407 protein-coding genes, 8 tRNA genes, 1 other RNA gene, 12 pseudogenes and 1 CRISPR repeat array (2 of these 429 only partly in view) are annotated in these 461,373 nt (G+C 34.6%); of the genes and pseudogenes, 213 read left to right on the top strand and 215 right to left on the bottom strand.

Annotated elements, in window-relative coordinates; translation table 11 throughout:
- The 7 genes from nifJ to rsmE all read right to left on the bottom strand — a co-directional run.
- A protein-coding gene (nifJ, locus tag AC5LXV_RS11525) for a pyruvate:ferredoxin (flavodoxin) oxidoreductase (RefSeq protein ID WP_493466499.1) crosses the window boundary here: on the bottom strand, positions 1-2,904 show its 5' portion. The gene continues 639 nt to the left of window position 1, outside the view; only the first 2,904 of its 3,543 coding nucleotides appear in the window; the start codon lies at positions 2,902-2,904; its stop codon lies off the left edge, out of view.
- 313 nt (positions 2,905-3,217) lie between these two features.
- Positions 3,218-4,255: a phosphoribosylformylglycinamidine cyclo-ligase gene (gene purM / locus AC5LXV_RS11520; protein ID WP_493444884.1), complete on the bottom strand. Its 1,038-nt coding sequence runs from the start codon at positions 4,253-4,255 to the stop codon at positions 3,218-3,220.
- 91 nt (positions 4,256-4,346) lie between these two features.
- Entirely contained in the window at positions 4,347-4,766 is a 420-nt protein-coding gene (gene ruvX, locus AC5LXV_RS11515) for a Holliday junction resolvase RuvX (RefSeq protein WP_110433272.1), read from the bottom strand.
- 3 nt (positions 4,767-4,769) lie between these two features.
- Positions 4,770-5,327 carry a YqgE/AlgH family protein gene (locus AC5LXV_RS11510; RefSeq protein WP_110433273.1) on the bottom strand — a complete coding sequence of 186 codons (558 nt, stop codon included), beginning with the start codon at positions 5,325-5,327 and terminating at the stop codon, positions 4,770-4,772.
- 20 nt (positions 5,328-5,347) lie between these two features.
- Positions 5,348-5,800, bottom strand: coding sequence for a GNAT family N-acetyltransferase (locus AC5LXV_RS11505; protein WP_110423219.1), 453 nt, complete (start codon positions 5,798-5,800; stop codon positions 5,348-5,350).
- Between the two features lie 2 nt (positions 5,801-5,802).
- Positions 5,803-6,759, bottom strand: a complete 957-nt coding sequence (gene gshB, locus AC5LXV_RS11500; RefSeq protein ID WP_493466498.1) for a glutathione synthase — start codon at positions 6,757-6,759, stop codon at positions 5,803-5,805.
- A 214-nt stretch (positions 6,760-6,973) separates the two neighbouring features.
- Positions 6,974-7,699 (bottom strand): 16S rRNA (uracil(1498)-N(3))-methyltransferase, encoded by a 726-nt coding sequence (rsmE, locus tag AC5LXV_RS11495; RefSeq protein WP_493466497.1) that lies wholly within the window; start codon positions 7,697-7,699, stop codon positions 6,974-6,976.
- A 107-nt stretch (positions 7,700-7,806) separates the two neighbouring features.
- Between rsmE and folB the strand changes: the two genes are divergently transcribed.
- The 4 genes from folB to AC5LXV_RS11475 are packed head-to-tail and all read left to right on the top strand — an operon-like array spanning position 7,807 to position 9,892.
- Positions 7,807-8,166 carry a dihydroneopterin aldolase gene (gene folB, locus AC5LXV_RS11490; RefSeq protein ID WP_110433543.1) on the top strand — a complete coding sequence of 120 codons (360 nt, stop codon included), beginning with the start codon at positions 7,807-7,809 and terminating at the stop codon, positions 8,164-8,166.
- A 19-nt stretch (positions 8,167-8,185) separates the two neighbouring features.
- Entirely contained in the window at positions 8,186-9,205 is a 1,020-nt protein-coding gene (locus tag AC5LXV_RS11485; protein WP_493466496.1) for an MBL fold metallo-hydrolase, read from the top strand.
- 50 nt (positions 9,206-9,255) lie between these two features.
- Positions 9,256-9,462 (top strand): hypothetical protein, encoded by a 207-nt coding sequence (locus tag AC5LXV_RS11480; protein WP_110433277.1) that lies wholly within the window; start codon positions 9,256-9,258, stop codon positions 9,460-9,462.
- A gap of 1 nt (position 9,463) precedes the next feature.
- Positions 9,464-9,892, top strand: a complete 429-nt coding sequence (locus AC5LXV_RS11475; RefSeq protein ID WP_493466495.1) for an EamA family transporter — start codon at positions 9,464-9,466, stop codon at positions 9,890-9,892.
- Here AC5LXV_RS11475 and moeA read toward each other — a convergent pair.
- The 3 genes from moeA to rsmI all read right to left on the bottom strand — a co-directional run bounded on the left by moeA (position 9,884) and on the right by rsmI (position 13,343).
- Entirely contained in the window at positions 9,884-11,110 is a 1,227-nt protein-coding gene (gene moeA, locus AC5LXV_RS11470; protein ID WP_493466494.1) for a molybdopterin molybdotransferase MoeA, read from the bottom strand. The genes AC5LXV_RS11475 and moeA overlap by 9 nt on opposite strands.
- 142 nt (positions 11,111-11,252) lie before the next feature.
- Entirely contained in the window at positions 11,253-12,344 is a 1,092-nt protein-coding gene (ychF, locus tag AC5LXV_RS11465) for a redox-regulated ATPase YchF (RefSeq protein ID WP_110433280.1), read from the bottom strand.
- 171 nt (positions 12,345-12,515) lie between these two features.
- Positions 12,516-13,343, bottom strand: coding sequence for a 16S rRNA (cytidine(1402)-2'-O)-methyltransferase (gene rsmI / locus AC5LXV_RS11460; protein ID WP_493444879.1), 828 nt, complete (start codon positions 13,341-13,343; stop codon positions 12,516-12,518).
- Between the two features lie 370 nt (positions 13,344-13,713).
- On the opposite strand from rsmI, the gene AC5LXV_RS11455 reads away from it, so the two are divergent.
- The 6 genes from AC5LXV_RS11455 to AC5LXV_RS11430 all read left to right on the top strand — a co-directional run bounded on the left by AC5LXV_RS11455 (position 13,714) and on the right by AC5LXV_RS11430 (position 18,711).
- Positions 13,714-14,712 (top strand): peptidoglycan DD-metalloendopeptidase family protein, encoded by a 999-nt coding sequence (locus tag AC5LXV_RS11455; RefSeq protein WP_493460036.1) that lies wholly within the window; start codon positions 13,714-13,716, stop codon positions 14,710-14,712.
- Between the two features lie 122 nt (positions 14,713-14,834).
- A complete protein-coding gene (gene gpmA, locus AC5LXV_RS11450) occupies positions 14,835-15,587 on the top strand; it encodes a 2,3-diphosphoglycerate-dependent phosphoglycerate mutase (protein ID WP_110433283.1) in 753 nt (250 codons plus the stop codon).
- An 88-nt stretch (positions 15,588-15,675) separates the two neighbouring features.
- Positions 15,676-16,251 carry a thymidine kinase gene (locus AC5LXV_RS11445; protein ID WP_146210852.1) on the top strand — a complete coding sequence of 192 codons (576 nt, stop codon included), beginning with the start codon at positions 15,676-15,678 and terminating at the stop codon, positions 16,249-16,251.
- A 50-nt stretch (positions 16,252-16,301) separates the two neighbouring features.
- Positions 16,302-17,510 (top strand): aldose 1-epimerase family protein, encoded by a 1,209-nt coding sequence (locus tag AC5LXV_RS11440; RefSeq protein WP_493466493.1) that lies wholly within the window; start codon positions 16,302-16,304, stop codon positions 17,508-17,510.
- 162 nt (positions 17,511-17,672) lie between these two features.
- Entirely contained in the window at positions 17,673-18,266 is a 594-nt protein-coding gene (locus AC5LXV_RS11435) for a UbiX family flavin prenyltransferase (protein ID WP_493466492.1), read from the top strand.
- A 4-nt stretch (positions 18,267-18,270) separates the two neighbouring features.
- Positions 18,271-18,711 carry a hypothetical protein gene (locus tag AC5LXV_RS11430; protein ID WP_493451467.1) on the top strand — a complete coding sequence of 147 codons (441 nt, stop codon included), beginning with the start codon at positions 18,271-18,273 and terminating at the stop codon, positions 18,709-18,711.
- Positions 18,712-18,782: 71 nt separating this feature from the next.
- Here the strand turns inward: AC5LXV_RS11430 and AC5LXV_RS11425 are convergent, their stop codons facing one another.
- A complete protein-coding gene (locus tag AC5LXV_RS11425; protein ID WP_493466491.1) occupies positions 18,783-19,184 on the bottom strand; it encodes a GFA family protein in 402 nt (133 codons plus the stop codon).
- Positions 19,185-19,394: 210 nt separating this feature from the next.
- On the opposite strand from AC5LXV_RS11425, the gene AC5LXV_RS11420 reads away from it, so the two are divergent.
- Positions 19,395-19,544, top strand: a complete 150-nt coding sequence (locus AC5LXV_RS11420; RefSeq protein ID WP_493466490.1) for a hypothetical protein — start codon at positions 19,395-19,397, stop codon at positions 19,542-19,544.
- A 336-nt stretch (positions 19,545-19,880) separates the two neighbouring features.
- Here AC5LXV_RS11420 and pdxT read toward each other — a convergent pair whose 3' ends face one another.
- On the bottom strand, positions 19,881-20,462 hold the full coding sequence (pdxT, locus tag AC5LXV_RS11415; RefSeq protein WP_493466489.1) for a pyridoxal 5'-phosphate synthase glutaminase subunit PdxT: 582 nt from the start codon (positions 20,460-20,462) through the stop codon (positions 19,881-19,883).
- The gene (gene pdxS / locus AC5LXV_RS11410; RefSeq protein ID WP_110433292.1) at positions 20,462-21,343 is read right to left on the bottom strand and encodes a pyridoxal 5'-phosphate synthase lyase subunit PdxS; all 882 of its coding nucleotides are present in this window, start codon (positions 21,341-21,343) and stop codon (positions 20,462-20,464) included. Before pdxS ends, pdxT begins: the two co-directional genes overlap by 1 nt.
- Before the next feature lie 144 nt (positions 21,344-21,487).
- On the opposite strand from pdxS, the gene AC5LXV_RS11405 reads away from it, so the two are divergent.
- Positions 21,488-22,888 carry an aminotransferase-like domain-containing protein gene (locus tag AC5LXV_RS11405; protein WP_493466488.1) on the top strand — a complete coding sequence of 467 codons (1,401 nt, stop codon included), beginning with the start codon at positions 21,488-21,490 and terminating at the stop codon, positions 22,886-22,888.
- Positions 22,889-22,923: 35 nt separating this feature from the next.
- Complete coding sequence (locus tag AC5LXV_RS11400) at positions 22,924-24,144, top strand: MFS transporter (protein WP_110433545.1); 1,221 nt, start codon at positions 22,924-22,926, stop codon at positions 24,142-24,144.
- Between the two features lie 61 nt (positions 24,145-24,205).
- Here the strand turns inward: AC5LXV_RS11400 and AC5LXV_RS11395 are convergent, their stop codons facing one another.
- Positions 24,206-24,958, bottom strand: a complete 753-nt coding sequence (locus AC5LXV_RS11395) for an IclR family transcriptional regulator (protein WP_493466487.1) — start codon at positions 24,956-24,958, stop codon at positions 24,206-24,208.
- A 215-nt stretch (positions 24,959-25,173) separates the two neighbouring features.
- On the opposite strand from AC5LXV_RS11395, the gene AC5LXV_RS11390 reads away from it, so the two are divergent.
- The 4 genes from AC5LXV_RS11390 (at position 25,174) to AC5LXV_RS11375 (ending at position 28,069) form a co-directional block, all read left to right on the top strand.
- Positions 25,174-26,064 carry a dihydrodipicolinate synthase family protein gene (locus AC5LXV_RS11390; protein WP_493466486.1) on the top strand — a complete coding sequence of 297 codons (891 nt, stop codon included), beginning with the start codon at positions 25,174-25,176 and terminating at the stop codon, positions 26,062-26,064.
- Between the two features lie 283 nt (positions 26,065-26,347).
- Positions 26,348-26,611, top strand: coding sequence for a SemiSWEET family transporter (locus tag AC5LXV_RS11385; protein WP_258363435.1), 264 nt, complete (start codon positions 26,348-26,350; stop codon positions 26,609-26,611).
- 495 nt (positions 26,612-27,106) lie between these two features.
- Complete coding sequence (locus AC5LXV_RS11380) at positions 27,107-27,340, top strand: hypothetical protein (protein WP_493466485.1); 234 nt, start codon at positions 27,107-27,109, stop codon at positions 27,338-27,340.
- A gap of 138 nt (positions 27,341-27,478) precedes the next feature.
- Complete coding sequence (locus AC5LXV_RS11375; protein ID WP_493466484.1) at positions 27,479-28,069, top strand: DUF1161 domain-containing protein; 591 nt, start codon at positions 27,479-27,481, stop codon at positions 28,067-28,069.
- A gap of 226 nt (positions 28,070-28,295) precedes the next feature.
- On the opposite strand, the gene asnA is transcribed toward AC5LXV_RS11375, so the two are convergent.
- Positions 28,296-29,288 carry an aspartate--ammonia ligase gene (asnA, locus tag AC5LXV_RS11370; RefSeq protein ID WP_493466483.1) on the bottom strand — a complete coding sequence of 331 codons (993 nt, stop codon included), beginning with the start codon at positions 29,286-29,288 and terminating at the stop codon, positions 28,296-28,298.
- Between the two features lie 831 nt (positions 29,289-30,119).
- Here asnA and AC5LXV_RS11365 point away from each other — a divergent pair.
- Positions 30,120-31,736, top strand: coding sequence for a hypothetical protein (locus AC5LXV_RS11365; protein ID WP_493466482.1), 1,617 nt, complete (start codon positions 30,120-30,122; stop codon positions 31,734-31,736).
- A gap of 683 nt (positions 31,737-32,419) precedes the next feature.
- Here the strand turns inward: AC5LXV_RS11365 and allD are convergent.
- From allD to allC, 5 genes are all read right to left on the bottom strand, one after another.
- A complete protein-coding gene (allD, locus tag AC5LXV_RS11360) occupies positions 32,420-33,469 on the bottom strand; it encodes an ureidoglycolate dehydrogenase (RefSeq protein ID WP_493444867.1) in 1,050 nt (349 codons plus the stop codon).
- Between the two features lie 48 nt (positions 33,470-33,517).
- The gene (locus AC5LXV_RS11355) at positions 33,518-34,420 is read right to left on the bottom strand and encodes a carbamate kinase (protein ID WP_493466481.1); all 903 of its coding nucleotides are present in this window, start codon (positions 34,418-34,420) and stop codon (positions 33,518-33,520) included.
- 26 nt (positions 34,421-34,446) lie between these two features.
- Positions 34,447-35,226, bottom strand: a complete 780-nt coding sequence (allE, locus tag AC5LXV_RS11350) for a (S)-ureidoglycine aminohydrolase (RefSeq protein WP_493466480.1) — start codon at positions 35,224-35,226, stop codon at positions 34,447-34,449.
- A 116-nt stretch (positions 35,227-35,342) separates the two neighbouring features.
- Positions 35,343-36,575 (bottom strand): MFS transporter, encoded by a 1,233-nt coding sequence (locus tag AC5LXV_RS11345; protein WP_493466479.1) that lies wholly within the window; start codon positions 36,573-36,575, stop codon positions 35,343-35,345.
- Between the two features lie 12 nt (positions 36,576-36,587).
- Positions 36,588-37,814, bottom strand: a complete 1,227-nt coding sequence (allC, locus tag AC5LXV_RS11340; protein WP_493466478.1) for an allantoate deiminase — start codon at positions 37,812-37,814, stop codon at positions 36,588-36,590.
- A gap of 400 nt (positions 37,815-38,214) precedes the next feature.
- On the opposite strand from allC, the gene fdrA reads away from it, so the two are divergent.
- The 6 genes from fdrA to AC5LXV_RS11310 all read left to right on the top strand — a co-directional run bounded on the left by fdrA (position 38,215) and on the right by AC5LXV_RS11310 (position 45,889).
- A complete protein-coding gene (gene fdrA / locus AC5LXV_RS11335) occupies positions 38,215-39,882 on the top strand; it encodes an acyl-CoA synthetase FdrA (RefSeq protein WP_493466477.1) in 1,668 nt (555 codons plus the stop codon).
- Between the two features lie 11 nt (positions 39,883-39,893).
- Positions 39,894-41,153 carry a YlbE family protein gene (locus AC5LXV_RS11330; RefSeq protein ID WP_110423254.1) on the top strand — a complete coding sequence of 420 codons (1,260 nt, stop codon included), beginning with the start codon at positions 39,894-39,896 and terminating at the stop codon, positions 41,151-41,153.
- A 3-nt stretch (positions 41,154-41,156) separates the two neighbouring features.
- On the top strand, positions 41,157-42,095 hold the full coding sequence (locus AC5LXV_RS11325) for an oxamate carbamoyltransferase subunit AllH family protein (RefSeq protein WP_493466476.1): 939 nt from the start codon (positions 41,157-41,159) through the stop codon (positions 42,093-42,095).
- Positions 42,096-42,098: 3 nt separating this feature from the next.
- Positions 42,099-43,022, top strand: coding sequence for an HTH-type transcriptional activator AllS (allS, locus tag AC5LXV_RS11320; protein WP_493466475.1), 924 nt, complete (start codon positions 42,099-42,101; stop codon positions 43,020-43,022).
- 50 nt (positions 43,023-43,072) lie between these two features.
- Positions 43,073-44,305, top strand: a complete 1,233-nt coding sequence (locus AC5LXV_RS11315; RefSeq protein ID WP_493451486.1) for a pyridoxal-phosphate-dependent aminotransferase family protein — start codon at positions 43,073-43,075, stop codon at positions 44,303-44,305.
- Positions 44,306-44,611: 306 nt separating this feature from the next.
- Complete coding sequence (locus AC5LXV_RS11310) at positions 44,612-45,889, top strand: MFS transporter (RefSeq protein WP_110423258.1); 1,278 nt, start codon at positions 44,612-44,614, stop codon at positions 45,887-45,889.
- A gap of 827 nt (positions 45,890-46,716) precedes the next feature.
- Here the strand turns inward: AC5LXV_RS11310 and AC5LXV_RS11305 are convergent.
- Positions 46,717-47,133 (bottom strand): RbsD/FucU family protein, encoded by a 417-nt coding sequence (locus AC5LXV_RS11305; RefSeq protein WP_493451488.1) that lies wholly within the window; start codon positions 47,131-47,133, stop codon positions 46,717-46,719.
- 51 nt (positions 47,134-47,184) lie between these two features.
- Positions 47,185-47,949, bottom strand: a complete 765-nt coding sequence (locus AC5LXV_RS11300) for an SDR family NAD(P)-dependent oxidoreductase (RefSeq protein ID WP_493466474.1) — start codon at positions 47,947-47,949, stop codon at positions 47,185-47,187.
- A gap of 371 nt (positions 47,950-48,320) precedes the next feature.
- Here AC5LXV_RS11300 and AC5LXV_RS11295 point away from each other — a divergent pair, with 371 nt between their 5' ends.
- The 6 genes from AC5LXV_RS11295 (at position 48,321) to AC5LXV_RS11270 (ending at position 54,992) form a co-directional block, all read left to right on the top strand.
- The gene (locus AC5LXV_RS11295) at positions 48,321-49,337 is read left to right on the top strand and encodes a TRAP transporter substrate-binding protein (protein WP_493466473.1); all 1,017 of its coding nucleotides are present in this window, start codon (positions 48,321-48,323) and stop codon (positions 49,335-49,337) included.
- Positions 49,338-49,362: 25 nt separating this feature from the next.
- A complete protein-coding gene (locus AC5LXV_RS11290) occupies positions 49,363-51,228 on the top strand; it encodes a TRAP transporter large permease (RefSeq protein ID WP_086359710.1) in 1,866 nt (621 codons plus the stop codon).
- 196 nt (positions 51,229-51,424) lie between these two features.
- The gene (locus AC5LXV_RS11285; RefSeq protein WP_493466472.1) at positions 51,425-52,471 is read left to right on the top strand and encodes a LacI family DNA-binding transcriptional regulator; all 1,047 of its coding nucleotides are present in this window, start codon (positions 51,425-51,427) and stop codon (positions 52,469-52,471) included.
- Positions 52,472-52,726: 255 nt separating this feature from the next.
- Positions 52,727-53,509, top strand: a complete 783-nt coding sequence (locus tag AC5LXV_RS11280) for a basic amino acid ABC transporter substrate-binding protein (RefSeq protein WP_110433313.1) — start codon at positions 52,727-52,729, stop codon at positions 53,507-53,509.
- A gap of 12 nt (positions 53,510-53,521) precedes the next feature.
- Positions 53,522-54,283 carry an amino acid ABC transporter permease gene (locus AC5LXV_RS11275; protein ID WP_110423265.1) on the top strand — a complete coding sequence of 254 codons (762 nt, stop codon included), beginning with the start codon at positions 53,522-53,524 and terminating at the stop codon, positions 54,281-54,283.
- The gene (locus tag AC5LXV_RS11270) at positions 54,270-54,992 is read left to right on the top strand and encodes an amino acid ABC transporter ATP-binding protein (RefSeq protein ID WP_493451493.1); all 723 of its coding nucleotides are present in this window, start codon (positions 54,270-54,272) and stop codon (positions 54,990-54,992) included. The genes AC5LXV_RS11275 and AC5LXV_RS11270 overlap by 14 nt, the downstream gene beginning before the upstream one ends.
- A 103-nt stretch (positions 54,993-55,095) precedes the next feature.
- Here the strand turns inward: AC5LXV_RS11270 and fabB are convergent, their stop codons facing one another.
- Positions 55,096-56,307, bottom strand: a complete 1,212-nt coding sequence (gene fabB, locus AC5LXV_RS11265) for a beta-ketoacyl-ACP synthase I (RefSeq protein WP_110423267.1) — start codon at positions 56,305-56,307, stop codon at positions 55,096-55,098.
- Between the two features lie 311 nt (positions 56,308-56,618).
- Here fabB and AC5LXV_RS11260 point away from each other — a divergent pair, with 311 nt between their 5' ends.
- Together AC5LXV_RS11260 and AC5LXV_RS11255 are read left to right on the top strand one after the other, a co-directional pair.
- Positions 56,619-57,884, top strand: coding sequence for a putative DNA modification/repair radical SAM protein (locus tag AC5LXV_RS11260; RefSeq protein ID WP_493467998.1), 1,266 nt, complete (start codon positions 56,619-56,621; stop codon positions 57,882-57,884).
- Between the two features lie 3 nt (positions 57,885-57,887).
- The gene (locus tag AC5LXV_RS11255) at positions 57,888-58,679 is read left to right on the top strand and encodes a TIGR03915 family putative DNA repair protein (RefSeq protein WP_110433315.1); all 792 of its coding nucleotides are present in this window, start codon (positions 57,888-57,890) and stop codon (positions 58,677-58,679) included.
- 66 nt (positions 58,680-58,745) lie between these two features.
- Here AC5LXV_RS11255 and AC5LXV_RS11250 read toward each other — a convergent pair whose 3' ends face one another.
- Entirely contained in the window at positions 58,746-59,504 is a 759-nt protein-coding gene (locus AC5LXV_RS11250) for an MlaA family lipoprotein (RefSeq protein ID WP_493444853.1), read from the bottom strand.
- 127 nt (positions 59,505-59,631) lie between these two features.
- Here AC5LXV_RS11250 and AC5LXV_RS11245 point away from each other — a divergent pair.
- Positions 59,632-59,703, top strand: a tRNA-Arg gene (locus AC5LXV_RS11245).
- A gap of 1,199 nt (positions 59,704-60,902) precedes the next feature.
- Here AC5LXV_RS11245 and AC5LXV_RS11240 read toward each other — a convergent pair.
- Together AC5LXV_RS11240 and AC5LXV_RS11235 are read right to left on the bottom strand one after the other, a co-directional pair.
- A complete protein-coding gene (locus AC5LXV_RS11240) occupies positions 60,903-61,646 on the bottom strand; it encodes an acyltransferase (RefSeq protein ID WP_493466471.1) in 744 nt (247 codons plus the stop codon).
- Between the two features lie 831 nt (positions 61,647-62,477).
- Complete coding sequence (locus tag AC5LXV_RS11235) at positions 62,478-63,059, bottom strand: serine acetyltransferase (RefSeq protein ID WP_493466470.1); 582 nt, start codon at positions 63,057-63,059, stop codon at positions 62,478-62,480.
- A gap of 1,060 nt (positions 63,060-64,119) precedes the next feature.
- On the opposite strand from AC5LXV_RS11235, the gene AC5LXV_RS11230 reads away from it, so the two are divergent.
- From AC5LXV_RS11230 to AC5LXV_RS11220, 3 genes are all read left to right on the top strand, one after another.
- The gene (locus AC5LXV_RS11230; RefSeq protein WP_493466469.1) at positions 64,120-66,324 is read left to right on the top strand and encodes an SGNH/GDSL hydrolase family protein; all 2,205 of its coding nucleotides are present in this window, start codon (positions 64,120-64,122) and stop codon (positions 66,322-66,324) included.
- A gap of 948 nt (positions 66,325-67,272) precedes the next feature.
- On the top strand, positions 67,273-67,824 hold the full coding sequence (locus AC5LXV_RS11225; RefSeq protein ID WP_493466468.1) for a hypothetical protein: 552 nt from the start codon (positions 67,273-67,275) through the stop codon (positions 67,822-67,824).
- A gap of 1 nt (position 67,825) precedes the next feature.
- Positions 67,826-68,158, top strand: a complete 333-nt coding sequence (locus AC5LXV_RS11220; protein WP_493451499.1) for a tail fiber assembly protein — start codon at positions 67,826-67,828, stop codon at positions 68,156-68,158.
- 70 nt (positions 68,159-68,228) lie between these two features.
- Here the strand turns inward: AC5LXV_RS11220 and AC5LXV_RS11215 are convergent, their stop codons facing one another.
- Together AC5LXV_RS11215 and AC5LXV_RS11210 are read right to left on the bottom strand one after the other, a co-directional pair.
- Positions 68,229-69,173 (bottom strand): IS3 family transposase, encoded by a 945-nt coding sequence (locus AC5LXV_RS11215; protein ID WP_493467974.1) that lies wholly within the window; start codon positions 69,171-69,173, stop codon positions 68,229-68,231.
- Entirely contained in the window at positions 69,071-69,577 is a 507-nt protein-coding gene (locus AC5LXV_RS11210) for a helix-turn-helix domain-containing protein (protein ID WP_493466467.1), read from the bottom strand. Before AC5LXV_RS11210 ends, AC5LXV_RS11215 begins: the two co-directional genes overlap by 103 nt.
- 108 nt (positions 69,578-69,685) lie before the next feature.
- Between AC5LXV_RS11210 and AC5LXV_RS11205 the strand changes: the two genes are divergently transcribed.
- Entirely contained in the window at positions 69,686-69,817 is a 132-nt protein-coding gene (locus AC5LXV_RS11205; RefSeq protein WP_493466466.1) for a hypothetical protein, read from the top strand.
- A gap of 274 nt (positions 69,818-70,091) precedes the next feature.
- Here the strand turns inward: AC5LXV_RS11205 and AC5LXV_RS11200 are convergent.
- A tRNA-Val gene (locus tag AC5LXV_RS11200) sits at positions 70,092-70,168 on the bottom strand.
- Between the two features lie 301 nt (positions 70,169-70,469).
- Between AC5LXV_RS11200 and recQ the strand changes: the two genes are divergently transcribed.
- From recQ to ruvB, 5 genes are all read left to right on the top strand, one after another.
- Entirely contained in the window at positions 70,470-72,299 is a 1,830-nt protein-coding gene (gene recQ / locus AC5LXV_RS11195; RefSeq protein WP_493466465.1) for a DNA helicase RecQ, read from the top strand.
- Positions 72,300-72,562: 263 nt separating this feature from the next.
- Positions 72,563-74,695: a DNA polymerase III subunit gamma/tau gene (dnaX, locus tag AC5LXV_RS11190; RefSeq protein WP_493466464.1), complete on the top strand. Its 2,133-nt coding sequence runs from the start codon at positions 72,563-72,565 to the stop codon at positions 74,693-74,695.
- Positions 74,696-74,728: 33 nt separating this feature from the next.
- Positions 74,729-75,067: a YbaB/EbfC family nucleoid-associated protein gene (locus AC5LXV_RS11185; RefSeq protein ID WP_110433323.1), complete on the top strand. Its 339-nt coding sequence runs from the start codon at positions 74,729-74,731 to the stop codon at positions 75,065-75,067.
- A gap of 256 nt (positions 75,068-75,323) precedes the next feature.
- On the top strand, positions 75,324-75,932 hold the full coding sequence (gene ruvA / locus AC5LXV_RS11180) for a Holliday junction branch migration protein RuvA (RefSeq protein ID WP_493466463.1): 609 nt from the start codon (positions 75,324-75,326) through the stop codon (positions 75,930-75,932).
- An 18-nt stretch (positions 75,933-75,950) separates the two neighbouring features.
- Entirely contained in the window at positions 75,951-76,955 is a 1,005-nt protein-coding gene (ruvB, locus tag AC5LXV_RS11175) for a Holliday junction branch migration DNA helicase RuvB (RefSeq protein WP_110433325.1), read from the top strand.
- Between the two features lie 100 nt (positions 76,956-77,055).
- On the opposite strand, the gene cysK is transcribed toward ruvB, so the two are convergent.
- Complete coding sequence (gene cysK / locus AC5LXV_RS11170) at positions 77,056-78,021, bottom strand: cysteine synthase A (protein ID WP_493444847.1); 966 nt, start codon at positions 78,019-78,021, stop codon at positions 77,056-77,058.
- Between the two features lie 1,208 nt (positions 78,022-79,229).
- On the opposite strand from cysK, the pseudogene AC5LXV_RS11165 reads away from it, so the two are divergent.
- The 10 genes and pseudogenes from AC5LXV_RS11165 (at position 79,230) to AC5LXV_RS11120 (ending at position 97,473) form a co-directional block, all read left to right on the top strand.
- Positions 79,230-80,957, top strand: a pseudogene (locus AC5LXV_RS11165) (ShlB/FhaC/HecB family hemolysin secretion/activation protein).
- A 126-nt stretch (positions 80,958-81,083) separates the two neighbouring features.
- Positions 81,084-92,795 (top strand): hemagglutinin repeat-containing protein, encoded by an 11,712-nt coding sequence (locus AC5LXV_RS11160; RefSeq protein ID WP_493466462.1) that lies wholly within the window; start codon positions 81,084-81,086, stop codon positions 92,793-92,795.
- Positions 92,792-93,397, top strand: a complete 606-nt coding sequence (locus AC5LXV_RS11155; protein ID WP_493466461.1) for a hypothetical protein — start codon at positions 92,792-92,794, stop codon at positions 93,395-93,397. The genes AC5LXV_RS11160 and AC5LXV_RS11155 overlap by 4 nt, the downstream gene beginning before the upstream one ends.
- 71 nt (positions 93,398-93,468) lie before the next feature.
- Entirely contained in the window at positions 93,469-93,759 is a 291-nt protein-coding gene (locus AC5LXV_RS11150; RefSeq protein ID WP_493466460.1) for a hypothetical protein, read from the top strand.
- A 151-nt stretch (positions 93,760-93,910) separates the two neighbouring features.
- Positions 93,911-94,321, top strand: a complete 411-nt coding sequence (locus AC5LXV_RS11145) for an EndoU domain-containing protein (protein ID WP_493467997.1) — start codon at positions 93,911-93,913, stop codon at positions 94,319-94,321.
- Positions 94,321-94,806, top strand: coding sequence for a hypothetical protein (locus tag AC5LXV_RS11140; protein WP_493466459.1), 486 nt, complete (start codon positions 94,321-94,323; stop codon positions 94,804-94,806). The genes AC5LXV_RS11145 and AC5LXV_RS11140 overlap by 1 nt, the downstream gene beginning before the upstream one ends.
- On the top strand, positions 94,796-95,122 hold the full coding sequence (locus AC5LXV_RS11135; RefSeq protein ID WP_493466458.1) for a hypothetical protein: 327 nt from the start codon (positions 94,796-94,798) through the stop codon (positions 95,120-95,122). Before AC5LXV_RS11140 ends, AC5LXV_RS11135 begins: the two co-directional genes overlap by 11 nt.
- Positions 95,098-95,310 carry a restriction endonuclease fold toxin gene (locus AC5LXV_RS11130; protein ID WP_493466457.1) on the top strand — a complete coding sequence of 71 codons (213 nt, stop codon included), beginning with the start codon at positions 95,098-95,100 and terminating at the stop codon, positions 95,308-95,310. Before AC5LXV_RS11135 ends, AC5LXV_RS11130 begins: the two co-directional genes overlap by 25 nt.
- A gap of 274 nt (positions 95,311-95,584) precedes the next feature.
- Complete coding sequence (locus AC5LXV_RS11125) at positions 95,585-97,114, top strand: VENN motif pre-toxin domain-containing protein (protein ID WP_493466456.1); 1,530 nt, start codon at positions 95,585-95,587, stop codon at positions 97,112-97,114.
- The gene (locus AC5LXV_RS11120; protein ID WP_493453267.1) at positions 97,111-97,473 is read left to right on the top strand and encodes a DUF596 domain-containing protein; all 363 of its coding nucleotides are present in this window, start codon (positions 97,111-97,113) and stop codon (positions 97,471-97,473) included. Before AC5LXV_RS11125 ends, AC5LXV_RS11120 begins: the two co-directional genes overlap by 4 nt.
- A gap of 46 nt (positions 97,474-97,519) precedes the next feature.
- Here the strand turns inward: AC5LXV_RS11120 and AC5LXV_RS11115 are convergent, their stop codons facing one another.
- Complete coding sequence (locus AC5LXV_RS11115) at positions 97,520-97,756, bottom strand: SymE family type I addiction module toxin (RefSeq protein WP_493466455.1); 237 nt, start codon at positions 97,754-97,756, stop codon at positions 97,520-97,522.
- 171 nt (positions 97,757-97,927) lie between these two features.
- On the opposite strand from AC5LXV_RS11115, the gene AC5LXV_RS11110 reads away from it, so the two are divergent.
- The 3 genes from AC5LXV_RS11110 (at position 97,928) to AC5LXV_RS11100 (ending at position 104,406) form a co-directional block, all read left to right on the top strand.
- The gene (locus AC5LXV_RS11110) at positions 97,928-101,812 is read left to right on the top strand and encodes a hemagglutinin repeat-containing protein (protein ID WP_493466454.1); all 3,885 of its coding nucleotides are present in this window, start codon (positions 97,928-97,930) and stop codon (positions 101,810-101,812) included.
- 20 nt (positions 101,813-101,832) lie between these two features.
- Entirely contained in the window at positions 101,833-102,375 is a 543-nt protein-coding gene (locus AC5LXV_RS11105) for a hypothetical protein (protein ID WP_493466453.1), read from the top strand.
- A gap of 615 nt (positions 102,376-102,990) precedes the next feature.
- Positions 102,991-104,406, top strand: a complete 1,416-nt coding sequence (locus tag AC5LXV_RS11100) for a VENN motif pre-toxin domain-containing protein (RefSeq protein WP_493466452.1) — start codon at positions 102,991-102,993, stop codon at positions 104,404-104,406.
- Between the two features lie 290 nt (positions 104,407-104,696).
- Here AC5LXV_RS11100 and AC5LXV_RS11095 read toward each other — a convergent pair whose 3' ends face one another.
- Positions 104,697-105,071 carry a hypothetical protein gene (locus AC5LXV_RS11095; protein ID WP_493466451.1) on the bottom strand — a complete coding sequence of 125 codons (375 nt, stop codon included), beginning with the start codon at positions 105,069-105,071 and terminating at the stop codon, positions 104,697-104,699.
- 479 nt (positions 105,072-105,550) lie between these two features.
- Between AC5LXV_RS11095 and AC5LXV_RS11090 the strand changes: the two genes are divergently transcribed.
- The 3 genes from AC5LXV_RS11090 to AC5LXV_RS11080 are packed head-to-tail and all read left to right on the top strand — an operon-like array spanning position 105,551 to position 106,728.
- Positions 105,551-105,835 carry a hypothetical protein gene (locus AC5LXV_RS11090; RefSeq protein WP_493466450.1) on the top strand — a complete coding sequence of 95 codons (285 nt, stop codon included), beginning with the start codon at positions 105,551-105,553 and terminating at the stop codon, positions 105,833-105,835.
- A gap of 16 nt (positions 105,836-105,851) precedes the next feature.
- Positions 105,852-106,511, top strand: coding sequence for a zincin-like metallopeptidase domain-containing protein (locus AC5LXV_RS11085; protein WP_493466449.1), 660 nt, complete (start codon positions 105,852-105,854; stop codon positions 106,509-106,511).
- Positions 106,492-106,728 (top strand): hypothetical protein, encoded by a 237-nt coding sequence (locus AC5LXV_RS11080; protein WP_493466448.1) that lies wholly within the window; start codon positions 106,492-106,494, stop codon positions 106,726-106,728. Before AC5LXV_RS11085 ends, AC5LXV_RS11080 begins: the two co-directional genes overlap by 20 nt.
- Positions 106,729-107,260: 532 nt before the next feature.
- Here the strand turns inward: AC5LXV_RS11080 and priC are convergent.
- Both priC and yfbV read right to left on the bottom strand, forming a co-directional pair.
- Complete coding sequence (priC, locus tag AC5LXV_RS11075; RefSeq protein ID WP_493466447.1) at positions 107,261-107,767, bottom strand: primosomal replication protein PriC; 507 nt, start codon at positions 107,765-107,767, stop codon at positions 107,261-107,263.
- Between the two features lie 16 nt (positions 107,768-107,783).
- On the bottom strand, positions 107,784-108,227 hold the full coding sequence (gene yfbV / locus AC5LXV_RS11070) for a terminus macrodomain insulation protein YfbV (RefSeq protein WP_493466446.1): 444 nt from the start codon (positions 108,225-108,227) through the stop codon (positions 107,784-107,786).
- Between the two features lie 192 nt (positions 108,228-108,419).
- On the opposite strand from yfbV, the gene AC5LXV_RS11065 reads away from it, so the two are divergent.
- The 5 genes from AC5LXV_RS11065 to guaA all read left to right on the top strand — a co-directional run bounded on the left by AC5LXV_RS11065 (position 108,420) and on the right by guaA (position 118,091).
- A complete protein-coding gene (locus AC5LXV_RS11065) occupies positions 108,420-109,625 on the top strand; it encodes an acetate kinase (RefSeq protein WP_493466445.1) in 1,206 nt (401 codons plus the stop codon).
- A 67-nt stretch (positions 109,626-109,692) separates the two neighbouring features.
- Positions 109,693-111,843, top strand: a complete 2,151-nt coding sequence (gene pta, locus AC5LXV_RS11060) for a phosphate acetyltransferase (protein WP_493466444.1) — start codon at positions 109,693-109,695, stop codon at positions 111,841-111,843.
- Between the two features lie 372 nt (positions 111,844-112,215).
- Positions 112,216-112,692: a toxin-activating lysine-acyltransferase gene (locus AC5LXV_RS11055; protein WP_493444841.1), complete on the top strand. Its 477-nt coding sequence runs from the start codon at positions 112,216-112,218 to the stop codon at positions 112,690-112,692.
- A gap of 19 nt (positions 112,693-112,711) precedes the next feature.
- The gene (locus tag AC5LXV_RS11050) at positions 112,712-116,197 is read left to right on the top strand and encodes an autotransporter outer membrane beta-barrel domain-containing protein (RefSeq protein ID WP_493466443.1); all 3,486 of its coding nucleotides are present in this window, start codon (positions 112,712-112,714) and stop codon (positions 116,195-116,197) included.
- A 310-nt stretch (positions 116,198-116,507) separates the two neighbouring features.
- Positions 116,508-118,091 carry a glutamine-hydrolyzing GMP synthase gene (gene guaA / locus AC5LXV_RS11045; protein WP_493466442.1) on the top strand — a complete coding sequence of 528 codons (1,584 nt, stop codon included), beginning with the start codon at positions 116,508-116,510 and terminating at the stop codon, positions 118,089-118,091.
- A gap of 83 nt (positions 118,092-118,174) precedes the next feature.
- Here guaA and AC5LXV_RS11040 read toward each other — a convergent pair whose 3' ends face one another.
- From AC5LXV_RS11040 to AC5LXV_RS11025, 4 genes are all read right to left on the bottom strand, one after another.
- Complete coding sequence (locus AC5LXV_RS11040; RefSeq protein WP_493467996.1) at positions 118,175-119,119, bottom strand: IS3 family transposase; 945 nt, start codon at positions 119,117-119,119, stop codon at positions 118,175-118,177.
- Complete coding sequence (locus tag AC5LXV_RS11035; protein ID WP_493466441.1) at positions 119,017-119,523, bottom strand: helix-turn-helix domain-containing protein; 507 nt, start codon at positions 119,521-119,523, stop codon at positions 119,017-119,019. Before AC5LXV_RS11035 ends, AC5LXV_RS11040 begins: the two co-directional genes overlap by 103 nt.
- Positions 119,524-119,609: 86 nt before the next feature.
- A complete protein-coding gene (locus AC5LXV_RS11030; RefSeq protein WP_493466440.1) occupies positions 119,610-120,845 on the bottom strand; it encodes a type II toxin-antitoxin system HipA family toxin in 1,236 nt (411 codons plus the stop codon).
- Positions 120,846-120,868: 23 nt separating this feature from the next.
- Positions 120,869-121,168, bottom strand: coding sequence for a helix-turn-helix domain-containing protein (locus tag AC5LXV_RS11025; protein ID WP_493466439.1), 300 nt, complete (start codon positions 121,166-121,168; stop codon positions 120,869-120,871).
- 148 nt (positions 121,169-121,316) lie between these two features.
- Here AC5LXV_RS11025 and AC5LXV_RS11020 point away from each other — a divergent pair.
- The 6 genes and pseudogenes from AC5LXV_RS11020 to kdgK form a co-directional block, all read left to right on the top strand.
- Positions 121,317-121,445, top strand: a pseudogene (locus AC5LXV_RS11020) (GMP synthase (glutamine-hydrolyzing)); the annotation flags it as partial.
- Positions 121,446-121,602: 157 nt separating this feature from the next.
- Positions 121,603-122,677, top strand: a pseudogene (locus tag AC5LXV_RS11015) (IS3 family transposase).
- A 295-nt stretch (positions 122,678-122,972) separates the two neighbouring features.
- Complete coding sequence (locus tag AC5LXV_RS11010) at positions 122,973-123,269, top strand: transposase (RefSeq protein WP_303803345.1); 297 nt, start codon at positions 122,973-122,975, stop codon at positions 123,267-123,269.
- Positions 123,266-124,108, top strand: a complete 843-nt coding sequence (locus tag AC5LXV_RS11005; RefSeq protein ID WP_493466438.1) for an IS3 family transposase — start codon at positions 123,266-123,268, stop codon at positions 124,106-124,108. The genes AC5LXV_RS11010 and AC5LXV_RS11005 overlap by 4 nt, the downstream gene beginning before the upstream one ends.
- Positions 124,109-124,532: 424 nt before the next feature.
- Positions 124,533-125,003 (top strand): NanQ anomerase/TabA/YiaL family protein, encoded by a 471-nt coding sequence (locus AC5LXV_RS11000; protein WP_493466437.1) that lies wholly within the window; start codon positions 124,533-124,535, stop codon positions 125,001-125,003.
- Positions 125,004-125,030: 27 nt separating this feature from the next.
- Positions 125,031-125,969 carry a 2-dehydro-3-deoxygluconokinase gene (kdgK, locus tag AC5LXV_RS10995; protein ID WP_493466436.1) on the top strand — a complete coding sequence of 313 codons (939 nt, stop codon included), beginning with the start codon at positions 125,031-125,033 and terminating at the stop codon, positions 125,967-125,969.
- A gap of 78 nt (positions 125,970-126,047) precedes the next feature.
- Here kdgK and AC5LXV_RS10990 read toward each other — a convergent pair whose 3' ends face one another.
- Positions 126,048-126,785: a cyclase family protein gene (locus tag AC5LXV_RS10990; RefSeq protein WP_493444835.1), complete on the bottom strand. Its 738-nt coding sequence runs from the start codon at positions 126,783-126,785 to the stop codon at positions 126,048-126,050.
- A gap of 316 nt (positions 126,786-127,101) precedes the next feature.
- Between AC5LXV_RS10990 and uvrA the strand changes: the two genes are divergently transcribed.
- From uvrA to AC5LXV_RS10950, 8 genes are all read left to right on the top strand, one after another.
- Positions 127,102-129,936 carry an excinuclease ABC subunit UvrA gene (uvrA, locus tag AC5LXV_RS10985; protein WP_493467995.1) on the top strand — a complete coding sequence of 945 codons (2,835 nt, stop codon included), beginning with the start codon at positions 127,102-127,104 and terminating at the stop codon, positions 129,934-129,936.
- A gap of 45 nt (positions 129,937-129,981) precedes the next feature.
- Positions 129,982-130,581: a glycerol-3-phosphate 1-O-acyltransferase PlsY gene (gene plsY / locus AC5LXV_RS10980; RefSeq protein WP_493466435.1), complete on the top strand. Its 600-nt coding sequence runs from the start codon at positions 129,982-129,984 to the stop codon at positions 130,579-130,581.
- Between the two features lie 209 nt (positions 130,582-130,790).
- Positions 130,791-131,396 (top strand): recombination mediator RecR, encoded by a 606-nt coding sequence (gene recR / locus AC5LXV_RS10975; RefSeq protein ID WP_110433353.1) that lies wholly within the window; start codon positions 130,791-130,793, stop codon positions 131,394-131,396.
- 80 nt (positions 131,397-131,476) lie between these two features.
- A complete protein-coding gene (locus tag AC5LXV_RS10970; RefSeq protein WP_493466434.1) occupies positions 131,477-132,298 on the top strand; it encodes a pyridoxal phosphatase in 822 nt (273 codons plus the stop codon).
- Positions 132,299-132,313: 15 nt separating this feature from the next.
- On the top strand, positions 132,314-133,021 hold the full coding sequence (truC, locus tag AC5LXV_RS10965) for a tRNA pseudouridine(65) synthase TruC (protein WP_493466433.1): 708 nt from the start codon (positions 132,314-132,316) through the stop codon (positions 133,019-133,021).
- A 244-nt stretch (positions 133,022-133,265) separates the two neighbouring features.
- On the top strand, positions 133,266-133,679 hold the full coding sequence (locus AC5LXV_RS10960; protein WP_493466432.1) for a DUF4878 domain-containing protein: 414 nt from the start codon (positions 133,266-133,268) through the stop codon (positions 133,677-133,679).
- 124 nt (positions 133,680-133,803) lie between these two features.
- Entirely contained in the window at positions 133,804-134,214 is a 411-nt protein-coding gene (locus AC5LXV_RS10955; protein ID WP_493460073.1) for a DUF4878 domain-containing protein, read from the top strand.
- A 147-nt stretch (positions 134,215-134,361) separates the two neighbouring features.
- Positions 134,362-134,910, top strand: coding sequence for a C40 family peptidase (locus tag AC5LXV_RS10950; protein WP_493466431.1), 549 nt, complete (start codon positions 134,362-134,364; stop codon positions 134,908-134,910).
- A gap of 115 nt (positions 134,911-135,025) precedes the next feature.
- Here AC5LXV_RS10950 and AC5LXV_RS10945 read toward each other — a convergent pair whose 3' ends face one another.
- The 7 genes from AC5LXV_RS10945 to AC5LXV_RS10915 all read right to left on the bottom strand — a co-directional run bounded on the left by AC5LXV_RS10945 (position 135,026) and on the right by AC5LXV_RS10915 (position 140,229).
- Positions 135,026-136,084 (bottom strand): tyrosine-protein phosphatase, encoded by a 1,059-nt coding sequence (locus AC5LXV_RS10945; RefSeq protein WP_493466430.1) that lies wholly within the window; start codon positions 136,082-136,084, stop codon positions 135,026-135,028.
- A gap of 14 nt (positions 136,085-136,098) precedes the next feature.
- On the bottom strand, positions 136,099-136,914 hold the full coding sequence (locus tag AC5LXV_RS10940) for a PTS system mannose/fructose/sorbose family transporter subunit IID (RefSeq protein ID WP_110423363.1): 816 nt from the start codon (positions 136,912-136,914) through the stop codon (positions 136,099-136,101).
- Positions 136,911-137,702: a PTS mannose/fructose/sorbose/N-acetylgalactosamine transporter subunit IIC gene (locus AC5LXV_RS10935; protein ID WP_110433359.1), complete on the bottom strand. Its 792-nt coding sequence runs from the start codon at positions 137,700-137,702 to the stop codon at positions 136,911-136,913. Before AC5LXV_RS10935 ends, AC5LXV_RS10940 begins: the two co-directional genes overlap by 4 nt.
- 37 nt (positions 137,703-137,739) lie before the next feature.
- Positions 137,740-138,213 carry a PTS sugar transporter subunit IIB gene (locus AC5LXV_RS10930; protein ID WP_493444828.1) on the bottom strand — a complete coding sequence of 158 codons (474 nt, stop codon included), beginning with the start codon at positions 138,211-138,213 and terminating at the stop codon, positions 137,740-137,742.
- A gap of 11 nt (positions 138,214-138,224) precedes the next feature.
- The gene (locus tag AC5LXV_RS10925; RefSeq protein WP_493444827.1) at positions 138,225-138,656 is read right to left on the bottom strand and encodes a PTS sugar transporter subunit IIA; all 432 of its coding nucleotides are present in this window, start codon (positions 138,654-138,656) and stop codon (positions 138,225-138,227) included.
- 208 nt (positions 138,657-138,864) lie between these two features.
- Positions 138,865-139,710, bottom strand: coding sequence for a MurR/RpiR family transcriptional regulator (locus AC5LXV_RS10920; protein ID WP_493466429.1), 846 nt, complete (start codon positions 139,708-139,710; stop codon positions 138,865-138,867).
- A gap of 222 nt (positions 139,711-139,932) precedes the next feature.
- Positions 139,933-140,229, bottom strand: a complete 297-nt coding sequence (locus AC5LXV_RS10915; protein ID WP_493444826.1) for a DUF6694 family lipoprotein — start codon at positions 140,227-140,229, stop codon at positions 139,933-139,935.
- A 390-nt stretch (positions 140,230-140,619) separates the two neighbouring features.
- Here AC5LXV_RS10915 and AC5LXV_RS10910 point away from each other — a divergent pair.
- Positions 140,620-140,693, top strand: a tRNA-Cys gene (locus tag AC5LXV_RS10910).
- A 933-nt stretch (positions 140,694-141,626) separates the two neighbouring features.
- Entirely contained in the window at positions 141,627-141,827 is a 201-nt protein-coding gene (locus AC5LXV_RS10905) for a thermostable hemolysin delta-VPH (RefSeq protein WP_493466428.1), read from the top strand.
- A 16-nt stretch (positions 141,828-141,843) separates the two neighbouring features.
- On the opposite strand, the gene AC5LXV_RS10900 is transcribed toward AC5LXV_RS10905, so the two are convergent.
- The 3 genes from AC5LXV_RS10900 to AC5LXV_RS10890 form a co-directional block, all read right to left on the bottom strand.
- A complete protein-coding gene (locus AC5LXV_RS10900; protein WP_493466427.1) occupies positions 141,844-142,992 on the bottom strand; it encodes a sugar diacid recognition domain-containing protein in 1,149 nt (382 codons plus the stop codon).
- A 215-nt stretch (positions 142,993-143,207) separates the two neighbouring features.
- Complete coding sequence (locus AC5LXV_RS10895) at positions 143,208-144,353, bottom strand: glycerate kinase family protein (RefSeq protein WP_493466426.1); 1,146 nt, start codon at positions 144,351-144,353, stop codon at positions 143,208-143,210.
- A 17-nt stretch (positions 144,354-144,370) separates the two neighbouring features.
- A complete protein-coding gene (locus AC5LXV_RS10890; protein ID WP_493466425.1) occupies positions 144,371-145,675 on the bottom strand; it encodes a GntP family permease in 1,305 nt (434 codons plus the stop codon).
- A gap of 420 nt (positions 145,676-146,095) precedes the next feature.
- Between AC5LXV_RS10890 and trhP the strand changes: the two genes are divergently transcribed.
- Complete coding sequence (gene trhP / locus AC5LXV_RS10885) at positions 146,096-147,433, top strand: prephenate-dependent tRNA uridine(34) hydroxylase TrhP (RefSeq protein WP_493467994.1); 1,338 nt, start codon at positions 146,096-146,098, stop codon at positions 147,431-147,433.
- A 70-nt stretch (positions 147,434-147,503) separates the two neighbouring features.
- Here trhP and proA read toward each other — a convergent pair whose 3' ends face one another.
- The 8 genes from proA to gpt all read right to left on the bottom strand — a co-directional run bounded on the left by proA (position 147,504) and on the right by gpt (position 153,689).
- Positions 147,504-148,757, bottom strand: a complete 1,254-nt coding sequence (gene proA / locus AC5LXV_RS10880; protein WP_493466424.1) for a glutamate-5-semialdehyde dehydrogenase — start codon at positions 148,755-148,757, stop codon at positions 147,504-147,506.
- Between the two features lie 10 nt (positions 148,758-148,767).
- Entirely contained in the window at positions 148,768-149,298 is a 531-nt protein-coding gene (locus tag AC5LXV_RS10875) for a hypothetical protein (protein ID WP_493466423.1), read from the bottom strand.
- A 25-nt stretch (positions 149,299-149,323) separates the two neighbouring features.
- Positions 149,324-149,749, bottom strand: coding sequence for a hypothetical protein (locus tag AC5LXV_RS10870; protein WP_493452916.1), 426 nt, complete (start codon positions 149,747-149,749; stop codon positions 149,324-149,326).
- Positions 149,750-149,968: 219 nt separating this feature from the next.
- Positions 149,969-150,391, bottom strand: a complete 423-nt coding sequence (locus AC5LXV_RS10865; protein WP_493466422.1) for a hypothetical protein — start codon at positions 150,389-150,391, stop codon at positions 149,969-149,971.
- 33 nt (positions 150,392-150,424) lie between these two features.
- Positions 150,425-150,715 (bottom strand): hypothetical protein, encoded by a 291-nt coding sequence (locus tag AC5LXV_RS10860; RefSeq protein WP_493452914.1) that lies wholly within the window; start codon positions 150,713-150,715, stop codon positions 150,425-150,427.
- A gap of 21 nt (positions 150,716-150,736) precedes the next feature.
- Positions 150,737-151,846 (bottom strand): glutamate 5-kinase, encoded by a 1,110-nt coding sequence (gene proB, locus AC5LXV_RS10855; protein WP_493466421.1) that lies wholly within the window; start codon positions 151,844-151,846, stop codon positions 150,737-150,739.
- 26 nt (positions 151,847-151,872) lie between these two features.
- The gene (gene frsA / locus AC5LXV_RS10850; RefSeq protein ID WP_493466420.1) at positions 151,873-153,126 is read right to left on the bottom strand and encodes an esterase FrsA; all 1,254 of its coding nucleotides are present in this window, start codon (positions 153,124-153,126) and stop codon (positions 151,873-151,875) included.
- Between the two features lie 32 nt (positions 153,127-153,158).
- Positions 153,159-153,689: a xanthine phosphoribosyltransferase gene (gene gpt, locus AC5LXV_RS10845; RefSeq protein WP_493466419.1), complete on the bottom strand. Its 531-nt coding sequence runs from the start codon at positions 153,687-153,689 to the stop codon at positions 153,159-153,161.
- A gap of 149 nt (positions 153,690-153,838) precedes the next feature.
- On the opposite strand from gpt, the gene AC5LXV_RS10840 reads away from it, so the two are divergent.
- From AC5LXV_RS10840 to serC, 6 genes and pseudogenes are all read left to right on the top strand, one after another.
- Positions 153,839-155,302 (top strand): aminoacyl-histidine dipeptidase, encoded by a 1,464-nt coding sequence (locus AC5LXV_RS10840; RefSeq protein ID WP_493466418.1) that lies wholly within the window; start codon positions 153,839-153,841, stop codon positions 155,300-155,302.
- Between the two features lie 198 nt (positions 155,303-155,500).
- Positions 155,501-156,511: an N-acetyl-gamma-glutamyl-phosphate reductase gene (gene argC / locus AC5LXV_RS10835; RefSeq protein WP_493466417.1), complete on the top strand. Its 1,011-nt coding sequence runs from the start codon at positions 155,501-155,503 to the stop codon at positions 156,509-156,511.
- 51 nt (positions 156,512-156,562) lie between these two features.
- Positions 156,563-157,342, top strand: coding sequence for an acetylglutamate kinase (argB, locus tag AC5LXV_RS10830; RefSeq protein ID WP_493466416.1), 780 nt, complete (start codon positions 156,563-156,565; stop codon positions 157,340-157,342).
- A 107-nt stretch (positions 157,343-157,449) separates the two neighbouring features.
- Positions 157,450-158,661: pseudogene (locus AC5LXV_RS10825) on the top strand (argininosuccinate synthase); the annotation flags it as partial.
- 244 nt (positions 158,662-158,905) lie between these two features.
- Positions 158,906-160,282: an argininosuccinate lyase gene (argH, locus tag AC5LXV_RS10820; RefSeq protein ID WP_493466415.1), complete on the top strand. Its 1,377-nt coding sequence runs from the start codon at positions 158,906-158,908 to the stop codon at positions 160,280-160,282.
- A gap of 157 nt (positions 160,283-160,439) precedes the next feature.
- Positions 160,440-161,525: a 3-phosphoserine/phosphohydroxythreonine transaminase gene (serC, locus tag AC5LXV_RS10815; RefSeq protein ID WP_493466414.1), complete on the top strand. Its 1,086-nt coding sequence runs from the start codon at positions 160,440-160,442 to the stop codon at positions 161,523-161,525.
- A gap of 59 nt (positions 161,526-161,584) precedes the next feature.
- Here the strand turns inward: serC and AC5LXV_RS10810 are convergent, their stop codons facing one another.
- On the bottom strand, positions 161,585-161,944 hold the full coding sequence (locus AC5LXV_RS10810) for a DUF4156 domain-containing protein (protein ID WP_110424043.1): 360 nt from the start codon (positions 161,942-161,944) through the stop codon (positions 161,585-161,587).
- 220 nt (positions 161,945-162,164) lie between these two features.
- On the opposite strand from AC5LXV_RS10810, the gene AC5LXV_RS10805 reads away from it, so the two are divergent.
- Positions 162,165-162,241: transfer RNA gene (locus AC5LXV_RS10805), tRNA-Ile, on the top strand.
- Between the two features lie 464 nt (positions 162,242-162,705).
- Here AC5LXV_RS10805 and AC5LXV_RS10800 read toward each other — a convergent pair.
- The 18 genes from AC5LXV_RS10800 to AC5LXV_RS10715 form a co-directional block, all read right to left on the bottom strand.
- A complete protein-coding gene (locus AC5LXV_RS10800) occupies positions 162,706-162,924 on the bottom strand; it encodes an Ogr/Delta-like zinc finger protein (RefSeq protein ID WP_082205083.1) in 219 nt (72 codons plus the stop codon).
- Between the two features lie 259 nt (positions 162,925-163,183).
- Entirely contained in the window at positions 163,184-164,320 is a 1,137-nt protein-coding gene (locus AC5LXV_RS10795) for a contractile injection system protein, VgrG/Pvc8 family (protein ID WP_493466413.1), read from the bottom strand.
- A gap of 7 nt (positions 164,321-164,327) precedes the next feature.
- Positions 164,328-164,765, bottom strand: a complete 438-nt coding sequence (locus AC5LXV_RS10790) for a phage tail protein (RefSeq protein WP_110423387.1) — start codon at positions 164,763-164,765, stop codon at positions 164,328-164,330.
- 1 nt (position 164,766) lies between these two features.
- Complete coding sequence (locus AC5LXV_RS10785; RefSeq protein WP_493466412.1) at positions 164,767-166,971, bottom strand: phage tail tape measure protein; 2,205 nt, start codon at positions 166,969-166,971, stop codon at positions 164,767-164,769.
- Positions 166,972-167,109: 138 nt separating this feature from the next.
- Complete coding sequence (locus tag AC5LXV_RS10780; protein WP_110423389.1) at positions 167,110-167,232, bottom strand: GpE family phage tail protein; 123 nt, start codon at positions 167,230-167,232, stop codon at positions 167,110-167,112.
- Positions 167,233-167,240: 8 nt separating this feature from the next.
- Complete coding sequence (locus AC5LXV_RS10775; RefSeq protein ID WP_110423390.1) at positions 167,241-167,540, bottom strand: phage tail assembly protein; 300 nt, start codon at positions 167,538-167,540, stop codon at positions 167,241-167,243.
- Between the two features lie 69 nt (positions 167,541-167,609).
- The gene (locus tag AC5LXV_RS10770; RefSeq protein WP_110423391.1) at positions 167,610-168,122 is read right to left on the bottom strand and encodes a phage major tail tube protein; all 513 of its coding nucleotides are present in this window, start codon (positions 168,120-168,122) and stop codon (positions 167,610-167,612) included.
- 13 nt (positions 168,123-168,135) lie between these two features.
- Positions 168,136-169,311: a phage tail sheath protein gene (locus AC5LXV_RS10765; protein WP_493466411.1), complete on the bottom strand. Its 1,176-nt coding sequence runs from the start codon at positions 169,309-169,311 to the stop codon at positions 168,136-168,138.
- Between the two features lie 210 nt (positions 169,312-169,521).
- Positions 169,522-170,130, bottom strand: a complete 609-nt coding sequence (locus AC5LXV_RS10760; RefSeq protein ID WP_493466410.1) for a tail fiber assembly protein — start codon at positions 170,128-170,130, stop codon at positions 169,522-169,524.
- Between the two features lie 15 nt (positions 170,131-170,145).
- Complete coding sequence (locus tag AC5LXV_RS10755) at positions 170,146-171,627, bottom strand: phage tail-collar fiber domain-containing protein (protein ID WP_493466409.1); 1,482 nt, start codon at positions 171,625-171,627, stop codon at positions 170,146-170,148.
- A gap of 326 nt (positions 171,628-171,953) precedes the next feature.
- The gene (locus AC5LXV_RS10750; protein WP_493466408.1) at positions 171,954-172,559 is read right to left on the bottom strand and encodes a tail fiber assembly protein; all 606 of its coding nucleotides are present in this window, start codon (positions 172,557-172,559) and stop codon (positions 171,954-171,956) included.
- 15 nt (positions 172,560-172,574) lie between these two features.
- Positions 172,575-173,927 carry a phage tail-collar fiber domain-containing protein gene (locus AC5LXV_RS10745; protein ID WP_493466407.1) on the bottom strand — a complete coding sequence of 451 codons (1,353 nt, stop codon included), beginning with the start codon at positions 173,925-173,927 and terminating at the stop codon, positions 172,575-172,577.
- 280 nt (positions 173,928-174,207) lie between these two features.
- Positions 174,208-174,813 carry a tail fiber assembly protein gene (locus AC5LXV_RS10740; RefSeq protein WP_493466406.1) on the bottom strand — a complete coding sequence of 202 codons (606 nt, stop codon included), beginning with the start codon at positions 174,811-174,813 and terminating at the stop codon, positions 174,208-174,210.
- Positions 174,814-174,830: 17 nt separating this feature from the next.
- Complete coding sequence (locus AC5LXV_RS10735; protein WP_493466405.1) at positions 174,831-176,153, bottom strand: phage tail-collar fiber domain-containing protein; 1,323 nt, start codon at positions 176,151-176,153, stop codon at positions 174,831-174,833.
- A complete protein-coding gene (locus tag AC5LXV_RS10730; protein WP_493460093.1) occupies positions 176,150-176,755 on the bottom strand; it encodes a phage tail protein I in 606 nt (201 codons plus the stop codon). The genes AC5LXV_RS10735 and AC5LXV_RS10730 overlap by 4 nt, the downstream gene beginning before the upstream one ends.
- The gene (locus tag AC5LXV_RS10725; RefSeq protein ID WP_034882262.1) at positions 176,745-177,656 is read right to left on the bottom strand and encodes a baseplate J/gp47 family protein; all 912 of its coding nucleotides are present in this window, start codon (positions 177,654-177,656) and stop codon (positions 176,745-176,747) included. The genes AC5LXV_RS10730 and AC5LXV_RS10725 overlap by 11 nt, the downstream gene beginning before the upstream one ends.
- On the bottom strand, positions 177,644-177,997 hold the full coding sequence (locus AC5LXV_RS10720) for a GPW/gp25 family protein (protein WP_034882260.1): 354 nt from the start codon (positions 177,995-177,997) through the stop codon (positions 177,644-177,646). The genes AC5LXV_RS10725 and AC5LXV_RS10720 overlap by 13 nt, the downstream gene beginning before the upstream one ends.
- Positions 177,994-178,632 (bottom strand): phage baseplate assembly protein V, encoded by a 639-nt coding sequence (locus AC5LXV_RS10715; protein WP_110433388.1) that lies wholly within the window; start codon positions 178,630-178,632, stop codon positions 177,994-177,996. Before AC5LXV_RS10715 ends, AC5LXV_RS10720 begins: the two co-directional genes overlap by 4 nt.
- 262 nt (positions 178,633-178,894) lie before the next feature.
- A CRISPR array of direct repeats spans positions 178,895-179,762; the repeat unit is 28 nt; unit sequence GTTCACTGCCGTGTAGGTTGTTTAGAAA.
- Positions 179,763-179,963: 201 nt separating this feature from the next.
- Between AC5LXV_RS10715 and AC5LXV_RS10710 the strand changes: the two genes are divergently transcribed.
- The 4 genes from AC5LXV_RS10710 (at position 179,964) to AC5LXV_RS10695 (ending at position 181,888) form a co-directional block, all read left to right on the top strand.
- Positions 179,964-180,143: a hypothetical protein gene (locus tag AC5LXV_RS10710; protein ID WP_493452263.1), complete on the top strand. Its 180-nt coding sequence runs from the start codon at positions 179,964-179,966 to the stop codon at positions 180,141-180,143.
- An 18-nt stretch (positions 180,144-180,161) separates the two neighbouring features.
- Positions 180,162-180,632, top strand: a complete 471-nt coding sequence (locus tag AC5LXV_RS10705) for a type II toxin-antitoxin system death-on-curing family toxin (protein ID WP_493467993.1) — start codon at positions 180,162-180,164, stop codon at positions 180,630-180,632.
- A gap of 253 nt (positions 180,633-180,885) precedes the next feature.
- Positions 180,886-181,434 (top strand): hypothetical protein, encoded by a 549-nt coding sequence (locus AC5LXV_RS10700; RefSeq protein ID WP_493466404.1) that lies wholly within the window; start codon positions 180,886-180,888, stop codon positions 181,432-181,434.
- Positions 181,435-181,582: 148 nt separating this feature from the next.
- Positions 181,583-181,888, top strand: a complete 306-nt coding sequence (locus AC5LXV_RS10695) for a type II toxin-antitoxin system YafO family toxin (RefSeq protein ID WP_493466403.1) — start codon at positions 181,583-181,585, stop codon at positions 181,886-181,888.
- Between the two features lie 492 nt (positions 181,889-182,380).
- On the opposite strand, the gene AC5LXV_RS10690 is transcribed toward AC5LXV_RS10695, so the two are convergent.
- From AC5LXV_RS10690 to AC5LXV_RS10610, 17 genes are all read right to left on the bottom strand, one after another.
- A complete protein-coding gene (locus AC5LXV_RS10690; RefSeq protein ID WP_493466402.1) occupies positions 182,381-182,815 on the bottom strand; it encodes a phage tail protein in 435 nt (144 codons plus the stop codon).
- A 25-nt stretch (positions 182,816-182,840) separates the two neighbouring features.
- Positions 182,841-183,131, bottom strand: a complete 291-nt coding sequence (locus AC5LXV_RS10685) for a phage holin family protein (protein WP_493444800.1) — start codon at positions 183,129-183,131, stop codon at positions 182,841-182,843.
- Positions 183,128-183,505: a putative holin gene (locus AC5LXV_RS10680; RefSeq protein WP_493444799.1), complete on the bottom strand. Its 378-nt coding sequence runs from the start codon at positions 183,503-183,505 to the stop codon at positions 183,128-183,130. The genes AC5LXV_RS10685 and AC5LXV_RS10680 overlap by 4 nt, the downstream gene beginning before the upstream one ends.
- A gap of 4 nt (positions 183,506-183,509) precedes the next feature.
- Positions 183,510-183,713 (bottom strand): tail protein X, encoded by a 204-nt coding sequence (locus AC5LXV_RS10675; RefSeq protein WP_110423402.1) that lies wholly within the window; start codon positions 183,711-183,713, stop codon positions 183,510-183,512.
- 252 nt (positions 183,714-183,965) lie between these two features.
- Entirely contained in the window at positions 183,966-184,139 is a 174-nt protein-coding gene (lysC, locus tag AC5LXV_RS10670; RefSeq protein ID WP_493466401.1) for an Rz1-like lysis system protein LysC, read from the bottom strand.
- Positions 184,117-184,452, bottom strand: coding sequence for a DUF2570 family protein (locus tag AC5LXV_RS10665; RefSeq protein WP_034882241.1), 336 nt, complete (start codon positions 184,450-184,452; stop codon positions 184,117-184,119). The genes lysC and AC5LXV_RS10665 overlap by 23 nt, the downstream gene beginning before the upstream one ends.
- The gene (locus tag AC5LXV_RS10660) at positions 184,449-184,889 is read right to left on the bottom strand and encodes a D-Ala-D-Ala carboxypeptidase family metallohydrolase (protein WP_110433392.1); all 441 of its coding nucleotides are present in this window, start codon (positions 184,887-184,889) and stop codon (positions 184,449-184,451) included. The genes AC5LXV_RS10665 and AC5LXV_RS10660 overlap by 4 nt, the downstream gene beginning before the upstream one ends.
- The gene (locus tag AC5LXV_RS10655; protein ID WP_493466400.1) at positions 184,886-185,200 is read right to left on the bottom strand and encodes a phage holin family protein; all 315 of its coding nucleotides are present in this window, start codon (positions 185,198-185,200) and stop codon (positions 184,886-184,888) included. The genes AC5LXV_RS10660 and AC5LXV_RS10655 overlap by 4 nt, the downstream gene beginning before the upstream one ends.
- 144 nt (positions 185,201-185,344) lie before the next feature.
- The gene (locus AC5LXV_RS10650) at positions 185,345-186,055 is read right to left on the bottom strand and encodes a hypothetical protein (RefSeq protein WP_493466399.1); all 711 of its coding nucleotides are present in this window, start codon (positions 186,053-186,055) and stop codon (positions 185,345-185,347) included.
- Positions 186,056-186,128: 73 nt separating this feature from the next.
- A complete protein-coding gene (locus AC5LXV_RS10645) occupies positions 186,129-186,803 on the bottom strand; it encodes a hypothetical protein (protein WP_493466398.1) in 675 nt (224 codons plus the stop codon).
- 446 nt (positions 186,804-187,249) lie between these two features.
- On the bottom strand, positions 187,250-187,432 hold the full coding sequence (locus AC5LXV_RS10640) for a hypothetical protein (protein WP_110433396.1): 183 nt from the start codon (positions 187,430-187,432) through the stop codon (positions 187,250-187,252).
- A 186-nt stretch (positions 187,433-187,618) separates the two neighbouring features.
- Entirely contained in the window at positions 187,619-189,790 is a 2,172-nt protein-coding gene (locus tag AC5LXV_RS10635; RefSeq protein WP_493466397.1) for a replication endonuclease, read from the bottom strand.
- Positions 189,791-189,806: 16 nt separating this feature from the next.
- A complete protein-coding gene (locus tag AC5LXV_RS10630; protein WP_034882229.1) occupies positions 189,807-190,013 on the bottom strand; it encodes a TraR/DksA C4-type zinc finger protein in 207 nt (68 codons plus the stop codon).
- Positions 190,013-190,228 carry a DUF2732 family protein gene (locus AC5LXV_RS10625; RefSeq protein WP_034882228.1) on the bottom strand — a complete coding sequence of 72 codons (216 nt, stop codon included), beginning with the start codon at positions 190,226-190,228 and terminating at the stop codon, positions 190,013-190,015. The genes AC5LXV_RS10630 and AC5LXV_RS10625 overlap by 1 nt, the downstream gene beginning before the upstream one ends.
- A 24-nt stretch (positions 190,229-190,252) precedes the next feature.
- A complete protein-coding gene (locus AC5LXV_RS10620; RefSeq protein WP_110433398.1) occupies positions 190,253-190,555 on the bottom strand; it encodes a hypothetical protein in 303 nt (100 codons plus the stop codon).
- 89 nt (positions 190,556-190,644) lie between these two features.
- Positions 190,645-190,788 carry a hypothetical protein gene (locus tag AC5LXV_RS10615; RefSeq protein ID WP_181415943.1) on the bottom strand — a complete coding sequence of 48 codons (144 nt, stop codon included), beginning with the start codon at positions 190,786-190,788 and terminating at the stop codon, positions 190,645-190,647.
- A gap of 1 nt (position 190,789) precedes the next feature.
- A complete protein-coding gene (locus tag AC5LXV_RS10610; protein WP_110423409.1) occupies positions 190,790-191,029 on the bottom strand; it encodes a MerR family transcriptional regulator in 240 nt (79 codons plus the stop codon).
- Between the two features lie 142 nt (positions 191,030-191,171).
- On the opposite strand from AC5LXV_RS10610, the gene AC5LXV_RS10605 reads away from it, so the two are divergent.
- From AC5LXV_RS10605 to AC5LXV_RS10595, 3 genes are all read left to right on the top strand, one after another.
- On the top strand, positions 191,172-191,528 hold the full coding sequence (locus AC5LXV_RS10605; RefSeq protein WP_065651187.1) for a helix-turn-helix domain-containing protein: 357 nt from the start codon (positions 191,172-191,174) through the stop codon (positions 191,526-191,528).
- A 24-nt stretch (positions 191,529-191,552) separates the two neighbouring features.
- Entirely contained in the window at positions 191,553-192,554 is a 1,002-nt protein-coding gene (locus AC5LXV_RS10600) for a phage integrase (RefSeq protein WP_493466396.1), read from the top strand.
- 749 nt (positions 192,555-193,303) lie between these two features.
- Positions 193,304-193,456, top strand: coding sequence for a hypothetical protein (locus AC5LXV_RS10595; protein ID WP_493466395.1), 153 nt, complete (start codon positions 193,304-193,306; stop codon positions 193,454-193,456).
- A gap of 189 nt (positions 193,457-193,645) precedes the next feature.
- Here the strand turns inward: AC5LXV_RS10595 and AC5LXV_RS10590 are convergent, their stop codons facing one another.
- Positions 193,646-195,139 (bottom strand): MFS transporter, encoded by a 1,494-nt coding sequence (locus tag AC5LXV_RS10590; RefSeq protein WP_493452270.1) that lies wholly within the window; start codon positions 195,137-195,139, stop codon positions 193,646-193,648.
- 29 nt (positions 195,140-195,168) lie between these two features.
- Positions 195,169-198,318: an alpha-mannosidase gene (locus AC5LXV_RS10585; protein WP_493466394.1), complete on the bottom strand. Its 3,150-nt coding sequence runs from the start codon at positions 198,316-198,318 to the stop codon at positions 195,169-195,171.
- A 766-nt stretch (positions 198,319-199,084) separates the two neighbouring features.
- On the opposite strand from AC5LXV_RS10585, the gene AC5LXV_RS10580 reads away from it, so the two are divergent.
- From AC5LXV_RS10580 to AC5LXV_RS10570, 3 genes are all read left to right on the top strand, one after another.
- A complete protein-coding gene (locus AC5LXV_RS10580) occupies positions 199,085-199,546 on the top strand; it encodes a hypothetical protein (protein WP_110423414.1) in 462 nt (153 codons plus the stop codon).
- Positions 199,547-199,729: 183 nt separating this feature from the next.
- The gene (locus AC5LXV_RS10575) at positions 199,730-200,200 is read left to right on the top strand and encodes a hypothetical protein (protein ID WP_110423415.1); all 471 of its coding nucleotides are present in this window, start codon (positions 199,730-199,732) and stop codon (positions 200,198-200,200) included.
- A 321-nt stretch (positions 200,201-200,521) separates the two neighbouring features.
- Complete coding sequence (locus AC5LXV_RS10570) at positions 200,522-200,728, top strand: hypothetical protein (protein WP_110423416.1); 207 nt, start codon at positions 200,522-200,524, stop codon at positions 200,726-200,728.
- Between the two features lie 137 nt (positions 200,729-200,865).
- Here the strand turns inward: AC5LXV_RS10570 and clcA are convergent, their stop codons facing one another.
- The 7 genes from clcA to nikA all read right to left on the bottom strand — a co-directional run bounded on the left by clcA (position 200,866) and on the right by nikA (position 208,703).
- Positions 200,866-202,260 carry a H(+)/Cl(-) exchange transporter ClcA gene (gene clcA / locus AC5LXV_RS10565; protein WP_493466393.1) on the bottom strand — a complete coding sequence of 465 codons (1,395 nt, stop codon included), beginning with the start codon at positions 202,258-202,260 and terminating at the stop codon, positions 200,866-200,868.
- 130 nt (positions 202,261-202,390) lie between these two features.
- Positions 202,391-203,716 (bottom strand): MATE family efflux transporter, encoded by a 1,326-nt coding sequence (locus tag AC5LXV_RS10560; protein ID WP_493466392.1) that lies wholly within the window; start codon positions 203,714-203,716, stop codon positions 202,391-202,393.
- Positions 203,717-203,718: 2 nt separating this feature from the next.
- Positions 203,719-204,498 carry an ABC transporter ATP-binding protein gene (locus AC5LXV_RS10555; protein WP_493466391.1) on the bottom strand — a complete coding sequence of 260 codons (780 nt, stop codon included), beginning with the start codon at positions 204,496-204,498 and terminating at the stop codon, positions 203,719-203,721.
- Complete coding sequence (locus AC5LXV_RS10550; protein WP_493466390.1) at positions 204,498-205,346, bottom strand: ABC transporter ATP-binding protein; 849 nt, start codon at positions 205,344-205,346, stop codon at positions 204,498-204,500. Before AC5LXV_RS10550 ends, AC5LXV_RS10555 begins: the two co-directional genes overlap by 1 nt.
- Positions 205,343-206,173, bottom strand: coding sequence for a nickel/cobalt ABC transporter permease (gene opp1C / locus AC5LXV_RS10545; protein WP_493466389.1), 831 nt, complete (start codon positions 206,171-206,173; stop codon positions 205,343-205,345). The genes AC5LXV_RS10550 and opp1C overlap by 4 nt, the downstream gene beginning before the upstream one ends.
- The gene (opp1B, locus tag AC5LXV_RS10540) at positions 206,170-207,114 is read right to left on the bottom strand and encodes a nickel/cobalt ABC transporter permease (protein WP_493466388.1); all 945 of its coding nucleotides are present in this window, start codon (positions 207,112-207,114) and stop codon (positions 206,170-206,172) included. Before opp1B ends, opp1C begins: the two co-directional genes overlap by 4 nt.
- A 23-nt stretch (positions 207,115-207,137) precedes the next feature.
- Entirely contained in the window at positions 207,138-208,703 is a 1,566-nt protein-coding gene (gene nikA, locus AC5LXV_RS10535; RefSeq protein WP_493466387.1) for a nickel ABC transporter substrate-binding protein, read from the bottom strand.
- Between the two features lie 270 nt (positions 208,704-208,973).
- Between nikA and AC5LXV_RS10530 the strand changes: the two are divergent.
- Both AC5LXV_RS10530 and AC5LXV_RS10525 read left to right on the top strand, forming a co-directional pair.
- Positions 208,974-210,194: pseudogene (locus AC5LXV_RS10530) on the top strand (DEAD/DEAH box helicase); the annotation flags it as partial.
- 107 nt (positions 210,195-210,301) lie between these two features.
- Positions 210,302-210,643: a YggL family protein gene (locus AC5LXV_RS10525; RefSeq protein WP_493444785.1), complete on the top strand. Its 342-nt coding sequence runs from the start codon at positions 210,302-210,304 to the stop codon at positions 210,641-210,643.
- 63 nt (positions 210,644-210,706) lie between these two features.
- On the opposite strand, the gene AC5LXV_RS10520 is transcribed toward AC5LXV_RS10525, so the two are convergent.
- Complete coding sequence (locus AC5LXV_RS10520; RefSeq protein ID WP_493466386.1) at positions 210,707-212,299, bottom strand: ABC-F family ATPase; 1,593 nt, start codon at positions 212,297-212,299, stop codon at positions 210,707-210,709.
- Positions 212,300-212,552: 253 nt separating this feature from the next.
- Between AC5LXV_RS10520 and AC5LXV_RS10515 the strand changes: the two genes are divergently transcribed.
- Both AC5LXV_RS10515 and AC5LXV_RS10510 read left to right on the top strand, forming a co-directional pair.
- Entirely contained in the window at positions 212,553-213,239 is a 687-nt protein-coding gene (locus tag AC5LXV_RS10515; protein WP_493466385.1) for a hypothetical protein, read from the top strand.
- A gap of 121 nt (positions 213,240-213,360) precedes the next feature.
- Entirely contained in the window at positions 213,361-214,212 is an 852-nt protein-coding gene (locus AC5LXV_RS10510) for a carboxylate/amino acid/amine transporter (RefSeq protein ID WP_493466384.1), read from the top strand.
- A 6-nt stretch (positions 214,213-214,218) separates the two neighbouring features.
- Here the strand turns inward: AC5LXV_RS10510 and AC5LXV_RS10505 are convergent, their stop codons facing one another.
- Positions 214,219-215,178 carry an AEC family transporter gene (locus tag AC5LXV_RS10505; protein ID WP_034882209.1) on the bottom strand — a complete coding sequence of 320 codons (960 nt, stop codon included), beginning with the start codon at positions 215,176-215,178 and terminating at the stop codon, positions 214,219-214,221.
- Positions 215,179-215,185: 7 nt separating this feature from the next.
- Entirely contained in the window at positions 215,186-215,959 is a 774-nt protein-coding gene (gene yaaA, locus AC5LXV_RS10500) for a peroxide stress protein YaaA (RefSeq protein WP_493466383.1), read from the bottom strand.
- Between the two features lie 76 nt (positions 215,960-216,035).
- Here yaaA and AC5LXV_RS10495 point away from each other — a divergent pair, with 76 nt between their 5' ends.
- The 3 genes from AC5LXV_RS10495 to rnz all read left to right on the top strand — a co-directional run bounded on the left by AC5LXV_RS10495 (position 216,036) and on the right by rnz (position 217,884).
- Positions 216,036-216,263 (top strand): YccJ family protein, encoded by a 228-nt coding sequence (locus AC5LXV_RS10495; RefSeq protein WP_086364319.1) that lies wholly within the window; start codon positions 216,036-216,038, stop codon positions 216,261-216,263.
- Between the two features lie 216 nt (positions 216,264-216,479).
- On the top strand, positions 216,480-216,764 hold the full coding sequence (locus AC5LXV_RS10490) for a lysozyme inhibitor LprI family protein (RefSeq protein ID WP_493467992.1): 285 nt from the start codon (positions 216,480-216,482) through the stop codon (positions 216,762-216,764).
- A gap of 202 nt (positions 216,765-216,966) precedes the next feature.
- Complete coding sequence (rnz, locus tag AC5LXV_RS10485; RefSeq protein WP_493466382.1) at positions 216,967-217,884, top strand: ribonuclease Z; 918 nt, start codon at positions 216,967-216,969, stop codon at positions 217,882-217,884.
- 163 nt (positions 217,885-218,047) lie between these two features.
- Here the strand turns inward: rnz and AC5LXV_RS10480 are convergent, their stop codons facing one another.
- The gene (locus tag AC5LXV_RS10480) at positions 218,048-218,608 is read right to left on the bottom strand and encodes an NAD(P)H-dependent oxidoreductase (RefSeq protein WP_493466381.1); all 561 of its coding nucleotides are present in this window, start codon (positions 218,606-218,608) and stop codon (positions 218,048-218,050) included.
- Between the two features lie 113 nt (positions 218,609-218,721).
- Between AC5LXV_RS10480 and AC5LXV_RS10475 the strand changes: the two are divergent.
- Positions 218,722-219,073 (top strand): annotated as a pseudogene (locus tag AC5LXV_RS10475) (winged helix-turn-helix transcriptional regulator).
- A 558-nt stretch (positions 219,074-219,631) separates the two neighbouring features.
- Here AC5LXV_RS10475 and argE read toward each other — a convergent pair.
- Positions 219,632-220,789: an acetylornithine deacetylase gene (argE, locus tag AC5LXV_RS10470; protein ID WP_493466380.1), complete on the bottom strand. Its 1,158-nt coding sequence runs from the start codon at positions 220,787-220,789 to the stop codon at positions 219,632-219,634.
- A gap of 186 nt (positions 220,790-220,975) precedes the next feature.
- Between argE and AC5LXV_RS10465 the strand changes: the two genes are divergently transcribed.
- The 6 genes from AC5LXV_RS10465 (at position 220,976) to AC5LXV_RS10440 (ending at position 228,212) form a co-directional block, all read left to right on the top strand.
- A complete protein-coding gene (locus tag AC5LXV_RS10465; RefSeq protein WP_110433420.1) occupies positions 220,976-221,599 on the top strand; it encodes a hypothetical protein in 624 nt (207 codons plus the stop codon).
- A 361-nt stretch (positions 221,600-221,960) separates the two neighbouring features.
- Entirely contained in the window at positions 221,961-223,034 is a 1,074-nt protein-coding gene (locus AC5LXV_RS10460; RefSeq protein WP_493466379.1) for an HlyD family secretion protein, read from the top strand.
- A gap of 13 nt (positions 223,035-223,047) precedes the next feature.
- Positions 223,048-225,843 carry a ribosome-associated ATPase/putative transporter RbbA gene (rbbA, locus tag AC5LXV_RS10455; protein WP_493466378.1) on the top strand — a complete coding sequence of 932 codons (2,796 nt, stop codon included), beginning with the start codon at positions 223,048-223,050 and terminating at the stop codon, positions 225,841-225,843.
- Positions 225,844-225,848: 5 nt separating this feature from the next.
- Positions 225,849-226,979, top strand: a complete 1,131-nt coding sequence (locus tag AC5LXV_RS10450) for an ABC transporter permease (RefSeq protein ID WP_034882195.1) — start codon at positions 225,849-225,851, stop codon at positions 226,977-226,979.
- A 70-nt stretch (positions 226,980-227,049) separates the two neighbouring features.
- Positions 227,050-227,472 carry a hypothetical protein gene (locus AC5LXV_RS10445; protein ID WP_493466377.1) on the top strand — a complete coding sequence of 141 codons (423 nt, stop codon included), beginning with the start codon at positions 227,050-227,052 and terminating at the stop codon, positions 227,470-227,472.
- A 365-nt stretch (positions 227,473-227,837) separates the two neighbouring features.
- A complete protein-coding gene (locus AC5LXV_RS10440; RefSeq protein WP_493466376.1) occupies positions 227,838-228,212 on the top strand; it encodes a hypothetical protein in 375 nt (124 codons plus the stop codon).
- Between the two features lie 28 nt (positions 228,213-228,240).
- Here the strand turns inward: AC5LXV_RS10440 and AC5LXV_RS10435 are convergent, their stop codons facing one another.
- The gene (locus AC5LXV_RS10435; protein ID WP_493466375.1) at positions 228,241-229,506 is read right to left on the bottom strand and encodes a Y-family DNA polymerase; all 1,266 of its coding nucleotides are present in this window, start codon (positions 229,504-229,506) and stop codon (positions 228,241-228,243) included.
- A complete protein-coding gene (locus AC5LXV_RS10430) occupies positions 229,506-229,949 on the bottom strand; it encodes a LexA family protein (protein ID WP_034882192.1) in 444 nt (147 codons plus the stop codon). Before AC5LXV_RS10430 ends, AC5LXV_RS10435 begins: the two co-directional genes overlap by 1 nt.
- 542 nt (positions 229,950-230,491) lie before the next feature.
- Between AC5LXV_RS10430 and AC5LXV_RS10425 the strand changes: the two genes are divergently transcribed.
- From AC5LXV_RS10425 to AC5LXV_RS10415, 3 genes are all read left to right on the top strand, one after another.
- Complete coding sequence (locus tag AC5LXV_RS10425; RefSeq protein ID WP_493466374.1) at positions 230,492-231,580, top strand: RNA ligase RtcB family protein; 1,089 nt, start codon at positions 230,492-230,494, stop codon at positions 231,578-231,580.
- Positions 231,580-232,197, top strand: a complete 618-nt coding sequence (gene prfH, locus AC5LXV_RS10420) for a peptide chain release factor H (RefSeq protein ID WP_493466373.1) — start codon at positions 231,580-231,582, stop codon at positions 232,195-232,197. Before AC5LXV_RS10425 ends, prfH begins: the two co-directional genes overlap by 1 nt.
- Positions 232,198-232,425: 228 nt before the next feature.
- Complete coding sequence (locus AC5LXV_RS10415) at positions 232,426-233,955, top strand: tannase/feruloyl esterase family alpha/beta hydrolase (RefSeq protein ID WP_493444773.1); 1,530 nt, start codon at positions 232,426-232,428, stop codon at positions 233,953-233,955.
- Between the two features lie 71 nt (positions 233,956-234,026).
- Here AC5LXV_RS10415 and AC5LXV_RS10410 read toward each other — a convergent pair whose 3' ends face one another.
- Entirely contained in the window at positions 234,027-234,395 is a 369-nt protein-coding gene (locus AC5LXV_RS10410) for a winged helix-turn-helix transcriptional regulator (protein ID WP_110433430.1), read from the bottom strand.
- A gap of 169 nt (positions 234,396-234,564) precedes the next feature.
- On the opposite strand from AC5LXV_RS10410, the gene AC5LXV_RS10405 reads away from it, so the two are divergent.
- The 9 genes from AC5LXV_RS10405 (at position 234,565) to AC5LXV_RS10365 (ending at position 244,925) form a co-directional block, all read left to right on the top strand.
- A complete protein-coding gene (locus AC5LXV_RS10405) occupies positions 234,565-235,035 on the top strand; it encodes a nuclear transport factor 2 family protein (protein WP_110433431.1) in 471 nt (156 codons plus the stop codon).
- Between the two features lie 512 nt (positions 235,036-235,547).
- Entirely contained in the window at positions 235,548-235,829 is a 282-nt protein-coding gene (locus AC5LXV_RS10400; RefSeq protein ID WP_034882183.1) for a PTS sugar transporter subunit IIB, read from the top strand.
- 24 nt (positions 235,830-235,853) lie between these two features.
- Complete coding sequence (gene ulaA, locus AC5LXV_RS10395; RefSeq protein ID WP_493466372.1) at positions 235,854-237,224, top strand: PTS ascorbate transporter subunit IIC; 1,371 nt, start codon at positions 235,854-235,856, stop codon at positions 237,222-237,224.
- A gap of 115 nt (positions 237,225-237,339) precedes the next feature.
- A complete protein-coding gene (locus tag AC5LXV_RS10390; protein WP_110433433.1) occupies positions 237,340-238,299 on the top strand; it encodes a carbohydrate kinase family protein in 960 nt (319 codons plus the stop codon).
- 33 nt (positions 238,300-238,332) lie between these two features.
- Entirely contained in the window at positions 238,333-239,193 is an 861-nt protein-coding gene (fba, locus tag AC5LXV_RS10385) for a class II fructose-1,6-bisphosphate aldolase (RefSeq protein WP_493466371.1), read from the top strand.
- Between the two features lie 217 nt (positions 239,194-239,410).
- Positions 239,411-241,744 carry a TonB-dependent hemoglobin/transferrin/lactoferrin family receptor gene (locus tag AC5LXV_RS10380; RefSeq protein WP_493466370.1) on the top strand — a complete coding sequence of 778 codons (2,334 nt, stop codon included), beginning with the start codon at positions 239,411-239,413 and terminating at the stop codon, positions 241,742-241,744.
- A 504-nt stretch (positions 241,745-242,248) separates the two neighbouring features.
- Positions 242,249-243,640 carry a hypothetical protein gene (locus AC5LXV_RS10375; RefSeq protein WP_493466369.1) on the top strand — a complete coding sequence of 464 codons (1,392 nt, stop codon included), beginning with the start codon at positions 242,249-242,251 and terminating at the stop codon, positions 243,638-243,640.
- Between the two features lie 2 nt (positions 243,641-243,642).
- Positions 243,643-244,668 (top strand): SPFH domain-containing protein, encoded by a 1,026-nt coding sequence (locus tag AC5LXV_RS10370; RefSeq protein WP_493466368.1) that lies wholly within the window; start codon positions 243,643-243,645, stop codon positions 244,666-244,668.
- A 14-nt stretch (positions 244,669-244,682) separates the two neighbouring features.
- A complete protein-coding gene (locus AC5LXV_RS10365) occupies positions 244,683-244,925 on the top strand; it encodes a hypothetical protein (protein ID WP_110433438.1) in 243 nt (80 codons plus the stop codon).
- A 90-nt stretch (positions 244,926-245,015) separates the two neighbouring features.
- Here the strand turns inward: AC5LXV_RS10365 and AC5LXV_RS10360 are convergent, their stop codons facing one another.
- The gene (locus AC5LXV_RS10360) at positions 245,016-246,224 is read right to left on the bottom strand and encodes an MFS transporter (protein WP_493452303.1); all 1,209 of its coding nucleotides are present in this window, start codon (positions 246,222-246,224) and stop codon (positions 245,016-245,018) included.
- A 134-nt stretch (positions 246,225-246,358) separates the two neighbouring features.
- Here AC5LXV_RS10360 and AC5LXV_RS10355 point away from each other — a divergent pair, with 134 nt between their 5' ends.
- Complete coding sequence (locus AC5LXV_RS10355) at positions 246,359-247,246, top strand: AraC family transcriptional regulator (RefSeq protein WP_493466367.1); 888 nt, start codon at positions 246,359-246,361, stop codon at positions 247,244-247,246.
- A gap of 49 nt (positions 247,247-247,295) precedes the next feature.
- On the opposite strand, the gene AC5LXV_RS10350 is transcribed toward AC5LXV_RS10355, so the two are convergent.
- Complete coding sequence (locus AC5LXV_RS10350) at positions 247,296-249,509, bottom strand: TonB-dependent receptor (RefSeq protein ID WP_493466366.1); 2,214 nt, start codon at positions 249,507-249,509, stop codon at positions 247,296-247,298.
- 820 nt (positions 249,510-250,329) lie between these two features.
- Here AC5LXV_RS10350 and AC5LXV_RS10345 point away from each other — a divergent pair.
- The 6 genes from AC5LXV_RS10345 (at position 250,330) to AC5LXV_RS10320 (ending at position 258,458) form a co-directional block, all read left to right on the top strand.
- Positions 250,330-250,650 carry a carboxymuconolactone decarboxylase family protein gene (locus AC5LXV_RS10345; RefSeq protein WP_110433442.1) on the top strand — a complete coding sequence of 107 codons (321 nt, stop codon included), beginning with the start codon at positions 250,330-250,332 and terminating at the stop codon, positions 250,648-250,650.
- 265 nt (positions 250,651-250,915) lie between these two features.
- Positions 250,916-251,998: a hypothetical protein gene (locus AC5LXV_RS10340; protein ID WP_493466365.1), complete on the top strand. Its 1,083-nt coding sequence runs from the start codon at positions 250,916-250,918 to the stop codon at positions 251,996-251,998.
- Between the two features lie 1,388 nt (positions 251,999-253,386).
- Positions 253,387-254,739 carry an ABC transporter ATP-binding protein gene (locus AC5LXV_RS10335; protein WP_493466364.1) on the top strand — a complete coding sequence of 451 codons (1,353 nt, stop codon included), beginning with the start codon at positions 253,387-253,389 and terminating at the stop codon, positions 254,737-254,739.
- Entirely contained in the window at positions 254,693-255,124 is a 432-nt protein-coding gene (locus AC5LXV_RS10330; RefSeq protein ID WP_493466363.1) for an ATP-binding cassette domain-containing protein, read from the top strand. The genes AC5LXV_RS10335 and AC5LXV_RS10330 overlap by 47 nt, the downstream gene beginning before the upstream one ends.
- A complete protein-coding gene (locus tag AC5LXV_RS10325; RefSeq protein WP_493466362.1) occupies positions 255,124-256,881 on the top strand; it encodes an ABC transporter ATP-binding protein in 1,758 nt (585 codons plus the stop codon). The genes AC5LXV_RS10330 and AC5LXV_RS10325 overlap by 1 nt, the downstream gene beginning before the upstream one ends.
- A 398-nt stretch (positions 256,882-257,279) precedes the next feature.
- A complete protein-coding gene (locus AC5LXV_RS10320) occupies positions 257,280-258,458 on the top strand; it encodes an MFS transporter (protein ID WP_493466361.1) in 1,179 nt (392 codons plus the stop codon).
- Positions 258,459-259,114: 656 nt separating this feature from the next.
- Here AC5LXV_RS10320 and AC5LXV_RS10315 read toward each other — a convergent pair.
- The 4 genes from AC5LXV_RS10315 to AC5LXV_RS10300 form a co-directional block, all read right to left on the bottom strand.
- The gene (locus tag AC5LXV_RS10315; RefSeq protein WP_493466360.1) at positions 259,115-259,435 is read right to left on the bottom strand and encodes a hypothetical protein; all 321 of its coding nucleotides are present in this window, start codon (positions 259,433-259,435) and stop codon (positions 259,115-259,117) included.
- A complete protein-coding gene (locus AC5LXV_RS10310; RefSeq protein WP_493467991.1) occupies positions 259,345-259,734 on the bottom strand; it encodes a LysR family transcriptional regulator substrate-binding protein in 390 nt (129 codons plus the stop codon). The genes AC5LXV_RS10315 and AC5LXV_RS10310 overlap by 91 nt, the downstream gene beginning before the upstream one ends.
- Entirely contained in the window at positions 259,731-259,985 is a 255-nt protein-coding gene (locus AC5LXV_RS10305; protein WP_493466359.1) for a LysR family transcriptional regulator, read from the bottom strand. Before AC5LXV_RS10305 ends, AC5LXV_RS10310 begins: the two co-directional genes overlap by 4 nt.
- Positions 259,986-260,426: 441 nt before the next feature.
- Complete coding sequence (locus AC5LXV_RS10300; protein WP_493466358.1) at positions 260,427-261,110, bottom strand: ArsR/SmtB family transcription factor; 684 nt, start codon at positions 261,108-261,110, stop codon at positions 260,427-260,429.
- Between the two features lie 305 nt (positions 261,111-261,415).
- On the opposite strand from AC5LXV_RS10300, the gene AC5LXV_RS10295 reads away from it, so the two are divergent.
- From AC5LXV_RS10295 to AC5LXV_RS10265, 7 genes are all read left to right on the top strand, one after another.
- Complete coding sequence (locus AC5LXV_RS10295) at positions 261,416-262,780, top strand: MFS transporter (RefSeq protein ID WP_493466357.1); 1,365 nt, start codon at positions 261,416-261,418, stop codon at positions 262,778-262,780.
- A 552-nt stretch (positions 262,781-263,332) separates the two neighbouring features.
- Positions 263,333-264,133: a PoNe immunity protein domain-containing protein gene (locus tag AC5LXV_RS10290; RefSeq protein ID WP_493458918.1), complete on the top strand. Its 801-nt coding sequence runs from the start codon at positions 263,333-263,335 to the stop codon at positions 264,131-264,133.
- Between the two features lie 148 nt (positions 264,134-264,281).
- A complete protein-coding gene (locus AC5LXV_RS10285) occupies positions 264,282-265,121 on the top strand; it encodes a PoNe immunity protein domain-containing protein (protein WP_493466356.1) in 840 nt (279 codons plus the stop codon).
- A gap of 554 nt (positions 265,122-265,675) precedes the next feature.
- Positions 265,676-266,476 (top strand): PoNe immunity protein domain-containing protein, encoded by an 801-nt coding sequence (locus tag AC5LXV_RS10280; protein WP_493466355.1) that lies wholly within the window; start codon positions 265,676-265,678, stop codon positions 266,474-266,476.
- A gap of 597 nt (positions 266,477-267,073) precedes the next feature.
- Positions 267,074-267,874, top strand: coding sequence for a PoNe immunity protein domain-containing protein (locus AC5LXV_RS10275; RefSeq protein WP_493466354.1), 801 nt, complete (start codon positions 267,074-267,076; stop codon positions 267,872-267,874).
- Between the two features lie 604 nt (positions 267,875-268,478).
- Positions 268,479-269,279: a PoNe immunity protein domain-containing protein gene (locus tag AC5LXV_RS10270; protein WP_493452314.1), complete on the top strand. Its 801-nt coding sequence runs from the start codon at positions 268,479-268,481 to the stop codon at positions 269,277-269,279.
- A gap of 120 nt (positions 269,280-269,399) precedes the next feature.
- On the top strand, positions 269,400-270,545 hold the full coding sequence (locus AC5LXV_RS10265) for a T6SS immunity protein Tli4 family protein (RefSeq protein WP_493466353.1): 1,146 nt from the start codon (positions 269,400-269,402) through the stop codon (positions 270,543-270,545).
- A 390-nt stretch (positions 270,546-270,935) separates the two neighbouring features.
- Here AC5LXV_RS10265 and AC5LXV_RS10260 read toward each other — a convergent pair whose 3' ends face one another.
- Positions 270,936-271,910: a helix-turn-helix transcriptional regulator gene (locus AC5LXV_RS10260; protein ID WP_086362241.1), complete on the bottom strand. Its 975-nt coding sequence runs from the start codon at positions 271,908-271,910 to the stop codon at positions 270,936-270,938.
- Between the two features lie 127 nt (positions 271,911-272,037).
- On the opposite strand from AC5LXV_RS10260, the gene AC5LXV_RS10255 reads away from it, so the two are divergent.
- The 3 genes and pseudogenes from AC5LXV_RS10255 (at position 272,038) to AC5LXV_RS10245 (ending at position 273,001) form a co-directional block, all read left to right on the top strand.
- A complete protein-coding gene (locus AC5LXV_RS10255; RefSeq protein WP_065578774.1) occupies positions 272,038-272,418 on the top strand; it encodes a VOC family protein in 381 nt (126 codons plus the stop codon).
- A 209-nt stretch (positions 272,419-272,627) separates the two neighbouring features.
- Positions 272,628-272,798 (top strand): annotated as a pseudogene (locus tag AC5LXV_RS10250) (SDR family NAD(P)-dependent oxidoreductase); the annotation flags it as partial.
- A gap of 38 nt (positions 272,799-272,836) precedes the next feature.
- A complete protein-coding gene (locus tag AC5LXV_RS10245) occupies positions 272,837-273,001 on the top strand; it encodes an SDR family NAD(P)-dependent oxidoreductase (protein ID WP_417935495.1) in 165 nt (54 codons plus the stop codon).
- Between the two features lie 244 nt (positions 273,002-273,245).
- Here AC5LXV_RS10245 and AC5LXV_RS10240 read toward each other — a convergent pair.
- The 12 genes and pseudogenes from AC5LXV_RS10240 to sbcB all read right to left on the bottom strand — a co-directional run bounded on the left by AC5LXV_RS10240 (position 273,246) and on the right by sbcB (position 282,816).
- Positions 273,246-273,321 (bottom strand) — tRNA-Gly (locus AC5LXV_RS10240).
- Between the two features lie 17 nt (positions 273,322-273,338).
- A tRNA-Leu gene (locus AC5LXV_RS10235) sits at positions 273,339-273,426 on the bottom strand.
- A gap of 219 nt (positions 273,427-273,645) precedes the next feature.
- Positions 273,646-274,200 (bottom strand): CDP-diacylglycerol--glycerol-3-phosphate 3-phosphatidyltransferase, encoded by a 555-nt coding sequence (gene pgsA / locus AC5LXV_RS10230; protein ID WP_034882154.1) that lies wholly within the window; start codon positions 274,198-274,200, stop codon positions 273,646-273,648.
- A 107-nt stretch (positions 274,201-274,307) separates the two neighbouring features.
- Positions 274,308-276,143 (bottom strand): excinuclease ABC subunit UvrC, encoded by a 1,836-nt coding sequence (gene uvrC / locus AC5LXV_RS10225; RefSeq protein WP_110433555.1) that lies wholly within the window; start codon positions 276,141-276,143, stop codon positions 274,308-274,310.
- Between the two features lies 1 nt (position 276,144).
- A complete protein-coding gene (gene artM, locus AC5LXV_RS10220; RefSeq protein WP_493452318.1) occupies positions 276,145-276,822 on the bottom strand; it encodes an arginine ABC transporter permease ArtM in 678 nt (225 codons plus the stop codon).
- A gap of 9 nt (positions 276,823-276,831) precedes the next feature.
- The gene (artQ, locus tag AC5LXV_RS10215; RefSeq protein WP_493460174.1) at positions 276,832-277,551 is read right to left on the bottom strand and encodes an arginine ABC transporter permease ArtQ; all 720 of its coding nucleotides are present in this window, start codon (positions 277,549-277,551) and stop codon (positions 276,832-276,834) included.
- A 128-nt stretch (positions 277,552-277,679) separates the two neighbouring features.
- Positions 277,680-278,414, bottom strand: coding sequence for a transporter substrate-binding domain-containing protein (locus AC5LXV_RS10210; RefSeq protein WP_034882148.1), 735 nt, complete (start codon positions 278,412-278,414; stop codon positions 277,680-277,682).
- 29 nt (positions 278,415-278,443) lie between these two features.
- Positions 278,444-279,172, bottom strand: a complete 729-nt coding sequence (artP, locus tag AC5LXV_RS10205) for an arginine ABC transporter ATP-binding protein ArtP (protein ID WP_034882147.1) — start codon at positions 279,170-279,172, stop codon at positions 278,444-278,446.
- A gap of 340 nt (positions 279,173-279,512) precedes the next feature.
- Positions 279,513-280,142: pseudogene (locus AC5LXV_RS10200) on the bottom strand (SanA/YdcF family protein); the annotation flags it as partial.
- Position 280,143: 1 nt separating this feature from the next.
- Entirely contained in the window at positions 280,144-280,833 is a 690-nt protein-coding gene (locus tag AC5LXV_RS10195; protein WP_110433465.1) for a CidB/LrgB family autolysis modulator, read from the bottom strand.
- Positions 280,830-281,273, bottom strand: a complete 444-nt coding sequence (locus tag AC5LXV_RS10190; RefSeq protein ID WP_493466352.1) for a CidA/LrgA family protein — start codon at positions 281,271-281,273, stop codon at positions 280,830-280,832. The genes AC5LXV_RS10195 and AC5LXV_RS10190 overlap by 4 nt, the downstream gene beginning before the upstream one ends.
- A gap of 106 nt (positions 281,274-281,379) precedes the next feature.
- Positions 281,380-282,816, bottom strand: a complete 1,437-nt coding sequence (gene sbcB, locus AC5LXV_RS10185) for an exodeoxyribonuclease I (protein ID WP_493466351.1) — start codon at positions 282,814-282,816, stop codon at positions 281,380-281,382.
- Between the two features lie 435 nt (positions 282,817-283,251).
- Between sbcB and AC5LXV_RS10180 the strand changes: the two genes are divergently transcribed.
- Positions 283,252-283,518, top strand: a complete 267-nt coding sequence (locus AC5LXV_RS10180; protein WP_493466350.1) for a hypothetical protein — start codon at positions 283,252-283,254, stop codon at positions 283,516-283,518.
- Here the strand turns inward: AC5LXV_RS10180 and AC5LXV_RS10175 are convergent.
- From AC5LXV_RS10175 to AC5LXV_RS10155, 5 genes are all read right to left on the bottom strand, one after another.
- Positions 283,495-284,337: an IS3 family transposase gene (locus AC5LXV_RS10175; protein WP_493466349.1), complete on the bottom strand. Its 843-nt coding sequence runs from the start codon at positions 284,335-284,337 to the stop codon at positions 283,495-283,497. The two genes, AC5LXV_RS10180 and AC5LXV_RS10175, sit on opposite strands and share 24 nt — an antisense overlap.
- A complete protein-coding gene (locus tag AC5LXV_RS10170) occupies positions 284,334-284,630 on the bottom strand; it encodes a transposase (protein ID WP_303803345.1) in 297 nt (98 codons plus the stop codon). Before AC5LXV_RS10170 ends, AC5LXV_RS10175 begins: the two co-directional genes overlap by 4 nt.
- A 492-nt stretch (positions 284,631-285,122) precedes the next feature.
- Positions 285,123-286,184: an alpha/beta fold hydrolase gene (locus AC5LXV_RS10165; RefSeq protein WP_493452322.1), complete on the bottom strand. Its 1,062-nt coding sequence runs from the start codon at positions 286,182-286,184 to the stop codon at positions 285,123-285,125.
- Positions 286,185-286,446: 262 nt separating this feature from the next.
- Complete coding sequence (gene ubiT / locus AC5LXV_RS10160; protein ID WP_181415947.1) at positions 286,447-286,953, bottom strand: ubiquinone anaerobic biosynthesis accessory factor UbiT; 507 nt, start codon at positions 286,951-286,953, stop codon at positions 286,447-286,449.
- Entirely contained in the window at positions 286,954-288,582 is a 1,629-nt protein-coding gene (locus AC5LXV_RS10155) for a Na+/H+ antiporter (protein WP_493444739.1), read from the bottom strand.
- 153 nt (positions 288,583-288,735) lie between these two features.
- On the opposite strand from AC5LXV_RS10155, the gene recO reads away from it, so the two are divergent.
- Positions 288,736-289,428 (top strand): DNA repair protein RecO, encoded by a 693-nt coding sequence (gene recO / locus AC5LXV_RS10150; protein ID WP_493444738.1) that lies wholly within the window; start codon positions 288,736-288,738, stop codon positions 289,426-289,428.
- Positions 289,429-289,499: 71 nt separating this feature from the next.
- Here recO and AC5LXV_RS10145 read toward each other — a convergent pair whose 3' ends face one another.
- Complete coding sequence (locus AC5LXV_RS10145) at positions 289,500-290,000, bottom strand: hypothetical protein (protein WP_493466348.1); 501 nt, start codon at positions 289,998-290,000, stop codon at positions 289,500-289,502.
- Between the two features lie 317 nt (positions 290,001-290,317).
- On the bottom strand, positions 290,318-291,412 hold the full coding sequence (locus AC5LXV_RS10140) for a substrate-binding domain-containing protein (RefSeq protein WP_493466347.1): 1,095 nt from the start codon (positions 291,410-291,412) through the stop codon (positions 290,318-290,320).
- 251 nt (positions 291,413-291,663) lie between these two features.
- Here AC5LXV_RS10140 and AC5LXV_RS10135 point away from each other — a divergent pair, with 251 nt between their 5' ends.
- From AC5LXV_RS10135 to AC5LXV_RS10060, 16 genes are all read left to right on the top strand, one after another.
- The gene (locus tag AC5LXV_RS10135) at positions 291,664-292,608 is read left to right on the top strand and encodes a sugar ABC transporter substrate-binding protein (RefSeq protein WP_110433474.1); all 945 of its coding nucleotides are present in this window, start codon (positions 291,664-291,666) and stop codon (positions 292,606-292,608) included.
- Between the two features lie 51 nt (positions 292,609-292,659).
- A complete protein-coding gene (locus tag AC5LXV_RS10130; protein WP_493466346.1) occupies positions 292,660-294,150 on the top strand; it encodes a sugar ABC transporter ATP-binding protein in 1,491 nt (496 codons plus the stop codon).
- Positions 294,151-294,153: 3 nt separating this feature from the next.
- The gene (locus AC5LXV_RS10125) at positions 294,154-295,170 is read left to right on the top strand and encodes an ABC transporter permease (RefSeq protein WP_110433476.1); all 1,017 of its coding nucleotides are present in this window, start codon (positions 294,154-294,156) and stop codon (positions 295,168-295,170) included.
- 49 nt (positions 295,171-295,219) lie between these two features.
- Positions 295,220-296,626: a hypothetical protein gene (locus AC5LXV_RS10120; protein WP_493466345.1), complete on the top strand. Its 1,407-nt coding sequence runs from the start codon at positions 295,220-295,222 to the stop codon at positions 296,624-296,626.
- On the top strand, positions 296,619-297,506 hold the full coding sequence (locus tag AC5LXV_RS10115; protein WP_493466344.1) for a carbohydrate kinase family protein: 888 nt from the start codon (positions 296,619-296,621) through the stop codon (positions 297,504-297,506). Before AC5LXV_RS10120 ends, AC5LXV_RS10115 begins: the two co-directional genes overlap by 8 nt.
- A gap of 291 nt (positions 297,507-297,797) precedes the next feature.
- Positions 297,798-299,723: a threonine--tRNA ligase gene (thrS, locus tag AC5LXV_RS10110; protein ID WP_034882135.1), complete on the top strand. Its 1,926-nt coding sequence runs from the start codon at positions 297,798-297,800 to the stop codon at positions 299,721-299,723.
- A 27-nt stretch (positions 299,724-299,750) separates the two neighbouring features.
- The gene (gene infC / locus AC5LXV_RS10105) at positions 299,751-300,290 is read left to right on the top strand and encodes a translation initiation factor IF-3 (protein ID WP_034882134.1); all 540 of its coding nucleotides are present in this window, start codon (positions 299,751-299,753) and stop codon (positions 300,288-300,290) included.
- 83 nt (positions 300,291-300,373) lie between these two features.
- Positions 300,374-300,571, top strand: coding sequence for a 50S ribosomal protein L35 (gene rpmI, locus AC5LXV_RS10100; RefSeq protein ID WP_034882133.1), 198 nt, complete (start codon positions 300,374-300,376; stop codon positions 300,569-300,571).
- Positions 300,572-300,602: 31 nt separating this feature from the next.
- The gene (gene rplT / locus AC5LXV_RS10095) at positions 300,603-300,956 is read left to right on the top strand and encodes a 50S ribosomal protein L20 (protein WP_024496189.1); all 354 of its coding nucleotides are present in this window, start codon (positions 300,603-300,605) and stop codon (positions 300,954-300,956) included.
- Between the two features lie 68 nt (positions 300,957-301,024).
- Positions 301,025-301,081: a pheST operon leader peptide PheM gene (pheM, locus tag AC5LXV_RS10090; protein WP_122983220.1), complete on the top strand. Its 57-nt coding sequence runs from the start codon at positions 301,025-301,027 to the stop codon at positions 301,079-301,081.
- A gap of 81 nt (positions 301,082-301,162) precedes the next feature.
- A complete protein-coding gene (pheS, locus tag AC5LXV_RS10085) occupies positions 301,163-302,146 on the top strand; it encodes a phenylalanine--tRNA ligase subunit alpha (RefSeq protein ID WP_034882132.1) in 984 nt (327 codons plus the stop codon).
- A gap of 16 nt (positions 302,147-302,162) precedes the next feature.
- Positions 302,163-304,550 carry a phenylalanine--tRNA ligase subunit beta gene (gene pheT / locus AC5LXV_RS10080; protein WP_493466343.1) on the top strand — a complete coding sequence of 796 codons (2,388 nt, stop codon included), beginning with the start codon at positions 302,163-302,165 and terminating at the stop codon, positions 304,548-304,550.
- Positions 304,551-304,555: 5 nt separating this feature from the next.
- Positions 304,556-304,849: an integration host factor subunit alpha gene (locus AC5LXV_RS10075; RefSeq protein WP_034882129.1), complete on the top strand. Its 294-nt coding sequence runs from the start codon at positions 304,556-304,558 to the stop codon at positions 304,847-304,849.
- 142 nt (positions 304,850-304,991) lie between these two features.
- Positions 304,992-305,087, top strand: an RNA gene (ffs, locus tag AC5LXV_RS10070) — signal recognition particle sRNA small type.
- Between the two features lie 212 nt (positions 305,088-305,299).
- Positions 305,300-306,169 (top strand): protease HtpX, encoded by an 870-nt coding sequence (gene htpX, locus AC5LXV_RS10065; protein WP_493466342.1) that lies wholly within the window; start codon positions 305,300-305,302, stop codon positions 306,167-306,169.
- A gap of 98 nt (positions 306,170-306,267) precedes the next feature.
- A complete protein-coding gene (locus AC5LXV_RS10060) occupies positions 306,268-308,214 on the top strand; it encodes a peptidase U32 family protein (protein ID WP_493466341.1) in 1,947 nt (648 codons plus the stop codon).
- A gap of 91 nt (positions 308,215-308,305) precedes the next feature.
- On the opposite strand, the pseudogene AC5LXV_RS10055 reads toward AC5LXV_RS10060, so the two are convergent.
- Positions 308,306-309,387: pseudogene (locus AC5LXV_RS10055) on the bottom strand (IS3 family transposase).
- A gap of 2,045 nt (positions 309,388-311,432) precedes the next feature.
- Here AC5LXV_RS10055 and AC5LXV_RS10050 point away from each other — a divergent pair.
- Positions 311,433-312,146: a helix-turn-helix domain-containing protein gene (locus tag AC5LXV_RS10050; RefSeq protein ID WP_110433483.1), complete on the top strand. Its 714-nt coding sequence runs from the start codon at positions 311,433-311,435 to the stop codon at positions 312,144-312,146.
- Positions 312,147-312,193: 47 nt separating this feature from the next.
- Positions 312,194-313,246, top strand: a complete 1,053-nt coding sequence (locus tag AC5LXV_RS10045) for a YdgH/BhsA/McbA-like domain containing protein (protein WP_493466340.1) — start codon at positions 312,194-312,196, stop codon at positions 313,244-313,246.
- Positions 313,247-313,291: 45 nt separating this feature from the next.
- Here the strand turns inward: AC5LXV_RS10045 and hrpA are convergent, their stop codons facing one another.
- Positions 313,292-317,161 carry an ATP-dependent RNA helicase HrpA gene (hrpA, locus tag AC5LXV_RS10040; RefSeq protein ID WP_493466339.1) on the bottom strand — a complete coding sequence of 1,290 codons (3,870 nt, stop codon included), beginning with the start codon at positions 317,159-317,161 and terminating at the stop codon, positions 313,292-313,294.
- A 73-nt stretch (positions 317,162-317,234) separates the two neighbouring features.
- On the opposite strand from hrpA, the gene AC5LXV_RS10035 reads away from it, so the two are divergent.
- The 6 genes and pseudogenes from AC5LXV_RS10035 to AC5LXV_RS10010 all read left to right on the top strand — a co-directional run bounded on the left by AC5LXV_RS10035 (position 317,235) and on the right by AC5LXV_RS10010 (position 324,536).
- Positions 317,235-317,654 carry an META domain-containing protein gene (locus tag AC5LXV_RS10035; RefSeq protein WP_493466338.1) on the top strand — a complete coding sequence of 140 codons (420 nt, stop codon included), beginning with the start codon at positions 317,235-317,237 and terminating at the stop codon, positions 317,652-317,654.
- A gap of 329 nt (positions 317,655-317,983) precedes the next feature.
- The gene (gene pykF, locus AC5LXV_RS10030) at positions 317,984-319,396 is read left to right on the top strand and encodes a pyruvate kinase PykF (protein ID WP_110433487.1); all 1,413 of its coding nucleotides are present in this window, start codon (positions 317,984-317,986) and stop codon (positions 319,394-319,396) included.
- 113 nt (positions 319,397-319,509) lie between these two features.
- Positions 319,510-321,567: a polyphosphate kinase 1 gene (gene ppk1, locus AC5LXV_RS10025; protein ID WP_493466337.1), complete on the top strand. Its 2,058-nt coding sequence runs from the start codon at positions 319,510-319,512 to the stop codon at positions 321,565-321,567.
- Positions 321,558-323,102 (top strand): Ppx/GppA phosphatase family protein, encoded by a 1,545-nt coding sequence (locus tag AC5LXV_RS10020; protein ID WP_493467990.1) that lies wholly within the window; start codon positions 321,558-321,560, stop codon positions 323,100-323,102. The genes ppk1 and AC5LXV_RS10020 overlap by 10 nt, the downstream gene beginning before the upstream one ends.
- A 92-nt stretch (positions 323,103-323,194) precedes the next feature.
- Positions 323,195-323,694 (top strand): annotated as a pseudogene (locus AC5LXV_RS10015) (helix-turn-helix domain-containing protein).
- Positions 323,592-324,536: an IS3 family transposase gene (locus AC5LXV_RS10010; protein ID WP_493467989.1), complete on the top strand. Its 945-nt coding sequence runs from the start codon at positions 323,592-323,594 to the stop codon at positions 324,534-324,536. Before AC5LXV_RS10015 ends, AC5LXV_RS10010 begins: the two are co-directional and overlap by 103 nt.
- Positions 324,537-324,596: 60 nt before the next feature.
- On the opposite strand, the gene AC5LXV_RS10005 is transcribed toward AC5LXV_RS10010, so the two are convergent.
- From AC5LXV_RS10005 to AC5LXV_RS09995, 3 genes are all read right to left on the bottom strand, one after another.
- Positions 324,597-326,057, bottom strand: a complete 1,461-nt coding sequence (locus AC5LXV_RS10005; RefSeq protein WP_110433489.1) for a DASS family sodium-coupled anion symporter — start codon at positions 326,055-326,057, stop codon at positions 324,597-324,599.
- Positions 326,058-326,136: 79 nt separating this feature from the next.
- Positions 326,137-327,114 carry an FAD:protein FMN transferase gene (locus AC5LXV_RS10000; RefSeq protein ID WP_493466336.1) on the bottom strand — a complete coding sequence of 326 codons (978 nt, stop codon included), beginning with the start codon at positions 327,112-327,114 and terminating at the stop codon, positions 326,137-326,139.
- A gap of 15 nt (positions 327,115-327,129) precedes the next feature.
- On the bottom strand, positions 327,130-329,901 hold the full coding sequence (locus tag AC5LXV_RS09995) for a flavocytochrome c (RefSeq protein ID WP_493466335.1): 2,772 nt from the start codon (positions 329,899-329,901) through the stop codon (positions 327,130-327,132).
- Between the two features lie 519 nt (positions 329,902-330,420).
- Between AC5LXV_RS09995 and AC5LXV_RS09990 the strand changes: the two genes are divergently transcribed.
- Positions 330,421-331,470 (top strand): dihydroorotate oxidase, encoded by a 1,050-nt coding sequence (locus AC5LXV_RS09990; RefSeq protein ID WP_493453179.1) that lies wholly within the window; start codon positions 330,421-330,423, stop codon positions 331,468-331,470.
- A gap of 74 nt (positions 331,471-331,544) precedes the next feature.
- On the opposite strand, the gene AC5LXV_RS09985 is transcribed toward AC5LXV_RS09990, so the two are convergent.
- Entirely contained in the window at positions 331,545-331,910 is a 366-nt protein-coding gene (locus AC5LXV_RS09985) for a YbaN family protein (RefSeq protein WP_493466334.1), read from the bottom strand.
- Positions 331,911-332,256: 346 nt separating this feature from the next.
- Between AC5LXV_RS09985 and AC5LXV_RS09980 the strand changes: the two genes are divergently transcribed.
- Positions 332,257-332,541: a helix-turn-helix domain-containing protein gene (locus AC5LXV_RS09980; protein WP_493466333.1), complete on the top strand. Its 285-nt coding sequence runs from the start codon at positions 332,257-332,259 to the stop codon at positions 332,539-332,541.
- Positions 332,542-332,831: 290 nt separating this feature from the next.
- Here the strand turns inward: AC5LXV_RS09980 and AC5LXV_RS09975 are convergent.
- Positions 332,832-332,908, bottom strand: a tRNA-Asp gene (locus tag AC5LXV_RS09975).
- 113 nt (positions 332,909-333,021) lie between these two features.
- Positions 333,022-333,753 (bottom strand): DNA polymerase III subunit epsilon, encoded by a 732-nt coding sequence (dnaQ, locus tag AC5LXV_RS09970; protein WP_110433495.1) that lies wholly within the window; start codon positions 333,751-333,753, stop codon positions 333,022-333,024.
- Between the two features lie 174 nt (positions 333,754-333,927).
- On the opposite strand from dnaQ, the gene rnhA reads away from it, so the two are divergent.
- The 3 genes from rnhA (at position 333,928) to AC5LXV_RS09955 (ending at position 336,504) form a co-directional block, all read left to right on the top strand.
- On the top strand, positions 333,928-334,401 hold the full coding sequence (rnhA, locus tag AC5LXV_RS09965; protein ID WP_110433496.1) for a ribonuclease HI: 474 nt from the start codon (positions 333,928-333,930) through the stop codon (positions 334,399-334,401).
- Positions 334,402-334,473: 72 nt separating this feature from the next.
- Complete coding sequence (gene gloB, locus AC5LXV_RS09960) at positions 334,474-335,202, top strand: hydroxyacylglutathione hydrolase (RefSeq protein ID WP_110433497.1); 729 nt, start codon at positions 334,474-334,476, stop codon at positions 335,200-335,202.
- A 192-nt stretch (positions 335,203-335,394) separates the two neighbouring features.
- On the top strand, positions 335,395-336,504 hold the full coding sequence (locus AC5LXV_RS09955; protein WP_493444722.1) for a transglycosylase SLT domain-containing protein: 1,110 nt from the start codon (positions 335,395-335,397) through the stop codon (positions 336,502-336,504).
- Here the strand turns inward: AC5LXV_RS09955 and AC5LXV_RS09950 are convergent.
- From AC5LXV_RS09950 to rlmC, 6 genes and pseudogenes are all read right to left on the bottom strand, one after another.
- Positions 336,476-337,264 (bottom strand): endonuclease/exonuclease/phosphatase family protein, encoded by a 789-nt coding sequence (locus AC5LXV_RS09950; RefSeq protein ID WP_493466332.1) that lies wholly within the window; start codon positions 337,262-337,264, stop codon positions 336,476-336,478. The genes AC5LXV_RS09955 and AC5LXV_RS09950 overlap by 29 nt on opposite strands.
- Complete coding sequence (gene gshA, locus AC5LXV_RS09945; protein WP_493466331.1) at positions 337,257-338,828, bottom strand: glutamate--cysteine ligase; 1,572 nt, start codon at positions 338,826-338,828, stop codon at positions 337,257-337,259. Before gshA ends, AC5LXV_RS09950 begins: the two co-directional genes overlap by 8 nt.
- A gap of 208 nt (positions 338,829-339,036) precedes the next feature.
- Positions 339,037-339,567 (bottom strand): HugZ family pyridoxamine 5'-phosphate oxidase, encoded by a 531-nt coding sequence (locus AC5LXV_RS09940; protein ID WP_493466330.1) that lies wholly within the window; start codon positions 339,565-339,567, stop codon positions 339,037-339,039.
- A gap of 155 nt (positions 339,568-339,722) precedes the next feature.
- The gene (locus tag AC5LXV_RS09935; protein WP_493467988.1) at positions 339,723-339,806 is read right to left on the bottom strand and encodes a hypothetical protein; all 84 of its coding nucleotides are present in this window, start codon (positions 339,804-339,806) and stop codon (positions 339,723-339,725) included.
- Positions 339,807-339,905: 99 nt separating this feature from the next.
- Positions 339,906-340,139 (bottom strand): annotated as a pseudogene (locus tag AC5LXV_RS09930) (ATP-binding cassette domain-containing protein); the annotation flags it as partial.
- Between the two features lie 426 nt (positions 340,140-340,565).
- Positions 340,566-341,708, bottom strand: a complete 1,143-nt coding sequence (rlmC, locus tag AC5LXV_RS09925; protein ID WP_493466329.1) for a 23S rRNA (uracil(747)-C(5))-methyltransferase RlmC — start codon at positions 341,706-341,708, stop codon at positions 340,566-340,568.
- A gap of 211 nt (positions 341,709-341,919) precedes the next feature.
- On the opposite strand from rlmC, the gene map reads away from it, so the two are divergent.
- Positions 341,920-342,708 carry a type I methionyl aminopeptidase gene (gene map / locus AC5LXV_RS09920; RefSeq protein WP_110433505.1) on the top strand — a complete coding sequence of 263 codons (789 nt, stop codon included), beginning with the start codon at positions 341,920-341,922 and terminating at the stop codon, positions 342,706-342,708.
- Between the two features lie 253 nt (positions 342,709-342,961).
- Here map and AC5LXV_RS09915 read toward each other — a convergent pair whose 3' ends face one another.
- Both AC5LXV_RS09915 and AC5LXV_RS09910 read right to left on the bottom strand, forming a co-directional pair.
- Positions 342,962-343,831, bottom strand: a complete 870-nt coding sequence (locus tag AC5LXV_RS09915; protein WP_493466328.1) for a co-chaperone YbbN — start codon at positions 343,829-343,831, stop codon at positions 342,962-342,964.
- A 27-nt stretch (positions 343,832-343,858) separates the two neighbouring features.
- A complete protein-coding gene (locus AC5LXV_RS09910) occupies positions 343,859-344,629 on the bottom strand; it encodes an SDR family oxidoreductase (RefSeq protein WP_493466327.1) in 771 nt (256 codons plus the stop codon).
- 101 nt (positions 344,630-344,730) lie between these two features.
- Here AC5LXV_RS09910 and AC5LXV_RS09905 point away from each other — a divergent pair, with 101 nt between their 5' ends.
- Positions 344,731-345,423 carry a 5'-methylthioadenosine/adenosylhomocysteine nucleosidase gene (locus tag AC5LXV_RS09905; protein ID WP_493466326.1) on the top strand — a complete coding sequence of 231 codons (693 nt, stop codon included), beginning with the start codon at positions 344,731-344,733 and terminating at the stop codon, positions 345,421-345,423.
- 70 nt (positions 345,424-345,493) lie between these two features.
- Here AC5LXV_RS09905 and rnd read toward each other — a convergent pair whose 3' ends face one another.
- On the bottom strand, positions 345,494-346,576 hold the full coding sequence (rnd, locus tag AC5LXV_RS09900; RefSeq protein WP_493466325.1) for a ribonuclease D: 1,083 nt from the start codon (positions 346,574-346,576) through the stop codon (positions 345,494-345,496).
- 24 nt (positions 346,577-346,600) lie between these two features.
- Positions 346,601-347,755 (bottom strand): metallophosphoesterase, encoded by a 1,155-nt coding sequence (locus tag AC5LXV_RS09895; RefSeq protein ID WP_493466324.1) that lies wholly within the window; start codon positions 347,753-347,755, stop codon positions 346,601-346,603.
- Between the two features lie 80 nt (positions 347,756-347,835).
- Between AC5LXV_RS09895 and cmoA the strand changes: the two are divergent.
- Positions 347,836-348,558: pseudogene (cmoA, locus tag AC5LXV_RS09890) on the top strand (carboxy-S-adenosyl-L-methionine synthase CmoA); the annotation flags it as partial.
- Between the two features lie 35 nt (positions 348,559-348,593).
- Positions 348,594-349,562 carry a tRNA 5-methoxyuridine(34)/uridine 5-oxyacetic acid(34) synthase CmoB gene (gene cmoB, locus AC5LXV_RS09885; protein WP_493466323.1) on the top strand — a complete coding sequence of 323 codons (969 nt, stop codon included), beginning with the start codon at positions 348,594-348,596 and terminating at the stop codon, positions 349,560-349,562.
- 254 nt (positions 349,563-349,816) lie between these two features.
- Here the strand turns inward: cmoB and AC5LXV_RS09880 are convergent, their stop codons facing one another.
- The 6 genes from AC5LXV_RS09880 to dsdC all read right to left on the bottom strand — a co-directional run bounded on the left by AC5LXV_RS09880 (position 349,817) and on the right by dsdC (position 356,212).
- Entirely contained in the window at positions 349,817-350,722 is a 906-nt protein-coding gene (locus tag AC5LXV_RS09880; RefSeq protein ID WP_493453165.1) for an endonuclease/exonuclease/phosphatase family protein, read from the bottom strand.
- 180 nt (positions 350,723-350,902) lie between these two features.
- Positions 350,903-351,802 (bottom strand): endonuclease/exonuclease/phosphatase family protein, encoded by a 900-nt coding sequence (locus tag AC5LXV_RS09875; RefSeq protein ID WP_493453164.1) that lies wholly within the window; start codon positions 351,800-351,802, stop codon positions 350,903-350,905.
- Between the two features lie 239 nt (positions 351,803-352,041).
- On the bottom strand, positions 352,042-352,983 hold the full coding sequence (locus AC5LXV_RS09870) for a hypothetical protein (RefSeq protein WP_493466322.1): 942 nt from the start codon (positions 352,981-352,983) through the stop codon (positions 352,042-352,044).
- A gap of 140 nt (positions 352,984-353,123) precedes the next feature.
- On the bottom strand, positions 353,124-354,053 hold the full coding sequence (locus tag AC5LXV_RS09865) for a hypothetical protein (protein ID WP_493466321.1): 930 nt from the start codon (positions 354,051-354,053) through the stop codon (positions 353,124-353,126).
- A 197-nt stretch (positions 354,054-354,250) separates the two neighbouring features.
- Entirely contained in the window at positions 354,251-355,075 is an 825-nt protein-coding gene (locus tag AC5LXV_RS09860; protein WP_493466320.1) for a MetQ/NlpA family ABC transporter substrate-binding protein, read from the bottom strand.
- 186 nt (positions 355,076-355,261) lie between these two features.
- On the bottom strand, positions 355,262-356,212 hold the full coding sequence (gene dsdC, locus AC5LXV_RS09855; protein WP_493466319.1) for a DNA-binding transcriptional regulator DsdC: 951 nt from the start codon (positions 356,210-356,212) through the stop codon (positions 355,262-355,264).
- Positions 356,213-356,428: 216 nt separating this feature from the next.
- Here dsdC and dsdX point away from each other — a divergent pair, with 216 nt between their 5' ends.
- Positions 356,429-357,766, top strand: coding sequence for a D-serine transporter DsdX (gene dsdX, locus AC5LXV_RS09850; protein WP_493466318.1), 1,338 nt, complete (start codon positions 356,429-356,431; stop codon positions 357,764-357,766).
- A gap of 20 nt (positions 357,767-357,786) precedes the next feature.
- On the top strand, positions 357,787-359,118 hold the full coding sequence (dsdA, locus tag AC5LXV_RS09845) for a D-serine ammonia-lyase (RefSeq protein ID WP_493466317.1): 1,332 nt from the start codon (positions 357,787-357,789) through the stop codon (positions 359,116-359,118).
- 66 nt (positions 359,119-359,184) lie between these two features.
- Here dsdA and AC5LXV_RS09840 read toward each other — a convergent pair whose 3' ends face one another.
- The gene (locus AC5LXV_RS09840) at positions 359,185-360,147 is read right to left on the bottom strand and encodes an aldo/keto reductase (protein ID WP_493466316.1); all 963 of its coding nucleotides are present in this window, start codon (positions 360,145-360,147) and stop codon (positions 359,185-359,187) included.
- Between the two features lie 153 nt (positions 360,148-360,300).
- Between AC5LXV_RS09840 and AC5LXV_RS09835 the strand changes: the two genes are divergently transcribed.
- Positions 360,301-361,182, top strand: a complete 882-nt coding sequence (locus tag AC5LXV_RS09835) for a LysR family transcriptional regulator (RefSeq protein ID WP_493466315.1) — start codon at positions 360,301-360,303, stop codon at positions 361,180-361,182.
- A 246-nt stretch (positions 361,183-361,428) separates the two neighbouring features.
- Here the strand turns inward: AC5LXV_RS09835 and AC5LXV_RS09830 are convergent, their stop codons facing one another.
- The 4 genes from AC5LXV_RS09830 to AC5LXV_RS09815 all read right to left on the bottom strand — a co-directional run bounded on the left by AC5LXV_RS09830 (position 361,429) and on the right by AC5LXV_RS09815 (position 364,590).
- Entirely contained in the window at positions 361,429-361,869 is a 441-nt protein-coding gene (locus AC5LXV_RS09830) for a hypothetical protein (RefSeq protein ID WP_493466314.1), read from the bottom strand.
- Between the two features lie 185 nt (positions 361,870-362,054).
- Positions 362,055-362,762: a hypothetical protein gene (locus AC5LXV_RS09825; protein ID WP_493466313.1), complete on the bottom strand. Its 708-nt coding sequence runs from the start codon at positions 362,760-362,762 to the stop codon at positions 362,055-362,057.
- Positions 362,763-363,267: 505 nt separating this feature from the next.
- Positions 363,268-363,534: a hypothetical protein gene (locus AC5LXV_RS09820; RefSeq protein ID WP_493466312.1), complete on the bottom strand. Its 267-nt coding sequence runs from the start codon at positions 363,532-363,534 to the stop codon at positions 363,268-363,270.
- A gap of 243 nt (positions 363,535-363,777) precedes the next feature.
- Positions 363,778-364,590, bottom strand: coding sequence for a hypothetical protein (locus AC5LXV_RS09815; protein WP_493466311.1), 813 nt, complete (start codon positions 364,588-364,590; stop codon positions 363,778-363,780).
- 179 nt (positions 364,591-364,769) lie between these two features.
- Between AC5LXV_RS09815 and AC5LXV_RS09810 the strand changes: the two genes are divergently transcribed.
- Positions 364,770-365,920 (top strand): IS3 family transposase gene (locus AC5LXV_RS09810; protein ID WP_493466310.1). Its coding sequence is split into 2 segments (ribosomal slippage): positions 364,770-365,016 and positions 365,016-365,920, totalling 1,152 coding nucleotides; the frame shifts between segments, so codons are not numbered across the junction.
- 583 nt (positions 365,921-366,503) lie between these two features.
- Here AC5LXV_RS09810 and AC5LXV_RS09805 read toward each other — a convergent pair.
- The 5 genes from AC5LXV_RS09805 to AC5LXV_RS09785 all read right to left on the bottom strand — a co-directional run bounded on the left by AC5LXV_RS09805 (position 366,504) and on the right by AC5LXV_RS09785 (position 375,652).
- Positions 366,504-366,986: a DUF7919 family protein gene (locus tag AC5LXV_RS09805; protein WP_110434958.1), complete on the bottom strand. Its 483-nt coding sequence runs from the start codon at positions 366,984-366,986 to the stop codon at positions 366,504-366,506.
- Positions 366,987-367,294: 308 nt separating this feature from the next.
- The gene (locus AC5LXV_RS09800) at positions 367,295-367,594 is read right to left on the bottom strand and encodes a hypothetical protein (protein WP_493466309.1); all 300 of its coding nucleotides are present in this window, start codon (positions 367,592-367,594) and stop codon (positions 367,295-367,297) included.
- Between the two features lie 148 nt (positions 367,595-367,742).
- On the bottom strand, positions 367,743-372,890 hold the full coding sequence (locus tag AC5LXV_RS09795) for an RHS repeat-associated core domain-containing protein (RefSeq protein WP_493466308.1): 5,148 nt from the start codon (positions 372,888-372,890) through the stop codon (positions 367,743-367,745).
- A 957-nt stretch (positions 372,891-373,847) separates the two neighbouring features.
- Positions 373,848-374,636 (bottom strand): acid phosphatase, encoded by a 789-nt coding sequence (locus tag AC5LXV_RS09790; protein ID WP_493466307.1) that lies wholly within the window; start codon positions 374,634-374,636, stop codon positions 373,848-373,850.
- A 299-nt stretch (positions 374,637-374,935) separates the two neighbouring features.
- On the bottom strand, positions 374,936-375,652 hold the full coding sequence (locus tag AC5LXV_RS09785; protein ID WP_493466306.1) for a GntR family transcriptional regulator: 717 nt from the start codon (positions 375,650-375,652) through the stop codon (positions 374,936-374,938).
- Positions 375,653-375,909: 257 nt separating this feature from the next.
- Between AC5LXV_RS09785 and AC5LXV_RS09780 the strand changes: the two genes are divergently transcribed.
- A complete protein-coding gene (locus AC5LXV_RS09780) occupies positions 375,910-377,238 on the top strand; it encodes a 6-phospho-alpha-glucosidase (protein WP_493466305.1) in 1,329 nt (442 codons plus the stop codon).
- A 113-nt stretch (positions 377,239-377,351) separates the two neighbouring features.
- Positions 377,352-378,950: an alpha-glucoside-specific PTS transporter subunit IIBC gene (locus AC5LXV_RS09775; RefSeq protein WP_493466304.1), complete on the top strand. Its 1,599-nt coding sequence runs from the start codon at positions 377,352-377,354 to the stop codon at positions 378,948-378,950.
- Positions 378,951-379,107: 157 nt separating this feature from the next.
- Here AC5LXV_RS09775 and AC5LXV_RS09770 read toward each other — a convergent pair whose 3' ends face one another.
- On the bottom strand, positions 379,108-379,944 hold the full coding sequence (locus tag AC5LXV_RS09770) for a hypothetical protein (RefSeq protein WP_493452055.1): 837 nt from the start codon (positions 379,942-379,944) through the stop codon (positions 379,108-379,110).
- 736 nt (positions 379,945-380,680) lie between these two features.
- The gene (locus AC5LXV_RS09765) at positions 380,681-382,117 is read right to left on the bottom strand and encodes a sigma-54 interaction domain-containing protein (RefSeq protein ID WP_493466303.1); all 1,437 of its coding nucleotides are present in this window, start codon (positions 382,115-382,117) and stop codon (positions 380,681-380,683) included.
- Between the two features lie 159 nt (positions 382,118-382,276).
- Here AC5LXV_RS09765 and AC5LXV_RS09760 point away from each other — a divergent pair, with 159 nt between their 5' ends.
- From AC5LXV_RS09760 to AC5LXV_RS09735, 6 genes are all read left to right on the top strand, one after another.
- Positions 382,277-383,071: a helix-turn-helix domain-containing protein gene (locus AC5LXV_RS09760; RefSeq protein WP_493461412.1), complete on the top strand. Its 795-nt coding sequence runs from the start codon at positions 382,277-382,279 to the stop codon at positions 383,069-383,071.
- Between the two features lie 315 nt (positions 383,072-383,386).
- The gene (locus AC5LXV_RS09755; RefSeq protein ID WP_493444678.1) at positions 383,387-384,652 is read left to right on the top strand and encodes an L-cysteine desulfidase family protein; all 1,266 of its coding nucleotides are present in this window, start codon (positions 383,387-383,389) and stop codon (positions 384,650-384,652) included.
- Positions 384,653-384,673: 21 nt separating this feature from the next.
- A complete protein-coding gene (locus tag AC5LXV_RS09750) occupies positions 384,674-385,906 on the top strand; it encodes a M20 family metallo-hydrolase (RefSeq protein WP_493466302.1) in 1,233 nt (410 codons plus the stop codon).
- Between the two features lie 46 nt (positions 385,907-385,952).
- Positions 385,953-386,468, top strand: a complete 516-nt coding sequence (locus AC5LXV_RS09745) for an L-2-amino-thiazoline-4-carboxylic acid hydrolase (protein WP_110433568.1) — start codon at positions 385,953-385,955, stop codon at positions 386,466-386,468.
- On the top strand, positions 386,465-387,169 hold the full coding sequence (locus AC5LXV_RS09740; RefSeq protein WP_493466301.1) for a DUF5058 family protein: 705 nt from the start codon (positions 386,465-386,467) through the stop codon (positions 387,167-387,169). The genes AC5LXV_RS09745 and AC5LXV_RS09740 overlap by 4 nt, the downstream gene beginning before the upstream one ends.
- 14 nt (positions 387,170-387,183) lie before the next feature.
- A complete protein-coding gene (locus AC5LXV_RS09735; RefSeq protein ID WP_493466300.1) occupies positions 387,184-387,897 on the top strand; it encodes a hypothetical protein in 714 nt (237 codons plus the stop codon).
- 54 nt (positions 387,898-387,951) lie between these two features.
- On the opposite strand, the gene AC5LXV_RS09730 is transcribed toward AC5LXV_RS09735, so the two are convergent.
- Positions 387,952-388,038 (bottom strand) — tRNA-Leu (locus AC5LXV_RS09730).
- A gap of 374 nt (positions 388,039-388,412) precedes the next feature.
- Here AC5LXV_RS09730 and AC5LXV_RS09725 point away from each other — a divergent pair.
- Entirely contained in the window at positions 388,413-389,348 is a 936-nt protein-coding gene (locus AC5LXV_RS09725) for an alpha/beta hydrolase (protein WP_493466299.1), read from the top strand.
- 131 nt (positions 389,349-389,479) lie between these two features.
- Here AC5LXV_RS09725 and AC5LXV_RS09720 read toward each other — a convergent pair whose 3' ends face one another.
- From AC5LXV_RS09720 to hemA, 3 genes are all read right to left on the bottom strand, one after another.
- Positions 389,480-389,722: a zinc ribbon domain-containing protein gene (locus tag AC5LXV_RS09720; protein WP_110433572.1), complete on the bottom strand. Its 243-nt coding sequence runs from the start codon at positions 389,720-389,722 to the stop codon at positions 389,480-389,482.
- A gap of 118 nt (positions 389,723-389,840) precedes the next feature.
- Positions 389,841-390,125, bottom strand: a complete 285-nt coding sequence (locus AC5LXV_RS09715) for a DUF1289 domain-containing protein (protein WP_493466298.1) — start codon at positions 390,123-390,125, stop codon at positions 389,841-389,843.
- Positions 390,126-390,159: 34 nt separating this feature from the next.
- A complete protein-coding gene (gene hemA / locus AC5LXV_RS09710; RefSeq protein WP_493466297.1) occupies positions 390,160-391,431 on the bottom strand; it encodes a glutamyl-tRNA reductase in 1,272 nt (423 codons plus the stop codon).
- A gap of 157 nt (positions 391,432-391,588) precedes the next feature.
- Here hemA and lolB point away from each other — a divergent pair, with 157 nt between their 5' ends.
- Positions 391,589-392,209, top strand: coding sequence for a lipoprotein insertase outer membrane protein LolB (gene lolB, locus AC5LXV_RS09705; RefSeq protein ID WP_493466296.1), 621 nt, complete (start codon positions 391,589-391,591; stop codon positions 392,207-392,209).
- An 11-nt stretch (positions 392,210-392,220) separates the two neighbouring features.
- Positions 392,221-393,063: a 4-(cytidine 5'-diphospho)-2-C-methyl-D-erythritol kinase gene (ispE, locus tag AC5LXV_RS09700; protein WP_493466295.1), complete on the top strand. Its 843-nt coding sequence runs from the start codon at positions 392,221-392,223 to the stop codon at positions 393,061-393,063.
- A gap of 82 nt (positions 393,064-393,145) precedes the next feature.
- Here the strand turns inward: ispE and AC5LXV_RS09695 are convergent, their stop codons facing one another.
- A complete protein-coding gene (locus AC5LXV_RS09695; RefSeq protein ID WP_493466294.1) occupies positions 393,146-393,796 on the bottom strand; it encodes a DUF421 domain-containing protein in 651 nt (216 codons plus the stop codon).
- Positions 393,797-394,146: 350 nt separating this feature from the next.
- Between AC5LXV_RS09695 and AC5LXV_RS09690 the strand changes: the two genes are divergently transcribed.
- Positions 394,147-395,205 carry a bifunctional transcriptional activator/DNA repair enzyme AdaA gene (locus AC5LXV_RS09690; RefSeq protein ID WP_110423521.1) on the top strand — a complete coding sequence of 353 codons (1,059 nt, stop codon included), beginning with the start codon at positions 394,147-394,149 and terminating at the stop codon, positions 395,203-395,205.
- Positions 395,206-395,395: 190 nt separating this feature from the next.
- Here AC5LXV_RS09690 and AC5LXV_RS09685 read toward each other — a convergent pair whose 3' ends face one another.
- Genes AC5LXV_RS09685 through AC5LXV_RS09675 form a run of 3 tightly spaced genes read right to left on the bottom strand, consistent with a single transcriptional unit; the run spans position 395,396 to position 398,866 of the window.
- Positions 395,396-396,079 (bottom strand): response regulator transcription factor, encoded by a 684-nt coding sequence (locus tag AC5LXV_RS09685; RefSeq protein ID WP_493466293.1) that lies wholly within the window; start codon positions 396,077-396,079, stop codon positions 395,396-395,398.
- Positions 396,060-397,526: a sensor histidine kinase gene (locus AC5LXV_RS09680; RefSeq protein WP_493466292.1), complete on the bottom strand. Its 1,467-nt coding sequence runs from the start codon at positions 397,524-397,526 to the stop codon at positions 396,060-396,062. The genes AC5LXV_RS09685 and AC5LXV_RS09680 overlap by 20 nt, the downstream gene beginning before the upstream one ends.
- Before the next feature lie 2 nt (positions 397,527-397,528).
- Complete coding sequence (locus AC5LXV_RS09675) at positions 397,529-398,866, bottom strand: vWA domain-containing protein (RefSeq protein ID WP_493466291.1); 1,338 nt, start codon at positions 398,864-398,866, stop codon at positions 397,529-397,531.
- A 263-nt stretch (positions 398,867-399,129) separates the two neighbouring features.
- On the opposite strand from AC5LXV_RS09675, the gene apt reads away from it, so the two are divergent.
- The 6 genes from apt to AC5LXV_RS09645 all read left to right on the top strand — a co-directional run bounded on the left by apt (position 399,130) and on the right by AC5LXV_RS09645 (position 406,882).
- A complete protein-coding gene (gene apt, locus AC5LXV_RS09670; RefSeq protein WP_110433582.1) occupies positions 399,130-399,675 on the top strand; it encodes an adenine phosphoribosyltransferase in 546 nt (181 codons plus the stop codon).
- Between the two features lie 189 nt (positions 399,676-399,864).
- The gene (locus AC5LXV_RS09665; RefSeq protein WP_493466290.1) at positions 399,865-400,701 is read left to right on the top strand and encodes a PRD domain-containing protein; all 837 of its coding nucleotides are present in this window, start codon (positions 399,865-399,867) and stop codon (positions 400,699-400,701) included.
- Positions 400,702-401,027: 326 nt separating this feature from the next.
- Positions 401,028-402,476 carry a glycoside hydrolase family 1 protein gene (locus tag AC5LXV_RS09660; protein ID WP_493466289.1) on the top strand — a complete coding sequence of 483 codons (1,449 nt, stop codon included), beginning with the start codon at positions 401,028-401,030 and terminating at the stop codon, positions 402,474-402,476.
- 4 nt (positions 402,477-402,480) lie between these two features.
- On the top strand, positions 402,481-404,364 hold the full coding sequence (locus AC5LXV_RS09655; RefSeq protein WP_493466288.1) for a beta-glucoside-specific PTS transporter subunit IIABC: 1,884 nt from the start codon (positions 402,481-402,483) through the stop codon (positions 404,362-404,364).
- A 295-nt stretch (positions 404,365-404,659) separates the two neighbouring features.
- The gene (gene ddaH, locus AC5LXV_RS09650; protein ID WP_493466287.1) at positions 404,660-405,430 is read left to right on the top strand and encodes a dimethylargininase; all 771 of its coding nucleotides are present in this window, start codon (positions 404,660-404,662) and stop codon (positions 405,428-405,430) included.
- Positions 405,431-405,472: 42 nt separating this feature from the next.
- Entirely contained in the window at positions 405,473-406,882 is a 1,410-nt protein-coding gene (locus tag AC5LXV_RS09645) for a basic amino acid/polyamine antiporter (protein WP_493466286.1), read from the top strand.
- A gap of 493 nt (positions 406,883-407,375) precedes the next feature.
- Here the strand turns inward: AC5LXV_RS09645 and AC5LXV_RS09640 are convergent, their stop codons facing one another.
- On the bottom strand, positions 407,376-408,122 hold the full coding sequence (locus AC5LXV_RS09640; protein WP_493466285.1) for a tRNA1(Val) (adenine(37)-N6)-methyltransferase: 747 nt from the start codon (positions 408,120-408,122) through the stop codon (positions 407,376-407,378).
- A complete protein-coding gene (nfi, locus tag AC5LXV_RS09635) occupies positions 408,112-408,783 on the bottom strand; it encodes a deoxyribonuclease V (protein WP_493466284.1) in 672 nt (223 codons plus the stop codon). Before nfi ends, AC5LXV_RS09640 begins: the two co-directional genes overlap by 11 nt.
- A 54-nt stretch (positions 408,784-408,837) precedes the next feature.
- Here nfi and AC5LXV_RS09630 point away from each other — a divergent pair, with 54 nt between their 5' ends.
- A complete protein-coding gene (locus AC5LXV_RS09630; protein WP_493466283.1) occupies positions 408,838-409,419 on the top strand; it encodes an IMPACT family protein in 582 nt (193 codons plus the stop codon).
- Between the two features lie 618 nt (positions 409,420-410,037).
- Here the strand turns inward: AC5LXV_RS09630 and AC5LXV_RS09625 are convergent.
- The 5 genes from AC5LXV_RS09625 to AC5LXV_RS09605 all read right to left on the bottom strand — a co-directional run bounded on the left by AC5LXV_RS09625 (position 410,038) and on the right by AC5LXV_RS09605 (position 415,862).
- The gene (locus AC5LXV_RS09625) at positions 410,038-411,048 is read right to left on the bottom strand and encodes a hypothetical protein (protein ID WP_493466282.1); all 1,011 of its coding nucleotides are present in this window, start codon (positions 411,046-411,048) and stop codon (positions 410,038-410,040) included.
- A 464-nt stretch (positions 411,049-411,512) separates the two neighbouring features.
- Entirely contained in the window at positions 411,513-412,490 is a 978-nt protein-coding gene (locus AC5LXV_RS09620; protein WP_493466281.1) for a hypothetical protein, read from the bottom strand.
- Between the two features lie 500 nt (positions 412,491-412,990).
- Entirely contained in the window at positions 412,991-413,626 is a 636-nt protein-coding gene (locus AC5LXV_RS09615; RefSeq protein WP_493466280.1) for a hypothetical protein, read from the bottom strand.
- A 213-nt stretch (positions 413,627-413,839) separates the two neighbouring features.
- On the bottom strand, positions 413,840-414,631 hold the full coding sequence (locus tag AC5LXV_RS09610) for a Vgb family protein (RefSeq protein WP_493466279.1): 792 nt from the start codon (positions 414,629-414,631) through the stop codon (positions 413,840-413,842).
- A gap of 91 nt (positions 414,632-414,722) precedes the next feature.
- Positions 414,723-415,862: an MFS transporter gene (locus AC5LXV_RS09605; protein ID WP_493466278.1), complete on the bottom strand. Its 1,140-nt coding sequence runs from the start codon at positions 415,860-415,862 to the stop codon at positions 414,723-414,725.
- 221 nt (positions 415,863-416,083) lie between these two features.
- Between AC5LXV_RS09605 and AC5LXV_RS09600 the strand changes: the two genes are divergently transcribed.
- The gene (locus AC5LXV_RS09600) at positions 416,084-416,977 is read left to right on the top strand and encodes a LysR family transcriptional regulator (RefSeq protein WP_493466277.1); all 894 of its coding nucleotides are present in this window, start codon (positions 416,084-416,086) and stop codon (positions 416,975-416,977) included.
- Positions 416,978-417,151: 174 nt separating this feature from the next.
- Here the strand turns inward: AC5LXV_RS09600 and AC5LXV_RS09595 are convergent, their stop codons facing one another.
- The 9 genes from AC5LXV_RS09595 to AC5LXV_RS09555 all read right to left on the bottom strand — a co-directional run bounded on the left by AC5LXV_RS09595 (position 417,152) and on the right by AC5LXV_RS09555 (position 426,717).
- Positions 417,152-418,549: a glycoside-pentoside-hexuronide (GPH):cation symporter gene (locus AC5LXV_RS09595; protein WP_110433595.1), complete on the bottom strand. Its 1,398-nt coding sequence runs from the start codon at positions 418,547-418,549 to the stop codon at positions 417,152-417,154.
- Positions 418,550-418,632: 83 nt separating this feature from the next.
- Entirely contained in the window at positions 418,633-420,090 is a 1,458-nt protein-coding gene (locus AC5LXV_RS09590; protein ID WP_493466276.1) for an MFS transporter, read from the bottom strand.
- Positions 420,091-420,242: 152 nt separating this feature from the next.
- Entirely contained in the window at positions 420,243-421,490 is a 1,248-nt protein-coding gene (locus AC5LXV_RS09585) for an AGE family epimerase/isomerase (protein ID WP_110433740.1), read from the bottom strand.
- A 46-nt stretch (positions 421,491-421,536) separates the two neighbouring features.
- The gene (dhaM, locus tag AC5LXV_RS09580; RefSeq protein ID WP_493466275.1) at positions 421,537-421,923 is read right to left on the bottom strand and encodes a dihydroxyacetone kinase phosphoryl donor subunit DhaM; all 387 of its coding nucleotides are present in this window, start codon (positions 421,921-421,923) and stop codon (positions 421,537-421,539) included.
- Positions 421,924-421,938: 15 nt separating this feature from the next.
- The gene (dhaL, locus tag AC5LXV_RS09575) at positions 421,939-422,517 is read right to left on the bottom strand and encodes a dihydroxyacetone kinase subunit DhaL (RefSeq protein WP_110433598.1); all 579 of its coding nucleotides are present in this window, start codon (positions 422,515-422,517) and stop codon (positions 421,939-421,941) included.
- 12 nt (positions 422,518-422,529) lie between these two features.
- Positions 422,530-423,519 carry a dihydroxyacetone kinase subunit DhaK gene (gene dhaK / locus AC5LXV_RS09570; protein WP_110433599.1) on the bottom strand — a complete coding sequence of 330 codons (990 nt, stop codon included), beginning with the start codon at positions 423,517-423,519 and terminating at the stop codon, positions 422,530-422,532.
- 14 nt (positions 423,520-423,533) lie between these two features.
- Entirely contained in the window at positions 423,534-424,673 is a 1,140-nt protein-coding gene (locus AC5LXV_RS09565) for a glycerol dehydrogenase (RefSeq protein ID WP_493466274.1), read from the bottom strand.
- A 340-nt stretch (positions 424,674-425,013) separates the two neighbouring features.
- Complete coding sequence (locus AC5LXV_RS09560) at positions 425,014-425,793, bottom strand: DeoR/GlpR family DNA-binding transcription regulator (protein ID WP_086358135.1); 780 nt, start codon at positions 425,791-425,793, stop codon at positions 425,014-425,016.
- Between the two features lie 24 nt (positions 425,794-425,817).
- Positions 425,818-426,717, bottom strand: coding sequence for a sugar kinase (locus AC5LXV_RS09555; protein WP_493466273.1), 900 nt, complete (start codon positions 426,715-426,717; stop codon positions 425,818-425,820).
- Between the two features lie 150 nt (positions 426,718-426,867).
- Between AC5LXV_RS09555 and yihU the strand changes: the two genes are divergently transcribed.
- From yihU to AC5LXV_RS09525, 6 genes are all read left to right on the top strand, one after another.
- A complete protein-coding gene (yihU, locus tag AC5LXV_RS09550) occupies positions 426,868-427,752 on the top strand; it encodes a sulfolactaldehyde 3-reductase (RefSeq protein ID WP_493466272.1) in 885 nt (294 codons plus the stop codon).
- A gap of 19 nt (positions 427,753-427,771) precedes the next feature.
- Complete coding sequence (locus AC5LXV_RS09545) at positions 427,772-428,647, top strand: aldolase (RefSeq protein WP_493466271.1); 876 nt, start codon at positions 427,772-427,774, stop codon at positions 428,645-428,647.
- 170 nt (positions 428,648-428,817) lie between these two features.
- Positions 428,818-430,833, top strand: coding sequence for an alpha-glucosidase (locus AC5LXV_RS09540; protein WP_493466270.1), 2,016 nt, complete (start codon positions 428,818-428,820; stop codon positions 430,831-430,833).
- A gap of 211 nt (positions 430,834-431,044) precedes the next feature.
- Positions 431,045-431,956 carry an aldose 1-epimerase gene (locus AC5LXV_RS09535; protein ID WP_493466269.1) on the top strand — a complete coding sequence of 304 codons (912 nt, stop codon included), beginning with the start codon at positions 431,045-431,047 and terminating at the stop codon, positions 431,954-431,956.
- Positions 431,957-432,196: 240 nt separating this feature from the next.
- The gene (locus AC5LXV_RS09530; protein WP_493466268.1) at positions 432,197-432,691 is read left to right on the top strand and encodes a GNAT family N-acetyltransferase; all 495 of its coding nucleotides are present in this window, start codon (positions 432,197-432,199) and stop codon (positions 432,689-432,691) included.
- A 183-nt stretch (positions 432,692-432,874) separates the two neighbouring features.
- Positions 432,875-433,468 carry a rhomboid family intramembrane serine protease gene (locus tag AC5LXV_RS09525; protein WP_493466267.1) on the top strand — a complete coding sequence of 198 codons (594 nt, stop codon included), beginning with the start codon at positions 432,875-432,877 and terminating at the stop codon, positions 433,466-433,468.
- A 50-nt stretch (positions 433,469-433,518) separates the two neighbouring features.
- On the opposite strand, the gene lolE is transcribed toward AC5LXV_RS09525, so the two are convergent.
- The 3 genes from lolE to lolC are packed head-to-tail and all read right to left on the bottom strand — an operon-like array spanning position 433,519 to position 436,671.
- Complete coding sequence (lolE, locus tag AC5LXV_RS09520; protein WP_110433609.1) at positions 433,519-434,757, bottom strand: lipoprotein-releasing ABC transporter permease subunit LolE; 1,239 nt, start codon at positions 434,755-434,757, stop codon at positions 433,519-433,521.
- A gap of 20 nt (positions 434,758-434,777) precedes the next feature.
- On the bottom strand, positions 434,778-435,476 hold the full coding sequence (gene lolD / locus AC5LXV_RS09515; RefSeq protein WP_493452080.1) for a lipoprotein-releasing ABC transporter ATP-binding protein LolD: 699 nt from the start codon (positions 435,474-435,476) through the stop codon (positions 434,778-434,780).
- Positions 435,469-436,671 carry a lipoprotein-releasing ABC transporter permease subunit LolC gene (lolC, locus tag AC5LXV_RS09510; RefSeq protein WP_493467987.1) on the bottom strand — a complete coding sequence of 401 codons (1,203 nt, stop codon included), beginning with the start codon at positions 436,669-436,671 and terminating at the stop codon, positions 435,469-435,471. Before lolC ends, lolD begins: the two co-directional genes overlap by 8 nt.
- 158 nt (positions 436,672-436,829) lie before the next feature.
- Here lolC and mfd point away from each other — a divergent pair, with 158 nt between their 5' ends.
- The 5 genes from mfd (at position 436,830) to mmuM (ending at position 446,229) form a co-directional block, all read left to right on the top strand.
- Complete coding sequence (gene mfd, locus AC5LXV_RS09505; protein WP_493466266.1) at positions 436,830-440,291, top strand: transcription-repair coupling factor; 3,462 nt, start codon at positions 436,830-436,832, stop codon at positions 440,289-440,291.
- A 31-nt stretch (positions 440,292-440,322) separates the two neighbouring features.
- Positions 440,323-441,846: a DUF945 family protein gene (locus AC5LXV_RS09500; RefSeq protein ID WP_493466265.1), complete on the top strand. Its 1,524-nt coding sequence runs from the start codon at positions 440,323-440,325 to the stop codon at positions 441,844-441,846.
- Between the two features lie 87 nt (positions 441,847-441,933).
- Positions 441,934-443,325 (top strand): DUF945 family protein, encoded by a 1,392-nt coding sequence (locus AC5LXV_RS09495; RefSeq protein ID WP_493466264.1) that lies wholly within the window; start codon positions 441,934-441,936, stop codon positions 443,323-443,325.
- A 574-nt stretch (positions 443,326-443,899) separates the two neighbouring features.
- Complete coding sequence (gene mmuP / locus AC5LXV_RS09490) at positions 443,900-445,291, top strand: S-methylmethionine permease (protein ID WP_110433614.1); 1,392 nt, start codon at positions 443,900-443,902, stop codon at positions 445,289-445,291.
- Positions 445,291-446,229: a homocysteine S-methyltransferase gene (gene mmuM, locus AC5LXV_RS09485; protein ID WP_493466263.1), complete on the top strand. Its 939-nt coding sequence runs from the start codon at positions 445,291-445,293 to the stop codon at positions 446,227-446,229. The genes mmuP and mmuM overlap by 1 nt, the downstream gene beginning before the upstream one ends.
- 247 nt (positions 446,230-446,476) lie before the next feature.
- Here mmuM and hxlB read toward each other — a convergent pair whose 3' ends face one another.
- From hxlB to AC5LXV_RS09410, 15 genes are all read right to left on the bottom strand, one after another.
- Positions 446,477-447,013: a 6-phospho-3-hexuloisomerase gene (hxlB, locus tag AC5LXV_RS09480; RefSeq protein ID WP_493466262.1), complete on the bottom strand. Its 537-nt coding sequence runs from the start codon at positions 447,011-447,013 to the stop codon at positions 446,477-446,479.
- Between the two features lie 10 nt (positions 447,014-447,023).
- On the bottom strand, positions 447,024-447,674 hold the full coding sequence (locus AC5LXV_RS09475; RefSeq protein WP_493466261.1) for a ribulose-phosphate 3-epimerase: 651 nt from the start codon (positions 447,672-447,674) through the stop codon (positions 447,024-447,026).
- A gap of 15 nt (positions 447,675-447,689) precedes the next feature.
- Positions 447,690-448,205 (bottom strand): YjbQ family protein, encoded by a 516-nt coding sequence (locus tag AC5LXV_RS09470; RefSeq protein WP_110433618.1) that lies wholly within the window; start codon positions 448,203-448,205, stop codon positions 447,690-447,692.
- A 95-nt stretch (positions 448,206-448,300) separates the two neighbouring features.
- The gene (locus tag AC5LXV_RS09465; protein ID WP_034883652.1) at positions 448,301-448,585 is read right to left on the bottom strand and encodes a PTS sugar transporter subunit IIB; all 285 of its coding nucleotides are present in this window, start codon (positions 448,583-448,585) and stop codon (positions 448,301-448,303) included.
- 14 nt (positions 448,586-448,599) lie between these two features.
- Positions 448,600-449,937, bottom strand: a complete 1,338-nt coding sequence (locus AC5LXV_RS09460) for a PTS galactitol transporter subunit IIC (protein ID WP_493466260.1) — start codon at positions 449,935-449,937, stop codon at positions 448,600-448,602.
- Positions 449,938-449,966: 29 nt separating this feature from the next.
- Positions 449,967-450,422, bottom strand: a complete 456-nt coding sequence (locus tag AC5LXV_RS09455; protein ID WP_110433620.1) for a PTS sugar transporter subunit IIA — start codon at positions 450,420-450,422, stop codon at positions 449,967-449,969.
- Positions 450,412-452,388: a BglG family transcription antiterminator gene (locus AC5LXV_RS09450; RefSeq protein ID WP_493444638.1), complete on the bottom strand. Its 1,977-nt coding sequence runs from the start codon at positions 452,386-452,388 to the stop codon at positions 450,412-450,414. The genes AC5LXV_RS09455 and AC5LXV_RS09450 overlap by 11 nt, the downstream gene beginning before the upstream one ends.
- A 1,107-nt stretch (positions 452,389-453,495) precedes the next feature.
- Complete coding sequence (locus tag AC5LXV_RS09445) at positions 453,496-453,717, bottom strand: DUF7336 domain-containing protein (protein WP_493466259.1); 222 nt, start codon at positions 453,715-453,717, stop codon at positions 453,496-453,498.
- A gap of 227 nt (positions 453,718-453,944) precedes the next feature.
- On the bottom strand, positions 453,945-454,334 hold the full coding sequence (locus AC5LXV_RS09440; RefSeq protein ID WP_110433625.1) for a DUF6896 domain-containing protein: 390 nt from the start codon (positions 454,332-454,334) through the stop codon (positions 453,945-453,947).
- A gap of 169 nt (positions 454,335-454,503) precedes the next feature.
- Positions 454,504-454,641 (bottom strand): hypothetical protein, encoded by a 138-nt coding sequence (locus AC5LXV_RS09435; RefSeq protein ID WP_493466258.1) that lies wholly within the window; start codon positions 454,639-454,641, stop codon positions 454,504-454,506.
- A gap of 485 nt (positions 454,642-455,126) precedes the next feature.
- Positions 455,127-455,603: a hypothetical protein gene (locus AC5LXV_RS09430; RefSeq protein ID WP_493452094.1), complete on the bottom strand. Its 477-nt coding sequence runs from the start codon at positions 455,601-455,603 to the stop codon at positions 455,127-455,129.
- 207 nt (positions 455,604-455,810) lie between these two features.
- Positions 455,811-456,050, bottom strand: coding sequence for a hypothetical protein (locus AC5LXV_RS09425; protein ID WP_493466257.1), 240 nt, complete (start codon positions 456,048-456,050; stop codon positions 455,811-455,813).
- Between the two features lie 178 nt (positions 456,051-456,228).
- Positions 456,229-456,675, bottom strand: coding sequence for a hypothetical protein (locus AC5LXV_RS09420; protein WP_493466256.1), 447 nt, complete (start codon positions 456,673-456,675; stop codon positions 456,229-456,231).
- 354 nt (positions 456,676-457,029) lie between these two features.
- Entirely contained in the window at positions 457,030-457,644 is a 615-nt protein-coding gene (locus AC5LXV_RS09415; RefSeq protein WP_493466255.1) for a riboflavin synthase subunit alpha, read from the bottom strand.
- 111 nt (positions 457,645-457,755) lie between these two features.
- On the bottom strand, positions 457,756-458,877 hold the full coding sequence (locus tag AC5LXV_RS09410; protein ID WP_493466254.1) for a hypothetical protein: 1,122 nt from the start codon (positions 458,875-458,877) through the stop codon (positions 457,756-457,758).
- Between the two features lie 463 nt (positions 458,878-459,340).
- Here AC5LXV_RS09410 and crcB point away from each other — a divergent pair, with 463 nt between their 5' ends.
- From crcB to AC5LXV_RS09395, 3 genes are all read left to right on the top strand, one after another.
- The gene (crcB, locus tag AC5LXV_RS09405; protein ID WP_065578679.1) at positions 459,341-459,718 is read left to right on the top strand and encodes a fluoride efflux transporter CrcB; all 378 of its coding nucleotides are present in this window, start codon (positions 459,341-459,343) and stop codon (positions 459,716-459,718) included.
- Between the two features lie 106 nt (positions 459,719-459,824).
- Positions 459,825-460,223, top strand: coding sequence for a cell division inhibitor SulA (locus AC5LXV_RS09400; protein WP_110433631.1), 399 nt, complete (start codon positions 459,825-459,827; stop codon positions 460,221-460,223).
- Positions 460,224-460,486: 263 nt separating this feature from the next.
- Positions 460,487-460,657, top strand: coding sequence for a hypothetical protein (locus tag AC5LXV_RS09395; RefSeq protein ID WP_493466253.1), 171 nt, complete (start codon positions 460,487-460,489; stop codon positions 460,655-460,657).
- 71 nt (positions 460,658-460,728) lie between these two features.
- Here AC5LXV_RS09395 and AC5LXV_RS09390 read toward each other — a convergent pair whose 3' ends face one another.
- Positions 460,729-461,373: the 3' end of an AMP-binding protein gene (locus AC5LXV_RS09390; RefSeq protein WP_493466252.1), read on the bottom strand. The gene runs 879 nt beyond the window's last position; 645 of the gene's 1,524 nt are visible here — the last part of the coding sequence; its start codon lies off the right edge, out of view; its stop codon occupies positions 460,729-460,731.

Genomic DNA, 461,373 nt, shown 5'->3' with positions numbered 1-461,373 from the left:
CCAACCATCACCGCCAATTGCCCAGACTGACTTGTCGATCAGGTAGTCGGCATTCTGCATTAGCTCTTTAGCTTCTGACGAGCTTAAATGCGCTAATTGTTGACGCAATAAATTGACTTGCTTACGTTTTTCATCAATGGAAAGATCCGATGATTGTAAACTCATTACAATCTCTGGTGAAATTTCACCAGCGACATGTTCCAGTAAACGTAACGCCCGTTTTTTATGTTGGTTATAGGTAATTCGATAACCAAGGGCAAACTCAGCATTATCTTCAAATAATGAGTTAGCCCAAGCTGGACCACGACCACTACGATCGGTAGTATATGGAGATGACGGTAAATTACCGCCATAAATTGATGAACAACCGGTCGCATTGGCAATAGCCAGATGGTCACCATATAGCTGTGTTAGTAACTTAATATAAGGTGTTTCACCACAACCAGCACATGCTCCAGAATATTCAAATAATGGGGTTAATAGTTGTGATGTTCTTATATCTATTCGTTCGAGTGTTGTAATCTCACGATCAGGTAGGGCAGTAAAGTAGTTGTAGTTGTCTCGTTGTGTTTCAAGATTATCGATGCGTGATTGCATATTGATTGCTTTGATATCAAAGTTATTGCGATCACGTGATGGACAAACTTCAACACACAACTTACATCCGGTACAATCTTCTGGGGCAACTTGTAATACATAACGTTGACCTTTCATGTCTCGTGCTTTTACTTCAAGTGAGCTTAGTGATTCTGGTGCATTGACCATATCATCAGGTGTTACTACTTTGGCTCGAATAGCGGCGTGCGGACAAGCTACCACACAATGGTTACATTGGGTACAAAGTTCAGGTTTCCAAATTGGAATTTCTTCAGCAATATTACGTTTTTCCCATTTGGTCGTACCAACAGGCCATGTTCCATCCGGCGGGAAGGCTGAAACTGGTAAGGTATCACCTAAACCAGCTAACATGGTAGCCGTTACCATCTTAACAAAATCAGGTGCATTACTTGGCACGATAGGTGGTCGCGAAGGGCTACTTTGATCAACACAACTTAACGGAATTTGTTCAAGAGACGCGATAGCCAAATCAAGCGCTTTCCAGTTATTTTCAACAATATCTTGCCCTTTACTGCTGTAACTTTTGGCAATAACTTCTTTTAGCTGATTAATACTGAAATCATTTTTGAATATTTCCGATAAATGGAAGAATGCGGCTTGCATTACGGTATTAATTCTTGTCCCTAAATTACATTCTCGAGCAATTCTAGCCGCATTAATTATATAAAAATGTGCTCTTTTCTTAATTAGTTGGACTTGTACTTCCTTAGGTAATCGATGCCAAATCTCATCCTTGCTATAAGGTGTATTTAACAAGAAGATACCGTCGTCTTTTAATCTTTCGACGATTTGGTATTTATCGATAAACTGATCTTGATGACAACCGATAAAATGTGCGCTAGTGATTAAATAGGGAGAATCAATTGGCTCAAGGTTTACTCTCAGGTGAGAAGTGGTTAAACCGCCAGCCTTTTTCGAGTCATAAACAAAATAACCTTGAACATAAAATGGTGAGCTATCACCAATGATTTTGATATTATTTTTAGTCGCAGATACCGTTCCATCACTTCCCAAACCATAAAATAGGGCTTCGAGGGCGGATTTTTGCGGTATAGATTGTTCGGGTAACGGTAATGACAAACCGGTAATATCATCGTAAATGCCAACAGTAAAGCGAGGTTTTGGCATGTCAGTTGTTAATTCGTTAAATATCGCTAATACACAGCGAGGATCGAACTCTTTTGATGATAAACCATAACGACCACCAATAATTTTTGGCAAATAATCGCGTTCACCACGAGAAAAGCTTTCCGCAAATGCGGTCATTACATCTAAATAAAGTGGTTCAGCTTGAGCTCCTGGCTCTTTGGTGCGATCCATCACCGCGATTTTTTTCACGCTTTGCGGAATAATATCAAGAAGATGTTTTGCTGAAAAAGGGCGGAATAATCTAACGATGACTAGACCAACTTTTTCATCGTTTTTGATAAGATGATCGACCACTTCTTTGGTTGTACTGACACCAGAGCCCATGATGACAATAATACGCTCAGCATCTTTTGCGCCATAATATTCGAAAGGTTGATATTTTCTTCCGGTCTCTTTTGCAAATGCTTGCATCGCATCAACAACATGATGGTAAGCATTTTCATAATACGGATTAACCGCTTCACGACATTGGAAGTAAGTATCCGGATTGGCTGAAGTTCCGCGTATTACCGGTTTATCTGGAGTTAATGCTCTAGCTCGAAACGCATCTATTGCTTCGGTGGGTAATAACTGCCGAATTTGGTCATCACTAATTGGATGAATTTTATTAACTTCATGTGATGTTCTAAAGCCGTCGAAAAAGTGGACAAATGGTACTCGGCTGTTAAGGGTTGCTATTTGCGAAATCAACGCCAAATCTTGGGCCTCTTGTACCGAGCTAGAACAAAGCATAGCGAACCCCGTTTGCCTGATTGACATGACATCTGAGTGATCACCAAAAATAGATAACGCATGAGTTGCAACAGTACGAGCGGCAACATGTAAAACAAAGGGGGTTAACTCTCCGGCTATTTTATATAGCGAAGGAATCATTAATAGTAAACCTTGGGAAGAGGTAAACGATGTTGCTAATGCGCCCGTCATTAAAGCACCGTGCACGGTTGATATTGCACCGGCTTCGGATTGCATCTCTACCACTTTTGGCGTATCACCAAATACATTGGGTTTATTAAAGTCTGCCCATGTACTTGCTTGCTCAGCCATGGATGAACTTGGTGTAATTGGATAAATAGCAATGACTTCGTTTGCACGATATGCGACAGATGACACCGCACTATTAGCATCTGATATGATCATTAAAAAACCTTGTATTTTATAGTGTTATGACATTACTTCATTATTATACTTTTGGCTATTGTACCAGAAAGTCTGATAGCTTTTAGTTATTTTTATGTTAAATTTTTCGTTGTAGCTGGTCGTTTTTAATCACAACTAAGGAAATTATTAGCTGTAAACTGTAGAGAAAAAATTAATTACTGAGCTAATTAAAAGCGTTAATAGCTATGAAGATTTTTAACGTCTGAATTATGCTTAGTCATGATAGGCAGCACTTATGTAAAAATTTATATTATCCAACTAGTTGTAGTTGAATAATATAAAAAAAGAGGCGTTATTTTATAATTACTCGCTCAGCGGATGATGACGTTTTTATTTCACCTAATAGCCATGCTTTTTCACCATGTTGATTAAGTAACTGGATAGCTTGGTCTACTGACTGTTTTGGTAAAGCGATAATTAAACCGACACCGCAGTTAAATGTTCGATACATTTCATGACGGCTTACGTTACCAGCCTGTTGTAGCCAGTTGAAGATGGCCGGCCATTGCCAACTAGATTCATCAATAATCGCTTGAGTGTTATCCGGTAAAACTCGAGGAATATTTTCCCAAAAACCACCACCGGTAATATGGGCAATTGCATGAACGTCGATTTTTGTAATCAAATCTAACACTGATTTGACGTAAATTTTAGTTGGAGCAAGTAAATGATCGGCTAATGGTTTGCCATCCAATTGCTCTGTAGCAGGGTTTACACCACTGACTTCAATTATTTTACGCACCAAAGAATAACCATTGGAATGAGCACCACTTGATGCAAGGGCAATTAATGCATCACCATCTTGTACTTTACTGCTATCAATTATTGCCGATTTTTCAACAACACCGACACAAAATCCAGCTAAATCATAATCGTCACCTTGATACATACCAGGCATTTCCGCCGTTTCACCACCAACTAATGCACAACCAGATTGTTTACAACCTTCAGCGATACCTGTAACGACAGTTGCTGCTACATCAACATTGAGTTTACCGGTTGCATAATAATCTAGGAAGAATAATGGTTCTGCCCCTTGAACAATCAAATCATTAACGCACATCGCAACTAAATCAATACCAATTGATTCATGACGATTTAAATCCATCGCAAGACGTAATTTTGTACCAACGCCATCAGTACCTGACACTAAAATAGGTTGCTTATATTTTTGTGGAATTGCACATAGTGCACCAAAACCACCTAGTCCACCCATAACTTCAGGACGTTTGGTCTCTTTTACGACAGATTTAATGCGATTGACCAATTCATTACCAGCATCAATATCGACACCGGCATCTTTATAGCTAAGAGATTTGTTATTTGACACGGGGAGCAGTCCTTACAGTAGAAAAATTGCTGGTTATTTTAGCAAGGATGAAATTTATTGGCGACTAATTATTGCTAAAATAACTCATTGATTAAATGGAATCGTTATTTTCAAACCAACTTTCTAAAATAATAATGGCGGAAGTTGCATCAACATGGCCTTTTTCAAGAGCTCGGTAACCGCGCGAAGCAAAAATATGTGATTTTGCCTCAACAGTTGATAATCGTTCATCTTGTAGATGTACTTGATAACCAAACATACCATGCAAGCGATTAGCAAATTTACGTGCTCTAGCTGTTAAAGGTTGTTCTGTTCCATCCATATTTAGTGGCAAGCCTACCACTAAATAATCTGGTTGCCAGTCGTTGAGTACTTTTTCAATAGATTGCCAATTGGGTATGCCATCACGCGCTTTGAATGAACAAAGCGGATTTGCTGTTTTAGTAATATCTTGGCCAATAGCCGCCCCTATACTGGCCGTACCGAAATCAAAAGCTATAATGGTAGCCATGGTTTATGCATTACCCATTTGATGAGAAATCGTACTGATATTAATACCCAATGCTTCAGCGGCTTTTTTCCAACGATCTTCAATAGCAACTTCAAAAATAATTTGTGGATCAGCTTTAGTGACTAACCAATCATTTTTGGCGACTTCATCTTCAAGTTGCAAAGAGTACCAACTGGAGTAGCCTAGCGCTAAAAAGATATCTTTCGGTTGTTCAGGTGAGCCGATTGATTTCAATGCATCAAGTGATGTGGTTATCATAACATCGTCAGAAATTTGTATACTAGAGGCAAATCCCTGATGCGGTGTATGTAGGATAAATCCTTGCTCATCAGCAAGAGGTCCTCCACAAAATACTGGATGCTCAAGCTCAGCACAACTTTTTGAGGCGGTGATTTCGAGCCGAGACAACACAGTTTCAACATTGAGTTCTAAAATAGGCTTATTAACAATAATGCCCATCGCACCATCTCGATTATGTTCACAAATATACACCACAGAACGACTAAATATAGAATCATGAACTGTTGGCATAGCAATAATAAAATGATTTTTTAAATTCATACGCTCACATTGTAGTTAAATTATAATGCACATTTACCAATTTTGACTTTATGTTCAACATTACAACGCATTAATACTTCAGGATAATTGGTTTCCTCATTGATGGATTCCCCAACAATTGCAAAATCTTGTGATAAATAAAAGTTTATCGCATCACTATTTTGCTTATATACATGAACTGATAGTTCTTTGTGGTGCTGTTTGGCTTTTTCTAATAGCGCCGAACCAGTACCTTGATGTTGAGAGTTTTTTTCAACAAACAATCCAGAAATATAATTTTCAGTCAAACCGATAAAACCGACAACACCATTAATATCTTGTACATAAATCGTCGACATTGGAATCAACATTTTAACTATATCGTAATTCTGTTTAAAAAATTCAGGATCTATAAAATTGTGGGCCTGCTCGTTACCTTGTAGCCATAAATTCATTATGGCATCTAAATCTTTTGCTTGGTATTCTCTAATCATGTTTAACTCTTTTTATTTAATCTTAATTCAATCGCATCCATTAAAAGCCCTGTGATTGATAAATCAGGATGAGCAGCTTCAATTTCTCGTACACAAGTTGGGCTAGTGACGTTTATCTCAGTTAACTTATCACCAATGATATCAAGCCCTACAAATAACAGTCCTTTCTGTTTTAATGTTGGTCCAATACTGTTGGCAATTTTCCAATCACTATCGCTTAAAGCTCTTACTTCACCATGTCCACCAGCGGCTAAGTTTCCTCGTGTTTCACCTTTTTGCGGTATCCGTGCTAAACAATAAGGAACAGGGACACCGTCGACAACTAATACCCGTTTATCACCATCTTTGATGGCGGGTATAAAGTTTTGAGCCATACAATAACGGTGGTTATGTTCAGTAAGCGTTTCAATAATAACGGAGATATTTGGATCATCTTGTTTGATCCTGAAAATTGAAGAACCGCCCATACCATCAAGTGGTTTTAAAATAATATCTTGATACTGCTGATGAAAAGCCTTAATTTGTGATGTTTGGCGAGTAACTAAGGTTTCTGGTGTAAATTCAGCAAACCAGGCCGTAAATAATTTTTCATTACAATCACGTAGGCTTTGTGGTTTGTTTACCACTAAAACACCTTTTTCCTCGGCGCGCTCTAAAATATAGGTCGCATAGATAAATTCGGTATCAAAAGGTGGATCTTTACGCATTAATATTACGTCAAGTTCACTTAAAGCTATTGTTTGATCATCACCTAAATCAAACCAATGTTCACTGTTATTATGCACCGTTAATGTTCGAGTGGTAGCACTTGCTTCACCATTACGTAAAAACAGATCATTCATCTCCATATAATAAAGTTGATAACCTCGCTTTTGTGCCTCGAGTAGCATAGCAAAGCTGGTATCTTTCTTTAATTTGATATGACTAATGGGATCCATAACAATACCAAGTTTGATCATGGTGACTCCTTACTGATTTTATTTGATGGTACTAATTTTTGATTGTAGTAAATTTGGTGTTGATGACCTGCATGCTTTTCTACCTATTCAATAAATCTTATACGAAATTAGGGTAGAGGGTGGTGTTAGCAAGAGTAATCAAATTTGCAACTATCATACTCGTTACCGATTAATAAGCAAAGCAATCATTTGTTAACTTATTCATTTTAAGTAATTAACCTAAATCACCTAGACGAACCTGAAGGGCGGTTATTGCTGTGAGCGCAGCGGTTTCAGTACGTAAAACCCGCGGTCCGAGTAAAATATCAGTAAACTGATATTGATGTGTCATTTGAATTTCTTCATCAGACAGTCCACCTTCTGGTCCAATTAATAAACTCAGATTTTTATTATCAGTGGGTAATTGATTAATCCCTTTTTCGGCTTTGGGATGTAAGTTTATTTTTAAACTGTTCGTTAAACTAGCGCACCAATTTTCCAATTTTATTACTGGATTTATGGTTGGGACGATGTTACGGCCACATTGTTCACATGCTGAGATGACAATTTTTTGCCATTGTTGCACTTTTTTTTCTAGCCTTTCTTGATCAAGTTTGACACCACAACGTTCAGAAAGTAACGGTGTTATGGTTGTGACCCCTAATTCAACTGATTTTTGAATGGTAAATTCCATTTTATCACCACGAGAAATAACTTGTCCTAAATGGATATTTAGTGGTGATTCACGATCATCTAGGACAGTATTGGCAGTTTTTACCACAACCGTCTTTTTGTTCACTTCTTGGATCACAGCGGGAGTAATATGGTTAGAACCATCAAATAAAGTTATGGATTCGCCGGGCTTCATTCTTAAAACACGGATCAGATGATTAAATGCATTATCATCTAAAGTTATTAAACTATTTTGATTAATCGAGTAGGGCTGAAAAATTCGCGTCATATAAACTATTATTTACTATAATTTGCAATAAATTATAGCGTAATTTATTAAGTTTCGGTAATCTCTATTTTAAATATTAGTAATATATGGAATTAAATATGACCTTGATGATTACAGATAGAGTACTAATTGAATCACTAACGGTTTATACCACAATTGGCGTCTATGATTGGGAGAAAACCATAAAACAAAAGTTAGTTCTTGATTTAGAAATTGCTTGGGATAATAAGCCAGCAGGAAAAAGCGATAAAGTTGAGTTTTGTTTAGACTATTTTGTGGTTTGCCAATCGATAACTTCATTTATTGAAGCTAATAAATTTGAACTAATCGAAACGGTAGCCGAACGTGTTGCAGAATTAGTCATTGCACAATTTTCAGTACAATGGTTAAAAATAAAAGTTTCAAAACCAGATGCTATTGCCAATGCTGGTAATGTTGCTGTGCTAATTGAACGTAGTGCTAATTAACCTCAACAAGATTAAATTAATGAGTAAACAAAACAAACTACTGAATGAGTCACTTAATAAACTAACTGATATGTCACATCATAAAGCTAGAGGATTTGATAATATCGAACCTTTTTCGATTAGATTAATTGATGCTTTGCGTTGGCGGATTAAACGTAAAGTCTTACCACCAAAAGCGGGATATCACGCATTTAATCAAACTTGGTGTAGCTCAATTGATATTAGCCTAGAAGGAAATAGAGTTTGGTGGATAGGTCATTCAACTACGTTGATAAGACTTAAAAACAAATGGATATTAACCGATCCAGTTTTTTCTAACCGAGTATCGCCGTTTCAATTTATCGGCCCAAAACGACGAACCCAGCCGGCCATTACTATTGATCAATTACCTATGGTTGATGTGGTTGTGATATCGCACAATCATTATGATCATCTTGATTTTAACAGTATTCGGCAACTTATAACACGTTTTCCACAAATGACTATTTTGGTTCCTTTAGGGCTCAAAGCAAAATTGAAAAAGTGGGGAGCGAAGCAAATTATTGAGTTAGACTGGTGGCAATCTATAAATACTCATGAGATAACATTTACTGCTACCCCAGCAAAACATTGGAGTAATCGTGGTGTTTTTGATGTAAATAAAGCCTTATGGTGTGGTTGGGTAATGCAAACTGATATCGATAATCCATTGTTAACCAAAACCATTTACTTTATGGGGGATACCGGTTATTCAGCGAGTTTAAAAAAAATTGCTGACCGATTTAAACAGATCGACCTAGCGCTGATACCAATTGGTGCATATGCTCCGCGATGGTTTATGCAATCACAGCACATCGATCCACAGCAAGCATTGCAACTTTATGATGAGTTAAATTGCCAATCGGCTATAGCGATTCATTGGGGCGCTTTTGAATTAGCTGATGAGCCATTAGACGAGCCACCAGCTTTATTAAATTCATTAAAGGAAGATCGAGTTTTTCATTTATTAAAAATAGGTGATAGCTTAGCTATCAATCCGTTTAATAATGCATTAAAATAATCCACAATAATAATTTTAAATAACATTTTGACATTTGAGAGGGAAATAAGATGAAATCGGTAATTCTTGCTCTAACTTGCATTACGCTAAGCTTAAGTTTAATGGCTTGTGGTGGTAAAAATGATGAAGGCAAACAATATCATTGGTCAAAAGCACATGGCGTACTTGAAGATTGTCGTGGCGTGATGAGTAAATCAGCACAATGTCAAAAAAATTCAAACAATCAACAATACTTAATCCAAATCGATAGGTATTAATATGAGTCCTTGGCTTATTTATGCCTTGTTATCGGCGATTACCGCGGCGGCTGTTGCGATTCTCGGTAAGATTGGTTTACAACATCTTGACGCTAATACCGCCACTGCAATTCGGGCAATTGTCATGGCGATATTCTTGGTTGGTGTGGTAGTAGTACAAGGAAAGCTAAATTTAATCAATACGTTTTTTAACGACAAAAAGGCACTTTTTATTATTGCATTGAGTGGGGTAGCTGGGGCATTATCATGGTTGTTCTACTTTATGGCAATAAAAGAAGGAAAAGTATCCCAAGTTGCGCCTATTGATAAATTAAGCGTTGTTTTTGCAGTAATTTTTGCCGCTATCATCTTTGGTGAAAAAATTTCATTAATTTCAGCCATTGGTGTTGCCATGATTGCGGCAGGTGCCGTTTTAGTTGCGCTATTTTAATAAACTATTAAATAGCTCAACTGTCACCAATTCCCCTTGAGCAACATTGCCTCTATCTTGTTCAAGTACAATAAAGCAATTGGCGTGGTTAAATGATTGGGTTAGATGCGATCCTTGTTGACCTGTTGAAACCACTTCTAGCTCACCGTCAGAATTGATTTGCAACCTGCCACGTTGAAAATCTAAGCGACCAACACTTTTTTTAAGATTAGTTGCTGTTTTTACTTTAAACGACAGCGTATCATTGCTTAAATTCTGTCCGGAAAGTGCAACAATCAAAGGTTGAACTAACTGATAAAATGTCACTAAAGTCGAAACAGGATTGCCAGGTAACCCACAAAACAATGCATTACCTATTTTGCCAAAAGCAAACGGTTTGCCTGGTTTTATGGCAATTTTCCAGAAATTAATTTCGCCAAGTTCCGCTAAAGCGGTTTTAGTATAATCTGCATCACCGACAGAAACCCCACCGCTAGTAATCACTAAATCAGCGAGTTTAGATGCGGTTTCTAACGATTGTTTAATTAGGTTTGGATCATCGGCAATAATACCTAAATCGATGATTTGGCAATTTAATTGCGTCAATAATAATTTGAGCGTAAATCGATTACTATCATAAATAGTACTATTATTTGTTAGCGGATTACCTATATCGGATAACTCATCGCCAGTTGAGAAAATAGCGACTTTTAATTTACTAAATACGGTTAATTCTGCTATGCCAAGTGTAGCTAAATTCGATAGTGTCGCAATGGTTAAACGAGTCCCTTCATCTACTACCACTGAACCTTGTTTACTATCTTCACCGATATAACGAATATTGCTGCCTGATTTGATTTCATATGGAAATTTAATACCTGTAGCGGTTGATTCGGTCTGTTCTTGCATAACAACCGCCTCAGCTTCATCAGGAACAGGGGCTCCAGTCATAACACGTAAGCAAGTCCCTATAGGCCAATTTAAATTTGAGATATCATCGCCGGCAAAAATAGTGGTTGCTAACGGTAATGACTTCGACTGATTGATATCTGATAACCGCACCGCATAGCCATCCATAGCTGAATTATTAAAGCTAGGCACATTAATTGGCGAAATCACCGGTTCAGCAGTAACACGATCTAAAGCTGCTAATAACGTCACTTTTTCAGTTGAAGGTTTATGATTTAATGATGCCGCTTCAAGTAAAGCTTTTTTAGCTTGTTCAAAGGTTAATAACATAAATGAAATTCCTTATAATCGTTTGTCCGTTATCGTGATAGATGATAAGTCATTGAGTTTTGAGGGGAAAAAATTACAAATTTTAGTTAATTGTTAAACAAGAAACTAGGTGCCGAACTCTACGGCACCAATTAAAACATAATTAAACGTTAAATAAGAAATTCATAATATCGCCATCTTGCACGATATAATCTTTTCCTTCTGAACGCATTTTCCCAGCTTCTTTTGCCCCTTGTTCGCCACCATATTTAATAAAGTCATCAAAGGCAATGGTTTGCGCACGAATAAAACCTTTTTCAAAATCGGTGTGAATTTTACCAGCAGCTTGCGGCGCAGTATCACCAACAGAAATAGTCCAAGCACGAACTTCCTTAACACCAGCAGTAAAATAAGTTTGTAAATTAAGCAGGCTATAACCAGCGCGAATGACTCTATTTAAACCTGGTTCGGTTAAACCAAGATCTTGCATAAACTCATCACGGTCAGCATCATCTAGCTCAGCAAGTTCGGCTTCAATAGCTGCACAAACTGGTACGACTACGGCTTTTTCTTGTTCGGCAATGGCTTTTACTTTGTCTAGAAAAGGGTTGTTTTCAAAACCATCCTCATTGACATTCGCAATGTACATAGTTGGTTTTAAGGTTAAGAAGCTGAGATATTTAATCGCAGCCAACTCTTCTTTGCTTAAGTCTAAAAGTAATAGTTTTTTACCTTGTTCAAGATGAGGAAGACACTTTTCAAGAATCTCAAGTTCATATTTTGCCTCTTTATCTCCTCCTTTAGCGCGTTTTTGTAAACGGGTAATTGCTCTTTCGCAGGCTTCAAGATCTGCTAATGCCAATTCAGTATTGATGATTTCGATATCTTCAGCCGGATCGATTTTCCCTGCAACATGAACAATGTTTTCGTTTTCAAAGCAACGAACAACATGGCCAATTGCTTCGGTTTCACGAATATTCGCTAAGAATTGATTGCCCAGACCTTCACCTTTTGACGCCCCCTTAACTAAACCTGCGATATCAACAAATTCCATCGTCGTTGGTAATGTTCGTTGTGGCTTAACAATTTCCGCTAGTTGATCTAAACGCGGATCGGGCATTGGCACTACACCTGTGTTTGGTTCGATAGTACAAAACGGAAAGTTAGCCGCTTCAATACCAGCTTTAGTTAATGCATTAAAAAGCGTTGACTTGCCCACATTAGGTAGACCGACAATTCCACATTTAAATCCCATATTATTTATTACCTTGTGTTATGAAAATCTTAATAATAGGCGCTAATTATATACTAAATCGAGCTCATTGTGCCAATGCTGACGTGGTTTAAAAAAAGTTTAATCAAATCAATAGAGAATATTGCTAAAAATTGATTATCAAAATCAGATAATTAACTGTCAGATATTTTTTTAATTTTCAAAGGTTAAACCGAGTTGATATAACTGATTCTTTTTCAGTCCATATATTTCAGCCGTTATTGCCGCCGCTTTTTTCAATGGTAACTCTTTGAGCAGTAGTTTTAGCGTATTAATTGCTTTTGGATCAATTGCATCAGCAGTTTTATTATTACCCTCGACAATCAGTACAAATTCCCCTTTTTGGCGATTACTATCTTCCTGTAACCAATTAATCAGATCTAATATGGAAAAATTGACGATAGTTTCCCAAGTTTTAGTTAGCTCTTTGGCTAGCACGATCTGCTTATCACTTCCCCAAATGGTTTGCATATCCTGCAAGGTATCTAAAAGTCGATGTGTCGATTCATAAAAAATCATCGTTCTTGGTTCATCTAGTAATGTAGTTAGATAATCTTGTCGGGCTTTTGTTTTGGCGGGTAAAAATCCTTCATAACTGAATTTATCAGAAGGCAAACCAGAAGCAGATAGCGCTGCGATAGCAGCACAAGCACCGGGAATAGGTACCACATTAATATTATTTTCACGGCAAGCTTTAACTAAATGATAACCAGGATCATTAATTAATGGTGTTCCTGCATCCGATATTAAAGCAATGGATAAACCTGATTTTAGTTTTTCAATCAATAGTTGTGACTTTTCTTGCTCATTATGATCATGTAAGGCGAAGAGTTTGGCTTTAATTGCCAAATGTTGTAAAAGTAGTCCACTATGACGGGTATCTTCAGCGGCAATTAGATCAACTTGTTTAAGCGTATTAATGGCACGCAGTGTAATATCTTCTAAATTTCCAATAGGGGTTGCAACAATATATAGAGTCATTATTTCAGATTTTTGTCGATTTTAAGCAAGAAATATACTATACCAAACATTGATTGTATATACTGTTAATAGCGAAAATCGCCTTAGCGGCAATCAATTAATTAAGAGTATCTTTTAGATAATTGTTAACTTGATTATTAATTGGCAGATTTAATGCTGGTTAATAATTATACTTTTGCGTTTAATTATACTATATTATGTGATAATAAATTGCGAATTTTGATGAATTTCTAGCTGTTAACTAATAAATCAGCATTTTTAGAAGTGATTTTATTGATTTAGCTTATCAGTAATTAATATAATAGCAATTTGTTATAAAAACGATAAAATATGTTTATTAAAACTATACGAATTAATGAAAGGTGTAATTGTGAAAAAAGTTATCACATTAAGTTGTTTAAGTCTGATGATTGCTGCGTGTACGCAAACTAATCCAGCAGAAATAGAAGATATCTCTGTTAGTCAGGGCTCTTCAACCTCATCGGTTTATTCTAAGCCGCCTAAAGATATTTCTACTGGTAGTCGAGGGGCGTCCTCTTCGACTTATCCTACAGCAACAACAGCTTCTCGTTCTTCAACGGCGACTAGCTCTAACCCTGATCAAGAACAAGTTGTTACATCTACTGAGCGTATTGTTTATAATCGAGATTATAATAATATCCCTAAAGGGGGATATAAAGGCGATACCTATACTGTTAAACGAGGTGATACATTATTTTATATTGCTTGGGTAACTGGTAATGATTATCGTGCACTAGCTGCTAAAAATAACATTAAAGAACCTTATGCAGTTAATGTAGGTCAAGTACTTGATGTAAGTGGTAGTACCACGATTGTTAAAACTAAAAAAACTACATCAACTCCGGTTAAAACGACAACTGTTCAAACGACAACAGTTAAAACTCCAAGCGTAGAAACTACTACGGTTGAAACAATTAGCGAACCAGTTTCTCAACCGACGACACCAGCTAAGCAGCCAACTCAGACCAGTACAACATCTAATGTGGCCAATATTAGATGGCAATGGCCGGCACAAGGGAAGATTATTGAAAAATTTTCAAACTCGACTAAAGGTATTGATATTTCAGGTGTTTTAGGTGATAAGGTGGTTTCTGCAGCTGATGGGCGAGTGGTTTACTCTGGTAATGCATTGCCTGGTTATGGTAACTTAATTATAGTGAAACACAACGATGACTATTTAACAGCCTATGCGCATAACCAAACTATTTTAGTTAAAGAGCAACAAAATGTTCGAGCAGGTGAACAAATTGCCACAATGGGCGCAACCGGGACCTCATCAGTAAGATTGCATTTTGAAATTCGTTATAAAGCGCAATCAGTCGATCCATTAAAATACTTATCAAATTAGTAAGTATTTTAAATAAATAAAAATGATTAAAACATTAAAAATGTACTAATTAAAACGTACATTTTTAATGAAAACCAAATTCATTTATCCATTTTATTTTATGTAACAAAGGAGTTATATTCATGGCAGTAAAAAAATTAGTTCTCATTCGTCACGGAGAAAGTGTTTGGAATCAGGAAAACCGTTTTTGTGGTTGGACTGATGTTGATTTATCTGACAAAGGTAACAAGGAAGCTGCTGAAGCAGGTAAATTATTAAAACAAGAAGGTTTTACATTTGACTATGCATATACTTCAGTATTAAAACGCGCAATTCATACATTATGGCACATTCTTGATGAAGTTGACCAAGCATGGTTGCCTGTTGAAAAGAATTGGAAATTAAATGAACGCCATTACGGTGCGTTACAAGGTCTAAATAAAGCTGAAACTGCTGCTAAATATGGTGATGATCAAGTTAAATTATGGCGTCGCGGTTTTGCAATTACCCCTCCTGCGTTAGAAAAATCAGACGAACGTTTCCCTGGTCATGATTCACGTTATAGCAGCTTACCTGAATCAGAGTTACCTTTAACTGAAAGCTTAGCATTAACTATTAAACGTGTACTTCCTTACTGGGAATCAACTATTGCCCCGCGTGTTGCAAAAGGTGAACGTGTTATTATTGCTGCTCACGGTAACTCTCTTCGTGCTCTAGTTAAACATTTAGACAATATCAGTGATGATGACATTATCGATGTTAACATCCCAACTGGTGTACCTTTAGTTTATGAATTTGACGACAACATGAAAGTGGTTAAGCATTATTACTTAGGTAATGCCGATGAAATCGCAGCTAAACAAGCAGCGGTAGCCAACCAGGGTAAAGCAAAATAGTTTTTTTACCCACAAAAGGTAAGTTGTAAAACTTACCTTTTATTTTTCTGATAACGATTATTACTATTTATTTTTTGAGACGCTAATTTTGTCAAAAATTTATTATATTTATGGCGTGATGAACGCTGGAAAATCTACTGAATTATTACAAATCGATCATAACTATTTAAGCAATAATATGCAGACACTATTACTTAAATCATCGGTCGATACAAGAGACTCGGCTGTTGAAATTGTCTCTCGATTGGGTTTACGTAAAAAAGCATTACAACTTGATGATAATACTGTTGATGATATCATCGAACAGATAAAACGAAATAACTATGCTTGTATTTTGATTGATGAAAGTCAGTTTTTATCCTCTAAAACCATCTGGAAATTATCTGACGTATGTGATGAATTTAGCGTTCCAATGATGTTCTTTGGTCTAAAAACAGATTATATGGGACACTTATTTGAAGGTTCCAAAACACTATTAGAAATAGCTGACAATTATAGAGAACTGAAAACGGTTTGTTGGTGTGGTAAAAAAGCCACAATGATTCTTTTAGAAGGTGAAAATGGACAAATAGTTAAATATGGGAATTCGATACATTTAGGGGATAGCGAATACCATTCAGTTTGTCGGAAGCACTGGAAAGCAGGGCAAGTCAGACCAAATTAACAAATATACTTGTTCTTGATGGATTAATATTAAAAATAAGGAATTAACTCATGAAACTTAGAAAGCTCTCGTTAGTTACTGCTGTGGGATTAATCTCATGTTCTGTTAGTGCACAACATTATGTTATTACAGATACCGATTTACAAATTAGAAAAGGTGCTTGGGTTGTTAAAAATACTGACATTAACCAAGATGCACCGACATTTTTAATAAGAAATACTGTTCTTAGTGGCGGATTGCAAAATGACTCTGAAGTGTTAACTATTCAAAGTGATGGATTGACCATTAGATTAAGTCCAACTCGCGGTTTGGGTATCTTGTCTGTGGAAGGTGATGGTATTCGTTTAGGTTGGAATTCTCCAGTTAAAGAAGTTGTTAATCCACAGTATATCAATTTAGAAAGCCGTGGTGGTAATGGTTGGCTAGAAGGCTTTAATGAAATGCTGGTTCGTTGTGGTTTTGAATGGACAGGTCATGCCGTACAAGCTGATGGTATGTTGTATACCCTTCATGGCCGGGCGCAAAATACTCCAGTTGCAAAATTGTTTGTTGATATTGAAGATAAAGCTCCATATACCATCACCGTGAGTGGTCTAATCCAAGAAAAAGCTTTCAAAAAAAGTAATTTAGAAACTTGGGTTAGACTTAGCTATGTTCCTGGTAGTAAAGAATTTACTGTTCATGATACAGTGACAAATAAAGGCGATTATCCTAAAGATTATCAAATTATTTATCACAGCAATTTTGGGACGCCAATTCTTGAAAGGGGGGCAAAATTTGTTGCACCAGTTAAAGAAATTTCACCATTTAATGATTATGCAATAAAAGGTCTAAAAAATTGGCAAACTTACTTAGGACCAACCAGAAACTTTGATGAAATGGTCTTCAATATTTATCCTTATGCCGATACAAAAGGGCAAACTCAAGTTATGTTAGCTAATAAGGTGGGTAATAAAGGGGTAGGTATTTCATTTAATACTCGGGAATTACCTGTGCTTACTTTATGGAAGAATACTGATACATTTAATCAAGGCTATGTAACAGGTATTGAACCAGGTACAAGTTTCGCTTATCCAGTCACTATAGAACGTGAACAAAAGCGTGTTCGTCAATTACCACCAGGAAAAAGTGCTAACTTTACCTTAAAATATAGCTTATTATCGAGTAAAGAAGCAGTAAGAGCTTACAATAACGCTATCAAAACGATTCAAGGGGATCAAAAAACCACAGTTGTTGACGAACCAATGGCTCTAGAATAAGTTATACTCAATATCACCACTGACCATGTAGTTGGTGGTGTATTCAACTCTTTTAACATTTTAAATTCCTATCCCCACGAAAGATAATGTTATCTATTACAGCTTAATCTAAGTTAAAATAGTTAGCAAATTCTAACATTAGATTTAACAGTAGGAATTGAAATGACTGTGAGAAGGATAATAATTGGCATAAGTGGTGCAACAGGCTTTGCTTATGGTATAAAAGCTTTAGAGCTTCTCAACCCCATGGATCTTGAAACTCACCTCGTTATCTCTAAAGCAGCAAAAATCACAGGAAATTACGAGCATTCTAAATCCCAATTGGCCCAATTAGAATCCTTAGCCGACGTCGTCTATGCTGTTGATAATATTGGTGCCGCAATCGCTAGTGGGTCATACAAAACGATAGGCATGTTAGTCGCACCTTGCTCGATGCGAACTCTGGCAGCAATAGCTCATGGTTTATCCGATAATTTATTAACCCGTGCTGCGGATGTTGTCTTGAAAGAACGCCGTCGTTTAGTTTTAATGACGCGTGAAACACCATTACATTTAGGCCATATTAAAAATATGGAAATGGTGACATTAATGGGCGGTATTATTTTTCCACCTGTCCCTGCGCTATATCAACACATCGAAAGTATCGATGATATGATTACCCATAGTGTTGCCAGAGCACTTGATCTGTTCGATATTGATGTACCTAGTTTACCACGCTGGGGTGAAGATATGCATTTAAATCAAAAGCCTGAATAGTAGAATGAAACTCCCCGATGCTAAAATCATAAAATTTATTCAACAGCAACATGTCTTAAGTTTAGGTGTGATATTAGCAGAACATCAACCATGGACATGTAATGCATTCTATGTATTTGATGAAGAAAATTGCTGCTTATATCTCTTATCAGAATTAAAAACCAAACATGCACAAGCGATGTTAAAAAATCCAAATGTCGCCGGTACAATTAGTATTAGTCCAAAATCGGTCGCTAAGATTCAGGGCATTCAATTTTCAGCTAAAGCTGAACTACTTACTGAAAATCAGGCAAGCCATGCCTATAAGCTCTATTATCACGCTTTTCCCTTTGCCAGAGTGATGAAAGCTCCGATTTGGTCAATATGTTTACAAGAAATTAAGATGACCAGTAACCTAATGGGTTTTGCGCATAAAACTTATTGGCAACGTAGTGAAGTGCTTTAAGACGATGATATTTCGGTTTCGCCATGATCATCGTCTGGTTAATTACGATTTATACTATTACTGGTCTAATTTTACTTAGCCGGAATACCTTCTTCATATTCAGGGTAACCATCACAAATAGTATCCCAATTTGCTTTTGAACCGGTATATACATGAATACGTTTTTCAGTATTAATCGGTTCGTTAATCAGACCTATGCGCAAACGATAAGTACTAGTATCATTATCTCGACTAGAAAAAATATGCGAACCACATTTACCACAAAAATGGCGATTAACGCCAGCGTCGGAATAGACTTTGATATTCTCTTCGCCTTTAATAAAGGTTAAATCTTCTTTATTAACCACTGTAGCCGAATTAAAAGCCGAACTAGTTTGTTTGCGACAACGTGAACAGTGACAAAAAACTATCGCTTTAATCTCACTATTAAGTTGATAGACAATGTCACCACACAAGCAATTACCGGTCATCATAATTAATTTCCTTATTTATCAGATTTGTCATTTCCTACTGCATTATATAGGTAATTAAAAATATGATAAAGATGATTTAATGATTAACCTCATTAGGAGAAATAGCAAAATAGTTGGGAAACGGTTTTGGTGGAAATAAAGAGATTAATAATTAGAACCAAATTAATTTCGTGATTTAGTTATTGGACTAACCACTCGTTAAAGCATTGTATGGGTGAAAAAAAATATGATGCAGATGATTTAATGATTATCTTGTTGAGAAAAAATAGCAAAAAAAATGAGAAACAGTTTTGGGGTAATAAAGCCGCGAATAATCAGCGCCTATTTTCTTTATTGTGTTGTCAGATTTATCATATGTAGATAAATAAAAAAATAATGCCGATGACTTAATGATTAATTTCATTGAGGAAAAATAGTAAAAAGATGAGGGAACGTTTTTGTGGTAATAAAGATGCTAATAATTAGAACCAAATTAATTTCTTAATTTATATATCTGACTTAACACTTGTTAAGGAATTGTAGAGTTAAATAAAAAAGATATAAATGGTTTAATAATTAATCTTATTTAGAAAAAAATAACAAAAAACTTGAGTAAACAGTTTTTGGTAGTAATAAGTAGGCTAATAATTAATGGTAATAACCAAATTTTCACAAAACACCCCATGTTTATCCATTAAAAATGAGGTGTATCTTCAATTAACATTTTTCAACAAAATAGCGCATTATGCGATTATCAGCCGTTAATTCGGGATGGAATGAACAGACTAAAATATTATTTTGTTCTGCCATCACACAATGATTATCAACAAACGCTAATTGTGTTACTTGCTTAGCCGTTTTGGCAATATAAGGTGCCCGAATAAAAACGGCAGGAATTTGTTTACCGATAGGAACAATATCTAACATGGTTTCAAAGCTGGCGATTTGTCGACCAAAACCATTACGTTCGACAGTAATATCCATTAAACTAAGTTGTTCAACCTCATTATGCGGAGTTGTACTACCACAAAGTACCAATCCAGCGCAGGTGCCAAAGATACCTTTACCTTGTTTAGCAAAGGTTTGAATTGGTTCAAATAATCCATTTTGTCTAATTAAACGGCTAATAGCGGTCGATTCACCGCCGGGAATAATCAAACCATCAAGCTGGTTTAATTGCTCGGGTTGCTTAACTGTTATTGGGGTCACCCCATCAAGGCTGGCGAGCATATTTAAATGCTCAGTTACAGCACCTTGTAAGTTAAGCACACCAATGGTTTTACTCACCTTTGAAGTCATTACCAACCCCGATCTTGCATTCTTTCTGATTCACTTAATTTGCTGATCTCAATTCCTTTCATCGCTTCACCTAATCCTTTTGATAGTTCAGCCAATCTTGGATAATCATCAAAATAAGTGGTGGCTTGAACGATTGCTTTGGCAAATTTTTCTGGATTTTGCGATTTAAAAATACCCGAACCGACAAATACACCATCTGCACCAAGTTGCATCATTAGTGCTGCATCAGCAGGTGTCGCCACACCGCCAGCGGCAAAATTAACCACAGGTAATTTTCCAAGTTGTTTGATTTGTAATACTAATTCATAAGGTGCACCAATTTCTTTAGCAAATGTCATCAGTTCATCTTTTGATTTGCCAACCACTAGACGAATTTGCTCATTGACACGACGCATATGTCTTACTGCTTCAACAATATTGCCAGTTCCAGGTTCACCTTTGGTGCGTAGCATCGAAGCTCCTTCCCCAATTCGGCGTAATGCCTCACCTAAATCACGGCAACCACAAACGAAAGGTACGGTAAATTCATCTTTTAATAAATGATATTGTTCATCAGCAGGGGTGAGCACTTCGCTTTCATCAATATAATCCACGCCCATTGACTCTAAAATACGTGCTTCAACAATGTGACCAATTCGTGCTTTGGCCATCACCGGTATAGTTACCGCCTTCATTACCTCTTCAACGATAGTTGGATCCGCCATTCTTGCTACGCCCCCAGCAGCACGAATATCAGAAGGAACACGCTCTAAAGCCATTACCGCCACAGCACCAGCTTGTTCAGCAATTTTTGCTTGTTCGGCATTAACGACGTCCATAATCACCCCGCCTTTTTGCATCTGCGCCATTCCACGTTTTACAGTTTGTGTACCTGTTTTCATTGTTACTCCTGAATTGTTAGCTGTCTAGTCTGGGGACTATTATTCAGAATTAAATCACTGCAATAAACAGCCAATTGGACTATAATTAACCCATCCAATTTTGCGTTTAAGGTAATAAGTTCTATAAAACTTAATTAATAAAAGATGTGGAATAAACAAAAATTAAGCCCTTTTAGTGGTGCATTATTTAAAAAAGTCACGCAATTGATTGAAAGCTATATTGAACAAGGGGTGTTAATAGCTGGCGAACGATTACCATCTGAGCGTAATTTAGCCAAGGAACTACAAGTTAACCGTTCAACTATAGTGCATGCGCTAGACATCTTGACTGAACGAGGAATTTTAGTGCGTAAGGTGGGCAGTGGGACTTTTGTTAATGAACAAAAATGGGGGCTACAAGTTTATTCCACTATTAATTGGCGATTGCCTGCCAATTTTTATCAGCATCGTAACAATGTTTACCAACAAAAAGTGGTACAAGTTCGGCAACAAATGGCGCATATTTGTGATTTAGCTAATGGTGATTTGCCAACCAATATGATCCCTAAATTGATATTACCCCATATCACCTCTCATGAAATGGTTGCTTATGAAAAGCAGAGTGACAGGTTGCAATTGGGATTACCTTCACTCAAACAGCAAATCGCCAACTACATGTCAACGCAATTTGCTATGACAATTAATACTGAGCAAATCTTAATAACCTCAGGTACCCAACAATCACTATTTTTAATTACCCAAGGATTATTAAAGCCTGGCGATGCAATAGGTATTGAATCACCTTCTTATTTTTATTCGTTGCCGCTGTTCCAAGCGGCCGGTGTTCGGCTTTATGGTATTGAATGTGATGACGAAGGGATAACCTTAGAGAGTTTACAAAAAGTGGTGTTAGAGCGGCAAATTAGATGGTTATTTCTAAATCCGATATTTCAAAACCCCACTGGCTGTGTGATGAGTAATCAACGAAAAAAACAGATATTGGCCTTTTGTCGGCAACAGTGTATTGGTATTGTTGAGGATGATGCTTATAGTGGATTAGCCTTTGATGCAAAGGTTAACATTGCACCAATAAAAAAATTCGATACCAGTAATCAAGTGGTTTATTTAGGTTCATTATCCAAATATATTGGCCGTAATATACGTATTGGGTGGATGATTGCTCCCAAGGAAATCATCGAAAAATTAGCCAATATACGGCACTATATAGATTCTGGATTGAGTATATTACCGCAACTTTTAGCCGAAGAGTATTTAACTCATCACTATCAAACCCATCAAAAATGGTTACGTCAACAACTAAAACATAAAGCCAATCAACTAATGGATTGGTTCAATGACTATTTCAAAGGAGAGATTACTTACCAAATACCTACCGGTGGTTTTCATTTATATGCTCATTTACCCGTTAACAGTGCCGCACAAGAGTTGGTGATTTTAAACCAACTGTTATCCAAACATATAATTGTGTCCCAAGGCATTGAGTTCGGGGATAATTTGGGTTCAATACGATTAAGCTATGGACATTTTAAAGAAAATCTGATTTGATTACGCCTACCAAGCTTTTCGTTGGTCAAATTATTATGGAAAATTCAAAAACCGCTTTATTATCTACAAACAAATTATTGCTCATTGCTGGCACTGGCTGGCTTTTTGATGCAATGGACGTGGGATTACTCTCCTTTATTTTAGCTGCTTTAAAACAAGATTGGGGGCTAACACCTTCACAACTGGGTTGGATAGGTAGTGTAAACTCAATTGGTATGGCTGTTGGTGCCTTTTTATTTGGCATTTATGCCGATAAAAAAGGGCGCAAATCCGCCTTTTTATTTACTTTACTAATGTTCAGTATCGCCAGTGGCTTAAGTGCTTTTGCTTGGGGACTAGGCAGTTTACTGATTTTACGATTCTTCATTGGTATGGGCTTAGGTGGCGAATTGCCAGTAGCATCAACGCTAGTGAGTGAAAGTGTGGAACCTGAAGTACGTGGTCGCGTCGTGGTGTTACTCGAAAGCTTTTGGGCTGTAGGTTGGATTTTGGCCGCGTTGATCGCTTACTTTTTAATTCCTCTTCCGGCTGTCGGTTGGCGTGGCGCAATGATCTTATGTGCAATACCGGCTTTTTATGCGCTTTATCTACGCTTTAACTTACCTGACTCACATTCATATCAATATCAAGATCATAATGCTCAAAAAGAACCAATCATCAAGAAATTACAATCACTACTATCAAGCTCATTCCGTCGTCAAACGATAATGTTATGGATAGTTTGGTTTTGTGTGGTATTTTCATATTATGGCATGTTCTTATGGTTGCCAAGCGTGATGATGCATAAGGGTTTTGATATGGTAAAAAGTTTTGGTTACATATTTATGATGACTTTAGCGCAATTACCGGGTTATTTTACTGTTGCTTGGTTGATCGAACGAGTAGGGCGAAAATGGGTATTGATGGCGTATCTATTAGGAACCTTGATCAGTGCCTATCTATTTGGTATTGCTGATTCAATTAACCAACTGCTTATCTGTGGTGCATTATTATCATTCTTTAATCTAGGCGCATGGGGAGCAATGTATGCTTATACCCCAGAACAATACACTACGAATATTCGCGCAACAGGTGCCGGTATGGCTGCTTCAATTGGCCGAATTGGTGGCATATTAGGTCCACTGATGGTGGGCTTCTTAATGGCTAACCAAGTTAGTGTTAGCATGATATTTGGGCTATTTAGCTTATCAATTCTTGTGGCTATTTTAGCCATATTATTCCTTGGTAAAGAGACCAAACAAACTCATCTTTGCTAACGCATTAAACCTTTTTCACTTTTTCAATTAAATTGAATGTTGAAAAAGGTTTATCTCTTAACTAGCCGATTATTTTCTTAGTTAACATGCTAGCAGCGGTCAGCAAATACGCTGTAAATTCAGCAATTCGTTCTTGCGGCATTTGAAACCTTATTCCTGAGGTACTTATGGCGGCGATAACATTACCATGTTTATCAAAAATCGGTGCTGCTAAGCAAGTTACTTCATCAAAGTCTTCGCCGTCGTCAAACGCCCAACCTTGTTTTCTTACGACTTGTAATGCCTTTTTATAATCAGTTTTAGTTGCTATGGTATTTTTGGTTTTACTCGGTAATTGTTCATTAGGAAACAGCTCATCAATATGTTGCTCCGGTAACCAAGCTAACAAAACCTTACCCAATGCTGAACTATGTAAAGATAATCGGCGACCTAACCAACTTTTAATCTGTATTGCGTTATCGCTCTCAATTTTAGCTAAGTAGATTGCTGCATCGCCATCTAAAATACCTAAATGACAAGCTAGCTGAGTTTTATCTCGTAAAAACGAGAGTGGTTCGAGAGCTAAATCCTTAATATTAAATTGCTCAATCGCTTTGTTACCAAACTCATACAGATTAAGCCCTAAAAAGTATTTATTTCCTTTTTGCCGTAACAAACCATTAGTCACCATACTTTTTAAGATTAATGATGAAGAGCTTTGCGGTAACGAAAGCCCTTGATAGATTTGCGTATAAGTCATCCCGCCATTTTGAGCAATAAAATTCAAAATTAGAGCGGCTTTATCGATGGCTGGCGCTTGAGATATTTTAGCCATACATTTACACCAATATATTGAAACGAATTTAGTCTAAATACATCTATAATTTTTTACAATGATTTATTAGACATATTTATGCTTTAATTTGGTGATCTCGATCACAATAACTAAAAAATATTATTGAGTAATTGGCAAATTGATTAAATAGTTAGTTGGTAATAACTGTTTATATATTATTTCAATATATTGGTGTAAAACATAAGGATCTTATTATGAAAAAATCCCCTAAATTCTCAGGAACCATTTGTCCTGCTATCACGCCATTTAACTCTAAAAATGGTGTTGATTTTGCCGCTATGGATAAACATTACCAAATGTTAACCGAAGCAAAAATTAACGGTATTTTGGTGATGGGTACCATTGGTGAGTTTGCGACATTAAGCATTAAGGAACGATTAGCTATTATCAAACAAGCACAGCAATTCACTGACTTACCGCTAATTGTCAATGTATCTACCACCGTTGTTGATGACATGATCCGTTTAGCGGATGCGGCGTATGATGCAGGATATCCAGCGGTAATGGCTTTACCTCACTATTACCTATCACAAACAGCCAATCAATTGTATGAATATTACAAATATCTCGATTCGCGTTTTTTAGGTGATTGGTTTGTTTATAACTTCCCTGCGCGCACTGGCTGTGATGTTGATGCAAAACTTGTCGCAAAACTTATGCTAGATTGTCCAAGGTTTATTGGTATTAAAGATACGATTGATTGTGCTTCACATACCCGTTCCATTGTGCTTGCTTCTCAATCTATCCGTAAGGATTTCTCAGTATTTGCTGGTTTTGATGAATATTTTATTCCAAATTTACTTAATGGTGGTGCTGGGGTACTTTCTGGTCTAAATAATGTGGTTCCGGAGCTCTTTGCAAGTGTAATGAAAGCATTTAATGAGAATGATTTTCATCAGATCCAACTTCTACAAAAAGAGATTAGTCGTTTATCAAATATTTACAATATTGGTGATGATTTTGTTACCACAATAAAAACCGCAGTTGCTGAAAAACATGGTTACTTGAAAGCCAATTCAAGGAACTATGGTGGAGCATTGCATGATAAGCAGATAGATGAGGTAAAACAATTATTTAAACTATAATGACTAAATAGAAGGTAACCGCTTTAGTAGTAAAAACCTTAATAGTCTTACCAATAATTTTATCAATTCATTATCAATGCTTTGTTGGTAAAATTAACGTTAAACATTAACTAAACAACAACAGCAGCTCAATGCTGTTGTTTAAATGGTTAAAAAATAAAGCCAAGAATTTATCATTTTATTTACAAAAAATTATCTTAAACCCTGATATAACAAGGTTTAACTCCCTTGCTATCTATGTTAGATTACTTGCTCCATTCATTATTGAGCAGGTAGGTTGATTTTGAATCTTTCTCCAAAAGCTTTCCATTATTTGGGTGTCGTCGCAACGATTGCATCGTTAGGCATGTACGTATCCTATATCCCGCAAATTATTGACAATCTTCATGGATTTAAAACCAATCCGACACAACCTTTGGCGGCTGCAATTAACTGCTCTTTATGGGTCTGTTATGGTTTATTACAACAGAAAAAGGATTGGCCAATCGCGATAGCTAATTTTCCTGGTGTATTATTTGGTTTAATCGCATTTTTTACTGCTTTATAACATCTTTATATTATCTTTATAACTTCTTGTTTAAATTTCTTGTTTTTTTTACAGCATAATTTAAAGGTTATGCTGTATTTTTTTAGCCATTATTACTTAATGTTACTCAAATGAATTGTAATTTTTGTAAATTAAATTTAAATATTTTTGCCCAAAAATATAGAATACTGGTGAAGAACAAAATTTAACCAAGAAATTAAATTTATAATAATCATAATATTACATAGTTATCAACAGGTTTGTTAAATACTTATTAAGTAATGAAGTGGATAATTTCATCTTGGCATTTTTTAGAAAAAGCTAACTTATCTGTTTTTTTATTCAATTCGATCATTGTCATGCATTATTGATTAGATTATAGTTAAAGTCAGTCTATTTTTTAGGCTGGATTCATCTTTGATATCAATAGAACGTAATGATGTCATTAATCTGAATTTAATTAAATTTGCATGGTTAGTATGACAAGTGTTACAGACATAAAATAAGGAAATCACCATGGCTAACATTAATCTTTCTGATGATTTAATAAAAGATTTTATTTATTCTATGTACCGCAAAGAAGTGTTATTAAATCTAAAAGGTGTGGTTTTGACGGAAGAAGATCGAAAACAACTTCATGAAAAAAGAGATTTTGTAAATAGACTATCTGAAGCCGAACTATCTGATATTCGAGCTTGGGTTTTAAATAAATTAAAATTACTTGAAAACCAACATCAAGAACGTGATTAAAAAAATTTAATCCTATTTATATTAGGCTAGCTTTTTCAACGATCTTGATAAGATATATTTATTGCATCTAAGCAAACGATATGGAATGATCATATAATCGTTTTATAATATTTATTTAGATAATTTAAAGGAAAGGTTATGAAAAAATTAGCGATAATGTTATTGTTAAGTTTTCCAGTGGTGGTATCTGCTTCTAATTGTGACGATATTAGAGCAAATATCGCCGAAAAAATCAAAAATAACGGTGTGCCTGAAGATAACTTTCGACTAACACTGGTCCCCGCTGATCAAGATATACAAGGTCAAGGGAAAGTAGTTGGTTCATGTAATGGTGGTAAGCAACGCATTGTCTATATTCGTGGTAAAGTCAGTTCATCATCAAATATACAATCTGTTAAAGATGAAACTAAAGCCCCAGTTGAGCCATCAATATCACCAAACTCAACAACGCCGCAGGATGATGGCACTCATAATAAAGATGTTGCACCTGTTACCAATTCATCTGAAAATGAGAAAATTCAATCAGTAGTGGAACCTACTGTAACCTCATCAACGGAAACAACAACTCAAGCTCCTACAACTGAATCTGCTACATCAGAAGAAAAAGTGCCCGAGGTAAATGATACCGTAGTACCAGAAGTAAATGATACTGCAGTGCCAGAAGTCGCCCCTAAAGATGATCAACCAATCTCTGAAGGTGAAACATCGGACGATAAATCATCAAATTAATTTTTAACATTAACAGTGCGGATAACCTTATATCATTAAAAATGAGTAAGTTATCCGCATTAGCGATTTAATAAACTAAGCATAGGCTGTGCGTTAAACACCAAAAATCTTCGTATTGGTTAGCTTTTGTCTTTTCTTACTAAAAACCAGTGAAGGGGAAAAAGGAATAGGACAATAATAAGCTTGCTTTTCCAACCAATAAGTGGAAAAGCAGCTAGGATTTAATTTACAAAAGTTGTTGATAATTTTGCTTAGTCATATCATCCCAAACGCTTGCTTGAACTTGACCAATATGTTGTTGTTGTAGAAGTAGCATTGTTAATCGAGATTGCCCAATTCCGCCGCCAATTGTCTGCAAAAAATCACCATCGGCTAACGCCTTATGCCAAGCATATTGTAAGCGATCTTCATTATTGGTTAATTTTAATTGACGTTTTAACGTTTCAGGATCGACACGAATCCCCATTGATGAGATTTCAAAACCACTATTTAACACCGGATTCCAAACTAAAATATCACCATTTAAGCCTTTCGAGCCCATCTCATTGTCACTGCTCCAATCATCATAATCCGGAGCGCGAACATCGTGTTTTTCATTGTTTGATAATTCACCACCAATACCAATTAAAAATACCGCACCCAACTCTTTAGTAATTGCATTTTCACGTTCTTTCGGTGATAAATTCGGATAACGTTTTAACAATTGCTCACTATCCATAAAAGTGATCGTTTCTGGTAAAAAACAAGAAAGGTGATATTTTTCGGAAACCGCTTTTTCGGTTGCTTTAATCGCACTATAAATCTTCTCAACTGTATGCTTCAAATAAGCTAAATTACGATCTTCAGGACGAATTACTTTTTCCCAATCCCATTGATCGACATAAACCGAATGGATAGGAGAGAGTTTTTCTTCATCAGGGCGTAGGGCCTTCATATTGGTGTAAATACCTTCTCCAACTGGAAAATGGTGTTGGCTCAAAATTTTACGTTTCCATTTCGCTAATGAATGCACCACTTCAAATTGTGCATTTGGAATACTCTTAATATTAACTTGGACTGCTTTTTCAGTACCAGATAAATTATCTTGAACTCCATCACCAATTTGACTCAATATTGGTGCTTGAACTTCAATAAGTGAAAGGTTATTGGCTAATTGCTCGGCAAAAAAGTGCTTAACAAAATTGATCCGTTGTTGCTGCTCTTTAAATGATATCGTCATGTTTCATCTCAAAAAGTGAATTGGTTAGTGACGATAAATTAAACTAGAAAACATAAATATGCAAGTCTAGTTAATCGAAGTGAATCACAGATGAAAAATTATTCTTATCATTCTCAAAATACGATAAGTATTCAAAATATTTTTAATTTTACCAGTTAGTTAAAAGAAAACGATTAGAAATGAATTAAATAGTTTATATTATTCATAATAAAATATAATTTGTTTTTAAACCACCTTGCTTAATCTTATTGCATCAATCTTCTCAATTGGTAATCACATGGATTAATCACTTAAATTACTCATGCTTGTTAAATTGATGGTAGTTATCCCATTTTAATGAGTGTAAACATTGAAATATTTCAATTTTAATGCTAAAGACCATCAAATAATCAACAATTATCTAATTCTCCTTCTATCAACACATATAGAATTGACGAAAGATCGAATATAGATAATCCAGTATGGTTAAAATATCAATCAATCCTTTCTAATTTCATTCCATCATACCATACATAATATAAATCGCTTATAAGCTTAAAAACGTGCAAAATACAAATAGCTATTGGCTAAAAATAACTCATTAAAACTCATGAAAAAATTTTTAGAAATACAGTTTTGCTGCGCAAAATCTGTTCTAAAACTTAATAAATTCCTTGCTCGAATTTTTTAGAACAACCAATTATCTCCGAATAAATTTTTTTATCATCAATATGCTTAAGTTTGTAAGAAAAGGTAGAGTGCTTATGCTTTATTTGGAATAGGGGTTATAAGATGCAATTTTGGTGTCTTTAGTAATCTTCTTTACGAAAGTTAACAATTAAATAGAAAAAAATGTTGCATCGTTTTTTTTCAGTCACTATACTTTTTCAACCGTTAAATGTAAACGGTTTGAATCTAACTGATGAGTATAAAATCGCAAATAAATCAAAAGATTACTTGACAAGGTTGTCGAAATGGATTATAATTTTAAACACGCAACACGCAACATGGCCAACCTATAATTTAGTTTCATCAAAGCTAAGTTCACAATCTTCACTCTTAACAATGGTTTATTTTTTATCGAGATTGCAAGGAATTGCACGAGTTTTATTGCAATCGTTGTCGCGATCACCTTTATCCCAGCAGATCTTTTTAGGGTTATGGTTTGGATTGTCGATAATAACTTCCTATTCTAGCCACGCTTTGACCTCTAAAACATCAAATATTATTAATGGTAATGCACCATATTTAACCTTCGATGGTGGTCGCTCACGAGCAACCAACACCGATGCTCTGTTCTGGATATCTCTTTCTAATGGTCGAAAATTTACGCCTACAACCAATAATTCAAGTATAACCAATCCAATCGAATTACCTACAGTTGGTGAGAGTGTTGCAGATATAGATATGTTAGTCCCAACTAATAGTGATTCTATTGCATTAAGTTTACTTATCGGTCCACCCTATAATTATTGGGGCGATGATGATGGTGATGGACAGGGTGATGACGGTATAACGGTTACAGGTAATTTAATGTTAGCTATCTCTGATAAATATAATCAAACTGTTGCCCGTAATGAAGTGCTTACTGTTTGTAGGTCACCTTATAAATTGACCTTATCTAATACAGAAGGAACATTACAAACACGTTATGGTGTACCTAATGAAAGTCTTTTAAGTCAAAGAAATGTGACCTATTATGTTCAGCCTAAAGCATCACCTTCGGTCTGTTTTGCTAAACCAAATTTAAATGCTGGTACAGGTCGTAACGCTGGTTTTGCTTGGATTTGGAACTCTGATAAGGGGTTTCTCACACAATCCATTTCGTCGTATGGTTTAAATTTTCCTACCACAGGTGCTAATAATTTATATTTTGATTTAGAGATAGCTGGTAGTGAACCTTTAACTTGGGCGCGAGTTTCCCGTGGTGGTATTACTGCTACTATGACCAATTCAACAAGTACCAGCGTTCGCGTTACCCTAACTGGCCCCGTTGCTACCGACTCGCAATGGGAGTCAGATAATCCGGGTAATATCGATCAGCCATCTTTGCCTCAGGTATTTGAGTTAATAGGTCGAGACAGCCATGGTAATGCCATCGTCAGATATGGTTTTGAGTTAAAGCAGTGGTTTGTTAACCGCGGTGCTAAAAAAGGTTACAACTATTCTAGCATATCATCTTGGTGCCCTAATATTGGATACCGTATGCCTAAAGTTAAGGATTTAACTAATTCTAATGAGCGTGGATTAGGTGCCACGCCTTTATCAACGGGTAATTATTATCAGCGCCATATTGCTGCAGGTTTATTCACGGAGTGGGGCTATATGAAAGACTACCGAAATGCTAACTTCAGCACTTATGGCGGATATTGGACGACCGATAACCAGTTTGCCGTTTGGTCGGGTTCTGGTTGGTTGTATGCCGTTATTAGTCCAAGAAATAGCAATGGGCTTTGCGTCTATCCTTAGCGCTTTATTTCTTGCCTATTAGTTCTTAAACTGGAGTGGCATAAACAGTAAAAACTGAGTTAGTTCTCTTGGAAATATTTGATTGCTAGAGACAATTGAATTAATGAAATGGTTAATAAAAAACGATTTTAAGACTTAGCGTGTACTCATCGCTTCGAGTAGAGGCTATTTGGGGCGTAATGGTATTATTACCGCAAAAATAAAGGAATACATGTTTTGAAACTTTAAATTAACCCATTGCTAACCCTTTTTTTTAGTTAAAAATAAAATCATTAAAAATCATTGCATTATAATACAACTTAAAAAAAGGGTTTTTTAAACCCAAATTGCCCTTTGCCTTTTAGCAAACAATGTTTATAGTATGTCTTGTTCTAGTTCACTGCCGTGTAGGCAGTTTAGAAATTTAACGCCGATGGATTTTTTTATAAATTCAGTTCACTGCCGTGTAGGCAGTTTAGAAATCTGCAGTCATAGAATCAATCTTCAACTTACAGTTCACTGCCGTGTAGGCAGTTTAGAAAACGCATCAACATATAACGATTGATTATTTTCAGTTCACTGCCGTGTAGGCAGTTTAGAAAAAGCTATGATAGATACTGGAGAAATAAATCAGGTTCACTGCCGTGTAGGCAGTTCTCCGTCTCTCAAAAAAATTGAGAAACGGGGTTTTTGTTATTCTAAGTTTATTCAGCAAACTTATTTTTATGATCATAACGATTATAGTGAATATCATCACTAATTAAGTAATTATAGATATCATCAACAATCTCTATGCCATTTTTTAAGTAATCGGCTTCACGTTTTTTGCTTCTTTCGCCGGGAAAGAAAACTTCACTAACGCCTTTGGCTGGTTTAGCTTGTTTTAGTTGGTCTAGCATAGCGGACATAGTTTGTTTAAAAATATCTAGGCCGATAAAATATTCAGGATTGATTACAATATGCAGATGACCGAGGTTTCGACCTTTAGAGAGGTCGGCATACATTGATGAGACGTTTTTGCCAAATGGCAAGCCCAGTAGAATGCCAGAAAGCACATCTACCATCATCATTAAACCATAACCTTTAGCATCAGCGATTGGTAATAGGGCATTTACTTTGTAGGGATCAGTTGTGGGTTCACCATGTTCATCAACGGCCCAAGTTGGTGGAATTGCAGCGCCTTTAGATCTTGCGTATAAGACTTTTCCCCATGCTTGGACTGTGGTTGCCATGTCGAACGAAACAACACGCTCATCGTTAGTCGGTGCAGCAAAAGCGATAGGATTGGTGCCAAAAAACTCTTCGGCGCCACCATAGGGAACAGCCATTGGGTCGGACTGGCACATGGATATGGCGACTAAGTTTTGTTTAGCTGCCATTTCAGTAAAGTAGCAAAGCGAGCCACTATGCGACATTCGACGAATTCCTACCACGGCAACGCCATTTTTTTTTGCCATTTCTATCGCTTTGTCCATACCAACTTTAGCGGCAACTAAACCGCAACCATTATCAAAATCTAATATTGCTGACGATGGACCAGTCTGTTTATAGCTGACATTAGGATAGGCAGTCATGCCTCCTTTGGCAATGCGTTCAGCGTAGTATTCAACTCGTACGGCGCCATGTGAGTGAATGCCTCGTGCATCGGCAAATGCTAGCGTATCTGCGGCGATATCGGCATGCTCTTGAGTCAATCCCGCTTTATGTAATTTTTTGGCAATTAAGTTGTGTAGTGTTGGTCTATCTAGTCTCATTTTAAAACTCCTCGCCACGCTATCGGTTATGGCTATTTAGATTTTGCGCTATTGTGTGATGATGGTGCCTTTGGTTTGTGCTAATAGCGATTCAATATCGGTTAAGTTGCCGATATAAGCGGTGTTACCGGTTTGCTGAACAAATTCAATGACTGATTTTATTTTTGGCCCCATAGCGCCGTCATCAATTGCCATTGGTTGTATTCGTTTAGTATCGACTTTGCCTAAAGCTGTTTGTTGCGGTGTTCCCCAGTTTTCATATACGGCGTCCGTATCTGTTAAGATCATTAAATGGTCGGCTTTCAGTTCAATGGCGAGTTGTGCAGCGCTATGATCTTTGTCGATCACCGCCTCAATACCTTTGTAACCCGATTTATCTTTAATTACTGGAATGCCTCCGCCACCATTGCAGATAACGATAGTATCTTGGTTGACAAGTTCTTTGATGGTATCAAGCTCAATAATTTTTTGTGGTTTTGGTGATGCGACTACGCGACGTAGGTATTTGCCATCTTGTTTAAATTGCCAGCCATATTGAGCTAGGAGTTTTTGTTGTTCTTCTGGTTGATATACAGGCCCTATGTATTTGGTAGGATCTTTAAATGAAGGGTCGTTACTGTCTACCTCGACTTGCGTTAATACACAGGCGACTTGGTTGACATTGTCATATCGCTGTAAGCTTTGCTTTATCATATAACCTAACATGCCTTGTGTTTGTGCAACTAGCACATCCAGAGGGTAAGCTGGTACATTTGGGTAACTAGCATTTTGTAGGGCAAGTAGTCCCACTTGCGGCCCGTTACCGTGCACAATAACAAGTCGATATTTATTGGCTAATTTTGCAATAAATTTAGTGGTGCTGTTGATATTATGATATTGGTTATCAATAGAGAGTAATTCGTTTCGTTTCGAAATCGCATTACCACCTAATGCTATAACTATGAGTTCCATACGGTGTCCTATATTATGTTTATTGTTTAAAGTTCCACATCACGATGGCAATCTTTAGAGTAGATATAACTTAATGGCTGTTGGCCAACGGCGTAACAAGCTTGCAAAGCATAGGCACCCATAAAAATGTAGTCATCCTTTTTGACCGGTATCCATTGATTATCAAGCAAATACATACCTTCACCGCTAAGTAAATAGGCGCCATGTTCTTGTACATGGGTTTCGATATAGCCATGACTTGCGCCTGGTAGGAAAGTGAGAATATGGAAATTCATATCAAATCCGAGCTCTTTAGGCAGTAAGTCTTGGATGAATACGTTATCCATATTTTCATATTTTACCCGCTCAAGATGTTGAATATGATTGGCAATCACACGGGTTTGATATCCTGAAATAGGGTTATAGCGGCGTTTGTATAAAAATAAACGCGACGAAGCCGTCAAATTTTGTAAATAGAGTTTGACGCCTGCGGGGCAATAGATATAGCCACCAGTTTGTAGATGATATGTTTGCTTATTAGCTTTAGCACTAACTTCGCCTTCAATCACATAAGCAAATACTTCAATGCCATCATCACCAAATCCTTGTAAGTTTTGTCCACCTTGATACATGGTGAGAAGATAATCGACAAAAGAAGCTCCAAGTTTAGGCGTAGCTAAAATAGTAATGTCACAATTTTCAAAACCAGGAATTATATTTTTAACTAGACCATCTGGAGGGATTAAGGCAAAATTTTGCCTTTTGATCACTGCGCGTGAAGCTAATAGGTCTTTTGGGTAACCGATGTTATTGTTGATATATCCCATAATGATCTCCTTGGAACATATGCTTGAGATTTTAGGCAAAATATGCCGTTAACATACTAATTTCAATCAACTATTTATCGCATTTCTTGTCGATAAATAGTTGCTAGTTTGCGTTATTAATTGGTTATGTGTTTACGCAAATTAATTACAAAGAATAAGGCTGTTGCAATAAATAATATTGCAATAGCAACATAAAACCCTGTAATTTTGGTTCCGGTTATATCCGCTAATAAACCAGTTAATGGTGGGGCGATCACTGATGAACTCATACCGAAGAAGTTAAATACCCCAAATGCTGTACCATAACTGTTTTTAGGCGCAATATCCGCCACATGCGAAATGAGAATCGGTTCAACCACAAACTTACCAAATAATCCATAAAGGATTAATCCCATTAATAATAAGGTGATGGTTGAGGATTGAACTGCCATTAATAGAGTCATCGCAGAGAGCAGTTCCAAGACAATGATAAAGAAAAGTCGTTTAGACCGAAATTTATCCGAAATTTTGCTGATAACCAACGCACCAGGAATGGCGGCGAAAGCCACTAATGATGATGCCGAACCGATACTACCGCCGGTAAAGCCACGTTCAGTTTCGAGAAAATTAGGTAACCAGCTTACCACCATGTAGTAGCCATAACATGTCGCAAAGTACATGATGTAACACGCTACCATCGGGCTAGTAAAAAAGTTGTTTTTTTCTTTTGGCGCAATATTTGTATCTGGTCTCTGCTGTTTTTTCTGAGCAATAACGGTTTTGACTGATGGTTCTTTGATAATGATCGCAAATCCAGCAATTAGGCAGAGTGTTAGCACAGCAATAATATAGAGCATATATTGCCATGGCATATCTAAAGCTTTAACTAAAAAGCTAGTGGAGAGTAAACACACCCCCATACCTAATGCGGCTCCAGTATTGATAATGGCTGAAGCAAAACTACGGTTTTCAGCAGGAATATTTTCAGCTGACAGGGACCAAGCCGAACCATAATAAGACCCACAACCAAGACCAGCGAGCAGACTACCGATGTAGATCATCGTCATGGTTTGTGCATTACCAATCATAATTGCCGCAATGGTAAAGAGGATAAAACCGGGAATGACGACAGCTTTTTTGCCATATTTATCGACTAAGATCCCAGCAGGGATTTGCATTAAGGTATAGGAAAAAAAGTAACAGCTAGCAATTAAACCAAGTTCAGTATTGGATTGCGGTCCTACAGTTTGCTGAATTTCCGGAAAAATTGCAGCTAAAACCGGACGATAAATCCACATGACTAACCAACCAAGGAATAGTAAAGCGACGATTTTATGCCAGTACTGAATGCCACCTTTTTTTTCTGTCATTTTATTTCCTTATTATTCTTGATAAGCCAATTGATAAAGGGCGTAAGTTAATGCTTTTATTCCTTCGACTAAATCTTCAGTTTTAGTGTCTTCTGCTGGATTGTGACTAATGCCTTTGATGCTCGGTACAAATAACATCGCGGTTGGCACTCGTGGTGCGAATATTTGCGAATCGTGACCAGCTCCGCTATGCATCACGCGATAGCTTAGATTTTCTTGTTTGCAGATGTTTTCAAGCATTTTGATTAGTTTGTTGTCCATGGGAATTGGTGGTTCATCCATCCAACGATTTATTTCAATTTCAAGACCAAGTTCTTTGGCAATACGTAACATGTCAGCTTCAAGTTCTTCAGTAAATTGCTTCAGGTCTGCTTGATCTGTATGACGGCAATCAATTGTGAACATCACTTCACCAGGAACCACATTAACCACATTCGGTTTTGGCTCGACATGACCGAAGGTTAATACTAGCGGATCGCCTACTTTGATTGCTTTATTAATTGATTCTTGGCAAATTCGGCTAAAGGCGTAGATGGTATCTTTGCGATAGCTCATTGGCGTGGTGCCGGCGTGATTAGCTTCACCAATTAAACGAATATTATAACGACGTTGGCCGACTATGCTGGTAACCACCCCGATGCTTTTTTGTTCTCTTTCCAGCACACCACCTTGTTCGATGTGGATTTCTAAAAAGGCTTTGATATCGGTACGCGCTTTTTGGCTGTTAAATTTGAATCCGCAGTTGCGCATAGCGTCGACAAATTTAATACCATTATTGTCTTCAATTGATGCAACATCCTCATTATTAGCAATGGCAAATACGTTTTTGCTTCCCCAAAAGACATAAGGAAAGCGACTGCCTTCTTCTTCGGCCATGGAGATAAGTTCTAAGGTGCGTAACGGTTGACCGTAATTTTCTTTAAGGTATTTCATGGCAAGCATAGCGGCAATAATGCCAAGTTGACCATCGAGTTTGCCGCCATTGACCACGGTATCAACATGCGATCCCGACATGATAACTTGATCTCTGTATTTGCTACCTTCAAATCGACCATATAAGTTGCCGACATCATCGAAATAGGAGTTCATGCCAATATGTGAAAGTTTTTCTTGGATGGCTTTTTGGGCAGCTAGCCACTCTGCTGTATAAAGTAATCGGGTAGTACCACCTTGTTCTAAACCACCAAAGCTAGATATCCATTTAACGGCATTAGCAACATCATCGTATAAAATATTCATAAATATTTACCTGCTATTTAAAACTCCATCATTGTTAACATCGACTATTTTTGATATTAACCGCGCATATCATTTCGATATTACCGATCATTTTAAATGTTTTTTTTGTTTACCATACTATTAATAGCAAATAATAATGTGATCAAACTAGCTTTTTTATGTTTGTGAAATTTAATTAAATTAAGGAGTTATTATTATAAAAAATTTTTTAATAATTCTTTATCATACTGATTTTAAATAATATTATACTTCTGATATCGTTAATGTTTTGTGATGTATTACCTGCTTATTCGGCATTTTTTCCGTAATATATAAATACTATCTAACGTGTAGATTTTTATAATGAGCTTAAAGAGGTTCAAAGTTAATCGCATTTTTCATAATTGAGAGGCCTGTTCTCATGATTCAATCTTTTATAAAAAAGGGAAGCTTTCAAGATTCTGTCAGTTTGATGTTGATATCGAAAAAACTCAGTAATCTTGATGAGGTTGAAGAAGTATCTGTCATGATGGGTACTCCTGCCAATAAATCGTTATTAACCGCAACAGGGTTTTGGAGTGATAGTTTCAATGATGCGACACCAAATGATATTTGCGTCGCTATTAAAACCAAAGATGATGCTAAAGATGTTGTTGAGTTAATCAGTCAACAACTTGAGGATGCTTTAAAAAATATTGCTCAAGCTCAACAAGGTGGTGCCAAGTTACTTAAAGCTAGACGCTTGGCCAGTGCAACAAAAAAATTACCTGATGCAAATTTAGTCTTAATTTCGATTGCAGGTGAGTACGCCGCTGAGTTAGCCGATCAGGCATTAGATGATAATAAAAACGTGATGATCTTCTCTGATAATGTATCTATCGAAGACGAAATCTGTTTAAAAACTAAAGCAGCTAAAAAAGATTTAATTGTGATGGGACCAGATTGTGGAACCGCATTTATTGCCGGTGCACCATTAGCGTTTTCTAATGTTATTCCTAAAGGAAATATTGGCGTAATTGGGGCATCTGGTACAGGTATTCAAGAGGTGGTTTCGCAAATCGCTTTATTAAATCAAGGTATCACGCAAGCCATCGGCTTAGGTGGCCGTGATTTGTCGCTCGAAGTAGGTGGTATTAGTGCGCTTACAGCGTTAAATATGTTAGCGGCCGATGCCGATACCCAAGTGATTACCTTTATCTCTAAACCACCGGCAGAAAGTGTACGGGAAAACGTGATTTCAGCGATGAAATTAATTCCTAAACCAGTAGTAGCGCTATTTTTGGGCTCAAAAATCGATAAACCTCAAGACGATAATATCTATTTTGCCAGAACACTCGATGAAGCCGCACGATTAGCCTGTTTGCTCAGTCCTGTTGAGGCGACAGCCAATAAGTTACCTAATTTAGCCAATAAAACTATTACTGGCTTGTATACTGGGGGAACCTTAGCTTCCGAAGCGGCGATGTTGCTTGCTCAGGAACTCGGTTTAACCACCAGTCATCATCACGATAAAGGAATTATGTTAGATCAACAAGGGCATAAAATTATCGATTTAGGTGATGATTTTTATACGGTGGGTAAACCTCATCCAATGATTGATCCTTCTATTCGTGAAGAGGAGATCGCTCAGTTAGGTGATAAACCTGATGTTGGCGTATTACTTGTGGATTTGGTGATTGGCTATGGTGCAAATGGTGATCCAGCCGAATCAGTGATTGCTGGTTATCAAAAAGCCTGTACTAAGCGAGATGAAAATCATCCACTGATTGTTATTGCGACCGTGACCGGTTCAGAACAAGATCCACAATGCCGTAGTAAGCAAATCGAAGCATTAAAAGCAGCCAATATTGTTGTGATGAATAATTTACCTGAAGCTATTTTGCTTGCCAAAAAACTGATCACACCAACTAAATCAACCAACTTAATTAAAACCTATCCTTTATTAAGTCATATTAGTGTTATCAATGCTGGTTTGAGAAGTTTTGCTGAAGATCTTCAATCATCGAATATTCCTGTTGTGCATTATCAATGGGCGCCAATAGCCGGCGGCAATAAAAAATTAGCGGCTATTTTGCAAAAATTAAATTAAGAGGTTTTGATATGTTAAGTACCGCAATAAATGAAGCAAACCAAAAAATTATTGAAAGAATTAAAGCGGCTAGACCACATTGGGTAGGCGTTGTTGCCGCTAAAGAAGCCGTACCAACCTTAGCGCAAGGTAAAAAACTTTTACATGCTGGTCCGCCGATTGTTTGGCATGATATGACTGGACCAATGCAGGGAGCTTGTATTGGTGCCTGCTTGTTTGAAGGTTGGGCGCAAGATGAAAAACAAGCTTTGCAGTTATTAGAATCAGGCCAAGTCGAATTTATTCCTTGTCACTCTGTTAATGCGGTTGGTCCGATGGGGGGCATAACCTCAGCCAATATGCCAATGATTGTGGTTGAAAACGTTACCCATGGTAATCGCGCCTACTGCAATTTAAACGAAGGTATTGGTAAAGTGATGCGTTTTGGTGCTTATGGTCAAGAGGTGTTAGATCGTCATCGTTGGATGAAAGAGTCATTAGGACCAGCCTTAAACGATGCTTTAAAGCTGTTTGATAATGGTATCGATTTAACCGCTTTGATGGCACAAGCGATTACCATGGGCGATGAATTCCATCAACGAAATATTGCCGCTTCAGCGTTATTATTAAGAACACTTTCTCCGAAATTAATTTTACTTGACCGTAGTAAAGCAGAAATGGAAAAAATCTTTAGCTTTTTAAGCGTGACAGATCAGTTCTTCCTAAATGTGGCGATGGCATTTTGTAAGTCGATTATGGATAGCGCGGCGCAGATTAAAGAAGGGACTATTGTTACCGCAATGACGCGTAATGGTAAAGAATTTGGTATTAAAGTCAGTGGACTTGGCGATCAATGGTTCACTGCTCCAGTGAATACACCACAAGGTCTGTTCTTTACCGGCTATTCGCAACAAGATGCTAACCCAGATATCGGTGATAGTGCCATCACTGAAACCTTTGGAATTGGCGGTGCGGCGATGGTCGCTGCGCCGGGAGTAACTCGCTTTGTTGGCGCGGGTGGTACAGATGCAGCATTTGAAGTATCTGAAGAGATGAGTGAAATTTATCTAGAACATAATATGTTGTTGCAAATTCCGACATGGAACTTTCAAGGATGCTGTTTAGGCTTAGATCTTCGTCTGGTTGTTGAAACGGGGATCACACCATTGATTAATACTGGTATTGCCCATAAACAAGCCGGTATAGGTCAAATTGGCGCAGGAACAGTTAGAGCACCGTTAGCCTGTTTTGAAAAAGCACTCGAGGCATTAGCCAAAAAACTAGAAGTGTAGATTATGAGTTTGCTATATGCCGATGATGAATGCTTAAATAAGCCGATTAATCAGGCGCGACCAAATATGCGCGCTGTTGAGCTTTTTCAACCGCGTGCTATAGCGCAAGCAACGCATATTATCAAACCTCTTTTAGTTAGTGCAGATATTCCGATAGAAGCGGGTGAGTTGTCACTTTTTAGTACTCATCCGCAAACTATTAATTTAATCACTCCAAATCAGAAATTAATCACCATTCATCGTTATAATAGTGGCTTATCGCCTATGGGCATGGTGCTTAAATCATCTGATTTTGATGACCTTTTAACGTTTTTATTGGATGGTGAGATACCGCTTTATCAATTACCAACTGGCGAACTGAAAATTGGGCTATATCTCATTTCACTTGCAACACATGTTTGTCAGTTAACTCTTAAAAGTCATTCATTAATTAATAAATCCGATATTGCCAGTCTGTTAAAGCAAATTAACCAACCAACCGGTTTATTTGGTGAATTGAGCAATAATTTAAGTGGCGAGTATCCACCGCAACTTGAAATGTTATGTAGCACTATGAATAATTTAATGAATGGCAACGCTGATGATATTACCCCGTTTATTGGTTTAGGACCGGGTTTAACCCCAAGTTTTGATGATATTATTGTCGGCATGTTGGCAGTTATTTCTGGCGATCATCGTTTTACCACTCAAATGCGACAACTAAAATTAGCCTTTGAGCCATTGCCATTAGATTTATTAACTACTAAGGTGAGTGTTAGTTTTTTGACTTATGCACTGCAAGGAAAATTTTCTTTATTGGTGTTACAAGTGATTAAATCATTTGAAAAACATAATTATCACCATTCATCAATAAAAAACTTAGTGAATTATGGTCACACCTCTGGATCCGATTTGTTACTTGGTATATGGTTAGGTATAGATCGTTTTGTTTTAAGGGATTAAATCATGCTAGATACTGAAACCATGCGAACCTTTATAAAAGTAGTTGAGAGCAATAGCTTTTCTAAAGCGGCTAAGCTACTTTACAAAACACCGGCGGCAATTAGTTATCGTATCAAATCATTAGAAGCGGATCTCAATACTCAGCTTTTTGAGCGCACCACGCGAACCGTGACACTTACGCTAGCAGGACAACATCTTTATGAACAATGTAGTCAATGGTTACTTTGGTTATCAACCATGCCGGATGAGTTGCAACAAATTCGGGATGGTGTTGAGCGTAAAATTAATATTACCATCAATAATCTGTTATACGATGTTGAAGCGGTAACTGATTTATTAACGTTTTTAACAGAGAAATTCCCATTCACAACTTTCAATATCAATCGACAAGTCTATATGGGCGTGTGGGATTCTTTATTGCATGGTGAATGCCATTTAGCTATCGGTGCAACGGGTACTGAATCGCTCGATACCATGATTAATATCTTACCACTTGGTGAAGTGAATTGGGTGTTTGTGGCGGCAAAACATCATCCTATTACACAAATTGATGGCGCATTATCCAATGATATCTTACGTAAATATCCAGCAATTAATGTTGAAGATACTTCTGTTCATATGAATAAACGAGTAGCCTGGTTATTACCAAGTCAATCCGAAATCATTGTGCCAAATATAAGCACCAAGCTAGCTTGTCATTTAAAAGGGTTAGGTATTGGCTTTTTACCAAAATCAATTTGCCAATCATATTTAGAGTCAGGTGAATTGATAGCATGTAAAGTGGTGAATGAACGTAAACCATCACCACTGTCATTAGCTTGGAAAAAATCCCATATGGGTAAAGTGATGAATGAAATTGTGAATCTATTTAAATTTCATCATCCCATTGCCAACAATTTTTTAAAAAATATAGATAAAAGAAGATGAATCAGTGTAATCTTCAACTAATTAACTCGATATAATAAAGGAAAAAAATAATGTTAGACCTAGATAAATATGACCAAATTAATCCGCCTACGCGACTATTAATGGGACCAGGTCCAATCAATGCTGATCCACGTGTGACTAGAGCGATGGCGGCACCTTTAATTGGTCAGTTTGACCCAGTTATGACTGATTATATGAATCAGACTATGTCACTTTATCGGGATATTTTCAAAACCCAAAATGAACAAACATTTGTTATTGATGGTACTGCAAGAGCCGGTATTGAAGCAGTTCTGGTGTCAACAATTAAACCAGGTGATAAAGTATTAGTGCCAGTATTTGGTCGTTTTGGTCTATTACTTTGTGAAATTGCTCATCGTTGTCGTGCTGATGTGCATACTATTGAAGTGCCATGGGGCGAAGTGTTCGATCCTAATGTGATCGAAGATGCCATTAAAAAAGTTAAACCAAAACTCTTACTTTGTGTACAAGGTGATACTTCAACCACATTATTACAACCGCTAGATAAAATTGGTGAAATTTGTCGCCGTCATGGGGTGTTGTCTTATGTGGATGCAACTGCATCGATTGTAGGTAATCCACTAGAAGTTGATAAATGGCAACTTGATGGGGTATCAGTTAGCTTACAAAAATGTTTGAGTGGTCCTCCGGGAGTTGCACCTCTTACTCTAAGTCCAAAAATGGTCGAAATTATCCAAGCTCGTAAATGTGTTGAACTTGGTATTCGAGCGGATAATGATGAAAGTGGCCGAGATGAGATGATCTACTCTAACTACTTTGATATTGATATGATTATCCGTTACTGGAGTTCAGAACGTATTAACCACCATACCGAAGCGACTTCAATGCTTTATGCTGCACGTGAATGTGCGCGAATTGTGTTGCAAGAAGGTCTTGATAATGTTATTGAACGTCACCGTATTAATGGGGCGGCGATGGTTGCAGGTTTACAAGCCATGGGACTTAAATTGTTTGGTGATCTGGATCACAAAATGAATAACGTTGTTGGTGTTGTTCGCCCGGAACATATCAACGATCTCGAAGTTCGTAATTTAATGCTAAATGATTTTGGTATTGAAATTGGCGCTTCATTTGGTCCGCTCAAAGGCAATGTATGGCGCATCGGAACTATGGGCTACAATGCTAGAAAATCTTGTGTTATGCAAACATTAACCGCTTTCGAGGCCGTGTTAAATCGGGTTGGCTTTAAAACCACCCAAGGTGCTGGTTTACAAGCGGCTTGGAATGTTTATAACAAATAGTAAATATAATAATAAAAGTTCACTAAAGTGAACGGAATTATACCCATTGGATTTTTGAGCTTTTGATTTACCACGATTAATAGTAATTTGTTGACCTAGTTAGCGACAAATTACTATATAAATACTGCAATTAACAATATGGTAGTTATCAATACGATAGTTATCAATACGGCAATTTTCAATATCATAGTTAAAGATAGAGCAGTAAAAAATAGATCTGTTAAAAAATGTAGTTGAGAAACTGTAACAAAAATAAGTTAACTGTTGTTCCAAGTTAATTAGGATGACACTATTTAAGGAAATCGTATGAATGAGTTAAATACTAAAATTCCTACCTCTGGGTATAAGCAAAAAAAATGGAAAGGGAGGTATACCATCTTATTACTTTTATGGTCAGGTTGGTTACTTTCATTTCTTGATCGCATGGTCATGAGTGTATCACTGCCTTTTATTGGTCACGACCTTGGTATTGATAAGACTGTGCAAGGTTCTATTATCAGTGCCTTCTTTATTGGTTATGCACTGTTTCAAATTCCCGGTGGTTACTTAGCGGATAAATTTGGCCCGCGTAAAGTGATGGCTTTTGCTATTATTTGGTGGTCAATGTTTACTCTGTTTACTGGGCTTATCTATGTATTGCCTTTAATGTTATTAACCCGATTTATGTTTGGTGCCGGTGAAGGCTGTTTTCCTGCCTCATCTTGGAAAACTATTGCTACTTATTTCCCCGCCAAAGAGCGCGGGCGAGCAACGGCAATTCAATCATCAGTTAATACCTTAGGGCCAGCAATATCGGTAATTGTGGCGGTTGCCATTATTGAATGGTTAGGTTGGCGTGATGTCTTCATCATTCTAAGTATTCCCGGTTTTATATTAGGCTTTTTTATCTACAAATTTATTCGCAACAATCCAACGGAAAATAGGCTGATTGATGCAAATGAACTACAAGAATTAGCAATTAACAACGATAATACCGTTGAAACTGTCACAAATAGTTCGGCTTCATTAATAAATGTATTAAAAATGCCAATACTGTGGAAATTATCGCTAATCTGGTTTCTATTCGACATCACATTTTGGGGCTTCACTACTTGGTTACCAAGTTACTTACTTGAAGCTAGAGGATTGTCACTATCCAAAACCGGCATCTTAGCGGCAATACCTTTTCTATTTGGCGCATTAGGCACCTTAGTTGGCGGTTATTTTGCTGATAAGTTTGCACAAAAATTAAAATATGTCTATGGCTTAACGGCTTTCATCTCGGGAATATTTCTATTTTTGATGTTCCAAGTTGAAAACCTTCAAGCGGCAATGGTCTTCCAATGTGTATCGGCACTATTTATGTTTATTGCATTCGCTATCTTCTGGGGAATGTTAATGCATATGATTCCACCAGCAATCATGGGTAAAGCCTCAAGCATTGTTAATTTTGGCGGCCAAGTCGCTGGCGTATTATCACCATTCATCATCGGCTTCCTAATCGATAACGCCAATGGTGGTTATAACCATGCCTTCTTATTTATGGTTATAGCGTTAATAAGCTCAGCCATATTGACCTTTTTCATCAAAAAGATGAATATTTAAAGCATTGAAAATGATGAGTTGAAATAGAAAAATACTCAAACCTAGTTTGAGTATTTTTTGTGTCTTTAAGTAATATTAATTTATTATAATTAATTGATAAATAAGTAATAATTCATCAAAACTATCCACTTTATAATTGACAAAATGATATAGACTGCTCAATTTTGCACAAAAAACTCAATGAACTTACGTCATGATGCTACCAAAAAGTATTGGAGCAATTCGGTTATTTGTGGGTAAGAGGGATATGATATTTTCTAGTCAATAAGCGTATTTAGTCGAGGAAGTTATCTTATTTTATTCATGTTCTTCAATATTAAAACAGTGAATAGTCACTTTAATATTAGTGATAAGGTATGGACTGCTCAATTATTTTTTACAAAAAACTCAGTAAAAATACGTCATGATGCTAGCAAAAAGTATTGGAGCAGTGCGTTTATTTGTGGGTAAGAGGGATATGGTATTTTCTTGGCAATAAGCATGATTTAGCGAAGGAAGATATATTATTTTATTCATGTTCTTTAATATTAAAACAGTGAATAGTCACTTTAATATTAATGAAATGGTATAGACCGCTCAATTATTTTTTACAAAAAACTCAGTAAAATTAGATAACGATGATTCCCAAAAGTATCTGAGCAGTGCGGTTATTTATGGGTAAAGCTAGATATAATATTTTATTGAGAGCCTTATAAGCTTGCCATATTGACCTTTTTATCAAAAAAATGGTCATGTAAGCTGTCGATAATAAGAAATGATAGAAAAATACTCAAACCTAGTTTGAGTATTTTTTGTGATAAATAATAGAGATGAAAGTGAAAAACTCGCTAAGCCACCACACCAACAGTTAGTAATATATTGGCGAATCGCCGATTTTCACCGGTTGCAATAACTAACAATGTATCGTTTGATTTAGCTAATGAATAAAATTCATTACGTGCAACATGTGCTATTTCTACTGCTTCAGGGAGTCGTTTTTTGTATTCTGTTTCAATTTCATTAACAAAATCAGCAGGGCTTTCCATTAAAACGGCTTTTTCAACATTAATATATTTTAAGATTTTTTCGAGAATCAATGTACTTTTAATCTCACCCACACAGAAATTAAGATAGACAATTGTGGCATGAGGTGAAGAGTTTGTCACAAAAGAATAATTACTGTCGGCAATTAATATATTCGTTTTATGTCCGCATTTTGCTAATGTTTCTAATAGCTGCGGATGTAAAATTTCAGTTTTTATCATACAAATTTCCTTGTTTCTTGACATAACTTTACATTATGTCAAGTCAACTAATTACATTCTATAAACTCCACCATTAATATCGATTGTCGCGCCAGAAACAAAACCGTCGTATTCTGATGCTAAAAATTTAATTACCCGCGCGACATCTTCAGAACTACCAGCTCGACCTAATGGAATGGATCTTATGGTTTCATCTGCTGATTCTTTAGTGGTATGCTGATTGTGAAAACGAGTACCAAGAATAAGACCAGGCGCAACAGCATTAACTCGGATACCATGCTCACCAAGTTCTGCGGCTAATGACCGCGTCCAAGTTAAAACCGCACCTTTGGTCATTGAGTAAACTAATGAACCAGCATGACCACCAGATCGACCAGCTAACGATGCTAAATTGATAATACTGGCGCCATCTTTAGCTTGTTTTAAATGTGGTAGTGCATTTTGGGTAACATTTAACATGGTAGTCATATTGACATCAATTACGGTTTGCCAAAATTGTTTATCGATTTCACCTAACCATTTTCTGGCAATAATTCCGCCTACATTATTGATAAGAATATCAATGCCACCTAAAAATTCTGCTGCCGCATTAACACATTGTTGCGTTTCTTCTTCTTTGGTTAAATCTGCATAGCCATATTCAGCTCTTTGACCTAATTTATTGGCTAGCTCAACTAACTCTTTAGGGCCTTCTTCGCCACTAAAATAGTGCAGGTAAACATCACAACCGGCTTCAATCAGCTCTTTGGCAGTTGCTTTGCCGATACCTTGTTCTGCACCTGTAATAAATACTTTTTTACCAGATAACTTATCCATTTTTATCTCCTTTTAGATAATTTATGTGAAATAAAATTTGACTGTTACTGGTAACGGGATGAGTTTTAAATTATATAGCCAAATTTTTTAGAAAATGTGACATAAATCACAGAATAAAATAATTGTATTTTTATCAGAATAGTCGCTTTGGTCGATCAAGCTAGGTTGTAACAAGTAATTCACTAAAACGTTACAGTTGTATTATTTCTCTTAAATATGATCTAAATCACACATTTAACATTTTCTTAAAAAAACTTATTTACTAATTTATCTAATTGAAATTATAGTTAACTATAACGTTACAGTAAAACGTTATAGCTGGTACGGGATGAAAACGTTTTTTGCAATTAATCTAAGTTAAGGTTTTTAATATGAATAATTTAAAACAGCTATCAACAAAAATTATAACTGGCGCAGTATTGTGCTTGTCATCTTATGCATTGGTTCCGCAAATATCTTATGCGGCACCTCAAGTTAATGTCAGAGTTTATTCTTCCCTACCTGAAAACGATAATTCTGCTCATTATATATGGTATGCCAGCTTCAAAGAAAATTTAGCCAAACGAGTAAATGATAAAGTTAAATTTAGCTATTTTCCTAATGCCATGTTAGGTAAAGAAGCCGATGCTGCACAACAGGTAAAAATTGGTGCAATTGATATCATGATTTCAGGTACGTCTATTTGGTCTACGATTGTACCAGAGATAGGTATTCTTGATTCAGGTTATTTATTTAATGATATGGATCATGTCGGTCGTTCATTAGATGGTGATGCGGGTACTAAACTTGCTTCAATTATGCAAACAAAAGCTAATATTAAAGTATTAGGATTTGGTTATAGCTTGGGTGCAAGAAATATTTATACCAAAAAACCAGTCAATCAACCGGAAGATTTGAATAGCCTTAAAATTAGAGCACTTCCGGTACCTAACTTCCTTGAAACCATAAAAAGTATGGGTGCCGTGCCAATTCCTATGCCTGGTGGTGAAGTTTATTCTGGCTTACAGATGGGGGTAATTGATGGTGTTGAACACGATGCACCGACTGTTTTGACCAGTAAATATTATGAACAAACTAAAAACGCTATTTTAAGTCAACATATTTATAACCCAATCGTAGCGGTAATGAATAAAAATGCTTTTGAACGTCTTCCAGCTGAACTTAAAGAGGATTTTATTGCGGCAGCTAAAGAGGCAACCGATCATGAAAGAAGTTTATCGGCAAGTTCTGAACAAAAAGCTATTGATGAACTTAAATCACTAGGTGTCAATTTTGTTACTGTGGATAGAGCTTATTACAAAGAAAAAACAAAACATGTGCATGAAGATTTTGTTAAAAAATATCCACAAACAAAAGAAATTGTAGAATTTATTCAATCAATTGAATAATTTAGAGTGTTGTCAGGAGAAAGTTATGTCAGATATTACTGGTACAAACACATTACTTGTTCCAGTGATATCCCCATTAAGTCGATTTTTAACAAAAATAACTGCGATTTTAGGGGGATTATCACTCTTTATTAATGTTCTTGTGGTATTTTCATCGGTTATATTTCGCTATGCTTTCCATTCACCTTTAGAGTGGGCGGAAGAGGTAGCTAGAGCATTAATGATAGCGTTAGTCTTTTTCGGTGTTGCCACTTCTTCAGGCAGAGGTGGGCATATAGGGATAGATTTATTTTTAGGATTATTACCTAGCTCGCTAAGAGCCTATGTTGTGCATAGTACTCGCTGGATTTTAGTCTTTGTTTCAATTGGTCTGGTCATCTCAAGTTATGATTTGGTTTATATATCGTTAGAACAAACAACAGAAACCGGCATGCCGTTAGCATTATTTTATATACCGGTATTTATTGGCGCTATAGTCATGTTTGTTGCAACGTTAGAACATGTATTTCAACAAGAAAAGAAAATAGTATTGAGAAGTGGTATTGGCGTTTTAGGGTTAATTGTTATTGGTTTTACTACTTATTCATTATTTCCTGAATTAGAGTCATTACCAGCCTTTTTTATGTTTGCTTGTTTTTTCTTAGGAATTATAGCTGGGATTCCGATAGCCTTTACTTTGGGTCTATCTTCGATGGTATTTTTCTTAAGTAATCCAACTTTACCATTTGTATTTTTCGCCCAACAAGTTTCGGCAGGTGTAGACCATTTCGTATTATTAGCGATACCATTTTTCTTACTTGCTGGTTCGGCAATGGAAATCAATGGTATGTCTTCTCGTTTAGTCGAATTTATTGTTAGAGGAATGGGTAGATTCAAAGGCGGTTTGAATATGACAACCGTGTTATCCATGGCCTTTTTTTCCGGTATTTCTGGTTCGAAATTAGCTGATGTAGCCGCAGTCGGTGGCGTATTAATGCCAGCGGTAAAAAGAACAAAGCAGAGTCGCGAAGATGCTGCCGGTGTATTTGCCGCCTCAGCGGTTATGGCTGAATCAATCCCTCCTTGTGTTAATCTGATCGTTATGGGCTTTGTTGCCAATATTTCAATTGGTGCTTTATTTATTGCCGGTATAGTGCCAGCCGTATGTTTGTTAATCATTCTATTAATTACGGCTAATATTTTTGGAAAGAAAATCAATGTATCGGATGCTTATCCTGTTCTTATGCCTAAAAAACAGTTAATCCTTGGTGCAGCTGTTGGGTTATTAATGATTCTTATGATTGGTCGTGGTGTGGTGGCCGGAATTGCAACATCAACAGAAATCTCGGCTTTTGCTGTGGTTTACGCTATAGTCGTTGGTCGCATTGCATTTAGAGAATTAACCTTAAAAGCAACCATCAAATTGTTTATTGATATGTCAGCCATGTCAGGGATGTTGTTATTTATTGTTGCCTCAGCAACAAGTTTATCTTACGCATTAACCATTGAGATGATTCCGCAAAAATGTGCTGATATCTTGGTATCTATCGGTACTAATCATGGAGCATGGTTATTTTTAATCTTATCGATTTTGATACTCATTGTATTTGGTTCAGTATTAGAAGGTGCACCAGCATTAATTATATTTGCTCCAATTCTGGTACCAATTGCAATTCAATTAGGATTCCATCCATTACATTATGGTATAGTAATGGTTTTTGCTATGGGTTTTGGATTGTTCTCGCCACCTATTGGATTAGGGCTCTATGCTACCTGTACCATTTGTGGAGTAACAATGAAAGATGTTATGAAACCTATGCTTAAATATCAGATGGTAATATTTGTTGGAATAATCTTAGTCGCTTTATTCCCATTTATTACAACATGGTTACCTAACATAATGGGATATTAATATCATCAATTTGCTAGTTAAGTATTACTTAATTAGCAAATTAATTTTTAATCAACCAGTGTAATTGTAAACAACTTGATTAACATAATTACCATCTTTATTTATACTCATCTTTTAAAATAAGTTCAGTTGTTACTAAACTTTTTGTATAGTGTATTTTATCTAAAAGCGTATAAAAATCTTTAAGGAATTTAGTATGGTTGACATTCGCGATGTTGCTAAACATGCCGGCGTCTCTGTAAGTACTGTCTCTAATGTATTAAATGGCCGAATAGACCAAATGCGAAAAGAAACATTAAAGCGCATAGAAGAGAGTATCAAAGTATTAAAATATCATCCGAATAAACTTGCGCAACAATTGAAAACTGGACATGTAAAAATGTTAGGGATATTAGTTCCTTCCATCATGAATCCAAATTTTGCTGCCTTAGTTAACAACATTGAATCAATAGCTAAAGAAAAATATGGTTATCAAGTCCTATTGGCCAACACCTCTCGTCAAGATAAACAAGAAAAATTGTTTCTCAATGATCTGCTGTCTTTTGGGGTTAAGGGTGTCATAGTGGTTTCATCGTCAATTGAAAAGAAACATTTTATTAACGCCATTAATAAAGGGATGGTGATGGTAAATTATGACGGTTTAACTTCAGAGGAAGCTCATAACAACAAAAAAATTCTGATTGATAGTATTTCAATGGATAATTTTCAAGCAGGAAAGCTTGCAGCAGATTTTTTATTACAGCAAGGGTGCAAAAATATTGTCTTTGCTACGATAAAAGGAAATATTACCAGTCGGAATAACAAAATATTAGGTTTTTTAGATAGTTTAAAAAGTGCCGGTTTAAGTACCAAAAATCGTATTATTGAAGGCACGGCGCAGTTTGCCTATGGTGATAGTGAATTAGCGGAAATAGGTAAATTATTGGCAAATGAAATTATCAAAAACAACAAAGCGTTGCCTGATGGAATAGTCGCTATTAACGATATGTTAGCGATAGGTATTATTTCTGAATTAACTCGCTTAGGCGTGAAAATCCCGCAAGATATCTCCGTTATTGGTATCGATAATATGTTTTTAGATACCGTGTTTAGTCCGTCATTAACATCGATAGCTTCACCATTATCGGATATGGCAACATTAATGGTTGATCGCCTAATTGCAATGCTTAATGGCGATAAAATGGAACCTGGAGAGTTTCTATTTAAACCTTATTTAGTTAAACGAGAATCGGTTCGTTATTAATATCAATCAATAAGAATATGAATAGTTCGTGGTATTAGTTCATATTCTTAATTTTAGACTGACTGAAGATTTAAAATGACCATCAACGGTAAAAATAGATCACAATTGACCTAAAAAGTTAAGGGGCAGGGTATCTAGCCTCTCGAAATGCATCAATCTTTTAATCAAGAATAATAATCAAGTTAAATAATAAGTTGCAATATTTTGCTTAAAAGTTATTATATTTCGAACACTTATTTATGGATAGGACTGTGTATGCGCAACTCTTTTTTTTCTGTTATTTTATCTTCATTGTTATTATTAATCTCTTCATTTAGTTTTGCTAGCGAGCAGACTTATGTGGTTGGTGCTGGTGGAACCTATCGACCTTTTGAATACGAAAATAGTGATAAACAATTAGAAGGTTTTGATATTGATCTTATTAAAGCGATTGCTGAAGTACAAAACTTCAATATCAAACTAATCAACACCCCTTGGGAAGGTATTTTTGCTACCTTAGATAACGGTGAGCGAGATATCATCATTTCAGGTATTACGATTACGGATAAACGTAAAAATTCTGTCGATTTTTCATTGCCTTATTTTCCTGCTGAACAAGTTATCGTTTCGCAAAAATCAACTGAAATTAAATCAATTAATGATTTAAGTAGTCATACTGTTGGTGTAGTTAACGGTAGTACCGCTGATGTAGTTGTTTCTAAAGTATTAGGTAAAAATAGTACGGCAATCAAACGTTTTGATAATACTCCGTTGTTACTTCAAGAACTTTATGAAGAAGGCATTAGTGCCGCGGTTGGTGATGTTGGTGTAGTTAAGTTTTATATCAAAATGCATCCCGGCAAAGATTTTAATTTAGTTTATGATGATACGTTTGAATCGCAATACTTTGGTATAGCCGTCGCTAAAGGTAATAGTGAGCTACGTAATAGCATCAATGAAGGACTTAAAAAGATTGTTGCAAACGGGACTTACGCTTCAATTTATAAAAAATGGTTCGATAGCAATGTTCCATCTTTACCATTAGATTCTAAAGAGTAAAGTGGAATTGTCATGGCATTTAATTGGCAAATTGTTGAAGAATATACCCCTCTTTTTATAGAAGGGGCAAAAACTACCGTTCAATGTACTATTATTTGTGTGATTTTAGGGACATTATGGGGATTGACTTTAGGTATTGGACGAACAGCATCCACCAAATATGGTTTGTGGAAATGGGTGCTTTATTATGGCGTGCAATGGCCTGTCAAAATTTATGTTAGTGCTTTTCGCGGTACACCATTATTTGTACAAATCATGGTAGTGCATTATGTTTTAATGCCGTTTTTTCTAAATCCGCGTGATGGATTATTGGTCTCTGATAATCTTATTTCAGTGGCAACCGCGCGCTATTGGCGTTCGGAGTATGGTGCTTTTATTTCTTGTGTTACGGCAATTACGTTAAATGCCGGAGCCTATATTTCCGAAATTTTTAGAGCGGGTATCGAATCAATTGATAAAGGTCAAATGGAAGCGGCTAGGTCACTTGGAATGAGTTATGGCAGTACCATGCGTAAGGTGATTTTACCGCAGGCTTTTAAACGCATGCTTCCTCCGTTAGGTAATAATGCCATTGCTATTTTGAAAGACTCATCCCTAGGTGCAGCCATCGGTCTTGCTGATTTAGCTTTTGCCGCAAGAACATCTGGTGCTGCATATGGTTCTTACTCTGAACCTTATATTGTTATTTCCATTGTGTATTGGGTAATGACTTTCTCGCTTTCATTATTGGTTAAATATTTAGAAAAAAGGTTAGGCAAAAGTGATTCACATTAAAAATCTACAAAAACAATTTGGTGATATCCATGTGTTACGTGGTATTTCTTGTGATATTCAGGAAAAAGAGGTGATTTCAATTATTGGTCCTTCCGGATCAGGAAAAAGCACCTTTTTACGTTGCATTAATGGACTAGAAGACATTACTTCAGGAGAAATTGAAGTCAATGGATTTAAATTACCTGACGCTAAAACCAATATCAATCAATTGCGCGAATCGGTAGGTATGGTTTTTCAACGCTTTAATCTTTTTCCGCATATGACTGTGTTGCAAAATCTCATTTTGGCACCAATGGATGTAAAGAAAATGCCCAAAAATGAGGCCATAACTAAGGCGGAAGGTCTGTTAGTTAAGGTTGGATTGATTGATAAGATTGATGCTTATCCCAATCAATTATCAGGTGGACAACAACAACGTGTTGCGATTGCTCGCGCATTAATGATGGACCCGAAAGTGATGCTTTTTGACGAACCAACTTCGGCGCTTGATCCTGAGTTAGTTGGTGAGGTATTGGCGGTAATGAAGTCACTCGCGCAAGAGGGGATGACCATGGTGGTTGTCACCCATGAAATGGGGTTTGCCAGAGAGATGTCGACTCGGGTTATTTTTATCGATCAGGGTATTATTCAAGAACAAGGCTCGCCTGAGCAAATCTTCACTCGACCACAAAATGAAAGAACCCAGTTGTTTTTAAGTAAAGTATTGTAAACCAGCCTCATTTAGCATTTGATTGATTAAATAGTCTGCAACAAAAACCGCACTAACCATTGGTTAGTGCGGTTTTCAACTTGGAGTTACATACAAACTGGTTTTATGCTTTATATTTTTTCATTACAATTGAAGCATTAGTACCACCAAAACCGAAGCTATTTGACATGACTGTGGTTAATTCACGCTCGGTTGGTTCGGTAATAATGTTCATGCCTACTGCTTCATCAGCAAGTTCATCAATATTGATGCTTGGTGTAATAAAACCATGTTCTAGCATAAGTAGTGAGTAGATCAATTCTTGGGCTCCCGTTGCACTTAATGAGTGACCTGTCATTGATTTAGTTGAAGAGATAGCCGGGATGTTATCACCAAATACTTGTTTAATTGCCCATAATTCTTTAACGTCACCAACAGGAGTTGAAGTACCGTGAGTATTGATATAATCAACTGGTCCATCAAGATCTTGAATAGCTAGTTGCATACAACGCATTGCACCTTCACCAGATGGTGCAACCATGTCGTAACCATCAGATGTTGCGCCATAACCAACTAATTCACCATAGATGTGCGCGCCACGAGCAAGAGCATGTTCAAGTTCTTCAACTACCACCATTCCTGCACCGCCAGCGATAACGAAACCATCACGGTTTTTATCATAAGCACGTGATGCTTTTTCTGGTGTGTCATTGTATTTGGTGGATAATGCACCCATAGCGTCAAATTCACATGACATTTCCCAACATAATTCTTCACCACCACCAGCAAAAACCACGTCTTGTTTACCAAGTTGGATAAGCTCGGCCGCATGACCAATACAGTGAACAGAGGTTGCACAAGCAGATGTCATTGAGTAGCTAATACCTTTAATTTTAAATGGGGTGGCTAAACATGCAGAAATCGCTGATGACATTGATTTCGTTACTGCATAAGGACCAACACCGCGTAAACCTTTTTCTTTCATGCCAGCAACCACATTATATTGAGTTTTGGTTGAACCACCATAACCAGCGATAAGACCTGTGCGCGGATTAGATACTTGTTCTGGGGTTAATTTTGCATCTTCAATTGCTTGTTGTAGTGCAAGATATCCATAAATAGAAGCATCATTCATAAAACGGACAACTTTACGATCTATTAATCCAGTGGTGTCTAATTTTACATTACCACATACATGACTTCGCATTCCGCTATCTTTCATTTCTTGCGAGAAAGTAATACCGCTTCGGCCCACTCTCAACGACTCTAAAACTTCTTTGGTATTATTTCCGATGCTTGAAAGAATACCTAATCCGGTAATAACTACACGTTTCATCTAATGCTCTACTCCTAAGTTAACTGGCTTCATATGAAAAATTGGACTGATTATAGCGTACACTTGTAAGCTGAACAATACCCTACGATTGATTTTATTTATAAATTTTTAAATAAGATGAGGTTTGTAAAATAAGTTATCAATAGCATTAACCCTCTTTACATTTTCTTAATGCTTTCTTAATGAAATTGGCTATAAAAGTGGTTTAATGGCACACATTTTTTGTTATTTGCGATCTGATTATTTACTTGCGAAGGCATCTAAAATAGTTATAATACTGTTAATATATACAGTTATTGGTAATGATTATGATTCAAGACAAAATGATATCAAAGCTTGAGATATTGGCGGAATCTGCGAAATACGATATTTCGTGTGCCTCCAGCGGTACTTCTCGCAGTAATAAAAACAAAGGTATTGGTAGTGCTTCACGTTGTGGTATCTGTCATTCCTTTACCGCCGACGGTCGATGTGTCTCGTTACTAAAAATCATGTTGACCAATTACTGTATGTTTGATTGTGCTTACTGTATCAATCGCCAAAGCAATGATATTCCTCGCGCTGGATTTACACCGAAAGAGTTAGCCGATTTAACGATTGAATTTTATCGTCGTAATTATATTGAAGGGCTTTTTTTAAGCTCTGGTATTGTGCGTAGTGCTGATCATACCATGGAAAAAATGATTCGCGTGGTTAAAATTTTACGTCAAGAATATCACTTCAATGGTTATATCCATATGAAGGCGATCCCCGGGGCAAGTAATGAATTAATTCGTGAAGCAGGGTTATTGGTAGACCGAATGAGTGTCAATCTTGAGATCCCAACGGAACGCAATTTAAAACTGCTTGCGCCGGATAAAGATCATCAAACCATCTATCAACCTATGCGCCATATTCAACAAAATTTGCTGGAAAATATTGAAGACCGTAAAAAACTCAAATCCACACCAAAATTTGTCCCTGCAGGACAAAGCACGCAGGTAATTATTGGCGCGACAGATGAAACCGATAATCAAATATTACAACTTACCGCTAAGTTATATAAGCGGCCAAGTATGAAGCGAGTTTACTATTCAGGATTTATTCCGGTAAATAGTTATGATAAACGTTTACCCGTACTGCAAGAAGTACCAAGAGTGCGTGAAAACCGTCTTTATCAAGCGGATTGGTTATTGCGCTTTTATGATTTTAATGTCGATGAGATTGTTAATGATGAACATCCTGATCTTGATTTAACCGTTGACCCTAAATTATCTTGGGCGATTCGTAATCCTCAATTTTTTCCGGTCGATATTAATCGCGCTAGTTATCAAAAGATTCTGCGAGTACCCGGTATTGGTGTTAAATCAGCAAAATTAATTGTGATGGCAAGACGACATCGAAAGCTCAATATCGAAGCGTTAAAACGGATCGGCGTGGTGCTTAAACGTGCGCAATTTTTTATTGTTTGTCATGAAATGACAACCTATAAATTACTTGATTCATCCGCTGAATATATTCGACTTAGCTTGCAAGATCAGCCTCTGATTGAAGTTAACAAAGATCCTATTCCACAACAACTAGTGATGGGGTGGTAAGCTATGCTTGGGTTTTATTATGACAAAACTTTTGAAGGGCTGTTATGTGCGGTTTTTGATGCGTTTAAACTCAAAAAAATGCCTGAATGTTTGTTGACAACTGATGACATAGTGCCGCTTTTACTGTCAGAATCTCACCAAGTGGAATATCGGAACAGTAAATATGAAAGAGTATACACGGCGCTACAAAAAAAGTTATCGCCGATAGCCCTTAATCAAATCTTGTTTACTTGGTTATCTGAACTGCCTGAAAGTGACTTAATCATCTTTCGTTATATTTGCAAAGTTTTTAAATCAAACCGTTCAATTGAAACCGATTTTGGTGATCCAGATGTACTTGCAGTTCACGATATAGCAAAAAAAGTGAATAAAGAGAAGCATCATATCCAGCAATTTGTACGATTTAATAGTATCCAAAACCCAGCAAGCGATATTGATGAAAAAATCTATTTTGCGGTTATCGAGCCTATTTATAATGCTTTACCATTAACCACACGATTTTTCAAAGATCGCTATGCTGACCAAAAATGGGCAATTTATGATGAAAAGCGCCAGTATGGTTATTTTTATAATTTAGAAAAGCTTGAGCAAATTTCGTTAAATGAGGATGATCATCTCATTGTTGATAACAAAATCAATCAAGATTATTTGACAGATGATGAAAAGCGTTTTCAAACCATGTGGTATCGCTATTGTAATGCGCTAACGATCAAAGAAAGAATTAACCCTAAATTACAACGACAAAATATGCCAAAACGGTTTTGGCATCATTTGCCGGAAATGCAAGGAAAATAAAAAACGCCGAACAAATCGGCGTTTTTTATCAAATTTATCTAGTATTAATATTAAAGCAAGCGATAATTATTGGGCGTCGATATCGCTAATAATGCTGTTAATACTTTCTTGACGTTGTTTCTCTTTTTGCTCATCAACTTTACCGCCAGACGCATTAAAATCATTACGTTGGAAGTAAGCATTACGCATAAAGTTATAAGGATCATCACTATTTTTAAGTAAATCTTCATACTCAATTGCTACGGCGCGAAGTTCTATACCATCAACAGCGCCACGCACTAATGCCCATTCCCAGTCTAACCAAACAAGTGGTGGATACAAAGAATCAACAAGATCACCACCTTCTTGACGAAGGGTTGCTGAACCATAGAAAGGCAAAACAACATAAGGACCATAAGGCACATCGTAATGACCTAATGTCTGACCAAAACTATGTTTAGCACCTTTTTGTAACTGAGGATCAGCCATTCCTGCAACATCAAAAATACCAACTACACCAAAAACGCTATTGATGAAGAATCTGGCTAAATGTTTACCCGATTCTCGTCCTTCACCTTGTAACGCACTATTGACAACCGATGCAGGTTCAGAGAGGTTAGATGAAAAATTCACGACGCCTTTACGTACTGGTGTAGGTACGTAATCCTTCCAAACTACAGCAGCAGGACGTAAAATATACGGGTCAAGTGCATAGTAGTTAACATTAAACATGGTTTTATTAAAACCCGATAATGGGTCACTATAACTATTTGTTTCAGGTTGATAGGTTGCGCAACTAGTTAGTGCCATAACCGAGAACATCATACCTATTATTCTTTTTTTCATAATGTTACCGAATAAAAATAATAAATTGCCGAATAGATGAATTGTATCATGTTTGCTCAAAATAGAAAATTTTTCATTAATTAAATGGCATTATCTTGATAAATTTATTAGAATAATCGTCGTTGCTGACCTCATAGTTAAATGGATATAACGAGCCCCTCCTAAGGGCTAGTTGCAGGTTCGATTCCTGCTGGGGTCAAATTTAATATGTTAATCTATTCTATAAATTTATCAACTATCAAGCACTGATTGGATTTTTTTAAAATCTAGGCCATCTTTAAATTGTTTTCTGACCTTTTCCCATTCTGCTTCTCAATATTTAAAAGGATTTGGTAAATTTTTTGCGAATCATATAATCTGCGCTTCCAATTAGAGTGTCTTATATCACTAATCCTAGTTTATAGAAGAATTTCTTCTTTAACAAAATAAACGAGTTTAAGCATTTTTTGCTGAGTAGTTATGGCAATTTGGTAACGCTATCCCTTTGGTTACCAACAACAAATTGTATAATATTTGTGAAGTAAAATTTTGCAAGACTGATAGCGAATAAGTTTTATCAATGCAGTAGCGCTTTCTGATGATGCTAATAAGCAATTAGATCGAATTATTAGGAGGTTAACAATAAACAGGAAAAGTTATATTATCAAATTAGGTGAATATTCTATTTCTTGAAAAACATGAAAGACGATAATCTTAGAAAGGTTCACGAATTGATTCAAAATAAACCGTGGTGCGACGACATTCTAGATCAAATTCAAAAGTTGATTGACAATGAAAAATGCCTACCCATCAAACGCATGATGTCAATGAGTATGAGCTCAGTTATAAATCAAATTGAAAATCAGAGGTAGATCCTCGCTTAATTGGTGGGTAATATTCTTGCAATCAAAAAAATTGATTAATTAAACGATAATAAATAATTAATTTGTTTATATAGTTTTTATATTTGATCACTATAAAATAAGAAATTGGGAGTTTATTTATATGTAATTTATTTGATTCAAATTTTAAATTTCCCTACATTTTAAGAATATTTTTAATCTTTAAGCATTCAATAGTGCATATAATTGTTCATTTTAATATTGTGACTTCTGATAAAATACGATTGGTATTTTCTATTTTGATATACGATTTTTAGCTTTCTAACATTAATGTAAAGATTTAAAAGATGAATTAATAAGTTTGTAAAATTTATAAACTAACTTGATTTAAGAAAATGATCAATTCGTTTAAGATGGTTATTAATGGTTAGAATTTATAAATCAGAAAGTTAGAAAACTTTGAAATAAAATTTTAAAATAAACGCTTAATGATGATGCAAAAAAATAGATAAGCTCATAATCAAGTTGATTAGAATTATGTTTGTTGTTATAAAATAGATTATAGTTCCATTATTACCTATTGAAATTTTATATAATCACTAATTCTGCAAATATGCCAGTCAATATTTTTCTTTATGATTTTTGCAGGATTACCACCAAGAATTACATTTTTTTCTAAAAAATTCTTGGTTACAACGCTACCCATTGCAACAATTGAATTATCAGATATTTGCGTATTTTTAGTTAATAATACTCTTTCACCAATCCAACAATGATCACCGATTGTTATATAATGATTAGGTTTATTTAAGATTTCTCTAGAACCATGGTCTAAAATTGTATGACCGTCGCCACTCATAGCTTTTATTCCTTGGGAGTACAAACATTCATTTCCTGATATAAATCCTGAATTATGTTCACAACATATAATAGATAATCCACCTTGAATTTTATTATTTCTACCAAAACTAATAAAAAAATTATCAGCTAAATCAGCAATTATTTCTAAATTATTCAGTTCACTATCTCCTTCAATTTTTAAGGTACCATTATTTGAATAGTCTATTTTAATAGATGAATTTTTGAATATAGTGTTACTATCAATAATAATAGTATTATTATTACCAGTAATATGGAGATTAATCCCAATTAAATAATTTTGATAATTGAAGTTATTTATTTGTATTTCGTTATTATTATCTTTATAAATAATTTTGTTATTTTCACCAAAAATAATAGGAGGGAGAATTTCTGCTACAGTTTCTTGTTCGTTTCTTTCTGAGTCTGACTTTTTGCCAAATAACTTGAATATGTTTAACATTTAAATAACTCTCTTAATTACTTTTTACCACCTTACTGTTTACTGAAATTTTATATATTAAATATAAAACATTATGTTACAAAAAATAGTTTCTTAATTTAAATTATAAAGTGTTAATAATACATCTTTTTTAATATTTTGTAAAAATAAAATGATAGTCAAAAAATTAAAAAACATCTATTTAGGTATAAACTCTATTTATTCAGTTATTACTTTATTTAAGAGAGTTAATTAGGGTTAATTTAGTATATGCTCGTTTTTTCAGACAAGTTATTTTCGAAACTAAAAATTTAGAATTAAGAAATAGCGTTTAGAATTAGTACTCTAGGCTGGATTCATACCAATGGCTTATAATTATGTCACGTAGATATGTATAGAGTACAATTATCGACAATTATTGAATAATAGCGCAATCTTAACTAAAAATGATTGCGCTATTATAAGTTTTGAAGATGAAGGTTAATAAAAACTTCCATATGGATTGATTTTTCAATGAGTTGAGCCTATTTCATCTGCATATGTAGAATTAAGATTGATAATAACATTGCTGGCAGCAGTTAAGACAAAAATCTTAAATTTGTGGTTACAATGATTGGTACAATTTAGGTAGCAATTGATCGTCTATTTCTGGAGTGTAGTTATGATCGTTGTGTGTATCTATGATGGAACTTTTGACAGTTAGTTAGATATTGTAGCTATCTGATGCCATTTTAATATAAATCAGTTATTTTAATATATAGAAGATAGTAGCGAATTACTGAAATTTCTATAAGCATAAAAAAGTTAAGCCAACTAGATATTTCGCTAAACATAATGGGTCTAGCTAATAATTTAATAGATTATTTTTTCAATGATTTTATTCTTTTTCTCAGTGTAAACAATACAGTTATTGGGAATATCTCGAGTGATAAATGACATCGCGCCTATCTCTGTATTGTCACCTATTTTTATTTCACCACCCAAAATTACGCTTGATGCTCCAATCTTTACATTATCTCCAATTATTACCTTGAGAGGGTGGCTTTTCCAGCCTATAGTCACATTTTGGCGGCAAATAAAGTTATTCCCGATCTCTGCATTACCGTTAATGACAATGCCACAGAAGTGACTTATAAAAGGATTAAATCCAATATCTACATTTAAGGTTATTTCAATATTATAGTTTTTGATTAAGCCTAGGTTTATTAAATTAGAGATTGATTTTTGTTTTTTGCTTCCATGTAGATGCATTTCTCTAGCAAGCCTCCACCAAAACCAATAACGGGGGTTAAGGTCTGTTGAGCGTGTGATAGTTTTTAGTAGTCTTGACCATTTAAATTTTCTTCTTTTGATTATATCTCTTCGCCAATGTTCTTTTAATTGACTTAAATTATGAGTCATTAAAAAATGAATTATATGAAAATACTTAAACATTTTTGCTCCTTTTATACTAATTAAATAATATCATAAATGAAATAGGACATATAGCCCTTAACATTAAGTTAAGCGCTTTTTAGGTTGATAAATCTGATATAATATTCACAATTAATACTTCATAGCATCTAACTATATAACAAAATGTATTATATTCTACATAGTGATATCAGTTTAGTAGCAAACAAAGTTATGATCGTCGTGAGTATTGAGCACGTAATATTAGCCCGACACTTCTATTTCATTATCATTGGGCGTCATCCTAATATAAATAGATGTATTTTATTGTTAGTATGAGATTGAAAATAGTTAGTTTTATGAATCATAAACTAAAATATTTTTATTCTTTAATTTTATTAATCAAATAGTTGTAATTTAATTATTAATCCTATCGTGACGGTCCTAGTGGGAAATGTTCTTTAGACGAATTGCATAAAATCTACCTACAACATGCAATAATGATTTCTCTTTTTATATAAATTTGAAGTGTAGATATTCCAAAGTTGGTTAAAGAAAGATTTTAACCGTGATTATGATCGTTTTATTTTTTGGCTCGGAATGGCGAGAAAGGGATTTTCAAAGAAGATGGACAAAAGCTTTGAAAATCTATCAAAAAAATTCAATACTAAATGAGAGAAATCAAAATATATCAACACTTCAAAACACCATCGCTATAGATATGTGGGAAGATGATGTAGAAATGCTAAGATTATAGCTAAATATAGAATTTTGTAAATGCGTTGTGATATCGAACATTAATGGCTCAACCAACCTAAATAAAGTTAACTGATACACAAAACCCCTTGGTTATTTTATTTGAAGTTTTATTTATTTTATTAATTACCTTTAGTTGACTTCTCTTGTAACGTTTTTATTACAAATCCATTCATTAACTTAATTTTTTAGTTTATGTCATTATTTTTAGCGAGTCATTTTATAATATGCAAATCCAATGCACTGCACTAAATAAAGTGCTCATAAACTAAACATTACAATAAAAACAATTAACTTTTTCAATTACCTTATTGGTGATTTGAGATTTTATTTCAGGGATAAGTATATGAGTGAAAATGTAACTAATTATCAGAAAACGACTAGTTCTAAAACTAATGCGAAATCAACTGCTGATACAACGAAAGTAACTGCTGACAAAACCAAAAGGTGGATGTCGAATACTACTGATAATAACGCATCGAATTACCCGCAAGACGGGAAGAACTATAGCGAAGAAAATCAAAGTATTAGAAATATTGAGTATCCGATCAATTCAAAGAATGCTACTACTAAAGATTATGTTTTAATTACTGACATTGTTTCTGATTTAAGTTTAGATTCTAGAAATGTTTGCTATTCACAAAGTAAAAAAATCTTTGTGCCTAAAGGTGTTTCAGTAAGATGCAATTTATTACCAACGGATGATGTCAGGAAATTTCTAGGCCAAGGAAATTTATTAACTAAAGATCCATGGGGTTATGAACACGTTTTTAATATAGATAAAGCAATAAATGGCTCAAATTTTGGTGTTAAAAATATTATTCATCAAGCGGCTAGTAGAAAAGGAGTATCACCATGTTCGGTAGGCGTAGTTGGGGATTCAATATCTGACGGTGCTTGGGGTAAACAATCGTGGAGACAAAATCCGAATTCTGGCGCTCCGGATTACAATTTATCTTCAACTAACTACAATCATTCGTATGCCGGTGGTAGTCATAGCTGGGCTGCTCATTTTGAACAATCGGCTAAATATATTGCCTCCAGATGGTCACCTTATGCATTTTTAAATCTATACAATATTTCGTTAAATAGTATGAAACTAATCGATGGTTGGGCTTATAGAAATTTTGATTATGGTTTTTTTCAAAATTCAGCATACGGAAATACGGCGCCTGACAGCTTGCTTATCGCAATGGGATGGAATGATGTACCTAAAGATTTTAATCAATATTTAGATTCATTCGATGCGCTTATAAGGAAAGCATGGGGGTATGGTTGCGCGGTAGGTTGTGTGACAGTAAATCAAAATAATGAGCTAAGAAGCGCTTTCGAACAATCCCTTAAATCTACGATTTTTGAAAACTATCCTAAAGTTGAATATTACGATTTATCTGAATATTTATTTAAAAAAGCATCAAAAAGCATTACAGATAATAGCTTGTTTTATATAAAATCGGATGGCTCTTTTGATACGATACATCCTCAGGAATTTGGGCAAGCCGTAATGGGTGATGCGTTCTCTTATGAAATATTTAAAAATTCATATATACCTTCATTTTGCCCAGGAGATAAATTGTTATCAAACACTGCTCCAAAATGGTGGGATTGCGTAACGTTATCAAATAAACATATTCAATTTAACTTTGTAAAATCCTCAGAAAGTATTGGATTAAATCAATTTGGTTATGATGCTGTTGCATCGATCGGCGCAGGCTCTAATGTAACCCTCAACGTATTAGTTTTTTGTGAAAAAGCTAATACGACACTTACAGTGTTGGAAAGTGGTACTTTTAAATTTACAAACAAAAATAGATATCACAATATTTCAGTGTTTTCAAATACAGGAAAGAGTTTTGGTGATTCAACACGTGACAATTTAAGATGTTTGTGTAAAAGAAAAAGGCTTGCCTCCGGTGTATTAAACGTAAACAAGCCACTTACCACATATGTGTGTAAACTTGAATATGGGTTAAACCGGATTGAAATTATTTACGACGGTTCACCATCAGAAATAACATGCCCAATTTTGATTTTTGGTGATTATTCAACTCATGGGATTAAATTTAATAATATTCGTTTAGCAAAAAAACCATCCAGTCATGCTCCGTGGGTTGATAATGAAAATATCAATACAATAGGTAGTAACGTTTTTGATGGTTTTCCTTTTTCTAAATTACCTAATTGGTTTGCAGATAGTAGATTGTATGCAGGGTATATTTCTGTTAACGAACCGTTAAGTGATAAAACAGGTATTTTATTAAATTATGATTCTGTATTTAATAATGCGATTTGTATTTATCGGGATGGGGACACATTGAAAGTTGGTACAATGATTAATGAATCTTTAACACTTGAAAATACTCAACTTAAGGGCGCTGAAACGTTTAAAATTTATTCATATCAATCCGGAACAGAAACTCAAATAGTCATTAATTCTGAAAATGAATCAGTAATAAAGAAATATCCTATAAATGGGGGAGTAATTGGTGTTATTAATGATAATAGCTATAATAGTATTTTTAATTTATCAGCACAATATCAGAAGCTGTAATTTACTATCTATTTGTAATTATATTTCACATATAGAAACATATTATAATTATAAATAGATTTTTGATTTATTATCGCTTTTGGCATCAATGGTATTTTTACGGTATTTGTTTTTCTAACTTTTTTCATTTTGTCTAATAATTGCTTTATTAATTGTTATAACTTAATCCTGCAAGAAAATTCAAAGTGTTAATCAATAAAATATAGTTATTAACATTAAAGCAATTATTAGACATTTTTAGCAATATAGATTCTCATTAAATTCCTTTTTTGACTCGTTCATATTCTGCTTTTTAAACATTCTGAATATTTTGGGTTAATTATTTTTGCTAATTATATAATTAGCTTTCCAAATTAAAGGTTTCTTTTTTACTCATATTATTTAATGGTGAAATCAAAATTTACATTTGTTGAACCATTTCAATTTAATTGTCGCAATGGCAAAAAAATAGTTTTTAGATAAAAGATAGTATCATGAAAAATATTGCCATTTTCTAAATGGTATTGGTATCTGACAATCACGAATATCTAATGGCCAAAGCAACCAAAAGAAATCTCGTTGATAATCAAAAATATTAGTTTTATAGGCAAGGTTTTTATTAATATTTTATATTTTGAGATAACATTACCTATGCCACTTGTATCATTTTTTATTACAAATTCATTCATTAACTTATTTTTTTAGTTTATGTCATCATCCTTAGCGAGTCATTTTATGAAATGCAAATCCAATGCACTTTATAAAGTACTCATAAAGTGAAAATTACAGCAAACACAATTAACTCTTTCAATTACCTTAATTGGTGATTTGAATTTTTATTTAAAGGATGAATATATGAGTGAAAATTTAACTAATCCTCGATGTGCGACTACATCTGAATCATTGGGCATTGAAACACGCTCAATTATTAATAACAATCGACCCCGGATTTATTATAGGTGCTCAGACATGACAGGAAACGGAGCTTGGTATGAGGCCCTTACAACCGCTAATGCATCTGCTGATCTTGTTGGTGCTTTACCTGCGACAAAAAGTGTTGAAAATGGAACAACTACCCACTCAATATGTTCTAATGTTGAGTTCAAAAAAATGCCGACTGTGGATGGTAAATCATTAATTACAGATTTAACTGATGTTGATAATAAAATTAACTCAATTAGAGATAGTTTAAATACTGTTAGTAGTCGCGGATATATTGTTGAGTCATATCATAATGGTAACGCTTGGTGTCGAGTTTATTCAGATGGGTTCATTGAACAATCTGATGCTCAATATATAGAAACGAAGAGCATTAATGCGGTAAATGGAACATTTATTAATTTATTAAAACCTATGAAATCATATAATTATGGAATAAGCATCGATAAAGTTGATAGTGGCCCTTGGGCTCAAAATGAGTTTGCGTATTCTACCGTTTACTCAACTGGGTTTTGGCTTGCTTCATACACATCATGTCTTCCGGGTGCAGTGTTAGTTCGTTGGACAGTAAGAGGATATTAATATGACAATTACAAATCAAGAATATGCAGAAGCAGCGATAAAAGCTAACGAAGCAGGTAAGGCGTTAAAAATTGAAAACGGCAAATTAACTTTCGTTGATCCGCAACCAATGAAGTTAACAGATGAGCAAATTATTTATCAAAATCATCAGGTTAAACAATCTTTGTTGAAAGAAGCAAACGCCGAAATAGATATACTAAATGATAAAATAGAGTTTGATGAGGCAGCTGATGAAGATATAGCAATCCTAAAAAAATGGAAATTATATCGAATTAATCTAAAAAAATTAGACGTCAACGATATCAATCTCACTTTCCCAGAAAAGCCACATTAATTTTTTTAACACAATTACAATAATAAAAAACCACCTTCGTGAAGTGACCCCATAAAGTTGGACACTTTTATTAAGCGGCTTGTAAGGCCTGATTTCGAAATTCAACCGGAGTCAGGCCTTTTAATTTGGCTTTAATCCGTTTGGTGTTGTAGTATTCTATATATTCTTCTATTTTTTCAATCAATTCATCTGCATCTTGAAAGCATTGTCCATGGTACATTTCTGATTTTAATAGACCAAAAAAGTTTTCAGCTACCGCATTATCTAAACAATTTCCTTTTCTGGACATACTTTGTTTGATGCCATTATTAGCTAGTAGCTTCTGATAATGGCAATTTCTATATTGCCAGCCTTGGTCACTATGTAGTAACGGTTTTTCACACTGTTTTAATCGTGATATCCCTTTTTGAAGCATATCTGTCACCAAGGTCAAACGTGCATTTTTAGCCACTTTATAAGCGATTACTTCTTGATTATATAAATCGATAATGGGCGATAGGTAAATTTTCTGTTCATTTACCTTAAATTCTGTGACATCCGTTACCCATTTTTCATTTGGTTTCGATGATTCAAAATCTCTTTTAAGATAATTAGCTACTGTTTTACCTGTCTCTCCACGATAAGAACGATATTTTTTAGGTCTTACTGTCGATTTGAGATTAAGCTGACCCATTAAGCGTTGTACCGTTTTATGATTGAGCTTAATGCCTTCATTTATCAACGTTAAATGAATTCGCCGATAACCATAACGCCCTTTATGTTCATGGTAAATCGATTCTATACGTTTTAACTCATTTTCATAAGCAGACGGCATTTTCAACCTATTAACATGATAATAAAAAACACTTTTTGCCAGTTTTGTTGCTGATAGCAAATGTTTTAAAGAATACTGATATTTAAGAGCTAAAACAACTAACGTTTTTTCTTTGTTTGTTGACGTTTTGCTTGCTTCAGCTCTTCTAACTTTTTTAGAACAGCATTTTCTGCTCGTAAATAAGCAATTTCCTCTTTTAATTCTTCAATTGTTTTTTCATCATCACTGTGAGTGGGTTCAATACGGGTTCGCTTCATACATGGTCTTCCTCTGGAACGATATTCAAGCCCTCGGAAACCTTTTTTATGATATCTATCAAGCCAAACAAATAGAAGACCGGGGGAACTTAAATTAAGCATAGCACTAGTGTGCCCGAGAGACCAATTATTTGTCCACATTAATTTTAATGCTTGTAATCTTGCTTCGGCATGACGTAAATGAGGTGTTGGTTGAAAGGCGTTATCATCATGAATCGCAACCACTTGGGACCAATACCGAATCTGACGAGAAGATATCGCATATTTTTTTGAAAGAATTTTCGATGATTCTCCTGATAAGAATTCATTAGCTATGATAATTTTTAAATCTCGACTATATTTTGACATAAAAAGACCCTCAGTAATTGGTTGTCCAACTATTGGGGGTCACTTCATTCGGGTGGTTTTTATTATCTAAAATTGGAAAAAACAATACTATTTATTAATAGGAAACTAATGGCTTCCATAAATGATATATTGCTACTATATGAGTTATCTAATCAGAAGGGTAGTACACTCATTGGCTATCACGGCAGCAATCTACAAACTCAATTCGATAATCATGGACAATTTGCCTATTGGCTTTAACAAATGACTCCTAACAAATCTTCAGAGATATACGTCGTAATAGGTAAACTTGAAGTCTGGTATATTGGTAAATAGCCAACAAAACGCTACAGTTTAGTAAGGAACTAAAATCAATAGCTGAATTAGTGGTGTGATCAACTAAAATTTAGAAATTGAATTGCAAAATTAGCTATTTTGATATTAACAATACAAACTTCTTGTCGAAGGTTTTACCCCAACGTTTTTTTAAGCTAATTAGAATCTATTGTAAGGTTTGTAGAATAACGCGTTGAATTGGTACGCCCGGGTGGACTCGAACCACTGACCCCCACCATGTCAAGGTGATGCTCTAACCAACTGAGCTACGGGCGTATATTTTGGAAACACGCAAATATTAGCGGGCAAATAGTTTTGTTTCAAGTAAAATAATTAAAAATAGCTGTTTTTTTAATCTGTCGAACAAATTTGATGATAAAATAAGCAAATTTTATATTGAAAAGTCGAATAATAGTCACATTTTTATTATTCTATTTCTACTTTAATCTAAACGATTATTCGAAATTGATTCGATTTTTTATTATTGTTTATAAGTAAATGTGCGTTGCTAGTGGTTTGCTAGTTTTAAATTGGCTATACTCCACAACTTTATTAAGTATTACTGGTTCAGGTTATTATGTCGCTAAAAGATCAGATTGAAGATGTTCTACATAATGTTTTTGGCTATAAGTCATTTAGGAATCAACAAAAAGATATTATTGAATCAGTGATTGGCGGACGTGATGTTTTAACTGTTATTCCGACTGGTGGGGGTAAGTCCCTTTGTTACCAAATTCCGGCGGTTGTTTTGTCAGGTACTGCTTTGGTGATTTCTCCGCTTATTTCCTTAATGAAAGATCAGGTCGATCAGCTATTGGTAAATGGTATCCCTGCTGCTTTTTTAAATGCGACTCAATCTGGAACAGAACAACAATATATTATTCAGCAATATTTAAATCATTCAATAAAGCTATTATATATTTCTCCTGAACGATTGGCTGTTTCTTCTTTTTTGTCAATGATCGAGCAACATCCACCATCCTTAATTGCTATTGATGAAGCGCATTGTATTTCACAATGGGGACATGATTTTAGACCTGAATATCGTCAATTAAATCATTTATCAATGCGCTTTCCCAAAGTGCCAATCATCGCTCTTACTGCCACTGCCGATAAGATGACGCAGCAAGATATTCTTCACCAGCTTAATTTAGTCGATCCGTTGGTTGTCGTACGCAGTTTTGACCGGCCGAATATTCGTTATACGGTGGTGGAAAAATTTAATCTCACTGAGCAAGTAGTATCATTTATTGAAACCCAAAAAGGCAATAGTGGCATTGTTTACTGTTCTAGCCGTTCTAAAGTTGAGGATATGACAACCAGACTTGTGGCACGAGGGTTTTCTGCTATGGCTTATCATGCCGGTCTATCAACAAATGAGCGCCAAATGGCTCAAGAGAGTTTTTTAAAAGATAATACCCAAATTATTGTTGCAACGGTTGCTTTTGGAATGGGGATTAATAAGCCTAATGTAAGGTTTGTTGTCCATGCTGATTGTCCTCGTTCAATTGAGGCTTATTATCAAGAAACCGGTCGTGCAGGGCGTGATGGTGTGCCCGCAGAGGCGATACTATTATTTAATAATAAAGATTTAAATTGGTATCAGCAACAAATTGCTGAAAAATATGATAATGAGCAGAAACAAGTGGAACAGCATAAAATTGAGGCGATGGAGTCGTTTGCACAATGTATGACTTGTCGGCGGATTGTGTTGTTAAATTATTTTGGTGAACACCGTACCGAACCTTGTAATAACTGTGATATTTGTCTTTATCCGCCTGAGCAATATGATGGGTTGATTGATGCGCAAAAGGTTTTGTCTTGTGTTTATCGAGTCGAGCAACGTTATGGTGCGCAATATATTATCGATATTCTACGCGGGTCAGGACGTTCGCAAATTAAAGAAAATGGTCATGATAAGTTGTCGGTTTATGGGATTGGTAAAGAGCACTCGTCTGATTATTGGCATAGTGTGATTAGACAGTTAATTTTTTTAGGGTATTTACATCAAAATATTTCAACGTTTGTCACTTTGCAATTGACTGAAAATGCTCGGCCAATATTGAAAGGTGAAGTATCGTTAAAGTTAGCCAAACCACGATTAGAAATAGTTAAGAAAAGTCGTCTTAATCGTTATGCAAGGGCGATTAATTTAACCACTATTTTATCCTACGAAGAACGAATCTTATTTAATAATCTTAAGCGATTACGTAAACAAATTGCCGATATGGATGACATCCCTCCTTATATTGTATTTAGTGATGCAACCTTGCTTGAAATGGTGCAAACTATGCCAGACAGTAAGAAACAACTTATCAACGTGTCGGGTGTGGGTAAAATTAAATTAGAGAAATACGGTGATCTGTTTTTAGATGAGATTACTGATTTTACACTAAAGAACAGATAACCTGAGATTTAAGTTATTCAAATTACTCCATCGGTAAAAAAATTAAGAAAAGATGATTTTTAAATGAAAGATACCTTATTTAAGATGGTGTCTATGATAAATTTATTTCGAAAATAATGTCGGTTCAATAGCCTAATTGAACAGAAATCTTCCTTATTAATAATATGTTGTCAATGATTAAGTCAGCGATCGGCATCTTAAAGACTAATTTGACTGATTGTGGTATGATTAGCAAAATTTAATAGTAATAAGTAATGGTGATTATGAGTTATCAAGTTTTAGCACGTAAATGGCGACCCAAATCATTTTCTGAGGTAGTAGGGCAACAACATGTTTTGAAGATTTTATCTAATGCCCTTTCTCTTGGTCGGGTGCATCATGCTTATCTGTTTTCAGGTACCCGAGGGGTGGGAAAAACTTCGATCGCTCGTTTGTTAGCTAAAGGTTTAAATTGTGAAAGTGGTATTACCGCAACTCCTTGTGGTGTTTGTGATAATTGCCGTGAAATTGAACAAGGCCGTTTTGTTGATTTGTTGGAAATCGATGCCGCCTCACGAACTAAAGTCGAAGATACTCGTGAAATCTTAGATAATATTCAATATTTACCAACTAAAGGGCGTTTTAAAGTTTATTTAATCGATGAAGTGCATATGTTGTCACGCAGCAGCTTTAATGCACTGTTGAAAACCTTAGAAGAGCCGCCGGAACACGTTAAATTCTTGTTAGCAACAACTGATCCTCAAAAATTACCTATTACTATTTTGTCGCGCTGTTTGCATTTGCACTTGAATGTGCTTGATACGTCGATAATTGGCGAACAGCTGAATCATATTTTACAATTAGAGCATATTGAAAGTGAACCAAAAGCGATTCAATTGTTAGCAAAAGCAGCAAATGGTAGCATGCGTGATGCGTTAAGTTTGACCGATCAAGCTATTGCACTTGGCAATGGTAAGGTCGATGCCGTTTCGGTTGCATCTATGTTAGGCACCTTAGATAAGGCCATCCCTTTTGCATTAGTTAATGCGCTTTATCAAGGCGATGGAAATGCGTTGATGCAACAAATTGCCGCGGCGGCAATGCAAGGTGCTGATTGGGATAATTTATTGGCGGAAAGTATTGCATTGTTGCACCAAATTGCATTATTGCAAGTGGTACCTACTGCCTTAGGTGATTATGCAGATCATGAGGAGCAGTTGCGCTTTTTAGCGCAATATATGGCGCCAAATGATGTGCAGTTGTTCTATCAAATTTTATTAATGGGGAGAAAAGAGCTCGCCTTTGTACCAGATAAGAAAATGGGCATTGAGATGAGCTTTTTACGAGCTTTAGCTTTTATGCCTAAAAATGTTGATTCGATTACTCCACCAGCTACAACCGTTAGCGAAACGGCTATTGGACATTCACCCATCGCAAAGTCTAATCCGCCAAAAATGGATCCGGCAACAGTAGCAACAACCTCGGTGACTTCTTCTCCGAACTCTACAATCAAAGAAACCAATAAGTCATCAGTTGAATCACAAGTTGAGGAACAACCACAAAAGCAAACCGACACACAATTATCTGCTTTTGCTGCCAATAATGCAGCATTACCACAACAGGCTAATCAAGCTAACAATGCTATTTCATCTGGATCTGATTCGCCGATATCGCTTCCTGAGGAAGCCTCATCCATCACTAAAAATATTTTAGAGATGCGAATGCAGTTAATCAAAGAGGAACAGAAGCCAAAAAAGTCTGAATCGGTTGATGTCAATCAACCAGCAAGCAACCTCGTTAAATCTAAATTGAATCGCGTTAGTCCTGTGGCAAACTCAAAGAGTAAGGTTGAGGTAGCGGTGGTTGATGAGTTGGATGATGAAGAAGAAATTACCGCAGAAAATTATCAATGGCAATCTAGCGGACTAAGTGACGCTAAAAGTGACTCACTGATTGATGCGAAATCGGTTCGTGAATCGCTTAAAGTTGATAAAACACCAGAGATGACGAAAAAATTGGTTGAAGAGATGGTCAGTAAAGATGCTTGGAGTGCGGAAATTGAACAGTTGGAGATTGCACCGTTAATTAAGCAAATTGCGATTAATTCCTACCCTGAATTAATTGATGATAATCATATTATTTTGCATACGCGTTCGGCTGTGGAGCATCTAGCTAAATCGTCAGCAAATTGCATTAAGTTGCGAACTGCGCTGTCAAATTATCGTCAAAAAACACTCAATCTAGAGGTGGTGATTGATGATAATAAGGCTAATAAGACACCGTTAGAAATGCGTGAGGATTTATATCAACAAAAGCTTGAACAAGCTAAATTGACGATTAACCAAGATCCTAAAGTTGAGACGATTTGTCAATATTTTGATGCCAAGATTGATGAATCGAGTATTCGTCCTGTATAATTACAGACTAAATGTTTTTAATGAGGAATAATTATGTTTCCAGGTGGAAAAGGCGGTTTGGGTAATTTGATGAAACAAGCCCAACAAATGCAAGCAAAAATGCAGCAAGCTCAGGAAGAGATAGCTAAACTAGAAGTTACTGGTGAGTCTGGCGCGGGTATCGTTAAGGTTACAGTTAATGGTACACATAGTTGTAAACGCGTTGAAATCGATCCATCTTTATTAACCGAGGATGATAAAGAGATGTTAGAAGATCTGATCGCTGCTGCTTATAATGATGCCACTCGACGTTTGGAAGAAGCTCAAAAAGAGCGTATGGCTCAAGTTACTGGTGGCATGCAATTACCACCTGGTTTTAAAATGCCATTTTAATTTGGATAATTAACGCTATATTTTATTATTGGTTTTGCCAACTTGTGTTGGCAAAATTTCTATTTATCGCCTGTCTATTTATACAGTTTATCTTTATTAATTTTTTCCTATCAGGTAAACTAACTCACAATCGTTTTTTAATTCTAATTCAATCTTGATCATGCTAATTAGACTGATGTTGAAGGGTAGAAGTTATTTAATATCGGTCTTATTTGATTCAAATTGTTTGATTAACATTAATTATTAAGGATATGCTGTGATAGGTCGTTTACGTGGAATCATAATTGAAAAGCAACCACCCAAAGTGTTAGTTGAAGTTGGTGGTGTTGGCTATGAAGTTTTTATGCCAATGACCTGTTTTTATGAGTTGCCTGAAAATGGTAAAGAAGTAATTGTGTTAACTCATTTTGCCGTGCGTGAAGATGCTCAAGTGTTATATGGTTTTAATCATGAACAAGAACGAGAGCTATTTCGTGAGTTGATTAAAGTCAATGGTGTTGGACCTAAATTAGCGTTAGCTATTTTATCAGGAATGTCCGCCAGTCAATTTATTAGCGCAGTTGAACAAGGTGAAATTAAAACGTTAGTAAAATTACCAGGTGTGGGTACCAAAACGGCTGAACGATTGATTGTTGAGATGAAAGATCGTGTTAAACGATTTGGTGAAGAGTTAGCTAATGTGAACGCAACTGTTGATACTGGCAGCGTTAAAAAATCATCCAATCAAATTGAAGGTGAAGCGGTTTCTGCGCTTATTGCTCTAGGTTATAAACCGCAAGAAGCGAGCCGTATTATTAGCAAAGTCATAAAACCAGATATGGATTGTGAAACGCTAATACGTGAAGCATTAAAGTCAGCATTATAAAGAAAGTAGGGATCGATGATGATTGAAGCGGATCGTTTAATCGCACCACAGGCTCAAAAAGAAGAAGAGTCGCTAGATCGAGCTATTCGTCCTAAATATTTGGATGAATATATTGGTCAACCTCAAGTGCGTGAGCAGATGAAAATTTTTATTCAAGCAGCTAAGCAACGCAGTGATGCACTTGATCATGTTCTAATTTTTGGCCCACCAGGCTTAGGTAAAACAACATTGGCCAATATTGTTGCTAATGAAATGAATGTTAATTTGCGCACAACTTCTGGTCCTGTGTTAGAAAAAGCAGGTGATTTAGCGGCAATGTTAACCAATTTAGAGCCGAATGATGTGCTATTTATTGATGAAATCCATCGTTTATCCCCCGTTGTTGAAGAAATCTTATATCCTGCAATGGAAGATTATCAGCTCGATATTATGATTGGTGAAGGTCCTGCTGCACGCTCAATCAAAATTGATTTACCACCGTTTACGCTCATTGGCGCAACCACACGAGCTGGTTCTTTAACATCGCCATTACGTGATCGTTTTGGAATTGTGCAACGCCTTGAGTTTTATCGGGTTGAGGATTTGGAATATATTGTAAGCCGTAGCGCAAAATTTTTAGGAATGGATCTCTCTAAAGAAGGAGCTTACTTAATTGCTAAACGTTCACGAGGAACTCCGCGCATTGCCAATCGTTTATTGCGACGGGTACGAGATTATGCGGATGTGAAATCTAAAGGTATTATTGATGAACGTATTGCCACACAAGCTTTAGATATGTTAGATGTCGACAATGCAGGCTTTGATTATATGGATCGTAAGTTACTACTGGCTATTATCGAAAAGTTTATGGGTGGACCAGTAGGATTAGACAATATTGCCGCTGCAATAGGCGAAGAACGTGAAACCATTGAAGATGTGTTGGAGCCTTTTTTGATTCAACAGGGCTATATTCAAAGAACGCCAAGAGGACGAATTGCAACGCCGCATGCTTATCGACACTTTGGTATTGTTCAAGATGATTAATTAGACTAATTTACAATTAGATTAATTTACATTCAGTTTAAATTACCGAATATTTGATAAAACACCGCCGATTGGCGGTGTTTTGCTGTTGTAGTATAAATTAACCGAGTTCTTTTTCAGTAAAAATACCACTGAATAAATCAGTACTAAGATAACGTTCACCTGAAGATGGTAAGATAACCACGATGGTTTTATTGGCATTTTCTGGTAGGCGCGCCAAGCGGTCAGCAGCAAATACTGCCGCACCGGATGAAATTCCCGCTAAGATGCCTTCTTTTTCCATTATTATACGCGCCGTTTCGATGGCTTCTTCGTTAGAGACTCTTTCGACCAAATCAATCAAGCTTAAATCTAAGTTATCAGGAATAAATCCAGCCCCAATACCTTGTATTTTATGTGGTCCTGGTTTGATAGGTTCACCTGCAAGCGCTTGAGTGATGACTGGTGAGGTAGTCGGTTCGACTGCGACCGCAGTAATATTTTTACCTTGGGTCTTTTTAATGTATTTGGTTACGCCGGTAAATGTTCCACCGGTACCAACACCGGCAATAAAAATATCGATTTGGCCATCAGTATCAAGCCAGATTTCTGGTCCGGTAGTTTTTTCGTGAATTTCTGGATTGGCGGGATTACTAAATTGTTGAAGCATGATATTTTGTTTTGGGTTGCTGGCAACGATTTCTTCCGCTTTTTCGATGGCACCTTTCATCCCTTTGCTCGCTTCGGTTAATATTAGATTGGCGCCTAAAGCTTTAAGAAGTTTGCGACGTTCAATACTCATACTTTCTGGCATAGTTAAGGTTAACTTATAACCGCGAGCAGCAGCCACTGCGGCTAATGCAATACCGGTATTGCCACTGGTTGGTTCAATAAGTTCAACATCAGGGGTGAGTAAACCTCTTTTTTCGGCATCCCAAATCATATTTGATGCAATACGACATTTTATGCTGAAGCTAGGATTACGAGATTCGATTTTGGCTAATATATTACCTTTACCAAAATGTTTTAATCGAACTAAAGGCGTATGACCAATGGTTTGGGAATTATCATCAAATATTTTACTCATGTTAGTATCCTTTTTATTGCCTAATGATAAATAGCATTTAGTTAGTGCTAATAAGTAATACCATTATAAATACAACGATAAAAGATGAAACTAATTAATAATTATAACAATATACATTTTAGTCATAAGCAAAAAATAATGAGAAAAATGACTGACATCAAAGATGTTAGAATACTAATTGGAAAAACGTGTTAGTTGCTAAATTCCATCTCTCCATAACAATCATTGATGGATTTACTATTTTATCCTTTCTTGAACTTTTAATCTGCAAAAGATAATATCTAAAATAATATGAAATTTTCCAGCTGTGCCGATGATTTGGTGACTATTGCTCTAGACTCTTGATAACTAACACGATGATTTTAAAACATTATCTATCTTGATTGAGAGTGTAATCATTTAATTTACACAATAATCGAAAATTTAACCGTTTAATTTTGCAATTGTGATTAATCAAACATGATGACTTCCTTGATCACGGTGAACTAATACCTATTCAGGCTAATAACATCGAAATAACGCATATTTTAATGCATCACAGACTAAATGTCGGTCTATATAACGGATTTGCTAACCAATTGCATGTCGTCCATACAAATCGATAATCACAGCCAGAGATAATCAACCTTCACCTATTTTGATGTATGTGATATCCATTGCCCAAGTAATATTGAGTTTGTCGGGATTAAATTAGGTTGCAAACGTATTACTAACGACATTATGAGGTGTAATCGTATCAGTTTTATACTTGAATTTATGTACGCCTTTACTCATAAACTTAAACCTTGAAGTACTCGACTTACTGTTTTTTCTGAGACTTGATATTCTGCATCTCTGGCATCATGCACTAAATTTTGGGGTGGGACTTAAGCGAGCTTCGTGTTGCCAATGCTATTTTTTGATATACCTGTTGAATGAGGATATTTCATTGGACTTTTCAGCCAAGTGCAATAACTCGACCGATTGACCTTAAATTATTGGCAGGGGAGTTTTATCGGATAATTAGATTGTATTAAAGCCAATTTACCTACGGATTCCTGTCAACGATGGCGATTAAATCAAGGTTTACCAGTAAAAATCGCATTAAATAAAATATTAAAAAAAATGGTAAAATGATGAATATCAATTATTGCATCGACATTGAATTGATTTAATGTTAGCATGGTTTAGTATAGATTTGTGTGTGATGATGTTTCATTGTTAATTTTATGGATTTATTAATGAAAAGGTATTTATTGGCATGTAGTCTCATAGTTTTACCCACGATGGTTACGTTAGCTGAGCCGCCACCCACGCAGCAACTTAACGATCGACAGCTTATCAATCAAGTTAGTGATCAGCAGCTTATCCATCAACAAGAGCGTGATAAAGCCATTCAAGATACATTAACACCTTCATCACCCGACATTCATCTATTAGCTCCCAGCAGCGAAACCGGTGAAATCATTTTTCCAACTGAACCTTTATGCTTTAACATCGAGCAAGTGCAATTATTGGAAAGAGATAAGTTACCTTGGTTTATTCCTATCAATAAACTAGCACGTCAGGCAGACCATCATTGCCTAGGGTCAGAAGGTATTGGTTTACTGATGAGTAAAATTCAGGACCGACTGGTTAGCTATGGCTATATTACCACTCGAGTAGTTGTGCCAGAACAAGACCTGACATCCGGAACATTACAGCTATTATTGGTTGAAGGTAAGGTCAGAAAGCTCTATTACAGTGATGATAGCGATAAATATGCGCAGTTATATACCGCTATGCCGGTAAGAGAAAATCACACACTTAATCTGCGCGATATTGAGCAAGGTCTGGAAAACTTACAACGCTTGCCGACTGTATCGACACAAATGGAACTGGTACCGGGAGACAAACCGGGTGAAAGTGATGTAGTTATCTCCCGCCGACAAAGTAAAATGTGGCGCTTAGGCTTATCAGTTGATGATTCGGGCACCAAAACCACCGGGCGTGACCAAGGTGGCGCTACACTATATTTAGATAACTTATTATCGTTAAGTGATTCTTTTTACGCCTCCGGTGGCCATGATATTAATGGTAAAGGCAAGTATGGTTCACGTAACTTTCTTTTATCCTATTCAATTCCGTTTGGTTATTGGTTACTCAGTACCTCATTATCAGGCAATAAATATCATCAAACCATTGCCGGGCAAAATGAAAATTTTGAGTATAGTGGTCGCAGCCGCAATGCCAATGTCCAATTAAGCCGAGTCATTCATCGTAATGAATCGCAAAAAACCACCTTAAGTTATGGTATTACGCTTCGTGAGTCTCATAACTATATCAATGATACTGAAATGGAGCTTCAACAGCGTAAAACCACCAACTGGCAATTAGGTTTACAGCATCGACATTATATTAACGACATCACCTTAGATGCAGGGGTAACTTATCAAAAAGGGGTTAGATGGTTTAATGCTAAAAAAGCACCAGAATAGAATAATGGCGAATATGACAGCAGTGCTTTAGCCAATATTTTTCTCATTAACTTCTCAGCCAATATTCCTTTCAGTGTCAAACAACAACCGTTTCGTTATCGTTTTGACTATCAGGGGCAATATACACGAGGTGATCATTTAACTTCGCCGGATCAATTTTCTATTGGTGGACGTTGGTCGGTGCGCGGTTTTGATGGCGAGCTAACCTTAAGAGCAGATCATGGTTGGTATATCCGTAATGAACTAGTCTGGCAAGCCCCCTTTAATCATGAGCCATACTTTGGCATCGATACAGGTGAAGTCTCGGGCGCCAAAAGTGAATACTTATTAGGTCGGCACCTAACCGGTGGCGTAATAGGCATACGAGGAAATAATTATGGTTTTTACTATGACCTTTTTGCCGGCAAACCGATTCGCAAACCCAAAGGTTTCCAAACCAATCCATTAACATTAGGCTTTAATGTTAACTGGAACTATTAAAATAATAATAAAGTTATACAAAGTAATACGCAGCAATAAATTTCTAAAAATAAAGTAAGTCCTAACAATTAGCTATACCGAATATCAAGTAAAAATAAGAAGTATAAAGTCAGTAAGGAATAGGTTATGAATAAGAATTTATATCGTGTCATTTTTAATAAAAAACGTGGTATGCAAATGGTGGTTGCAGAAATAGCCACCACCAGCAAAGGTCATCAAAAAGCTGCAACCGATGAAAAACCGCTCATGGTTAAAGCGCGCTTTTCCACGCTTAAACCCATAACCTTATTCGTTTCATTATCTTTAGGCTTTGTCACGCTTAGCTTACCGGCATACGGCAGTGATATTGTTGCGGACAATCAGGCGGCTAAAAACCAACGGCCACAGGTTATTTCAACAGCCAATGGTATCACACAGGTCAATATCCAAACGCCCAACAGTAAAGGGGTATCACACAATAAATACCAGCAATTTAATGTATCGGAGAGAGGAGCGATATTAAATAACAGCGGCAAAATAAGTCAGACGCAAATTGCCGGTTATGTGCAAGGTAATGAGTTTTTAAAAAGTAGTGGTCCGGCAAAAATCATCTTAAATGAAGTTAATTCACGCAACCCTAGCCAATTAAATGGGGTGATTGAAGTGGCTGGGCAAAAGGCACAAGTGGTTATCGCTAACCCTTCGGGGATAACCTGTAATGGTTGTGGATTTATTAATGCCAGTCGTTCAACGTTAACGACCGGTAAGCCGGTCATGCAAAATGGCGAATTAACTGGTTACCGGGTCGAACAAGGTCAGATAGTGGTCACCGGTAAAGGGCTTGATAGCTCAGGGCAAAGTTATACAGACTTGATTTCCCGTACGGTATCGGTCAATTCAGCGATTTGGGCGAATGAACTAAATGTGGTCACCGGTAAAAATCAGGTCAGTCAGGATGGTAAAACTATTACGCCATTGGCAGATAGTGGTGAGCATGACAAACCAGAAGTCTCAATTGATGTATCACAACTAGGCGGCATGTATGCTGGCGCTATCCGAATGGTGGGGACCGAAAAAGGGGTTGGGGTGCATAATGCGGGTGAATTGGGCGCCAGTGTAAGTACGCTTAGTATTAGTGCAGATGGTAAAATCACCAACCGTGGTGCCATACAGGCGCAGCAAAATATTGAGCTGCGTAGTCGGGGTGATATTGACAATCAAAAACAACTCAATAGTCGAAAAAACATTCAATTAACCAGTAACCAAACTATCATCAATCAGGGAAGTCTTGTTGCGCAGGAAAATATCGATCTAAATGCGACAACCCTTGATAGCCATGCGAAAAGTCTTATTGCCGCAGGTATCGATAAACAAGGTAAATTAACGCAAAAGGGTAACATTAGTGTTAATGCTAATAATGCCTTTTTGCATGGTAAAAATCTGGCGGGTCAAAATTTAACGGTTAAAACTGAAAAAAATGCAGATTTTTCAGACAGTCAAAATCTTGCAACTAAAATCACCTTTACTGCTGAAAATATTAACCTTAATTCAGCAAAAATTAACAGTGAAAAGAACATCGATTTAACAGCAAACAATTCAATTGTTAGCCATCATTTAGACGCTAAAACTAATAATAACTATATTGCACACGCCACTAAAATGGATAATCAACAATCTACCATTTTAGCTGATGGCAATATCCAATTTACAGCAGATACTATTATTAATGCCGAATCAAAACTAAATTCGGGTAGTGAAGTTAACTTGCTTGCTAAAGACACAATGGATACTCAACATAGTATAATTTTAGCTGATGGTAAGATTAACTTACAGAGTCAATATATTAATAATAACCACGCCTTATTAGTCACGAATAAACAATTACAAATAAAAGCCAATACTTTAAACAATCAAAACGCATTATTACAATCCAAAGAGGCATTAACGGTTGATAGCGACCTTTTCGATAATCAAGAGTCGGAGTTACTGACCGAAAGCACTTTATCTCTATCAGCCAATCAACTCAACAATCACAAAGGCAAATTAAGTGCCAAAAATGATATTAACATTCACAGCCAGTTTATCGATAATCGTTTTTCAACATCGATTTCTGAAGAGAGTATCAATTTAACTAGTCAAACCCTTCTCAATCATTACGCAAAACTTTCCGCATTAAATAATCTTATGCTTACTGGCAAGCAAATTGATAATCAATATTCAATGCTAAAATCAAATGGTCATTTATCGATCAACGCCAATGAATTGAATAATCAATCGGCTAATTTAACCATTACTGATGATATCAATATTCAATCCGCCTCGATTGATAACCGTGATGCCACCATTTTAACGTTAGGAAAGCTTAAATTTCAGGCGAAAAAGATTAATAACTCTCAAGCCAACATTCAAGCGGCAAAGTCAATTAACCTTAACGCGAATGAAATAAATAATCTTGCCGCACTGTTATTAACCCACTCCAGTTTAGAATTAACTGCTAAGGATATTAACAACAATAATGCTGAACTTAATGCCAAAGCGCAGATAACTATTGCCGGGCAACACTTATCGGCTGATCAAGGTTTACTGATAAGTAATGACGATATCAATATTGATAGTCAAAATTTCGTTGCGAAAAAAGTACAAATTAAAGCAAAAAAAGATATTAACATCACTTCATCTCATCATATTGATATGGATGAAGGATTAATTATCAGTGAACAACATGTAAACCTGGCAACCGATGATATTAAGCTCAATGCTGCTACCTTAAGTGCTAAAGATGATATCGCGATCACTGCCGACTCTCAATTAGCCAATAACGCTGCAAAATGGCTAAGTGAAGGGAATATCACGGTCAATACTCAAACCTTTGACAACCAAAATGCTTCAATCTCCAGTTATAAAAATATCTCGTTTGCTACCTCCACATTAAATAACCAAAACAGTCAATTACTTAGTTATGGTGCAATTAAATTAACCTCAAACGAGATAAACAACCAAGCATCAACTCTCAATGGGTTAGGTGAGATAACTCTGCTCGCAACCCAGATAAACAACCAAAATGCACAACTTATCAGCCAACAGTCAATCAACTTACAGGGAGAAAATATTGATAACCGTCAGTTAGCTAGCCAAGCGAATAAAGGACTGTTGATGGTTGCTCATGGTGTTCTGAATAATACTGATGCAACCTTGATTTCTGGTGATAAATTAACGCTCAAATCCAAACATATTATTAACCATAAGGCAAAAATCAAATCGGCGCATGATTTACTGATGCAAGGGGAAAAGATCGATAATCAGCAAAGTAAAATGCTCGTTTCTGGTCATGTCGAATTTCATGCCGATAATCTTATCAATAACCAACAAGCTGATATTCGTGGCCAACAAAAAATTATCCTCAATACGGGTGAGCTTAATAATGAAAATGGTTTAATCGTCGCGGGAGAAGAGATCACTGTTAGCGCCGATCAATTAAATAATCAATCGGCAATATTAAAAAGCGATGACAGTATTAATATCAAAGCAAAGAGAATCGACAATACCTCATCGACATGGTTAAGTGGTAAAAAAATAGCGATTGAAAGTAATGAACTCAACAATCAGTCAGCGATCATCAAAGCGGATAAGGATATAGCGATTAAAACCGAGCAGGTAAATAATCAATATGCTAACGTAATTGCCGGTGGGCAAATAGCATTAGTTGCCACCACGCTATCTAACCAATTTGCTAACTTAAATGCGCAAGAAGCGATTAATATTCAGGCCAATGTACTTGACAATCAATCAGCAACACTGATTAGCAAACAAGATATTACAGTAAGCAGTAACCAATTAGATAACAAAAAATCATTATGGTTTGCTAATAATATCACCATATCTGCGCAGGAGCTGAATAACCAAGAGGCAGGTTTGCAGGCGCAGCAAAAAATGCAACTAGAGGTTAATGGCCATCTCAATAACCAAGATGCTACACTCATTTCGGGGCAAAAGGGGCTTATCATTCACGCCACTTCTATTGATAATACAGCGGCGGATTTAAATAGCCAAGGCATAATAAATATTAATGCCAAACGCATCAATAACAACCAAACCCAAATCATCACTGAAGATGCACTAACCGTGCAAGCTGATAATATAAATAACCAATCAGCCGATATCCAAGCCAAAGGCAACATCAACTTAAGCGCACAACAGATCAATAACAACCAAGCTCAAATCATTACCGAAGATGCACTAACCGTGCAAGCTGAAGATATAAATAACCAATTAGCTGACATCCAAGCAAAAGGCAGTATCATCTTAAACGCTCAGGGCGTCAATAATCAACAAGCCAAATTCTTAGCTGCCGGAAATATTGAGGTAAATGCTGAAAATAATCTGATTAATAATGATGCAATACTTAGCTCCCTACAACAAATAAAACTCAACAGCCAATATAATATTGATAACCAAAATTCAACCACGACGGCGAATAAAGGGATATTGATTGAAGCAAATTCAATCAATAATAGCAATGCAAAACTGGAAACTTCCGGTTTGTTAAAAATTATAGCAACCATGGTTAACAATTATCAGGCACAACTTAACGCCGATCACCTCGAGATAAATGTGCAAACCCTTGAAAACCAATTAGCCAGAATGATTGTTCAAAACCAATTAACCATTCAGGCCGGTAATATTGTCAATAGCCTTGCGTATCTATTAGGGCATGATATTGCAATTAATGCCGATGAACTGACAGGTGATGGGGAACTGTTAGCGGTAAATAACCTTGAACTAAATCTGACAAATATTTTCAAAAATCTCACCAACTTAATTGCTAATAATCAAATTTCGATTAAAGCCAGTCAAATTAGTAATCATGGCAAACTAGCTGCCGGCAAAACGATTAGGCTCAACAGTGATAAGATTGACAATAGCCAGCAAGGAACGATAGAAGCAGAACAGATCAACATCAAAGCCGATGTATTGGTTAACCAAGGACTAATTGATGGTGAAGATGTCAACTTTGATATAACTCAACGCTTAGACAATATCAATGGAGCTCGCTTATATGGAGACAATATCTCTATCAAAGCCAATGAAGTTAATAATTATGCGACATCATTAAATAGCCCTATCACCCCAACTATTGCATCTAGACAATCACTTTTTTTAGATGTTAATACTTTAAATAATAAAAATCATGCTTTAATTTTAAGTTTAGGTGATATGCAAATAAATGGGCTGACATTAAACAATCACTCTGCTCGGATTGAAGCGGGCAATAATATGCAATTAAACGTTAACCAAATTAATAACGTTAATGACAATATTGTTACCGAAGAAGTATTAATTAGTAGCCAGCCTATTGTCGAATACTCACCTAATGGCGATCCTCGACGTTTCAAACCGGAGGAAGTGAGGATCCGTAATAGTCCGAAAAAACGACATACCTATCCTGTTTTACACTCTGTAGATGGTTCTTTTGGCGCTACTTATGAATTCTATAGTTATTACTATACCCAAAATATCTATGAAACCAAGATTAAAACTACTGAGCCGGCGGAAATCATATCCGGGAATAATTTAGTGATTCAAGCTAATCATATCAACAATGATAATAGCAAAATATTATCAGGCAATGGCTTATTTATTGCTACCGCAACACTTAACAACCACTCATTAAAAGGTCAGAGAACGATTGATGAAAAAGGTACTAAGTTTTGGAATTATCGCCACAAAGGAAAAAAACGTGGTCGAACTGAATTTACTAAACGCGGTAGGCCTTTTGATTATTTAAATAAATCAGTAACGTCAATTGATCTACAGCTAGCCCAAGTGGTCGAACATACGCGGATTAATCATACCGCCCTCGCCTCAGAAAATCGCGACATGGTAAATGTCGAGAATCAGCATCATCTTAACGCGGTTAATGAAAATATCAAAACAAATAAATCGTTAAATCAATTGTCTGAGTCGGCGATTACTAATAACCCAGCAATTGGCAATATTAGTATTGCCGAGGCGGAAAATATAGCGGATTTATTCCAACCAACCACAGTTATTGAAACCGAAAATTGGGTAGATTCAACCCATTCCGCTATTGAAAGCAAGCCAAATAACTTGCAGCCGGACGAATCGATTACACAAATTGATAAACAGCAGTATGAAGCCTTAATCAGTTATGTTGAACCCAATACATCGATCCCACAAAACAGTATTTATATTGTTAATAAATCACCGCAATCCAATTATTTAATCGAAACCGATCCAAAATTTACCAATCGCAAAAAATGGCTAAGTTCAGATTATATGTTCCAACGCCTGAGATTCGATCCAGATAATATTCAAAAACGGCTTGGTGATGGTTATTATGAACAGCAACTCATTCGTGAACAGATTGTCGGTTTAACCGGGCACCGCTATTTAGGTGATTATTCGAACGATATCGAACAGTATAAAGCCTTAATGAATGCTGGTGTTGAATTTGCACAAATTTATGGCTTAAAAATTGGTGCCTCTCTTTCAGCAGAGCAGATGCAATTACTGACCACCGACATTGTATGGATGGAAAGTAAAACCATCATGGTTGATGGACAAGCAATATCAGTATTAGTCCCACAAGTGTATCTGGTAAACAGACCGCAACTGACCGCCGAAGGGGCATTATTAGCCGGTAAAAATGTCAATATTCAGGCGACCGACGATATTGAAACCTCGGGCTCGATCTTAGGTAAAGAGCACGTAGCATTATTAGCCAATAATATCAATAATCAGGGCATTATTGACGCTAATTCAATCAGTATTAAAGCGAAAGATACGATTAATAGCAGTGGCAAACTCACCGCTGTCAAACAGGTTTTATTGGCCGCCAATAATGATATCAATCTACAAAGTACCACGGCAACGACGGCAACCTATTATGGAAAAAATAAAAGTATTAATACAGTTCTTGATCAAGTATCTACCATCAGTGTAAAAGATGGTGATATCAGTTTACATGCTGGTCATGATATCAATCTTGGCGCAGCATTACTCATTAACGGTGGCGAAGCGGGTGAAACGGATATTATTGCCAACAATAATATTAATTTAACCACGTTAAAAACCCAAAGTAATCAGGAAGACTATTGGAATAAAAATAACTATCGCAAGGTTAATCTAGAAAATAGTGTTGGTACAGAAATCTTAACTAATAACGATTTAAACTTAATAGCGGGTAACGATATTAGAATTAAATCGGCCGAGATTTCCAGTAATAAATCGTTAAACTTACGAGCTAAACATGATATAGCTATCACTAGTGATCAAGAGCGGCTTCAATTAACCGATCATCATAAAACAACTAGCAAAAGCTTGCTGAGTAAAGAATCAACTACCAGCCATATTGAGATAGACAACGCCACCCAAAAAGGCAGTGAACTTAGCGCCAATAGCGTAACGATAAAATCCGGTCATGATTTAGATGTATCTGGCAGCATGGTGATAGCAACCCAAGATGTCTATCTTAATGCCGGCAATAATGTAAATATTGCAGCTGCGGAAGAGAGCTATTACCGTCATGAAGAAAGAAAAACCAAAAAATCAGGGGTATCAACTAGCTCAAAAGGGATTAGTGTTGGTTCACAATCAACCAAGGCGACCTCAACCTCGAATGAAGTTAATCAATCACAGGCGGGGAGTTTAATTGGCACTTCAGGTGGTAATGTGATTATCGCTGCCAATAAACAAGTGACCATTGATGGCAGTGACATTATTGCCGGTCGCGCACAAGGGGATGATAAACGTGCAACCGGTCATATTGATATCAGTGGTGAAGATATTTTAATTATTCCGGGTCGAGATATTGTTGATAAAAAGCAGACTTACAAATCAAAATCTTCGGGAGTGGGTATTTCGTTTAGCAATCCAATAACGGATAGTGTGCAAAATATGCGAGATATTTTCAAATCCTCGGGCGGTAAAGTCGAAAAAGCTAAACAATTTACCGGTGAACTGGCTGCATTAGCTATGGATATAGGTAACCCGGTCTCATCACCGATTTCGTACCATAAATCATCAACGAAGAGTCAATCAAGCTTACACGGTGAATATAGTAGTGGTAGTACATTAACCGCTGCTGGCAATATACAGCTTCATGCCACCAATAGTCAGGAAAGGGATGCACAAGGGCAACTAACGCATGGCGATGTCGTCATTAAAGGAAGTGACTTAACCGCAGGAGAAGCAATTATTATCGATGCTAATCGTCATGTTGCTATTGAAACCTCGGCAGATAAACAATCGGAGCACAGTAAAACAACGAGTAAAAATTGGAGTGCCACGACAGCGGCAGCGACAGCGGGTTCATCGGTACGATTTATCAACGGCAGTCCAAATCATGGTGCGGGTATCTTACCTTATGGTAGTGAAAGCTCTGGTAATCGAAGTAATAGTGATGTAGTGGGTCAAAATGCTTCCACGCTCACGGCAAATAACATTGCCATCAATAGCCGTGAAGGCAATATTGACATAAAAGGAAGTCTATTAAACTCGCAATATGATATTAATTTACATGCAGCCAACGGCCATGTAGATATTAGCGCCAGCACCAATCAATCACACAGTGAAAATAAAGGTTACCATAAAGTGATTGGTGAGCTTGGTGGTGATGGCTATAGTGGCACAGTGGGTTACCAACATTCACGATATAAAGAGTTAGAAGATAAAGCAACCCAAAGTAATATCCGCAGTGGACTTAACAGTACGAAAGGCAATATTAATGTTGTTGCAGGTGATGATGTTAAACTGGCGGGTGTTGATATTAGTGCCGGTAAATCTGTCAACCTCACGGGTAAAAATGTCATTATGGAAACCAGTGAAGACAGTCTGCACCAAAAAACGCAGAGCAGTAATAAACAATATGGTGTCACGGTTTCCACCTCCGGCTATGCGGTTACAGCGGCACAGTCAATTGAAAAGGCCGCCAAAGCAATTGAAAATAAGGAAGACAAACGTTTAGCGGCGATTTATATGGCACAAGCTGGGGTGAATGCCGCACAAGCTAATTTAACGGCGGCTGATTCCTCGGCGGAAATAAACCAACCAACCGTAAATGCTGAAAATAATGCTAATGCTAATGCTAATGCTAATGATGGTGGTTCTGCCTCTTTAATTAAAGTCAATGTAAGTGTAACGGCAGATAACTCAAAACAAAAAACAGAGTATCACAACAATGCTCAAACAGGCACGGTGATCCATGCCGGTCAAAATGTGAATATCAATGCAGAAGAGAACATTGAAGGGAAAGGCGTTGATATTACCGGGCAAAACATCAATCTCAATGCGGGGAATGATATCAAATTTGATGCGGCCCACAGCACTGAAAAATTGAAAAGCACCGATTCAGGCAGTCACTACGGAGCTGGTGTTGGCTTTGGATTAGTGGGTGGGCAAAATGGTTTTTCAATTGAGTTAGCCGCCAGTAAATCCAAAGGTAAAGAAAACGGTACTAGTGATATCAATCACAACAGCACCATCACCGCCAGTAATACGCTTAACATCCAGAGTGGTCGTGATGTTATTCTAACGGGCGCGGAGTTATCTGGTGAGCAAGTTATTGCCGATATAGGCCGTCACTTAACCATCAGTAGTGAACAAGATAAAGAAAAATACGATGCTAAACACACCTCTGTTGGTGCGAGTGCCAGCATCTGCGTACCACCATTTTGCTATGGAGCAAGTAGTGCGAGTGCTAATTTTGCCCAAGATAAAATGAAAAGTAATTATGAATCGGTTAACGAGCAATCGGGCATATTTGCCGGCAGTGGTGGTTATGATATTACCGTGGGCGAACATACCCAATTAAATGGTGCTGTGATAGCCTCGAAAGCTGACCCGTCAAAAAATCGCTTAGATACCGGCACTATTGGCTTTACTGATATTAAAAACAAAGCGGAATATGATGTCAGCAGCATCTCTGGCTCGGTTGGGGTAAGTAAAGGACCGGGTAGTGGCGGTTTTTCACCAACCAGTGGCCAACCAACCATTTATGACCATAACGATGAAGCTTCGAATATTACCCATGCGGCAATTAGTGACGGTGAGTTAATCATTCGTGACCAAGATAAACAAACACAAGATATCAATGAACTCAGTCATGATACCGAAAATGCCCATAGCAAACTTAAACCAATCTTTAATAAAGAGGATGAGCAGACCAGATTAAACATTGTCACTAGCTTAAAAGAGTTAGGCGAACAGGTAAAAGAGCTCGAACGCACTATTCATAAAGATGCCGATAAAGACTCGCAAGATGGCAAAATGGGCAATGACTTTAGTAAAGGCGTTGACTCAGCCGTATCAATTATTACCGGCATTATCACCGGCGATATGACCGGCGGCCTAGCTGGCGCCAGCGCACCATGGCTGGCTGAGCAGATAAAGATACAAGCCGGTGATAACGAAACCGCGAGGTTAGTTGCCCATGCAATACTTGGTGCAGTAGTCGCTGAGCTACAAGGCAACTCAGCATTATCTGGTGGAGCCGGTGCTGTGGTTGGTGAAGTTGCGGCAGATATCATCCGAAAACAACTGTATGGCAAAGAAGTCAAAGATTTAACCGAAGAAGAAAAACAAACCATCAGCGCACTATCTCAACTAGCATCCGGCCTTGCAGTAGCTGCCGGCGGTGGTAATATTGGTGATGCCAGTGCGGCTATTAATAGTAGTAAAAATGCGGTGGAAAATAATACAGAATCAATGGACTGGTGGCGTGAAAAACATAAAGGCAGTATTGATTATTATAAAGATAAACTTAGAGAAACTCTTGGTGAAAATACGATTTCACAAATCATCAATGGTGCACTGACTGCTTATGGTGATACGGTCGATCTTGGTGCTGGTACTGCAGATACTGTTCTTGATGGTATTCTTGCATTAAGTAGTTGTGCTGTGGGGGTTAATTATTGTGATACCGCATTGAACGACTTGAGAAAAGCAGATCAAACCGTGGCAAACGCCGTAAATGCGATCATTAACGGCCAAGCATGGGATGCAATTAAAGATAATTTTGTTAGAGCTGCTAATGGTGATCAGATAGCCCTAGAGAATTCAGCGGCATTGTTAATTGGTGTAATTACACCGTCTAAAGGATTGGGAAATGTAGGTAAAACAGAAAAACTTATCAATAAATCAGATAAAGTTATTTCAGATGCTAATAAAGCAGGTAAATTGGATGAGGCATTATCCGATGTTAACAAATTAGACAAAGAATATTTTGAAAATCAGTATGGTAAAAATAATGTTGAACAAGGATTTGGTGATTATAAAGAAATAAAGGATAATATAAATAATAATCATGCAGCAAATCAACAGGCTAATAAAAGCAGTAATTTTGATGAGCATGTAGTAAATGAGAAAGGCTTGGAGAATGCTGGAAAAGGGGCTACTGTTGCACCGGCAGATAAATTAGCAGCCCAAGCTCAGCAAGATTTAATCTCGGAAATTAATAAATTTCCATCAAGGACTCAAGCGACCAATACCTCAACAATGATAGGTGCTTATGATCCTATAACAGGAAAAACTGCTGTCGGTTCAAGTAATGCTGCGATAACGGCTGATGCACTACATCCAACAACAGTTGCATATATTGAGAAACAACTTGGTGTTAAAATCGGTGATTTTACTAGTTTTTGTAAAAATAAAGCAGGGGCATGTGCTGAGGTATCAGGTGCTGATGCCTTAATTAGACAAGGTTCAAAGCCTGAAAATATTAAATTTACTCAGGCTCTTAGACCTAGGGAAGTATGGCAAAAAGAAACCATTCCACCTAAAGCCATTGTTGAAACTTGTGAAAACTGTGGCACTGTTTGGCCAAAAGGAGCGCATAAATGAGTGTACTAAATATAAATTGGGAACCTGGGTTTGGTACTATTTTCACTTGGTTCGCTATGGATAAAAATGGAAAGATAGCTGTAATGATAAATAATGGGTTTGGTGATTTGCCAAAAGCATTGTTGTTAACTAAAAATATAGAAGAACTGTTAAACGACCTTAATGAGTATATGTGGGAAGAGTCCCAATCATTTGTTGAATACCCAGCCCCGAAAAATGGGTTTGGGCAATTAGATATGTACTCCTCATATTTGTATCACTATGTGAAATCTAGAGATGAGGTGGAAAAATATATTCAGAACGATTTGATTGAATCAGGGCATTATAGCGATACTAATTTATCAGCAAATAAAGGATTATATGTATACCAAGCTATAGAGGGAAGCAACCCAGGGCAAGATTACCCAGTTGGCTATGATGGTGAAACTAAAATGGGAGACTATTTTAGGTATTTGATGCCAACCATATATGCCTCAATTGAGGATTTTCCTGAAGAACTTCGACATGGGATAGCCGTTTCTGACACAGTTGATTTTACCACCGATAGATTGTTTGATAACAATAAAATCAACGAATACTTTCCGAGAATGTATAGGAAGTAAATATGAACTCCCAGCCTAAAACTGGGAGTCTAGTTTTTCTAGGCTGCCACTGAAAAATATAAGGAAATGATATGTTATTAATAATGTTAGCCATCTTTTTGATAAATATTACTTTCTTAATAAAAAATCCCGTATTGAATCAGTGGATAATTTACTCTGCATTGAATTTCTTGAACGAACTCATACAGACGAAGGGCGATATCTCTATTCCAGACGATGGCATCACTCATGCGGGCAATGAGCTAGTCATGGTGGGAAACAACACAACGAGTATCGGCATCAATAGTCATACTGTTCACAACAAGATCGATCTGTCCCAATTCATAAACCATCAACAAAGTAGCCAGAATACTGCCGCATAAGTCAGCTTAACCTTTTTCCTGCAAATCAGATGCCGGAAAGGGGACGACGGATACAGAAAGTAAAGTAGGAGAGTATCTCGAAGACTTTAAACCATCGCTAACTCCAAGTGAATTAGTACAACAACAAGCTGGAAAAGGAAGTCGGGTAACAATCAATACTGAGCATATCTTAAATGGTGAAATTAAGACCTATGCAAACGGTACAAAAGTTGGAACCGGTGGGCATTATCTGCGGGATCCAAATATTAAAGTAGATAGCTGGACAGGTGCCGCGGATGCGAATGGTGTAAAGACAGGATATATATCGGTAAGAGATCCAGCAACAGGACAATGGTATAAAAAACAAGCTGAAACAACATTTTTCCCTGAAAATTGGTCTAAACGTCAAACTGAAATGGAAATTAAGAGTGCTTTTGAAAATTCAAAACCTCATACTGATCCACGAAAAAAAGAAATGTGGCAAGGGACATCCTCTACTGGATTAAAGATTGAAGGCTATTACAAAAAACCTGATGGAACTGGTGCAACGGCTTGGCCTGTTTACCAAGGAGTTAAGAAGTAATGTTAAAAAAGAAATTATATTTTATATGGTATAAAGGAAAATATATTCTTTCTGGAACAGCAGAAGATGAAAATATTAGATATACGCCAAAACAGGGTTATGGAATATGTGAAATAGCTGCTTGGCTAGCGACAGATCTTCCTGCGGGAATTAATTCTGTCAATATTTGGATTAATAATCTTACCGATTTAGAACATAGCCGAGCACCTGATGGTATGTTTGGTATCGGTAATGCTCATTGGGTATTAATTACCGGTGATTATGTCTTTATTGGTACTGAATACGTCGAACAACAACAAGTTATTATTACTAAAGATCAACTTTTATATGTTCTGGAACAATACAAGGCTTGTTTAGACGGTGTTTATAAAGACCCATATAATCCACCTGAACCAATAAATGTTGAGCTTGTGGCTGAAGGACAAGAAGCTATTGATCTATATAATGGATTAGAAGGCTCTCACCTGGTTCCTTATGCTTGCTAGTAAAATCCCCGTTCCTCAGAGCGGGGATCTTTTTTATCCCTTTCTAGATCTGCATAGCAAGTTCAATAATCAACTTATTCTGCTCAACTTTAATGATGACTGGCTTATCGGTATTAAAGCTGGGAAGGGGACGGCGGAAGTTACTAGTAAGTATTTTGGTAATTTAGTAAAAGTAAATAAAGCAGATCCTGCTGCGGATGCACTTGCTCAACGAATTGGTGGCGAATCTACTGTTAGATTTTGTAATGATATAATGATATTAGGGAGTTTGACGTCATTAATGATTTATATGTGGCTCAAACGAAGCCAGCACTGAAGCAGTTAAACGCTGCCGTTAGAAAACAGATGAAAGCAACATTTGAAGCAGCTAAAGAAACTAACCGCACTGTTTACTATCATTTTGAAGGTCAACCAGCTACATCAGTAATTAATAAACTTAATGAATATAGTAATTGTTACGGAGTAAAAGTTGTTATCGATACTAAACCTCTTAACCCAAAATAATAAGGTAATCAATGATGAAGCCTCGAATATTACCCACGCGGCAATCAGTGACGGTGAGTTAATCATTCGTGACCAAGATAAACAAACACAAGATATTAATTAACTCAGTCATGATACCGAAAATGCCCATAGCAAACTCAAACCAATCTTTAATAAAGAGGATGAGCAGACCAGATTAAACATTGTCACTAGCTTAAAAGAGTTAGGAGAACAGGTTAAAGAGCTCGAACGCACTATTCATAAAGATGCCGGTAAAGACTCACAAGATGGCAAAATGGGCAATGACTTTAGTAAAGGCGTTGACTCAGCCGTATCGATTATTACCGGTATTATCACCGGCGATATGACCGGCGGCCTAGCTGGTGCCAGTGCTCCATGGTTAGCGGAGCAGATAAAGATACAAGCCGGTGATAACGAAACCGCGAGGTTAGTTGCCCATGCAATACTTGGTGCGGTAGTGGCTGAACTGCAAGGCAACTCAGCATTATCTGGTGGAGCCGGTGCAGTGGCCGGTGAAGTTGCGGCAGATATCATCCGCAAACAACTGTATGGCAAAGAAGTCAAAGATTTAACCGAAGAAGAAAAACAAATCATCAGCGCATTATCGCAGTTAGCCTCCGGCCTTGCCGTTGCTGCCGGCGGTGGTAATATTGGTGATGCTAGTGCGGCTATTAGTAGTAGTAAAAATGCGGTGGAAAATAATACAGAATCAATGGACTGGTGGCGTGAAAAACATAAAGGCAGTATTGATTATTATAAAGATAAACTTAGAGAAACTCTTGGTGAAAATACGATTTCACAAATCATCAATGGTGCACTGACTGCTTATGGTGATACGGTCGATCTTGGTGCTGGTGCTGCAGATACTGTTCTTGATGGTGTTTTTGCATTAAGTAGTTGTGCCGTGGGGGTTAATTATTGTGATACCGCATTGAACGACTTGAGAAAAGCAGATCAAACCGTGGCAAACGCCGTAAATGCGATCATTAACGGCCAAGCATGGGATGCAATTAAAGATAATTTTGTTAAAGCTGCTAATGGTGATCAGATAGCCCTAGAGAATTCAGCGGCATTGTTAATTGGTATAATTACACCGTCTAAAGGATTGGGAAATGTAGGTAAAACAGAAAAACTTATCAATAAATCAGATAAAGTTATTTCAGATGCTAATAAAGCAGGTAAATTGGATGAGGCATTATCTGATGTTAACAAATTAGACAAAGAATATTTTGAAAATCAGTATGGTAAAAATAATGTTGAGCAAGGATTTGGTGATTATAAAGAAATAAAGGATAATATAAATAATAATCATGCAGCAAATCAACAGGCTAATAAAAGCAGTAATTTTGATGAGCATGTTGTAAATGAGAAAGGCTTGGGGAATGCTGGAAAGGGGACGACTAACTTACAACAGTTAGCCAAAACTGAAATGGATAGTTTGGCGACGCTATATAACAATAAAAATGTTCACCCTAAAGATTTTACCATTTCGGTAAATGGTAAAACATTAGTAACGGATAAAAGTGTTAGTGCAGGAGCACCTGTATTTAAAGGTGCATCTGAGGCCGATGTTATGGCTTACTTTAAACAGCTTTCTGGTGTTGATGCTATGCCAACAGCAAAAATTATTCCCGGGAAAGGAACCGTATATTCAGTCAAGGTCACTGAAGGCCCTAATGCTGGTAGCAATATAACATTAAGAAGTTTTTCTGATTCAGCGACACAAACTAAGGCTAAATGGACTATAGATATTAAAAATCCAGGTATCAATAAAGGAAATCGTGTGGAGATGAAATTCCAATGAATTTTGAAAAAATTTATCATTCAATATTAGAAAGTGCTTTTGGTTATTCAATGGGCACAATGTGGCAACATGTAGCTAATTACATGAAAGATATGAATGAACCCTACGAAATCAGAAAGGATGTCTTCTTTATATTATTAGAAAAATTAATGAAAGATGGGCATATTAGATTAGCTAGTCATGGTGTTTTTCTATCGGGTACTATTGAGGAACAAATCCAGTCGATTAAAGATATTTGGCCGCCTTACCCCTCTGATGATGAAGACGATGATCTTGATGATATTGGTATGTGGTTCTATGTGAAATTGAACTGTGGTATTGTTTGGATTACACCAGACGGTCAAGAGATCTGGACGTAAATTTAAAAAACTTCCCGGATTATGGCGGGAAGTTTTTTATTACATCCTAGCACTGCCCCTCAATCCTGATAACCAACAGTCCTTGTTGTGCATCAATAGTTACCTGCTGGCCGGTGGTAAAGCCGAAAGCTTCCAGCCAGCGGCCTTTAATGGTCAGTTGCGGTCTGGGGTTGGGTTGCCCGCCATTAGGGCTGTAACCGACCGTTAAGCTGCGCTTGGGTCGTGGTTTTACCGTTCGGGTTTTGGTAATGGTGGTTTTTAGCGTAGAATGCGCCTTAGCCATAGTTAACTCCTTACTAGTTAGTTGTGGTTAGCTGGTTAGCGGTGGTGAGACACCGTTAATCTGCGCTATTGTTTACTGCATTAGCTTTTACTTCTTCTTTAGCCGCCCTGTTTTAACCAATCAACTGCTTAGCCTGATGCTTTATTTACCGGTGAACTGGCTGCATTAGCTATGGATATAGGTAACCCGGTCTCATCACCGATTTCGTACCATAAATCATCAACGAAAAGTCAATCAAGCTTACACGGTGAATACAGTAGTGGTAGTACATTAACCGCTGCTGGCAATATACAGCTTCATGCCACTAATAGTCAGGAAAGGGATGCACAAGGGCAACTAACGCATGGCGATGTCGTCATTAAAGGAAGTGACTTAACCGCAGGAGAAGCAATTATTATCGATGCTAATCGTCATGTTGCTATTGAAACCTCGGCAGATACTCAATCGGAGCACAGTAAAACAACGAGTAAAAATTGGAGTGCCACGACAGCGGCACCGACAGCGGGTTCATCGGTACGATTTATCAACGGCAGTCCAAATCATGGTGCGGGTATCTTACCATATGGAAGTGAAAGCTCTGGTAATCGAAGTAATAGTGATGTAGTGGGTCAAAATGCCTCCACGCTCACGGCAAATAACATTGCCATCAATAGCCGTGAAGGCAATATCGACATAAAAGGAAGTCTATTAAACTCACAATATGATATTAATTTACATGCAGCCAACGGCCATGTAGATATTAGCGCCAGCACCAATCAATCACACAGTGAAAATAAAGGTTACCATAAAGTGATTGGTGAGCTTGGTGGCGATGGCTATAGTGGCACAGTGGGTTACCAACATTCACGATATAAAGAGTTAGAAGATAAAGCAACCCAAAGTAATATCCGCAGTGGACTTAACAGTACAAAAGGCAATATTAATGTCGTTGCAGGTGATGATGTCAAACTGGCGGGTGTTGATATTAGTGCCGGTAAATCTGTCAACCTCACGGGTAAAAATGTCATTATGGAAACCAGTGAAGACAGTCTGCACCAAAAAACGCAGAGCAGTAATAAACAATATGGTGTCACGGTTTCCACCTCCGGCTATGCGGTTACAGCGGCACAGTCAATTGAAAAGGCCGCCAAAGCAATTGAAAATAAGGAAGACAAACGTTTAGCGGCGATTTATATGGCACAAGCTGGGGTGAATGCCGCACAAGCTAATTTAACGGCGGCTGATTCCTCAGCGGAAATAAACCGACCAACCGTAAATGCTGAAAATAATGCTAATGATGGTGATGGTGGTTCTGCCTCTTTAATTAAAGTCAATGTAAGTGTAACGGCAGATAACTCAAAACAAAAAACAGAGTATCACAACAATGCCCAAACTGGCACGGTGATCCATGCGGGTCAAAATGTGAATATCAATGCAGAAGAGAACATTGAAGGGAAAGGCGTTGATATTACCGGACAAAACATCAATCTCAATGCGGGGAATGATATCAAATTTGATGCCGCCCACAGCACTGAAAAATTGAAAAGCACGGATTCAGGCAGTCACTACGGAGCCGGTGTTGGCTTTGGATTAGTGGGCGGGCAAAATGGTTTTTCAATTGAGTTAGCCGCCAGTCAATCCAAAGGTAAAGAAAACGGTACCAGTGATATCAATCACAACAGCACCATCACCGCCAGTAGTACACTTAACATCCAGAGTGGTCGTGATGTTATTTTAACGGGCGCGGAGTTATCTGGTGAGCAAGTTATTGCCGATATAGGCCGTCACTTAACCATCAGTAGTGAACAAGATAAAGAAAAATACGATGCTAAACACACCTCTGTTGGTGCAAGTGCCAGCATCTGCGTACCACCATTTTGCTATGGAACAAGTAGTGCTAGTGCTAACTTTGCCCAAGATAAAATGAAAAGTGATTATGAATCGGTTAACGAGCAATCGGGCATATTTGCCGGCAGTGGTGGTTATGATATTACCGTGGGCGAACATACCCAATTAAATGGCGCGGTGATAGCCTCAAAAGCTGACCCGTCAAAAAATCGCTTAGATACCGGCACTATAGGCTTTACTGATATTGAGAACAAAGCGGAATATGATGTCAGCAGCATCTCTGGCTCGGTTGGGGTAAGTAAAGGACCGGGTAGTGGCGGTTTTTCACCGACCAGTGGCCAACCAACCATTTATGACCATAACGATGAAGCATCGAATATTACCCATGCGGCAATCAGTGACGGTGAGTTAATCATTCGTGACCAAGATAAACAAACACAAGATATTAATGAACTCAGTCATGATACCGAAAATGCCCATAGCAAACTCAAACCAATCTTTAATAAAGAGGATGAGCAGACCAGATTAAACATTGTTACTAGCTTAAAAGAGTTAGGCGAACAGGTTAAAGAGCTCGAACGCACTATTCATAAAGATGCCGGTAAAGACTCCCAAGATGGCAAAATGGGCAATGACTTTAGTAAAGGCGTTGACTCAGCCGTATCGATTATTACCGGCATTATCACCGGCGATATGACCGGCGGCCTAGCTGGCGCCAGTGCGCCATGGTTAGCGGAGCAGATAAAACTGCACACCGGGCATATGGGTGAAGATGGTAAATGGCAAACCGATGATATTGCCGGTAACTTAATTGCCCATGCAATACTTGGTGCGGTAGTGGCTGAGCTACAAGGCAACTCAGCATTATCAGGAGGTGTTGGTGCAGTAAGCGGAGAGCTAGCGAGTAAAGCAATTATCAACACCCTTTATGGTGGTAAAGATGCTAGCGAGTTAACCGAAGATGAAAAACAAACCATCAGTGCACTATCGCAGTTAGCCTCCGGCCTTGCCGTAGCTGCTGGCGGTGGTAATATTGGTGATGCCAGTGCGGCTATTAGCAGTAGTAAAAATGCGGTTGAGAATAATTATTTGAGTGCATCAGAGGATAAAAAAAGAAAAGATGCACAAGCTGAATTAGAATTAATCAAGAAAGGCTTACTAAACGCTTCTGATGAACGAAAACAAGAATTAGAAGATTTGATTACTGCACTAAATGCCTTAGATGATTATAAAAACCAAGTTTTAATTATAGCTTGCCAGAACATAAAATCTACAGAATGCAGTGTTGCTAGAGCAGAGTTAGATAAAGCTTATCAATCATATTTTGATTCGTTATCGCCAGAAGATAGAATAGCTTATAATGATGCGTATGCAAATTATACTAAATATTATAATGGTTACAAAGATATTGAATCTTTGCAATTTGGTTTAGATGTTGCAAATGTAGAAAAAGATAGAGACATTCTAGCTCAACGTATCAGTGAAAATTGGGGTGTTGATAAAGCCACAGCTGATAAAATAGTTCTAGGTATGCGCATCAATAGTGATTTAGCCGCTATTGCTGGTATAGTAGTGGGGCACAAACTCAGTGAGGCTGAGTTATCAAAGTTAGAAAATGCAATAAACAAGGGCGGACAAACTCTAGCGCAACCCAAATTACCAACTGGTTATAGCAAACAAGGCGATAATATAGTTGGACCTAGAGGTGGCGTTTATACAAATACAGGCCAAGTTGATGCTGCGGGAAATCCAATCTATAAAAACAATGGCTCATATTATATTTTTGAAAAAAATGAGAAAATAAATGTTCCATCACCAGGAAATACTGGAACAACGACTAATGGTCGTCCAACTTCAGTGGATTCAGAAAAGGATGTTGGTAAAACGTTAACTCCTGATTTTAATGCTCAGGAAAGCTATCTGAATGGTCAAAAGGTAAAATGGGGAACAGACGGGAGTGTAAGACCAGATTTTTGTAATGGTACTACTTGTTCAATAGAAGTAAAAAATTATGATATACAAAATAATATTAATGGTTTGATTGATAATATTTCCAAACAAGCCATTGATAGAAAAAAACATCTACCATCAGGAGTACAACAATTAGTTGTAATAGATATTCGCGGTCAAAAAATAACTGCCGCACAAAAAAATAAAATAAGGGATGGTATTGAAAGTAAATCAAATGGAATAATTAGCTCAACACAAATTAGATTTATAACAGATTAGTAATAAGAGGTAAATAAATTATGTCACTAAAACACGGTTTTATAGGTGGAGGTTCAATATTTAATTTAGGTACAGATAGTGATATGCAGCTATTTTTTGACTGTATTTTATATTATGTTCTACCTAAATATCCTGACCAAAATTGGTCACTGATTACTGACCGTTTATATCGTCGTTATTTAAAATTAGAAGAACTAGATGCCGCCGTAGCATTAATGAAATTAGTAGAAAAAGAGTTTAAACAGTTGGATAGAGAAGCATTTGATTGGAGTAAAATATTATCAGGTCAAGTTAAAAGTGATTTAGATAGAGCTAAATCAACTTTATTTGAAATTTTTGGTAAATATTTTGAAGCATTTTATGAGTGTATTGAATGTGCTATAGTAAGTTATGAAGCATTCAAATCGCGTCCTGATTATAACTACGAACCTGTAATGGTAGCAATTACTACCATTCCTTATTGTATAAGCTACAGTCAGATCCCTTTATCTGTTTTCGATAATTTACAACCTGATGAAAAACCAATTTGGTGGACAGGTAAAATTCCTAAAACCACAACTTAGTTACTTTTTAACTTACCTCTAATCCCCTTTTCCTAAAAATTTTAAGGAAATGGGGGATAGATATTATTACTGATTTTAATTTCACATTAATGTTGTTTTATTTAGTTCGTTTAGTATGTCCAAATCCTGATGTCTAAAATTATCTTCAGCGACTTCTTATTGCTTTATTAATAGCCCACGGATACTCAAATATCAATAAGACGGTATACACTCCTCAATTATATTTACTAATAAACCTCAATAAACCAAATCAGAATAACCATTATCTAAAAAATATAATCACCAATTAGAGCTGTTACTAGTAATGACAGTTTTTCACCAACCAGTGGTCAACCAACCATTTATGACCACAACGATGAAGCCTCGAATATTACCCATGCGGCAATCAGTGACGGTGAGTTAATCATTCGAGACCAAGATAAACAAACACAAGATATTAATGAACTCAGTCATGATACCGAAAATGCCCATAGCAAACTCAAACCAATCTTTAATAAAGAGGATGAACAGACCCGATTAAACATTGTCACTAGCTTAAAAGAGTTAGGAGAGCAGGTTAAAGAGCTCGAACGCACTATTCATAAAGATGCCGGTAAAGACTCACAAGATGGCAAAATGGGCAATGACTTTAGTAAAGGCGTTGACTCCGCCGTATCGATTATTACCGGCATTATCACCGGCGATATAACCGGCGGCCTAGCTGGCGCCAGTGCACCATGGCTGGCTGAGCAGATAAAGATACAAGCCGGTGATAACGAAACCGCGAGGTTAGTTGCCCATGCAATACTTGGTGCAGTAGTCGCTGAACTACAAGGCAACTCAGCATTATCAGGAGGTGTTGGTGCAGTAAGCGGAGAGCTAGCGAGTAAAGTAATTATCAACACCCTTTATGGTGGTAAAGATGCCAGCGAGTTAACCGAAGATGAAAAACAAACCATCAGCGCACTATCTCAACTAGCCTCCGGCCTTGCGGTAGCTGCCGGCGGTGGTAATATTGGTGATGCTAGTTCGGCTATTAGTAGTAGTAAAAATGCGGTTGAGAATAATTATTTAAACTCAGATGAGCATCAAACCAAAAAAGGTTTAGAATACAAAGAAAGAAAAGGTATATTAACAGATGAAGAAAAAATGGAATTACTTGAACTTCGTCTTAAAGATGATAGTTTAAGTGATGCATTAATAAATACGTGTATTGATGTAAATAGTGATGAATGCCATGAGGAACGCCAGAAAGCCTACGATGCTTTAAAAACTTATAAGCATTTAACTTATTCAAATCCTCCAAATGCTCAAATTGGTTACCAAGAAATTGAGCGTTTATTGAACAGCACATCATTAGCAGCAAATGAATTCCGTGCTATTTATAATGGATATGTAGTAAGTTTTAAAAGTTTTGGTTACAGTGATGAAGAAGCTGAAGTAATGGCTGGTAGAACCATTGCAATAATGATGATGATTAATGGTTTGGAAGGGCATTTTGCTTTACCTATAATAAATAGAGCATTAAAAGGAAGTAAATTATTAACGGCCAATAAAAGTAAAACTAGTAATATAACGGGAAAATTAGATAAAGATTATTTTGAATCAGTATATGGAAAAGAAAATGTTCACCAAGGTGGTGGAAATTATAAAGAAACAAAGGATAATATAAATAATAATCAGGCAGCAAATCAACAGGCTAATAAAAATAGTAATTTTGATGAGCATGTAGTAAATGAGAAAGACTTGGGGAATGCTGGAAAGGGGACTGGTGGTGTTTCAACTCAGACAGGAACTGTTGTATATAGTCCTAATGTCAGCCAACAGAAACAAATGAGACATATTCAAGGTACAGTTCTAGCAAATAAAAGCTATTTAAACTCCCTTGATGATGCTCAAAATGTATTGGATGCCTATAACTCAGGGAATCATAGACTTATAAGCGAAAATGCTAAACAAAGTACGGTTGTTATTGAGGTAAAAGGAATTACAGGAAGATATATTAATACTTGGATAGGCTACACTAATTCGTACAACTTTTTTAAGGGATAAGATAAACTACTCTAAAAAAGGAAAATACGATGAAAATAAAACGACGAGAAAGACGACCCTATACACCTTAATTTTATTGAATGGGATTACTTATATTATTCAATTAATAATTATAAGCGAAAGATTCGGGTTATTTATTCTGAACTTTAATTGTGATTTGATGGCTATAGATTTCTAAATTAAAAAATCAACAATGTCACTAAATCATTACGCCTAGTATGATTTAATTGAATTAGCTTTTATTTTAGTAGGAGAGAAGCTGTTTAATTTATTATGGTTAGCATTAACTGTCATTTAGTCTCTGAAAAATTTGAAAAAACATAATTCTCAAGATTAAACTCACATTTTTTTTCATAACTTGAATTAGCATTACTCAACAATACAACTGTTTGCAATTTATTATTATCTCTATACCAAATAGCATAAACACCATAAAATTCGGATGAAGGCATCTTAGGATTGGCAATACAATATCCATTTTCATCATATATGAACATATTCTTTTCACCGTTTTCTTTATAGTCAGATATGATTAATATTTGATTTAAAAATTTAATTTCCACTACCTGAAAAACTCTCATTTTAAAATTTTTGCTTATGGTTGAATTACAGTTCATCCAAGATATGTTTCTTCCAGAAGAGTCTACTGTAAGATTACTAATCATTATTACTTATTCCATTACATAATTAAACGTTAAAGCGTTTAGATATTTTACGCGCCTAGCAATTATCGCACCATATTAATTAACTTGGGCTATGAATTTCACCAAAAAAAGCTCACTATAATGGTATTTAGCTATTGCTATTTTTATCTTGTTGTAGCGATATCCATTATAGGCAGAATAAAAAAAATATGATTATAGTAGGTTTAAATATATCCAAACAGAACTTTATCGGTTAATGCCATTGTTTTGTATTAGAATCATGAATAATATAGAGTTTTGACCTAAAATTTCTGGCTATGCCGTTATTTCAATAAATTCTCCTTAGACTTACAATGAGTTGTGAGCATGAAAATTAACGACCACTTAGCTATTACCTCAATTAACTTTTTACCACGGCATAAACCATAATCAATAAAACTGATTGCATAAGATAAAAAAATATTTTAATTTTAGAGATTAGTCATTTAAAAGGAGAAGAAATGCGAGACCAAAGAGAAAGGATGTATATTATTGAAAGTACAATGAAAAATGAATTTGAATATGCCTTAGAGGTCAATTTAATCACTCAAGAGCAGCATGACAACTATCTACAAGAGCTTAAAGCACTAACTGATTATATTTATGAAAAGTATAAAAATGATCTCTGTTTTTACGATGAAGATTGGTTAAAAATTCATGCCTATTATGAAAGGGTTATTACACTTAGTTTTGTGAGAGAACGTACTAAAAACAATCTAGAATATACATGGCTTATAGAGATGTAAAAAGGATATTGATACTATGAACGAAGTTGATGAACTATATGAAAAAATTCAATTAGCGGATGAATCTCTGCCTACTCCCAATTTTAACCAAACTAATGTCAATTATCCTAAAAACCCCTATACCAATGAAATCTATGAAGCTAATGATTTATACAGATATGGTCATCGAAAAGGATTTAACGAAACGTGTTGGTTAACTGAGGAGGAAATAAAGGCTACAGGATTACAGTTAAAACCCGATGAAATAGCAAATTTTATCGAAAGTGATTTATATCAAAATGATACTCATTATAGAAATGTTAAATTTTATAATGTTGAACAGCTAGATAAAGCCTCTTTTGACACTTTACCCATTGATGTAAAACCTACTCCGAGTTGGGTTAGAAATGATGCTGCTGAAGAAGTTATGAAAGCACAAAAGATTACAATATTGCACAATAGTTGTTCTAGCCCTCGCTATAATCCTATCAATCACTCTATTCATATGCCACATCCTTCACAATATGATACCGCGGAAGGTTATTATAATGACTTGTTTCATGAATTTGGACATTCAACGGCTAAACAATTAAATCGAACTCCGACTACTCTAGCGGAAACAGTAGTTTTTGCAAGAAAAGAAGCATTAGTTGCCGAACTGACAGCAATCAAACTGTGTGGGTTATTCAAAATATGATAAGAGTTTAGCATATATTAAATATAATTTAGCTAAATTTGATAATGATATGCTGGAGCAGAAAAGTGAGTTAGGAAATGCTTTGCATGAAACGGATAAAGTCTATAATTTAATATTTGACAATTGTCCAGAGGACTTAAGGGCATCATTAAAAGTACTGCAAACTAGTGAAAATGCAGCAATATCAAAGCAAACAGCCGCCAGTATGGAGTTTTAATGGTGCTGTTGTTTATATGTTGATCCTCGGTAAAAAGTAGCTAAATTATGCCTAGCTCAAAAGAGCAACTCAGTCAAACTACCTCAATGATTCAATTCATTAACGACAAAAAAATAATGCGAATGATATATTACAAATAACTATCATATTACTTCATGAAATGAACTATGGATCCTTTAAGTTTTTTTATTGATAATTTTCTATCTAATAACAAAAAAAGAGCGTTGGCAAATTCTAGCTAAGGGAAAATGGCAAAGTTTTGCTAATTAAATCAATAAGCTGGATAAACATTTAAACAATAATTGTCACTGAATTGAGAATAACTGTCTAGATAAATTTAAAGATATTGTTAAGCAATATAATATCAACTCCGGATATTATTATGACTTTTATTCAAAAGCATTAGAATTAAAAACAGATGATTTTAAGGATATTTGTGATGATAGTTTTTAGTTTGTCTAGAGCAAAGGATAGCTTTCTTTTTTATCATGATGGATGAATATGGTTTGGTAAAATCAATTAATTTATTAAATTAATCCGGTATACTATTTTCCATTTCTAACTCAATTTTTGTTATCGCTTGTTGGCAGCGATATATTCGATTGTCAAGGGCGGCTAATCTAGTGTGATCTATTAACTTTGGTGAGAGTTCAAATTCATACTTCATCTCTTGTAATCGTCGTAAATAATCCAAATGTCTTGAGTGTTTTTCTACTAATGTTTCTTGAATAATATCCTCAGGAGTTGGTTTACGTAGATGTACTGTGGCAAGTTCACGTGTTAGGGCGGTGATTTGGTTAATAAGTTTTTCAGATAAAAATTCAATTTGAGTTAGTTTTTGTAAGCGTGTTGCATCACAAAGTGCTTGATAGGTTTGTTTGATTTTGTCCAAATAGAATTGAAGATTAGTTTCAATCTTACTCGTATTAAACAGATGTTCATCAAAATAGTGCTCTTGATAAGAGTGTTGATCGGCTAAGTTGATCTGCTGTTCAAGTTCGTTTATTTGAGTTTTTAATTTATCCAAAAATTTTTGCATGGATCTATCTTCTTTATTAATTATCGTTATCTTGTCCAAAATAATTACCTAAATGAATTTTAGATAAGTTTATAAGTTTCATTAACGATGCAAAAGTTAATTTTTCATTTGGATTTTTATTTGGGCTTAATACTTTTTTTTCAATTAGTTGCAATTTAATTCGGTTATAGTTGTCAACTAAATTGAGTGGTAAAGGTGATTGGGAGCGATAGCCTAACCATAAGATCCCTTGAATAGGTAAGCTTAAAGTAAATAAAATGGTGATGATTGTTACCACTAATTGTGCGGGTAAATAATATTGCCAAAGAATTAGACCGATGATGATTGGCGGTAAAATTTTTTTTGCCATTTTGATGTAGTTTATAATTTTTAATTCAGGAAATGAGTAGGATAGTCCTTTATCATTTGGGCAAATATCCATATATGTTTGTCCTTGTTTAAAAATTTTAACTAAGTTCATCTGCTTTGGATTCCTCGACATTCACATTTTATTGTCTTAAAATAGTGCCATTCAAATTGGGGGCTCTCTTTATTTTATATCAAAATTCAAGATATCAGAAGTCGCCTTGTATAACACATAGATTATTTAGTCATGTGTAGAGTTACCAATTTTGATTGGTATAAATCTTTTATTCAATTTATAGGAATTACTATGTCATCAAGTAATAACGCTCTCGTTCTGAATTGTGGAAGTTCATCTTTAAAATTTGCGATCATAAACCCTGAAAATGGCGATGAATTTTTGTCTGGCTTAGCTGAATGTTTTCACCTTCCTGATGCTCGTATAAAATGGAAATTAGATGGTGAAAAGCAAGAAGCTTCTTTAGGTGCTGGTGCGGCTCATAGCGAAGCGATTAGATTTATCGTTAATAACATTTTTCCACAAAAACCAGAATTATTAGACAGTATAAAAGCAATTGGGCACCGTATTGTTCATGGCGGTGAAAAATATACCCAATCAGTTGTGATTGATGATTCCGTTTTAAAAGGTATTGAGGATGCAGCTGCTTTTGCTCCTCTACATAATCCAGCACATTTAATCGGTATTCGTGAAGCTTTTGCTGCATTTCCGCATTTAAAAAATAAAAATGTTGCCGTTTTTGATACCGCTTTCCATACTACAATGCCTAAAGAAGCATATTTATATGCCATTCCTAATGAATTATATACTAAGTATGGTGTTCGTCGTTATGGTGCACATGGTACTAGCCATTATTATGTAAGTCGTGAAGCAGCAAGATTACTCAATAAGCCAGTTGATCAAACAAATGTGATCACTTGTCACTTAGGTAATGGTGCGTCAATTACAGCTGTGAAAAACGGTAAATGTGTTGAAACTTCTATGGGTTTAACGCCGCTTGAAGGGCTTGTTATGGGAACACGTAGTGGTGATATCGATCCGGCTATTATGTTCTTCTTACATGACAATTTAAATATGTCTGTTGCTGATATTAATAACTTATTAAATAAAAAATCTGGTTTACTAGGTTTAACTGGTGTTAGCAGTGACTGTCGTTATGTAACTGATAATGCAGATAAAGATGAAAATGCTAAAAATGCCTTAGAAGTATTTGTTCATCGATTAGTAAAATATATCGGTGGTTATGCAATGCTATTAGATGGTCGTTTAGATGCAATTGTATTCACTGGCGGTATTGGTGAAAATGCTGAAGGGATTCGCCGTAAAACACTAGAAAAATTAAGCATTCTAGGTTTTGAGATTGATCAAGAACGCAATTTAGCAGCACGTTTTGGTAACGGTGGTGTCATCACTAAAGATGGTTCAGCTATCGCAATGGTTATCCCAACTAATGAAGAACTTGTCATTGCACAAGATGCTGCACGCTTAACAGCTTAAGAATTTTAAAACCGCCGTTAAGGCGGTTTGTTTTTGGATTTAATAAAGAATTAAGAGGAAACATATTATGTCTCGTACCATTATGCTGATTCCAACTGGTACTAATGTTGGATTAACAGGTGTAAGTCTTGGTGTTATTCGAGCAATGGAACGTCAAGGTATTAATTTAAACGTATTTAAACCTATTGCACAACCGAGATCTGGTGGTGATGCTCCAGATAATACTACAACTTTAGTTAGCAACAATACATCAATTCCAACTTTAAAACCTTTAAAAATGAGTCATGTAGAAAACTTATTAGGTTTAAATCAACAAGATGTATTAATGGAAGAAATTGTCGCACTTTACGCAGAAAATACTAAGGGTGCTGATGTTGTTTTGGTTGAAGGTATTGTACCGACCACTGATTATCCATTTGCAAATGAATTAAATAATAATATCGCCAAAACGCTAGGTGCAGAAATTATTTTTGTTGTGAATATGGGTAAAGATAGCCCAGAGCAGTTAAAAGATCGTATTGAGATTGCTCGATCTAATTTTGGTGGTATTAAAAATGATAAGATCATTGGTGTGATCGTCAATAAAGTAAATGCACCGGTTGAAGAGCAAAATCTTGCTCGTCCAGATGTGGTTGAAATTTATCATACCCCTAAATTTGACGGTAAAAAAATCACAATTAAAGATTTAAATGAACATAGTCCTTTACCGGTACTTGGCTGCATTCCTTGGAATATCGATTTAAGTGCTTGTCGTACCTATGATATAGCTAACCATTTGCAAGCTAAAATCATCAATGAAGGTGGCATTAAAAACCGTCGAATTAAGCATGTTTCATTCTGTTCACGTAGTGTTCCAAATATCATTAATCACCTCCAGCCGAACGCGTTACTTGTAACTTCTGCCGATCGTGCTGATGTATTAGTAACAATTTGTTTAGCTGCCATGAATGGTGTGGCGATTGGTGGTGTATTACTAACCGGTGGTTATGATATTGACGAAAATGTGTCTAAATTATGCCAACCAGCATTTGATACAGGTTTACCGGTATTTACAGTTAAAACTAACACTTTTCAAACTTCAATCAACTTACAACAATTTAATTTAGAAATTCCTGTCGATGATAAAGAGCGTATGGATAATACTCAAAACTTTGTTGCCGACCATATTGATGCAAGTTGGATTAAATCTTTAAAAGAAGTAGTTAGTTCAGCTCATCGTCTATCTCCTCCTGCATTCCGTTATCAATTAACTGAACTGGCACGTAATGCGAAAAAAGTAGTGGTATTACCAGAAGGTGACGAACCTAGAACAATTAAAGCGGCTGCAATTTGTGCTGAACGTCAAATTGCTAAATGTGTGTTAATTGGTAATCCTGATGAAGTACGAAAAGTAGCTGCATCTCAAGGTGTTACTTTAGGTGCTGGTGTTGAAATTGTTGATCCAGAACATATTCGTGACAAATATGTACCTCGATTAGTTGAATTACGTAAAAACAAAGGTATGACCGAAGTTATTGCGCGTGAACAATTAGCGGATAACGTGGTACTTGGTACAATGATGCTTGAAGCAAATGAAGTTGATGGTTTAGTATCTGGTGCAGTGCATACCACCGCTAATACTATTCGTCCTCCATTACAATTAATCAAAACAGCACCAGGCAGTTCACTTGTGTCATCAGTGTTCTTTATGTTGATGCCAGACCAAGTGTATATCTACGGTGACTGCGCGATTAATCCAGATCCGAATGCCCAAGAACTTGCGGAAATCGCTATTCAATCAGCAGATACCGCTATTGCCTTCGGTATTGAACCACGTGTTGCAATGATCTCTTACTCAACCGGAAGTTCTGGTCAAGGTGCTGATGTTGAAAAAGTGAAAGAAGCTACAAGAATAGCTCAAGAAAAACGTCCAGATTTAATGATTGATGGACCGTTACAATATGATGCGGCAGTGATGCCAGATGTGGCTAAATCTAAAGCTCCAAATTCACAAGTAGCGGGTAAAGCGACAGTGTTTATCTTCCCAGATTTAAATACTGGTAATACCACTTACAAAGCGGTACAGCGATCAGCTGATCTTGTCTCAATTGGTCCTATGTTGCAAGGTATGCGTAAACCTGTGAACGATCTATCACGTGGCGCTTTAGTTGACGATATCGTTTATACTATTGCACTAACAGCGATTCAATCCGCTCAAGAACAAAATGCTAGCAAATAGTTAAAATCTATGTTTTAATTTATGAGAGGTTTTTCTATAACCTCTCAATTTTCCTGTCTCACAAGTCTTATCATTTTTATAAATGACAAAATTAGTTAAGGATGATGTAAGTTTTACATTGTTTAATGCTGTTTTTTGATCTTATTCTCATAATTATTGAATAGTTTTTGGTTAATATTTAAATAATTTTTTATTTGTAACCTATATTTTTGTAATTCAATCATGTGGTTACATTTGCTGTTATGCCTCACCTCTTTAATTATCTAATTAAAAAAATGATTATTTTGCGTCTCTATTTCTACATTAAAAAAATTAGGTTTTATTTTTCCAAATAGATCAATTTCTCATTAATTTTACAAAAGGTAGAACGAAATGAACTGTCTTAATCATGACTCCATAAGAGTTATTGCACCAAATATATATCATGACACCTCATGGAATGAGGCAGAAGTATTAGGTGCTATGGTTTGGTTGTGGAACAGAAACTCATATTACCGAAATGCTGCCATAAACTCGGCGGTGGAAACATTACTACCTATCATTCAGTCTAAAAATTTCATTTTACTCATTAAAAATAACCGACCCTTGGGTTATCTCAATTGGGCTTATTTGAACTCAGATGAAGAATGGCAATATTTAAATAAAACTGATAGTTATATAAATTTTGTTCAATGCAATACCAAAGATGATAGCAAAAATTTATGGCTTTTATCTTTTTTTTGTCCATTTGGATTGAATGAATCTCTCTTAATGAAATCAATATGTAAAAAAGTCCTAAAAAATAATCTCTGCTTTTTTGGTTATCACAAATCGAAAACAAAAACTGTCGTAAAAAAAGTTCAATGTTAGAGTCTATAAGGATTAAATTATGAATCGAATATACCAAACTAAATATAATTTTATTACTGGTACTAGCATAGTTTGTTCTGAATTGACACGACGTGTTAGTAAAGTAATGATAACGGTTTCAATTTTGTCTGCCTCCGCCTCGTCTTTTGCGTTAGATTGTACACCGAGTGCTAATGGATCATATTTAGTCGGTCAAAATAACCCTAGTTGCAATAATATAAAGGAGGCAACTGTAACGCAAACCGGTAATGCAAGTTTTTATATTTTAACAAGGAGTAAATTACATGAACAACTTAATGTTGGTGATACAACCCTTACTGCAAATGTCAGAGGCGATTATACCGGTTTAGGTAACCAATATACTTATGGTGTTTACGGTAGTTCAATTAATGCTGGTAATTTAAATTTTACTATTAATAATAATGGTAATGTGTTGGGGTTGATCACCTACAACAACGTCGATATAACCGCTAAAGATGTTGCATTAAATATAAACGATAATTATACCCGTGGTCAAAACTCTAGTGGTGGGGTTGAAGCTTATGGAATATTAGCTGGCTCAGCCGTTAATTCAGCTGAAGGAAACACCTATAATGGTAAATATAGCACAATTACAGTCGATAAACTGACAATCAACCAAACAACATCAGGAGGTAAAACTTCACCGTTATTAAATAATGGTATTCGCGCTATTCAAGGTGCATATACTAATAGTGGTGATGGTTCAACCGGTCGAGTTATTGTTAATGATGATTTGGATATGACGTTGACAGGTAATCGTGCTGTAGGTATTTATGTATCTGGTAATGCAAGCAATTATAAGGGAGCCATCGAGACAGGTTCTAATGGTCAATTGACGCCAATAGTGATTTTAAAAGGTGCTAAGAATAGTATTGTGTTGAATAAAGGTAGTGATAGTTCATCAATAGATTGGGACAGTAGTGGCATAAAATTAGGTAAGACACGTAATATGGGGGAAGGCCCCGGTATTTTAGAATCTCATGGTGAACTCACCATTGATACGACTAATGCTTTAAATGGTTCTGGTATCAAAATGGTGCGAAATTCTTTATTAAAAGCTGATTATGATGCTAGTTCGACAATTATCAAGACCAATGGTTATGCACTTGAAATAGGTACCCATGATGATACTAATTCAAATGGCGAATTTGAACAAGCGGCCTCACATAATGTTAGTGCCAGCTTTAAAAATGCCATATTTACTACTAATGGTACCAGTGCTGATCCTGTTATTAGTGGTTCGGTAGGGCGTAAAGATTTAATATTTGTCGATCAAGGGCAAGTCAATACCGTTTTATCATTCAGTGGTGATAAAACAGATCTTACGGCAAATGATGCTGGTTATATTATCAATGTGAGTGGCAATTATACCGCTCCTGGATATCAATTCTTTTCTAACATTTATGATCAAACTGGTGATGAACAGAACCATGATGCCTATCAAGCGTCATCGGTTACCTTTAATGCTTCTGATAAAGGTAGTATGACTGGGCTAGTTTATAAAGGGTTAGTTAAAACTGAAGAGGGTGAAGTATTAGATACTGATAAAACGCCATCACTTAATTTAAACTTAAATAATGGTTTTACTTGGAATTTGAAAGCAAATGGCGCAAATAAAACCGCATTATTTGATAATTTGACCTTAGCCAATGGCGCAGTACTTAATGCGGCATTTGATAATGCCGGCGATAATGAATTTGTTTTACAAGGCAATGTAACCAATAATGGTGGCATTATCAACATGGATAACCGTTCACATGGAGAATATAATGATATTTTAACCATTCAAGGTAACTATTTTGCATCCAATAATGCGATAGTTAAGATGAATACATTATGGAATAATCCAAGTGATACTTATGCTAACAATTCGCAATCAGACTTACTGAAAATTATGGGTGAAGTTAAGGGTTTGACCAAAATCATACCTGTTGATACCAATGGCGATGAAAATGTTATTGATGGCAATATACATCAAGTTGCTACAGTATTGAATAGTATACCGATTATTAAAATAGAAAAATCAACCACCGTAAACAATTTTACTGGAGATGCTCAAACCAAAGGTGCGACTGAAATTCAATTAGCAAAACGCCAAACAGCTAATGGTGATGAATACTATTGGACGATGGAGGCTGCTAAGCCAGTAACTCCGCCATCGCCACCAGAACCGCCAACACCACCGGGACCGCCATCGCCACCAGAACCGCCAACACCACCGGGACCGCCGTCGCCGCCAGAACCGCCAACACCACCGGTACCACCGTCACCACCGGTACCACCGTCACCACCGGTACCGCCGTCACCACCAGAACCGCCAACACCACCGTCACCGCCGGAACCACCGTCACCACCGGTACCGCCGTCACCACCAGAACCGCCAACACCACCGTCACCGCCGGAACCACCGTCACCGCCGGAACCACCGTCACCACCAGAACCGCCATCACCACCAGTGCCTCCGGCGCCACCGAAAAAAGTGATTTATTCACATGCAGTGGCTGGATATGTTTCAATGCCGCGAGTAAACCAAGAGCAAGGTTTATTAAGTATTGGTACTTTGCATGAACGTAGAGGTAGCTATACCAATTTTAATTTAGCAAATTGTAGTACCTGTGATAACTATCTAAGTGAAACATGGGGAAGAATATTAGGAAAACATCTAAAATTAGATGGGAAAAAACGGCTGAATTTAGAAACTGATGTCTACGGATTACAACTTGGTCATGATCTAGTAAATAATTTATTTGCCGATGGTAGTCACAATTATATCGGTGCCTATTTTTCATATACCAAAGCCAATACTGATTTTTCCGATAAATATCGTGCTGTTAATGGTTTAATTGCTCATAACAAAAAAACAGGTAAAGGTACCTCGGAAGCATTTAGCCTTGGAATAACTAATACTTATTTTTCAGTTGATAATAGTTACATCGATTTAGTTGGCCAATTCTCGGCATTACGAAACAAATATGATGCGCATAAAAGCACTAGTTCAATTCACCAAAATGGCTTTGGTGTAGCGGTTTCCGCAGAAGCTGGATATGCCTTTAATTTTGGCCCAAATAATATTAAGCAAAGTGACTGGTCAATGGAACCACAAATGCAGCTTGTCTATCAATATATTGATTTGGATAACTTTAAGGATAAATATCGAAGTGTGGATCAAAATAACCAAAAACTACTTCGTGGTCGCATTGGTGTTCGATTGGCTTACAATGACCTGGCGCAATCACAACAAATCTCTTCTTTTTATACTATAGCCAATGTTTGGCACGATTTTATTAAACCAAGTAGTATTGAAGTGGGTAGAGACCGTTTAAGTGAAAAATATAACAGTAGTTGGGGGGAAATTGGTTTAGGCGCAAAAACACCAATAGTTAAAGATACCTATTTATATGGTGATGCGCGCTTCGAACATAATTTCAGTAGTGCTAAACATCAAGGTTATCGCGGTAATATTGGTGTTGAGCACAAATGGTAGTATCACAGGTAATTCATAAAGTTGCTTAGTTTTATCTATTTATATATACGTAGTAATTTGCTCCATAATTGCTACGTATATATATTTTTATTATTCATAAACTATCTTCTAAAATTTTCTATAACTCTTACTTCACATGTCTATAGAATTATCTCCTTTACGCAGTTCATTTCTCGAAGCAAGTTATCGATCTATTAATACATAGACACAATATACAAAAAAAATACTGCTACGCTATTTAAGCATAATGATTAGATGATACAATAGCCTCCAATTTTTGTATTAGCCCATATTTTAGGAATTAAAATTGATGAATAAAGACATCCACCAACAGCGTATATTGATTTTGGATTTTGGTTCACAAGTAACGCAATTAATTGCTCGACGAGTTCGCGAAATAGGTGTGTATTGTGAACTGTGGCCATGGGATGTTTCGGAAGAGAAAATTAAACAGTTTAATCCTAAAGGTATCATTTTATCGGGTGGTCCGGAAAGTACTACCGAGAAAAATAGCCCTAGAGCACCGCAATACGTGTTTAACGCAGGCGTGCCTGTGTTAGGTATCTGCTACGGTATGCAAACGATGGCGATCCAGTTAGGTAAGGGCGGGCAAGTTACAGCATCTGATCAACGCGAATTTGGTTATGCTAAAGTTGATATCGTTGCAACCTCTAAATTAACTGAAGGTATTTTAGATAGCACAAATGATGCTGGTGTTAATCAACTCGATGTTTGGATGAGTCATGGTGATAAAGTCACTGCTTTACCTGACACATTTACCGTAATCGGTCAAACAGAATCCTGTCCATTTGCCATTATGGCAAATGATGAAAAACAGTTTTATGGTGTGCAGTTCCATCCAGAGGTAACCCATACTGTTAAAGGATTTGAATTATTACAACGCTTTGTTATCGATATTTGTCATTGTGAAAAATTGTGGACACCTTCTTCAATTATTACTGATGCAGTGGCACGTATTAAAGAGAAAGTTGGCCAAGATAAAGTATTATTAGGTCTTTCTGGTGGCGTTGATTCATCTGTTACCGCACTTTTATTACATCAAGCCATCGGCGATCAACTAACTTGCGTTTTTGTGGATCAGGGTTTACTACGTTTAAATGAAGCACAGCAAGTAATGGAGATGTTTGGTGATAAATTTGGTTTAAATATTATTGCTGTTAATGCTGAAGATCGCTTTATGGCCGCACTAAAAGGTGAAGCCGATCCAGAAGCTAAACGTAAAATCATTGGTCGTGAATTTGTCGCAGTTTTCGATGAAGAAGCAGCAAAACTTAAAGATGTAAAATGGCTTGCTCAAGGGACTATTTATCCTGATGTTATTGAATCTGCGGCGGCTAACACCGGTAAAGCCCATGTCATCAAATCTCACCACAATGTCGGTGGATTACCTGAAGATATGAAATTGGGCTTAGTTGAACCGTTACGTGAATTATTCAAAGACGAAGTACGTAAAGTCGGTCTGGAACTTGGTTTACCATACGATATGCTATATCGTCATCCATTCCCTGGACCGGGTTTAGGCGTACGCGTATTAGGTGAAGTGAAAAAAGAGTATTGTGATTTATTAAGGCAAGCTGATGCGATTTTCATCGAAGAACTCTATAAAGCTGATTTATATCACAAAGTTAGCCAAGCATTTACCGTATTTCTACCGGTACGCTCGGTTGGCGTTATGGGCGATGGCCGTCGCTATGATTGGGTTGTCTCACTGCGTGCGGTTGAAACCATCGACTTCATGACCGCCCATTGGGCGCATCTTCCTTACGACTTTTTAGGAAGAGTATCAAACCGTATCATCAACGAAGTTAATGGCATATCACGAGTGGTTTATGATATCAGCGGCAAACCGCCTGCAACTATTGAGTGGGAGTAATGTTCTCTTTTTGTTATTAATATAAATCAATATTTAAAAAGCCAGTGATATATGAAGTGACCCCATAAAGTTGGACACTTTGATTAAGCGGCTTGTAAGGCCTGATTTCGAAATTCAACCGGAGTCAGGCCTTTTAATTTGGCTTTAATCCGTTTGGTGTTGTAGTATTCTATATATTCTTCTATTTTTTCAATCAATTCATCTGCATCTTTAAAGCATTGTCCATGGTACATTTCTGATTTTAATAGACCAAAAAAGTTTTCAGCTACCGCATTATCTAAACAATTTCCCTTTCTGGACATACTTTGTTTGATGCCATTATTAGCCAGTAGCTTCTGATAATGGCGATTTCTATATTGCCAGCCTTGGTCACTATGTAGTAACGGTTTTTCACACTGTTTTAATCGTGATATCCCTTTTTTAAGCATATCTGTCACCAAGGTCAAACGTGCATTTTTAGCCACTTTATAAGCGATTACTTCTTGATTATATAAATCGATAATGGGCGATAGGTAAATTTTCTGTTCATTTACCTTAAATTCTGTGACATCCGTTACCCATTTTTCATTCGGTCTCGATGATTCAAAATCTCTTTTAAGATAATTAGCGGCTGTTTTACCAGTCTCTCCACGATAAGAACGATATTTTTTAGGTCTTACTGTCGATTTGAGATTAAGCTGAACCATTAATCGTTGTACTGTTTTATGATTGAGCTTAATTCCTTCATTTATCAACGCTAAATGAATTCGCCGATATCCATAACGCCCTTTATGTTCATGGTAAATCGATTCTATACGTTTTAACTCATTTTCATAAGCAGACGGCATTTTCAACCTATTAACATGATAATAAAAAACACTTTTTGCCAGTTTTGTTGCTGATAGCAAATGTTTTAAGGAATACTGATATTTAAGAGCTAAAACAACTAACGTTTTTTCTTTGTTTGTTGACGTTTTGCTTGCTTCAGCTCTTCGAACTTTTTTAGAACAGCATTTTCTGCTCGTAGATAAGCAATTTCCTCTTTTAATTCTTCAATTGTTTTTTCGTCATCACTGTGAGTTGGTTCAATACGGGTTCGCTTCATACAGGGTCTTCCTCTGGAACGATATTCAAGCCCTCGGAAACCTTTTTTATGATATCTATCAAGCCAAACAAATAGAAGACCGGGGGAACTTAAATTAAGCATAGCACTAGTGTGCCCGAGAGACCAATTATTTGTCCACATTAATTTTAATGCTTGTAATCTTGCTTCGGCATGACGTAAATGAGGTGTTGGTTGAAAGGCGTTATCACCATGAATCGCAACCACTTGGGACCAATATCGAATCTGACGAGAAGATATCGCATATTTTTTTGAAAGAATTTTCGATGATTCTCCTGATAAGAATTCATTAGCTATGATAATTTTTAAATCTCGACTATATTTTGACATAAAAAGACCCTCAGTAATTGGTTGTCCAACTATTGGGGGTCACTTCATATAATTTCTGGCTTTTTAATAATACTAAAAAAATCTATTTATTTTAAATTGTTAACATTCTCTTTTATTTTTTTATCTATCTGATTAATAGTTTGTTTTCGAATATCACCATGACATAAAGCATGCTGCTTAAAAGTCAAAGCTTTAGAAATAACAATATCAATAAGATGATTACATTTGTTAATGTCTAATGCAGAATCTTTTATTAGCTTTATCACATCTTGTTTGGTTGGACACTTTGCCTCGCCCATTACCGCCATTTGATGGTAACCGTTAGGACCTTCGTTAAAGGTTAGGTCATAAGCAGGCGAAATATGCCATTGTTGATTTTTATCCATCATAAATGAAAAATTTTTAGTATGATCATCGCGATTATTAAAAATGATATTAAAAAGGATACGTAATAACATGGCATACACTTCTTGTTTATTTTGCGTAATTGCACGAGTAAGTCTTAATAAATCCCTATAATCAAAATTAGCTATACGAAAATTTAAGTCAAGTGCTCCAGCAACTGTCAATAAAGGTATTCTCAACCCTTCGTTAGTTCGATCAAAACGCTTAATTGCAAATGCTGAATATTTCTTATCAAGATTAAAGTATTGTGTGGATGGAACAGTAATTCCAATATCCCGAGCTAAATTTGAATAGATATTTTCTATGGCACATACTTCTAAATGATCTTGTTTCGCAGGAAATTTAACTAACCAATCTTCACCGGTTGCAGTTGCTTCAGTACTTATATGCTTTGTTTCGGTGTTATAACGAACCATTGATTTAGGTCTAGCTCCTTGAGGCGAACCTCCTACCAAAACAAGCTGTAGTAATGCATCAGTATCTTTATCATTTACCACCTGCTGTATATGATTTGATAATTGTGCTAAACCCAGTAAATGATCATGATCGTTTGCTATTAACTCTGCCGGAACAAAAGAGAGTGCGCCTATCGCACGATCGCCAACCAATGCTAAACGTTGTAAAGGTGTTATTTGGTGGGCAGGGATGTTATGTACTTTCAACAAAAATCTATCAACTAACAATTTTCCCCATCCATCTGGTAGACAATCGGCAATAAAACCGGGTAAATTATCTTGATGTTTTGGAAAATCACTGAATAAACCTAGTGATAATGGTGTTTGTATTGGAGATAATTGAATATCGGATTCTAAAGCCTTTGTAGTAAACTCAAAATAGATCTTTTGATCCTTTTCGACTAACGTACCATAGTGTATGGATTTGCCCCAACCATTATAAAAAACATTTAATTTTTTCATAAAATCTCTTTAATTGCGATTCGTTACTTTCTTACACGTTGGCGTTGTTTTAATTGATAATCTTGCTCTAAATCAGCAATACTCGACATTTTTTTGAAAAAAAGCGGTGATAATTCTTGTACAGCACCTAACGCCATGACAATTTTGACAAAAGAATCTAAAGAGACACTTTGACCGTTTTCTAATCGTTGTATTGTCGAAAATCCAACATCAGCAGCAAAAGCTAACTCTTTTTGCGTCATATTCTTTGTTAAGCGATATTTTCTTAATCGAGTTGAAAGGATTTGAATGATTTCTATCTCAGTTGCTAAATTAAAATTCATTTGATTTACTATTAATTATTTATTTTTGAGTAATTATATCATAAAAACATTAATAAATATTCATTTTTGAATTATTAAAATATGGGATTGAACAATAGTAAAGTAATATAACTACGATCTGTTACTTACATAGTTAAAATATTTAAACCACCGAGTTCACCTTCCTTACAACTTTTTAGGAAGAGTATCAAACCGAATTATCAATGAAGTAAATGGCATATCACGAGTTTTATACGACATCAGCGGCAAACCGCCTTGGACTATAGAGTGGGAGTAAAGATTTTTTTAGTTGTTAATTATAATAAGTGTATGTAAAAGCCAGTGATATTAATTGTATTACTGGTTTTTTGCTTCTTTCAATTGTAACTATCCCCTAAAATAGTACAGCAAAAAAGTAGAAAATTCTCTATGATAAAAGTAAAGGGGATTTAATTATGAAAAAAATGACTGAACATCAAATAGTAGCTATTTTAAAAGAAGCTGAAGCGGGTATTCCTGTCAAAGAGCTCTGTCGTAAATATGGCATGGGTAATTCAACTTTCTATAAATGGCGGGAAAAATATGGCGGAATGGAAACTTCGGATATCAAACGCTTAAAGGAGCTTGAGGCTGAAAACGGTAAGCTTAAGCAGATGTTTGCCGAACTGAGCTTAAAATCCCAGCTTCAGGAAGAAATTATAAAAAAGCTTTAGTGCCCACAAAAGCATGTAAAACGTGGGCACAGCAACTACAACAAAATCATTCTATTACTATCGCTATGAGTTGTGCCATTGTTGGCTTAAGCCGTTGTGCTTACTATTATCAACCTAAGTTACTGGATGATTCGGTGATTGTTTCGGTGTTGAATGCTATCACAGACCGGCATTTACGCTGGGGCTTTCCTAAATGCTTTAATCGTATCAGAAAGCTCGGCTATAAATGGAATCATAAACGAGTATATCGGGTGTATTGTGAATTAAAGCTTAATCTCAGGGTAAAGCGTAAAAAACGCATTCCTCCACGAACTCCAGAAAGGCTATCAGCAGCCAATAAACAAGGTGAATGTTGGTCAATGGATTTTATGAGTGACAGTAGTTGTAATCAACGTCACTTTAGGACATTCAATGTCATCGATGACTTTAATCGTGAGGCGCTAGGCATTGATATAGCTGTAAGCTTACCAGCAGGGAGAGTTACTTAGATAAATTGGCTGAATATCATGGGTATCCATTAAAAATACGAGTCGATAATGGGCCAGAATTTACAGGAAAAACCTTTATAAACTGGGCTAAATCCCATGATATAGCCATTGATTATATCCAGCCCGGTAGTCCTTATCAAAATGGCTATATTGAACGATTTAATCGTACCTATCGTACTGAAGTACTCGATTTATATCTTTTTAACAACTTAGCACAAGCAAGGAGAATAACCGAAGAATGGTTAACGATTTATAATACCGAAAGACCGCATGAGGCATTAAATAACATGACACCGATTGAGTATAAAACACTAAAACAAGCAGCATGATTTTCTACTTGAATCTTGTACTAGGTTTGGGGTATTTACAAAACAGTTTCAAATCGCCAATCTTGACTTTTTATTCATCAAATAATGAAAATCCGCAGTAAGTAGATAAATTCTGTGTTTAAAAATTTCTGTTCAAAACTTTTCAAAAATTTGGGTACTTTTTGTTTTCAAAACAGAATCATCTTCAAGAATTAAGGTATATGGAAGGTTATTATCGATAATTTTGGATAGGCTACACTAATTCGTACAACTTTTTTAAGGGATAAGATAAACTATTCTAAAAAAGGAAAATACCATGAAAATAAAACGACGAGAAAGACGAACCTATACAGATGATTTTAAACAGCAGATGGTAACGCTCTATCAACAAGGTAAAACCCGCAGTGAATTAGTTTTACAGTATGAGTTAACGCCATCAGCATTAGATAGATGGATAACACAATACTCCACAACAGGTTCATTCAAAACTAAAGATAATCGAAGTACTGAAGATAATGAGTTACTCGCCCTGCGCAAGGAGAATAAACGATTATTGATGGAAAACGATATCCTAAAGCAAGCCGCACTGATAATGGCACGAAAATCGCAGTGATACAATCAAATCGACATCGCCATTCATTGAGTTGGTTGTGTCGATGTTTAGGTGTATCAAGGCATTACTTTTATTATCAGTGCAAAACACGCCTTGAAAAAAAAGTTTTAAAGTATGCACAAGAGATTCAATCTATTTTTAATCGTAGTTATCAATCTTATGGTACGCGAAGGATACGAAAAGCGTTGTCAAATCAAGGTATAATCGTATCGCGTCGTTATGTGGCTAAAGTCATGAAAGCATTATCATTGAAATCAAAATATACCGTAAAACGGTATAAAAACCGTTCTAAAGAAGTTAATTCCGTTGCGATTGCCAACGTATTACAGCGAAATTTTACTGTAGGTGTAAAAGCAAATGTTATAGTCGCTGATTTGACTTATATAAAAGTGGGGCAAAAATGGAATTATCTGTGTGTATTACTCGAACTCTCAGCACGAAAGATAACCGGATTCAGTGTTGGACAACACAAAACAGCCGAGCTTGTTATGCAAGCACTAAGCCAAATTAAAGCACCATTATCCTCAATCGCACTATTTCATTCAGACCGAGGAAAAGAGTTTGATAATCAATTACTCGATAGTTGTTTTGAGGTATTTGGTATCACTCGCTCATTGAGCCATAAAGGATGTCCTTACGATAATGCCGTTGCTGAAGCGACATTTAAGACAATTAAAACGGAATTTGTCAAAAATGAGATATTCACCAATACCAATGAACTACGACAACGTTTTTCTGCTTATGCATATTGGTACAACAACAATCGGCTGCATTCATCATTAGGTTATTTGACGCCGATGGCATTTAATAAACAGTCACCCCTTAATTTTGTTGTATGAAAAAGGGTAGACATTCCATTTTTTTATAAACACTTATATGACTTAGTCACAGTCAATTTCACCGTTAGTTAGATAATCGTTAGAAATACGTCGAATGTAATCATCAGATAATTGATAACCATCAATAGTTTTAATAGATTGATAATCTTGTTCTAAACTTTAACATTTTTTTCAATACAGGATTTTTTAATGATTAAATTGCTAAATTTATAATAAATGTTTTTATTTGTTGTTTTTATTATCATGATAAATTTTAACATCTCATAAAAATTATAAAATGTCGTTATACTTATTAATAAATGATCTACAAAAAAACATCGCTTGAGTATATACTCTTGCCTAAAGATTTTATGCTTCCAAAGTTATATGTAGAAGCGTATAAAAATAGTTATTGCATCAATTTATCTGTTAAGGACCGTTAAGTATGATTTTAGGTAATATTAATCATTTGGATTTAATTCCTTATTTGCCTACCAAGATTAAACAATCAATTGAATATGTAAAAGACAATGTTAATAACAATACACCAGCTGGTCGTTATGATATTGATGGTGATAATATGTTCTTTGTTGTGTCTGATAATTCATTAAGATATATTCATGAAGCCAATCCTGAGTATCATAAGAAGTATATCGATGTGCAGATTGTTTTAGATGGTCAAGAAGGGATGGCTGTTTCTACTCTACCTCCGCATACGCAAGTATTAGATGATAAAATAACTGAGAATGATATTGCTTTCATCAAAACACCTGACGAAGAAACTATGTTAGTATTACAGCAAGACGATTTTATTGTATTTTTACCGAATGAAGTACACAAACCGCTTTGTGCAGTCGACAATAAGATTGCAAATGTTCGGAAAGTTGTGGTAAAAATCGCATTAGATTATTTATAAGTAGAAGTAAGGATTTTAGGTAGCACTATGACAACAAAAATCGCTGTTATTGGCGAATGTATGATTGAACTTTCAATAAAACAAGATTCAACAACCCGTAGCTTTGGCGGAGATACTCTTAATACGTCAGTTTATTTATCTCGTTTATTAAAAAATAAAGATTTTTCTATTCACTATGTGACAGGTTTAGGAACCGATCCTTTTAGTCAAGAGATGCTTGATAGCTGGCAAAAAGAGCATGTTTCAACTGATTTAGTACAAAGAATGTCGGATAAAATGCCGGGACTTTATTCGATTGTGACTGATGATCAAGGTGAGCGCTCTTTTTATTATTGGCGTAATGATGCAGCGGCTAAATTTTGGTTAAAAACAGCTGAAACAGCCCAAGTTGCTGAACAAATCGCTAAATGTGATTATGTCTATTTAAGTGGTATTAGTATCGCGATTTTAGATGCAGAAAGTATTATTAAATTATTAGATCTATTAAAACAAGTTAAAGCCAATGGCGGTAAAGTGATTTTTGATAATAACTTCCGTCCTCGTTTATGGAGTAGCTTAGATTTAGCGCGTAGCGTTTATTCTGATATTTTATCTTTTACTGATATTGCGTTTTTAACTCTCGATGATGAAGACTTATTATGGGGTAAATTACCTTATGAACAAGTTATTGAGCGCACCAAGAAATTTGGTGTTAGCGAAGTTGTGATTAAACGTGGTAGCGATAGTTGTATTATTGACTCTTTGGAAGGACGTTTTGAGGTACCTGCTAACAAAATCGCCAAAGAAGATGTTATAGATACAACTGCGGCGGGAGATTCATTTAGTGCTGGTTATTTAGCGGCGCGTTTAAGTGGTCAGAATCCTTCACAATCAGCAAGCCAAGGTCACTTAGTTGCTGGTACTGTGATTCAATATCGTGGCGCTATTATTCCGTTAGATGCTACACCAAAATTAATTGAAGGTTAATAAAATAACGGTCATTATTGACCGTTTTTTATTTCAAATTAACGAAAATATAATCTTGATTTTAGAGCCTAATAACTATTACGGCAGTATGGCAAAAGAGCGTACCGGAAAACCTGAAGCATTATTCGGTTTGGCAACAATATTAAAGATCACCGATCCTTTAGCTGGCACTTGATCTAAATTGGTCATTAACTCAACTTGATAAGTGTCTTGCTCTAAAACATAGTATTCACCTTTTAACGCATTGTTTTCTCGGAATGCTTTCGCTGAATCAGTATCAAAAGTTTCATGACCAATAGCTTTAATTTTTCGCTCCTCGAATAAAAATTTCAATGCATCAAGTCCCCAGCCAGGAATTTGATTATTTCCAGCGGCATCTTTGTTTTCCATCGCAGATTGAGATGGCCATTTCTTACTCCAGTCTGTGCGTAACGCCACAAAACTACCAGCTTCAATTTGTCCATGCTGCTGTTCGAAAGCTAATACGTCATCTTTAGAAAACGAAAAATTGGGATCTAACTTAGCTCGTTCAGATTGGTCGATGACGATTAATGGTAATACAAGCTCTTGCAACTCCAGTTCATGCAAATAGCGAGTTTTAGGAACAAAATGAATTGGCGCATCCAAATGAGTACCATATTGACCGGCAAAACTAAAGTTTTGAGCTAAAAAGCCATCGCTGTGGTCGAATAGTGTTTTTATTTCAGCAGGTTTAAACATAAAAAAGTGGGGCGAATTGTGATCAAAAGCATGAGTCAAATCTATCCATTTTTTCGACTTTAATAAAGTTAATGCTTGTAAGACTTGGTTATTCAAAATTATTCCTTATATTTAAAAAAATCTCTTTTTTATTGTAAAATGAATAGATTAAGTTAACCAATAATTTTGAGTTATAAAAATATAACTTTTTGTTTTAATCAATTAAGAAAAAGTTGAGGAAAGGATTTTTTAAATAAGAAAAATACTTTATTGGTGTTTTTTAATTAAGATTTTTGCTTTGTATCATTGAAATTCTGCTAACCGACACTATTAAACTAAATAGTTGTATATTTAATCAATAAATACTGGCATAATATACAGTTAATTTTTGTTTCATTCATCTATAAACACACAAAAGAAGAGATCTATGTCAATTAAAGATATCGATATTCGTGGTGCAAGAACACACAATTTAAAAAATATAAATGTAATTATACCTAGAGATAAATTGGTGGTAATTACAGGTCTTTCTGGTTCAGGTAAATCATCATTAGCATTTGATACCTTATATGCAGAAGGACAAAGACGATACGTTGAGTCGTTGTCGGCCTATGCTCGTCAATTTTTGTCACTCATGGAAAAACCTGATGTCGATCATATTGAAGGATTATCGCCTGCTATTTCGATTGAGCAAAAATCAACATCACATAATCCCCGTTCAACAGTGGGTACCATCACTGAAATTTATGACTATTTACGACTTTTATTTGCTCGTATTGGTGAACCGCGTTGTCCAAATCATAATCTACCGTTAGCAGCGCAAACTGTTTCACAAATGGTTGATAGTATTATGGCGTTGCCATCTGAAAACCGTTATATGTTACTTGCGCCGGTTGTCACTGAGCGTAAAGGTGAGTTTGTTAAATTATTTGAGCAACTTGCGGCAAGTGGTTATATTCGCGTTCGAGTTGATGGTGATGTATATGATCTGTCTGATCCACCGATACTTGAACTTCAGAAAAAGCACACCATTGAAGTGGTTGTTGACCGTTTTCGTATTCGTGATGATTTGAAATTGCGTTTGGCGGAGTCAATCGAAACCGTACTTTCCATCACCAATGGTATTGTTAAAGTCGCTAACTTGGATGATCCTAAAGCAGAAGAGCATCTGTTTTCTGCCAACTTTGCTTGCCCGTTATGTGGTTATAGCATTTCTGAACTTGAGCCAAGATTATTCTCATTCAATAATCCTGCTGGTGCTTGTCCTGAATGTGACGGTTTAGGTGTACAACAATATTTTGATCCGAAACGGGTTGTTCAGATGCCAGAAGTATCATTGGCAGCGGGAGCGATTAAAGGATGGGATAGACGTAATTTTTACTATTTTCAGATGTTAAAATCGTTGGCTAACCATTATAAGTTTGATATCGATAAGCCATATCAAAAATTATCTGAAAAAGTAAAAGATATTCTCTTAAATGGTTCTGGTGACGAAGAAATACAGTTCGTTTATACCAATGATCGTGGTGATGTTGTTAAACGTAATCATCCTTTTGAAGGGATTATCAATAATCTTAGTCGCCGTTATAAAGAAACTGATTCGCAAACTATTCGCGAAGAGTTAGCTAAGTATATCAGTAATCGTCCTTGTCCATGCTGTGAAGGTTCACGTTTATGTAGAACTGCCCGACATGTATTTATTAATGATACTAACTTACCAACCATCAGCGATTTAAGTACACAACAAGCTAAAGATTTCTTTGATAAACTCACTTTAACTGGACAACGAGCTCAAATTGCTGAAAAGATTTTAAAAGAAATTAATGATCGTCTACAATTTTTAATCAATGTTGGATTGAACTATTTAACCCTGTCACGTTCTGCGGAAACTTTATCCGGAGGCGAGGCGCAGCGAATTCGACTGGCTAGCCAAATTGGTGCTGGGCTTGTTGGGGTGATGTATGTGCTTGATGAACCATCAATTGGTTTACATCAACGGGATAATAGCCGCTTGATTGATACGCTTACTCACTTACGAGATTTAGGTAATACCGTCATCGTTGTTGAACATGATGAAGAGGCGATCATGGCTGCTGATTATGTTATTGATATTGGTCCAGGAGCAGGTATTCATGGCGGTGAGGTTGTCGCTCAAGGTACACCAAAGCAGATTATGGCATGCAATAATTCATTAACCGGTAAATATCTTTCAGGAAAAGAGAAAATCGAGATCCCAGCAGAGCGTCATAAAGTTGATAAGAAAAGAATGCTATCGTTAATTGGTGCGACTGGTAATAATCTTAAAGATGTAACTTTAAATATTCCAGTGGGACTATTTACTTGTATTACCGGTGTATCTGGTTCAGGTAAATCAACCTTAATTAATGACACCTTATATCCTTTAGCTCAAAACGAATTAAATGGTGCAGAAAAAACCGAAATTGCGCCATATAAATCAATTAAAGGATTGGACTTTTTCGATAAAGTTATTGCGATAGATCAGAGCCCTATAGGGCGGACACCACGTTCAAATCCAGCAACTTACACTGGGTTTTTCACATCGATTCGTGAACTTTATGCCGGGGTGCCTGAAGCAAGGGCGAGAGGATATAATCCTGGTCGTTTTAGCTTTAATGTTAAAGGTGGACGTTGTGAAGCTTGCCAAGGCGATGGTTTAATTAAAGTTGAAATGCACTTTCTACCTGATATTTATGTACCTTGTGATCAGTGTCATGGGGCTCGATATAATCGTGAAACATTAGAGATCAAATATAAAGGCAAATCGATTAATGAAATTCTAAATATGACTGTTGAAGAAGGGCGAGAATTTTTTGACGCGGTACCAATGATTTCCCGTAAGTTACAGACATTAATTGATGTGGGTCTGGCTTATATCACAATTGGTCAGTCAGCAACGACATTATCTGGTGGTGAAGCACAACGAGTAAAACTTGCAAAAGAGTTATCTAAGCGAGATACTGGTAGTACGCTTTATATTTTAGATGAACCAACCACTGGGTTACATTTTGCTGATGTTAAACAATTGCTTGCTCAATTACACTCATTGCGGGACAAAGGTAATACCATTGTGGTTATCGAACATAATTTAGATGTTGTCAAAACCGCCGATTGGATTGTCGATTTAGGTCCAGAAGGCGGAAGTGGTGGTGGTGAAATTATCGCTGAAGGTACACCAGAAGATGTGGCTAATTCAAAAAGATCCTATACTGGTCAATATTTGAAACCATTATTGGAAAAGCAAAAATAATAACTACTGATATATCTAGATCAAGTAAACCTTAGGAGAAAGGATTTGGCATTACAAATTATATTAATGATCATTATCGCTTATCTTTGTGGTTCACTTTCTGGCGCTATGATTATTTGCCATTTAATGAAGTTAAATAATCCTTCTTTATATGGTTCACATAATCCTGGCGCAACTAATGTATTAAGGATAAATGGACGATTACCTGCTGTTTTTGTTTTAATCTTTGATATGTTAAAAGGTGCTATTCCGGTCTATATTGCTTATCGCCTTGGGATATCACCTTTCTTTTTAGGTATTATTGGTATTTCAGCTTGTCTTGGACACATTTTCCCCTGTTTTTTTCGTTTTCGTGGAGGAAAAGGAGTAGCAACTGCGTTAGGAATGATGGCACCTATTGGGCTTGATTGTACGGGTTGTTTTCTTTTGACGTGGTTTTTAGTGTTAATGATAACCGGTTATTCTTCCGTTGCAGCAATAGTCGGTTTTCTTTTTGCGCCTTTATATGTATGGTTATTTAAACCAGAATTGACATTGCCTGTGACAATGCTTTCATGTTTAATCATTGTTCGTCATAGCAGTAATATTATGCGATTGTTGAAAGGGGAGGAGTCAAAAAGTTTTTATCATCGCAGTAAAAATTAAACTAAATGCTAGTCTTTATAGATCCTAATCTTTTATCACTAAAATCTTAGTGATAAAAATTCGAAAAACTAAACTAATTAATTTTGATTGAAATTTCTTAAAATCTAAGTAATTTTAAATTGAAGTAATAGAATATTTTTTGTTTTATAGACAATTGAAACAAGGTATTATTATTTAATTAGTATAACTATGTGGTAACAAAATAATTCATGCAAATCAGTCCGCTTTTAGAATCACTTATTAGTGCATTTCGCTGCCTACCAGGGGTTGGTCCCAAATCGGCTCAACGAATGGCTTACCATTTATTACAACGTAACCGTCAAGCTGGGCTCCATTTAGCTCAAGAGTTAAATGAAGCAATGATTAACATAGGTCATTGTAAAGAGTGTCGAACTTTCACTGAGCAAGAGATCTGCAATATCTGCGCGAATGTTCGACGACAAAGTAATGATCAAATCTGTGTGGTTGAATCGCCAGCAGATATTTTTGCTATTGAACAAACTGGGCAGTATAGTGGTCGTTATTTCGTTTTACTTGGTCATCTATCGCCACTCGATGGTATCGGTCCGAGTGACATTGGTTTGGATTTATTAAAAAGGCGACTAGAATCAGAATCAATAAGTGAAGTTATTTTAGCCACCAATCCAACGATTGAAGGTGACGCTACTGCCAATTATATTGCTCAAATGTGCAGTGAATTTAACATTGTAGCCACTCGCATCGCGCATGGTGTTCCTGTGGGAGGTGAGCTTGAAATGGTGGATGGCACTACATTATCGCATTCATTTATTGGTCGCCAGAAGATAGATTTTTAGCTTTTATTATTAATTACGATTTATAATCCAACAGGGTTATTAAATATCAATATATATTAAATAATGGGAAAAAAGATTTTATGAAATATAAAGCAGTCGCCTTTGATATGGATGGTACTTTACTTGGTAGTAACCGATTAGTTCTCCCTGAAACTGTAGATATGATAAAAAAAATCAGTGATAAAGGAATAAAAGTCATTTTGGTTTCCGGTCGCCATCATACCGCTATCTATCCATACTATTATCAATTGAAATTATCAACACCAGCGATTTGTTGTAATGGAACTTATCTCTACGATTTTGAAAAACAACAAAGCTTTGCTGCAAAACCAATGACTAAACAGCAAGCACATACATTGTTAAATTTAGTTAATCAACATGGCATCCATACTTTAATTTATACCGACAAATTTATGACTTATGAAGTTCTTGATGATCATTTAGCCGGTTTCTTCCAATGGATAAAATCTTTACCTGAATTTTTACAACCGGAAGTGAAAAAAGTTGATGACTTCGAAAAACTTATTGAACAGGCTGATTTAATTTTTAAATTTGCGACAAGTAGTCATGATATTCCAGCATTAAAACGCTTCTCAAAAGCGGTTGATGCGCTTGATGAATTTTCTTGTGAATGGTCATGGTCAAATCGTGCTGATGTGGCGGTAAAAGGAAATACTAAAGGCAATGGATTAAAGCATTGGGCCGAACATGAAAATATCAAATTAAGCGAAATCGTTGCTTTTGGGGATAGCTTTAATGATATTAGCATGTTAACTATTGCGGGATTAGGTATCGCAATGGGTAATGCTGAAGAAGAGGTCAAAGAAAAAGCGAGTTATTCAATTGGTGATAACAATAGTTCAAGTATTGCCGCTGAACTTGAGAAAATATTTTTTAATTAAGTTAATTTTAAGATAATGTTTGAAGTTCTCTATCAAGACAATGATTTAATCGTAATCAACAAGCCAGAAGGGTGGTTAGTGCACCGGAGCTGGCTTGATAAACATGAAACTGTCGTGGTCATGCAAACGTTGCGCGATCAAATTGGTCAGCATGTCTATCCCATTCATCGCTTAGATAGACCAACCTCAGGTGTACTCATTTTTGCCTTATCTAGTGAGATAGCAAGGCTGTTGTCGGAACAATTTGCCTCAAATAAAATTGAGAAAACTTATCATGCCATTGTACGTGGTTATGTTGATGGTGAAGCCGTCATCGATTATCCATTAGTTGAAGAATTGGATAAGATTGCTGATAAGTTTGCCAATAAAGATAAACCTGCTCAAGATGCCATAACCTTTTATAAAGGTCTTAGCAAAATAGAGTTACCTATCGAAGTGGGAAAATATAAAACAGCAAGATATAGCTTTGTTGAATTAAAACCACAAACAGGGCGAAAGCATCAATTACGTCGTCATCTTAAACATATCTTCCATCCCATTATTGGTGATAGCAAACATGGTGATCTTCATCAAAATCGTGCTTTTAGTCATTATTTTGCTGTTAAGCGTCTTATGTTGCATGCTAGCACCGTTAAAATAATCCATCCTATTACCCTTAAACCCCTCACTATTCATGCAAAATTAAGTGATGATTGGTTAAAAATATTGAGGGAGTTCAAATAAAGTGAATTGATTAATCGTTAAATTTTGAATATTTTCCTTAATATTATTAATAAATCCCTATTATTCAATTTAATAAAAACTCATTGGTTATTGCATTATTCAATTAGGTGGTATAACCTCTTACCGCAATTAACTATTCCATTACACAATAATTAAAAAACTTTATTCATACTGTTTTTAAATTATTATTTGCACTGTTAGAAAGTTATAAGATCCAAATTAAACAAATTATTTAGGAAAAACAATGAAACGATTAGCTCAGTATATAGGAATTCTTTTTTTTACTTTACTTGCTGTTGCCTGTTCATCAGGTGAAAGTTCACCAGAAAAAGTTGCAGAAAAATATGTAAGCGCCATGTATAGCGGTGATGCCGATACCATAATAAAGATGATAAATATTCCTGACAGTGAAAAATCATCTCAGGTTAGTATGATGATCAAAGGTAAATTACAAGATAGTGTAACCAGAGCGAAAACCTATGCTGAGAATCATGGTGGCGTAGATAAAGTTGAATATCAGCCAACAAAATATCTTAATGATGATAAAACTCTAGCTGTGGTTGAAATGAATGTTGTCTTTAAAGACAATAAGAATAAAAATGAAAAACTTAAATTAATTAAAGTTGATGGTAATTGGTTTATTGAATTAGGTCATTAGGTTTAATATTATATATAAATGGTTTTCTAATCATGTATTAAATGAGAATGTTTTTTATTATTTTCTGTTGTTCAGTTAAAAGTAAAGAATAAAATAAATAAGTTATTAAATAGGGAAATAAAATATGAAAGTGTTATTTAAATTTTTAAGTGTATTTATGTTGGCATTAGTTGTTACAGCTTGTTCTTCAAATGATACACCTGAGGCGGTAGCTGAAAAATTCATTAAAGCTGGTTATACAGGTGATGTTAATGGCCTTATCGATGCTTTATACATTCCTGATGAATTAAAAACTAAAGGTGTTGATGTCAAGGGATTAATGAAGAGTAAAATGAAAGGTGTTACCGACCAAGCCGTCGCTACAGCCCAACAAAATGGAGGTTTTGACAAAGTAGAATTATCACCAATTGAATATAATAGTGATAAAACGTTAGCAAATGTTAAAACAACCGTTATCTTTAAAAATGGAACTAAGACTAATTCAGCATTATCTTTAATAAAAGTTGATGATAAATGGTTTATTAATTTTAAATAGTTCATAGAATTATTTGATAACCTAAAAAGGAAAACTAATTGTATTACCTTTTTAGGTTATAGATTACAACTTTAAATGTTTATGAAATTTCTTCATTATATTTTTATTTTTCTCCTTTTTATAAAAACTTCTGTTTATGCACTAGACTTGGCAAATTCGGATATTTCCTCTATAAAAAATTTTTCACAAATTAAAGCAGGTGATTGGATTTTCCGTAATGGTGTTCAAATAGATAGTTTTATCGTTAAAAAACTTGATGGTAGTGATTATTCCCATATTGGCATGATCGTTTCGGTGGAACCTGAAATTAAGATAATTCATGCAACAACCAATGATAATGAAAATAAGCCTAATCAAGTAATCATTTCTACTTTAACTGAGTTCACTGCCCCCGATTTAGCGCAAATGTATGCGGTGGCAAGACCGAATTTTTTATCAGATAAGCAAAAAAAGCAGATTATTGAAGAGCTGTTAACCAAACAAGGTGAGAGATTTATACTTGCTTCTCGCGATCAAGAACATTTATATTGTACATCTTTGTTATATGATACCATTATCAAATATCAACCTGATTTTAATCCAGAATGGCAATACGCCAAATTTCCACTGTTAAGTGGTGATTATTTATTTCCCGGGGCCTTTGCTAATTATCCAAATATCACTTGGATTTATGTTTATCCAGACAAAAAGCCATAGAGCATGTTGCTTTCTATTGCCAACTAGGAGCTGCGCTTAAACACTATTAGAAGCGTTTTTTTAAATAAGAAAGCGCAATTTTACAATTACGCTTTTGAATTGTTTTATTTGATGATTAATTTTCTAGATAAATAGACTGCATTCTTTCGAAATCTTGGTCGGTGAAACCAAGTTCTTGCTTAATGTAGTTGCTCGGTGAGCCAGCTATTTTTCTCATCGTATCGAAAATCTCATTAATAAAGCTTTCTCTGGTATCGATTAAACTTAATAGATAACCTAAAACATCTTCATTATCTGTAATTTCTCGATAAGCTGCCATTTTGATTTTATTACGTTCTAGACGATTATCATGGGTTAGCATATAATCATAAATAATATCAGATTCAGATACACCTAACATAATTTGGATTAGCATTACACCATAACCAGTCCTATCTTTTCCTCCACGACAGTGTTGTAGGCTAGGACTATTGTTGGCGTCTAAAATGACTTTTAACATTTGTCGATAAGCTGTTTTCGATTTTTCACTCAGTACAAAGTTACGATACTGTTCAAGAACCTGTATGCCATCGCCATTAACTAACTCTTTTGGAATATCGCGCAAGACACTTTCAATCAATGCTTGATCTTCATTACTAGGATCGGCAGCAAATTGCGCAGCAAGTTCAGCTGTTTGTGCTGACGCATCAAAATTGAAGGTTTGTTTTTCGCCTATTGTATCATTGGGGTTAGTTTTTATTTCATTTTCACTACGGTAATCAATTATCGTTTTGATATTCAACGCCTGTATATATTGTTGCGCATCGGGTTTGAGTCCATGAAGATGATTGGAACGATATAACAGTCCCCATTTTACCCGTTTCCCTTTGGCACCAGCATACCCACCAAAATCACGGAAATTATTAAGTCCTGTGATTGGTAATGTCCTTTCTGCAAATAGATATGGCGATTGGTCATGAATATCTAATATAAGATAGATTCGACTTTTGGCGTTTAACGGATCATCAAATATTACCGGTGAGTTTAATGCCTTTCCAATTAACGTTTTATTATTAGTATGGGCATTAGCTTCGGTTGTCCAATATAAATTAGCAGGCTGATCACTACTAAAAGTTACCTCCAATTTTCCTTGTTTGTTGCGAACTACAGATATTTCGTTATTTTTTTCTATCATAGCTATCTTCCTGCTTAGTGTAATATACCGAATGATGAAAGAATGACACCGATTACCATAACCGCGATAATTAGTGATACCGTATACTTACCTTGGAATTTTCTAACTAAGAAAAATACAGCTAAGGTAAAAAGAAGTGTTAATAAATTCGGCATTACCTTATCAAACATCTCTTGTACTTTTATTGATTGTTCTCCAACTTCGATTAAATAAGGTGTTGAAACTTTTACCGTTGAAGCAATCAGCGATCCCAATACCATCACACCCACGACATTGGCTACATTACTAATTCTTTGGATAATATTAGAATTTTTGGATTGTTCAATAAGATCAATCCCTTTGTTATATCCATAGTGAACAAAGAAATATTTTGTGAAAATATTCACAAAATTGTAGATCAAAAACATTAATATTGGACCAATAATATTACCTTGTAATGCAAAGGCCGCTCCAATACTTCCGCATATCGGCATCCAGGTAAATTTTAGTAAACTATCGCCCAATCCAGCAAACGGTCCCATTAATCCAGCTTTTAATGAAATGACGGCATCTTTTTCTTCTTCGCTTGTTTTCTCTTCGACAGCAGCAGTAACACCAAGGACTAAAGCACCAGCATTAACCTGAGTATTAAAAAACTCAAAATGACGTTGCATTGCCTTAACACGGGTTTCTTTATCCGCATCTTTATAAAGACGATCAAGAATTGGAATCATGCAATGTGCAAATCCAATAGTTTGTAATTTTTCATAGTTGAATGAAAAAGGGATAGTTTGAATTTTCCAAAAGACGCTATTAAGATCTTTTTTCGTAATTTTCTTCTCATTGCTCATAGGTCATATTCCTCTTCAATGCTGTCATTTTGTATCGGTTTTTCAGTGTTAGTTTGATTATTATTTTTACCAGCGGTAAATGCCATGTCATATAAAACAGCAAAGGCAAGTGCAACAAAGGTAACTGGTATGATCGGTAGTTTTAGGTAACTCGTTAAAACAAATCCAAGTAAAAAGAAGAACCACATAGATCCTTTTAAGAGCATCAGTAATAAAATACAGATACCGACTGCGGGGATTAATTTTGAAGCGACACCCATACCGTCAATGATATTCTTTGGAATCGCGTCTAATATTGTTTTAATCAGATCACTACCAAAATAAATAGCTAAGAAACATGGGACGGCTCTAATCAAAAACCATATAGGCGTTGAAAAATAGTGTACTTTAACAAGTCCTTTATAATTACCATTTTGTATACTTTTTTCTGCCCATGGGTTTAAGAAACAAGCAAATGATCGCCAAAGTATAAGTAACTGCTGACAAAGAATTGAAACCGGTAAGGCAAGAGCGACGCCTGTTGCAACGCCACCATCGGTTGAAATTCCTAATGAAACGCCAATAATTGCGCCAGCAACAATATCAGGGGCAGAATAGGCACCAACATTGCCAACGCCCATCCACATTAGTTCAAGTGTTGCGCCAATGGCTAATCCTTGAACCATATCACCCATAATTATCCCAGCTACAGTACCAGTTAATAAAGGTCGACGTAACATCTGTGGTCCGACGTCATCGAGTGAACAAATTCCCGCCCAAATGGCGACAAGAATAGCTTGTGTTAACATATGTTAACCTCCAAATGATGAAATAAAGATATATTAATTAACTGAGTAGTGTTTTAAGATCGACAATTGGATCTTTAGGCACCATTTGAACTTCAACTATGACATTTTTCGCAATTAGGTTCCTAAATGCTTGTTCTTCCTCAGGAGTAACTGAAACCGCTCTGGATAATTGATGACGACCATCTTGCATTCGCATACCACCAACATTAAGTTTTTCTAGCGGCAATCCACCATCAACTAATGCGTCAACATCAATGCTGTTGGTGAAAAGTAACATCGTCCTTTTTTTGATAGTTGTCTTTTTAAGAATTTCGATAAATTCTTGTACTCCAAATACTAGTACTTTTAATCCTGGTGGTGCCGACATGGTTAATACTGATTGTTGGACCTTGTCGTTAGCCACTTTATTGTTGATAACTAACACTTGCTCTATATCATAATTTTTTACCCAAGTAGTAATAACTTGTCCATGAATTAGGCGGTCATCGATTCGTGCTACATTAATTGGCATTGCTGTTCTCCTTACAACTCATTAGATTCTTCATGTTGAACATTTAATAATTGCTTAACATCTATACAGCTTTGAGGAAAAATATCTTCAATAGCTTGTTTTACATCATTTAATGTTCCTTCTCGATTGTTTAAAACTTCAAGTAATACAGGAATATTAAATCCACAAAATAACAATACATCGTTATGGGATATCAGTAATTCGCTAGCAAGATTGCAGGGAGTTCCTCCCATAATATCAACCAAAATAATCACTCCATTACCTTGATTAAGTTGACTATAACTACTCTGCATTTCTTGGCGTAACATATCGATATTGCTATCAATTAAGACTGAAATAATATGGATATTTTCTTGTTCGCCCATAAGCATCTGTGCGCACTCAAGTGCCCCTTGAGCAAATGGACCATGACTGGCTAAAATGATAGGTAAAGGATTTGACATAAAAATTTCCTTATAATGTAATTTTATTACTAAATATTTTGCTTTGCTTAGTAACAAAATTACATCTTCAACTAAAAATAGTCATCTATTTTTTGTTAAATTTTTATAATTTTGTGAACAAGATCAAATTTATTAAGTGAAAGGTAGAAGATAGTAACCCTCTAATATGATGGGATTATTTGGTATGTTTGTTTATTAAACTTTGTTTTTAATTATTTCGCGGATATTTTCGTTTTTCACGATTTTGCGTTTGTTGTAACAATCTTTCATCATATTTTCGAATGAATAAGTTAGTGAGTAACATATTCACCACCGATATTTGTGATATTTTAGATCGTATTGGAATTAATCTCGATGCGTGTTCCATTGAGGTGGTATGCAAGACAATAGAGGCTAATGAGGAGATTTGACTTTGTCCCATTTTAGTAATCGCAATTGAGGGGACAAATGATTGTTCAGTGAGTTTAAGTAATTCAACACAATCGGGCGTCTCACCCGAATGGGAAATAATAATAACCAGATCATTATTGTCTAATGTACTGATTAAATTCCGCGACATATGTGGATCAAAATGGCAATTTACATCTTTCTTAATTTTAATTAGTTGATATTCAAGTTCTTTACCAACTAAGCCGCTACTACCCACGCCAAAAATCACAATTTTGTTACTTTGAATAATTAATTCAATGGCACTATTTAATGCGTTCACATTAACAATAGAGTGAGTTTCGTCTATTGAGGATTTTTCCATAGCTTGAACTTTACTGTTAACATCTTCAAGAGAATCATTGAGATTAATATCATCTTGAAGAATTTCAGTACTTAGTTTTTGAGGAATTGATCCAATAAGATCGACCTTAAAATCACTAAAGCCTTTATAACCCAACTTATTACAGAGTCGTAAAATAGTGCTTGTACTAACATGATTGAGCTTGGCTAAGGTTTGTATACTCATATTTTTTAGTGCTTGAGTATTGGCAATAATATACTCTGATACTTTTAACTCTTTAGTTGATAAATCTTTTTTCACTTCTCTGAGTTTTAATTCAATCATTGCACACCTCAAAAAACACTTTCAGTGAAGTAAGTATATAAAATTTGACTAAAAAATTAAAAAAAAATTATAAATTATGTAATTAATAAAATTATCATAATTAAAACTTGTGGTAATTATCATTTATAAAAGAAAGGAAGTAATAAAAAGAAAAGGTAAAATATAACTAGATTTATTCATATAAAACCCGCTTATGCGGGTTTTATCGGTTAACCAAGGAAATTATTTATCAAATTCACTGATAATTTCTTTAGCTGTTTTACCGTTAAGTTTGCTTTTAATTTCATCAAAGATTTTGTTTTCATCGCCAGCATTCGCTTGGTTACTTGCTGCAGTAGCAGTTACTTTAACCATTGCACGTGCAAAAGCAATTTTATCCGCGTCACTTAATTTTTCACCGGCTTTTTGTACAGAAGTTGTATAAGCTTCTTTTGTTGATAAGTCCAGTTTAGGAGCATCGTCACCACAACCAACAAGAACAAAACTTAATAATGATACCGCTAATAATTTTTTGAACATTTCCTTTCCTTAAAAATATATGGTTAATAGGTAGCGCTATTTTTATACTAAATACACATGATTATCAAGTAATAAATCCATTCTTCAATAAAAATAAAAATTGTTAAAAAAAAGATGAATTTAATCAAATTAATTTTAGCTAAAATTATTTCTTTTTAGGAAATTATCAAGCAATGTTCTTTCGAATAAATCGGTTTTTAAAGTTTGGAATAATTTTTCAACTTTTAATAATAATACTGCTTTATATATACTCATTGGCGTATTTAATTACTGTTCTATGTTTAGTACAAGTGAAATAATCTAACCGACTGCTGTAATTATAAGCTATTAAGCCTTGACGATAAGGTAAGCCAATGCTAATATTTGCCACCTATTCAGATAGACCTCTACGGCGCGTTGGCAGAGTGGCCATGCTGCGGATTGCAAATCCGTCTACCTCGGTTCGACTCCGGGACGCGCCTCCATTATATTATCAGATTTATCACTTTCTTATAGTCTTATCAAATTCGATTGTTTTAACATTTAGAGTATTAAGTTTGCTTAACTTTTTTATCTATTTACCTAAGGTTAGTCCGTTTGTAATACGTTAGTATTTTTTAAAGCGCTATTAACTCATAAAGTATAGGATGAGTACTTTTAAAGCCTTTGAACATATCTTACTATTTAATTTTTTTAAATTTATCAACAGTAGCTTCCGTTTCACTAAATTATCTATAAAAAAATTCGTATTTGGCACCACAATTAAATAATATCCTCATGCAAAGAGAATCGGAATAATGTCTTCTTCATAACTTTAATTTATCGAGAGGTTTGATTTTATTCAATTAATATTTCATGCTTATTACATTTAGTTACCTTTTTTGATGGTTATTTTTTTTAATAATGCAAATTTAATGGTTGTTAAAGCTATTTAATAAAGTTTCAATTACCTAATAGCTTTATCCGACTGTCTCACTTAGACTTTTCCCATAATTCCCATAGTTTACATGATTTCATATATTAAATGTAATTATAAGAGGTTAGTTACCGAGAGTAAGTAGGGTGATTAGAGAAATAATAATCGGCTCATCTCAAAGTTGATTTTCACTATACCTTTCAGGATAATTGGTTACCAATGTGCATAATGATTTTTCAAAATTACTTATAGATGATCACTATGCTTATCATCCGCACAACCAGAAATCACTAATGCTATTAATGTATTCAAAATCAGAGATTGAATCTATTTTTTACTAAATCTTTGTGATTAATTAATGCACTATTGATTTCGATTTTTTGCTTTATTAATTAAAATTAACGTCTGGGTTTCAATCAAAATTAGAGGTCATCATTAGTCCTGAGTATTGATTGAATATTAGCTTCTTATAATGTTGCTGAATAATTAGGATGAAGTAAATATGGGTTACTTTAACTATCATGCCAAAGCCAAAAATTTGATAAAAGAGGGCTTACTTGTTCGATACGAGTTTGTTGATAACTGGAACGGTATCAAACCAGCGTTAGTTTTATATTTTAAAAATGCTAATCCAATGCCGATAAGAGAATATCGCTGGCAAGAATATTTACCGCTTATTGGGGGGGAGGGTGAAAATGATTAATATCCAATATATAAAGCTATTTATCGAGTTGTAATGCAATATAAAGCAGTACACGATCATCGAATTTTGATAAATCTAATCCCGTTACTTTGGCAATATTGTTTAATCGATACTCAAGTGTATTGCGATGTATGAATAGGGCTTTTGCTGTATTATTGTTATGTAGATTATGAATAAACCAAGTTTGGAGAGTATTTTGCAGTAAGCCATTTGTATCAGATGCTTTTAATTTATTTAACGGTGAAAGTAACTCTTCCGCTTGCCAATCTTGGTTTAAACCATCCAATAAAACTGGTAAGATTAGGTCCTGATAATAATAATTACGACAATGTGGTAATCTTTTTTTTCCAATTTCCAATGCTGTTTTGGCGGTTTGATAAGATCTTGCTATGGCATCGTTACCTTGATGGAAGTAATTTCCTAAAGATATTTTTATTTTAAATTGACTGAGCAGTTTTGTCTGACTAACTAACTTTTCTAATTTTGTTTTATGTTCTGCTAAATCCCATCGATTAAATTTATTTAAAGCTGGAAGTAATATCACAATTTCGGTTAGCGATTTTATGGCAACTAATTTGGTTATTGTTTCGAGTTCATTTTGAATTTGTTGTAATTCACTCATAGCTGTTTGAATTCCTAACTGGCCACTTTCGATTTCAATAATCACAGTTACATATGGTAAAGATAAATCAATATTTAATTTTCGACTCCACTCAGTTATGTTTGTCATTGTGTTATCTGGTTGAATTATTGATAATATAAATTCTTCTTTTAAACGATTATCTTGAGAGAGCTGATTAAGTAATAACGCTTGTTCTATCATCATCTCAGCTATCATACTTACTAGTTCTGCAAATTGGATGATTTTATTTGGTTCGCCCGTGACACCAATAACACCAACAATTTCATCTTTAAGTTTCAACGGAAAATTAACACTCGGTTTAACACCTTTAAGTTTTTTGGCAGTTGGATTGTCAATGGTAACCACTCTGCCTTGTGATATGGCTAATACTGCACCTTCATGTAATTCGCCAATTCGTTCTAAATCACCGCTACCGATAATTTCTCCATGGTTATTCATTATATTTACGTTACAATTGATGATTTGCATGGTTTTATCAACAATATACTGAGCAAGTTTTGGAGAGATGCTTTGAACTTTCATAGTGATAAACTCTTTTATTTTTTAATGACTTATACTTTATAGTTTATTGATTTTTATTGCTAGGATCCTTATCGATATCGTCTGAAGCATTTCAATTAAAGCTAATTTGAATAGGTTATTTTAATGATAAAAATTATTGGTGTTTATAATAATTGGGGAAATAAAACTAGCCTCTTTATTTCCCCATTCTCTTACTTGTTAGTTGTCTGAAAATGTTAAAGTTGAGTGATATTAATTAGACGACCAATATTCTCACTGGTGCGTTCAATATTTTTAAAGCCATCGGCTAATAAATCTTCAATCTTAGCTAAAGAAGGAATAATGCCAAAAATGGTGTTAATACCTTCAGGATAAAGTTCCTCGATATTTTCACCAATCATTCCCGCTAATGCAATAACCGGAACATTGTGCTTTTTAGCCGTTTGTGCAACACCATAAGGCGTTTTTCCAAATTTAGTTTGAAAGTCAATTCCACCTTCGCCGGTAAAACAGAAATCAGCACCAATTAATTGATTTTCTAAATTACTGTACTTGATAACTATATCAATGCCTTTTTCCATTTTACTATTGGTAAAAGCCATTAATCCGGCACCCAATCCACCAGCAGCGCCTGCGCCAGGAATCGTTACGACATCTTTATTTAGCTGAGTTTTTATGATTGATGCATAATGCTGTAAGTTCGCATCTAGTTGTTCAACCATCTCAGGGGTTGCTCCTTTTTGCGGACCAAAGACTCTTGAAGCACCTTTTTCGCCACATAATGGATTGGTAACATCACTAGCAACAATAAATTCAACGGTATCTAATTGAGGATTGATTTCCGAGGTATCAATTTTAGCTAAATCTCCTAATGCACCACCGCCTTTAGGAAGTAATTGATTATTTTTATCATAAAGTTTTACACCCAAAGCTTGTGCCATGCCAGCTCCGCCATCATTAGTGGCACTACCACCAATACCTAAGATGATTTTTTTAATTCCCCGTTTTAAGCAATCGAGAATTAGCTCCCCAGTACCAAAGGTTGTAGTGATTAGAGGATTACGTTGTTCTTTAGGAACAAGGTGAATACCGCTTGCAGATGCCATTTCAATAACTGCGGTTGTGTTATCACCCAAAATTCCATAATAGGCCGTTACCTTGTTACCCAGCGGGCCTGTAACTTCACAAGCATATAATGTACCGTTAGTGGCATCTACTAATGACTGTGTTGTACCTTCACCACCATCAGCCATCGGGACATGAATATATTTTGCATCAGGAAAAACTTTTTTTAACCCTGATTCCATTGCCTGACATACTTGTTTTGCCGTTAAACTTTCTTTAAACGAGTCAGGTGCAAGTACAAATGTTTTTTGTTTCATAAAAATTACTCTTAATATTACATAATAAATTGATAGAAAATAGTGGCAACGAGTGTCATTGTTCCACCAACCATAGCTTCATATGGGATCAGTTTCATACGTTGCTTAATTGTCATATTCATACTTCCACCAGTGACATGGAAGTAATTTCCTTGAGGTAATGAATCAATAACCGTTGCACCAGTATGCATCATAACTGCTGCACTAATAGCAGGTATACCCATGTTAGTAATGGTTGAACCAAAAGTTCCGGTTGCTAAAATAACACCAGTAGAGGTTGAAGCTGTGGCTGCTGCCATTAATACACCGGAAATTGGTGATAAGTAATAGCCAGAGATACCCATGGAACCAATAATATTGATAACTTGAGTTGCCAAGTTTGATGCACCAATTAAACCAGCAATAGCACCCGCACCAACCAAGATGAGTACAGTTGGTGTCATTTTTTCAATTCCCGATTTGGTATACATAGCAATGTTACGATGTTGTCCCATGGCTAGCATTCCGATGATCCCCGCAACAGGAAGTACATATAAAGCATCAAGTTTTAAATTAGCCAATGTCTCAATATGAAAAATATTGCCTATAGGATTGATCATTAATAGTAAAATTGCCGTTACAGGCGCAACAACAGCTTTGCCTAAAGAAGGGGTGTTATTTTTTTGTTCAGTATCATTTTTTTGTAAAGCAATCACTTCTTGATCAGTTACTTTATCACCTTTGTTTTTGATTAATGAAGCAATTAAAACTGTTGCAGTTAAACCAAATATTGCAGGAATAAAACCAGCTATCATCACGTCACTTAAGCTTAAATTGAATCCATTGGCAACCGCAATAGTATTCGGGTTAGGGGAGATAATATTTCCTGCTTTACCACCACCAGAAAGTGCTAGTAATAAAGCTAATCGGGAAATGCCCATTTTATTACCTACAGAAAGCGCAATTGGGGCAACAATTAATACCGCAACAGGAATAAATACCCCTGATGCAGTGATAATACCTGTAGCTAATGCTAAAGCGAGTAAAGCTTTCTTTTCACCTAATTTTTTTACCACAGCTTGTGCGATGGTTTCCGCAGCACCAGATTCCATCATTACACCAGCTAGAATACCTGCCGCTAATACTCTTATTACGGTACCCATAATACTTTGTGTGCCGTCAGTTAAAATGGTAACAGTTTGTACTAGATTCGCACCACCAATAAAAGCACCAATTATCGCGCCAAAAAATAACGAATAAACAGGATTTATTCCGCGTAGAATTAAAAAAATAGCAAGAAAAAGCCCTATAATCGCTCCATACCAACTAATGAGTTCAGTCATTTTAATTTTCCTCATGTTTTTAAGATAATTAAAAAAGTTGTACTAATTTTATTATTGAATTTGTTTATGCTATGTGGTTTTGTACAAATATAAGCAATAAAAACTAAAAAAATATTGGGCGTTATAATAGTTTTATGTGATCTTAGTCACAAATTTAGGGTCTTTTAACGGTATTCTATTATTTATATTTTTATCCGATTTAAAGAAATATTTCACTATTTTTATTTAAATTTATGGCATAACTCCATATTCTACAAATTATCGTTTCTTGTTAGTCATTGAGATTTTATTATTCTTCATTACAACTACAATTAATTTGCCAATCTGATAGCTAAAGCGTAAAATGCCCATCCTATTTTGCTTAACCTATTACCTTATAAGGTAATACTGACTTGAAATCAGAGGCATTTTTTAATGACAATGTTATATCCAAAACCAGAATTACTTTCACCAGCTGGTTCACTTAAAAATATGCGTTACGCATTTGCTTATGGTGCTGATGCAGTTTATGCCGGGCAACCACGCTACAGTTTGCGAGTGCGCAATAATGAATTTAATCATGAGAATCTTGCTATCGGTATTAACGAAGCTCATGCTCAAGGTAAAAAGTTTTACGTAGTTGTGAACATTGCACCGCATAATTCGAAATTAAAAACCTTTATCCGTGATTTAGAGCCAATCGTAAATATGAAGCCAGATGCATTTATCATGTCTGATCCTGGCTTAATTATGTTGGTTCGTGAGCATTTTCCTGAGATGGAAATTCACTTATCTGTGCAGTCCAACGCGGTTAACTGGGCGACGGTAAAATTTTGGCATAAGATGGGATTGACGCGTGTCGTGTTGTCACGAGAGTTATCCATCGATGAAATCAAAGAAATTCGCGAAAAAGTGCCGGAAATGGAACTTGAAGTTTTTATTCATGGTGCGCTGTGTATGGCTTATTCTGGGCGTTGTTTATTATCGGGTTATATTAATAAACGTGATTCTAATCAAGGTACTTGTACCAATGCTTGTCGTTGGGAGTATAAAGTGTCCGAAGGTAAAGAAGATGAAGTAGGGCAGATTGTGCATAAATGCGAGCCAATTCCTGTACAACAAGTTGAACCAACATTGGGCATTGGCACAACAACTGATCAAGTTTTTATGTTAGAAGAATCTGGTCGCCCTGGCGAATATATGCAAGCTTTTGAAGATGAACATGGTACTTATATCATGAATTCAAAAGATCTAAGAGCGGTTGAATTAGTCGAAGATTTAACTAAGATCGGCGTACATTCACTTAAGATTGAAGGGCGAACCAAATCGTTTTATTACTGTGCAAGAACAGCTCAAGTCTATCGTCAAGCTATTGATGCCGCCAGTGAAGGTAAACCATTTGATCCTCGCCTATTGGTTGAACTTGATTCATTAGCTCATCGCGGCTACACCGAAGGCTTTTTGCGTCGTCATAAACATGAAGATATGCAAAATTATCTGCATAGCCACTCAGTTTCAGATAGACAGCAATTTGTTGGTGAGTTTAGTGGTCAACGTCTAAATGGATTGGCTGAAGTTATTGTGAAAAATAAATTTTCAGTAGGCGATAGTGTTGAAATGATGACTCCTAAAGGTAATATGACATTTATTATTGAACGAATGGAGAATAAAAAAGGTCAACCTGTTCCTGCTGGCCTTGGTGATGGTCATATTGTTTACATTCCAGTAGACGAAAATATCGATTTGAATTATGCACTTTTAATGCGTAATTTTGATTAATCTATTTAACTTATATAACTAATAACCATATAACTAACTGTTCAGGTTTATGAACAGTTAGTTATTATCATTACTGACGAATTAAATCTTCGCCATAACCAATCCATTTATAAGTGGTTAACGCTTCCAGACCCATTGGTCCTCTGGCATGTAATTTTTGTGTACTGACAGCAACTTCCGCGCCTAAACCAAATTGTGCTCCATCAGTAAATCGTGTTGATGCGTTGACATAAACCGCAGCTGCATCCACTAAATTAACGAACTGTTCAGCATTAAATAAACTACGAGTTAGAATGGCTTCTGAATGACCACTGCCATATTCTCGTATATGTTCGACGGCTAATTCAAGTGAGTCTACAATTACAATATTCAGATCTTTAGAAAGCCACTCTTGTCTAAGTTCCTCATCCTTCGACGGGAATACATTAGCAACCCCTGAATTTAAAATTTTATAAGCATCGGTATCCGCATGTAATACGACTTGGTTATCAGCCATGATTTGGTTAAGTTTTGGTAAGAAGGTGTTAGCAATTGCAGTATGGACAAGCAATGTTTCCACGGTATTACAAGTACTTGGTCGCTGAGTTTTGGCATTAACTATTATCGATAGCGCTTTATCAAAATCAGCACTTTCATCGACAAAAATATGGCAAACTCCAATACCACCAGTGATCACAGGTATGGTTGAATGTTCACGGCAAATTTTGTGTAAAGCAGCACCACCACGAGGAATGATCATATCGACATATTTATCCAGTTTAAGCAGTTCAGTGATGTATTTACGATCGGGATTATCGATAGATTGAACAGCTGTTTCAGGTAAACCAACTTGTTTTAACGCTTGTTGAATAATAGCTATGATAGCGGCATTAGTATTAACCGTCTCTTTGCCACCACGTAGTATGGCTACATTGCCGGTCTTTAAGCAGAGAGCTGCAATATCAATAGTCACATTAGGACGGGCTTCATAGATAACGCCAATTACCCCCAAAGGGACTCTGTGACGTTGTAGCTTCAATCCACTAGCTAAAGTTGAACCATCGATAACTTGGCCAATCGGATCTTTCAAAGAAACAACATTTCGAACATCATTGGCAATAGATGATAATCGTTCAGATGTTAAGAGCAGACGATCCAGTATTGCATCACTTAAGCCTTGATCTTTTGCTATAGCCATATCTTTCTGATTTGCGTTAAGAATTTTATCAGAGTTCAGTTCTAATAAATCAGCAATATTAATCAATGCGTTATTTTTAGTTTCTGTTGAACATTGCGCTAATTGATATGAAGCAAGTTTGGCTGCTTTTCCCATTTCGTTTATCATTACTTAACCTTTATAGATTTTGTTCACAAAATTTTCTAATAGACTGCATTTTTTCTAAATATAATTGTTTGTCTGTATCCAACATCATATTAAGATCAATAATATAATCCTCAATAGTATTGTTTATCTTGTGTTTTATTATTATGGTATTAGAATTTTTTTCTGAGATATCAATAATATTTTTAAACAGAATACAGGTCATTTTATTATTATCTTTTCTTCTTAGAAATACATAAACAATAAAAAACAGTGTAAACAGGATAAGATCCGTAACAGTAAACTGGCTATTTCTAATACTGATAAATGTTGTACCCAAAATGATATATTTTTCTGCCCACTGCAATAACAAAAAAACAATCATTAATAATAAAACTAATCCGAGGTGATAAGGGATTTCGATTATGTGTGAGAAAATAAAGAAAGCAATAAAGCAAACAAGTAGAATTATTATAAAAGTTTTGATGTATTTACGTCGATAAAAGACTAAATCTTGATCATCTTTTTGCCATTTTTCGTGATAACTACTAACTTCAATACTCAATGTTATAACCTTTTAATATTTTATATTAGCTTCTTTTTTCTTTATCTTTGAACACGGTATGTAAGGTGTTTAAAAGCTCAGTTTTAGTTTTAGACGTTAACTGATTGGTATATATTTTTAATGTTAACTCTGCATTTTTGATTTTACTAAAATAATTGATATGCACACATTTAGGCTCATATCTTACCGAGGTTATATTTTTAAAAAGAACTGTTTGCTTCATTCTTCCTAGTGTTGGTTTTAATGTAATAAAATCATGCCCGATTTTCACATAAACCATGTTGTATTGAAGTAATATTAAAATTGAAAGAAATATAATCAAACCAAGAACTATTATGATAAATTCGAGGCTTATTGTTAAAGGCAATAGTACAACGGGAAACGTTAAGGCTATTGGTAAAATATAGCCTCGAGCGTGAAATTCTTTAACACTTTGATTTTTAGAGTCCATTTTTAATTTTAACCTAGATTTATTGTTTAATAATCATATCATTGCGATATACAGTAGCAGATGCATATTCATAACCAATTACCTACTAATTTGTTGTGAATGATGATCTACAATTTGTATCAAAAAAGCATCACTCTCCTAATGTGGAGTCATCAATTAATAAAAAAGTTGAGAACAAACATGTTTTAATCTTTGTTCTAAATCATAACTTTTATTAGTTTATTGTTCCTTATCTCTTAATAACGTATGTAATGTAGTTAAAAGTTTTTCTTTTTCCTCATTTTCCATAACTGTTAAAGGTATTTTTACAGTATGTTCTTTATGACTAATTTTATTTTTGTAATTAATAATTACTTTATTTTTTTGATAATTAATTGATGAGATTTCTTCAAAAAGCATACTCACCCCACTTCTTAGCGGTGCAGTAGGTCTATAGGTAATATAATCATCGCCAATTGAGATATAAATCATATTAAATTGCCAAATAACACGAATCAATATAATTATCGGCACTCCTATACTTAAATTCATCTCTATAGGAAGCATTAACGTAATGAAAAATAATATAACACATAATATCATCAAAAGTATGACGTGACGTCGAGCTTTAAATTGTTTTATATTTTGATTTTGTGATTCCATTTTTTATCCTTAAAAAATAATGTTCATGTTATTTTATGAATTGCGTCTCTCTTCTAATGTTTTTTCATTAGCAAGATCAGTTATTTTTCTCGCGCCCAAAATCCCAATTAATCCCAAAGGGACAAATATTATGCTGCCAATAATAATCAAAATACTTGCTATTTTTTTATTATCTCCTGCAAAAAATATTCCTATCGTACTTATTAATGCTGATATGCATGCAATAGGTAAAATACTTCCATAAATTTGATCTTCAAGTGAGCACATGTAAACGATTAATACACCAAACCAGTTGGCTATTATACCACCTATAGCTAGTCCCATTTTTTATTTCCTTATTATTTGTTATTTAATAATCATATCATTTCGATGTACAGCAACAGCTCCATATTCATAACCAATAATTTGACTAATTTGTTGTGAATGATGGCCGGCAATTTGTTTTAATGCATCGCTATTATAACGACTTACACCTCGTGCAATTCGTCTTCCAGACTTATCACAAATATCAATTACTTCTCCACGTGAGAAATCTTTTTCAACCGCGACAATTCCTTTTGGCAAAAGTGAACTACCATTATTTAAAATAGCATTAATAGCGCCATCATCAAGAATAATTTTTCCTGCATTGGGGGCACCATATAGCCAATGTTTGCGATGCTCTAAAGGTGTTTTTTGTGGTAAAAAACGGGTACCCACAGATTGATTATTGACGGCATCAATAATCACATTTTCTTTGCTCCCGGCAGCAATTATTACTTCTATACCCGCGCTACCAGCTACTTCAGCTGCTTGGATTTTGGTACTCATACCACCGGTTCCCAGACCTGATACACTATCACCAGCAATGCTACGTAAACTATCATCAATCTGAGAAACTTCTTCTATCAATTTTGCATCGTGATCGGTTCGAGGATCGGCTGTATATAATCCTTCTATATCGGTAAGTAATAAGAGTTTATCCGCTTCAGCTAAAATCGCGGCCAGTGCTGATAGATTGTCATTATCACCAACTTTAATTTCCGCAGTGGCAACCGCATCATTTTCATTGATAACAGGAATAATATTATTATCTAACATCGCTTTTAGGGCATCTTGTGCATTTAAAAAACGTTCACGATCTTCTAAATCTGCCCGTGTTAATAGCATTTGACCGATATAAATTTTATATATAGAGAATAACTGTTCCCAAAGTTGGATAAGTTTGCTTTGACCAACCGAGGCAAGTAACTGTTTTGATGCAACGGTATTAGGAAGGTTAGGGAAGTTTAGATATTCTCGGCCGGCAGCGATAGCACCCGAAGTAACGATAATAATTTTGTGACCATTTTGATGTAAATAAGCGCATTGACGAATCAGCTCTACTATTCGAGCACGATCTAACTGTTTAGTACCACTGGTTAAAACGCTAGTACCTAGCTTAACAACGACCGTTAGTTGTTTTTTATTCTTCATAGCAATACTCTTATTTAAATCATTTATTACAAAATAGATTCCATCCATTTAACTGATTGCGTTAAAGCGTTTTGTAAGCTTTTTTGTAATGGTGTTTTAGCAATAGTCACAATTTTACTTTGTTTTGAAGATTGAATTAATTTCGCCTCAGTTAGATTACTCAATTTATCATCTTCAAAGATAATATTCATAATAGGCACAGGGCAGGAACGAGTTAATAATCCCTGATTTTTAAGCGAAAAATAATTCAATTCTGCCGCTAATTGCTGATTTGATACCGATGTTAAACCCAATCGACAAGCCAACATGTCTTTATAACAGTTAGGTAAATTTTGTTGTAAAGTTTTATCCACAAATATCTGATGTACAAAAGGGGTGAAGTTGAAAAGTCCCTTTATTTTATTGGGCATTAAATAGGCAAGGCGAGTTGCAATATGCGAACCAAAACGGAAGCCCGCAACTATCACACGATTACTATCTACCCATGGTACTGTTGCTAATTGTTCGATAATAGCTTGATGAATTTGGCTACTATTTTGGGTTAATACAAAATTTCGACTAAATCCGACCGTTGGTAAATCTACCGTTAACATTGCAAAACCTTGTGGAGCAAGATATTCACTAAAGTAACGATAATAATCGATCTGTAGATTGCCTAATGCATTACATACTAAGACGACAGGGCATACGGCATCACAATTTTGCGGTAAATGTAAAATCGTTTTAATACTACGATTTTCAACTTTAAATTCAATCTGTTTTGTCGTGTAAGGCGAATATTCGAGTGCTTTCATATAAGCTTGATATGCACAAGTTTGTGCATACATCGCGAGCTCATCATTTTTAAAATGAGGATAACTTGCGATACTTGCATATTCGCTTGCAATTAAATAATCTTGATGTAAATTATTTTTAGCTTCTGCAGATAAGTTTGTTTGATCTACCGCATCAATTTTTGCTTGCCATTTTGCTGCTTGATTTAAAAACTCATAAATCCAATTGCCAGGTTGATAACCAATAACTGTATCTAGCCATTTATCATCAGTATGACGTTTAGTCGATATAGCGATTTGTGATAAAACCGCTTCGATTTCTAATTTTGGCAAACCTCGCCAATACCATAAAATAGGGTTAATGATTCGGTACCACTTTGAATCAATTTCACCATCAAATGGGCTTGTACTGCTACCATTACTACTATCTATTCGTTTGATTAGCGATGATGTTTCAGGGTAGTCATATTGTGGTTTGAATATCTTTTCTGACAGGTTTTCAGTCATAACCATGGCAACCTTGTTAAAATAATTAATTGTTAATGATCGCTAATTGGTTTAACAAACATTACACCAGTGTCCCATGGTTGTTCAATCCAAGTATCTTGAGCAATATTGATAACATAGTCATCAACTAATGGTTTGCCTGCAGGTTTAGCGAAGATAGTCACAAAATGGGCCTTCGGATATATTTCACGAATCGTGTGCGCAGTACTTCCGGTATCGACTAAATCATCAACCACAATAAAGCCCTCGCCATCACCATTAGCTTGTTTTAAGATTAGTTTTTCACGTTGATGATCGTGGTCATAGCTTGAAATACAGACAGTATCAACATAACGGATACTCAGTTCACGAGCTAGAATAGCCGCTGGAACTAAGCCGCCTCGGCTAACGGCGATAATACCTTTCCATTGGTTGGCGGGTAATAATCTTTCAGCAAGTTGACGCCCATAAGATTGAAGCATTTCCCAAGTAACGTTAAATTTTTTCTTTTCAGCAATGATCTCTGCTTTATGCTGTTTTTTTGCTTTGATTTGTTCTTCTGTTAAATTTTGTTCTATTGACATGTGTAACCTGCAATTTTAATCGAATAAACGAATTCAATAAATTAATATTAATGGACTTAAAATAGATGTAAAATTGCACCTTATTATAGAGTGATTAGATAAAAAAATCACTCATTAATTTTTTACCCACCTAATATTGAGGATAAAATATGCTATCGACCTTAAATCCAAAATTTGTTTGGCAGATTTTTAATGATATTTGTAAAATTCCCCATCCTTCTCATCATGAACAAATGATAACCAAGTATATTGTCGATTTTGCAGCAACTCATCACATTGATTGTCAGCTTGATAAAGCTGGAAATATTTTATTAAGCAAAGCTGCAACTAAAAGTATGGAAAATTGCCCATCTATCGCCTTACAAGCTCACATGGATATGGTTCCTCAAAAAAATGAAGCTACACAGCACGATTTTCTAACCGATCCTATTCAAGCCTATGTAGATGGTGAATGGGTTAAAGCAAAAGGAACAACATTAGGCGCTGATAATGGTGTTGGTCTTGCTTCTGCGCTAGCGGTATTAATTGATCCCTCTGTTGAACATGGTCCACTTGAGGTATTAGTCACTACTTCTGAAGAAACTGGCATGCATGGTGCTTTTGGTCTTCAACCAAATTGGTTAAAAAGCCATTATCTCATCAATACTGACTCTGAAGATGAAGGTGAGATATTTACAGGTTGCGCGGGTGGTGTAGATTTCTCAATTAATTTTGCAATTACTTATGCGGTAATGCCAGAAATTCACGATTGCTATATTGAACTTGCGTTAAAAGGTTTGAAAGGTGGTCATTCAGGTTGTGATATTCATCTGGGGCGTGGTAATGCCATAAAATTAATGGCGAGATTGCTAGCTGAATACGGGCAAGATATCTCATTTAGATTAGCTGATATCAGAGGAGGTTCATTACGTAATGCAATTCCAAGAGAAGCCTTTGCTGAATTAACTTTAAATAAACAAGATTTACCTAAATTAGCAGAGATAGTTAAACAATACCAATCAATCTTACAAAATGAGTTTGGTCAAATTGAACCTGATATCGAATTGACGGTGAAAGAAGTTACAACAGATAGTGTTAAACGGGTTATCGCCATTGAACAACAAAATAAAATCATCAATATGTTAAATACTGCACCTAATGGTGTGGTCACTATGAGCAATCAGATTCACGGTGTGGTAGAGACATCTTTAAATCTAGGTATTGTCACTATTAGTGATAGCCAATTAAGCGTGAATTTTTTAATCCGTTCACAAGTTGATAGTGCCAAAGATGCTGTAGTTTCAACCTTAATATCATTAAGTCAATTAGTAAATGCTAATTATGAGATCAGCGGTGGTTATTCAGGTTGGGAACCGAATTTAAATTCAAGCCTTTTACAATTGGCCAAGGATAAGTACCAAGAGATTTTCTCAAAACAAGCTAAAATTATGGTTATCCATGCTGGTTTAGAATGTGGATTATTCAAACAGTCATATCCACATATGGATATGATTTCAATTGGGCCAACTATTGTGTCGCCTCATTCACCTGATGAGAAGGTCAATATTCAAAGTGTTTACCGTTATTGGGAATTATTAATTGCTATCTTAAAATCGGCCTGTTATTTGAAATAATCACTGTTATTCCTCCTATTAATAAGTTGGTAGGAGGAATTATCCTACCTTTACATCGCCTTTTTCAATGATTGAAACCTTGTTATATGAAAATAAATTCACAAAAAGTGAATAAAAATTCAATTTTCACTTGCTTTGTTTTATTAGAAAGCCTACTATAATAGCTAAAAAAATCAATAGAAATGAATAAGGAAAGGTATGTTGAAAGCAATAATTGTTGGAGCAAGTGGTTATGCAGGTGCAAAACTAGCATATTATTTAACCAAGCATCCTAATATTGAGTTGGTGGCTTTAACCGTTTCAGAAAATAGTCTTGATGGTGGCAAGCTGATTTCGGATTATGATTTATATCCGCAATTAAAAGGTGTGGTGGATTTACCATTAATTGCAACCGCTGATTATTCATCTCTCATTAACGATATTGATATTGTTTTTTTAGCTACCGAACACTCAGTTAGTCATGATATTGCACCATATTTCTTAGCAAAAGACTGTACAGTTTTTGATCTATCCGGTGCATTTCGCGTTAATTCCTCATCTTTTTATACTCAATTTTACGGTTTTGAACATCAGCACAAGCAATGGTTGGATAAAGCCGTTTATGGATTAGCTGAATGGAATTTTGAGGCAATAAAACAGGCGCAATTAATAGCTGTTCCTGGCTGTTATCCAACCGCATCACAATTGCCATTAAAACCACTAATCGAAGAAGACTTACTAGACAAAAGGCAGTGGCCTGTTATCAATGCCGTTAGTGGTGTGAGTGGTGCAGGCCGCAAACCTTCAACAAATAATATATTTTGTGAAGTCAGTTTACATGCTTATGGACTATTTACTCATCGCCATCAACCTGAAATTGCAACACATTTAGGTCAAGAAATTATTTTTACACCTCACCTTGGTTGTTTTAAGCAGGGTATTCATGCCACCATTACCTGCTTGGTGAAAGAAGGGGTAACATCAGATGATATTCTTAACGCGTTAAACAAATATTATCAAGATAAGCCGTTAATAAGAGTTTATCAAAAAGATTGGCCTGCATTAAAATCAGTAATTGGTCTACCTTATTGTGATATTGGCTTTGTGCTTAAAGGGCAACATCTAATTCTAATTTCGGTAGAAGATAATTTATTAAAAGGTGCTGCTGCACAAGCGGTGCAATGTATGAATATTCGATTTGGCTTTGATGAAACAACAGCCTTATTATAAATTAATAATTTTATACAAGATGACCCATATTAAAATTGATAGGAAAGCAAAATGAAACCTTTAATTATTAAGTTTGGTGGTGTTTTACTCGATAATAAAGATGTATTAAGTAAATTATTCATTGTCATTAGCGAATATAAAAAGAATTTTAAACGACCTTTAATTATTGTTCATGGTGGTGGTAGTGTAGTTGATGCATTAATGGATCGACTTTCATTACCGGTGGTTCGTCGTAATGGTTTACGTGTTACTCCAGCAGATCAGATTGATGTAATTGTGGGTAGTCTTGCTGGAAGCGCCAACACGACAATATTATCGGAAGCCAAAAAACAACAAATTCCTAGTATTGGTCTGTGTTTAGCTGATGGTGATAGTGTCAAAGTTAAGCAAATTTCTGAAGAGTTAGGTTATGTAGGCGAAGCTCTAGTCGGTGATCCATCTTTAATCAATTTGTTACTTAATAATGGTTATTTACCTATTGTTAGTTCAATTGGTATTACTGATGAAGGCAAGATGATGAATGTTAATGCCGATCACGCTGCCGTTGCACTAGCAAAAACGTTAGATGCTGATTTAATTTTGTTGTCTGATGTTTCTGGAGTGTTAGATGGAAACAAACAACTAATTGCATCATTAACACAAGCTGAAGCTGATCACCTCATTGCCAAAGGCATTATTACAGATGGCATGATAGTCAAAGTCAATTCGGCCTTTGAAGCAGCAAAAACGCTCGGACGACCAATTGATATAGCTAGTTGGAAAGAATCAGATAAACTCATTGAATTATTTAATGGAAAATCGGGAATAACAGGTACAAGAATCATTGCTTAAATATAGATCAGTTAGTATATTAAGTGGGTGTATTTGTTATTAAATATACATTATTTAATCTTTAAATCATTTATTTTTTTCGTCAGTAAATTAAGAAAGGGTATAACATGAAAAAAAGTGCAACAAAAAAGGTGGTTTTAGCCTATTCGGGTGGATTAGATACATCCGCCATTATTCCTTGGTTAAAAGAGAATTATGGCGGTTGTGAAGTTTACGCATTAGTCGCTAATGTCGGTCAAGATCCTAAAGAACTAAAAGATGTCGAGAAAAAAGCCAAAGCATCTGGCGCAGTAGCATGCAAAGTTGTCGATTTACGCGAAGAATTTGTTAAAGATTATGTTTACCCTGTTTTGAAAACTGGCGCGTTATATGAAGGAACTTACTATCTTGGAACTTCGATGGCTCGCCCAATTATTGCCAAAGCGCAAGTTGAATATGCGTTAGAAATTGGTGCTGACACCCTTTGCCATGGCGCAACCGGTAAAGGTAATGACCAAGTCCGTTTCGAAACAACCTATACCGCTTTAGCACCGCAACTTAAAGTCATTGCACCTTGGCGTGAATGGGATTTACGGTCACGCGAAGCTTTAATTGATTATTTAAAAGTACGAAAAATTCCAACAACAGCAACCGTTGAAAAAATCTATAGCCGTGATGAAAATGCGTGGCATATCTCTACCGAAGGTGGTGTGCTTGAAAGCACTTGGAATCAAGCTAATGCAGATTGCTGGGCTTGGACAGTGTCTCCAGAAGATGCGCCAAATGAAGCAGAACTTGTCACCATTGGTATTGAAAAAGGTGAAGTTGTGGCTGTTAATGGTAAAAAACTATCACCATATAACTGTGTAGCCACGCTCAATAAAATTGGTGCCAAACATGGTGTAGGTCGTGTTGATATCATTGAAAACCGCCTAGTTGGCATCAAATCTCGTGGTTGTTATGAAACCCCGGGGGGTACAATCATGATGACCGCATTACGAGGTTTAGAACAACTGATTTTAGATCGTGATAGCTTTAAATGGCGTGAACAACTCGGTTTAGAGATGGCATATGTTGTTTATGATGGTCGTTGGTTTGCGCCATATCGTCGTTCTATTCAAGCGGCGGCTGATGTATTGGCAGAAGATATGACTGGTGAAGTTGTCGTTAAACTTTACAAAGGAAATGCAACAGCTGTTCAAAAGAAATCACCAAATAGCTTATATAGCGAAGAGTTTGCAACTTTTGGTGAAGATGAAGTTTATGATCATAGCCATGCGGGTGGATTTATTCGTTTATTCTCATTATCTTCACGTATTCGAGCATTAAATGAAGGTAAGAAAAATCAACCGGCCAAAAAAGCTAAAGTAGCAGCAAAAGAAACTACAAAATCTAAGAGCAATACTAAAAGTAAAAAGTAATTTTTAATACTTTTTAGTAAGATATAACACACAATATATACAGGCTTTAGTCTGTATATATTTTTTATCGTATTATTGCATTTTAATTTATCATTAACATTATTAGAAAAACGATAAAATTTAAATCGTTTAGGATTGATTGAAAATAACATTTGAGGTAATTATGGCATTATGGGGTGGGCGTTTTAGCCAAGCTGCGGATCAGCGATTTAAACATTTTAATGATTCTTTACGCTTTGATTATCGGCTTGCAGAGCAAGATATCATTGGATCAATTGCATGGTCTAAAGCATTGGTTACTGTGGACGTTTTATCTTATGATGAACAAAAAAAGCTTGAAATAGCGTTAACCGAATTATTAGATTCAGTACGGCAAGATCCGCAGCAGATTCTACAAAGTGATGCGGAAGATATTCATAGTTGGGTAGAACAAAAACTGATTGAAAAAGTTGGCGATTTAGGCAAAAAATTACATACTGGCCGTAGTCGCAATGATCAATCAACCACCGATCTTAAATTATGGTGTAAGGCTGAAATTGCTCATCTTATTTCTGCTATTAATCAATTAAGAAAACGCTTAGTGCTTACCGCGGAACAACATCAAGATGCGGTTATGCCTGGTTATACTCATTTACAACGTGCTCAGCCCGTCACTTTTGCGCATTGGTGCTTGGCGTATTATGAAATGTTAACGCGTGATGAAAGTCGCTTGCAAGATACGCTTAAACGCTTGGATGTTAGTCCTTTGGGATGTGGAGCGTTAGCCGGTACAGCATATTCAATGGATCGCGATCTACTAGCTAATTGGTTAGGTTTCTCAACTGCAACGAATAATAGCTTAGATGCGGTATCAGATAGGGATCATGTTCTAGAATTACTCAATAATGCCTCTATAGGTATGGTACATCTATCTCGATTTGCTGAAGATTTAATTATTTTCAATAGTGGTGAAGCAAATTTTGTTGAACTATCCGATCGGGTAACATCAGGATCATCATTAATGCCTCAGAAAAAAAATCCTGATGCTTTAGAACTTATTCGAGGTAAAGTTGGGCGAGTAGTCGGCGCATTAACTGGGGCTATGGTGACTTTTAAAGGCTTACCGCTTGCCTATAATAAAGATCTACAAGAAGATAAAGAACACCTGTTTGACGCATTGGATACTTGGCAAGCGTGTTTAGATATGGCCACTTTGGTTCTTGAGGATATTAAAATTAATTACCAAAATTGCCAAGATGCCGCTAAACAAGGCTACTCTAACGCGACAGAACTTGCTGACTATCTGGTTGCTAAAGGTATTCCATTTAGGCAAGCTCATCACATTGTTGGTGAAGCAGTTGTAGCTGCGATAGCTAAGCAAAAAGCACTAGAGGAATTAACGCTTGAAGAATTAAAAGTATTTAGTGATGTTATTGAAAATGATGTCTATCCAATTTTATCGTTGGAATCTTGCTTAGCTAAACGATCTGCTAAAGGTGGGGTATCGCCTATACAGGTCAAATTTGCAATTGACAATGCCAAGCAGCAACTTTCACTATAATAAATTTTACGAATTATTCTAAATGCCGACTTTAGTCGGCATTTTTATGCTGCCAAAAAACGTTTAGCAACTTTTTTTGATAAAAAAATTGATTGTATATCGGTAAATAGAGTGTAAAAATAGATTTTCTATTTTTGACGGATGAAAATGAATTGCAATGAAGAACAGTTATAATTTTAGTGCAGGTCCAGCAAAACTTCCTGCGGATGTTCTAAAACAAGTACAAGCTGAATTACTAAATTGGCAAGATACAGGTGCTTCGGTGATGGAATTAAGCCACCGAGGTAAAGATTTTGATGCATGTGCAATTGCAGCAACTGACGATCTTCGTGATATTTTAAATGTACCAGAAAATTATAAAATTTTATTTTGCCAAGGTGGGGCTAGGGCACAATTTGCTGCTGTGCCATTAAATATATTAGGCAATAAAACAGATGCCGATTACATTAATTGTGGTTATTGGAGTCAATGCGCCGCCAAAGAAGCAACCAAATACTGTAATGTGATTGAACAAAATGTGGTTGTTAAAAATGATGGAGTAACCTCAATCAAACCGATGTCTGAATGGCAATTGAGTGATAATAGTGCCTATGTCCATTATTGCCCTAATGAAACTATCGACGGAATAGAAATATTTGAACAACCAAACTTTGGCGATAAAACAGTCGTTGCTGATTTATCTTCTTGTATTTTATCTCAACCTATCGATGTTAGTCGTTATGGCATTATATATGCCGGTGCCCAGAAAAATATTGGTCCTTCAGGTATCACAATTGTTATCGTTCGAGAAGATTTAATTGGCTATGCTCAAAAGGTATTACCCTCAGTATTAGACTATAAACTATTAATGGATCATGATTCGATGTTTAATACGCCACCTACATTTGCATGGTATATGTCAGGCTTAGTGTTTAAATGGATTAAAAACTTGGGTGGATTATCTGCTATGCAACAGCGAAATCAAGCTAAAGCACAATTACTTTACCAGTTTATCGATCAATCCGGTTTTTACCGCAATACTGTAGCAATTCCTAATCGTTCAATTATGAACGTTACCTTCTTATCACCAAACGAAGAACTTGATAAAAAATTTGTTAGCGAGGCTACTCAAGCAAATATTATTGGTATCAAAGGTCATCGAATCGCTGGCGGAATGAGGGCATCTATTTACAATGCAATGGATATCGATGGTGTTAAATACCTAATTGAATTTATGAAACAATTTGAAAAGCAAAATGGTTAATAATATTTGTAAGCTAATTAAAAAGGGATAACAATATCCCTTTTTTTATTGACGATTTATTATTTACAACGATAGACTTCACCAGTCATCACGGCATCTGTCGGAGCAATATCTGAAACATATTGTAAAGATGCATCTTGCGCATTATAAATCACATTACCGCCCATTGCCGCCGCTTTATTCATCAGATCTGTTGCTGCATCACGAATTAACTCACTATGGGTTTTTAAACCAGAAAAGAAAGTGCCACGACGGCCTTCAGCTTTGCCAATGAATTGGCAATTTGCTGCAGGTTTGGTATCAATGAACTGCACTTGTCGACCAGCTGAAGTGGCTTGGTAATTTGAGTTACTACAACCATTTAAAAACAATGCAGTAGATAAAGCTGCGCTCATAAAAAGAATTTTTTTGATAGACATAATATTTCCCCAACCAATATAACGATCATTAGTAGTAATTGTTAAAAGCATTGTATCAGGTTAATTAACTAAAAAATATCGCTTATTATAAATGATGATATTCTGACAGAAGTTAGTCTAATAATTAAGCAAATCAACCTTTTTTGTTAATTAAATGTAGCAAATTCAATTTAACTCTATTATAATCGCAACCCTACTAAGTCAGTAGCACCTCAAAAGAGGCCCCTTAGCTCAGTTGGTCAGAGCAGTCGACTCATAATCGATTGGTCACTGGTTCAAGTCCAGTAGGGGCCACCATCAAATGCCTTTAAATTCAATCAGTTATCTGTCTTAATAATGTTTTCTTTTATGTGTTATTTTGAGCTGTGGCGATAAAATGGCGGTTGATTTTTTCCGTTTAACTTTTCAATCTTGTCAGTTAATAGTTAATAGTTAATAGTTAATAGTTAATAGTTAATAGTTAATAGTTAATAGTTAATAGTTAATAGTTAATAGTTAATAGTTAATAGTTAATAGTTAATAGCTAGTAGTTAGTAGTTAGTAGCTAGTAGTTAGTAGTTAGTAGTTAGTAGTTAGTAGTTAGTAGTTATTAGTGTGGTGGTTAGGTATTTTCGTTTAGTAAATTAGGTTGTTCCTCTGCAATTACGGCTGGTAGTCTAATATTAAAGCTATCTGTTTATAATGATATTAGTTATGTCGTTAGTAGATGTTTTGATTGGGAGAGGGCACCAGATTGCTGTGAGGTGCAATCTGGTGATGGTTTAGGCTTTTTTGGCGTGTCGGCTGTATGGCGATATTGGGATGTTGACTTTTGGGTCTGGGATTGCGCTTGGTACAATCGTTTCTGAGATTGATTGCATTGCAGTAAAAGTATGTCCACAATATATGTTGGAACATTGGTAATACTGTTTGCGAGTTAAGTTGCTTATTTCTTCACTAGATCGGATAAATGTTTTGTTTCGGCAATGTGGACATTTCATGTGACTAACCCCTTTGAATTAAACTTTAGTTAATTTTACATTAATTTAAGTTTAAGTCTAGTGTTTTTCTATTTTTATTTTTTTGCCATGTCTTTTGTTAATTGGTGATGAAGTTTAGCTGAGCGATAACTTGGTTATCTATTGATTTTATCTGTTTTTTTGGGGTTTAATGGATGACTCTTGGTAAGAGTCATCATTTGCTAAGTATTTAAAACAAAATTAAACTTAACTTAAGTTGATTTGCTGTACTGTGTGGGTGTTATTTTAAGATATTTTCGTAACTTTCTTCTTCAGGTTTTATTTGTAATTCTAATTCAGTAGTAAATCCACTACCTTTACTTAATGAATGTGTACATGATGCGATAGTCCAATTTGTTGAGTTTATTTCTTGTTTGAATCCATCTACTTCAACCGGCATTTCGCTAAATAGGTCGGGACGGCCTAAAGCAAGTTTGAGTTTAAACTGTGCTATTCCTTGTTCAATTTTTTTCAATTCACTTTTTGCTGCTGCTGTTGCACTCTCTTCATTGGCATAAACATATTTGAGTTCTTTGATTTTATCTTTCATATCATCTCGGTTGGCATTCTTTTCATCCGTCCCCTCAACGTGAACTTTACTATCTTCAATTTGCTGTTTATAAATAATTTTGTGCGGTTCTTTGGTAGGTTTTTGGTAATCATACCATCGGGTTTTTACACCTATATATGGACTTTTAATGAATGTGTAGCTGTGCATGTCTCCAGATGCTCTTTTGATTTTAGCCGGTGGGATTTTTTTGCCATTTACGGTTATCCCTTGACCTTTATTAAACACGATTAACATATCATTTTTAATCGTTACGCCCCCTCCATAGTCATCAATTAATCGAGTAAGAAATGAGCTATCTGATTCTTTCATTTGGTCAATATATGGTATGAAGTTAGAACCTATCAATTTATCAAAGCGATAAGGTAACTTGTTGCGTATAGCAATCTGGGCGATTATCTGGCCTAGGGTGAGGTTTTCATAAGATTTTTCCTGAGGTTTTAGGGCGGCTCCGTCTATTAGATTGGCACTTGAACCTTGCAGAGTAATGATATCTGGTGTACCAGAATGGGTAACTTGCGTAATGGTAAATACATTTTTTATATTTGCTTCAAAGATTTTCGCTTCTTGATCGTCAATCGTGGTTTTTGGCTTATCCGCTTTCCAACCAAGGGTAATTTCTAATTTAGCCTTTGTTTTAGGCAAATTGACTTTCTGATCGGAATCGTCAATGACTATAGTGATTGTGTCTGCTTGAAATCCATTTTTATCTTCAATTTTCATTGATATAAGACGATTATCAAATTTTTCGGTAATATCTTCTCGCTGCTCATCATCTAATAAGATAATTTTAAAATATGGTTTTGCCATGTTGTACCTATATAATAATATCAATAATATCAATAATATCTTTGATTATACCCTCATCAAAGAAGTCTGAAATGTCAACTTTAGTTAGTTTTATGGTGAAGTTGATTTTTCGTGGAGCGCCGTGACGATCGAGTTCGGTGTATTTTCTTTCGACACCATTTAATACAAAAAAGCCAAGCGGTACCCCATCGCCTTGAATAAGCGGCAGTGGTACAGATAAATATGCCATACGTTCTAAGACTTCAATGCTGACTCTACCATGGGTTAATTCGCTGAATACTGAACCCGATAAGGTAATGGTTTCGTTATTTGGGCCGGTGAACTGTAGTGCTGAACGTTTGTTGACCCTATTATTGCTTGCCCAGTTCCAACTTTTGTTTAATGTCATTTCTTGGTAGGGTAATGTTTTTAAGCTGAAAACAAAAAAGCCGTAACACATCATCATTTTAGTAGATATCCCTTAAGCTGCTTCTAATTTGAAATAATTGTTGTTGTTCTCGACGATCGAGTTCTTGAGTGATGACTCTAGCGATTTCTTCTTCATTCATACCTGGTGCGGCATTGATGGTAATGTAATATTGTGATGTTCCACCTTGAATAGTGTTAATCGCTGAATTGCTATTAGCATTTGGTATATTATTTGCGGTATTGGTTGGAATCTGCGGCGCCTTGGTACTAACTTTATCAGCAAATTTACTCATTGAGTCTAAAGCGGTATCTTGCGTTTCATCAACCCCATTTTGATAGCCTTCAATGGTGTTAACACCAAATTCTTTAAAGACTGTCGATGGTGAGTTAATGCCAAGTTTTGATTTGAACCAACTGCAAATGTTACTTCCAAGATTACATATACTTTCCTTTAAGCTGTTCCAAGCATTTTTGATACCGTTTATTATTCCGTCGATAATATCTCCGCCTATTTTTAAAAACTTATTAAATAATCCATTTTCACCAGTAAAAATTTGTCCTATTTTTTCAGGTAGTTCTTTTATTTTTTCAGGTAATGACATAATAAGATCCCATGTCTCACCGACTATTTTTGAAAGACTTTCAAAGAGTCTGATTGGTGCCATAAGGATACTCCCCACAACAGAACCAAAAGAGGTTCCGGCCGATTTACAGCTTTCAAACTGTTCATCTGTGAGTTTCATTGGTGATAATAATTCACTAAACCAGTTGATTACTCCACCTATTGCATCACCTATCGTTGTGAATACTGGTCCTAAGGATGAGAAAGCATCAATAACTGGCTGTATTTCATTGGTAAGTCCTTGCCAGAAACCAGTGAAGAATGCGCTAATTGGTTCCCAGAATTTGCGAATCAGCAGTGCTGAAGCAGCGATGGCCATAACAACAAGGCCGATAGTACTAAGTGAAAATGCTTGACTAACTGTTGCGATAACCGTGCCTAAACTTTTAAATGCATTGATTACGCCTTTGATAGGAATTTCACCTAATGTACCTAATGCTGTACTTGCCATGGAGCTGATTGAAATTATTTCCATAAAGGTAGCAACAAAAGTAGGGTGGTTTTTTACCCATTGCTGAGTACTTGCTGTTAGCTCGGTTAACCATGGCATTGCACTAGCTATTGGTCCTTGCATGGATCCACCCATAGAACTTGAGATATTAGTTAGTGTGGCTTTTAATATTTCAAATTGTGACGCAAAACTTTTACTGTCAATATCGGCTTTTATTTGTAAAGAACCCATGGCATTGGGGTTATTAATTACTGATTGTTGTTGGGTGAGTAAAGGCAAATTATTGGTAAGTTTGCCGGTGTTTTGCGCCTGTTCGCTACCAAATAACTGACTAAGGATTTCTGTTTGTTGGGTTGTATTCTGTTGTTTAATGGTTGTTAGTACTTTTTGTATTGTGTCAATGGCATCGATTGACATATTTTTTTCTATTTGTGTGGCATCAAATCCAAGTGATTGTAATGTTTGTTGGAATTGCTCCGATTGCGTTGTCGCTTTTGATAAACTGTTGACGATAGCATTGGTGGCGGCAATCGCACCATCTGGTTTTATATTTAGGTTTAAGAATGCCGAATTTAATGCCATAACTTGTTTGAAATCGAGTTTATCAGCAATATCATCCATACTTTTTAGTGAGCTTATGATATCTGCTACATTAGCATCGGTGTTATCACTTAGATAATTAATGGTGTCGGCTAAATTTTCAATATTTTCTATTGGAATATTGAATAATTTGGCAATTTCACTCAGATCTGAGGCTAACTCATTTGCCGGTAAGCCAAAGGCATTGGCTGAAATTGCTGAGATTTTAGTAAAGTTTAGTAGTTGTTTGTGTTGTTCGCTTATAGGATCGCTTTGTTTAGTTAGGCCTAATTTGGCATTGGATTCTACCTGTTCAGCAATATCTAATGCTCCTTTGGCAGCTGGTATTTGTTGACTTAGTGATTGAATTTGTTCTTTCATGCTGTCAAATAATTTAGTTGGTTTGCCTTGTAGGTCATATAGCCCTTTAACTTGCCTAGCAACTTTATTCATAGCCTGTTCAAGTTCTATAAAGGATTCAACCGAACTTAATATTGGTTTACCAAGATTTGTGCCAAACTCTTTTAGTTTTTCACTTTGCGAACTTGTTTTTTCTTCATCTTCTGAATTTCTGTTATTTTCGTTGGCCATAATTAATAAACTTTTATTTTCTGATTTTGATTAATGATGTTTATGTTGGGCGCATTGATTAAGTACTAATTCGTTTTTTAATTATTTAATAATCAATGGCGTCAAACGGTACCTTATTTTTAATAATTCACTCCCTGATTATTGTTGATTATTGGTACCGTTTCTGACGCGAGCATGCTCTCGCCACTCCATAAGTTCAGATAAGTTTAATTCATCCATGGCAGACGGTTGCCAATGAAAGATTAGTGCAATATCTGCCATTGCCTCTTCTACTCGGTTAGGGATTCCTTGTTGGCATCGTTCGAGTTCGGGGACAAAAAATTGATTACCTCTTTGGTGATTTCCGACAAGTCAATTAAATCTAAAGTATATACTTCATGTTCAGCAATTGATGGTGTGGTAATGCGTGGTAATACTTTTGCTAATGAGTCGATATCTAAATCAATAAATTCGAGTAATTTTACACCACGTAAATCACCAGTTACTGGTTTGCGAATAGTAAATTCGGTTATGGTGGTTTTACCTGATTTAATTCCATTTTTTAATGTGATTTTTTTGCTGCTTGTCATTTGTTTCCCCTCGTAAGAAGCCCTTGCGGGCTTTTTTATTTAAATGATTAATTAGGATTAAATTAATTGTTATAATCCAATTGCACTACGTGCTTTTGATAGACGATCTTTTCCGTTTACTTTGTCGATCATGTTGATTAGGTCGATTTCAGTAATTTCTTCGTTGTCGATGATCTCTTTATAGTAAGTACATTGCGTAGTAATTTTGGTTGAGTTGCTTTCACCTTGTTTAAGTTCACCACGGTCTTGTTCTTTATGGCGTCCGTTAACGATGATTTCGACTTTAATAAAATCTTCACTATCATCTTTTTGGTAAGCACCAGCAAAACGTAATGTAACACCATTGAGTAAGCCACCATGCTGTTTTAGCACTTCGTGAGCTAAGCCACCGATTGTCCATTCAACATTTAATGCATCATCTTCATATCCCATGTCGATTGGTACACTGCCTGGCATACCGGCACCGCGATAGTTTTCAAATTTGCGGGTTAATTTTGGTGGTGTGAATGATTCGACTTCACCAGCAAAAGAGGTTCCGTTAACGTAGACGTTGAAGTATTTGAGTTTTTTAGGTAGAGCCATTTAATTGTTCTCCTTAGTTAGTGGCGACTGAATTAGCCAGCTCAACCAAATATTTATCGGTAATGCGTTGGCGTAACATAAGATTTTCGAGAGGCGGGACAGGTGTGTAATCATAATCAATATATAATTTACCTGCTTTTAGAATGTCTGGGGTATTAGCTTCAGGGTCAAACCATGCTTTACCATCAACAATGTAGCCGTTAGATTTTAATTCACGGAATTTGTTATTGATTGATTCAATTAAATCTTTAATTAATGAGGCATGCATTGGAGCATCAACTAATTGGAATTGAGCTTCAGCGATAGTGTCAGCTAAAACTTGAGCGGTACGGGTGTAGTTTTCAAATGCAAATAAGGTATCCGCTGAGCAAGTGCGAGATCCCCAGAAGCGATATCCTTGATTACAAATTAAAGTTGTTACATCGTGCTCGTTTAAGTAATTTGAATCTGAGCTTTCTTCTTGCAAATCCCAAAATACATCGTTAGAAATGCCAGTGACGCCATTGACAGGAACATTTGATAATGTTTTATGCCAGCCAACTTTTTGGTCGATTTGGGCACGTAGACCTAACGCTCTAGCCGTTGCAGCTAAAGTGACATTTTGTTTTTGTGTAGCATCGAAACCGACAAAATCAGGCCAAATTACCATTGCTTCACGCGCACCTAATTTATCGCGATAAAGTACTGCTTGTTCTTTGGTTTTAGCGCCGTAAGCCGATACATAACAGAAGGCACGTAATTTTTGTGCTAATGAAACTAGTGCTGTTGCAACTGGTAATGAGTCATAACCAGGTGCACCTAAAATACGTGGTTTTACTTTCAATTGCGTTTGTGCTGAAAGTAGCGCTTTCATACCTGTATATTTGCCATCTTCAGTGGTGGTACCAATGATATTTGCTTCTGTTTCTGCAACAGTTGCACCTGTCTCAACACGAACAGCAACAATCACTGGTGAACACTGATCGGCAATCGCTTCTAGCGTTGGTTTTAGTGTACCTGTTGAGCCAGCTTTACCGATTGCGCTATTGACATTGGTAATTAAAACAGGGGTGTTAAGTGGAAATTGCGTCGCATCGGCATCATCGCCAGTACAGACAATACCAATAACAGCGGTTGATACTGTTCTGATAGAGCGTGAACCTTCATTGATTTCGATGACTCGGACGCCGTGATGATAATCGTTAGCCATAAGTTCTCCGTTGTGGTTTACATATTGTAAAGTTAAAGTACATGGCAATATTTGCATATTTAATACAAAGTGGTTAGTGATTGGATTTGTAGCGAAATTTGTTACAATTTATAACGAAAATGTTTGTCAGATCAGATTGATATAACAGGCAAAAAACTGTCATTTATTATTGGAAATCAGCTAAGTAAATGACAGTCATTAATATTGAAATTAGCTATTTGGCATATTTGGCCAGTCGATATTTGGTGCTTGTTGAACATCAATGCGATTTAGTAGTGCGCGGTATTTTTTCCATTCAGCGAGTAATTGAATTTCTTGTTCGCTGGCGATTTGCGAATCAACTGCATCTTGTAAATAACTGATTTGCGAGGTTGCTTCCGAAATGAGTTGTTTTTTTTGAGTTGTCGCTTGGTTAACTTGCGATTGGTGCTGTTTATTTTTATCTAATTGCCATTTTTTGCCATCCCACTTATCAAATTTACTGCCTGGTTTTAAGGTGGTATAACCTTCAGGAATCTCACCAACCTCTTGCATAGTCGTTTCTGCGCCAGTTTCGGTAGAGTAGATCTTAATGCCGCGTAAATCTTTAGGGTAGGTCCATTGTTGGCCATTGTGGATGATGGCTTGATTGTCTTGCACGTTTTTCGGGGCTTCTAAGTAAGCATGAGCCGGTAGGCCAACGCCAACAGGCAAATATTGATAGGTAGCTTGTGAAAATTCACCTTTGGTATCAACATTATAAATAATTGCCCAACCGGCAGAGATGGTTAGACCATTTTTATCTAATACGGCTGATGCTGGTTGTAATTCATATTTCATTATTTGTTCTCCTGATTATTCTGCTTTAACGATATACATAAATGCAATGTTTCGCGGATGATTATCATGCGATGTCGGCACAACGCGTGACGCATTAAATATTAATGTCTGATTTCCGCTGTGCGTGCTGCTATTAATACGAGCATTTGAGCGAGACTCCGTGTAAAACGCACCGGATGCGAAGACTGGGTTAGCAGCTGTCATAAATTCTGCGTAGATGTTGCGAATTGCGTCTTGTTGCCAGCTTAATATGCCACGACCGGGATCGGCTCCTCTTGTATTATCCCATCCTCGAATAAATTCACCGCGTAAATCGGGTAATTTTCCAGATGGATAAGCAGCAGCGAGTTTCGGAAATTGATTTTTATTAAACGTTGAACCGTTACATTCTAGCCAACCAGCAGGAGGTTGAGTATTTGGCCATGGCAAAGGCACACCGATAGGAATATAATTAGAAATATTGGCTGTGGTGATAAATTCATTCCAACTATAATCGCCAGTATAACTTGGGTTTTGTTCATAAGTTATAACACCCCTGTATTTAACTCGCTTACTTAAAACATCAATGGCAATATCACCAAATGAATCACCAACAAATGATCGCATTACATGGCTATAATCGAATGGTTTACACCCTTGTGATTGTTGTTGAGTGAATAAAAAACCACTATACTGGTTCTTAGGCTCATCTATGGATTCATTGCCTAAAACATGTGAAAAGCCAATTCCGTAAGAATATTTAGTTAATACGGGGTGACCTTTTATTTTCAGCTCACCAGTTATATCATCGCCTGAACGTTTAACTGCCGCCATAGCTATATCATTCACTATGTTGACTCTCTCATCCACTTTTGTGACTTTCTCATCCACTCTTTTGACAGCTTCATTTACTTTTTTGACTGCCAATGGGGTTGCTGCTTGGTTTTCAATGGTTAAATTAGTGGCGGAATTTAATTGCACAAATCCTTTGGATGAAGTGGTCGCAGTCGGGTGATTGGTCGATTTTTCATGAGCCGTCATTCTAGCGGTAATTAAATTATCAACATATTGACGAGTGGCTAATATTACTGCTGGGTCAATTTTCAAGGCAATGGCATCAGTGTTTTCAACGATGATAATGATACGAATGACTTGCGTTCGTCCACTACCTTCGGATAATTGTGGTTTATAGGTAGCCGGGCAATTACCCACCGCAACTAAGGTGTTACTCTCATCATATAAGCCAATTTCATGAATAAACCATCCTCCTTGACTTTCCGGAATAATTAATTCGGCAATAATTTGATTCGCATTATTTTCATCAATGGTTAATGAGTTAATGGGTGCTTGATAGACTTCATGAACTAATTTGCTTTGATTGGCATTTGGTGTAGTTGCCTTACCATTACCATCACCAACTCCCATCTTAGTTAATTTGAGTGGGATACCAGATGCGGTCGCATTTGCTAGTAATGCGGCGCCTTGTTGGGTAATTAGAGTATAATATTTTTGACTCATATTTTCATTCCTATAAATAAAAATTCGAATCGCCATTAAGGCGATCGAATGAGCTACTTGTTTGGTTTTAAGAAGCCAGTTTATGAATCCTTTATCCAGTCCTAGGACTTTTATTTATAAAGTGGCTTGCTAACGATAGTGACATAATCTTAGGAAGTGATGTAATAAATGGATATGTAATAAACAAGTTTACAAGTGGGGTAGGAGAGGTTCTTTGAAAAGATAAACAATTAATAAAAACCTTGGTGGTGAAGTGACCCCCAATAGTTGGACAACCAATTACTGGGGGGCACTTCAGTTTAAACCAAGGTTTTTATCAATTAACGTTATTTAGGCTGTTTTGGCCAGTCGATATTTGGTGCTTGTTGTACATCAATGCGATTTAATAATACGCGGTATTTTTTCCATTCAGCGAGTAATTGAATTTCTTGTTCGCTGGCGATTTGCGAATCAACAGCATCTTGTAAATAATTGATTTGTGATGTTGCTTCCGCGATAAGTTGATTTTTTTGAGTTGTCGCTTGGTTGATTTGCGATTGGTGCTGTTTATTTTTATCTAATTGCCATTTTTTACCATCCCATTTGTCAAATTCACTATTTGGTTTTAATGTGGTATAACCTTCAGGAATGTCACCAACCTCTTGCATAGTCGTTTCCGCGCCAGTTTCGGTAGAGTAGATCGTGGTGCCGCGTAAGTCTTTAGGGTAGGTCCATTGTTGGCCATTATGGATGATGGCTTGATTGTCTTGCACGTTTTTTGGGGCTTCTAAGTAAGCATTGGCCGGCAAACCCACGCCAACAGGTAAATATTGATAGGTAGCTTGTGAAAATTCACCTTTGGCGTCAACATTATAAATAATTGCCCAACCGGCAGTGATGGTTAAACCATTTTTATTTAATACGGCTGATGCTGGTTGTAATTCATATTTCATTATTTGTTCTCCTAATTACTCTGCTTTAACTATGTATATAAATGCGACATTGCGCGGATGGTTGTCATGTGAAACAGGGACTACACGCGATGCATCAAGTGAATAAGTTTGCCCCCAATCGTCACTATCACCTATTTTTACTGCAGCATTCCATCTTGAATCAGATCTGAACACCCCATCTGCAGTAATGGGTGCTGCACCACCGGCACGAGTAACAACCGGGAACCGACCACTTATATTTCTAATTGCATCATCTTGATAACTTAAAATGCCTCGATTAGGGTCTAATCCTCGACCGTTATCTTTCCCTCGAATAAATAACCCGCGTAAATCCGGTAGGGTTCCCCACGGATAGACGGCTGCTAATTTAGGAAATTGATTAACATCAAATGGTGAACCATTACACTCGAGCCAACCGGCAGGTAAATGGTCACTAGGCCAAGGTTGCGGAATCCCAACAGGTAAAACACGTTCTTTAACAAATTCATTCAATCCAAAAACTCTCTCTGATCCAATATAACCAGCTATCCAGCCATCATGATTGATATGCCAAGAAAATTCGTTTTTATAGGTATTATATACTCCGGAAATTCCATCATTACGTACAACAAATATATGTCTTTTGTCTCCCGAATATACCTGCGATTCAAATTCGGACATTCGGAACTTATCTACAATTGGATCAATTCGATTATGCGCGGCGCTTGCATGGTCATAGGCAGCCTGTGCTTTTTGGTCAGAATATCGAGCATATTCATAAGCATCACGAACCGCTTTTGGGGTTGCCGCTTGGCTTTCAATTGTTGAATTGGTTGCCGAGTTTAATTGCACAAAACCTTTTGAAGAAGTAGTGGCATTGGGGTGATTAGTTGATTTTTCATGGATTGCCAGTTTGTTAATAATTAAATTATCTACATATTGACGCGAGGCTAATACTACAGCCGGATCAATTTTAAGTTCAACTACACTTGCATTATCTACTGCTACAATCATGCGGATTACTTGTGTACGGCCACAGCCTTCAGGCAATTGAGGTTTATAGGTAGCAGGGCAGTTACCGACCGCAATTAAGGTATTGTTCTCATCATATAAGCCGATTTCATTAATAAACCATCCCCCTTGGTGTTCCGGAATGATTAATTCAGCAATAATTTGCTTTGGATTATTTGCGTCTGTGGTTAAAGTATTGATTTGTGCTTGATAGACTTCATGAATAAGGTGGGTTTGAGCAGCATTTGGCGTGGTTGCATCACCATTGCCATCACCAACCCCCATTTTAGTTAATTTGAGCGGAACACCTAAAGCAGTAGCATTTGCCAGTAAGGCGGCGCCATGCTCGGTTATTAATGTACAAAATTTTTGACTCATATTTGTATCCTATAAATAAAAATTCGAATCGCTCATAAGGCAATTGAATGCGATATTAGTGTCGGTTGTTATGTCTAGTTTTTGAATACTTTATAAACTGCATGCGATTTGCATTTCATAAAATGGTTTACTCACGATAGTGACATAATCTAATGAAGTGAGGTAATAAATGGATATGTAATAAACGAGGTTACAAGTGGCGTAGGTGAGGTTTAGTGAAATGATAAATTATTAATAGAACCTTGGTGACAAGACCAAGGTTTTTGTTTATCTATTAACGCTATTTAGGCTGTTTTGGCCAGTCGATATTTGGTGCTTTTTGTACATCAATGCGATTGACTAGTGCGCGGTATTTTTTCCATTCAGCGAGTAATTGAATTTCTTGTTCGCTGGCGATTTGCGAATCAACAGCATCTTGTAAATAATTGATTTGTGATGTTGCTTCTGAAATGAGTTGATTTTTTTGAGTTGTCGCTTGGTTGATTTGCGATTGGTGCTGTTTATTTTTATCTAATTGCCATTTTTTGCCATCCCACTTATCAAATTTACTGCCTGGCTTTAAGGTGGTGTAACCTTCAGGAATCTCACCAACCTCTTGCATAGTCATTTCCGCGCCAGTTTCGGTAGAGTAGATCTTGGTGCCACGTAAATCTTTAGGGTAGGTCCATTGTTGGCCATTGTGGATGATAGCTTGATTTTCTTGCACGTTTTTCGGGGCTTCTAAATAAGCATTGGCCGGTAAGCCAACGCCAACAGGTAAATATTGATAGGTAGCTTGTGAAAATTCACCCTTTGCATCAACATGATAAGCAATTGTCCAGCCGGCGCTGATGGTTAAACCATTTTTATTTAATACGGCTGATGCTGGTTGTAATTGGTATTTCATTTTTTCTCTTTCCTTTATTATTCTGCTTTAACGATATACATAAATGCGACGTTGCGAGGGCGAGTTTCATGTCCGCCGGTATGTGTTGTATTGAAAGTATAATCCCCCTCGTATCTGTCACCTCCAGATCCCCATGGGTTACCACCACCTTGCTCACCTACTAGGCGGATAGGTGTACTATGGTTATGGCTTTCGATCATGCAATTTTGCCAACTCAACATACCACGATTTGCATCAACTCCCTTGCCGTTGTCCCAACCTCGAATAAATTCACCTCGCAAATCCGGTAAAAAGCCATGAGGGTATGCAGCAGCGAGTTTAGGAAAGTGATCTCTGTTAAATGTCGAGCCATTACATTCAAAATAGCCAGCTGGCGGATGAACTTGTGGCCAAGGTAATGGTACGCCTACCGGAGGGGTTCTGTCTCTAACAAACTGATCTAAGCCACCTACACGAGGCGCTTCAATAAATCCTCCACACCATCCATCGGAATTAAAAAACCATGAAAAATCGTTTTTATAGGTATTATATACCCCAGCAACTCCGTCATTGCGTACAACAAATAGGTATCGTTTATCTGCAGAAAATAATTCTGATTCAAAATCTGGAGTACGTAACCGGTCAGTTACATTTAAAAGAACATTATTGACATCAGTTATTCTGTTATGCGCATTACTGGCATGGTCAAAGGCAGACTGCGCTTTTTGGTCAGTAAATCGAACATATTCAAAAGTATCATGAACCGCTTTAGGGGTGGCTGCTTGGCTTTCAATTGTTGAATCAGTGGCCGAGTTTAATTGCACAAAGCCTTTGGATGATGTTGTCGCTGTTGGATGGTTGGTTGATTTTTCATGAGCTGTCATTTTGGCGGTAATCTGGTCATTCGTGTATTGCCGCGTGGCCAAGACAACGGCTGGATCGATTTTCAATTCGACAGATTGGGTGTTGTCGACAATAATGACCATTCTAATTACTTGCGTTCGGCCACTGCCTTCAGCTAATTTAGGTTTGTAGGTTGATGGGCAGTTACCCACGGCGATCAGATTACCGTGATCATCAAATAGACCAATCTCATGAATAAACCAGCCACCCTCGCTCTCAGGAATGATCTGTTCGGCAATAATTTGATTGGGGTTTTCTTGGTCGACAAATAGTGTGTTGACAGCGGCACGTCTGACTTCGTGTACTAATTGGGTTTGGTTTGCATTGGGTTTTGGAATGTTACCATTGCCATCACCAACTGCCATTTGTGTTATTTTAAGAGGAATGCCAAGTGCCGTGGCATTGGCTAATAGTGCCGCGCCTTGTTTGGTTAAGACGGTGTAGTATGTTTGATTCATGGTTTTATGCTCATTGTATCGATTAAATGAATAGTTGCGCCCGAATGGCTTTCAGATTGAGTAGCGACAGTTTCAGCAATATAAGGGTAGATATCTAAAGTATTACCATCATAGCTACTGGCTCCCATGGTTAATGAACCTTTAGATACGAGCTGGATAGCCAATCCGGTTAGTTGACGTGATACTGGTTTGACATCATCAATGATACGGCTAAGTTCGTTATAAGACTCTTCGGTAATACCTTTGTCTAATACGCCAATTTCCAGCCCAAAAGAGCCAGGCGTTTGATTGTTTTGCCACCACTCGGTAATCTTGATTAAGAAACCAAATGGCTCGACAGCCCGGCGAATTGCCTCTTTGGTGCCTTTGAGCTTATGGATTTCAAAGGCTTCGGCGATGACTTTACGTTTGATCTCCTCAGACCAATTTTCATCCCAACGGTCTACACTATATTGCCATGCCAGATAGGGAAGTAATTCGTAAGGACAAGTTTGCGGATCCCAAAGTGAGCGTAACGGTATTGGCGGCTCACAAGCAATCGCTTGTGAAAGGTTTTTCTCCAGTTTGGTAGCTGTAGGGGGGAGTAGCGTTTTATTCGCCATAACCTGCTACCTCAACTTGATAGTCTGAACAATAACTCGCTTGTTCCCGGTTGATGATAATATCTTGTGCCGGTTCTTGGAGTTCAACCCGTTGTACGCCAACCACATGTAACGCTGAGATGATAGCACTTCGGCTGATTCTTCGGCCAATTCGATGTTTTTCGCTAATGTAAGCTTGTAAATTATCCATAGCGGTTTTTTTAATCGGTTCTGACTCGGGACCTGGATATAAGTAAAGTTTCGCTTTAATTTGGTAGTCAATTAATTCGACTGATTTAACGGTCACCCTGTCGGCAATCGGTCGACGATCATCTTGATTGACCGCTTTTTTGACAACTTCAATCAACTCATCCGAGGCAATACCATTATTATCCCGCGCTAAAATTGCGAGAGTAACACAGGCAGGGGACGGGCTTTCAGCTGCCGCGTCTAAGACTCGTCCATCAGCACTACGGGCAAAAAATTCATATGCTGCGCGCGGTCCGGCAACCGATAATCCTTCAAAGGCTGATTGAATGCGGACTCTAAAGTCACTATCGGCTTCTTTAATTTCTTTGATAGCCGGAACGACACTATTGTCTGCAGCTTGCACGGTTAGACGATAAACATTGAAGTTGGCGCCTAGGTTATCTAAATCCTGATCTTTAGCATGGGCAATCATTAATGCTTGTGAGGCTTCGTTGATTCTTTGCCGTAAAATCAGTTCATAATAACTGCTCTCTTGTAACAGTTTGACAATCGGCTCACTTTCAAATTGTAATGTTTTGGCAACTTCTTCCTGTTCTTGTTCACTATAAAGTGAAATGAATTTGGCTTTGCGGCGGTTAAAGATCTCTTCAAAATCTAGGGATTCAATTACATTTGGGGAGGGTAATTTTGAAAGGTCGGTTAATGCTGCCATGTTGCTACCTCGATTTCGCTATTAAAGGTTTGGTTCGGTTTGTCTATCCGTGAACCGGTTATTTGTAAGGTTAATTTTTCTTTATCAGGGAACACATCGACCGTATCAAGTTTTATTCGTGGTTCCCATTGAGTAAGTGCCAATACCGTAGCCGAAATCACACGTAGTTTAGTTGCTTCTGTATTTGGGTTGTCTAAAAGTAAAAACAGTAACGAACCATAATTACGTCGCTCAATTCTCGAACCAATCGGTGTGGTGAGAATATCTTTAATGGACTGATTGATATGGTCCATATCGGTAATTGTTCGTCCTGATTTGCTATTCATGCCAATATAACTCATTGCGGTTTTCCTGTTGAATCGCCACCAGCTTTAACGCCGCTGTGGGTGTGAGAATCTAATACAATACCGTTTGATGATAATTGCCCTTGAGTGTGGATCACATTACCGGTTAATGTGCCGGTACTACCTTTGGCGCCACCACCGCTAGCACTGAATGATTTGAATGTTACATGATCGCTACATTCAACCAATGGGGTATCAAGTTGAATTTTGCTACCCGCTTTAGCCGTAATTTGGTCACTGGCTTCAATGATAGCGGTTTTGATCCCTTTAATGGTTAATTGACTGGTTTCTGGTTCATATTCAAATGAGGCTCCGTCAGGAAAGGTCACCAAATAACCATCTTCAGATTTAGCAGGAGCGGGATTGGCATCACTGAATATACTAGGTAATACGCAACCTAACGCTAAGTTACCATTAGGGCTTAAAATAAATACCTGCTCACCAACTGATGGTCGCCACCATGTACGGCTTTTACCAGCACGATGGGTGAACCAAGGTAACCACGCGGTAATTAATTCACCGGTACGGACTTTAACCCGATCACCATTGGTTTGATAAACAACGCCAGGGCGAATCAGGTTTTCAATTTTTCGTAGAATGTCGACTAAGTCGGCGGGATGATAATTTTTCATAACGCCTATAATGAAATTTTATCAAGTAAAAATAAAGTAAGCTTAGTTGTAGCGATTGGGCTTACAAATTTTCAAGGAGTTAAGTTAGAACAGAGTGTGGTTTGAATAATGCGATCACTAACTTTCTTTTTACCCTTTTTTTTCTTAAAATAAAAATAACAATAAAATCAAAATATTAATTGAGTGGTTAAAAAAAGGGTTTTTAAAAGCCAAATAGCACTTTGCCTTTTTGCTAACAGAGTTTATAGTATATATGGTTCTAGTTCACTGCCGTGTAGGTTGTTTAGAAATATACCTCAGCATATAAGCTATCTAGTGCGATGTTCACTGCCGTGTAGGTTGTTTAGAAACCACGCTTTCGCTAGTTCGATCGCTTCTTTTGGTTCACTGCCGTGTAGGTTGTTTAGAAATACAATAGATGAAAAAAAGGAACGAATTAAAGGTTCACTGCCGTGTAGGTTGTTTAGAAATGTAGAGAATCCGCTTGCAGACAGTCCGAATAGTTCACTGCCGTGTAGGTTGTTTAGAAAGATTGTTCCCCATACGCTTTCATTGAGGTTTTGTTCACTGCCGTGTAGGTTGTTTAGAAATCTTTTATCGGTACAGTAATGCAAAATCCGCCGTTCACTGCCGTGTAGGTTGTTTAGAAAAACTGGGGTCATGACCCCAGTTCGAGATTCAAGTTCACTGCCGTGTAGGTTGTTTAGAAAATTCTCCTAGACCCAAAAAGAAAAAGGCTAACGTTCACTGCCGTGTAGGTTGTTTAGAAAACCACGTTCAGGGTTAAGGGAGGCGGAACAAAGTTCACTGCCGTGTAGGTTGTTTAGAAAATTTTTTGACGTCCAATGAGCTGATTTATCAAGTTCACTGCCGTGTAGGTTGTTTAGAAATGATAGTGGCTGGCTAAAAAAGGAAAGTGAAAATTCACTGCCGTGTAGGTTGTTTAGAAATATTTCTTATTTTGCTTATTTTACCCCATTTTGTTCACTGCCGTGTAGGTTGTTTAGAAAAGATATTACATTCACCAGAGGTGAACAATTGAGTTCACTGCCGTGTAGGTTGTTTAGAAACAGAGCAACAGGTTTTCTTTAATGCGTCATGGGTTCACTGCCGTGTAGGTAGTTTTAAAATGATGAGTTGTGCTATTTTAATAAACAATTTGCTAAGATGTAATATTATAAATCTAGTTATTGTCAAATATATACCAACTATTAATTTTTGCTGCTTGTATAAATTTTCTTTACTATTTACCTTATGGTATTTATAATCCAATCGAAGTTAACATTTAAAGTGATTGTTGACTTTTTATATTAATTCATGAGGTGAAAATTATGGGTCACGCACAAATAAAGGAAGAACGTCTGTACATTCCTCCACGTGACAGGCAAATAGAGGTTAAAGCAAAGCCAGCATTGGGTAAAGATTGTACTCATGGCGATCAAATTTTAAATGCTTTTTCTATTGGATTTTCGCACTATAAAGAAGCCATGAAAGAACTGTCAAAGGTTTAGATAATGCCTTTATCCCAAATTGGAGAAATTGTTGACGGGATCAGTTATCTTTCCATGGACGATTTAATCTTAATAAATTCGTTACTGATAAAGTTACAAACACCTAAAGAGCCTATTCAAGTTCGCGATAAGAACTTACTAGGTTCCTCTCAAGCCAGACCTAGCCAGTATAAATACCTTGCTCAAACGGAAGATATTTTTAAACTGACAGCAGTATTAATTGAAAGTCTAATAAAAAATCATCCTTTTGCTAATGCAAATAAAAGAACAGGTATGTTGTCAGGTTATCTATTTTTACTATTAAATGGACAACAACTAATTGCACCTCAAGATCAAATGATTGAAATGGGGGTAGGAATAGCGTTAGGAAAATATGATCTCTTTGATATAGAAAGCTGGTTATTTAATCACTCGATAGAGTTTGATTCTCGTCTACTTTGTGTGAAAAATGACAAACCAATCGAAAGGTTAATCAAAGAATTAATTTAAAGATTACACGGCAGTGAAGGCAAATTAGAAATGCCGAAGGGGCGCGCGCTATCTCTAAACTACCTACACGGCAGTTTAGAAATTTATAACGTCTTATTTCTATCACATGCGTAGGTTCACTGCCGTGTAGGTAGTCTAGAAAAATCAATAATTATGTTTAGTTTTTACTTTACTTGAATTGAAAAAATCGCTTATATTTTGCTTAACTTAATCGCGTGAGCTATGAATTTTGATATTTAATAAAGGGGATAATATGGCTAATTATAGTGTGGTTAACTCAGCAGTTCTTGTTGCGTTACTCGCTTTTTCTAGTCAAGCAGATGAAATTTCAAACTCTTTTGAAAGCCCTTTTATTGTAAGAAAAAAAAACGATAATAGTGCAGACGAAATAAATACCAATGAAAGTATTACTGCTTTATTAGATCAAGCAGCTAAAAAAGCAATAAGTTCTTCTATTAATTTATGTGAAACAATTGATAAGCGTTATATTGAATTAATTAACTCACCAGAAAAACTCTCCGATAATATGTATATCGCGCTGAACAAAATAAGCGATATATTTGTGTTGTTAGATACTCTTTTTAAAACAGCTATGGCCCAAAAAGGTAATATTAACTCAGTACAGGAATATAATCAGTTTAATGAGGCTTATAGAAATTACAAAATAGTTTATGGAAAATTTAATAAACTAGTATCCTTAGCTAAACAAATTAAAGTGGTACCAACATACTTTGAAAGTGATATAGATTTCAATGGATTAAAAGAGTTAACAGAATACTCAAATAGAATTTTGGCATCTTAACTGAATGGAAAGGATGTTAAATGGATTTTTCAGTATCTATTAATTATCAAACCAGAGAGCGTTTTTCACCCCTATCTTTGATAAATACCCTAATTTAGAAAAGCAAATTATTAATGATTTTCAAAAATATAAACAAAGCAATGGTGATTTGGTTCCTAATTACTTCGGTAGGGATGTTGCTTATATTGAACCATATTTAGCAAATAAGATTGGTTTGATGCACATTCATATGTGCTTTCCTCCAAATAAATTTAATGATTTAGACGCACAATATTATAGGGTTTGCAAAAAAGGACAAACTGACGCTTGCTTAGTTTATATTAATGGCTCATTAAATATCAATCACTTCTCTCTATTAGCTATTTTTTCTCCCGATGCTCACAAAAAATCCAGAGATAGATCAATAATGAATTATATTTGTAGAGTAGCAGAAGATTTTTACAATAATAATTAAATACATTCCTTAAGTGCTTTCTATATACACGAGAATATTAATTGCCTTATAGGAGGAGTTAAATATTAACGCATTGTTTTTTATTGTTCTATTATAGCTAATCTAAAGCTGTAGGTTCGAAGAACGGGTTTTCGATTAATACAATTTATTAGCTAAATCGCCTATAATTCATTTAAAAAAATTTAATAATCAATGTCTTAATATGTATTTTAACCTGGTATTAACTTGATTATTATTGTTACGTAGCAGTTGGTTCATCAGAATTTAGCCCTAGATGATTACTCAAGCAGCAGATTATAACAATTGCCATAATCAACAATCATTAACTAACGTTTTTTAACCTATGAATTTTTAGTTAAAACTTTGAGAGAGCACTTTTTAATCTCAGAAAAAATTGAGCAACGGGGCTTTTTAACCCCTTAAAATCATCTTTTAAACAGCAAATTTAAGATATTAATATCAGCCCATTTTATTGGTTAAGCCAAGTAAAAGTTATTTATGGCCATACTTTTCTAACGGTTCTTGCAGAATTAGCCGATCTGATAATGAATCAAATTCCAGTTTATCTTGTTTTTTTGTCGCCTTGATCCGTTCCGATAATTTTAATTCAATGGTTAAATCACATTGGTTGTCAGTGATATTATCTAAATTAAATTTAATTGCTTGTTGACGAGACTGGGTGTTAATCAATGCCTCAGGTTGATTATTTTGCATCCAACTGACAATGCTAGCGATCAACTCATTAAAAGGATAGCAATAAGCGCTTAAACTTATCGTCAATGTAAAATGGTATTGGAATCCCGAATTGTCGACTGAGAAGGGCTCAATGAAGCCGTCTTTGATGGTAAATTGATGGGTGCCTGCTGTACTGTTATTGAGCAGATTACGTTCAAGTAAATATTGCTTTAATTGATTAATTTTTTTCATATAAATCCTTTAATGTTGTGAATAATCATGATGATTTTCTTTTTTTGCTCGATTTTGGTTTTCGGCAAAGCGTACCGATATTTCCTTTACTTTTTAATAAGCAGAGTAATAGTGTTAGATTCATCACAATCTGCGCCAGATAAGCACGATGTGATAGATTGAAAAAAGTAAATAAGCAAACGGCGACACTCGAGACAATCATTAACCATGCTAACCAACTGTATACAACTTTGTAGCGAGAATTGTGGTGGTCAAAGGTAAATAATCGCACAGCAATCATTAAACAAAAAATAGCATTGAGGGTGGTGGTTATCATGATTTTTTACCCTTGAAGATATTGAATAACTCAGTTGGATCATCAAATTTTTTAATCAACCAAAGTAATAATTTAACACTTATTGCCGAGGAAACTAAGGCGCCTAAACCAAGAGGGATTTTGTTTTGGATGCTGATTGGAAAAATGGGTATCAATAAGTAGAGTGTCATTTCAGCTAGCAGCAATCCCATAGCAAATGAGATAAAAAATAAGATGATACGACGTAAAACCGAGATGCGTTCTTCACTAATGACTAATAAAATCGAACCACAAAGTGCACCTAAAATAATGCCGTTTTCGATGTTGGGATAAATCATTGATACTGAAAAAGCACTAAAAACAGCGGTAAAAGTTAAACTGGTGGGTTCTGTCATTAAGTTAGTCCCATAAATTGATGGTATTTTTAGTTTTTTCGGCTACCATTTCCGGTACATTGACCTCGGTGCCCATTGGTAATATTGCCGGTAGCTCACATAGTTTTGGATTATTTTGATAAATTATTTCCACAATGCCTGCCGTTCTGCCAAAAACTCGATAGGCTAGCGCATCAATGGTTTCATTTTGCATGGTATAGACGATCATTTTCAATTACTCCAAAGTTGATTATTGACTTATTGTTAACCGCGACATCGCCGATTTATCAATAAAATAGGGCTCGGCGGTAGACAAAGTTGTCGATCTGAAAACCTTTGAACCGCCGAGATGTGGGGGTCACTCTTTATAAACAATTAGTTACGATTATGGTCGTTGCTAAATCGTTTTTAAGCAATCAAGCTAAATTGTGGCAAATTGAAATACAAAGCTAAAAGGTATTATCAATCAGTTAACCAAAAATCAATTGCTATCGGCGTTATTAATCTCGCGAATAGTTTTTTTATCTGCATTACATTTTTCAATGACATTCAATAAATGTTCATTGTATTTTAAGCTATCACCAAAAGTCATTGGCTTAGGCGGTAAATTTGGCTGACAATTATTGAGTAAATTAGCGGGTATTGGTTGCGTCACGAAGACTTTTCGCTCGGTTGTACAAGCTACCAGAGATAGGCATAGGCACCAGCTGGTTAGCGCAATAATTATCTTTGAGTTGACCATGAATCTGCTCCTGATTTTGCAATGATTGGTTCTCTAATGACTGTTTATTTTGCTCATTGTCGGCAATAAGTTGATTGTTCCTCAAAATTGTTTGCTCTAATTGGCCTAATTTTTCAGATAATTGCTGCACTTCATTTCGTGCTGATTGTTTATCATGCAGCAAATCGCCAATAATATAAATGAGTAAGATAAACGCGAAAGCGATTGTGAAGTTAGTTTTATTCATACTAATCCTGGTAAATAAATAGTTTTGCCGTTTTGTTTAATAGCCGTAAGGACCTGTTGGCGATGACCTGTGGGGTTGAATTGGATATGAACCCATTGATTATGCTCTTGTATAAGTTTGTCAAATTCGATACCACTAGCGATTAGACGTTGACAGATTTGTTTAGGATCACCATAGGCACAATGAAAATCAACAGCGAGACCTTTGGTATGCGCGCTAGTTGGCGAACCGCCTACCTGAGTATTGAGAGCCGGGCAACGATAGCCTGATGTGATGATGATTGGATGGGCTAAAACTTTCCTGACTAATTCAAGTTTGTTGGCAGTAAATTGAATATTTGCCATCAAGTGATCGGGAATTTTATTCTCGATTTTTAACCGTTTTGCGGTGGTTGAACAGCTAAATTCCTCTAATGAGAAATGTTCGGTTAATTTCATTGTTGTTTATCTCCTTTAGCATGTTTAATTAATTTTTCTTCCAGAGTTTTAATTAATGTTGCGCCAGACCAACCTGCTAGGCCCGCTATTCCTCCCGCTAATTCAAATCGCCAATCAAAATAACTTGCGGCTAAAATCGCCAGTGCCCCAGCAAAAGCTGAAATTAACATCTGGGCGATTAGGGTACCAATACGAAATTTATTGCCTTTTAAAACGTTATAAAAGTAATTGGCTAATGAACCGAGCGCGGTGATGATGAACAAATAAATGACCACATACCAGTTTAAATTATCAGGATCTTTAATTGGCATAATTGATTCTCAAAATAGATATGGCCACCAAGATATGGGTTAAAATTTTGCCAGCTTGGTAGCCATTTGGGTTAGTGAATTAAGCCGTTATTGGTGAATTTAGCTTTTAAATCAAGCAAGTTTGCTATGATTGAGAATTTATGATTAATCACGACATTTATGGGCAATAATTTCATACTGGTAATATAGGGTTGGATGCAAATCTGAGCTCCTATTTAACACACGTCCGATACGGCAATTTAGCATATAGGCTAAAGTATTTTTATCGAAAAATTCATCTGAATTTGGATTAACCATAATTATGTCAGAACGGGTTGGATATTTTTTATAAGTTTTACCGTCATAATAAAATCTATCATTTTCCAATGCATTTTTACTACGCTGCTCTATGTTATAACTTGCAGGTTTCAAATGACTAGGTGGATTATTGAGTTTTACTCTCCATTCAGCTGGAAATCCTTTTAGAGCATATATCCCAGTTCCGATAAGTCCCGGATCATCTGACTGATCAAATAATACAAAATAATTAATATTAATTATGATATTGTAATAAAGATGAATTTGTTTTAGATGCTCAGCTGTATATCGGGAAAAAGTAGGAATAGATACATCAAAATCTATACTTGAATTTTTACCTTCAAATAATATTCCTTCGTGTAAAAACGATCCCTTACCTAAAATTAATGTTTCAGGCATGTAAAGAATTCCATTATAACCAAAAGAGATTTTGTTAAGTGGGTTAGGGTCTCGTTGGATAACATTTGGTTGAATAAAATCATCTTCCCGAAGGACTCTAAGGGAACCGCCTGAATAAGGTGGGTTATTGTACATTACGACAGGTTTTACTAATGCCATATTTTCATCCTTTTATAAATCTTAGTTGTGTAATTATTAGTTATTTTCTTTATTTATTTATTTATTTATTTATTTAACTCTTTTTGACTGCAAAAAGTTCATATTGATAAAAATGTTTAAACGGTGTAGTTATACTAGTTAAATTCTCAATTGATAGGTAAGCCCAACCAGATCCATCAGCTAGGTATGCATCAGTTTTTAATGGATAAATTTCGTTGTTTATTGAAAAAATAGCGTATTCAATCTCTTCGTTGTCTGCTCTTTTAACAATGTTGAAAATAATATTTCTTTTTTCTTGGTAGGATGTCGGTTTTATATTAAATCCTTCATTAAGGTGTAATAGAGAAGATGGCTCAACTTGATTCCCGTAAGCTTCATATAGACAATGAGTTATATTTTGAGGAAAAGATTTTGTTTTTTCACATGCTAAATAGGAATTAAAGCGTACAAAAATTTGATATTGCTTGCTAATTGATCTGAGTTGCTCTGTAGAAAAAGATTTATAACAAGGGAAAATGATATTAAATGGTCTTTTATAGGCTAGCATGTCCTGTTCAAAACGTCCACTGCCTAATATAAAATAGGATGGTAAGCAAAGCAGCCCTTCCTTATCAATTTTTAAAGTGTTATTAGGCTCGTTAGATAAAGCAATGTTTTGGGCTGACAGTAAATCTTCATCTTTAATTTCACTAAAATAGAAGCGATCAGTTTTATCCCAATTTTGTACAATAGGTTTTTTTATTTCCATGTTTTTTGTCCTTTTTTCTTAAGATTTCGTTGAATTAAGCGGGTTAATTTAACTGGTTAATTATACAGTATTTTGCTTGTTAAACCTAATTATTAGGCCTTAAATGGCTAAAAAACAACTTTAAAAAAACAATAATAATCATGACGTTATCATTATCTTTTAATGATGATTTGTCGTTTGCCGTTCGACAATGAATACCGTTTATTTATTATGGATTTAAAACGTTAACTCACTTTAAAAAGTGGATAGCAATAATGCGAATGGAAAGTTAATTAGCGGCAGTAACTACATGACCAGGCAATTATTGGCTAATGACTTAAAGAAGGGTCATTTGACGGTTGAAAACCTTATTCTCAAAATCCTTAGGCAGTTATGCAGAGAAGTGGGGGGATAGTTGATGATTATAGATGAGTGGGGCATGAATTATTGTCAACTATCCCAAAATGTTAAGAATTATTTCGTTTTTCAATAGAGTTATGAGGTAACTGTTCTTTTAAAGGTTCGAGCAAATCGCGGAACCAGAACAATATTATGTCCTTATCATTTTCTCTTAAATGTATATATTCGGTAATTAGGCGAGAAAGTAATTCAGCTCGCTCAATTATTTTGATTTTTTCTAATTCATCCATTTTAATCACCTCTATCATCGTATCACTGTATTTATATACAGTATATAATAATTAATAATTCGATCAAGTCCTTTTTTTTTAAAGATTCGTTAAGATCATCAATAATCTTTATTTATTGATTTTATTAAGATATTTTTTTGAGTTATGCACTCAATAACCATCATTTAAATGCTCTTTTTTAATAGATTAAAATTCATGTTTATATAACCTTTTTGGCGGTATTTTTTGGCTGTCGATACAGTGGTTTTTGACAGAATGGTTACTAATTATTAAATGTAGCCCATCGAGCCTGTCGGTTAGCATCAAATGTTGATATGGGTTGATTTTGATACTCTCCCTTAAATAGAGGCGATTCACATTGAAATCATTATCCGCTAAGCCGATAATTTTCAGTTGTTGTTTGATGACTCGCCTTTGTTGTTCACAATCATTAGTAACCGTACAGTTATTGACAGAACTCCAAGGCGTGCGTTCCGCCCGCAATGGTGATGCTTGATTGGTCTTTACACTATTTAGGTTACTTTTGGGTACTAACCGCCATTTAGTTAATCTGGTGTAAATAGTCGATGCAATCCCATGAATTGGCGCATAGATGCCTTTTATTTTTTTGATGATCTCCTCATATTGATTCAGCTTATCTTCATAAGCCAGGCGGACTTTAAGGTCTTTACGTTTGACTAATGGTCCTCCTTGATGCGCGGTATAAGCTGCCCAATCCCCAATATCAGCTGACGCTAATACCGGATCGATAATATCATCAGTCACTTTTTTGCTTTTTAAACGCCGTAGTTCTCGCCAAACACTGACAGGTGCGCCACCCAATTGTTGAAATTGACGAATCTTCCAGCGACTAGCCCAAGCGGTGATCGCTTTCGATGACGCTTTTAAGTTTTCGCCAGTTTGGGTATCTATTTGATTTTCGAGCGCATATCCATCAATGTTTTTGGCAATATATTTGGCGATATAACCGGTTGCCGATCCTCTTTGTTTATCGATATCCTTAAATTCAAAGCGATTGATGGCGGCACCTTGTTCTTCGCCATCTTCATCCATGGCATAGATCCACATAGTGTAAAAAGCCTTTTGGATATCTTCTGGGCGCATAAAAATTAAAATATGCCAATGAGGTGTACCATCATGATGCGGTTCGGCAACCCGAAAGCCGAAAAATTGAATATGTTCACGATTTAATTTAGCGCGAATACGAGACCAGACTTTGCATAAATAAGCTTGTGTTTCTCGAGGTGTGTTGCCCTGCCAATTTTCGACAAAACCGCCTTTGGCATGCGCGCTGTGATATTTGGCGGGAGCCGTTAAGGTTATAAATGCGCCTTGGTAACCTAGCTCATCGGCCAAATCCTCAAAACCTCGCATCCGCGTCATCAGTTCTACCCGTCTGATAGCCGGATTCGCAACTGATTTATACACTTGCAAATCAAGAGGAATCTGTTCGCCAGTATCTTGATTTTCAATCATCATCTTTTCAAGATATTTTTGATTGCGACGCTTTTGCTCCTTCCACTCCATTTGACAGCTACGGCTAGCATACGGCGAGGCCTTTTTTTGCACTTGACCTACAGCAATGGCTAAATGCTCATGCTCAAAATCTCGACGCGTCTTTAATTTACGCTGCCACCATTCATGATTGGTTATTTTAGCCAATGCCTTAATGCAGTTTTCGTTGGTTAATTTATTATGGTTAAAATCGTTCAAATAGGGTGGGGGAATGTTGATACCGCTTAGTTCTTTTAAAACGCTACGATAAAGTTTCTGCTCCAAACTATCGCTTTCAATATGATTAGCGGTTAAGCAAAAGTCCTGATCTGCAAGGCAACGTTGAATGTGTTTATTCAGATAATTACTTATTTCAACACTTAAATTAGCCAACTTTTTAGTGCCTAAAGTCGCTAATTGAGCAAATTCATCAGCAAAATTAATCGCTAAGGCACTAGGGCTAACAGCTTGATAACGAGCTTTGACTTGTGATAACCGTGATTGAATATTACCACCCAAAGTTTGCCGTAAAAAACTATTGGCGGCTTTGCGGCCCTCATTTTGCAACAGATGAATATATTTATCGGCAAAATAACCGGCTAAAAAATCAGGCAAATCAGCAAAATATTGCGCGCGAAATGGGTGGTCTTCCTGATCTACTTGCCACAATTTAATTTCATTATAGCTTAAAGATTGTGGCATTTTTTTTCCACAATCATATTGTGCTATTGGCGTTCTGACTATTTTTTTATTCGCTTTATACTGGCCAATATTTTCATAGTAATCACGCATCGCTAATAATAAAGAGTGTTTATGTTTAGCGGGAATAGCCGGCAAGGAGAAAGATTGGCATTGGCTAGTCATAAATTCTCGGTCGCAATTATCGTTTAGCAAACTGTTCTTTTAGATTTTGACAATCCACGCACAGTTGACAACCTTTTAACAATTGTCGGCGTTTTTCTGGGATTGGCTCACCACACTCTATACAATCCTTTGCTGATTCACCCTTAAAAACTTGGCGATTAGCAAGTAGATTATCCAGTTCAAGTTGAGCCAAATCGTTAGCTTGGTCTATAATATCTCGCATTAGGCTTCAGTCTCATAGCTTTGGTTACGAAGCTTTTGCCCTTCTTGATAAAGGAGTTCATTTACTTCGCTTGCGGTTAAACCTTTATCAACAATATGTCCGCCTAATTGCATTAAACGGCTGATATAGCGATCACAAAGTCGTTGCTCGGTTTCTTGTTTAATTTGCTCGGTTAAATCTTGTAATTTACTTTGAGTGATATTGTTTAAATACATCATATTTCCTCATCTGGTTAGTTATTATTGTTTGGTAAAATCTTGAGGCTCGCAGTGGGCAAAAACATCAACGATGGCTTGCAAACGGCGAAGTCCTATTTCTAAATGGTCTATTTCCTCATCATTCAGCAGATCATAATTAAGGTTACGCGCTGAAGATGAGAATCCTGCATATAAAGGTGTGATTCCCGCGGCGGCTAATAACAACCTTTTTTGTCCGGGTTTTAACCGATTAAAATTACTGCGCACCAAACTTCGATGGCCATGAATCAGTTGATATAACCGCCTGATATGTTCAAGTTGACGAGACCGCTCAATATTATTCATCGCTACTCCTACCTTGACTGTCGTGAGATCCAAAAAAGAGCCATGTCTTTCGAAAAAGCCAAAGGCATTTAAATTGAATTAAGTTAGTTTTAGCGATGCTTAACTGGCCATAATTTAATGGCTTTACCGTTACTTTTTTCAATCCAACCATTAGGATTATGTCTATTGGTTGCAATTAAAATAACTACTGGTTCAGTGGTCGTTTTTTGACTTAAATAGATAGATCGTTTCATATCAATGCTCCTGCAAATTTAATTCAGGATTAAATGCTTTCGCCCCTTCAAGCGTCAGAGCAGTCATGTTAATTAAGGTGGTTGAACGATCATGCTTACCGGTGATCTTCTTTTTACGAATTGGCAGCAATCCTTCATGGACATATTTTTTAACAGTACGGGGATTCATACCCGAAACACGGGCAAATTCATCCACCGTGACATAAGGAGCAGAAATAGTGATTGAAATTGTTGTCATCATAGTGCATTATTCCTAGCATAAATATGCTTATGTGTAATTATGTGTATTTATGTGTAAAATTAAACTTAATATAATTTATCATTAAGCTTAGCTTAATGTCAATTATATTTTTATCTTTTATTTAATCTAGGCTTAATTTAATATGAGTATTAATTTTAATTCTGGTGGTGCTAAAGTATTGGACCGGATTATTGAAGCATATGGTTTCAAATCCAAAGTGGAATACAGCAATTATTTAGGTACATCGGCAGCAAGCTTATCAATCCGTTATCGACGAGATTTATTTCCATCAGATCTGGTGGTTAAATGTATGGATGAAACGGGGGCATCATTACAATGGCTAGCGACCGGTGAAGGGCAATTTAATCCTGCAGATCAGACTAAAGAAACCATAATATCTGACGAAACATTAATAAAACTTGAACGATTAGCAAGCTTAAAAGAAAAGGGAGCTATTACTGAACAAGAGTTTAATGAATTAAAAGCGCAGTTAATTTAAATTAAGTTAGGATGAATTGCCGTTATGTCAGTAAGAAAACAACCTAATGGAAAATGGTTATTTGAAAAATATCTCCCTGGTGGCCGTCGAATCCGTAAGAACTTCGCCACCAAGGGAGAGGCATTGGCATATGAAAACTACCTTGAAGAGCAAGCTAATGAAAAACCATGGATTAATGAAAAAATCGATAAACGCCGCTTATCGGAATTAATCCAAAGCTGGTATTCGTTGCATGGTCAAACCCTTAAAGATGGGCAAACTCGCTTAAAAGCCATGCTATTTGCGAGTGAATGTATGGATAATCCATTAGCAAACAATTTCACCGCTAAACAATTCACAACTTATCGTCAAAAACGAATTGAGGGTGAGATATATCGCACCGACCGCATTAAAACGGTTGCGCCCAGAACAATGAACCTTGAATTAACCTATTTCAAAGCGATGTTTAACGAGTTAATTCGATTGGGGGAATGGCAACATAAAAATCCGCTAGAACTGGTTCGCTCATTTAAAACTGACGAACAAGAGATGGCTTATCTAACCAAAGAACAAATCCAATCGCTACTCAACTCATGTGAGCAAAGTAGTGCTAAAGATCTTACCATCATTGTCAAAATCTGCTTAGCAACCGGCGCCAGATGGAGTGAAGCTGAAAGCTTAAAAAGCGCACAAGTCAAAGATGGAAAAATCACCTATATCAACACCAAAGGTAAACGCAACCGCACCATTCCAATCAGTGACGAACTATATCAACAAATCCCCCACAAAAATGGCCAACTTTTTACCGCCTGTTATTCAGCCTTTCGCTCGGCACTAGATAGAACCGGCATCGAACTCCCCGAACGCCAATTAACCCATGTATTACGCCACACCTTTGCCAGCCACTTCATGATGAATGGTGGCAACATATTAGTCCTACAAAAAATCTTAGGCCACACCGACATCAAAATGACCATGCGCTACGCCCACTTTGCACCAGATCACTTCGAAGATGCGGTGAAATTGAATCCACTGGAACATGATTAATAACACCGTGATTTACAGATGCTATAAAACAAAAAATAAACGCCACTTAAACAAAAAATGGCGGTAAACTGGCGATCGAATATGATTTTATAGCGCTTTATATGTGTTTATATGCAATCTCAACCTATTGATTAATATGTAAATTATTGATTTAAAAAGACCTTGCAAAGAACTCATAATCGATTGGTCACTGGTTCAAGTCCAGTAGGGTTATTATCTTGTGAATTGATATTAATTGTTCTTAAAATTATTTCTTATTTCAAGGATAAATTTTTGCTGTTTTAAATTACTCAACTAACCGTCATATATCAATCTCTGTGTCTGAAGGCCTGTTTTTATAAAGTCACATTTGAGATCTCGCTTAAAAAATATAATACTTTTATCTATTGTAAACCCTTCTAATAAATTTTTTTTACATTGATTGTATCTTTTTTTGATATCTGATTGTTCGTCGAAATATATCCAGATGTTTATCTAACAAAATCTTGTAAATTTCCTAAATGGCTATCAAATAGAAATGAAATATAATCTTTACCTAACTAAATTGAATCTGTTGCTATTTTTCATTAAATCTATCATTTACGATTAATCATTTTTTATTAAGTAATATCAGTTGTGCCAGGGCAGTAAAGGCACAAATTGAGATGAGTAGAATTAGATTATTAGACAGGAAAATAATAGGTAAAAATAAGCCTAAACCTGTGAAGTGACCCTCAATAGTTGGACAACCAATCACAGGGGGGCTTTTTATGTCAAAATATAGTCGAGAATTAAAAATTATCATAGCTAATGAATTCTTATCAGGAGAATCATCGAAAATTCTTTCAAAAAAATATGCGATATTTCTTTGGTCAATAGCAGATTGTGTTGTTTCACAGGTAATCATCGATAGAATGGCGTAAACCAGAGCAACAATAAAGAAAAAATGACTAATGAAGAGTTTATAAATATTATTTAACTGATTATTTAATAAGATACTAGGTATTAGATACTAGCTGAATTTCATCTAGTATCTAATTTCAAAGGTTACTAATTTATGTTAGAACTATTTATAGTCATTTTTATTAGTAATTACAGCCTATAAATAGGATTTATTTTTTCTCAAATAATTTTTCACATGGATAGCCAGTTAAGTCTTTAACTATGAATTTAGTTTCTTCAGATAACTGATTAACATCTCCATTTGATTGCAAGACATCGATTGCGTTAACTAATAATCTATGTTTTTCTTTATCTAGATTAAATGTAAATGTAACTAACATCGCTAAGAAAACCAGTAATCCAGTTCCTAAAAATAGAATTAATGCAATTGTGGTTATAGCTTCTGGAGATTGATCTGCTTGTTTTTGCACAAAACCACCAAATTCTAATATTAAGCCAACACACAGAGTTGATAAGGCGACCGTTGTTTTTCTAGAGAATGTCATAACAGCAGCAAACAAACCTTCTCTTCTTTTTTTAGTGATCATTTCATCAATATCTGGAATGAATGGGAAAATATTCCATGGTGTGAACTCCATCAAACATCTGCCTATTTGATATACAGTACCAATAACAAATAGTATGGCTATTTTAGATGATGGATTAAAGACAAAAACGAAGTAGGTAGCAGCTAAACATAAAAGCATGGTCGTATAAGCACTAACCAGAAGTTTTTTCGGGCCATATTTAACGAATGCGAATCCTGCAACTAATGTAACTGGTAATCCAATAATACTTAAAGATAATAGACTTCCGGCTACAGAAGCATCAAGTGTTAAACAATATACACAGAAAAATACAAATACAGTGTTATAAATATCTTTACCAGTAAAAGATAATAAATAGATAGCTAAATGCTTTCTAAATGCTCTAACTTTCAGAGTAGAGAAATATTCTTTAAACAGACCAAAAACAAAGATAACTGGATTAACTTTTTTATCAGCTTTAGATTTTTCTAATTCTTTTAGCATCTCCGGAGTAAGTGGTCTCTCCCATGTTGAAAAATAGGATATAATTACACAAATCATGAATAATACAGCAAAAAATATACCATTAAATAAATAAGCATTTGGATCGTTTTCACCATAAATTGCAATTAATCTGCCCGGTACAAATGTTGCCATAAAAGTACCCACCGCAGAAATAAACATTCGACAAGTAGATAGTTTTGTTCTTCCGGCATAATCGCTGGTCATTTCAGATGGTAGGGTTTCCCAAGGAATCATTACCATGGCGACAACTACCTCAAAAGTTAAATAGATAGCTAGATAATATAGGTAGCCCATACCATTAATCCATAATAATGCATAGGAAAGCATTAATGGTGCGCCAATTATTAAGAAGAATCTTCTGCGCCCAAATTTTTTACCTAATTTATTTTTATAAAAGTGGTCGGTGAAACTGCCCATGAAAAGGCATAATATGGCATCTAATATTCGAGCAATTGCTACAATGGATGCGGCTTCAATCGGGCTTAATCCAACAAAAGTAGTAAAAAAGTATAACAACCATGCACCTATAATGGTGAATGCTCCCCCTCCAATGATATCAATCATCCCAAAACCTATCGCTTTAGGAATAGTGATTATTTTTTGATTTTTCATTTTCCAAACCTCGTAATAGAATTAAGCAATTAATTTATTGAAATTGCGTAAGTTTTAATTTCAAAAGGGCTTAATTTTATTTTTAAATTCCCTTTATTTATGTTTTGATCAATAAAGTTCTCCATCAAATCACACTCTCTCCACCAGTTGATATTGTAGTGAGAGCTGATATTGACATTTTGTGTTCCACCGGAGAAATCATGAATTCTGAGAATTAACCAATCACCTGACTCTGCCTTTTTCAAAGCATCAACCTGAACTAATTGATTATCTAATGTAAGAATTGATAGGTTAGATGGCTTAATAAATGGTTTTAATTTGCCATCATAAATTCTTAGCGGTTCATTTAAGAACCAAGCTTCTTGGGCAACATTGCTTTCTTGCCAATTTTTAGTATGAGGAAATAAAGAATAGGTAAATTGATGTTGTCCTTGGTCAGCTTGTAAATCAGGGCTTATAGCTGATTTGATGAGGGTTAATTGCATTATATTGTCTCTGATAGCATGACCATATTTGCAATTATTTAATAGGCTAACGCCATAACCATATTCGGATAAATCGGCCCATTGATGTGCTACACTTTCAAATTTTGCATAGTCCCAACTGGTATTCCAGGTAGTTGAACGTTTAACATTACCAAATTGAATATCATAGGTTGCTTCAACCGCTCTAATATCCACAGGGAATACTGTTTTAAGTAATTGATTACAGTCATGCCAATCAATATCAGTAATAAAATCAATTTTTGGATTATTACTGTAGACTCGCATTTTCTGGCAAATTGAACTCTTATTAAAATTCCATTTAAATGTGACTTCACAAATTAATGGTCCTATTTCAGTAAGTTCAACCGATTGCAATTGTACAACTGGCGATTTTTTCTGAATATGAAATATTTCAATATCCCAAGCATCATATTTCATTGGTTTATCTTCATACACAGTCAATATATTGCCACAACCTGATAATACTTCTCGATTATTCTTCTTATCAAAAATACGGGTAAGGTGGCCAAATTCATTCCACTTAATGAGATAAAAAGGAGTATCTATTTCATCATCATTATAGATAAATGCATCTTTTGCCTTATCATTTTCAGGTGTAGCGTTATTTTCATAACTTACATTTATACAACTTAGTGGCGCAATTGATGGTATTTCAACAAAATAACCATCATTTTGTTTTGATTTTTGTATAGTGAAATGTTGATTGGAGTCATCTTTTATAGTGAGATTTTCTGCACAAGTAGCAAAATAAACAACGTCATTTTTCCTCTCAAAGTTAGAACTATTAAGGATAATTTTGCTATTATCATCACTGTCGGTAATATTTTGTAACAGCGGATTAAGAATTTCGTTATGTTTATTATTTAGATCCTGAAATTCAAGTTTGGCATCTTGATAAACTTCATGTATTGATGAACCAGGAATGATGTCATGAAACTGATTTCTAAGAATGAGTTTCCAACAATAGTCTAGTTTATTTTTTTCATAACTAGACCAGTCATTATTTAAGATTGAGTTGGTCACCGATAACCACTCGATGAAACGAATATCTAATTCGGCTAGTCGATTCGCTTTTTTTATTTGCGCTTGACTGGTGTATGTTCCGCGATGGGTTTCAAAATATAATTCGCCATCCCAAGTATGGAACCAATCATTACTGTGACTAATGTTATCTTCTAATTCATGAAAGAATTGCTTAACGGTACCAAATTGAATATTTGGCAATACTGGCATTTTTTCGAATCGTTCTAATAATTCCAGCATCTGCTCATTTGGCCCACCGCCACCATCACCATAACCAAACGGTAACAACAGTGTTTTGGTTAAACCTTTATCTTTATAGTTATCCCATAAACCCTGAACAGACTTAGCATTAACAATGCCATTATAGGTATATCGCGGATGTCCCTCTTCTGGTGTTGTAACAAAATGAGCTAAAATATCGCTACCATCAATTCCTCGCCATTTAAAAGTATCGTGTGGTAGTTGATTAAATTCATTCCAACTAATTTTTGTTGTCATGAAATATTTAATACCTGATTTTTTTAAAATTTGTGGTAATGCCCAAGAATATCCAAATACATCAGGTAACCATAAACATTCAGGTGTTATACCAAACTCGGTTTCCATGAAATTTTTGCCATACATAATTTGTCTGACAAACGATTCGCCAGAAGGTATATTACAGTCAGCTTCGACCCACATAGCGCCATCAATTTGCCAGCGACCCTCTTTGACTCGTTGCTTTATTTGATCATAAATTTCAGGATAGTCACTTTTAATATATTCATAGAGTTGTGGTTGAGACTGGAAAAAATTATATTTTGGAAATTGTTTCATTAACTTCAAAACAGTCGAAAACGAACGCGCACATTTTTCTCTGGTATGTTTTATCTGCCATAAAAAAGCGAGATCAATATGAGTATGGCCAACACTATTAATCACAACTGGAGATTTCACCGCATCTTTGCTGTAATTTTCTTCTAAATACCTAGATGCACTGCTGATTGATTGGTAAAATTCTTTACTAGATGGGTTTTGCCAATTAACTAGTAGAAATGAACTATCTAAAAGATTAAGTAATCGCGAATAATAAAAATCGTTGGTAGAGATAACATCTAACGTTTGTAATATAGCGGTAGAAGTCACGTACAAATCATGAGTGGCTTTATCTCTTAAACCGAAGGCAACTTGTTTTATACTATTACCTACATGAAACTCATCAAAATGTTGTCTAACTTTTCCTTCAAGTACCCCTGACCATATGCGAATATCAAATTGAACTGTTTTACCAGAAAAGTCATCGGGAAATGAAATAACATTATGATTTTTATCTAAACCATGCCATGGTTTACCATTAACATAGAGTAGTGCTTCATATTCATCACGTAAAAAAGATAAAGAAAAATTAAAAAGACCTATATGAGTGGAACGTTTCGGATCGGCTTTAGGGAAAGTATGACTTAATCTTAACCAAACATAGATATCCTTTTCTTTCCATTCAAATCCTTGCTCAATTTTTTGCCAATCGGCATTTTCATCTGGGGGCGGGGCGCCATTAACTCCTTCACGGTCATAACAAAAATCAAAACTTTGTATTGTTTGAAGATCATGTAATTCAAACCGCAATAGTTCTTCAACTCGTTGTTTTAATTTCCTTTCAGTAAAAAACATAATTCCCTCTAATTTAGATAAATATTTAAAAGCAAATAATTGGTATAATAAGTTAAATAATAAAGTTGTAATTCACAAATATAAAAACCATATTTAGTGATGGCGATCACAAAAAAATTTAATTTAATTAATTTAATATCCTGTTTTAAGCCTTTAGAAAAGGTATAATAACTCTTAATATCATCGTTTTATTGATAATCAATCAAGAGGATTTTGCTTAGTATTCTCAAGTCTTATGGAACCAACATTATCTAGGTAAATTATTGAATAATGTATTAATTGTATTTAAAAAATTAAAATAACTATAAGTGGTAGTCGGCTGGTTAGGAATTATCCAATATTAATATTATCAATTGATAAGTAAACTAATGGTTTGTAAATTGATTGGTCAAGAATAGATGAATTGGTAAGACAAATTTGTTTGACTAAAACGATCTCAAATAATTTTGAATAAAGATAGTTTTTCACTGAAAAATACCGTTGAAAATATAATGCTGATTTCAATTATGTAAGTTAAAAATCATACATCCGCATTCATTCGAATGCCCAATGTGAGATATTAAGAATAATTTGATTTCTTTATTTGATAGGGATCGTTTATGCACTATCAGTGATAGTAATTTATAAAAACATAGATATCAATTTCACCATATCTAAATTGTTTTTTGAATAATATTAAACTAATCTATATCCTTAAAAAACATTATTTATAAACAATTCTCCAAAGGATTAACGAGAAGTTTAATGATATTTTTAAGGATTAGATGTGTTAAACATTATTAAATATTTGCTTAAAGATTCTGTATTGATCGGTCTCTTCTTCATATTCTACTTTAGTATGGACATAACATTTTATGTAGTTTTAGAAAATCGCCACTCGTTTATTAGCAATATAGGTAAGCCAATTGTTGATATTTTAATTGCTCTAACGGTTGTAGTTGAAATTATTTTCTTTCTCTCAATGTTGATAAAACTATTTGTTGTTAAAAGTACACATTTGTTAACCTCTTATTTAGGATTAATATTGGGGTTAGCATTTTCTTTTGTTTGGCTATTTATTTTATGTGTTTATTTCAACCAATATCACGGTTGGGGATGGGATGGTTTTGAGTTTTTTGGTTGGGCGTTTTTGCCTGCGATTGGCAGTTTTATCAGTTATATTATTTTAATACTTATTAGAATGTTATATTCTTTATATTGTGTTTTATTTGTTGAAAGATCTAAATAATATTTTTTTGATTAACTGTCATTTTTAGATATTGCTTAAGAGAATTATTTAGCCATCTAAAGTAGAATGAATAACTGATTATTAAGCAGTTAAATATTAATTTTATCTGAGTGTAACTATATTTATTTGGATGGGATTTTTTAGGTTAACAGTGAAGTTAACTTAAGTCTATAGGGATTAATTATGCCAAAAATTATTAAATATTTATCTAAAGATAAATTATGGATCTGTCTTTTTGGGATTAGTTATTTGACATTTATAGTTACTTTTAATTTTTTTTCATTAAGAAGCGAATTCTATATTAGTCATGCAGCTCCATATATCCTTTTGATAATATTTTGTATAATAATAATCTCTGAAATTGTTTTTTTCCTAATACAATTAATAAAATTATTTATCATCCCTAAGACACATGTATTGACTTCTTTTTTAGGATTATTTTGTGGATTAATTTTTTCTTTTTGCTGGTTTGGTATTTTATATTTTTATTTTGAATATGTTAGTAATGGTTATGATGATATAGGATTCATCATTGCGATGTTTATTCCTGCACTCGGTTGTTTTTTCGGTTACATTATTTTAGTTTTAATTAAAATTTTAAGATGTTTATATTGTTTTTTCCTTGTTGAACAAGCCAATAAGTCTTATCCGTAAAATAAAATATCTTAAAAGGGCTTTTAAAAATTAGCTGAATTTTATTAATTATTCGCCAGTTATTTTAAGATGATTGCGTACCCTTTGTTAATTGCTTTTAATAAGCCATTATTATCAATTTAAATAGGATAGAATTACATTGCTGTTGTTATCAAGTATTTAAGGTTTAAAATCTAATTTTTTTATATTTTAAAGCTATTTAGCGAAGATATTGAGAGTTTATTCAATCTTGACTTGATTTTTGTTTCAATCAGCGTTTATATATTACTGTAATAAGCAAATCGGCTTATTATTTATAACATTTTACTAGAGGAGCTTATAATGGTACAAAAATTTGCTGCGTACGGTAGTGATGTTTCGGCTGGCACTTATAAGTGTGCTGATTGTGGCTATATATATTCAAACCAAAGTAAAAAATCCTTACCTCCTTGTCCGGAGCATAACAAAAAACCACACAGTAAAAATGGTTGGTATGTGGTTAGTGGTCAAGGTGATTCAGTTAAAGATCCTCATCATACTAAAAAGTAGTAGTAATTTCATGTTGTAACTTTAAAAGGTAACACTTAGTGTTACCTTTTTTGTAAACGTCTCATGTCGAATAACCTACTGACGTTTTTCGATGCTGGTAAATGCCTATCTTTTTGTTTAGCAAATAGCAGAGTTGATTAAGGTGCTTTTGTTGGTATCTGAATATTTAAATCTTGCTGATATTTACTTCGCAATAATATCTTTTCCAATATAGATGTATAAAGTGGCATTCCACCTAACGCTTGGGCAATTAATGTCGCTCCCAAGCAAGTAATGATCATCGGTAAAATAAGTTGATAGTTATCGGACATTTCCATCACTAAAACAATACCGGTTAGTGGTGCTCTTACTGTAGCGGCAAATAACCCTCCCATACCAATAATAGCGCAGGCGCCAAGTTCGATATGATAATTCGGATAGAGCTGTTGTGCGATTAAACCAAAGGTAATACCAACCGTTGTTCCTAAAGCTAAGGTTGGAGCAAATATTCCTCCTGGCGCGCCAGAACTAAAGCATAAAACTGTAGTGACAAAACGTAGACATAAAACTATCATCAAAGTATTGATAGCGTAATTACCGGAAACAGCATCGGGAATAAAATCAAAACCGCTACCGGTTATTTCAGGAAAGATAAAACTTATGACGCCAAACGATCCGGCCAAACAAAATCCGGTTAAAATAAAACAGAATTGATTTAATTGATAAAATTGTTTGAAACGTTCTTGTAACGTTAATATGCATTTGTTGGATAAAACCCCAATAGCACCGAAAAATGTCCCCAAAATAAGATAAAGCCACAAGGATTCAATAGGAACGGCACTAAAGTGACCTATTTGGAAAACGGATTCTTGATTGTATAAAAATTGGTACATCACGCTAGCCATGATGACACCAACAAAAATAGCTTTAATTGAAGTTAAATTGTAGCGAAACTGCGGTCGCATCTCTTCAATAATAAATAGAATTCCTGCTAGAGGTGCATTGAATGCGGCGGTGATACCAGCGGCGGCTCCAGTGGCTAAAAATGTATGTCGATAGGCTTGTTTTTTGACTTTAAGCAGATCTGATACCATTGCCCCGATGTTACCACCAATCTGGACGGTAGGACCTTCGCGACCTAATACCATTCCCGAACCTAAAGCAGCCACACCACCGATAAACTTAACCGGTAAAACCGCGCGCCAACGTACCGGTCTTAAATTGAGTAATGCGCCTTCTATTTCTGGTATTCCTGAACCACCAGATTCGGGCGCAAAGCGTTTTACTAAATAATATGCCAGTAATCCCATCATTCCAGTAATAGTGAAGATTAAAAGATAATTAATCACTAAATTATCAACAAGATTAAATAATAGCGTTTTACGCAGAGAGATAATCCAATTCACCGCATATTGAAATAACACGCCAGCAATACCCGTAATTGAGCCGATAATACCAGCAACGATTAAAACAATTAGCGGAGCTTTATCCTGAAAACTACGTATTTTATGATAAAGTTGGATCCTTTTTTTGATAGCAGAATAACTAGGCACAATATTCAATATAATTTGGCAAATGAAGGCGAATTTTACGCCTGTTCAACTGAAAAAGATAGAAGTAACGCGTTCAAATAAATTGTTTAATATTGAACTAAGTACTCTAGCTATTTGGCTATAATGACAATTACCCGGTAATGTAGGTACGTGATTTTTTTATCCATATAACTAAAAACAGGGTTCGGCCTAAACTAAATAAAATATAAGAAAACCATAATCCATTATTTCCAAAGACTGGCACGGCAAAGTATTGTGCTATAAACCAAACTAATAACGCCAATAGCATTGAGTCGCGTATAGATGAGGTGTAACTGATACCTGAAAACACGCCATAATAGATTAATCCTCCAGCTGCAACAATAGGGAATACCATTAACCAAGATTGATACTGAAGCGATAGGGTTATAATCTCAGTTTGATTCGTTAATAGTTTTATAATTGCAGTATCAAAGGTTAACCAAATTGCAATCAAAATTATTGGGCAAATAATACAAGCTTGTAGTGACCATCGTAAAGTTTGATTATAAAGTTGAATATTTTTAGTTCCTTTAGCTCGACCGCTAAAGACGCTTGAAGCATTAGCAAAACCGTCAAATAGGTAAGCCATCATATAATGAATCTGAAATAAAACGGCATTAGCGGCTAATACTTCGGTATTGAATGTTGAACCAATCGAAATAAAGTGATTAGTTACCGTTAATAAACAGATAGTGCGAATCATTAAATTAGTATTAACTAAAATGACCCCTTTTAATGATTGCCATGACAAAATAGATTTTATATCGATTTTTTGCTTAGTTTTGGGTAAGTATCGGTAGATAAACCAAATACCGACCAAAGTACAACATATTTGGGCAATCAGTGTCGCAAAAGCCACTCCTTGAATGTCCCAATGCATCCACCAAACAAAAAGCATTGCCATTATAATATTCAATAGATTGATAAAGACTTGTAAAAATAGCACGGCTTTAACTTTGGATATCCCCATTAACCAACCAACTAGGACATAATTAATCAGAACAAAAGGGGCTCCAAAAATTAAAATCGAAAAATAGAGATCCGCATAATGCTCTACATCTTGACTAGGTTGGATAATGTACATTGAGGCGCAAAAAATCAACTTTTGAAAAATAATAAATATCAAACCTAAAAAGATAGCAATAAATAAAGGTTTGATAAGAGAAGATCTTAATAATAAACAATCATCCAAAGCTTGCGCGGCAAAACCAGTAGTACTGACTCTTAAAAATCCAAATAACCAATAAATAGTATTAAATATTACTGTTCCTATTGCAATACCAGCAATAAAGGCAGGATTAGGCAAATGACCAACTAAAGCCGTATCGACCACCCCTAGTAAAGGAGTGGTAATAGTTGAGAGAATAAACGGAATAACTAATTTAAGATAATCTTTAAACTGATATTGATGATTCGTAGTTGATGAATGGGTCATTTTTAAAAACCTAAAATTGATTCAAGTAACTGTTTAGAATAAGGATTTTTAACTTGACTTAATTGTTCTATTTTATCAATGTATTCAACGATTTCACCTTTATAAAAAAAGGCAATTTTATCACAAAGGTAAGTGATTGTGGTTAGATCATGCGTAATAAAAATACTGGTTAAATTTAGCTGTTTTTGCAAATCGGCAAGTAGTTCTAAAATTTGGGTTTGGACAGAAATATCTAATGAGCTTACTGCTTCATCAAATAAAATAAATTGAGGAGTGCAGGCTATCGCTCTTGCAATGCAGACGCGTTGCAATTGACCGCCACTCATTTCGTGTGGAAGCCGCTCATAAAAAGAGCTATCTAATCCTACTTGTTCTAATAAAGCATCGATACGCTTCTTTCGATCATTTTTAGCTAACTTTTCATAAATATCAAGTGGTTCAGCAATAATCTGTGCAGCAGTAAAATAGGGGTTAACAGAAGCATTATAATCTTGAAATACCGCGCTGATATTTTTACGTATGGCTGATTTTTTCCATGTGCGTGTACTAATATCTTGTCCATTAAAATAAATTTTGCCACTGTCAGGTTTTTCTAAGCCTAAAATTAGCTTTCCTAATGTACTTTTCCCACTACCACTTTCACCAATAATACCGAGACACTCTCCTTGCTTTAAATCAAACGATACTCCTTTAATAACCGTCGTTTTTTTATTACTAAACAAACGTTGGTTAGGTTGTAGAAAAGATTTTTTAACATTAGCAACTTGTAATAACGGTGGCATTAAATTGTCTCCAATATTAAATTTGGATGATTGGCATAAGTAACCGCATTAAATTTATTCAATAATTGTTTGCGAGTATTGATTAGATAACGAGTATATTCATGTTTGGGATGATAAAAAATCTGATCACGACTCCCCGATTCAACAATCTTACCTTTGTTCATCACTATAATTTCATCGGCAATATGATGAATAACGCCTAGATCATGAGAAATAAAGATCATGGTAGTATTGGATTTGATCTTTCCAAGCATTTTTAGAATATGAAACTGGCTAATCGAATCTAATGCCGTTGTAGGTTCATCGGCGATAATAAGCTCAGGCTCAAGCATTAACGCCATACCGATCATTATTCGTTGCAGCATGCCACCACTTAACTGATGCGGGTACTTTTTATAAATCTCTTTGGAATTATCAAGACCTATATTTTCAATCATCGTTAACGTTTTAGCAATAGCATCGTTTTTGTTAATAATGAGATGTGCTTGCAGGGTTTCGACCACTTGCTTACCAATGCAATAAAGTGGATCAAATGCACTCATTGGGTGTTGTAAAATTATCGAAATGACACTACCAAGCATTTGATTTAACGTCTTTTTATTCTGTTTTAATAGATCGAACGCTAAATTAGCATTTTGGGGTTTAAACAGTATTTGCCCAGTCACACTAAAATAAGATTCTAATAAGCCGATGATAGCTTTACATGTTATACTTTTGCCACTGCCACTTTCCCCAACAATACCTAAACATTGATGATGATTGACCGTAAACGATATATCATCGAGTAGCTTGTTACCATTATTAAGGGTAATGGTTAGTTGTTTTACGGCTAACAATGGGCTACTCATGCAGTTTTTCCCTTTGGATCTAAAATATCTCGTAAACAATCACCTAACATATTAAATGCTGCCACAACGATTAAAATGGCTATACCCGGGAAGACCATTTGCATCGGGTGCTGCGTCATTACATTTTTTGCTTCACTTAACATTAATCCCCATTCAGCGGTAGGAGCTTGGACGCCTAATCCAATAAAAGATAAAGCCGAGATATTTAAGATTACCCAACCCGTATCTAACGTTGCTAATACAACCAGTTCTGCCATTATATTAGGTAATAAATGACGACAAATGATAAAAGAATGTGGTGCGCCAATGGCTCGTGAAAAAAGAATATAATTTTTGCGGCTGTACTTGATCACTGAACTTCGAATCATGCGACTATACCAAGCCCATTTAACGACAATATTAGCAATAATGACGTTTTCGATACCTACGCCTAATACCCCAACAATCGCCAAAATCATCACTTGGCTAGGAAATGACAGCATGATGTCACAAAGACGCATGATACATTCGTCAAGTTTACCGCGTCTATAACCAGAAATAAGGCCGATGACACTACCAACGATTATTGTAATGATCATGGTTAACAGTGATAAGAATAGGGTTGTGCGAATACCATACAGTAGTCGTGAAAAAATATCACGACCAAGATGATCACATCCAAGCCAATGTTCGCTCGATATCGCAGCATATTTACGAACGATGCGAACTTTATTGGGATCAAACGGTGCAATATAAGGGGCTAATATCCCTAAAATAATCATTGTGGTGATGATGATCAGGCAAATTAACGCCGTTTTATTGTTAATCAGTTTCTTAGTTAGATTCATATGGCACCACCATTATCACGTAATCGAGGATCTAGCCATTGATGAATAACATCTACAATAAAATTACACATTACAAATAAAATAGCCATAATCAATATATAAGCTTGAATGACGGGATAATCGCGATTCATAATAGCTGCGATACATAAACGACCCAATCCCGGCCAAGAAAATATATATTCAACAACAAAAGAGCCAGCGATTAGTTGCGGAATGGTCATGCCTAAGGCGGTGATAGTGGTGTGCAGTGAATTAACAAGCACATGTTTAACTATAATCGTTTTCTCTTTCAAACCTCGACAGCGAGCGTAAAAGACCGAATAATTATGCATATTTTCTAGCATATTATTACGAATAAAACGGATATACGTTGAGATATAAACAAACGATAAAGTTAAAGTTGGTAGAATCAGATTTTGCCAAGTACCATAACCATTGGTAGGCAGTAAATCTAGATAATTGGCAAACAGCCAAATAAAGAGTAAACCTAACCAATAACTCGGCATTGCCGTGCCAAGAAAAATAATAATACGAACGATATGATCGAAAGCTGAATTAGCAAAAATTGCACATAATACGCCTAAAATTAAACTGATGATGAGGGTAAATGCAAATGATGACATTGCTAAAACTAAGGTCGGTATTAAGCTGCGGATCATCTCATCCCAAACGAGTCTGTCTCGATGAATAAAAGAACGACCAAAATCAAGATGTAAAACATCATAGAGCCAAATAAAATATCGTTCAAAAAAAGGTTTATTTAACCCTAGCTCTTGGCGCATACTTTCAATAGCATCAGGGGTTGGCATGATTTCGTTTAAGCGTAATGCAACTTCAGCCGGATCGGAAGGCGCTAGATTGATAAGCAAAAAGGCGATAAAAGAGATACCGAATAATATCGGTATCATCATCGTTAAGCGTTTAATAATATAATTTAACATTATTGGTCAATAATATTAGTCTTTTAAAAATGCATTTTCTCAAACGGAATATCAAATTGAGAAGGGGCGAACTCAATTCCTTTTAGAGTTTTAACCGCAATCGCACGATTACGCTCATAAGTTAGCGGAATATAAACCGCTTCATTATGCAAGGTTTCTAGCACATAACGGAATAGATCTTGGCGCTCTTTTTCATCAGTTGAAATTAATGCCTTACTGATACTTGCATCAATTTGTGGTTTTTCTTTTAAGCCTTGTTGGGCCATGTAATCACCATATACTGGTAATTTCATCCCTGATAAAAATGATTGTGGATCATATGGCGTACCCCATGAGATATCAAACACCATATCAAAATCGCCGGCTTTTTGACGATCACGATAACCTTGTTCTTCTTCACCATGAATATTAAGTTTTAATCCAACTTGCTCAAATTCATCTTGCATATATTGGGCAATTGTTTTTTGAGATGCGGTATTACTGTCGTAATATAAGGTAATTTTAAAAGGTTTACCGTCTTTTTGACGATAATCTTGACCTTCAACTTTCACCCAACCGGCTTTATCAAGTAAGGTTTCGGCTAATTTAGTGTCATATTCATAAGGTTTTAAACCTAGGTTAGCATAAGGAATATTGGTTGCCATTAATGTATCAGCAGGCGCTTCACTGTTATTGAAAATACCTTCTGAAATATCTTTTTTACTGATGATGTGTTCAATCGCTTGGCGCACATTAACATCACTAAGTTGGCTTCGGGTTGTATTCATTAGAACAATTCGGCTTGAAACTGGTTTAGACATTAAGGTTTGAAACTTATCCATGCTAGAAAAACGTTCAAACGAATCCGCATCAACCATATTTTTACCATAAATCAGATCGATTTCGCCTTTTTCCAAAGCCATTAGTCGGCTTTGATTATCCGCGATAACTTTCATCGTCACTTTTTTTAGTATTGGTTTAGTTCCCCAATAAGTTGGATTGGCGTTAAACACCGCATATTGATCTTTTTTATGATCACCTAAAACATATGGGCCGGTACCAATGTAAGACTTAACACCATTTTTAGTTTCACCGTCGATCATAGAGTTAGGTGAAATAAAACGCATTGGACGAGTTACGGCAATCTCAATCATGAAAGGGTAGTAAGGTTCAGAAAGGTTAACTTGTAGCGTATAATCATCTACCGCTTTCACTTCAGTAATTAAGCGCACCATTTCTAACCAAGTGTGACGGACTTTATTTGATAACACGGCATCCCAGTTTAGTTTTGCACTGTGCGCATCAAATTTTGCGCCATCGCTGAATGTAACATCTTTTCTGAGTTTGAATGTGTAAGTTTTACCGTCGTTACTGATAGTCCAGCTTTCCGCGAGCCAAGGAGAAAAACTGCCATCTTCGTTATAGTGAACTAATGATTCATACAACATATTTTGCGCCCACATTTCACCAGAGTATAAATGCGGATTCAAATCACGAATATCACGAAAATTGGCGAAAGTAATATCATCTTTAGCAAAACAGTTAAAACTACAGCAGCTAAAAATCAGAACGATAAGTATTTTTTTTAAATGAGAGAAATTGAAAAACATACCTATTCCATTAAACAATTATTCTTAGGAGAGCGAATAATATAACAAATGATAATGATAATCAATATCATTTAAAACAGGGTGATTTAAAAACAAACAGAATAGTAAATTTATCTTAAGTAAATAATAACACATTTTATGTGGTTAATCTTACTAAAAATTGACATTTATAAAAACTAGTTTTTAAAAAAAAATAATAAAACAATTATTATCAAATTGTTTTATAATGCTTAATATTATTCACTTTTTCGATTATTTAGGAATCATTGCATGTCATTTGACTCTCTTGGTTTAGATACCAAGATTTTACAAGCCATCCACGAGCAAAACTACACTGAACCCACTCCCATTCAACAACAAGCTATCCCCGTTATTTTATCAGGCAAAGATTTAATGGCCAGTGCACAAACTGGTACAGGGAAGACGGCCGGATTTGGTTTGCCTATTTTACAGAAATTGCATGAAATGCAACTCAAAACAGCCGTTAAAGCAAAGCCGAGAAAAGGTATACGTCGCTTATATGCATTAATTTTAGCTCCTACTCGCGAATTGGCAGCACAAATTGGTGAAAATATTCGTGACTACAGCCGATATTTACCGATTCGTTCCCTAGTGGTATTTGGTGGTGTCAGTATCAATCCGCAAATGATGAAACTTCGTGGTGGAGTGGATATTTTAATCGCTACACCAGGACGATTATTGGATCTAGTACATCAAAATGCGGTGGATCTCTCTTCGGTAAAAGTGTTAGTACTGGATGAAGCCGATCGCATGTTAGATATGGGATTTATTCATGATATTCGGCGCGTGATAGCCAAATTACCTAAAAAACGACAGAATTTAATGTTTTCGGCGACTTTTTCAGATGAGATAAAAGCTTTAGCGCAAACCATTTTAAAATCACCAGAGTCTGTTGCTGTGGCTAAAGACAATAGCGCATCAGAACAAATTACTCAGTATGTACATCGGGTAGATAAGCGTCGTAAACGTGAATTGCTCTCTTATTTGATTGGTAAAAATCAATGGCAGCAGGTATTAATTTTTACCAGAACCAAATATGGAGCCAACCATTTGGCTGAACAGCTAACCAAAGATGGTATTAAAGCTTCGGCGATTCATGGTAATAAAAGTCAAGGGGCAAGAACAAAAGCTTTAGCTGACTTCAAGTCGGGACAAATACGAGCGCTTGTCGCTACCGATATCGCGGCCAGAGGTTTAGATATTGAACTATTACCTCATGTTGTCAATTATGAACTACCACAAGTGGCAGAAGATTATGTGCATCGTATTGGTAGAACAGGGCGAGCTCAAAATCAAGGGCAGGCAATATCATTAGTTTGTATTGATGAGCTTTCTCAATTAAAATCAATTGAAAAATTGCTCAAAACATCGATCCCAGAAATTTTTACCCAAGGATTCGAAGTTGATCCTCGAATTAAAGCGGAGCCGGTAAAGAAAGCAACAAAGCGTGCTCCAGCAAAAAGAAGAGGTGTTGATAAAACATCAACTTCTAAAAAAAATCAGAATAGTATGAAGCAATCTAGCCATCATACATATTCTAAAACTAACTAAATTATCTACAGTAGAAGGATATTATTATGGCAAAGGTTAATCGTAGTCGTCGTTTAAGAAAAAAATTACATATCGAAGAGTTTAAAGAGTTAGGATTCACCGTAAGTTGGTCATTTGACGAAGGTACCAGTGAAGAAACCATTGATAATGTTGTCGATCAATTTATCATTGAAGTGATTCAAGCAAACGGTTTGGCCTATGAAGGAAGTGGTTATTTAAGTTGGAAAGGGATCGTCTGTACGCAAAAATTGGGTAATTGTAGCGAAGAAAACCGTGACGTTGTCACTAAGTGGCTTGAAAGCCATGGCTTAAAAAATGTCAAAACTAGTGAATTAATTGACATTTGGTGGGATGAATTAGATTTCTAATTTCCAAACGTTAAATTAAAAATAGCCACAAATGTGGCTATTTATATAGAAAGATATCTTGTTTTACTCAATTCCTTGGCTACGCAGGTAATCCTCGTAATTACCCGTATAATCAATTACTTTCTCTGGAGTGATTTCGACAATTCGGCTAGCAAGTGAGCTAACAAATTCCCGGTCATGGGAAACAAAAAATAGCGTTCCTTGATAAAGCTCTAATGCCATATTCAGTGATTCAATTGACTCCATATCTAAATGGTTAGTCGGTTCATCCATCACGATGATATTAGGGCGTTGCATCATCAATTTACCAAATAGCATACGGCCTTTTTCACCACCTGATAGGACTTTAACTTGTTTTTTGATGTCATCTTGTGAAAATAATAAGCGACCTAAAATACTGCGTACGGCTTGCTCATCATCTGTTGGTTGTTTCCATTGACTCATCCAATCAAACACAGTTAGATCTTCTTCAAATTCATATTCATGATCCTGCGCATAATAACCAATATTGGCATTTTCAGACCATTTTATATCACCTTGCTCTGGCGTTAGCTCGCCCATTAAGGTTTTTAGTAATGTGGTTTTACCGATACCATTCGTCCCTAAAATAGCCACTTTTTCGCCGACTTCGACCATTAAGTTTAGATTTTTAAATAGTGGTCTATTATCAAATCCTTTAGTTATATTTTCGACAACTAAAGCATTACGGAATAATTTTTTGTCTTGCTCAAAACGAATAAATGGATTTTGTCGGCTTGATGCTTTAACTTCTTCAAGTTTAATTTTTTCAATTTGTCTTGCCCGAGAAGTCGCTTGTTTAGATTTTGATGCATTCGCACTAAAACGACTGACAAAAGATTGCAGTTCACTAATTTGAGCCTTTTTCTTGGCATTATCGGCTAATAGTCGCTCTCTAGCTTGTGTGGACGCAGTCATATAATCATCATAATTACCTGGATAGATTCGAAGCTCGCCATAATCCATATCTGCCATATGGGTACAGACCATATTAAGAAAATGGCGATCGTGCGATATAATAATCATGGTACTTTCGCGTTCATTTAAGGTATCTTCCAACCAACGAATGGTATCGATATCCAAGTTATTGGTCGGTTCATCTAATAATAAAATATCCGGATTTGAAAATAGGGCTTGGGCTAAAAGTACTCGCAATTTCCAACCGGGTGCGATTTCACTCATTAAACCATAATGTTGTTCAATAGGAATTCCAACTCCCAACAATAATTCACCCGCACGAGCTTCGGCACTGTAACCATCCATTTCGGCGTACTGGGTCTCTAAATCGGCGACTTTAAAACCATCTTCCTCGCTCATTTCAGCTAATGCGTAAATGCGATCACGCTCTTGTTTTATTTGCCATAGCTCGGTATGCCCCATAATTACGGTATCAAGTACGCTATAGTCTTCAAAAGCAAATTGATCTTGGCGTAATTTACCTAATCTCTCATGGGGATCTAATGCAACATTTCCTGATGTTGGTACTAAATCACCGCCAAGAATCTTCATAAAAGTGGACTTGCCACTACCATTGGCACCAATTAATCCATAACGATTACCATTACCAAATTTGACGGAAATATTTTCAAATAGTGGCTTACTGCCGAATTGCATTGTGATGTTATTTGTACTTAACACTAAGCTTTTCTCTCGTTTTTAATACGTTTTGCCTTGAAGATATCGATCATTTTAAGCAAAATCGTTGAAATGTGAATTGGCGTACATTATGCCATAAAATGACTTTTTTGAGGATCTTTGATTTGTTAAACTATATCAGTAATCTGTTAGCCGCTATGTCTTAAGATAGGGTTTATTTATATTACGATTTATTAATTTAGTTAGCTAATTAAATTTGTTAAAGATCGCTCTCAAAATTAGATAAGGATATGGCATGAAATCTTATTTCTTCGCTATCATGTTTTTTATGATTGGTAATATTGGTTTATGTGAAGCCACAAATTATAAGAATTTAACATCTTGGCAATATTATAATCATGAAATTCCCCTCAAAGAAATTAGTGGTGACTCTTGGACATTTGATGATAATCAAATTAGTTGCGATTGGCTCCCAGATAAAGAGGAATATAATTGTCATGTAATTTTTTTAAAGTCAAAGAAAAACTTTGATTTTTCAATAGCAATTCCTGATTTCCTAGACAGTACTTCATTCAATGCATATCTATACAAAAGTTCTGCAAATAATTTATTTAACGTGTTTCTTATTGAGGGGGAGTCTGAACGTGGTACAGCAGGTTACTATGTTTTAATCTTGGATAAAACTAAGTTGGTTAATCATTTCTACCTTGATTATGGAAGAGCTGGTATCTATTCGTTTGACGAAGCTAAAAAATTATTACAGGATTCTAACGTTACAGATAATGAACAGTTATCAATATTGAATAACTATAATGCTGAAAATTTTGATGAAATTTATATCAATCCAAAATATTTTATTTCAATTTATAGCAAAGATAATAAGTTTTTGTTTAAAATTGCTAGAAAATATATGTGGAATCCTGACGATATTCCTATAACGGATGAAAATAAATATATCTACATTGAAAAGACAATCAATTAATAATTCGATATAGAAATTAATAAGTATAAGTATTGTAATCAATTTATATTTCAAAAGGTTTACAACTGCGATATGAATTGCTAGGATGCGTGCCTGTTTATCATTATTCAATTATCCTATTATGTATTACCTTATTTTTGTCACTATTGTTTGGTCGTTTTCATTTAGTTTTATTGCGGTTTATTTAAGTGGCCAAGTGGATACTTGGTTTGCGGTAGTCATGCGCGTTTTGCTGGCTTTTATTACCTTTATTCCTTTTTTACGTTTCAAAAATGTCTCTATTAAACAGATGCTGCTATTGATGGGGGTAGGTGCGTGCCAATTAGGAATTATGTACTTCTTTTATTACAACTCTTTCCAATATATTTCGGTGCCAGAGGTTTTATTATTTACCATTTCAACGCCAATTTATGTCACCATCATCTATGATTTACTGCAGGGACATCGACTAAGACTTAATTATCTATTAACGGCGATTATAGCGGTCATTGGTGCGGCAATTATCCGTTATGATCACATTAGTCGAGATTTCATCATCGGCTTTTTACTCATTCAGGGCGCCAATATTGTCTTTGCTTTAGGGCAAGTCGGCTATAAACGTATTATGGAACTCTATCCATTACCACAACATCAAGCTTTTGCTTGGGTCTATTTAGGGGCGATTGTTGTAGCCACTATTGGTTGGTTATTATTTGGTAATACTGACAAACTCCCCACCACGCAATTACAGTGGGGGATTATTATTTGGTTAGGTGTTATAGCTTCAGGCTTATGTTATTTCTTGTGGAATTTAGGTGCGACTAAAGTCGATTCTGGTACACTGGCGATTATGAATAATTTGGTTATTCCAACCGGAATTTTAGTCAATGTCATTATATGGCACCAATCGATTGATTGGAGCCGGTTTTCTGTAGGTAGTGCCGTTATTGTTTTTGCCTTGATTCTTCATCATAAATTCAAAGGATCGAAATAATCTTCTCTAAGCAAAAGGTAACTGTAACATTATTGATAGAATTAACGGCGTTGTCACAGATGATAATGCCGTCGATATCAATAAACTCGAAGCAATAGGCCCTTGCAATACCGCAAACTGTCTTGCCATCATATAACAATTTATCGCAATTGATACTGAACTTAATAATACGATAACCTGCAGCTCTAATAGCGGCAATCCCACCAGTATTGCTAGGATATAGGTAACAATAGGTAAGATGAACAGTTTTAAAATACAGATTGTTATGGTGATCGGTAAGTCATCGCGGATCTTATATTCAGCAAGTCCCATTCCTAATACAATTAATGAGAGTGGCGCGGTCATATCGCTTACCATCTTTGTTGCTTGATTGATAAAGAATGGTAGTGGAATTCGCACATAATTGACGACAATTCCTGCAAAGATACCAATAATAATTGGATTTTTTGATACATTTTTAAACGCTTTTATAAAGCCTTTAGCTGATAGTTTGCCCATCTGTACAAATTCAATCGATACGGTTGCTAATGTCCATAAAATGAGAGCATTAAAGATTACAATAATGGCCACAATTGGAATGGCTTTTTCACCTAATAACATTTTGATAATTGGAATACCGACAAACACCGTATTAGTATAAATTCCCCCCATCGCAAACATGGTACTTTGTGAGCCATTTAGTTTGAAAAATTTAACGGCGATAAAGCAACCTAAGGCAAACACCATAAATGAGCCACCAAAAAAGACCAATAAAAGATTGGCGTCAATTTCAGAATGTTCGGAAAAGTGGCTCATAATCTGAAATAACATAATCGGAAAGGCAATATAGAAGGTAAATTTGGTAACACTATCTGTTACCGTTTTTTGCCAACGGCCTGCTTTTACCGCTATATAACCTAATAAAATCAAAACGAACAGAGGCAAAGTTGTTAAAAACTGTTGCCATAATGTGATTAGAAATTCCATGACTCTTTTATGCGTGATTTCTGGTAAAGTACCATTCTAATTCAGTTGAGCGTTGTGAATCAAATTGGTAACCTGCCAAATTAAAACTTTTAATATCGTCACTATTATTAATGCTATTTTTTATAATGAATCGACTCATCAAGCCACGTGCTTTTTTGGCGTAAAAACTAATCACTTTATAATCCTCTTTACTTTTATCTAAAAATATCGGTTGGATAATTTTGGCTTTTAGCTGTTTGGGTTTGATTGCTTTGAAATATTCGTTAGAAGCTAAATTAATTAATGTTGGCTGCGATGATTTGGCTAATTCATCATTGAGTTTATCGGTTAATTTATCTCCCCAAAATTGATATAGATTAGTATAGTTACCATTTTTAAGACGGATCCCCATCTCTAAACGATAGGGCTGAATTAAATCAAGTGGTCGTAATAAACCATATAATCCTGATAAAATGCGTAAATGGGATTGGGCAAATTTTAGATCACCATCATTAAAATCTTCAACATGCAACCCCTCATAGACATCACCTTTAAAAGCCAAAATAGCTTGTCTTGCATTATCAAAATTAAAATCAGCCTGCCAGTTTTGAAAACGTTCATAATTGGCGGTAGCCAGTTTGGGGCTGATTGACATTAATTTAGCTAAGTCATCACTGCTAAGTTTTTGGCAAACCGCCACAAGTTGTTTTGTCGATTGCAAAAATTCGGGTAAGCTATGGGTTTGGGTGGTGAGGGGACTTTGATAATCAAGCGTTTTGGATGGAGAGATAATTGTCAGCATAAAAAATACCGCCTATTGTGTTTTGTTTCAATTGGGTTTATTTTACCTGTAATCTTAGCAAATAAGGAGAATAAAAATGAATAGTACCAAAAAAGAAATCCATGATATTCGTTCTTGGGCAAACATTCGTGAAACTTCTATCGAAATTGCCGAGGCTATTTTTGAATTAGCTAATGATGATGAAAAATTAGCAGAACAAATTTGGGAAGAAGGCAGCGATGAAGTATTACAACGCGCTTTCGCTAAAACTAAAGCTGATAAGCTCTTCTGGGGCGAACAGACCATTGAACGTAAAAACGTCTAATCTATACTAAAAATCACGAATTTAACTAAATTCTGCACTATAAATTGAGTTTCAATGTGTTATGAAAATAATAAAATTAATGACTATATTTATTATTTCTGTGCCACTACAGATTTATGCTAATCGAAGTTGGCTGATTTAAATCAGCTTGAATTACGCAGTTACTGTAGTGGGTCTACTTCTTCAGAAGGAGAATTGACTAAATGTTGAGAAAAAATTTTTTATACCAGTCAAGCTGAATTACATAAATCGCAGCAGAAATTTTCCGACGCACTTACCAATTGGTATGAAAACAAACAATACATCATAATTGCTAAAACCAAACTGAAAAGAACTAACCAAGAATTTATTAAATATCGTGATTTGCAGTGTGACTTTGCGTTTTCGTTAGGTGGTGGGGCAATTGAAAATGCGCTTAATATGTTTAAATTCTCTTGCCTTGCCGAACTAAATTTTCAACGAACAAAACAACTTGATCTTTATTGGTCTAATTTTAATTAAACCGCGTAGAAGATAAAATCATTATTTAAATTATTCTACTAATTTTAGCGATATCAACATTTTTGCTTTATCCTACAGCTATAAAGGAATTAATGACCAAAGGTGCTACTATAAAAATTTTTCCGTTCTTTATGACAAAATAGAATTATCAATAGTTATTCTCAGTATATAATAAGATTTTCAATCACAATTTGATTTTGGTATGAATTTAACTTTTTTAGGAACAAGTGCCGGTTCTCCAACCGCTGAACGTAATGTAAGTAGTATTATGCTTGATCTTCGACAAGAACGAGGGAGATTATGGCTGTTTGATAGTGGTGAAGCAACGCAGTTGCAAATGCAAAAGGCTAAGTTTAGTTTATCTAAATTGGAAATGATTTTTTTGACGCATTTGCATGGTGATCATCTATTTGGTCTACCAGGTGTCTTGACCTCTCGTTCATTAATGCAAAAGCAATCGGCATTAACGTTAGTTGGACCTAAAGGTATTAAACAATTTATTCAAACAGTGATTGAAATTAGTTCTTCATGGCTTACTTACCCTTTAAATATTATTGAACTTGAACAAGATAGCTTAGTGTTTGAAGATAATAAATTTCGCGTCGAAGCCAAATTATTACAACATCGAGTGCCTAGTTTTGGTTATCGTATTGTTGAAAAGGATCTTCCGGCAAAATTGGATATTGATAAATTAAAAAAAGATAACATCCAAATAGGTTCACATTATGCTCATTTAAAAGAAGGTTTAACCGTTACTTTAGAAGATGGTAGAACAATTAATGGTAAGGATTATCAAAGTGCTATTAAACAAGGTAAAAAATTAGCTATTTTAGGTGATACCATTCCTTGTCAAGCGTCCGTTGATTTAGCTGAAAACGTCGATTTATTAGTGCATGAGGCCACTCAAGAGCAAGCTCTTGAGGCAAAAGCTATTGAGCGAGGACATTCAACGACAGTGCACGCCGCTAGCATAGCTAAACAAGCTAATGCTAAACGGTTAATCATAACGCATATTAGCCCTAGGTATAGTTTACAAGATAATCAAAAACTGGTTACTGAAGCTAGGAGCATCTTTGCTAATACTGAAATTGCCACTGATTTTGCTAATATTCAAATTTAATCAGTCACGCCGACATCGTCGGCCATTGCTAATTAAACTTATCAAAGTTGAAGCTAAAGTATGACTTTTCTCGTGTATTTTTATCAGTCTAAGATGTTGTTTGGTAAAAAATATTGAGTAGTTTATACCATTTTATTTAAGACGTTGGTAGCAGTTATGCCTTTTAGATTAACATTCCTAATCTTTTCATCCAATTAATATAATCATCCGCGCTTTTATTTATCTCATTCAAGGTAATTTTATCTGGATAGTCAGGCTCATTGTTAGCGCCATAAATTGCAAATATCGGTTGATAATCGGCATGAACGTAATTCATTAATAATTCGAAAGGTTTTAGTATTTCTTCAAGCGTAGATTGATATTTTCCTGTTTGGCAATAATCAGTTTTCTTTATACCGGCAGAAACCGCTAAAGTGACTTTTTTATTTTTCAATTTATCGCCTAGGGCACCGAAAGCCCATCCATATGTAAAAACATCATCAAACCATTGTTTCAACAATGGCGGACAATTAAACCAATATATTGGGAACTGAATCACTAAATTTTGATGATTTTCAACTAGCTTTTGTTCGAACTTAGTGTCTATTTGGTAGGATGGATAACATGAATAGAGATCATGTATGGTTATTTGTTCTTTGTATTGTTTTAATCTATCAAACCAGCAGCGATTAACGCTTGATGATGATAAATCAGGGTGAGCAACAATTACTAAAGTATGTTTCATTTTTAACTATTCCTATTTATTGTGATAAATATTGTATTCATAGTAGTATTGATACAACTATTTTTAAAGTAAGGTAATTATCGTTACGTACTATCTTTAAGGAGAGCGTAAATATGGAAAATCATCATTGTGCAGAAGGCAATTTTGAGAATAGCGGATTTAATTACACGCTCTCGATGATCCGAGGAAAATACAAGATCGTTATTCTTTATTGGTTAAATGAAAATCAACCATCTATGCGTTTTAATGAACTAAAACGAAACATAAAGGAAATCTCTTTTAAAACATTGAGTAATACTCTAAAAGAGATGGAGAGAGATAAATAAATTAATTTTTAGAAAAGAATATCCTCAAATTCCGCCTAAAGTTGAATATGGATTGTTAGAACGAGGCAAAACATTGGTACCTATTTTAGATATGCTTTGCCAATGGGGAAATATTCATAAAGATGATGAGTTAGATTAATTAAGCAATAGATCTGAAAAAAATATTACTAAGTCAATATCGTCTAAATCTCGAGATATTTAATTATTACCTATACTGCGATAAGCTTTTTCGTCGACTGTGTCGACGAATGTATCTATTTATAAGCAAAAATCTTTAATCAAATTTTCAATGGTTAACTTAGTTGGTTTTGAAAAATCGATTGAGATAAATTGCTCATTTAACGCTATAGGTAAGAAGAAAAAGAGGGTTTTTGTAAAAAATATTGCCAAATCTATATTATTTAAATATCAAGATATTTAATTATTCTCTTTAACTGGGTTAAGCTTTTTCGTCGACTGTATCGGCGAATGTATCTATTTATAAGCAAAAATCTTTAATCAAATTTTCAATGATTAACTTAGTTGGTTTTGAAAAATCGATTGAGATAAATTGATCATTTAACGCTATAGGTAAGAAGAAAAAGAGGGTTTTTGTAAAAAATATTACCAAGTCAATATCGTCTAAATCTCGAGATATTTAATTATTACCTATACTGCGATAAGCTTTTTCGCCGACTGTGTCGACGAATGTATCTATTTATAAGCAAAAATCTTTAATTAAATTTTCAATGGTTAACTTAGTTGGTTTTAAAAAATCCATTGAGATAAATTCATCCGGTTGGTGGGCTTGTTCTATTGAACCAGGGCCTAAAACAATGGTCGGGGCAATTTGATTGAGATACGGTGCTTCGGTACTATAGTTAACGGTTTGCGCGCTGTGGCCAACAAGTTTTTCGATATGCGTTAAAGCGGGATGATCTTTTTTACATTCATAACCAGGAATCGGCGCGACCTCATATTCGATGGAAACTCGATTTGGGTACTGATCCATAACAGGTTGTAATGCTTGACAAAGTGCATTGTAGATTGCGTCAACATCATTATCAGGTAATACCCGGATATCAATAATCAGTTCACAACAACCACAAATACGATTGGCAGCATCACCTCCATGAATAACACCTAGATTCATCGTTGGGTAGGGGACACTAAATCCATCATTATGATATTGTTCTTTGAATTTCTGCTTTAAAAGAAGCAATTGCTCAATCACCAAATGCATGATTTCGATGGCATTAATGCCTCTGTCCGGATCACTTGAATGGCCAGACTTACCAATGACTCTAATTGCATTAGATATAAATCCTTTGTGGGCACGTATCGGAATTAATGAGGTAGGTTCACCAATAATAGTACAGTCAGGCTTTAATTTTGTTTGCTCAGCAAAAAATGAAGCGCCTGCCATGGACGTTTCTTCGTCAGCGGTGGCCAAGACATAAATTGGTTTAGTGAGTTTTTTTAGATCGATATCTCGTAAAGCATCTAATATAAAGGCAAAAAATCCTTTCATATCCGCCGTACCTAATCCATAAAGCTTATTGTTTTCTTCGGTTAATTTAAAGGGATCTTTGGTCCATTGTCCATCATCAAAAGGAACCGTGTCAGTATGACCACTTAGTAATAGGCCTCCTTGACTTTGATTTTCACTGTTTGAATAGGTTGCCAACATATTGTATTTATTGCGGGTGTTAGGCACAGCTTGAAGTTCAACACTAAAGCCTAAATCGGTAAACCAAGTTGCTAGTTTGTCAATTAATGGCCTATTGCAGTAGTCTAATTTTTCGTTGGTTACATTACTAATTGTTGGGGTAGAGATCAATTCGTTATAGATAGTCAAAAAAGAGGGAAGTGCCATAAAATCACCTTTATTTAAGAAAAAACGTCTAGCTATATTACTAGTTGAAAGTTTTTAATGTTATAATTTTGTTAATACTTCATCAAGCTAACGAAAATATTGCTTGTAATTACTTATATAATATCTTATTTTACCTCGACATAAAGTAAAAAAATTTTTCATTCATCGTTAACAAGGAAATGGGAAGTGAAAATTAAATCATTTTGTTTAATTGGATTATTTGCACCTTTTTTGGTAAGCGCACAAAATTCATCATTTGATGATGACGTTACAGATTTATTAAAAAGTTTTACTCAATGTGATAGAACTTTTTTTTCTGATTTAAATAAAGAAAACTATCACCAATATTTTCCGATTGAAGCTTTACCTACTGGTTACAGTAAATTTGCCGTTAAACCAGAAGGAAAGTCAGGAAAAAAGAGCATAAAATTTGATCCACCTATCATTTTTAATGGTGTGAAATTAGAAAGCTATGAAGAAAATAGTGATTTCACTAATGATGAAGAACAGTTCCATTATTGGGGTTTTACTACCGATGCATCATTAGAAGAGATTAAAAAAGCATTTTCTTGGATTGAATGGGAAAAGCCTAAAAATACTGATATCAATATTGCCAATGCGTTTTTTTATAAAAATGGCTATTGGTCTCAAAATCGCTATGTTATAACCCACACCAAGCCAGCAAAAGGTACTGCTGAAAGTTTATTCTTTATCGGGGTGGATAAAGATAGTTATGAAATGACGATTAAATGTACTATTCAGGGCGATATTCCGATAAAAGAATTAAGACGTTTTAGACCTGATCTATAATTTTTTTCAACATTAATCATCAAACTCCAAATAAAGCTTACTGTTATTTGGAGTTTGATGATTAACTCTCGTTTGCTACTTTTCTACCTTTAACTAATGACTTTCTTCTATTAATCTACAATATACTCGTCAGAGGTTATATTAATTTTCCTTTCTAAATAACTAAGAATTTACACTAGTTTCAATTACGCTCAAAATTATAAATTGTTTTTTTTAGCATTTACTGCGCTTGCTTTCAGAGTCGATTTTATTTGTAAAAAACATCTGTTATTATGAATTAATTGAAAATAAATAGCTTATAACAGTTAAATTTTTTGTTAATAGTTATGATAATTTGGGCACTTTAGAATAGGTATTATTCATGAAACAAATAAGCAAAAAATGGATTATTATTGTCGTTGCGGTTTTTGCTCTCGGTTTTATCTTATGGCAGCAATTAAAACCTGATGGTTATGGTTCCGATTTTACCAGTGGTAACGGGCGCATCGAAGCGACTGAAATCAACATCTCGACAAAATTAGCCGGGAGAATCGAAAAAATTAATGTTGATGAAGGTGATTTTGTTACTGCAGGTCAGCCTTTAGTCATTATGCAAACGGATACTTTGCAAGCTCAGCTAAATGAAGCTCAAGCACAATATCGACAAGCAATGAGTAATGAAGCTACCTCAAAAGCCCAAGTTGCTTTAAAGATGAGTGATAAGGTTGCGGCATTAGCTGGCGTCACTCAAAAAGAGAGTGATTTAGATATCGCCCAAAAACATTTACAACGTACGGCAACTCTTTATCAAAAAGGGGCGATTTCTGTGCAACAATTTGATGATGATACCGCTAAAGTAAATAGTGCCAAAGCTGCACTAGATTCGGCTAAATCACAAGTGACTGCGGCAGATGCGGCTATTGAAGCCGCCCAAGCTGGGGTAGAAAGTGCTAAATCAGCAATCAATGTTGCCCAAGCCAATATTAATCAAATTCAAGCTGATATTAATGACAGTACTTTAACTGCGCCGGTTGATGGTCGGATTCAATATCGTATTGCGCAACTCGGTGAGGTTTTACCATCAGGTGGTAAGGTACTAAATCTGGTTAATCTTTCTGATGTCTATTTGACTTTCTTTTTACCAGAAACCATTGCCGGTAAAGTAGGTATTGGCGACGAAGTAAGATTAGTACTTGATGCGCTTCCGAATAAAGCGATTTCAGCAAAAATTTCATTTGTTTCAAGTGTGGCACAATTTACACCTAAAACTGTTGAAACCAAAGATGAGCGTCAAAAATTGATGTTTAGAGTTAAAGCTCAATTAAGCCCAGAATTGTTAAGATGTTATATTACTCACGTTAAAACAGGTCTTCCTGGTGTGGCTTGGGTAAGACTTGATCCTAATACGGAGTGGCCTTCAGGTTTATCTGATGTTGCAAAATGCCAAACAAAATAATTGGAGATAGCATATGTCAGAATCAGGTAAAAAGGATTTGACGTTACTTGCGGATGGTAAGGCCATTGATGATGCGGTGGTAAATGTGAGTAATGTCACATTGCATTATAAAAAAACCTGTGCACTTAATGATGTCAGTATTGCAATCCCACCAAGATGTATGGTGGGATTGATTGGTCCTGATGGAGTAGGTAAATCTAGTCTGTTGTCATTAATAGCGGGTGCGCACATCATTCAAGAAGGAATAGTCAACGTTTTAGATGGTGATATGAAAGATAAATCACATCGTAAAAACGTGTGTACACGTATTGCTTATATGCCACAAGGTTTAGGGAAAAACCTTTATCCTACACTTTCCGTTGAAGAAAATTTACAATTCTTTGCTCGTCTTTTTGGTAATGATGCCGCCGAAAGACGACGTCGCATCGATGAGTTAACTAAAAGCACTGGCTTATATCCTTTTTTATCCAGACCTGCTGGACGTTTGTCCGGTGGGATGAAGCAAAAAGTTAGTTTATGCTCTGCCTTGATTCATGACCCAGATTTACTTATTCTTGATGAACCGACCACCGGTGTTGATCCGCTTTCTCGCGCGCAATTTTGGCAATTAATCAATAAAATTCGCCAGCAACGACCGCAAATGAGTGTTATTGTTGCTACTGCTTATATGGATGAAGCGCAAAACTTTGATTGGTTAGTCGCGATGTATGGCGGTAAGATCCTTGAAACCGGTACGCCACAAGCCTTATTGGCTAAAACAGGCAAAGATAATTTAGATGATGCCTTTATTCAGTTAATGCCAGAAGATGCTAGAGAAGGTTATCAAGCGGTTGAAATCCCACCATTAGATCTGAACAAAGATTTACAAGTAGCGATTGAAGCCAAAGGCTTAACCAAGCAATTCGGTGATTTTATTGCGGTTGATCACGTTAATTTTTCTATAAAGCAAGGTGAGATTTTTGGTTTTTTAGGATCGAATGGTTGTGGTAAATCAACAACCATGAAGATGTTAACCGGTTTATTACCGATTTCCTCTGGTGAAGCTTGGTTGTTTGGTAAACCGGTTGATGCCAGTGATATTAATGTTAGACGGCATTTAGGTTATATGTCGCAGGCGTTTTCACTTTATAGTGAATTAACTGTTGAACAGAACCTTGTATTACATGCCCGGTTATTTGGTATTGAAGAGAGCAAAATACCAGCAAGAGTTCAAGAGTTAGTTAAGCGTTTTGGTCTGGAAAATGAGTTGAAAAGTTTGCCAGATAGTCTACCTTTAGGGGTGAAACAGAGACTTTCTTTATCTGTTGCTGTGGTGCATAATCCTGAAATTCTTATCCTAGATGAACCTACCTCTGGGGTCGATCCGATTGCTCGTGATGACTTTTGGCGTTTAATTATTGAACTTTCTCGAAAAGATAAAGTCACCGTATTTATCACTACCCACTTTATGAATGAAGCGGCGCGTTGTGATAGGATCTCATTAATGCATGCAGGTAAGGTATTAGCGAGTGATACGCCTGACAATATCATCCATTCCAAAAACGCGAAAACCCTTGAAGATGCCTTTATCCGATATTTAGTCGATGCCGGAGCAGATGATACTCATAGCGATGAAAAAATCAGTGAAGAGCCGAAAACTGTACCGAATGAACCAGTTCAGACAGGTACTCAACATCTACAAGGATTTAGTTTAACACGTCTGATTGGATGTTTATGGCGTGAAACCTTAGAGTTATCACGCGATCCGCTGCGAGCATTGTTAGCACTACTTGGTTCGGCGATCTTAATGTTAGTGATGGGTTATGGTATCACTATGGATGTCGAGGATCTAAATTTTGCGGTATTAGATCGTGATCAAACGATTACTAGCCAAAATTATGTTACTAATCTCTCTGGTTCTAAACGCTACTTTATTGAGAAACCGCCAATCATTGATTATGATGATATGGATCATAGAATGAGAAGTAATGAGATAGCATTAGCTATTGAAATTCCACCTAATTTTGGTCGTGATATTCAGCGTGGTGATCCGGTTAATATCGGTATTTGGATTGATGGCGCCATGCCATTACGTGCCGATACCATTAAAGGATATGTACAAGGTATGCACCTTGCTTGGTTAAGTGACAAAATCAAAACCACCACCGGCACCGCATCTAGCTCATTGGCAAATATTGAAACGCGTTATCGTTATAATCCGGATATTAAAAGTTTGCAAGCCATGGTGCCAGCCGTCATTCCTATTTTACTCTTGATGATTCCGTCAATGTTAGCGGCATTATCCGTAGTGCGCGAAAAAGAGATGGGATCAATAATTAACTTATATGTAACCCCGGTTACACGAACAGAGTTTTTACTAGGTAAACAGGTTCCTTATATTGTTATTTCGATGCTTAGCTTTTTATTGCTGTTGCTAATGGCCGTTACTATATTTGGTGTACCGATAAAAGGCAGTTTGCTAACTTTATGTTTAGCCGGATTAGCTTATTGTATTATTGCTACTGGCTTTGGTTTACTTGCTTCGACGGTAACACGTAGTCAAATTGCGGTTATCTTTTTAACCTGTGTTGGTACCATGTTACCTGCAATACAATTTTCGGGGTTACTCAATCCTGTAGCATCATTAGAAGGGAGTGGGCGATATATAGGTGAAGTTTATCCAACAACCCATATGCTTATTATTGCCCGTGGTGTTTTCAATAAGGCATTAGGATTTTTTGATTTACATAACTCGATATTTACCTTACTGATTACTATTCCGATTATACTTGGTGCAAGTATATTCCTCCTCAAAAAACAAGAAGGATAGATATTATGCAAAGTTTTATTAATATTTATCGCTTAGGTATTAAAGAGTTATGGGGATTAATTCGTGATCCAATCATGTTACTGTTAATCGCCTACTGCTTTACACTGGATATTTATACCGCAGCTACTGCAACTTCAGACTCGCTTCACCATGCGTCGATTGCAATAGTTGATGAAGATGATTCACCGTTATCTAGGCAAATTATCGCAGCACTTTATCCACCTATGTTTAATAAACCTGTTAAATTAAATTCAATGGATGAAGTTGACCGCGGAATGGATACCGATAGTTATACCTTTGCATTAAATATACCGCCTAACTTTCAACGCGATGTGTTAAATAACCAAAGTCCAGAGATTCAACTTAATATTGATGCAACGCGAATGGGGCAGGCTTTTGTTGGTAATGGTTATATTACGCAAATTGTCACCAGTGAAATAACTAAATACTTTAATCAAATGGATAAACCAACCAGTTTACCGGTCAATATTGAAGTTCATGCGGCCTTTAATCCTAATTTAACTCGTTCTTGGTTTGGTTCTGTCATGGAGATTATTAATATAGTTACCACATTGTCGATTATTTTAACTGGTGCTGCGTTAATGAAAGAGCGCGAGCATGGTACTATCGATCACTTGCTATCAATGCCTGTGACACCATTTCAAATTATGATCTCAAAAGTTTGGTCTATGGGGCTAGTGGTACTAGTTTCGACTTGGGGTGCACTGTTAGTTGTCGTTCATGGTTGGTTAAATGTGCCAATTGAAGGCTCGATTACTTTATTTTTAATAGGCGCAGCACTGCATTTATTCGTGACAACGTCACTTGGGATCTTTATGGCAACCGTGGCTAAATCAACAGCACAATTTGCGATGCTATTTATTTTGATTCTTTTACCGTTACAGATGCTGTCTGGTGGTAGTACGCCGCGAGAAAGTATGCCGGAAGTGGTACAAAATATTATGTTATTTGCGCCAACCACTCATTTTGTCGAATTAGGGCAGGCAATTTTATATCGAGGAGCTGGTTTAAGTGTGGTTTGGACCTCGTATGCGTGGTTATTAGGAATCGGTAGTGTGTTTTTCCTTATTGCTCTGAAACGCTTTCGTAGCTCAATTGTTAATATGGGTTCTTAATTTTATGAATAATAAAAGTGCAAAAATTAACTTTATTTGCACTTAACAATTTAAATTGTTGAAGTTTTTTATGAAAAAAATTCATTTATTAAAATATAGTATCGCAATTGTAGCTGTTATTACTATTCCTTTTGCAATGGCCGAGTCTTCAAATAATATTGATAATAATACAACTGAAGCTATTACCGTCTATAATCCAAGAGCACAATTTTTAGATGTCAATAACAAGGCAACTGAATTTATTACCGTTTATAATAAAGAGCATCATACTAATTTACATACTGTCGAAGTAAATGGAACATATTGTTTACCTAGTTGCCTTGTACCATTAAAAGCTGATTGGAAGATATCTCAAGCTCATGGTGGTAAAATTCCTTTTCGATATGTTATTTCTGTTTCTTGTGAAAAATCGACGGATAATAGATATAGAGAATGGTATATTGATGTGCTAGTTCGCAATGAACAAGGAAAATCAATTCAATCGATTGATTAAAGGATTATTTTTTTGATTTATCAGTTAATCAATTGTCTATTTAGCAAAAGTTAACTTATACCAATGATTAATATACCATTAACTGAGTAAATTTCGCTTGATTTGCTAAGCAACGGTTTGTCTGATATTGCCTAGTAAATAGTATTCATTCTATTGAATTAAAACCGACAAATCTTATCGTGGTTTAAGTATTTTTGGGCTGTTTTGTTGCATGCGTGGTTAGTTGCTAGTGGTATTATCTTCTTTATTATTGCGCTTAAACGTTTTGGTAGTTAATTGTTGATATTGACCTCAACATTGTATCAATGTTAAAGTTATGAAAATAATATTTTTTTACTTAACAATTTAAATTATTAAAGTTTTTTATGAAAAAGATTCATTTACTAAAATATAGTATCGCAATTGTAGCTGTTATTACTGTTCCTTTTGCACAGGCTATGACACTTGATGAAGTTTTCGGTGAAATTGATAATAAGGCGGCTGAATTTATAGCCACCTATAATCAAGAACATCATACTAATTTACATACACTTGAAGCAAATAGAAAATTTTACGCATCTAACTGCCTTTTACCATTAAAGGTAAAGTGGCATAAAATACGCTTAGGCTTAAAAAATCTTCCTCACAAATATGGGCTTTCAATTTCTTGTGAAAAATCTATTGATAGTGATTATAGAAAATGGGATGTATATGTTGATGTAAGAAATGAACAAGGTAATTCAATTCAATCGATTGATTAAATTATTATCTTAGCGGTTAACCCGTTATCTATTTTACCAAAGGTAACTCATCCCAACGAGTCGTATATCGTTGGCTAAGTCGCTCTCGCTTGATTTGCCATGCAGCAGTTTGTCTGATACCACCTAAGTGAATAGTATTTTTTCCCATTTTCTGATTGATGTCATCTATGGTTTTCATTAATTGTTCACTTTTGTGTTTTTCAGTTGCTGATGTTTCAGCAGTAAATAAATCCGATTGACAATAATTATCTTTAGTTTTTAAATCAAGTAGCATCACACCTGATTTCATAAATAAAAAACCTGGTTTATAAATGGCTCGTAACCCTTTTTGAGCCGCATGAATGATTAATCTTGAATCATCGGTCGCCGATAATAATGGCACCACAACTGACGGATTATATTGAGGTAATTCTGGTCGAAATCGGTTGGTTTTTAAAAAGATCAATACGGCACTGGCAACTGATTTTTGCTTTCTTAGTTTCTCTGCGCCACGGCTGGCATGCACACGAATTGCTTCTTGTATATCAAATAAATTATTGGTTAAATGGCCAAAACTACGTGATGTCATAATATTTTTTTTAGCGGTATGCAGATCATCTAATTCAATACAACTAATACCACGAAGTTCAAGCACAGTACGCTCAAGGACAACTGAAAATAACTGTCTGATTTGTTTTAAATTAGCTTGATATAAATCCCAAGCGGTGTGAATACCTAATACTTTTAATCGTTGAGCAATTCGCCAACCAACTCCCCATATATCTTCAACCGAAAATTGTTTTAAAGTGGTTGCTATCTCTTCTTGATTAGTAGGAAAACAATAAACACCTTGATAGATGGGTTGTTTTTTGGCGATATGATTAGCTAACTTTGCTAATGTGCGAGTAGTGGCAACCCCTATACTGACAGGGATGCCCGTATCTCGTTTTACTATTGCTTTTAAATTTTGGCAATGATTTAAAACATGACTAAATCCGTTTAAATGAATAAAGGCTTCATCGATAGAATAAAGCTCGATATCCGCAGTATAATGGCGAACGGTATCAAATACTCGCTGACTCATATCTCCATAAAGCTCATAATTAGAGCTTAATAAGGTAATTTTTTTTTGAATATGGGGTGGAATTTGATAGGCCGGCATACCCATAGCGACTAATGGTTTTAATTCATTAGAACGAGCGATTACACAACCATCATTATTAGAAAGGATTCCAATTGGTTCTCCTTCTAATTTGGGATTAAATACTCGTTCACAGGATGCATAAAAATTATTACAATCAATTAAACCAATCATCAATGCCCCCGTTTGCGTAGAGAGTGAATAGTATGTATTACTACTCCCCAAATATGTACTTCTTTGCCAGCTAGTGAAATAGGTGGATAAAGCCGATTACCAGACAATAAATGATGTTCGCCATTAATAAAACTTAAACATTTACAAGTTAATTCACCGTCAACAGCAGCAACAACAATATCATCGATTTTCGGTTCTAAAGAGCGATCAACAACAAGCAAATCACCACTATAAATACCATAATCGATCATTGAGTCGCCAATCGCTTTAATATAGTAAGTGGCGCTTGGATGTTTGACTAAGTGGCTAGTAAGATCTAATTTTGTTTCTAAATAATCATCAGCAGGCGAAGGAAATCCTGCTCTTACTGGTGTATCAACCAAAGGTAAATAAACGGCGAGCGAACTATTTGCCTGCCCAAGAATTACACAATATTTATTCAAGAAAATACTCCAACAAAATAATAAAAAACGAACAATGCAAGGTTATTCGCATTAAAAAAAGAAATATGTATAAATATACAGTGTAAAATTCTTAATTCAATAAAAATGAGTGTAAAAAAAGATAAAAATAGATTACTAAAAAGGATAATTTGTTACTTTACAAGTCACTAAAATTTAATTAGGATATGCGCCATTATAAATAGCGAAGGAGATTTTATTATGATTTATTTAACAAACCTTTGCGGGCTGATCAGCCAATAATTAAGTAACTTTTTCTATTCTTACTTCAATTCAGTTAGCTGACCTTAACCTGCCAATTAATTTATACCCATTGTTTAAAGACAACTTGATACTATTCAAGTAAAACTAATTATTGAAAAACGTATTAATAGTGATCACATCGTCACTAGATAAAATTAAACATTTCTTAACGGCCAATGTTTGAGTTGCCTATGCGTTTTATTTAAATAATTCATTTAAAAATTTGTCTTTAAACAATATTAGAAAAAATAACAATAATATTTATTTAAATGGATTGATATATGGACAATTCTATACAGGTGCTATCTGATAAAGCGTCACTAATAGCATCTAAAAATACTTGGATCGAAGGTTTAGCAATACAACAATTACTGACAACGGCCGATTTACCCAATATGGTTAAAGTCATGGGGATGCCCGATCTTCATCCAGGCAAAGGCTACCCGATTGGTGCAGCATATTTAAGTCGTGAAATAATTTATCCGGCATTAATTGGTAGCGATATCGGTTGTGGCATGGGATTTTGGCAAACTGATATTAATCTTGCCAAATTGAGTATTGATAAATTAGCTAAGAAAATAGGTAATATTGATTTGCCTGATACTCATCATAAATATAATTTAGGCACTATTGGTGGCGGGAATCATTTTGCTGAAATTCAAAAAATCAGTAAGATTTTTGATGCAACATTATTTAATCACTACCAACTTAATGCCGAAAAACTGTTTTTATTAGTACATAGTGGTTCAAGAGGTTTAGGGCATGCTATTTTGCAAAATCAATTATCACGCTTTGGTTATCAAGGCTTAGCAGATAATAGTGATGATGCATTAAGATATCTTGAAAAACATGATAATGCGGTGGCTTTTGCTCAGTTAAATCGTCAAGTAGTGGCTGACAGATTAATGACTAATTTGAATACTCAAGGCCATGAAGTGCTTAATGTTTGCCATAATTTTTTACAAAAAGTTACTATAGATAAACAGAGTTATTGGTTACATCGTAAAGGTGCATCATCAGCAATGGATGAACTAGTGATTGTGCCAGGATCACGTGGTGATTACAGCTATTTAGTTAAACCGATTCAACGCGAAGATCTACTTATGTCATTAGCTCATGGTGCTGGACGTAAATGGCGTCGAGCTGACTGTAAAGGTAAATTGGAGAATCGCTATTCAATGCAAGAACTTAAACGTACCAAACTAGGTAGTCGTGTTATTTGTGAGGATAGTAGTCTTATTTTTGAAGAAGCACCACAAGCTTACAAATCAATTGATAGTGTAATTGAATCAATGCAGCAAGCGAATATTGTTACTGTGATTGCACAATTGACACCAATATTGAACTATAAAACACAAGGAGGTCACTAATGGCATTGCTGTATTTTTCCTCCGCTAGAGGACCTGATGAGTGTACTTTAGCTGTTGCTAAAGCGGTAACACAATTTTTAACAGAGGCCGATCAAAAGTCAGTCACTACTGAAATTATCGAAAGCGTATTGGGCGATAAGCCCAATACTTTTCGGTCTGTATTATTGTCGGTTGAAGGTATAGAAAGTGAGGCGTTAATACAGCGTTGGTTGGGTACAATACAATGGATCTGTCAAAGTCCTTATCGTCCAACCCATAAGCGTAAAAATTGGTTTTTGGGAGTAACTTGTTTACCTAACCCTATGGAGTTAAAGGATAATACCATTGAATTTACTACTATGAAATCATCAGGAGCAGGTGGTCAACATGTCAATAAAACAGAATCAGCTGTGCGAGCAATACACTTAGCGACCGGTATTAGTGTTAAAGTGCAAACCGAACGTAGTCAACATGCGAATAAACGGTTAGCCAAATTACTATTGGCGCACAAATTAGCGCAATATGAGGTAGATCAACATGAACAACAAAAAAATATCCGTCAACAGTTCCACTATTCTATATTAAGAGGTAATAGCCAATTGATCTTCTATGGTGAAAAATTTCAGGAGAAAAAATGATAAAGAAAAATTAAAAAATTTCTGTATTATAAGCAGATAGATTCTTTTTCATATTTTTTTAGCTGAAATAGATGCGACAAGATAATTTAGATTTTAGATTAAAATCTGTCAAAATGATATTTAATGATGGGAAATAATAATTATTAATGTTGTTATTTACAGAACTAATGACTAATATTAATTCTAAAATAGTAATAGAAATTATATTTTGAGGGTAGGAATAGGGAAATGATAAAATATGGTTTATTGGTTTTATCAGTTTTAAGTTGTTTAGGAGCTTCAACTAATGCGATGGCGATCAATGCTAATGTAGAAGAACGTTGTCTCGCTTTAAATAACTTGCATCTAGATAATGCAAGAGTTGTAAATACCGAAATAATTGTTGATAGCTTTTCACCATCTTCTCAATTATCTGACACCTTAAGAGGTGCTACCACCAAAGAGATTGTTGATTTACCACAGTTTTGCCGCGTCGAATTAACAATTCAACCCTCTATTAATGTTGAAATATGGTTGCCTACTAATTGGAATCAACGATTACAATCAATTGGCGGTGGTGGTTATGCTGGATTTATACCATTTGATAAATTAGCTGAAGCCGTTAAGCATGGTTATGTTGCCGCGTCTACCGATACCGGACATAAAGGTAATTTGATGGACGGTAAATTTGTGCTGAAAGATAGAAAATTACAAAACGATTTGCTAACTGATTTTGCTTATCGTAGTGTGCATGAAATGACTGTCAAAACCAAACAAATAATAATGTCATATTACGGTCAAGCAGCAAATTACGCATATTGGAATGGTTGTTCAACCGGGGGAAGACAAGGGTTAATGGAAGCACAAAAATATCCTGATGATTATGATGGTTTATTCATAGCCGCACCCGCAATCCATTGGGATAAATTTGTACCTGCAGAATTATGGCCGCAAGTGGTGATGCAAGAGGAGTTAGGTAGGCCGTTCGAAGAAGAAAAACTCGAAAAAGTCAGAAAAATGATTATTGAGCTTGCTGATGAAAAAGATGGTATTAATGATGGCTTAGTTAGCGATCCAACAACATTATTCGTTAATCAAGAGTTGTTAATTAACGCTGGGCTTGATGATGATGAAATTCGAGCATTGCAAAAAATTTGGCAAGGCCCAACAGATAGTAATGGCAAGTTTTTATGGTTTGGTATTGAGCCGACTGCGCCACTTGATGTATTAGCTAGTAGTAAAGGTCCTTTTCCAATTCCAATTGATTATTTAAAATATTGGGTTAAAAAATCGCCGAATTTTGACTGGAGAAGGTTAGGCTACAAAGGTTTTGAGAACTATTTTAATGAATCGGTTGAACTATTTCGCCCAATTATGGGAACAGATAACCCAGATTTAACCGAATTTAAAAGATTGGGCGGTAAAATGATAATTTGGCATGGTTTGAATGATCGTTTAATAGCGCCCAAAGGAACCATTCAATATTATAATAATGTATGGAAAATGATGGGTGGCAACGATTCGGTAGATGATTTTTTAAAACTCTATTTAGCGCCGGGTGTTGACCATTGTAATGGTGGCGAAGGTCCAGATAAAGTTAATGGCTTTGAGTCAATGGTTGTTTGGGTAGAGAAAAAACAAGCACCGACTAGACTTATCGCGCAAAAAATTGAAGATGGTGAAATAACCCTACAACGTCCTCTTTGCCAATATCCACAAAAAACGATATATAAAGGTGAAGGTGATACTAACAATCCTGAAAACTTTATCTGTCAGTAATTTAATCACTAGCTAGCCAATATTTTGGGTTAGCTAGTTTTTAACTTTTTCAAAAAGAGATATTTGCATAATCATAAATTTTGTGTTTTTCTCGCTCGACAAATCGCTTCATGATTTTCATCCGCCCACTGTATTAAGGTATTCATTGGTTTAAGGAACGATAAGCCAAGTTCAGCTAAAGCATACTCTACTCGAGGAGGAACTTGAGCGTAGACGGTTCGAGTAATATAGCCATCATTTTCAAGCCTTTTTAATGTTCGCGAAAGCATTTGCCGAGATATATCACCGATTTCTTTATGTAATGTATTAAATCGCATCACATCATGTTCTAACGATTTTAAAATTAAAAGGCTCCATTGATCACCAATTCTATCGAGAACATCACGAATAGGGCAAGGATGATCGTATTTGATCAATTCATTTTTTGCGTTTTTTTTCATATTTATTTTTTTCCTAAAAATGTTAAGTCATTTTGGATTGACCTAGTCATATTTATGTTACTTCTTGTTTTATTTTATTTTTATTGTTACCATTCAAATAGTCTATATTGTAGACTAATTATATGTTATAGCTAGAATTAATTTAAAGTCAAATAGGAGTGGGACTTATATGAATGTAATTAAAAAGCGTTTTTTAGTTGGATTTTGTTTGCTAAGTATTACCAGTATTGTTGCTGCAAAAGATTTAACTCCAAGAAATTTAACTCAAGAGGAAGAAAACCGCGCACTGGTTATCAATTTTTATGATAACTTTTTTAACAAACACCAAGTCGATGTGGCAACTAAAACGCTTGCTGAAGATTATAAACAACACAATCCATATGTCCCAGATGGTAGATCACCGGCAATTACTTATTTCGAAGGTTTTTTTAAAGAAAATCCTCAATCAAGTGCTAAGATAATTCGCTCGTCAGTGGATGGGGATATCGTATGGTTGCATGTCCATTCTAAAGTTAATAATGATGATCTTGGTAAAGCGGTAGTGGATATATTTCGGGTTAAAGATGGCAAGATTGTAGAGCATTGGGATGTGATCCAAAACGTACCAGAACATGCTGAAAACAGCAATACAATGTTTTGAGGATTGTTTCTATAATTTATCAGCGCCTTAATGGCGCTTTTTAATTCTTCTTTAATTTTTTCAACTTAAATATTAAGTAAAATTTACTGTTTATTTCGATATTCGATCTCGTTATTTGCCTTTCACAAAAAAATCGCTGTTTTTTTGTTCTTTTGATAGTGTCTTTTTTGAACTAGATCACAAAAATAAGCGTTTTTACCTTGAAGAATTCAATTTATCAATTTTTAGTGGTTTTAATGAATTTTTTATTTATTAATAATAATCATAACGTTAACTTTTTATCTTTTCCCTTCATCTAATTATTTTGACTTCAACTTTATGATTACTTTGTGACTTGAATCACCCACTGTATCGAACAGTGTGATATTCATCACGAATCAGTAACTTTTCCTTATTTAATATAAAAATCACCAAATAGCTTAATAAATAAGAAATTTGTAAGAAATTTATATTTTAGTTTTAAGTAAAAAAATAACTCAACGTTATTTAAAAAGTCAAAAAGGAGATTAGCAATGTTGAAAATTAGAACAGTATGTGGGAATGGTATTGGTAGTTCATTAATGGCAGCCAATCACGTTAAGAATATCTGTGCTGCTTTGAATATCAAAGCTGATGTGGCGTCTATTGATTTTGCTAATGCCGAAGGTGAAAAAGCAGATCTATATGTGACCATTAAAGATTTAGCTAAACAATTTTCTGATCAATCAAAAGTTGCAGTTATTCGTAGTTATGTCAATAAAAAGCAAATTGAGGAAGACATTAGTGAAAAATTACAACAATTAGCTGAAATTTGATGTGCTTTCAAAGGAGATATTATTATGCAGTTATTACTTTCATTTTTAACGGAAATTTTTAGTCAACCGGCTTTTTTAATGGGAATTATTGCCTTTGTTGGGTTAGTTTGTTTGCGTTCTCCATTAAATAAACTCTTAACAGGTACTTTGAAACCGATTTTAGGTTACCTCATGTTAAGTGCTGGAGCGGGTGTTATTATTAGCAATCTAAATCCATTGGGTAGCATTATTGAAGCTGGATTTGGTATTCGCGGTGTTATTCCTAATAATGAAGCAATAGTATCGGTAGCACAAAAAGTTTTAGGTATTGAAACCATGAGTATTTTGTTGCTCGGCTTTATTATAAATTTAATTCTTGCTCGGTTTACTAAATATAAATATATCTTTTTAACTGGTCACCATTCATTCTTTCTCGCCTGCTTGTTTTCAGCAGTTCTACGAGCCGCCACATTTGATGGTTGGGAACTCATTATTATTGGTGGTTTTTTACTAGGTTCATGGTCAGCCATTTCCCCGGCAATCGGTCAAAATTATACCAAACAAGTGACAGATGACGGTGGGATTGCCATGGGGCACTTTGGTTCCATCGGTTATTATTTATCGGCATTTATTGCTAAAAGAGTCGGCGATAAAAATAATTCATTTGCTGATACCGAAATCTCTGAAAAATGGGGTTTTTTACGAGATACTACTGTAACAACGGGTATCATAATGGTAATCATATATTTAATTTGTAGCTTAGTTGCTGGTAGTGAATATATGTCTACTATCACCGAACAAAGCCCAATCATCTTTTCGATCCTAAGTGGTTTACAATTCGCGGTTGGTGTCGCCATTGTTTATAACGGTGTTAGATTAATTCTTGGTGATCTTGTTCCAGCCTTCCAAGGTATTAGTCAAAAACTTATCCCTAATTCAATACCAGCAGTAGACTGTGCTGTATTTTTTACCTTTAGTCCTACAGCTGTTGTTGTTGGTTTTATTTGTTCATTTATCGGTGGATTAATTGGCATGTTCATTTTAGGTGGCATGGGTATGGCACTGATTATTCCAGGTATGGTGCCTCATTTCTTCTGTGGCGGTACATCAGGTGTATTTGCTGACAAATTAGGTGGCAAACGTGGTTGTATTATTGCATCGTTTATTGGTGGAATTTTATTAGCATTCTTACCAGCATTATTATTACCTACATTAGGCGATCTAGGTTTCCAAAATTCAACTTTTGCTGATTTTGACTTTGCCGTTTGGGGGATCATCATTGGTAAATTATTTAATATTTTCGGTCAAACTGCGATTTATGTTATCTGCTTAATTTTAATCATTGTTCTTTGTGCGCCATTCTTCTTCAAATCTATCAAAGTTGTTGGTGATTCCAGAAATGTAGACCAAGCATAATTTGAAACTTCATGGTCGAGTAATTTAAGACTCAACCATGAATTAATAATTATTTACATGAATGAATCTTAGGAAAAACAATTTTTATAGTTAAATGATGAATTAAGGATTAATTATGACAATACTGACAATTGGATTTGCTTGTTATGATCAGTTTTATTTTACCACGAGTTATCCAAAGGAAAACAGTAAATCATTTGCTTATGATTTTTTTGAAAGTGGTGGTGGCCCATGTGCCAATGCTGCTTATTTATTGGGTTTATGGGGAGAAGATATTTACCATTTAGGACATTTACATGATGATATATATGGCAACAAAATTGTCTCTGAATTTAAACAAATAGGCGTGAAAACCGATCAAATTATCTTCTCAGATGAGATGATTACTCCACTCGCGGCTATTACCGTAAATAAAGAAAATGGCTCGCGAACGATTATTACGCGCAAATTAAATACTCCACCATTAATAACTACTACTGAAAAAATTAAATTAAATCAGTTTATTCAATATTTACAAGAGAATAAGCGTGATTTGGTTATTCTCATCGATGGGCATGAGCCAGAGTTAAGTGAATATGTCATTAAACAATTACCTAATGTCAAAGTTGTCATGGATGCTGGGTCGCTACGGGAAAGTAATCTTTATTTAGCCAAATATACGGATTATCTAGTTGCTAGTGAAAATTTTGCACTCGCTTATGCCAACATAGATGAATTTACAAATAAAAAGTCATTAGAGCTCGCATTGAAAAAATTAACATCAATAGCTAGAGGTTCGGCTTTTATAACATTAGGTGAAAAGGGATGTGCTTATATAGAAGATAAAAAAGTTAAAGTTATTCCTAGCTTTATATGTCAATCAATTGATACGACAGGTGCTGGCGACATATTCCATGGAGCGTTTGCCTATGGCGTGAGTTACGGTTGGAACATTGAAAAGATTATTTCATTTGCAAGTTTAACCGCAGCAATTTCGATTGAACGTAAAGGTGTCCGTAAAGCAATGCCTAATTTATCTGAAGTCAATAAAACACAACGCCGATTTGAAAGAAATTTAACTGAATATTTTAAATAACTAATTAATAAATATAGGATTAAGAGGTAGATTATGTTAGTTTCAATGAAAGACATGCTAAATAATGCTTATCATGAACATTATGCGGTAGGACAATTTAATATCAATAATTTGGAATGGGTAGCTACAGTTTTAAAAACAGCAAAAGAGAATCGATCGCCAGCAATTCTTGGTGTATCAGGTGGTACAATTAAGCATATGCTGGGCTTCAATACTATCCATGCTATTGTCAAAAATGCAATGGACTATTTAGATATTGATGTGCCCATTGCTTTACATTTAGATCATGGTCAAAGTTATGAATCCTGTTTCGCCGCAATTAATGCTGGATTCAGTTCAGTCATGTTTGATGGTTCGCATTTACCATTTGCAGAAAATCTCGAAATAACCAAACGTATAGTGGATTATGCGCACAAAAGAGGGGTTTCGGTAGAAGCTGAATTAGGAACTATAGCCGGAAGTGAAGATGGCATAGTTAATTCTCAAGTCATCTATGCCGACCCACATCAATGTTTAACCATGGTTAAAGAAACGAATGTGGATTGTTTAGCGGCGGCATTAGGCTCTACTCATGGTCTATATAAAGGAAAAGCTAAATTAGGGTTTAATGAAATGCAGCATATTTCTAATTTAATAAATATACCATTAGTACTTCATGGCGGAACAGGGATTTGCGACGAAGATATGTTGCATGCAATTTCTCTAGGAACTGCCAAAATTAATGTTAATAGTGAAAATATGTATACTTGGTGCGTTGCTGTAGGAAAATTATTTGCTGAACAAAAAGATCATGATATCAATGATCCTCGTAAGGTAATTAATCATGGATTAAATCCGGTAGCAGAAAAAATAACCGAAAGAATGAAATTATTTGGATCAGTTAATCGATATTAATTGTTCCTTTTATTTATCGAAAAATAAAGCCATCTATTATGATGGCTTTTTTATTAAAAATAATATTACAAATTAAAATAAATTTTATATTTTGCTGTTTATTTTTTGTTAAACCAAATATACTTGCCACCCCACACAAATAGTAATGATAATCATTATCACTACCATTTGTGTGGTTAATCTAAATTTAAATATGCATTTTATGAAGGATTGAGATATGGATTATAAAAAGGTGAGTGCCCTAATGCTCTTTATGAGTTTTTCTCTTCAAGCTACACCACAGCCTGAAGAGAATAAATTGACTAACAATATAGCTGATCAACAAAAAAATAATCAAAACAAAATTGTTAATGAAGATATTGAAGATGTAATTACTGTTATTGCGCGATCTTCATCACCAGATGAGTTAAAAAAAATCAATAGTGTGATTGCTGGTCGTTCTACACTGTCTTCAGGTATGATTGAGCAAAAGCAGGCAGATAATGTCGCGGAATTACTTAATACCTTACCTGGTGTAAGTTCGGCTGGTTCGATAAGACCGGGTGGGCAAACATTAAATATTTGGGGATTTGGTAAAGTTGAAGATGTCAAAATAATCGTTGATGGTGCTCAAAAAGGTTTCCAAAAATATCAACAAGGCTCAGTTTTTGTGGAGCCTGAACTACTGAAGCAAGTTGAAGTCAATAAAGGTCCACATGATGTTAAATTTGGTAATGGTGGGTTTGGTGGTGTGGTTAAAATGGAGACTAAAGATGCTATTGATTTACTAGATCCAAATAGATATGTGGGTGGATTGCTTAAATATAGTTTTCATTCCAATAATCATCAGAATATGGAAACCGGTGCCGTCTACGGTCGAACTAAGAATAATTTTTTTGATGGTTTATTTTACTATACCAAACGAAATAGCGGTAATTTTAAACGTCCAGATGGTTCAAGATTTGTTTTTTCTGAAGATGATATGAAAAGTTACATGGGTAAGTTGAATATTAGGCCTAACGAAGAGCACACTTTTACCTTATCTGGCATTCACTCAAAACGCGATTCCTGGCAACCGTGGGCGGCAAAGTATGTCGAAAAAATGACACCACCAACAGCAGCACAGATTAAAAAATATGGTTATAAAGCTGCATGGTTAAGGAAATTGGTAAAAAGATACCAAACGGATGACTCAGCACAATTTAAATGGAATTACCAACCCACTTATAACCCACTCATTGATTTAACACTACATACAACTTACTCCAAAACCAAACAAGATGATAAGCGTCCAGCTAAATATAACCCGGTTGCCTCGTTAGGAACAATGGGCAACAAAAGTTGGGTCAGTTATACCGATAAAACGATTGAATTGGAAAATATAAGTTTAATTAATATTGGTGATGTGAATAATGCCTTAAAGATTGGCGTACAAACTCATTTACATGATCGAGATACGCTAATGTATTATAAAAATTATGAGAAAAAACCAAATTATCATTATGGTTATTTTCAACCAGCTTATATGCCATCAGGTAAACAACAGACTTATAGTTTTTATGTGCAAGATGAAATTTCGGTGAGTAATTGGGTGTTAACACCAAGTTTCCGTTACGATTATGTGCGCAATCATGGTAAAAAGAATTATGCTTCCGCTTATAATGATCCTGATCCAAAATTTGGACATAATTATTCACCAGTGACATATAGTGGTTGGACACCAAGATTGGGTACTTATTGGCAAGCGACCAATAATATTGGTTTTTTCGGTGATATCAGTTACGCTTGGCAGGCTCCAACAGTAGATGAAAGCTATGAAGTGCAATTTACCCCTAAAAATGGCGGAAGTGGTAAGATCAGTGCGACAAGCCGCAATTTAGATAAAGAACGTGATTTATCCATCCGCCTTGGTAATATTTTAGATTTTAATAATTTAGTATTGGATGATGATAAATTACAGATTCGCAGTACAATCTTTAGACAACGAGTGACCAACGAAATATTTGTTACGCGCGGCTTTAATGGATCTATCTGTGGGACAGGTAAATCATGCCCATTAGGCCAATCTAATTATCGAAATCTTCCGGGTAAATTAATTGTTAAAGGCTTTGAACTTGAGGCGTTTTACGATAGTAAATATTGGTTTTCAAGTGCGACATATTCTATGCAAAAAGGGGAGAGAGATACAGCCCCTCAAGCTCCTTGGATGCATAATAAAACCTATGTTGCAACTGTTGCTCCTCGAACGGCTACATTGACGACAGGTTTTAAAGTACCCCAATGGAATATAAGAGCTGGTTGGAATGCACAATTTGTCCGAAAACAGGATAGAACAGGGCATGAAGATAGAAATCATGATGGGTTGCCTGATCTTGGCGCTTACGCTTTAGGTCCTTCATCTGGTTATTCGTTACATAACTTGTTTGCCAGTTGGCAACCTACTTTTTTACCAAAGGCAGAGGTAAAACTAGCTGTGGATAATTTATTTAATAAGGATTATCGACTCTATCTTGGTGAAAATACTTATGGATTGGCGCGCAACTTTAAAGCGAGTCTTTCATATCGATTTTAATATTTAAAATATTCCTAATTCTCGATAGTTATTCTATCTTTCCCAAATTTATTCTATGAGAATTAGGGAATATTGTCATTTATCTAAATAATCAATAATCGTTATTATTGGTGATAATTAATTTTTTAACGATTCTCTGGTAGTGATTTTTTTCCTAATGATAATTGCTGTCTATTATTTTCTCGATTTTATAGCATCATCAGCTTTGTTGTAGTGATATTTCATAAATTCAAAAAAACTAATTTTTCTTCGATATTCTTTGATACCCCATGTAGGCAATTCGCTGCTTTGCCAAAAATACCTTTCAGATAAATGTCGTCTATAACAAAACCTTGTCAGTTTATGTCTTTAATCAATATAATAAAATAAAACTAATGTTAATCAATTAAATATTTAACCGAATTTTTTATCAAGAATTGTTTAATCTATTTTGTTTACTCATACAAAAGATTATAATATATGTTATTTTGATAATATGAAATGATATAAAATTAAGATTAGACAATGACTGTAAATATATTAACCATCAAATGTCCTCAATGTAGTAGCATTAAACATAGTTCATTAGGAGATGATAAATATAAATGTGAAAGCTGTGGCGCTATTTATTTTATTGATAAAAATGAACAACATATTTATATTCATCAACAAAATCAATCTCAAGAAACACTTGAAGTAAACAAAATCACAAATTTCAAAATATTGGGTTTATTGGGTTGTCTAATTCCATTGGTTCTAGTTTTATATTTTTATCTCACTGAAAACAGCAACGATATTGATCCGGTTATTGAATCTGATAGTTATCAGTCAACTATTAGTTCATCAGAGATAAATAAGATTAAAAAAGAAGAATGGACACATAAAAATATCAAAATGTTTGTTGACAATGAAACACCATTTTTAATCATGGAAAGCAAATTACATGTAGAAGATCCAGACTTGTTTGCGCAATCAAAAGATCAATTTTTTATTAAGATTTTTGACATCAATGCCAAACAATTTGTTAGTGAATTTAATGTGACCGATGACAATAATAAAAAAATATCTTATGAAATAAAAACTTGGGATCAAGATGAAATTTTATTACTTATTAATAATCAAAAACTTTATCAGTTGAACAAAAAAAATAAAACATTTCAAGATGTTGAACAGCGCTTTTTCACTAATCATACTGAGTTTTCACAAGGTTTGGCTAAAATAGAGTTCGTTAGACCACAATGGGGTAGCGGTTTGTATGTCTACACCAATAAAGGTAAACATTTTTATTACTATCCAATGATTGATAAACTTTATGATGAAGATGCATTTTATAATGCTAGGGATGGTTTTAAATCATTACCAGCAAATGCATCCACACGTATTAGTTATCAATTTGATTTAGAAAGTTATGATTATCCGGACGAGAATCATCAATTAATAAAATATGAATATAAATATTTGCCTGGTTTTCCAAGAGAAGAACCAATGTTTCGTTGGAGAAAAATATATGATAATCCTTCAAATCAAGCAGTTGTTGTTATATATGAAAACACACCTTTTAAAAAACTGTTAATTCATCCAACGAAAAAAAATGATTCGAGAATTATAAAATATGCCGATTTTACCCCTGATCGTCTTTACTTTTTTCCACAACTACTGACCTTTAATGACGATGCGGTTTTAATTGCTTTTACCACATCGCCAGTAAAAACAGAAAATTATATTGTCCAATTATTAAATGCAAAAAATACCGATATTATATTTAGTTACAACTTCCCATTTGAGTTTAAGCAATTAAATGCTGAAATAACTAAAGATCATATTTTATTAATGACAGAGGATCATTTTATTGGACTAAATCATGAAGGAAAACAAGATTTTCTTCTTGATATCCAATCGCTAAATAGTAGGGAATAATTATGCTCAAATTTTTCAAAAAACAATTAGCTTCCGTTATAGAGTGGAATGATAATTCAGTTGATATATTATGGTATCAATTTCCAACCATAAACAATAATCAGATTATCAATGCTAGTAAACTTATCGTAGCGCCTGGACAAGGGTGTATATTGGTATATGAAGGTAAGATTGCCGATGTAATTTTAGATGCTGGTATCTATAATTTACAAACTGATAATCATCCTTTCATTACTACTATTTTAAAAATAAGACAATCTTTTAATAGTGAGCATAAATTATATCTCTATTTCTTTAAGACGACTGAAGTTGTTAATCAAGGATGGGGAACCGCATCTTCAGTTAAATATATTGATCCTGAGTATCAATTCCCCATTCAATTAAAAATGAATGGTAATTACTCGTTTTCAATTAATGATATTCGCAAGTTTTATCAAGAAATTATAGGAAGTCGTCAACAGTATTCCGTCACTGAAGCAAAGGAGCTTATTTCAAATCGTATAATTCAAGAAATAACCAGCGTACTGGCTGCAAATCAATATGCGTATCAAACAATTGATTCTCAACTTAGTCAAATTTCCCAGCTAGTAAAATCCCGTTTATATGATGATATCAATAAACTTGGTCTTAACTTGTGTGATTTTCGTATTCTAGCTTCAGAATTTGATAGTGAAACTGAAAATAGAATCGCCAAAATAGCCAATATTTCAGCAGATGTTATTGCTGCTTCAAAAGCAAATTTAAGTTATGCGGAAATGGAAAAATTGCAAGCTTTAAGAGATGCAGCAAAAAATGACGGTGCTGTTGCTGGTCTAGGTGCTCAGTTTGTGGCCGGGGCAGAGTTGACTAAAACCTACTCACAAACAATGACAAACACCGAACCTCAGCAAAATACTGCAACTAACCAATCATCAGAGCCGGATGATATATATAGCAAATTGACTAAATTAAAACAACTTTTAGATATTGGGGCTATAACCCAAGATGAATTCAATATGAAGAAAAAAGAATATATTGATAAGCTTTAATTAAGGAATAAAAAATGAAAACAATCTTAGCCAGCTTTTTTCTTGCTGCACTTTTTGCTTTTTCAATGGGCATAATATTATTGATATGGGATGTCAATATTTTTCAATATGTTAATCTATTAAAAATTCTCTTAACAATTTTAACTATTGTTGTTAGCGGTATTATTTTAACTCTTTTTTGGGCACTATTTTTTAATAACAGTTCTTCGGACTATAACAAGAATCTAGGTAATATTGCCCTACCAAAGAGAAAATAAATTGTGACAAATTGGTCTGTTTATTAAAATCAATTTTAAATAGAGTTAGTGTCGGTTATTATTTTTGCCAATAATAATCGACCTAATTTATTATTTATTCTTTTTCATTAAGTGGATAACTATAATACTTATCAAAGCTAATAAAAATGCGGTTATGTAACTGAAATATTCTGCAACTGCCACTGAAAGTGAGGATGCGATAATTTCGGAAAGTAATAGCGTGCTTTGAAAAATAGCATAATCTGTAGCTGATTGTTTGCCTTGTTTTGCATAGATCATCGTAATGGTATAAATACTAACATTTATAATGCCAATACCAATACCTAATATGGTCATCAGAATAGTGATAATAATAGGATTAATAAAATTGGGTAGATAGTAAATGACACACCACAACATAATTAAACAAGATAATATACCAAAGCCTAATTTCAGTGTTTGATAAGGAGGCATGATTTTTAATAAATAGGATGCAATTATGCAACCGAACAGCATGGTAATATAACCACCAATACCGGTATAAATACCGATATCACCCACAGAAAATCCAACATCAAGTAAAATAAATTTAGTTATGGATAAGATTACAGCACCAGCAAAAGGAACTAGCAAAGCAATCAACAACATATGATAAGCGTTTTGTCTTTTAAAAAATTGGCTAATTTTTGCTCTTGGATTGCTTTGTAAATTACGCAATAAGTCAGGTTCTCTCCATATAATAAGCTGTATGATTGAAAATATGATAAGAGCTACTAAAATTAAGATACTATAGGTTTTTCCTAAATAATCATAACAAACTGTTACTCCAGCTCCACCAATAAGCATACCAGTAATATTGCCCATCACTTGAATACTATTTATCTGGCTAATAGTATTGTTTTGCGATAAATCAGCTGCCAGTCCATCAGTTGCAATATCGAGTGTTGCAGAAACGATACAAGATAAAATAATAACTAGAAGAAGATAAGTGGTAGTTTCTGCCGTAAAAGGGGTGAAGGCGATGATGGTTATAAGTATTGCTAATAAACATTGCATAGGTAGTAACCAACTTTTCCGATAGCCAATTTTAGCTATCCAGTGATTTTCAACAATAGGGGCCCATAAAAATTTAACGACCCATGGTAAACCAGCTAGCGGAATCATGGCTATCACTGCCAGTGAAACACCTGAATCTCGTAATAAGATAGGATAGGCGTCAAAAGCCAGTCCTACTGGAATTCCTTGTATAATATAGAGCTGAGCAATAATAAATAAAAAATAGTTTTTTTGTTTATCTGCGGAGATGGTTTTATCGTCCATGTGGTGTTTTATAAGCTTTTATAATAAAAATATTATAAATTCTATGCTCCAAAGGATATTAGCTGATAAATGGTAGCTTTATTTTGTTGTAAACGCAAATGATATTTGTTATCGTTTATTTGTTTGGAGGATATATGCATTTAGATAAATTACCCAATAATAAAAAGAACAGTTCATTCATGGAGTTACAACCTGGTTTAGCGGTATGTGTGAATAGTGCCGATGATCTAAATGCCATCGATATCAGTAAAGTATTTCCTAGTAGTGATAAATGTTTATGTTTTAATTGTCAGTTACAAGGTAAGTTGAGTATGCAAGTTAAAGATAGGAAACTTATTACCCATAAAGGGGATTTGACTTTCGGCTTTGCTGATGGTGAGACATTTCATCTACAGCACTCTAAAGATTTTTGTAACATTGAAGTTATGATAATGCCTGAATTATTGGATGTTTTACTCGGCGAAATGGATTTTCAATTTTCTAATTTGGATAAGAAAGTGAATTTTTTTCTGCATCATCATCCCATTCATCAAAATAGCAATGTATTATCTTGTGCTCGCGAGCTATTTTACTTGATGCAAAACACGGACCAGTCAAATCGATTATTAGTCTATGCCCATGTATTAAAATACTTAAATTGGTACTTCAAGTCTTTTGATAATCATTTAGGACATCAAGAATTTACCCAATGGGAGTATAAACAATTTAATGATGCACGTGACTATTTAATCAATGATTTAACCAATCCACCAACCATTGATTGGTTAGCTAAGCAGGTTGGTCTTAATCATAGCAAGTTAAAAAAAGGATTTAAGCAGATTTTTGGTAAAAGTATTTACGCCTATTATTTGACGGAAAGAATGAATAAAGCTAAACAATTATTAACCGAAAATAGTGTTACCGAAACAGCTATTATGTTGGGATATAGTAATATTAGTCATTTCAGTTCAGCATTTAGGAAACAGTTTGGTATGTTACCTAAAGAGATGCGCCGCCAGCATTCATATAATAATGTTAAATAGTGGCAGCACAGATCAAAGTTAATAATATCAGGTTGTTACATAATGCATGTTAATAGTTATAAATGAAACCAACGCCGATTGTTCTACCTCTGCCTGGTGATCCAATGGTTGCATCTGGACCATCCGGATACATGGCAGGAATATAATATCCCCATATATCATAAGATTTATTAAGCAGATTATCGCCCCATACATAAAATTCAGCATTTTCAGTTTTAACGGCAATTCGAGCATCAAGTTTGTTATAAGCTTTCAAACCAAAATTATTTTGCACATCGGCTTTACGAGAGCCAATATAACGATCTGTTACTTGTGTTTCCAATGATATTCCTGAAGCTAAATTAAGCGGTATAGAGTGCAAAATGGTTAAGTTAGCATTCCAATGCGATGTATCCGGTACTTGGTTATGTTTTTTCACATGAGCTAAACTTTGGCTTGGAGTGCCGACGATTTTAGCATTGGTGTAACCTATGCCGCCGGTAAAGTCTAAGTTTCCAGGTGCTTTCCAAAAACCATCTAGCTCTACACCATAACTTCGAATATCATAATTTTCAACCACAGATACAAATGTTGCTGGATTGTAAGCCATTAAGTGTTCACGTTTTGTATCGTTATAAAATAGTGCAGTGTTTAGTCCAACGGTATTATTTTCAGTTTTTAATCCAATTTCATAAGTGTTTACATAAGCTGATTTATAGGCTTGGTCTGAATAACCCAATGTGGCAAAATCGGTTCCTTCATCATTAAAACCACCTGTTTTATAACCTCTAGAATAGAGACCATAAAGGGTGGCATTATCGTTGAGAAGATAGTTTAATCCAAGTCGACCAGTAGTATAATGATCAGTTATTTTTTGTTTATCGAATGCTAAAGTTGGCATCCCCGGTGCATTGTCGGTATAAATTGAGTTAGCTGACCATTTTGCTCGATAATTTTTCTTTTCGTAAGATTGACGAATGCCGGTTGTTAATTTCAATTTTTCAGTAAGAGGATAAGTAATTTCCCCAAACAGACCTACATTATCTGTCTCAAATTTTCTCTTAATATCTGCATTTAAAGGATTAGTCGGGTAAAAAACATCTATAACATCATAGGTGTTTCTATGTCGGTTATTAGTATAATAATTAACTCCGGCAACCCAAAATATAGATGCATCAGGTTTTGAAGAGATTCTAAATTCTTGATTGAAAAGATTCTCTTTAGTTAAAAACGACCAATTTGAAGGAGGGGATATACCTATTAAATGGTTATATAATTTACCTTCGTAAATCGGTGCTCGATTGTCATTTTTAGAGTAAGAATAACTTGTTATAGAACTTAAAACACTATTATCAAGTTGATGTTCAACTTTAAAATTAAAACGGTAAATATTTTTATCATTCTTATCGCTGCTATTAGGAATGTTAATTTTTGGATGGTGACCGTATGGACGCATCATATACATATCGTCCATACCCATAGCCTCTTCTATTTCGGTAATAAATGAGATAGATGTGAGTTCGGAAGCTTCCCATAATAATGTACCTCGAGCGATTTTATTTCTAAGAATACTCACCGGTTTATGGTCATTAACATTTTCTAGAATGCTATCTGCTTCATCATAACGGACAGCAAAACGGCCACTTAACTGCTCGGTTAAAGGACCACTGATGACACCTTCCGTTAATATTTGATGTTCTTGTCCAAATTCGGTTCTAAAAGTTGATTCAAAATAACTAGTTGGTTTTTTTGAAATAACATTGATGGCGCCAGCCTCACTATTTCTACCAAATAGTGTTCCTTGTGGACCTTTTAATACTTCGACACGCTGAACATCAAGTAAATTTAAGGTCGTATTACTTCTTGATTGTGGCATCCCATCGACGTTAATACTAACCGAACTGTCATCGCCACTCATTGGTAATACCGAACCTACGCCACGCATCCGTATCGATTTCGCCGCTCCCATATTACTAATTACTTGCACGCCAACGGTATCGTTTAAAGCTTTTTCTAAAGTCGTTTCCCGTCGGTCAACCAGTTTTTTATCGTCAACAATATTAACCGTAAACGGAATATCCTTGGCAGACTCTTTTACATGCCTAGCGGTAACGATTAATTGTTCTACTTGATTAATATCGTCTTTTTCATCAACTGTATCTGCCATTGCACTAAAAGATAAACAGAAAATACCGGTCAATAACCAAGGTGAATCAATAATAATTTTTTTCGAAGATATGGGGAGATTAGTTACTCTATCAATAAAAGCTAATTTGTATCTCATATATTTTTTCCTAAAACTACATATAAAAAGCATTTTGATATGCTCTATAAAGGTATAAACACTCTTTGATGTTCCATTTAATTCATAACAATAGATAAATTTAAATAAGAATAATTATCATTTATAAAGTAAAGGTTTTACCAAAAAAGTTCTCCCCTGATCGGGTTAAAAAGACCGTATCGGTTTTAAATTCGTTTAAATTTTCTTTTTTTTTATTTAATAAATTAATTTTTAAGGAAAATATATTTGAGATTTTTTAAATATTTAACAACATTAAGAATCTTATTTAATTAATTCGTATTAGGTAATATTGTTAAATGAGTGTTTTTATTCACTATAAATGGCGGATAGTGAATAATTTTGCTAATTAAATTTGCAATCAAATTGGTCGGGGAATAATTTAGTTTGAGTTCTTGTGTTTTATCTGTCTATTTTTTGGAAATTAGAATATGGCCCGTCGTTATTTTCAATTTACTTGCAAGTGAAGATAATTGCTAATATTTTTGTCTTGATAAAAAAAGATGAAAATTCTAACTATAGGTAGCGAGAATATAATTTAATTAATCCATAATATATTCAATAAATTAGATATTGAAATTAAGGTAGAATAGGAAAAGTAGGCGATTAAAGACTAAAAAAGAAAATAAACAAACTCTAATTAACTGAAAAAATTTATTGATAATAATAGTTTTCTTCAGTTATTTCTTTATTAGGATAATTATCCATTATGACTAAAAGAGAACTATACTATATTGAAATCTCTAAATTTGTTAGATTTTTAAATTGATTTTTTCATAACACAAAATAGAAGGAAAAAATTATGAACAAAGTAACAGCGGGAAGAGATGTGCTTGGCGAATTTGCACCTAAGTTTGCTGAGCTTAATGATGATGTATTATTTGGTGAAGTTTGGTCTAGAGAAAAAGAGCTCTCAGCAAGAGACAGAAGTTTAGTCACAGTTACGGCATTACTTGCTAGTGGTATCTTAGATAGTTCTTTACAATTTCATTTACAGACCGCAAAAAATAACGGCATCACGAAGCAAGAAATAGCAGAAGTTTTAACTCATGTAGCATTTTACGTTGGTTGGCCTAAAGCTTGGGCTGCGTTTCGTTTAGCAAAAGAGATTTGGCAAGATTAGCTTTTACCACAGAATTACAAAGAAATTATGAAATTAATCTGAATAAGATAATTAAATCCATTTTATAGAAAAGATAGTGTAGATTGATATGTATCTAATAATACTCACATTTACACTGTTACAGACCTGTTAAATTTGCAATAAAAGATTAAAATAACAAATAATATTTACTATGAAATAATGTAATGCCACAATCTAAACAATGCTGATACATTGATAAACCAGCAAATAACTGGATTGCGATTAAACAGACTAAGAATACAAAATGAGAGATAATTGCCAATTTATTACTACTAAATTTTATCGATATGACTGCATTCCCTATGGACAATCTGATTGTTATCGTATTATTACCAATGAGGGAGTTTATTTTTTTTATAAATACCAATTTATCGATGTAAGTGTCTTAGATAAATTAGATGAAGGCGATGTTATCCATATTGCTTCTCACGCACTTAATGATGGCACTTTTTGGCTCCACTGGTTGGTTTCATGCAAAGGGGACTTAGCTATTCGTAATAAATTACATTGTGCTATCCCTTATCCTTCTACGTTAATTTTACCATTTTTGATCTTGATTGGATTTTGGCTAGATCTTCAATTTATAACGCTATTTTTAGCTGCTGGACTATTTCTAATTTTGATATGGTGTATTTGCTCAACGCTATTTCGTCTAATAAATTTGGTTTTACCTAAACAAATTTTTTTACGTCAACGATATTATAAATTAAAAAAAGGCGATCTTGGTTTTATGAAACCCCTGCTTTTAGAACATCGTAAAACCCTTAAATGTTCATCAACAGACTTACCTGTATATGAAGGGATTGCGACTAATATAGATAGCCAATTAATTTATCGATCACAACGAAGGAAAATTTTATTTGATTTTAATGGTGTTCAACTATTTTTCGATGAACTTGCTTTAGATAATTATCATATACCGGTTGTTTATTCTTTTTGCCATCCGACGTTTATTGCCTCAGGAGATAAACTCAGTTTAATATTTGAAAATAACAAAATACAAGGGATTATTAATCATACCGATGGTTCAAGTTATTTAATTCCTCATTGTAGTTGGATAAGTAAACAAAAAGCAAAAACGTTATTACGTAATTGGTATTTTTATACTATTTTTGCCCCATTTTTATTACTGATAATTATATATCCAATTAAAGAGTTTGATTTTATAATGAATGGTTTTTTATGGATAATATCCGGAGCAAAAATTATTCCTTTACTTCTGTTACTATTTTATACGCTATTTTCATATCTTAATGATCGTTCCTATGCCAAACGAGTTTTAAAATGGTTATATCAAACCACAGGACATTGGCCGAAAGAGCTCTGAATTACAACAACTAAGCGAATATAATCAAGATGAATTAATCTAAAATTTTCAGCATGGTCTGGCATTATTCAGAAATTATCTACTTCATTTGTGCTAAGGTTGTAGCCGCATCTGTAAAGCGCTGTATATGAGCAAAATAATTCTTGAAAACAGTGAATTATAAGAATAAATACTTATGTCGTTCTTTGATTACATAAAACAACCAATTCTACTACATCGTATAGAGTGAATTGAGTAAATCTCTCTTAAATTACAAAGATGTTTGTTTTCTAATGTTAGTAGATTTTTAACCATCTTATTCTTGAAGATATCGAGTGTTGGTATTACTTTATTATTTTTTGTCTCTTTTGCTTGCTATATAGTTGTAAAAAAAGCAAATTATATAAGTATTTATGACATCTAAGTTATGTAAGAACTACGACTCCACATAAACAAGCGGTTTTTTAATGCTGTTTAAATTGTATTAAATTTATTGCATAAACTGCTTTAAAACATAGATAAGCAAGGCGAAAGAAACCGTGATAAGTATAAACTTTTCATAAAACCACCTGATATTCATACAAACACCAATAGAGTACTGATCTCAAGGGGGAGGGGGGCGAAATTTTTCAGATCCTAAACACTTGTTGACAGTTCGTTTCAATTTAAATATTTACAGTTAATTTTGATTACTGCTTTCTGATAAGCCAGCCTCATGATAAACGTCTTGCATCAACAGATTTGAAGATGACAATCAAATTTATAAATAAGTGATCAAAATCAAAATATTTAGTATTGCAATTAATAATTCAATTTTGCCCCAAAAATGACCTTAACCTATGATAATAAAGGGAAAGTATATCGTTAAAAAATGGCTCAATACAAATGTTATTTGAATTAATTCTATTAATATCAATATATTAAATAAGTTTTGCATGATAAAAAAGTAAGCGTTCGATGGGTTTGACAATAAGTGTTCAATATGATAAAAAGCTGTAATTGAGAATGGTTATCAATATCATTAGCGCTCGATTTTATCTATATACCGATAAATAAAATTCTATTAAAAAAGTAAAAAATAGCTATTTAATAAAATATTATTGAATAAAAAGTGACAAATCAAAACTTTGAGGGGAAGTTGGTGTTAATTTCGAATTGATATACATACTTCAGTAAGAGTTTCACACTTATTTTCGAATGATTGGAATATATAGTTGCCCTGTTTTTTTCAACCAAACATACACACTAACAAAAAGAAATCGGAATTTTGGATTTGGTACTAGCTGGTCATTAATATGCCACAATATGAGAATAACATTGTAATAGGATTTGTATATGAGCAGTTTAAAGTCAAAATTAAGTTTTTTTAGTTTGTGCATGAAAGATATGGACTAAGGATACACTTAATTATGAATCACACGGATATATTTCTACCAGTAAAGAATAAAGTATCTCATTCAATATTTTTGGCATCAATTGCTCAGGTGCTTAAACTGAGTATCTGGTTAACGTTGATCTGGGTTTTACACCAATTGATGTTGGATGCTAGCGTCTTCCCGGGATTGCCGATTGTCTCTCTACTTGTTCTGAGTATTCTTTTTTATACGCTGAGAACTTATGCTCACGATAAGTCTCACTATGCGGCATTTGAACTAGAAAAAATATTACGAACTAGGCTTATCAAAAAGATCAATCAATTGCCAATTGAAATGGTTAGAAACATGGGCAACGGAAATCTTGTCAAAACATTAATTGATGATATTAAAGAATTACATGCCTTTGTGGCTGATGCTCCGCCCTTAAAAGCCGAGGCATTCGTTACGCCAATTTTTACCTTGCTGGTTTTATTTATCTTTAATTGGGTCTTTGCAAGCATTGTATTTGCCATCACTTTAGTTACTTTTCTACTGCTGAGTTTTATCATGAAAAAAGCTAAGCTTTTAAAGGAAAGCTATAATAATGCAACTATTCAAATCAACAGTAAAATCATTGAATATATTCAGGGAATGAGTGCGGTAAGAACATTTGATGCCGGGGAGGGAGCATTCGGTCAATATCAAAAAGCACTGGAAAACTATAGCCAGGTGGTCTTTCATTGGTTACAATCTATGCGATTGTCTACAAAAATTGCTCGCAGCCTTTTCTCCGCTATGCCGATGAGTATCATATTAGTTGTTGGATTGAGTTTAGCCCAACTAAATGACCAAATCTCATTTATCACGACGTTCTGTTTTTTATTGCTGGCGATCGGTATTGCAGAAAGTGCTCATCCAGTGATGAGTCTATTTCAGATATTACAAAAGTCAAAGGCAGCAATAGAAAGAATATTTGAAGTTGAAAATCTACCAATTTTAGAGGCGCCTTCCAACCCGCTATTACCTGATAATAATGAGATAATTTTCAAAAAAGTTGGGTTTTGTTACCAGAATTCTGACACTATTTTATCCAATATCAATATTAAAATTCCTGAAAATTCATTTACTGCTCTTATTGGTACATCTGGTTCTGGCAAGACGACGCTAACCAATCTCATTCCACGCTTTCTTGATGCAACCACTGGAACGATAACTTTAGGTGGAGTTAATATAAAAGAGATTGAATACGCTGAACTTATGTCGAGAATTTCATTTGTTTTTCAGGATAACTTTTTATTCTCATGTTCGATCGCAGATAACATACGCTATGGGTTAGACGATATCTCTGATGAAGATGTTATTGAAGCCGCCAAAAAAGCTGAAATTCACGACTCCTCAACAATATAACACTCTGGCAGGAGAAAGAGGGCAGCTATTATCCGGTGGTCAAAAACAGAGGATCACCATTGCCCGAGTTTTTTTACAAAACCGACCGATCGTTATTTTAGATGAACCGACGGCTTTTTCTGATGCCCGAAATGAAGCATTGTTGTTAAAAGCCTTTAACCGTTTAATTGATAGAAATAAAACTGTCATTATGGTAACCCATCGCTTATCGACGATTGTCAATGCCGACCAAATAATATTATTGGATAAAGGGATGATTAAAACTCATGGGACACATAATGATTTAATCGAAAATTCAAGTGATTATAAATTGTTATGGCAAGAGTATAACAAAGCAAAAGATTGGTCGATTCCAGTCAATAATTTGGCTGATGGAGAAAAGTGATGAAAGAGTATATTAATACAGACACACGCACAACAAAATCATTGCTGAAAACGTATATTGGCTTAATCAATGCGGCTGGTAAGCAAAAGAAAATATTGATCCGCAGTCTGATTTATACTGTGATCTCCTCTTGTCTGTTTGGCGTTTCGTTGGTTTTACTATATCCCTTATTTGCAGCACTAGAAGCCAAAAGTGTTACTGCAACAGTTACTCATTTAATTATTGTAGTTGTTCTATTGATAGGTAGTTTTATTTTTAAGGTGCTTTGTGAACGCTATGATGCGGATGGTTATTCGACGTTGGCAGTTACCGAGCTAAGGGAAAAATTAGGTAACAAGCTAAGACATATTTCCTTAGATTATTTAAGTCAGTTTAGATCTGGGGAAATAAATTACCTTATGATGCAAAGTGTCAATGAAGCGGCAGTATTTACATTTATGCTACTCAATATCATTATTACCGGCGTGGTTATACCACTATCAGCTGCAATCGCCTTGTTCTTTTACAGTTGGCAACTTTCTTTGATGATGCTTTTGGTCTTTCCAATGGCAATTCCACTTTACCTGTGGCGTAGGAAGGCCTATCGCAGAGGTTTTAGCATTCTGGCAGAAGCCAATGCCAAATTAAAAGGGGAAGCTGTTGAGTTTGTACAAGGACTTGATGTATTGAAATCCACAGGCCAAACCGAAGAGAAGATGACAGAATTTATTAAGGTAACAACAGATGTGGCAAATATACTGCGTATTGGCACGAAAAAAGGCGAAAAACCTAACTTAATTATCACCATTATAATTCAAGTTGGTTTGATCCTTATCATATCGTTAGGTGCCTATTTGGTGAATGTTGCAACCATTTCTTACCTCTTATTAGCCAGCGTGTTATTAATCGTTGCTCGTTCCACGGATGTATTAAACTATTTTGTACAAATGTCATCGATGCTTGAATCATTGGTTATAGGGTATGAAAAATTGCAGGAACTGTTGAATGCACCATCATTACCTGAAAAAAAGGCAGAGATTATGCCTGATCAATATAATATTGAATTTGAACGAGTTAACTTTTCGTACCGAGGGCAAGAAAAATATGTACTTAAGGATATATCCCTTCAGATCCCAGAAAATGCATTAACCGCTTTGGTCGGTGCCAGTGGTTGCGGTAAGACTACAATAACCAAGCTTATTCTTCGGTTTGCTGATGTAAAATCAGGAAGTATTAAAATCGGTGGTATTGATATTCGAGATATGTCTCAAAGTCAGTTAATGAGTCTAGTCTCTGTAGTATTTCAGGATGTCTATTTGTTTCAAGACACCATTATTAATAACATTAGAATGGCAAAATTATCCGCTAGCGACGAGGAAGTCATCGAAGTTTGTAAACAAGCAAATTGCCACGAATTTATCCAGAATTTCCGCGACGGTTATCAAACACAACTCAATGATATTGGCAAAAGTCTCTCTGGTGGGGAGAGGCAGCGTATCTCTATTGCCAGAGCCATTTTGAAAAATGCACCTATTCTTATCCTCGATGAGCCAACTGCCGCTCTCGATACTGAGAATGAACTGGCAGTGCAAAAGGTGATTAATAAGCTAGTGCAAGGGAAAACGGTATTAGTTATCGCCCATCGACTTTCTACTATCATCGGAACTGAGCAAATTGTAGTAATTGATAAAGGCGAAATTGTGGAAAGTGGTACTCACCAGCAGTTATTGCAACAAAATGGGATTTATAATGAGTTTTGGTATCTTCAGCAAAATTAACCTCATTTGTGGCATTAATGTGTTGTTGCCCATAGTGAGTTACGGAGTGTGAACGGTCTGGTGCTCATAAAACGGTACATAACCGGTAAATTCTTATGGGACGTGTTGGGGCATGGTCAGTAAGTACAATAATCATATTGTACATACTCTCTTCATTGCTCACCAACTCAGTTGCCCGAAACGTCCCTAAGTGAGCCTTTCGAATCATCCCAAACAAATACCCAGAAGGATTTACGTACTTTCCGTGGTGTTCATTTTTTTAGATAGTCAATATAGTTAATTGCGATAAATAATTTTCATAATGCAATAAATGATTGGAATTATACAGTTATAAGATTGTTTGCTAGCATAAATTCACTATATCTCCCACTAAAAAATTTATAATATGAGTGAATGACATGGAAAAAACCAATAATACCTTCCCCACATTGAGTCTGCTTGCTTTAGCTACCGCACTATTTATTTCTATTATGACTGAAGCTTTGCCTGCTGGATTTTTACTATTAATAAGTGAAGATCTAAGTGTTACCGAGGCTCAAGCTGGACAATTAGTGACGCTATACGCATTAGGTTCTCTACTATCAGCTATCCCATTAACAATTGCTACACAAAGTTGGAATAGAAAAAAATTATTAGTAATTGTTATGCTTGGTTTTGCTATTACTAATTTTATGACTGCCTATTTTTCGTCTTTTATCCTGATATTAATAGCTAGATTTTTAGCAGGTATTTTTGCCGGACTTTTGTGGGCAATGGTAGCAGGTTATGCAACCAGAATGGTTAGTGCTGATAAACAAGGCAGAGCAATAACGTTAGTTATGTTAGGGGTTCCAATTGCCTTATCTATAGGTATTCCATTGGGGACTGCAATAGGGCAGTTAGTTGGTTGGCGATTAACTTTTCATATGATTACTATCATCTCTTTGTTGTTGGTTATTTTTATATGGCTAAAATTACCTAATTTAGCAGCGTTAAAAGCAACGAAAAAGAATTCCATTTTTTCTGTATTATCTATACGTTACGTAAAATCTATCTTAGCAATAAACTTCATTTTTGCATTTGGGCATAATATTTTTTACACCTATATATCACCATATTTACAACTATCTGGTAATGATGCAAATGTCGATGTTGTGCTATTTATTTTTGGTATTTCTTCAATAATTAGTATTACCATTGTTGGCATCTTTATCGATAATTATTTACGTAAATTAATTATTTTATCCCTCAGTTTATTTGCTATATCTGGATTGTTATTTTATGCCTTTGACCATCTTTATGGGCTAATTTTAATCTCAGTTGTAGTTTGGGGATTGGCCTTTGGCGGTGGCGCAACATTATTTCAAACTGCTTCAGCAAAAATAACCGGACAATCAGCCGACATTGCACAGTCTTTACTTGTCTCACTTTGGAATTTAGCAATAGCTGGTGGTGGATTTTGTGGGGGAATGTTACTAAATGTTTTCGATGCAAAAGTTTTACCTATCATAATGTCTATTTTGTTAATTTTTGCACTTTGTCTGGTGTTATATGCCAGTAAATTGGGTGTTACAAATCCAAGCGGGGGGATTCAATAGCTAAGTGATCTGCAAACTTACGCTATTAAAAGATGTTGTAGATATAGTTTAGTATGCAAACATATAAAGCTGACTAAAAAGCAAAAAGGGTAATCATCTGGATCACTGAACATAGTTCGGACTAGATGATTTTCCTCAGCGAAAAGATGTCTTAAATATCAATGCATTAATTTTGAGCAATCAAGATAATGTCTAAATACTTTAAGGTATAGAATTTAAACCAATGTATTAGGATGGAAATATTGATTATGACAATAATATGTTTAAGACCAATAGATTAAGTCGTGATAGGTTTCCATTTTCCTCTATTTGTGAATAGTATAATTAATAAAAACAATGAAGCAAATAAGCCCCCTTTGTCAGAATTATTAACCTATGCTGAAAACCTTAAATTCACCATTGATATTAATGAAATTATTAAAATTGTATAAAAAACAAAGTAACACTTAAGTTATATTGAGAAATATCCAATGGTTTAGAACTACTTGTCATCTTATATGTTTCTTCATATAAGTATCTATGAAAAGATGTAGTTGTAATATCTCTTTAGTTTATACGGTTATTTTTGCTTTAGAGTAGGGCAGAGATTATTGTTAATTAATGATTAAACAATATAATTGCAACTAACGTCATGAATTTTAATAATTATAAAAAATTTATTTATCTCTTATCTCATTAATAAATGTGAGAACATCTTTGCCTGCTTTTTCTTCATTCCATGACACGCCAATTTTCCATTTTGATCCTTTCCCCATAAGTTTTTTATATTTGATGGTTGATTTAAGATTATCAACTAAACTATTGGGTAGTATCGTTACATTCGAATGTAAATTAGCCATAGATATAATGTTGTAAACATTATTTGTGTAATATACATTTGGATAATTTAACGCATTACTAGAAAGATATTTGGTAATTTTTTGTGACAGATCAAAATGTGAATCATAATCAGGTAGACAAAGTGTATACTTATCCAAAATTTGCTTAACATCATTAAAATCATGTATCTGAAAATTTTTTTTTGATTGAATATAAAGACTAAATGATCTGAGCCTATTTCGGTATACTTTATTTGTTTATTCGTCGGTTTTTCCATAAAAGCGATATCTAATTCGCCTGATAAAAGCTTCTTTTCCTGCTCTGCTGAAGACAACTCATGTAGCTGAATTTTTATCATTGGATGATGTTCAGTATAATTATTTATTATTTCCGGTAATCTATTTATACAGGAAAATGTATAGCCGATATTCAAGACGCCCGTTGTACCATTTTTTATTTTTTTACAACACAGAATAATCTATCTAACTCATTGGCTAAATTAACCGCATATTTGTAGATTATTTTACCTTCCTCAGTTAGGTAACAACCCTGATTATCTCTAAGAAATAGTTTAAAACCAAATATTTCCTCAAGAAGTTGAATTTGTTTGGTAAGTGTTGGTTGGGTTATATTCAGTTTCTCAGCAGCATCGCGAAAACTATCACTTGTCGCTAATACAATAAATGATCTTATTTTCTTTACATACATAAGGAAATCCTTTTCGTTAATTATTGACTATTATACTTAATTATTCGATATCTATGACCTATTAAGAAAATTTGTTTTAACCAATAAATCTATTTATTCGGTTATGTAACTAACTATACCTATCATTACAGTAAGATCTGTTAAAAACGAAAATTAATGTCAGGCAAGTTCAAGTTCAAAGAACTATTACCAACGTTAAGACTGTGCTCTAACTGCGTTAATGAAATATGATTTAGTTTTGGCGTGTCAGCTTGACTAAATGAATTAAATTTTTGCTTGCAATGGACTATTTTGCAGAAGGTTAGGGGATATCATTTAATTTCAATGGATGATTAACAACCTAAACGCAATGGTGTTTTTTATTATAATTAATACGTTAAAGTAACTTAGTTGCTAGTTTTAAAAGATTTAATTGAAAAATTGATGTTTATTGTAGATCCCTTATATATCAATTAATAATAGATTTAAGCTTTTCCTGCCTTTTTGGGTTATTGTTAATTCACGTTTATTATCTTCTTGTTTAAACCATCCTTGTTGTAGCATTGATTGCAGTAGTAAAGTCCCTAAGGTGCCACCAATATGATCCCGATGTTCAGTAAAATCTATACAGCGCTTGCCAACACAAGTTGTGTTAGATGTGTTAAATAATAACTTATGTTCATTAAAAAAGAGTTTACCTTTTTCAGTAACCACAAAAAAATTGTCTTGTATAACAATAAATTCATTATTAATAAATGATTGGGTCAGTGCTACAGACCATGAGCCAGCTAAATGTTTATAACATGTTCTTGCCTCTTTAAATTTTTCTTTAGTTTTAGAATTAGATAAAAATAAGCAATCATTTGGTGGAATAATGTTAAACGTTGACTCTATAAACGTTGCTGTATCTTGATTTTTTATTTCATAGTAGCGGTGTTTACCACATGTCCTGTGATGGATAAGTGCAACATCTTCTAATTTTTTTAAATGAAAACGCGTAGCTTGTGGTGATAAATTCAGTCGATTTGCTAACCATGAGGCTGAAAGCGCTCTACCATTCATTAATTCCGTAATAATCATAACTCTACTAACGTCAGACATTACATCCGAAAATCGTATTAAATCCTCACAATATAATTTATTCACTCTTTATAATCTCCAAAAAAATCAATGATGTTTTTAGTTATTATTCAATTGGCAACCAACAAAGCAAAGCATATTAATATACGCTTTTTAGCTAACTTGTTTAAATTTCTTTTTAAACATAATTTATAAAAAGTAAATAAGCTAATTGGATATTTTCATCAACACAAAAAGAAAGTACATGAAACTCTATGAAAAAAAATATTTCATTTTTGCAACTTCTATTCTAATGGTTGGTTACTTTTGCATTCACTTTTTTCTGTAGGTAGTCAGTTAAAAGCGAAATTTTAGTAAGGTGAGACCTTTAAATGACTCAAGCAGTTAATAGTACTAAACCAATGTATTCTATTTATATTATATGTTTTTTAGGATTATTCTTATCAACATTAGATACTGGGATTATAAACTTAGCGTTAAATTCCTTTTCAATCGATTTTGATGTTTCTTTAGAATATATCGGATTATCAATTACTTTATATTTATTATTGCTAATTATTTTTCTAGTTCCTAGCGGTTGGCTTGGTGACTTTTTAGGGCAAAAAATAGCGTTAATAGTAGGCTTCTTGCTTTTTGGTCTAACCTCAATGATTGCTGGATTTTCAGATTCTGCTAATCAGCTTATTTTATCTAGATGTGGACAAGGAATAGGTGCCGCATTATTGCAAGCAAATTGTCTGGGATTGGCTGGTTTACAATCAAGCAAACAAAAAATAAAATTAAATTCTTTCATAATGTTGGCGATAAGTTTAGGACCAATTTTAGGACCTTCTTTGGGAGGTATTATTTTAAAATTATGGGGGTGGCAATTTTTATTTCTAATTAACGTTCCATTGTGTATTGTGGGATCTCTTTTTTGTTTGAGAATAAATGAATCAGTAATCTTACTAAATAAAGAGACTTTCGATTTAAAAGGAATGATACTATTTTTCATGATGTTAGTCGGTTGTGTTTCTCTCATTTATTCTAATAATATAAACCTATCGTCGGTTGAAACAAGCTTCATCGGTTTTTCTTCTTTGATCATATTTTTATTTTTTGGGAAGATTGAATCAAAACACTCCAATCCTTTTTTCCCTGTCAAATTATTATCAATTTCGTCAATTAGATACATTTCAAATGGCAGTTTGATTTTTGGACTGACCGCGGGCATTATTTTTTCAGCATCACCTATCATATTTACTAGAGAGACTAGCTATCCTATTGACGAAATAGGATTAATTTGTACTGCTTCACCCATTGGCGTTATTTTAAGTGTGTTTGTCAAAAAAGTAATAAATCCAAATTATAAAAAAATTATACTAATTTATGCTTTACCGCTTATGTTATCTGCTTTTGCCTTGCTTTTCTTGGTTAGTTTTAATATTTCAGTCTTTAATTATGTTATAGCTGCTATGTGCTACGGATTAGGTGGCGGACTGTTTCAAAGTTCATTAATTCAGATAGCGATGGAGCAAAAAAAAGATAAACAATCCACGATTGGTGGCTTGTTAAGACTTTTTCAAAATGGCGGAATTATTATTGGAGCGGCATGCTCTTTAGCGTTGTTAGAAATAGATATTTCTCCATTAGAGTATAATTCTAACTATCAAACATTATGGGGTATCACTTTCATCGTACTTACTATCATGTTTGTTTATTCATATGTGTTTTTAGTTAGGATGAAAAATAATTAAAATCTCATTTTTAATCAGGTAGATAATAATGCAAAGTAGATAATATTCAAGATAATTCATTGTAAAAAAAGTGTTTGAAGTGTATGTATCCGTTAAAACAAATATTGCAGAACTATCTATAACTAAGTCCATCAGACTATGAAATATTGACGAATATCATGCTACTTCTATTTGGGCAGGTATTTTTTTGTATGCTCTTTGTTACTTCAATTAGTGTTAATAATAATTCACTTTTTATAATAATTTTAAGTAGCATCATCTAATTTGTAACTTCAGTACTGCTTGGCGTAGGTCTTTTATCTATAATTTGGATGAAGAAAAAATTAAATTTTGGGATGCATAAATCAAAAAACATGATAAACAATAACAAGGAAGTTAATGCAATAGTTGGCTAAGTTTAAAATGTCATTATTAAACATCAAAATTTATCAATTGATGGGTTATTGAGCCATTAACCGAACAGAACTTTACTGCACAAGAAGTTTTCAATTAAAATCAAAATAGTAAAAATAAACCGATAACTAAAAAATTAGTCATGGAAATGAAATAAATATGTCAGAGTTTGGACAGAAACGCCGCCAAAAATTATTGGATGAAGATTTTTATCCATTTGTTCAAGAAAGATTTGAATGGGAGATAAACGAGTTTAAAAAAACAATACAAGCTATTGAAGATCCTTATCTGGAACCAATGATAGATCTCTATTATCAACAACTATGCCTTGATTATACGGCAGGTAAACCGATTGTTGATTTACTGCCGACGATGGAGAAAGTAATAAATTATACCGAAAATACAATTGATCACGTTAAACGATATAATCTCGCTCATCCAGGTGATAGGGTAGACATTACAATTTTAACCGAATACTTTCAGACTGAAAAATTATCAAATTTATTAGGTTTATGTATTTTATTTGAACGTCAAGACTGGTTAGAAACGATTGTTAAAGCGGTCGATTTAGATTATGAAAATCGAGAAAAAGCATTAGATAGTTTGATTGCTATGAAAATTCCTAACTATCCGATTACCGAAGAAAAAACACCGCGATCACTCAGCTTTCGTAATCCTCTTTATAAAGCGATTCATGCAGAAAAACCAAAAGATACCTTAAAATTCTTAGATGAATATTTACGCCGTTGGTATGATGGATTATATAAAGCAGGTAATGTTTACATGGATAGTCATTTAATACAACAAGGTGATTCACGAGAATGTTGTACATTTCATGGTTACTGGTGTTTTGAAGCGGCAGCCGTTGCATATTTAAAAAATATTGATGATAGTACATTACATCGTTTTATGTATTATCCAAAAGACATGGTTGAATATGCTCGTCAGCAATCTTCATAATCGATTGAAGCGCATAACCTAAACGGATATAGACTACCTAAGCCCATCAGTCTATGAAACTAGATAAGTATTATGCTGCTCACTAAAGTGAAGGTAGTAAAAAGCAGAATAAATAAAAAATAAGCCAAGGAAATGAAATAAAATAAATATGTCAGAATTTGAACAACAACGTCGTCAGAAACTATTAGATGAGGATTTTTACTATTATTTCCAAGAAAGACTAACCAAACTAATTAGTATGGTTGATAGTGATATGAAAAGGGAAAAAGATGGTTATGCTGAATTTATGATAGGACTACAATATCAACAACTCTGTTTAGATTATACCGTAGGTAAAAAAATAATTGGATTATCATCCAGAATGGAGTGTATTTTAAAATATATACAAAGTTCTATCGATTATGTAGATAAATATAATATTGCCAATCCTAATGATAGAATGGATATTACTATCCTGACGGAATATTTTGAAACGGAAACATTATCAAATTTATTAGGTTTAGCTATTTTATTTAAACGCCAAGATTGGTTTGAAACTATTGTTAAAGCTGTGGATTTTGACCAAGAAAATCGAGAAAAAGCGTTAGATAGTTTGATTGCCATGAAAATTCCAAACTATCCCATTACCGAAGAAAAAACACCACGAGAACTGAGCTTTCGTAACCCCCTTTATAAAGCGATCCATGCCGAGACCCCTAAAGATAGCTTAAAGTTCTTAGATGAATACTTGCGTCGTTGGTACGATGGGCTACGTAAAGCAGGAAATGTTTATATTGATATTCACTTATTGCAACAAGGAGACTCCAGAGATTGTTGTTCTTTCCATGGCTACTGGTGTTTTGAAGCTGCTGCTGTCGCGTATTTAAAAAATATTGATGACAGTACGTTGCACCGTTTTATGTATTACCCAAAAGATATGGTTGAATATGCTCGTCAGCAATCTTCAACGATTGAAGCGCATAAACTGAACGGAAATAAAACTACCTGAGCTCATCAGTCTATGAAACGGTATAAGTATCATGGTACTGATGTTGGGCTGGTGTTTTTTGTTTGCTGTTTGTTACTCCTATGCGTGTTAGCAATAATTAACTTTTTATAGTAATTCTCAGTCATATCCTCTAATTTGTAACGGTAGTACTGTTTGCTAAAACTTTAAAATTTGAGATACACAAACCAGGAACTACGATAGACAATGACAAGCATAGTCAATTCAATTTTTGGTTACGTTTTGAATGTCGTTAATAAATATTAAAATATATCGAACGATGATTCTTTGAACAATCAAAGTATGATGAAGCGTTTGAATAGGATAATGAGCAACTTGATACTGTTAATGAAGAGTCTACTCAAGATGAAAAAATAGTTATGCCGAAATAACGGGGGATATGGACTTTACTATAGCATCCAGTATTCCAACCGCTTCACTAATATGGTGAGCCGACTATTGAAAATATTATTAAAGCCAAACGTGAACGTCTTGAAAATAAAGGTTAATATAACAAGCCGAAAAAATAAAGAATAAGCCAAGGAAATGGAATAAATATGTCAGAATTTGAAAAACAACGTCGCCAAAAATTATTGGATGAAGATTTCTATCCATTTGTTCAAGGAAATTTTGATTGGGAGATAAATGAATTTAAAAAAAAGGCACAAGCTACTGAAGATCCTTTAATGGAGCCATTGATAGATCTCTATTATCAACAATTATGTCTTGATTATACAGTAGGTAAACCGATTGCTGATTTATTGCCGACGATGCAGAAAGTAATTAATTATACTGAAAATTCAATTGATTGTATTGAGCGATATAATCACGCTCATCCTGGTGAAAGGGAAGACATTACAATTTTAACCGAGTACCTTGAAGCAGAAATGTTATCAAATTTATTAGGTTTATGTATTTTATTTAGACGGCAAGACTGGTTGGAAACGATTGTTAAAGCGGTCGATTTAGATTATGAAAATCGAGAAAAAGCATTAGATAGTTTGATTGCTATGAAAATTCCTAACTATCCGATTACCGAGGAAAAAACACCACGATCACTCAGCTTTCGTAATCCCCTTTATAAAGCGATTCATGCAGAAAAACCTAAAGATACTTTAAAATTCTTAGATGAATATTTACGCCGTTGGTACGATGGTCTACGTAAAACAGGCTATGTTTATATTGATAGCCATTTATTTCAACAAGGTGATTCACGAGAATGTTGTTGTTTTTATGGCTACTGGTGTTTTGAAGCCGCAGCCGTTGCATATTTAAAAAATATTGATGATAGTACCTTACATCGTTTTATGTATTACCCAAAAGATATGGTTGAATATGCTCGTCAGCAATCTTCATAAACGATTGAAGCACATAACCTAACTAGAAATAAAACCACCTAAGCCCATCAGACTATGAAACGGTATAAGTATCATAGTAATTGTGTTGGGCTGGTGTTTTTTGTTTGCTGTTTGTTACTCCTATGAGTGTTAGCAATAATTAACTTTTTATAGTAATTCTCATTCATATCCTCTAATTTGTAACGGTAGTACTGTTTGCTAAAACTTTAAAATTTGAGATACACAAATCAGGAACTACGATAGACAATGACAAGCATAGTCAATTCAATTTTTGGTTACGTTTTGAATGTCGTTAATAAATATTAAAATATATCGAACGATGATTCTTTGAACAATCAAAGTATGATGAAGCGTTTGAATAGAATAATGAGCAACTTGATACTGTTAATGAAGAGTCTACTCAAGATGAAAAAAATAGTTATGCTGAAATAACGGGGGATATGGACTTTACTATAGCATCCAGTATTCCAACCGCTTCACTAATATGGTGAGCCGACTATTGAAAATATTATTAAAGCCAAACGTGAACGTCTTGAAAATAAAGGTTAATATAACAAGCCGAAAAAATAAAGAATAAGCCAAGGAAATGAAATAAATATGTCAGAATTTGAAAAACAACGCCGCCAAAAATTATTGGATGAAGATTTTTATCCATTTGTTCAAGAAAGATTTGAATGGGAGATAACGGAGTTTAAAAAAACAATACAAGCTATTGAAGATCCTTATCTGGAACCAATGATAGATCTGTATTATCAACAATTATGCCTTGATTATACAGCAGGTAAACCGATTACTGATTTATTACCAACGATGGAGAAAATAATAAATTATACCGAGAATACAGTTGATCACGTTAAACGATATAATCTCGCTCATCCAGGTGATAGGGCTGACATTACAATTTTAACCGAGTACTTTCAGACTGAAAAATTATCAAATTTATTAGGTTTATGTATTTTATTTGGACGGCAAGACTGGTTGGAAACGATTGTTAAAGCGGTCGATTTAGATTATGAAAATCGAGAAAAAGCATTAGATAGTCTGATTGCTATGAAAATTCCTAATTACCCGATTACTGAAGAAAAAACTCCGCGATCACTCAGCTTTCGTAATCCTCTTTATAAAGCGATTCATGCAGAAAAACCAAAAGATACCTTAAAATTCTTAGATGAATATTTACGCCGTTGGTATGATGGATTATATAAAGCAGGTAATGTTTACATGGATAGTCATTTAATACAACAAGGTGATTCACGAGAATGTTGTACATTTCATGGCTACTGGTGTTTTGAAGCTGCTGCTGTCGCGTATTTAAAAAATATTGATGATAGTACCTTACATCGTTTTATGTATTACCCAAAAGATATGGTTGAATATGCTCGTCAGCAATCTTCATAAACGATTGAAGCACATAACCTAACTAGAAATAAAACCACCTAAGCCCATCAGACTATGAAACGGTATAAGTATCATAGTAATTGTGTTGGGCAGGTGCTTTTTTGTTTGCTGTTTGTTACTCCTATGCGTGTTAGCAATAATTAACTTTTTATAGTAATTTTCAGTCATATCCTCTAATTTGTAACGGAGTACTGCTTGTTAAAACTTTAAAATTTGAGATCCACAAATCAGAAACTACGATAGACAATGATAAGGATAGTCAATTCAATTTTTGGTTACGTAGTTACGCTTTGAATGTCGTTAATAAATATTAAAATTTATCGATCGCTGATTCTTTGAACAATCAAAGTATGATGAAGCGTTTGAATAGGATAATGAGCAACTTGATACTGTTAATGAAGAGTCTACTCAAGATGAAAAAATAGTTATGCTGAAATAACGGGGGATATGGACTTTACTATAGCATCCAGTATTCCAACCGCTTCACTAATATGGTGAGCCGACTATTGAAAATATTATTAAAGCCAAACGTGAACGTCTTGAAAATAAAGGTTAATATAACAAGCCGAAAAAATAAAGAATAAGCCAAGGAAATGAAATAAATATGTCAGAATTTGAAAAACAACGTCGCCAAAAATTATTAGATGAAGATTTTTATCCATTTGTTCAAGAAAGATTTGAATGGGAGATAAACGAATTTAAAAAAAAGGCACAAGCTACTGAAGATCCTTTACTAGCATCATTGATAGATCTCTATTATCAACAATTATGTCTTGATTATACAGCAGGTAAACCGATTGCTGATTTATTGCCGACGATGGAGAAAGTAATAAATTATACTGAAAATTCAATTGATTGTATTGAGCGATATAATCACGCTCATCCTGATGATAGGGAATATATTTCAATTTTAACCGAGTACTTTGAAGCAGAAATGTTATCAAATTTATTAGGTTTATGTATTTTATTTGGACGGCAAGACTGGTTGGAAACGATTGTTAAAGCGGTCGATTTAGATTATGAAAATCGAGAAAAAGCATTAGATAGTTTGATTGCAATGAAAATTCCTAACTATCCGATTACTGAAGAAAAAACACCGCGATCACTCAGCTTTCGTAATCCTCTTTATAAAGCGATTCATGCAGAAAAACCTAAAGATACTTTAAAATTCTTAGATGAATATTTACGTCGTTGGTATGATGGTCTACGTAAAACAGGCTATGTTTATATTGATAGCCATTTAATTCAACAAGGTGATTCACGAAACTGTTGTTGTTTTTATGGCTACTGGTGTTTTGAAGCAGCAGCCGTTGTATATTTAAAAAATATTGATGATAGTACATTACATCGTTTTATGTATTACCCAAAAGATATGGTTGAATATGCACGGCAGCAATCTTCATGAGCGATTAAAACGTATAGTCTCGGATATAAGACTACCTAAACCCATCAGACTATGAAACGGTATAAGTATCATGGTACTGGTGTTGGACAGAAATTTTTTTGATGCAGGAGGTAATTCTAAATGATTAGCTTTTCTAAACTAAATAAACTTCATGGCGGTTTGATGGTTGGAGTTTTGGCATTGACCGTATTGAGTAGTTGTCAGGCATTTAACAAGGATATTCGAAGGATTACATTACCATCAAAAAAGCAGCAGTCGGTGACTTCGTTAATTTCAAACTCCCCCACACGCTGTATTGGTACTTATTTAATCGAACTGCCCGTTGAATTTAAAGCTTATAAAGAGGGCATCTTTTATTACAAAAGTAGTGGTGATATTACCATTACTACCAAACAGCAGTATTTACCATCGTTTAAACAGATGATTGCCCAGCGCAAGCAGGATCTAGAAAATACTAAGCCTCTTGACCAAATCTATGGCAAATATCTAAAACAGGTATATAAAGTACAGACAAATAATCCTGATAAAATGCAAGGTATTATTTTTGAACGAATGATAGATCCTGATCTGAATGATGTTCTTAGAGTTTTAGAAGGTTATCGTTGGCAAGATGACGTGACTTTACAAATTGAGATGAAAGCACGTAATGGCTCTGGGGAATTATATGCTAAAGATAGGATAAAAGATCCAGAATCTTATGCGAATAATGTCTCTCAAAAATTAATTGAGCTACGTAAACTTTTTGACCGGATTAAGCCGCGCGATGATTTGACTATCCCAACCACGCCAGGTTTTTGTATGTTTAACAGTTTTATGCAGGGGGAGGATCGCGAATGGAAAGATATGAATTATGGTTATCGGCACGATAATAGTAATGACTATTTTTCATTCTATTTTGAATTTAATGATTTTGCCGATGACTATGCATTACTTGATAAGCCCGAAGCTTATTTTACACAAGGTAGCGGACATACCATCTATAAAGGAACCCGTGAAAGCCATGGTTTGAAATTGGAAGAGTGGGTTGTCAAAGGCAAATATTTTGAAGAGCCCCAAGGCGTTAATAATAATTATACAGACTATATATTTACTTTAGGTATTCATATTACCGATCCAACCTATAAAACGCCACGATTACGCGTAGAAATGACCTATAGAGTTCCCGAAGACAAAACACAAGGATATACTGAAGAGCAATTGATGGTCATTTGGCGTGAAATCACCAACACTATTCGAATACGCGAAAGTGCTTTTGAATCGAAGTAAACGTATTATTTGAGGAATAGCCTTAATTTATTAAGGCGTTTTCTGGTAGAATTAGTTTGCGTGGATCAAGATAATAATATATTCACTTCCTTTACTGTGCTAACGAACATATATTAATAAAAAATATTAAGATGTATATTTAGTACAATTTTATACATTATGAATTGGAGCGGGAAACGAGGTTCGAATCCAGTTTCATAACCTATTGTATATAAAAAATTTATCCAGACACTAATATTGCTTTCGCTAACCTTCAGGACTAATTTTTGGAATAGTTTTTTGTGGTACTTTATGGATTGTTATGGACTTCCACGGACTCAAATTACAATAACAACTTATTTACTAGACCTTGCCTTATCATTTAATGGTATGAGGCTATTCATTGACAAGTCATTTGATAGAATAATTTGACATAAATGAATTGGCAGCGTTTTTATAAGATTTAAATAATTTTTCCGCGCGTTCAACCATTTCGTGACGTATATGCTCAGGCTCTAAACAAATACATTTATGACCTAAGCTCAGCAAAATTCCATAACTGTAGTCATCATCAATAAAGTTAAAATTTACAAGATATTGTTGTTCGTTTAATTTCTTAATATCTTTTTCGTCACAAAAATCTAAAATGCGATCCAAAAGAGATTCATCTATTAGTAATTTTATTTTAAAAATCTTTTTTTTCATATCCTTTTCAAATAAAGAAAATACTTCAGGAACAGTCTGACTAATAAATTTAGTATTAGTTTCTCTAATGTTTGACATTTTTGACAATTTAAATATACGAAAATCATTTCTATTTAGGCAAAAAGCTTGTAAATACCATTGTTTTTCCTTAAAAATAAGTTTATATGGCTCAATCAAACGCGAGGTTTGTTTATTTTTAACCCCCAAATAATTAAACGATAAAAGTAGTTGCTCATTAAGTGCCAGTCTTATAATGGAAATTTTTTTATTAATATTTTGCTTAGAAAACCAAGGTGATAAATCAACAATTAGTTGATTTAAATTATTTGTAACTTCTTCATCAAGTTCTTGTTCTGATAAAAAACTCTTAATTTTTTCAAAAGTTCTTAAATTTTCACTTTCTTTTATAACCGGTGAGGATAACAAGTTGAGGCCTTTTAATAAAACAATGACATCTTCTTTAGTGAATAAACTTGTATTAACTTTATAAGTTTTTAAAATACTTATTCCGCCCGCACTTCCTTGATATGTAATAATGGGTATTCCTGCTCCCTCAATAACTTGTATATCTCGATAAATAGTACGCAATGATACATTTAATTTTTCTGCTAATTCTTTACCGCTTATTTTTTCTCTTTGAAGCAATACCATTATGATAGTAATTATACGATTAATTTTCATGCTTTATGTTTACAAAATAATTTACATTAAATTTTAAATATGACATACAGTTGTCATCAATGCTACATCATAATATAGATAACCAAAATTAACTAAATTAATTTTTATCACTAAGAGGAAACAAAAAATGTTTAAACCTAATAGCGTTATTGTTTATGTCAAAGATGTCGATACTAGTACTGAATTTTACACAAAAATACTAGGGCGCCCACCTATTGAAACTTATCCTGGTTTCGCTGTATTTTTATTGAATGATAATTTTATTTTGGGGCTACAAGGTGCTGATGAAATAACTCCAAAGGCACCGAATCATTATGGTGGTTTTGAGTTGTCATTTAGTGATGTAACAAAAAATGATGTAGATAAGATTTATGCGACATGGAAGGAACTAAACGTCAAAATTGAACTTGAACCCCAAATGCTCGATTTCGGATACACATTTGTAGGAAATGATCCCGATGGTCATCGACTCCGTGTTTGTGCTACCGACACTTCAAAATTTCAATAAAAAGATATCTTAAGAAATTGAAATAACGGATGCTTCATTATGCAGCCATTGTTTATGAGGAATTCATTTCATGAGAAGTATGGTTGATCACGGGAACATCTTGTGGTTTGAGTTTCGCTTGGGCAAAATCTGCTCTGGATCGAGGTGATTTGGTAATCGGTGTTGCAAGAAATATTAATAATTAATATGTATTTAAACAAGAATATTCCTCAAATTTCATTTCAGTTCAGATGGATGTTACTAGTGAAGCATCAATCAAAAAAGTTGTAAAGGAAGACATTAAATTATTTAAAAGAATCGATGTACTAATTAACAATGCTGGTTATGGTCTCTTTAGCCCTGTTGAAACAGCAGCAGAACAGGACAGCCAACGTATTTGAACCAAATTTTTTTGGTTCATTAACGTGTTATTCAGGAAGTGCTTTCAATTATGAAACAGCAAAAACATGGGTACATTATCCAAATTTCAAGTTTTGCGGGTTTAGTAAATTTTCCTTCTATAGGTTTTTATAACGGATCAAAACCTGCGATTGAAAGTTTTATTGAATCGTTAAATCTAGAAATACAAAATACCAGAATTTAAAACATCAATTGTAGAGTCAGGTCATCATGCTACTGATTGGATTGATAAATCATCAGTTAGTCCTGAGTACGATACGAGTTATCCAACAAAAAAAGAATTCATAGAAATCAAGATAACACATTTTTGGACTAAATTCTCTTGAATGACTCAGGATTACTTTGTTCTATACTGGAAAGTAAAACAGTTAAATCACTTTTAAACTCCGAGCTTTGTGGACTTTAACGGACTATACTGGATGTTATATTGGAGCGGGAAACGAGGTTCGAACTCGCGACCTCAACCTTGGCAAGGTTGCGCTCTACCAACTGAGCTATTCCCGCATGAGAAGTGTTTTAAATGGTGCCCGGGGCGAGACTTGAACTCGCACGGCCAAAAAGGCCGAGGGATTTTAAATCCCTTGTGTCTACCGATTTCACCACCCGGGCTCAAAGCTTAGTACCGAAAGGTAACTGCGCTTTGGATGCTGTGCATTTTACCTATCTTATCATTTCAGTCAATAAAAATTTCAAATTAATGGTTTGATTGCTCAATGTTTGACTGATTAGTTGTTAAATTAGGCTATTTTGCCTATTTTTGCAAAATTATTTAGCGAACTTAATTATTAAGGCACTGTATAGATAATTTTGCCATTTTTATGAATATGTTTAATCTTCGTCTAATAAATCACTGTGAGCAACCCAAAGATATTGCAACATAGATAATAAAGTTAACACAGTTGCAATAAGTAGGGCAGCTAGCCCTGCATATATAACCAGATCGCAAGGACGCCAAAGTAACCAAGTTAATGCTGTCATTTGGGCAATAGTTTTAATTTTGCCAATTGATGAGACGGCAACATTATTGCGTTTGCCAATTTCAGCCATCCACTCTCTTAATGCAGAGATAATGATTTCTCGAGAAACGATGATGATAGCCGGAATAGAAATCCACCACGCTTGATAATATTGGGTTATGAGTACTAAGGCGATTGTTACCATTATTTTATCGGCAACAGGATCTAAAAATGCACCAAATTTAGTTGTTTGACCTAATCGGCGGGCAAGATAACCGTCAAAAACATCAGTAACGGCAGCAATTAAAAATAACAATGCCGAAAAAAAACCGGACCATTCATGAGGAAATAGATAGAATGCCAACACAAAAAATGGAATCAGTATGACTCGAAATAATGTTAAGAATGTAGGTAAATTAATTTTCATGTGACATTAGCTCATATTGTTTTATTAATCAAATGGTTAGTGATAATTAAAAAAACAGGGTTTTCTGCTTGCTTATGTTGCCTGAAAAATGTTAATTTTTCAATGTGTTATTGCTGTAAATTTAGATAAATTTTTTCAGCTAATGATTTTGAAATGCCTTGTACTTGGGCAATTTCATCAATACTGGCATTTTTTAACTCTCTAAGCCCACCAAAATGCTTAAGTAATGCTTGGCGTCTTTTGCCTCCAACGCCTTCAATATGCTCTAAAGCGCTGTCGGTTAACTGCTTAACGCCTTTCTTCCTTTGACCAACTATCGCATGATCATGTGATGCATTACGGATCTGTTGGATCAATAGTAAAGCAGGGGAGTGATAATCTAAATAATAACCTTTACCATGCGCTTCAAAGAAAAGTGTTTCTAAGCCTTCTTTACGTTCAGCACCTTTGGCGACACCAATTAAAATAGGGTGATTTTTATCCCAGTTTACTTGTAAATTATCAAAAACTCTCAATGCTTGGTTAAGCTGGCCTTTTCCGCCATCAATAAAAATGATATCAGGCACTTTATCTTCAGGAAGATCTTTCTTACTATAACGGCGAGTTAGAACCTGTTCCATTGCTGCATAATCATCACCTGGAGTAATACCGGTGATATTATAGCGACGGAACTCAGATTTAACCGGGCCTTTATCATCAAAAACCACACAAGAGGCAATGGTGTTTTTACCCATAAAATGGCTGATATCAAAACATTCCATTCTATTGATTTTATCAATGCCCAAAAAGGCTTTTAATGCATCATATCTTTGTTTAATGGTTGAGTTTTCAAGTAATTTATTTTTAACTTCAGTTTGTGCATTAACTGTCGCGATATTTAGTAATTTTAGATTATCACCTTTGGGCTCATCGACTAATTTAACTTGATGTTCAGCAACGAGTGATAAAGTGTCTTCCATTGCCTGTTTATCAGACAATGAAAAATTGAGAAGAATTTTCTTCGGAATATTTCTATTTTGATTGCCTTGTAGATAAAATTGCCCTAAAAATGTCTCGATCACCTCTTCAAGTTCGGTATTAGACGGCACTTTCGGAAAATAAGAACGATGCCCGAATGTTTGACCATTTCGAATAAAGAGTACATAAATACAAGCTAAACCAAGTTCATAGTGGAAGCCAATCACGTCTAAATTATCATTATTATTGTATATCGCCTGTTTTTCATTAATGTGTTTAATTGCTTGTAACTGATCACGCAGTGCGGCCGCTTTTTCAAAATTAAGCTCACTACTGGCTTTTTGCATATCTGCAGTAATTTTTTGCAAAATCTGGTCTGATTGTCCGGAAAGAAACAATCTAACGTAATTAACTTGTTCATTATAATCTTCATCACTGACTAAACCCGGTACACATGGGCCTAAACAGCGTTTGATTTGATACTGTAAACAAGGACGCGTTCGATTTCGATAAGTACTATTTAGACATTGTCTTATCGGAAAGGTTTTTTGTAATAAAGCTAAAATTTGTTTAACCGCATAACCACTAGGATAAGGACCAAAAAACTCATCCTTTTTACGATTAACCGCCCCTCGATACAACGACAATTGTGGATGTCTTTCTTTACTTAATTTGATAAAAGGGTAGCTTTTATCGTCTTTAAGCAAAACATTGTATTTTGGTTGATATTTTTTGATATAAGTTTGTTCAAGTAATAGTGCTTCGGTTTCAGTATTGGTGATAGTAAATTCTACACGATGAATATGGCTCACCAATCGATCCGTTTTGATGGTTTTTTTACTACTATTAAAATAACTTTTTAAACGATTGTTTAGATCTTTCGCTTTTCCCACATAGATGATGGTATCTTTATCATTAAACATTTGATAGATACCTGGTTTATGTGGGACTGTTTTTAAGAAAGCTGTTGAATCAAATTGGCTCATTTTAGTTTTCAAAGGTGAGGGCTGTTTTCTCTATTATCCTCATAATGGTGCTTAAAATGCCATTTATCAAGAGGTAAATAAGCCCCGCGACCACAAAAATTGAGAAGTCATAGTATTCACCATTTAGTGCATTACTATAACCCATTAAATCCATAACCGGAATCATTGACGCCAATGCTGTTCCTTTAACCACAAATACGACTTCATTAGAATAAGTAGAAAGCGCTCGTTTTAATGCATATGGCATCAAAATTTTAAGAGTCTGTCTTTTATTCATCCCTAAAGCACTACATGCTTGCCATTGCCCTTGTGGTATAGATTTTAATGCACCGTAAAAAATTTGGGTGGTATAAGCGGCACTATTAAGGGTTAATGCTATATAAGCGCAAAACCAAGGTGACGAAATAAAATCATAAAACGCAGGATACTTGCTTAAGAATTCACCAAATTGTGACGGTCCATAATAGATTAAAAATAACTGCACTAATAATGGTGAGCCGGTAAAAATAATAATATAAGTCCGAATTGTTTTCGTTAACAACTTAGAATTCAATGATAAAAGACATGAAAAGACAATAGCCAAAATACCAGCCGATAATATTCCAAAAATACTCAGGCTTAATGTATCAGGTAGACCTTGAAGAATGATTTTAAGATAGAAAATAAAATTATCAGACATAAAATGACCTTACTGACTATTGACTGATGGTTCAAAATGGGTAGCACGTTTTTCAATACGTGAAATAACTTTTTGACTGAAAATTGATATCACTAAATAAACAATCATCGCAATAAAGTACCATAAAAAAGGTTGATTGGTTCTAGCAACAATTGTTTTGGTTTGCATCATTAAATCATCTATCGCAATTGCTGAAACAAGCGCGGTGTCTTTTAATAAAATTAACCACTGATTGCTTAAACCTGGTAATGCATGTCGCCACATTTGCGGCATGATAATGCGAAAAAAAGTACGAGATTTACTTAATCCTAACACTTGAGCCGCTTGTTTTTGACCGCTGGAAATCGCTTTGAAGGCGCCACGTAATGTCTGTGAGGCATAAACGGCATAAAGTAAAGATAAAGCAAAAACACCACATAAAAATGGATCGGGCTGAGTATTTTCAATATTCATTTTAATGGTGATTGATGTTAGCGGAATAGTAAAACCATCATCTAGTGCCATTAATAACAGAGGTAAACCGGTATAGATTGCAACTACAATTAATAATTCCGGTAATGCCCGGATGGTTAAATTGAACAACGACATTAGCCATGCAACAGGTTTGAATGGTACCGCTTCTAAAATAGTAAATATGAACGCAAAAAACATTCCAACGACTAATGATACTAACGCTAATGATAACGTAATCGCGGTTGCTTTCGTAAGCGGCAAAATATACCCATCCATAGAAGGGAGTAACAACTCCATACTGTGTGCAAAAAAGTCTGACATAAAAAAACCGTAGTTAAATTAAAAAATAAACTCGCCGCAAGATTTGCGGCGAGATCTCAAAGAACAGATTTTGTAATTAATGATTATTTGCTAAACCATTTTTTATATATAGCATCCAATTCACCATTTGCTTTTAATTTATCAATTGCTTGGTTAAATTGTTCAAGTAATTGATCATTACCTTGACGTAGAGCAATACCTAAACCTTCACCAAAGAATTCATGATCGGTGATCTTATCGCCTAAAGGAACGATCTCAGTATCTTTTCCTAACCATTCCCCCGCAACAAAAGAGCTTGATACAATGGCGTCAATACGTTTAGCTTTTAAATCAAGGAAAGCAAATTGATAGCTGTCATAACTTACCGCTTTAACATCAGGATATTTTTCGGTTAAGTATTTCAAGTAAGTGGTACCTTTTTGAATACCTACTTTTTTACCTTTTAATTGGTCAAGGTTAGTTAATGTATCTTTCAAGGTAATAAATTGGATTGAACTATCATCATAATAGATTTTAGTAAAAGCAACTTGTTTTTGACGTTCTGGGGTCACATCAATACCGGCAATAGCGGCATCAATTCGACGGGTTTTTAAACTAGGAATTAAACCATCAAATGATTGATTAACAATCTTACAAGATACTTTCATTTCGTCACAAAGTTTATTCATAACGTCTATATCAAAACCGATAATTTCATTTTTATCATTAGTGAATTCGAAAGGCGCGTAAGTTGCTTCGGTACCAATGGTTAAAGTTTCCGCTGCTTGAGCAGCAAATGCAGATCCTGCAAGTAAAATAGCTAGTAATGTTTTTTTCATATATCCACCCAATCAGATTTTTATTAATATTAATGTGATAAATAAGCTTTGAACTCTTCGGTTTTGGGATGAGCAAAACACTCGAGTTGTCCCTGCTCTATAATTTTACCATGTTCCATGTAAATCACTTGTGAAGCCACTTTACGCGCAAAATCGACTTCGTGAGTAACAATAATTTGTGTAATGCCGGTTCGTGAAAGTTCATTAATAATTTCGGCAACTTGCGATGTGATTGCTGGATCTAATGCCGCAGTCGGTTCGTCAAATAACAAAATTTTAGGTTCCATCATTAATGCTCTAGCAATCGCGACGCGTTGTTGTTGACCACCTGAAAGATGGAGAGGGTAGCGATGAGCCATTTCATCAATTTGTAGACGAGCTAAAATTGACATCGCTTTATAACTAGCTTCTTGTTTCGATAATTTTAATACTTGGCATGGTGCTTCAATTAAATTTTCCAACACGGTTAAATGTGGCCATAGGTTGTAATTTTGAAAAACCATGCCAACATTTTTGCGTAGCGACCGAATCGTTGATTCACTTATCTTTTGCGAAAAATCGAAATGTGAATCAGCAATCGTCATTTCGCCTGATGATGGAATTTCAAGTAAATTAAATACTTTCAACAAAGAACTTTTACCTGCACCGCTTTGACCTAGTAAAACAATCGTTTCACCTAAAGGGTAACATAAAGAGACATCATTCAATGCCTGATGTTTACCATAAAAACAGTTAATATGGCTTAATTCAATATTCATTATTTTTTTGATAAATTGTTTAAATTTTAATTGACTAAATATTACTTTTTTCTGCATAAAAATGCAATCTAAATTATTAGACAAACGTGTTTTAGTCTGATATTTATGCTATAAAATTCTGTTCCTCACCTTTTTTATGCGCATAATATTAACGCTATATAAATTTATATTTATGATTATAAAGAATAATGTCATAGATAATCATCTAAATTGTAAAAAAAGCATAAAGATACTATAGCTCTTATAAATTAGTTCTTATAATTTAATCCTATATAAGCTCTAAAACGGCATTCTTCAACTTGTTTTAGTCGCTTAATCTTTATTAATTTTCATTATTAATGATAGGGATGGATGGACCAAGAAATTTGGGTTCTTTATTAAGGATATAAAGATCAATAAAAGCACTAACGCGCGCAAACATTTCTCGGATGCGCACCAATTTCATTTGTTTAGGAGTAGGAACAGCAAAACATTGTGCTTGGATATCTTGAGCGAGTGCTATAAAAATCGCACGTTGACAGTGAAATTCTTGAGTAATAATGGTAAATTTATCCGCATTAAAGACCTTATTGGCACGAACAACAGAATCAAAGGTGCGAAATCCAGCATAGTCTAATACAATCGCTTCTTTGGGGATACCAGCCTTAATCAGATCTTTTTGCATCATAATTGGCTCATTATAATTTAATTGAGCATTGTCTCCACTTAATAATAGATAGTCGACTTTACCTTGCCAATATAAATCAATAGCACCATCTATCCGATTTCGATAAAAGCCATTAATTCCCCCATGTTTGACATATTTTGAAGTACCCAATACCACCCCAATTTTTTGATAAGGAAGTTGATTTTCATCATGATAGATGTAAGGCGCTGTTTTATAGCTAATCCAAAAGTCGAGACCAATCACCAAAGCAAATAGTGATAACAAAAAGGCAATAAAATAAGCAATAAACTTTTTTAACGTCATGCTAAAACCAATCAAAAATAAAGATCATTATTGGAAATAAAAATGGGGCTGTTAATGAGGTCATAATACCACATAATACCAATGATAGGGAGCTATAAGCCCCTTCATTATAATCAATTTCAATACAGCGAGCCGTACCAACGGCATGTGACACCGCACCAATTGACAATCCTCTTGCTGAAGCCGTTTTGATTTTAGCAAAGTTTAACAATTGATGGCCAAAAATACCGCCTAATGTCCCAACAAGTATTACACATAAAGCTGCGATAGATTGAACACCACCTTCATTACTGGCAATGGTGACTGCAATGGCGGTGGTTACAGATTTAGGTAATACTGATGCTGCAATTTCTTTGCTACCACCTAACCATAATGCAATACAGACACCTGTCACCATAGAAGCGATAGAAGCAGTAAAGGTAATCATCATAATAGATTTCCAACGAGCCTTTATTTGTGGAATAAGTTCATATAAAGGATAAGCCAAAGCTACGACAGAATAGGGAAGTAAATCGTTAATAATCTTTACATTTTTAACATATTCAATGTAGCTCGTTCTAGTTATTAATAAAATAGGAATTAAGACAATTACCGAAATAACTAATGGATTAAATAGCGGGTTTTTTACTTTAAATGAGATTCTTCGAATAATCAGAAAAACCACAATAGTTAATGGTAGCATCCATATCATGATTGTTTTTCCTTATTGTCAGACGCTTTAGCTACTGGCTTATGTAAATGCTCAGTTAAATAAGCTGTTAAATATAGGACAATAATCGAACCACCAACACTAGCAAAGATAATCGGGATCCAATTAGCTAAAAGTAATGAATAATTATCCATAATACCCATTGCAGCTGGAATAAAGAGTATAGTCATGTATCGCATGAAAAGATTACAGCTATTTTTGATCCAACAGGTTGGTATTAATTGAAAAGCTAATAAAAAAAACAAAATCAATAAACCAATAATGCTGCCAGGGATCATGATCGGCAATATTGCAGAAACAATGTTACCTGCCCATAAACAGAGAGTTAAAATAATTAAGCCTCGACCATAACTAAATAGTGTGTAATATAAAGAATAGAGTCGATGCTTAATTGTTGCATGTTTGGCTAAAAAGTGTTTCATAAGTTAAATGCTAGATATTTTAAGCTAAAATTTTGGCTGTTAGTTATTGATTGAAAAATGACACAGAACTCCGAACTGAATTATATGATACGCTCCTCAGATTCAATTATCCAACTAAATAATGACAATATTGGTATAGCTGCTTTAATAAGCTCAATTTTTCAGGCTGTTGTGTATAAATTTCTGCAAATTGTTCAAGGGTTTGTAAATAATCTTGAATCTTATGCGGATTTAATATGTCGCGACAATGATCTTGCCAAATACGCAACTCTTGTTCAGTTAATGTTTGTGGATAGTTTCTTGCTTTATAACGAAAAAATAATTTTGCTAATCGTGAATCGTCAAAATTTAGAGATAAGCTGTCTAATAAATGGGGGAGAGTGGCGCGTATTGTCTCACATTTCAACAGATCTTGACCATTTAAAAAATTCGCATAGATTTGCGCATCAACATCAATATTATTGTTAGAATATTCATTGCTCACATTAAATAGTTCATACATTTTACTTTGCAATGTATTTTGGTTTTCTAACAATTTTTGTTGGTTGGTTAGGCATTTCTGTTTATCAAGATTGAAACGTTTAGCATTATCAGGAAGAAGAGTGCTTAATGGTGCGACTATTGGGCATTTATTAATATGAATTAATTTCAATGGAATCCGCTGTTCGTCAATTTCAAGATCTTCGGTTTTGGTGTAGAGTTTTTCCCGAATAGTTTCAACTGGTAGCGTTATGAGCGAATCAATATCACCGCTGAGATCACAAACAATCACAGCATTTTTTTGCGTCGGGTGCCAAGCAATAGGGCTAACCAGTGCCATGTTACCACGATGACTACCTAGCATGCCTGACACATGAATGATTGGTGTCATATTGGCAATATCAATCAGTTCGGCAACTCTATTTTTATTGCGTAGATTAAAAAAATAGTTGAATAATTTGGGTTGTGCTTGTTTAATTAATTTTGCCATCGCAATCGTGGCATAGACATCAGACATAGCATCGTGCGCATGCTCATGTTCTATATTGTTAGCTTTAGTGAGATCTTCTAACCGAAAACTAGGAAAACCTGAATCATTTGTTGGCCAATTAATTCCTTCCGGCCTTAAAGCATAACAGGCACGAACGACATCAAGCAGGTCCCATCTGGAATTGCCATTGCGCCAACTATAGGCATAAGGGTCATAAAAGTTGCGATATAAGATGTTGCGAGTAACTTCATCATCAAAACGAATATTGTTATAGCCTAAGATACAGGTATTTGGTCGGCTAAATTCTTGATGGATTAATTTGGTAAATTCAGCTTCGCAAATACCATTTTGATTCGTTTTTTGGGGTGTTATTCCTGTTATTAGCACGGCTTCAGGATCAGGTAAATAATCTTGAGCTATCTGACAATAAATGACTAAAGGTTCTTCAATAATATTAAAGTCACTGTCAGTCCTTACGCCAGCAAACTGGGCGGGGCGATCTAAAGCAGGATTTATGCCAAATGTTTCGTAATCGTGGAAGTAAAAAGTAGGTTGATTTGTGCTGTTTTCCATTATTGTTTTTTGATCTCATCTGTTCATTTATTTATTAATCTTCGATTAATTATTGATTTGTTTAATTTTACTCATTTTAGTTTAAATATTTTTTCATTTTTTGATTTGCAGCTGTGTACATAATTATGCTCTTAGTTTTTTCCTGCAGATAAAAAAATAAAATAGCACTTTAAGAGTAACTCTTAACATTATTAAAGAGATTACCTGAGATTATAGATGACAATTTTAGCTTTAAGGATATCACAAAAAGAGACTATTGAATTCTAATTTCGTTATGGATGTAAGGAAAATGGTCAAAAATTAACAATTGGGATATTAACCGTCATGTAGCTAGTAATAAAACTCATCATCAAAATTCATTTACTCGCAATGCATTCTTTTTATTGCTCAGATTTTTTAAATAACTTACCATTATTTAAAAGTTACGAGGATAATATGAAAAGAATAATTTTAGTTGGCTTGATTGGTTTTGCGTTATCTGGTTGTGGAGATAATGAGGATACAAATAATACAATTAATTCAGATAAGTACCTTGTTGGTAAGTGGGAATGTAAATTAGAACAATTTTCTGCAAAAGATAATAATGGCAAACTATCTAACTATACAAAAGAAAATGAGGTTATTTCGATTGAGGAATATAAGTTAGAAGAAGGTAAATTATGGAATGTCTACCCTTTTTCATACAACAAAATTAAGGGGTAACTGTTTATTAAATGCCATCGGCGTCAAATAACCTAATGATGAATGCAGCCGATTGTTGTTGTACCAATATGCATAAGCAGAAAAACGTTGTCGTAGTTCATTCGTATTGGTGAATATCTCATTTTTGACAAATTCCGTTTTAATTGTCTTAAATGTCGCTTCAGCAACAGCATTATCGTAAGGACATCCTTTATGGCTCAATGAGCGAGTGATAGCAAATACCTCAAAACAACTATCGAGTAATTGATTATCAAACTCTTTTCCTCGGTCTGAATGAAATAGTGCGATTGAGGATAATGGTGCTTTAATTTGGCTTAATGCTTGCATAACAAGCTCGGCTGTTTTGTGTTGTCCAACACTGAATCCGGCTATCTTTCGTGCTGAAAGTTCGAGTAATACACACAGATAATTCCATTTTTGCCCCACTTTTATATAAGTCAAATCAGCGACAATAACATTTGCTTTTACTCCCACAGTAAAATTTCGCTGTAATACGTTGGCAATCGTAACGGAATTAACTTCTTTAGAACGGTTTTTATACCGTTTTACGGTATATTTTGATTTCAATGATAATGCTTTCATGACTTTAGCCACATAACGACGCGATACGATTATACCTTGGTTTGACAATGCTTTTCGTATCCTTCGCGTACCATAAGATTGATAACTACGATTAAAAATAGATTGAATCTCTTGTGCATACTTTAAAACTTTTTTTTCAAGGCGCATTTTGCACTGATAATAAAAGTAATGCCTTGATACACCTAAACATCGACACAACCAACTCAATGAATGGCGATGTCGATTTGATTGTATCACTGCGATTTTCGTGCCATTATCAGTGCAGCTTGCTTTAGGATATCGTTTTCCATCAATAATCGTTTATTCTCCTTGCGCAGGGCGAGTAACTCATTATCTTCAGTACTTCGATTATCTTTAGTTTTGAATGAACCTGTTGTGGAGTATTGTGTTATCCATCGATCTAATGCTGATGGCGTTAATTCATACTGTAAAACTAATTCACTGCGAGTTTTACCTTGTTGATAGAGCGTTACCATCTGCTGTTTAAAATCATCTGTATAGGTTCGTCTTTCTCGTCGTTTTATTTTCATGGTATTTTCCTTTTTTAGAATAGTTTATCTTATCCCTTAAAAAAGTTGTACGAATTAGTGTAGCCTATCCATTATATTTTAAACAAGATAATGCTAAAGATTGGGTATACAAGGATAATGTTAGTACTATTAATAAAATTAATAAGTATTTAGGTAAAACTGATACTAATAATGACAAATTAGGGTCGATAGTTATAATAACATCAATGGTTATAAGTTCAGATAAACATTTTTCAATTAAAGAAGAATTATTTTTCAAGAAAAAAGATATCGCTAATAAAAATGAACATATATATTCGAAAATAAAATCAGAAGGTTATTGTACAAAAATGGAATAATTGCAAAGTGGATCAATTCTAAATTAAAAACCTCAAATGTTTTTTGTTTTTTTCAGATTGAAAAAATAATTACAAAAAAGTAGAAAAATTTGGGGGGAGAGGATGAAGAATATCCTCTTCTCCGTTTTATAGTTACTTATGTAACAAACTTAAATTAATAATAAGCATCAAGTTCTTTTTGAAATATTTTTAACTCTTCTATCCATAATTTAGCATTCATTGTTGTGCCATGACCACTGGTTTTGTCACTGGCTGGGATAAGATAATATTTGGCTGCTACAATATCTTTCAACGCTTTTTGCATCACACCAGTATTTGGCGGATTTCTTTCATCATCTTCTGAGTTAATAACTAAAATAAACGCCTTAATCTTAGTTAAATCTGGTGTTGGATCAAAGTTTCTTGCGGCATCCCATTGATATAAAAAATCATTGGCATCCATATTAATTCGTTCTTTTAACTTATTTGACAATATTTCTTCTGTTTTTTCAGTATTGTAGGCTCTATTTTGCCAAGCAATATCACCACCATTAGTTGCTATATCGTAATAATTATAGATAGTTTGGAATTTTTCTGGTTGTTGGCTATAAAAACCGTTGTTCCAATCAGGATCATCTTTAATTGAATTAATGATCATTTTTCTCATAATCCAATTTCGACTAGACATTGGGGCAGGGGTTGCTGCCATTGGAATTGCCGCGGTCATATAGTCCGGGTACTTAGTGATCCATAACCAAGTATTCATGCCCCCCATCGAATTACCAATAATAAGTTCAAGATGATTTATACCTAATCCATTTTTCAAAAGTTGATATTGTGCGTTAACCATGTCTGAATAATCATAATGAGGAAAGTTACCTTTCATGCCATCTGAAGGTTTTGATGATTTACCTGTGCCAATTGCGTCAGGTAATATAATAAAATATTTTTCAGCATCTAATGGCATACCTTTATCAAATAAGACATGGCCAAAAGTGTCATTAAGCATTGAAGCCCCATTACTAGCCGTACCATGTAAAACTAATACGGGTTTTCCTTTGGGATTGCCGATTGTGACATAATGAATTTTTAAATTTTCAATGGTATTACCATCATTAAATTTAAAATTCTTAATAATATAATCACCTTCATATTGGTTGTAAAATTCGTTACAAAATCCTGGTACAGCAAATGTTAGAAAAATAAAAAATAGCAGTACTTTTTTCATAGTATTCATAAGTGACGCTCTCCATCATAATTATGTTATGAAACATTTGTGTAAGAGATAGGCAAGGAAGGTAATATCAACGTTGTAGTATTCTAATCAACGTTAGCAAGCATAACAGTTTATTAAACGGCTGTTATCCAATAAAAAGTCCGTTTATATACATTAAATAATTAAATTCAGAAATAAATTTATCAAGCTTAAATCTAGATGTTTTCGTTATTAAAAAAGAGAATATATTATTCTCTTTCTTATATAGATTTGATCTAGCTATTTAGTTTTTAGGTGCACTTTCAATAATGTCAGCTAACTTTTCAAGAGTTAATCTTAAGAATTTAGGCATAGCTTCTATTTCAATTGAGTCCATTAAGTTTTTTACATAAAGACCTAATTCAGTATCACCTTCAACAATTAATCGACGTTGGAAGAATAAGGTATCAGGATCTTGTCGTCTAGTCGCAATCATAATTAAATCATTAGCATTACCGATGAAGCTCACATCTGGTATTTCCTCGCGACTAACCACAAGTTTGTTATCAATCAAACTGACAAACCAAACCAACTGAAGATCTGTAACTTGAATTTTAAGCCAACGATTTTCTAAAAAATCTAAGTCACCATCTTCAAGTGAGTGTTTGAATTGTAATTGTAATAATTGTTCGATAGTTCGTTTTTTTAAGTTGAAGGGGATACAGCGTAGTGTCATCCCCAACATTTTTGGCGCTTTCTCGACAAATTGTGAATGAATTGTGCCAAGAAATTGGTGTTTATTGCCAATCATTTAGGCATCTCCAGAGATCATCTTCTCATAAATATCTAAATCTGTATTTAGATGCTCATAAACCTCTTCACTAACTTCATCACGAATTTTCATTTGCAGCAATGCTGTACGTTCCGCACCAATTGCCACTAAACGCATACGTCTTTCAAGATTTTCAGCCTCAAGTGCTTTTTGTTCCAAATCTTTAAGACCAGTTCGGCGTCTCAATGAACCAATAACCCGGGAACCAACTTCATGAATAATTTCTTGATCTAAACCTGCTTCAGACGTTTCTTGTAAAAGACTAGACTGCATTTTTTCTAGACTAACAATAGCTTCTTCGGCCATTTGTCCTTTAACAGTTAAAATCTCGTTTTCTTGCTCGGAATTATCCAAAATCACACTTCCGCGTAATAAGATAGGTAATATAATAATAGCGGATATTAAAGATATCAAGATGATACCCGCGGCGATAAATACTAATTGATAGCGCCCAGCAATGGTTATTGGAATAGATAATACCCCAGCTAGTGTGATTGCTCCGCGAACTCCAGCAAAAGTTGAGATCCAAAGATCGCGTGTTGTATATGAACTAAATGCTAATGAACGTTTAGTACCAAAAGGCATTGCAGGCATCTTTTTCATTGCCCAAAGCCAAGCAAATCGAGTCCCCATTAATACTACAAAAACGAATAATACAATTAGACATAGTTGCCATAATTCAATGGATGTATCGGTTTGATTTTCAGCAAATGTATTAGTCAAAATACTTGGTAATTGAATACCTAATAAAACGAAGACAAAACCGTTAAATACGAAAGTTAACATTGACCAGGCACTATCTGATTGTAAGCGCGTTGTTAGAGGTGCATTACGCATCATTCCTGAATGATTAACTGTCATACCTGCACTTACTGCGGCTAAAATGCCTGAACAGTGACACTCTTCAGCAATGATGTAAGCTGCAAATGGTAGTAGGAATAACAGTACAATTTGGATTGCTGGGTCATTATTGGTTAGTTGGTTTATTTTACGTAAAATACGCGCATATAACCAAGTGAATATAACCCCAACAGCTAAACCACCGATAGCAACCACAAAGAAAGATATACTGATTTGTAATAAGTTGAATTCAAATGCACCAGCAGCAATTGCAAGTGCAAATTTTAAGGAAACCAGACCAGAAGCGTCATTCATTAAGGCTTCACCTTCAATGATTTCCATCTTCTCTTTTTCAATTCTTCCTTTACCAACAATACCACTTAGTGCAACGGCATCAGTAGGTGATAATACTGCTGCTAAGGCAAATACGGCTGCCATTGAAATATCTGGTAACATCCAATGGAGAAAATACCCCAAAGCAACAATGGAGATAACGACAAGAACAAGGGCTAATCCAACAATTTCTCTTACGTTATGTACAAAGTCTTTTACTGAAGTTTTTCGACCATCAGCAAAAAGTAGAGGGGGAATGAATAAAACAAGAAATAAATCTGAATTAAACTCCAAATAAATGCCTAGAGCAGCAAGAATACTACCTAGTAATATTTGCATTAGTGGTAATGGGATTTGTATTGGTAACATTTTTATAATGACACCAGAAAGTGATACAATTAATACAATCAGTAATATTGTTGAAAATAGTTCCATAGCGACTCTTTTTTTAGTTATCCCATATATAACTATCTATTATATAGGATTTTTAATATAAATTCAGGTTAAAATTACACAAAATTATTCAAATTTTAACCAACCTCTATTTTTGATCAAAAAAACTAATAATTTAATTGACAGGCATTGTAGATGGAAAATTGGCGAAGAGCATTTGTACTTCATACCAGAACATATAGTGAAAGTAGTTTATTAGTCGATTTATTCGTTGAAGATGGCGGAAAGGTAACCATCTTAGCCAAAGGTGCTAGGCGTAAACGATCGGCACTAAAAGGTATTTTACAACCTTTTACACCATTAATAGTTCAATATTCCGGAAAAGGTGAAATAAAAACTTTACGCCAAGTAGAAGCGATATCGCTTACCTTGCCGCTAGTTTCTGTTTTTTTATATAGTGCTTTCTATTTAAATGAGTTATTACATCGAGTGCTAGTTGCCGAAACCGAAATTACCACGTTATTTGATGATTATCTGACGAGTATACAGCAATTAGCACAACAAGTTCCTGCTGAAAACGTACTGCGAGCATTTGAATTGGCTTTACTTGATAATTTGGGGTATCACGTTGATTTTTTTCATTGCAGTGCAACGGGCGATGATATTGTTAAAACCATGCATTATCAATATCAGTCAGAAAAAGGTTTTATTAGTAGTTTGTTACAAAATAGTACCAGTTTTACTGGCGAGCAAGTTTTAGCCTTAGGTAATAGGCAGTTTCATAACACCGATACACTCAAAGCCGCAAAGCGTTTTACTCGAATGGCTTTAAAACCTTATGTTGGTTCGAAACCTTTTAAAAGCAGGGAGTTATTTCTAAAAATTTAGTTTTCGATTTAGCTATCCCACCAATAACTATTGGTGGAATATTCTACAAACTATCATTTAGTAATTCATATTTAGTATCTTGGCGGTTTAGCATATTTACTATCGTGACTATCGACAGGAAAAGCGTTTGGGTTTGATAATTCCTTATGTTCATAACTAGTTTCCAATAGGAAGATTGCTGTACCAATTACTCCAATATTGTTTGCTGAAACTTCATCGGTATGATTTGCATAAACTTTTGATGCTTGCGAAAAAGTAAATGCAGCAACTTCACTATCATTTTTTGGAAACCTTTTAATTGATAGCGTCCTAAATGGCCTTAAGATATAACCATTATTGTTCAATGAACCTGCTTTTCCGTTGATAACATCTAATCCATTAACAGTTGCTACAACTTCATAAGTATTTCTTGAATAATTGATATAATAAAGTTGATATTTTTTGCCCACTTCACCAAGCATATTGATTTCATCAGCCTGTTTGATAAGCAACCATTTATTATTGTTATCATCAATTATTGACATACCAACATCGCTATTGAGCTTGAGTTCTTGAACTGCTTTTCCATTCATAAATGCTTTATTAGAATAGTGAATTACCGCAACATCTATTGGTGTATCCTTAAGACACGCTAATTCAACTTCACGAACATGAGATTCGACTCCGTCACCCCATTGTGTTCCTATTCATCTATAATTTGAGGCTTTGTATTGATTGCTTGTTAACATCACCTTAAAATTAAACTGATTAAACCAATCACTAATAAATTATATATGTTGTAAAATTTATTCAGTAATATTTCCTTTTCTAAATATGTCCATCAATTATTTTTAATTTTATATATTAATTTCTTTGGATGTCTTTTATCAGTTAATCATTTAGCTTTTTATCATGCTCCACTTGATGCTCGGATAACTAATTCACCATTTACGTATATAGTACGAGTCGGTAAGGTTGGATTATTTCTTCTTTGGATTAAAGTTTCTACCGCAGTCAAAGCTATACTTGCTAACGGTTGTTTATAAGTAGACAGCGGGGTAGATAGATGACCAGCATAATCAGCATCATCAAAGCTGATCGTAAATAATTTTTGCTTTGGATTTATTCTTTGATTCAATGAGATCAATTGCATTGCTGTAAAGTCGTTACCACAAACAACGTGCTTGATATTTAATTTTGCTAAATGATTGATGACTATTTCATCTATTTGTGGCACTTGAATTATCCAATCATTAATTTTTGTAATACCTGCGTCATATAGTGCTTGTTTATATCCTATTATTCTTAAAGCAATGGTATTAGCCGAATCACTTTTTGAGAGAAAAGCAATTCGCGTATTTTTCTGTTGAATGAAATGGTTTGTGACAATGTAACCGGCGGCAATATTATCAATACTGACTAAGTCAGCATTACCACGACAAGGAAAAACACAGTAGTCTCTCTCTAATAATATGCAAGGTATCTTATAAAGTGATAGATAATCCATTATTTTTTGATTTATAATATTGGCGTAAGGATGAAATTCTAAAGGAGTAAAAAATATGCCGTTAATGTTATTCTTAGTATAATTAATGATGACTTTTTCCACGTCATTTAAAATCGATTGAATATCTTGGCTTTTAGTCAACATTCCAGCCCATAAAAGAGAAAATTGATAGTCATTAGCTAAACTAGCAATCTCTGAATACAAACTATCAAGAATCATTCTACTCTCATCTTGCTCCAACCTTGGGGCCAATATTCCAAAAATATATTTGCTTACTTGTTGATCTTTAGGTGGTTTAACATAGAACTTACCACCTTGCTTACCTTCGATAAAACCTTCATTTTTTAATTTTGAAAAAACTTTGCTTATTGTTGGTCTCGATGTTTTATATATCAAGCTTAAATCAGATGAAGAGGGGAGAGCACTATTGCAGTTTAAAACTCCACTTTTGATCTGCAATACTATTTCTTGATATATCTGCTCACTCTTATTTGCCATGTTGCTACCTATTAGACTTTTAATAATATGTTTAGTATGACATAACCTGTAAACTTGATAAATTAAATTTTACAAGTTTTAAAAAAAAGTGACTTTGATATCATAAATCACAAAAATTATAGATTAATGTTGTTTAGATTATTGCAGATAATTAGACTGAATTTGCGCAAAATATTTGGTAGATATTTTTGATGCTTTTACATAATTAGTAAATTATTTCTATAAATCATTTAATTATCTGAGGTGTCTTTATGAAAAAATTCATAGCAACATGCTTAACAATTACAATTATATTTTTTACAGGTTGTTTTCAACTTGTAAACGCCGATGAAAATAAGCCTATTAAGTTTGCTTTTATCACTTCAACTTTAAACAACTCTTTTTTCACAGCTATCTCTGATACGTTTTCTGAAATAGCTAAACAAAATGGTGATCACTATATACTCATTGACCCCCAATATGACCAAGCTAAACAAATATCTATGATGGAAGATGTGATTAATCAAAAAGTAGATATTATTTATTTAATTGCGGTGGATTCTGAGGGGATCAGACAAGGTTTACTGGCAGCTAAACAAAAACAGATCCCTGTGGTAGTTATTGATAATCCGATTAGTGATGATGATTTAGTTGTTAGTACAGTGGCGTCTGATAATTTCTTAGCCGGTAAAATTAATGGTGAACAGATGGCTAAAGATTTTCCTAATGGCGCCAAAATTGCTGTGATCGATTGTCCTTTTAATCGTGCTAGTGTGTTAAGAGCTGATGGTTTTTATGCTGGATTAGGTGACAATAAAAGTAAATTTAATGTGGTATCACAGCAAAATGGTAAATGTGCATTAGAAGTGACGATGCCAATTGCTGAAGATATCATTCAAGCTCACCCTGATTTACAAGCATTTTTTGCAGTTAACGATCCTTCGGCTTTAGGGGTAGTTGTTGCATTGAAAGCTTCGAATAAACTGAAAAATGTCAAAGTATACACAGTTGATGGTTCTCCTGACGGTAAAAAAGCTTTCAGTGACGGTGACTTAACCTTAACTGTCGCCCAAGCACCTATTCAATTAGCGAAAGAAACCTATAAAGTCGGCAAAAAAGTATTAGCAGGAGAACCGGTCGCGAAAGAAATCTTAGTACCAACTTTTCCTATCACCAAAGAAATGATTGAAAAAAATGGCGTAAAAGTTTGGCAATAATAATCTGCTTAACCCGGTTATAGCTATTGCAATCAATAAGGTGATATAGATATGGAACAAGTTGTATTACAACTATCTCATATAGAAAAGAAATTTGCTGGTGTTCATGCTCTGAAAGATATGCATTTTAATTTAAATCCATGTGAGGTGCATGGATTATTAGGTGAGAATGGCGCTGGCAAATCAACATTAATTAAAATTATCGGTGGCATCTATAAACCCGATGCCGGTGAAATTAAAATTAATGGAAAAACTGAGATAATCAATGGTATCAAAGATGCGCAATCCAGAGGAATTAATGTCATTCATCAAGAAATTGTCTTAGTTCCTTATATTAGCGTGTATGAAAATATATTTTTGGGACGAGAACCAAAAACAAGGTTAGGTTTTAAAGATCATCGACAGATGATCACCAAAGCCAAAACTATGATGGAAAGTATGGGGCTAACTATTGATGTATTACGCCCTGTAAATGAGTTAACCATAGCTCAACAACAGCTTATTGAAATCGTTAAAGCGATTTCCTTCAATGTCCGCATTTTAATCATGGATGAACCAACTTCTTCTTTAACCGATAAAGAAGTAGAACAACTTTTTGTTATGATTAAAAGACTAACTGAACATAACGTTAGTATCATCTATATTTCCCATCGTATGGATGAACTATTTACCATCACTGACCGAATTACTGTGATACGTGATGGTAGTTATGTTGATACAGTCAATACAAAAGAAACGAATATTGATGAGTTAGTCAAAATGATGGTGGGGCGTAATTTAAATAATTATTATCAACGCCATTATCAATCAGATGGAGAATGTCTATTAGAAGTTAAAAATCTGTCAAAAAAAGGCGTTTTTCATAATGTAAATTTCAAATTAAAAAAAGGTGAAATTTTGGGCTTTTCTGGTCTGATGGGGGCTGGAAGAAGTGAAATCATGCAGGCAATTTTTGGCGCAGACCAATACGATAGTGGTGAAATTTATTTTGATAATAAGTTAGTTAACATCCAATCTCCTCAAAATGCAATTGATATCGGCATCGCATTGATACCTGAAGACAGGAAAAAACAGGGGCTTATATTAGGTAATAGTATCGCGTTTAATCTAACAATTACAGTATTAAAACAATTTATGCATGGTTGCTTTGTGAATCAACAAAAGCAAAAGGAAATTATTCAATACTATATCAAAAAACTGAATATCAAAACACCAAGTGCTGACAAAATTGTTGGGCAGTTAAGTGGTGGCAACCAACAAAAAGTGGTGATAGCTAAATGGTTAGCGACTAAACCTAAAATCATCATTTTAGACGAACCGACTCGAGGAATTGATATCGGTGCTAAAGCTGAAATCTATCAAATTATTGATGAATTATGTGCCAATGGTATTGCCATTATCATGATTTCCTCTGAATTACCCGAAATTATTAATATGTGTGACAGAGTTTGTGTCGTCGCTAATGGTCAAATCCAAGGTGAACTATCACGTCATGAACTTACTCAGGAAAAGATTATGAAATTAGCAACAGGGAGAGCTTAAAGAATGGTTAGCCAATCTATTAAACAATCAGATGATAGCTGCAATCATCACTCTGCAATAACCCAAAATATCATTATTAGGAGTTTCAAAAATTTTATTACGCACAATATAGGTATACTAATTGCGCTTTTATTGATAAGTGCCATTTTAACATTTACCACTCCTGTTTTTCTTACTCAAGAAAATATGTTATCGGTGTTAAGACAAATCTCTACCAATATGTGCTTAGCATTAGGAATGACGTTAATCATCATATTAGGCGGCATTGATTTATCAGTAGGATCGATTGTTGCTATGGCAGGCACGCTAACTGTTGGATTCATATCAATAGGTGAAATGGGCATTATCCCAGCAATTTTTTTAGGATTGTTTATTGGCACACTTTGTGGTGCAGCTAATGGTATTGCTATTGCTTACACAGGTATTCCACCTTTTATCGTTACATTAGCTATGATGATGATCGCTCGAGGAGTTGGTTTTATATATAGCGGTGGCCAATCAATTCGTATTTTTGATGAAAGTTTTACCAGTATTGGTACTGGTTATTTGGGAATGATTCCCTACCCAGTGATCTATATGTTGTTTTTTATCATCATTATGTTAGTTCTGGTTAATCGAACTCGTTTAGGTACTTATATTTATGCTCTGGGTGGCAATCGTGAAGCAGCAAGACTATCAGGTATAGCAATTAAGCGTGTTGAAATCACAGTTTACACCATCGCTGGCTTTTTAGCTGCTTTCGCAGGAATCGTTCTTGCGGCAAGAATGTATTCAGGGCAACCCTCTGTAGCACAAGGTTATGAAATGGACGCGATAGCCGCTTGTGTGTTAGGTGGTATTTCTATGTCTGGTGGTATAGGTCGTATTAGTGGCACCATTTTAGGCGTCATCGTTATCGGTGTTATTAATAATGGTTTGAATTTATTGGGTGTTAATTCATTTTGGCAATTGGTAGCGAAAGGCGTGATAATTTTTTTAGCCGTTTATGTCGATATGTTGAAACGAAAAAGAGCAAAATAAATTATTTAATCATTTGAATAATAAATAATTTAATTAATAGGACAGTAAAATGAAAAAATGTACTTTGATGTTAAATAATCCAGATGGCATTAGTCGACAAAATGAACCGGTCATCACCCGTCTTTTTTTTAAACAACAGCCAATTGATCCTACTCAAGTAAAACTCGTCGATGAAAAAGGCGATATTGTGCCACATCAACTATTTGATGTGGTCTATGATGAAACCAATCGGTTAATCACAGCCTGTTCAATCGCTTTTATAGTAACCAATTTAAATCAATTAGTTGAAAATTATACTTTATATTTAGATTCGAAATCCCAATTGAATAATTTAAAGGGTATAACACAATTAGATACTACATTGAAAGATGGAATTAAAAGACTAGATACTGGGCATTATGTTTTAGAATTATGTCGTGGAACTGCAGACGGTACTTCATATGGAAAATGGGGAATTCGTTATTTTGCAGCTAAAGCAGAAGGGCGTAATTTAATTAAAGATTGTTCTAATGCTATTGGTGGATTTTATGGACCGTTTTTTACGCCAGCAAATGGCTTAATTAATCCCCCTGAACACACAGTTGTAGATTGTCAAACCGAAGTTGAAGGCCCAATCTATTGTCGCTATCGATTTAATGGTCAAATACCAAATGGCTTAGATCCAGCTTTACACAATAAATCATTTTCAATTGTGTGGGAGTTTTTCTATCAATCACCATGGTTTAGACGTACTTATTATGTTGATGATTTTGAAACTTCTGTTGATGGTATGCCAGTGATAAATAAGATTACTGTTGGTGATGAGTATGAGAGTGGTCAAAATAATGTGGTATTCTCTCGCTTTGCTAGTTATGGTGGTACTTATTATCGGCAGGGAGATCAGTATGCTAACATTCTAGCTGATGAAGTGAATCGAATTTTATCTCAATCGCTTGATGAACTTTCTCCAAATGCAAGACGCTATCGCGAATCAATAGGCGATAACATCAATGCTGTATCTTGGGATTTCTTCTGGCGACTTTTTTGTGTTAAAGAAGGTATATTGAGTGATGAAGAAATAAAAGCACATGTTAAAACGATTTTACGTAAAGCACATCATGTAGTTCATAATAGCGACCGAAATAAAGCCGTATTATTCGCCAAAGAGGTCGATGTTAACAGCGTACCTGAACAGACTATTTTTCCACTTGCGGCAAATAAAACGGCTGAAATTAATCCGGAATCAGGGTATGCTATGGTCTGGTATACGAGCAATATTGTCGGACGTTATCAAATTGTGCAACGTAAAGATTCAGGTTGGGTGAATTGGGGGACAAATGGTGAAAATGAATACCCTGAATTACCGACCGGATCAACTATATATACGGCATATGGTCAATTTGATGATTGGCAAAAGCAAGCCGACAGTATGGAAAAAAACATTGATGTCAAACAAGGACTAATTGAAGATGAATGACATAAAAGTTGTCGCAATAGGTGAGTTTTTATGGGATTGTTTACCTAACGGAAAAAAAATTGGCGGGGCAGCTGCCAATTTTTGTTATCATGCGAAATCAGCTGGAGCAAACGCAATTTTGGTTTCTGCCATTGGTGATGACGAAAATGGTAAAGAATTAAGCAATCAGCTTGAAAAACTACAAATTCCCCAACAACTTCAAATATCAAAAAGTTATCCAACAGGAACGGTATTAGTCAAATTGGATTCAGCAGGGAAACCAACTTATGATATTGTTAATCCTGTTGCTTGGGATGATATTCAGTTAACTGAGCAGCTATTAGAACTTATTAAACAAGATGATTTAGATGCAATTTATTTTGGTAGTTTAATTCAACGCAATCAACATAATCATGAGTTACTGAAAAAAATTATCACTTATCGATCACCAAGAACCAAACTCATTGTTGATATTAATTTGCGTCAAAACCATTATAATAACGCGACTTTACTTTTGTGTATTGAACATGCCAATATCTTAAAGTTAAATGATGAAGAATTACCAATTATTGCCGATTTGTTAAAAATAAATTCTGAACCAAAAGTACTTTTCGATTATCTTAACCAGCATTATCAACTTGAGTTATTAATTTATACTTGTGGTAGTTATGGCAGTCACCTAATCACAAAAAGCGAGCAAAACTATCATCCAGCAGAGAAAATCACTGCGATTGATACTGTTGGTGCTGGTGATTCATTTATGGCTATTAGTAGTGTGCTATATTTAAAAGGTAAGGAATTAAAAGAAATTAATAGCAAAGCAAATCATATGGCTGCTTACGTTTGTACTCAAAGTGGTCCTATGCCAATTATACCAGAAAGTTATTTAGCTGAATTATAATTTCTATAGGCCTAGCCTTATGTTAAACCACTAAAGCTAGGCTATTTAACTTCTTTATTTAATTTCTAATATATAGATTCAATTAATATTGATTTAACTTTCAAAATAAATTCATTTTGACAATTATATTGCCCTGAAAATAACATCCAATAATAAGATCAATTAAGTCTAATTTTAAATCGAGTTTAAACCTATTTAAAATCCTGATGATAAGTGATAGTATACTCCGTCTATTTATTTATGTACGCATGTGCGCTTTCGTGTGGCGCACCACTGTTATAAGGATTTATTATGCCAATTATTACTCTTCCTGACGGAAGTCAACGTCAATTCGATAAACCGGTTTCTGTATTAGAAGTTGCTCAAAGTATTGGAGCAGGGCTTGCTAAAGCTTGTATTGCTGGTCGTGTTAATGGCGAGCGTAAAGATGCGTGTGATGTGATTGATCAAGATGCTACCTTAGCTATTATTACCGCAAAAGACGAAGATGGGCTTGAAATTATTCGTCATTCATGTGCACATTTATTAGGTCATGCTATTAAACAATTATGGCCAAATACGCAGATGGCTATAGGACCAACAATTGATAATGGCTTTTATTATGACGTTGATTTAGATCACTCTTTAACGCAGGAAGATCTTGATGCTTTAGAAAAACGTATGCATGAATTGGCCAAAAAAGATTATGAAGTAAAAAAAGAAGTAGTAAGTTGGGAACGCGCTAGAGAAGTATTCTGGGAACGTCATGAACCATATAAAATTGCTATTTTAGATGAAAATATTCCTAAAGATTCTACGCCGGCACTTTATCATCACGAAGAATATATTGATATGTGCCGCGGGCCACATGTACCTAATATGCGTTTTTGTCACCATTTTAAATTGCAAAAAATCGCTGGAGCATATTGGCGTGGTAATAGTGACAATAAAATGTTACAACGTATTTATGGCACAGCATGGGCTGATAAGAAACAACTTGATAGCTACTTACAATTTTTAGAAGAAGCGGCTAAGCGCGACCATCGTAAAATTGGTAAACAGCTTGATCTGTATCATATGCAGGAAGAAGCACCTGGTATGGTATTTTGGCATAATGATGGTTGGATTATTTTCCGTGAACTTGAAGTTTTTGTGCGTACCAAACTAAAAGAATACGATTATCAAGAAGTGAAAGGTCCATTTATGATGGATCGCGTATTATGGGAAAAAACAGGGCATTGGGGCAACTATAAAGAGTTAATGTTTGTTACTTCATCAGAAAATCGTGAATACTGCATTAAACCAATGAACTGTCCGGGCCATGTACAGATTTTTAATCAAGGCCTAAAATCATATCGTGATTTACCATTACGTATGGCGGAATTTGGTAGTTGTCATCGTAATGAACCTTCTGGATCTTTGCATGGTTTAATGCGAGTTCGAGGTTTTACTCAAGATGATGCACATATCTTCTGTACTGAAGGTCAAATTCGAAGTGAAGTTAATAACTGTATCAAAATGGTTTATGATACTTATAGCACATTTGGTTTCAAAGACATCACCGTTAAATTATCTACTCGCCCAGAAAAACGCATTGGTAAAGATGAAACTTGGGATTTAGCTGAGAAAGATTTAGCTGAATGTTTAACTGAAAATGGCATTGAATTTGAGTATTTACCTGGTGAAGGTGCTTTTTATGGACCAAAAATCGAATTTACGCTTCATGATTGCTTAGGTCGTGCATGGCAATGTGGTACTATTCAACTCGACTTTATGTTGCCTGAACGTTTAGATGCAACATATGTTGGTGAAGATAACGAACGTCATGTTCCAGTTATGATTCACCGAGCAATTTTAGGTTCCATGGAACGTTTTATGGGAATTTTAACAGAAGATTGTGCTGGTTTCTTCCCAACTTGGTTAGCACCATTACAAGTTGCTGTTATTAATATCACCGATAATCAAGCTGATTATGCCAAACAATTAACCGAACAACTACAAAAAATCGGTATTAGAGCAAAAGCAGACTTGAGAAATGAGAAAATTGGGTTTAAAATTCGCGAGCATACTCTAAAACGTGTTCCTTATATGTTTGTTTGTGGAGACAAAGAGATGGAATCAGGAACAATTTCAGTTAGAACTCGCCAAGGTAAAGATCTTGGTAGCTTTGAAGTGAAACATGTTATAGAATTATTGCTTAATGAAATTCATAGTCGTTCATTAGAACAGATGAATTAATGATAAATTACTTTGGAGGAATGAGATATTAAAGTCAGTAAACGAATTCAGTCAACACGCGCGCATAAAATCAACGATGAGATTACCGCTCGCGAGGTGAGGTTAACCGGCGTCGATGGTGAACAGCTCGGTATTGTTAGCTTAGATGAAGCTTTAAAGCAAGCTGAAGAAGCAACGTTAGATTTAGTTGAAATAAGTCCTAATGCAGAGCCACCTGTTTGTCGAATTATGGATTATGGCAAGTTCCTCTATGAAAAGAGTAAAGCAACAAAAGAACAGAAGAAGAAGCAAAAGGTTGTTCAGGTTAAGGAAATTAAATTCCGACCTGGTACAGACGAAGGCGACTATCAGGTAAAACTCCGCAGCCTGATACGCTTTCTTGAAGATGGCGATAAAGCTAAAGTTACGTTGCGTTTTCGTGGACGTGAAATGGCTCACCAACAGTTAGGTACTGAAATGCTTGATCGCATTAAAGAAGACTTAGCTGATTTGGCGGTAATTGAATCTTATCCAACTAAGATTGAAGGTCGTCAAATGATTATGGTGTTAGCGCCGAAGAAGAAGTAATGGTTTTGCAAGTTAATCTTTAGTTTTCTAAAAATTACACCATTATTTTATTTTTATTAACAATGCGAAGTGGGAATTATAAAATGCCTAAAATTAAAACTGTAAGAGGCGCAGCAAAGCGCTTTAAAAAAACAGCTTCTGGTGGCTTTAAGCATAAACAAGCTAACAAGAGCCATATCCTAACTAAAAAATCAACTAAACGTAAACGTCATTTACGTGGTTTGACTACTGTGTCAAAAGGCGATTTAGGTTTAGTAGTGGCGTGTGTTCCATACGCTTAAATATTGATTAATTATTTAGAGGATATAGTTTATGGCTCGTGTTAAACGTGGTGTTATTGCTCGTGCACGTCACAAGAAAATTTTAAAACAAGCAAAAGGGTATTATGGTGCTCGTTCACGTGTATATCGTGTTGCTTTCCAAGCAGTAATTAAAGCAGGACAATATGCTTACCGTGACCGTCGTCAACGTAAACGTCAATTCCGTCAATTATGGATTGTACGTATCAATGCTGCTGCTCGTCAATGTGGTCTTTCTTATAGCCGTTTCATTAATGGTTTAAAGAAAGCTTCAATTGAAATCGATCGTAAGATCCTTGCAGACATTGCAGTATTTGATAAAAATGCATTTGCTGCATTAGTTGAAAAAGCAAAAGCTGCACTTTAATAGCTTTATAAGAGCCGAGTTATCTCGGCTTTTATGTTTTATACATCTTAATTATTTAAGAGTTGATTATGAATCTAGTTATCTTTCGTTTCTTTTTTAGCTTCAGTATTGCTATTCGTTCATGAGGCAAATGAAAAACGAAAAATAATTATAAAAGCCTCAGAAGAGGCTTTTTTTATGTAATAAATAATAAGCAGGAGAACTGTATGTCTCAATTAGTTGAACTGGTAAACAATGCCAAATCTGCTATTGAAAGTGCTAACGATATTAATACCATCGAGCAGATTCGTGTAGAATATTTTGGTAAGAAAGGCTATTTTACCATGCAAATGGCTTCTTTACGTGATGTTTCCGCCGATGAGCGACCAGCTGTAGGTCAGAAGATTAATGATGCTAAACAACAAGTTATTGAATTATTAAATCAAAAGCGTAATTTTTTAGAGCGTCAGGCTCTTAATGCAAAACTAGCAAATGAAACTATTGATATCACACTTCCAGGCAAATCACTTGAATTAGGTGGATTACATCCGGTTACTAAAACAATTAATCGTTTAGTGGAATTTTTTGGTGAACTAGGTTTTGTGGTTGAGACTGGACCAGAGATTGAAGATGATTATCATAATTTTGATGCATTAAATATCCCAGCACACCATCCTGCTCGTGCTGATCATGATACCTTCTGGTTTGATGCAAAACGTTTATTACGTACCCAAACTTCAACAGTTCAAATCCGAACTATGGAAAATCAAAAACCACCAATCCGGATCATTGCCCCAGGAAGAACTTATCGTAATGATTACGATCAGACCCACACGCCAATGTTCCATCAAATGGAAGGTTTATTGGTTGATAAAGATATCAGTTTTACCCATTTGAAAGGCTTGTTACATGATTTCCTTCATTGTTTCTTTGAAGATAATATGGAAATCAGATTTAGACCAGCATATTTCCCTTTTACGGAACCTTCTGCAGAGGTGGATATTAAGGCTAAAAATGGTAAATGGTTAGAAGTCTTGGGTTGCGGTATGGTTCATCCTAATGTATTACGCAATGTAGGGATAGATCCTGAAGTGTATAGTGGTTTCGCATTTGGAATGGGAATAGAGAGATTGACCATGTTGCGTTACGGTGTCACTGATTTACGTTCTTTCTTTGAAAATGATTTACGTTTTTTAAAACAATTTAATTAATTCTGGAGATCAAAACATGAAATTTAGTGAAAGTTGGCTACGTGAATGGATCAATCCAGAAATAAGTAGCGAAAAACTTGCTGACCAGTTAACTATGGCTGGTTTAGAAGTAGATGATATTGAAAAAGTGGCTGGTGATTTTACCGGTGTAGTGGTGGGTAAAATTGTTGAATGTAAACAACATCCTAATGCTGACAAATTACGAGTGACCAAAGTAGATATTGGTAAACCAGAATTATTGGATATTGTTTGTGGCGCACCTAATTGTCGTCAAGGTTTAACCGTAGCTTGTGCCACAGTTGGCGCTGTATTACCTGGTGATTTTAAAATCAAAGCAGCAAAGCTTCGAGGTGAACCATCGGAAGGGATGTTGTGTTCTTATTCTGAGTTAGGCATTTCCGACGATCATAATGGAATTATTGAATTACCAGAGGATGCCCCTTTAGGACAAGATATACGACAATATTTAAATTTAGATGATGTAATGATTGATATTAGTGTAACACCAAATCGTGCTGATTGTTTCGGCATCATTGGTGTTGCAAGAGATATTTCTGCTGTGAATAATATTCCAGTTAAAGAATTGAAAACTCAAGAAGTTACGCCTACTATTCAAGATACTTTGTCAATACAAGTTAATGAAGCTAAAGCTGCCCCTCGGTATTTAGGCCGAATCATTAAAAATATCAATGTTGATGCAACCACGCCACTGTGGATGAGAGAAAAGTTACGTCGTGGTGGTATTCGTTCTATCGACGCAATTGTCGATATTACTAACTACGTCTTATTAGAACTTGGTCACCCAATGCATGCGTTTGATTTAGCCGAGATAGAAAAGGGCATAGTTGTTCGTTATGCGAATCAAGCAGAAAAACTTGTATTACTCAATGGTAATGAAGTTGAACTTAATGAAGAAACATTAGTAATAGCCGATCATCAAAAAGTTTTAGCTATAGCTGGTATTATGGGTGGGGAAAAATCAGGTGTTACTAATACTACTAAAGATATCTTCCTTGAATCAGCATTCTTTTCTCCTTTAGCTATAACAGGAAAAGCACGTGAATATGGCTTACATACTGAAGCCTCTCATCGATATGAACGAGGTGTTGATCCTTATTTACAATCAACTGCAATCGAAAGAGCAACTCAATTGATTGTTGATATCTGTGGTGGTGATGTTGGTCCAATCACAGAAGTTACCAACGAACAACAACTTCCTACTCAAGCTACAATTCAATTACGTAGAAATAAAATAGATCGAATTATTGGTTATTCAATTGAAACTCAAAAAATTACCGATATTTTAGTTAGATTAGGTTGTGAAGTTTCTTATAACGAAAACGTTTGGACGGTAAAATCACCTAGTTGGCGATTTGATTTACAAATTGAAGAAGATTTAGTTGAAGAAGTCGCTCGGATTTATGGCTATAACAACATTCCTAATGTAAATTTGAAGATTGAATCTGTAATGAAGCCAAAACCAGAAAGTATAATTCCTTTATCTAGAGTAAAAAATTTATTCGTTGATAAAGGTTATCAAGAGGCTGTGACTTATAGTTTTGTTGATCCTAAAGTTCAACAAGCATTACATCCACAACAAGCACAAATTACATTACCAAACCCAATTTCGAGTGAAATGTCGGTTATGCGTCTGTCCTTATGGTCTGGATTATTAGATGCAGTGTTATACAACCAAAACCGCCAACAATCTCGAATGAGATTATTTGAAACGGGTTTGCGTTTTATCCCTGACAGCTCATGTGAATTTGGTGTTCGACAAGAATTGATGCTTTCCGGTGTTGTGACTGGTAGCCTCTATGAAGAACACTGGACATTACCTAAACAACATATCGATTTTTACGACTTAAAAGGGGATTTAGAATTACTATTCTCTCTTTTAGGTTGTAATGATACAGTCGAATATAGAAAATCAGAACTTGAGGCATTACATCCAGGCCAAAGTGCAGCAATTTACATAAATGACGATCTTATCGGCAATTTTGGCGTTTTACATCCAGAAATTGAAAAAAAATTATCTTTAAATAGTAAAACGCTTGTTTTTGAAATAAATTTAGATAAAATTAATGGCAAAAGAGTTCCTGTTGCTCATGAATTATCTAAATATCCGTCTAACAAGCGTGATATAGCTGTAGTCGTATCAAATACAATACCAGCAGCAGATATTATTACTGAGTGTAAGCGTGCTGGTGGTGAACAGCTTATAAAAGTTAATTTATTTGATGTCTATCAAGGTGAAAATATCGAAAAAAACCAGAAAAGCCTTGCTATCAGTTTGATTTTACAAGACAAATCACGTACACTGGAAGAAGAAGATATAACAAACATTGTAAGCAAATGTATTATTGCTTTACAAAATCGTTTTAATGCCCAATTAAGAGAATAATAATTATGACATTAACTAAAGCTGATATTGCAGATCGACTTGCCGATAAATTTGATATTGATCGTCAAGAAGCTAAAGTCCTAGTTGAACTTTTTTTCGAAGAAATTCGAGTTGCTTTAGAAAAAGGTGAACCTGTTAAACTTTCTGGATTTGGCAATTTTGCTGTTCGTGATAAAAATTCACGACCAGGTCGTAATCCGAAAACCGGGGAAAGTGTTGATATCTCAGCTCGACGAGTTGTGACATTTAGACCTGGTATTAAATTTAGAGAACGAATCGAGAAAAATTTAACTTTATAAGTTATATTAGTTCTTAAATTTCGTTTCGTAAGTAATAGCCTTTCTGTTGTTATTACACGACAGAAAGGTTAATTTTTTTTATAAAAAAGTATTGTAATAAATTGCTAATTAAAGCATAATACTGCCTCTTCAATGGAGGCTCTATGGGTCCTCTTGCAACATTTTTTTGCTCATCAGGTCAGGTCCGGAAGGAAGCAGCCAAAGTAAAAAATATGTGTGTGGGATGTGGCTGATAGGGTCTCCTCCAAAAAAGTTAAAACCTGAATCCTAACATTAAGTTACTGCTCCCCATTGTGGTGTTGGCTATTCAATAGTCATTTAAATTATCCTTTCAAAATTTCCTATCAAAGAGGTTGTAGTAACGAAACATTTTTGCGATCATATTTTAAATTTTATTTATTTTATTAAGTAAAATTATTTATTTTAGAAAAAAGTAGTGAGGAATTATTTATGATGCGAGTTGGATTATTCATCCTAACTAACTTAGCTGTTATGTTTGTATTTGGTATAATTTTAAGTATTTTTGGGGTCAATGCCCATAGTACATTAGGATTACTCATATTTGCAGCTATTTTTGGTTTTGGTGGTTCTTTTATTTCTCTACTTTTATCCAAAACAATGGCTCTACGGGCTGTAGGTGGGAAAATAATTACAGATCCTCGCAACGCTCAAGAACAATGGTTAGTGGATATTGTTAGTCGTCAAGCTAATATACTTAAAATAAAAACCCCGGAAATTGCAATTTATCAAGCTGATGATATTAATGCATTTGCAACAGGAGCAACAAAAAATAATTCATTGGTGGCAGTAAGTTCTGGTCTATTGTCAGCGATGACCCAAGACGAAGCTGAAGCCGTAATAGGGCATGAAATGAGTCATGTAGCTAATGGTGATATGGTGACTATGACACTTTTACAAGGTGTACTTAATACTTTTGTTATTTTCATTTCACGAATAATTGCTTCAATGGTAACAAAAGTATTGGAAGAGAAAAGTGAAGGACTATCAACCTTGGCCTATTATGTTATCGTTATGATTTTTGAGACAATATTTGGTATTTTGGCAAGTATTATTGCTATGTGGTTTTCACGTTATCGAGAATTTCATGCCGATGCAGGTTCAGCCAAATTGGTGGGCGCAGCTAAAATGATTGCCGCATTAGAAAAACTAAAAATAAGCCATGAACCCAACGAAGAGGCCTCAATATTGGCATTTTGTATCAATGGTGAAAAGAAAGCTAAGTTCTCGCAATTATTTTTATCTCATCCACCTTTAGATAAACGTATTGAAGCATTACGTAATCAATCTTACATTGATTAAAAAATTTGATTAAAAAAACACTAATGGCAAATATTTATCCTATTTGCCATTTTTATATTGTAATTATCATCTAATGCTATATTTCCAGAGAATTTTATATGTATCGGCAACATATCACTAACAATAAACTAGAATTACTTAGTCCAGCAAAAAATATAGAAATTGCAAAAGAGGCTATATTACATGGAGCTGATGCTATTTATATTGGCGGTCCTCATTTTGGTGCTCGTCATAATGCAGGTAATTCAATAGATGATATTGCTAAATTGGTTGAATTTGCTCATCATTTTTATGTCAAAGTTTTCGTCACTTTAAATACCATCCTTCATGACAATGAACTTGAAGCTGCAAGAAAACTAATTTGGCAGCTATATAATGCCGGTGTAGATGCTTTAATAGTTCAAGATATGGGCATATTAGCCATGGATATTCCGCCAATCGATCTACATGCTAGTACCCAAATGGATATTCGAACGCCGGAAAAAGCTAAATTTCTCTCTGATGTTGGTTTTTCTCAAATAGTTTTAGCTAGAGAACTAAATTTAAGCGAAATAGCAAACATCCATCAACAAATTGATGCCAATATTGAATTTTTTATTCATGGAGCACTATGTGTTGCCTTTTCTGGTCAATGTTATATTTCTCATGCTCAAACAGGTAGAAGTGCTAATCGAGGTGATTGTTCTCAAGCTTGTCGATTACCATTTACATTGAAAGACGATCAAGGTCGAATTGTAGCATATGAAAAGCATCTTTTATCAATGAAAGACAATAACCAATCTGACAACTTAATCCAGCTAATACAAGCAGGAGTGAGATCTTTTAAGATTGAAGGTCGGTATAAAGATTTAAGTTATGTGAAAAATATTACCGCATTTTATCGTAAAAAATTGGATGAAATTTTAGAAAAGAACACAGATTTTATAGCAGCATCAAGTGGCAAAACTGAACACTTTTTTACTCCTGATCCAAATAGAACATTTCATCGAGGAGCTACCGATTATTTTGTTCGTGGTAGACAACCCAACATTGGTGCTTTTGATTCTCCTAAATTTATCGGTTTACCTATAGGTGAAATCATAAAAATTGCTAAACAATCAATTGATATCAAATCAGAAAATGCGTTAATCAATGGTGATGGTTTAAATGTATTAATTAAACGAGAAATTTTAGGTTTTAGAGCAGATAAAGTAGAAAAAATTGCTAATAATCTTTATCGAGTATTTCCTAATGAAATACCTAATGACTTACATTCCATAAAATTACCTTATCAAATTAATCGTAATTTGGATCATAATTGGCAACAAATTTTATTAAAAGAATCAAGTTCTCGCCGAATCGGTGTGAAGTTTGAGCTTAAAAATAGCGCAAATAGTATACAATTATTCGCAACAAGCGAAGAGGGTTGTTGCGTTAATATTGAACTAAAAGGCCAATTTGAACTCGCCAAACAACAAGAAAAAGCACTTAATACTATAAGAGACAGTTTATCTAAGTTAGGCCAAACATCATATTATCTATCGGAAATCATTATTCATTTAAAAAGTATCTATTTTATTCCGAGCAGTCAATTAAACCAATTAAGACGAGATATTATTGATAAATTAACATTAGAACGATTAAATCATTATTGTAGAAATAATCGTAAACCAGAAGTATACCCAGCGCCAACATATCCAGAACAGCAATTAAGCTTTTTGGCTAATGTTTATAATTATAAAGCTCGTGAATTTTATGCTACACATGGCGTGAAATTGATTGATAGTGCCTTTGAAGCGCATGAAGTTAAAGATGATGTGCCTTTAATGACGACCAAGCATTGTCTTAGATTTGCGTTTAATTTATGTCCCAAACAAGCAAAAGGCATTCAAGGAGTTAAAACCAAAGTAACTCCAATGAAATTGGTTCAGAATAATAATGAAGAGTTAATCCTAAAATTTAATTGTAAGGCTTGTGAAATGCAAGTTTGGGGTAAGATTAAAACACATATTTTTAAACAATCGCCTCCAGGTAGCGAACTAATTTTATTGGTAAAAAATAATTGATTTTGTTATTAAAATGTTGTTATTAAAAAGTAATTATTGATGAATATTTGGTGTAAATACCCCATTGTTAGCACACAAACCAAGTAGAAAATCATGCTATTTGTTTCATGTTTCTATATTCAATTGGTGTCATATTATTTAATGCCTCATGCGGTCTTTCTGTATTATATATTTCTAACTACTCTTCGGTTATTTTTCTTACTTGTTCCAGATTTTTAAATATATACAAATCTAATACCTCCGTTCGATATGTGCGGTTAAATCGTTCTATATAGCCGTTTTGATAAGGACTACCTGGTTTAATATAATCTAGGGTTATTCCATGTGATTTTGCCCAGCTTGTAAATCTGTTTGAGGTAAATTCTGTGCCATTATCAACGCGTATTTTTAATGGATAACCGTGATATTGAGCCAGTCTGTCTAAATAACGGGTAATTCTACCTGCCGATAAACTGACCGCAATATCAATGCCTAATGCCTCTCGATTAAAGTCATCAATAACATTAAAGGTTCTAAATCGGCGGTGATTTTGAGAACTATCACTCATAAAATCCATTGACCAACATTCTCCCAAACGACTTGGTACTGATAATGGCTCTGGATAACGTTGGGGCAATCGTTTATTGCGTTTAGAACGAATATTGAGTTTTAACTGACAATAAACTCGATAAATCCGTTTATGATTCCACGTATATCCCAGTTTCCTGATTCGATGAAAACATTTAGGAAATCCCCAACGTAAATGCTTGTCTGTTATTGACTTAAGTAACGAAATAATCATAGTGTCATCTGCCGATTTAGGTTGATAGTAGTAAGCACAGCGACTTAAATTCACAATAGTGCAACTCATTTTAATTGTTATACTGTATTGTGACTGTAGTGTTTGTGCCCAACTCTTACGAACTGCCGTCGGCACTATAGCTTTTTTATTATTTCTTGTTGGAGCTGAGAGGTTAAACTTAATTCAGCATACATCTGCTTAAGTTTACGATTTTCAGCTTCCAGCTGTTTTAACCGCTTAATGTCCGATGATTGCATACCGCCATATTTATCTCGCCATTTATAAAAAGTAGAAACGGCCATACCATATTTACGGCAAAGCTCTTTAATAGGGATACCAACTTCAGCTTCTTTTAAAATGGAGACAATTTGGTGTTCCGATAATTTTTTCATATTGAAATTTTCCTTAAAATTCTACTTAAAAATATTATAGAGAATTTTCTACTTTTTTATGTACTATTTTAGGGGATAGTTACATTGGATGAATAATAAATTAGGCCTTAGTTCGTAATAATGTGCTATATTTAACATAATATACATTATTCTAACCTCAACATATTGATTTATATTAATTTATTTTGAAAAGGAAAGGGCGGTAATATTCCTTCTTATAGTAACTTAACAAGGGAATAGAACCTATTTTTTTAGTTAAGTAGATGTATTGTGTAACCATCTCTTAAAATAGTACATAAAAAAAAAGTGGCAAATTCTCGATAATATTTTTAAGGAGAATTTCAGTATGAAAAAAATTATCAGAGCACCAAAATAGTCTAGATATTATTAAAAAAAGGTAAAGCAGGTGTTCCTGTTGAAGAACTTTACCGTCAATATACTAGCAATATATTTTTATAAATGGCGAGATAAATATAGCAGTATGCATTTTTCGGATATTAAGCTGTTAAAAACAACTGGAAGCTGAAATCGTAAACTCAAATAAATGAAAATTTCGTCGATTTATAATCTTTAACGTTATTTTATCGGCAGGTAGAGTTACCCGTTATTTAGACAACCTAGCGAATACTATGGTTATTATTAATTAAAAATACACGTTGATAATGGGGCAGAATTTACCTCAAATAGATCCATAAGCTCGACATAATCACATGGAGTGCCCCTAGATTAAATTAAACCAGGTCATCCTTATCAATACGGCTATATAGAATAATTGAACCCAACATATCCAATGGAAGGTATAAAATTTATATATTTAAAGATCTGAACAACTAAGAAAAATAACCGAATAGAAATTAGAGATGTATAACACAGAAAGACCGCATAAAGTAATAAATAATATGCTAGCAATTAAATAATAGAAACATGATTTTCTACTTGGATACTAACAATAGAGTATTTATAATATTTTACTTAAATAGCTAAAATAACTAATGTTTATTATAAATTAATGCACATAATAAAAATACATTATTATGTGCATTAAAGAAATTAACAATTATAATACTGTTTTTTTCTCTTTGAATTGTGTTTCCAGCTTTTTAACAATTTATATGCGTTTGAACTATAATCATCATACGGATTGGGTAAATTTTTTCCTCTTGATGTTCTAATTTTTAGTTTATAGCGCTTATATTCAATTATATGAAGAAAATAAGCACTTTTTTCTTGTTTGGTACTAAAACATTTAAATATATAATTACGAAGATAAGGGTAATATCTTACTGGTTTATCTTTTTCGTTATATGTAATTTCATAATTATTTCGATATTGCTGTTTAAACTTCAAAATATTTTCTCCTAATGTATTAAAATACTTAGAAGAAAACCTCTTTATAATAATTCATAAAATATTCCTTTATAATTGATTAAAAGTGTTGGGTTAAAAAATCATAACATAATTGAGTATCTCTCTGTAGAACTTTAAAATGTCATATTCACACATTATTAAATGACGGTTATCAATATGAGCAAAATTTACTATCGATTGGTTTAAGTAAGTTTGTTTAAGTAAGCTGCAATTACAGAATCTACAATAACAGAAAAATAATGTAATGATGTATAGAGTTATTGATATTATTTTTTTTAAACAATGCTCAGCTTGGTATTAAGAACCGATATCATTTTATGGTAACAATGAAAACCTTTTGTTATTTAAATTTGCATCATAACTTTGGCTGCTTATAAATATATGTTAGTTCGCATAATGTATATTATGTTAAATAATAAATATTAAATAGAATTCATTAAATGAATTATCTTCAATAACCAACTTTAAATCTGTATAACACTATTTTTTTTCAATAAATTGATTTATATTATTTAAATAACTTATTTTAATGGCAAGTTATAAATTTAAAGGTGATTTTCGATTCCTTTTCTTTTTATTGAATTATAAAATAAACAAGAAATGGGTAGTTTTTGTTTTTTCGCAATATATGGTACCCTTATCACCCCCAAATTTATTGCGTTTATATTTAGGATAATATGCATAGTATTTATAAGACATTACGTTCCAATAGTTATTCAGTTCCGTGTGAGTTATGTAGCATTAGCGGACTTTGTGTTCCAAGGTTACTCAACAATACATTAAGTAGTGTTTTAGAACGTAAAAAATCTTATTCCAAGGAAGAAATAATAGTTAAAGCAAAAACACCATTAAAAAAATTTTTCATCGTTCACTCTGGTGCTCTCAAAACTTTTGTAACAACACCTGAAAATAATGAACAAATTAATGGATTTTATTTACCCGGAGATATTGTTGGATTAGATGCTATTTCAACAAAAATTCATAATAATAATATTCAAGCGTTAAGCAATACCTTAATCTGTGAACTCGATTATGATGAATTGATGAACATGATTGATACTCATAAAGATGTTAGAGATTTAGTATTGAAATTACTAAGTGCTGATATTTATAATTATCAAAAATTGGTTCTATGTTATTCTCAGAAAAAATCCGATGAACGTCTCGCCACTTTTATTTACTCTCTTTACCTTCGATATCAACAAAGAGGACATACGTCTTTAAGCATAAAATTAGCAATGAGTCGAGCTGAAATAGCTAATTACTTAGGATTAACCATTGAAACTGTTAGCCGTAATTTATCAAAAATGCAAGAGCAAAATATTTTAACGGCTAAGGGGAAATATATATATATTAATAATTTGGAAGCTTTAATAGATTTAGTAAATTGAATTTATTTGTGCTAAAATAATGGAAAATTTATTGTAAGGTTTTTTATATGACAAGTTTAAAAAAAACAATTATCGCAACTACTGTCGCGCTTGTGCCTTTTTGTTCTTTTGCTGCCCAGCAATTAACTGAAGAACAAGCCAACAGTATGCAATCTTTTAAAAGTATCACTATTCGTGGTGCATTTTATACAGATAGCGATTACGTTATGGCTATGTCAAAAGCTGCAGATAACGAGGGAGCGGCTTCTTTTTATATAACAACAACTAATATTAGTCCTTCTAATGATACATTACGTATTGTTTACGCAAAATTATACAAATCAGATGCACCTAAAGCTGTCGAAAAAACAGAAACTTTACGTAAATTTGAAGGCGTATATGAATATCCAAAATCAAAAGCTATTCGGTTAGAACCATTTAATATTGTGCGTATCCGTGGTTACTTCCCAACTGATTATGATATAAATCAAGCTATAGCTAAAGAAGCATCAGCTCAAGGTGCATATGGTTTCTATATCGATTCTCGCTCAGAATTAGGGAGTAATTTACAAATAGCTGCTTATTTGTTTAAAAAAGATGCTCCAGAACGTAAGTTACAACCTGAAAATGCAATCCCTTATGATTCTGAGGCTGGTCAATTGGCCTTAGCTCAAGGTGGTGAAGCTGCAATGCAAGTTGAAAAACCTGGTTATTATTCCCCTTCTGCATTCAATGAAAAATATTATGCAGATAAATTTAACAATAAAGTTATTGAAAAAAATACAACCTCAACTACAGCCACAACCACAACGGCTAAAGTTGCAACACCTTCAGATAATGGAACAAGCAATCCTGTCGTTACTGAACCTCAAAGAGTTAATCGTTACACGGTAACTTTGTCTGATGGGAGGAAAATTCAGGAACTTAATGACGCAACTGCTGCTAAGATGGTTGCTTTTGATACAATAAAATTCAGAGGATATTATGTGACTGATCAGGAAATTTCCTATCAGGCCGGAAAACGTGCTATTGAAGGCGGAGCAAAATATTACCACATAGCTCGAATTGCTCACGATTCAAAAGGACCAAATATCACAGTATTTGTTGATCTTTATAAATAATAAAAATGGGCGTCTAAACGCCCTTTTTTACAACTCTACTTTTTATCACAATTCAGAAGATACCATTTCGATTTGTTGTTTTATCCGTTTTGCAGAAATTGGAAAAGGTGTTCCCAGTTGCTGAGCAAATAGGTTAACTCTAAGTTCTTCTATCATCCATCTTATATTAGTAACTTTGCTCAATGATTTTTGATTTTCTGGCAAATTATTCACCCAAGTTTGATATTCACTTTTCACTTCTTCTATTACGTTCATCGCTTGTCTATCTTTGGCAACATTAGTACCAAGTTTCTCCAAACGTTTTTCAATAGCCGATAAATAGCGATAAATGTCATGCAATTTGTCATAACCTGTTTTGGCAACAAAACCTTTATAAATTAATTCACCAACTTGCTGTTTTATGTCTGATAATGCAAATGCTAAGGATAAATCAACTCGACCTTTTAATTTCTTATTAATATTAAAATGAAGAGTTAATATTGATTCTACTTGTTTTGCAATATCTACTACGGTTTCATTGATATGATTTTTAGTATAAATTAACAATTGTTGAAATTGCTCTTGATTATGCACTTTCTGATTATTCTTTTCTATTAAATGATCTACCCCGCATGCAATACAATCATCAATGAGATTAAGTACCGTACCAAACGAATTAAAATATAAACCTAATTTAGATTTATTTGGTAACTTTTCATGTAGATATTTTATCGGTGACGGAATATTTAAAATCAACAATCGTCTAATTCCAAGCATTGTCAGTCGCCTTTGTTCTTCAAGTGAATCAACGAGTTTAATGCTAACCGAATTTTGGTTGTCAATGATTGCAGGATAAGCCTTGATCGTGTAATTATTCTGTTTTTCTTCGTAAATACTTGGTAGTACTCCAAAATCCCAATCGGTAATATTACTTTGCTCTATTGGTAAAGATTTTTTTTGCGTCAATGCTGATAAAGCCTTTTGAACTTCGCTTTTAAGTTGTTCTTTAAGCTTCATCAGATCTTTACCAAAAGCAATTTCACGGTTGTGATCTACAATACTAAAATTCATCTTTAAGTAATTGGGAATTTGATCTAACTGCCAATCTGTTGGTTTTATTCTTACTCCCGTCATTTTTCTAAATTCATTTTCTAATATTTCAAGTAAAGGATGCTCTATCGAATTGACTCTAGTCAAAAATGCATCCGCATAGTTAGGTGCTGGAACTAAACTTTTACGTAATGATTTAGGCAAAGATTTAATTAAAGCAATAATTAAATCATAGCGAAAACCTGGAACTTGCCAGTCAAACCCTCTATTTTTTATTTGATTTAAGACATTAAGCGGAATAGAAATTGTTACACCGTCACGCTCATTACCAATATCAAATTGATAAGTTAATGATAATTTCAAATTATCCTGATACCAAAAATCAGGATAATCATTAAGTTTTACTGGTTGTGCTGATTGTTTAATCAGCATATTCTTTTCAACATTCAAAAAATCAGGATCAACATTTTTTTTGTTTTTCCACCAAGTATCAAAATGCTTTGCAGAAATAATGGATTTGTCTATTCGTTTATCATAAAAATCATATAGGTCATCATCATCAATTAGAATATCTTGACGGCGAGATTTATGTTCAAGATCTTCTACTTCATTAATTAAATTTTGATTTTGTTTATAGAAACTATGATTAGTTTGCCAATCGCCCTCAACTAAAGCATGGCGGATAAATAACGAACGACTTAATATTGGATCAATTTTACTATAATTAATTATGCGGCTGGCAACAATTGGTAAGCCAAATAAAGTGACCTTTTCATTAGCAATAGTTGTTCCCTGTTTTTTAGACCACCTAGGCTCGCTATAACTATATTTTACGAGATGTTTGGCTATTGGTTCGATCCATTCTGCTTCAATTTTAGCCGCCGTTCTGCCCCACAATCGACTGGTTTCGACAAGTTCACTAGCAATACACCATTTTGGTTGATTTTTGAAAATGGCTGAATTTGGAAAAATAGCAAATTTAATATTTCGTGCACCAATATATTCATGCTTTTCAACTTCTTTCATCCCAACATGTGATAACAAGCCACTTAACAGTGCCGTATGTAGCGATCGGTAATCGGCTGATTGGCTATTAATAGGAAATGCGAGTTGTTTAACTGTTTGCCTAATTTGCGTATAAACATCTTGCCATTCACGAATTCTAAGATAATTAAGGTATTCTTTTTGACATAATCGTCTAAATTGATTACCAGATAACTCAGCTTGTTGACTTGCTACATAGTTCCATAAATTAATCAGTGAAATAAAATCAGATTCCTTATCTGCAAATCTACGATGTTTCTCATCTGAAGCTTGTTGTTTATCAAAAGGCCGTTCTCTAGGATCTTGTATAGATAATGCCGCCGTAATGATCATTATTTCTTTTATACAACCTAATCTTCTTGCTTCAACTAACATTCTAGCTAATCTGGGATCAATGGGTAATTGCGATAAAATCCGCCCTATTTCGGTTAAATGATAATGATGATGTTTAGTATATATAGCGCCTAATTCTTCTAATAATCGTACCCCATCACGAATATACCTAGAGTCAGGAGACTCAACAAATGGAAAAGCGGTTATATCACCTAATCCCAATGATGTCATTTGTAATATAACTGAAGCTAAATTGGTTCGAAGAATTTCGGGGGCAGTGAATTCCGGTCTAGATAAAAAGTCTTGTTCATCATATAGACGGATACAAATACCATCGGAAGTTCTACCGCAACGCCCTTTTCGTTGATTGGCTGACGCTTGAGAAATAGGTTCAATCGGTAATCGTTGAACTTTGGTACGATAGCTGTAACGACTAATTCTGGCTAAACCCGGGTCGATAACATATTTAATACCAGGAACCGTTAAAGATGTTTCAGCTACATTTGTTGCTAAAACAATTCGCCTTGCAGTGTGTGGTTGAAAGATACGATTTTGCTCAGATGCAGATAATCTCGCATATAAAGGTAAAATTTCGGTATGCTTGAGCTCTAATTTTCTTAATGTATCAGCCAGATCACGTATTTCTCGCTCTCCTGTTAGAAAAATTAAAATATCCCCGGCACTTTCAGCTGATAATTCATCGATTGCATCAATAATAGGTTGAAAATCATTATTTTTATCGTTTTCCGAATCCTCAGTAAAAATAGTTGGGCGGTATCTGACTTCAACAGGATAAGTTCTACCGGATACTTCAATAATGGGCGCCTGATTAAAATGGTTAGAAAAACGTTCAACATCTATTGTCGCTGAGGTTATAATGACCTTTAAATCAGGGCGTTTAGGTAATAATTGTTTCAAATATCCTAAAATAAAATCAATATTTAAACTACGTTCATGAGCTTCATCAATAATAATCGTATCATATTGAAGTAATAATCTATCCTGCTGAATTTCTGCTAATAAAATCCCGTCAGTCATAAGTTTAACTAAGGTAGTTTCACTGATATGATCTGAAAATCTAACTTTATAACCAACTAATTGCCCTATTTCAGTTTTTAATTCTTCTGCTATACGATTTGCAACCGAGCGAGCAGCTAATCTTCTCGGTTGGGTATGACCAATAAGACCTTTGATCCCTAAGCCTAATTCTAAGCATATTTTAGGTATTTGTGTGGTCTTTCCTGAACCGGTTTCTCCGGCAATAATCACAACTTGATTATTTTTTATTGCTTCGGATATCGTCTGTTTTTTATCGACTACGGGTAAATTTTCAGGAAAATTAATATGATTAGGTAACGATTTTAATCGGTCATGATAATGTTCAACAGCTTGATTGATAGCTGATTGAATATCGTTAAAATTTGATGTTTTATTTGAAAGCTTTCTTATTTTGTATTTATCTAAGAAAGTCATTGATTCTAAAGATTTAATTTGCTGTTGAGTTAACATAAAAGTAAAATAATCGTATCCAATTTTTAATTAAATTCATTATAACAAATTTAACCTTTTATTAGGAGTTAAGATGAAAAAGACTTTACTATCAGCTGTACTACTTTCAGCAACTCTGATAATGACAGGTTGTGATCAATCCAATAAGGTTAAAGCGGAAGATTTGATGCACCACCGCTTTGTGTTAATTAAAGCTAATGGTCAAGATATTTCACCCGATAAACACGCAGAACTTGAATTTGGTGAAAACATGAACATTTCAGGACAAATGTGTAATTATTTTACAACCAAAGTAAGATTAATTGATGATACGATTATAAGTCCTATATTTAATATAACGCACTTGGTTTGTGAAGATAACCAATTGGATAAATTAGATACTATTATTACTCAATTAATTCAAAATGGTGCATCAGTTAGTTTGAATAAAGAACAACTAACATTAAAAAATAAAGATAATGAACTAATTTACCAACTTAAGGATCTGATGTAATTTAACTGAAAACATTTTAAAACTTCTAAGCTGAAATTTTATGCAAGATTGAAATTTTACTGTTTCTTAAGCAAATGATGTCTAGTTTTTTGATAAAAAACTTTATTTAAAATGTCGATAAGACTATAATAAAAAAAGTTTTGAGGATGCCGTTTTTGATGAAATTAATTAATTCTTTAAATAAGGTTTTTTATAAGAGTAACTTAAAAAAGTTACTCTTCCCCCTTTTATACCAATGCGCTAGCATTGGTTTTTTTTGTTTAAATATTTTTAATTAAAACCATTTATTCAAATTTGAACATTAACTTTAACAACTAGTAGATAATATTATGAAAAAGACAAAAATTGTTTGTACTATAGGTCCAAAATCCGAATCAAAAGAGATGTTAACTAAATTATTAAATGCAGGCATGAATGTAATGCGTTTAAACTTCTCTCATGGTGATTTTGAAGAGCATGGTAATCGAATTAAAAACTTACGTGAAGTAATGCAAGAAACTGGCTTGAAAGCAGCTATTATGCTAGATACTAAAGGGCCTGAAATCCGAACTATTAAGCTTGAAGGTGGTAATGATGTATCACTTGTCGCGGGTCAAACTTTCACTTTTACCACTGATGAAAATGTAGTGGGTAACTCAGAACGTGTAGCTGTTACTTATAAAGGTTTCGCGCAAGATCTAAAACCAGGTAACCGTGTGTTAGTGGATGATGGCTTAATCGCTATGGACGTTCAAGAAATCAAAGGTAACGAAGTTATTTGTAAAGTATTAAATAACGGTGACCTTGGTGAAAACAAAGGTATTAACCTACCTGGTGTTTCAATTAAATTACCTGCACTTGCTGAAAAAGATAAAAATGATTTAATTTTTGGTTGCGAGCAAGGCGTTGATTTTATTGCAGCATCATTTATCCGTAAACGTTCTGACGTAGAAGATATCCGTGCTCATCTTAAAGCTCACGGCGGTGAAGAAATTAAAATCATCTCTAAAATCGAAAACCAAGAAGGTTTAGATAATTTTGATGAAATTTTAGAAGCATCTGACGGTATCATGGTTGCTCGTGGTGATTTAGGTGTAGAAATCGCGGTTGAAGAAGTGATTTTTGCTCAAAAAATGATGATCAAAAAATGTAACAAAGCATCAAAACCTGTTATTACTGCAACGCAAATGTTAGATTCAATGATCAAAAATCCACGCCCTACTCGTGCTGAAGCGGGTGACGTTGCTAATGCTATCATTGATGGTACAGATGCAGTTATGTTATCTGGTGAAAGTGCTAAAGGTAAATATCCATTTGAAGCAGTTAATGTAATGGCGACTATTTGTAAACGTACTGATGGTACTATTCCAGCTAAATTAGAGTTAACAACCAAAGAAGAAACATTACGTATTACTGCTGCTGTATGTTGTGGTGCAGTAGAAATCGCTGAGCGATTAAATGTGCCATTAATAGTTGTTGCAACTCGTAGTGGTAAATCAGCTCGTGAACTTCGCCATTATTTCCCAACGGCTCGTATTTTGGCACTATCTTCAAGCCAAAAAACTGTTAATCAATTAGCATTATCTAAAGGTGTTGAGCCTATCTTAATTGATGCAATTAATTCAACAGACGATTTCTACCGTTTAGGTAAAGAAATGGCAGTTAAAATTTGTAATGCGAAACAAGGTGATACTATTGTTATGGTATCAGGTGCATTAGTTCCAAGCGGAACAACTAACACAACTTCTGTTCATCGCATTTAATCATTTTTAATTTTGTTTAAATGAATAATAAAAAGCTAGCTATATGCTAGCTTTTTTTTTAACTTCCGCTATTCTGTTATCTATGAAATTAGTGGAATGGACATAATAAAAAAATGATAATAGAAAAAGTATATTTACCCAAAGAGTTAAGTTGGTTGTCATTTAATCAACGGGTGTTACAAGAGGCTGCTGATGAAAGTAATCCTCTTATAGAAAGAATCCGTTTTTTAGGCATTTACTCAAGTAATCTTGACGAATTTTATAAAGTCCAATTTGCAAATTTAAAAAAATATGTCCTTATTGAGCAAGAACAAGCTCAATCCACCTCAAATGCTAAACATTTGTTACGTCAGGTTACTCAAAAAGTCATTCAACTTGAGTTACAGTTTGATCAGCTCTATAACGAGCTATTGTTAGAAATGGCAAGGAATCAGATTTTTTTAATAAATGAAAGACAACTTACCTCTTACCAAGAAACTTGGATAAAAAATTATTATAAACAAAATTTAAGGCAGTACATCACCCCTATTCTTCTCGATAGTCATACTGAATTAATTCAGTTTTTAAAAGATGATCATGCTTATTTAGCCGTTGAAATTATTTGTAAAGACAAAATTAGTTATGCATTACTCGAACTGCCAACCGATAATGCTCCGCGTTTTGTGCTATTGCCATCAGAAGTTTCCACCAAAAATAAATCAATCATCTTTTTAGATAACATTTTACGTTATTGTTTAGCGGATATTTTTAAAGTTTTTTTTGATGCTGTAGAATTAAATGCTTATTCGATTAATATTAATCGTGATGCTGAATATGAATTAAATACTGAACTCGATAGCTTACTTGAACTCATGTCTCAAGGTTTAAAGCAACGATTAACGGCACAACCGGTACGCTTCACTTATCAAAAAGATATGCCTAAAGCATTATTTGAATTATTGATAAATAAATTAAGATTAACCGAACAAGATGCCATGCCTGGCGGTCGTTATCCTAACTTCAAAGATTTAGCTAATTTTCCCGATCTTGGTGTTAAAAACTTACTCAATAAACGTTTACCTAGTCTTGCTTATAATCGATTTAAAAAATTCCGCAATGCTTTTGCAACCATCAAAGATCGTGATGTATTGCTCTATTACCCTTACTATTCATTTGGTCATGTGCTTGAGATTATGCGACAAGCATCGTTTGATCCTGCTGTCACTCATATTCGTATGAATATTTATCGAGTTGCTAAAGATTCTCGCTTTATTCATGCGGCAATAAATGCCGCCAATAATGGTAAAAAAGTTACAGTAGTAGTTGAGCTACAAGCTCGATTTGATGAGGAAGCCAATATAAAATGGGCTAAAAGGTTAATTCGAAGTGGTATAAAAGTTATCTACTCACAACCAAAACTTAAAATTCATGCTAAATTATTCTTAATTGATCGAAAAGAAGACGATAGAATTGTTCGTTATGCCCATATAGGTTCGGGTAATTTCAACGAAAAAACTGCACGAGTTTATACCGACTTTTCATTGCTAACCGCCGATCCGGCTATTACTGATGAAGTGATCAAAGTATTTAACTTTATTGAAAATCCTTTCAAACCAGTTTCATTTAATCATCTACTCGTATCTCCACAAAACACCCGCCAGCGTTTTTATGAATTCATTGAGCGTGAAATCAATAATGCCAGATTAGGTAAACCTTCTGGGATCTATTTAAAACTTAATGCTATTACAGATAAAGAGATGATAGATCAACTTTATCGAGCCTCTTGTGCTGGTGTCAAAATTAGGATAATTGTCAGAGGAACTTGTGTGTTAGTACCACAAATTGCTAATTTAAGTGAAAATATCTATGTTACTAGTATAGTGGATCAATATTTAGAACATGCTAGAGTCTATATTTTTGAAAATGATGGTAAAAAAGATACTTATATTTCATCAGCTGATTGGATGCCTCGTAACCTAGATAACCGAATTGAAGTGGGGGTTAAAATTTTCGATCCCATTTTGAAAACAACTATTCATGACATTTTTAATTTGCAATGTAACGATAATGTAAAAGCTAGAATTATTGATAAAGATAATATGAATAATTATGTTCAACGAGGTAATAAGAAAAAAGTAAGGGCGCAACATGCCATTTATGATTATTTAAAACAGATGGAATCATCGGTCTAAGGATTTTAAACGTGAACAAATTCAATGAATATGCTGTCGTCGATTTAGGCTCTAATAGTTTTCACATGGTTATAGTCCGTAATATAGATGGGGCTAGGCAAATCATCTATAAAAATAAAAAAAATATTCATTTAGCCACTGGATTAAATGAATATAATGAATTGAGTGAATCAAGTATTCAGCGAGGAATAGAGTGTTTAGCGCTATTTGCCGAACGATTAAACGGATTTCCTCCAGAAAATGTCAGAATTGTCGCCACTTATACCCTACGTATTGCGACCAATAGACACAGATTCTTGAATGAAGCGGCTAAAGTTTTACCCTATCCTATTGAAATAATTTCTGGACAAGAAGAAGCACGATTGATATATCTCGGTACAATGACCGCCGAGTCAACCAACGAAAATGATACTAAATTTGTTATTGATATTGGTGGTGGTTCAACTGAAATCGCAATAGGTAAAGGTAATAATCTAAAACCAATACTTGTTGCCAGTCGACCAATGGGCTGCGTAACCTATACTAAACACTATTTTCCACAAAAAAAAATCGATAAAGATTCCTTTCTACAAGCAAAATTAGCCGCAGAACAACAAGTCGAAAATTTAATTAATATAATTAAAAAACAAAATATTACTGCTGCTTTTGGCACGTCAGGTACCATCAAAAGTATCTATAATATTTTACTTGATCTTGGGGTTAATGATGGGATTATCACCCCAAAACGTTTAGAAGACTTAATCAGTTATGTTTTAGAATTTAATGATTTTCATGCTATTGACTACCCTTCCTTATCTGATGAAAGAAAGAATGTTTTTGTCAGTGGGCTTGCTATATTTAGTGGTGTCTTTAATGCATTAGGTTTGCAACAACTGCAATTTAGTCCTTGTGCTTTACGTGAAGGTGTATTGTATGAACTTATCGGTGGTCCAAATTATCGTGACATACGAGAAACCACCGCCGAGTCACTATCACAACATTATAATATTGATGAACGTCATGCAAAACAAGTTGTAAAAACGGCAGAGTATTTTTTCTCTCAATGGAAAGATCAAACCTCAATGATGGTACCGCATAGTGTGGAGTCAATCTTATATTGGTCGGCCCAGTTACATGAAGTTGGTCTGAAAATAAACTATTCCTCTATTCATAAACATTCGAGTTATATATTAAAAAATAGTAATTTACCCGGATTTAATGAAGAACAGCAGCTGTTGTTATCCACCTTAGTTCGTTATCATCGTAAATCAATTAACATCGAGGAATTCCCTTATTTTAGCTTGTTTGAATTCAAACATATTATGGCAATGTTACAAATTTTAAGATTATCAATCCTGATTAACAACCAACGCAATACTGATTTAGACTTAAATGCTTTTCGGTTAATTTTATCCAAAGAAAAATCAACTAAAGTGACGTTAGCCATTAATAAACAGTTTGTTGAAAATAATCGTCTGATTTTATTAGATTTAGAACAAGAAAAAAAATATTGGAAAGCGGTTAATGATTGGAAGTTATCAATTGAAACCTTCTAATTTGACTTATTATTCGAACAATTAATTAAAAACCGCCATTATTTTTGAAGTGACCCCCAATAGTTGGACAACCAATTACAGGGGGGCTTTTTATGTCAAAATATAGTCGAGATTTAAAAATTATCATAGCTAATGAATTCTTATCAAAAGAATCATCCGAAATTCTTTCAAAAAAATATGCGATATCTTCTCGTCAGATTCGATATTGGTCCCAAGTGGTTGCGATTCATGGTGATAACGCCTTTCAACCCATTTACGTGATGCCGAAGCAAGATTACAAGCACTAAAATTAATGTGGACAAATAATTGGTCTCTCGGGCACACTAGTGCTATGCTTAATTTAAGTTCCCCCGGGCTTCTATTTGTTTGGCTTGATAGATATCATAAAAAAGGTTTCCGAGGGCTTGAATATCGTTCCAGAGGAAGACCATGTATGAAGCAAACCCGTATTGAACCAACTCATAGTGATGATGAAAAAACAATTGAAGAATTAAAAGAGGAAATTGCTTATTTACGAGCAGAAAATGCTGTTCTAAAAAAGTTCGAAGAGCTGAAGCAAGCAAAACGACAACAAACAAAGAAAAAACGTTAGTTGTTTTAGCTCTTAAATATCAGTATTCTTTAAAACATTTGCTATCAGCAACAAAACTGGCAAAAAGTGTTTTTTATTATCATGTTAATAGGTTGAAAATGCCGTCTGCTTATGAAAATGAGTTAAAACGTATAGAATCGATTTACCATGAACATAGAGGGCGTTATGGTTATCGGCGAATTCATTTAACGTTGATAAATGAAGGCATTAAGCTCAATCATAAAACGGTACAACGCTTAATGGGTCAGCTTAATCTCAAATCGACAGTAAGACCTAAAAAATATCGTTCTTATCGTGGAGAGACAGGTAAAACAGTAGCTAATTATCTTAAAAGAGATTTTGAATCATCGAAACCAAATGAAAAATGGGTAACGGATGTCACAGAATTTAAGGTAAATGAAGAGAAAATTTACCTATCCCCCATTATCGATTTATATAATCAAGAAGTAATCGCTTATAAAGTGGCAAAAAATGCACGTTTGACCTTGGTGACAGATATGCTTCAAAAAGGGATATCACGATTAAAACAGTGTGAAAAACCGTTACTACATAGTGACCAAGGCTGGCAATATAGAAATTGCCATTATCAGAAGCTACTAGCTAATAATGGCATCAAACAAAGTATGTCCAGAAAAGGAAATTGTTTAGATAATGCGGTAGCTGAAAACTTTTTTGGTCTATTAAAATCAGAAATGTACCATGGACAATGCTTTCAAGATGCAGATGAATTGATTGAAAAAATAGAAGAATATATAGAATACTACAACACCAAACGGATTAAAGCCAAATTAAAAGGCCTGACTCCGGTTGAATATCGAAATCAGGCCTTACAAGCCGCTTAATCAAAGTGTCCAACTTTATGGGGTCACTTCAATTTTTGGCGGTTTTGGTTATCGAATATATTAACCTAATCCAATAATTTTCCACCATAATATACCGATGGTAAAGACAATAATTAGGTTAACCACACTACAAATAAATCCAACTTTCCACCAAGTTTTTACTGGTACAAAACCTTCAGCAAAAAGTAATGGGTTTCGAGCATTAGCAAATTGCGTAATTGAACCGAAATAGTTAGTACAAATTACCAAAGCAAAAATAGCTATCATTTGTGGAACACCTAATGCAATTGCTACAGATAAAAACACTGGGAACAATGCAGCAATATGCGCGTTACCACTTGCGAAGAAGTAATGCAAATAAACATAAGCGATGCATAAAATTACAATAACTAAAACCCAGCTACTATCACCCAAATGCCCTTTTACTGCATTTCCGATGGTATCGCCTAGCCACTTAGTTACGCCAAGTTTATTTACTTGACCAGCCATCATTAACAGTGCGGCGAACCAAATTAAGGTATCCCATGCAGCTTTTTCACCTTTGATATCATCCCAGCTCAATACACCAGTTAAGATTAAAATGGTTAAACCGATAAATGCTGTTGTAGTTGAATCAATACCGACATTTTTACCGAAGATCCAAAGTGCTAAAAGTAGAATCACGGTAGAGCCCATAATGATCTCTTTAATAGTGATTGCCCCCATTTTTTTAAGTTCTTCAGCAGCTAATTTTGGCGCTTCAGGGGTTTTCTTTAACTCTGGGTTGGTTAAGAAATAAATTACTAAAGGAATAACAATAAATGAAACCAAACAAGGAACTATAGCTGCTATAAACCATTGTCCCCACCCTAAGGTGATCCCAAGAGATGAAGTGACTAGTTTTGCTGCTAATAAATTTCCAGTAAAAGCAGTTAAAAACATTGCTGAAGTAATGTCATTAACGTGACTAATGGTTAACATCAAAAATGTCCCAATCCGGTTTCTTGATTCATCTTTCGGGTTGGATTTGAAGTTTATCGCTAAAGCTTCTGCTATTGGATAAATAACCCCTCCAGCTCGAGCAGTAGTACTCGGAATTGCTGGCGCTAAAGCCACATCGGTTACTGATAGTCCATAAGCTAAACCTAAAGTGTTTTTTCCTAGAATTTTAACTAAAAAATAAGCAATACGTTTGCTTAAACCAGTCTTGATAAATCCTCTAGCAATCATAAAGGCGATAACAATAAGCCAAATTAAACTACTATTTAATTCACTTAAAGAAATTTTGATTGCATCCGTAGCTGTTTCAGCACCTGATGGTCTTAATACAGCAAAAACCGTAATGGCTAATAAACCAATAGCACCAATAGGCATAATTTCGGCCACAATACAGGCGATGGTTGCAACAAATATAATACTGGTTCGCCAACCTTGTAAACTAATACCCTCTGGTGGGGATACCAAAAGCCACAATAATGCCGATATCCCCGCAATAATGAGAAGTGGAAGCCATTTTACTGGCGGTTTCTTTGCTATATTCATAGTATTTTCCTTTTAATTAAAAATTAATTTGTTCAAATTCATAATGAAATGTTGTAAACAATATCTTATTGAAAATATTTTATTTTATTTGATATGTCTCATTAAGAAGTTGAAAAGCAAAATTGTCTGGGTTTACCAATTTTATTGTTTTGTTTTTCAATAAAAAAATACCCGACAGATTGCGATGTTTTTTTAAATACTCACATCCTTTAATTGAACCAAAACCGTACAAAAGTGTTGAATAAATATCACCCTCAAGTGAGGTATCAGAAATCACCGTCACACTTTCTAATTCGTTATTTAAAGGATAACCGGTTTTAGAATCGAGAATGTGATGATAAAGATGATGATTTTGAATAAAGTAACGTTCATAAATTCCAGAAGTAACGATAGATTTATTTTTAACTTTAATTAAACCAACTAGTTCATTTTGAATTGAGGAAAAAGGTTTTTTTAGTCCAATATGCCAATAACCTTGGCTATCAATCGGCGATTCACCTACTGTTAACACATTCCCGCCCAAATTAATTATTGCTTGATGGATATCATTTTGTCGTAAAACTTCTTTAATCACATCAGCAATATAACCTTTAGCTATCGCACCTAGATCTATTTCCATTCCCTCTTTTTTCAAAAAGACTGAACATGACTTAGCATCAAGTTGAATATCATTAGGATCAATCAATGATCGTTTATTCACTATTTGATCGTTATTGGGTACTTGATGACCATTAAAACCTATCTTCCAGAGTTTAACTAATGGACCAATAGCGACATTAAAACAACTGTTTGGCATTAAGCTTATTTTACAAGCTTGCTCGATAAGCGAATAAACGGCATGACTAACCCTTACCGGATGCTTTCCAGCAGCATTATTAATTAACATCACTTCGGATATTGGCCGATTAACAGTCAACCTATCTTCAAGCTGATTAATGGTTTTAAACACAAGTTGAACAACGAAATCATTTGGCTCAAAAAGCATTAATGATACCGTTGTTCCCATCATCGCTTGAGTATATTCATAACGTGAATTAACCATGTTAAATAGACTCAAGAAATATTTGGCAATTTATTGATGGATATAGTCTGTAGCTTGCCTTCCAGCCTGCATACCAAAAATGATGATATCCGCTACGGCGTTACCACCTATACGATTAGCACCATGAACCCCTCCCACAACCTCACCTGCAGCAAATACACCTTGGATAACGTTTTTAGCAGTGTCGAGTACCTGCGTATGAGTATTGATAGTCACACCACCCATAGTATGATGAACCCCAGGAGCAATCTTAATTGCATAGTAAGGGGCTTTATTTATTGGATGACGCATTCCCGTTGTTCTTCCATAATCTTCATCTTGTTTGGTATTAACAAATTGATTATAGCGTTCAATGGTGTTCGATAGCGTATTTGCATCAATTGAGAGTTTTTGTGCTAACTCATTGATCGAATCAGCTTGTACCACGAGATCGTGGGAAACATATTCTTCAACAGCCTTGTTTTCATCCCGAACTTGTTGGTCAAATAAAATATAAGAATAGTGTTCTGGTAATTTGATAATTTCGGCCGACACTTTGTCTCGAGTATCTAATTCATTAACAAAACGTTTGCCTATTTGTGATACCAAAATAGCACCACCGCCACGAATTGATTCAGAGATTAAATAAGAAGTCGTTTGTTCCACTGTTGGGTGAATTTGTATTTCTTTCATATCCACCGTGCCAGCACCTAATTTTTCCAAGATCATGATCCCCGAACCAGTAGCGCCTTTGTGATTAGTCGTGACAAATCCTTTGAGGTCAGGACGATATTTTTCAACCATTTCACGGTTAGCACTAAATCCACCAGTTGCAATAATCACTGCTTTAGCTTTAATGGTTTGAATCGAACCATCTTCTTCGGTAACTTTAACGCCAACAACTTTATGATTTTCAGTAATAATTTCAGTCACATTGCTATCAAGCATGACTTCGATACCTCGACGATTAATATTTTTAACTAAACCACTAATTAAATAACCGCCAACTGCTGCGCCAGTGGCTGGACGATGCGTACGATCGACACTCATACCGCCCGTTGTCGTAATCCCACTAAGTTCAATCCCATTATTGTCTAACCAATCAATGGCATCAGGGGCATTTTCAACGAAATATCGTAATAATTCAGGATTATTTTTATTTTTACCACCAGTCATGGTTTCGTTATAAAATAGATCTTTACTATCCACGATGCCTTTGAGTTTTTGGAATTTTGTTTCAGCAGCATTCATACCTGCTGAAGCTTTATTAGTATTTCCACCAATAACTGACATCTTTTCAACCACAACTACACTTGCACCAAGATCGTGAGCTTGAATAGCCGCGGCCAAACCTGCACCACCACTACCGACAACCACAACATCATAGGCTTTCGTATTAGGATCACCACCTTCGGCAATAATAGCTTCTTTGTTGGATTGAGCCATAGCCTTGGTTACGGCCTTTTTGAAAGCTTCACATTGTGATGTTGCCCCTGAAATGGCATCCACATGAGGACTGTTTGAATCAATGATGCGATGTTTGATTTCCGAAAAGTTATTTAAAACTTCACTATCATAATTAGTCGGGTTGACTAATTGCATATCTTTGATGAAATCTTTACCAAGTTCAACATTAATAACATAATCATAAGATTCATCATTGACAGTTTCTTGATAATTACCTGGTTTGAATTTTTTAACATTTAAATTTATATCTCGAATCAAGCTTTCAACCAATGAAAAATGCCATAAAGGTTCAGGAATATTAAGTTCTTCACGTTTATCACTGTTGATATAGAGTTCAAGTTGTTCGCCTTTTTTAATACGATCTGTCCAATCAGGATAAGCAATACAAGCTCGCCCAACAGCTACTAAATCAAAACCATTCTCTAACGCAGCTTCAACATCTTTCTCATTTACCACATTACCAACACCAACAACCGGTATTTTAGCTAAGGTTGCCGAACGCATTGCCACATATTTATTAATTAATGGTGTCGGATCTTCGGTATCAACGATTGATGGTCTTAAGATTGCTCCCATTGAAAAGTGAATGTAATCTAAGCCTTTTTCAGCCAACTTTTCAAGCAGATACATAGAGTCGTCAAAACGAATACCGGGAACTTCTAACTCTTCTGGTGAAAAACGATAGCCGACAATAAATTCAGGATTTGCGTAGCGTTTTACCATCTCATGAGTAATATCTAAGATTGCTAGTGGAAACAGTGCTCGGTTATCGCGACTCCCTCCCCACTTATCATTTCGTTGGTTAGAATTAGGTGAATAGAATTGTTGAATGAGATAAGTGTTAGCGCCATGAATTTCGACTCCGTCAAATCCAGCTTGAATAGCACGGCGAACCGCTTGACCAAACTTATCTATCATCTGCTCTACTTCTTCAGCGGTTAATTCTATAGGGGTAGCTGCACCGGGTCTTGGTGCCGCTATTGCACTTGGTCCTACAGGACTTTGGCCACCGATGAGTTTAGGGTCAACCATTCTACCACCGTGATAGACTTGAATAACCGCTTTCGAGCCTTTCTCTTTAATAGCTTTGGCGACCTTAGCAAGGCCTTCAATCTTATCGTCATTATCTAAACCAATAGCACCTGGAAAAGCTAATCCCTTATTATCTACAAAACCACATTCAACAATTATTGTGCCAATTTCACCAGCTCTTGCTCGATAATATTCGATTAAGTCATGAGTGACTGAACCTTCATAAAATCCCGAACATGTGGTCATTGGTGCCATCATAATGCGATTTTTTAGAGTAATACCATTGGGTAACAGTACTGGTTTAAAAATATCTTTGTTTTTCATATTTCAATACCTAATCATTAATATTTAAATGTTAATATGGATCATAGCATCCGAAATTTTTCTTCTCCACTTACATAAGTTTCATTAGTCGCTAAATATCATTTTTTCGACAAAAAATTCCTTATATTTATTAATAATTTATAAAGCAATTTGCTAATACAGCTTTAAATGGTTGTCTATTTTTTATTACTTTGAAATCGTCAGCCTATTATGAGAGGTATACTAGTCTAAAAAAAAACACTGTAACTATTTCATTTACTTATAATTTTTTTGATATCTATCACTTGTAGTTTATTTTTATTCAGCTAGAATGCTTATCAAATTTAGAAAAGAGAATTTGATTATGCTTGTGGTGCAAACAAAAAAACCAATAACAAAAGTAAAATTAAATTGTCTTTTTATTTTGAATATGGATCCTCCTTTATGGAGGATTTTTTATATCTATAAATTTTACCTCTCAATTTTATATCAAATTATTAATCAATACCACTTCAAGTACAGCCATAAACAGGAGATAGCATGAAACCTTTGATCCCTTTTTATAATCCAACTATCAGTTATGAAGATAATTATGCCAAAGGCCCTTTTGGCCTTTTTGCCGAATTAGACAAGGCAGAACAAGTTTCTACTAAACCAAGCAAATTCTTAAATGTTGAAGTCAATCTTCCATTTGGTCAGCCTGCCGGACCGCTATTGAATGCAAATTATATTAAAGCTGCTTTTGCCTATGGATTCGATTTATGTGTGTATAAAACAGTTAGAACTAAATTACATAAATGCCATCCATTACCTAATGTCTTATCGGTTCACCCTAAAGGCAAACTTACATGCAATTTAGACACTGTTTTAGCTGATAGCAATTATAGTCAACCGTTATCCATAACCAATTCATTTGGTGTCCCATCATTTGCTCCGGATATTTGGCAACCTGATATGGCTGATGCAGTCAAGGCAGCCGGTATTGGGCAATGTGTTATAGGTAGCTTCCAAGGTACTCAAGGTAATGGAGCGATTGAGCAGGATTATGCATTAGCTGCTAAATTAGTCAGAGAAACCAATGCGCCAATTTTAGAAGCCAATTTGAGTTGCCCGAATGAAGGCGCAAGTAAACTACTCTGTTTTGATGTAGATAGAGTTGAACGCATTGTGAATGAAATCAAAAATGCGGTACCGGATCGCCCTCTTATCTTAAAATTAGCTTACTTCCCTGATGATGAAAGAATTGTTTCATTATTAACTCGAGTAGGCAAAATAATTGATGGTTTAAGTGCAATCAATACCCTATCAGCAAAACCTGTAGATGCCAATGGACATCCAGCATTGGGGGAAAACCGCAAAGAAGGTGGAATCTGTGGTGACGCAATTCGTTGGGCTGGTTTAGATATGGTTAGTCGACTTAATAAATATCGTAAACAAATGGATTTAAAATTTGCCATTATCGGTGTGGGTGGCGTGAGTAACAGTGAACATTATCACCAATTTATCAATAATGGGGCTGATGCTGTTATGAGTGCAACTGGCGCTATGTGGAATCCATTATTGGCAATCGAAATCAAAAAAAGTCTTTAAAACAATTGAGTAATATTATTTATCATGTTTATGATGTTACAGGGTAACTTTGTTGCCCTGTAATTTTTTATACCCTATTTCTTCTTTAAAAAATAATAAGAACCAAAAATCAGATGAGCAAGAAAAACGATTAACAAAATAATCCTTACATGCAAAGAATCAAATAAAATAAATGGTATTAATAAAATGATAAATACCATGGTTAACATTTTTATCAATCCTGTTTTTGATACTTTTTTCTCGATAAGCATTTTCTGCACATAAGTCTGATAATAACGAGTTTGGGTAAAATAGTTATATAGGCGATCAGAACTATTTAACCATAGATATGCAGTAAGCAAATAAAAAGGCACTGTAGGCAACAGAGGAACAAAAATTCCCACCGTACCTAAAGCAAAAGAGATCCCACCAAGAAAAATAAATAGTGATTTTTTTAACATTTCTAATCAATTAAAATAACTTTAACTTATACAAATAATTGTTGAAGATAACATAAATAGATAGAGAAAGTTACAATTAAATATCAAATGATTGAACAATGAGGCTCGAATCCCATTTTTAGAGAAAGACTAAATATAAGTGGCTATAGAAAATTTAAATCGAAATATCACAGCTAAGCTAGTTTCATGTGGTGATATCACCTATATTTGAAATTAAAATCAGTTGGTTCAGATTTATTATATCAATAATCGTGAATTAGTTTTGTTTACATGAATTAGTTAAACAACAGAACAATATTGATTAAGATACGATAAATAAGGATACAGTCATAGGAGATGATTGACGATGACAAAACACAATACGACCTTTGATGAACTTAAGGAAAAAGCATTAGCCAATACTGTTGCCCGAGCGGCATATGATGAAGCTGAAGAGAAATGGAAACTAACACAATTATTACTTTCAGCAAGAAAATATGCTCAGCTATCTCAAACTGAGTTAGCTGAGCGTTTAGGTGTTTCCTCAGCCAGAATAAAAAGTATTGAGGGTAATCCTTTAAATACAAATTTTAAAGCAATTCTGAAATATTTTAATGCATGTAATGTGAAATTAAATTTTAGCCTAAAATAAAACCTACAACTAAGATATATTTCCGTTTTTTATATCAATTTATATCTAAATCTCAACTAATAAGCTCTTTAAATAACCACCCAGATATTCAACAAAATATGCCCCCACCTTTTGTGGAAAATTAGAGCTAAAAAAGGTATAAAATTAATTTGTTGTTACGAAATTTATTTTGTATTTATTAACAATAAATAGGTTGAAGTAAAATTAATCAAGAAATGTTATAAATTTTATATGGATGGTTTTATAGAATTTTTTGTATTATACACAAATTGAGTAAAACTTTTAAGAATTGGCGGAACGGACGGGGCTCGAACCCGCGACCCCCTGCGTGACAGGCAGGTATTCTAACCAACTGAACTACCGCTCCGCTTTTTAGATTCTTCAATGCACTGCATCAAAGTAGGCGTGATATTAAAGATTATTTTTATTTTCGTCAATATAATTTTTTAAAATTATGTTTAATTGCATAGAAAACAATCATTAATGCACTTTCCATAATGCCCCACCACTCTTTTTATCAATTTTCTCTAAAATTGATTCATGGGCAGAAAGCTCAGTCTCATTCGCTTTAATCACAGATAATCGAGTTCCATTACGCTCAATTTTTTTGACGGTATTATTTAATATTGCTGATGGGTTATCTTCCGCACTAAAAGCCAACGTGGTTTGTCCACCAGTCATAGCTAAATATACTTCAGCTAAGATCTCGGCATCAAGTAAAGCGCCATGTAGGGTACGATGTGAATTATCAATTTCATAACGTTCACAAAGGGCATCTAAGTTATTACGTTTACCGGGGAATAACCGTCGCGCCATTGCTAATGTATCGGTAACGATACAATGATCGGCTGTTTTGAAATTTAACCCACAAAGGCGAAACTCATAATCCATAAATCCAACGTCGAAAGATGCGTTGTGAATGACTAATTCGGCACCATCAATGAATTTAATAAAATCATGAGCAATATTTTTAAATATTGGTTTATCTTTAACAAATTCATCACTGATGCCATGAACTTTAAAGGCTCCTTCATCAATTAAACGTTCTGGATTGATGTAAACATGGAAATGGTTGCCAGTTAAGCGTCGATTTAATACTTCAACAGCACCAATTTCAATAATCTTATGCCCCTCATAGTGATTATTGCCTTCTTGGTTCATACCTGTTGTTTCTGTATCTAATACAATTTGACGTGTTGAATGTGTTATCACGTTATACTCTTCTTTTTCTAGAATTGGGAAATTAACAATTTAGTGGTATAGTTTAACACCAAAACGTGCTGATGTTGATACCCACAGTGCTTTAGTCGGTGGTCAGGCAGCATCACCGATGGTTTATCAATATTTAATCCTAATTATTATTCAATAGGCAAAAGTTTATTTAGTATGGCAAAAAAAATAGAAATTTTTACTGATGGTTCTTGTTTAGGTAATCCTGGACCGGGTGGTTATGCTGCGATTTTAAAATATAAACAGACAGAAAAAATATTATCTAATGGTTATTATAAAACCACCAATAATCGAATGGAATTATTAGCAGCAATTGTTGCTTTAGAACAGCTTAAAGAAGCGTGTGAAGTTCAACTTTATTCTGACAGTCAATATTTACGTAATGGTATTACGAATTGGATCCATGGTTGGAAAAAGAATGGTTGGAAAACTGCAAACAAACAGCCAGTTAAAAATGTTGATTTATGGCAACGTTTAGATGAACTAGTTAAATCACATCATATCGAATGGATTTGGGTTAAAGGTCATGCCGGTCATATTGAAAACGAACGTTGTGATATTATTGCTAAAACGCAAGCAGAATCACCAAGCTTACATGACACCATTTTTGAAACATCATCCACGGATTGAGCAGATAAAATTTCAAGATAACATTTTAGATACCTATTTAACTGTTTAAATAACTAACAAGGTGCTAACACTATGTATAAATTACATGTGATCCCAGCTTTAAAAGACAATTATATTTGGTTGCTTGAAAACAACGATAAACAAATTGTCATTATCGACCCAGGCGAAGCTTCGCCCGTTATTAGTTATCTAAAAAAACATCACCTCTGTCCCCTTGCAATTTTACTTACACATCACCATATCGATCATACGGGCGGGGTAAGCGAGCTTAAAGCATCTTATCCCGATATTGAAGTTTACGGGCCTAGTGAAATTAATTTGCAGATTAACTATCTAGATAAGTTAGCTAAAATATCAATTAGCGATTTTCGATTTGATATTATTTCAGTACCGGGACACACATTAGGACATTTAGCTTATTATTGTCAGCCATATCTATTTTGTGGTGATAGCTTGTTTTCTGCTGGTTGTGGTAGAATTTTTGCGAGTAATTATAAGCTAATGCTGAGCTCGCTTAATAAATTAAAGCAACTTCCTGATGATACGCTTGTTTGTGCTGGACACGAATATACTTTAGCTAATTTGGACTTTGCCAAAATGATGGTTCCTGATGATCAAGCTATCCTCGAGTATGATAAGTTTATTCGCAAAAAGAACATCACTTTGCCGTCTATTTTAACCCAAGAAAAGCAGATCAACTTATTTTTACGCTGTGAAGAGAAATTTTTACAGAATAAATTCATTTGTAACAATGAGTTAGAACTGTTTGTTTTTTTTAGGAGCCAAAAGGATATTTTTTAGGTATAATATTTCGCTTAAATTAATGTCCAAACTTATAAACTAATGAAAAAATTATTAATATTTACAATTTTATGTGCTTTTTTGGTCGGGTGTCAAAATCCTGGTTCAGGGTACACTGCTGGCTCAAAAACATACAATTCTAAATCAATATTTAATTCAAGCGTTAAAAGGGGTGGTGTTAATTACGCTTCAGTGACACAAAATCCTTGGCATTACATGCTGACGCAAATTAATGTCAATGTGCCAAATAACAGTCGTGTTGTTGCCGAGAGAGAACGTTTACTACGCAATCCACAGAGATTTGAAAACGTTGCGTTGCGATCTGAACCTTATGTATATTACATCATCAATCAGTTACGAAAAAATAATCTACCTGTTGAACTTGCTTTAATTCCATTGATTGAAAGTGCCTACGATCCTTTAGCTACCTCACCTGCCCAGGCTGCTGGTTTATGGCAATTTGTGCCGATTACAGCAAAAGAATATGGCTTAATAAATAGCAATACCTTTGATGGTCGTCGTGATTTAATTGCGTCAACAGGTTCTGCAATTTCGCTATTACAAAACCTCAATAACCGTTTTAACGGTGACTGGCTATTAACTTTAGCGGCATATAATGCTGGTGAAGGCCGTGTCCGACGAGCCATAGAAAAAAACAAGGAAAAAGGATTACCAACTAGTTATTGGTCTTTGGAATTACCACAAGAAACCATGCAATATGTACCAAAAATATTAGCTATTATCGATATTGTTAAAAATAATAAACGCTATGGTATCAAATTGCCCGATTGTAACTATCAAAATTCTTTAGTCAGAATTGATATGTCTAAAAATATCTCATTGGCTAAAATAGCTAAATATACTGGATTATCGCTAAATGATTTAATGACATACAATGCCGGTTATTTGCAACAAACAGTAAGTGGTCCTTTCCATCTATTAGTTCCTTATTCTCATGCAGAAAATCTATTTAAAAAATTAAAAAAAGAAAATCTAGTTACGAATAAAGTTACTGAGCTTTTAGAAGATGTACCACATAAAAGTATGCCATTTGAAATTAAATCAACGACTACGACGACTATTCAGTACAGTACCGTTAGCGCAAAGGAAACCGAAACTGTCTTAAAAAATGGCAAAAAGCAAATCACCTACCAAGTTAAAGCTGGTGATAATCTTTATTCGATTGCCAAAAATTATCGGGTGAAAATTACCGATCTTTTACAATGGAATAAACTGAAAAATGGACGTGTTAAAGAAGGCGATGTGTTAAAAATTAAGTTGGTAAATTCAAATCCAATTTAAAATTAACAAACAATGGATTATGATCTGATGCGGCGGTATCGATAATTTTGGCCGCATCAAGTTTTAACCCTCGATAAAATACAAAATCTAACGGCCTTCCTAAAAACCTCTTTCGAATATCAATAGCAAAATTTACTGGTTTAAGCTTTATCGAACGAACCAAATGATAAAGCAGATTCAGTCGTTGCCGACTCCAAGCATTGAAATCCCCAGCCAAAATAACCGGTCCATTATGTTGTTTTATATAATTCAATAGCATGTACATTTGTTGGCGATAAATTTTTACCCCAATACTAAAGTTAATAGCATGAATATTAGCAACTAACAGCTGTTGAGTTGAATTTTTAATTGGATAAACGGTAATTAAGGCCGATTTAGGTACGCGAATGAAAGGTTCTTTTTCTCTAAACGATAAAATCTTATTTGGTGCTGAGTCGGTAATCGTCATTACCCCTGCAAAAATTTCATTAAAACAATAAGCAGGAACATGATCTGCAAGCTTATTATGTTCAGAGATAAAATTTAATAATTGCGGTGTGGTTTGCGCTTCTTGTAATAATATTAATTTTGCTTGATTGGCATATTGTTCAAGAATATGAATACAATTTGCCCTTTTCTGTTTAAAGATATTCCAAACCAAAACCGAAAATGTGGTCTGATCAATTAATGGTTCATTATGAACCACCTTATGATTAGGCAATATTAACTCAACATCACTATTTCCAAGATATCTTAATGTATAGTCGCGATTTTTAAACATTTACGCCGTTCATTTTCTTTTGCAAATATTCATCAAATGACATAGTGTCATTTTGTTCTTTCTTCTGCTGCTTTTCAATCGACAAGGTTCTTTGCTGAACAAAATCGCCATCAGTTAATAGTTGTAAAGGTTCTGAAGTAAGCTGCTTTTTATATTGATTAGCCAAAACTAAGCCAAATTTAGCGGTACCTAAATCACTTATAGCTTCTAATGTTCTTGCTGAAAGTGTCAATTCTGGTTGATCAAACATAACATCAAGTCGCTCACAAACTTTGCGATATTGTTGCTTATCATCTTGATGATCTAATACATCGGCAACACGTAATAAGTCTTTAAAAAGATCATGACCCACTTTAGCTAAAGGCTCTCGATAACTATCGCAACCCATGCCGATTTCTAAACCAGGCTTACGCCCTTCCATAATAACTCGATTCCAATTTAATTTTGCGCATTCTAATTCACCACTACTCATCTCAGGTGCTGGTGCTAATGCACACCAAATTAAGAATAGATCGATGAAGCGAATCTGCTCTTCGGTAATACCGATTGGTGAGAACGGATTAACATCAAGTGCACGAACTTCAATATACTCAATACCACCACGTAACAACGCATCTGAAGGTGATTCACCTGATCGTGGCACACGTTTAGGACGAATCGGAGCATAAAATTCATTTTCAATTTGTAAAACATTATCATTCAATTGACGATAATGACCGTCAACCTTAATCCCCAATTTACTAAATTCAGGTGATTTGGTTTTAGTAGCTCTTTTTAATCCCTCAACATAGGTATCTAGATGGTTAAAAGTAATACCTAACTGTTTTTGTGCATTATTAGTATAGCCAATATCACTTAAACGAAGTGATGTCGCATAAGGTAGATAACAATTACCATTGGTTTGCTCAATAAAGGCTTTTGCTTTCTCAGGATCTTGTATAAACGAAGAACACATTGAAGGTGATGCACCAAATAGATAAGGAATAACCCAACCAAAACGGTAATAGTTACGTATTAAGGTAAAATAACCTTCCGAGATAACCGCTTTCCCCTCTTCACTGTTCTTTACACCATCTCTTGCTTGCCAAAATGCCATCGGTAATGAAAAGTTATAATGAACACCAGAAATAGTTTGCATCATTGCACCATAACGATTTTTCAAACCTTCACGATAGACAGTTTTAAAACGGCCCTCATTAGACGTTCCATACTGAGCTAGGATAATATCGTCTTCGTTAGCCACAAAACATGGCATACTTAATGGCCACATTAGCTCATCACCAATATTCATACTTGCATAGCGATGTAAATCACGTAAAAAAGTTAACATATAATCAATATTGGTATTAACTGGTGTGATAAATTCCAACAAGGACTCGGCAAAATCAGTGGTGATCCATGGGTGGGTTAATGCCGCTCCAATTTTTTGCGGAAAAGGCGTTTTGCATAGCGAACCATCAGGCAAAATACGTAATGTTTCACGTTCAAGCCCACGTTGAATACCCTGTAAAATAGTGTAGTGCTTCTCTAACCAACTCAGTGCTTTAGAAACATCAGGAATCATAATTGTATATTTCCTAAATTCAGTTCAAATTAGTTTAATTTTAGCATAGTTTAATGGTTTATATAGGTCATTTCATCACTAATTGCCAGAAAATAGTCATCTATATAAAGGCAAAAAAGAATTAATTATCTGAAAATCGCTAATAACAAAACCATTATCTAGTTAATAAATAATGGTTAGTTTATTAACTTACCTAGACTAAAAAATGCTATTGTTTACTCATTTGTTCACTTTTCTGATTAGCGACATAGTCTTCATCAACCGGTGTAATAAGGTTATTTAAATGATCGACAATATAGGTTTTTCCAAAACCTAAAACTAATCTACCTACTGTTGGTGATATTTTATATAAATTAAAATCTTTCATTTCTGCTAACATATAAACCATCTTACTTACCCTTTTGGCTAACCGATCAATGACGGTATCAAAAAGCTCAGAATCTCTTACAATAATGGCTGTTGTGGCATGAAAGGATAGTCGTCTACGCGCATAAATGTTTTTTGTATTGCATTCGTCATCAATAATTAAAAAAGATATTTTAGGATTAGCTTTAATATTCTGACCATGCGGAGCTAAATCTGATATCAAAATATAATAATCATTACCATCAAAGAAATAAGGTGAATAACTAGTATCAACCTCACCTGCTTCAGTTATCGTGGATAATATTATTGTGTGTACTGTTTCATGTAAATTTTCTATTGTATTTTCAACAATCTCATTTTTGGACTCAGCCATTATTACTCCTTGTTATATTGAATATTGAGTTAAATAATTTATATTTATCGTGATAAATTTAATTGATAACATTTATCAAAATAGTTCGCGATATCGGTATGAGAAATTATAATAAAACTACTTGTCGTTAGGTTTGTCTTTAACAATTTCAGCAATTACTTTTCGGGCTGTTTATCTAAAACATTAGTTGCTTGATCCATAAAAAGCCAATCAGGTTTATGCGTTAAAATTCTTGCAATAATCAGACGTGGTTTTTCACCACCGGAAAGTGTTTTTAAATTATCGTTAAGTAAATTTCAATCGATAAATTCAGCAGAAAACCCCACATCTAAAAGCAGTTATTTAATAAAATTTAAATCGTTTTCCAATAATGGTTCAGGATAACTTGTTGCATGAGCTAATCCGCCAACAGAAAAATATGCATCCTGTGATAAAAATAAAATTTTCCTTTTTGCTACTTTTATAACCCCATCATAATGGGGATAAAGATCTGATATTATTTTAAAAAAAATCGATTTACCAATACCAGATGTTCCAGATAAAACAACTGAATCGACTTTATTAAGATAAAATTCGGTAGTTTTAACAGAATGGTTCCATCTGTTTTTTTACAGTCAAATCTTCAATCAAAAATTCATCTTGAATAAATTCTGATGATTTAACTGGTTGATATTGGTGAAAACTTGAATAGTGCGATTGGTTCTTACGATTCACCAAATCGAGTCAAAGCAAAACGATAATTTGCCTCTAATTGTTGCTAATGGATTAATATAGTTTTTAATTGTATATTTTTTAATTGGCTACCAAGCTTTTAAGCAAGACAAAAAATTAATAATAGCTAGATTGGTGCCAAACAATTGAAATAGTGAGAATCCCAAAATCGATATTTACTTAATTAAAGCTAACTAGATGGGGAACATAAAAGTAGGTCAGTTTTTTTTTGCTGAATAATATTTTTAATCATCATTCAATAAAAACTGACCTAAATTAGTGACGAGTTATTTTGCTTGCAATAGTACCAAAACTTCCATATGTGAAGTATGTGGGAACATATCGAACAATTGAACTTTAGTCATTTGATAGTCGGTCAAAAGTCGTAAATCTTCGGCCATTGAAGTTAAGTTACAGCTGGAATATAAAACATAATTAGGTTTTATAGTTTGCAAGTATTGAATTAAGGTCTTACCTGCGCCACGTCGAGGCGGATTAAGTAAGACTAAATCTGGAATACTTTGTTCGTTAGTCACATACTTAGTGGCATCTAGTGATTTAAAATTAAGTTTGTCATAACCAAGTTTTGCAGCGGATTTAGTTGCACATTCAATCGCATCTGGGCTAATTTCAATTCCTGTTAATTGGATGTGATGACTGCTAGCATGTTGTATACAATGCAAACCAAAACCGCCCACACCACAAAAAAGATCCCATATCGAATTTACATTCAAGTTCGCCACCCAATCACTGGCTGTTTTATAGAGTTTTTCGGCTATATAACTATTGGTTTGGAAAAAACTTTTCGATTTAATATATAAAGGTACTTGATTTAATTGGAATGCTAAAAAAGGATTATCCGTTAAAATCAGTTCTTCATCCCCTTCTAATATAGCGGCATGATTCGGTTGGATATTGATCGTAACAACCTGTAAATTATTTATTTTATCATGTAAAAGTTGGTAACTATTTTTAATTTTATCGACAAATTTTTGAGATTTTAAAACAAATCGCAACATAAAATAACTTTCATCACCTATCCTACTTTCGGTGATGATGACAAATTTTAATTCACCTTTTCGCTTATTAATATTATAAGGAACTAATCCTTGCTTACGAATATAGGTACGCACTAGTTTTAGAATATGCTGCATATTGGCGCTATACAACGGGCAATCACACAAATCAATCACCGCATTATCATTTTGAATACCTAATATTGGTTTTTCAACTGTGCCTAATACCGCCATTTTAGCTTTATTGCGAAATCCTGATTCAGGGCTAGCATAAGGGGGATTTACTTGCTTTGGATTAAACTCTGCTAATGTTTGCAATAAATAATTTTGTTTTTCAGTTAATTGAGAATGATACGCTTGATTAATTTTATGACAAGATAAACACTTTTTTTCTTGATAATAGTTACATTGCATCTTATTGAAACCTTTTCTTATAATAGATTATTATATTATTAAACGGTTTCAAGCTGTATTAGTTTTCTTTTTTTATACACAAAACCCCCATTACTCAACTTTTTTTTCGAAAAACTTAAACTTTTAATGATGAGGAATTATCCATCGCTATGCTTTGACGAAATAGCGGTATATGATAGGATATGACCATGAAAATTAAAGGAACACATTAATGTCTATTAAGTTAAAAACCCCCGCCGAAATTGAAAAAATGCGTATCGCTGGCAAATTAGCTGCTGAAGTTTTAGAGATGATCGAACCCTATGTTAAACCAGGAATTAGTACTGGTGAGCTCGATAAAATCTGTTATGAACATATTGTGAATGTTCAAAAAGCTATTCCTGCCAATATTGGTTATCATGGTTTTAAACATACCAGCTGCATCTCTATTAATGATGTAGTGTGTCATGGTATCCCTAGTTTTGATAAAAAATTAAAAGATGGTGACATTCTTAATATTGATGTCACCGTAATTAAAGATGGATATCATGGTGATACTTCCAAAATGTACATCGCGGGTAAACCAACCGTTGCTGGCGAAAAACTTTGCCAAGTCACTCAAGAAAGCTTATATGAAGCGATAAAAATTATTAAACCAGGACTTAGATTAAGAGAAATTGGTAAAACCATTCAAAAATATGTCGATAAGTTTGGATTCTCTTCAGTACGGGAATATTGTGGTCATGGTATTGGTGAGGTATATCATGATGAACCTCAAGTACTGCATTATGATGCTGATGATGGTGGCGTAATTTTAAAACCAGGTATGACTTTTACTATTGAACCAATGGTTAATACCGGTGATTGGCGTACACGTACCATGAAAGATGGTTGGACAGTTAAAACCAAAGATCATGGACTCTCTGCGCAATATGAGCACACTATTCTCGTGACAGACAATGGTGTTGAGGTTTTAACTCTTCGCAGTAATGAAAACTTTCCTCGCGTTATTGAACACTAAATAAAAAAGATTCAACAATGCCTTCAATTGTTGAATCTCCCTTTTTATAAAACTTAACCTAAATGTCTTAGATTTGAATTTTTTTCCGCTAATTTTTGGTTTAATTCATCAACTTTACTTCGATGTATCTTTTCTTGCAAAGTTTGAATACTCTGTCGAAACAAAGGATGCGAAGAAATACCTCCGCTTAACATATAAAATAATCCCAAAAAAAAACGCCAAAAAAATCTTTTATACTTTGGTTTCATAAATTTTAATATAATAGTGTATAAAGCTTACGACGATAGTTACTCGCCAATGCATTATTGGTACCTAGGGCTGCTAGCAGATCAAGTAGCGTTTTCTTAATTTGTCCGTCGCCAACATTTAGATCTTTAGTTAACGGTTTAAATAATAGCTCTAATGCTTCTTCGTGTCGTCCTACTTGCATTAGTTGTGATGATAGTTGGATCATCAATTCCACATTATCTGGCTGTTTTGCTAATTCAGCTTGTAATTGCTGTAATTCAGGTGAATTTGCTGCTTGCTCAAGTAGCTCAATCTCAGCTTGCAAACCATGAAATGCTGAATTCTGGTCTTGTAAAGGTATTGTTGCCAATACTTCTTTAGCATCAGAGAGTTGTTTTTGTTCAATTTGCGCTTTCGCTAACATAAATGCAATATCAGATCTTGGTTTGCCTAAATGATCTGTTAAGGTAGTCCAAGCTTGCTTTAATAAGGGTAGAGCTTGAGCATATTGCCCTTCATTAAATAATTTTTGCGCTTCAACCAGTTTTAATTCATCTTCATTCGGTAAAATTTTGGCTAAAAATGTTTTAATGTTTTCTTCAGATTGTAGTCCTTGAAAACCATCAACAGGTTGACCATTTTGAAACATATAGACCGTTGGAATGGCTCTTAATCCAAATTGTGCAGCCAGCATTTGTTGCTCATCACAATTCACACTAGCTAAAATAAATTGTCCATGATGCTCGGTGGCTAATTTGGTTAGTATATTGGTCATTTCTTGATAATTAGGACTTCTAGCTGACCAAAAGTAGAATAATACCGGATTATTAATTGATTTTTCGATAATTTCTTGAATATTCTGCTCATTAACATCAAAAATAAATTGATTTGACATAATCTATCCTATAAATATTTTAAATGATTATTTATTTTGTAAAATTTTATCCATTAATCGGTTGGGAAGCAAACGTTTAGCGATAGCCGCTAATTTGGTTACTTTAGTTACCCTGTAACGTATTTTCGGCTTAGCGTGTTCTAATGCATGATATAGATATGGCAAAACTGCCTCTGGCGCTAAGGTAAAGCGTTTAGCAATCGGTGGATTTTTTACAATGTTCTCTTTTTCAGTCTGATTCACGTTATTTGAAAAGTAGGTTTTTAAAGGACCCGGCTCAATTAAACAAACTTTTATATTCGTTTTAGCTAATTCTAATCGTAATACATCTGACCATGCTTCTAAGGCATATTTACTGGCAGAATAAGCCCCTCTACCCGGCGTCGCCACAATTCCAACAATCGAGCTTGTTTGAATGATTCGGCCTTCATTTTGCTCAAGCATTGCTGGTAACAGTAGTTGCGTTAGTTGGTGAACACCAAAAAAATTGGTTGAAAACTGTGACTCTAATTGTGCTCGGCTGATGGTGTTTAATCGACCATATACCCCAAATCCAGCATTATTAAATAAAGCATACAATTTACCATCACATAAAGTTAACACTTCTTGCGAGGCTTGAATAATGGAGTCGGGATTATCTAAATCTAACAGAACGGTCTCAAAACCTTGCTCAATTAATTTTTTTTGATCCTCTACTTTACGGCATGAAGCAATAACACGATAACCTCGTTTTTTCAATGCGATAGCTGAAATCAATCCAATACCACTAGAACAACCTGTTATAAAAATTGTGCGCAAATTTTATCTCCGTTATATTCATTTATTGTCAAGTTAACCTACAGCAATTATGATAGCACATTTAGAATAAATTTACGGTTAATAAACGCCAAGAGGATCTGATGAAAATTGCTATTATCGCCGCAATGGAAGAAGAAGTTGCCATACTAAAAAGTAAAATTACCGATTATCAGTTAGAACACCATTTAGGATGTGATTTTCATATTGGTAAAATAGCCAATTGTGACATCGTATTATTACAATCTGGCATCGGTAAGGTAGCCGCCGCTTCTGGCACAACCTTACTTTTAAATAATTATCAAGTTGATGCGGTAATTAATACCGGATCGGCTGGTGGACTTTCAACCGAGCTTAATATCGGTGATATTATTGTATCGAAAGATGTTTTTTATCATGATGTTGATCTTACTGCGTTTGGTTATAAGCCCGGACAAATGTCGGGTTGCCCTACTTCGTTTGCTGCTGATGAGGATTTTCAAGCATTAGCCAAAGCCTGTATCAAAAAACAAGGTGTTAATGCCGTTACTGGCTCCATAGGGAGTGGCGATGCTTTTATTAATGGTAAAAGTAATCTTGAACGAATTAAGCAAACTTTTCCTGAGGCGATTGCCGTCGAGATGGAAGCCGCCGCTATCGGTCATGTTTGTTGGTTATTTAAAGTTCCTTTTGTGGTAGTTAGAGCGATTTCCGATAATGGTGATAACGAGTCAGCGGTTGATTTTCAATCGTTTTTAAAATTAGCGGCTGCTCAATCATCAAAAATTGTTGAATCGATGTTAAGTGAACTCGTCTAAATAATAAACTGGTGTCAATGATATTTGACACCAGTTAGCGACGTTCAATCCTGAATTATATCTTAACTGTTTAAAAGTCATACTGTTCAAAGAGCGGTTTTCGCCAACCAGATAAAATCTCCGGTGTATCGCCTTTTTTATCTTTTATCCATTGCACATATTGATTGATCAATCGTCTTGAAAGAATTAATTCACGGTTAAGACCGGTTTGTGATGAAATCTTTTCAGCAATTCGCTTTAATAAATCAGTCGTTTCTTTATAATTAGGATAACTATTGATTCTTTGAATAGCGGGAATATTTGGTATTGGTTCTTGCAATATTGTCAAAATGGTCTGACCATATAAACGCACTTCTTTTCCCTTCATGCCTAATTTATCTAACTCTGCTAAAGAGGTAGGTTGATAACGAGCGATTTTCCATAAAATCACTTCGTTAACAACAAAATTCAAAGCAATATCTTGAGTTTTGGCTAATTGATAACGCCAACATGCTAGTTTGGCTAATTGACCTAAACTGTTACCTTTTAATTGCCAGCTATTTTTTATATTTAAATAAGCATTTTGCGGATCAAATGGTAGACACTTTCGCGCTATAAGATTTTGACACTCTTGATAAGCCGCATCTAGATAATTACTTGATCTTAACTTAGATTTTAAAATATTCATTAATGGAAAAAGATATAACACATCATTAATCGCATAATCACACTGTTTATCAGTCAAAGGGCGTTTTAACCAATCGGTACGTGTTTCACTTTTATCTAACTCAATGTCGAGATATTTATTAACCAAACTAGCGTAACCACTACTAATTGGATTATCTAAGAACGAGGCTAGAATTTGGCTATCGGTCACCGGAGTTGGGACACAATTAAAGGCATGGAGAAACACCTCAATATCTTCGCTACAAGAATGAAAATATTTTTCAATTTTAGGATTCGCTAAAATAGCCAAAAAATCCTGCCATTGGGTAATATTAAGCGGATCAATTAAAGCTGCATGCTCCCCATCAAAAGCCTGTATCACGCCTAATTGAGGATAAAATGTTCGCATGCGAACAAATTCAGTATCTAAGGCAATAGCGCTACTATTTTCAATTTTCCGACAATAACTGGCTAACTCTTCATTACTGATAATAAATTGATAATTCAAAATATGATTCCTATTTAAGATAATCTATTCTACTGTCGTTTTTGCGGCAAAGGAGACATCGATTACGACAATTTCAGACCGCGTCATAAGTCTTAGTGGCGGTCCACCAAATCCATAACCACAACTCACGATACTGGTAAAATGATGATTACTATCTTGATAAATTCCATAGCCATTTTTATACATCATCGCCACCAAAATATTGATGGGGAAAATTTGTCCGCCATGAGTATGCCCTGAAAGCATCAGATCTACATTTTGTTCGGCGACTTCATTAATATTTCGTGGTTGATGATCTAATAAAATGATTGGTTTCTCTGGCTGAGCAAACATAATCAAATCGGATAAAGAAGCTCGATTAACATCATAGCGAGATGAAGAAAAATCATCCCGCCCTATTAATGTAATCCCCAACTCATCAAGATAAACAATGTCATCTTTTAAAACTTTTAAATTTGCTTGTTTAAATGCAGCAATGATATCTTCTTCACGATTATCGGTAGCATGAGTCCCTAAATATTCATGGTTGCCAAAAATAATATAATTACCATATTTTGACTGCAATTGTCGAAACTGTTTATCAAAATCTTTTTCTATAAAAGGTTTTAAACGTGCATCTAGTGTATCACCGGTTATCATAATAAAATCTGGTTTTAAGGCATTTACCTTTTCCACCATTTGTTGCATCATTTTACTAGAAGTATCTGCATTAATATGAATGTCGGAAAGTTGAACAATTCTTAAGTGGTCAATTTTAGCTGGTTTAGCAATCTCAACTTGATAATGGACTATTTGCGGATTTATCGCCATTTCATGACCAAAACAGAACAAAGCAACAACGGCAGTAATATAGCAGACCTTAAGCCATAAATGGGGTTTAAACTGTTTCTTACTAAGCCAATAAATCACATCAAAAATAACGGTTATGAAAATACTACAAATTATCAAACCTGAAATGGTTATTAATAAAAGATGCAACCATGATGCTAAAAAATCATTGAATAATCGGGCAAAAGTTAACGATAATCCGGCAAAACAGATCGCAAGCCAATAGATAATCTGACAAAAACCGCTTAAATGAACATTAAACCAAAACTGCCAGCGTCTACCTAAATAGAGTGTGATCAAAACACTAATAATAATTGTTGCCAAAATGGCTATAAAATCAACCAAAGTCATAATTATCCGAACAATCGAAGACAAAAAATGGTATGATAGCAGAATTAGATTCTTTAGTTCCAATAACTTTTATGCATACCAAAAAAGACCAGTTATTTTCAGCGCCGATCGATAAATTAGGCGATTGGACTTTTGATGAAAAAGTTGCCGAAGTTTTTCCCGACATGGTACAACGATCTGTCCCCGGTTATTCGAATATCATTTCAATGATAGGCATGCTTGCAGATAGATTTGTTCAACCCAATTCAATGATTTATGATTTGGGATGTTCACTAGGTGCCGCAACGCTAGCAATTCGTCGTCAAATTAAACAAGATAATTGCCGTATTATTGCGGTTGATAATTCATTACCGATGGTCGAACGCTGTAAAAAACATATTGATGCTTATAAAGCAACCACACCTGTTGAAGTTATATGTGAAGATATTTGCAATATCAAAATGCAAAATGCTTCAATGGTAGTGCTAAATTTTACCTTACAATTTTTAACACCAGACAATCGGCAACGCGTTTTAAATAATATTTATCAAGCACTAAATCCTAATGGCATATTAGTTCTATCGGAAAAATTTAGTTTTAGTGATAGAACCGTTGATGAGTTACTATTTAATATGCATCATGATTTTAAACGTGCAAATGGTTACAGTGAACTTGAAATTAGCCAAAAACGTAATATGCTAGAAAACGTTATGCTTACCGACACTATTGAAACCCATAAGCAACGTTTAAACAACGCTGGATTTGAGCATGTAGACACATGGTTTCAATGTTTTAATTTTGGCTCCATCATTGCTATAAAATAACCTCCAGTTCTAATCTATTAACTAAGGAAAAAAGAATGATTGATTTTGGTGATTTTTACCAAATTATCGCAAAAAATAAACTTAAAAATTGGCTTGAAGTGTTACCTGCTCAATTAGCCAATTGGCAAAAACAAAATATTGATAATCGCTTCACTCAATGGATCAATAGTATTAAACATCTACCGGCGATTACTCCTTTGCAAATCGATTTGCGCAGCAGCGTAACGGCAAAAACAGAGCAACCTCTATCTGAAGGCGAACAGCAACGCATCACCCAATTATTAAAAACCATGATGCCATGGCGTAAAGGACCGTTCCATCTTTACGGTGTGGATATCGATACCGAATGGCGTTCGGATTGGAAATGGGAAAGATTAGTTGATCATCTTGAGGATCTACAAGGTAAAACGGTTCTCGATGTCGGTTGTAATAGTGGTTACCATTTGTGGCGAATGGTTGGTGCTGGCGCTAAATTGGCGGTAGGCATTGATCCTATGGCACTTTACTTATGCCAATTTGAAGCAATTCGCAAACTTTTAGGTAATGATCAACGAGCTCACTTGTTACCTTTAGGTATTGAAGAGTTACCAAAACTCAAAGCATTTGATACGGTTTTTTCCATGGGCGTATTATATCATCGCCGATCACCGCTAGATCATCTGTTTCAATTGAAAGATCAGTTAGTTGAAGGTGGTCAACTCGTGCTTGAAACCTTAGTTATTGAGGGAACTGAACATCAAGCATTAATGCCAGGTGAACGTTATGCACAAATGCGAAATGTCTATTTTATTCCATCGGTCCCCACAATGCTAAATTGGTTACATAAATGTGGTTTTAAAGAGATTAACATGGTTGATATAGCGAAAACCAGCTTGGATGAACAACGTAAAACCGCATGGATGGAATCTGATTCATTAGCTGAATTTCTCGATCCTAACGATTTATCCAAAACGGTTGAAGGTTATCCTGCCCCAATGCGAGCAGTATTTATTGCTAAAAAATAATAGATTCCATCGACTTAAAGTGGCGGTGACTTCTGTTTTCCTAGGTTTTATTAAGGTGCGTATTAACACATTAGTTTTTTCAGAATAATAGATAATTAACTAAACCCTATTCAGATTACCGTAATAAAGCGACTCACTGTAAAAGATTACGGTACTTTTTATCTTAAATTAATTGATTTAATTTAAAAACGGGCGTCTAGCCCGTTATAACACTTATTATCATTCTATTAACCTATTATTATTCTATTAATCTATTATTGTTCTATTAACGTTAATTTCGCGATAACCGGGATATGGTCACTGACTAATGGCCATTTTATCCCCCGCCACTGCTCGCCGTTATTGGGTATCATTAATGTTTGTACGTCCCAAACTTGATTGCGACTAGTGAATAGATGATCTAAATCAAGACCAGGATTTCCGGCAGGCCATGTGCGAGAATCAACATTATCTTTTTTAACTAAATTCCAATATTTTTGAAACTCTTTGATAACTCTATCATTGGCAACTGAGTTGAAATCACCCATTAATAGCATAATACCAGAAGCAAGATTAGGAAACTCATCATCTAAATCAAGGTCATCAAACACAATACTATTAATAAACCTAGCCTGAGCCATTCTAACCTCATCTTCTTCGTGCCAATCGAAATGGGTATTAAACACATATATTGGTGAATCAAAACCGTGAACAGTAATCTTACTTAGCATTAAAGCTCGTTGTTCAAAGTCGCCTGAAGGTAATGGAAAAATTTTGGTCCTCTCAATAGGATATTTAGACAATATAGCATTACCATAATTGCCATTATGCATACTGGTTGCCTTACCAAAGGCGTAATACATACCAGTTTTTTCGGCAATTACTTTAGCTTGATCCTGACCATCACTGCGTGTGGTATTTTGATCAACTTCTTCTAAGGTAACAATATCTGCATCCATTGCTTTTATAGCTTCAGCAATTAAATTTAAATCAACTTTATGCTTTCTTAATCCTCCAGCTATATTAAAATTAGCAATGGTAATCGAGGGCCTATCTTTAATTGCATATACTTTATTGGGTGATGCACTATATTGAGTTTTAACTAAATCTTCTGATGCATAACTATACGAAACAAAAGAAAAAAAACAAATGATACTGAGTAAAAAACTGCCTCTTTTCATAAAAGAATCCTTAAATTATGGAAGTATGCTTTAATTCGAAAGTATGTTTATCATTAATAACATTATAATAGTGAGACATCTAAAAGTTTACTCACCCATAGTTAAGTTAACTTAATGATTTTATTAAAATAGAAACGGCAAAAGCTATATCTGTCTCATATAGCTTTTGCTCAACTAAAATTATTTATTATTAATAATCATCTGAACCGGATAGTGATCGGAATATTTATCGGTAAAATCATCTTTTAACACCTTAACATCAATCACATTATTTTTAAGCGGCGGAGAAACGTAAATATAATCATAACGTAAAGGCACTGATGCTTGATCATAAAATACCTTAGTTGGTGCTGTTGAGATAAATTCTTTGTGTTTTAACTTTAAAGCATCAATATATCCAGCATCAAGCAGGTTTTGCTGTACAGTATAACTTAATTGTCCATTGACCAAATTTTCCAGAATTGGTCTTTTCTTCTGTTTTTCCTTAATGTCTTCTAACAGTGTACTTTTATCATAGTCAGCTTTATCAGCGGGAGAGAAAGAGTTCAAATCACCGGCAATTATCCATTTTCCGTTAGGATCACGGCTGTATTTGATTGAATCAATAATTAAATTGATTTCATCAATCCGTTTAGCTGTCCAGAAAGGATTCATATGGGTGATCACAAAATGATAATTACCGACGTCAGCAAATAACGCACCATGCCATAAATTATCAACTACTTTATTTACATTAACGATAGGATATTTTGAGGTAATAGCAACAGGAAAAAAAGCCGGATCATCTGGAGATTCTTTTAAAAGTACCGCGTATTTATGACCATAACCAGCTGCAAATTTTTCAAGCTTTTCACGAGTAAAGAAATTCATCTCTTGCCATGCAATGATGTCAGCGTCTTGTGCTTTCGCCCAATCGATATATTGCTGCTTACCTTCACTCTCATCTAATTTCATGCCGTTATAAACATTATAACTGATGATTTTAAGCTGCTTAGCCTCATCAAGTGACGCATAAGCACTTGAAGTACAAAGAATGATCCCACCTAGCAATGCAGTAATTTTTAATTTTGTTTTATTCATAAGATATTCCCTTCATTAATTAACTCATCATAAATATTATATTGATTAGCAGTAAATCATACTTTTTTTTATAATTTATGTGATTTATATCAATAAAATCATTTACAAATAGTGCTAATTAGTAACAGCGAAGACGAAAAATATTTATCTAAAAACAATTTTTTTAAGAAAAAAGGCACCTAGTTATTCAATTAGGTGCCTGATGTAATATATAATTTATCAATCAATATATGGCCATATTATTCATTAATAAACAGATTTACTTGTTCGACATCTCTAAATGCTGAGTCAATTTCTCTAATCGCAAACCTATAAGTATAATTTGGATCGTTTTCTTCAGTGCATTTGTTATCACTATTATTTCTTTTTTTGTAAGTATCCGTGGAGATTATTTGATTATGTAATTTAGTAAACTCTTCTCCCTTTAAGGTAAAAAGGTTGTTCCAATCAGCTAGATGTTGTTTCACAAATTCTCGTCCCTCATCACATTTAATATCAGCTATATTGATATTGGGAACAATATGTTTTGTTAAATCAGCATATTTTTTTGGTTGATTTGGAAATTGTAATGTTTTGAGTTCTTCGTCAGTTTTAGCTAGATATTCAATGAAATCAGCTTCACGAAATAATTTATACCTTATTGGAGCTGAAGAAGTACTTTTTTCAAAGCTTATTTGTTCTGGCAATTTATCATTTATACCATAACTCCATGCTACACCATATTTACCATAATATCTTTCAATAAATACATCATTAATAATTTTAACTGGAAGTTCTATATCCCACGGCTCGCCATTGATAGTCACTTGGAAAGTCTTAACGTTTTTGATCATTTCGTTTTTTCTTGTTTGACCCTTAGTAGAATAATAGGCTTGATACATATAATAGTTAGATTGGGTCGGATTGATAAATCCATCATTATATGATTTCGTAGGTTTAACTATGAAGTTTAATGATTGACCATTATAAGTTAACTGATGTTTACCATATTCAAAGGTATGATTAACGCTTGATTTGGCCGGAATAACTAACTCATTACCATCAATTGATACTTTTATTTCCTTGTCGGTTGGATTATCTATTTGACGACTTATAGTATCTTCATGAGTGCTTGATTCGAAACAACCAACCAAAGAAAGGCTACAGACTAATAGCATAGAATATTTAAATCTTTTCATCACATCCATTTATTCAATATATATTAAAGTGTATAAATTCTATCATAAGAAATGGATATAGTTAAAGTAGAAGGCATAAATTTAATTACTAGAATTTATGCCTTTTATTATATTTTGTTCCTTTGAAGAGAAGATTTTTACATTTATTTAATGATGTAAAAATGAATATCTCGTGTTTGATCTAAAATTTGATCCAATTGACGAAATGCTGGGTAATAAGTTTGTTCTGGATCGACCTCTTTAGGGCAAAGTTTTTGGGAATTTCTTAATTCAACTCTACCTTTATCGCCGCCTAATTCTTCATACTTACTGGCAAAATCATTACCTTTTAATGTAAACAGTTGTTGCCAACTAGCTAATGTTTCTGCTAAGTATTTTTTACCTGGCTCACATTTAATTCCATCCAGATTAATTGTCGGGAACACATATTGATTAATTTCAGTCAATTTAACTGGCTCGTTAGGGAAGCTTAAATCCTCTTCTAAACCATCTTCTTTAAGATAATTCATATATTCGTGTTGACGATAAACTTTAGTTTTACGAACTTGATAAGCCTGATTACTATTAATTCTTTCAGAAACTTCTTCAGGCATCTCTTCGTCAATATTATAGTCCCATCGGTTATCTTCGTCTTCAATGAAAACATCATTAACAACTTTTACTGGCAGCTCAACCTCTTCTTTTTCACCATTCAAAATGACAGTGACCTTATTAAGCGTTTTTTCATACATCTTATCATAAGCTTCATCGGTGGTATTGTCGGTTGCATAGATAAAAGTATGGAACATATAGTTGCTCTGGGTCGGATTAATAAAACCACTACCAGAAAATTTTGCTGGTTTGACAACAAAATTAATCGTCTGATTGTTATAGGCTAAACTATGTTTACCATATTCGAAAGTATATGAAGTTTTAGAATTAGCGGGAATGACTAAATCTTTACCATCAATGGCAATGACAATTTCATTAGCAGTAGGATTATCAATCACCCGCTCAACTGACGTTGAACCACCAAAACAGCTGCAGAGCGTAAAACCGCAAGCAAATAAAGCGGAATATTGTATTTTTTTCATCACATTCAATTATTATTTTATAACTAAGGGATGCTAATTCTATCATGTTAAAAATTATAATAAATAAATAATTAAACTTTTAAGTATTTTGATAAAAATTATCAAACATTGGTTTAACCGCAACCATTCAATAGCTTTATACAATAGATAAAAATATCCTAACAGAGTCAGTGATGAGGATATTTTTAACCGATTAATTATTGTTGTGGCCAGATAAAGCGCCCTTTTGCATCTGGATCTTGACTAATAAATTTTTTAAGTGCATCGGATTGGTAAAGTTGTTTTACATCTTGCGCCCATTTAGTATTTAAATTCTCTTTCTTAACCACAACCATTAATTCAAGGTTCGCCGTTAACTTTTCCTGAACTAAAACATTATCCGCCGGGATATGACTTAACCATGCAATTCCGCCAGGCATTATGGCGTAATCTACTTCATTGAGTGTTCTCGGCATCATTTCAGATAATATTGCTTTAAACTTCAAATGATATTTATTTTCATCAATAGCATTTAAATCTAAAATACCTGCATTATTTCCGGGCTTTAGGGTGATCCAATGCAAACTTTGCAATAATTGTAAAGCGCGCGCTTGATTTGCTGGATCATTCGGTATCAGGATAGTCTGCCCATCGGCAATCTCATTGATTGAAAGATGATTTTGGGAAAAAAGCGCCGCAGAAATAGAAGGAATGTGGACTAAAGAGACCAGATCGTTTTTAGTCTCTTTATTATAGACATCAAGATAAGATTGATGTTGTGCGGCATTAAGATCAATACTCCCCTCAACTAAAGCGGTATTCGAATCTCTTAAGGAACTGAAATTCACAAAGCGAACCTTATAGCCTTGTTTTTCTAATGCGGGCTTAACCACTTTTTCCATCATAATGTTGTGCATACTGGGTGGTAAACCAACCACAATTTCCTTTTTATCTTGTTGAGTAGTTTGGTTTGAATCTGACTTATTGTCACACCCCTGCAATATAAATCCCAACAGCATGAATAAATAAATATATTTTTTCATAATCACTCCGTATCAAGCTAGATTAGTTTTCCTGATTGATAAACTAATTCTACTATTGTGTGATGACATTATAGTTGTGAATAAACTATCGAGATAATACGAAAAAATTATATCGATATTCATATTAGATATATATTATGCAACCAATCATTAGTTTTAGTGGTAGCTATTTGTTTAAAACAATTTTCATATTGATTGTTCATGCAAGTTTTCCTTCAGCCATCTCACAAAAGCCCTAACTTTAGGATTGCGTTGCTTGTTAGCCGAAACCACATAGTAATGTTGTTTACAGTCTAATGTCATATTGGGAAACGGCATGATTAATTCACCTGAAGCAAGATAATTGTTGACTATATTTTTTCTTCCCATAGCGATTCCCGAATGATTAACTGCCGCAAGGATAGCTAAATCAGATCTATCAAACAACATTTTAGGTAAATCTTCAAAATTAAGATCAAGATTATAGTGCTTTTCCCAAGCTTGCCATTCATCAAAGTTAGAATCATATCCCCACGCTTGATTGTCGTGTAATATGAGACAATGTTTCAGATTTTCAACGCATTGATTAAGTTGATACTGTTCAGCATATAAAGAACTACACACCGGCACAATGGTTTCATTAATTATAGGATAAACATCCAAATCCTCATGTTGCAAATCATCATAATAAATTGCTAAATCAATACGATGACGATTAAAATTGACTACTTCATTACCGGTTAAAATATTCAATGTAATATAAGGATGTTTTTTGTTAAATTCGGATATTCTCGGCACTAGCCATTCTTTTGCGAAGGAAGGGCGTGAATAAATAGTTAGTTGTCCTATCAACTCTTGACTCTTGATTTCAAATATCTCTCTATTTAGTATTGCTAAAGATTTTTTTAAAATATTAAATAGATTCTCACCATCTTGAGTTAATTCAATACGGCGATGAAAGCGAGTAAACAGCTTAAAGTTGAGTTCTTCTTCAAGTTTGTTAATTTGATGGCTAACCGCACTTGGAGTAATGCATAGCTCTTCGGCCGCACGAATAAATGAACAGTGACGGGCAGCTGCTTCAAAAGTGTGAAATTTAGCTAACTGATATCCTGAAATCAATCGATTATTGGTAATAATACGGTCATCATCAAACATAGTAGTTCTTTCCTTACCTTACCTATTTTTTGCTATTTAACTACAAATAATAAATTAAATACAATTATTTATATTAATAACTCCATTTTTGTGAACTTCGTACATTTTTAATCGAGCTGAGCTCATGTAAACATGATTAATTATCGTTTGTCAGAAATTAATTTATAAAATCTAATATCTCCGGATTTGCTACTTTAACTAAAATAGGAAAATATTATGGATTTACAAATTTGGGTTTTAGGTGTTTTAATTTCAAGTATTTTATTAATTGTAATAAGTATAATCAAATTTAAACTTCATCCATTTTTAGCTTTATTATTATCCAGCTTTTATGTCGGTGCATTAATGGGCATGAAGCCATTAGATATGATTACTTCCATCGAGGATGGTATCGGTGGCACATTGGGCTTTTTAGCTGCAGTAATTGGCTTAGGTACTATTTTAGGTAAAATGATGGAAATATCAGGAGCCGCCGAGCGTATTGGTATTACCTTACAACAATGTCGCTGGTTATCACCTGAAGTTATTATGGTATTAATTGGCATGATTTGCGGTATAACTTTATTTGTTGAAGTTGGTGTAGTGCTCTTAATTCCATTGGCATTTTCAATAGCTAAAAAAACCAAAACTTCATTATTAATGTTAGCAATTCCATTATGTACGGCATTAATGGCGGTTCATTGCATTGTTCCCCCTCACCCTGCTGCATTGTATGTAACTAAGGCATTAGGCGCTGATATTGGCAGTGTAATTTTATATGGATTAATTATAGGTGTAATTGCGTCATTAGTTGGAGGTCCACTGTTTTTAACTATCATTAAAAAAGAAATTCCGTTTAAAGCGGTACCGGAACAATTTGCTGATCTAAAAGTAAGAAACAAAGATGAATTGCCGTCATTGGCTACCACGCTTTTTACTGTCTTATTACCCATTTTTCTTATGTTTATTAAAACCACAGCTGAGTTAAATATGGATAAAGACACATCTGTTTATGCTATTTTAGAATTTATTGGTAATCCGATTACCGCTATGTTTATTGCAGCTTTCGTTGCTTATTATATGCTGGGTTTAAGACGTGAGATGAAAATGACAGACTTACTCAGCAAAACGGAAGATTGTTTTTCATCAATCGCCAATATTCTTTTGATTATCGGTGCTGGCGGTGCCTTTAATGGTATCTTAAAAGCGAGTGGTTTAAGTGATAGCTTGGCCAATATTTTATCCCATTTAGATCTGCATCCAATTTTATTGGCATGGCTGGTAGCGATAATTTTACACGCCGCAGTAGGTTCGGCAACGGTAGCCATGATGGGAGCCACAGGAATCGTGTCACCAATGCTTGGGCTTTATCCTAATATCAGTCCGGAAATAATAACTCTAGCCATTGGTTCTGGTGCTATCGGCTGTACAATCGTTACCGATTCACTATTTTGGCTAGTTAAACAATATTGTGGCGCAACAATGACTGAAATTTTTAAATATTACACTACGGCAACCTTTATTGCATCACTGGTTGCCTTAATGGGAACATTTTTATTATCCAATTTTATCTAAGTGTTTTTCAAGGAGCGAATATGAATCAAATAGAGATAAAAAAACTTAGTAGCGATAAGCCATTAATAGAAGATTTAATTAAGCTTAAACCATGCAGTTGGTTTAACCCCAATACCACCAGCGTCGAGGTAGCGCTTCCTTATGTAGGACTTGATCAAACAGATATAAGCAAAGCGAGTGAACGTTTAACACGTTTCGCACCCTATTTAGCCTTAGCTTTTCCTGAAACATCGGCAACTAAGGGAATTATCGAATCACCACTAGTCGAAATTAACCAGATGAAAAAGGCCTTGGAAACAAAGTTTGCTATAACCATTCCGGGGCAGCTTTACTTGAAAAAAGATAGTCATTTACCAATATCCGGTTCGATCAAAGCTCGAGGTGGTATTTATGAAGTTTTAACTCATGCTGAAAAATTAGCCATTGAAAATGGTTTATTATCGGAAGATGATGACTATAGTCAGCTATTTTCCGAAAAATTTAAACAGTTTTTTAGTCAATATAGTATCGCTGTTGGTTCAACCGGCAACCTTGGTTTATCCATTGGGATAATGAGTGCCAAACTTGGATTTAAAGTCAGTGTGCATATGTCTGCTGATGCCCGAGAATGGAAAAAACAAAAGTTGCGAGAGCATGGGGTTAATGTTGTCGAATATGAACAAGATTATGGCGTCGCGGTTGAACAAGGCCGGAAAGCCGCCCAATCCGATCCAACATGTTTCTTTATTGACGACGAAAATTCTACTACGCTATTTTTAGGATATTCAGTTGCCGGAGAACGCTTAAAACATCAATTTGAAGAACAAGGCATCAAAGTTGATAAAGATCATCCACTGTTTGTCTATTTACCATGCGGTGTAGGTGGTGGACCTGGTGGGGTTGCCTTTGGCTTAAAGATGGCATTCGGTGATAATGTACACTGTATTTTTGCCGAACCGACACATTCGCCATGTATGTTTTTAGGAGTTTATACTGGTTTACATGACAAAATCTCGGTACAAGAGATCGGAATTGATAATATTACTGCAGCCGATGGGTTGGCGGTAGGTCGACCGTCAGGTTTTGTTGGACGGGCAATGGAACGTCTGTTAGCTGGATATTATACCTTGTCTGATCAAGATATGTATGATTTGTTAGTATTACTTGATAAAACTGAAAATATTCAACTTGAACCATCTGCCCTAGCAGGTATGCAAGGTCCAGTTATCGTAACTAACAATTCGGAATATTTACAACGAATGCAATTCACACCTCAGCAATTACAAAATGCAATTCATTTAGTATGGGCAACTGGCGGTGGAATGGTACCGAAAGAAGAGATGCAAAAATATTTAAAATTAGGAAGAATTTAACTACGCTTACTGACAAATATCCTCAGAATATTTGTCAGTAAATTAAATGTTCTCTATTGCGCTTACTTAAAGTGCACCGACGATACGATGTGGTGTATATAGCTCCTCTAGATAAGCAATATCATTCTGAGTTAAACAAACCTGCAAAGCCCCAACCGCATCATCTAAATATTGCGCTTTAGTTGCACCAATTATTGGTGAGGCAACGCCTTTAGCAAATTGCCATGCAAGTGCAATTTGTGTCATGGTAACAGCATATTTTTTGGCAATTTCATTCACTCTTTTCACTATGTTCATGTCGATTTGTTGGGTACTATCGTATTTGGCAATAGCAGTTTTATCAGTCTGACTACGTAAAGTATCAGTTTGCCATTCTAATCGGCTAAGTCTACCCGCCGCTAACGGACTATATGGGGTTAATGCAACATTGAATTGCTTACAGACAGGAATTAATTCTCTTTCATCTTCGCGATATAATAAATTATAGTGATTTTGCATCGAAACAAATGGCGTCCAACCATTTTGTTTAGCGGCTAATTGCATATTATAAAATTGATATCCATACATTGCCGAAGCACCTAATGCGCGTACTTTTCCTACTTTTACTAGCTGGTCTAATGCTGCCATGGTTTCTTCAATAGGCGTACTGTAATCAAAACGATGAATAATGTATAAATCAACATAATCGGTAGCTAATCGTTTAAGCGAACCGTCGATTTCTCTTGCAATTGCTTCTTTAGATAGATGTCCTTCGTTAAAATAGACTTTCGTAGCTAATATTACCTTATCTCGCGCAATGTTGCGCTTTAATGCTCGTCCAACATATTCCTCACTAGTACCACTTGAATAGGTGTTAGCAGTATCGATAAAATTAATCCCTAGATCTAAAGCATGTTTAATAATGGTTTCACTTTGATCTGGATTAAGCGTCCAATCATGCATTTTACTTGCCGGATCGCCAAAGGTCATACATCCTAAGCAGAATCGTGAAACTTCAATATCAGAATTACCTAATTTTATATAATCCATACAACTACTCCTCGCTATCTAATAAAAGTTTAAATAACCTAGTAAATTGATAAAATTCAATTTGAATAATATTATTTTAAAGATAACTTTTATTGAGATAAACATGCTATTCATTTATAGTATCATGAATTAAATTCAATAATTTATCCTAGTATGTATAACTATAATGAACTAAATTATTTTATTACTATCGCTGAAGCAAAAAGTTTTACAGGGGCGGCTAAATCCTTGGGGGTTTCGTCATCTGCATTAAGTCATAGTATGCGAAATTTAGAAACTCGCTTAAATCTAAGGCTGTTCAATCGTACCACACGAAGCTTATCATTAACTGAAGCAGGCGAACAACTTTATAAACAACTCGCCCCTTTATTCAAACAAATCAATGAAGAAGTCAATGCCCTAGGCGATTATTTGCATACGCCATCAGGTACAATCAGAATAAATGCCTCAAATATTGCCATTGAAAATTTTATTTATCCTAAATTAAGTCAATTCTCATTACGCTATCCTCAGATTAAGATAGAAATTCAATGTGACAACAATTTAGTTGATATTGTCAAAGAAGGATTTGATATGGGATGTCGTATTGGTAATGACCTTGCCAAAGAAATGATCGCGGTAAAAATATCCGATCCTTTACGAATGGTTTTAGTTGCCAGTCCTGACTATTTAAAACAGAGAAATGAACCTCAACAGATCAGCGATTTAGATGAGCATCTATTAATTGGCAAAAAGGTCTCAACTCAATATGGAATAGAATCAATTTGGCAATTTTTTGATAAAGGTAATACTATTGAATATCACCCCGCTTGTCACTTCTCCATTAATAATCATCTAAGAAAACAGGCGACGTTAGATGGCTTAGGTATTAGTTGGATTGGTTATCCAGATGTACAAAATGAATTAGCTTCAGGACAATTAATAGAATTATTAAGCGAATATTCAATTACTTATGAACCATTTTATATTTATTATCCTAGTCGCAAAGGCCATTCCAATGTTTTTAAATTAGTGTTAGATGCACTAAGGGGTTAATTGATTTAAGCGTTAGATCAGTAATGCAGTATTAACGGCCTAATTATTTCCTTATCAATTCGTTAATTACATTATTGATATAATGATTATTATACTTAAAATTATCTTTTATGTCCTTCAGCACCTTATAGCCAAACCGGTAACGCTTTATTTTTTTAAACTATTCTACGATTAAATCGTAACTCACACCTTAATCATTAAAAAGTCAAAAGTCATAAAGAAAAAAGATCATATGGGCAACCATTTTTACGAGTAAACCCAAATTGTTTCTCTATAGGGAACATTTGTGCTGCACCCGGGTGCTTTATCAAAATTTTCTTTTAAATAACGATATAATACCCCAATTTTCTTTTTCTCTTCCGCGGTTAATTCATCGATTAAATCTTCATTTTGCGTTAAAAAATAGCAATTATCTTTACAAAGATTATAATAACAAGCAATATTTCTAAATAAACTCCAAGCATCTAGAACATCTTCTTTAAGTGAACTTGAGTATAGTTTAAAATATTTAACCAACAGCTGATAGGGTTGTTCTTTATCTTCAAGATATCCCATCATCCCCATAAAATTCATGATATGACTATGATATCCCATATTAAATTCCTCTGATGTAAAATAGTCACCTTCACCTTTCAAATAGGCACTAACTTCATTATTATTTACTGCTTGTTCAAAATCGCCTTTCATGAGAACTCCTCCTTGGTTTTAGACCATTGGCAAAGATATTTCAGGAAACAAACATGTTTAAGTATAAGTTTTCAAATCTAGCGTTCTAATAGATAACCGGATTACATATACAATATTTTATCTTTCAAAAGGCTTGCTATGTCTTTACAATATAATAAATATAATTGGTTTTTTATTTATTTGATTTAATTAAAATATCCTGCCAGCATACATTCAACTTCTTCTTTTGATTTTACCTCCATCATATCAAATAGTTTTTTATCGCTCTCTGTGGCTGTTCTAATTCGAGTGTCATTTAACCATAATTCATTATCAACTATTCTACGAGCTAAAGTTTGGCTACTTAATTTATTTTCTTTTAACCCAATAGTAAGCCATTGTTCATTTTTGATAGGAGCAAGAGATGTATAAATTAATTTCAAAAATTGATTTGAAAATTCAGGCGCTAATGGAATTTTGCTGATAAAACGAGTGGGGTTATAATAAATACCTAATAAAATTAGGTTATGAAAAATATCAGAAATATAAACCACTTGTGCAGGAATATACAATTTATTTTGTGTTGGTATGGCAATAACCTTACCTAAAAGATTTTGATTGATACTATTTTTTTTTTGGATTGTTTTTTTCTTTAGCTCAACTGAATCCAATCCTATATATTCTACTATACCTTCACCTGTATATACATTCATACGCGTTTTTGAAATGATGATACTCTGTTTTCCAGATTGCCCCGGAATGTGCAATATAAAAATATTTTCTTTTTTATTATCCAATAGAATATCTAATGCCATGTATTGATATAGCTCATGAGGAAATATATATTTCTCTAGTTCTTTAATTGTTATTAAGCGAGCTTTTTCTTGTAAAACATCTAAATTTATCTTTTTCATTTATTAAACGGCCTCCACCTCGGGCTTATCAAGTCACTATCTTTATTAAACATACTTCGATGCCCATATGGTTCAAAAAGTCCGCTCTTTTTATTTCTAAAATATTTGACCAACTCTTGGTAGGGATTTTCTTGCTTTTTAAGATATCCCATCATTCCCATAAAATTATTTATAAAATTATGATTTCCCCAAATCATTTCCTATGGCGAAAAATAATCACCTTCACCGTTTAAATAGGCACTAATTTCATTATTGTTTACTGCTTGTTCAAAATCACCTTTCATGGGAACTCCTCCTTAGTAAAGTGATAGTACTGAGGATTTTTATGACAAAAAAGTATCTCTAATATGCTTATCAGCTTGCAAGTTCTAGGTATATTTTAGATGTTCACTTCCGGGTATAGAACATAAGCATTACCGTTTGGAATTTGTTGGTAGATTCCATACTTTACAGCAAAACCGGTAAAGCTCTATTTTTTTTAACTATTCTCCGATTAAATCGGAATTTATATACTATAATAAGAAGCAATATTACTAAATAGCATCCAAGCATCTAAAGCATTTTTCTCAAGCGAATTTAGGTATAATCTAAAATATTTTACTAACAGTTGAAACGAATTTTCTTTTTCTTCAAGATAGGCCATCATTCCCATCCAATTAATCATCTCATTATGATATCCCATGTTAAATTCCTCTGGCGAAAAATAGTCACCTTCACCGTTAAAAAAAGCTCTAATTTCATTGTTGTTCAATGCTCGTTCAAATTTACTCATTATGGTCACCTCTCCTTGGTAAAATGATACTGTTGAGGATTTTTATGACAAAAAAGTATCTCTAATATGCTCATCAGCTTGCAAGTTCTAGGTTTATTTTAGATGTTCACTTCCGGGTATAGAACATAAGCATTACCGTTTTGGGGTTTATTGGTAGATTCAACATCTTATAGCCAAACTGGTAACGCTATGTTTTTTTTAGAAAATTATTCTCCAGTTAAATCTCAACTCACACCTTAATCATTAAAAAGTCAAAAGATCATATGGACAACCATTTTTACGAATAAACTCAAAGTGTTCAGCTATAGGGGACATTTGTGCTTGACCTGGGACTTTATCAAAATTCTCTCTTAAATAACGAAATAATACCCCAATTTTCTTTTTCTCTTCCGCGGTTAATTGATCGATTAAGTAATCATTTGGAGTCAAAAAAAAGGAATTATCGCTTCGAAGAATATAAAAACAATCAATATTGTTAATTAAACTCCAAGCATCTAGAACATCTTCCTTAAGTGAACTTAAGTATAATCTAAAATATTTGACCAATTCTTGATAGGGATTTACTCTTTTTTCAAGATAGAACATCATTCCCATAAAATTCATGATGTAACTATGAGATGCCTTATATAATTCCTCTGGCGTAAAATAGTCACCTTCACCTTTAAAATAAGCACTAATTTCATTATTATTTACTGCTTGTTCAAAATCCCCCTTCATGGGAACTCCTTTTTTAAAAAAAGCTGAAATAGTAAAAAAATCACTGTTTATTTTTTCCTTCAATTGATTAAATTTTGCATTGAGGAGTATCATTTCTTCAAAATCCTCCCGCCCAATAAAGAACTCAGCAAAGCCACGCGCCCCTGCTTGGGTTGAGTAATAAGTATCTCTTGCAGATTCAATAAAATATTCAGCTGAACTTGTATCTTCAATTGCTGATGATATATCTGCAATTGTACGATTAATTGCATATAACCAAGTATCATTTTGTTCAGCAATTAAAATATTTCGAAGTTTAATAAAATCATCTAATAAGGTATTTAATAATAGTGATAACATTCTATTCTCCTTAAGGTAATGGTATTTCCGCTAATACTTTCACCTCAGTTATGTTCCATGAATATTTGAATTTGCTCTTGTCCACCTAAATAAAATCCTAGTTGATAGATGATCCTCGCCAAAAAAGTGGACAAAAGTCGCCTCTATGATATAAACAAAAATCATAGGAGACAAATATCATGGTCAAAAAATTTAATATCGAATTCAAACAACAATCAGTGGATTATGCGTTATCTAATGCACACCTTTCTATCAGCGAACTTGCCAATCATCTAGGTGTAGGTAAATCAACCCTAGATAAATGGATTAGGCAACTTTCCCCGAATAAAACCAGCCGTCGAGAGTTAACCGCTGAGCAACAGCGGATTATGGCGTTAGAAAAAGAGATTAAAGAACTGAAAATGGCTAATGATATACTAAAAAAGGCGCATGTGTACTTCATCAACAATCCAAGTCGATGAAGTACGCTTATATGAAAAATCATTTAACCTGCTATCCCGTTACTAGGATATGCTCATTACTTGGTGTCAGTTCATCGGGTTATTATGCTTGGTTAAAAAGAGCAAACAAATCAGCTAAACTCAGCGAGTATATCCAAAAGCAGTATTGGCAACATAAAGCCCGTTTGGGTGCGCCAAGCCTGCTTCATGATGCAAGAGAAGCAGGCTATCAAGTTTCAGAAAGGACAATTAGCCGTGTTTTGCAACAATTGGGATTACGGAGTAAAGCAGCACGTAAATTCAAGCATAAAACAGACAAGGCTCATCACAATATTGCGCCCAACACGTTAGATAGGCAATTTAATCCTGATAAGCCTAATAAAACATGGGTAACCGATATTACTTATATTAAAACGGGTGAAAGTTGGTTATATTTGTCGGTGATTATCGATTTATATGGACGAAAAGTGATTGCTAGGCAAACCAGTCGCTACATAGACCGCCATTTAGTGTGTAATACATTAAAACAAGCTTTATTTCGGTGTCACTTTCCTAAAAATGTACTCATTCATAGTGACCAAGGAAGCCAATATTGCAGTGCTGATTTCAAGCAATTATTGTTACAATATGGGCTAAGGCAAAGCATGAGTCGAAGAGGCAACTGCTTTGATAATGCGGTTGTTGAGAGTTTTTTTCATACACTCAAAACACATATTATTCATGACTGTTACTACAAAACGAGGAAGCAGGCTAATAAAGCACTATTTGAATATATTGAAATCTATTATAATCGGATACGCCGTCATTCAGCCAATGGCTGGGTATCACCGCAGCAATATCAACAACAATATTACCAAAACGAAAAAATGATAGAGGTAGGCTCTGTCTAATATTTTGGCGAGGATCAAGAACTTTACCATCGGTTATTAAAATTATCAGGATAGATTTGTCCTTATTGTCCTTATTGTCCTTATCGCCCTTTTATTTTTAACGTATTTTCCTTTTTTCAGAATAGTTTATCCCTTAAAAAAACTGTACGAATTAGCATAGCCTATCTAGCCTATTTAGCGAGTTTTTACCCCCCATCACCTTGCAACCTTTAGATATATGGTAAATATTTTTCAGTTTAATTTTATAAGTTTACTGATAACTTATGTTCACTTGCGGGTATAAAACATAAGCATTACCGTTTTGGGGTTTATTGGTTGATTTAGCACCTTATAGCAAAACCGGTAACGCTTTATTTTTTTAAACTATTCTCCAATTAAATACCAACTCATACCCTAATAATTAAAAAAGAACTGCATATTAACATCGTTTTTCATCGATAACTTCATCTACAAAATAAATTTAAAGCTAAAACCTCTAGTTTTTATAGACTACATTATTTTACCTTTGAAATTTTAGCAAAATGTAAAGTTAAGCCTTAATTCTATTTTTACTATAATCTTAAAACTATACTTGGTTGACTTTTCATCTTAACTTGACTTGATTCGATTCTCTAACAAAGTCAAAACAATCTTGAGCGTTAAATGGTTGCGTTAAATCTAATGCCATCACAGAATCTATATATTCTTGTGGTGGTTTATAATAATGATCCCTTATATAATGGAGGATAAGACCTGGTGACGCATAATATTGATTATTCACTTGTGATGGAATTAATAATTCGCAAAATCCTAGGGGCATATCCATAAGTGCATTTCTCTTCTTATTTATATAAGGTTGTAAAATAGATTCTTTACATAATCTACAAGAAGTATTGCATCTTATCCTATTAAATTTATAATCATAAAAATCATCGTTAATTATAATTTCTGTGAGTTTTTCAATAAATTCTGGTTCTGTATCGCCCATTTCATAAAAATGTTCATAAGAAAGCCAACCAATATTGATAATCATTTCTAGCGGTTTGTTCACATAGTAATTATAGTATGTATGATCTTTAAAATACATATTTTTCACCTCTTATAATTTGTGTATGCAGCCTACAGGTACACGACATTAAACTAAATAGAAGGAGCCTACTTATACTCCGTGCATGCAGCCCATTGGACACACCCCATATTAGAGACGATGTCGGCAATCATACTCATAATGCGTCACCAAACTTTGGTTTTTACCATGCTTTTCGGCAATTAAATTACCAAAACGGTCATACTCAAAATGTTTATTATTAAAAAGAGAATCAGATTTGGTGTGAGGCTAACACTTGTGTTTCATACTACAACAGTTTACATTCAACTCAATATTTAATATAAACACTACCATTTTACTTCATCAAAATCGCTAATTTCACCAGTTATTGGATCTATACTAAATCGATAATCACATAATGAATTATTAAATAAAAAATAAACCAAATCGTTTTCATTATATACAAAAAAATTTTTGTTAGTTTTAACATGTTTTTGTTTATATAATAATTCTCCAATGTTACACAATAAAGCTCCTTTTCCATTAACGATATAGGCTTTATTTGTAGTAAATGACTTCATCCCTTCAGTTATTGCTAACTCGCTGCGTTTTTCTAGTATACCCCCTATCACGCCATCTTCATTCACTATTGAATACTGTGAGCATTAAATTTCCATTTTATTCCAATAGGTAGTAATTCAGACTAATTTAGCATATCTGGATTATTTGATAGTATCATAGCCCTGATGTTTATTAATAAACTGAAAATCATATATTTTATCCATATTTCTCTCGTTATTCTATTGTCCTTGGTTTGCCTATTTGCATGATTTTCTTTTTATCTATAACATTTAATATCTGTATTTGAGGCGCCCCTCCTGGGTATATAACACCTTTAAAAATTTGAGGTCCAGTTATGCCTGTTTGGATTCGAACCCCTTCGGGAATGAATATTTTTTGAATATAAGCGATCTCTTCTTTGAATGCAGGCGTTACAGCTAGATTATTTCTTACAAAACTGACACTTGTTATTGACTCTGTTGTTGCCCATGAACCCAAAATCACCTCACTACCCTCTACTTGCCCAGGAGCTAATGCCATCTCCGCATATATTCCTCCTTTAGGAACAAGGATAGACTCTATTTCAGTTCCTTCCATCCATGGGTTTTCCATCGTTTTTTCTAAAAGTAATGGAGGTTGATTATTGGTGCCACTCTTCGGCATATTTTTAAACCCAAGCGGGTCTATCCAATTGACCGGATTATGGCAGTATTGATAAAAATTGAGACCACCAATCAACTTTATCGGGTCTTGGGTTATATACCGTCCGACAAAGGGGTCGTAGTAACGATTTAGGTTGTAGTGTAGGCCTGTCTCTTCATCGTAATATTGTCCCTGAAAGCGCAGCGGGTTATCAGGGATAGCACGATTGCCAACTTCATGGTAGGTTTCATCAATAATTTGCCCATAGCCATTATACTGGCATTCATATAATGTTTCACCAAATCCATCGGTTAACCCTATCGGCGTGCCGAGTTGGTCGTTTTGGTACCAGTAGAGTTGGGTTTTGCCTTGTTGGGCATTGCCCTGTACTAACGCCAGTGGCCGGAAGGAGTCCTGCTCATAGAGGTAACTTTGCCAGTGCTTGTCATTGTCGGTTTCGGCAATCAGTTTATGACCTTGCCAGATAAATTCCGTGGTTTTGCCATTAACCGTTTTACTGGTACGGCGGTTAAACGGGTCATAGCTGTAGGTAATGGTCTGACCACTGGGTTTAATCACCTTGATTAGACGATGTCGGCAATCATACTCATAATGCGTCACCAGACTTTGGTTTTTACCGCGCTTTTCAGTAATTAAATTACCAAAACGGTCATACTCAAAATGTTTATCACTAAAAAACAGTAGCCGATTGCCACGGTTCACTTTCGCTTCAAGCTGCGCTAAAGACTGTTTCTCACTGATTTTATTGCCGGTGGTATCATAACTAAACAGCTCTACTTTTTCCGCATGATGCTCTTCGCGATTCGCTTGCGGATAGCTGACCGTTTGCAGTTGACCTAACTTATCATAACGGTAATGGCGGGCTTGATGACCGTTGATTTGGGCAAGCTGACCATCAGGCTCATATTGGTACTGCTGTTGCCAGACCGGCAGCGGGGTATCATTGAGTTCAACATCAAAACCACGGTAGATTTGGTGTGACGCCAGCTGGCCGAGTTCATCATAGTGATAACGGTTAATTAAGCCATTACCCTGACGCCGCTCACGCTCTCGTCCAGCTGAGTCATAAAACATGCCAATTAAGGATTGCCCCTCTAGCGTCATTCCTCGTAGCTGACCGTTACGGTGATGGTATTCCAACCACTGCCCATCGGGGAGTTTGGTGCCGTCGAGCAAACCACTGGTTTTATCATAGCGGTGACGAATCGTTGCCCAGTTTTGATGTTCCGCCGTCATCTGACCATCAAGGTTATATTCCCAAACCAGTATATTTTGACCATCTTTAACTTTAATCAACTGACCATATGCATCATATTCATACTGCTCAATAACGCCGTCAGCAAAAATTCGCCGAACCAAGCGACCCGTGATATCACGCTGGTACTGTGTCACCAAAGGCTCCGCATCCGGTGTGTTACCATATTCCCTTTTTTCGATAATACGCCCAGCGTTGTCATAATGATAGGTGGTTCTAATGCCATCAAAGCCTATCTCTTCACTTAGCTGCCCGGTCGGGGTATAGTTTAAGTGATATACTTCACCTTTTTGGTTCTCAATCTCACTCATCTGTAAGTGAATATTGTCATAGCGAAATTTGAGTCGCTCACCATTAGGTAAGCGTTTTTCCGTTACTAAGTGCAGCGGTGAGGCATACTCATATTCCGTCACCTTGCCCGATTCATCCTTAAACCAAGTCACTTTGCCATAAGCATTATAGCGATATTCCCGTGTGGTTTTGTTCGGGTAGGTCAGTTGGGTAACTTGCCCCAAACTGTCATAGGTGTAGCTTATCGTCTGGTTTTGCCCATCACTGATGGCCGTTATTCGCCCTTGGGCATCATAGGTATAATACTCAATGCGGCCATCCGGATAGGTGGTTTGTGTTCGTTGACCGGCATCATCCCATGCTTGAGTTAATTTAGTACCATCCGGGTAGATAATCGCAATACACTGTCCATCTTCATTGTACTGATATTGCGTCTTTTTCCCTTCTGGCGTAATTTCTTCTATGCGGTCTCCATAACCATTGTAGCGAAACTTCCAATTGCGGTTGCCTTGTATAATCTCACTGATTTGCTCGTCCCACCAGTAATAGTAGGTCGATTGCCCGTCGGGGGTGTTAACTTCAACCAGATTATTAAATTCATTATAGACATAATGGGTCTGACCGCCGAGCGCATCGGTTTTTACGGTCATTTGACCGTTGTCATTATACTCGTAGGTGGTCGTGTCACCATTGGCATTGGTTTCACTAATGAGTTTACCTTGTTGATTATGAATGTAGATTAAGGTCGTGCCATCTGACTGGTAAACGGTCGATTTACGCTGCTGGGTATCCCATTCATAACGACTTTCAATACCGTTAAAGTTGGTGATTTGACGATGACAGACCGCCGATTTCCCTTCACCTTGCCACTGCCAACTAAATATCGCGCCCCCCGCCAGTTGACGCTGAACAATAAGATGCCCTTCCCCATAACGATAATGCTCGGTTTGATTTAATGCATTACTTGCCGCTATCAGCTCTTGCTGTTCATTGTACTGATAATGCATAATCGGGCGTAGCAGTTGCCATTCCTGTATTGCTGACTGGCGAGTAAACTCACTTACCTCAGTGATAAGTGAAGGGGTTTGCGCTGAGTAAGTCAGTGCTATCCGCTTTAAGCCACCAGCCAGCTCAAGGGCTATCAGTTTACCCTCTGTATCGTAAATCACGGTATGCTCATGACCATATTTATCACTGATAGCCACCAGTTTGGCTGTGCTGGCGGTAGCCGAGTCTCGCTTAAAGTGATAAATACCAAACTCACTGCTAACCAGATAGTGATTCGGTTTGCGACCTAAATAGAGGGCCGCTTCGGATAATAAGTTGACAATCGACGGCGCTGACTCGGTAGGTTGTGGGAAGCTAATAAGATTGTTTTCGTGATTTTGCCAAATAACGCGGTCATCCGCGGTAAAGGTTAACGTATGGCAAAGGCTGTGACTCCAACCATAACCCAGACCACAATTGAACTCCACCGCACTGGTTCGGTAAAGCCGCTGCCAAACAAAAGGGAACTGGCTAAATACGGTATCATCAACTAAGGTTAATAGCTCTTCACCGGTTAACATTGATACCGGATCGAGGTTTGTTACCTGTTCTTTTACGGTGTCGCTTGTTCCATTATTTAGATTTTTCGTAGTGCTTGAGGTTGTTGGACGAGTAGAGTGTGATGAAGAGATAAACTCTTTTTCACCATTATTCGTAAGTACGTTAACTGATTTCTTACTTTCATTTTTAACAACCGTTTTTAATCCGATCGCTTTGGCTGTTGAACCGCCTACGTTTGTCACTGAAGCTTTTAGCTGTTTTTTATTAAAAAACTCAATAAAACGGTCAGGAAGCGAGCCAACTATTTCCGCACTAGTTGCTTTTGCAGCCGAAGTTTTGGTTGATATAAAACTCTTGCCTTTTTCCAGTAAATTAGCGGTGGTTCGACTGATTGTTGAAGAAGAGGTTCGTAAAACGCTTGCAGCAATAGGGATAGCTTTTCCCATTACATAGCATTCGGCAAAAAACTGCGCCACATCAACGGCAAAATCAAAAAAATCTTTACCCAATAAATAAGCTTTATCTTTTGGCGACTGTATTTCATACCAATACTCAAGGGCGGCCGTGATAATATACAGATATACTTCATCTTGAACAAAAAAATAGACGTCTTTTATTTCGTTTTCTGTTTTTGGCGGTTCTGATGGCTCTTGTGTTTGGTATGATGACAGACACGATTCCAATAATTTCTTGCCTGCACCCTGGGCAATTAATGGACTCATTGGGGTATATTGTGAACCCAATATGGCGGCATGGTGAGTGGTGAGATTCCATCCATCGATAACCGGTTTTTCAGCTTTTTTGGCTACTTCTACCCCGCGATCCACAACCCCCTCAAAAAAATCACCACCAACTGCCGTTGCTAATGGGTTTTCGGTTGATCTGGGATTATTTTCAATTCGTTCAGCAGCTTTAGCCATAGCTTTATCAAAGATTTGCCACCGTTGCTCATGAACATTGTCCCATTCGGATTCTAAAAATTCAGATAAATGTTGAATAATACGTTTATAACCATTTAGCCACTCATCAACTTGTTGTTGATTTGTAAAGGGGTCGATACGAATATAATAACGCTTGCCGGATTGACAGCCATCAATAACAGCCCGGCCGTTATCATCCAATTCAAATGGGATTGCATTTTTTTCATCGAGAGAATATTCGGGATGAGCTAGGTAAGATGGTCCTGAGTTATTAGCAACCAGTTTTACTAATTGTGGTATAAGTTGCCCTTTCAAGTTACCGACTTTAATAAATCGTTGACTACTAGGCTGTTTGTCCTTCTTTTCAGGCACACTGAAAAATACAGAGGTTGAGAGTTCAAATCCATATTGAATAATAATCTGTTTATTTAAAGGGCACTGTGCGGTTACTCCATTTTTATCCTTATATCCTTCTTGTGGATATCTCCAAGGGGAAGTCTCTCTCGCAGTTTTATTAATCTTTTCTTCAAGCGTTTCACTAAGCTTATCATTTAATGCTAATATCTGAATACTGCTTGCCACGCCACTTTCTTGTAATTTCTTTTTATATTTAGTGTGAACAGAGTGGTCGATATCGTCTAAAATACGAGAGAAACGCGCTAAGACAGGCTGTAAAACTTCTTGTTTTCGATTCTTTTTATCCATATTTTATATCTCTGTGAGGTACTGAGTTTTTACAATGTGTATTTAATTAGCTGTTGAACCGCTTTACTTACGCCGTTTTCACCCTTTTCAATAACAAGATGCGATAATAGATGTACTAGCTTTTTATGTATAATCTCCTCATCAAATTGAAAATAGTAAGTTGGATACTCTTCCTGCAAACATTGGATAATATTATCAATTAAAGGTGTCTTATTTTTTTGTGATAGATAATCGTCTTGACCTCTTAATCAACACCGATAACTGATAATGTCATTGACTTGATTATAGGTGCTTTAACTGCATAAGGCAATTATATGATTGGTTTAATAACGGATAAAATTTAAGCTAATTCATCGCATAAATATTGAACAATAAATGCAAATATAGCTATTTAAGCATATCAAACACTCCTTTTTGACTGAGTAAATACCTCGGGTAGCTGATATTAAAAAGCGATCTCAATACATTAATAACGCCGCGGCGGGTAAAATAGAGAGATGGAGTGGCGTTATGAATTACTTTTAGCAACTAATTTGCAGAAATTTTAGTAATGTGGTGTTCAAGAAAAGTAATTAACCTATTGGTCGGCGGGATTATGAAAATGATGGTTAACAGATCGATAGTAACTTTGATTTAGCAGCTAACTTAGAGATTTTATGTGTTTTTTGGATAATATTGTGAGGAGCATCACTATACTCGAATAACAATAAATATTCGACATTTCTAGTTGAAATAGCAAATGAACGGATTGAAATTTTATCCTAAGATTTGTCAAAACTACGCTAAACGGCAGTGACAAACTAAAACAAGTACAAGTGTGCTTAGCAAGTTTTGCAACAGCTATATAGTTAATCTTATTGTGAAAAATATCCTCATTCAGCTAAAACCCTAACGATTTTAGCTGAATGAGGATATGCATAAAGATATTATTATAATTGTCTAAAAAAATTAAACTTTTTATTTCAATAAACTATATTGTTGATTAACCTCTTCGGTTGCCTTACGGAGATCTTCTTGAAATTGTGGAATACTTTGTAATTTGGAATATTCTACTGCCCCTACCATTCTACCGGCGTCAACATCGCTCTGCCAATGTGCACCACAGATCATTCTACTTTGACCAAATTCATAGCCTCGTTTAATTATTGCTTCAGCATGTGAAGGAGAAATTTGTGCAAGTACTAAAGCTAATGTCCAACCATAAGCGGTATGACCAGATGGGAATGAGCCGTTATGCCGTAATCGATCCTCTTCATCAATAGGTTGACACGAATGATTGCCAAAATAGACAAAAGGTCGTTTTCGCATATAAAACTCTTTAGCAGTTTTGGTGGCATTATCTGCTGAATCTACCAGTAAATCACCAAGCATTTTGTATAGTGTTGGCGTTGTTTGCGGCGAAATAGTGATACCTAACGGTTGAGAAAAAATTTTAGCCACATTAGCAATATGCAAATCAGCATCCATTGTTGCCTGCTCCCAACGTTCGGTACCTTTTAAATTATAACCATGAAGATAAGCAAGTTTATCGGCTTCAAATTCTGGGTTTTCTTCTTCAGGATAAACCGGCAAGTACTCTTTACTGCTGACGGCTTGCTCGGCAGTGTGATAAGTAACCCCTACTTCATGCCCTAAAAAATCTTCGGTTGATCCTTTTTGAAAGGCGAATGATGAAGAAAAAAATAGAGAACAATAGAGTGTAGGGATGAATATTGCTAGTTTTTTTATCTTTAGATTTTTAGCCATTATTTACTCCTATTTTCAGATAAATGATTAAACAACAATGAGTTAACTACAATGAGCTAACTGCAATGAGTTAACTACAAAAAGATTTAGCAAACTTAGATAAAGTTGATTAATAAAAAATAAAAATAGTGACTATCTTAAAAAGATACAGCGCAATAAACTGCTTAACGGTATGACACAATATAAAAATTATGAAAATTATAAAATTTAATAAGATTAAATACCATTTATACCAATGGTATTTATTAACATATGTTTAAAATAATTTTAATTGATTATCCATATTTTTCAAATAACAATTAATCTAATCCCCTTCGTGCAATATATTCAAAACGATATTGAAAACCTCTTAAATACTGAATACTGTATTCAAAAGTTTCTCCCGTTTTTAATTCGCTAATCGATCGAAGCCGTAAGATTGGATGATTAGTTTCTACATTTAGATGTTTGGCAACAATCGTGGTGGCTAAGACGGGTTTAACATCTTGTCGACTATGAGAAATTTGGTAACCTTTCTGCTGTTCAACATAATGATATTTGGATGATTCCATGACCTTAACACTAAGATCGGGGAAGAGTGAAAGTGGCATATAACTTTGCTCTAAAATTTCCGGTTCATTATCAATAGTTCTGATCCTTACTATAGAAAAAATTGATGTGCCAACTTCTATTCGCAATTGTTTCGCAATTGTTGGTAGAGCTTGTTCTAACTGAAAATGTATTACTTTTGTACCAGCAATTCGGCCTAAGGCTGTGATATTCTCATCAAATCCCTGTAATTTAATCGCATCATGCTTTGCTGAGTGATACTTAACATATGTACCGCTACCTTTAATTCTTTCAACTAATCCTTGATTTTCCAGCTGTTCAAGCGCTTTGCGAATAGTGACACGACTTACTTTATACAGTTCTTGTAAAGCTTGTTCAGTAGGTAATACATCTTCTAAGTCTAATTCCCCAGAATAAATTTTTTGTTCAAAAGTCTCAGCTATTTGTCGGTAAAGTGGTTTCGCCATTGAATATCTCAGCAGAATAAATTTGTATCATCTTATCATCTAATTTATGAAATATCATCAGATGATAAATTTCTTATTAATCTACATAAAAACATACAGTTCCTAATGTTTTTAATCCTAACAAGTTTATAGACACCAGAAATATTTTGTGATCTTTTTCACATTTGTATTAGATAAGTATTATTTTACTCAATACTTATTGATAACATATTTATATGTTATTTGTATTTTATTCAACATTACTATTAGGAAATAATATGAAAAAGATTAATTTAACCGTTGTCGGCGCAGGAAGTACTTATACTTTGGGTATTATGAGCAGTCTTGTTAGCGAAAAAGCCAACTTCCCTTTAAGACGCGTGGTTTTCTATGATATTGATGCGCCACGTCAAGAATTGAATGCAAAAGCTACTGAAATCATGTTTAAGGAACTTTATCCGGAAATTGAAGAATTTATCTATACCACAGACAGAAAAGTAGCCTTTGAAAATTCAGATTTCTTTTTTATGCAAATTCGAACCGGTGGCTTGAAAATGCGGGAACGTGATGAGCAAATCCCCCTTTCGCATCAATGTGTCGGTCAAGAGACCTGTGGCGCAGGTGGCATGGCTTATGGTTTACGATCTATTGGAGATATGATAGATCTTATTCGTGATATTCGATGCTATCAGAAAGAGGCTTGGATCTTAAATTACACTAACCCTGCCGCTATCGTTGCCGAAGCTTTAAATCGGGAATTTCCGGATGACAAGCGAATTTTAAATATTTGTGATATGCCAGCAGCCATCATGGTAAGTTATGCCAAATTACTTGGCTGTGAAATTTGGGATTTTGTACCGGAATATTTTGGTCTAAATCACTATGGTTGGTTTACCAAAATAAAAAATAAACAAGGTGAAGATCTTACTCAAAAGATAAAAGATATTATCTTAAAAGATGGAATTACCGCAGTTGATTCGGTTATTGCCAATGATCCTTCTTGGCAAGCGACCTTTAAAAATATGGAAGTCATGTTAAGGGATAATCCAGAATTCCTACCAAATACCTATCTCCAATATTATCTCTACCCGGAAAAAATGGTCAGTAAAGAGGATATCAATAATACTCGTGCTCGTCAGGTGATTAATGGCCGAGAAAAACAGGTATTTGCAATGTGCCGTCGCATCATCGAAAACAATTCAATTCAAGGTGAAGATCTTCATGCTGATATTCATGGTCGTTATATGATCCGCGTAGCTGCATCCTTAGCCTATAACAAAGGCGATATTTATTTGGTTATTGTGCCTAATAATGGAGTCATTAATAATATTCAAGATGATGCCATGGTGGAAATTCCTTGTATGCTTACTTCCGATGGTCCTAAAGCTTTTGCTATTGGAAATATTCCAACCTTCCAAAAAGCCATGATTGAAATTCAATTAGGTTATGAAAAATTGGTCGTTGACGCTTGGTATGAGGGTTCGAAACAAAAACTTATCAATGCGTTAACCCTTAATAGAACCGTGGTTAATGCCCCTAAAGCAAAAATAATCGTTGAAGAGATATTAAACGAAAATAAGCAATATCTACCGCAATTTTTTAAATAATTAATTTAACTGCAACCTACCGCACTAGGGTTGGTAACCAACCTTAGTGTTAGCATAAGTTGTTAACAAATTAAAGTGAATATTAATCAACATTTTAAAGGATTAATGTCTATATGAGAAATACAATTCAACGCTTTGGCGCAGCAATGTTTGTTCCGGTTTTATTATTCCCTGCTGCCGGTATTTTATTGGGTTTAACGGTTGTGTTACTTAATCCCCATTTATTTCCTTTCGCTACCGAAGGTTCATCTTATGTAAAAATTCTTGGTATACTGCAAAAAGCATCAATGGTTGTATTCCAAAATATGCCAATGTTATTCGCGCTAGGTTTACCCATTGCTTTAGCCAAAAAGGCATCTGGTCGAGCAGTGTTAGCTGCTTTTATTTCCTATTTAACATTTAACTATTTTATTGGCGGAATTATTGACGTATGGAGTGAACAACTTGGAATAAATTACCAGGTCGGTCAAGCCGGATTGATTGAAATTTGTGGCGTGCTAACTCTTGATACCTCAATTGTTGGTTCAATTTTGACGGCTAGTTTTACTGTTTGGTTACACAATCGTTATTTCGATTTACGTTTACCGGATTGGGCGAATGTCTTTACCGGCACGCCGATTATTGTCGTCCTTTGTTTTCCTTTGATGTTAATCCTAGCCATTTTAACCGTTCTTGTTTGGCCGCCAATTCAAAGTGGAATACAAAGTCTGCAAGTAATTATCCTTAACTCTGGTCCTGTTGGTGTTTGGCTGTTTACTTTCTTAGAACGCATCTTAATCCCAACTGGATTACATCATTTTGTCTATGGTCCAATTTATTTTGGTCCGATCGTTACTGACGGCGGTACAGTTAATTATTGGATCTCACACATATCAGAATTCGCAAATAGTACCAAACCATTAACTGAACTCTTTCCGCAAGGTGGATTTATGCTTATTGGTATGGGCAAAGTATTTGGTTGTACCGGCATCTCCATGGCTATCTATTCAACAGCCAAACCTGAAAATAAGAAAATGACCTTTGGTCTATTAATTGGCGCAACCGTCACGGCTATTTTGACCGGTATTACAGAGCCGATTGAGTTTACTTTTTTATTTATTGCACCAATGCTATTTTTTGTTCATGCCCTATTAGCTGCCACAATGGCAACTGTGATGTATCTCTTTGGGGTATCAGGAAATTTCTATTTAGGTATTATCGATTTTATCTTCCAAAATTGGTTACCATTAGGCGCTAACCATTGGGTAACTTATGTCATTCAAATTGTGATTGGCTTAATTTTCACGGTAATTTACTTTTTGGTATTTAAATTCCTTATTCTCAGATTTAATCTAATGACACCTGGACGTTCCGATAGCAATATCAAATTATTTAGCAAAGCAGATTACAAAAACAGTAAATCTGAAACATACAATTATATAAATAACGATGAAGAGAGAGCGCTTAGTGAAGCTAAAGATGAAACTGATGTTATTAAGCAAAAAGCGATAGCTTTTCTCGAAGGATTAGGCGGAAAAGATAATATTACCCATTTAACCAATTGTGCCACTCGACTACGGGTGCAAGTGGCAAATCCTGAATTAGTTTACGATGTTGAATATTTTCAAAGTTATGGAGCCATTAATGTCGTTAACAAAGGACAAGCTATTCAAATTATTGTCGGTTTAACTGTTCCTCTGGTCAGGGAGGAAATTAACGCTTTAATAAAATAGATGGTCTGATAATGTGTGAAAGGCAGTATAAATATCATTTGATTTTATATTGCCTTTTTCTTGATAAATAACATGAGGTAATAAAAAATGATAAAGTAACTGAAGGAATAATAATCCTAATTATCTAACACTTTAATGCTATATCAGAAAAATAGGTTTAATTGATATCGGTCGTATTACATAAATACTTTAACCATTTGCGAATATCAATTTTTTTACCATCTTCCAATTCGATTTTAGACTTTATATTATCAATAGGCAGAAAAATATATTTTTGCCGGCTAATATTTTTTATTATCAATTCTTGATAATCATTATGAAAAATACAGTATTTTTCGATTTCGTATAATTCCATTTTATTATCAAGTAAAATTGACATTTTTTGAGGAGGATTAAATGTAAAGCTAAATTTCTCATTGAGAGATAATTGTTTTTTTACATGATCTGCAAACTTAAATATTCGTTTTAATTCCAGTTTTAGAACTTCTTTACATAGAGATTTAAAATTATACTTTGTGCCATTAAGGCTAATTTTAATTTTTGAATTGGGTTCATTAATTGCTAGTTGTTCTATTTTTTTGCCATTAGCAACAGAAAAGTAAAAAATACCATCATCTTTCAAGATTAATTGTTTAATATAACCAGTAAGTTTTTTTTTCTTACCTTTAATAGTTGCGAAAATTGCATCACCTTCCCATAAAATAGCAATGCCCTGCTTCATTTCATAATCTAAAAATTCATAATTTTTTTCATTATTATTAACCGTTTTTATTACCTCAGGCTTAACCATAGTTTTAAGTACCCATTTATCATTAAATATCTTTTTGATAAGTAATAAAATCAGGCAAATAACAACGGCTATTATTGAAACTATTTTCAAATAAGAAACATATTCAGTCACAGAATCTTTATTAAAATATTCAATTAAACTAAAGATATTAAAAAGTGAGAAAAATAATATTAAAAAGACCTTGGTTGTTATTATCTTTTTCATTGATTCCGTTCCTATAAAAATTCAGTTTATATTTAAATATATTGTTTTAAATATATTGCTTTAAATATCAAAACTAATAACCATTTTCGCAACAAATAAATTATCCGTTATTTAAGCGGAATAAGATAATGATATTTTTAAAACCTGCACTTTACCAACCATCTGTTGATAAAAGGCAATTGTTCATTATTAGCTGCGGACAGGTCTATTATACCAATAATTATCTGACTTTTTAGCTTTTCTCATTTGCCAATATCAGCTAAATAAATTATTACTATTTATTGCTATCAATAAATTGAATTTAGTTTTCACGTTATCTTTAGCACATACCGTCTGACACTAGCAACTATCTTTATTATCTTTATTATCTTTATTATCTTTATTATCTTTATTATCTTTGTGTTATCGTCATAAATATAAACATTTACCACAGAATATTTTTATCTTAGCAGTTAAAAGCGAAATAACTCTATTTTAATAGCAAAATATAATCATTATGCACTTTTAAATTTTATTCAACTAATTTAGATTAACTACTTTCGATTGGAGTGACTACCACATGAACAACTAACAAATAATGGTGAAAAGGACTTTTAACTTGGTTATCCTAATATTGCTCGTAAAAAAATTTAAAAGTCATATCTGACTATGTTATTAATCACCATTAATCTAATTTATCTTAATATTTCATTTAGTGCGATAGTGTTGGTATATAAAATTTTAGTCATACAAACTATCACCTTGCTCTATACTCTGCCATTTTACGATATAGCGATGATATAGAGATACCTAGTTTGTTAGCTAACTCTCTTTTTTCGGCGGTTGTATTAGCTTTTGCAACTAAAGAGAAGAGTAACTGACTCTCCTGTTTTTTTATAATTGATTTAAGTGGTTTTTCAAGTTCAGAATTAGCATTAGAATCAGTATGAAGATAATTAGGTAAATTGTTTATTTTTATAACACCATTATCATTAACATTAATTAAATATTCGACCACATTTCTTAACTCTCTAACATTTCCCGGCCAAGAATAACTTTTCAAATATTTAATAGTTTGAGAACTTAAGGTGATTTTTTTATGAAATTTTTGATTAAAATATTGCAAAAATTCATTGAGTAATAGTGGAATATCATTTTTTCTTTCTCTTAATGGTGGAATAGCAAATGGAATCACGTTAATTCGGTAATAAAGATCGGCACGGAATTTTTTTTCTTTGATAAGTTGTAATAAATTCTGGTTAGTTGCACAGACAATCCTCACATTAATAAGTTGATCTATTTTTCCGCCGATGCGTCGAATGGTTTTATCTTGCAGGACACGTAACAATTTTGTTTGTGTGAGGAGCGGCATTTCACCGATTTCATCAAGAAATAAAATACCTCCATTTGCTAATTCAAACTTACCCACCTGCCCTTCTTTGTTGGCCCCGGTAAAAGATCCTTTTTCATAACCAAAAAGTTCACTTTCGATTAGATTCTCTGGAATTGCAGCACAATTAAGCGAAACCATGGGTTGGTTATTTCTATTGCTGGTTTGATGAATAACTTTGGCTAATACTTCTTTTCCGGTACCACTTTCGCCGGTTATTAGAACTGTTGAATCTGAATTAGTCGTTAGGCGAATAATATTCAACATTTCAATAATGTGTGGATCTGCGCTAATAAATTCGGTTTTATTGGAATTTTCTGGCCGATCCACTATATTAATATTCTTATTGTTTATATTATTAACTTTAACGAATTTAAATAACTTGCTCTCTAATAATGTACTTATATGTTTTAAAAAATCGATATAATTAGCACTATTAAGCATAAGTTCATTTTGAGCATTTTGATCAAAGGCAATCATACTGATAATACCAATCACTTCATTATCATAGTAAATGGGATAAGCAATATCTGCCATCTCGCTGCAAATATTGAATGATCTACAATTAGCACAAGAATTATAGTGTTGATTCTTGGTCATAATGGTCGGTTGCCCAGTTTCTAACACTTTACGATAAAGATTGGCATGGCTAATTTTTTGGCCTATCTGATCAAAATAGAGACTAGTGCCAGCAATACGTATAAGATTCTTATCAACAACGGTAATATCTGTTTTTGATACTATTGAAACAATATTCACATAGGATTGAATAAATTGTTGAATGTGATTTAATGACATTTCCATATTTTCACCATTCTTAAATTACTTGATAATCAAAGTATTTACACGTTACTGGATCATTGTTTCATTATTTGTTAAATTCAATATATTAAAATCAAGACATTATATATCGCAAAACCGCCATAAAAATAGTTGAATACAATTAATGTGATAGAGGTAACAATGAAATCAGTTAATAAATCCATTTTACCTGCTTATAAAGGTTGTTTGTCGGAACCTATTTTACCTAGAATTGTATTTATGCCGAAAAATAGTATTTACCCTAACCATTTACACGATTATGGTGAATTTAATTTTTGTTATCGGGGAGTATTAAATATTCAAATTAATGAAAAACATTTTTTAGTTCCACCTCAGTATGGTTTATGGCTACCTCCAAGGATCGAGCATATCGCCTCTAACGATGATGAAGTTATGCATTGTTCTCTTTATATTTTATCCGAATATTGTGATGGATTACCTACTGAACCAACAATCCTAATCCTCAATCCGTTAATTCGTAGCATATTATGGTATTTACAAGAAAAATCAGTGATCGATCTAACATCGAATAAGGATAAACGGTTATTGCAAGTTTTAGTCGATCAATTATCAGAAATGCCTAAAGTTGCTAGTTATTTACCTATGACAAACCATCGAATTCTAAAGCCGATTTTACAGTTTTTAGATAAAGAACCAAACTCTTCACTATCTTTACCGGATTTAGCTAAACAATTTAATACCACTGAAAGAACATTAATTCGACACAGTAAAAAAGAATTAGGCATGACCTTAAGTGAATGGAAACAACGCTTAAGAATTATTAAATCATTATCGTTACTTAACACAACAGATTATACAATTGAATCTATTGCATTTGAGCTTGGTTATAATAGTGCCTCTGCTTTTAGTTCGGTCTTTAAAAAATTAATGAAAATGTCCCCGATGGAACTGCGCAAACAGTTACGGGATTTTTAATTGATTATTTTTTAGAGAATTATATCGAATTACATTTTTCTCATTGACAATTCTCATTTTTAAGAATTTTTAAATTTAAAAAAACAGCTTAATTTTCAATTAATTAATATATTCATTACGCTTATTCAATCTTAAAAATAATAAATTTCAGTTTACCTTCATCCTATTTACAATATTTCTTCGAATAATCACAATTTTGTGAATAAAAATAAATTGCTTATTATTCAATAAATTATTCACAACTTCGAATATGTAATATCAGTTTGGCATAAAAATTGCTTTTAATGGTTAAACCAACATAACGAGAGCAATATTATGACTAATGATATAAAACTAATTCAATTACTTCGCGATGAAATGGTACTGGCATTAGGCTGTACCGAACCTATTGCAATTGCCTACGCCGCTGCCCTAGCAGCCAAACACTTAGGACATCTACCGGATAGAATCATCGCTGAATGTAGCGGTAATATGATCAAAAATGTAAAAAGTGTAATTGTACCTAATTCTGATGGCATGAAAGGCATAGATACTGCTTGTTTAGTTGGCGCTTTTTACGGGGATGCAGATAAGAAACTTGAAGTATTATCACAAGTAACCAAAGAGCAGGCCAAACAGTGTCGAAAACTTAGGGAAACAATACCTTGTGAAATTAAATTACTAGAAAGCCCCCATACCTTACATATTATTATAAGTACCTTTTATGGCGATAATAAGGTTAGTGTTGAGATTCAAGATAGCCATACCAACGTAGTTAAAATTAGTAAAGATGGTGAAATTCTACAATCTAAAAATAGTGAAACATTAACCGAACATCCAACCAATCTATTAGAAAATATCACTATTAAAGACATTATCAATTTTTCCCGTTTCTGTGATTATTCCCCCCTCATCGATCTTTTAGAACTTGAAATTGAGTGTAATTCACGTATAGCCAATGAAGGGATCAACAATAATTACGGTGCTAACGTGGGTAAAATAATTTTAAACACATCTAATGGTGATCTGAAAAACCGCGCTAAAGCTTTTGCAGCAGCAGGATCTGACGCACGTATGAGTGGTTGTGATTTACCGGTAATGATTAATTCCGGAAGTGGAAATCAAGGATTAACCGTTTCATTACCTATCATTGTTTATGCCGATCAATTAAAAACCTCGCAGTCACAACTTTATCGAGCACTTATTTTAAGTAATCTCATTGCATTATATGAAAAGTCCTATATTGGCAAACTTTCTGCTTATTGTGGTGTGGTTTGTGCAGCTAGTGGTAGTGCGGCAGGTATTACTTTTTTGATGAATGGCAATGATGAACAAATTGAAAACGCTGTTATTAATACATTAGGAACACTATCTGGTATGGTTTGTGATGGAGCAAAAGCCTCTTGTGCTGCCAAAATCGCCGCAAGTGTTGATGCAGCAATTACTAGCCATGAGATGGCAATGTTAAATAACGCGCTACACGATGGCGATGGAATTGTTAAACAAGGTTTGGATAAAACCGTAAAAGCAGTTGGCAAGTTAGCCAATCACGGCATGCGTATAACGGATAAAGAAATATTGAATATTATGTTGGAAAAGTAATTAGCTAACCAAGGAGAAAAAATGGCAAATCAGAATCGTCTTGAACAAGACATCGAAACATTACGCAATATATCTGACCCTTGTGATGGTGGTGTCACACGTATTGGGTTAACGCCCAGATATCGTCAGGGGGTTAACTACATAAAGGCACAGATGCAAGCTGTAGGATTAACAATTCGTGAAGATGAAGTTGGTAATGTTTATGGAATAATGCAAGGAACTCATCCTACATTGCCAAGCATTATTAGTGGTTCACATTTAGACACGGTGAAAAATGCTGGAGCTTTTGATGGAATTGCTGGTGTGGTTTGTGCCCTTGAAGTGGCGCGAATGCTAACAGAGCAAAATATTCAACTTAAACACAATTATGAAGTTGTGGCATTTGTTGAAGAAGAAGGTACTCATTTTGGTACTGTTTTGCTGGGTAGTCGGTATATTACCGGAGAGTTAAATGAGGTTGATAAAGATCGTTTAAGAAATGATGAAGGACAAACCTTACGCCAAATTTTACAACAGTACTCTACCGGCGTAACGACAATTTCAGCCAAGCGCGATCCCCAAACCATCAAAGCTTTTTTAGAGCTACATGATGAACAAGGTCCGGTGCTTGAAGCGACTAAAACTGATATAGGCATTGTCGATAATATTGTAGCAATTGGACAATTAGTGATAACTATCACAGGTTTTGCCGGTCACGCGGGGACTGTACCGATGACTATGCGCCAAGATGCGGGTATTGCAGGCTGTCAATTTGTTAGTCACCTTAACCAATACACTTTACGCAAATATGCTGAACAAGCCACTTTGACGGTTGGCAAATTTAGTCTATCCCCGAATTCTGCTAACACTATTCCAAATCAATGTACGTTCACTTTAGATATTCGTTCTGGTGATGAAAAGATTGTACATAATATCATCAAGCATGTGAGCTCATTAGCGCTAATTATCAATGATGAATTCAATGTAGTTTGTGAAGTTAAACAAGTTTCTTTCAAAGATCCGGTTGTAATGGATAGCGGATTACGACAATTACTACAAGCAACAGCTGAAGATCTAGGATTATCTGTGCGCCATTTAAATAGTGGTGCAGGTCATGATGCCATGATTATGTCTGGGATATGTCCTACAGCCATGATATTTATTCCTTGCTACAAAGGTATTACTCATCATCCAGATGAAAATGTGACTTGGCAAGATATGGCTAAAGGCACTGATGTTTTATTTAACACCATTATTCAACTTGATAAGAAATAAAGTATTTTCATACAACTTGAATATGTAATTTAGAGAGGAAGCAAAAATGGAAAATAACAATAAAATTGAAAGCAATAGAATTGCAGATGATTTAGAACCTGTCTCAATGTATCAAATATTTGCCAGAATGTTTATTCATCTTGCAAAAGAGATCGTTGAGGAATTTGGTGAAAAAGGTGAAGCAGCCGTTAAACGAGGGGTATGGAATTTTGGTGTTGAACGCGGGAAGGATATTGCTCGGCGAGCTCATGTTCGGGGACAAAAAAATGATAGTGATAATTATTTAATTAGTTATGACATGGATCGTAGTGATGAGTTTGAAAGTATTGATACTTATGGGGATGGCTATGTAGAACAATATTTTACGCGTTGTGTATTTGCAAGTGAATTCCAAAAAGCCGGAATGGAAAAATATGGTTGGCTCTATTGTGAAATGATTGATCCGGCAATTGCTTACGGGTACAACCCTAACTTAGAGTGTATTCATGAGAAACACTTCTTTACTGATAATGTATGTACCTTCTGTTTTAAAATGAAAGATTGCAAGGGGAGTAAATCATGACAGAACAATATAGTGAAATAGCCAATAGTCTTCTTTTATGGTTGGCTGCGGCTCCTGCTCTCTTTTTCGTATTTCTACAAGCATTTTTATTCTTTCGTAAAAGTGTTAAAACGGCTAAAAGTATTGGTATTACCGATAAACAAGTTAAAAGTGCTATCCGAGGGGCATCAATTGCCTCGATTGGACCATGTTTTATGATGTTGTCTGGAATTTTAACCCTAATGTTGTACGTTGGTGCGCCAATGGCATGGATGCGTGTTGATTTTATTGGCTCTGTGGCTGATGCTTTGATGGAAGCTGCATTTACCGCCGATGGCATGGGGATAACATTAGGTAATAGTGAACTGGATGTAAATTATCTGTGTGCTACGGCAATCGTTATGACAACTTGTGGTTTGCCATTCCTACTCTTTGTCTCCTTCTTTGCGCATCGTATGGATAAAGTAAATAAATTTATGTCAGGGGGAAATGTACACTTAATCCCAATAATTGGCGGCGGAGCAATGATTGGTAGCTTTGGGGCGCTAACCATGAACTTTGCTTATCCATTAGGTGCTAACACCATTGCCATTATCTGTTCAGCAATCAGTATGACGGCCATTGTGTTATATAACCGCAAAGCTAATATTCAATGGTTAAAAGAATGGGGATTAACTATCTGTATGGTAATTGGAATGACGGCGGCAGTTATCGCTAAGTAAATAAAGGAACTATTATGACAAAAATAAACACAACCGAAATTTTTGATAAAGATTATATGCCGTATATTGTCAGTCGGGGCAAATGGTGTACACGTTTAGTTTTACTAGTCGCTTATTTACCTGTTTTAGTATTGTTATTTTACTTTGATGCCCACCCTACTTCAGACAGTATCTTTACTGGTATGGTTTCGATGTTTTCCATTTTATTACCTTGGTATGTTGTTGATCCGATTTCGTTACAATCAATTTTTGGTGTACCCGGTATGTACCTTTCTTATATGGCTGGAAATACCAAAGAGGTCCGTGTGCCAGCATCTACACAAGCATTAAATGCAGCCGGTTACCAACTGGGAACTCAAGAAGGAACAATTATTTCGGCAATAGGTATTTCAACCTCAACTTTTATTAGTTTAACTTTGATGACATTTTTAGCTATTTCAGGACAAGTCATTATCCAAATACTTCCACAACCAATTCTTGACGCTTTACAATATTTATTGCCAGCATTATTTGGTGCACTTTTCACTGATCGCTTATTAAATAGTCCTGCAAAACTATCCCTAAGTTCGTTACCAGTGATATTTATTGTCAAAGTATTTGCTGTAATGGGTATATTTACCGTTTTACCGTTTGGTGGAGGCTATGCTTCTATCATTATTTGCGTAATAACATGCATGATATTAGCAAAAATGCTTTGTGCAAAGAAAATAGTCGATGAATCCTGTTAGTTATTAATGAAAAAGAGTTTATCTAATTTTTATTAAGCAGAGTAAAACAAGAAGTGGTGCCAGTGGTCGGACTCGAACCGACACGCTTTTAAGGGCGGCGGATTTTGAATCCGCTGCGTCTACCAATTTCGCCACACTGGCATTAGAAGTGTAAATAAGTAAACGTGGGCATTATACTAAGGTTTGTGATATCTGCAACAATTATTATCATTAACCGCTTTGTTTGTCTAAAAATCAAGCTATTATCAGCATTTATTTCCTTTAGGTTTAATATGATAGATATGTCTCTATAACCGATGGCAATATAGCAATATAGCAATATTTTGAATAACAGATTTTGTATATTTATTTATGCCAAATAAATTATCTTTAATCAGATGCTATAATTCCATCTGAAATTGCTCTAGGTTAATAATAATGTGACAGAGTTCAAAAAATCCAATCTTTATTCCCTAACAATGATTATCAGCGGTATATGATTGCTCAATCTGTTAATCAAAAAGGAGAATCATCCTATGAAATACAACCTTTGTAGTTTTTTAAAAAATATCTTTTTAGTCTGTGTCTTATCTGTTTTATATGTGACTAACTGTTTTTCATCACAGGGTATTATTGATTCTAGTAAAACAATCAAAAGTCAAATTTTAGGTAACGATGTTCACTACACGGTATACTTGCCTCCAGATTATAATAGTTCTAATAGAACCTATCCTATTTTTTATTTTTTACATGGCGGTGCGGATGGTATTCATACCGATCCTTATACTCAGGGTAATTTACAATCTCATTTAGATAATTTAATCAATTCTGGAAAGATAACGCCCATGATTGTTGTCACACCTGATGCTACTAGAAATGGGTCTTTTGAAAATAATACCTATTATATGAACGATGCTGATGGGCAGTATCTTTATGAGGATATGTTTATCAAAGAATTCATGCCTCAAATTGAAAAAAACTACAGAGTAAATAATTTACCCAAATTTAGGGCTATCGGAGGTCTTTCAATGGGGGGATTTGGCGCTCTTCATTATACCCTAAAATATCCTGGATTATTTAAAGCAACAGCGGCCTTAAGTGGAGCTGTAAGAACCAAAGAAGAAATAATTTCAATGGATATGGATAAATATAATCGACGTTATGGTAAAGCATTTGGTTTAAACCTTGTAGGCGAACGCAGAGTAAATAATAAGTTTTATGAAGATTTTGATATTTTAAATACTACATCAAATAAGTTGGCGTCAGAGGGCTATTTTTATCTTGATTGCGGTTCTAAAGATGACTTTCTTATTGGTAATACCTTATTAAGTCTTAATCTAAGGAAAAATAAAATGAATTACACATATATTGTTCGAGATGGTGGTCATGACTGGTCATACTGGACTTCTGGATTTGATGGCATGCTGCTCTTTATTAGCCAAAAAATGCAAGATTTTAGATTTATTGATTAAGATTGGTTTTAATTTCAATTAAATATTTAGTTTAAATGAATTTACTAAATAAGCAGACAACGCTGCTTATTTAGCTAATATTATTAGATTTAATCAATAAAATTTTTCTAGGTTAAAAAATAAATACTTTTTTACCACTTTCGTTTCCAAGCAGGTAATTTTTTTAGTATTACATATGCAGTGTGTTTAGCTATTGAATAATCGATATGATGATTATTAGCATAACGCAGTGCAACTTCTTGCCATTTCTCATCAAACGTTTTCATTGTGCCATCATTATGAGCGCAATGTTTACAGTAATTTTTAGACAAGTCATGCAAAGGATAATCACCAAGTGAAGTCATGGGCATGCCACAAGCAATACACATTTTCATATTTTAAATCCCAATTAGTTAGCGATGGTAATTAAAATAAATCGCCATAATGTGGTTAAAAATGCTACTCCGAGTTTGGCGGGAATACAAGTAATATAAGAAAATAGATATTTTAATATTAAAAAATAAAATCCATTTGTGCCGATTGAGTATTTGATAAACTATTTTGTTGTTGTAATTGTTGTAGTTGTTGCTGTCGATGTTGCTGCGCTAATTGATAACGACGCCTTAAAGATCGCTGTTTGCATAATCGCAAAATTTGCTGTTTTTGACTATTTGAAAATGTTAACCAATTGAATCTTTCCTCTCGAGAACGAAAACATTTGATACAGTAACCTTGCTTATCCGTTTCGCATACACGGCTACATGGGCTTTGTATGGCAAAAAATTCAATTTGATCCAATTTTACATCTTCCTATGATGATCAATAAGGTCTATTAAAGATCTTCTAAACCTAATCCTTTACTTAGTACTTTAAAACAATCTTCACAATCATGTGTTGCCGCATCAAGTAATATTTGTGTTGGTGCATGGATTAATTTATTGGTCAATTTATGTGAAAACTCAAAAAACACCTCATCAATATTGGCACCCTGTTTAATGGCATTTAATGCTTTTAACTCCAATTCCCGTTTGATGATTTGCGCATTATGCCGATACTGTTTTACGTATTGCACTGCATGTCTGGTTTTTAACCATTCGATATATAATTCGGCTTGTTCACGAATGATATATTCAGCTTCATTTGCGGCAATAACTCGTTGCTCTAAATTATTTTGAACAGTTTGTTGTAGGTCATCAACAGTATAAAGATGAATATTTTTAAGTTGACTAATTTCAGATTCAACATCACGAGGAACCGCTAAATCGATAAATAACATTGGTTTATCATTTCGTTCATGCAATGTCCGCTCTACCATTCCTTTGCCAATAATGGGTAAAGGGCTAGCTGTTGAACTAATCACAATATCCACATCTTTAAGTCGATTAGCAATATCCGGTAAAGAGATGATCTCAGCATCAATAACTGACGTCAATTTAAGGGCTTTCTCGCGGGTACGATTAGCCACAATAATATGTTTAAATTCATGTGACTTTAAGTATCGTGAAATAAGTTCTATGGTCTCACCTGCCCCTACTAGCATTACACTTAACTCAGCGGTATTAGGAAATAGATCGCGGGCAACCAGACAGGCAGCATAAGCCACTGAAGCGGTATTGGCGCCAATATTAGTTTCGGTGCGAACAATTTTGGCGACATGAAAAATAGATTGAAAAAGTTTTTCAAGTTGAGCTGACAAACAATTATTTTGTTGAGCGAAACAATAAGCTTGCTTCACTTGTCCAAGAATTTGAGGTTCGCCAATAATTAATGAATCAATACCGCAAGCGACAGACATAAGATGTTCCACCGCTTGTTGATCTACATAACAATATAGCGAGTCTTGAAAAACCGCCAGATCAATGTGATGAAACTGGGCCAACCAATTTTCCACAGATTGCTTTAGGCGAATAAAATCAGCCTCGTGTTCATAACTTAGATAAATTTCGGTACGGTTACAAGTCGATAAAATGGCACATCCATCAACTAGAGGATGCTGATAGAGACTATATAATGCTTTATCAATAATCTCATTAGAAAAAGCGATTTTTTCTCTTAAAGCGACAGACGCACTTTTATGATTTACACCTAATACTGTAATAGACATTGCCTTGATTCTTTTATAATAGTTTATTAAAGCGTCTTAAATTGCTTATTATAGCCAAAAAAATTATAAAGGTTAATGACAGTTACCTTTTCTTATTCGTAATATTATCAGCTATAATAACTCCCTCTTTGGACCATAACTACCTGTGAGTTATTTTATGACAAAAATCAAATTTGCCCTTTTTTTAATATTGCCACTAATGATTACCGCATGTCAATCAACTAAACATCAAACTAATACATCTATTGAGCAACAATGGCAAAACCATCGACAAATTCTTGAACAAATTAATTCATTCCGAGTTATTGGCACCATTGCCCACACCGGAACAGCAACGAAGAGCTATGGTCGTTTTTTAATTGACCAACAATCGCCCGATTATTATGAAGTGAAACTAACGACTCCAGTTGGCACCAATGTGCTAACATTAAAATCTAAGCCGGATTATGCCGAAATGATCGATAAAAGTGGCGGATATTACACTGATGTTAATGTTGAGCAATTAATGAAAAAAGTATCTAACATCAACATCCCGCTTAACTCGCTACATAATTGGTTAAAAGGCTTTTCAAATGACAGTCAACTCGATAAGTTAGACAGTTTAGGGAGACTTGTAACCACTTCATTTATGCAGAATGATAATAAATGGCAATTGAAGATCCCAAGCTATGCAACTTATACTTTTAAAAATCAGAATATTGATTTACCGGCGATCATTGAACTTTCACAAGGTGATGAGCTTATTCGTTTAAAAATTATTAAATGGTCTTTGAAATAACGGATACAAGCATGAATCATTGGTTATCACCGGCTAAATTAAATTTATTTTTATATATTACTGGTCGCCGCCCAGACAATTATCATAATTTACAAACCTTATTTCAATTTATTGATATTTGTGACAAGGTAACTTTTTCTGTGCGCAATGATGGTAAAATAAGATTATTAACTCAATTTGACCATATTCCTGAGGCTAAAAATTTAATCACTATTGCCGCTCAGCGATTAAAATCCTATGCTAACAACCGCCAACTTGGTGTTGATATCGCTATCGAGAAGATAATCCCAATGGGTGGCGGGCTGGGTGGTGCGTCGTCCAATGCGGCGACAGTTCTGGTGGCCTTAAACCAGTTATGGAATTTAAATATTAAACAACAGACATTAATGAAAATAGGTCGTTCAATTGGTGCCGATGTACCTATTTTTATTTATGGTCACGCCGCCTTTGCTGAAGGTATTGGCGATCAATTTCAACAAGTTGCTATCCCTGAATATTGGTATTTAGTTAGCTACCCTAATATTGAAATTTCAACCGTTAAAGTATTTAATCATCCCAAATTGCATCGTGATACACAGGTACGAACTATTGATCAGCTTATGGCTATCCCTTTTGATAAACTTAGTAACGATTGTGAAAATGTCGTACGTCAATGTTATCCTCAAGTCGATCAACTTATCGCTTATCTGTCGCAATTTGCACCAACCAGATTAACTGGCACAGGTGCTTGTGTTTTCACGCGTTGTGACTCTGAAGAACAAGCACTATTTATACAAAATGAACTTAAATCTTTGGCTGTTAATAGCTTTATAGCTAAGTCATTAAACACCTCACCACTATATGCAGACCACTAATTTTACTTAGCGCCCCCCTAATTAACCATACAAATCGAATTAAGTTGTATGGTTAATTATTCTAAAAATTAGAAATTTAAGGTTAACTTACCGCATCGTTAGGAATAACAAACAAGTGATGATCATAATATTCAACACAGTAAAGCCCTTCGAAACTTTTGTAACCTTGTTTAGCCAACTCGGTTTTTAACCATTTTTCATCTTTACCTAGTTGTTCTAGAATATTGTCAACCGGTTGTTCATTTTCTAGGACAATAACCGATATATCTTTATCCCCTTTCTTGACGATTGATAACTGTCCATTCGGTTCCAAAATCGCTTTCTCGACACTATGAATGTTAAAAACACTTTTCATTCTTAACAGTACGGCAAAACTGGCCAGATCTAAATTTATTGCGGTGAAGGCATCCAATTTTAATTTACCCTGATCCATCAATATTATTGGATTACCAACAATAAATGCCTTAGCATTTTGACTGCGTTTTTTTAGATAATTTGAGGTATACATGATTGCCGTCCACATCAACAATACCATGATAAAATCATAGATAGTTAATTTGGGGTTATAGATAATGCCACCAGCAATGCCACCTAAAATCATATTCCCTATAAAATCAATACTCGACATTTGTGACAGTGAAGTCTTGCCGGTTATTTTTAAAAATAACACAATGCAGATAAACACAACTAATAACTTCATAGCGATAATAAGAAAATCCAGATAACTAAGCATAGTACTCTCCAAAATGTTAAATACCCTAGGCAATAAAAACAATTTTTACTAAAGTTGATAATGCAAATGGATAAAAATTTTTAGTGCTTAGACGAGATATTAACCACAATACCGGTAAATAAAGGCATAACTATTCAGTTTTGATGGCTAAAAATATGCGTAATAATGAGTGATACATCAATATTAGATTGGATATTGATTATTTTAGCAATCGATTTTTATTAAACAGCTAAAATATTTAGTCAACAGAGTAAATAAAAATAGTTGTCAATTTTTCGGTTGCACAGCTACTGTCATTTTTAATAAGCTTAATTAACCATGTAGCGAAATTATTATAGAAGATATATAAGATGTTAATAACTAACTCTAAGCAAAAAGAGGTTTATTACCAAGCTTTACTTAAAAGAGATCACAGTTATGTTGGGATCTTTTATGTTGGCGTCAAAACTACTTCGGTTTTTTGTATTGCGACTTGCCGAGCCAGAAAACCGAAATTTGCCAATGTTGAATTTTTCTCTTCATTCAAATCTGCACTTGATGCGGGTTATCGACCATGCAAAATATGCAAACCAACCGAAAATGCTAATCAAGCACCCGAAGAGATAATTAAAGCCATCGCAATGATTAATAATCATCCTAAAGAAAAGATCACTGATTATCAATTAAAGCAAAATAACTTAAGTCCTGAAACTATTCGCCGTTGGTTTAAAAAACATTATGGAATTACTTTCCATGCTTATCAACGAATGTACCGAATTAACCATGCATTTCAAGAATTAAAATCTGGAAAAAACGTAATCAATACTGCATTTGATACGGGTTACAACTCGTTAAGTGGCTTTGGTTATACCTATAAAAAAATTATGAAAAAGTCACCCTCAGCAGAAAATCAACAAGACGTCATATTAATCGACAGATTAACAACACCTTTAGGCCCTATGTTTGTTTGCGCAACCAATCAAGGAATTTGCCTATTAGAGTTTGTCGATCGAAGAATGCTAGAAACAGAATTTGAACAACTGCAAAGTTTACTTAAAATGAAGATTATTTTTGGCGAAAATCAACATATCCAACAAGTTAAAGTTGAAATTGCTGAATATTTTGCCGGAACAAGAACTCACTTCACCGTTGCCTTACATACACCTGGTACCCTATTTCAACAAACCGTCTGGGATTGCTTAAAACAAATTCCCTATGGCGAATTATCTACTTATAAACAGCAAGCACAGAGAATTAATAATCCACTGGCAATTCGAGCAGTAGCCAGCGCAAATGGTAATAACCGCGTTGCTATTATTGTTCCTTGTCATCGAGTAATAGGTTCCAATGGTGAGCTAATGGGTTATGGCGGCGGATTAGAGAGAAAAAAATGGTTAATTGAACATGAAAATAAAAATCGGAAGAACTGATAATTACTCAAAAAATAGTTATCAGTTAGTCAATACCCAAAACTCAATTAAAAAAGTTTTAAATTTTTAGAGATATAAACTTTCAGAAAGATCTGATGCCAAGTTACATCTAACAAGAATTAACGTAATTTACTTCTGAGCGGTTACTTTAAACAGCGCAAAATTCAGATCAATAATGTGTATGGCAACTTTAATGCCTATAACCAATCCCATGAATTGTTTTGATTAAAATTGGAATCGTTGGGTTAATTTCAATTTGTTTTCGCAATTTTGAAATATGTTGATCGAGTGTTCGGCTATTAGGCAAATAGTCATATCCCCATACATAATCAAAAAGCATATCTCGCGTAACAACTTGATTTTTATGTTGATATAAACACTGCAAAATCTTAATTTCGCGCAATGTTAATTCAATAATCTGATCATTCCTTTTTGCATATAATTCAGTAGGATAAACATTTAAATCACCAAATTGAAAATAATCCTCTTGGGAAGTATTAGCGTTTTTTAATTTTAAATAACGTTTAGCAATAGCCTTGATTCTCGCTCTAAGTTCATGAATACCAAAAGGCTTATTCATATAATCATCAGCACCAAGTTCTAAACCAATTACCCGATCAATCTCTTCATCTTTAGCGGATAAAAATAAAATTGGCACATCTTCATCTAATTTACGGATAGCACGACAAACAGAATAACCATCAAGCTCGGGCATCATAATGTCTAAAATAATAAAATCGGGTTGATGTTGTTTAAATAGTTGAAGTGCAACTTTACCATTAGCCGCTTTGATAATCGTATAGCCCTCTTTTTCTAACAGATCTGCCATACCATTAAGAATATGCTTATCGTCTTCAGCAATTAAGATTTTCATTTCCCTGCTCCGTTAAAATAAGTGAAAATGCCATCCCTGGATTTTGATTGATAACTTTAATTTCTCCGTGGATCTGATTTGCTAACTGATTAGCAATCGTCAAACCTATTCCTGTGCCAGAAACCCCTTCGGTTATCGACGAATTGACGCGGTAAAATGGTTCAAAAATCTGTTTCAATAAATGATTGGCAATGCCTTCTCCATAATCACGAACCGTAATAATCACCTGTTTTCCAGATTTGATTAAAGATAAATCAACTTGTTTACCATTTGCAGCATATTTTTCGGCATTGCTCAAAAAATTATTGAGAATTTGCATTACACAATCTTCATCAGTATTGACAATACAATCACTATCATGCTTAGTGATGTTAAGCTGTAATGATTTAGCTGCTAAAATAGGTTTAAAGGTGTGATATATCTGCTTAAGTAGTAAGGTTAAATCAACCGATCTTATATTTACGCTATTAGGTTTATTAAAAGTTAACACATTTTGCACCAATCGAGTTAGTCGTTTACTTTCAGCACTGATTATATGTAGATAATCTGGAATTGGCGCTGGTTCATCTTCTAAATACTCGGATAACATTTCAGAATATAGCGTGATATTGGTCAAAGGAGTTTTAAATTCATGTGAAACTTGCCCAACAAAACTCACCTGCTGTTTTGCTAAACGCAAAGTTCGACTATATTCTCGATAGGCGTAGCAAATAAGTCCAAGCAGAACAATAAGGAATAAACCAATAACACCTGCACCTAGCAGATATAAATTAACTAAGTTTGGTGAGGGATAATAATAAGTTAAATGCCAATTTTGCAAGGGATAATCAAGGACAATCGAAATTTCATTATCAAAAATTTCCCCATTGCTATAAATCTGTTTATCACCGTCGGATAATCTAAAATTATCCTCAAAAGCTTGTTTATCTAATAAACTGATAACATCAAATGAAAATTTGATATTGGAAAGTTCAAAACCAATAATATTATCCGACTTAATTGACCAATAAATTAAGTGGTTATACATTTGATACCAACCAGAACTTGGTTCAAATTGTTCAGAATGATCTTGTTGCTTAAACAGAACCGAATTGTCCATTGCAATTGATTCAACCAACTTATGCCACTGAGAATCATCAAAATCACTTAAAAATAAAATCTTATTTTTATTGACGATGAAAATATTCTTAATATCAGCTTGCGTAGCTAATAAATCGTCAGCTTTATCATTGTTGTTATCAATTTGTGATGCCAAATTACTTAGATAAGATAAGCGCTGATTTAACAACGATTCAATCGATAATTTGATATTATTTATACGGCTTTTCACGAGTAAGGTTTCATTATTTTCACGCAACAAAACTTCATGCTCGACACTTCGCCAACCTAAATAGCTGATAAATGCCATTAATACCAATAAAGATAAAATCGTTGTTAATTTTTTCATAACTATTTTTTAATTACATTACTTTTGGATTGAAATTGTTGCTCAGTCATTATTTTACGGGAAACATTGCTATCCTGATTTTTAACTGCATCAACCATAATATTATTTTTCTCAATTTGACTATTTATTCTTGCTTTTGATGAAGGTGATATCATCATGTTTGAAAATGATGCTAGTCTACTACTATTTTGCATAAGCATTTCTTCTGCTTCCGCATGCATTCCTTTATCGTAAAGCGACAAAGCTTCTTCATTCGCAAGAGTCACTTTCTGTATTTCTGACTCAGCTAAAACATCTTGAATTATAGAATCTTGAACTAATTTTTTATTGTCAGTATAAGCAATGCTAACCAATTGAGTTTCATGTTCCGCTTTATTGACCAATAAATTATCATATTTTAAATCAATTTCAGCTAATGTCTTACTTTGACCTACTTTTCCTTCCTCCGGAAGCACCTCTAACAATACATATTTTTCCTGATTTGAAAACAGTTGATTCATTTTAACCGTGACTTGATTCCCTTTAATCACCCCATCGCGACCAAGTAGACGCACTGGTTTAACACCCTCTTTCAATTGAATAGTAATAACAACGTCTTGAGCAACTGTGGACATTACATCAGTAAACTCGTGAACAAACACATTTTCAAGCTCTGATGAGTTATTGACAAATACATGATTACCATCACTATAACTGGCGATCGATGACATTAATAATTCATTATAACCTGAGCCAATCCCCATGGTAGTGATCGCAATATTCTTTTTCGCTGCAATAATTGCCAACTCAGACAACTCATTGACAGAACTTGGTCCAACATTAGCTTCACCATCAGAGAGCAAAATAATACGATTAACTTTATCTTTGGTAAGCTGATTTTCAACTTGCTTAATTCCTTTACTCAAACCGGCAAATAGGGCCGTTCCTCCACCGGCAATAACATTCTTATTAATAAGTTGAATGATTTTTTGTTTATCTTTTACTTTGCTTGCAGGAACAATCACTTCTGCTTCGTTATCATAGGCAACAATAGATAATGTATCCTCTTCATTCAACAAATTGACCGCAAAAATAGCTGCTTCTCTCGCTTTTTTAATGCGATCGCCACCCATTGAACCTGATCTATCAATAACAATAGCTAAATTAAGCGGTACCCGTTTGTTGGTATCAACTTTTTGACCAGTTAACGAGATTTTTAAGTAATTTGCTTCTGGATTACCTTCTAGAATAATTGGTGAAGACAATTCTGAACGAACTTGAATTTGTTTAATTGGTTCAGCGTGGCTAAATAAGCTACAGACTGAAAGCCCTAACATGGCAAATAGTTTAATAAATTTCATTGTGTTTCCCTTCCTTTGTAAAGTTTATTTAATTATTCACCAATTGCCAAATAAACTGTCTAATTAATGTATTTATTTGTAAAAAGTTGTAAAAAAATATACCTGATAAAATAATACCTAAAAAATCTCCCTATTAGTACTGAAACTAAGCAAACTCGCTATTTTACGGTGCGTTAACTGTTTGTTTATTGCCAGTCTAAAGGGCAAAGGTATATAATAAAAAATTAGTCGCTCTTAAAGAGAATAGTTAGAGAACATTTACAATGACTCAATCAAAACTTGAACTTATTAAAAATAGTATTATCACCATCCCCAACTACCCTAAGCAAGGTATTTTGTTTCGTGATATAACCAGTTTACTTGAGAACCCAATCGCTTTTCGAACCGCTGTCGATCTTTTAATTGAACATTATAAAGATAAAAAAATCGATAAAGTTGTAGGTACTGAAGCGCGTGGTTTTATCTTTGCCGCACCGCTTGCTTTAGCATTAGGCGTTGGTTTTGTACCAGTAAGAAAACCGAATAAGTTACCGCGTAACGTATTTAGAGAAGAGTATCAACTCGAATATGGTACTGATACCTTAGAAATGCATTGCGATGCGATCAAACCTAACGAAAGAGTTTTAATTATTGATGATTTACTTGCAACCGGAGGCACTGTTGCCGCTACTGCAAAATTAATCCAAAAAGCGGGTGGGATCGCTGAAGATGCCGCATTTGTCATTAATTTACCTGATTTACATGGTAAAACTAAATTAACCGAAATGGGCATTAATTGTTATACCTTAGTCGATTTCGCCGGTGAATAACACTTATTTTTTAGGGCGAGCTGTCGCCCTAAAAAATTAAACACCAATCCCCTTTTACGCTAACATCACTCATATTTCTCGATTTGTATATAAATAAATTTATTAAATCTCTAGTTATATAGCTATTATTTGCTACTATAAATAGGAGTAAGTCTTATCCCTCAAATGAGTATTGCTTGGGTGAATGTTATGATAATTTTAAAAAAGTTTAATAATAACGCAGTTGTCGTTGATAAAAATGGACATGAAGTTGTAGTAATGGGAAATGGTTTAGGCTTTGGAGTAAGCAAAGGTGATGTTGTTGATGAAAACAAAATCGAAAAAACCTTTGTACTTACTGAAAGTAACCAAAATATACTAATTAATACCCTCTCCGACGTACCTTCAGAATATCTAGAACTTACCCAAGAAATTATCGCATTTGTAGAGCATGATCTAGGCTATAAGTTTAATGAATATTTTCTACTTTCCTTATCTGATCACCTATATCATGCCATATTAAGAAATAATCGCGGAGAAAATGTTAAAAACCCATTAAGAAATGAAATTAAAAAAATTTACCCTAAAGAGTATTCAACTTCCAAAAAAATTGTCAATTTAATCTTTGAAAAGAAAAATATTATTTTTGACGATGATGAAGCAACTTTCATTACTTTACATTTGGTTAATGGTCAACAAAATCTATTATCATCCAAATTTGAAGTACAAACTGTTCCAAGAATGGTAAAAGATATTTTAAAGATTGTCGAATTTCATTTTTCAGTTGAACTTAATAAAAATAATGTCTACTATGATAGATTCTTATCACATTTAAAAACATTTATTGAAAGAATTCTCAGTGAAAATCAATATAATGAACGGGAAAACGATTCATTTTTTTTTGATGATTTAAAACAGAAAGATCATCAATGTTATGAATGCGTAAAAAAAATTGTCAGCTATATTAAGAATAAACAGAATATTAATATATCTGAAGATGAAAGGTTTTATCTTTTCGTTTATTTATATAGAATAACCAATCAATAGGATTGTGACCATAGATAAATATGGGCGATACCTACAAATAATTTAATATAAGGATTGTTACTACATAAAAATGTAGGCGATACCTAAAGTGGACATATCAATGTTATGTCGTGCTTTAGGTATTTTTTTTGGACTCAATATCAAAGTTCAACAACAAGTATTTTTGTTGGATGAACTTATGCTTGATAAGAGTTTAGCAACACTAAAATTAAACTAATCAACTTAACGGATTGTTACTAGAAAATAATATAGGCGATACCTAAAGTGGATGCGATTGTGCATTGTGCTTTAGGTATTTTTTTTGATCAAACTTAAGGAGTTAAACTATGAATAACACATTATTTCCCAATGATTTTCTATGGGGCGGCGCAATAGCTGCAAATCAAATTGAAGGCGCATGGAACGAAGACGGTAAAGGTATCGGCTTATCAGATTTATTTATATACAATCCAGATAAAGAAAACTCAAAATTACATTCAAGCGATATGACATCCAAACAAGTTGAATTTGCCAAACTAGATAAAGAAGGTTATTACCCAAAACGACATGGCATCGATTTTTATCATACTTATAAAGACGATCTTAAATACTTAAAAGAGATGGGATTTAAGACATTACGAATATCGATTAATTGGGCAAGAATTTACCCTACAATTGATACCTCACATCCTAATGATTTAGGACTAAAATTTTATGATGATTTAATAGATGAAATTATTAAAAATGGCATGGAACCAATAATAACAATTTTACATTATGAAATTCCATTATATATCACGGAAGAACTAGGCGGATGGCAAAATAAAAAAACGATTGAACTTTATGAAATTTTTGGAAAGACCTTATTAGATAGATATCATGCAAAAGTAAAATATTGGATCCCGATCAATCAAATCAACCTGGTACATATTGAACCATTTTTATCTGTTGGTACCTGTATTGATAAAACTGATAATTATGAATTATCTAAATTTCAAGGTGTACATAATCAAATGGTTGCAAGTGCATTACTGAAAAAATATGCAACAAAACAAAAATACAATGTAAAAATTGGTTCTATGTTAGCTGACTTAACAGCTTATCCAGAAAATGCCAATCCTGACAATGTATTATTAGCGTTAAAACATAATCGCTTAAATTATTATCACACTGATGTGCAATTTAGAGGCAAATATCCTGGTTATATTCGACGTTATTTTGAAGAGAATAATTTAGCCGTGGAAATATTAGAATCGGAAGAGACCCTATTACAAAATAACGTTTTAGATTTCTTAGCAATATCTTATTATTTCTCACAAATGGTATCAGTTGACCAATCGAAAGAGTTTTCTACCTCGTACGCTTCTTCAAAGAAAAACCCATTTATTGATGCAACCCCATGGGGTTGGGCTATAGATCCTAAAGGGTTGTATAACTGTTTATCATGTTATTGGGATAGATATCAAAAACCAATATTAATTGCTGAAAATGGACTAGGAATGCATGATAAATTAATTAATGAGACAGTTAATGATGACTACAGAATAGCCTATTTACAAGCACATTTAATAGCAGTGAATGAGTGCTTAAAAGATGGCATGGAGATCTTTGGATTTTGTGCATGGGGACCAATCGATCTGGTAAGCGCTTCTACGCAAGAGATGGAAAAACGTTATGGTTTTGTATTTGTTGATATTGATAATAAAGGAAATGGCAGCCAAAAACGTTATAGAAAACAATCTTTCTACTGGTATAAAAATGTAATAGCGACCAATGGTGCATGCTTGGGAGACTAACCCTATGGATAATGTAGAACTAGCCCAAAAAATTATTGATTATGTTGGTGGTGAAAATAATATTATACGAGTATGGAATTGTATGACTCGGATTCGATTCAATTTGAGAGACAATACTTTAATTCAGAAAGATAAATTAACAAGTTTATTGGCAGTAATTAATATCCAACAAACTCCATCACAGTTCCAAATCATAATCGGCAAAAATGTTGATGTTATAACAAAAGAAATAAGCAATCTCTTAAAAGATAATCTTGAAAAGCCACTTGATGAATTAAGTTTGTCAAATTATGAAAAATCCCCAATAACGGTTAAAAGCATTATCAATAACGTTATTGAAACTATTACCTCCATCTTTTCGCCAATTCTTCCCGCTATTATTGGGGCTGGAATGATGAAAGTGGTGCTTTCAATCATTACAACTTGTCAATTATTTCCTGAAACAAGTGGTATTTTTCTAGTATTTAAATGGATTGGAGATTCAGCATTTTACTTTTTACCATTCTTATTAGCTGTGTCGAGTGCCAAAAAATTCAGTGTTAATGAATATGTGGCACTTTGTTTGTCTGGTGTCTTAATGGCTCCAGCTTTGATTTCTGGCTCATTAAACAAGTTAGCGCCTCTTAATTTCATGAGTTTAGAATTACCATATATGGATTACAGTTCATCAATTATACCTATTATACTTGCTGTATTTCTAATGCGATATATTGATAAATTTGTGGCAAAAATACTCCCCAAATTATTGGTTCCTATATTTCAATCACTATTAGTTTTAATTATCACTGTACCAATAATGTTAATTATATTGGCTCCTTTAGGTTTTTATATAGGAGAACTGTTATCAACAGGATTAATTAGTTTATTTTCAGTTTCAGGACCGATAGCTGGTGGATTGTTAGCTGGTTTTAATCCATTAATAGTCATGACCGGTATGCATTATGCATTTATGCCTGCTGCAATTCAAAGTATTGAAACAAATGGATTCGATAATTTCTGGCTCCCTTTTGCACTAATCAGCAATCTTGCACAAACTGGAGCATTACTTGCTGTTTTCTTTAAATACAAAACCAAAAAAAATAAATCCATTGCGCTATCCACCGGAATATCTGCCTTTTTTGGTATATCTGAACCAGGATTATATGGAGTTACGTTAAAACTCAAGAAACCTTTATATGCAGCAATGATCGGCGGTGCAATTGGAGGGATTATTGTGAGTTTATTAAAAGTGAAGACTTTTGCATTCACTGCACCAAATATATTTGCTCTTCCTACCTATATTTCTGCGCAAGGTGATAAAAATAGTTTATATGCAATTATCATTGGAGGGATGGTGAGTTTAATAAGCAGTTTTATTTTGTGTTTAGCTTTTAAATGCGATCTGCAAGAATCCCAGAAAACTGATGATCAAATAGATAAAGAATCCGAAAATGCTAAAATAATCACAATTTGTTCCCCTCTTTGCGGAAAGGTAGTTTCAATAAACAAAGTACCTGATCCTACCTTTTCGCAAGAAATTATAGGTAAAGGCGTGGCTATAGAACCTGAGGATAATGTTGTCTATGCACCATTTGATGGTGTAGTTAGCGTATTATTTCATACTAAACATGCCATCGGTTTAACATCCAATACAGGGGTGGAATTAATTATCCATATCGGTTTGGAAACTGTCGAATTGGAAAGTAAATATTTCACTTCCTTAGTTAATAGCGGAGATAAAGTGAATAAAGGTGATAAATTGATTCAATTCGATCTTAATCGTTTAAAAAGTGAGGGGTATAACCTCTTAACGCCTATCGTGATAACTAATTATCAACAATTTGAGAAAATAGATATAACTGATTCAGCACAAGTATCTTATAAAGATAAATTAATGCAATTGTTTTAATGATATTTAAAACTATCTTTTATCAATAACAACACGATTCACTTTAAGGGTTTGTAGATTTTACAAATCCTTCTTATAGCAAAACAACAAAACCAATAACATTTTATTAAATAATTTACAAAAACAAACAATCTTAATATCTGAATATCTTCGCAAATCAGATCCTTAACAAACTATTATCAATGACAAATGATATTGCATTTATATGCATAAATCATCTATTTTAAGCTTGATTTTGTTTTTAAAGTGAATTATTATTCAAAAATAACGCATAATTATTTTAAAGGATTTAATAATGAAAAAATTTAGCCATATTATTGCAAGAACACCAGCAAAATCGTTAATTAATGGTCTAACTTCGGCTAACTTAGGTAAACCGGATTATCAAAAAGCATTAGATCAACACAACAACTATATCCGTGCTTTACAGCAGTGTGATGTAGATATCACCATTCTGCCTGCCAGTGAAGAATTTCCTGACTCTGTTTTTGTCGAAGATGTTGCGCTTTGCACACCGCATTGTGCCATTATTACTAGGCCTGGCGCTGAAACTCGCCGAGCCGAAACAACACTCATTACTGAGGCAATTAATCGCTTTTATCCGAATAAAGTTGAATATATACAAGCTCCCGGCACCGTCGAAGCTGGTGACATTATGATGGTCGACAAGCACTTTTACATTGGTTTATCAGCACGAACCAACCAAGAAGGTGCTAAACAAATGATAGCTATCTTAGAAAAATATGGATTATCAGGTTCTGTAGTAACTTTAGAGAAAGTATTACACCTAAAAACTGGTCTCGCCTATTTGGAACACAATAATCTATTAGCCGCAGGGGAATTTATTACTAAACCTGAGTTTCAACATCTCAATATTATTGAAATACCTGAACAAGAAAGCTATGCGGCTAACTGTATCTGGGTTAATGAACGCGTCATCATGCCGGCTAGTTATCCAATAACTAAAGCAAAAATTGCCGCTCTAGGCTATCAAGTGATCGAGGTTGATACTTCGGAATATCGTAAAATTGATGGCGGTGTAAGCTGTATGTCATTGCGATTTTAACCAAACAAACAAAATTTAATCCATTAAAAGAAAGAAAACGATATGAATACACCAGTAAGAAAAAAGCTTGGTATACTTCCCCTCACTTTACTGGTGGTAGGAAGTATTGTTGGTAGTGGCATTTTTAGTCTGCCACAAAATATGGCCGAAGGATCAGGTGCTGGGGCAATTTTAATTGCTTGGGTGATAACCTTATTCGGCATGTTCTTGCTTACCCGAATCTTTCAATATCTTTCAATCCGATTTTACAAAATCAATGAAGGGTTATATGGTTATGTGCGTGAAGGATTTGGTGATTATATCGGTTTTAATGCGGCTTGGGGATATTGGATCTCCGCTTGGATGTCATGTACAAGCTATTTAGTCATTCTATTTAGTGCCTTAGGATCATTTGACTGTTTCGATTTCTTTGGCAATGGTACAACTATTCCAGCCGTCATTGCCGGACTTATCTTTTTATGGATTATCCACTTTTTTGTTATAAAAGGTATCTATCAAGCTTTTTTACTTAATTGTTTAGTGACATTAGCTAAAATTGTCCCTATCTGTTTATTTATTATTTGTGTGGTGTTAGCGTTTAAAATGGATACATTTAAGATGGACTTTTGGGGGACACCACAATTAGGGTCAATCCTTGACCAAATAAAAAATACCATGCTTTACACCGTATGGGTCTATTTAGGGATTGAAAGTGCAACCGTCTATGCCGCTCGTGCTAAAAACATAATCACTATAAGTCGAGCGACCTTTTTTGGTTTTGCCATTACCAGTCTATTATTAGTCTGTGTTTCGGTACTATCTTTAGGTATTGTCCCTCAACAGGAACTTGCCGAAATGAAAAACCCTTCAATGGCATTAGTGATCGAGCATGTAGTCGGGAGTTGGGGAGCGAAATGTATTAATATCGGTTTGATTGTTTCGGTCTGTGGTGGCTTATTATCTTGGTTAATGTTAGCGGCTGAAATGCTATTTCTTGCCGGCCAAGGTAATCAACACACCGTGCCTAGTTGTTTTGGCAAACTGAATAAAAACAGCACACCAGCCAATGCATTATGGTTAACTACCGGTTTAATTAGTGTACTGATAATTCTGGCGCATTTTTATCAATCGGGTTATAACACCCTGATTCAATTATCAACCTCAATGGTGCTTATCCCTTACCTACTATCGGCACTGTTTGTATTTAAACTAGCCATCAGACAACAAAAAAAATATCTACTGTTTATTGGTGGATTGGGTTCAATTTATGGGTTTTGGTTGATCTATGCTGGTGGTGTATCTTATTTGTTACTTTCAATGATCTTATATAGTGTTGGCTTGCTGTTCTACCTTTATGCCAGAAAGCAGCGACACCTTTCCTCTTTTAGCTATCTGCATGACAAAATTTATGCCGTTACTATCGTTATACTTGCTATTATAGCGATAATTTACTTCTACATCATTCCGCAATAATGCATAAAGGTGTTATTTACGAAACAAATAGAAATCAGCTAACCACTGCCTGAATTGTTGAGAATAACGCCTATCGTCATCCTACATACATAATTGATTAACTTTGAAAATTATCATTTTGATTGAATGAAAATGCCATAAACGATAATCAGAAATCTTTATCCGCAATATGTTTTACTAGCATTTCAGGATGTAAATATAGCTGATTTAACTCACATAATTGTTTAAATTGGTCAGCAGAATGATAAGACGTTATTTACGAAACAAATAAAAAATCAGCTAACCACTGCCTGAATTGTTGAGAATAACGCCTATCGTCATCCTACATACATAATTGATTAACTTTGAAAATTATCATTTTGATTGAATGAAAATGCCATCAACGATAATCAGAAATCTTTATCCGCGGTATATTTTACTACCATTTCTGAATGTAAATATAACTGATTTAACTCACATAATTGTTTGAATTGATTAGCAAAATGATAAGACGTTATTTACGAAACAAATAAAAATCAGCTAACCACTGCCTGAATTGTTGAGAATAACGCCCATCGTCATCCCGCATACATAATGATTGACATTGAAAATTATCATTTTGATTGAATGAAAATGCCATCAACGATAATGAGAAATCTTTATCCGCGGTATATTTTACTACCATTTCTGAATGTAAATATAACTGATTTAACTCACATAATTGTTTAAATTGATCAGCAAAATGATAAGGTAATACTAAACAAAATAGTCCACTTGGTTTTAATAAACGCCTCACCACATCTATAAGCTGTTGATAATTCAAACTCTCGGTATAACGTGCCAACTGACGTTCGGTGTTTCGGCATTCAACGGCTGATTGAAAATAAGGCGGATTAGAAACAATCAAATCATAACAGCTGTGGTCATCTATTCTAAATTGATTAACATCGATATTTAATGCCCGAATCGTTAGAAAATTGGCATTTAAACTATTTTGCTGACATTGAGCTACCGCTTTGGGATCAATATCGATTGCATCGATTTGACATAAACGGTTCTCTAAACGTTGTGCTAGCATCAAGGCAATAACACCACAACCGGTACCAATATCCAAAACATTTTGTACATCAAGATTAATGGGTGTCCATGCCCCTAGCAAACAACTATCCGTTGTCACCTTCATTGGACTTTTATCATGGGCAACAAAAAAACGTTTAAAGGTAAATCCACCTTGTTTTAACGGTAATTGATTATTTGCCATGATTAAACTTTCTAAATAATGGTTTATTTGAGGCAATTGCATCCGCCCAGCGAGTTGGTTCTGGTAATCGATAACCTCGTAAACATTGTTTTACCCAATATAATGCGCTAGTTTGGCTAATTTTTTGTCCTGCGGAAATAAATAACGGATTACAGTTATTTTTACTTTGCAATACCCAACCTATCTGCTCTTGTTTATCGAGTAAAGGCGTTACCTTTCCAGCAAGTTTAGGTTGCACTTCATACTGCCCACATAACTTGCTTTTTGCAACGCCAATCGTTGGCATATCTAACAATAGCCCTAGATGACTAGCGATACCTAATCGTCTTGGATGTGCAACTCCCTGCCCATCAACCAATAATAAATCGGGCTTTTGCTTTAACTGTTGCCATGCATTGAGCAAGGCAGGATATTCACGAAAAGACAAATAACCCGGAATATAAGGAAAACTAGTTTCTAATCGAGCGATATGATACTCAACCACGGCAAAATCAGGATAAGTCAACGTCACTATCGCTGCACGCGTTACCGTACCATCTTGTTCAAAACCAACATCTGTACCACCAATTAGTTTTATTGTTGGATTAAAATTATCCACCAAGCTTACCTGCTCGGCTAATTGTTGTTGTGAAAGTTTTAATTGTGCTAAATTAATAGACATTTCAATTTTGCTCAGTATTATGAGTTGCAATAAAACGATTTTACCAGAATAAGTATGCCTTATACATTAGCAAATCCTAGCCAATTAACCGAAGAGATAAAAAAAAGCCGCTTTATAGTCAACGCGGCACCCATTATTAATGCTCAACAAGCTGCTGAATTTATCGATAATATCAGTTACCCTAATGCCACTCATAACTGTTGGGCATGGAAAATCGGCCAACAATATCGTTTCAACGATGATGGTGAACCAACCAGCACCGCTGGCCGCCCTATTCTATCTGCCATTGAAGGTCAAGATTGTGATCAGGTGGTGGTGGTGGTTACCCGCTACTTTGGTGGTATCAAATTAGGTACCGGCGGATTAATCCGCGCTTATGGGGGTTCAGCTAGCCACTGCTTACAACAAGCAGAATTGATCGAACTTATTGCCAGAATATCATTACAATTTCACTGTTATTATAATGAATGGCCAATTATTGAAAACCGTTTGAAAGATCTCAATGCGATTATTGAACAGCAAGATTTTGATGCTGAAGGTGTCAAAGCGAGCATTGCTATCACACAAGACAATTTACCAACCCTTAAAAAGAGTATTAGCGATATCACCCGCGGAAGAGTGGTGATTGAAATTTAAAAACGTCAAAATAATAAAAGAAACCAAAAATCGGTAAAATGTAAAGTAACTATTTTATTGATAAAACAGTTTGTTACAATCAAGTACTACTGTTTTTACTTTTACCTTCATTTTTAATATCTATTTTTAATATCCGTTTTATTCAAACTTTTATAAACGGTTTTTCTATATTTAATATCAGTTAAAGAATCAGATGAATAATCAAGCAAAATTAATCGCCATTGAAGCAAATTAGAATTGTCTAATCTATTATGACGAGTTTTATAATTATGCGAAATCACCATTGAGGCAAAACAAAAATACAAAATATTAAAACTAATTTATTAAATAGTTTTAATATTTATAAATACTATAAAATGAGTTATCGATAAGTGTCCGCAATTTTTCACAAAACAGATTTACCTGTTAGTGAAAAATTTTTATTGATTAGTTCTCAGATTTTCGGCGAATTTTCAAATTTATAATAGATCTCACATCTTTATATATCTATAAAAGCAGCATAAATATCCTGCTAAAAAAGCTGATGTTTTCACTATTTAAATATATTTCCTGATCAAATTATAAGAACTGATTTTAAGGAAAAAATGCTTCACACTTATTATGAATATATTTTTTCTATTATTTTTTAGCCAATTCTTTTTCAATTCGAATTAGTTCTTGTTTAAGCCCTTCTATCTCACACGAATAAAGATCATGAAAGTATGGGAAGGGACCGCCTTTAATATAATCAAATCTAGGCATTGTTAAACATGACCTATCTAACTTTTTCTTAAATAATGAAAAAGCGTTTTTAGGAGCTTGGGATTTTTGGACCAGCAATGTTGTGTTCTTTTTTACTTCATTAAAATAATATTTATAGGTATTTTGGTTATTACACTCAGTATTAAATTCTTGTATACACCGTTGAACTGAGTTTTTATCGTAATTTGAATTGGCAAATACAATCAAATTATCAGGAAAATTCATTTGTTCACTTTCAGTTTTAACCTTTATTGCCTCAAATTTCAAATTTTTGAGGTCTATTTTATAATGCGCCCATAACCCCAACCAATCACCTAGGTCAGTAACGCCGTGATTTATAATAAAAATATTAAATTTTTTATCAATATAAAAACTCAGTTCATCTGTAAAACCACTATCTCCTATTTCGAACCAACTAACAGTTAAATGATCAACGATTTGATTGTCTTTCTCCAGAAATAAAATATATCTGGAAATTTTATCATAAGCATCATAACTAGTAGGATCTGAAATAGGTTCTCCTCTTAAGTTAAGGGAAAATTCTTCTAAAAATAGGGAAAATTGCTCTGATTGATAAAGATATATTTTTTTCTCTGACACAGATTCTTCTTTTTCTATATTTTCAGGTGTATCTGAGTCAGAAGTAGAATCAGAAGATGTTAGAGGGCAGTTTTTTATAGAATTTTCAATATCTAAATCTGTATAAGCAAGCGAATAATCAAAATAACATTTTTTATTTATAGCTTTAATATTGGACATATCTTTTATTTCTGACCAGCCAAATGGTAATAATGAGTTTGAGGGTTTAGAAAATGCAGTTGGTGTGAGTACAATCAATAAACATAATCCAACAAATAATTTACTTTTAATAAATTTTATTATTGCCATTTTGAAAAATTCCTTTTATTTCATCCCACTATAAAAAGATATATTTTATTAATAAAATTTGCCGAAATCCTAATGATTTGAATTTTTTTTGATAATTAACAAATAACAAGAATAATCATTGTGGTTCATTTTTTCTTCATGATACTTATTGGGCTAGATAATGTAAATGACTAGTTTCTTAATTAATTTAACATTTATAAATACTACAAAATGAGCTATCGATAAGCGTCAGCAATTTTTCACAAAAAAGATTTACCTGTTAGTGAAAATTTTTTATTGATTAGTTCTCAGATTTTTGGCGAATTTTTAAATTTTATAATAGATCCCACATTTGTATATATCTACAATAGCAGCATAAAAATGCTGATGTTTTCACAAGTTAAATAGATTTCCTGAACAAATTATAAGAACTGATTTTAAGGAAAAAATGCTTCACACTTATTATTATGAATATATTTTTTCTTTTATTTTTTAGCCAATTCTTTTTCAATTCGAATTAATTCTTGTTTAAGTCCTTCTATCTCACACGAATAAAGATCATTAAAGTATGGGAAAGAATCGCCTTTAATATAATCAAATCTAGGCATTGTTAAACATGACCTATCTAACTTTTTCTTAAATAATGAGAAAGCGTTTTTAGGAGCTTGGGATTTTTTGACCAGCAACGCGGTGTTCTTTTTTATTTCATTTAAATAATAGGTATAAATATTTCCGTCATGACACTCATTATTAAATTCTTCTTTTAAACACTGTTGAATAGAATTTTTATCGTAATCAGCATTGGCAAATACAACCAAATTATCAGGAAAGTTTATTTGTTCCCCACTTGTTTTAACTGTTATTGCCTCAAATTTCAATTTTTGGGGGGCTATTTTATAATGTGCCCATAAACTCAACCAATAACCTTCCTCGGTAACGCCATGATTTATTAACCAAATGTTAAATTGTTTATCAATAAAGTAACTCAGTTCATCGGTAAAGCCAAAATCATGAGTATGGTGCCAACGAATTGTTAACTCATCAACAATTTGCCCTTCTTTTTCAAGAAATAAAATAGTTGTAGGACTATTAAAATATGGATCAATATCTGGGTCTGTTATAGGTTTTTCCTTTAAAAAAAGAGAAAAATTATCTGATTGATAAAGGTATCTTCTTTCAACTTGTGAATAGTCTTCTTGTATTTCTTTAGGTTCTGCAATATCAGATAAAGATTCAAAAGGACAGTTTTTTTCAAAATATCTTTTTTCTCGTTTTGTATGATCAGCAAAAAAATCATATTCACAATATTTATTTATTGCTTTAATATTAGACATATCTTTTATTTTTGACCATCCATATGGTAATGAATAGCTTACGGACTTAGAAAACGCAATTGGCGTGAGTACAATCAATAAACATAATCCAACAAATAATTTACTTTTAATAAATTTTATTATTGCCATTTTGAAAAATTCCATATATTTCATCCCAATTTAAAAAGATATATTTTATTGATAAAATATGCCGAAATCCTAATGATATGAATTTTTTTAATAATTAACAAATAACAAGAATAATCATTGTTGTTCATTTTTTCTTCATGATACTTATATTGTAAATTATAATACCAAAATATTGTAATAATATTCGGTTGCAAATAGTTTGTTTTTTGTTAACGCTATACAAGAAATAGAGTGGTGAAAAGATCAGAAGAGAGGACTAATTCACGGAACTTACCCCTATATCATGCTTGGCTTGGAAAAGTTTTTCTTCAGTTAACATCTCCAAGTTATCACAAAACATATTGGTTATTTAGAAGAAGAACAATTAGTAATTTATTTAATGATTTTATAAAAATTTCAAAACTCAAGATTATAGCGATGGTAATCTATTTCGCTTGAATAGTTTAGATTACCATTTAATCACTATGTGAATTGGTTTAATTATAATGGATTGTAATTGATTACCTAAATGCTATAAGATCTTTATATTGTTGATCGACAGCATGCATTAACGATAAAATTTCCTCGTCACCATTAATAAAAATATAAAAATTATCCAAACGAGGATAATATTGTTTAAAAAACTTCCCTTTTGGCGTACGAGCAGGGCAAAAGTTAAAACCCAATGCTTGAGAACTACAGCCCATACACATAAAATCATCCCAATAAAAAATACCATCCATATCGGGCGATTTTATATAAATACCTTCCTCAAAAAAGGCACAATAACACTCTACCGGCCACTGCACTTTTTTATAGATTTTCTTAATTAAGCGGATCTCAAGATAGATATAGAGATAAAACTGTATAAAATAAATTATAATCCCAGCTTCAATCAGAGGAATAATTCCAAGAAATCCTTTGGCAAAATTGGTTGCAGCTATCGGGATAGCATACACAAAAATCATCACCACAAAGACAAAAATCAAGCCAATAAATAGCATGAATAATTTTCTCGGAAAATAGAGACGATGAATAATACGAGGAATTTTTGCAAAAAGCGCAGCTTGAGATCCAAATGTAATAGTACGTTCAAATAAAAAATGAGCCTCATTAGGATTAAAAGCATAATAAGGCTCTTTAATTCTTTGTTTCATTTACATTCCTAAATAGTATTTTAATTCTGTTTAGCAGTTGCATTATACAACATAATGAATTATTTTAAATTATTCATTATGCTATATGTTAGATAATGTAAATGACTTTAATAAGTGAGTTAAAATTTAAATCTTAAAAATTCCTATTCCTTTATATTTTTTATATTAATCAACTCAATAATCAATAAAGCGAATTAATGAAGCTATCAGAGTTTAATTTTGCTTAAACTCATAGACACTTCCGTCACCCCATGTTCCAATATAATAATGGTTATTGTGATAAGTTAATGCGACCGCACCAGATAAATTATTAACTAAATTTGTTACCTTTTTAGTTTTAACATCAACGCTTCTCACCATTCCGGCACCATTGTCAATAACCGCTACAACATCTGGAGCAACTAAAGCAATACCAACACCTGGGCGAGTGAATTCTGCACCTAATTCTGTTTTATCACCATTTGGGCTAACCATAGTTAAACGGCCACTGTATTGCGAAACCACTACACTATTATCAGCTAATTGAGTAACACCAACTGGAGTGGTTAATCCACGAGCAATAATACTTTTTTGTTTGGTTTTAAGATCAAGAGAAACTATTTCACCAGTTGAGCGATTGGTAATGAGTAATTGACCTTGATTAGAAAAAGCTATACCAGTAGGTGTATGATAACCGTCAGATATTTTTTCTGATTTTCCATTACTATCGATTTTTAAAATATAATCATCACCATATGATGAAACATATACATTATCTTCTGCATCAATAACGATGCCAGCTGGTGAAGATATTCCTGAATAAAAAGTCTCTTTGTCACCATTAGGTTTGACTTTGGTGATTGAATTACCCGACCAATTGGTTACATACATTACTCCCTTACTATCAAAGGCTATACCGGTTGGTGCACTAAAACTCGAGGAAATCTTGGTTAAATCTGCCATACAAAATGCTCCATAAAAACAGCAAAATATAAATATCGATAGACGAAATAGACTTTTTTTCATTTTTAATTCTCCTTACTTATAAATAATTAACTTTACTCAATATTTTTCTTTGTGTTTAACAAGTTGAATACCAAATAAAGTTAGGATTAGATTAACTACTGCAAAAAAAAACACAAACACTTATTGCCCCACTCCAATCATTATTTTGATAGACGATACCGAGTAAATATGTGCCAATACTGCCGCCCGCCAGACAAGCGAGTAAATATAAAGATGAAATCGCACCTCGAGAATTAATTGGCACAATTTTATTAAGCATGGCAATAACTAATGGTTGAATAGCAAAGACAAATAGAAATAGGCAAAAAATTCCTATTGCAATAACAGACAAAGATGAGCTAAATCCGATCGTGACAACAGAGATACATACCGCAAGCAAGCAAATAAGCAAAAGGTATTTTTCATTGACAATTTGCGATAACTTACCGCTAATTATGCTGCCAATTACCGCACTAAGACCGGCAAAGTTAAGCCATCCTAAAACGGTTGAAGAAAGGTAAAAAGGCGCGCCCTTTAAATAGAAAGTGAGTAAAGAAGATAACCCCAAATAAACAAAAAATAATAAAAATCCAACTACTAAAAAAATAACGACTATTTTATCGAATAATAATTTAATCGCTGCCAAATAAGTGCCAAGTACACTGGTAGTTGAATTTGGATTTACTGATTGCTTTATACCGAAAGGAACAAAGAGACAGGTTACAATTATCAAGCCGGCATAAATGGTAAATGCAACTTGCCAAGACCAAAAATCGGTCAACATCGCGACCACACTGCGGCTAAAAATAATGCCAACAATCGAAGCTGAAATCATAATTCCCATTGCTTGGGGTAATTTTTGATTCGGAGTATTTTTAGCGGTATAAGTAAACAACGCCGCGGGAACAGCTGCGGCAAAAAAGCCGATTAATGACATAATGACTAAATATAAATTAAAATTATCAATAATCACCGACAAAAATAGACAACAAACCGCCCCAATACTACCAATTAGAACTAATAATTTTGTTGAGACTTTATCTGATAGCGGACCATAAATAAAAAACGAAATAGCGTAAAAAAAGCAAGATAAACTAAACACATTTCTGGCTGCTAAAATATCAATTTGATAACTTTGTGATATTTCTTGAAAGATAAGTTGGCTGATATAAACCGAGCCGACTAGTAACACGATTAATAGCGCTGATAAGATGAGAGTCGATTTGGTCTGTATAAATTCTTCTTTTGACATTGCTTCAAGAGTATTGATTGATTAATTGGCTAGGAGATTAACTAATAAAACGCTTATTTAGAAATACATATTTTGTTATACGAAAATCGTATTGCAGAAAAAACATGATAAACCAATGCAAATGATAACAATCTCATTCATAATATCCGAATAATCATTGCGGTTTATAAATTACATAGCATCTAAACCTCCGCAAAAAGCTGATTAGGGACAGTAAAATTATGGATATCTATAGCAAAAGATTACCAACAATTAAGCAATTACAATATTTTGTTGCAGTTTGTGACGAGCTCAGTTTTACTGGTGCAGCTAAAAAACTTGGTATTAGCCAACCTCCTCTTTCAACGCAAATTAAAAATTTGGAAGAAACCCTGCAAAGCCCGCTATTTTTAAGAAATACGCATAACATTGTATTAACCAACGAAGGTGAAATATTAAAACTAAAAGCAAAACAACTATTAAATGATCTTTGTTCTATAGTTAAATCAACCAACAATGAAGAAAAAGTGCTTATAGGCACAACTAAAACTTTAAGCTTTGACTATATTCCTTATTTCAAGACGTTTTTAACGGAGTTTGCTGATGAAACTGAAATATATAAGCACAACTATACCTCTAAAGAGTTGCAGCTTGAATTACAAAAAGGCAATATCGATTTTGCAATTGTTTCTGACGCCAGAGATTTTACTGAAAACTCACTGCTAATCTATCAAGAACCATTAACCTTGGTTTTACCCGTTAATCATCCATGCAGCAAACAAGACAAAGTAAACCTAAATGATGTACTTGATTTACCACTATTTTGGTTTAAACAACACTCAAATCCACTTTTTTACGACCAATGTGAACAGGTTTTTAATAGCTTAAACCATCCATTACAACGTCGTACTGAACTCGCGGATAATTTATCGATGCTACTCGAAGTTGCATTAGGGAATGCAATGATGCTTTTACCACAATCTATGGCACAAGCAAAAGTCGATGGCGTGACCTATAAAAAATTGATTAGTTATCAAGATAAAAAATTAAAAATAAATATCTATCTTATATGGCGTAAAAACTTAAAAATGACGGCGATTAACAAGGCAATAATTAATTATTTCCAACAAAACTAAAATATAAAAAACAGAAGTATGAAAAACAGAAACATAAAAAATAAAAGTATAAAAAATTAAAATCAAATCGGCAAAATCGCTTTCTTCCATTTTCGGGGAATATTCAAATTAAAAGCAGGCGTGGTATAAAAGATCATCCTGCTTTTACTTAAATATCATTCATCATAAAAAATATTACTTTTCGGCATTCCTTTTAGACAATTCACCAATAATCTGTTTATATTTATCATTCCAAAGAGGATAGAAGAAATACATAAAGACTATTGTTAGAATAGCCAATGCTCCCGGATAAATATAGATAAGACTACGAATACCAAATAGTGCATTTTCACTTTGTTCAGCATTCGGTACATATCCAACAAACGCTAATACAATTCCAGGAACAAAACCAGCTATTGCTTGGGACAATTTACGGAAAAATGTATAAGATGAATAAACTAACCCTTCTGCGCGAATGCCTGTTTTCCATTCACCATATTCAACAGCATCGGATATTAAGGCCCAGTTAAGAGTATTTATGAATGAACTGCCTAAGAAAGCTAAAGAGGCAAAAGCAACAAAGGCAAAAGGAGAATCGACCACAAAGAAAGCTGTTAAATCAGCCGCAGCCCAAATTACGCATCCAATAATATATAACCAAACTTTATCAATATATTTGACTAGATTCGGGACAATAATTGTACCAATAAATACTGAACCAATTGAGAAGAATCCCATATAAGGAATGATAGACGTATCATGTAAAGTGTATTGGGCAAAAAAGATCTGAATTGCCAATTTTACATTGTAGGCCGAGAAGGTAAAAACATTAACTACACAAAGAATCAATAATGGTCTATTTTTTAGCAATGCACCATAAGATTTTTTAAGAACTGCTTTAGATAATTTTTCTTTCGGTTTGATGACGTAATGCTCTTCAACATTTTTGGCTGAAAGCATAACCAAACTGGCACCAGCAATACCAAATATTGTTACTGCGGCAAGATACCCTGTCGATTCATTATCAAATAACCATACAATAGGCATAAATGCCACGGTAGCAATAAGTAACCCTAGTGTTCCACCAGCTTGTCGGAAAGAAGCCAATATGGTTCTTTCTTGAGAATTTTTAGTCATTGCCGGTACAATCGAACCATAAGCTATATTACCAATCGAATAGACAGTACCAAAAATCATGTAACTTAGATAAGCGAGAATAATTTTCCAAGTTAATGAGAAATTTGGTATTGAAAAGGTAGCAACTAATAGTAATGCTAATGGAATGGCAGAATAAAAAATGAATGGTCTAAATTTACCTTTCGGACCAATATTCATGCGGTTATCGATCCAAGTACCAACAGAAATATCAGCAAAAGCATCCCATACTTTTGCCACTAGAAATACTGAACCGGCCCAAACACTTGGTAGTCCTAAATGATCGGTAAAATATTTTAGAAGATAGAGTTGCCCCATATCAAACAGAAAATTATACCCAGTATCTCCTAATCCATAAAAAATACGTTGTCTGACATTTGTTTTCACCGGTGTTAAAGATGAATCATGTCCTTGTGAAACGGCTATATCTTTTGGCATAAAAGCCTCCATAATTTGACTAATTTAAAACATTTAATCCTAATGGGAGGAATTTTGATGTTCCTCCAAGTTTTCTTTAAAAATTAACTTCTTAGTCTTGCAATTACCTCTTCGTCTTCTTTATCAACTGGATTGTTTAGCGGTTCCCATTTAATTAAGTAACATGTGCAAAAACCTATTAGCGGAACGATTGCTAAAAGATAAAATGCGGTTATGCCAAATTTGTACCAAATCAATGGCCAAAAAATTACACCTGCTATCCCCCCCATTCTTAAAACTGCATTGGTAAAACCGACTCCAGCTGCACGAATACTAGGTGGATAAGATAATGTGGCAATGGTGATGCCTAAACCTGCTGGACCTGCCGCATGAGAAAAAATCAATGTCATAAGAAACAATAAGGTGAGAAAAGTGCTTGATTGACCAATAAAACCTAAGGCTAATAGAGAGAACATGACGAAAATAAAACCTAACATGCTCTGTTGTCTTGTTCCTAAGTGAGCAATGAGTAAGGAGCCAATAATCGCGCCAGTTAACCCGGCTAACATGTTGACCGATGCTGTACCTAATAAAGTAGCCGATAAGTCGCCAGCCAGCATACTAATTAAGATAACCGGCAGATATGCACCAACCGCGTTGTATTGCCATGATTGCATTGTGGCAATAACACAAGAAAGAATTGTTCTTTTTAAATATTTTTTTGAAAATAAAATTTTATATTGGGCTAGTTTACTGATTTTTTCTTGTTTTAAGTCATTGTTGAGATTTGCTATAGTCGCAAATTCAGATGTAATATTAATCTCAATTTGATAGCGCTTTTTTATAACTTGATATAACTCTTTGGTACGTTTAACTCTAGCAAGCCAAATTGCTGATTCACCAATCAGACGATAGCGTAAAATGATGATACTTATGGCAAAGATTGCACCGATAAAAAATGCAACTCGCCACAGTTTTATTTCACTAATTCCAAATTTGAATAAAATAAAGAGGACTAGATAGACAAATGTAGTCGTTAAAAACCAAACTACTTGCCAAAGGTTTACTGAACCACCTGATTTTTTGGATTTTGTCCCTGCTAATTCAGCAACGGCACTGGTTGATAATGGAAAATCAATACCTAACCCTGTACCCATCATTAAAAAAACAAAAAGTAAAACCCAAATATTAGTGACAACAGGTAAAATTAAGGCACCAATAATCCACAAGCCTACCGATAATAAGAAAGCCCGTTTTTGGCCAATTTTATCAACTGTCGACTGAGCAACTAGCCCCCCTATCATCAGACCGATGAAAAAAACGGAATTAACGGTGGCACTAAAGGTTGGTGAAACGGTAAATTCTTCTGCTATATATTTATTAGCAAAAGCCATGATCACAACTTGATATGCGTCAAGAAAAACCCCACTAAGCGCAAGAAAAAAGATAAAAAAATGTCGCTTATTATTGGGAGCATGTTCATTAATTATATCAATGACATCTTGTGTACTGTTGACATTAAAAAAGCTTTTAGATTCATCAGATTGTTTAAAATCCGCCATGATTACCTCTATAAATTTTAGGCAAAGAGATACCTGCTGTATAAATTGCATCTATACAGTTTTTAAGTTGTTTGTATTAATTAATTGAACTTTACGTCAGTAATAATTCATCATTTGAGGGATAATTAGTTTTATCCCTCATGTTATAAAATTTACTGAACGTTTTTATCCAATAACCCTGCCGCTAATGCAGGAGCTAGTCCCGGAGTTAAAGGTAATCTAGGTATCACTAAACAATGCAGTAGATGATAAATATCTTGTTTACCATCCCATACTTTATTAGATACATGATTATTGGTGTCGAGCTCTTGCCACCAAGAACCTGTTTCATAGTCCATTAAATAAGTTCTGCAGTAATCCCAGAAGCGTTGGTAATATTCTTCATATTGTGGATCCTTAGTAACATCAAAAAGTGCATAAGCGGTTCCCATTGCCTCAACAATAACCCAGCGAATCCTCTCTCTTACAACTGGTTTACCATCCCAATCAACGCTATAAACAAAACCTGGAGCACCATCAACTGACCATGCATCTCTAACACCTGCAGCAAATAGATTTTTGGCATCATCCAAGAGCCAGTCAGGTGTTGGCATTTTATTGGCTAATAAGGTGGCCCGAAGATGTAACATCAAACGTCCCCACTCTACCCAATGTCCCGGTGTTCCGCCGTATGCACGAAAATGACTTGCAGGATTTTCCTTGTTATAGTCAAGAATAGGTTTCCAATTAGAATCAAAATGTTCATTAACTCGATAATGGTTATTTCTCGCTACATCATGAATAATGACTGAAGCAATGCGAATTGCCCGATCCAGCCACTTTTTATCTTTAGTTACATCATAAACAATAAGGAAAGCTTCTACGGCGTGCATGTTTGCATTACCACCACGATAATCTTCTGTCTTTGTAAATGTTTCATCCCAAGACTCTAAACACATCTGTTCCTTTTCACTCCAGAAATATTTTTCAATGATTTCTATTGCTTCAATTAATAATGCTTTAGCTTTAGGATGACCGGTTGTTACTGCACTTGCTGCACCTAATAAAACAAAGAAATGTTGATAACCTTGTTTCGAAGGATCAATAACTTTGCCACTATTGATATCAATATTGGCATACCACCCACCATTTACCTTATCTTTTAATGGCCCATTTAATGCATTAATACCATGTTCAACTAATTCATAAGCGCCTGGTCGTCCCATCAAGGCGGCTACTGAATACACATGAATCATGCGTGCGGTGATCCAAAGTTGAGTTCCCATCTCTTGTCGAACATTACCATTATTGCCGATCCAGCCGAAACCGGTTGGTACAACGGCTTTTCGACCAAATTCAAAAATACGGTCAGTTTCATTTTCCAACCAACGATTGTGTGCTTTTGTATTAATCCAACTCATCATTCTGATTTACCTCTAATTAAATTTTTATCCAATCACGTTATAACTATTTACTCATTGATTTTAATTCTTCAAAAATTGATTCAAGACTATCAATACTTTCAATTTGAACAGCAGCCATAAATGCACCTTCAATCAATGGGCAATTAACGATATAAACTTTTTGTTTAATATCTTCATCAAGCATATCGACTGCTGTTTCTGAACTCATTACGGCACTGCCTATATCAGTGAAAACAAGAATGGCTTCATCCGATTGGCGTTTTTGAATAATTTCATATATTGCAATTGGATCTGTGCCTAAATTGCCACCAGATGTTCCACCGAGAGAAAAAGTAGTTACGTTTTCTTGATTCAATGCCATTTCATCAATCATCTCTTTCAAACCGTCGGTTATCTTCTTACTGTGAGATACGAGAATGAAACTTATCACTATTAATTTCCTTTTTTATAAAATATTTCTTAGCATCGCTGTGAACAAAAAACCGCTTGAAACCGAACCTGGGTCTAGATGATCAATTGAACGTTGTGCCAAATAAGAAGCTCGCCCCTTGGTTGCCATCATTGGTTTTGTTGACTCAACAGCGCTATCAATTACTTGTTGTGTTAACTGATTTGCTAACAAACTTTTACTAACCGGCGCCCACACATCAACCATAGTTTTTTCACCACAAGTAGCCTTTCCTCGTTTAATGATGCCATTAAGTCCTGCTTGAATAATGGTAGGTAACTCATTGGTTTCTTTAGCGGCTTTTGCCATTTCCATAAAAGCCGAACCATATAGTGGGCCTGAAGCTCCGCCAATATTCCCCATAAGTGCCATCGCAGTAATCCTAAAAACATCAGAAATTGTATTAGGTGGCGTTTTAGCAAATTCCGTTTGCATGGCAATAACACCTCGATTCATATTGTTTCCATGATCACCATCACCAATTGGTGTATCAAGTTCACTTAGATAAGCCTTATTTTTTTGAATTACATCAGCAAAATCATTTAGCCAATTTAAAACGTTTTTTGTATCAAGCATGATTTTTCCTTTTTACCAAGCTAATGTCGTTACAGAATAGTTAAGCTTTTCGAGCCAATCGTTATCTACTATCTTCATCAGTGTTAATGACACCCCAGCCATATCAATTGCTGTCATATAGTTACCAACTTTGGTAAAGACTACATTGAGGTTTTCTGTCTCTAATTGACGCAACACGTCATTAGCAAATACGTATTGTTCCATTAATGGCGTAGCGCCTAGCCCATTAATCAAAACGGCATATTGTTCATTTTTTTGAAATGGAAATGCGGCTTTCAATTTACTAATTAGCTCTTGTGCTAAAAATTTGGATGATTGTAATTTTTCTCGCCTATATCCCGGTTCACCATGAATGCCAACACCATATTCAATTTCATCTTCAGCAAGAACAAACCCTGGTTTACCTACTTCCGGAACGGTAGCGCCAGAAAATGCCACGCCAATTGTTTTAATATTTGGAATAATTTTTGCTGAAAGTTGTTTGATTTCAGCTAAACTAGCACCTTGTTCACTAGCGGCCCCCAAAATCTTATGAACTAAAATCGTTCCAGCAACACCACGTTTACCTTGAGTATAAGTACTATTTTCAACAGCAATATCATCATCAACGATACAGCTATCAACTTTGATACCCTCCATTTCAGCCATATCTTTAGCCATTTCAAAATTCATAATGTCACCGGAGTAATTCTTAATTACTAGAAATACGCCTTGACCAGAATCCGCGGCTTTAATAGCGTTAAAAATTTGATCTGGTGTTGGTGAGGTAAATACTTGACCACAGACAGCCGCAGTTAACATACCTTGACCGACAAAACCCGCATGAGCTGGTTCATGACCACTGCCACCTCCACTGATAATTGCTACTTTATTGATGGCTAAATTTTTTCTAATGACTATTTGTGAATCAGCAACTCTTGCCAATAACGTAGGACTACTAGCGATTAAACCGTCAATCATTTGATTAACAATATCAGATGGGTTATTAATCAATTTTTTCATTGTGTTAGCTCCTATTAGGCAAATTTGCCGGTAGTTTTGTAAGTTTTGCCAATACTATCGGCTAGCAAAATTGCCGCTTTTACTCCCTCAACTGTTACAGGGAATGGCATGGAGTGAATAGATTCTTCAGGAATAATCGTTTTTTCAGCCACTGCTGTGAGTTGTTGGTCTGAAATGGTTTTTACACCAATATCTTCAAGACAAATTGGCAGATTCACTGATAAACAAAAATCTAAAACTTCTTTAAGTTCTTTTTCTGGTGAATTTTCTAATATAAGTTGTACTAAAGTACCGAAGGCAACCTTTTCGCCATGATAATAATGATGTGTCTCTTCAAGAATGGTTAAGCCGTCATGAATAGCATGCGCGCCAGCTAAACCACCGCTTTCGAAACCAAGTCCTGAAAGCAAAATATTCGCCTCTATAACATTTTCCAATGCTGGTGTGACTACTTTATCGATACAAGAAGCCTTAGCTTTTTTACCGTCTTTTAATAAAGTCTGATAACATAATGTTGCAAGTGCATAAGCTGCTAACGTTGGCTTTGCTCCTTCGCACAATTGTTCCCTTACTCCACATGGTAATCCGGCATTAATATTGGCATAAGATTTTTGATTTGCTCTCGCTTCAAAATAGGTTGAAAGAGCATCCCCCATTCCAGCGACTAAAAACCGAACAGGTGCTTGAGCGATGATGTTAGTGTCAATAAGTACCACACTTGGACTTTGTTTGAAATAGGCATAATCATCAAACGCACCATCTGGGGTATATAAAACTGCCGAATGGCTTGTTGGAGCATCAGTGGCTGCTATCGTTGGCACAATAATAACCGCATCACCTTCTGCCACACATTTAGCTGTATCAATAGCTTTCCCGCCACCTAAACCTATCGTGCAATCACACTGTTCAGTTATTGCTAATTTTTTCAGACGCTCTACTTCGATACGTGAACATTCACCATTAAAGTCAGCGGTAATAAACACGCAATTATATTTTTCTGCCGTATAATCAAGTTGCTTACGAACTCGTTCAATATCTGATTGATTACCAATTAATAAAGCTTTTTTTCCAAAACTTGCGACAAAATACCCTAAATTTAATAATTCATTTTCTCCTTGAACATATTTAGACGGCGATATAAATGCTTTTCTCATAATTTTCCTCACACAACGAACCATATCAAACAAATAAGATCATAAAACAACTACATTAATGACAAAAACGAAAATAAACACAACATAATTGTGCCAATTTTGTGATTTAGCGCAAACTTTTAATCAAAAAAGAATAGTTTTAGTGGTTGAAATTGTTTTTGAAAGGGAAAAAATGGTATAAAAAAAAGAAAATTGAACAATAATAAACAATAAAGAAAAAATAACTTAAAATTTAGTCATATTAAAGGATGAGTTTACTAATCTCTCTATTAACTCATAGTAAGAACGAATGAAATTATACCGAAAAAACGATATTGTTATTGATTAAAAATAAAAATCGCTATTTTTTAGCGATTCTTAATTCAACTTTATTTTCTTTTAGGATATTAATGATATTGGCGGGTGGTTTGCTGTCAGTGATAAAGGTTGAAACTTGCTTCAAGTTACCGATTTCAATTGCCGCTGATGCATGAAATTTTGTATGATCACCAATTAAAATAAAATTTCGAGAATGTTCAATCATCGCTTTAACGACGGCAACTTCATTTATATCAAAATCTAATAAAACACCATCGGGGTCAATGGCTCCTAAACTGGTGATAAGATAATCAGCACGAAATCCACTCACTAATGAAAGTGCACTTGGCCCCACAATGCCACCATTATGCGAACGTAAAATACCACCTAGCGTTATTACTTCGAATCCTTTATTTTGATATAGAATATTAGCAACTCTTATGCTATTGGTGATTATCCGCAAGTTATTTTTATTTTTTAAAGCCTTCGCAACAAACTCAACGGTAGTACCTATTGTAATAAATAACGTAGCACCATCAGGGATAAAATTGGCAACTTCATTGGCAATAGTGGTTTTCTCTTCGATATAGGCTGTTTCGCGTTTAGAAAATTCTGTATTCATAATACTTGAAATTCTTCCTGCTCCACCATGATGTCGAGAAATTAAACCAGCATCATTTAATTGACGAATATCTCGTCGGATGGTTTGTGGTGTAACATTTAGAATTTTGGCTAGTTCTTCATTACTGATATATCCATTTGACATAACGAGAGATATCAATTTATCATGCCTAGGATTTCCAGTTAACTCTACATATTCCACCACAAATTACTCCTCATCTTATATTTATTTTTGACGTTCAGTTAAAAATTCATTTACTTGTTTTATTGATGGTATTCCAGCGCGGCCACCAGCTTTAGTACATTTTAATGCTGCAACAGCACATGCAAATTCTACTACTTTATTAATGGAATATCCATTAGCTAGCGCAAAAGCAAATGCACCATGGAAAACATCTCCCGCGCCAGTAGTATCTACCACGTCAACTTTAAATCCTTTATGCCAATACTGATTTGCTTCTTCTAACCATAAACAACCTTTATCCCCCAAAGTGACATATACTTGCCCTTCTGTAGATTTTTGTGCTTGTTTTAAGGCTACTGCTACTTCGTCCTGAGCCGTCATTTTTAATAATCCGGGTTCTGAAAAAGCAGCATGACTAGATAAACTAACTAACGGTTTAATATCTTGTGGGGTAACGTCAGCATCTAACACGGTAGGAATATTTAACTGTTTTGCTTTTTTAAAACAATATTCGGTACCTTCTGGCCAACGAACATCAGCTAAAATGACATCGTAACATGAAAAATCAATATCATCTAACCACTTTGTATCGCTTAATAAATCAGGACTTGGATAATTAATAATTAGACGCTCGCCGTGTTTATCAACCAAAATAGCTGATTGCGATGACCTTGCATTAGCATATACTTTTATCAAAGAGGTATTGACACCATAATTTGCCAGCTCTGACAGTATGACTTGACCTGCGCCATCATCGCCAACTCGACCTATAAAATCAACTTTAGCACCCAGCTTAGCAATGGCAACAGCTGCTGTTGCAGCGGGGCCTCCACCTATTTCTTTATAATCATTTGCTACAAATTTACCATTAACTTTTGGGATATCATTAACATAATAAATTCGATCTTGTACTGCTATACCCACGCATGCAATTTTAATCATAAAACACTCCTTTTGTTCGTTTATATTCTTAAATATTCGTTTAATTTTAATTTAAATAATTTTTTAAAAAAGTGATCAAAATCACTTTACTAAATAAAAATTACAAATATGATAATAAAGGAATTAAAACGAACATAAAAGAGGTTTAAAATGGCAAATATTGGTTTCATTGGTCTTGGTCAAATGGGCTGTCCTATGGCTAAAAACCTAATTAAAAAAGGGCATCAAGTTGTAGTATATGATATTAATAAACAAGCAGTTAACGAATTAACTTCAGTAGGAGCTATTGCGGCAGACTCACCAGCCAATGCAGCGAAAAATAATGAATTTATTATCACCATGCTGCCTAATGGTAAATTAGTCGAACAAGTTATTTTTGCTGAAAACGGAATAAAAGAAACTATAAGTAGTAATGCTCTACTTATAGATATGTCAACAATCCATCCATTAGAGAGTGATTCAATTCGCAATCGACTTGCCGCAATAAATATAGAATTTATGGATGTTCCTGTCGGGCGAACATCCACCAATGCTATTGATGGAACATTACTGATTTTAGCTGGTGGTAGCCAAAGTCAAATCGATAGAGCTTCGGAAATATTACTTTGTATGGGATCTGAAATTATCAATACCGGAGGTCCAGGCAGAGGAATAAGAGTAAAACTTATCAATAATTTCATGAGTATTGCATTAAACGCATTATCCGCTGAAGCTGCCACACTTTGTGATGCATTAGAGTTACCATTTGATGTTGCGATGCAAGTGATGAATGGCACGCCGGCCAGTAAAGGACATTTCACTACAACTTGGCCAAACAAAGTTTTAAAAGGTGATTTAACACCAGCATTCATGATTGATCTTGCTCATAAAGATTTGGGGATAGCGCTTGATGTAGCTAACCAACTCCATGTGCCATTACCTATGGGAGCTGCATCACGTGAAGTTTATAGTCAAGCAAGAGCGATGGGACGAGGCAAACAAGACTGGACAGCAATTCTTGAACATTGTCGTTTTTGTTCAGGTTTGAAAAAATAATAAATTATAGGAGAAAAAAATGACTAAATATACAGTAAAAGATATCGCCAGAAATTCAGGCGGGTTTGCGATGTTGGCGGTAGATCAACGAGAAGCAATGCGATTAATGTTTGCCGCGGCAGGCATGTCTACCCCTATAAAAGATGAGGTATTAACTGATTTTAAAGTTAATGCAGCAAAAATTTTAACACCTTATGCTTCAGGTGTATTAGTAGATCAACAATTTTGTTACGACGAAATTATCAAACAAAAAGCGGTTGATAAAAATTGTGCACTAATTGTTGCCGCAGATGATTTTATTCCCGGTAATGGTATCCCCGTTGATAAGGTGCGTATTGATAAAAATGTCAATGCTTCTCAAGTAAAAAAAGATGGAGCTAAAGCACTGAAATTATTGGTACTTTGGCGACAAGATGAAGATCCTAACGAAAGATTAGACATGGTTAAAGAATTTAACAAAATCTGCCATGATGCCGGCCTAGTTAGTATTATTGAACCTGTAGTTCGTCCACCAAGAACAGGTGACAAATTTGACCGTGAAAAAGCAATTATCGATGCTGCAAAAGAGTTGGGTGATTCTGGCGCGGATTTGTATAAAGTTGAAATGCCACTTTTTGGTAAAGGTCAATCTAATGATTTACTCAAAGCATCGCAAAAACTAAATGAACATATCAATATGCCATGGGTAATTTTATCTTCTGGGGTTGATGCAAATTTATTTGCCAGATCTGTGCGTATTGCGATGCGTGCAGGTGCATCAGGTTTTCTTGCCGGACGAGCAGTATGGGCATCTGTTATTGGATTACCTGATACAGAATTAATGCTTAAAGATATTTCTGCACCAAGATTACAACATTTAGGCACAATTGTTGATGAGATGATGTCTTCTCGATAAATCTAATACATCAATATGTATAAAGTAATTGCATGACAATCAGTCATGCATAAACCTCATTTAGATGTATTTAAAGATAAGTCTAATGATAATAAGGAATTGATCATATGGTTTATTAGCTTTGTTACAAAGCGATTAACCGTATTATTTAAGTTATAGAGGATGGCACCATGAAAATAAGCCTTATCAATAATGGATTTGAAATAACCCAAAACGAAAAACAATTATTGGTACACACAACTGAAAACCCTGCAATATTTGTCGGTGTTGGCCAAGAAAAAATGGAAATTTATCGTGGCAATTTTGATATTCACGACTATATAGAAGAGCGTATTCCACTTCGTTTCGCGAAAATTACTGACAATATTGTTGAATTTTCATGTGGAAAGGATAGCCCCGTACAAATAACAATGAAAATAACACATCAAAATAATTTAGACGCCTTATTATCATTTGAAAGTCAAAACCAGCATTTAAATCGTTTTTGGATCCGACTATCCGCCACACAAAATGAGAGAGTATGGGGATGTGGTGAACAGATGTCATATTTGAATATGCGCGGACGCCATTTTCCACTCTGGACATCAGAGCCGGGTGTCGGGCGTGATAAAACCACTGAAATAACCTTCCTCTCAGATAAATATAATAAAGCAGGAGGAGACTATTATCATACCAATTACCCACAACCGACTTTTATTTCATCCAATCATTATGCATGTCATATTAATACCACCGCTTATGCTGATTTTGATTTTAGGAATAATGATTTTCATGAATTACAAATTTGGGAAATTCCACAATCAATTGAACTTTATAGTGCCCCAACCTACTTAGATATTGTCGAAAAATTGAGTTTACGCTTTGGTCGACAACCCAAATTACCAGAATGGGTTTATAACGGAATTATTTTAGGTTTAAAAGGCGGCGAAGAAAATACATTTTCCAGAATGGAAAATGCGATCAAAAAAGGCGTACCGGTTGCAGCAGTATGGAGTGAAGATTGGGTTGGTTTACGTATTACTTCGTTTGGTAAACGGTTATTTTGGGATTGGAAATGGAGTCGAAAACGTTATCCTAATTTAGAGCAAAAAATAAAAGAGTTAAAACAAAGAAATATTCGTTTTATGAGTTATCTCAATCCCTATTTATGTAATGATGGTGAATTATTTCCAATCGCCAAACAAAAAGGATATTTTGCATTAAATAAAGATGGTGATGTTGCTTTAGTTGATTTTGGTGAATTCTATTGTGGTGTGGTTGATTTTACCAATCCTAAAGCATGTGAATGGTATAAAGAAGAAATAATCAAAAAGAACTGCTTAGATCTCGATATTTCCGGATGGATGGCCGATTTTGGTGAATATCTACCGACGGACAATATCTATCTGGCAAATGGCGTTGAGGCCAAGCTAATGCATAATGCGTGGCCAACATTATGGGCAAAGGTCAATGCAGAAGCTATCGCTGAAGCGGGTAAAACCGATGATGTAACCTTTTTTATGCGAGCTGGTTATACCGGTGTGCAAAAATATTGTCCATTACTATGGGCTGGAGACCAATCTGTCGATTTTTCACGCCATGATGGATTAAATACGGTGATTTGTGCAGCGCTATCCTCGGGATTAATGGGTAATGCTTATCATCATAGTGATATAGGTGGTTATACAAGTTTATTTAACAATCGGCGTAGCAAAGAACTTTTTGAACGTTGGGCTGAGATGGCCGCATTCACACCTGTTATGCGAACTCACGAATGTAATAGACCTGATGAAAATTTCCAATTCGATCATGATCCTTCAACAATTGCCCATTTGGCAAAAATGACTAACATATATCGTCATTTAGTACCCTATGTTAAAGCATTAGCTGATGAAGCTAACGAAAAAGGTTATCCATTACAGCGTCCTTTGTTTGTCCATTTTGAGCAGGATATCAATACTTACGATATTCAAGATCAATATATGTACGGCAAGGATCTACTTGTTGCTCCCGTTCATCAGCAAGGGGTAACAGAGTGGAAAGTTTATTTACCTGCCGATGAAACATGGATTAATGTTTGGAGCAAACAGCAGGTACAAGGCGGTCAATTTATCACGGTCGCTGCTCCTATCGGTCAACCGCCGGTATTTTATCGCAAAACCAGCAAATGGAGTGACCTATTTGCAGAAATTGCTGATATCAAATAGTCAAAAACGCTATAGATAGTGATAACAAAGAGCGATAGTTAAAACTTATTCGCTCTTCAAACTAAAACTCATAATCAAAATTGTCAATTACTCAAAGATTAAATTAATTAACATCAGCGAACTAAGAAAACTTATTAAATAGAAATTGAACTTCTTGGTCTATATCTTCTTTGAGTAACACAATTTAGCTAACTATTATTAAGGTTTGCTCATGAAAAACAATAACGTAACCCATCTCAATATAGTATTTATTAAAAAGGGAGATATAGAAATAGGATTACTTCCTGAATTAGGCGGCACTATCGCATTTGCCAAATATAAAAATCTTGACTTTATGCGAGCATGGACTGGAGAACTTACGCCTAGACGAACTTGCTGTTATCCCCTTGTTCCATTTTCAAATCGAATTGCCAATGGTCAATTTTCGTTTGCGGGTAGATCCTATCAACTGGCGAAAAATTTTGCTGATCATCCTCACACAATTCATGGCATAGCATGGCAAAAACCTTGGGAAGTCATTGAACATTTGCAAGATAAAATTATTTTAGGTTATCAACATCGCCCCGATATTGACGGGATTGAAGGTTGGCCATTTTCATTTTCAGTTATGCAAACAGTAGAGATTTTTGAAAATAGCTTACTAGTCAAGATGGATATAACCAACAGTGACAGTTGTGATATACCAGTGGGATTTGGTTGGCATCCATTTTTTCCTCGACATGATGATGTATTATTGCAATTTGATGCAGAACAAGTGGTTATCAATAACGATAATATGTTACCTGAAAAAATCATCGATATACCTGATGATTGGAATTACCATAAACTGAAACAATTAGGTGAACCAAATCTGGATAATTGCTTCGTTAATTGGAACAGAAAAGCAATAATACAATGGCCGACTAAAAAATTATCGTTAACATTAACTGCTACAACACCATTAGCCTACTTAGTTGTCATGACCCCTTCTGCACCAATGAATACCTTTTTTGCTGTTGAACCGGTGAGCCATATTAATAACGCCATCAACAGTAATGCACCATTGCATAATGGAATCCAAGTGCTAGCAAGTAATCAAACCCTAACTGGTGAGATGCAAATGCAACTTGATGAAATAAATTGATTATTTAAATAGAACTTAAATCATAAAAAGTTAGTTCCCGCCAAAAACTTCGTTCCTTACTTTTTTAGGCAGATTATTTATTTAAATGATTGAACAAAAAGTATTAAAGAATGTTTTTTGGGGAACAATTATTGCAGTGATTATGTGCTTTTAGGTTATCAAATCATCTTTAACTAATATTGCTTGCCTGTGGTAAAATCATTACAATAAAAGCCAATTAACCACTATCTTTTTTACCGTATGATTACCTATACAGATGCGACCTTAGATGATTTACCATTTATCGTGGAGGTTTATAATTCGACTATTGCCAGTCGTCAGGTAACGGCAGATTTGCAGCCGGTTTCGATTGAAAGCCGTTTTGCATGGTTTGAACAGCATAATCCGCAGAAGCGTCCGCTTTGGTTAATCAAATATCATAATCAACCTTGTGGCTGGGTTAGTTTGTCATCTTTTTATGGTCGTCCAGCTTACGATAAAACAGTTGAGATAAGCCTATATATTCATCAAGATTTCCGGGGCAAAAAAATCGGTCAAACCACAGTGGCTAAGATAGAATCATTTGCTAAACAAGCTGGTATTGAAGCCATACTCAGCTATATTTTTGGACATAATATTGCTAGCTTAAATCTTTTCGAAAAAATGCATTATAAGCAATGGGCATTACTGCCAAAAGTTGCTGAACTTGATGGCGTTAAACGTGATTTGGTTATTTTAGGCAAACGTTTAGATTAACCCTTTTATCTATCTTAATTAGATATTTTTTTAAAAAGGATGACTCAATTCATGAGCAATCTAAAAAATCTCGAATATTTATTTCATCAAGCCAAAATTACTAGTATTTTAATCTTGCTTAATGTTGCCTGGTTTGTAATTTCACATCTCCTAGATTCACGAGCCTTTACGAACTATACAGAAATGGCCTTTCTTATTGACTGGGGCGCAGATGTTTCACTGCTCACCTTTTCCGGGGAGTATTGGCGCTTACTGACCAATATTTTTGTGCATGCAGGATTAACCCATCTAGCTATGAATATGCTGGCGCTATGGAGCGTGGGGATTATTTTAGAACGATTAATTCCGCCATTTGCTTTTATTGGGATCTACTTATTGTCAGGCCTGTTTGGTAGCTTAGCTAGTGATATTTCGACCCTGCATCATAGTGTTGTTAGCTGTGGGGCATCGGGCGCTATCTTGGGGATTATTACAGCATTACTTGCCTATTCACTGATTAATCGTACCGATCTGCAACAGATGCCCATCAAATCAATTGTAGTCAGTTTAATACTAACAGCGGGATTAGGTTTGCTGCCTTCTATCGACAATATGGCTCATATAGGTGGTGCAGTTAGCGGATTTATTTTGGGAGGATTAGTCACTATTTGTCTGAAAAAATTTCGCTACCAAAGTCAAATCTATACTAAGTTAATTTTGCTGTTATTTGCTATTTCATGTCTGCTGTTATATCTACTTTATCGATATTATCAAGGGATTGGTGGCTTTCATTATTAACCAATAAAGGCGCAAATTAACTTTGCGCCTTTTTAATTATCGAGGTTCAATTAATAACTACTTAAAACTCGGGCCGGATCGATTTTACACGCTCTGCGAGCGGGATAATAGCTAGCAAGCAAACTTAGTAACATTGCGGTAATAAACACAATAACCACATCGAATAGATGAATTTCAGATGGTAAAAAATCAACAAAATAGATATTGCTATTCAAGATTTTATGCCCCATCATCGATTCAACAACGCCCATTATATTTGAAAGTTGCCAAGCAACAATAACACCTAACACCACACCAATCACACTACCAATTAAACCAGATATCACACCATACCAGATAAAGATACGTTTTATAAGATTATTGGTAGCACCAAGGGTTTTAAGGATAGCAATATCACGCTGTTTATCTTTAACCGCAATAACCAACGTCGATACAATATTAAAACAAGCTACGCCAATCACTACAATCATAGCTAAATACATAATTTGTCGAATCATCTGGATGTCACGGTACATAAAACCAAAAGTATGTTCCCAACTGTTAAAATTGAGATTTTCTTCCAGAGTTAACGTGGCCTGAGCGATAATGTCACTAGCTTGATAGACGTTATCCACATTAATCATTAACCCAGTGACACTGTCATCGATATTTAGTAGTTTTTGTGAATCCGCTAAGGGTAGTAACGCGACATTATTACTTAACGTACCACTTAAATCTAAAATACCATGTACTTGTAAACGAACGCGACGAGGCGGTTTAAGTTGTTCTGGATTGTTGGAAACCGGAATCAATAGAGTAACCCACTGCCCTTCTTCGACGGCAAGTAATTTAGCCAACCCAGCCCCTAAAATGATCTGCTGACTATCAGCTTTAAAATCTTGCCATCTATTATTAAGTACATAATTTGGCAATGCGCTGATCTTGGTTTCTTGCTCAGGATCGAGCCCTTGCACTTCAACCGCACCAAGTTTGCTAGCGTTTTCAATTAAACCGGTAAAACTAACAAAAGGTACAGCGGATAAAATATGGTTATTCTCTTGGAGTTCGCTTTGAACATGCTGCCAATTATCCAAATTGCCTGTGTAAGAATAAATTTGCCCATGAGGCACCACCGATAAAACACGGTCGTTTAGCTCTCGTTCAAAACCATTCATCGCACTTAATCCTATGATCAGCGCAGCAATACCGATAGCGATACTTAGGGTTGAAATAATGGATATCAAGGAAACCATACCACTTTTACGGCGCCCTTTCCGGAATTTTATGGCGGTGATTAATGATAAATTCATAGTTAGTTGTCCATTTACCTTTAATTCGCCAAATTACGGTAGGATAACTGACCATCACTCATAATCAATTGTTGATCGAGTTTATTCGCTAAAGCGAGATCATGGGTTACCACTAAAAATGCCGTACCGTGCTCACGATTAAGTTTCACCAATAAATCAAAAATTGCATCCGCGGTTGATTTATCTAAATTACCCGTGGGTTCATCAGCCATAACTAGAGCTGGATTATTAATCAAAGCTCGGCCAATAGCGACGCGTTGCCGCTCACCGCCGGATAATTCAGCTGGACGATGGTTGGCACGTTTAACTAAATTCACTGACTCTAACATCACCATAGCACGTTTTTTAGCTTCACTTGGTGAAACACCACCAATTAATAACGGCATTGCTACATTTTCAAGGGCAGTAAAGTCAGGTAATAGATGGTGGAACTGATAAACGAAACCAATTTCTTGATTACGTAAGCGAGCTTTTTCTTGCTCTGATAAGCGATTAAGCTGTTGGGATTTGAACATAATTTCGCCGGAAGTCGGTTGGTCTAACCCACCTAACAGATGCAATAAGGTACTTTTACCCGAACCTGAACTACCAATGATCGCCAACAGAGATTTAGGATAAATATCAAACGATACATCTTTCAATACCTCAGTCACCATTTTACCTTCTTTATAGGTTTTACTTAGATTTTTAGCAGATAGAAGTGGCTGTGAATTATTCATAACGTAAAGCCTCGGCTGGTTGGATATTGGCTGCACGATATGCAGGATAAATAGTTGAAATTAACGATAACATAAGTAATCCGAAAATAATAAATACAATTTGTGAAGGATTAACCAAACTAGGTAATTCAATACCAGCAAAGGATAACCCAAGTACCGACATCAATTCATTGAGATATGAGGCAAGTAACAACCCTATGGCACTGCCTAGTAAGGTACCAATAACGCCAGAACTGGCACCTTGGATAATAAAAATCAACATAATTTTAAAACGTGATAAACCTTGCGTTTTTAAAATGGCTACTTCGCCTTGTTTTTCCATAACTAATAAGCTTAGTGAAGTGATAATATTAAAAGCGGCAACAATCACGATCAAACTAATCAATAATCCCATCACGTTTTTTTCCATCTTAATTGCTTGGAACAACTCACCACGTTTGGCGCGCCAATCGGTAAAGACCAAACCTTCAGGTAAAGGCGTGTTGGTAACTGATGAGATTTCAAGTGGATGCGTTAAAAATAGACGCCAGCCACTAATATTATTAGTTGGATAACGCAACAGATTTTTAGCATCAGTTTGATTGACATAGATTAACGCTTGATTGATATCCTGATTAACAGAAAACAATCCACTTACGGTAAACAGACGTTGTGAAGGAATACGCCCTACTGGAGTTATTTGACTGGCATCGGTCACCATCAAACGAATCTTATCACCAACTATTACGCCCAATTGATCGGCTAACGTGTAACCTAAAATCACATTATAACTACCGGCTTGCAAAGTATCGATCGAACCGGTGTACACATAATCCTCAATCGGATCGTGATCTGCGGCGGTGATCCCCATCAAGGTACTAACAGTAATACTGTGTTGACTTTGTAATACCACATCACTGGTAATAATCGGCGTTATTCGCTCTACACCGGGGATATTTTTAAATTGTGAAGAAGTAATTAGTGTAGAATCGATTTTACCTGTTTTCGAGGTAACTTGCGCTTGTGGAAAAAATTTTAAGATACTATTTTGCATCTGATCTTCCAGCCCATTCATTACCGACAACACCACGATTAAGCCGATGGAGCCTAACATGATCCCAATCATTGATAGCCATGATACAAAGCGACCAAAACCATCGGTTTTTTGCCCGTATACATAGCGAAAACCTATATAAAACACTAATGGACGAAATATTTTTGACATAATAGTAATAAGGTACCTGAAGTTTTAATCAAGTTTAACTCGTAGAATATAAGCTACTTATGATACAGGATTAAACAGTTATAGAAAACAGTCATATAATTACGTTATAATCGTGAGATAACTTTGTCGCAATTATCTATTACTCCAACATGCCTAAAACATATAATATTTCTGACATCATTCCTAAAAAATCAGGTGAAGTTAAACAAGTTGGCCAACTTGTTGGTTCTTCATTATCTCAATTTTGTGCGCAAACAATAGAAGCTCACGATGGTTTAGTGGTGATTGTTACCGATGATATGCAACAAACTACTCGGCTTCATGAAGAGTTAAAACAATTTTCTCGCTTTCCAACAATCTTCTTCCCCGATTGGGAAACACTGCCTTATGATAGTTTTTCGCCCCACCAAGATATTGTATCAGAACGGTTATCCTGCCTTTATCATTTGGGCCATTTAACTAAAGGCGCATTAATTCTACCAATTAATACACTTATGCAAAAAGTCTGTCCACAAAATTATTTAGGTGGACATGTCTTTATGATGAAAAAAGGTTTAGCCATAAGTCGTGAAAATCTACGTTTGCAACTTGAAAATGCCGGTTACCGTTCGGTCAGTCAAGTCATGGAACATGGCGAATATGCCACTCGCGGTGCGCTATTTGATATCTATCCTATGGGAAGTGACGCCCCTTACCGTATTGATTTTTTTGATGACGAAATTGACAGCATTCGTACCTTTGATGTCGAAACTCAGCGGACTCTTGATGAAATTAGCCAAATTCAACTACTACCCGCGCACGAATTTCCTTTTGATAAAACATCAATCGAACTATTTCGCAGTCAATGGCGAGAAAAGTTTGAAGTAAGATTAGATCCAGAAAGCATCTACCAACAAGTTAGTAAAAACATTTTACCAACCGGTATTGAGTATTGGCAGGCCTTATTTTTTAACGAACCTCTCACGCCGCTGTTTAGCTATTTTTTAGCCAATACGTTGATTATCAATACAACCAATATCGAATCGTTCGCCAATAAATATTGGCAGGATATTAGCCAACGTTATGAAAGTCGTAAAGTCGATCCGATGCGGCCACTGTTAGTGCCAACGGTTATTTGGTCAAAAACTGATGAAATTTTTGCTCATTTTAAACAATATCCACGCATTACGGTGTCGCATACTGAAATCAGTGATTCAAGCAAAAGTATTAACTTGCCGTTTAGTTTTCTACCTGAAATTGCCATACAGATTCAGCAGAAAGATCCTTATTCTCATTTTGAACAATTTATCCAAGATTTTGACGGTAAGATTATCTTTTCGGTCGAATCTGAAGGTCGTAAAGAGGCGTTGCAAGAAATTTTAGGTCGCATTCGAATACATCCAACCAGCATCACTCAACTTGACCAACTGTCAAACACGGATAATCGTTACTGTTTAATGATTGGTGCTAGTGAACAAGGTTTTATCGATCTGCAACAAAATTTCGCTTTTATTACGGAAAACGAATTGTTGGGTCGTCGGGTTATTCGACGTAAAAAAGAGAGTAAACAAGCGATCAATACCGATAGCTTAATTCGAAGTTTAGCTGAATTAACACCGGGTAAACCTGTGGTGCATTTGGAGCATGGTGTGGGGCGCTATGCCGGTTTAACCACATTAGAAACTGGCGGTATTACTGCTGAATATCTGATTTTACTCTATGCTAATGAGACTAAACTCTATGTACCCGTTTCATCACTTAATTTGATCAGCCGTTACTCAGGTGGAGATGAGGAAAATGCGCCACTCAATAAATTAGGTACCGATACATGGAGTAAAGCAAGACAAAAAGCCGCCGAAAAAGTACGTGATGTCGCCGCTGAATTGTTAGATATATACGCTGAACGTGAGAGTAAACCCGGCTTTGAATTCAAACAAGATCGTGAACAATACGAACTGTTTTGCCAAGCGTTTCCTTATCAAGAAACCGAAGATCAGCAAAATGCCATTGGTGCTGTTATTGGTGACATGTGTTCACCTTATGCAATGGACCGCCTAGTCTGCGGAGATGTCGGCTTTGGTAAAACCGAAGTAGCGATTCGTGCAGCATTTTTAGCGGTAATAAACCATAAGCAAGCAGCAGTTTTAGTTCCTACCACCTTACTTGCCCAACAACATTACGAAAGCTTTTGTGACAGATTTGCCAATTGGCCAATCCGTATCGAAAGTTTATCTCGCTTTAAAACAGCTAAACAGCAGCAAGCCATTATTCAAGAGCTTGCTGAAGGTAAAATCGACATTGTTATAGGTACCCATAAACTATTACAAGAAGATGTAAAATGGCAAGATTTAGGCTTATTGATTGTTGATGAAGAACATCGCTTTGGTGTTCGTCAAAAAGAACGAATTAAAGCAATGCGTGCCAATATCGATATCCTAACCTTGACCGCAACCCCTATTCCACGAACCTTAAATATGGCCATGAGTGGCATGCGTGATCTCTCAATTATAGCCACTCCGCCAGCTCGCCGTTTGGCTGTGAAAACCTTTGTTCGAGAATATGATAACCTAGTTATACGTGAAGCCATTTTGCGAGAAATTTTACGTGGAGGCCAAATTTATTACTTGCACAATGATGTGTCGGATATTGAAACAGTGGCAGAAAAGTTAACCGAACTGGTACCAGAAGCTCGGGTTGCGGTTGGTCATGGACAGATGCATGAGCGCGATCTCGAACGGGTTATGAATGACTTTCATCATCAACGATTTAACTTATTGGTGTGTACTACTATTGTCGAAACCGGAATCGACATTCCTAATGCCAATACTATCATTATTGAACGCGCAGATAAATTTGGTTTAGCCCAGTTACACCAATTGCGTGGACGGGTTGGACGTTCCTATCACCAAGCTTACGCTTATTTGTTAACGCCACATCCTAAATTACTTAGTAAAGATGCTAAAAAACGTCTTGATGCAATAGCCACGCTAGAAGATTTAGGGGCTGGCTTTGCTTTAGCCACTCATGACCTTGAAATTCGTGGTGCTGGTGAACTATTGGGCAGTGACCAAAGTGGACAAATTGAAACCATTGGCTTTAACCTTTATATCGAATTACTTGATGATGCGGTTAAATCCCTTAAAGAGGGCAAGGAACCGACTCTCGAATCACTACTCAATAATCAACAGACAGAAGTCGAATTACGCTTACCGACTTTAATCCCTGATGATTTTATTCCTGACGTTAATACTCGTTTATCACTCTATAAACGCATCGCCAGCATTGAAAGCCTAGATGAACTGACTGATATTCAAGTCGAAATGCGCGACCGATTTGGCAAATTGCCTGACCCTGTGTTGTTTTTATTAGAAACGACTAAAATTCGCTATAAAGCAAGTAGATTGGGTATTACCAAAATCGAATTGGGTGATAAAGGTGGCTTTATTGAATTTGGCGCTAATAACAAAATTTCAGTTGATTATTTAATTGAGATCATACAAAAATCGCCAAAAATTTATCGCTTAGAAGGGACTAATCGATTAAAATTAATTAAATCTGATTTACAACGCATTGATCGCATTGATTATATTAAGAATTTATTAGTTGATTTTGCTGATCATCTAGAAAAATAACCTGAAATATAACGAAACAGAAATTATAAACATGAAAAAGACGACTCCAATTATTGGTATTATTGCTGTACTAGGTATAAGTTACCTTGGTATAGCATGGCACACTGGGAATGTGATTGAAAAAGAAATTGATAACACAATAGCTCGAGTTACCGAGCAAATAAATAATTCGCAAAACGTGTTTAACGTACAAATCACCCATTCTAATGATAAGAAGCATATTTTTTCAACCCAAACGCATATCAATATAACCTTATTGCCTAAGGACGAAATGATCAATGATAAGCTCCCCTTGATTGACACTGATTTCACTATCTATCACGGTCCATTTCCGATAGCAGCCTTAAAGCAAGGTATTTTTTCACCACAAATGGCTTGGATTGAATATCCAATTGCCGACCCTAAATTTGACTTGGTTGAGGTTATTGGCACTCGACCATTAATAACGGGTAATATGAGTATAAGTTATAATGGTGATGTAACACTTAATTGGTTAACTAACGGATTTAAAGTTAAACAAAACAGAGAAACACATTTTCTATCTGATCTAGAAGCAGAATTAGGAGCTTCGACTTTAACATTCACTAGCAAAAGCGATCAATCAACACCGTCAATAAAATTGGATTTAGATAAATACCATCACCAATTTGCGAGCGAATATTTGACATTAAACAATCTTCATTTCACCCTTGCTGGTGAAAAGCAATCAAACCACGTTAATTTCGCTTTGACTTTTGATAAATTACGAACCAATCAAAAAAATAAATTTTTTAATAATATGTATGATTTTGATCAATCTGATCTCGACACTTTTATACTTGATAATTTAATCACTAAAGTTACGATTGATCCAGCCAATCAGGATGTTGATACGCAAATTAGTTTGGCTAATTTTACCTTAATTCCACAATCAAGTAATAGGCAACCAGCTATCCAATTAAAAGGTCTTTCAATCAAGCAAAAAGTTAATTTAAGTGATGCACGAGTTCTTAGTGGCTCATTTACCAGTAGTGTAAACTCAATTCATCATGGACAACAAAACTTAGGGAACGCCATGATAGATATTGATTATCAAGATTTAGATAAAGCAATATTTGGCGAGGAATTTGTCGATGTAGAAACTCATTATAATCAACCTATTGAAAGCAAAGTTAAGCTAAATAACTTCAGCTGGCACAATTTGAGTGGTGATATCAATATTAAAGGATCACTAGATATTACTAATCTTGATCAAATTTCTGAAGACGACAACCCTCTTGATAGCATTGATAATTTAACATTACATGTTAGTGCACCGTTAAACGTGCTTGTCCGGATTTTTGCCCAATATTGGGATCCTCTCCATCATGATCTCGTTGATGAGCAAGTTGAGTTATGGAAAGAAGAAACCCAAGAAATGTTAGAACATATGTTCGGTGATTCACCATTATTTAAGTTAAGTAGAGGTGAAGAACAAGGTTTATTTATGGATATTGAAATATCTAAAGATAGTAACGAAGCCAACATAAATGGACAAATGTATAACAAAAATGAGCTTTTGGATCTGTTTGAATAAAACAGGAATATAAATTGGCTCAGGTGATAACTTAATTGATTGGAATCGTATAGGTTGTAGAAAGAAACGGAAAGTAAGAGAGTGAAAATGAAGAAATCGAAATTAGCAGTGGGTGTTGTGGCAATATTAGGTTTAAGTTATGTTGGTATTGCATGGCACACAGGGAACGTAATTGAAAAGGAACTTGATAGCAGCTTAAAGACCATGTGCCAACAAATGAATAGTGCACAAGATCTATTTGAATTACAAATCACGCATGATAATGACGAAAAAGGGATTTTCTCAACAAAAACACATATAAAAATCTCTATCAACAATGACGAAGTGTCTGAGCCAATCATAATTTACGATGATGATATTATTATTCATCATGGCCCCTTCCCACTAGCAGCATTAAAAGATGGTAAGTTAACTCCACAACAAGTATGGGTTGAATATCAAAATAGTGAACAATTTAATCCGGCTTTGTGGCAGCGTGTTGGTAATCAACCGTTCATTAAAGGTCATGTAGGCTTATCTTATTTTGATAACCTAGACTTTAACTTATTAACTCAACCAATTTCATTGGCTGAAACTGACCAAGTTTATAAAATCTTACAAGGTAAACTTGATCTTGGTACAATTGATTATCGCTTTTCGGGAAACATCAAATTTGATAAACCATCAATGTCGATTAAAGTAAGCAAATTTGATTATCAAAGAAACGATGGCGACAGCTTATTGATCAGCAATTTAAAATCCGTTAATGATATTGATTACCCAAAAGCCTATATAGATACTCAAACTAGCTTTGATGATTTTAATTTAAATTTTAAAAGCAATATCAATACGCCGGAAATTACTATCAAAAATTTAACTTGGCACTACAAACTTGAAGCAAATAGTAAGGGACTAGATGGTTTGATTAATTTAAATGTTGACGCATTTAATTACGGCAACCAGGAAATGGGTAATGGTGCTTTAGATTTCAATTTTGAGGGAATTGATAAATCATTTTTACCCCATCGCTCGGCATTACAACCGTTAATAGCTAAAATTGATAATAACACCTCTCCTAATACCAAAATAGACTTTAAAAAAGTACATTGGCACAATAGTGAGGGAGATATTAATTTCAATGCACTAATAGATGTTTCAAATTTTAATCAAATAACCGCCTTAACCATGGGAAGTAATCTCAGTAAACTCAATAAATTTAATTTTAAGCTTGAAGCACCTTACAAGGTTTTAGGTCGTTTTATTGCTCAATTCGTAAACCCGGAAAATGAAAACATCTCGGATGAAGAGTTTAAAACAGCAGTTCAAAATGTTCAGGATATTATTGAAATGACACTATATAAATCACCTTTATTTATATTTAAAAAAGATGAAGTTGATGGACTATTCTCTGAAATGGAATTTTTAAAAGGCAGTGGACAATTTACCATAAATGGTAAAAAGATGAACTCGGATGAACTTCTGAATAATTTAGTACATTAATCTCTTTATTATAAAATCATCCCACCAATCCTCTGGTGGGATACCTATTTTACCACAACTTATTTCCTCATTAGATAAACATTCATTTTTTGTTTATAACTTATCTAAAATAAGACATCTTATTGAATATAATTGATAAAAAAATATACTATTTTCAATATTTAGATACATTTCAACTATATTTCTTACCAATTTACTAAATTGGTCTTAAAAAAATTATCCCTCTACTATAAATAATGATAAAACAGCTTAAGTGACAAACAATACCTTAAATCCAAGAAAAAACTACCATGAATGACAAAGGATCAAACCAATATCATTGCGTTAACCGATTGAGCAATTTCATTTTTTAAATATCGCTAATTAGTCACAAAAAGATCGCTTATCTCAGTAGTATCTATTACAATGTTGCATCTATTACAATTATGATTGTTAGAGCACAGTAACTAATCCATTTAAAAAAATGTCGTGCTAACAATATAAATAACTAGTATCACCGAAATAAAGCTATTTTAATAATTATTCTATCTATATAGAATTTTTGATTCTTTTACTTTAATAAAAATATACCTTTATGAATAAACATTCTTCTATTAGTAATGAAAATCAATTCAAACGTTCCATGAAAACGCGGCATTTAGTTATGCTATCTTTAGGTGGCGTAATTGGTACTGGTCTCTTTTTTAACACAGGTTATATTATTGCCACCGCGGGTGCGATAGGTGCTATTATTGCCTATTTAATTGGCGCATTAGTCGTTTATCTAGTTATGTTATGCTTGGGTGAACTGGCCGTGGCTATGCCTGAAACGGGTGCTTTCCATACCTATGCGTCACGATTTATTAACCCAGCTACTGGCTACACTGTTGCTTGGCTATATTGGTTAACTTGGACTGTAGCATTAGGATCAAGTTTTACCGCTGCCGGATTGTGTATGCAATACTGGTTCCCACAAGTTTCCGTCTGGCATTGGTGTTTAGTCTTTTGTATAGTGATTTTCTTATTAAATATCATTACCGCGCAGTTTTTTGCTGAAAGTGAGTTTTGGTTTTCGATCATCAAAGTCATTACTATACTGGTGTTTATTATTGCAGGTAGTGCTGCAATTTTTGGTATTATTCCGATGAAAAACGCCATGCCGGCACCGTTTCTTCACAATATTACCGAACATGGTTGGTTGCCGAATGGTATTACGCCAATTGTAATGACTATGGTATCGGTTAACTTTGCTTTTTCGGGCACTGAACTAATCGGTATTGCCGCTGGTGAAACACATCATCCGGAAAAAACCATTCCATTAGCGATTAAAACTACTATTTTAAGATTAATTATCTTTTTTGTTGGTACTATTTTTGTATTGGCTGCCCTACTACCGATGGAACAAGCTGGCGTTAGCAAAAGTCCATTTGTTGAAGTGTTTGAAAGTATTGGTATTCCTTATGCAGCAGATATTATGAATTTTGTTATTTTAACCGCCATCTTATCTGCCGCTAACTCAGGATTATACGCCTCTGGCCGGATGTTATGGTCACTATCCAATCAAGGTACTTTACCTAACTACTTTAGCAAATTAAATAAAAAAGGCATTCCAGTTAATGCTATTGCCGTTAGTATGTTTGGTGGATTATTAGCACTGATTTCCAGTGTCAAAGCACCTAATACGGTGTTTGTAGGCTTAACGGCGATTTCCGGCTTTGCAGTAGTTGCGGTTTGGTTAAGCATCTGTGCTTCTCATTACTTTTTCAGAAAACAACTATCACCATCTGAGATAAAAGAGCTTAAATATAAAGCACCATTTTACCCATTAGTACCCATTTTAGGCTTCCTACTTTGCTTAGTAGCTTGTATTGGTTTAGCATTCGATCCAGAACAACGCATTGCCCTTTATTGCGGGATTCCATTTGTGGTGATCTGCTATATCGCCTATTATGCAACCCGAGCCTATCAACAACGAGAAAATCGCTGATGTCTAATCCAATAACTCAATTATTAAAGCAAAACAAATATATAATCATTGACGGCGCTCTGGCTAGTGAGCTACAGCGTCGTGGTTGTGACCTTAATGACAGCTTATGGTCAGCCAAAGTATTAATAGAACAACCCGAACTGATCCGCCAGGTTCATTATGATTATTTTAATGCTGGCGCGGATTGTGCAATCACTGCCAGCTATCAAGCTACGCCGTTAGGGTTTGCGCAAAAAGGTATCGCACAGGACGAGTCAATAAAACTCATAAAAAAAAGTGTCGAGCTCGCCCAGCAAGCTAAACAAGACTATTTAGAACAAATCGACAGTAATAAACCACTAATTATTGCTGGTTCAATTGGCCCATATGGTGCTTATTTGGCGGATGGCTCTGAATACACCGGCAACTATCAATTGAGTGAAGATGAATTTATCGAGTTCCATCAAATTCGCCTTGAGGCACTTATAGATGCAAAAGTTGATATCCTAGCTTGTGAAACCCTACCTAACTTTGTTGAAATAAAAGCGTTAACTAAATTGTTAAAACAATTTCCAACGATGACAGCTTGGTTTTCGTTCACTCTAAAAGATGCTAATCACCTTAGCGATGGTACGCCACTTATTGAGGTAATTGATTATTTGAATCAGATTGATCAAGTTGTTAGCATCGGCGTTAATTGCATAGCCTTAGAAAAAGTCACCCTCGCTTTAACCGAACTACAGAAGTTAACCTCTAAACCATTAATCGTTTACCCCAATTCGGGCGAACAGTATGACCCAACCACCAAACAATGGCACCAAGATCATCAACATAATTGTACCTTTGATAATCAATTGCCAGTTTGGATAAAGTTAGGGGCAAAATTGATTGGTGGCTGCTGCCAAACTACACCAAATGATATTGCACAAATTGCTCACTATTTAAAAACTATTAATTAAACATAGTCGACAGTTTAAATTTATAGCTATAGACAAATAAATCAGCACCGTTACTTAAATCAATGAGATAAATAACGGTGCTTTTTCATAACATTTATAATCTTAAAAACCTCTTTCCTCAATTTTTTTACTGCCAAAAGGACTTGCTAAAATTTCCATTTAATAAAATAGGCATCTGCCCTATCATGCCTCCGGACGACAATAACAAGTTTTATTTAATTTTAGCTTTATTAGTCTAGTTAGCTCTTTATTCGATATTAGCATGACGACTTTTCATTAATTCAGGCGTCTGTTGCAATTCGGTCATTAGGCTGTAAATAATGCTGTCATAAATGAGTAATGATAGTTGTTCAAAAGTACCGCCCATCGGTTGATTTAGTTCAAACACTTTTATCGGAATAGCCACAATATTATCAGCTAATTTGGCTAAGCTAGAGTTGCTATGAGTGGTAAATAATATTATTTTTACACCGAGCGCTTTTGCTTGATGGGCATAAGCAATTAAGCTTTGAGTTTCACCTGAATTCGATCCTAAAATTAATAAATCACCTAAATTTGCTTTCGGCTTACTAATTTCAGTTATCAAGCTAACATTCAACCCCAAATGCATTAATCGATTAGCAAATGCACTAATCATCAACCCTGAGCGCCCTGTTCCTGCTAAAAAAATATGTTTTGCAGTCATAATGGCTTTTTTAAATTGGTTGATTTGTTCCTCATTGATAGAGCTTACTTGTGCTGATATTTCAGTCAATATTTTTGATAATACCTCTTTAGTATCCATTATGATGTTCCTATTTGATTGCTGCTTTTAGACTTTGGATATTGCTTTCAAGCGCATTGTTGTTAAAGATAAAGCCACCCGATACGATACTATTGGCGCCAGCGGTAACACATAAAGATATGTTTTGATCAGTAATATTGCCATCAACTTGAATATCATAATGATAATTACCAGTTAGTTTGGCACTTTTTAAGTGTTCTATCTTTTGTAGCGTAAAAGGTAAAAAACTTTCATTTTTTTGGCCTGGATTGACGGTCATGACTAAAACCAGATCCACCTGAGATAATAACAGTTTTAGATTTTCAACTGGTGTACACGGATTGATGGCGATACCGACTTTAATATTACTATTTTTGATTTTATTAATAATATAGGAATGATGAGCTGTTGCTTCATAATGAAAGGTAATAATATCAGCTTTAGCATCGATAAAATCAGCTACGGCTAACTCAGGTCTTTCAACCATTAGATGACAATCTAAAATAAAATCGGTATGTGTTTTTAGATTTTTAACAAAGCTGGCATTAAAACCTAGATTGGGTACATAATGATTATCCATTACATCAATATGTAGTTGACGAATACCTAACGTTTGCAGCTTTTCAAGAGTTTCTTTAATCTGATAGAGATCAGAATTGAATAGCGATGGAGAGAGTATCATGATTATCCCCCTTGATTAACAACCCATCAGCATAAAATTAACATTGCGTTTTCTTTCACGTAGTGCGTCCCAATCGACAAAATAAATTCGTCCTAACTGCCCTAACAATGGCTGACCATCTTTGATGATTAGTACGATTGAAAAATGGCCAAACAGTGATGATTTGATATGAGCATCGGTATTTAACATGACCCACTTTTCTGCGGGATAATTAGGGTCACTAAGACTTAAACCAAATTCCACATGTTTTGGACCGGGAGAGTTATACTGATTTTCGCTGGTCATCCGTGGAGCAATTTTTTCTAATGTGTTGTTGATATCCACTTGCAGAAATTCATCACCAAAAAAGTTGGTATCGTGCATACATTCTTCAAAAAATAACGAGCAAGTAGTATGAGTAGTGGCGATAGTTAATTGACCATTCTGAATATTAGACTGTTTAACAAATTGTCTTAATTGATCGGTAATGTCATGATAAGAGTGCCTGCCAGCCACGGTGTTAATTTCGATAGCATGATGCATAATGTTCATATCGCTTTATTCCTTATTACTACCTCATTTACGCTATCGTGAAATACATTAAGGTAAATGAGGCAATTTTATAAATAATTAATGATGTTTTTTAACTAGAGGGCTAAACGTTTTTTCAATTCAGCAAAAAATTCATTTAAACCCACACCAGTAAGTAATGGTAATCCATTGATCACTTTAGCTTTAATTGAGTCTGGTACAATAGTGGTACTAACCACTACGTCATAAGAGTCAATTTTGTTAAGCTCATCAGCAATCTTAGATTGATAAATTTTTACCTGATCTGTTAATTTTTCATCACTAAGCCATTTATTCACTTTGCTTACTGCGATAGTTGAAGTTGCATGCCCTGCGCCACACATGATAAGTAAATTTTTCATATGATTATGTCCTTTTAATACATTTCAATTTTTTTGATTTTGTTGATATAGATAAGCAAGCAAAGAATGACCAGCGCCAAACCAATTAAACCAATAAAACCAAGGTGAGTTAATAACAGTACAAATAAGGTTACCGGCCATAATCCACATAGGATTACGGTAACAATCCCAGCAGTACCCACATCGTAATTAGCCAAATGGAATACATCAGTAATAACTGGAGCAAGCCACGTTGACATATATAAGCAGACGACCAAATAGATGGTGCCACCTAAAATTGAACGGATAATATTCCCTTTGAAAAATGGTACCATTAAGCAGATGCCAAAGGCATAGAATGCTAAATCACCAAAAGGTAGCACTTTGTTGCCCGGTAAAATTAAGGCTAATAATAGTGATACTGGCACCATAATAAGTGCAGTTGCCATTACCGCAGGATGACCAACGGTTAACGCCGCATCCATACCGATGTTAACTTGTTTACCATTGAGTTTTTTACTGGTAAATTCACGTGCAGCATCAGCAACTGGCAGTAAACCTTCCATGAACATTGCGACCATTTTTGGCATAATTTTCATGATTGCCGCAGTTGAAATCGCTAATTTACCAATTTGTGGAACATCGTAATTGGCTAAGATACCAACGACAATACCGATGATTAAACCAATTACCACGGTATCGCCGAAAATCCCAAATCGTTTGGTTAAGGTTTCTGAATCGGCATTTAATTTATTTAAACCAGGAATACGATCAAATAGCCAATTTAACGGTATGGCGACAATTGCTCCTGATAACGCCATAAGGTGAGTAACAGCAATACCCGGATATCCAAAGAATGAACTAATTGGTTTTTGTAATAGATCGGCTAAAAACCACTGCAACATTACCGCAGTGATACAACCAATAATACCCACCCAATATTCACCTGTTACTGAATATGCTACTAAACCGAGGAAGATAGCAAACCAGAAGTTCCAGATATCGACATTTAAGGTTCGAGTCCAACCAAGTGAGATAAATAAAAAGTTGATAATTAATGAAACAGGAATCAGTAATAAACCTAAGGTAGTAGAGAATGCTAATGGCCCTCCTACTCCACAACCAATATCCATGATACTTAATGACATTCCGTATTGTTCACCCATTTTTTGGATGGCAACACCTAACGTATCAGATAATAAACCAATAACTAAACCGAGACCGACAATACCGATACCGACGGTAATACCTGACATCATCGCTTTGGAAACGCTAACTCGAAAAAACAGAGCGATAATAAAAATGATGATAGGTAAAAACACTACCCCACCTAAATTTATTAGCCATTGAAAAATATTAATAACACTATCCATTTGTAACTCCTTGATAAAAATAATCTAGCCTATTTAACGCCTGCGCTATTTAAAATAGAGATAAATTGGTTAATTGATTGACACTGTTCTAATAATTTTATTTGCTCCTCATTTTGAAATAAGCCGATTAAATTTTGTAAATTCTCAACTTGTTCATGAGGCTCTTTCATTGCTAACATGAAAATGAATTTGACCGGTATCTGTTCTTTATCATCAGTCATACCTGAAAAAATGACGGGATTCTTTAACGAGGCAAAGCAAATTTGTGATTGATTCACTTTGGTGGAATCGGTGTGTGGAATTGCAAAACCAATTGAATTAATTAATAAACCGGTTGGATATTGTTGTTCCCTTGTTAAAATCCCGGTTAAATAATCTTGTTTAACAATGCCATGTGACAATAACATTTGTGCCATTGTGGTTAAGATCTCTTCTTTGGTTTTTGCCTCAATGTTAAATAGGCATAAATGTTGATCAAAGTACATTCTTGATTCCTCTTTGATTATCCAAAAATTGTTTAAGTTGTTTGAAATTGGTAAGATTTTTTAAGGATGAAATTGCTTGTTTATTCGAAACAATTTCATAAATTTCGGTAAAAACGTCATTAATGCTATTGATATTGTTTTCGGAAAGGCTAACCATAATAATAATGCTGACATCAATCACGCCCCATTTTATTGGTCGTTTTAAGGTCATAATTGAAATACTCGATTTAATAACAAACATTGGTGAGCCATGCGGTAGAGCGATACCGTTTTCGATTGAAGTATCACCGATTTCTTCTCGATATAAAACTGAGTCACGGTAGTTTTTAGTGACTAGACCTTTATCTTCTAACTTACTTATCAGCAAATTAAGGCAGTCACTTTTATGCTGAATATCAACATTTAATTTAATGAGATCGGCATTAATAAATTTGGCAGTTGATGGGTAATAATTACCTTTATCTGAAAAATCGGATTGTTTATTTAGCACATAGTTTGCATAAGCTTGAATAATATTTTGATAATCTTGTTTATTTAATAGTGACGATATTTTGACAATCGGTTTATTGATATTGTTAATATTTAGGGTAGTGATAATCAAATCAACATTATTTAGCATTGTCGGATTTAATTTCGCAAGAGAATACACTTCGATATTGTCTTTAGATGGTAAAAGTTTGCGGACTTTATTTAAGACTAAATTTGATGATGAACATCCATATTGGCAAATAATAACAATGTTATTGGCGTTAGCGGCTTTATCTAAGGCTATTTGGAAATGAATCAATAAAAATGAGATTTCATGATCATTTAAATGAATATCAAATTTACGTTCTAAGTCTGAAAGTGCATACCATAACACACTAAATAACTTTGAATATTCTTGTTTTATTTCATCCAAGAGTGGATTAATAATACGAATCTGCTTTTGTAACCGAGTTATCATTGCAGGAAAGTGCGACAATAATGAGTGAAACAACTTGCTATCAGCCGACAAATCGACACTCTCAATATCACCTATTTTTTTGATGATCCTACGAATAATTTCCTCATAAAAACTATCATCAACAATGGCGTTTTCATCAATAATTCGATGAGCAAAAAATAATTTGCTCAGATATTTAATATCATTGGTCGAAAACCCTACTTGAAAATTGGCTTCTAATGTTTTAGCTAATTCCGAGGCAATCAAATAGGATTGCATATATCGGATATGATTAAATAAAAAATCATCTTCTTCAGGAATTGAAAAGCCTAAACGCAATCTTTTAAGTTGTATGGCAATAGAAATCAGTAAAGAAGATAAATAATGTTCAGAAGATTGAGCAACTACCGATTCAAATCGGTCTAATAATAATTGAGTTATTTGTTCATATGAGTCATCGCCAATAAAAGATTTCATTAATTGCTTTAAATAATGATCATCTTGTTTGTGAATATACAAAGATAAAAAGTGTTTAATCGCGCGTTGAATTTGGTTTTCATTACCGTCAATATAAATTCCCTTATGAGTAACATTTAACAGGATATTTTCTTGTTCAAGAGTACGATTAATAAATTCGATATCTTTGTGTAACGATGTTTTACTGACTAAATAGTCATCGGATAACTGTTCAAGTGATAATGTTTCGCTTTTAAGCAAACAGCGTTTGATGATATCTAAGCGACGGTATTCAGGACTTAACCGTCGTGATTTTTTATTGAAATAACTATGACTATTTTGCTGTTCTAAATAGCTAATAATCGGTGCAATATCGTTTTTTTCACCTATTAGCATCACTCCTTTACGAGGTAACTTTTCAATTTGAATATCCGTATTCGGGACAGTAGTTAGCTGCTCATTTAATTTTGCAATATCGTCATAGACAGTTTTAGTTGAAATTGATAATTTTGAACTAAAAAAAACAGCTGGTTTAAATTCCGATTGGCTAAAAAGCAGTTTAAGTAATTTGATCTGTCTTTCCATTACTCAACTCCTTGTAGATCTGTTGTTGCAATAAATTCATAACTTAATGATTAAAAGTATAAATAGTTAAATAAATAAGACGATTACATTTTTTTCCAGATTAATCTGGAAAAAAATGTGACCTTTTCTTGGTAGAAATCAAACAAAACATAGTGATAGGTTTTTAAACTAAACAACCAATGGTAGAAAAAACATGAGAAAAGTATTAATTTATCCAGTGCATTAGCTAAAGCTAACCAATTCACTTTGAGTAATTTTGCAGTCAGAATTTTGTCAAATAGCAATCCTAAACTACCCGGCTAATATGGATTCTACTTATGAATATTTTTATTATATTGATAAAAAACGTCTAATAAATATAAGGTACTGTTTTATAACGACTAAAACTAAATCAAACTTGAATACACTAACATTGAATTTATCAACTTCGGTGTATAGTTTTTTAGTGAAAATTTGTATTAACATTTTTGAATTATATGAGGAAATAAACGTTCCTTAACCAAATCATCTCAATTATACCTATTAAAATTGAAAAATGTTTTTAGTCACTTTAATAAAATATTACTTTTTAAAAGATAACCATATCAGGGAAGAAAAATGATTATTTTCTGCATATATTTAAGAGTTATAATTCAAAATATAAAAAATAGTATCGGTATCAGGCCGATGTTTGCTGATGTCGGTTCTTCAATTTTCAAAACAGTCACCGCCTCTTTGCTGTTAGTGATATTACCGACAGTGATATCATATCTGTCTTTAACGATGAAATTTTCTGATTAGTTGCAAGCGTTTATAAATAATTGATACTTTGATTTGATTTAGAGGCTTAGTTTTATAAAAAAATTGAGGGGTCTATATCGGGTTATTGATAATTGATTATTAGTAAACCGTTTTTCATTAAGGTGAAAATGGATAAAAACGTTAATTTGAATAGGCTAAATCACAGTCGAAACGTAAATCAGGTACCGGCTAATCTCAGGCACGGAAGTCTATTAAACGATTAGGTACCACTGGTTACAACCCTAAAATACAAACAGATCCAAAGTATAAAAGCCAATCTTAACCAACTGCTACGTTCCCATGACTAATAAGTTAGTACATATCATTTCAAATCTTTTTCATAACTAAAGCCATCGGTCCAATAATCTTTATCAATGATATACTCATCAATATAAAAGTCATTTGGATAATCAATAAAACCCGTTTTTTTTTCATTCGTTCTATAGCTAATTTAGCCTGTTTACGTGAACTATAAATACCGATTATCCTAAAATCTTCATCATCAGTATCTCCATAACGAACATGGTACAAATAATATACTTTTCGCATTTTTATATCCCTATAAGTTAATTGGGTTTTATAAATGATCTATCATCCTATTATCGGATTTTACTAAGCTATAACTTCACTATTTGGTGTGTTCTACCATCAACTTGTTTCAAGTTGGTATTTGCATAATTTTAATCATTAGCCTCTAATTTTGATTCGCTATTTGTTACAACAATTATACTCATTCACGTTACGTCATCGAGAAAAGATTCAAAACTAATACAATATTAATTTTTGATCTGATATTGATTAAGATTTATTTTTTCTAACATTTTATCTAAAAATAGTGTTTCTAATTGAGCTCTTATCACATGTTCATCATAGATATCTCCTGTCTGCGATTGCCAGAATTGTAGTAATCGCCAAGCATCAACTATTTTGTAGGCAAAAGGAAAAACATGAGGATGGATAATTATACGAGGTAAAGGAGCTATGCGTATAAACCTAAAACCTGAACCATGTTTAACAAAACTCCATTCTTCACTATTTAAACAAAATTTTCCTTTTTTTGGAAAATCTAATAAATAGCTGAAATCTAAACAATTTGCATTTAATCTTTTAAATTCAGTTGTTATCTTTTTCTGTAACTCAACATATTCAAGTATTTTTTCATACATTTTTATTACCTATTTTAGTTTTTATAATTCAAATAAAAAGTTGAGCTACGTTTTCTCTACTTATGGTTTGATCAAAATTATAGACATATTCTATATCCTAACTAATTTTGCCTTAGCAGATCCATGATGTCTATTAATAATAATCGTTTGCCAATAACAATAACTTCGTTTAAAGATTGGGTTTTACCAAGTCACTTTCTTTAATATCTTTAATATCTTTAATATCTTTAATATCTTTAATATCTTTAATATCTTTAATATCTTTAATATCTTTAATATCTTTAATATCTTTAATATCTTTAACCAAACCTTTAAAAGATTCTCCTGATACTTATTATCCCTGATAATTAAATGATTAATTGAAATATTCTGTAATAGTAATCACTCTAATTGGTAGGCTACTGTATCCGGATAATGGATACTTTGATTTGGTATATTATGGAATTTTGTAAAAATAATTGAAGATACTATAACGCTTCACTTATATTTGATCTTCATGTTAAAAAATATGCATTTGATAAAATGTAATCCATAATGATCTTTTGAAATTTACATATCAATTTAATAAGTCGACTGTATCTTTTATGATTCGGATCCGATTTTAAAGCAGCAGCAAGAGTGCTTGAGGTTTACTCGGTAATTTCAGCGTTTTATGACCAAATAAAAATAGATAACACTTTAATTCTAAAGTGATTTGTCAATATGTATTTCAATCAATATATGCTCATCTTAAAGTACTAAAAATCTTACAAGCCAAGCTTTCAAGCTATGAAAAATAACATGATTATAATTCTACTCACAGATGATTTCATAAAGTGTATCAGGTACTCCCTGATTTTTCTCAAAATCATCAAGCAAAATTTCAGATAAATGAGCAAATACTATACTTTTATAAGAATAAATATAACCAGAATCAGTTAGTGAAATTACAAGTTTAGAGCACTTTGATTGAATCATCATATCCTTTAATATATCAATTAAAATAAGCAATCGATCTTTTCCTGACGATGGAAATTTGCATTGCATTTCAGGTGCATAATCTAAATAATCTATTAAATAATCAGCTTCAACTCGTTCAGCACTATCACTCATTGAAAACACGAAATTAGTTTGATTTTTATTCGGCAAATACTTTTCTGTAAATTGAAATAGTTGCTCTGTTAGTATTTCTTTTAAGCCAATACCGTATTTTCCAGCTATTTCATCCAATACTTGTTTATAGTTATTACATTTAATTTCGGCAAGATAACCGAAAATATAATTATTCATTTATTACTCCTTAATCTATACGCTTTAAAGATAACTAATCAGGACAGCTAGGTTCACTATAATTGGGCAAGCTATGATTAACGCAGCTTAATGAGACAAATTGATTGTCGAACTTATAAAATAGCACTCCTAATAAAAAATTATTATTTTCTTTCAGATGATTTAAATTACAGAAGTAGATTAGTATTATAATTTTAAGAAAGAGTGTTATTCACTTAATTCTACAATAGTTATATTTTTATATATCATTTTGAAAACATAGTCATCATTAATATCCTTGATATGGCAACGGTCACCAATCTTATAATTATCTAGTCCATAACTGATTAATTCATTGGAATTTAGTACTAGATATTCATCTACAGCGCCAACTAAATTTTCATTATCTTCTATTTCCTCATCTTGATTCGTATCAGACATAACAATAATATTTCGTTCAACTAGCATAAGTTTATTTAATGATAGTAATTTCATCTTTACTTAATTATATGAAATGATTAATTAAAAATTGATCAATTGATTATTATCATAGATTTAACATTATTAGTTAACCTTATATAAAATTTTCCAAATCTGAAAAATAAGATGATTATCGGTTTATTCGCAGATGATTTCATAAAGTGTGTTAGGTGGTGCTTGGTATGGTGAAATCAACATGAATAAAGTCTCGCATCTCAGCGAATTTTATTTTTTTTATGGTTTCTATTTGGCAGCTATCAGTTATTGCAATCACCATTTTGGATGCTTTTGTGATTTCAATTATTTCTGACATAACATCCAAAAGAATATTTAGACGCTTTTTGCCTTCTATCGGAAAACCTATATCAGCTTCAGGGGCATAATTAATATAATCAATTAAAAAACTTGCACAATAATATTCGTTATCATCTCCAATGTTGAAAATAAATCGTTTTCTTTGGTTATTTGCTACTGTTGCCGAAGGAAAATTGTATAATTTATCTTTTTCAATTTCTTCTATTCCTATATTATATTTGTCTTCTAATAAAATTATTAAGGCTGATAAATTATAATCTTCTATATAATCTATATATCCTCTTACATCATTCGACATAATATTTTCTCAATTGTGTGATTATATTTTTCTGATAATGGTTATTTAGATTTGAATGATTGAAGTTTAAGATTATTTAATGCTATTTCAATAATTTTCGACTAACATTACAATGCATATAAAACTCATTAAAACAGAATTTTATTTATTCAATATTAATTAATTGTTTTTCACTAACCCGTATATCTTTAAATAATTTACTCAATCTATTGCTTATATTTTCTGGCAATACATTCAATAACAATGGTATTACTGGTCTAGCAAACAGCGAAATGAAATTAATAAGAACAAATAGAACAATTATAGCTTTTTTTATGATATTTTTTTATTTAACTCTTAAACATTTGTCATTGATTAACTGTACTTTTTCGCTGCTAATACCCTTTCAACCGTATCAACAATAGCTTGCGTTTGTGAATCAATTTCAATATTTACCTCATCACCAATCTTTTTACAATCTAAAGTGGTAATCGCTAATGTTTCTGGAATTAGATGAATGTTAAATTGATTATCTTTGACTTCTCCCACGGTTAAACTTGCGCCATCTATACCAATAAAACCTTTGTATAAAACATACTTCATAAATTTTTCTGGCATAGCTAACGTCATTTGACAGTTGGTTGCTGTTTTCTGGATGTCAATAATGGTGGCTCGGCAAGAGACATGACCAGACATTACATGACCACCAATTTCATCACCGTATTTAGCACTTCGTTCAATATTTACCAAATCATTTAACTTTTTACTACCGAGAGTTGTTAAAGCTAATGTTTCTTGCATAATATCAAAAGTTACACAATCATTTTCAATCCCTGTTACGGTTAAGCAACAGCCATCATTCGCTATTGATGCACCAATTTCAATATTATTGATTAAATGATGTGGCAGTTTGACTTGATAAGTTCGTAATTTATCTTGATCGATGATATCAATAATTTTACCTACACCCTGAACAATACCTGTAAACATACTTTATTCCTTAAATTAAACGAATATAAGCTTCTATTTTACTTAATCATTAGGTAATTATCTATCATTAAGCAAATTTACCTAACCCTGATATCAACTTAAAAAACAGATTCAAATAAGCGTTCTGTTTAAAATAAACAAAGTTGTATTATTTTTACTACTATCTTGTTGATCACTATAAAACACAATTGTATAACTATTGTTTTGGCAGGAAATCACATCAGAAATAAACAATTCTTCTTTGGCTAATACGATATTTTCATTAGTAAGTAAATTATTAAATTTGCCAGGTTGCTGTTGTAAAAATGCCTCGATCACTTTATTGTTTCGCAAGGTTATCCAGCCGTTTCCTGTTTCTATAGTAAAACGAATCACAAATGTTTCATTGGCAATTTTTACCGGTTCCCATACTGAATATATACAACAATCTATATCAAATAACTTATCTCGTATCGCCTCACCTTGTGAGGTAATAGTAATTAGATAAAAAATTCCATCTTCGTCATAACTTACAACATATGATGATTCTTCAAAACTTAAGTTTAAAATACAAGAGGGATAATGATCACAGGTTATATCAATACTCCTTGATTGTAATACTTTACCTTTTTCATCGATTTTACGATGTAGCCAACAGTTTTCTTCATCTTTCGCAATGATATGAATTTGTTGATTGTCATTATTTATACTAAATACATTATATTTTGGTAAAGGAATTTTTGAAGTATAGGTTTTTTTTAACTCACCGTCTTTAAATTCAACCGCAACCAATTTATCCAACTGTTTGGTTGAAAAAATATTAACATACTTAAACATGGCAAAATTATGGAAAATACCAATATAATCACTAGGTAGCATTTTTTTAGGTTTTGGATAAGTAATATTATCGCGTTCAAAACAAGGAAGCATGGTGATTAAACCGTATTTATCAGGATGATCAACCTCAATAGAAGTATACAATTTTCCATCTGGGTTAATAAAAAATGTTGGCAAATAACCATCAGATTCTATATAGGATGTATAATTTTGTAAATCACTGTCAAGCATAATATAAATCACTTTATAACTATGACCATCAGAATTGGTATAGTAGTTGCAAGTAATGATTGTTTTATTTTGATAACTAATGGCCTCCGGAAAAGAAAAACCATAAGGTGATTTTAAAATAATCATTGGCCCTAAAGCAGTTTGCTGATATTGCGTGTTAAAAGGTATATCCGTTTTTGGTAGCATAATTATGATTTTTCCTGTTATTGTTTTCTAATTCAATTTGTTAAGTTTTAAAATTAAACTAACTTTAATCATTTGATCTTATTTTATTTTTTACATCAGGTTTTAATTGTAGTTCAAAGCTTTGTCAATTATTTTATCAATTGTATAAGTTTCATTATTAATAGCAATAATTCATATAATAAATGGTAAGAAGTAAACAAAATAACCATACTTAACAAACATGTTTATATAAAAAATTATATGCATAACAACTTTATGTAATAGATTCATAATTTCTTTATTAAATGATTTTTCTAAAGTTAAGAGTAAAATTCGAATATAAGCTGTCGAATTTTTAAATCCAAAATGATGCTGCAACAAAAGATATGCATTTTCTTTTTGTCTCGGTTATAGTTATTATTCGTTGCCATTAACCATAAAAAATAAATTGAATAAAAATGTACCATATTTTTAAGGATTTTACATGTTAAAACTTATTTTAGCTATATCGGTAGGTTCAGTTGCCGGTGGTTTATTGCGGTGGTTTCTGTCACTTAAATTAAATATTATTGCCTTTGCGATTCCATTAGGAACGTTACTATCTAATCTGATTGCGGGTTATATTATTGGCTTTGCAATAGCTTTTTTTAATCATTCAAACTTATCTGCTGAGTGGCGATTATTAGTGATCACTGGTTTTTGCGGTGGATTATCGACCTTTTCCACTTTTTCGGCGGAGATAGTTAACTTTCTACAAGAAGGCCGTATTGGTTGGGGATTAACAACTATTGCTATTCATGTCGCCGGATCAGTTCTAATGACATTTTTAGGGATTTTGACCTATCAATATTTTCGTTCATAAAGATAGTTTTTCTCGCAGATAAGATAAAAATGCTTATAGAGAGTATTTACAACTCCAAATCACTGTATTAATATACACTGTATAAATCAACAGCATTGGAGTTATTATGCTTATTGAACATTCTTCACCACAACTTATGGCTATCAATTTTGAAACACCCTTTCAACAGGTGTTACAACAACAGCGGCCTTTATTACGTTCATTTAACAAAGAAAAGAAATGGCAATTGTGGTTGTCAGATCGACCGATGCTAAAACGCTCATGGATAAATATTGCAGGACTTGATAAACAGAAAGTCGTTCATTTAACTCATTTAAATAAAGAGAATTTAGTCTCGACTATTGAAAAAGCATTACAAAATAAAACTTGTAGTTATATAGTTGCTTGCATTAATGGGCTTAATGAGCAAGCGAAACAGCGTTTACAACAAGCGGTATTAACCAGTGATACTTGTTTAGTTTTAGTTGATGACGAACAAAATCAATCACCAATTCAGTATCATTAAGAGAATAGTTATGATAACAAGTTAATTATCTAATTAACTTCAAATAAAGACACTACCTTACATGGCAGTGTCTTTTTTAATTATTTATTATTTATAAAACAAATTAAAAAACTGTTTAAAAAACAGTTGATTATTCATCCTAAATTCATCATTCTTGCCACCTTAGCCTATTGATTTGCAAGTCTTGATGAAATCATACAGATCATTTCAGCAAATAAAATGAATATTGATGTTATAACGCTTTTATAGGTTTTAGAAAATTCTTGAAAATAAATTCTTTATTGCAAGAACAATTTCACACAAAAGATAATCATGCTAAAACAATCAGCCTAATTCAAAGTGGCTTCGATAAGGCTAATAAATCCGTTTTTTTAGTTGAAAAAACTGATAAACCGTTTTGGGCAACACTTGCTAAAGGTATACTTATCTTTTAATAACATACTATTAACTAGTTTAAAAATAGTTAAGAATTTTGTTTAATACATTTGATGATCTAACAACGGCTTTACTCGATTAATTGTTTTAATTTTTTTCTGTCGACCTTGCCAATACCAGTCATTGGAAATTCGTCAATAATATATATTTTTTTCGGCAGTTGAAAACGTGCAACTTTAGCTCTTAACCAAGTTAGAATTGATGATTCTGTTTGCATAGATTTTGGTGTTAAAACAATAAAAGCAATAAATCGTTGGCCAAATTCTTCATCATCAACACAAATAATCGCTACTTCTTTAATCTCTTCATGTTTTAATAAATGATTTTCGATTTCAAAAGGATAAACATTTTCGCCGCCTGATACTATCATATCGTCAACCCGCCCTTTTAAATAATAGTAACCTTGATTATCTTTTTCAGCTAAATCGCCTGTGGCTATCCAATCTTTTCCTGCAATTGACCATGCACACTTTATAAAAAGTTCATTAGTTCCAGGTGTAGTATGATTTTGGGAAATAAGCTTAGTTCTCAACCCTTTTATTGGTTTGCCGATTGTTGTCGGATTTTTACTTAAATCATCAGGTGTCGCAATCATGCATACTCCGGCTTCAGATGTGCCATATAAATTAAATAACACTTTACCCAATTGATTTAAGACTCTGTTAACTAAGGTTATAGTGATTGGCGCACCACCAGTAATGATACAACGTAAGCT

The organism is Gilliamella sp. LMG 34359, from assembly GCF_984569085.1.
Note: the sequence above shows the minus strand (reverse complement) of the source record. Positions and strands in the feature narration are given on the sequence as shown.

Bases quoted from the DNA above. Each gene is read 5' to 3' on its own strand.
- AC5LXV_RS11295 (WP_493466473.1), top strand. From the start codon at position 48,321: ATGAATAATTTAAAACAGCTATCAACAAAAATTATAACTGGCGCAGTA.
- AC5LXV_RS10780 (WP_110423389.1), bottom strand. From the start codon at position 167,232: ATGGCAGATATTGCACTAATCTTTCATTGGCAACCGTCTGCCATGGAT.
- AC5LXV_RS09630 (WP_493466283.1), top strand. From the start codon at position 408,838: ATGCCTTATACATTAGCAAATCCTAGCCAATTAACCGAAGAGATAAAA.
- AC5LXV_RS09990 (WP_493453179.1), top strand. From the start codon at position 330,421: ATGAAACCTTTGATCCCTTTTTATAATCCAACTATCAGTTATGAAGAT.
- artP (WP_034882147.1), bottom strand. From the start codon at position 279,172: ATGAATATTGAATTAAGCCATATTAACTGTTTTTATGGTAAACATCAG.
- AC5LXV_RS09830 (WP_493466314.1), bottom strand. From the start codon at position 361,869: ATGAAAGGCGATTTTGAACAAGCAGTAAATAATAATGAAGTTAGTGCC.
- AC5LXV_RS11300 (WP_493466474.1), bottom strand. From the start codon at position 47,949: ATGGATAAGTTATCTGGTAAAAAAGTATTTATTACAGGTGCAGAACAA.
- AC5LXV_RS10335 (WP_493466364.1), top strand. From the start codon at position 253,387: ATGAATCACACGGATATATTTCTACCAGTAAAGAATAAAGTATCTCAT.
- artQ (WP_493460174.1), bottom strand. From the start codon at position 277,551: ATGGATGGGTATATTTTGCCGCTTACGAAAGCAACCGCGATTACGTTA.
- fdrA (WP_493466477.1), top strand. From the start codon at position 38,215: ATGATTCAATCTTTTATAAAAAAGGGAAGCTTTCAAGATTCTGTCAGT.
- AC5LXV_RS10405 (WP_110433431.1), top strand. From the start codon at position 234,565: ATGAATGTAATTAAAAAGCGTTTTTTAGTTGGATTTTGTTTGCTAAGT.
- AC5LXV_RS10115 (WP_493466344.1), top strand. From the start codon at position 296,619: ATGAATGACATAAAAGTTGTCGCAATAGGTGAGTTTTTATGGGATTGT.
- AC5LXV_RS10905 (WP_493466428.1), top strand. From the start codon at position 141,627: ATGGGTTACTTTAACTATCATGCCAAAGCCAAAAATTTGATAAAAGAG.
- AC5LXV_RS10140 (WP_493466347.1), bottom strand. From the start codon at position 291,412: ATGGCAAATAAGAGTGAGCAGATATATCAAGAAATAGTATTGCAGATC.
- AC5LXV_RS10720 (WP_034882260.1), bottom strand. From the start codon at position 177,997: ATGAGTTATATTGGCATGAATAGCAAATCAGGACGAACAATTACCGAT.
- AC5LXV_RS11285 (WP_493466472.1), top strand. From the start codon at position 51,425: ATGGTTGACATTCGCGATGTTGCTAAACATGCCGGCGTCTCTGTAAGT.
- ispE (WP_493466295.1), top strand. From the start codon at position 392,221: ATGAATCATTGGTTATCACCGGCTAAATTAAATTTATTTTTATATATT.
- AC5LXV_RS09770 (WP_493452055.1), bottom strand. From the start codon at position 379,944: ATGAAAAAGATAATAACAACCAAGGTCTTTTTAATATTATTTTTCTCA.
- AC5LXV_RS10795 (WP_493466413.1), bottom strand. From the start codon at position 164,320: ATGGCAAAACCATATTTTAAAATTATCTTATTAGATGATGAGCAGCGA.
- AC5LXV_RS10560 (WP_493466392.1), bottom strand. From the start codon at position 203,716: ATGACCCATTCATCAACTACGAATCATCAATATCAGTTTAAAGATTAT.
- AC5LXV_RS09555 (WP_493466273.1), bottom strand. From the start codon at position 426,717: ATGATTAAAATTGCATGCGTGGGTATAGCAGTACAAGATCGAATTTAT.
- AC5LXV_RS11050 (WP_493466443.1), top strand. From the start codon at position 112,712: ATGAATCGAATATACCAAACTAAATATAATTTTATTACTGGTACTAGC.
- pykF (WP_110433487.1), top strand. From the start codon at position 317,984: ATGAAAAAGACAAAAATTGTTTGTACTATAGGTCCAAAATCCGAATCA.
- AC5LXV_RS09905 (WP_493466326.1), top strand. From the start codon at position 344,731: ATGAAAATTGCTATTATCGCCGCAATGGAAGAAGAAGTTGCCATACTA.
- AC5LXV_RS09540 (WP_493466270.1), top strand. From the start codon at position 428,818: ATGAAAATAAGCCTTATCAATAATGGATTTGAAATAACCCAAAACGAA.
- AC5LXV_RS10345 (WP_110433442.1), top strand. From the start codon at position 250,330: ATGAACAAAGTAACAGCGGGAAGAGATGTGCTTGGCGAATTTGCACCT.
- AC5LXV_RS10045 (WP_493466340.1), top strand. From the start codon at position 312,194: ATGACAAGTTTAAAAAAAACAATTATCGCAACTACTGTCGCGCTTGTG.
- ychF (WP_110433280.1), bottom strand. From the start codon at position 12,344: ATGGGATTTAAATGTGGAATTGTCGGTCTACCTAATGTGGGCAAGTCA.
- AC5LXV_RS09915 (WP_493466328.1), bottom strand. From the start codon at position 343,831: ATGTCAAATCAATTTATTTTTGATGTTAATGAGCAGAATATTCAAGAA.
- asnA (WP_493466483.1), bottom strand. From the start codon at position 29,288: ATGACGATATCATTTAAAGAGCAGCAACAACGGATCAATTTTGTTAAG.
- AC5LXV_RS10790 (WP_110423387.1), bottom strand. From the start codon at position 164,765: ATGATGATGTGTTACGGCTTTTTTGTTTTCAGCTTAAAAACATTACCC.
- rbbA (WP_493466378.1), top strand. From the start codon at position 223,048: ATGTCAGAATCAGGTAAAAAGGATTTGACGTTACTTGCGGATGGTAAG.
- lolB (WP_493466296.1), top strand. From the start codon at position 391,589: ATGACAAAAATCAAATTTGCCCTTTTTTTAATATTGCCACTAATGATT.
- AC5LXV_RS09880 (WP_493453165.1), bottom strand. From the start codon at position 350,722: ATGAAAAGAGGCAGTTTTTTACTCAGTATCATTTGTTTTTTTTCTTTT.
- AC5LXV_RS10930 (WP_493444828.1), bottom strand. From the start codon at position 138,213: ATGCCAATTAATGTAGCACGAATCGATGACCGCCTAATTCATGGACAA.
- AC5LXV_RS10840 (WP_493466418.1), top strand. From the start codon at position 153,839: ATGCTATCGACCTTAAATCCAAAATTTGTTTGGCAGATTTTTAATGAT.
- AC5LXV_RS10380 (WP_493466370.1), top strand. From the start codon at position 239,411: ATGGATTATAAAAAGGTGAGTGCCCTAATGCTCTTTATGAGTTTTTCT.
- AC5LXV_RS10725 (WP_034882262.1), bottom strand. From the start codon at position 177,656: ATGGCAGCATTAACCGACCTTTCAAAATTACCCTCCCCAAATGTAATT.
- AC5LXV_RS09840 (WP_493466316.1), bottom strand. From the start codon at position 360,147: ATGGATTATATAAAATTAGGTAATTCTGATATTGAAGTTTCACGATTC.
- AC5LXV_RS11355 (WP_493466481.1), bottom strand. From the start codon at position 34,420: ATGGAACTCATAGTTATAGCATTAGGTGGTAATGCGATTTCGAAACGA.
- AC5LXV_RS10425 (WP_493466374.1), top strand. From the start codon at position 230,492: ATGGACAATTCTATACAGGTGCTATCTGATAAAGCGTCACTAATAGCA.
- AC5LXV_RS09685 (WP_493466293.1), bottom strand. From the start codon at position 396,079: ATGAAAATCTTAATTGCTGAAGACGATAAGCATATTCTTAATGGTATG.
- yihU (WP_493466272.1), top strand. From the start codon at position 426,868: ATGGCAAATATTGGTTTCATTGGTCTTGGTCAAATGGGCTGTCCTATG.
- AC5LXV_RS10375 (WP_493466369.1), top strand. From the start codon at position 242,249: ATGACTGTAAATATATTAACCATCAAATGTCCTCAATGTAGTAGCATT.
- AC5LXV_RS09410 (WP_493466254.1), bottom strand. From the start codon at position 458,877: ATGCTACCAAAAACGGATATACCTTTTAACACGCAATATCAGCAAACT.
- AC5LXV_RS10945 (WP_493466430.1), bottom strand. From the start codon at position 136,084: ATGATAGAAAAAAATAACGAAATATCTGTAGTTCGCAACAAACAAGGA.
- AC5LXV_RS09690 (WP_110423521.1), top strand. From the start codon at position 394,147: ATGTTAATAACTAACTCTAAGCAAAAAGAGGTTTATTACCAAGCTTTA.
- AC5LXV_RS11205 (WP_493466466.1), top strand. From the start codon at position 69,686: ATGGCTTCCATAAATGATATATTGCTACTATATGAGTTATCTAATCAG.
- AC5LXV_RS09815 (WP_493466311.1), bottom strand. From the start codon at position 364,590: ATGTTATCACTATTATTAAATACCTTATTAGATGATTTTATTAAACTT.
- AC5LXV_RS09460 (WP_493466260.1), bottom strand. From the start codon at position 449,937: ATGGATAGTGTTATTAATATTTTTCAATGGCTAATAAATTTAGGTGGG.
- AC5LXV_RS10625 (WP_034882228.1), bottom strand. From the start codon at position 190,228: ATGTATTTAAACAATATCACTCAAAGTAAATTACAAGATTTAACCGAG.
- rnhA (WP_110433496.1), top strand. From the start codon at position 333,928: ATGGCAAAAAAAATAGAAATTTTTACTGATGGTTCTTGTTTAGGTAAT.
- AC5LXV_RS10740 (WP_493466406.1), bottom strand. From the start codon at position 174,813: ATGAAATACCAATTACAACCAGCATCAGCCGTATTAAATAAAAATGGT.
- AC5LXV_RS09675 (WP_493466291.1), bottom strand. From the start codon at position 398,866: ATGAAATTTATTAAACTATTTGCCATGTTAGGGCTTTCAGTCTGTAGC.
- recR (WP_110433353.1), top strand. From the start codon at position 130,791: ATGCAAATCAGTCCGCTTTTAGAATCACTTATTAGTGCATTTCGCTGC.
- AC5LXV_RS10280 (WP_493466355.1), top strand. From the start codon at position 265,676: ATGTCAGAATTTGAAAAACAACGTCGCCAAAAATTATTGGATGAAGAT.
- AC5LXV_RS09755 (WP_493444678.1), top strand. From the start codon at position 383,387: ATGACTAATGATATAAAACTAATTCAATTACTTCGCGATGAAATGGTA.
- AC5LXV_RS11115 (WP_493466455.1), bottom strand. From the start codon at position 97,756: ATGGCTAAGGCGCATTCTACGCTAAAAACCACCATTACCAAAACCCGA.
- map (WP_110433505.1), top strand. From the start codon at position 341,920: ATGTCTATTAAGTTAAAAACCCCCGCCGAAATTGAAAAAATGCGTATC.
- AC5LXV_RS11035 (WP_493466441.1), bottom strand. From the start codon at position 119,523: ATGTCAAAATATAGTCGAGATTTAAAAATTATCATAGCTAATGAATTC.
- sbcB (WP_493466351.1), bottom strand. From the start codon at position 282,816: ATGGAAAACAGCACAAATCAACCTACTTTTTACTTCCACGATTACGAA.
- AC5LXV_RS09420 (WP_493466256.1), bottom strand. From the start codon at position 456,675: ATGTCGAATGATGTAAGAGGATATATAGATTATATAGAAGATTATAAT.
- AC5LXV_RS10435 (WP_493466375.1), bottom strand. From the start codon at position 229,506: ATGATTGGTTTAATTGATTGTAATAATTTTTATGCATCCTGTGAACGA.
- AC5LXV_RS10170 (WP_303803345.1), bottom strand. From the start codon at position 284,630: ATGAAAATAAAACGACGAGAAAGACGAACCTATACAGATGATTTTAAA.
- AC5LXV_RS11280 (WP_110433313.1), top strand. From the start codon at position 52,727: ATGCGCAACTCTTTTTTTTCTGTTATTTTATCTTCATTGTTATTATTA.
- AC5LXV_RS10035 (WP_493466338.1), top strand. From the start codon at position 317,235: ATGAAAAAGACTTTACTATCAGCTGTACTACTTTCAGCAACTCTGATA.
- AC5LXV_RS10620 (WP_110433398.1), bottom strand. From the start codon at position 190,555: ATGAATAATATTGAGCGGTCTCGTCAACTTGAACATATCAGGCGGTTA.
- allC (WP_493466478.1), bottom strand. From the start codon at position 37,814: ATGAATATTTTATACGATGATGTTGCTAATGCCGTTAAATGGATATCT.
- AC5LXV_RS10785 (WP_493466412.1), bottom strand. From the start codon at position 166,971: ATGGCCAACGAAAATAACAGAAATTCAGAAGATGAAGAAAAAACAAGT.
- AC5LXV_RS10525 (WP_493444785.1), top strand. From the start codon at position 210,302: ATGGCAAAGGTTAATCGTAGTCGTCGTTTAAGAAAAAAATTACATATC.
- AC5LXV_RS11375 (WP_493466484.1), top strand. From the start codon at position 27,479: ATGAAAAAATTAGCGATAATGTTATTGTTAAGTTTTCCAGTGGTGGTA.
- AC5LXV_RS10660 (WP_110433392.1), bottom strand. From the start codon at position 184,889: ATGAAATTAACCGAACATTTCTCATTAGAGGAATTTAGCTGTTCAACC.
- AC5LXV_RS10920 (WP_493466429.1), bottom strand. From the start codon at position 139,710: ATGATTGAATTAAAACTCAGAGAAGTGAAAAAAGATTTATCAACTAAA.
- AC5LXV_RS10690 (WP_493466402.1), bottom strand. From the start codon at position 182,815: ATGAAAAAAATTAATCAATTAAAGCAATATTTACTTGAACGTAATCTG.
- hrpA (WP_493466339.1), bottom strand. From the start codon at position 317,161: ATGTTAACTCAACAGCAAATTAAATCTTTAGAATCAATGACTTTCTTA.
- AC5LXV_RS10585 (WP_493466394.1), bottom strand. From the start codon at position 198,318: ATGTTTTTTACTGAAAGGAAATTAAAACAACGAGTTGAAGAACTATTG.
- AC5LXV_RS10060 (WP_493466341.1), top strand. From the start codon at position 306,268: ATGTATCGGCAACATATCACTAACAATAAACTAGAATTACTTAGTCCA.
- AC5LXV_RS11405 (WP_493466488.1), top strand. From the start codon at position 21,488: ATGTGGAATAAACAAAAATTAAGCCCTTTTAGTGGTGCATTATTTAAA.
- allE (WP_493466480.1), bottom strand. From the start codon at position 35,226: ATGGGATATATCAACAATAACATCGGTTACCCAAAAGACCTATTAGCT.
- AC5LXV_RS09525 (WP_493466267.1), top strand. From the start codon at position 432,875: ATGGCCTTTCTTATTGACTGGGGCGCAGATGTTTCACTGCTCACCTTT.
- AC5LXV_RS10180 (WP_493466350.1), top strand. From the start codon at position 283,252: ATGAAAAGAATAATTTTAGTTGGCTTGATTGGTTTTGCGTTATCTGGT.
- AC5LXV_RS10685 (WP_493444800.1), bottom strand. From the start codon at position 183,131: ATGATAACCACCACCCTCAATGCTATTTTTTGTTTAATGATTGCTGTG.
- AC5LXV_RS10320 (WP_493466361.1), top strand. From the start codon at position 257,280: ATGGAAAAAACCAATAATACCTTCCCCACATTGAGTCTGCTTGCTTTA.
- uvrC (WP_110433555.1), bottom strand. From the start codon at position 276,143: ATGAGCCAATTTGATTCAACAGCTTTCTTAAAAACAGTCCCACATAAA.
- kdgK (WP_493466436.1), top strand. From the start codon at position 125,031: ATGACAACAAAAATCGCTGTTATTGGCGAATGTATGATTGAACTTTCA.
- apt (WP_110433582.1), top strand. From the start codon at position 399,130: ATGACTCAATCAAAACTTGAACTTATTAAAAATAGTATTATCACCATC.
- AC5LXV_RS11025 (WP_493466439.1), bottom strand. From the start codon at position 121,168: ATGAATTTTAATTTAGCAACTGAGATAGAAATCATTCAAATCCTTTCA.
- AC5LXV_RS09680 (WP_493466292.1), bottom strand. From the start codon at position 397,526: ATGAAAAAATTAACAACGATTTTATCTTTATTGGTATTAATGGCATTT.
- AC5LXV_RS11510 (WP_110433273.1), bottom strand. From the start codon at position 5,327: ATGAATTTAAAAAATCATTTTATTATTGCTATGCCAACAGTTCATGAT.
- AC5LXV_RS09590 (WP_493466276.1), bottom strand. From the start codon at position 420,090: ATGGCGGATTTTAAACAATCTGATGAATCTAAAAGCTTTTTTAATGTC.
- AC5LXV_RS10275 (WP_493466354.1), top strand. From the start codon at position 267,074: ATGTCAGAATTTGAAAAACAACGCCGCCAAAAATTATTGGATGAAGAT.
- AC5LXV_RS09825 (WP_493466313.1), bottom strand. From the start codon at position 362,762: ATGAAAAAGATAAATTTAGATGTTTTACAAGAAAAAGCTCGCTTAATA.
- AC5LXV_RS09495 (WP_493466264.1), top strand. From the start codon at position 441,934: ATGAAGAAATCGAAATTAGCAGTGGGTGTTGTGGCAATATTAGGTTTA.
- AC5LXV_RS11440 (WP_493466493.1), top strand. From the start codon at position 16,302: ATGAAACTTAGAAAGCTCTCGTTAGTTACTGCTGTGGGATTAATCTCA.
- AC5LXV_RS10925 (WP_493444827.1), bottom strand. From the start codon at position 138,656: ATGTCAAATCCTTTACCTATCATTTTAGCCAGTCATGGTCCATTTGCT.
- AC5LXV_RS11225 (WP_493466468.1), top strand. From the start codon at position 67,273: ATGACAGGAAACGGAGCTTGGTATGAGGCCCTTACAACCGCTAATGCA.
- AC5LXV_RS09625 (WP_493466282.1), bottom strand. From the start codon at position 411,048: ATGGCAATAATAAAATTTATTAAAAGTAAATTATTTGTTGGATTATGT.
- AC5LXV_RS11065 (WP_493466445.1), top strand. From the start codon at position 108,420: ATGTCATCAAGTAATAACGCTCTCGTTCTGAATTGTGGAAGTTCATCT.
- AC5LXV_RS10610 (WP_110423409.1), bottom strand. From the start codon at position 191,029: ATGATGACAACAATTTCAATCACTATTTCTGCTCCTTATGTCACGGTG.
- AC5LXV_RS11390 (WP_493466486.1), top strand. From the start codon at position 25,174: ATGAAAAAATCCCCTAAATTCTCAGGAACCATTTGTCCTGCTATCACG.
- frsA (WP_493466420.1), bottom strand. From the start codon at position 153,126: ATGACTGAAAACCTGTCAGAAAAGATATTCAAACCACAATATGACTAC.
- AC5LXV_RS10760 (WP_493466410.1), bottom strand. From the start codon at position 170,130: ATGAAATATGAATTACAACCAGCATCAGCCGTATTAGATAAAAATGGT.
- AC5LXV_RS11325 (WP_493466476.1), top strand. From the start codon at position 41,157: ATGAGTTTGCTATATGCCGATGATGAATGCTTAAATAAGCCGATTAAT.
- AC5LXV_RS09415 (WP_493466255.1), bottom strand. From the start codon at position 457,644: ATGTTTACAGGTATTGTTCAGGGTGTAGGTAAAATTATTGATATCATC.
- AC5LXV_RS09595 (WP_110433595.1), bottom strand. From the start codon at position 418,549: ATGCCAAAAGATATAGCCGTTTCACAAGGACATGATTCATCTTTAACA.
- AC5LXV_RS11425 (WP_493466491.1), bottom strand. From the start codon at position 19,184: ATGATGACCGGTAATTGCTTGTGTGGTGACATTGTCTATCAACTTAAT.
- gpt (WP_493466419.1), bottom strand. From the start codon at position 153,689: ATGTCAATAGAACAAAATTTAACAGAAGAACAAATCAAAGCAAAAAAA.
- AC5LXV_RS09940 (WP_493466330.1), bottom strand. From the start codon at position 339,567: ATGGCTGAGTCCAAAAATGAGATTGTTGAAAATACAATAGAAAATTTA.
- AC5LXV_RS09765 (WP_493466303.1), bottom strand. From the start codon at position 382,117: ATGGAAATGTCATTAAATCACATTCAACAATTTATTCAATCCTATGTG.
- AC5LXV_RS10775 (WP_110423390.1), bottom strand. From the start codon at position 167,540: ATGACAAGCAGCAAAAAAATCACATTAAAAAATGGAATTAAATCAGGT.
- AC5LXV_RS10555 (WP_493466391.1), bottom strand. From the start codon at position 204,498: ATGCCACCGTTATTACAAGTTGCTAATGTTAAAAAATCTTTTCTACAA.
- AC5LXV_RS10970 (WP_493466434.1), top strand. From the start codon at position 131,477: ATGAAATATAAAGCAGTCGCCTTTGATATGGATGGTACTTTACTTGGT.
- pheS (WP_034882132.1), top strand. From the start codon at position 301,163: ATGTCTCAATTAGTTGAACTGGTAAACAATGCCAAATCTGCTATTGAA.
- AC5LXV_RS11085 (WP_493466449.1), top strand. From the start codon at position 105,852: ATGAACGAAGTTGATGAACTATATGAAAAAATTCAATTAGCGGATGAA.
- pheT (WP_493466343.1), top strand. From the start codon at position 302,163: ATGAAATTTAGTGAAAGTTGGCTACGTGAATGGATCAATCCAGAAATA.
- AC5LXV_RS10870 (WP_493452916.1), bottom strand. From the start codon at position 149,749: ATGGACTCTAAAAATCAAAGTGTTAAAGAATTTCACGCTCGAGGCTAT.
- AC5LXV_RS11240 (WP_493466471.1), bottom strand. From the start codon at position 61,646: ATGTTAAACATATTCAAGTTATTTGGCAAAAAGTCAGACTCAGAAAGA.
- AC5LXV_RS09440 (WP_110433625.1), bottom strand. From the start codon at position 454,334: ATGTATGAAAAAATACTTGAATATGTTGAGTTACAGAAAAAGATAACA.
- AC5LXV_RS10195 (WP_110433465.1), bottom strand. From the start codon at position 280,833: ATGATATGGATGCTACCATTAACTATTGTGGTTTTTCTGATTATTCGA.
- AC5LXV_RS11185 (WP_110433323.1), top strand. From the start codon at position 74,729: ATGTTTCCAGGTGGAAAAGGCGGTTTGGGTAATTTGATGAAACAAGCC.
- AC5LXV_RS09530 (WP_493466268.1), top strand. From the start codon at position 432,197: ATGATTACCTATACAGATGCGACCTTAGATGATTTACCATTTATCGTG.
- AC5LXV_RS09980 (WP_493466333.1), top strand. From the start codon at position 332,257: ATGACAAAACACAATACGACCTTTGATGAACTTAAGGAAAAAGCATTA.
- AC5LXV_RS09795 (WP_493466308.1), bottom strand. From the start codon at position 372,890: ATGGATAAAAAGAATCGAAAACAAGAAGTTTTACAGCCTGTCTTAGCG.
- AC5LXV_RS09655 (WP_493466288.1), top strand. From the start codon at position 402,481: ATGGATAATGTAGAACTAGCCCAAAAAATTATTGATTATGTTGGTGGT.
- AC5LXV_RS10400 (WP_034882183.1), top strand. From the start codon at position 235,548: ATGTTGAAAATTAGAACAGTATGTGGGAATGGTATTGGTAGTTCATTA.
- AC5LXV_RS09620 (WP_493466281.1), bottom strand. From the start codon at position 412,490: ATGGCAATAATAAAATTTATTAAAAGTAAATTATTTGTTGGATTATGT.
- AC5LXV_RS10355 (WP_493466367.1), top strand. From the start codon at position 246,359: ATGCATTTAGATAAATTACCCAATAATAAAAAGAACAGTTCATTCATG.
- AC5LXV_RS10005 (WP_110433489.1), bottom strand. From the start codon at position 326,057: ATGAATATAGCAAAGAAACCGCCAGTAAAATGGCTTCCACTTCTCATT.
- AC5LXV_RS09775 (WP_493466304.1), top strand. From the start codon at position 377,352: ATGAGAAATACAATTCAACGCTTTGGCGCAGCAATGTTTGTTCCGGTT.
- AC5LXV_RS09475 (WP_493466261.1), bottom strand. From the start codon at position 447,674: ATGATACTCTCTCCATCGCTATTCAATTCTGATCTCTATCAGATTAAA.
- AC5LXV_RS09740 (WP_493466301.1), top strand. From the start codon at position 386,465: ATGACAGAACAATATAGTGAAATAGCCAATAGTCTTCTTTTATGGTTG.
- rsmI (WP_493444879.1), bottom strand. From the start codon at position 13,343: ATGACTCTATATATTGTTGCAACCCCTATTGGAAATTTAGAAGATATT.
- AC5LXV_RS11430 (WP_493451467.1), top strand. From the start codon at position 18,271: ATGAAACTCCCCGATGCTAAAATCATAAAATTTATTCAACAGCAACAT.
- AC5LXV_RS11150 (WP_493466460.1), top strand. From the start codon at position 93,469: ATGTTATTAATAATGTTAGCCATCTTTTTGATAAATATTACTTTCTTA.
- AC5LXV_RS10665 (WP_034882241.1), bottom strand. From the start codon at position 184,452: ATGAATAAAACTAACTTCACAATCGCTTTCGCGTTTATCTTACTCATT.
- AC5LXV_RS09760 (WP_493461412.1), top strand. From the start codon at position 382,277: ATGAAATCAGTTAATAAATCCATTTTACCTGCTTATAAAGGTTGTTTG.
- AC5LXV_RS10715 (WP_110433388.1), bottom strand. From the start codon at position 178,632: ATGAAAAATTATCATCCCGCCGACTTAGTCGACATTCTACGAAAAATT.
- AC5LXV_RS10340 (WP_493466365.1), top strand. From the start codon at position 250,916: ATGAGAGATAATTGCCAATTTATTACTACTAAATTTTATCGATATGAC.
- AC5LXV_RS11290 (WP_086359710.1), top strand. From the start codon at position 49,363: ATGTCAGATATTACTGGTACAAACACATTACTTGTTCCAGTGATATCC.
- AC5LXV_RS10940 (WP_110423363.1), bottom strand. From the start codon at position 136,914: ATGAGCAATGAGAAGAAAATTACGAAAAAAGATCTTAATAGCGTCTTT.
- dsdC (WP_493466319.1), bottom strand. From the start codon at position 356,212: ATGTTTGATGATGACCGTATTATTACCAATAATCGATTGATTTCAGGA.
- AC5LXV_RS10635 (WP_493466397.1), bottom strand. From the start codon at position 189,790: ATGACTAGCCAATGCCAATCTTTCTCCTTGCCGGCTATTCCCGCTAAA.
- moeA (WP_493466494.1), bottom strand. From the start codon at position 11,110: ATGTTATTAACCTTTGAACAAGCTAAAAAAGCTTTACTTGAAGCGGCA.
- AC5LXV_RS10600 (WP_493466396.1), top strand. From the start codon at position 191,553: ATGTCAGTAAGAAAACAACCTAATGGAAAATGGTTATTTGAAAAATAT.
- hxlB (WP_493466262.1), bottom strand. From the start codon at position 447,013: ATGGATACTAAAGAGGTATTATCAAAAATATTGACTGAAATATCAGCA.
- AC5LXV_RS10960 (WP_493466432.1), top strand. From the start codon at position 133,266: ATGAAACGATTAGCTCAGTATATAGGAATTCTTTTTTTTACTTTACTT.
- dhaL (WP_110433598.1), bottom strand. From the start codon at position 422,517: ATGCTTGATACAAAAAACGTTTTAAATTGGCTAAATGATTTTGCTGAT.
- AC5LXV_RS09470 (WP_110433618.1), bottom strand. From the start codon at position 448,205: ATGAACATTATGCATCATGCTATCGAAATTAACACCGTGGCTGGCAGG.
- AC5LXV_RS10710 (WP_493452263.1), top strand. From the start codon at position 179,964: ATGGGTCACGCACAAATAAAGGAAGAACGTCTGTACATTCCTCCACGT.
- AC5LXV_RS10135 (WP_110433474.1), top strand. From the start codon at position 291,664: ATGAAAAAATTCATAGCAACATGCTTAACAATTACAATTATATTTTTT.
- AC5LXV_RS10860 (WP_493452914.1), bottom strand. From the start codon at position 150,715: ATGGGACTAGCTATAGGTGGTATAATAGCCAACTGGTTTGGTGTATTA.
- AC5LXV_RS10935 (WP_110433359.1), bottom strand. From the start codon at position 137,702: ATGTTAACACAAGCTATTCTTGTCGCCATTTGGGCGGGAATTTGTTCA.
- AC5LXV_RS11055 (WP_493444841.1), top strand. From the start codon at position 112,216: ATGAACTGTCTTAATCATGACTCCATAAGAGTTATTGCACCAAATATA.
- AC5LXV_RS11110 (WP_493466454.1), top strand. From the start codon at position 97,928: ATGGATATAGGTAACCCGGTCTCATCACCGATTTCGTACCATAAATCA.
- AC5LXV_RS10680 (WP_493444799.1), bottom strand. From the start codon at position 183,505: ATGACAGAACCCACCAGTTTAACTTTTACCGCTGTTTTTAGTGCTTTT.
- AC5LXV_RS11255 (WP_110433315.1), top strand. From the start codon at position 57,888: ATGCTTGGGTTTTATTATGACAAAACTTTTGAAGGGCTGTTATGTGCG.
- AC5LXV_RS11275 (WP_110423265.1), top strand. From the start codon at position 53,522: ATGGCATTTAATTGGCAAATTGTTGAAGAATATACCCCTCTTTTTATA.
- prfH (WP_493466373.1), top strand. From the start codon at position 231,580: ATGGCATTGCTGTATTTTTCCTCCGCTAGAGGACCTGATGAGTGTACT.
- AC5LXV_RS09545 (WP_493466271.1), top strand. From the start codon at position 427,772: ATGACTAAATATACAGTAAAAGATATCGCCAGAAATTCAGGCGGGTTT.
- AC5LXV_RS10390 (WP_110433433.1), top strand. From the start codon at position 237,340: ATGACAATACTGACAATTGGATTTGCTTGTTATGATCAGTTTTATTTT.
- AC5LXV_RS10350 (WP_493466366.1), bottom strand. From the start codon at position 249,509: ATGAGATACAAATTAGCTTTTATTGATAGAGTAACTAATCTCCCCATA.
- folB (WP_110433543.1), top strand. From the start codon at position 7,807: ATGATTACAGATAGAGTACTAATTGAATCACTAACGGTTTATACCACA.
- ppk1 (WP_493466337.1), top strand. From the start codon at position 319,510: ATGATAATAGAAAAAGTATATTTACCCAAAGAGTTAAGTTGGTTGTCA.
- AC5LXV_RS10755 (WP_493466409.1), bottom strand. From the start codon at position 171,627: ATGAGTCAAAAATATTATACTCTAATTACCCAACAAGGCGCCGCATTA.
- AC5LXV_RS10260 (WP_086362241.1), bottom strand. From the start codon at position 271,910: ATGAAAATTAATCGTATAATTACTATCATAATGGTATTGCTTCAAAGA.
- AC5LXV_RS10265 (WP_493466353.1), top strand. From the start codon at position 269,400: ATGATTAGCTTTTCTAAACTAAATAAACTTCATGGCGGTTTGATGGTT.
- AC5LXV_RS09985 (WP_493466334.1), bottom strand. From the start codon at position 331,910: ATGTTAAAAAAATCACTATTTATTTTTCTTGGTGGGATCTCTTTTGCT.
- AC5LXV_RS09455 (WP_110433620.1), bottom strand. From the start codon at position 450,422: ATGTACTTTGATCAACATTTATGCCTATTTAACATTGAGGCAAAAACC.
- AC5LXV_RS11140 (WP_493466459.1), top strand. From the start codon at position 94,321: ATGTTAAAAAAGAAATTATATTTTATATGGTATAAAGGAAAATATATT.
- AC5LXV_RS09785 (WP_493466306.1), bottom strand. From the start codon at position 375,652: ATGGCGAAACCACTTTACCGACAAATAGCTGAGACTTTTGAACAAAAA.
- priC (WP_493466447.1), bottom strand. From the start codon at position 107,767: ATGCAAAAATTTTTGGATAAATTAAAAACTCAAATAAACGAACTTGAA.
- AC5LXV_RS09835 (WP_493466315.1), top strand. From the start codon at position 360,301: ATGTATAACTATAATGAACTAAATTATTTTATTACTATCGCTGAAGCA.
- AC5LXV_RS10955 (WP_493460073.1), top strand. From the start codon at position 133,804: ATGAAAGTGTTATTTAAATTTTTAAGTGTATTTATGTTGGCATTAGTT.
- AC5LXV_RS09645 (WP_493466286.1), top strand. From the start codon at position 405,473: ATGAATACACCAGTAAGAAAAAAGCTTGGTATACTTCCCCTCACTTTA.
- proA (WP_493466424.1), bottom strand. From the start codon at position 148,757: ATGATAAACGAAATGGGAAAAGCAGCCAAACTTGCTTCATATCAATTA.
- AC5LXV_RS11100 (WP_493466452.1), top strand. From the start codon at position 102,991: ATGGGCAATGACTTTAGTAAAGGCGTTGACTCCGCCGTATCGATTATT.
- argH (WP_493466415.1), top strand. From the start codon at position 158,906: ATGGCATTATGGGGTGGGCGTTTTAGCCAAGCTGCGGATCAGCGATTT.
- rnz (WP_493466382.1), top strand. From the start codon at position 216,967: ATGAATTTAACTTTTTTAGGAACAAGTGCCGGTTCTCCAACCGCTGAA.
- opp1B (WP_493466388.1), bottom strand. From the start codon at position 207,114: ATGTTAAATTATATTATTAAACGCTTAACGATGATGATACCGATATTA.
- pta (WP_493466444.1), top strand. From the start codon at position 109,693: ATGTCTCGTACCATTATGCTGATTCCAACTGGTACTAATGTTGGATTA.
- htpX (WP_493466342.1), top strand. From the start codon at position 305,300: ATGATGCGAGTTGGATTATTCATCCTAACTAACTTAGCTGTTATGTTT.
- dnaX (WP_493466464.1), top strand. From the start codon at position 72,563: ATGAGTTATCAAGTTTTAGCACGTAAATGGCGACCCAAATCATTTTCT.
- AC5LXV_RS09425 (WP_493466257.1), bottom strand. From the start codon at position 456,050: ATGCTAGTTGAACGAAATATTATTGTTATGTCTGATACGAATCAAGAT.
- AC5LXV_RS09820 (WP_493466312.1), bottom strand. From the start codon at position 363,534: ATGAGTAAATTTGAACGAGCATTGAACAACAATGAAATTAGAGCTTTT.
- AC5LXV_RS11030 (WP_493466440.1), bottom strand. From the start codon at position 120,845: ATGAAAAAATTAAATGTTTTTTATAATGGTTGGGGCAAATCCATACAC.
- AC5LXV_RS10155 (WP_493444739.1), bottom strand. From the start codon at position 288,582: ATGGAACTATTTTCAACAATATTACTGATTGTATTAATTGTATCACTT.
- AC5LXV_RS09725 (WP_493466299.1), top strand. From the start codon at position 388,413: ATGAAATACAACCTTTGTAGTTTTTTAAAAAATATCTTTTTAGTCTGT.
- ruvX (WP_110433272.1), bottom strand. From the start codon at position 4,766: ATGGCTACCATTATAGCTTTTGATTTCGGTACGGCCAGTATAGGGGCG.
- proB (WP_493466421.1), bottom strand. From the start codon at position 151,846: ATGAAGAATAAAAAACAACTAACGGTCGTTGTTAAGCTAGGTACTAGC.
- AC5LXV_RS09565 (WP_493466274.1), bottom strand. From the start codon at position 424,673: ATGAGAAAAGCATTTATATCGCCGTCTAAATATGTTCAAGGAGAAAAT.
- AC5LXV_RS10700 (WP_493466404.1), top strand. From the start codon at position 180,886: ATGGCTAATTATAGTGTGGTTAACTCAGCAGTTCTTGTTGCGTTACTC.
- AC5LXV_RS10595 (WP_493466395.1), top strand. From the start codon at position 193,304: ATGTCAAAATATAGTCGAGAATTAAAAATTATCATAGCTAATGAATTC.
- AC5LXV_RS10325 (WP_493466362.1), top strand. From the start codon at position 255,124: ATGAAAGAGTATATTAATACAGACACACGCACAACAAAATCATTGCTG.
- argB (WP_493466416.1), top strand. From the start codon at position 156,563: ATGAAACCTTTAATTATTAAGTTTGGTGGTGTTTTACTCGATAATAAA.
- AC5LXV_RS09610 (WP_493466279.1), bottom strand. From the start codon at position 414,631: ATGAAAAAAAGTCTATTTCGTCTATCGATATTTATATTTTGCTGTTTT.
- AC5LXV_RS10120 (WP_493466345.1), top strand. From the start codon at position 295,220: ATGAAAAAATGTACTTTGATGTTAAATAATCCAGATGGCATTAGTCGA.
- AC5LXV_RS09860 (WP_493466320.1), bottom strand. From the start codon at position 355,075: ATGAAAAAATATATTTATTTATTCATGCTGTTGGGATTTATATTGCAG.
- AC5LXV_RS10645 (WP_493466398.1), bottom strand. From the start codon at position 186,803: ATGGAAATAAAAAAACCTATTGTACAAAATTGGGATAAAACTGATCGC.
- pdxS (WP_110433292.1), bottom strand. From the start codon at position 21,343: ATGAAAACAGGTACACAAACTGTAAAACGTGGAATGGCGCAGATGCAA.
- AC5LXV_RS10360 (WP_493452303.1), bottom strand. From the start codon at position 246,224: ATGGACGATAAAACCATCTCCGCAGATAAACAAAAAAACTATTTTTTA.
- AC5LXV_RS09445 (WP_493466259.1), bottom strand. From the start codon at position 453,717: ATGCGAAAAGTATATTATTTGTACCATGTTCGTTATGGAGATACTGAT.
- cysK (WP_493444847.1), bottom strand. From the start codon at position 78,021: ATGAGTAAAATATTTGATGATAATTCCCAAACCATTGGTCATACGCCT.
- AC5LXV_RS10480 (WP_493466381.1), bottom strand. From the start codon at position 218,608: ATGAAACATACTTTAGTAATTGTTGCTCACCCTGATTTATCATCATCA.
- AC5LXV_RS09735 (WP_493466300.1), top strand. From the start codon at position 387,184: ATGACAAAAATAAACACAACCGAAATTTTTGATAAAGATTATATGCCG.
- AC5LXV_RS10750 (WP_493466408.1), bottom strand. From the start codon at position 172,559: ATGAAATATGAATTACAACCAGCATCAGCCGTATTAAATAAAAATGGT.
- AC5LXV_RS09605 (WP_493466278.1), bottom strand. From the start codon at position 415,862: ATGTCAAAAGAAGAATTTATACAGACCAAATCGACTCTCATCTTATCA.
- AC5LXV_RS10290 (WP_493458918.1), top strand. From the start codon at position 263,333: ATGTCAGAGTTTGGACAGAAACGCCGCCAAAAATTATTGGATGAAGAT.
- AC5LXV_RS11155 (WP_493466461.1), top strand. From the start codon at position 92,792: ATGAGTGTACTAAATATAAATTGGGAACCTGGGTTTGGTACTATTTTC.
- AC5LXV_RS10640 (WP_110433396.1), bottom strand. From the start codon at position 187,432: ATGGATGAATTAGAAAAAATCAAAATAATTGAGCGAGCTGAATTACTT.
- AC5LXV_RS10210 (WP_034882148.1), bottom strand. From the start codon at position 278,414: ATGAAAAAAACATTACTAGCTATTTTACTTGCAGGATCTGCATTTGCT.
- AC5LXV_RS11395 (WP_493466487.1), bottom strand. From the start codon at position 24,958: ATGGCTAAAATATCTCAAGCGCCAGCCATCGATAAAGCCGCTCTAATT.
- AC5LXV_RS09865 (WP_493466321.1), bottom strand. From the start codon at position 354,053: ATGAAAAAAATACAATATTCCGCTTTATTTGCTTGCGGTTTTACGCTC.
- pdxT (WP_493466489.1), bottom strand. From the start codon at position 20,462: ATGACTTCAAAGGTGAGTAAAACCATTGGTGTGCTTAACTTACAAGGT.
- recO (WP_493444738.1), top strand. From the start codon at position 288,736: ATGGAAAATTGGCGAAGAGCATTTGTACTTCATACCAGAACATATAGT.
- AC5LXV_RS09640 (WP_493466285.1), bottom strand. From the start codon at position 408,122: ATGGCAAATAATCAATTACCGTTAAAACAAGGTGGATTTACCTTTAAA.
- AC5LXV_RS10800 (WP_082205083.1), bottom strand. From the start codon at position 162,924: ATGAAATGTCCACATTGCCGAAACAAAACATTTATCCGATCTAGTGAA.
- argE (WP_493466380.1), bottom strand. From the start codon at position 220,789: ATGGCACTTCCCTCTTTTTTGACTATCTATAACGAATTGATCTCTACC.
- AC5LXV_RS10460 (WP_493466379.1), top strand. From the start codon at position 221,961: ATGAAACAAATAAGCAAAAAATGGATTATTATTGTCGTTGCGGTTTTT.
- trhP (WP_493467994.1), top strand. From the start codon at position 146,096: ATGTTATATCCAAAACCAGAATTACTTTCACCAGCTGGTTCACTTAAA.
- AC5LXV_RS09995 (WP_493466335.1), bottom strand. From the start codon at position 329,901: ATGAAAAACAAAGATATTTTTAAACCAGTACTGTTACCCAATGGTATT.
- pgsA (WP_034882154.1), bottom strand. From the start codon at position 274,200: ATGAAAATTAATTTACCTACATTCTTAACATTATTTCGAGTCATACTG.
- AC5LXV_RS11230 (WP_493466469.1), top strand. From the start codon at position 64,120: ATGAGTGAAAATGTAACTAATTATCAGAAAACGACTAGTTCTAAAACT.
- gpmA (WP_110433283.1), top strand. From the start codon at position 14,835: ATGGCAGTAAAAAAATTAGTTCTCATTCGTCACGGAGAAAGTGTTTGG.
- AC5LXV_RS11120 (WP_493453267.1), top strand. From the start codon at position 97,111: ATGAATTTTGAAAAAATTTATCATTCAATATTAGAAAGTGCTTTTGGT.
- AC5LXV_RS11160 (WP_493466462.1), top strand. From the start codon at position 81,084: ATGAATAAGAATTTATATCGTGTCATTTTTAATAAAAAACGTGGTATG.
- allD (WP_493444867.1), bottom strand. From the start codon at position 33,469: ATGAGACTAGATAGACCAACACTACACAACTTAATTGCCAAAAAATTA.
- AC5LXV_RS10255 (WP_065578774.1), top strand. From the start codon at position 272,038: ATGTTTAAACCTAATAGCGTTATTGTTTATGTCAAAGATGTCGATACT.
- AC5LXV_RS11310 (WP_110423258.1), top strand. From the start codon at position 44,612: ATGAATGAGTTAAATACTAAAATTCCTACCTCTGGGTATAAGCAAAAA.
- AC5LXV_RS09535 (WP_493466269.1), top strand. From the start codon at position 431,045: ATGAAAAACAATAACGTAACCCATCTCAATATAGTATTTATTAAAAAG.
- mmuP (WP_110433614.1), top strand. From the start codon at position 443,900: ATGAATAAACATTCTTCTATTAGTAATGAAAATCAATTCAAACGTTCC.
- AC5LXV_RS11235 (WP_493466470.1), bottom strand. From the start codon at position 63,059: ATGTTTAAGTATTTTCATATAATTCATTTTTTAATGACTCATAATTTA.
- AC5LXV_RS10630 (WP_034882229.1), bottom strand. From the start codon at position 190,013: ATGCGAGATATTATAGACCAAGCTAACGATTTGGCTCAACTTGAACTG.
- AC5LXV_RS11380 (WP_493466485.1), top strand. From the start codon at position 27,107: ATGGCTAACATTAATCTTTCTGATGATTTAATAAAAGATTTTATTTAT.
- AC5LXV_RS10125 (WP_110433476.1), top strand. From the start codon at position 294,154: ATGGTTAGCCAATCTATTAAACAATCAGATGATAGCTGCAATCATCAC.
- AC5LXV_RS11505 (WP_110423219.1), bottom strand. From the start codon at position 5,800: ATGATTAGAGAATACCAAGCAAAAGATTTAGATGCCATAATGAATTTA.
- rlmC (WP_493466329.1), bottom strand. From the start codon at position 341,708: ATGCAATGTAACTATTATCAAGAAAAAAAGTGTTTATCTTGTCATAAA.
- rsmE (WP_493466497.1), bottom strand. From the start codon at position 7,699: ATGACGCGAATTTTTCAGCCCTACTCGATTAATCAAAATAGTTTAATA.
- AC5LXV_RS09720 (WP_110433572.1), bottom strand. From the start codon at position 389,722: ATGAAAATGTGTATTGCTTGTGGCATGCCCATGACTTCACTTGGTGAT.
- nikA (WP_493466387.1), bottom strand. From the start codon at position 208,703: ATGTTTTTCAATTTCTCTCATTTAAAAAAAATACTTATCGTTCTGATT.
- gshB (WP_493466498.1), bottom strand. From the start codon at position 6,759: ATGATCAAACTTGGTATTGTTATGGATCCCATTAGTCATATCAAATTA.
- AC5LXV_RS11330 (WP_110423254.1), top strand. From the start codon at position 39,894: ATGTTAAGTACCGCAATAAATGAAGCAAACCAAAAAATTATTGAAAGA.
- AC5LXV_RS11400 (WP_110433545.1), top strand. From the start codon at position 22,924: ATGGAAAATTCAAAAACCGCTTTATTATCTACAAACAAATTATTGCTC.
- rpmI (WP_034882133.1), top strand. From the start codon at position 300,374: ATGCCTAAAATTAAAACTGTAAGAGGCGCAGCAAAGCGCTTTAAAAAA.
- AC5LXV_RS11480 (WP_110433277.1), top strand. From the start codon at position 9,256: ATGAAATCGGTAATTCTTGCTCTAACTTGCATTACGCTAAGCTTAAGT.
- AC5LXV_RS10495 (WP_086364319.1), top strand. From the start codon at position 216,036: ATGAATAGTACCAAAAAAGAAATCCATGATATTCGTTCTTGGGCAAAC.
- AC5LXV_RS10730 (WP_493460093.1), bottom strand. From the start codon at position 176,755: ATGGCGAATAAAACGCTACTCCCCCCTACAGCTACCAAACTGGAGAAA.
- ubiT (WP_181415947.1), bottom strand. From the start codon at position 286,953: ATGATTGGCAATAAACACCAATTTCTTGGCACAATTCATTCACAATTT.
- AC5LXV_RS10445 (WP_493466377.1), top strand. From the start codon at position 227,050: ATGAAAAAAATTCATTTATTAAAATATAGTATCGCAATTGTAGCTGTT.
- yaaA (WP_493466383.1), bottom strand. From the start codon at position 215,959: ATGCTGACAATTATCTCTCCATCCAAAACGCTTGATTATCAAAGTCCC.
- AC5LXV_RS11250 (WP_493444853.1), bottom strand. From the start codon at position 59,504: ATGAAAAAAAGAATAATAGGTATGATGTTCTCGGTTATGGCACTAACT.
- AC5LXV_RS10450 (WP_034882195.1), top strand. From the start codon at position 225,849: ATGCAAAGTTTTATTAATATTTATCGCTTAGGTATTAAAGAGTTATGG.
- AC5LXV_RS09430 (WP_493452094.1), bottom strand. From the start codon at position 455,603: ATGAATAATTATATTTTCGGTTATCTTGCCGAAATTAAATGTAATAAC.
- AC5LXV_RS10735 (WP_493466405.1), bottom strand. From the start codon at position 176,153: ATGAATCAAACATACTACACCGTCTTAACCAAACAAGGCGCGGCACTA.
- ulaA (WP_493466372.1), top strand. From the start codon at position 235,854: ATGCAGTTATTACTTTCATTTTTAACGGAAATTTTTAGTCAACCGGCT.
- AC5LXV_RS09465 (WP_034883652.1), bottom strand. From the start codon at position 448,585: ATGAAAAATTTACTTATCATGTGTGGCGCAGGGCATGCAACTTCAACT.
- AC5LXV_RS11090 (WP_493466450.1), top strand. From the start codon at position 105,551: ATGCGAGACCAAAGAGAAAGGATGTATATTATTGAAAGTACAATGAAA.
- AC5LXV_RS10550 (WP_493466390.1), bottom strand. From the start codon at position 205,346: ATGAGTAGCCCATTGTTAGCCGTAAAACAACTAACCATTACCCTTAAT.
- AC5LXV_RS09695 (WP_493466294.1), bottom strand. From the start codon at position 393,796: ATGCTTAGTTATCTGGATTTTCTTATTATCGCTATGAAGTTATTAGTT.
- lolE (WP_110433609.1), bottom strand. From the start codon at position 434,757: ATGAATTTATCATTAATCACCGCCATAAAATTCCGGAAAGGGCGCCGT.
- thrS (WP_034882135.1), top strand. From the start codon at position 297,798: ATGCCAATTATTACTCTTCCTGACGGAAGTCAACGTCAATTCGATAAA.
- AC5LXV_RS11475 (WP_493466495.1), top strand. From the start codon at position 9,464: ATGAGTCCTTGGCTTATTTATGCCTTGTTATCGGCGATTACCGCGGCG.
- AC5LXV_RS10890 (WP_493466425.1), bottom strand. From the start codon at position 145,675: ATGACTGAACTCATTAGTTGGTATGGAGCGATTATAGGGCTTTTTCTT.
- AC5LXV_RS11010 (WP_303803345.1), top strand. From the start codon at position 122,973: ATGAAAATAAAACGACGAGAAAGACGAACCTATACAGATGATTTTAAA.
- AC5LXV_RS10190 (WP_493466352.1), bottom strand. From the start codon at position 281,273: ATGAAACACTTTTTAGCCAAACATGCAACAATTAAGCATCGACTCTAT.
- AC5LXV_RS10915 (WP_493444826.1), bottom strand. From the start codon at position 140,229: ATGTTCAAAAAATTATTAGCGGTATCATTATTAAGTTTTGTTCTTGTT.
- ddaH (WP_493466287.1), top strand. From the start codon at position 404,660: ATGAAAAAATTTAGCCATATTATTGCAAGAACACCAGCAAAATCGTTA.
- serC (WP_493466414.1), top strand. From the start codon at position 160,440: ATGAAGAACAGTTATAATTTTAGTGCAGGTCCAGCAAAACTTCCTGCG.
- gshA (WP_493466331.1), bottom strand. From the start codon at position 338,828: ATGATTCCTGATGTTTCTAAAGCACTGAGTTGGTTAGAGAAGCACTAC.
- AC5LXV_RS11485 (WP_493466496.1), top strand. From the start codon at position 8,186: ATGAGTAAACAAAACAAACTACTGAATGAGTCACTTAATAAACTAACT.
- AC5LXV_RS10590 (WP_493452270.1), bottom strand. From the start codon at position 195,139: ATGAAAAATCAAAAAATAATCACTATTCCTAAAGCGATAGGTTTTGGG.
- mmuM (WP_493466263.1), top strand. From the start codon at position 445,291: ATGTCTAATCCAATAACTCAATTATTAAAGCAAAACAAATATATAATC.
- AC5LXV_RS10410 (WP_110433430.1), bottom strand. From the start codon at position 234,395: ATGAAAAAAAACGCAAAAAATGAATTGATCAAATACGATCATCCTTGC.
- AC5LXV_RS09615 (WP_493466280.1), bottom strand. From the start codon at position 413,626: ATGAAACAAAGAATTAAAGAGCCTTATTATGCTTTTAATCCTAATGAG.
- AC5LXV_RS11210 (WP_493466467.1), bottom strand. From the start codon at position 69,577: ATGTCAAAATATAGTCGAGATTTAAAAATTATCATAGCTAATGAATTC.
- yfbV (WP_493466446.1), bottom strand. From the start codon at position 108,227: ATGAACTTAGTTAAAATTTTTAAACAAGGACAAACATATATGGATATT.
- AC5LXV_RS10770 (WP_110423391.1), bottom strand. From the start codon at position 168,122: ATGGCTCTACCTAAAAAACTCAAATACTTCAACGTCTACGTTAACGGA.
- AC5LXV_RS09805 (WP_110434958.1), bottom strand. From the start codon at position 366,986: ATGTATTTTAAAGATCATACATACTATAATTACTATGTGAACAAACCG.
- AC5LXV_RS10165 (WP_493452322.1), bottom strand. From the start codon at position 286,184: ATGAATACTATGAAAAAAGTACTGCTATTTTTTATTTTTCTAACATTT.
- AC5LXV_RS11000 (WP_493466437.1), top strand. From the start codon at position 124,533: ATGATTTTAGGTAATATTAATCATTTGGATTTAATTCCTTATTTGCCT.
- gloB (WP_110433497.1), top strand. From the start codon at position 334,474: ATGTATAAATTACATGTGATCCCAGCTTTAAAAGACAATTATATTTGG.
- AC5LXV_RS11105 (WP_493466453.1), top strand. From the start codon at position 101,833: ATGTCACTAAAACACGGTTTTATAGGTGGAGGTTCAATATTTAATTTA.
- AC5LXV_RS11220 (WP_493451499.1), top strand. From the start codon at position 67,826: ATGACAATTACAAATCAAGAATATGCAGAAGCAGCGATAAAAGCTAAC.
- AC5LXV_RS09875 (WP_493453164.1), bottom strand. From the start codon at position 351,802: ATGAATAAAACAAAATTAAAAATTACTGCATTGCTAGGTGGGATCATT.
- opp1C (WP_493466389.1), bottom strand. From the start codon at position 206,173: ATGAATCTAACTAAGAAACTGATTAACAATAAAACGGCGTTAATTTGC.
- dsdA (WP_493466317.1), top strand. From the start codon at position 357,787: ATGAATCAAATAGAGATAAAAAAACTTAGTAGCGATAAGCCATTAATA.
- AC5LXV_RS11365 (WP_493466482.1), top strand. From the start codon at position 30,120: ATGTTGCATCGTTTTTTTTCAGTCACTATACTTTTTCAACCGTTAAAT.
- AC5LXV_RS10270 (WP_493452314.1), top strand. From the start codon at position 268,479: ATGTCAGAATTTGAAAAACAACGTCGCCAAAAATTATTAGATGAAGAT.
- artM (WP_493452318.1), bottom strand. From the start codon at position 276,822: ATGTCTGATAATTTTATTTTCTATCTTAAAATCATTCTTCAAGGTCTA.
- dsdX (WP_493466318.1), top strand. From the start codon at position 356,429: ATGGATTTACAAATTTGGGTTTTAGGTGTTTTAATTTCAAGTATTTTA.
- AC5LXV_RS10440 (WP_493466376.1), top strand. From the start codon at position 227,838: ATGAAAAAGATTCATTTACTAAAATATAGTATCGCAATTGTAGCTGTT.
- AC5LXV_RS11305 (WP_493451488.1), bottom strand. From the start codon at position 47,133: ATGATAAAAACTGAAATTTTACATCCGCAGCTATTAGAAACATTAGCA.
- AC5LXV_RS10900 (WP_493466427.1), bottom strand. From the start codon at position 142,992: ATGAAAGTTCAAAGCATCTCTCCAAAACTTGCTCAGTATATTGTTGAT.
- AC5LXV_RS10655 (WP_493466400.1), bottom strand. From the start codon at position 185,200: ATGCCAATTAAAGATCCTGATAATTTAAACTGGTATGTGGTCATTTAT.
- nfi (WP_493466284.1), bottom strand. From the start codon at position 408,783: ATGTCTATTAATTTAGCACAATTAAAACTTTCACAACAACAATTAGCC.
- AC5LXV_RS10145 (WP_493466348.1), bottom strand. From the start codon at position 290,000: ATGAATGGAAAAGCAGTTCAAGAACTCAAGCTCAATAGCGATGTTGGT.
- guaA (WP_493466442.1), top strand. From the start codon at position 116,508: ATGAATAAAGACATCCACCAACAGCGTATATTGATTTTGGATTTTGGT.
- recQ (WP_493466465.1), top strand. From the start codon at position 70,470: ATGTCGCTAAAAGATCAGATTGAAGATGTTCTACATAATGTTTTTGGC.
- AC5LXV_RS09450 (WP_493444638.1), bottom strand. From the start codon at position 452,388: ATGGAAAGACAGATCAAATTACTTAAACTGCTTTTTAGCCAATCGGAA.
- AC5LXV_RS10745 (WP_493466407.1), bottom strand. From the start codon at position 173,927: ATGAGTCAAAAATTTTGTACATTAATAACCGAGCATGGCGCCGCCTTA.
- AC5LXV_RS10810 (WP_110424043.1), bottom strand. From the start codon at position 161,944: ATGTCTATCAAAAAAATTCTTTTTATGAGCGCAGCTTTATCTACTGCA.
- AC5LXV_RS09500 (WP_493466265.1), top strand. From the start codon at position 440,323: ATGAAAAAGACGACTCCAATTATTGGTATTATTGCTGTACTAGGTATA.
- AC5LXV_RS11135 (WP_493466458.1), top strand. From the start codon at position 94,796: ATGCTTGCTAGTAAAATCCCCGTTCCTCAGAGCGGGGATCTTTTTTAT.
- AC5LXV_RS10505 (WP_034882209.1), bottom strand. From the start codon at position 215,178: ATGGAATTTCTAATCACATTATGGCAACAGTTTTTAACAACTTTGCCT.
- crcB (WP_065578679.1), top strand. From the start codon at position 459,341: ATGTTAAAACTTATTTTAGCTATATCGGTAGGTTCAGTTGCCGGTGGT.
- AC5LXV_RS09750 (WP_493466302.1), top strand. From the start codon at position 384,674: ATGGCAAATCAGAATCGTCTTGAACAAGACATCGAAACATTACGCAAT.
- truC (WP_493466433.1), top strand. From the start codon at position 132,314: ATGTTTGAAGTTCTCTATCAAGACAATGATTTAATCGTAATCAACAAG.
- AC5LXV_RS09895 (WP_493466324.1), bottom strand. From the start codon at position 347,755: ATGACTTTGGTTGATTTTATAGCCATTTTGGCAACAATTATTATTAGT.
- AC5LXV_RS10865 (WP_493466422.1), bottom strand. From the start codon at position 150,391: ATGGAATCACAAAATCAAAATATAAAACAATTTAAAGCTCGACGTCAC.
- AC5LXV_RS09660 (WP_493466289.1), top strand. From the start codon at position 401,028: ATGAATAACACATTATTTCCCAATGATTTTCTATGGGGCGGCGCAATA.
- AC5LXV_RS10370 (WP_493466368.1), top strand. From the start codon at position 243,643: ATGCTCAAATTTTTCAAAAAACAATTAGCTTCCGTTATAGAGTGGAAT.
- hemA (WP_493466297.1), bottom strand. From the start codon at position 391,431: ATGTCTATTACAGTATTAGGTGTAAATCATAAAAGTGCGTCTGTCGCT.
- AC5LXV_RS11095 (WP_493466451.1), bottom strand. From the start codon at position 105,071: ATGATTAGTAATCTTACAGTAGACTCTTCTGGAAGAAACATATCTTGG.
- AC5LXV_RS10305 (WP_493466359.1), bottom strand. From the start codon at position 259,985: ATGTATGTAAAGAAAATAAGATCATTTATTGTATTAGCGACAAGTGAT.
- AC5LXV_RS10130 (WP_493466346.1), top strand. From the start codon at position 292,660: ATGGAACAAGTTGTATTACAACTATCTCATATAGAAAAGAAATTTGCT.
- AC5LXV_RS10895 (WP_493466426.1), bottom strand. From the start codon at position 144,353: ATGAAACAAAAAACATTTGTACTTGCACCTGACTCGTTTAAAGAAAGT.
- ruvB (WP_110433325.1), top strand. From the start codon at position 75,951: ATGATTGAAGCGGATCGTTTAATCGCACCACAGGCTCAAAAAGAAGAA.
- AC5LXV_RS10075 (WP_034882129.1), top strand. From the start codon at position 304,556: ATGACATTAACTAAAGCTGATATTGCAGATCGACTTGCCGATAAATTT.
- argC (WP_493466417.1), top strand. From the start codon at position 155,501: ATGTTGAAAGCAATAATTGTTGGAGCAAGTGGTTATGCAGGTGCAAAA.
- fba (WP_493466371.1), top strand. From the start codon at position 238,333: ATGTTAGTTTCAATGAAAGACATGCTAAATAATGCTTATCATGAACAT.
- AC5LXV_RS09745 (WP_110433568.1), top strand. From the start codon at position 385,953: ATGGAAAATAACAATAAAATTGAAAGCAATAGAATTGCAGATGATTTA.
- AC5LXV_RS11125 (WP_493466456.1), top strand. From the start codon at position 95,585: ATGGGCAATGACTTTAGTAAAGGCGTTGACTCAGCCGTATCGATTATT.
- AC5LXV_RS11315 (WP_493451486.1), top strand. From the start codon at position 43,073: ATGTTAGACCTAGATAAATATGACCAAATTAATCCGCCTACGCGACTA.
- AC5LXV_RS10510 (WP_493466384.1), top strand. From the start codon at position 213,361: ATGTATTACCTTATTTTTGTCACTATTGTTTGGTCGTTTTCATTTAGT.
- AC5LXV_RS10650 (WP_493466399.1), bottom strand. From the start codon at position 186,055: ATGGCATTAGTAAAACCTGTCGTAATGTACAATAACCCACCTTATTCA.
- AC5LXV_RS10575 (WP_110423415.1), top strand. From the start codon at position 199,730: ATGCCAAAAATTATTAAATATTTATCTAAAGATAAATTATGGATCTGT.
- AC5LXV_RS09950 (WP_493466332.1), bottom strand. From the start codon at position 337,264: ATGTTTAAAAATCGCGACTATACATTAAGATATCTTGGAAATAGTGAT.
- AC5LXV_RS09790 (WP_493466307.1), bottom strand. From the start codon at position 374,636: ATGGCTAAAAATCTAAAGATAAAAAAACTAGCAATATTCATCCCTACA.
- fabB (WP_110423267.1), bottom strand. From the start codon at position 56,307: ATGAAACGTGTAGTTATTACCGGATTAGGTATTCTTTCAAGCATCGGA.
- mfd (WP_493466266.1), top strand. From the start codon at position 436,830: ATGCCTAAAACATATAATATTTCTGACATCATTCCTAAAAAATCAGGT.
- AC5LXV_RS10570 (WP_110423416.1), top strand. From the start codon at position 200,522: ATGGTACAAAAATTTGCTGCGTACGGTAGTGATGTTTCGGCTGGCACT.
- lolD (WP_493452080.1), bottom strand. From the start codon at position 435,476: ATGAATAATTCACAGCCACTTCTATCTGCTAAAAATCTAAGTAAAACC.
- AC5LXV_RS10295 (WP_493466357.1), top strand. From the start codon at position 261,416: ATGACTCAAGCAGTTAATAGTACTAAACCAATGTATTCTATTTATATT.
- rplT (WP_024496189.1), top strand. From the start codon at position 300,603: ATGGCTCGTGTTAAACGTGGTGTTATTGCTCGTGCACGTCACAAGAAA.
- AC5LXV_RS10605 (WP_065651187.1), top strand. From the start codon at position 191,172: ATGAGTATTAATTTTAATTCTGGTGGTGCTAAAGTATTGGACCGGATT.
- AC5LXV_RS09400 (WP_110433631.1), top strand. From the start codon at position 459,825: ATGCTTATTGAACATTCTTCACCACAACTTATGGCTATCAATTTTGAA.
- AC5LXV_RS09585 (WP_110433740.1), bottom strand. From the start codon at position 421,490: ATGAGTTGGATTAATACAAAAGCACACAATCGTTGGTTGGAAAATGAA.
- AC5LXV_RS11435 (WP_493466492.1), top strand. From the start codon at position 17,673: ATGACTGTGAGAAGGATAATAATTGGCATAAGTGGTGCAACAGGCTTT.
- AC5LXV_RS10765 (WP_493466411.1), bottom strand. From the start codon at position 169,311: ATGGCTAACGATTATCATCACGGCGTCCGAGTCATCGAAATCAATGAA.
- AC5LXV_RS10285 (WP_493466356.1), top strand. From the start codon at position 264,282: ATGTCAGAATTTGAACAACAACGTCGTCAGAAACTATTAGATGAGGAT.
- AC5LXV_RS09600 (WP_493466277.1), top strand. From the start codon at position 416,084: ATGGATATCTATAGCAAAAGATTACCAACAATTAAGCAATTACAATAT.
- AC5LXV_RS10415 (WP_493444773.1), top strand. From the start codon at position 232,426: ATGATAAAATATGGTTTATTGGTTTTATCAGTTTTAAGTTGTTTAGGA.
- dhaK (WP_110433599.1), bottom strand. From the start codon at position 423,519: ATGAAAAAATTGATTAATAACCCATCTGATATTGTTAATCAAATGATT.
- AC5LXV_RS11345 (WP_493466479.1), bottom strand. From the start codon at position 36,575: ATGACAGAAAAAAAAGGTGGCATTCAGTACTGGCATAAAATCGTCGCT.
- AC5LXV_RS10365 (WP_110433438.1), top strand. From the start codon at position 244,683: ATGAAAACAATCTTAGCCAGCTTTTTTCTTGCTGCACTTTTTGCTTTT.
- AC5LXV_RS09665 (WP_493466290.1), top strand. From the start codon at position 399,865: ATGATAATTTTAAAAAAGTTTAATAATAACGCAGTTGTCGTTGATAAA.
- AC5LXV_RS11420 (WP_493466490.1), top strand. From the start codon at position 19,395: ATGGGTGAAAAAAAATATGATGCAGATGATTTAATGATTATCTTGTTG.
- AC5LXV_RS10675 (WP_110423402.1), bottom strand. From the start codon at position 183,713: ATGATCGTCTATACCATGCAAAATGAAACCATTGATGCGCTAGCCTAT.
- allS (WP_493466475.1), top strand. From the start codon at position 42,099: ATGCTAGATACTGAAACCATGCGAACCTTTATAAAAGTAGTTGAGAGC.
- AC5LXV_RS10050 (WP_110433483.1), top strand. From the start codon at position 311,433: ATGCATAGTATTTATAAGACATTACGTTCCAATAGTTATTCAGTTCCG.
- AC5LXV_RS09780 (WP_493466305.1), top strand. From the start codon at position 375,910: ATGAAAAAGATTAATTTAACCGTTGTCGGCGCAGGAAGTACTTATACT.
- AC5LXV_RS10515 (WP_493466385.1), top strand. From the start codon at position 212,553: ATGAAATCTTATTTCTTCGCTATCATGTTTTTTATGATTGGTAATATT.
- AC5LXV_RS10615 (WP_181415943.1), bottom strand. From the start codon at position 190,788: ATGAAACGATCTATCTATTTAAGTCAAAAAACGACCACTGAACCAGTA.
- cmoB (WP_493466323.1), top strand. From the start codon at position 348,594: ATGATTGATTTTGGTGATTTTTACCAAATTATCGCAAAAAATAAACTT.